This is a genomic window from Neptuniibacter sp. QD37_11, assembly GCF_047778105.1.
In the GTDB taxonomy this organism is placed as follows: domain Bacteria; phylum Pseudomonadota; class Gammaproteobacteria; order Pseudomonadales; family Balneatricaceae; genus Neptuniibacter.
The window spans coordinates 54,474-482,517 of sequence record NZ_CP180554.1 but is presented as its reverse complement, the minus strand read 5'-3'; the positions used below and the strand labels follow the sequence as shown (position 1 = coordinate 482,517).

Genomic DNA, 428,044 nt, shown 5'->3' with positions numbered 1-428,044 from the left:
TCCAGATCAACCCCATTCTTTTGATGTTCCCATTCCCATTCGTCGTTGCAGCCGCAGTTGCCGCAAATTAGGTGTAATCTTGCACGAGCCATATGCTTGTTCCTATTAGGTTTCAGTGATTTGTTACATGGTGGGTGAGAGGTTGTCTTCTTTTTCCAGCTCCTTCCTTTGTAAATAGAGGAGTGTCTTAATCGGATTACCTTTAACTTCAATGGTTCCCGTTAGGTTTTCGCCACGTATTTTGGCGGCAAAGTAGCGATGATGCCCATCTTCTAGACAGATTTGACCTTGCTGGTTGATGCTGAATTCGACGGGTTCTGATAAATCAACACTGTTAACCCAGTCCATGCCGTCCATTTCAAAGCGATATTCTGGGTTTTCTAGATCAGGATGGATAATGGTGACGTCATTGGGATTGATTTCTATCAAATCATCTGTTGTAGCCCCGTAAGCGGCCCGGTCCAGTACGTCGCAGTCAACGTCAACTAGTGAGTCGTAGGTGTGAGGCCCTTCGGGTAGTGTGCCGACAGGAGTCGGACTTATTAGGGTGAAATCTGGCATAGTGAGCATGTAAAAGCCTTGAGCGTCTAAGATGGTGATGGCTTTTTTTATTATATAATAAATAACAGATGGAGGCAGTAATAGATTCGAGCTGCATTGTGCGTAGTTGATTGTCTTCCAATGCGACAAGCGGTTCTTGTTGGCTGGAGTCTTGTTTTGCGTTGTATCTGAATTCAGGAGGCGGCTTAGAGGTTTGTAGGTGGCTTTTATGTACAAAATTGATATAATGTTATCAAACATACCTTTATTTTTATGGTTTTTGATATGGTTATGACAATTCAGAATGCCAAGGACTTGCAGGTAAGGCTGTCTACTGACTTTAAGGCCAAGCGGAAGTGGTTAAAGCATTCACGGGATAAGGCCTCTGAAGTAACAGGTGTGCCAGCAGCGACCATCCGCCATTTTGAAAACACCGGTGAGATATCACTAAGGCAGTTCCTTATGTTGGCTGAGATCTATGGGGACCTGTCTAACTACGAGAGTAATTTTACTAAACCTAAAGCCAGAACGATGGCTGAGTTAATTAAAATGTCTAAGGACTGATCTATGAAATTACTTACGGTAATGTTCCATGGGTTGCATGAAGGCTCGGTAAGGCTAGGGCAGTTGTCCTATGACAAGCATCTTGGCTATTTTGAGTACGACAAAACGTTCCTTGAGCGTGGTTTAGAGATTTCTCCATTTGCTCTCCCTAGTGGCACCTTACTCTTTGAAGGTGAGTCTGAACCATTTAATGGGCTTCACGGTGTTTTTGCAGACTCGCTGCCAGACGGCTGGGGTTTAAAGCTTATGGATCGTGCGCTAACTCAGGCAGGTATTGATGTGGCTGGATTAACGCCTTTAGATCGCCTCGCGTTTGTAGGTGATCGTGCTATAGGGGCTTTATCTTATGAACCGGATGAAGGTGAATCTATTTATGGTTCGAAAGGTGAGCTACTGGATATAGATTACTTGGCTTCAGAAGCGATTAAAGTCTATACCGGTGAGGTTGATGATGTGATTGAAGAACTGGCTGACAGCTCTGTCTCTCCACAGGGTGCGAGGCCTAAATCATTGATAGCATTAAATGGTGATCAAGCTGTATCAGGGGCGCATGATGCGCCTGAAGGATTTGAGCACTGGTTAATTAAGTATCCGTGCTCTAAGTCTGCAGAGGATAGGGCAGAAGGGTCGATTGAGTACCTCTACTCAGATATGGCTCGTGGTGCAAACATTGATTTCCCTGATACTTTGCTTAAGCCTAGTAAAGATGGCCAGAATGCTTATTTCTTAACTAAACGCTTTGACCGCTTAAATAATCAGCGTATCCATACCCATACCTTGGCAGGGCTAGTAGGTGCGAACTTTAGGGTTTCGGACTATAGCTATGAACAAATGCTCCGGGTCTGCAAGCACCTCTGTCATTCACATTCCGAAATGCTGCAACTCTATAAGCGTATGGTGTTTAATGTCATGGCGGGTAATCGGGATGATCACACTAAAAATTTCTCTTTCGTGATGGATCATCAAGGTCAGTGGCGAAATTCTCAAGCGTACGATATTACGTTTAATCGCGGCATCAATGGTTGGCACTCTATGGCGATAGCTGATGCAGGTCGATTAGTGACGGGAGATAATTTACGGGCGGTGGGTCGTGCCTGTGGGATTCCCAAGAATGAGTCGTATGCTGCTTTTGATGAGGTTGCTACAGCTCTTGAGCAATGGTTTGATGAAGCACCTCACTATATGATCCCGAAATCTAAGTTAGTTGAGATTTCAAAACATATATGTGATTCTAGAAGGTTGATAATGCCTAAGACATTTTCAGTTGATGATCCGGGTAAGCTAGAACCAAAGTGAACGTATCCCCTTTGAAAGTTGGAGTCTTTAAGGGCTGGTGCTTATATGAGTGCACTAGGTCTCGGTTTGTTTCCGCATAGCCCATTCGATGATCTCACGAGCTTCGCTTTCAGTGTAGCCGAAATAATCCTTTTTCATGCGGTATTTGGTCAGCCAGTACCGTAGCCAGACTACGCCCATCATCATCAAGCTAATAATACCGCCAACCCATGCATCTAACCCTAGCGTGATGCTGCCGATGCAGATCGCGATGGCTAGGCTCAGTATGTGGCTAGCCATGGTGGCCTGTTGTTTTTGCTCTTCGAGCATCAGCTCCAGCGCTTCCTGAAGTGTTATAGATCCCTGCATAAATTTGATACCCCAGTTATAATGCGTATTTTAGTCCAGATCGATATCAAAGGTCATCGGTGGCTCGGGTGGCTTAGGCCCATCAAAGACCAACATGGGGCCGTTAAACGGCGATCCCAGCACTTCGATATGGGTGCGTGGTTGGGTGGAGTCGACTTTCGAGACGACGTCTTCATAAGGAACGTCATCAAACCGACCTCGATACCCACTGAGGTAACTAACCCCGATGAAATTCTCACGCACGTAGCTAACGGTGCCGTCAAACGCTTCCTTTTCACCGTGAGCATATTCTCGGATCTTACATAAGACGGTATCACCGACTTTGATGTTATCTGGGCAAGCATAAAAGCCTTTTGTGACTTGAGCTTCAGGGTAGTCCATAATTGCTTCCTTATCTCTCTTTGTAAGCATCTTGCAAATGCACTGAAACTGCAAGGCGTTGCATTAAATTATTCAGGCACGCGTCGATCTTCTCCGGTGCCATGGCATCTATCGATGCCTGTGAACCCCAGAATTTGAGGTCACGACTATCGCTGCGGTTGTACTGGACATCCACAGGGATCAGGTAATTCACTTTACCATCAACGTTAACCTGACAGGACAGGTCGTTCAGAATGTTGGAAGGGACCCGCATCGAACGATTGCCATCCAAGGCTACGGAGTAGCTATCGTCGCCAAAGCGGTATCCTACAGCTTCCACTTCGCTGCCGAGCGGTAATATATCAGGGATCTTATCCACGTTTATTTTAGCACTGCTCGCAGGGGGCGAAGCGCCAACCATATAGCGGGCAATATCACGGGAAATAGGGATTTTGTCAGGCAAAGCGAGGCTAACCTGCCCATCAGCATAGGCAGACGCATCCGGCGCATTGAATGCGCGCTGTATTTGGGGAACTGCATTCAATGCCAGAATGCAGACTGCTGCCACCGACATGAGTTTTACAGTAGACGGTTGTGGTTTTCTCATGAGCCACCTCCGTCTAGTGGTGGCCTCAACAGTCTTCTAAGGTACTTCATGGTACCCTCCAGTATTAAGCTGCTTTTTCTATCTCGCTCTTCATTGAGTCAATAAACAGCTGATCGTATGCATCCACTGCATCTTTCGCAACACTTAGTTTTCTATCCAACTCACTCAGCAAACAGGTGGGCTGTTCTAATCCAGTCACAAAGTCTGTGCCGCCAACAATCTCTCGTACAGTTTCTGAAAGCTTGTTTGCAGATTCCAGCATCTTTGATTGTAAAGCTACTTGCTCAAAAGCCCATCGTTCAGCAGGGCTGGGAGCGTAGCTCTTAATCATTCGGCCTTTTGGGCCTAGCACTTCTACTACATCTTCTTCCGCATTGTACTGGTAGCTATGAGGCATAATCTTTTACCTTTTGGAGATAGGTGCTTTAGTCGAAGTGCTCATACTTCAACTCATTGCTGTAATTATCGGGTGTTACAAAGGGGTCGTTATTTTTGGCGCAACTGGCACAGACTTCACCCATATCATTTGGGCCACCACAGATCGCACAGGGCGGGAACCGACTATCTGATTGTACAGATAAACAATCAGGTCCATTGTCTGGATGTTGGTTACTCATAACAATCCTTCTTGGGGTAATGGCCGCCCTAAGACGGCCAAACCGCTCTTATTTAATCAACTCGCGCTTGGTTGCTCGCACCTTCCAGCGAAATTACATGTGTTGGATCATCACAATTTACATCAGCGTAAGCTCGAAGTTGCAGCTGCCCGTCATATACTTCCACAAACACAGGGAAGCCGCAGTCATCTTCTGAACTATGATCAGTGTAGCCTTCGAAGCACAATGATAAGCCACCAGATTGTTCCATAACAGCATTGCCATAAACCGGCTCACCACCTTCACTTCCAGCACCATCATTAATAATAAACGGTACTTTGAAATCGCGCTTGATTAGCATGGACTGACGAAGCGTGCGAATGTATTTAACGTCCTGATCAGTCAGTGCTCTTCCCAGAGGAATATCTAATGCATCCGCATCTTCCTGCTCCATCTCCCAATCATCCTGTCCGTCATATGGGGACCAGATGTTATTGCGCAAGCTTGGAAGTTCGCCATCTGGATAGACGGAAACCAAAGCAGAGCAGCGCTCTCCATCATCCATCTGCTCAAAATCTTCTAGTGGCGATACGCCTACAATATCACCGCCACAACGAAGGGCAACCGCTCTGGCAATATCCTGAATGAAGTTACTATGCTCCTCTGGGTGGTTCATATGCATTTTTGCATCAGGGTCTACTAGAAGGGCGGTTACAATCTCAGCCAGCTCAGCGGGGGTAATATGCTTAGACATAGTTAATTTCCTCTCTCAATTTAATATATATTATAAGGAAAATAATAAAAATGTCCAGTTATTGTAATGGTTGAATAACAGGTATGTAGACGATTTTCGTCTATTTGGCGGGGCGTGGATTGAGGTTTTCTTGGAAGAAAAGAAAGGAAAAATTAAGCCCAGTATGCAATATTAACTGGGCTTAATAATTTGGTGTTGCTTAGGAACCCATCAGTAGGGTGTAGGCCGGAATTCCCAAATGCTCACCAATTTTGATTAGCTTCTCCGGTGCAGTGTAGTCTGTTACCGGCTTGCCAGAAGCGCCATAATGGAATTCTAGTTGGATGTGGATGTCAGCATAGGTCGGGTTATCCAAAACATAGGTGTAAACACCCTCGCCCTTAAGATCGCGTACCGTGAACGCACCGTCACCCGAGAGTACGAGGCAAATCTGATCTTCACCAACTTGTTCATTATGAAGGGCGATATACTCATCGGAATTAGAATCTAGGTCAGCCTTCATGAGTAGTGAAGGTTGGAAGTGACCCATACCACCCCAGCGCTGTGCGATTAGGTTGGATAGACCTGCAAATAGATCGTCATAAGACCCACGTTCTGGCACCTCTATAGGAGTTTCAGGGAAATCAGGCTTTGCCTGATCCACTATCTCTTTAACAAGTTGATCATGTGCATTGCCCGGAATTGCTGCAAAATAAGAAGGATGGTAGAGCAGCTCAAAATCTAATCCTTCATCCGTGCACTTCTTAGAGAGCTCTTCGTAGTCCTGATATTGAATTACACTTAGCGCTTCCCAATCCTCGTCTGCAATGTACTGCTGAATTAGCTTATGACGTGCTGCATAGAAGGGCTGTAAATTATCTTCAATATCTTCAGCATCGCCTATATCTTCACCTTCACAACTTGGCAGCAAGGTCGGCATCAGTTCCCAAAGTTTGCTGCCAATCTGATCGCCGTAAAGCTTTTGGAAATTGGCAGCGATGAGTGCTATCTCGGCCGCACTGAGCATCAGGCTTTGAATTTTGCCGGTCACAAATAACGGGCATTCAATATGCCACTGAATCCTTTTGCTATCACTGTCTTTAATAATGCCACCCCACTCACCTTCTTTGGTGGCGCCCACGATCTCATCGTAGTACTGATTAAGTAAATGCTGATCATCATCAAAAACAGACCAGAGCTTAAAGTCATGCTCATGGTTTGTGAATCGATCTTGGGCTGATACAGTGCTATGGTCGTTTAGTTCGACGCGAAGCATCCAGTAATGAAATTCTGTTGTCCCCTCTAGCAATCCAAGGTAATTACCAGCACGTAGATATTCAGAAATCCGTTCCAGATGGACTTCTTCTTGTTCATCAGTGATGGTTTCAAGTAGACCAATAGCCTTAAAGGTGTTGTAGTCTTTAAAGCCCAGTAGTTTTGAGCAGACATCATTGGACTTGCTGGCTTTCACGCCAGTACCAAGACAGCTGAGGGTAGTGTTTAGGCTAGTTTTAAGTTCGTTAAACTGATGTTGATTTACATAAATCATGATATCTCTCCTTCGGTGACATAGTTGCAGGTGCTGCTCGTTAAGCCCTAACCATCACCTTATGAAAATATCATGTTGTGTCAGGTTAATCCTTTTACCGACATCGATATGATGTTGAGCAGCGGCGGGATAGGATGTCCCGGCCAAGTTTCCACTAAGTGACCCCTTGGATGCTTTTAACTATAAGGAAATTTATCAATAAATCAAGGAGAAATTGAGGGCTGTATTCCAATGTAATAATAAAAAACCGACATAAGCCGGTTTTATTTACTACGGGGCTTGATTCGCCCTGTGCCATTCATTAACAGTTAGCATCACACTGGGCCAGTCCTTCTCAGACATGTCGATCTCATTACGATGAAGGCGAGCTTCAATCTCATCTACAAGCGCTATAACTTCTTCGCCGTCCCGGCAGGTCGCCAGTTTTTTAAGCGCGTCATCCAGTGTTTTGAAGTCAAACAATTCAGGACGCGGCCCTGCACGAAGGGCTTTCCGAAGCTGCTCCTCGGACATGTCCTTATGCCCTTCAGGGTAAGCGAGATCAGGGTTGTCGTACATCCAGTTGTTGTTAATTGTAACACCACCTACACTACCGCGAGATCGAAAGTCAGTCGTCATACTCAACTCCTTTTAAAGCACACCATGCATGTTTCATAAGGTGTTTATTATAATGTAAAAATCAGGATTTCTCTCTACTGTTTGGCAATATCACCCATGAGAAGGACTCTCGGAGTGTTTCTCTATTTGGAATTCATAGTAAAAATCCTCGATTCGCGCAGAGGACAGGCTGGGACTAGCGTTGCAATGAACATTTCGGTCCATGTATCTATCTTGGCAATATATCTGAAAGAGGGAGCCGTCTGATTCAGGATCTATGTAGGGCATTAAGCGAAAAATTAATTTACCAGAATTCATTCCTGATGAACCTATAGGCACTTGTTCAATTCGCCAGATTGGATAGATACGATTACCCAACAGGTAGTCAATGCTGTACAAGTTCATCACGCTGGGTTCATGCTTCAGGTAGAGATTAATATCTCCAATATCGCCGTTAGGCGGAATAAAGGCCCCTACCGCATAGTTGTGCTTAATTGAATCTGACAAAGCTTCAGCTGTTTCAATAAGTTTTTCTGTGTTATGAAGCTCATTAAGTCCCTTAATACCAAGTGAGGTATTAAACAATATTCCAACGATGATAATAAATGGAGGAATAAATCCTGCTATATGTGCCAGTAGTGCGCGAATCATGGTGTTGGGTGATTCTGGATTGGTGGTCATATTCCTTCCTTCAATTTCTTGTTATTTATCTAAATGCACGCCTATGCACGTTCTTCAGGCCTATGAGGCGTTCCACCATAGGCTTTTAGGTTGTACAGGTTACGGATCTTGGCTTCATCCCATAGGGAAGACTCGTAATGAGCAAACTTTACTCGTTTAAAGCGAATTTGTTCTAATCGGGTTAACTCAGACCAATATAAGCCAAAGACTTTAAATTCATCACACCAATAACGCTCTACAGAAGTGAGGCGCTGCTGACCGTCGATCAGCCAGCCAGAAAAGGGCATTGCAGAAGCATCAGAATGCCAATCGCATTTATGGGCAGTAAATGTGCCAACATCACCACTAAGCCAGCAGCTTTCAATAAATCGAACCTCTTGCTCTAAAGTCCAGCAGAGATCTCGCTGAAAACTTGGTATGGGATAACCGCAGACATATCGCTCAGCACTATCGGTGCTTAATGGCTCACCCGACTTAATCTCTTCTTGATGCTTCTCCCAATGATGAAAGATGTAATCAAAATCTGAGTCTCTGTATGTGCCGATATCAATTTTTGCTGGGATACGCATAGCCACTCCTTTGTTTAACTACCCTATATTATAATGGAAATAAGATATAAGGCAAGCTATGTACAGCAGTATTGCCTACGAGGACTAAAATTCGGCAGTGCAACCTCTCTCTTTTAAAGCAAGATAGATCATGATTTTGTGATCTATGGAGTAAATTTTCCTTTCTTGGCCAATGATTTTATCCATGTACTCTTCAGCCAGAAGGGAGGTGCCATAATCGCGCTGCTGTAAGTAATGTTCATCAAAGGCCGAGGGTGATATTTTGCTAAGCACAAGGTCATTCCCAGCGTATATTTTACAGGGAAGGAATGTGTTAATAATGGCCCAATCAGAGAGGGAGGCCAGTACCAGCATGACTGCTGCGGTAAAGTTCCAGTTAATCCAAGTTTCAGGAAAAACCTCTCTATTTGCAACATAGTTTGTTATTACAGCGGTAATTGATGTAATAAAACAAATTATGACGGAATAGGTTAAACCTAACCGCAACCTGTTCCGCAGAAGGGTGTGCTTCATCAGTGCTTCAATGTCGTTATCGCCCAAAGGCGTGCTTGCTAGATGCTCTGTGTTGTCGCGTTTAATCTTCATGGTAATGCCTCACTCATTAAAACCTAACTCTGCTTTAGAGATCTCATGCCTCTATAGCATTTACCATCTCTTGAGCAGATAGCTGCAAATTTTTCGGATGCTAAACTCGGTACTGAATCTGGTAGTGGAAGTGGATATACAACAAACAGAGAACCTTTGTCCTTGATCACTTCTGCACTTGGCACGGCATAAAAGACGCCTTGATCGGTATAGGCATGAACCGTAGGACGTCCGTGTGTATCTTCTTCGACGGTGCGCTTAGTAACCTTGATTTGTTGCGCTTCAGGGGTGTTGATTGCATCAGAGATAACCTGATCTGTTTCAGTCAGCATCTGATTGGACATATCGCTTAATGCGCTGGACGTGGCTTTAATGCCTACATAGCCTGCGATTGCGGCGACAATAAGGAAGAAGAGGGCCTTAAATTCGGATGATTGATAAAACTTAGCAGTTGATGTTTCGTTCTGTACGTTACTCATATGCACCCTTATTTGGATATTTTCAAAGTTAATTCATCTGGCATGAGTTAGCTATTTGATGTTTTTGATCACGTTCTTTTAGTGAGTTTTAGGCATTCTTGGTTGGTTTTTAAGCAAGTTCATATACATTTTGATGCATCGGTCACATGCTTATCCAGCCAAAAGGCTTTGCAGGCCCTCTTAAGGTCCGTACTTACTCATATCAATTTGTCTTATTGGTCTTAACGGCTTGGTAACAAGTGCCATTGTTTGTTGAGCACAGCGCAGCCATCTGACTTGCATAAACTTCAGAGATATTTAGCGATTCAGGAATCTTGAGAGGAAAAACTACGAACAATGTACCTTTATCATTAATAGCATTTGCGCTCGGTACTGCATAGAAATCCCCCAGTTTCGTCTTGGCTAGCACGGTAGGCCTGCCGTATTCGTCTTCAGTGACTGTTCTCTCAGTCACTGAAATTCGTTCATCAAGAGGAGCGTTGATCGATTCAGAGACCACTTTGAGCGTTCCAGCATGTTTCTTCTTAGCATTATCAATCAATGCAGAGGATGTAGAGGTAAGCGCCCAGAGGCCTAAGACTGCGAAAAGGCCCACTATTAAAGTACAGAAAAAAACTGTTTTTTTAAAAGAATCAATGTCGCTATTACTGCAATTATCTTGGCTCATAAGGCTTCTCAGTGTTAAATGCTTTTGGTTATAAGGTAGGTAGATTTATGATCCATTAGTCAGAGGTTTGAGCCGCCAAATCTTGACGATATTTAGTAAATTAGCTCGGGTAGGGTGGGGGTCATGGATAAAGTAACCATTCTGACTCACCACGCAATGCAAAAGGTCTTTGCCGCGCTCACAATAACCAATGGAAAGGTAGTATTCATCGTTTTGCGGGTGCTCAAACTGCTCTACCAATTCATAGTTTTGCTTCTTCAGCCACTCCACGAATTTTTCTTTCCGCAACCCTTTTTCGAATCGCTCAAAAGGCGGAATGCTCTCCAGATCTAACTCAAGGATGGAGGCAATACCGGCTCTCAGGCAATTACCCTGATAACCTCCTACATCCATCTTTGTTTGATCTACTGGAATCATAATATTTGTGCACTGCTGAATAATGGAATCTTGCTCCACCTACCTTATGGCAAACAGAGCGAATTACAAATAAGTAAAAGAGCCTTCATTACGAAAGCTCTTTACATTTAATTTGCAATCAACATCCCGCGAACGGGATGTCATCATCAAAGTCGTCAAAACCCGGCGCGGCTTGTGGCGCTGGTGCTTGCTGAGGGGCCTGTTGTGGCGCTGCCTGTTGTTGCGGACGCTGCTGTTGAGCCTGTTGCTGTGGGGCCGCCTGCTGCTGAGGGCGCTGCTGTTGAGGGCGCTGCTGTTGAGCCTGTTGCTGAGGCTGTTGCGCATAACCACCTTGCTGCTGTTGTTGTGGAGCATAACCACCGTCATTCTGACCGCCGCGACTATCAAGCAACTGCATCTCATTTGCTACAATTTCAGTGGTATAGCGATCCTGACCACTCTGATCTTGCCATTTGCGTGTGCGTAGTGCGCCTTCAACGTAAACCTTGCCGCCTTTACGCATGTATTCGCCAGCGATCTCCGCCAAGCGGTTAAAAAATACCACACGGTGCCATTCAGTACGCTCTTGCTGCTGACCTGTCTGCTTATCTTTCCAAGACTCAGACGTTGCAATAGTGACGTTAGTTACCGCATTGCCGTTTGGCATATAACGAACTTCCGGGTCACCACCAAGATTTCCCACCAAAATTACTTTGTTCACTCCACGAGCCATAACGAATACCTTCTTCTCTCAATTTCTGTTAATACTTATTATAATGGAAAATAACTATAAATCAAGCCTGCTTCCCATTTAATTGTCAATATTTTGCCTTACACAGCTTCCGTGACTTGATAGCCACCATCCACCCATTCGATATCGCCATCACTTTCTAACTCAGCAAGGAATTTTCCATACATACTCCGGGTTGCATTACGCATTTGCGCCTTAAGGTAATCGCTGCACACAGGAGTACCACTACGCTTGATAATATCGAACAGCATATCTTTTTGTGTAGGTGCGCCTTCAAGAGATCCTAGGCTGACAATATCGGCAGCAGGAACTGAATAGAAATGAATACCTAGTGCATTGTTGCTTGAGCGCAAGAAATGACGCACATCCTCATAGGACACGTCGGGAAGCGAAGGAGAAATAGCCTCGAAGATATAATCGAGGTACATCATCGATCGGTTATGCTTTGCTATATGCTCCCTAATAGCAGAACACACCTCAAACTCACGATCAGAGAGATGGCTGTGACGCACATGCTTCATTATCTGACGCGCGATAAAATAATCACAATGATTTACGCAATTGCCATTGTTGTGCTTAAATTTATGGAGTGATTTAAGGGCCTCAGCACGGACCTGAATCTCTTTCGTCGACTTAAGCTGATGGTATGCTTCTTCAACCGTTAGTCCGTCAGGGTGATTGTAGAGTATATATGGGATAGCGGTACTAAGAGGCACTTTAACCGGCACCACACGGCCATCTTTTAAGGCGATGACGCCTTTATTGACTAACCATTGGACATAGTCAGTCGTAACATTCCCCCGATCAATAACACTATCAAGCTTGTAGGCAAATCCTTTGACGGTTAAGGAATCACCATATGCTGAAAACAGATTGTTTATCCCCAGAGGATTGCTGCCTAACTTTCTAGTTTCTGTGAGGAATTCTTGCTGTCCAGTCAAACGAAAATAGAATTTCTCAAACCCTTTAGTGTTATGAAATAAGGATCGGGTTTCGGGAAAGAGGTCTTCATATTTTGTCGCAAAGCTTTCACGTGCAGCCTCCAAAACATGCCCCCCACTAAAAGGAAGAGAGGCTATATAGCATTCCATCACTCGATCCGTAATTTGGCGGACACGCTCGCGGGAGAGGCCCTGCTCGCGCGCAATCTCACTACCAGATTTTGGCTTGTCGGTAAAAAGACCATACATATCAACAAACATCAGGCGCTTGCGCTCATCTGTGTTCTCAAAAAAATTCACCAAACACTCACGTAGTGTGCTGTCAAAGACGCTCATTGGAATTGCCATACAAACCCTTATTACTGCATTTATTCTTGCTACTTTATTATGATGGAAATTAATTGTCAAGACCGGGTGTGAGTATTTAATATTTGTTATAATGGATATAAAGCCTAAAAGTATTTGCATTGGAATTCACTAAGAGGTGTTAAGTGTCGGATATCTACTACCATGGAACGCAGCGATTTTTTAAAGAGTTTAAATTAGGCCAAGCTGGCGTCAATAGTACATTTTTGGGTAGTGAGCCAGTAAGGCGAGGAGTTATCTTTGTTGCAGAGGATTATGATCTTGCCCGTGAGTTTGCAGACCAAGGTGGTTCTAAAGGCCATGTGTTGGCCGTTAAGGCAAATATTAGTGCGACTCTAGATATTAGTGAATATGGGTTTGGCTGTCTCCCAGAGTCGTTCTTCGAAGACCATGGGCTGAATCCACGCTATTATTATCAGTTGAACCCTTGGGATGCTTGGCAAGCGTTTGATTTAGAAGAGGGCGAATCAGAATGCCTGATTGTTGAAGCGCTTAAGGCCGAGGGTTATGACTCCGTTAAGCTTATGGATGTGAGTGAATTTGATGTTGAGAATACTACGTCGATTGCGGTATTTGATCCCAAAGCACTTTGTATTATTGATAGAAATTTAGAGAACCGACCGAGGACAATGAGCTTCGATGATGTGGGTCCTACTCCGTAAGAAATTTGACTATATATACAAATTTGTATAATATTTTAATGAATTTGACTATATAGGCAATTTTATGGGTCGCGTAAAGATAGGTAAGCTACTCGCCGCTAAGCGAAAAGAGCTAAAAATGGGGCAGAAAGATGCTTCGGAGCGCACAGGCTTAGATGTGAGCGTGATTTCAAAAATCGAGACCGGGAAGTTCAGGGGGTCAATTCGTATCCTTGAGGCCTATTTAGAGATCTTGGGTTTTGAATTGTCTATTCAGCCTAAGGTTCATGTGCTGCCTGATTTCGATGATATAGAGGAGCTGTTTAAGGATGACTGAATTGTACCTACCGAATCGAGTTCGGCACGTTAAGGTTTACTCAGGCGCAGATTATGCAGGTCGACTGACTAAAGAAGCGCGTCACAGCTTCGTCTATCATGATCCTGATGCGCCGGTTATCTCACTCACCATGGCGACTAATAAATCAGAGTCATATAACTACGGGGATCTCCATCCTATTTTTCGTCAGAACCTGCCGGAAGGCTATATTCGTCGCTATATTACGGAACGCTTGAGTAGGCACAGTAAGGATATCTATTTGGACGATATTTATCTTCTAGCCTTGCAGCAGGAGAATGGTATCGGGCAACTGAGTTATGAATCAAAAATTGTGTTGCCTGAGGTTGAGGCTGTTTCTCTTAGTGATATTCTTGGATGGCAAGGAAAGGAGCTGCTCTTCCCTCAATTGCTCGAAAAATACTATCTGCGAGGGATGCTTTCAGGGGTTCAGCCTAAGGTTGCGATAGAAGTGGGTGATCGGACCCTGCCTCAAAAAGAATATATTGTTAAAGCGTTTGATGAAGAATTTCCTCAACTCACCGTTAATGAGTTCGTGTGCATGAAAGCGGCTGACCATTGCGGCTTAAATCCTCCCGCTGTGTATTTGTCTGATAATCAGGAAACATTTGTTATTGAGCGTTTCGACGTCGGTGAAGAGCCTATGGGGTTTGAGGATTTCACTACGTTGATGAAGCGCAAAGATGATCCAAATGCAAAGTACGAGGGTAGTTATGAGGCTTTACTCCGTGCAGTGAGTATCTTTACGGGTAGTGCTGAAGAATTAAAGCGTGCATATCAATACATAGCCTTTAATTGCTTAATAGGCAATGGTGACGCGCACTTAAAGAATTTTGCCCTTCAGTACTCACAGGATTTATCCAATATCAGAATGTCCCCTATTTATGATGTAACCCATACGTGTATCTATGGCGGTGCAAATACTGAATTGGCGTTAAAGATCGCTAAAAGTAGGCAGTTCCCGGATAAGGCTGCGCTTGTAAAACTAGCTAACCAAACGGGCCTTGAGATATCGAACCCTCATGAGCTACTTGATGACCTAGCTGATGGTATTGTTGAAAGCGTTAGGGGTAGTGAAGAAGCGAAATTATTTAAGGGGCTTACTGAGTCGATAGAAAAGTCGGTTATGCAAGGTATGGGGGTTGATTACAATCCCAAAGGTTATCGGCACCAAAAACGGAAAAAATTTAAACAACTTGAAGAGGATGCTAAAGATTTGGGGATTAGCTGAGAATCCCCAAATCATAGCTAAGAGCTTTTGGTACATGGGTTTGGAATTGAGTTAGCGTACTGTATGCAGTTCTGCTTTGGGTACAACATTCTCCTTGTCACCCTTAACGAAGCTGGCAATGTATATCAGTTTCCTTTGACTGTGTTTGGGGCCACAGGCTTGCCAGCGGAAGTGGCCTTGTACCTCGAACCCGTGTGAATAACCTCTGCGGTTATCTTCTGCTTGCTTTGTTGTAGGAAGTGATCCATCAGAGTCGTTGATCCCTAACTGCGTGTGGGTGAATAGGGAAATGCCTTTAGGTGCACGCTTTGCCGCTTTAACAGAAGGGCGGTTGATGCCGCCTTCCACACGTTGAATAATCCCGGTATCTGATGCGTCTTGCTGAGTCCAGTAATATACGGCCAGTGTTCTGCAGAAGCTCCAGATGATAGATTCAGCAAGGTCTTGAAGCCCTTCCATGTATTCAGGATGGGTGCACAGTACTGTTTCATGCTCACCCTCCTCAACACAGCCAAGGTGGATCTCTCTCATACCCTCTTGCGGCAAAATGAGAGTAATGATGTTCAGGCCGATGGTGGGCGCGTACACGACGGATTTAACAAAAGCAGGGATTTTAATATCGCGTCCATTCGAGAGATCCAGTGCATGATTAGGAAAATCGATATGCCAAATCTGGCTTTCAATATATTCCGCGATATCCGGATTGCTCTGGGTATCAATGTTCCCAGCGTTAAACATCCGCTCCACTAATTCACGGGTAGGATGTAAGGATGTAGTTGGAACCCCTACATCAGAATCATTTTCAAAAAAGCCCTTGTCTGGATTCGTGATCTTGTATGCAAAGAATGAATGGAGGAAGTAGGCAAGATATTCAGCGCGGTCTTGCTCGGAACTACCCTCATCATAAATACGGTCATAAAACATATCGCAAATAATTTCAGATACGGTTTTTATGCGGGCACCGTAACCTGATTTGCGAATCCTGTTGTACGTGGATTTAGGGCTTTCGTTGTCTTTGCCCGCGCCAATGGCTTGTAAGGCGCGACCTAGGGACAACTGGGATTCTATGTCGCTTGAGGCAAAAAGTTTTTGTGAATGATGTGCAATCGTACGATCAAGGTAAGTTTTGCTCATTGACTCGGTTCCAGTTATAACGTTCTTTATAGGCTCATAAAGTATAAAGTTAATTTAGCCAGACTTCACTATTAATTTATTTTTTGTATAATATTTCTCAGTTTGATGCCTGTCATAGCAAAGGATCGTATGTATTTATGGGAAACAAGATATTTAAAAACGTAGCTAAGTTTGCAGTTGTGTTATCACTACTTTCAAGCCCGATCACAGCACTGGCGTCCTCTGGGAGTAAAGACCTGAAAGATCTGCTTGGGAGTTACGACAGTTTTAGTGCACGCTTTGAGCAAACAACGCTGGGTGAATCTGATCGCATGGCACAAAGTACTTCAGGCAGTCTAAAGTTAGCAAAACTGGGTCGTTTTGTTTGGAAGACTCAGGCGCCTTATCCTCAGGAAATTATTAGCGACGGTAAGCGTGTTTGGCTGTATGACCCCGATCTCGAACAAGTTACGATCCGTGCTCTTAATGGCTCTCAGAGTAGTGCGCCTGCGATGATTTTGAATGGCGATATTGATCAGCTGCAAAGTGCTTATCAAATTATGCTGGTGGGTGATATTAATAACATTAAAACCTTCGAACTGATCCCCTTTGAAGAAGGAGAGTTTTCTATTATCACGCTGGTTTTTGTTGGCAAACTCCTGACGGAGCTATTGATGGTCGATTCGCTTGAGCAGCAGACACATGTGTTGTTTCGAGATCAGGAGCTTAATCCTAAGATTAACCTTGATACATTTACGTTTGTGGTGCCTGATGGCGTAGATGTATTTACAGAATAAGGTGTTTGCCTATTCAGTATTTTCACAATCTTTATTCGATTTCTTATCTTGGGAAATAATTAGGGTTTAACCGAGCTTTGTGATTGATTTATTTAAGAACGGTCCTATAATATTTCCAAGGTTGCTGGTTAACCTCTGACACCGGAACAGTAACGACTGTAAGTGCAGAATCCTTGAAGGAAGCCAGAGTTAGATAGTTTTTTGTTTATGCGGCTTAATGTTAAGTAGGCATAGTACACAAACCCTTGGTAATCCGGAGCCGAGTGGATTCGCAAAAATGCCTCCTTAATGTGCCTTGAGCTGCACTAAACGAAGGACATTTGCTATGAATTTTCCGTTTGATGATGACCCTGCACTCCCTTTCCGCCCCGTATCCCTCGACGATTTCTCCACCTATGCAAAAAACGTGAGTTGGCTGATCGGTCTGCCGTACCAGAAATCCCAAGCGTTTCTTGCGAAGCTCTACGGCTATTCTGGCTATCACGAACTGCAACAGATCATGAAAAAAACCGGGGAGCCGGGACCGTTTGATGGCCCCGCACGCAATCATCGTGTGGATGAGGCGGACGGAGATTATGCTCAAATTACTACGGGGCAATTTATGGCCCGCGAACACCGGATTTGGGATGTCGTTCAGGAAATGCCTGAATATTATGACCTTGTTAACTCAAAAGGTGTATTTAAGCTTAAGGACATAGGCCTCTTTGATGAACCGGCCATTCATCGACAACTTTTCGGTTTCGTAAAAGGGGTTGTTAATGTTGCAAATGGTGCTCAGCGAGCAGCTCGTGATGCTACGGTTCATGATTATGCGACCCTTGTTTGTCGGGATGATGGGGAATGCTTTATCCCTTTTACAAAAGAAGGGAAGATGATTTTTGATGCGGCAAATGATTGCGTGCCAGATCCTTACAGGACATCGTATGAAGATCGTCTGGCCTATGAAACTCGCCTCCAAGAGATGGCAGATGCTTATCCCCAAAATCCGTGGGTGGTTGCATTGTGGCTCTACAACAATGCAGATCTGCACTGGCAGGATGACTGGACATCCAACTGGGATTCAAAACAAAACCCCTTTAATGCCGACGAAGAGCGGATGGAGCAAGGTTTAATTTGGGGTAATAGGTTGTACCCCTATGCGCGTCGAGCGATAAAGCAGTTTGAGACGCTCTATCAGGGGCGTGGTAAAGATGCGCCCAACCCAAAACTTGCCGCGTGGGGGTTTGAGCATGATGTGGATTGCTTCTATTGGCCTGCAATGTTGTTTATTGGCGGTATGATTGCTCTGAATGCGGGTAAATATGAGCAAGCATACAAGTGGTTTATGAAATGTTGGAAAATACAGGGTTCTGATGGATTTGGGGCCCGTTACTATGTGGCCATCCTTCGGTTGATTCGAGGAAAGGGGAGTGTGAGTAAAGCCTTGATCCATCCGGAATATGGTCGTGATACTCGGCCTATTGCAAGTCTGGCCTTTGCGTTTGATGCGTTCATTAAGAAACAATTTAAAGAAGCGAAAATGTACTTTGCGGAAGCCATTAAATCGACATGGGCTGTATTAACGGTCTTTACCTATGATGAAGTGCCTGAATTGGAATCTTTGCGTCAGTTCACTAACGTTAATACGCCTGCCGCCATACAGGAGTTTCTGTGGCATGTAATGCCCCTTCGGGATGAGCGTTATGATGTGGATGATTTCTTCTGTGTTATTGCTGAGCAGCCTGAGGTCATACAGGCTACTATTGCGCTGCATCGCGCCGCTGATGACATGTCATTCAAGGAAGGAGAGAAATTTAACCCGGTTAAGTACAGTCAAGGTGAACTTAAAGTTAAAGCGCTTTCAGATACGCTAACAGAGATCATTATGAAAGTTGATACAACTGAGTTTGAACAAGGGCCAAATTATGAGTAAATAGACGACGTGATTGAGAAGTGCTTAAAGTGGTCGGCCGGTGAGAGAATGTGAGAGAGGTCCGGCCGACCCTGATCGGTGAGGTGCCTGTGAGAGAATGTGAGAGAGGTCAGGCACCTCTGTTCGTTTTGCAATCCAAGTGAGGGGATTGCACGTGTTAGGTCGAGACGTCCGGCACTGAGATTGAGAGAGTATGTGCCGAACATCTCTAAACTTTTCTATAGTTACTAGCCTAGCAGAGCATTAGGCCGTTGCACAAGATCATGACGTTCCATTGCAGCATTGATAGCCTCTTTGGTATCTTGTTTCACTCACCCGACGTCAGAAGTTTTACAGACTTCAGGATATCGCCTTGTGGCAGGTTAAGGGTTTCTAGGGAACGTCGTACTGATCGTTCCAGATCTCGCTTAATTAATGCAGCGGATTGCTGTCCAATATCTTCAAGCTTATCCAAGCGCGAGTTCATTGCTGCCACATAGCGCGCTTCAAACTCGTCCAGTAAGGCACTGACCTCAGCCTTGGCAGCTTTATTGGAGATCTTCTCTTCCAGTCGGTTTGTTAGTTCAGTTGCCAAGACTTTAAAGGCTTCTACAGCCTCATTGTTATCCTCCGCCTGTGAAAGGATCTCAGCCTGTTCGGCATTGTGGTAGTCGATGTGGTCAACTCGACGACCGGCCAGTGTGGTCATTGTACAAGGTACGTAACCCCCATTGGCAAAGCCACGCAGGGCATTCATAAGGTCTTCTTCGACGATCTCCAGCGTCATGATGTTGTCATTGGCACGAAGATCAGTGTCACCAAACTCATCAATCAGCTCATAGCCATTATCGAACTTAAACGTAAATACTGAAGAAAAGTCAGCATCGTATTCAGAGAACAGGCTATTGCCTTTACCATACTTGCCGCGTGTAACATCAACCGAGAGGCAGGGGGCTTTGTCATGCGCTACGGCCTCAAGAATATGTGCATTACTGACCCTATTAAATTCAGAGCATAGCTTACCTACATAGGTTTCTAGCGCATCCTTTTCATCCTTGCTCAGTGCACTTACCGGACCGCTGTGATTTATTTGGCTCCACAGTCGTCGGCCATGGGCATCATAGCTTTCAGAGGAAGCCAGATAGATCGAATCACCCTCTTTGCCATAAGTCTCGATCAGGGATTTCAACTCCAGCTGAATCAGGCTGTAAACAGCTTCGCGTTCAGCCATCGTATCATAGCCACAGAGCGCATCATAAATGGGGTTGTTTACGCGAGAGATCCCTTCCGGAGCGGGCAAAGCCTCAGGCATTGTGCGGCCATCCAGTTGCGCTGCCAGCACATTAGCAATCTCACCCTGTAGAGCAACTTTATCCTTCGCGAGGTTTTCCATAATCCGGCGGGCATAGAATTTGTGGTTAACACCCACGTTCTGCATCGCCTTATTGATTGAACTCAATATGGCTTTTGCATCAGACTTCTTCACGGCACCTGATTGATTTAATACCTCACGGAAACGAGCAATACCGTCATTCACCATGCTGGTGGGATCGTTTTCCTTACCGGAGACTGTCCCGATAACAGCATCGACGGCACTGCCCCGCGCATTCTCAAACCGTTCAATCTGTTCTCCTAAAGCGGTTACTGCGGTTAGCGGAATCCCTTCAGAGTTATTGGTGTTAAACGCCAGACGACATAGGTTCTGATCTGAGATCAGCATACTTAGAAGGTGTTGTCCGGGGCCGTAGCCGCCATCCGCTTGTTCGATGGCTGTAGCGACAGTAATTTCTGAACACGCTAATGAAGGGGCTTTCTGCCCAAACAGATCAACCGGCTGCTCAAACTTTTTTGGCGCCACTTTAATCATGACGCGAGATAAGTAAGGGATATTAGCTAGCTCAACACGCGCTGCTTCACGTTCAGCTCTGCGCGCTAGCATGTACTGTTGCGCTTCAGGTAGCTGATCTGCATGTTTTTTTATCAATTGATTAATGATGCTCATCTAACTCTCCTTTTATCCCTTAATGCTATTGTGCAAGCATCTATCTGCACTGCAAGATTAAGACATCTTCGTGTATCTAAATCAACCTCGAAAACCCGGCACGAGAATCAGCTCGGACTTTTTAAACGAACTGCCTGCGATAAACGCTTCTGCTTTAGCGCGAGAGCAGCGATCACCGTCTACATAAAACGTGACACCGGCACCCGTTTTAATCAGGCATACATCGTACTTAGTGTCCGAGAGGCGCATCCCAGCAATAAATTTCGAACGTTGGTCGTTTTTCAGGCGAGCAACCATCTGCTTCACGATGTCCTTAGCACGTACGATGCCGATTTCAGGGTCTTTCTCTAGCGCTTTCGCGCGCTTAGCTTCTTCTTCCGCCTCACGCTGCTTCAGATCTTCTTGATACGCTTGATAGCCAGCTTCCAGTAGGTGTGCTTTCTTAACCACTTCCTTGGCCGTCGATACTGCATCCACCACCGCAGCAGCAAAATTAAGCTCAGCTTCAAGCGCATCCTTGTGGGTTCTGGTATTCTGCCCACCGGAGGAGTGAGTAACTTCCGCATACCAGTCAGCCCTTGACTCACCTTGAGCATGTAACCATTCAACTTCTCGATGCACTATAATCTTGACTGGCTCAGACCAGAAGCCAACAACGTCGTACGTCATTACAAACGAAGGCTGACGGCAATTTTCCTTACGGAGGCAACCTCGCTCAAACTGATCATTCTTTACGGCGTCAATAATGGCTTTCATAGAAGTATCTCTTCTCTCAATTCATTATTTATTATAATGAAAAAACAAAGGAAAGCAATCATAGGCGCGGATTAGTGAATGCACTCTTGGATCAGGTCGTGGGTTTTCCGTGCCGTTCCAGTTGCGCCCTGTTGCCATTCAGGAATTACCGCATCGAGCATATCATGAATATTACGCCATTCTTGAATCAACCGACCCTACACATCCGAACAATTGCGCATTGTCCAAAAATCATCAACTAGGCTAGGTTCCGCCGCCAATAGCTTTAAGCAGCGTACAAAATCCCCAACATCATGCGGGTGCGCATAGCGAACTTCATCAGGGTGCTTATTAAGCGCTTCAGGCCTTAAATTCTTAAGAATGAAAAGTGAACTATTGCCCACGTCATTGCTGGTCAACCACGCTTCGACACCCGACTCCGGTTCGGCAGGTTTTTTGTCTTCCTCATTGAGTAGGTCAGCGATCTCTTGTGCCTTCAGCAGTAGTTGATTCATCTTATGTAGCTGCGGGGAAAATCCCGGATGCAGCTCATCCAAGCCTGATTTGACATCCTCCCCCACCTGAAGGAAGGGGCTTTCCGCGCTTATTGGTAAGGATGGTGAATACAGCCATTTGTGTGATCGTAGGTTTAGTCATTAAGCTTCCTTAGTTGTCAGTTTTAATGTTGGGAAAATGAGTTCAAACTGATCTCTAAGTGAGCCACCCAGAGAAAATGCATCATTAGCGTTTTTGCATAGAAGTTTTACGGAATCTCCAGAAGCCATCATGACATTAATATAGGCTGAGTATTGTTTTGAGCTTGAGGCATCAACATGCATCGTCACATCCAAAACATCACCAAAGCAAGCAGTGACCGCATTAAAACCTTTTGCATAAATTAGCTTCTTTTGTTTTGGATATAAATGCAGCTGGTATTTTTGAACCACTACAACACCCCCGCCAATCCAGAAGCAGGCTTCTTGCTCAAGCCATTTTTTTTCAAGATCTTGTTTGCCTTGTTCACTGCTTGCATGAGCCCAAAACAGCATAATAACAAGGAGCCCACTGCACACTACTATGACAATGAAAAAAGGGTTGGTTACAATATCGTTCATAAAAATAACAGCCATAATTTATGCAATATTAGGATTCTGAAGTTCAAGTTAGGAGAAGTTTTTCAGTCGCGTTAAGCGCATGGTTATATTTAGCTAATAGCTGCATTTAAAAAGCTATTCACAAACAAGGGCTCTATATAAGAGCCCTTTTAATTTAAGGTCTAATTACTGGTTTTCTTGCTCTTCAGCATTGCGCATACTGTTACTCACACCTGCAATGGCCGAGATCATAGCGCGATCGGCAAATCGTTTAGTACGACGATCTAGACCGTTAGTGGAGTCGTTATTAAACACCAGTTGTGCGCGTACCCCAAGAACGGCTTGACCACCAAAGCTGTCAGACTGCTCAACCTTGTAAGTGCCTTTTGGGATGACTACGTCGTAGTAGAGATCATTGCCGTCGGCATCTTTTGCTGCATCAAAGTCACCGTCCGTCATGGAACCAAGGACAAGGTCTTTGCCGAAATCATTAAAGATTTTTTGAATCGACTCAGGTTTGCCCGGACGAATCCCAACAAGCGCGCCTGCGACCTTAACGCGCTGACCATCAACCATTGCAAACCCTTGTGCTGCAAGTAGGCCAGCCTGATAGGAGTCTGGGGCTTTGATAGCATTCTTCAAGTTAACTTCGTAACCACTATCTTGATCGGCAATATTTTGAAGGAAGACTTGACCACCGGCATCTTCAACGACAACAACACGGTACTCGATGTCTTTTTCGATGTCTGCGAGGTCGTGCTTGCCATGGGCTTTATTGGCAATGTAATGCATGGCTTCTGTATGACCCGGGCGAGCAGTGATAAAGGCAGGTAATTTACCCGTTCGTGTTGCCCACGCAAAGCCATCACCGGACACAACACCGACATCACATTCGCCTGATTTCATTTGGTTAATAATGTCCAGTGTACCAAAGTTTTCAACCTGAACAGCTTTAACAGGTAGATTTCGCTTAGCCATATCTCGATTAAAGCGATCAGCAATCCAGCCTGCAGCCTTATAATAATGACCATCCATTAGAGCGCCACAAACTTTTAGCTCAGTCATTTCTGGTTTTACTTGATTGGCCATCGCCATAGGAGTTGCCATTGCGGATGCTAGAAGTGCGGCAGTAATTAGACGTTTTTTCATGTATTTTTCTTCCTTAAGATAAGTTTTGGAATACTATAAAGAAAAATAATATAAAAGCAAGATGTTTTTGTTGCTTTAAAGTTTTTATATTAAATTGAAATCACACGCCGTTTGAATCGACAGAGACATTCAAATCGTCCCAGCTATTCATTCCGAAAATAGCGGCCAGTTCATTCTGAGACTGCTCTAGGGTGCGGGGTTTTTCATTTCGGTCAAAACAAGCTTGGATGTAGTTGGGTACTAGATTATCTAGATCAGCAGTTGTCAAAGAGGAAATGTCTATAGTGTACATTTCAATACCTATTTTATACTTATTTTTGAGAATAGAATTATGTTTAAATCTAACACCATTTCAGGCATAGCAAGAAAACTCTACTGATAAGATAAACTATAACATAAATGAATTATTTATAACAAAGAGGGGGTGAGAAGGGTTGACATCCCCCCCCACCTAAAGGAAGGGGCTTTCCGCGCTTATTGGTAATGCTGGGGCAGATGCCCCAGCCGGTCTTTGGGTTAGTGAGGTTGTTTACTTATCTCTGCGTACAGTCAGTTTTTCTTCATCACTGTGCTGTTCAAAGTACAGCAAAGCGATTTCTTCGCTGGTAAGCTTCTTCAGCAGTACTTCAGTTGAGATTTCACCACCATTAAGGCGCTGAATGTGGTAGGTTAATTCAGCTATACGCTCGGGTTCAAGGTCGATAGCAGACAACTCATCATGGATAGTCTCAACCCCCTCAAACAGATACCCTTCATCAATGTCCTCCGCCACATTCTCTTGGCAGAAGTTACAGACCTTGTCGAACAAATCCTCACGAGAAGAGCCGGTAAAGCTTTCGGTAAAGGAAGACTCACTGTGCGTCACTTCACGCACAGCCACCCAGACCTCATTAGGTTCTGACTTGCCTGCAGCAGCCACAAGGCTGTCCCAGCAGCGAGCGCCAAACATCTTAGCCACTTCATTTCGCGACTGATTCAGCTTTTGGGGCTTCTCATTGCGATCAAAAGCCGCCTGACGGTAATTGGCTACCAGATTATTCAGATCTGCAACAGACAGGGAAGAAATATTGATAATATGCATAACACGCACCTCATTCATAACTGGATTGTTGAGTGTTGGCACTTGCTCTTTCCAGCTGAATAACATGCAGTCAGGAAAGTAAATCAGAGTAGGGGTTTAGCCGGTTGCCCGGGCCAACGCTAGGTCCTCACCTTTGATATATATTATAATGAAATAGGCACTTTAATCAATAGCTAATAGCCAATCTACACAAAACCCGGCAGCATTGCCGGGTCAAAACATTATTGCCGTGAATCTATGCGACGTGGGCCGAGGGGGCCTCAACTTCTAGATTCTCAATTGGAATTCCAACGATCTGATCCAATGTTTGTGGCTCCATCCCTTTGCGCGGCATCATCATGGTGTGGCCGATCTTCCGCTCCGTCATAACTACACGACGATACTGATCAGGACGCAGGCGTGCTGCGGTACGTAGATCACTCTTATTGGACATGATGCAGAAGACACAGGATAAGCGGGACATACCCTCATCGTAAGCCCAGTGGCGATACTGCCCGGACTGCTCGATCAGTTTCCAGACATCGCCGATTAGGTGCCCATGAATAGGTAGCCAGTCATACCATTCTCGACCCGCTTTAGAGTTCTGCTTGCTGTATTTCCAAGGTTGCGCCTTGGCACGGGCATTACTTTCCTCACCCCGGATGCCGGTACAGTTCACCACCAAGCCATTATGGTCAGGATGATCCTTCAAGTAATGACGAATCAGTTTTTCCAATGGACCACGCTTCAAATCCGATGTGCACTGACGGTACTGAGGGCTTGGAAACATGCCGCGATGCAGCACCATGTCCCAGAAGGTCTTCTTAGCACGCGTATACAACAGAGGCGTAGTATCTACTACATTATCTTCAATATGCTCACGTAGGCCATCCCAGTCAGCCTCAGGCAACTCGGCATGCATCACTACAATCTGAGAGTCAGGAACCAGCTCTCGAATGACTGCATACATAGCCTGCGAGTCTTTGCCACCGGAGTGATTGACGACAAAAAGTGCGTTACGCTCGATTAGCGGCTTAATGGTATTGCGTACAAATTCCAGATCATCAATTGTTTCCGGGGTAAACACATCCAGCAGCGAACCTTGCTCACTCAGTAAATCACTCATATCCAATCCCTCTCATTTCAGATGCAATGATTATTATAATGAAAAACCAATTAAAGGCAAGCGCAGATGTATTTCAGTGGTTGAACCTCGCTTACAGTTAGGCTATGTGTGTCCAATATTATTGCATATTGACGAAAAGTGACTTGATATTTATTATAACTAAAATAACAATTCAATCAGGATCGTTCTATGAAGCATTCTATCCTTGTAGGTGCGCTATGCGCTGCTATCTCTATGCCAACGCTTGCCGAGTTCGTTTACCGCACACCTGCCGGTATGCATGTTACGACGGCTCCAAAAGCTTTATTTGATTTCACATCACACACCTTTACGAACTGTGGCATGGATCGTTACTGGGGTCCTAACATTTATAACTGCCTCGCGCATTACACGGCTGACTGGGTAACGGATACCAACAACTTTAACGTTCTGTCTGAAATTCAGAAGTGGACCGTGCCTATTGATGGGCGTTACCTCATTGAGGTGAAAGGGGGTCAAGGGGGGTCCAATGAGAACGGGGATGGTGGTCATGGTGCAAAATTGTCAGCCGAGTTTGATCTTGTAAAAGGTGAGGTGGTATCCCTTGTGGTTGGTCATGCCGGGCAAAGTCAATATACAACCAACGGGATTTCCGTAGGCGGTGGCGGAGGTGGGAGTTTTGTCTTCATGGATCGTAGCACACCTTTGATTATCGCAGGGGGTGGTGGCGGTGCCGGTGCTGGGGGAGGCTCTTATGGATACAACGATTTCCGGTCGAAAGGCTTGGATGCAGATCCGACGAATGAACTGGGTACGTATTTTGGAGGGGTTTTTAACTCCGGTCAGCCGTACCCAAACTATTGTGATGGGACTTCTTTGGGTCAAGGGGGTGAAGGCACAACTAGTACTGGCGGCGGTGGCGCAGGTTGGTTAAGTAATGGTCAGGGATTTTATCCGGGTTTATCATCCAGTTTTCGAGGTGGTAGGGGGGCATCCGTCAGTAGTTATTACAGTTTAGAAGCCGGATTTGGCGGTGGCGGTGCAGGAAGGGCGGATGACAATGCGGGCGCTGGTGGTGGCGGAGGTTATACCGGCGGTAATGCTGGTTGTGTGGGTGATGCATACCTTCCGGGCCGTGCTGCTCCGGGTGGCGCAGGTGGCTCTAAGTCATGGGGTGAGAATACCCAATTCTTGGGGAATGGTGCAGGCCATGGTTACATTAAGATTACTAAAATGAGTTAAGCGAGATCAAAAGGCCCCTAATTCTCATGGGGCCTCTTCTTTATCGATATTTAAGTGGTGATCAACTCATGGTAGGCAAGGGCAGGCGTTCCGCTTTCTTCATCCACGCACTCGTCTGCCACAGCCTTAAACACCTTGGCGAGGAGCCGCTTTGATGCGTCATTATCCCGGCTGACAATAGCCTCGATATAAAACTCACTGACACCGTTGTTACCAAACCCGTTCCGCAGCTCATCAATGGCTTTCGTTAGAATATCGGTGCCTAGCCTTTGTTTGCGGTACGCTTCGGGCACCGCATAGCCAGCACTAAAGCAAGACAGTCCCTTTAGTGGCTCCGCCAAGATAAAGACTGCGTACGCTTTGACCGTAGTACCTTCCAGTGCCGCAAAGGTTAGGCGTAGCGTCCCATCGGGCTCGTCCTTAAACACGGTTATGTCTTTATGCACCTCGCAAGGTGATAATTGTATCAAGCCCTGATCGAGAGCTTTCTGAAATTCGACAAGTCCATCATGGGGATTGGTCATATGCGGCATAAGTTATTTGCTCTATGTTTTAATTGACGTTATTCGGCATACGCACTGCCTTTATTGCGGAGGATTTAATCGATGAATGTAAAGCGATAGGTTCCTACGTAGCTCGGATACTCAAGCTGGCATGAGTGGTACTTGTCTCGCTCACCGTGCCCGATAAAATCCCAATCCTGCGTATATTCTTCTATACACTCACCTTTTACATTGAGCGCCGATTCTAGCGTGGAGACCCACGCATCGAGTTCGGAGCTATCATTGCAATCAAAATTATGGATTTGGAAATTAATTACGTCACATGATTCTTCATTTAAGCATGAATAGGTGCGTGCGAGAGGTGCACTTTCAGACCAAGTTTTGAAGTTGTTGTACTCAATAAAATTGATGCCGTGCTTCTTCAAGTAGTTGGCGAAGGTCTGGGGGTTGCTAAAACTGGCCTTCGTGTCTGCATCGACTTTATCGTCCCTCCAATCTGGACCTGCTAGTACCAGCAAGAGCTTATTGGAAACTTTGTATCCATTAGCGCAATCCCACTGTATGTCCAGTGAGTAGCCGTCAGGCAATGCGTCTTGTAGGTACTGATTGAACAGTTCAAGTTGAGCCAATGAGTCTGCGCCATGACTCATTAAGAATCCATTGATGTCTGGATATGTGACCGTAATGGTTGACCCGTTCTTTGTCAGGAAGACATATTGCTCATCGGTATATTCGTAATCATTCACAGCAAAGCAGAAGTAATGTCTATCACTAGCCACCCAGTCATGAACTAGGAACTCAAGTCCTTTATCGATTTCGTAAGGGAGGTGGCTAAAAAACTCCTCGACATAGGCATCAATCGTCTCAATAGAGGCCTGTACCTTTTCGCTGAGATAAGCTTCATTGATGTTGCTGGGGTTATGTGGAATGTGCGCATTGCACGTTTTGACCGCATCATCGAGCTTTTCTTTTTCGTCTACGGCTACGCAGCTGTACAGTGAAACATCTGATTGTTGGATTCTAAAAGGAGAGAAGTTTATGGCTGCTTCTCTTTCAATAATCATCAATGCAAATACATCGCCGGTAAAAAGCTTTAACGGGACACCAAATCCAAGTTCCTCTGATCCGCCAATCATAGGCTTATCATAGAAGAATTTAATCTGACGTCGTGGATCGTCAGCGCACCATGCCAAATAATCCCTTAACCCTTCTTCGTTGAAAGCTTTATCGGTCAGGAATAGGTCACCATTAAAGGCCTCAATGAGATCCTCGTTGAGTTCGTGCTCATAAAGCCCCATGTGCACAAGGGCCTCCTCGCAACTCAGGGGAGGCAGTTTATCAACTTTTTCAGCATGTTCGCTGCGGTGGCCATGGTCGTGCTGTATGCGTAGGGCGACAAAATATGATTCCAACGGCTATATCCTCTACGGGTTAGGGTGCCCTAGTTAGGCAGCGCGATGCTGGTCTTTTTGCTCTTGTGCAGACTGACAGTGAATGCACATAGACGCTGTTGGGTTGATGTCTAAGCGTTTAAGGCCAATTTCATCTCCACACTCTTCACACCAACCATAGTCCTCTTCACTAATGCGATCCAATGCTTGATTGATGGCTTTTACGTGGTTTACCTTACGTTGGCGCTCATGGAGGTTGAAGCCCATGTCCTCAACTTGCTGTGCTTGATCCAAGGGGTCGGCATGCTTTTCTGCGCTAGATTTCACGCCATTGTCTTGTCTTTCAATCTCGAGAGTTAGCTCTGCTTTTTGGTGAACTAATTTCTCTTTAAAATGATGAACCTGTTTTGGGTTCATGTATTCTTCAGAAGGCGCTTTAGTGTATGTGTTGGTATTAACTACTGTAAGAGTCATTGAGTATCTCGACTTAAAATTAGTGTATGGGCCCATGATGGATCATTAAGCGCACTCGACGGTTGTGTAAAAATGAGTCTGTGCGAACTTATTCAAGGGCGATCAGTTATTCGATTGTAAAAGGCAAAGGTGTTCGACTTAGGTCAGCCTGCAGATCATAGATAAGGCCTATATCATCTTCCCGTGTTCCAAGGAGCTCCGTCGGTATCACGGACTCATCTGCTGGTAGAATAAACGAAAATGGGCCTTTCAAAGGAACTGTTGTAAAGGGCCTATATGAAATAGTGCCGGTTAATAAATTAATCTCCCCTTGCCATGAGTTAGGAGGCTCAGTGGCAAATTCATTTAGCACTTTGACTGGCACTTTAAATGTGCAGAACCGCGGATCTTCCGCATCATCGATTATCTCCACCTCAACGAAGCCCTTGGAAAGCGCTCGTGCCTCTTGGTAGAGCTGCGCCTGTTTAGGAGAGCAAACTTGATTTTCAGTTAAAGGCTTTTCTTTTAATCCTAGGCTATATGCTTCCCGATCTTCTGCATTCCCAAAGATCTTAACGAAGAAATTATTGGGATCATCTTTTAACTCTGGCGTACCGCCAACTACGTAAGCTAAGGGATAAATCATCAGGCTAATCTCATTCTCTATTTCTGAATTACTATAATGAATTAATCATTTAAGTCAACTTATTCATTATAGTAAACAACTTTTTAATTTTGGTAGTTGCTGGTTTTTGAGTTGAAGGGTAGTGTTACTTGACCTTTAATTTGGAGTCTGAATGCAAGTTGCGGGCAGTATAGACATGCATATACATGCAAGGTTGAATATATTATTTTTTTATTATATAATTCAATTTATATTCACTATAAAAATAAATAATTAGTTGATTAATCATGAAGTCAAAGTGCTCAGGTTTTACCCTACTGGAAACGCTTCTCGTGCTTATGGTGATGTCTGTAATAATTGTGATGTCAGCGCACTATCAGACACATGAAATCAGGCAAGAGAAGTCACGCCAAATCGGACAACAACTCTACCAATACCACAATGCAATTAAGGCTTACACCATGAATGGGGTAGCTAGTTTTGCCTTACTCCCTACGGGAACATACTCGGGTGTAAGGTGGTTGAAATCAACTACGTGTGGCGGGAATGCGGCGCGTGAGTATTTGCCGTGTTCGTTCCCTGAGGTAATAGAGTTCGGACAACTGGCATTTACATCCGTTGTAACTAAAGGTCTCAATGCGGATTCTGACCCAGTTGTGAGAGTAGCTACATCGACAACCCCCTTTAAAACTGGAGATGGAGTTGAACGATCAGACTTGGCTGGCCTAGCTGCTATTGCAGCTGCAGGATATTCTTCAGTATTTGCTCCTATTTCGTCCACTTTTGGTTCTGTCTCCTCTGATCCCAAGACGGCTGTTATTACCATGACTGCTTATAATGCACCGGGTGGTGATGATATCTGGCTGCGCACGAATGGTACAAATGAAATGAAGGGCTCCATCACCTTCTCCGGCACGAATCCTGAAGATAATAATCTACAAGGCGTTAATCGGATTACGGCTGAAAATGGAGGTACGTTAATCTTAGGTAATTCAGGCTCTCTAACGGGAGACTTGGTCGTAGAGTATGATTCTGAAATTCTAGGTGAGCTCTATGTTCAAGATGACCTTAATGTAGATGGATTGGCCGCTATTAAGGGGGATGTGCGCTCAGGGGCTAATATTATCGCCAACAACAATGTTGTTGCGGGTAATGATTTATTGGCCTCAAGGGATGTAGTTGCAGATCGCGATCTGATTGCAGGGGGGCAGTTGATAGTTGATAGTGATGCTCGAATTAAGGGAGATACATCCATACTAGGAAAAACGACAATTAGCGGTGATGCGATTGTGAAAGAAAGGTTGATTGCCTTGCAGAATTTAACGGTTTCACGTAATTCTCTCTTTCTTGGTAATGCTACTATTAACGGTCAAGCTGAGCTTAAAGGTGGGTTTAGGGCAGGTAGTGACTCATATATTGATGGCTACCTTCATCTAGGCATGACAGTAACGGAAGGTGCACATTGCAATGATTTAGGCACTTTGGCAAAGTTGGCGAATGGCGCAGCTGTTAGTTGTGCATCTAACAAGTGGGAGAAGCTGAACGGAAAACTTGAGGTGGCTACGCATTGTGAGGCGCAAACACTAAAGTATGAGAAGTATAATAAAAAAATAACGGATTCTAATTATAATAAATCATCTTCACATAGTACAACTGGCTCCAAGAATGTTCCCAGAGTGGCTGTTGGTAGTATTGATGGAATGATCTATGCCTCAGATACATATGGTAATACGTGTGGTCAATATAGGTACACTGTTCAGACAATTTTTACTTGTTTAACTACAGGTGAGTACAGTGAGCCGGAGATATCCTATTCTAGAAGGAAGGTTGAATGTGAAACGCCGGGTTGGGCAGCGGGAGGTGGCATCGAGAATGGAGCTTAAAGCCACAGTTTAATCCGTCGAGCATCAATCAAGCAGAGGGTAAAACCCTCTGCTTGATTGGGTTAGCAGGTAATACGGATTTCATGACAAGATGCGGCTTGCTCCAATAATTTTGGAATGGTTGTTGATTGTGGATCTTCTTCGAGCAGAATCGAAAGCAGATCTTGGCCTACGCCCAAGTCACCAACATCATCCATGTCAAAAATAACCATGCGGTCATTTTGAGCTTTCATGCAGCATGAATCACCAAATTGCTTGTGAAGCTTATCCATAACCGCCGCATTCGTAGAAATCTCACAGGTCTTAATATCGTGGATTCGAATATTCACCTAACACTCTCCTTAATCTTTAAGGCATATTATAATGAAAATTAAACAAATAGCAAGCTATAAATAGTAAGGCTAATTTCAAGCATTATCTGTGCTGAGATAAGGGTCTGCTAAAATCCGTTTGACGGTTTCGGCCATATCCACAATTTCACAGCAGCATCCACCTCTTCCGTACGTCACTTGTCCAGCAAAGTTAGAAACTAACTTTGCCTTGGCCTCTAGCTGGTCGGAGTTAATAATTTTCAGGCCTGCGATTGCATGCAGTGAGTAGAGGGGTTCGTCAGGGGAGATGATATCCACAAAAGTATCCTCAGCATCATCACGTTTCGCGATCTCATAGGTTGCTTTTGCTTCATCGGAAAGTGAACCTGCAATTCCAAAGCCATACATGCAAAAGAGGTGTGTTTCATCAATAGCGTGGCCATGTTTTTCACCTAATTTACGAAAGCCTTCTAAACGGGATTTTTCTTCTTCACGCTTTTTTATTAATTCTGGGGTCATTTATTTATTCCAATATTGTTTGAGTAATAAAATTCAAGCAATTAGTTAGTTGAGTTTTTAGTCATCTACATCTTTGCTAAGGCTGTAACTGCTTTAGCCTTACTTATTGTTAATGATTCATCGCGAAGTAGGTGCTCTGCGGCAACAGCGGTCGACATTGGTGATGACATACAGCCACCAGAAGAGAACTGGCCTATAGCGTCTATCTGGCTAACTACGGCTGTTTGTACTGCAAGCTGCGGTGAGTTAATAATCTTCAGGCCTGCCAAGGCATAAAGTGATGCCTCAGGGTCCGTCTTGACGATATTGGCAAGAAAAATCATCTCTGCATCTTCTTTTAGGGCAGTGCGATAAACTAAGAGAGCACATTGATCATATGTGCCAGCAATACCCACAGGCTGCATCGAAAAATCGAAGTCTGTCCAAGGGCGTTTCGGTCGAGTGTACTCATGAATGAAGTTGCGAAGTCTGTACAGCATGGCTTGTATCGTCCTATTTAACTTAAAAACTATATACTATAAGGCTTAAGTTTATCACCCTTAAGCTCATTTTCTAATCTCTTCGTAAGTGTATGAGTACGCGAAACCATATTTGGAGGTTGTACAACTTACAGCCAAATAAGTCGTGTTGACAGGCTATTCTATATGTTAATGAAAATAACGGTATAATCAAGCACCTGAAGTAAATGAGTGTCCGTTCAGCCTTATTTCCGATAAAAAACTGCAGCCCGATCACATCCGATGCCACCTCGGTCGTATTCGATAAGACAGCTCTCTTCATGTCGCTCTTCTACTTGTGCAAAGAACTTGTCAGTCGCACAGCCGCCAAGAAAGTTCTGGTCGTAGTCGGTGATTTCACCGATAAAAATTATAGGAATATCCTTGGAAAGGTATTGCACAGATTTCGCCAAATCTTCATCGGTAGTAGGCCAGACGACAAGGAGAATGTCGAACAGTCCAGAGTACTCTTTGACGGCCGATAAGCAGCTTTTTTCCTCAACCCGGGTTTTGGTTCCGCGTAGCCATGTTGCGTCGTGAGAATTAAATAGGCTGGTTGCTTGGATAGTGATGCCTTGTTCTCGCAAATAATAGGTCAGATAACCTTGTCCTGCATACACCTCCAGTACTTTGCGCGACCCAATATATTTTTTTAAACTCAAGATCAGTTCCGGTGTAATGTGCCCAAAGACACATTGGGATCGCAGATATGGTCGGGTGTACGCTGGTAAGTCTATATCACTCATTTATGATCCTATCTGATTTTCCTTAGGAGTGTTAATTCGCCTAGGTTATTTTGAGTTAGCCCGTATAAAGCATGCGATAGCTGCGGAGGCGATTTTTTGTACGATCATAGAGTTGTTTAACTTCAGCATAAGCTTCAGGATCAGTCTTGGCTAAGTTTTGCTCATTGGCACGCTTGAGTTGCAGATAGTAATCCATCATATCATAGTGAAGTTTGTATACGTCATAGTTATAGATACTGGCTTTAACCCAGTTACCATCATAGTCGGCAGGTAGAGCCACCCGTATCGGCTTGCCAAACTTAATAATGCCAGATCTAAACAATACACCTCGCAGAGCATTCGCAACTTCTAAACGCTGATAAGAGGATAAGGCAAACGCATCGTCACCATAGTCTTCAGGAACAAGTTTCCGTCTGTGCTGCGCATTGGTTTGATATAGAAGGTTCCATCGACCGAATTCCCATCCAGTATCTTTTGTCTGCATTCGACTCAATTCAGACCAGCGAAGATCGGCATAAGCATCTGAATAAGCCAATTCTTTCTGAATCTGATAGTTCTTTAGTTGGTTAGCTGCACTCCACATTTGTTCTGCATGGTTGGAACGCTGCCATTCCTGCAGTAGAACAGTGGATTGCTTATAAGGCATAAAGTAATGATGTTGAGCTAGAATCCAGCCCAAAAACAGAACTCCAAGCACCTGAGCGCAAATCCAGTTTGCTGTGCCATTGTGACCGTGTATCAGTCTATGGATTTTATTCCATTTCTGAGGTCGGTTACGCAGGAAGTTGATACGCTTACAGAGGCGATAAGCAGACCATGAGTTGCCACTATAAACAGTACGGCTTTCCCACCAATTGCCATAAGAATCAGCATCAATAACTACGATACTCTTAAAAAAACCTACGGATTTTACCGTGCATGACTTAATTTCACTGTACTTGAGTTCCGCGATATCAGCACTGCAGCCAAACCAAGGGCGGTAATCAAAGCTGTCAGTGCCAACTAGTATAGGGGGGCTTGTTTTTAGCAAACCATAATAGGTTTGGTAGTCACGCTTGTCGATAGCTCGGTAAATAAGGTCCTTGATCTGTTTGCGCCAATATCGCTTAAACAAAAGATACCGCAAAACCACAAATCCCATCAGTGAGGCCCAAAGAAGGCCGTTTTCTGACCAGTCAGAAATATACACTCCAAATAGATCACGAAGAAATGAAATGTACAGCGTCACCAGTGAGTTTAGAGCGCTAAACGCAACACTCTTTGCTTCATAATAGCCAGCGCTTGCGAGCATGTCATATAAGCCAAGATCAACCAGCCAAATTTCATTTCCTGTCATTCTGAGAGTCTCCCTTTAGGTTGTAAGTATAATTATAATGAAAAAGACACAAAAGGCAATATGTTTGCAGGCTATATACTATAGTGATTTTATTTGATTTCAGGGCTGTGTTTTATTATCTTGAATAAGTTAAAACCACTCTTTAAGGGGAAAGTACTATGTGGGGAAAACCTAGTTATACAAATCTGCGTATTGGTTTTGAAGTAACGATGTACTTCGCCAACCGCTAGCTTGCATTTATTAACAAGGGGTAGCTTTGTTGCCCCTTCTTACTTTCTTACCTAATTGAGATAAAAGAGTACCCAAGACTTCATTGTCCGTAGTTTGGTTTAATCTTTTGAAAATATTGAAATTTCCTGCTTTATTTGGTATTATAATAAAATAATAAAACAAACCCTCGCGGGAGTTATAATGAAAAGTAGCTTAATCGTTAGTCTTGTTGCGCTTGCCTTTGCGTCTTCGGCGCAAGCGGAGTTTCAGTATCGCGTCCCAATGGGTATGGATTTTTCACCACAGGCAGCACAGGAATCTGCTCCAATAGGATTGTCCGGAATACAGTGTGGGATTTATCATTGCTTGGGTGTTAAAAACGGTACAGCTTGGAGTGTGGGCCGGGGGGATGATGGTAGGTTGGGTTTGGGGGACGTTGACTACAGGTCTGTTTGGACAGATACAGGATTACCCGCTGACTCTGTTGGTGCTGGATCTCATCATAGCTTTGCCATTAAGGATGGTGAGGTTTTTGCAGTAGGACCTAATAATTATGGGCAGTTAGGTCTTGGTTATGACGGTGGTTTTTTAAAGGAATTTGTTAGTACGGGGTTTACGGCATCGTATATATCAGGTGGGGATAGATTTAGTCTAGCCATCTCTAATGGAAAGGTTTACGGTGCTGGAGCGCAGAGGGGTACTGGTTTACCTACGAATAGTTATAACTTTGCGGATACGGGGTTGTCTGCGGAGAGTATTGCTGTAGGGACGTATCATTCATTTGCTATTAATAATGGGAATCTTTATGTAACAGGGGAGGGTTCTTACGGACGAATGGGGACCGGAAGTGGGACGGACGCGCCGTCTTGGGTTGACCTTGGTATTTCCGTAGATGCAGTCTCTGCAGGCCACGCGCATTCTCTAATTTTGAAAGATGGGACTGTTTGGTCTACGGGGGAAGGAGCGTATGGACGAACGGGTCATGGGGATAATGGGGATAGAACTGTTTTTACTGACACGGGTTTTAGGGCAAGTGCGATTATTAGTGGGCATGTAAATTCATATGCCATTCAAGACGGTGTTGTGTATTCCGCCGGAGCAACTAGTAACAGCGCATTGGTTTTGAATGGTGAGGGTTATACTTCTTCAGAAGGCTTTAAAAGCACTGGTCAGGCTGCCGATTCACTAGAGGGTGCCGGATTTCAATTTCTTTATATTATGAATGATGGTGCTGTCCTTGCAGGCGGTAATGGTGATTACGGCAAGTTAGGTCAAGGAGCTATTCAGGACTCATCTGTTTTCCTAGAAATGACACAATAATAATTCAGAGGATTTTATGAAGAAGTTATGTTTAGTTAGTCTTCTTGCCCTTTTCTTTGCGTCTTCGGCGAAAGCGGAGTTTCAGTATCGCGTCCCAATGGGTATGGATTTTTCACCGCAGTCAGTGCAGCAGTCTGCGCCAGACGGGCTGCATGGTGTTCGATGTGGAGTGCATCACTGTTTGGGTGTGAATAATAATACAGTTTGGGTGGTAGGTGGTAATAATGATGGTCAATTAGGTTTGGGTGATAAGGTCGATAGATATGCTTGGGAAGATACTGGCTTTGCAGCAGATTCTGTTGGCGTTGGACAGTATACTAGTTACGCCATTCTCAATAGTGAAGTTTATGCGGCGGGTAGGAATAATGCCGGGCAGTTAGGGCTTGGTACCTCTGGAAGTGATGTTCTGTATTTTGCTCCAACCGGCTTTAATGCCTCATATGTCGAGGGCAGTACGTCACATACCTTGGCTCTATCTGGAGGGAGGGTTTATGCTACGGGTGCCGTCAGTGGTTCAGGTTTGGAGACACCGTCGTATAGCTTTGTAGACACAGGTTTGTCTGCGGAGAGTATTGCTGTAGGGACGTATCATTCATTTGCTATTAATAATGGGAATCTTTATGTAACAGGGAAAGGTTCTTACGGGCGAATGGGGACCGGAAGTGGGACGGACGCGCCGTCTTGGGTTGACCTTGGTATTTCCGTAGATGCAGTCTCTGCAGGCCACGTGCATTCTCTAATTTTGAAAGATGGGACTGTTTGGTCTACGGGGGAAGGAGCGAATGGACGAACGGGTCATGGGGATACCACGATTAGAATGGTATTTACAGACACAGGGTTTGCAGCGGACTCGATTATGGCTGGGTATTCAGCTTCGTATGCTATTCAAAATGGTATTGTTTATTCGACAGGGAATAATGCTAACAAGGCATTAGTGTTGAATGGCGCAGGTCATCACTATACTGATGGATTTAAGAGTACAGGTCAGGCTGCCGATTCACTTCTATCCGCTGGTAATCAGTTTATCTACATTTCAAATGGGGGCGACATACTGGCAGGTGGTAATGGTTCGGCTGGTAAACTTGGGCAAGGGGATACTACTAATCGAGATACATTTGTGGCTATTCCGCAATAAAGTCATTTAGGTGATGGAAAATCTATGGCCCCTTTTGGGTGAGCGAGTTTATTATATCGGGATTTTATAGGACTCTATATTGACCCACGTGACCGCACCGCGTGGGTGATTGTAGGGAATGGGAGAGTCGAATGAGAGGGTATTGTTTAATACCCATGCGGTATGCCATTTTTCTAGCAAGGCTAGGTTGTCTACCTGATGGCGATCTTTGTTATCCTGTAGGGATTTCGCAGCTAGAAAAGAGAGGCAGTCGATGATTTCAGTTCTACCAACTATCAACCCACTACCAGCCTCGATCAATCCGATAGGGCCTCGAACCTTGGTATTGCGACTACGCATTTCCCAATCTTTATGGTTATAAAGGATCTTGCTGACCCATGGTTGTCGGACAACCAACGCACGCTCTAGATAGTTCATTTACGCTTCTCTTTGTTTGTTGGGGGGAGTTGGTATCCATGTTCGCTCTTAGCGATGAGCCCACTGTTGACCAGATCACTGATGTAATTCATTAATGTACCATTCGTAGATGGGCGCATATGTGTTCTTAATTTACTTTCAGGAACAGGTTTAGTGCTGTTTCTAATGACATCAAAAAGGATGTTTGCTTGACTGGTATATGTCGGCAAGGGTTCGGTGCCAATATAATCTACCCAAGAACGGCTTTGAAAATAGAGGCCGAATCTTTCCGCATGTAGTCTTACGATTTGCCGTAGGTCTTGGTAGCAAGCATTGCTGAGCGTATCCCTTAAATCATCAGCGATAAAATCCAAGAACATAAGGGATCGAGAAGATCTTTGAATGTGCTGCTTGATTGCCTTGCAGATAAATGCTTCTTTGCCTAAGAGGGTATTGAAGCGACAGTGCTTATTTAGCCCTTTACTACAGTAGTAATGGTTGAAGGAATTTGCGTTATAGAGCTGTTGTCGGAAAGATTCAACGCTCTTTAATGCAGTGCCAGAATTTACTTTAAATTCGACATCTTTTTGGATGATGTTATACAGGTCTTCGGAAGACAAACCATCTTTGTAATCATGAAGCACGAATGCAACTGTTGGTATTAAGGGCATTGAAACAGGGTGTGTATTACCGTTTCGCAAGCAAAGAACGCCCTTGTTGATCAGCCATTGGATATACCGAGTGTCATATGTATCAGTTCCTATAGTTTCGTTAAGCTTAGCAGCAAAGGCGTTAGGTTTAAGGTGATTGCCATGTTCTGAAAATATTGAATTAAGTTTAACTTTATAGGGAAGCATTTTCTTTGCTTTTGCGGGATAAGTTCCTTGGCCTGTTATTTGGAACAAGAAATTATCAAAAGCCTTTTGATTATGAAAATGTTTTGCGGTAGTTGGAAAGAGGTCGATGTATGTCGATGTAAAATTAACCTCTATGCTTCTCCAGATTTCATTGCTGGGGATTTTAACTTTACGCACACAGCTTTCAAGCAATGCTTTCATTAGGTGACTGATTTTTGTCCTAGAGCTGCCATATTGATCTGCCAGTTGAGTGCAACTGACAGGAGGGAGTCCGTCTAAGCCATAACGATCCCTAAAGATTTTAAAATCCTGATGTTTGATGCGAGTTGTTACCTTTACGATTAAGCTAGATAAGTGATTATCAATAATGCGCATAGGCAAGGCTGGCTTGCTTGACTCAGTGCTTAGCTCTGAGCCTGTCTTAGGTGAACTTTGACGCTTGAGGCGTTCACGGAGGGTCTGAGACTCGACAAGGCGGCCGGTTAAAACATGCCCATAGATTTCCCGTTTGGTCACTTTAATATTATTAAGTAGATAATATTGAAGTTTTGCTATTCGATATAGGGAGATAGAGTTAGATTTATCACTTTCTGAAATGCTTTGTTTATTACAAGTAAGAATGGCGCTAAGTGTCGTTTCAAGGCCAGCTTCTTCGCATAATGCGATTGTTTTCTGGTGAATCTGAGGTAACTTGTGAGTGAAAAGCGTCCACTCATCAAGCTGAGTAAGTTTGATTTCTTCAAATAGTATTTTATTGGATACAATTTTTGAAGGGGAGAAATACTTCAGATCAAATACGGGCTGGATTGAACTGTTTGACACGCACTAAGCCTTAAATCTATAGAAATTAATCATTGGCATTATAGTAAGTGTGCTTTATGGATTAATCAAGGAGGGGAAGTGTATGAGTTCGACTTTCCGGCTCATACCTTCCTTGTTGGGAGTTTTAAGATACCCCTTCGACCATGCAGTGTCGACCATGCGATAATGCAAGTAGCCTATCGACGCTACCTCTATCGGCCTCATCACCTGTGATCTGGCTTTCACCAATAGGCTCAAAGGTTTTCTGGCCAAGACATTCTGACAGCTCGTACACCTGACCTGCTTGGAGCTTACCCGGAACAGCAGCACCAATCAGTATGACGCGGCCATTCCCAGCATCTTTTGCATAAACGCGCCCAATCATGTCCTTCATAGGATTATGACTTTGATAGATCAGTTAAAGGGATCTTTTTCTTCTTAGGGGCCTCTGTTGTAGCCTCCTGTTTTTCTGAGTCGGACTTTGAAAAGCCGTCAGTAAGGCCTTGCATTGTTTGGCAACCTGTTAGGGAAAGTAGGGATGCTGCAACTGCTGCTGCAATTAATGACTTTTTCATAAGCGTTATTCCTCGTTAAAAAAATAGATATTAAATGCCTTCCAATACCGTTTCAAGGTAATGAGGGGCGATAAATACAATAGTAAAGATTGCAAAGGCAATCCCAAGATGAAGTGTCGCAAGACCGAAGCACGCTAAATTGTGTTTTGTGATCATAACTTCAACCTCATGTAATTAGGGTAGGCAAGCGCCACTGCAATGGGAGTCGCGACTTCGTATCAGCTGTGTATACTTCACCTCTACACGCTTTTTTTGAAGCTCTATAATGCCTGATCGATCCAAGGGTAAGCCGTTAGCGCGAAGTTCCCGATGGTTATGCGTACACAAAATGCTAATCTGCTTTTCTGTACCGCCTCCATTTTTCAGAAAATGCGCTCTTTTTAGATTCTCGCGGGCTGAGAGAAATAGTGTGCGGCACTCATATAGTCGAGCAAGGCGAATAGTTTCTTTCATGCCACGGCTAGGCAAAGCTCGACCATGCTCAATATCACGCTGAGCGGCGCGTCGTCTCAAGTTTTTATCACTACGTTTGTTAATTTGCCCGCATGCATTTTCTGCAAAGGTTAGCCCACTTGAAGTAATCTTATAGCCAAGTACTTTCATGACAGATCCTCTCTCATGTCTTATTTATTATTATAATGATTATAATAATAAATGCAAGTAGTGGTTAGCTATTGGTTGAATTTAGGCCACAAAAAAGCCCGGAAAACCGGGCTTCTAACGAATATTAATCGAGTCTACTTAATACTCAGTCGGCAATTACCGCCCTGAAACCAGCAGCGATCGTCAAAAGACGGCTTTCGCATTTCTTCGTCAGAAATGTACCCTCGCGCCTGCGCTGGAACAGAGGATGATGTTTTCCATGTTGCTACGTGTCGACCATTCACCGTTAGTGTTGCGTGTTTCATAATTTACTTCCTCTCAGCAATCTTTAATTGTCTTTAATTATAATGAAAATTAAGATTAAGTCAAGTTACATATAACGCCTTTTATTTATCATTCCTATGTAGGAAAGTTTTTAAGGAGGTGCTTCTTAGTTGATAGTCCTGTTTTATTTATTATAATAAATGGATCATTTGTTATTGAGAGAGCAGGATTATGTCATTGCATGTATGTCATTGCATGTTGCTGAAACTATCAGAAGCCAATTAGGGCCACAGGCCCTTGCTTTAATGGGGGCATTCCGTTTTGTAGCCTCTGAAGCTAAAGACGACCATTGTGGTTTCCTGCAGTTTCTTATTCAGGGTTCGGAAAAAGTACAGAAGATCCGTATCTCACTATTACATTCGGATACGTACCGCATCGAGTACTTTAAGGTGCCTTCGATTGACCAGATGGTCAATATGAGTGAGGAAGAGAACTTGAAGGCTATTGAGGCCGTTCAGGTAGATGAGGGGGTGTATGTAGAGGATATGCATCGATTGATTGTGCGGGCGACGGGTCTATTCCTTCATTTCTAATTTCGGATGAAGGCAAAAAGGCACCTTTGGGTGCCTTTCTTAATTCTCTTAATTAAAGCTGTGCATACTCTGCAATAATCATTTTTTCCAAGCCAATGACCGCTCTTGTGTCACGTTGGATTGCATTAAAGAATCGCCGATCTTTTCCATCTGAGCTTAAGGCATTCTTATTCACAGAGACATCTGAAAAGATATTGGGATGTAAGTGTATGTCTACCTTATTCCCATCCAAGGTTACCGACTGGGTTGGGAAGAATGCCGTCAAGCCAACTGCAAGAGCCATCGTGAGAATGAATGACCCTAGGAAGCCTAGAGAGATCATGTTCCGGTAATGCCCAATATTGTCTTGGGTGAGGGTAATCCCTAGATCGAAGCCAGTAAAATTTTGCAGTGTTAGTGCTAACGTAAATCCCCAGATAGGCGAGAGGAATACTGCGATCGCTGATATTAGTAAGACTTTCTGGCGCTTCTCGGATTCTTGCTTGCGTATCCGTAATGTTAGAATTTCTTCTGATATTAATGGATTGGTTGCAAGATCTTCACGGGTGTAGTTTGCAGACCAGTTCTCTGTGAATGTTCGGTGCGTATTAGGCATTCTTTAAGCTCCATTAAGGCTTCTTTTGAAGGGTGTAGCCCATTTGTTCTGCCAGATCTTTGAGAATGGCAAACTGCCCCTCAGGAGTGTGATGATCATCTCGGCCAACACTTGTACCCAATACGGATGCATGGTTTCCACCTGTAGCAATGACGTGTGTGTAATTAGCATGGTGTGTCGCCACCACGGTCGCAGCATTGCAGTGGTTGCCGCTAGAGATAACAATCCCTTTCTCACGATGCATTCGAGCAATTGCAGCAGAGACCTTCCGGCCAAATTCGGCATCATTTTCAATTTGATCCAAGGCATCATTTAGAATGATGAGCGTCGTGTTGTACCCCATATCAACCTCCTTTAACGGGCTCGCCGTTCATGCATGTTTTTGTAGCACTCGTTGAGACCCGTTGTAGCTTTGGGCACCAATCTGGCGTGTTGGATTCTTTTTTAAGATGATGGGGCCGAGCAGAGCGTGCAATAGAGCGATACACAGAGTGATCGGAGGCCCATTTTGAAGAGGTATCGCGCTCATCGTTCAATGCGAGCTTGCATACAACAGCCTTATCGTCATCGCAAAACCAATCGTCTGGATCAGGATCAGGAATTACTTGGTGTTTGGGACAGTCCAAGCAACTGGATTCACCTGCAGTTGGATTAAAGTTATCAGGTTTGTCGATACCGTCTGAAGTACCTATGTAATCATACCCGCATGTAGCTACCATAATGACTCCATTTAATATGTGGTGGTTAACGTACAGGACCGTGAGTGCCGCTTCGCTCTAAGAGCTCGAGTTCACGCTCGGATAATTGCTCATCCGCGGCATTTTTTAGTCGCGCGAGCGCAAGGTCCATACCGAGTGACGTAGGCTTCCCGGACAAGCCGGAGTTAAAGACCCTCGCTGAATAGCGGATAATATCCAAAAGAGCCTCTTCTGATAATTCTTCATTATTAATTGGCATAGTAAACCTCAATTGAAACCTAGTTTAGAGTGTGTCATATATTCCTGCACGCGCACTTCATCCAGATAGGTGTATTGCAAAGGCTGGTCATTAGCAACTGCCCATAAAACCACACAAGCTGGACCGAGCTTTTTCATTTTTTCAGTGACGCAGCCATTTTCATAAATTCGTAGAGCGCCGTAATCGCACATGTACAGCACATAAGGCTCAGGATCATCCTTGAATTCAACAGGCTCTGCGCAATTAGGTAAGTATTCAATTAGGCATTCTACAGCTTCGTTGCAGGCCCATATGCAGAAATCCTTCCATGCATCCTGCCATGAGGAGTAAGCTTCAAAATTGGCAGAGTTTACAACAAAGTCCTTCCATACCAGCTCCATCTGGCGCATAAGATCGGAATGGGATTGAGCCTTACGGGCATATTGCTTAAATGCAGGTATAGATTGCATTTCAGCTAGCAAAGTGCCATCACTTACAGTCGTAAGCTCTTTCAGCCTTGGGTGATCTTGGTTGGCTATGCGCATGGTTGGTGATGTCATAATTTATCCTTCTCAGTATACGATTTAAATTATAATGATAAATAATCAAACATCAAGAGGGTGACTTATGACATTATTATCATAATGTAAATTTATAGAAGCGTTTGTGAATTTATTAGCCTGCGGATATTATGTTGCGCAGAGTTGGTTCAGAGCTTTATTTAATTTTGCGAATAATGTAAACATGAGAGTAGAGAGATGACAAAGCCATTAGCCCCTTTTGATGCCAGTCAAAATTTAGCGGAAGCCGTAACAGCGCTAATCAGAACGATCAAGTAGTTCACCTAGATCAGTTTGTTAAATATCGCGAGGGGTCGGGTCATATGCCTATGGCGCCTTACAATCCTACTCGGGCGTTGTCTTTAATTGGTACTGAAAAGCCTTGCGTATCAACATACAGCAAGAATAATACTGTGTTTATATACAGTCAAGATAATCATGCTCTGCATGATGCGCTATCCATCCCCACCTGAAGGAAGGGGCTTTCCGCGCTTATTGGTAAAAACACTAAAGGTCAGCTGGGGTTAGTTGCGTCAGATACCGTGGATCATGTTGAATTTACGGTAGTAGCGATCTTAGAATAATTATAAGGCGCATTAAGGAATGCGCCTCACTGAGTTTTATCGCACATAAGGGCCGTGCAGGCTGTCGATCTTGCGCAGCCCTTGTTCCACTAGCGTTAAATTAAGCTCAGCGCAGATACCTTCTACAAAGCTCTCTACATCGCCAGCGGCCTTGCGGATCTGTTCGATAAGCGCACCCATCGTATCATTATCAGGCCCAAAGGTATCTGACTGCTCCGGAATGATATACAGCTGCCCATTCTGATCCACAAACCATGGAATTAACAAAAATTCATCATTCCATAGATACCTGCCTACAAAATTGTCAAAATAACACTGGGCGTTTACTAATTGGTAATCCATTCCACCTCCTTTCTTTGGTTAAAACTTATTATAATGAAAAAATTTACCGTGGCAACCCTTCTTGCGCGTTAACTCTCTATTTCTTCAATCATGAGCGACGGTGATTGAAGCGCCAGTGCGAGCGACGTGACGGAAATATTCCATCGCTTCAGGCCAGTGATAACCATCGGTAAATCTAACCAGTGTGCCTTTAAATGCTTCGCAGTTGGCTTTATGGGGCCTGTCGTCACAGAGAAAATCGTAGCTATCACCCAACGTGCCTTTATCATGGGTAATGATGATCTTCTTTTCCAATTCAGGTAGGTATTTTAAGATCCATTTAACTTTATCAGAGTAGGCATGAGGCACGCCAGTTGGAGGCTTGGTGGCAATCCAAACGTCAAATCCAAGCGTTATCAGCTCTTTGACGGCATCGAGTGCACCGGGGAGGGGGGTCATGTCAAAATAGGCTCCCGGTTTGCGCTTCACAATATCGGCACTAATCCCGTGCGCTTGCATATAGGCGTCAAAGTCAACAATCACGCCGTCCATATCGACGTAAACTTTGCGCTGACATGGGCTGAGGCTACATGAAGGATTTGCTATAATGGCGCGGGAGGCACGCTGGAGGGCCTCTCGTAAGCCAGAATTAACAAGTGATTCTGCATTCTGAAGGACTTTTTTTGTTTTCAAATTGTCAGGAGGGTAGACCTCCTCAATATCAATACTATTGTCTTCTGAATGTATGATTTGTTCAGCCTCATCCTTTGTAGTCTGGGTTTCCATTGCGACGGGTTTTCCGTCGATGAGGACAATAACGTCGTCGGAGTTTACTTCCACGGTTTTAACCTCCTTTTAGGTTTTGTTTTCTTAAAATGTTTTTCTTTGCGTAAAATGGGTGAGTTTCAGCTGTTTATTTAGGTGGTGGATTAAATATAGTTATAGTATTATAGTTTTCCCTAATTATAAAAATAAAAATGCATAAGTTGGGAAAATTATGAAGCACTACAATAAGGGGTTTTCACTTCTTGAGACGATGTTGGTTTTAGCAATAGCTGCGGCAGCTGTTATGCTGGCTAGCCATTATCAGACGCATGAGATTCGTCAAACGCAGGCGCGTCAAGTGGGCCAGCAGATTTATCAATACCACAATGCGATTAAGGCTTATACCATGAGCGGGGTGGTTGACTTTGCTACATTGCCAACTGGTACGTTTGTAGGTGTGAATTGGCTTAAATCTACAAGCTGTGGGGGCACAGCTTCACGCGAGTTCCTTCCTTGTGATTATCCAGACACATTGACCTTTGGTCAGCTGTCGTTCTCTTCGACAGTGACAAAAGGAGTTAATTCTGATGGAGATCCAGTGATTGATATCACGACAATCACTTCCCCGTTTATTACAAATGATGGCATTGAGAGGTCAGATCTTGCGGGCTTGGCTGCCATTGCTGCTGCAGGCTATTCATCTATTTTTGCACCAATTTCTTCAACCTTTGGTAATGTGACCTCTGATCCAAAAACCGCAGTCATTTCTATGACGGCATATAATGCACCGGGTGGGGATGATATCTGGTTACGCACTAATGGTACCAATGATATGAAGGGTTCGATTAATTTCTCAGGTACTGATCCAGAAGATAACAACTTAACAGGCGTCAATCGTATTGCTGCAGAAGATGGTGGGACGCTTACGTTAGGCGATGCAGGCACCTTAACGGGCGATTTGGTGGTCGAATATGACTCAGAGATTTTGGGTCAATTGTATGTCCAAGACGACCTGAATGTTGACGGTATGGCGGATGTGACCGGCAATGTGCGCTCACGGTCTAATGTGCTTGCAGATAATAACATGATCGCTGGTGGTGATGTTGCTGCGGGTAATGATGTCCGCGCATCGGGTGAAGTTAGGGCTGGAACTAATGTTCTTGCTGGTCAAAACGTGACTGCTGCTCGTGACTTAAGCGCGGGTGGTGACCTGTCTGTTGCAGATGATGCTACAATTCGTGGGGATACGTCTGTTTTGGGTAAGGCGACTATTAGCGGTGATGCGGTTGTCCATAGCCGTTTGAGTGCGATGCAGGACTTAACCGTAGCTCGTAACTCTTACTTCTCTGGTAATGCGACTGTGAGCGGTTATACCGATCTGCAAGGGGGATTCCGTTCACGTGGTGATTCGCATGTAGATGGGTACTTGTATTTGGGCCGTACCGTGTCAGAGGGAAGTGGTTGTAGTCAACGAGGTGCGCTCGCTAAACTTTCCAATGGGGCGGCGGTAAGTTGTGCTTCGGGTAAATGGGAGAAAATTAATGGACAGGCGCCGCCTCCGCAAGCGTCTCACTGTAAAGCGCAAACATTGAAGTATTATAAATTCAAAAGGAGTGTAAACTCATCCACGTATAGATATTCTTCTTACCATACATTAAGTGGCTCATTTTCTGTTGCAATTACACCCATTGGAGGTACTCGGACAAAATCCTATACGCAAAGGAATTGGTCACAGTGCTCATATAATTATACGATAACCACAACGTATACCTGTATGGCGCATGGCAAATTCGGAGCGCCATCTAAAAGTTATTCTAGAAGTCCAACTGCTTGTGATCCGGGCTAATCCTGTTCTGTCGTTCCTTGATGGTGGAAGGTGCTTTGTTTAAGTACCATCCTTTAATTATTTCAATTATCAGGGTGAATGTAGTCAAGTATGATTCTGTTGATTTTACCTTCTAGCATATAGACCTCAATTCGATGGTATTTGTTGGATTGTATTCCTATATCTTTCAGAATTTCCATAGGATGGGGATCGCGATTGCTGGATACCTTAGGATAGATAATGGAGGGCGTATAATTCGGATGCGATAAGCCAGCGGTAGTGCCAATTGAAAATTCCAGACCATACTCCTGTGAAACTTCCATGAGAATTGCTTCTAAGAGAAAGCAATTTTCACACCGGTCTTTGGTTTGTACAGCACTAGCTGACATAGCATAGAATAGACAAATTGCTGCTAATAGTCTCATTGGTTTATTCCTTGGTTGGCTGAATTACTTGGTTAAATATCAGCTAGTTTTGTAAGTTTTTACTTCTGCACTTGCTCTAGTGTGTCTACGAAACTAAGAGAAATGTCTTTGATTTGAAATTCATTCTTCATAGATACGTTAATGCGATAGTTAGAGCCTGCTTGTAATCCGAGCTTTTCCAGCTGGTTCAAGGTTGTACCGGATCGCTCAAGTGGACTGACAAAGACGGGCTCTTCTAATACCTTGTCCAAAGTTTCTGGGCCAGTTAGATAGAAAGGTACACGCTCGCGATAAGCAATCTGATGAAGAGCGCTCTCCAGTGTGGTTGAATGGTCGTGAGAACTTTGAGCTTGAGACGTGCTTGCTGCAGTCAGACTGAGTAGAATTAGGGTTGTTGCGCTGAATTTCATTCTTATTATGATCCATTAAGTTGTTTGAAGTGTCGTTCAAGGGTGATGTAGGCCTGATCTACACCGTGAGTCCAGCTTTCACGGCACTGAACTTGACCTGAAGGTGTTCGGATATCGGCAACACTATTTAGTATTCCCTGTCTTTGTTCCTGTAGGGCGGACAGGGCAAGCTGCATCAACATTTCATCAGGAACATCAACCTGAATTGTTTGAACGCGCCAACGGTCGTAGGGGAGGGCTTTCTGCCCACGACGTAGGCCTCGTAGTTTGCCGCTCAGTGCTTTGTAGCCCTTAGTTTGAGCAGTCCAAGCGCGCTCAAAGCTTTCGCGTGCGGCACGGTAGGCCGCTGCACGAGTGGTATGGGTGGATATCGCCCATGCGCCGTCTGGAAAAGATTCATGCATTGCTTGATAGAGCTTCATCTTTTACCTCTTTTGTTTCAATTTTTGGGCTGTTATTTAGTAGCCATCTGACCGCAGCCGGTATGTTCGAGGGGTCGAACTCCTGTTCGCCAATCGACATTAAATTGAGCTGATTCTTTGTGCCTTGAATTACGGGATACTCTGATAAGGCTCCAGCATTACAATGGGTGTAGACGAACACATCTGTCTCAGCCCATGTCTTAGCAAGAAAGCGAACTAAGTCCAGCACCTCAGGGGGAATGGTTTCATCACTGAGTATACTTGTGGGTTCTGCTTCATTTCCTTTTTTTGGGGGGTGGAAGGTAGCCTCATCAAATAATTCTGATTCTGTAGGTGAGAGATTCTGTTGATCGACAAAGCCCTCCCCTTTACATAAATTACAATGCTGCTTTTCGATGGCGTAATTGCGGCAACATGGGCAAGTGGTTTTAAAGGTCATACAGTGTTCTCCTGACGACGATCTTCGATCACTTTCAGTAGTGCTTTTTCATTAGCTTCATTGATTTGCTTCTTAAGATCTTCTTCAGCCCAGAGTTTAATTTTGCGCATTTCAGCCGTTTCTGGAAGAGCGATACTAAATAAACGTTCAGCAACGTAGCGAGAGGCAACTTGCTTGTGCATGCGATCAAATTCATTCCCAAGTTTTCCAACATTATCTCGCGTCTTTTGTTGACCTGCCTTAAAAGCTGCTTCAGCCAGTGCAAGAGGGTCGTGGAGCAACTCTTTTTTACGCTCCAATTGAAGTGATTTGAACCATTGTTGAAATTCACTCATGCGGGCTCCTTAAGCTCTATATCAAGGGTGGCGGTGTTTGAAACCTCTATCCATCCGCCACAGCCATTTAGGTAATGTTGGTATTGCTCACCTTGAATATCTTCAATGCCTTGACCCTGAATAGTCATGATAGCGTGGCAATGAGGGCATTCCACGCTAAAGCCCCACCCGTCGGCGTGTACGTGTTCGACACTAAGGATTTTGTCAGATGCTGACATTTGTAAACCTTTTTATTAATTCTGTATTTAGATGAGCAGGTGCAAGTGCTTGGTTGATTCTTAGTCTGCGGGATTCCGATCATAACGTCCTCCCAACAGATACATCCATGCGACGTTACCAGTGGCCAATCCGCTTCCTACACCCGGCACCCACTCATCTAAATGCAGCATAGGGCCACCCTAAAGACGGCCTTGCTGGAAACACTTAATTGTCAGGCGCTTTGCACCACGGGCTATCTGCACCTGCGCGATCAGCCAGCTCTTGGATTTGCCTTGCATACTCTGGGTCTTCATCCTTGACCGATGCTACATAGGCTTCAAGTGCAGCTTTGGCATGTTTGTCTTTTAGCTTCAGGACAAAGAACTCATCCTCTGTACCCGGTAAGCCATATTCAAGGCGGTCATCTTTAAGTCGTTCAACAAGCGCGTACTTACAGCGACCATCTTTTGTTGTGTTGCGAATTAAATCCATAGCAATAAAGACTCTGTAGGTTTTTTCTTATTATAATGATAAATGGTGGTTGTTCAAGTGGAGTATTATCATTGCTTGCAATTATTTTAAAAACCGTTATAAGATAAGAAAAAAATGGTGATTTAATGAAAAATCCAGAATGCGGTAATCCCGTCGACCCCGAAAGCCTAAAATGCAATTCATGCGGACAATCTGATTGTGATGATGTAACGGAAGGTGAAAAGATCGGGTTCTGGGCAGCCATCGTGTTTATGCTGTGCTGCTTTGCCGGTACAGCCTTTATGTATATTGATTTTACCGATCAGACGGATGAAGAGGCTAACTTGCGGGCGCAAGCGCTTGCTAGAATGTCGATCCGTGAATCACTGTTGTTGCCGGATCTTTTTGAAGGTATGGAGTACACGATGTACTACCCGAGGCTGGGATATCGACACTACAATCCCTTTAGGGATGCGGTTAATCGTCACCTCGTTAAAACGCGCAAAACTGCACCCGCAGGCACGGATTACTTTTTCTGCTCTGCTCAGGACCAACAGTGGATCAAGTCCTTTATGTCCCACGGAGAATTTTACGGGCCTAATATATGGGGCGCGCAGAACACTATTTTAGAAACAATCAATCAGCACTGCGCCAATTAACTCAGGAGAAATTGCATGAAAGCGGTTTGGAATCGATATGGCAAGGTTGAACAGCCGCCTGAACCTGTTTCAGAAAAACCTATTGCGGATACAAAAGGTTCAGAATCTTCTCCTGATAAGCACGCAGTTTCTTCTGAAGACAGAATAGTGAGTGTGTTTGCTGACTTGGTACTTGGGTTAATAGTGGTTGCGGGTTTATTTTGTCTTTTATCACTGTCTTTTGTAGAGAGCTGGGATGAAAAGCTCCGTCGTGGTCAGCAAAGTATGTCAGCGGCCGAGAGTGTCGTCCTTCTAAACTTATTCGACATGACTAGCTACAATGAGGTAATCAAAGGCCGTCAGTTGGTAAAACATAATCCATTCCGTGATTATGTTTTGGAATATCTTGCTGATTCTAGGTCAACCTCGCCTGAAGATCCTACTTACTTCCTGTGTAAAGATAAGGATCAGAAGGCTATGACCCGGTTTTTTAAAAAGAACCGAGGGGAGCTTGGTATTTATCTTGGGGTAGAGCGTGAAATCAATAAAGCTATTATTAAGTACTGTAAATATTAGGTGTTAAGATGGGTAAGTATTTAAGGAATCTAGGCAAGAACAGGGTTCGGCAGTTTGCGGTACTCACGATGATAATGATTATACTGATCATGATTTCATTCATGATTCATGCTTTTTTCGATAAGCGAAAGATGGAAGGTTGGCGGGCGAGTGCGCAGGGGAAGATGTCGACGGTGGAGCAATTAGTGCTCAGTGAAGTTTTCCAAGAGACAAGCTTTATACCGCCTTTCGAGTCAAAGGTGCATAATCCACTGCAGAATGCACTTTTGCTGCATATTGGCAAAACGCGTTCAGAGGCCCCAAGTCATCAATATTTCATGTGTAATGATAAGGATAGGACCGCTCTATCTGAGTTTTTTATGGCTAATCAGGGTCGAATGGGCGTTTATACACGCATTGAGAAGCGGTTAAAGGCTGAAGCAAGAAAGTATTGCGTCTGAGCTCATGCTTTTTACTATGTTTTTAATTAATTTGGAGATAGGCAGTGGCGATGCAGGATAAAAACTTAGATCGTAAGCACGAGGGCTTTTGGGCTTCGGTGCTAAAAGATAATCAGTCTGTACGGGATGTAACTTATGCAGAAAGTTATGATATGGCAAAAACACTGCTTTTGAGTAATTACACGCTAGCGCTTAAAGCGGAAGTTGAGGTTATTCCTGTTGTAGTTATTCCATTATCAGAGTATCAAGAAAAAGATTAAACGTGGCTGCAGAGATTTTATCCGACGCCTCTGCAGCCTTTGTTCCCGGCCCGAACAAAGGGTTTATGCAGTCATGCTAACATATCCATGCAGATCTTTTTTGAGTCAGGAGATATAAAGTCAGAACCATCGGCCATCCCTTCATACACAAGCCAATAACTATCCAGTGAGTCAACATGAGAAACTTCAATGTCGCCAGATTTGAGTTCCACCCTTGCGCGAGCCTGATCAGGCTCACTAGCTAGCTTAACGCACTGAATAAAATCTCCTTCATCAATGCCGTGAGACTTTAACGCGTCGTTCGTACTAAGCACTTTCGCAAAGAACGCAGTACCTTCAGGTGAATGTCGCATATTGGCATCAAACATAGCTCATCTCTTAATAATTCTGTGAATTAGATATTTTAATATTATAATGAAATTAATATGGCGCGCAAGGTCTTGGGTGTATTTTAATTTTGAAGTTGGGCTATGTTTATTTCTTTAGTCTGTGTTGGATTCATGTGGGGTGAGGGGTTTGAATTGAAGTTCAGAATCGGCTAGATTAGCTGTGCTTCTTAATTTGATATCGGCGGGTATAAATGACTGATTACGTGAAAGTGATTCCATCACCGTTAATGAAGGCTCTTGCGGCCATTCTGTAGCAAGAAATTAAATTGCAGGATTTCCATAATAAGGTGGAAGCTACAGATTACATCAGTCTTAATGGGCCTGATGTAGATCTTGTGGGGTTGGTGCTGGATGCACTTGGTTTTCCTTCAGATAACACCGTTGAACTTAATATGGATATCAGTAATCCAGAGCTTTGTTGCCGAGATATGCTTTATAACAAATGGCATGATTTGTTAGAGGAAGGCGTTAATTCACCTGACTTGGTTTATTTAGCTTGGCTGCAGGATGAGTTGCAAACTGATACTTGGAAATAATTCATAGGCCCGGAAAACCGGGCCTTGTTATAGGCATGCTAAGGGGTTAGTTGATGTGCTTCGCCTTTTCTCCATAGGAGGATCGAAGATTCGCCCGTATAAGGCTCGTATTGCATATCATTCATATCTCGAACGCTTTCAGCGCTATCGAAACCGACCTCAGCCCAGATTTCGGCGGTATTGGGTCGAGCTTCAATGATTTTGGCAATATCAGTGAGATAAGAACCTTTTGTTGTTGGAAAGGTCCATTCATCGGATGCGGCTATAATGGTCTCACCTTTGTCATCAGCTGTGCTGATAACGACACCGCGACTACGATGACATCGCAAGTGGGGGTTTTCTCGTTGTACGGTACGCGCCTCATGCTCAGCTTCAGCCCGGATACGCTTGAGGTAAGCCTGCACATCTTGCCAAGTTTGTGGCAATACATGACCATCGAGCGTAAATTCACCCAATTCCATATCTTGCTCATCCTCACCGCCAAGGAGCTTTAGGCTTGCACGACATGTAAGAATACTGTCTTTCTTAGCTTCTTCACTCGCAGCCAAGCACGCCATGTCACTATCACCGGCTTCCACAACAATTTTGGTGCTGAGGTTTTGTGTTTCTGTGGGGAGTGTTATCTCATACAAGCTCATCGTGGTTCCTTCCTCTTACTATGCTGTAGTTATACCGCAACTGCCTTATCTGTGCCAATTTGCACGGTGATACAGTCTAGGTTATCTAGGAGACGCTCAACGGTGTTCCGGTCACTCCCTTCCGGCCTGCGGGCAATGATAATGTCTTTTAGACCTCTCAGTGTGCCTTCATAACTTAGAGGGCGTGTATCGATCTGCACGGGTTTCTGTAGCATGCCGTTGAAGATACTCACTATCATGTCGATATTAGACGTGGCGTGGTAATCGATTTCCCAGTAAGCACCTACGGTGAGCCGCGTTTGGTCTTTTGTTTTAATGTGAGCGAGATTGCCAAGCACTAACCGGCTTTGACGAAGGTGGCTCATAGCTGTTTTAACGCATTCAGCACCCAGTTCAAGCATTTCGGGGGAACATTCTTTGTCGGCAAAGCGGTTGCCAATAGAGATGCGGAGATAATCGGAATGTCGATCACCGGGCGCTTCCGAGTAAACTGGATCTTCGTTGTTAACTGCTTCGCAAAATTCACCAGCCTCATTTAGCAGCATTTCAGGATTAACGAATGGCGGCAGGATGATTGTGAATGTTGAAGGTATTCTAATGGTGTGTAAGTGCATGGATAATCCTTAAATATGCATTCTAAGATCTAAAGAAGTTTAAAGTAGGCCAGTCCACCATATGAAAGACTGGCCCTATAATCACGCGTAGTTGCTAGCAAGTAACTTATCAATCATTTCTTTAGTTCGTCCGCCTGATATAAACTCTAACCCAATTGAGCCAGAGACGTCGGAACTCGGCAAATGCTCATCATCAGTCTTTAGGATAAATGCATCTAGTTCTGCGCTATATACGACAGTGCAACCGGAAGTCGATTCTTTGGGGAGTACGAGAACATCGGTCTCATCATTAATAAGGTTGTGAGAGTCTTTGTTAAGTAATTCACGTTCGCTATTGCTAAGGTTTGGTAAGGCATCTTCAAGTTGTTCTAGGGAGTATTGATCCAATCCTTCTGCCTTAAGGTGGGGTAGGCATTTTCCATAGACCTCGCATAGCCTCTCGGGATTAGGGCAAGTTCTGGATTCAAAGATGGCTCTAATGAGTGCCTCATTAACGTTTAACTCTTGTCCTGCGGTCTTGAGTTGCTCTTTCAGTTCAGTGATGGCCTTCGAAGCTGCGCATAATGATTTAAAAGCACCATTAACACCCGATTCACATTCTTGAGATAAGGTAATGTCTTGATCGTTTAAATCAAAAGTGGCTGGTGTGAATGTTGAGCTTTCGCCTACTTTAATAAGGGTTAAGTTATCCTCTACGAATTTTATGCTAGTGGTGGTGACGCCATCCAGTACATCTTCGAAAGCAATAATTATTGAACTCACTGTTGGAGGAAAGAGGCCATCATGATCATTGATTTCACCTGAGCAATAATACGTTTCAATCAACTCAATGACTGCCACAGAGGTTTCAAAATCAAATAGATTAGACAAAGGCCCAACATGGCTTAGTCGTACGGACTCTACACCAAAATCGAGATATTTTTGTTTGGCGAGCAGGTAGCGCTTAATCGATGTCTCAGCATGGTTGCCGGTAGCATTTTTAATGCGTTGAAGCTCACTCACTTCTTCTGCTGTGCGAATAAAAGGAGTGTAAATATCAGAAAGGTTATTGTCATCAAGACCAAAAGCAGTAAGGCCCGGAGTATAATTACGTGTTGGCAGGGCCTTAATGTAATCTTGAAAACCACCAAGACTCATGGTGCCGTCAAGCTTCTCAATGTACTCACCATCTTCATCCAAATCAGTGGACATGGTAAGGATAGGTAAGTCAGGCGAAAAGAAGTAGAAAAACTGCTCAGTACCAAGTAAATAATGCGAATTTAAAACCACAAACAGGCAGGGCTTATCACGAATCACATCGATCAGTTGTGGTAGCTGGTCTTGCAATCCATCAATTTCATCTTCCTGTAAATTACGGATGTAAAACCAGCGATTAAGTGCATCATGATTTGCCAGCGATTTTGTAATTTCTTTAAAAAATTGTAGCTGTACGGTAACGTCAGACATGGGCAGCTCGTATTTATTTCAGTTAATTTAATTATAATGAATAAAACGGAAAATGCTAGCTAATAAAGGTCAGGTCAAACCTGAAATTGCTTTATTAATATAAAGAAAATTTATATTAGCAAAGGTATTATCTTATTCATGCCGAGTGTGAATTGCAATTAGTGCTTAAAGTTTGGCCTGCATCGTAACGATGCACCTAAAACCATACCGACACGCACTAAAAGGATCGCCTCCAATGCAGCTCACGCTGCATAAAGGCGTACCGAAACCCATTCAAATTATGAAACAATTAGTGTGGGTAGTTCATTGTTTCGTTAAGTACGGCAAAGGATGCGAGCGTGCCAATATCTTTGATTTTCTCTAAGTACTGGGAAAGCAAGTCAAATTGAGCCTTGGATTGGATTTCTATGCAGTAGGATTTGTTCGACATATCAAACCCTCTGATTATTAATTAACTGGATTGCGACTGTTAGTGATTTTTGCTGCGGTTTTGCACCATAGCTTCCGCCATACTCCACTGGAATCATTCGGTGGGAGATAGAGAGGACAACTTCTTCACCATTGTGCATTGCAGGATACAGATTGACTCGTGTTGGATTCATTTTTAGTGTCCGTATTGGCCTTTGAAACAATAGGTTGTGTAGTTGAAGTTCAATTCAGGATCAGGTCCGCTGCAGGAATCCATTACCAAAACACCTTGTCGAACAGCTTCTTTGAGCACCTCGGCATCCAAGTTGGAAGGATTGCAGTTTATCTCAATTGAAGTGACGGACCCATCTTCACGCGCCTTTTTCTTAGGTTCTACCAGCGTAAACGTAGAATTTTTAGGCTGCTCTAGAATTGGCTTAATAAATTCCGGTGTTTCGCGATAGTACAGCGCTTCTTTACAAAATTTATCCTGCTCTGGGTGCTCTGGAAAATCAAAAGCGGGGCAAGTTTCGGTAAACCCATACTCTAAATACAGTGCCATCAGTTCATCTGCACCTGCACGAGCTGCCAACTGCTCATCACCTTCTAGATTATTGACCAGTGTTTTAAGGTCAGGAAGGATCGGGGCGGCAATCGCAAGCATGCGTAATGGGTTAACGATCACATCCTTATCCTGATTAACCAAGTGGTGCACGCTATTGTGACGTGACATTGTGTACTCCAAGGCACCACGTGGAATCGCACTCTTTTCGTATTCTGCTTGCGCCATACCTGTGTTGCGCTCAAGTAGCGGGAGTACTGAGGATAATGCGTCCTTAATGCGGCTTACATCTTGTTCAACCTGACTCATGCCACATCCTCTTTCCAAAATAGCTCTACATGGCTTTCAAATTGTTCTGTGGTGCCTTTGAAGCCACAGGACAGGCATTCACATTGCCCATCTTCAGGCCATTCAGGCTCACTACCCAGCACTGCATCAGGCCCTTCATCCGTCCATACGACAGAAAAGCGATCACCGTGAAGTGAGTCCGTCATTTCCATACGGAATTTTTCTTGGGCATGGCAAGCAGGGCATTGGGTGGTTTCAAGGCAGCGCTGCGCTGTATGCTTAGCCGTCCTTTCTGACATGTAGGATTGGTAAGCTTCGCGCCAAACATCAATCGCATCCAGTGGTGCGCTGTAGCCTTCAGGCAGCCCCATAAATTGAATTTGAGTGTGGTCTGGCGCTTGATTTATAAAGCCTTGCATGGCTTCAGCTGTGATATTGAACCGTGTAGCAGCATTTGCCAGAGCCGCAGATTTTGACTCTCCTACACCTAGAAGGTCTTGCATGCCTTTAAAGAATGGCTGACCAACAACTAAGTAAACACCCGACATAACACTTCCCTTTTTCATTGGATGTTATTTATTATAATGATAAATAACAAAAGGGCAAGGCTATTCTTTTAGATTTATGTATACAGGGAGGTTACGAGCTTCACCTTCACGAAGGGAGCGTAGGACATCGAACAATTCATACTGAATCAAAAGAATCTTTCTTTTGTTTTCAAGTCCTTTCATCGGGCAAAGCATGATATCAACCGGCGTCAGGTTGAGTAGTGAAGAAACGGGTAATTCGCTGTTTTTTAATAGGGCAGTGAGCGCATCAGACAGTTGGATGGGTAGCTTGCGTTTATCAAATTGATACTTGCCGCCTTCATATTCTTTTATGTTTGCGAGCTTATGATGATATCGATATTGGAAGTCATCCAATCGAGAGAACTGCCCGGTTGTGCTTAACATCTCAGCAGCCTGTTCTTCGTCAATTAGAAGTAGGTCGCCTACGAAAAATGGACTGGTGAAAATCAGTGATCGATTTAACTGCAGCAGAACAATGATCTCGGCAAGCCCTTTGGGAATATCAGCAGATGAAAGGGGTGTTAGTAAATCTAGAAGGGGGTAGGGTATATTTTTGACAGAAGGAATTACGCGGCTTTTACGAGATTCTACCCGACCGGCGCGTTCGTCAGCCCTTGCTTTTGATAGGGCAATGCCTCTCGAGTTGGTAGGAGTCAGACCTCTACGCATGCGGCTTTGGATCTTTGAAAACTTTCTTTGGTTTGTTATTTCTACTTCCCTTGGGATCTCAGGCGCAGCCTCTCGACTCTTTACAACGGTAGGCTGTATGAGGTCAGCTAAATCTGGAGTAAAACTTTTTTTGCTCATACGGTTCGGGAAGGTAGGAAGCTGATTCTATATTTAGGGTTGTAGGGGTATTTATGATTACATTATAGCCCATAGAACCCTCTAGGCTCCATACCTGCTAGACGTGTATATCAGTTTAATATGTTTGGATTGATACAAAAAACCGGCTTGTGAGCCGGTTTAATGGGGATTATGCGTCTAAGAACTCGACTTCTAACCGAGAGCGCCAGATAGCTCGCCCGGAGTCCAGCTGTATTTGGATATCGTTGTAGGAGGGATCGCTATACCCGGCAATGACAACACCTTCTTCGCCAGAGTATTTTTCACCCGGTTTAATCTTTACGCGTTGAGCCTTACTCTCTTTGCTATTGGCCATATTAGGCTGCTCCCTTTACTTCTTTAGGCAGAACGGGTGCATATTCGCTGCTGGACTCATGCTCATCGAGCAAAAAATACTCAGAGCCTAATGCCTCACCAATACGTGTAATAATTTCAGAAGCGTTGCCCCATGCGCCTATTGAAAGCGTGACTGCTTTCTTTCCAATTAGAGGCCCTACATCTAAGCTATCTATAAACCCAAGCTGGATTTGACGCAGAGTATTGGGGAATATTTTGCCTTTAAAATGCGCACAGCCGTCTTCTTGTTCACCATAAAATCCAACAACGATGTTGAAGTATTGCGCATGGGTCAGCTCACTAGGATCAAGACTAAAAGTAGGCTGAAGCGGAAGGTAATGAAGAGGATGAATCTCCATCTCCTCAAAGGAGGTGTGAACCATTTTAGTTAGAGTGCTTTTCACCAGATAGAGAACTTCTCGTTCACTCTTGCCCGTGGTGTCGGCATCAAATTGCGCTTTCATCTCTACAGTCATCAATTCTCTCCGTGAAGTGTTTAATTGCTCTATATATTATAATGATTAAATGCAAAGAAAGCAATGAATAGGTTGTTTTCTTCACTTTTGTGGCATTGGATTATGGTTACTTAGTGAGGCGGTATCTTCAGACCAAGAGCGTTGATTCTTGGAATGGGTTATACCTTGTGTTAAATCGCGATAAGCAGAGATTGCAACCCCTTTAAAGAAGCTAGCAAAACATTTATCGATAACTTTAGAATCAATCCTTTCCTGTTGGTAAGGATACAAGAAGACGTGAATACACCGGCTTATCATGCTACGCATGAAAAGCGGCTTCCTGCTCCGCGACCCCAGAGGGTCGAGAGCGTGACAGGTATTCTCTGTTGGTTTAGGGAACTTTTGCCCTTTAACCACTGCCCACTGTTTCCATGGGTCAGTTTTAAAATGATTGCCCAAAAGCGGGCGGCAATATTATAAGCAGCATTCAGATCCGCATTGTAAATCTTGCCCGTACTAAACGTAGCTATTTCATACTGCTTTTTATTGCGTTGAACCGGCCCAGAGCCGTCATAGGCTTCCGAACTGGTGCCACGGGCGAATACTTTAAAGATACGTCCACCGATCTCTTCAAATTTCATTTGGGTTAAATCGGCGACAGCCGATTTTAACCAGCTATGAAATTTAGCTTTGAGCTTGGAGCGTTTCTTCCCGGCACGAGGTTTCCACCCCTTCAGGTTTTCCAATACTACTGTATCTGCCCCGTGTTTCACCGCGAAATTTACAATCGCTCGGGAGGTGATTTGGGCAATTTGTCGGTTGTATTGCTGGGCTTTACGGTAACGCTGTTTGCAGAAGCCTTTGCTTAATTGCTTAGTTTTCCGTGCGGCCTTGCTCACCGCTCTCAGGCTTTTGTCACGCCGGTCTATCTCCTTGCTCGGATGAAAGAACATCCGAGCATGAACAGTGCCGTGTTGATCGACAATCGCCATGGTTGCGGTGGTATTGATACCCATGTCTACACTGCAAGCCAACCCAGTTTTACGTTTGGGATGGCTTACCCGAATGGGTACAGACAAGTGCTGCTGTTTGTTTGTCACAATCAGCATCGGTGAGCGCAGCTCACCGATCAGGTGCCTTTGTCTTTTGGATTTGATCTTAACTTTGATCCAAACCCAGTCATTGTGCTTGCGCACCTTAATCTGTGCGTAACTAAAATCCTCTGCGTATTTGATTAATTGATTTTTATACAATGCCGGGTAACACCCGGCATTGGCATTAAAGAGGGGTGGTTTTTCATGGGGGTGCCTACGCTCACCATCCAGCCACTTTCCGTAACGACTGAGATAGGAGGAGACTTGCCCCTGCACATATTCAATGGCTGCACGGCGTAAATAACTCGGGAATTTATAAAACCGCTTATGGAAATAATTATGTCTTGGCGAGGGGTTCTTTGCGGTAGGATGAATCAATCGCTCCACCGTGGCACAAAAGCTCTCGGCTTTCTGCAATTCTGGCCAATTATTTATAACAACAATTGAGAGTGCTTTACAGAACAGGCGATATTCAGCAATGGTGTCTTTCATCCATTGCCGTTTCTGTTGGGAGATTTCTATCTCCCATTTGTCTGTTCTGATTGACCTTTTCATACCATCAAGCCTAATGATTTTACATTAAAAGTCAAAACCCTCCGCCTAGACTAGCGAATGATTCAAAGAATCATTAGTAGGATGCGGCGGAGATTTGCTCAAGGATAGGCTCCGGTTTGGCATGGAACTTCACATCTATAGGCTTAAAAGGCATCCCGCACCCTTCAGCTTTAACGTTGGTATTATGGTATTGAGCAGCTGTCTGCATCCCAGAATATTGAAGGACCCATTCAGAGCCAAGCAATCGATATTCAAAGTCTTGAAGATCAACGCCGAGCATAATCTGAATATCTTTTGTGTCCGCGCTTTCAGTTTCTTTATAGGGATTGTATTCCCCTAGCTCACTGGCTTTAACCGTAATCCAATCAGGCACTGGAGCCTTAACTGAAACGGGAGAGCTTAGCATTCGAAAAAAGAAATGGGGATCATAAAACACAATTCTAAATACTACCGCACAATTCAGAATAATGCGTTAATCCAACCTGTTGTTGTACGAAGATTAAACTTCTCTTTTAGTATTTTTCTCATAGTCTCTTTTTACATTACTGCCCGAATAAGAGCCTTTAGTGGCTCATGATAAATAGGACGCCCATTAAAGTCGACCAGCGGACGCTTACGGCCTAATGTGTAGTACCCATCATCAGCGGTGATAAACCAGACGTTATCAGCAAAATGCACCTTCAGGCAAAGCTGAACGATCTGATCAGGTAACTTCTTCTGCAGATCAATTGATTCATATACTTCACTAATATCATCCTCTGGATCTGCACTCCAGTCGATGGAGCTACAGGCGTCATAACCCAGTGATTTGATATACTCTGTCATGCCTTGTAGTAGAGCGAATCTTTTACTGGCTTCCATCATACGTCCTACAGGTATACGTGTTTGTCGACAAAGACTTGCAGATGCTTAACATCTTCTTGCAGCGCCCAGCCTTCTTCTTCACCCTTATAGTTGCAGAGCCACACCATGGGAGTTTCTTCTGTCACTTCAGGTAGCGGCATTTCATGGGACGCGATAAATTCTTCCAGCATGCAAAGCTGATCATCATTATCATCATCCAAGTCTAAGCGATCAATCACGCCATACTCTTGCTCGAACAATACAGTCAGACGATCTTCACGTACCTGTTCAGCAATCTGCTCAAGAGAGTAGCCTTCAGCCATGAATTCAGAGGCTGGAATAGGTGCGCTGCGATAGCGACCTTCATAAATTGCATCACAAACTTTAAACACGGTTTCTTGACCATGTTTATTCACAATCTGACTAAGTTCATCTGCAATTACTTGTGCTGAATGCATCACTGTGTACCTTTTACTTTAGATACTATATATTATAATGAATATAGGCATAAAGGCAAGCTACAGATGAGACTCCCCTTGGTTTTTAGGTATTTCGTTGCGCCAAGATTCTATCTCTGCGTATTTATCTCTGAAGCTTAATTTTAGCGTTCTTAATGCGCCATCAAGGCAGCCTCTGATTTTAGCGGGAGATGTTTTAACCCGAGCGCTTTCGGATATATAAAAATCGAGATAGGGGCCATTACTGTCGTGCTCATATGACACGAAGCTCATGAATTTTAGGATATTATATCCGTCGATGCCGCAATCGGCAGAAGTAGAGGCTCGAATTAGGGGCTCATCATTAGGGTAAGCTCCCTTAAGTACAAAGACTAGGGAGGGAAGCTCATCATCGAGCCGTTCATCCACATAGATGTCAGTAACAACCTCCTTAAAATCCAGCACGCCTTGCATTTTACTTTCAAGTTTAGGCATTTCACTCGGAAGACGGTAACTCATCTGCTCCAGTCCCAATTCTTTGTATAGGACTGCGCCAGCTAATGTAACGATTGCGAAGATTGCAAGGGCAATCGAAACGCAGGCTTTGTTCGAGAGCTTGTTATTATCACTCATCATATATCTCATCCCTGTTAAATGGCAGCCAGATTGGTATTCAACTCTGAAAGAATTTCGTGAACGCGTTTGCGATCAGACGGCGATTCATTAGCATACTCAAACCAATCGTCAATACGATTCATTGCCTTTTTGTAAGCTTCATTTTCAGCACGCAGGCGTTCCATCTCAGACTTTTCACTTGCGATAGGGGTATTCTTGGCCTTGTCCCAACCTTCCTGCCAACAATCTTGACCGTAAGTCTTGCTAGGCCAAGGACACGCATCTGAACTAAGGCCGTTATTAAAGGCCAGAGCACCCTCATTGCAAATTGTTTGTTTAAGCGCTTCCGCACGCTTAGCGGCGGATTTTAGCTCCAAGCCCAATGTGCTTCTTAGGTGTTTTAGAGCTTTCACGCGACTATCTAGCGTTGCTGCTTGGCGAAATAGACCATGAGTTACTGACCCGCAAAGATGATGATGCATCCACAGGTCCCTAGCATATGACCCGTTTTTCCAAGGGCACGCCCCTTTTGACTGACCTGACAGATAGGCCCGAGCGGCATCCAGACGAATGGCTTCTTCGATAGTTAGCAGAGCATCCTCCGCATCACTCTGAAAACCATCAAAATGCCCATTTAGTGCGTCTAGAACTTGATCGCGGGTTTCGTGGCTGATATGTGGGTAATACTCAGGTGCAATAGAAACTTGCATTTTTAATTCCTTAAATTTGTACGCAGGTCTGGCTTAACGTGTTAGTTTTTCCACTTTATCTAATGGGATGAAAGTGTCTTCAGCGGCATGGGAGCGAGTCGCATAAAGGTAAGAGTACTTAACTTCCACCTCTTTGCCTTCTGCCAGTATCCGGGCATATTTATTGCCATCAAATGCAAGAAGCTGAACTCTTCGCACCGGGGCAGTCTCGCCGGGAGTATCGCCCAATTCCACAAAAGGGTAGTCCGTGTAAATTAGGTTTTCAGGATCAATATCCGCAACATCCAAATAGACCGTAAAGCGGTTTGTTTTTAGCCACGCCAGTGCAGCTTCCGAATCAACAGAGACTTCAAAGCCATCCCGATCTTTATAGGCCGGGGTACCATGTACGCGATTTGCGAACCCAAAGACATCCGCCACACCCTTGTCATGAGGAATCATATACTCAGCAACAGCATCTGCAGCAAAATCTTCACGCCAGTGAATATTAGCTAGATCCTTAATCTCTTTATCTGATGCTTGCTTAAACCATGGTAGCGCATCAAACTCAGCTGATGACTCATGGCTATCAGCCCATACCTTTGCTGGAATACTAAGCGTCATGGGAACTCCTCTCATATTTTCAATTTATTATAATGATAAAATTAATTTAAGCAATACCTTGTTGGCGCATTGTGCAGTTCTCGTATTAATTGCTGCTTTACTATTGGTGGTTCTTTAATTATTATTTCAGTTATAAAAAAAATTCTTAGGTATGTGCTATGAAAAAGCAGTTAACGTTAGCGATTACATTGGCTACGCTGTCCAGTGCCGCAATGGCGGACTTTGTTTATCGTACCCCTGCGGGTATGCAGGTTGGTTCTGCTCAGTCTGAAGAGGGTGGTGCGCCTGCTGGTGGTCATTCAAGCACTTGCGGAAGTGCTGTAATTGGCGATCAGTGTAGTATTGAGGGTCAGGATGTTTATTATGTAGGTGATTACTCAGGTGAGCGTCTTTATATGGCTTTGGCAAACGAGTCCGGTGGTTTTGAAGCAGGTCACTATAATTATTCCACGGCCGCGACAACTACAGATGGTGCTGCAAACTCTCGTATCGCATTTGACGCGATATTTTCTGGGCAAGGTATATTTAACCCGATAGATGGATACACCAATAACGCCTATCTACAGTGTATGAATAGGGGCTCTAATTGGTTTATCCCTAGTCGTGAGCAGATTAAGGCTATGTCTGATAACCTGCAGGTTCTTGATGGAGGTATTACACCATTTGGCATAAATAACGTCTATTACATGTCGTCTAGTCAGCGTGATGCTAATTCTTATTACGCGACGCATGGTCATCATGGTGGCTATAGCTGGAATTACAAAAATGGCATCGAGGCTCTTCGTTGTTTTGCGAAGGATGAGGAAGGTAAGTTACTTGCTACTGGTCCAAACAATAACGTAGCTCAGATTGGCACTAATGGTCTGGTGTACTCTTCTTATACGGCGAGTTCTACATATGGCTCTGATGTGCCAGCAGGTGCGTTTGATGGCTTCCAGTATCAGCATGCTAACCCTGAAGATGGTGCTGTTTCAGGTCGCCAAGCAAGGGGTATTTGGTTTTCTACCGGCGCGTATCCGAAGTGGATTCAAGTTGACTTCGGTGAAGGCAAGAAGGTTAAGGCTACAGGTATGGCGTTTAATAACCGTTATGCTAATGAGGGTTTTGCTGGACGACCTGAGTTGATTCGAAATGCGACGGTTCAGATTTCCGATGACGGTGTAACGTTCACTGATCATGAGAGTGTTACTGATTTGTCTCAGGATTCTAACGTAGTTTGGAATTTCTCTTCGGTTGCCGAGGCTCGGTATGTAAGGCTTCAGGTTGAAAGCAATTGGGGTGGAAGCTACTTGCATGTAGGTGAAATTCAAATTTTTGAGTAACCCTAAATTGCATAAAGGCCCGGAATGTTCCGGGCTTTTTTATGGATATAAAAGTATCAATCGTAATCCGTTTCGCGTGGCATTCTTCCGGTAGCGCTCATTACGGTGTGGGCTTCATCCAAGATGATCTTTTTTGCATCCCTCCGCGCCCGTTTCTTGCTGGGCTCAGCAATGACTTCCCACCAGCCAACCAAATGTGCACCGTTTTCTTTAGGGTGATGCTTTGCATTTGGTATTTTAATTTTCTTTCTTCCTAGAGGCTGCATATTGGTATTTCTAGTTTAAGCGCTTGGATTTATGAAACGTGATCCAGCGTTTCTTCCAGTGATGTTTTTGGTCTACGCGAAGGTACATACATCCAGTGAGTCACCTTATCCTCATTTTGGCTGGCGTTTACGAAGTACTCATCGCCAGAATGAGGGCAGACATCTGTATGATCGAAATCAGAGCCATCATAATCCTCATCCTCCCACCCCTCATACAGGATAATGACTTTTTCGCCCAATTCCGGCATTGCGTCTTCTACAGAAGTGGCCGGATAGCGTTGAAGTGCTTTTATTTCTGAAATCTTAATATTCTGATAATGTGCATCGTCCGCGGTGTAGATGGCAGTGCCTGAAATAATGTAGGTGGCTTCTTTCTCTGGGAGGTCAATGGGAAGGTTTTTAAGCCAATCGTTATGGCCTACTGATCGGATATCATCCGCAACACACGTAATGGTTCTGCCGTTTCGGTTAAAGCTGGTGTATTCCAATTGCTCTTTGACATTCTTAATGAAGTTGTCCCAGCCTTTTACGACTTCTACGGTAAATTTTACATCTGCGCGCATGTATGAATCCTTTTTATTCGGCAAAGAACCGCTAATAATTGTTAGTTATTATAAAGGAATTAAATATTTAGGCAACGGTTTTGGTCTCTGTTGTAAACAGAAAACCCTATGCCACCATTAATGGCATAGGGTTTATTATTGGAGAGAATTTATACTCTAAATTTCTGGATTTGGTTTTCCAGTTGAGTGGAGAGTTGAGATAGTTGCTCACTGTTCACTGCAACCATTTCAGAAGCAGTGGCAGTTTCTTGTGATACGCGAGAAATATTGACGATGTTGCGACTCATCTCTTCTGCAACTTGTGTTTGCTCCTCAGTAGCGGTAGCAACCTGAATCGACATATCCCGAACTGTACACATCTGTTCCACAATTCTTCCAAGCTCATCCCCTGTATGCTTAGCTGTATTAACACTGTCTTCTGCCCCGTCAGTAGAGCGATTCATAGATTCAACAGCTTCCTTAGCGCCAGTGCGGAGCCGATCATTCATATCTCGGATCTCATTAGTTGAGTTCTGGGTACGCATTGCAAGCTGACGGACTTCATCAGCCACAACGGCAAATCCTCGACCTGATTCTCCGGCACGCGCAGCTTCGATTGCCGCATTAAGTGCTAATAGATTTGTTTGTTCTGAGATTCCCTGTATTTCACTAAGCACTTTGCTTATTTCCTCGGTGTCTTCCTCCAGTGTTTTAATAACACGCCCTGAATTATCTACTTCCATTGCGAGTGCTTGTATTTTACCGATGGTGATGTCTACATTTTTATTGCCGGATTCGGCCTCGTGGTCGGCCTCATCGGTTGCTCTGGCAGAATCAGAAGCATTTTTAGATATTTCTTGAACAGTTGCTGTCATCTGATCCATGGCAACCGCGAGTAATTCAGTTTCCTTAGACTGTTGTTTGGCTCCAGCACTGGTTTGCTCTGCACTGCTTGCTAGTTGAGAGGAATTCATCTGCAACTGATGGATGGAGTTGGAAAGTTGGCGTATCAAGTGTTGAAAGTTATTTAAGGTGCTATCTACACTTTTTGCAACCTGACCGAGTTCATCTCGTGTATCTAATCGAACCCGTTGAGTTAAGTCTGCTTCCGATACGGCTTTCATGACTTTCTCGATACGATCGAGAGGGGTGATGATACTCCGTACTACAGGAATTGCGATCGACAATAGGGTGAGTGTAATAAATATGAGAATGCCCCCAAACTTCATAAGCTCGTTGTAAAAGGCTTGGTCCAAATCATCTACATAAACGCCAGTGCCGATTACCCATTCCCAAGATGAAAAGGATTTGGCAAAAGTAATTTTGGGTTGTGAAACCCCATTCTTATCCCAGTTGTAGTTAAAATACTCGGAGACATCGTGTTGTTTGGCTAAAGTGGACATTCGCCTAAATACGGCATCGCCGGAGTCAGTCTTAATGCGCCCGAGGTCTTCCCCTCTCAGTTTAGGGTTTTGGCCGTGACCTACTATAACGGCATTACCATTTATGACAAAAAAGTATTCTGTGCCACGGTATTTCATCTGCTCGAGGGCGCTTAATGCATTGGCCTTAGCTTCATCTTCGCTTATAGAGCCGCTTTGAGATAATTCGTGTTGCTGAGATACGATGCTGTGTGCGGTTTCTACGAGAGACTTTATCTCTACTTTACGCGCTTCTTTAAGCTCATGATTGCTTGAATAAAGACCAAAAATTTCAGTTAGTAGAATTGCAAAGACAGCAACGGCCACTAGAAGGTTGAGTCGAGTTCGCACCGAAAGGTTGTTCATGTTTTTTTGTCCTAAGATTATGCTTGAGGATTCATGGTTAATTTTTGTTTTATTATATATTGACGTAATTCAGAATCTCAATGGATTTACTGCCAAGTTCTACTGTCTAATGCGAGCTTTTCAGCTGGCTAGGCAGTTTAATAGGGCAAAGTTTTGCGAGTCATGTTCGCCTTGGTGCTAAGAAATTCCGGTTATTGGAAGTGGGAAACACCTTAACTTGAAGATCAGCTAAAAATTGCAGGTGGTTTTGATTTATCCAAGACCAAAATCAAAGAGTCTGCTCGCAGTGATGCTTGTGGATGCTCATCTGTGATAATGCGGTAGTCTTCCAGAACCTCAGTAATTACGCCTTGATCTGTTAAGTCACCAACCTCTGGTATTAGCGGGGTATTAGCATAGCGCGTGATTGAAAAATTCAGCGTATAGTTTGTTCTTACGTCTACTACCGCTGCTTGCAAGATTTTAAATTCAGTAGTGTCTACGGTGTCACTATCCAGTTCTGCGAGTGCCTTAATAGCGCATTCTTCCACAGCTTGCATGAGGGACTTATTTACAAGATCGATACTATAGGATTCAAGTATGCGTAGGATTTCCCAGCGAGTATAGGTTATTTGGTTATCGGGGTTAATAAGTTTTTTTGCCATGTATTGAGTGCCTGCTAGTCCCGGATGTTAAGTTATATAAGTGTTATATGAAGTATTATAATGCTGTTTTTATTTTACACAAGACATTGTTTTGCGATTGAATAAATGCAAAGTGGTATGTATTATTATCTCAATAATAAATTATAAGGTGTAATAATGAACAAATTTATTTCAAGCTGTGTTCTGTTGAGTCTTATGGCAGCGCCTATGGCATATGCTGATTTTGTTTACCGTACGCCTGCGGGTGTTGCAGTGCCTCAGCAATCGACTTCTGAACCTTTGACTGAATATGCTTGGGTTACACCAGATAATATTGATAATCTGATGTCTCAAGAGGGTATCACTGTTACGCACCCCAACATGACATCACATAATGTTTCTGGCTATATCGTGTCTGCATCATCAGAAATTAGCAATAAACCCGCATGGGAAGCATTTATCGGGGGTATGGAATTCCAAACAGGTGTGACATGGATGCCAAGCTCATTAAGTAATCAGTATATACAAATGGAATTCCCTAGTCCGACTCGTATTACCGGGTTTGGATTACTTTCACCTCCAGCAGGAACCTCTGGGGGCGGGGTCATTGATGCGACTATTCTGGTATCAAGTGATGGTGTTAATTTTACGCAAGCTTATGATTTGAATGGCATGCCGGATACGTATGTAGGTTCACCACCTGATACAGTATTAGGCACGTCACTGGCACGTCACTTTTTAAATGTATTTGATGAGACAGTGACGCATGTGAGATTGCGTGTGGATTCATTTATCCAAGATGGGAATAATAATCCAGCCGTTAAAGCTTTACGGTTTTACACTCCGCAATAATCAAGAAAGCCGGTCTATCACCGGCTTTTCATGAGGGTACTCTTCTAATTGGCGGTAAGTGCATCAATGATTAAATCATTAATGTGCTTTTCGTCTGAATTGTAGCCATGTTCTAGCCATTCAGCAGACGCATTAAGAAGCTCATTAATCAACACATAATCTTCTGATGTCAGTGTTTCCCCCCCTGTGTCGACCATCTTTTTAAGGCGGGTATCGCAGCCCTCGTTATGATTCACATGGGCGTAAAGGTCCTCTAACGAAAGCTCCAACTCTTCCAGTCGCTGCTGTATTCGGTAGAGAGGGGTGTCTCGATTATACTGACTTTGGCCCACTATAGTGGATGAAAGCTTACAGGCACTCTCCATTAACTCAGGGTAAGCAAATACGACATTGTATTTCTTTTTTGCGGCATGTAGAAAGAATTCGGCCCATCCTTCGAGATTGTTTTCACGTAGTCCATGTTTAAACACACCGTGTAGACCTTCACCGTCAACTTCCATGAACTGTGTGGCTGCGGATTGTGCAATTTCAATGCGGTCGTAAACACTGTACTTGAATGCATTGATGTAGGAGGGTTTAACCTGAGCGTCGAGTTCTTTTAAGCAGGCTTTGAGTGTGTTGAAGTCTTTAATGCCAAAGGAGGCTGCGGTGGCTTCTTGAGCAAAGCTGAGTGGTTTTTCTATACCTTGACTGGCTAGGAAGTCTTTCAGGCGTTTAGCGTTGTTTTTTGCAGTATAGCTAGCCATCTGGCTAATAAGCGGTGTAGACATGAGAGATTCTCCGTCATTTAGGCCTATTGTCGAGGTGTCCTTGTTGCTCGATGAGGCCCAAAATTTGGGAATCATCATTTGTCGTGCAAACCATCTTCACCAGAATAAGGACGGCAGGCGATGGAAGCCTTCATTTACCATAAAGCTCCCATCATTAATTTGCAACGTTTATTTTCTAACAGTGATTTCGCTTGGGGTGGTTTCAATTCTAAACTGCTTAAGATTGTCTAAGCAGCCTACGATTGATTCTTTCAAACCGGCGTCTACAGCATTTTCCGTTATGGTCATTGCACGAAATGCATTCTGCATAAGGCTAAATGCTTCTTTATCACGATGTTCATCATTGGCCCCAAATTCGTACTCAAATGGGACAGAGAAGGCGAATTCAAAGAATTGTTTGATCAGGTCAAAGTCGAGTGGAGCTTCGGCATAGATCCCAATTTTACCACAGATACACACTTGGGTATTGCTGTGTCCATCCTGTTCGCATTTCTCAAGGTAAGCATTTTCACTGAGTGTAATGATAATCTCATCAAAACAGCGAGCCAGCGCGCGGGTATTGATGGATCTTAGGTGTTTAAGGCCGTCATCGGAATATGTTCCCCGGTTGTGAGTACGCTGAAGAAAGGTTTCAAGTGCACAATAATAGGGGTCTTTTTGATGTGTCGTGATTGTATATACCGGACGATCATCTTCTTTGAATAGGGTAAATACACCTGCTTGAGACAATGCCTCAGGGTTGATGAATGCAGGAAATCGTAGGTATAGTTTAATAGGCATTTCAACAACGATCATAGTGCATGTCCTTTGTTTGATTGGGTATTTTGGGCTGCAATTTTTTGTTTCTCAGGGTATGCGAATTCAACAATCTTCGCATGTGCTTTTTGAGCATCTTCAAGATTTCTATATATTACGCAGGAAGCAAATCCACCACTAGAAATGCATAGCTCACCCATGTCTTCAAGTGTCGGTGGCAGGCGGTTGTATGGTCCTGCAAGTCGAGGGTCCCAAATTTCTATCGTGGTTGTGGAAACCCATTTCCCTCTGAATTTGACAGCTTTTTGATCGACATTACCTCTGACTTGGAAATCTTCAGGAATGTAAGTGGTTCGAGCGGCTTCGAAAGCGCTTTTGCAGAGACCGGATTTTGTTTCAGTTGACTCCCAATAGCTGTTAAATAGCGCTTCTTTGAGTGTCTGAACCCTTGCTTCGCAATGAGCGCTCAACTGTTTACTGATAGTTTCTTGGCATTGAGTGAATGAATAGTCATTGTCTACTTCATACTGGGCAATCGTATTGTATTTCTCACCAAACGCAAATAGGCCGGGTAAGTTGTAAGAAAGCCAGTCATGGTTTCCATTGCTCACAAGCTCAGGCAGCTTTTTACATGAAAGGCCACCTTCTTGATCGGCAATCTGGATAGAGTGCTGTTTAACTCCGTTAATCCACAGGATTGCGCATGAGGTAAACACCGCTGCCATTAAGCAGAAGTTCAATACCTTGTCAGGTTTGTTTGGGTCTCGTTGTGTATCGGTAGCCATCAAGTCGATCCTTTCTTCTATTGAGCCTATAGTTTGTTAGGTTATGGCCATATTTCGCCATAACGTCTCTCAGACCAATCAGCCCAAGTTTTAAGTACGTGATTTGAATCCGCGCCGTACCATCCCGAACAATGGATAGGGTTGTATTCGATTACCTTATAGCCTTCTTTGGTTAGGGCTATATCCATCACGACACAGGGGGCGGGGATGTATTTATCAGCCAAAGCCTGTGCCACCTGAAATAGGTCAGGGTTTGTATGCCGCTCACAGGCCATTTTATTGTTTCTTCGATAGAGGCTAATTTCTATTACGTAGCCACCAATAACCCAACAGCGCCATTCCGCTTCAATCTCAGTTAGTGGGCTGGCCCAGCAAACAAGGTCTTCATCGATACAACGGTCCTGCTTGTGTTTAGCCCATGTTTCCCGAGTATAGACTCCACCTAGGAAAGCCTTATCGATTTTGTCAGGTCGTAAATGTAGGGGCCCGAACTCTTCTAGTGCATCATTAATATCAGAGACCGTTATGGCTTTGCCGTGGCTATTCAGTGCGTCATCGGCAAGGATGGGCATCCATGTAGTGGCAGCGAAGCGGTCTTCTTCGTGCCATATAAATTTACCTAAAGAACTCTCTTTGATCTTTCGAATGAACTGCACTGAGCCATAAGGCAAAACAAGCAGATCATCTACAGGCCAGTCTACCCCACACTTATCAGGGTTAAATTCTCTATTACTTGAGCGATCCTCCAGTGAGTATCCTTCTGCAAATGCAAAATCGGCTACAGGACCTGTTAGACGCACTACATGATTATTTTGTACGAAAAAGATGGGATTAATCATTCTCAATCCCAGCTAGCTAAGTTTTTCTGCTTAACCACATTGGTTTTAGCGTTGAACTCGCTAATGATGGGCTCTACCATGTTGGCAATGTAGGCTGCTTGCACCATGACTGCGTAGAACTTATTAGCACAATCCTGAAGCTGTTCTTTTGAAATCGATTCTCTTTGATGTTCCTGTAAAATGATGTAAATCTTGCCATCTTTGTTTTTAAAGTTACTCACACTCAACGTGGGTATTGTGCCATTCATCCTTGGTAGTTCTTCGCAGTCTTCGAATTTAGAGGTGGGTATATCAAACTTTGCCTTATTTGTGCGCACCTCAAATCGGTCATGTGCAAGTCGACCAAAACTACCATAGGTGTGGGACCAATGAGTAATAAGGTTATTGGTTTCTACGACCATTTCTTCAGATGTGAATGTCTTTTTGAATTCTTCAGCAATATATCCCTTCAGTTCAGGCGATAATCCATTGGATAGTTGAGGGTTATTTGTAATGCTGTTCGAAACACTAGTTGCAGTGAGTGTGACGTGGGATGGCACAGTAAGATACACTTCTTTAGATCCGATCAGCCATTCACTAATTTCTGCAGGTAAAATATGATCTTCTGCTAATTTGTATGTGATACTTCCTAAGAGGGAGCACAACATGATGGCTGCTAAAAAAAATGCAAATACTTTTTGACCTTTAGGTGCTTTAAGGGTTTCAGTGGACATAGGACCTCTTTTTTATAACTAAAAATATTTATGAAGAGCTTATTCTACCCATTAGGGCTAGCTGCATCTGAGTTATACATCCCAACGCGGGCTTTGTTAAACTTATATAACTTTGTGAATAACCCCTGATGCGCACAAAATGATCATGCAAGCCAACCAGATCCACATTATTAGGTCAAAGCCTTTACTCAGGGATGTCCTATGTACTGCCCAATCAGCCCAAGTTAACCACTTATGTCGCCATGGATGACCCTTGGGTAGTAGTGGTGTCATCAAATTAGTTAGCAGCCACGTCGGTACAGCAGATACCATAAGCGCATAACGCCTTATATTCTCCTACTGTCCTCATGTTGAATTAGCCCCTGTAATTATCTAAATGTGCGCCCGAAGGCGCAGAAACATTACAAACCTTAACTTAAATCGATCAATACATCAGGCTTATCCAAATCTTCAATTTTGAATGACTGGGTAAAGACATCATACATGGAGGACATGAACTTCGGTGTAGTGCGGAATTTAAATGTACCCGTACATCCGACAATCAACACGGGACATTCAACGCGCATTTCGCCTGATTCAAGCTCAGTTGCAAGTGCATTTGGAAACTCTTCAGTGGCATTACACTCATCTTCAATCAACTGGGACCAAAAGCCACCGTTAAATGGCATTGCCAGATGACTTAGCTCTTCCTGTTTCACAACATCCGATAGATGCTTAATGCGCTCAATCATACCCAATGTTAGCTCAGCTACAAAAGTGTGCGGGCGTTCGTCTTGCTCTGCGGCGGAATAAACACTCGAAATAAGCAATTTAGACATTATAACTTCCTCTCTCAATTTATGGTATTTATTATAATGAAATTAAAGGAATTAGCAATACCTACAGTAGATCTATTTCTGATTTGATTTGGGAAACAGTATCTTTTGCCGTCGTCAGCTGCCTCTCCAAAACCTCAAGAGCGGCCTTATAGGTTTCCTCCAGTGCTTCTATCTCTTCTGGGGAGCGTTGCAGTAATTGCTCAAGTTGTTTCTCTACGGAAGTGACTTGATTGCAGATTTCTTCCGCATGCTTCTCAGCCTCCGGAAGCAGCTTGATTAAACCTGCTTTGCGCTCTTCAAAGTCCAACCAAATCTCACAATTCTCATGCTCTGTGCCATACTCCTTCGCCACACGGTATTCAATCGAGCCACCACGAAGTACGCCACGCCGCTGATCACTGTAATCAAAACCACCTTCTACCACTTTAATCCAGTGAAGAAAGCCTTTTTGCTGGCCTTTTTGTTTTCCGTGAGAGTACACGCCCATTTCTGCTAGGATGCGATCGGCATGTTTACCCGCTTTCTTCCTGAATAACTCTATGCCAAACTCTGTTGACAGGGCGGCCGTAAGCTTTTGTAACTTGCAAGGTCTGCCGTGGCTCATGAAAGTCGCTCCTTTCGAAATGCATTCAATTGCGCCAATGTGACAGCGGGTGTAAAAGGCTTGGGCAAGTCCATCGAAAAATGCTGAACGTACCCCGGAATCTGGAGGCACTCACTTCGGGATCGCATAGCGCGCCAGAGCTGCTCGGCAAGGAAAGAATTCTCAGCGCCAAGATACCGCACATTAAAACTACGGCTTCGATGAGAAAATAGGATTTCCAATACGACCCTGCATCGCTCTTGTGTACCTAAATCACAGCATATTAATCCACGCCCAGTCCTTACTTCTAAGTACATCCAGTACTGAACGCCCTGACCTTCAACGCTACCTATTAGAATAAAATCCCGCTCCAAGGTGTTCTGACTGATATTCATCTTTTACACTTTCTGGCCTGTAGTTGATAGGGTTACGCGAATGCTCTGCCAGAACTATTCGCGGATAAATGTGGAGAACTGGGTATTTGCCTCATAATCCCAATCACCGATTGTGATCTTGGTGTCATATAAGCGGCCTGTAGCATCCAGTGAGTCAATAAACAGGAAGGACACCCATCGGCCAATCCGTTCAGTGAGAAGCGCTTCGGCTGCCTTAGGGGTATCCACATCTAACACGACGCTTTGCTCGCCGTTAAAGAACTCTGGAACCTCACCTGTAAACTGAATAACAAATACTTTCTTGATCTTGCCGCTCATGCCGCTACTCCTTTGATATCACCTGTCCAATTATACTGCTTATTCTTTTCTACCCAGTATGCCGCCGTCAAGATCCCTTCTTCCAGTGGAATTTCTACGTCGTACTGTCGAGAAATAGATGACAGGATTGTATTCATCTCTGAAGGGCTGCGCTTACCAATCGTAATAAACGTTTTGGCAAGCGAGATAATAAACTGCAAGGAGGGCTCACTGTTTCGCAACGTCTCCAACCAGTCACCAAAACCGTTCGCCGTAGGATAATGGGCGATGTACTTTTCGACACTGCCATAAAGCTCTTTCAAAACCGGATCATTATTGTATTGATCTGCAATGAAGTTTCGGTATGTTCTAATCATGGGAAACCCTCTCTCTAAGAATAATATTTATTATAATGAAAATATTAATAACCACAAGTGTTTATTATTGGCACAACTTCCTCCTTTATTTTACTTAACGCATTCTGGATCTACCTAGGATCTAGAATTCCTTATCGTTAATTATTGAGTTTTGTTATAGGGACCATATTTCGACTCGAAAAGTTTCTGTGCTAGGATGTCTGGGTTGCTTCTACTTAGATCGGTAAACTCAAAGGACGGGGATATATGCAATCATTTTTGGTAACGCTTCAAATCATACGAATTTTTAAGGAATTTGAGGCGTGTGAGAAAGAGTACAAGCATATCCCATCAGTTTCTTATGGCGACTGGCTTGATCAGATGCCATTCCGTAATCAAGTAGAGCAATCGTCACTCCATCAGCTGTTATCACATGGTGATGAGGGTGGGGTATTAAGTCACGATGTTTTGGATGATATTACTCATTGGCTGGAAGAAGCCTCTTGGAATGAAGAGGAAGCGGTAGCGGCGTATCGATCGTTTAAATCCAAAGGCCTCCTATTGAGTTGCCACAACTCCCTTAGTAGTGAGGGTGCTGCCGTTATCAACACGGGTGAATATATTCAAATATTTGAACTTCATTTGGACGGCAAGCTGTCCTTCGATAGGGTTAAGATCAATAATGAATTTATTGTTAAGGTGTTAGCATGCAAGCCTGTTACGCCGTTAGATGAAGATATCTTAGTGGAGTTTACAGACAGCGAAGAGGCTGATCGGTTTAATCTGGGTTCTCAAGTTATTGCTCGCATACCTTTTCAATCTTGGGAAGGGTTGGAACATAGGATACATAGCTGGCTACGGAGTGAAGATGACTCTGCCTATTTGGTATTTGAAAATGATCTAGAAAAAGCGCTCTTTACGTTGTCGAGAGTAAACGGCGTTTACCATCTCACCATACCGTCACCCTCGGATTTAACTTGTCAGTTTGGTTGTGATGCGATTGAGCAACTAGAACACGTCATTCAATTAGTCCATGACTCGTTATTACACTACTTTAATCATTCAGAAGAGGGAATTCAGGCGGCTAATGAATTGAGGGTATTGCTGGGCGGCGAAGATTGCTTCAGTGCTACGAACCTTATTGGTTTTGCTCCACTGAAGCCAGAGGTCAATAGTAGTTTTCATTCAGTCATTAATCGCGAGGGGCAGGTATGTCCTCGTTCCTATGCTCATTACTTGCGAAATTTAGGTGCTGTACAAGTTTTCTCTAATGCTTTTTTGTCTCCCTATAGTGAGGCATCGTTGATTGAGGCTGTGTCAGCGATGGATGCGACGGGAAAAGTCGTTGCTGTGTTTAACCTATACTACTTGTGCGGTTTGAGTCATGCAGGGCAGAGCCAGCAATGGTTAAATGATTTTAAAGATGCCTTTGGGAATCAGATTTGGACCCAAGCTGAGTATCAATATGAATGGCCAATACATTACAGCGGGGATGGTTTGGGTGTTGAGTTTAAGTCGCCCATAGAGCCGGGATTAGATATCCACTTCATCAAGTTTTGTCTGCTTTGCGATAATATTAAGGAAGAGGGTGTTCCTCATCGTGTTTCCGAAGAAGCCATTAAGCTACTTATTCCTAATATTGAGGAGTATACCTTTGAGTCGGCAGGCCTGATGCCATTATTACTGCTTCCAACAGATTGCTACGATAACCTCCTTGAGCATCTTTATGTTCATGCTGCACTAGGTTCAGGCTCAATCACCCCATCATTGTTGAATTTTGTTTACGATCAGGCACGCGCTGTTACGGGAGAGGCTATTACTTCGAAGGAAGCAAAAAGTTGGCGCATGGTGATTACTCTAGCTGTGAGAGGTACGGTCCATGAAACGAAGGAATTAGTGCGTAATATGACAGCAGGTCGCCTTTTTATGGAAGATGAAGCATTGTTGCAGGAGGGTGAGGTTCCAGCTATATCTCGGAATGCCGAAGCGATTATGGAATGTTTCGGTGTGGAAGGTCTTCGGGGTGCACTGATTGACGTTAATTTTGAGTCAGATAATCTCTGACTCATATTGTCAAACTGCCTGATAACGCCCATCGGGCGTTAAACAAAGCTGCTGATCGTTAACAAGCTTCTGTACTTTGCTTGCTGCATGCATTCTTGATTTTTCACGGTACAGGCCCTTGATTTCATCGAGAGTGACGGGGCGGCCATACGCCCTGATCCCATCCATAAGGACTGTTTCATGATTAATGCGGCCCTCTATGGGGCTTAGAGCTACGACATCAGCATTTGGCTGTCTATCTAGGTGAATCCCATAGGCGGCGCCAGACTCGCCTATAATGGCTCTCAGTCCCGGGTATTTTATACCGCGGATTAAGGGGATTTCTTCATGTACTTCATCAAAGAAACACAGGGTACGGCCTTTGCGAGTCATAAGTTCTTTGATGGTTTTACAAAGTTGCTTAGTTTCAAGACCTTTGGTGTCAATGAACTTGGTGTGATGAAGCTTTTCACCGTCGGTATAAATCTTAGGGTTGATTGCGGCAAGCAGCTGCAATGGATATTCGTGTTTGGGGTCAAGTTCAATATCAGAAGCGTATGGTTTTTCACGCAGTGCTTTTCTGAGGTCCTCTAGTGAAAGGCCATCTGCCTCATTGGCGAGAATCACGAGGATGGACTGTTCTTTCTTAAGGAAGATTGGAGAGATTAGGCCATTTTCTATTAAACAGGTCTTGTTGGATAGAAAGGCGAGTGTCTCTTTATAGTCCAGCTTAAGTTTTGGGCAAAAAGTTTTTAGCTTTGTGTAAAATACGTCCGTTGCTAAAGGCTCGCCTAGTTCGATAAAGACATTGGCAATATCTCGCTTAGCAATCCTTAAGTCCTTAGGTACAGGCTTCATTACTGGTTTCAGTAAAAGCTTATTAAGAAGCCGGGTTAGTGCTTTCTCATTGGCAAATGGCGTGATCAGTTCAGGGAATATTTCCTGCAATGAGCCGTCGTAACAATCACAAAAGGTATGACTTAATTGCTTCTGTGGTATGCGAAGTTGGTTAACGAGCCGTTGGATTAAGGCGGCTTCGATTTGGCGCATCCTCTCGCCAGTAACGTCGTATTTCTCTGCAATAGCTTTGAGTGTGTGTGCCTTTTGTGTTTTATAGCCAAATCGTAAGCAGAAGATGTCTTTATCTCGTGCTTTTAAGTTGTGAACAAAGTTTTCAAGATCGCCTAAAAGGCTGAGTTCCAGATTCTCACTGGTGATAGGGTCTGCAGAGGCACTCCGGAAGTAAGGATTCAAGCCGCGATCGATTCGCTGAGCATTATCTGTATGTTGTTCAAGGGCTTTTAGTAGTGTGTGCGACAAGCTTAAATAATTATTGCTACTTAGGGAGCTGACTGGTGATGTAGTGCCCCATTGCATTATGGCATGAGCATTAAGCGTGTATCCGGATGCTAACAGATGGTCTGCTGTTATGCGGTCATGAGTAGGCAGCATCCACATGAACACTTCAAAATCGCGTAATTGATCTAGGCTCAACTCTTCACGCAGTTTTGCTATTGCTTTTTCAATATTCTGTTTTACTTTGCTGTTCACGCGTTCACCCTATCAAAACTCGTGCAACATTTTACCCATTTAATCCTCAGGAAGCATGGCCTATTAGATATATTCCGTACATAAAAAGTATTCCAGCTAAGCCCCCAAGGCAAAACGACATGTTATGCATCCCGCCCCACGGGATATATACACCTCTGAAGCCATCGTCTTGCGCGAGTTCTAAGACGGTTTCTTTGTTTATGTTTTCTTTAGGGTATTTTGCGCCCATTTGTTTCTCCATCTGTGTAGGGGATATTAAGTTATTGGTTGTTTCTTGTTGCTAATCTGAAAATACGTGAGGTAGTGGTTCGTGAAGCCCATACATTGCAGTGGAGCCTGCCGCTGCTACCAGCATGCTAATAGCTATAAGTGATAGCCAGAATTTAACTTTACCCGGAATATTTTTTTGAAGTATTTTCACCATAATCCTCGCAATGTTTTTTAGGGTTGTCGACAGTGAGTGCGATTCTATCTCGCACTTCCTCCCAAGATTTAAGTTTATCCCGCGCAGGGAATGTGGTTCGAATGAAGTAGATCAATGAAGTAGGGCTTTGCTTTTCGAAATCTATGTTGCTGAGGAGTTCATCTGCCAGATCGTAGTTTTTATCTACACGGCATTTTGTTAAAGAACTTGCAATGGGATAGATCTACTCGCACGTTGTGGTATCTGAAAAATCGGTATTTAACAATTCTTTAATGCAGTCCATCTTCAAACTCATTCTTAAGGTTGTTATACCACGGGATGTGCGCAAGGAGACTCAGCATGCCAACTACAAATAACATCTGATACGTCTCTTTGGCAGGATGGCTTAGTGCTACTCCGATTATTAGAATTAGTGAAAGGCATAGGGATAGAGCGCAAGATGCTAATCGGACTGTTAGAGGTTTATTGGCCATCTTCTTAATAAGATACCAAGGCCAAAAAAGAACCAGAGCATTCAGGATTACAAAGCCTAAGATCATTTGATTAATCCAAAAGTAATTCACCGACACTAGGCCGGTGAATATTTACTGTTTACAGGTACTATTAAGCGGCTTTGTAAAAACCTTCTTCTGATTTTGTTACCCGGCCCGTTCTGATAAGTTTGTTTAGAAACTCACGGGTACGAAAGCGGATGGGCTCACGCACAAAGGTTTTGGAGCCTTCAAAGTCAACCGGCTTAGATGCGTGCTTGATGCCCGCATGCAACACATCAACTTGCGTTGTGCCTGCTGGGATTGGGCTGCTGCTGATGAGATCTACCTTAGGTTGTCCCATAAAGTAAATTCCATGCTCACCACCCCATGTGCTTAAAGCATAACGAAGATCCATGTACTCAATGTCTTTTAGCTCAGGTACTTCAGTAAGTAATGTGTCTGAATACGCCAGAGGCTGGTGAATCTTGTCCATGGCAGCTTTCAGTTTGGCGCAGATATCAGCCATTTCAAAGCCTTTTAGGTCCACATACTTTACGTGCTTAAAGAGTTGTCGGTAATGATACGTATGAGGGTCAGTATTCATTGACAGTAATTGCTGGGCGGAGCGCTCGAGCGGGTCGTAGTCCGTGAATGATAAAGCACCATTTGCGCGAATCTCTGCTTCTAGTTCATCTGCAGTCATCCCACCCGGATAATCGTTCAGCACATAAGCAATTGATGTGTTGAATTTCATTTTAGTTGGGTACAACTTGCCATCTTCTAGGCGAAGGCGATTAGCATTCACCAAGTAGTGCAGCATCTCAACATCGATACCGCCCTCTGGTTGAGCTGCAGAAAGAAGGGCGATAAAATCGCCAATACTTTGCCCACCGCCATTCAGCGCAAAAATGGTCTGAATGGTACGATCTGTGGCGTCCATCTGTCGCTCTTCCCGCACCAAATCACTTTTTCCCATTAGCTCCATAAGGAAGGCGGTAAACACTTCATCCGTCAGAAATGTTCTGCGCAGGTTAGGTAAGAGTTCAGCATAACTCCCATTAAAATGTTCTAAAACCATGCCCGCTAATGCTGCAGGGGCAACTCGCATTGTAGAATGAAGTTCTTTGGTTTTTGCACTCACAATCTGACGAATACGTTCACGTGAAACGCCGACTTTTTCGGCAAGATCAGCTTTGCGTAACGCTTCGCGTCGATTAAAACCATAGAAGGAACTAAAGATTTCTAAATCACGCTCTGAACATTCAAGCTGTACTGCCTTGATGTCTGCAATGAGAAGTTTTTCGGCATCAGCCAATGTCTTTGGTGTGGCGCCATAAATGCGGAACAGCTTGTCTTCACAAACTTCTGGGTTGGACTCTCCATCAAGAATGCATGAGCAGTTCTTAAGGAGCTCAACTTGCAGGTTAGCAATACGTTTCGAACTCACATCACCAAGACCTAAGCTTTCTTGGTTGTGATCACCAATGGAAAGGATAATTGATGCGACTGGAGGCACGCCCTGTTTAGCCAACAAATTCATGGTAGATTGCATAGGACGGGGCAAGACGGCCGTGCTAATTAAATACGTATCCAAAGGCAACCCTGCCGCACGTTGATGCAACTTCATGTAGCGTGTGATATCTGACTTCTTGGTTGAACGCTCATCCAGCACAAATGGCAGGTTGGTTTTGGACATGTATAAATCTCTTTAATTAAGTAAGTTGCCTTTAATATAATGGAAAATACATCTATTGCAAGAAATAATTTGACTTTTATTATTTTTTTATTGTATGTAGTTATCTTATAACCAGAATTAATTGCAGGAAAAGGCGTCATAGCGGCCTTCAGTGCTATATTTTTTAGGGGTTTTGCATAGAGCCTTGTTTATTGATGCTGGATTTTAGGCTTGACAGGAGTGGATGTTGTCGCTTATTGCGTCCCTTGTCCTAGGATCAGGGACGCAGTTAGGCATAATTACGATTATGGCTCAATAGCGTTGGTTTGTTACCATAATGAAAATTAACCGCATGGCGTTATTTTTTTGTTGTGTTGCCTATGTGTGTTTCCCATGATGCAAGATTGTTTTGTTCTGAAGGGGAGTATTTAATTGTTTCATTGATTAGATATCTATTTGTAAATATCATCACCTGATCCAAGCACTTTTTAAAGGTGGGATAGGAATAAGCAATTCGTGCCTCTTTAGCGATCCAAATGTCCCACGTATTGGTCTTCAGATTTATATTTTCATCCTGCATTTTCCATAATAGTTTATGGCCTTTGATGCTGCAGTGATCAAGATACGTATGAATCTGGTCTTCACCATTGCTTGTTAGAATCTTAATGTGTGCATTAGTATTTTCAACTACGGGTGGAAGAATGCTAACACGCTCGACAATTGTGGTGTTTTCCGCGTTAGCTTGGTTGCGCTTTTTGTGATCTTCTTTAAGTCTAGAAAGAAGGGGTTCACTAATTGGGAAGTGAATAAGCTTTTTCCCGTCACGCTCACGAACCTGTTCGGGAGATTCGTAGTGGAAAATAAAGCTAATAATCAAAGCTAACACTGCAAGAACATAGATGAAGGTGGGGATACGTTTTAATAACATTTTTACAATACTCTTTAGTGTAAATTGGATTTGTGTTGATTTTTTGAAATGTGGGATTGCCAAGATTCTTCTAACTCTTTTGCAAAGGCCACTTTATCTGCGTTCTTTTGAACGTCATGGGCTACAAATCGGATGAGTGCATCAACACATTGCTGAACATCACTGTGTGTGAATTTATTGCGCGCCTGTTTGGAGATCCAAATATTCCAGACATGATTTTCAAGATCGAGTTCCTGATCGGCTAGATGAGTCGTGATATTCATCCTATTAAGGCTACAAGCATGGGCGTAGCTATGGCTGTCGAGTTTCATCCCCGCCGCTTTGATAGTCATATTGAAGTTTTCTCGACTTGAGTAGTTAAAAGAGTGAATATCAATCGACTCTAAAACGGTAAACAGCCCGAAGTGTTTGGTTACAGCCGCACCCTCAATCGTTCGATCTACGGTAATGATGGGCTCTGTAATTTGGAATTGGATTTTTTCACTTTCATTGCTGACCCGTTTCTGCTCAGGGTGGTTGTAATATATACCAATTGCCAACAATATAAGGACGCAAAACAAGAAATACGCAAATGCTGGGACCTTACTGAAAAATTTCATTTTTATACCTATTTTTAATTTTGAATGCCTTTAAAAGCTTGGTAGTTGTGAACATCATCAATTTTCACCTCACCGCTCTTTAAGAATTTCTGAAATACTTCATTGTCGCTGGCATATGCAGGGCCGACACGCAGGTCTGTTGTCGTGCCCTCAGAAGTTTGAGTGCCATGAGGGTGGACTTCAGCTACAAACGTGCCTGCCATCCGGTAATTGTGAATGGCCGCTAGTAATTCGCCTGAGGTTGCGTTCACGTAACCCATATTGCGTGTCACTGAGTCTTGAAATGATTCGAACATTTTTGGAGTAAGCGGTTTGTCATTAAAATACAGGCCCTGCTGTTTCGCTTCCCATACGCTCAGTTGGTTTTGCCGACACTTGCGTGTGTGGTGCTCTTCGTAGAAGGGGGAGCGAGACCAAGCATCCAGCGTCGTTAGTTTAGCGTATACATATTTTAAAAATGACAGCAGGTTGTGCTTAAACATAGGCTATATCCATTAGCTTGCGGCCTGTTTATCAGGTGCTTCATCGATTAAGTCTTGAACCAAAGAGCCATAGTGGTTCAGTACATCCAGTGCAAATGCAGGGGTTGCTGATTTAGCCTCTTCCCGTGTTCCATGGATTTGAACACTCTCCATGAATTTATAAAGAATGACCCATGTATCTTCATCTTCGTTTTGAAGCACCATGCAGCTATCGCCCCCAATAAAGCATGAGGAGCAGGATTCTTTGTCGACTCACCGTGTTTATTTGCATAGGGCTGGGTGATGATCAGCTTCAAAGGTGAGTTTGAATGATCTCGCGTTATTCATCGCGTTGTTTCTCCAATTGGTCCCGGATGGAGTAGAGCAGCATCTGTGCCGACAACCCTGTTCCCGCACTGGCGCTAAGGCCTTTAAGGAGCAAGCTCTCATCACCATCTTTTATGGATCGAATCACAATTTCAGCCAACATTCCAGACTGTTCCTTTGTTTGGTGCACTGCTTCATGCCTTAGCATAAGGAGGCGTTCTATGAGGTCGTCATTATTTGACATGAGGCTCAGAATCCTTTTTTTGACATCAATTTTCGCATTTTACTACCGCCGTCCACTACACCTTTATCGATGAGTTTTTGGCGGTAAGCTTCGCGCTGGGTTATTTTTTCCTGCCAGTTACCGTATAGCTTCCAAGTGGGCATGCTAATCGACCTCGATTAGATCATTCTGCTTCATATAGTTGAGAATATCATTTTGCAAAGTAGCCCATAGGGACAAAGGCATGCTCGAGAAATCTGTCACTGATTGATTAAGTAGTTGCTCAAGGCTGTACTCTTTATCTTTGATGATTGGAACGACCTGTGAGGGAGGTCTTGGCTGTTTGTTTTGTGAGTTCCAAAGCCCAATTTTGAACAAGTAAGCTTCTTCTGCATTCAAACACCGCGCCCAAAAGGACTTGTAGATATAACCTGTGCTGCTCATGCGGTCAGCTGCAGTGAAAGAGTATTCAACGTATCGAACCCCTTCAAAAGGCTCCCCTATGACGAAAGGGCATTCTTCTTGATTCACCACGGCGACATTATGGGCTTGTTGCATAGAAGGCGTGCTATTAACGGATAGGTCATCCGCATCTTCGGCCTCTTTGGAAAAGATCATAAGGTTAGTGGTGAAGCCACACTCGCTCAGATCCGTCACGCGTTGGATAAAGTCGTCTGATTTAATCATAGCTTCTACAGCCTCATGGAACTTATCTAGCAAGGCCTTATGATTTTCTAGATCCGAAGCGTCAGTGGCTAGAAACTTATCTCTATGTGAGATAAGGCAAGTCATATCCTCAATTTTACATTTAATAATGCAACGCCCTTCAATAAAGCCTTTAATGGAAAGAATATCCACTTCCACTTCTACATGCCAAGTTGGTGTCCGAAATGTTAGCTTACTCATTATTTTTAGCTCTTAATTATAGAATTGCGCTAATATTATAATGAAAAAATAAAGACAGTCAAACTGAAATATTTGCAATTCATCACGATTATCAGTAACTCTATTTATTATAGCGTTAATAATCAGGGTTTATATCATGAAGAAAATTGTTATTCCTTTACTGGCGGCGTTGACGGCGCTCCCAGTATCGGCGGAATTTATCTATCGCACGCCTGCGGGTGTGGAAGTGGGTAATTCTGCTAATGAAGAGTCGGGAGGCCAAGGTGGATCGGCTTGTTCGAACTTATCCGTAGGTGATCAATGTGCCATTAATGGTGAGAATGTTATCTATGCAGGGGATTTCAATGGTGAGTCCCTGTATATGGCATTAACTAACCAAGGCGAAACTTTTGTCGCGGGTACGTATGGCTACACGACTGGTGCTACCAGTAATGATGGTCATGCCAATTCCCGGACTTTGTTTGATGCGGCACTGATGGGGTATGGTAGTCACAACCCAATGAACGGTTATGCTAACCCGTATCTTGCTTGTATGAATAAAGGCTCTAACTGGTATGTACCAAGTTCGGGGGAGCTAAGTTCGGCGATCACGTCTTTGGTGGGTGCTGGCGCTGATGGGAGTTTCCCAAATGGTTATCATGTGACCTCTTCTGAGAGTCATTCAAATTTAGTAGTAGCGACACAGGGGTCGTCAGGGGCGAGTGCCTCGATCCATAAGTACTCCAACTTTCCAGTGCGTTGCTTCGCCAAAGATCAAGAGCAGAAACTGCTGGGCGTAGGTCCGCGTAACAACGTTGCACTGATTGGTACCAATGGCCTGACTACAAGTTCTTATAGTGTCAGCTCCAACAACCCATCTGATGTACCACAGGGTGCGTTTGACGGCGTAGATATGAACTATAATGGCAATGATTATGGTTATATAGAGGGGATTAAGAACCGTGGTTTCTGGATACCCGCCACCACATCTGAAGAGTGGATTCAGGTGGACTTTGGCCCGAATAAGACGGTTAATGCTGCGGGTATCAGTATTAAGAACCACTGGTTGGCCATGAATGGTGTTTGGGGTCACTATCCGAAAGACATGACGGTTAAGGTCTCTATGGACGGTGTAAACTTCACTGATCACCAAACCTTTACCAATATGGATCGTCAGGCCGTAATCACCCTTAATTTCGCATCTCCTTTGGAAGCGCGATTTGTAAGGTTTCATTTCCACAGTAACTACGGTGATCCGTATCTAGAAATCGGAGATATTGAGATCTTCGAGTAATCGAATACTTAAAGCCCTGTCGTCGACGGGGCTTTTTTATGTCCAATACCCGATGTATACGTTGTCTTTGATGCCCATGAATTGGGGTAGGGGGATATATACATCTTCACGCGGCACGAACCGATCAAAGAATTTATCGCATCCGGTACAGCCACGAAACTCGCCAATGAAGATAATCGGGCGCTCTGTACCCCATGCGTTGCACACATCCACAATGGCAGTGTCTTCAAAGGGTGGCCATGATATCAAAAGCACATCATCTGAGCTTTCTGCCGCCGCTTCTCTGGCATCGATTTCCGTAATTGGGTGGAAGGGTTCCCAGTAGGTGTTGTAGTCTGTTGCGGTAATGGCAACTCCCTCATCACTCAATGCTTTCGCCAGAATCCCACGACCCGCCATCACTTCGAGGACGCGTCGGTTACCGATCCATTTGGCAAGATGGGGTGTCCATTCACGGTCTACAACGGCATACATGCAGAGCGATTGACAGGCTTGACGTAGGGCAAAACTTGCAGAGCTTTGCTGAAAGAATTGCTGGAAGTTATCGGGATCATCCAGATAGCCGAACTCATACCCATAGGGGTATTTTTCAGGTATCTGACCTGCTTTGATGGACGCAATAAACGCCTGCCCTTTTTCGTCAATGACCATAGGGCTGAGAAGATCCCGCATGGGATCTTCTTCGGGTAGGGTGTCGATGTATTCCTTCAGTGCGTCTTGTTCCAGCATGTATCGCTCAACTCTACTGTTGTGAGGCTCAAGTCTACCATAAAACTGAGCCCCTATTTTAACGTCAGTTAGAAATGATACAGCAAGAGTTTCTGCATATTCATGCCATTTTCGTCTACTGAAACTGCGGAAACAATTTCAGCAGGCTTTTCAATCTATCACAAGGCTTGTTAAAGGCTTGGGGTGTTTGTCCTATATTTCCGCAAGCTGCAACAAGCGGATCAGGTTCACACCATTTTCGTCAACAACCTCCTCATGGTGGGATATTGAGACCCCAATTAAGCCAAACAGCTCACACAGCTGTAAAAAAACAATCTTTGGTATTGCTTCGATACCCGCAAAGATTGCTTTAAGTTCAGAACTACTATAGTCAATAACGGACCCTATATATTCATAGGTTAATCCTTGGCTGTAGCGCAGTGCTTCGAACACTAAAGCGATTTTCTGCGAATTTTCTGGACTAATATCCTGATTAAGATTGTATGTAGACATGATTTAAAATCTCACATTAATGAGGTGTCCAGAGCCTCATCGTTAAGGTTAAGATTTCGTCCTACAGGGAGTTTCACAACGCACTTTACCATGATGCGGGTGTCCAAGCCGCGGCTCCATGAACTGTGGTTTAGCTATTGTTGGGTGATGCGGTCCTCCTTCATCTCAAGTGTTATCGTTGTTTTGAATCACAGGTAGGGCCATAGCCCGGACAGCAGCCTTTACATTGCGCTCAGCAACCGCTTCTCCGCGCAGACGCTGTAAGTCGGTACGACTTTGAATGTGATCAGCCGCGTATGGGCCCGACCCTTTCTTTCCGGCGAACAATAACCAGCTCAAACCCCGGAAGAACTTTATGAATTGCTCTTTAAGTTATCGGTTGCGTTAAGCATAGCATCACCAATAGGCTTTAAAGCAGAAAAATCTGTGGATGAAGGCTCTACATTAACTGGGTAGGCCGATACCATTTCGATATCCACATTACCCATGCCTTGCGCCTGAAGCCCTTCACGCAAGCCTAATTCTGCAGTTTGTCCAATTGTATCAAAGGAATCATGATCAGGTGCTTCGGGTAGATTCAGCAGCATACTAACAATGATCTGTGGCATATCTCACTCCTTCTATATAATAATTTTATTATAATGAAAATAAACAAAAAAACAAGTGCTATTGATTAGTCATGACTTGATTGACTAGCACTTGCATTTTCTTTTTCAGCCAACAGTTCTCTCGCTTCTTCCAATAGCTTACCTACATCTAAGCGAGATGCGGACTCTCTGTCCGCATCAGTGATGTAATAGAGGTGTTCATTGTCTACGCCAAACTGTTTTAGAGTATCCCTTTTGGCGGCTCTAGTACATTCAAGGCTCACGACACGCTTATGGATGGGGCGGTGGCATTGACACCTCGCACATTGGCATTTGCGGCACTTTTTAGGTCGCATACGATCACTCAGTCGCATTTGGTGATCCCTTAGGCTGCATCTCGGAGATGTGTTGGAATGTGGATGTATTGGTGGTTTCAAATACCCTCAGAGATTCATTGATGGACTCTATATACTCAAGGAGTGCTTTAGTGTCGCTAGTCTTGAATTTAAGCACTTGTACACCTGTCGCCCATGAATCCCACTTAACCTTTAAGTGATCTTCACTATCTGTGATAATGTGATAAGACCAGTGAGGATGTATTTTTTTAGGAGGGCAATACTGAATGTGATCTTCAAATGGTTGCTGTGTTAGTTGTAAATTAAGGATCTGAAGCAAATTATCCCGGTATTCCATTAGTGCTATTTGACTAATTCCCAAAGAGGATACATGGAGGTCATTAGTTAATTCTAGCATAGGGGTAACATTAAATTCTTCTGTTGGTTTATACAGAAGAGCATCAATTAAGTCAGCATCGTGAATTTCAACATCATCTATCCTTTTGAAGCTCCACACGATGCTGTCGAATGTATGGTAGAGCCACCAATCTATTTCAGATTCACATGCACTATATATCCACTCAGAAGCGCGAATTTTATTTTCATCGGATGTTTTGTCTAGATAATAGAACCAATTCCTAATCAAGTAGGCCCTTGCGAGTAGGTTGCCCGCATCGGCTGCTTTTAGTAGCAGTTTTTCTACTTTCTTTTTGATGGGATTGCTTGGGTAATTATTGCTAAGGGCAATCGCCTTCATCGTCTGGTAGGTCGGGTTCCTTTTCTCCGATTTCTTAAAGCGATCCAATTCAATGAGTAATGCGGCCCAATCCCTGTTCTTGTGAAAATAATTCCGGTACCAATTGACTAGTTTAACGAAGCTATCAAATTTAGGGATTGTTAAATAACAAGTATGGGAAGTGGGCATAGGTTAATCTCATTTGTGTTTTAATATAATGTAAATTAATTTAGGTCGGCGTTCAATGGGATTGTTGTGTCGCTAAGAGATTTGATCATTATTATTGATATAATGATAAGTGTTGAGATTTTGTTGCTTTCCTATTGAATACTATGCCAAACTCCAAAAACAGGGAATTAAGGGAGATGCAAAATGACTGACCAGACCATTAGCTTAAAACATCGCAGAGAAATTACGGCTCTTGAGCTTGTTGAAGGTGGCTTTACCATTGATGAAGGAAAGTTATTCCTGTCGTTGGCTGCAAAAGGTGAAGAAGATGAGCAGCTTCTGAGCTTTGCGGTTTCAGGTGGTCCCGAACTCACGCAGGGCAAGGCAACGGAGTTCAGTGCGATTAGCAATCCTATCAATAGCATTGCCGGAGCCCATGTGGCAGCAAGTTTTGAGGCAGAGGATGTACTTGCCAAGCTTTCGATTGAATGGCCTGAGGAGAATCAGATCATTGTTGATCTGAAACTTCAGTGTGTTGATGTAGCTGAGGAAGGTAAGAGCGTTAAGAAGTACGATATAGCAGGAAAGGTCACATTAGATCAGGTCGATCGAAAGGAAATCTGGCTCCCTTCCTGCTAACGAGAAGGGCTTAGCCCTTCTCATCTTCAAGCCAACCTAAATCAATCAAGTGCTTGTATTTGCTAACAACTTCAAGAAATTCAGCCTTGATGCCACTACCATCCCGCGAGCCAGAACATCCTCCTGAACCATGCTGTATATGTCCTTTGCGGACGCATTGAGTGCGCTTTTGTATTTGAGAGCTCTGTTTCACAGGCTGCAAGCGCAGTCTGTGATTTTTGGTGTGACATATTTGCTTCTTAGCTTAGCGTGAGATTATTATCGCTTTCAGGTTCTTTGCCATACGCATAAGCCCCTTTTTCTGTGCCCGATATTGTTTCATCTACCCAATTAGTAAGGGTTAGGTTCTCTGCAATATCATCCACGGTAGGTCCAACGTAATCTTCATCGTTCGAAAGAAGGTGTTGACGGACAGCGCTAGTCTGCAATTCAAGCTCATTCATCATACGTCGGCAAGCTCCTTTAATTGCCCTCATGAATTTGGTTCTTGGTGCTATTGGATCGAAAGGTAAGTTGCTTTCCAGCCCTTTAATACTTTCAATAGCGTCCTCTAGCGTATTGTGCAGTTCAATGCATTGTTGATCAAATGAGATTGAAGCAAGATTCGGGAAGCAGGCCTGAGGATTCGCGGAACCGATACCATCCCTCGCTTTAGAGATTAGCTCTGTGCTATCAATCAGTACAAATGGGTCTTGTGTGTGGATGCGCCCCAAAAGATAAATAGCGCGATTCAACTCACCAATCGCGTGCTTGTAGGCTGAGTTTAAAGATTCTGGCTTTTGGTCACAAATGTAAAGGGGGGTAATAGGGTTTCCTAAACTGTCATCCTGTAGCACTAGGAGCTCAATATCTTCAGGCGTCTTAATGTGATTGGACTCATCAGCAACAAGGTATTTCGTAGAGCCATAAGCTAGGTGGTTGTTTTCGTCTTGATAGAGCATGTACATGGGCTTGTCTCCTGCAATATTTTATTAAATTATAATGAAAATAAATAATAAATAATACTGTTATTGATTAATCCCGCTTATGCTACCTGCTTAGATATTCTTGCACGACATTGAGTAGCGAAGAGTGTCGAGGATGTTTTGCGGCCGCATTCCATGGCTTTTCTATCATTGCCACTTGGTTAACGATACCGGTTTCTAAAGCATCTGTCAGATGGCTTGGAGAGTCGTCAACCATTAGCTCGAATTGGGGTGCTATATGCTTATAGGCTTCCGACTTGGGCTGTTGGTACCCAGTAACCCTCAGTCGATCGAAATAAAAGCCTTTACGCTCTAAATAGGCCTCTGTTGCGCTCTCAGCGTTCGGATGCCATCTGCGCGCCGTGACAATATTTACTTCCCCACCAGCCTCACGGATCAAATGGGTGGCTTCTACAGCACCTTCAAGCGGGTTAGCGGTTTCAATTGCTTTTGCGTCAACGAGAGCCTCCATTAGGTAGGGTTTTTCAAATCCCGGATACATAGTTAAGAAATCATAGGTATAGAAGTCCTCGGGCTTGTGCTCTTGTCCACAAAGAGGATTAAGAATACGGTGAACCTTGTCGATCATATCGACACTGACATCATCCAAATCAAAAATAAATTGAGGTTTCATAGCGCCTCCTTAATCAACCCACTTAACACGAAGTACGAAGCCCACATTCTCTTTTCCCTTCCGGTCCGTATAGTCAACCAGCGTTAAAGTGGCCTGATGGCCTGCGCGGTCAGTAAAGGGCGTTTCGTATGTACGCAATACTGTATTCCCTTCTCGGAAGGGTACGGGTTTCATTGTCGTGGTTTGCGGCTTCACAGTTCGTTCCTTAATGTTAGTTATGCAGATTTGTCACAGTAATAAGCATTTAATTCGATGTTTATAGAGCCAAGTCGTTCACATGCATTGATCAGTGGTAAGAGACTGTTCATAGCACGAGGCTTTAAGCGCCTTGCTGCCTTAAACTCTTTCAGTAGTGGGGCTAGAATCTGTTCACTTAAGAAAGTGCGTACGATGTCGTTACTGCTACCTACACATTCCAATAAATCTACCCATTGGCTTACGCGCACTGAGGATTTTAAAAGGTGGTTGCGGGGTAATCGGACCTCGATGACCTTTTTAGGATCAGATTTGATAGCATTTTTTGCTAATTCCAAGTAGCCCGGCATGGTCGATTCAAGGCGCTCAAACACTTCAGGTGCTTGAGTTAGAACGTCCGGCATAAGGGTTAGTGGGATAGCTTCGATATCTATCGAGGATAGCCTTTCGGACCCAGCTACGATCTCGGACTTCACCATCTCAGGGGTAATGAACTCACTAGGCATGCGCAAAATATTGGATGGGCGTAATGCATAAAACTCAGTACAAATTTCCTGAGTAATTTCCTCTTCGGGGATATATCTCACATTCTTGTCTTTGTAAGCCTTCTCCCTTTTAAGTTGTTTGCGCTGTTCTGCATTAATGATGCTTGGCTTAGTGACAGCGAAAGCATCTGGATGCATTTCTATTAATTTATCCATGAACCCGGGGTCACCCCTGTGGCGTCGTGGGATATCCTTGATGGAGGCTTCACCTCTCGATATGTATTCCGACCAGTACTCAGCGCTTTTGACACATGGGGATAGTACCTTCAAGTAAGGTAGGGCAGATTCCTCTGCGCGGCGTTCTACCGCATTCTGAAATACATCTGGGCTAATTGTTTTACGGTAACCACCATCTATGTAGACCTCACGGATCATATCGATAGTAACGGTTCCGGGTTTAAGTTCGCTCAATAAGTCACGGTTTCGTCTTAGAAAAGCGACTTTTATTTCTTTATTGATATCTTCTGGAGGAATTTCATTAATCAGCTTGTTGATGTGACCTTCACTCAGGTGCTGCAGAAGCGTTTTTAGTACCTGACGATTGAGTTTTTTACTGCCTTCTTTAAGTGTTTTACTGAATGTTGAGGCCGCTAGTAATTCGCGCTCTTCTTTTCGAAAGAAGTTAACAATAGGTGCTGACATTAAATAGAGCTCGTTTATCAAGTGCGAGTCCCTATTTTCTACTGGGGTTTCCCTGTAGATTCTCTGAGCTTCTATATACGCATCATGCTCATTAGAGTTTGTTTTTGGGGTTGCTACAAATGTCATCACTTATACCTTTTATTATTATGTTTATTGTTCATGCACTCATGTCGCAGTAATATGCATTCAAGTCGAGATTTGTCGCGCCTAGCCGCTCACATTCGATTAGAAGAGGCTGGATTGCTTTGAGTGCTCGTGGTTTGAGGCGTCGTGCGGCCTTAAACTCCTTTAGGAGAGGATTTAGAATCTGCGCGCAAAGAAAGTCAGATACTGTTTCGTTGGTAATCTCAATGCTTTCAAGTAGCTTGAGCCAATGTTGTACTCGCTCCTCTGATTTCAATAAATGATTGCGAGGGATCTTAACTTCCAGCAGCTGCGATGCATCATCTTTAACAGCCTGCAGTGCGAGTGATAGGTAATCTGGCGTACTGCCTTCCAGCTTGCTGAAAATCGTGGGGTCTGCTTGAAGAATCTCTGGTATTAGACTTAATGGAAACGCCTCAACATCAATGAACTTAAGTCGTTGAGGGGAGGTCTCGATCTCGCACTTGATCATGGCCGGAGTTATGTACCTGATGGGCATTTTGAGGATGTTTGCTTGTTCAAGTACGTAAAATTCATTGCAAACCGTTTGTAAAATATCTCTACTGGGGACTTTCCCGAGGTCCTTATCAGTTATCAGCTTAAGCCACTTCTTCGCTTTCCGCTCTTCGGGGGTCTGTTTGATTCGGTTTATCTTTTCTGCAATGCCGGGATGATCTTCTTCCAGTTTATTCATGAACTCCGGTGTCGAACGGAATCGTTTAGGGATATTCAATCCTTGAACATTGCCTAGAGTGATTTCTCTCGACCAATATTCTGCACTTTTTGCACTGGGGCTAACTAAGTGGAGGTACCCAGCGATAGTCTTCTCTTTTCTACGAGCAATAGCGGTTTCAAACGTTTTAATATCGATCGTTTTGCGAGAAGTGTTGTCTATATACACTCCCTTAACCACATCAGCTGTAATAGTGTTGGGCTTAAATCGCTCTAGAAGGCTAGGTTTTCTCAACAAGAGTGCTTTGATGATTCGCGTATCACTAATACCGGGTGGGAGGTCGTCTATGATCTCTTCGATACGGTCATCATTAAACTTGTAGCAAAGGTTGATAAAAGCATGCTTTTCAAGCTTCTTCGCTTTCTGTAGGGATGTGAAAAGCGTGGTATTTGTAATTTGCTCACGTTCTGCTTGGCTGTATAGATTGATGACCGCAGCAGACATTAAATATAGAGCGTTAAGCAGTTCTGCATTGCGTCCAAGATCACCTGCTTCAAGGTATGATTTTTGAGCGTCACAGTATGCTTGATAATGGGGTGAGTTTTCTTTAGGAGCTAATGTAAAAGACATATGTGAGCCTCAATTCTTCTTATTAGATTATTATCTCTCTATTACTATAATGATATTTAAATAAGTGGCAATAGATGTCGTGCGTTATCGCTCTTTTAATGGTTCGCTTTGATAACAAAAAGTACGGTCTTTATCTTGTTGAGTAAGCTTCATCCGTTTTTTTCTTTCTTGAAGCGCCTTATTGAGGCGCTTCAGATCCAGCGGCAATCCTTCTGAAAAACCACCCTTTCTTTCAGATTTAATACTCTTCATGGCGGCGGTACCCAACAGGTTCACAGAATATGTCGCAGTACGGAGCCTCATACGGGTTGTAGTCCCACACGATTTTCCCGCAAGTAGGGCAATTGTGACGCGTTTTGCCACTGCTAGGCCGAGGTTTTCGCGGTGCCCGATACCGGATGCCAGCTGAAGTCATCATTTTCCGACGGTTAACGTTTTTGAATTGAAGTGTAGGGCGGCATATTCGATCTAAATAGCTTTTAGAAAGGATTCGGACATTCTCTCTGCCTGCATGCTCCTCAAGCTCTGATGCTTGATATACGCGTGCATCGCTGTATTTCACTGTAGAGCCGTCTTCAATACCCTCGAAGAATATATCATTGCCGTCATAATCATTGATTCTACGTTGAATAACAAAGCCCATGGAGTAATCCTGAGTTTCATCATTCAGTAGCTGCATATCAACTCGAATCGTGGCAAGCTCATCTACTTGTTTCTTACTCAGGGGGATGAAATCTCCCTGATCAGACGCATGCCTTTGAGCGCCATCAAAGTCGAATACTTCAGCATCACTCAGATCGGTAGTGTATCCACAACCACCTTTTCGCCAAAATTGGCAAGATGAGCCTACATTGCTGCGAGTGTCTCGTAAGTAAAATTCATTTTCCTTTTGAGGCATTTTCTTATCCATATAAAAGGGGCCTTAAGGCCCCATTAAATTATCACTATAATAAATCAATATGTGTGTTTGTACAATCAGATCTTCTCGAGATAGGTTTTTAGTTCGCACCAAGCGTTTTGAAACTCAATAGGTCCATCAGTGGTTTGCATGCCCTTGAAGGCTTCGCGAAGTAGCGTTTGAGCCTCGGCGAGCTCTTGCTTTGTGCTTTCCAACTGATTGAAGAGGCTGAGAACAGGTTCTTCATTATCAGGTGTAGGGATCTCAGGTCCCCATTCCCAACCACGTGGCAGCTCGGTGACAGGCGTAGCATGTGGTCCCATTTGAAACGTTGCGGGCCAGCTATTCTGCTTGGGTTCGACTTTAACGGGTTCAAATTTTTCGTTTTTACCCTTTTTAAGGAAGTACCAGCCGCCATTATCATCGGGCACCATCATTTCATTAACTTTTTTTTCAATCCCATAGTATATCCCTCGAATTGTGCTGGTTATGCTGGATAGAGCGCGGTTAATTTGTTGATATAGGCCTCATCTACTTCAATATCATGTCGAGCAAGAATTGGAATTGCTTTTAGGCGATGCTGATTTTTAAAGTGCAACATGGAGGCCTCATGTATGTCTTTTGAATCCTTAACTTCTCTTAGGTGTGACTCTATTGTCAGAAGCACGGGATTTAAGCTTTTGATCGCTTTTTCGACATCAGATGAAGCTGAGCTGAGTGCACTGAGAGCGAACACGCTCCCGACAAAATCCATAATCCCGCCAAATGCAAAATCCATGGTTAGGTCGATAAGTTCAGTGGAGAATGTTTCGGTGAAGTGGGCTGCTACTCGCGCATGCTCTACGGCCTCCTTATTGAACTTACTCATCAGTTCACTGGCGCTTTTAACATCGCTTGAGGCAGAGCTATTGGACATGGTCGACATCATAGAGATGCCTTTGTTGCTTGTTGCCATATCCAGCACTTCCATAGTCTGCGCGCTGGAGAGACTACTCTTGGCGGTTTCTAGTGCAGATCTTGCCTCTTTGCCTGCGTTGTAGACTGAAAGAATGGAATGGTAGAGGTCTAGGAGTTTACGGTGCTCAGATTCATAGCCGCCGATCGCATCTTCAACTTCGGGATCTCTTAGCATGCAGTAGCGACCAACATTAAGTACGACTTGTTTGTAGTGCTCTACTTTGCGCTGCTCTTCACGCTGTATTTCATTGCTGTGAGCTTGCAGACCTTCATTGAGTGTATTCGTGCGAATCAAAAATGGGATGCCCATCAGGATTTTCATAAGAAAGTTGCGGGCATTAAAGGTGGTCTCTCGATCCAGCAGTTCAGCACGGATGTTGGCCTGACCGAGGAGGTGCCTCGCAATTTTCTCCTCACATGTAGCAATGCCACGTTTGTAGTCAATAACGTGCCGAGCCACTGCGTGAGGTTCGTTGTCGTACGAATCAGCTGCACTCATTACTTTTGCTCCATTACTTTATCTGCATCATTTAGTGATTGGTTCAATTCACCGAGGAGTGCACGGATTTTTGATTCATTTTTGAAGTGCACATCGCCGTCTAGTTCTTCATTGAGCGCATCCATAAGAGAATGGCTTAAGCGCATGGATTTATTGGCTTTAACAGCATATTTGTTCCACAGTTGCATAGTCTTCTTAGGAACTTTTATGCCTGATTTACCCTCAGCTTGATTGCGGAGGTAGTCCTCGATAAAGCTAGGATTGCTCAATTCAACTTGTGAAGTTTGAACACAATCGCCACTGAGCTGGGCGCGTAATTGCATCAACAGAATGCCCAGTAGGTTGATACCATCTTTGTCAGGTCCCCAGCCCCATAAACCATCGTTCTTTGATGCCTCAATGATTTCTGCAGTGCCAGTGGCCAGAAGTGCGATACGCAGTTCTTCATGCTGCGTGAATTTAGCCATGACAGCCTTTTGCATCACGCGTATGCGTCGTTCAAGGGTCCATGACTCAGGTGCAGGGACGGACCATGCTAGCTCTTTCGCCGCTTTAGCATCCGGGCAGCGACGAATGGCCTCTGCCATAGGCAGGCCCTCAAAACGCATCGCCTGATAGTAGTGCTCAGTGCTAGGCCAGATCAGGCCATCAACTCTAATCTCAGCCATAAAGAAGTTTGATAGGAATCCATTGGCGCGCTGGTGGCTCCAGAACTTTACTTGTCTATCTTCAATATTTAGTGCCATGCAGGTCATAGGTATCTCACTTCAAAAGGTGGCCAACAATCAGGATGAGAACGCAGAGAAGAAAGATGGCGGCGAAACCAATAGCCGTTCGCTGCCAAGTAAACTCAAAGTTCTCTTCACAAAATTTGTCGATCGCATCCCAATCGATATTTCCGCGCTCATCAAGCATGGCTACACCTGTAATGTTTAATTTTATTTAATATATTATAAGGAATATTAATGAAATGGCAAGAGCATGTCAATTCACCCTGATTTTACGTATCTAGAGGTGAAGTATTCTAGTGTTAATGGATAAGGGCGACAATAAAAAATGGCCGGATAAACCGGCCACTAGGGATTGCTACGCCTTATGCGTTCGCTACAGACTGAAGATACTCGACATCGCCCTTAAGCAGTGTCCGATCGAGTGACATCACTTTATCAAGATAAGGCTTAATCGCAGGAAAAATATCCAACAGGTAGTCAAGCTTCTCCAATGATTCCGAACATGCCTGCTCAAGCATGGAAGTGGAGTAGGGCGTGTCCAGCTTATTCTGCAAATACGTTTTCAAACTCACCGATATGACCTCATTAGCACTCACGAAAAACGCACTAATAAAGCTCAGCCCTATAAGGGCGGTAATTTCAATGTGTTGACCATGCATGCCAGCTGCATGATTCAAAAAGTGAACATTTGCGACAAATAGACAGGCCATTGCCACGAATACGAGTCCCATGACGAAAGGAACCGCCCGAACTTTTTGATTGATTTTTTCTGCGTTAATACGTGCTTGCTGTAGACTCTGCTCGCAAGCCAGATCAATGTACGTTGCCATATGCTCTCCATTGCACAATTAAATTATAGAGCTGCTACCAGCTCCGCTTATTAGCACGAGCGATTGCACGTGCCGCAGCAGCTTCCTTTAGCTTGCGCTTATCACGCTCTGCTTTAGCTTCAAATTTGACAACACGACCCTTTGAAGGCTTACTCTCGCTGCTCATACCGCAATCCTATATCAGTGAATTTCCGAACCATACTGGCGAATCACGGCGTTTAGCTTATCTTCAGCTTTACGTTCCGCTTCATCCCATGTTTTGCCGTATCCCCAGAGGCGAATACCTCGCTCCTGAACTAGAACCGCTTTTACATCAGGCTGAATAGCAACTTCCGTTCTTGATACAACTTCAATCATGGTCTTTCTCCACTTGATTGCGTTATATTTATTATAATATAAATTGATATATTTGCAAGAGGAATGGCTGTTTTTTGTACAATTTTTTACCGCTAATAAAAAAGGCCGCATGGCGACCTTTTTAGTAAAATACCGTATATGTGTCATACAGTGCGGAGATATATTTCTTTACCTTTGTCATCTCGCGTGTATAGGTGTTCAACCGCTGGGCCGCAGCCTAAATCGGAATCATCTAGCCTCTTCACAATCCCGTTCTTGCGCTCAAATTCGAGCTTCTCTGCTGCTGTATAGTCCTTAGAGGGGGATACGGCAGCGCTTGGCTCGGTAGGTGGAAGCCACTCCAAATTGCATTTTTTACAATTCTGTTTAAAGGCATCCAATTCGGTTAAATCATCCTTTTGATTGAATGGCATTATGTCTCCATACGCCATCCCCCTCACACCGATATTGATAGACCAAGCTTCTGTGCGTTTAATTTGCACGACATCGCGGTAAGGCCCATCGTCATCCGGGAAGTAATAATCAACAAACCCCGTTGCTGTATGTCCCATGCAGATCAGCTGATATAAATGGTCGTAATCCTTTGAGAATTTATACATAAAGCACCTACTAATTATTCCCTATCATATTGCCGTTGGATGTTGGCATAGGCCACCAGATAATGACTTCCCAGTTATTACCATCTAGGCCTGAAATAGACCAGCAATCAGTTGAGTGATAATAGAGGCCAATCATAGGCTCTTTGAAGCCTTTAACGCGCACGAGTACGGACTCGGAAGGGCGCAAGGATTTAATAAAGGGATCACGCTCTGCAAGCGTCGCTAAGGCTTCTTCAGAGATTTCAGGTGGCAGGGCGTTTAAACTGAATTCTGGCCTAACATATGAACTCTCATAGCTAATGTCGTCTTCAGACTGGCGAACCTCGCCTCGGACAAAATATACCCCTTCCTTCAAAAGCCCTTCGTCTTTTGGCATCTTCAGTTCTATGCCTGACCATTGCAACCATGCCTCTGCTGAATCGGAAAGAATATCTTCCTTCACGGCACATGGATCTGTTTTGCCTTCCTTAAATTCCGGCAGTACCGCTTCTTTAAGATCGAGAACCGTAACGCCGCCTAATCCAACTACCACTTTGCATGAAAATTCAATATTTGGTTTCATTTAGCTTTCTTTAGTCCATGTTAGATTGAGAGTATCAAGCATCTCATTGGCTTCTTCAAGCATCTCACTAAGTGTTTCTCTATTTCCTGCCACAGACTTGCGGAATCCCATTGGGGAGTTAGGGTTGCAGCAGACAACAAAATCAATAAATTCTTCTGACGTTGCTAGCTCTTCATCCTTGGATGGGCAACTAACATGATCATTAAAACCGTCACCGCGATTATCACCGAGTACGAAATAAAACTCTTTCTCTTCGGTATCAAAAGTCACATGTAGGTTAAGGGAATAGTAATCAGTCAGGTCTGACTCTTCTCCTTTGTAATCAACCCTACGCTCCAGCTCAAGATCAATGTATTCGCCACCATCATTCCAGAGTACCCATGAGTTCTCTCGGCTAGCATCCAGTTCTTTACAGCGAGCAGAAACAGCCTCTGCTGTTTCAGAAAATTTTCGCGAAGTGGTTAAAATATTCATAATGGTTACCCTCTCTCAATTCTCATTATATTATAATGAAATTAAATAGATAATCAAGAGGGCATTTTCCGTTAGTTTTTTTGAAGGTAACCCTTAAGGGCTCGCTTAACAAAGGCTACATCCTTCGGAATGATGTATGTAAAGTGTCCGCCTTTTTTGGTTGTTTTTATCAAGCCAAGCTCAAGCATGGCCTTTGCTATTTTCCTATCTCCACATTTCACGTATTGAATGCGCTGATCGGCTTGCAAATTCATCAAAAGGCCATAAAAGCAGTCAGCCAGTTTCTTTGGAGCATCAAACAGCATTTTTAATTTTTCATGTGAAATGTGGACTACATCATCATAGACGGGGGTCATTGTTCTAATATTTTGCATAGTTATTCTCCTGTGATTGGTGTAATAACAGTCTAAGACTAACTATGTCTGAAATAAACATAGGACTGATGAAATCCTCTGTAGGCCGCGTAGTGAAAGGGTATTGTAAATTTCGGTGACTACTTATTGCCGTATTATTTTGTAAATTTGGACCAATCGTGTCGCTCTGTGATTAAGTTTTTATCAATCACTTTATAGGGGTGTCCATTTGCTTTTAAGTTACGGATCGCGCCGACGCACGGGGTATCAGGATTGCTATGGCAAGCCCAAGTCTTTCCATGCTTGATTCGCATAATTGCGATTTCATAAGAGGAAGGGAGGCAACCATAGCCTTGTATGTGCTCGCTTTCTTCTGTTCCAGCAAAGGGGCAGCCTTCTGTCGAACACAAAAGAGAGCTTATGCACCTCTCTGGCAGGTCATCTTGGCCGACATTTAGCGTATCGATAAGATCAGCTGCATTCTTGCCATCTAGTGAAGCGGGTCGATTGGGGAATTCAATCTTGTTTCTCATATTGGTGCTATCGGTCCATCGACGGGTCATCTACAGCCTTATGCGCCATTGCTTCTCTACGCTCTTGGCTGCGCTGCCGCTTAAACGTCTTTGGAACGTCTTGATTATAGTTGCGAAGTGCGTTGTGAGCCTTATCATAATCAAGCTTTGCAGCTTTAAACTCGTCAGTGGACTTGACGTCATCTGGAACAAGTCCCATATTGCCACGAGGGAATGCTTTCAGGGCTTCCGAGGCTCGCTGAAGGTTTTCTTCCAGAAGTTCTACGGTCTTTTTGTATGTTGCATAATCAGTTTCAGTGCTGGACATGTTAACCCCTTCTTACTTCTTAACTTATTATAAGCCAATTAACGTCTCATCGCGGGACAAATCAGTATTATCTTTACTTAATAATGTGAAACGGTGCTGATCAAATGCCTCATTGAGGGTTTTGGTATGCATGAGTATTATTTTAGCTGTCTGGATTGCGTCCAGTACGGCCATAGCAAATATCTCTTCACTTTCCAATTGTTCCATTGCACATAAGGATGGATTTTGAATGCCGTGAAGGTTGTGCAAAACCTTAATATCCCATGAAGCCGATTCTGGGCACCGGTCAACGACGATGCTAATAGGGTTTCCATTAAAGCCTTCCACATGATAATGGAAGCTAGAATGCTCCTTGCGGCCAACCTCAATCAAATCAATAGAGGGGCGAGAGAAGCCATCGAAGGTCACAGCCTCGATAATACCATCGCTTAAAATCAAATGAGTCATTTAGCTGAGACCTTCCGGATTAATTAATCGATTGAGTAACCAGCCCTTGCAGGGGATCACCATAGTCATCAAACCCTTCCAAGCTGAGGTCTTTTCTTAGAGCATCAAGATCCCCTAAGCCGGTGCATGGATTGAAATAAGGTGAGTCTTTTAATAATTCACCGCCGAAACGGAAGCAGCGTTTTAGAAGGTCGCTCTTGTTGGCAATGCATTCTGTAGCAATCAACACCATAAGCCCATCAATACGCTCACAAGCCTGTTCATCAGGAAAGCTAGAGAGGCTGCTTAGATCAACTAACTCATACGCTTTGATATCGCTTTCAGAAAGCGGGGTAGGGTAGACAATCGCCCCATGGCGAATATGCTCTGGTTTGCAGGGCGAATTCACTTCATTGGGTTCAAGAATCTGAGTAAAGCCCTGTGGGACCGCCCCAATTGTAGCCGGTCTTGCACGTAGGCCGTAACAGAAGCTGTTTGTCATAAGTTTGCCCTAAAGTAATTATTAAGTCCTTATTATTATAAGGAAAATAAAATAGTAATCAATGATTTTCTGGGCAAAACCCTCTTATGCAGAATTTAAAAGGGGCTTATTTGCGCCCCTACTATGCTTGAATTAGTTGAATCCAAAGAGTTTTTTAAAGCTCCATTTCCCTTTAGGCGTATCTTCTTCGGCCCCGGCTTCTTTACTGACTTTTGCGATGCTTTCAGCCCTTTGCTTAACCCTATTTCTTTTCTGGTACGCTTCTGTTTCAGCTCGCGTCTCTTTAATAAGGGCCTTTCGTGCCTCTATGAGCTCTTCTGAATGGTATAAAGGATATCCCTCACCTTCAGTCATGCAATGAAGTTCAGCGTACAGCTTAGGGTTCTTTTTTGAAAGCTCTTCGCTGGAAGGGAGGAGGCTGTATGGCCCTAAGTCCATTGCAACTAGACGTTCACGCTCACGATAAAACCTATTACCCCATTTTTTTCCTTTGTTGCGCCTAATAATCTGCCCCTCGATACAGGGGTGACTAATAAACTCTGGGTGAAGCGCAAGGTAGTGCGCAATATGCTCAGCCTTTTCAGGATGACAGAAAATGAAGGCATCAACATGAAGGACAAGGTGATTCTGGACCAGCTCGTGATCACGATATTCCGTCAATAGATCATCAAGCTTTTCAATAATCCTGTGGCCTTTGTATCTATTGGGCAGCCATGCTGTTTTTGAAGCTATCTTAGAGATCCGCTCTCGGTTAGTATCACCCATCATAACCATGCCATGGCGTGCTAATTCGCGGGTGAAGTTCTCATAAGCATAGAAGGGGTTGGACTCGCTCATTCGATGCATTGCACTCATTTCACGATCAGTTTTGCCTTCAAAATGACCCTCAGCACTCATCTCTTTGTAAACCTCGCGCACCGGCTTTTGGTCAGGGAAGAGGATGTGGTCAGACGCTTCCTGTTGGCGTACGGCTATCAGTCGATCAAGCAGTGGCTTTGCTTTTAGATAGAGCTCTGAGTAAATGATGTTTTGGATGATGATGCTATCTTGTTCTGTTTTGAGCAAATCAGTGAACTTCATTTTACACTCCAATGTAGGATGGTCCTTATTGCACCATATCATACGTGCAGCAATAGGGGATTACAAAAAAGGGCGCTTATACAGCGCCCTAAGCTGCATGCTAAACAAGGAGATCAGATGGAACGTCGTGCTTCATTTGTTGCAGGCACCTCAAGAGATCGGTATTGGTATAGCCCTGACACCACTGATCGAGGTTTTCACCTTCTACAATATCATGTAAACACGCTAGGTACTCATCCTTGCCCATATTACTAGCGCGAACCTTTGCCAGCATAGCTGGCCCAATAACAACTGTTTCGACGTCGGAGCCTAAAGCTTTTGCAATATTTTCAGACACCTCCTTAATCGAGATATCCAACTCATGATCTGTCACTGCAATGAAACGGTAATTTAAGAAGAGGGTCACCTCATCATAAGAGGCATTTATTTCACGCTGATCCACAAGAATGATCTTAGGCTTGCTCATCTTCAACTTCCTCAATCTCTTCTGATGCATGCGCTTGCACAGCGAGATTGCAGTTAGGACACTTGTCATCACACATACTGTCTGCTTCTTGTTCCCAAGTAGTGTCACAGCGCGGGCATTCGTACTCATTAAAGAAATTTGGCATATCATCTTTCCTCTCAATTCTTATTAAATATTATAATGAAAAAGGACGTAATTGCAATAGGCGCTATTAATTATCAACCCAGTCGAGCTTCTGGCCTAAGAACCTAGTTAGAGCGGCTTTCGCACTACGTGTGTGAGTGTAGTGGCGTGGAAACCAGCCATCGTAAGCGTTGGTCCCGTTTCTGCGGTACTGCCTATTGGTAGTCAGGAGCCACCCTGAATCAGTCGGGGTGATGAAAAATATCTCACCGTCATCAAAAGTGGCTTTAAGTCCTTTGCGCGAGGTATTCGTTGCCTTGGGAGGCATAATTCACTCCAGAGTGTAGTTGTCTAGCTTTCCTTAACGGTTGCACCGCAATAGGGAGCTCCGTAAGGGTTTTTGAGGGGCTCTGTTCCCATATTAATCCCATTCTGCTTAAAGGTAAGATATAGGGTTTCAACTGAGGGGGCCATGCGATCCCATTCGTCCTTTAGCTGAAGCCTTGCATCTTCGGGAAGGGCGCGTTTTGCACAAAATCTGGCAGCGCGCATTAATTCTAGGTATCTATTTAAGATAGATTGCGCGCATCGGTGGTCTTTGGATGTACCGCTGAAATCCATATTTAAGCAAACATCCTTAACCGGCGTTAAAGAAATTTGAAATTCCTTAACAGGATATGGGTTCGACTCTGCGTAGGTGTAGACGGGGGCTATTGCCAGTAGCATGACTAATGTCAGTTGTTTAATCATCACTATCCCTTATTTTGTGTACGTCAGGCCACTCGAATGAGCGGCGCCTTTTCTACAATATTGTCTTTATCCCCTTTTACGTATGAGTGGATATACTGAAGGCGACGTTTGGAGTGCTTAGGCCCGTAGGCTTGATACCGGAAATAGCCATTCACTTTAAAACCGTGAGAATGCGCGTTGCTGTTTTCTTGTGCTTGCTTTTCCGTGGGAAGTGAACCGTCGGAATCATTCACGCCCAATTCGCGAACCGCAAATAAAGAGATACCTTGCGGAGGGCGTTTGGACTTACTGCCTTTCGTATTTCGAATACCTCCCTTAGTCACACGTATGGCACCACCAACCAAATTTTCGGTTTGGGCATAGTAGTACATCGCCAAACCAGACATTATAGGTATCACTCTAGCTACAATTTCCCCTGCACAAGCGTGTGGGACTAGATGATCATCACTAGTAAAGGCGGAAGGACCGCTACTCAGGGTTTGGTTTTTAAAATTCAAACCGACATTAACTTCTTTATTTCCTGCTTTAGGGAAAACTAAGACCATATTCCACAGCCCTAGTGCGGGGAATGACATAATCTGTTTTATGTAACTGTCATGACTCTCGTCATGTATAGTGGGTATTACGCAAGCGTGGTTGGGGAGGTCGAGGTGCCACAAGTGTTCGTTGATAAAGCTCTTCACCTCCAGAGGCACTTCACCCTTAACTCCACCTGAGTGAAATAGGCGCTCCAGAAGCTCTTTAGTGGGCTTTAAAGACAGGGGCTTGGCTGAATAGTCCTTGTTGGCGAGGAGTGAGGCTTCTACCTCTAGCGCGCACGAGACAAAGTAACTACTCATAAAAGAGCCAACAGTCATGGCTTCCATTCTGCTATAGCCATGTTTTCCGCTCAATTGCTTGCCACATATTGCAGCCTGAACGGTGGAGCTGACCTTTACTTGGTCGCTATACGACCCCTTGCGATAGGCATTGTAAGCATCTGCTGGCTTTTTAGCGTCTGGAAATAAGCCGAGGCTCAGTATTTGTGGCCCTAGAACTTCTGGCTTTGCGTAGCTAACCCCAGATGAAGGATTAAGTAAGGCTTGATTAAGGCGCTTAGCCTGTCGATCTAGATAAGTCTTAGACATGTACTGACCTCAGGGCTGTTCTTTTACTTGATGAGTTTTTTGGTGATTGGGGATAGCGTAGAGTACCGCAATAAGAACGTTTGACCTTTTTCTAAATTGGCTTTAAAAACTGCGCACTCTTCTTTTGTTGTGGGAATCGTGTGATTACCAGCCATCCCAATAAAATTGCTTACAAAAATAACAGCAATTTCATAAGCAACCCATAGGAAAAGGGCGGCTGCACAGCCGTCCCGTAAGGCAGGCCCTAAAAATATTGAAACGGGCTCAATCTTATACAACACCATATTTACTGCGATCGCTATAAGTACTGTTAGTATTAAATGTAAGAGTTTGTTCATTTTTAATCCTGCTGAAGTGGTAGTGAACGTTGCTCTTTATATTATAATGAATAATATCAATATGGCAACCTAAGATTAATGAGTTGATAGAATAATGGATTTTCTTTAATTGACTCACCATTAAGGCGCATTTCGAGCAAACGCGGCTTTTCTTTAATCTTGTCTGTTATTGACTGACCAGCCAAAGAAGCGATTAAGAACCAATTGAGAAATGATTCCGATCCTTGATCTCTTTTGGAAAAGGCATCCGTTACATCGACGGTATCAGCTAGCAGGCCAGCGCTGTTCTTGCAGTTGCACGACGCATCCTCTGGCAGGGTGTCGGTACCTCATGGGTTACCTGATTTACAGAAGCTTGCAGAATCGGAGGGTTCACCCATACATTTGCTTCCAAAAATCCATTATTTGAGAGTAATGGTATAATGATTAATAATTGAAAGGCAAGCCCTTAGCTTACCTTTATGTACGTGTAGGTCCAGCGGTCACAAGAGGTGACATGATTCAGAATTTCCCACCCAGTATCCAGTAAGTGCTTGTTTGCTTCATACCATGCACTATGTGCAGCACGGTCATGTTTGGCGTATGACAGAACTTTGCATTCTGCTGCGCGCGTCTCACAGTGAATTAGCGACTCACCACTCATGTCTTTAGGGATGGTTGGGTTTGCTGTTACGGTAGGTCCCACGTTATGGGGCACTGTTTCAGGGATGTTGTCGCGAGTTATACCGCCTAGATTGTCTAGATCGGCGCCCCAGAAAGCGTCAGTCGTATTTTGTGTCATTTTATTATTATGCCTTTTATTTAATCTTCCCCCCGTTCTTTGCGGCAGCTTCTACAGAAACAGTCACTGCGATCCTTTGGGCAAAACATTTGTTGAATTGGCGTTCCTTTTCCGTTTACAACTTTATATATCCAAAAGACTGCAACTAGAGCGAGTATCACCAGAATGGATAGTCCTATAAGTGAAAAGTTTGCATCTAGCATAACGGGAATCCGATTTATTTATCGGTATAGTATGCCACCATTAGCGCGAATTTTCTATGTTTAGGCGTTCGTCAATGGTGATTGGTTTTAGGTTAGAAAGTGTTACTTAATTAAGGTGATAGGTCTGGCGATTTGGGAGAGGCTGTGAGGCAGGCGTAGCACCTTTCAATTAGATGCATCGCCTGCTTGCTTCACGTCTTGATCGAGTGGTTAAGCAGCTGTGTCTTCACTTTCCTTTGCGTACTGGCCAGTGAGGCGCAAAATGGCTTCCCCGCATTCAGCCTGAATAACTTCCGGGTCTGCGTCTTTTCCAAACTCTTTGATGTAGTCCTGCAAGGCTTTTAGGCAAGCCACACCTTCATCAATAAGGTGATCGCGGTAGCCTAACTCAGCAGCAATGTCTGCTTTTTTCTCTAGCTTTTCCCGCGCCATTGCCACAACATGGCGGCTATAGTATTCGCCTGCCTGATCTAGTGCCATCTCATCTCGATCGGCGTAGAGGGTAGGACTTACATTGGTTTCGGTATTGTTAGTGTTCATAGTATTTCCTATTTCTATTAAGCGCTTTCGCTTAGTTCTTTGCGGTACGCTTTAATGACTTTTTCTGCATATGTCTGGTCTTTATCCATACTAATAATATTATCAGCCGCCAGCATCAGTATTGGGTTGTGTGTCGCAATAATGAATTGTAATCGATGTTTGTTCGCGAGAAGATTATCTCGTAATTTTAGGAGATTTTTGAAATCGAGTGCTTGCTCGGGTTCGTCAATGATAATGACTGACCCATCTTTGAATTCTGTGCAAAGCTCCAGACTTCTCCATAGGTTTTCACCATGTGATTCAAAGCGTGCCATTGCACCGCTCATGAACTGCGCACCATTAGCTAACTGCATGTCTGTTGCAAGGCCTTGTTCCTGCATTTTCATGCGGCAAACAGTGAACCCTAATCCTTGTGTCTCTAGATCAAGGCATTCACGCTTTTCTCCTGAGGTACGATCTGAAAGTAGGTCATAAATGGTTGATTTGCCACTGCCATTATTTCCTACTATAACGTTGACCCCCGGAGTGAATGTCATGCTTTTGTCCTCGCGTTGTACGCGAGAGGTGTATTGCTCGTCTGTAATAGTCGCTTTAGTCAGCATCTTTTTTCTCTGCTTGATTCTGTGTTATTTTGAAAATGCCTTTAATCTTGCGCCAAAGCACGATTCCCGGGGCATTAGCCTGACTGTCCCCTACAGGGAAAAACAGAATAAGGAATAGGAATATCCCCCCTATAATCCATAAAGCTGCCATTAGTAGTGATCCTCTTCATGGTATGCGCCAACGGACTGCTCGTTTTCTGTAAGCAGCATCCCATCAACCTTAAAGAAGAGATCAAGGTAGAAAATTTCCAGATTCATTTCATGGTAAGCATCTTCTAGGAAATCGAACTGCCATTGGTGAATGCGCTCACCGGTGGTGCCTGACCATACTTGCTGCATATCCCAACCGACATAGAAACGATGTTCGCGCTGGCCTTGGCCAAACATGCTACCGAACCCCCAGCTGATATCTGCAACAAACCGGGCATGGTAGTCATCACTATCGAACTCATAGGGAGAGAATTTCACATCGAAGTTGCCGTAGCTTTCTGCGATCTTAAGGAATGCTTTCATCCCTTCTTTTTGTTTATCAGAGGCCCATTCAGGGTAAATTTGATCTGTCATTGAACGACCAGTTCCTTATTTAAATTTGATTCAGAAGTCGGAGAATTTGTCGGACCGTTACCTACCAAATTCACTCTACTTAAACCACTATGCTTTTGTGAGGCCTTAAAAAGCCGACTGTTCCAATTCTTCACGGCGTCTTTAGCGAGTGGCGTAAACTCAGGGAGTAATGCTTTTGCACTCAATTCATGAAGGTCTGGATCAAGCTCGGCAATAACACCTCTTGCTGTCAGGCAGGCAATAACAGGGTCTACCAATGCAAATTGCAAATCTTTGGTTTCAGGATTCAGGTCAGAGGTTACAAACTTAAGCCCCTCAAGGTCCCAAACAGTGAAATCTTGCTCTTCAGCAAAATCGTCATCCAGACCGGTCACATGCGTATTAACGCGCATGCCGAAGCCGTCGCGCATTCCGCTTTTCCAAGACTCCACGATGACCCAATTCAGCTTATCTCCGTTAAAGAAGATGGAAATAGGTAAAAGCTTTGGATGTCTTTCATCTGCATGAGCTTTCAGCCATGCAAAGGTTTCTTCGTAATTCATGCCTCTACTAGCCCTTTGTGTCTAACGCGGCCCATAGGCTTATCTGGACGCCACAGCCAGCCCTGCGTGTATCCAGACCACCAAATCTCTTCACCGCGATTACGGAGCTTACGAGCGCGTCGAGGATTGCGCACAGAGCGAAGTGTTTTAGTACGTAATCCATGGATAATTATCATTTCATTCAGCATATTAGAGCCTCAAAGATCACCGGCACGCTCAGGCGCCTCAGCATTATCAAGTTCAATAGCGCGTGCAAGCTCAATTAGGGCCTTCATCGTTCGAGGGCTTTTGCCGCCACCGCCACCCAAGGGTGAGCAAAATTCAACGGAGGAGCCTGCGCCAACACCACCATTGCCATCATCTTGGTATACAGTGACGTGAATATCCCCATCATCTGAGCGAAAGATGTTCAGCTGACCACGTGGAGACATATCCTCTTTTCGAGACACATCAAGATTCGACATTAATCTCTTCCTCTACTGGATAACTCCACCCATGCTCTGTGTAATAAATAACATCGCAGCAATGATTAATGGCTTGTAATTCCATAGAGATGGAATAAGCAACTTTTACTTCCGGAGAGGGTAGAAGCTCTTCGAGCTTGCTTGAAATCTCTTTGTTAAGGCCTTTTTCAGCAAGAGGTTTTAGTTCAGAGATAATTAAACTCTCAATGCTATCAAACACCTTATCTTCTGATAGAACGCCTTCTTTGGTGATATAAATAACACCCGGATCACCATGGATCACAACATCTAAAAGCTGCGCATCTTCATGGTACTCAGTGACTTGACGTCCCAAAACTTGCGCGGAAGCAAGCTTTCCAAGCTTAAGAAAGTGAACAATCTCAGTGAGTTCAAACTTTGGACTCTGCATTTAAGATCTCCTTATTTGCTTTATATTATAATGATAAATAATATTAAATCAAGCTTGTTTCAGGGTGGGTCTACTTTATTGTCTTGGAAGAGCTAGAGTTGCCCGGAAAGGCCCGTTGTTGTCGTCTAATAAGGTATTTGGTGAAGTTTAGGTTTTGGTGAGGATTGATTTGGAGGTATAACCTGAGATACATTGGTTAGAAGGGTATTTAATTTAATAGGATTCCGACATTGTTTGATATATCAATGGAGCAAACTGAGTTGAGCAGCAAGATTATAAACTGCGAGGTTGAATGGCCTGAAACAATGCAAATTGAAGGTGAGCTAATGGTGCATCAAGACACCGTACTCATTTTGAGTGGTGGTAAGGCTGCGTTATGCATAATCCAAGAAGCGGAAGTTCAGGGCATCCATGGAGTGACCAAGGAGCAGGCGGATCGAATGATCGAACACTTTAAGCTTCAATGCTTAACCCCTGAAGGCGAGGTTAATAAAGCCTACAGGACCGCTTCAAGCAATACCCTGATGAAAAAATTGAGTACCGGTTGAGTTTGATAGGGGCAAGTGTTGCCATCAAGATTTAAGATAGCAACACAGAGCTTAATCACTCGTCATCAGAGTCAAAGAAGAACAGGAATTGCTCTGCCCATGCGCCTGCATTGTCAGCAGGAAAGCGTAAGGGGAAGTCCTCAGGTGTTAGCTCATTATTCTTAATCCAATAAGCCTTAAATCGTTCAATTTCCGTATGCAGCTCTGCAACTGCGTCATCGAGACTGACAGAACCATCACCCTCAGGTTCAATAGACGCTGCCAGCGCCGTTAATGATTGCCACAGCTTGTAATCTGCAGTTGCTTGGCCTTCTTTATTTACGAGGGTAACGACGCCATCCTTTACTAGCACACTCGCTAGCGTGGTAGGGTAATTGTGCGCACCATCAGCTGTGATGTGATAGATAGCTCCGTTTTCATCAGCGAAATAGGGCATGCTGCTCTTCCTCTGTCCCTACTTTCAAAGGACCTGAATTTGTGGGCGAGGTGTCAATAATCCTCACCTCTTTGTGATAAGGCACTGCATAAGCCCTTAAGCTTGTCTCAAGCTTGGCAATATGCAGCCCACCTTCATGAAATATTAATGTAAGGTTGAAGTTGTCAGCAATAGGTAAGCCTGTTTGTATCTCTTGTGGATCAGGCAGATCACAAAGCAACTTCAATTCGTTGTAACGCCCCTCTTCGAGGCTTATTTCGATCTGTTTCTGCTCTGCCATAATTATCGCTCCCATGCTGAGGTCATTGTATCACTTTTAATGACGCATCCAACCACTAACCAAACGCATTCACTTGAATATTAACTTGGGGATTCTAATATCCTGTACGCTGCGTGGGATATATGCGACACCACCGGTAACGTTCATGAGCTGGATTGTTGCCATGCAGCCTTTCCAGTACTGCAAGCGCGGGGTGATGTCATCTTGAAGGACATCCAAGTATTGACGTAAGACGGAATCTGAACGCCACTCACGGTAATGCTTAAAGAGGATCTTCAACTCGCGTTTAACATTCCTTGCCCGAACCCATAAATCCTCAAGTTGCTCCGCTTGTGGGCGGTTATACCAAATATTGGGTACGACATACTCTTTACCTTCCTGATCACGGTAATGTAGCGACCCTGCCTTTTGGCTGTCATTTAAAAGCTCCAATGGAACACCAGTAGGTATGGATTGCTGAAAATCTGGATGGCTACAGGTCAGTGAATGGTGCATTAGTTGTCCCTCTATAATTGGGCAATAAATTCATATCTTAAGCTGTATTTAATTATAAGGAAATTAATTAAAAAATCAAGAAATGCTACTTATAGTCGGTCGACCCACTGTCGCGAATCATTAAAATAGGGACTGTGTTCAATTGAGGAGAGATACTATGAAAACGCTGCGCTTGCGTCAGCAGCGCTAGAGTCGATTGACCGAACCTCCAGTCACCCATCAAGCTCAAATGGTTGTTCGAAATTATAAATAGAGGCCTACTTATTGTAAAAAATTTATATCTCATTATAATATTGGGAGTATCAGTTTAAAGGGATTTAAAATGCCAATGTTCTTTGATTCACAAAACCTAACACCGGAACAGAAATCCCGTTGGGATTTTGCTATAAGGCAGTACGAGCGCATTCAGATTGATAATGCGCAACGCCAATTGAAAGCTATGTCACATGAAGAAAAGGTCATGCGAATTGGTGTTGATGAGGTTGATCTGGATGATAAGTGTCTTGATGACTTGGTTTTTGAATCATTGCTAGATATGCAAACGCTTTTGGGAGGAGGAGTGGGTGATCCAAAGTCCGCTCTGTTTTCACGCCTTTTGGATGGAAAGAAGCCTCTAAGAGTGCCACCACCAAGGTCATTTTCGTACCCTTGGTATCGCATCGTTGAAGAAAGCGGTGTCTTTCATGTGATGGTGGAACCATCCTTGGTTTCCTTCCGAAATCCTGTATTGAGTGTAAACGACATTTCCATCAATCAGTGCAACTGGTCGATTTTGTCCGCAAATGCGACAGCAAAGGCTTTGATGGATCTTCAGCTAAAAGTCAACGGCGGGGTTATTCCGATCTCTCTTATTCGAGAACTTGAGGCGATCTATGCGGAGCGGCCTGAATTCGTAGTTACGTTTTCGGGTATTGGGGAATATAGGCTGCATCTTGGTAGGAAAGACGGGAAATGCCTCAAGCGTTATCTACCTAGGCTTGGGGGTGAGTTGCGTTCAGTATTTGATACGATTTCATTCAAATACAACACTCATATTGACAAAGTGTTGTCAGTGGGCGAGCACCCTCTGATAGCTTATGATAATGCTAGGGTTAATTTACCTGATCACGATTTGTCACTGCTAATTAGTCATCAGCGTGAAAACCTGCAGGAAGACATAGCGTTGTTTGAACAAGATGCCAGTTTGTTTGATTCGGTGGAATACTCTTGTGATGATTGGTTCTTGGTTAAGGTTCCTGAGGACGGTTGACAGCCTCCCCACCTGAAGGAAGGGGCTTCCCGCGCCTACTGGTAAGGACTTTATTATATTCTAGCTTTCGCCGTTTAGGAATGCTCTCTGCTTATCGTTAGTATCGAGCGTGAATCCTTCAACCGCCCATTTTGTTTTGCACACTGTGCAGCAAGAGTGGAAGGCTAAGGAGGGTAGTCCCTCTGGACTCCACTCTTTGGTGCATACGTCCCATCCATGACCATCATTGTCTTGCTCGTTTAGAATATGTCCACAACTTCCTTGAATGCTCATTGCGACTTCCTTCTTCGTGCGAGCTCAAGGTCGATGTCGTCCAACCTCTTTTGTGAAAGGACCATGAATTCCATACGACTCATCCAACCGCGTTGGTAGATATCTTCGATCCAAGCCTGCCAGTGAGGTTCGTCATACGGGGTATTTCGCAATCCGTCTACATTATCCGGTAAGCTGCTAAGGGACATTCTTGGGCCTAGTGCGCTAAGTTGCCTAAATATGGAAAACGGCATAAGTATTGGGCGCTTAAACCGGTACCAGTGCCAATACAGGGCGTTACCGAGGTATCCGGCAACAAGACAACTTATGATTAATTGGGTATCTGGCATGATTTATCCAATGCTGTAGGTTAGGCCGCGCGTATATTCTTTGCCAAAGAAAGAGGTGCGCGACAGCAATTCATCCATGACGTCTTTACTAACTGTTGTCTTGCCGTTTGATTGTACATGCCCTTGCACAAATGCCGCACGACGCTGCCCTCTAAAAGTGATTGATACCAATGTTAGTTTTGTGTCACTCATTTATGTGTCCTGCTGTGAATTTACAAGGCGCTTTAACATGCGTTCCAAGTTGAAATTTTATTATAGAGGTGCGCTGAAACATTTTCAATCCTGCTTGACGGTAAGTTAATAAGCATTATAATAATGCCAAATAAAAAAACTCCGAGAAGATCCTGATGTTAGAAAAAATCGATCACTTATTTGATAGCAAGCATGTTGAATTCAAAAGTAATAGTCGAGTTAGGCTAATGCCTGAAAAGTGGGTGATTGGAAATAAGCTTAAGCATAGGGAATTGTATTTTGGTCGAGTGTGTAAATCTTCACACCCTGAAGCTGTATTTACAGAGTATAAAGATGCTCAAGGTCAAAATATTTACTTAAGGCCTATTGTGAAGGGGCAAAAGCTTGATAGCAGAACATACATGGGTACCGGCGATGAAAGTCTTAAAGCATACCGTTGGAAAGGTGATTTAAAGACCGGATTATGTGAGGTGGGTGTGCATCATGTGACGCGTAAATTATTAATCGCGTGGTTTAATGCACTAAATGAGAAGTATGTTCACTTGCTTGCTGTTGATCCTATCTTTAGAAGTCTATACCTACTCTGGGGAACCCATGATTCAAAACAGATTCAGGGTTTTATAGCGTGCTTTACGGATAAGCATCGAAATTTATTTACCACATTACCTTCTTGGTATTTTGATGAGTGGCTAGTTAAATTTGAAACACTTAAAAATCCGCTTGAAGCATTACGTAATAGCCTTTTAAGAAATAATTGTAAGAGGGGTAACTTCAGCAGCTTAGAGTGTTGTACAGCTCATATTGCTTCTAGATTAATGGAAGTTCCTATTTGCTTAGACGATAAACCTAAACGAAAGCAGGGGCTTCTTAAGGCGCAGAGTATTTCATTTTATGGCGCCTCAAAGCGATCGAGGCTCTTAGAGTATGATGTTGCTTTCCCGCACGCGAAGATTTCATTTGAATCTGCAACTATTAAAGAGGGTGGTTATTCTACTAAAGGAATAGAGATGCATTTCGATCGATTTATTGCTCACCGCGCTTATGCAATTGGCGGGAATCGCCGTTTGAATGGGATGTCCGTTCTAAAATACGGTAATAAATCAAAATTAAGTCGATTAATGAAGCGCGAGGGTGTTTTTACTCTTGATGATAATGCAATGGTGGATGCTTTTGATCGCATAAAACCCTGCCCAGTTGAGCTGGTTAAGATTATTAAGCCAATGAGTTACAACCATTGTTTTGGTTATCAAGATTCGGGCAATGTCTTTGTTGTATTTAAAATGCCAGAAGATGCCACGGTTTCCCCAGTGAGCCCATTGCTTCAAGAGTGGGTTACTCAGCTGTGTGAGTATGGACTTTTGAATAAGAATTCTTCGAAGCAGGGCTTATCAGAAATATCGACAGAAGAGAAAATTGATTCAGGAGAAAATGAGCGAGTGGTGGCAACGGAAGCGCCTCAAAACAATGTGCTTGGAAATCCGCAAACAAGTTCTGTTTGCAGCATTATGGAGGCCTATAGAGGTATTTTGCTGCATGCGGATGCGATGCATCTTGAGTATTTGGGTATGAAATCTGTGGCAGAGAGATTGCCAGAAGCGCTGGGGTCTATCGTCTTATCGCTGCATTCAGCGATGGAAGCTTTGAATTCATCTAGTGATTTGGAGGCCGCGTAATAATGGAAACCTTACTATTAGCACTACTCCTGATTGCTTGTTTAGGCCCATGGGCTCTCTTGCTGTTAGATGATAAGCCTTACGCGTTTATTTGTGCGTATCATCCCGAAGTGCTGGATAAGGAGAGATAAAGTTACTTTCAAGGGATTGGTGGGAGAAAAATGGACGGACGCTTACCAATGCGGCTTGTGAATTTATATATGTCCTATTAATATATCAAAAATAATAAAAAATCTCAGTTGAGGTGTTTCAATGAATAGGTTTCAGTTAATTGCTGTGGGTTGTCTTGTTTCGGTGAATGTGCAGGCAGATTTTGTGTATCGAACTCCTGCTGGTATGCAGATATTGTCATCAGGCAAGCAGGAAGATCTTGAATCTTCAGGCCATTACAGTACTTGCATGAATGTTGAAGTTGGGCACACCTGTGATATAAACAATGATACAGTTCGTTATGCTGGGGAATACAATGGCTCTCCTTTATATATGGATGTCTTTGATCACTCTCAGTACGTTATTACGGGCACTAGAGGTTATATTACAGGTATTGATTCTGAGGACGGATTGTCAAATTCGCGTGGTATGTTAGATTCCGTTCTTTATGGACTTGGAGATGATAACCCGGTAGATGGCGATGTAAATAACGCCTATTTAGCCTGTATGAATAAGGGATCTAACTGGTTCGTGCCTAGCAAGCAGGAGTTGAATGCTGCTGTTGATTCACTCAGGGCTGCGACAGGCAGTGCTGGGATGTCTAACGAGCAATATCATACGTCAAACGAAAGAGATGGTGTCTATCAATACACTGCAAATGGTTCATCAGGTGCTTACAGTTTTAATTATAAGACAAGTGCAATGAAGGTGCGTTGTTTTGCTAAAGATCAGGAAAAGCATTTGCTGACAGTGGGGCCACGCAATAATGTTGCCCTACTGGGGGTAAATGGACTGACTACCAGCTCTTATACTGCTAGCTCGACATACACGTCTGATCATCCGGCAGGTGGGTTTGATGGAGGTCAGGCTCATGGTGCTTATACAGATTATGGTCACGTTTACGGTGTTCAAAATCGCGGTGTTTGGAACTCAGCTCAAAATCAGCAAATCAATGCTTGGTTGCAAGTTGATTTTGGTCCCAATAAGACTGTTAAACTTGCCGGTTTGAATATTTTAAATCAATCTGCGCTTGATTACGCGGTGGCTTATCGAATGCCCAAGGATGTTACCGTAAAAGTATCAGATGATGGTGTGAACTTCTCGGATGTGCAGAGTTTTACTAACTTGCCACAGCAGGCCTTGAATGTTTTGAATATTGCATCGCCAGTTGAAGCTCGGTTTGTTCGATTGCATGTGGATGCCAACTACGGTGGAGATATTACATCTATTTTCGAATTAGAGATTTTTGAGTAAGACTTCTTTTCTGAAAAACCCGCTTATTGAGTGGGTTTTTTGTTGCTATTTTCTTTCTGGTTCTTATAATAGTTATCAGGTTAAGCACACCTGATCCCGCCGTGTGGCAAAGTGGCTTTTTACATATCCTGATTGAATTTATGACGTAATAACTCCAAGTCAGTCAGGTATAGCGGCGATACCACGACTGCAAATATGGAGAGTTTGTTATGTCTAGATTTACCCTAACAGCGGATCAGAAAGATGATTTCGCATCCTTGGTAACTGTCATCCTGCGTACTGCAATTGAGCAAAACATCTGGGATGAGGTTTATAAGTTATTTGCGTTCAATAAAGGCTACGATTCAAGTCAATTTGATGAATATATATCAGGCCTTGGGATTAAGCCTACCGGCTTACTAAATATGGTCAGTCAGATCTTGGGTTATAAGAGTCATTCGGACCTACTTCACCGCGGTATTGTTGAGGGTGAGGCGGAAGAGGTGGTTCGGTTGCCAGAGTTGGCGGAAGGCGAGGGCGACTTCGTTGCAAAGCGTCCTTTCTTCGATGAAGATCCTTATATTGAGGTGGCTGTAGGTATTGGTGATATTATTGGGCATTTCTGTCCATTAGAGTGTGATGCTGACACTTGGAATAAAGCAGTGGTAAAGGCCTTTTCGGATATTGTCTATGAGCCCATTGGCAGTATGCATCCATATTCTGTGTATTTGCTATCTCTCTATGAGTATGATGGCATGGAACGCGAGATTTCAGATTCTGAAGGGCCTTGTTTTTACCTACGTCTACCGGGTGATCCTTCAGTAGGCATTCCGAGAACGACGGCGTCGCCTTATTTTGACACAGCTGATGAATTGGAGGCACATTGCAAGCGGCATATTAAGGCCTATCGGCAAGGTGCTGTATCGGAGGATGGAGTTCCTGATTCCGTTTTGTGACTAGCGAAAGCCTGCTAATTGCAGGCTTTTTTGTATAGGAAATAAATACTGTTTGTCAATTAATTAGCGTTATAGTAATATGAAGTTATTCAAATACTAATAAAAGGATCTCACTATGATAGAAGCGAATTGGCTCCTGATTGGAGTTGGGGTTGTCGTGGCCGTGATTATTGCGGTTATGATTTTCGGTAGCGGGAAAAAAGCACCAGAACCTACGACAGAAGCCCCTCGTAAAACGGCAGCGCACAAGCCCACCTCGAAGAACTCAGCCAAATCGGCATCACGCCGTCGTCATGATGATCGCTATCACAATAGTCACCATAACCATATGATGCACGATGATGGGTTTGAAGAAGATTATGGTGATCTGGAAAACGTTGATTGGAATGTCGACCAACACCTGCCGGAAACCAATACGCAATGTGATGAACCGGTGCGTAGCTATGAAGCCCCTCCAGAGCCTACACGTTCGTATGAAGCCCCTTCTGAGCCAGCAAGTGGTGGTTATTCAGGCGGTGATTCCGGCGGCTGCGGTGGTGGTGACGGTGGTGGTGGCGGTGATTAAGTCACGACAAGCCTAAAAAACCCGCATTATGCGGGTTTTTTGCTATAAGCATTTCATGCAAAACAATAGTATGTTATTGTTTTATTATAACAATAATAAGGAGTGGTGCATGGCCAGCTTAGATTTCATCAACGCTAGACTTGATGTTTTAAATGATCTACCACCCAACAGTAATAATGTTTCTGGTTACAAACAAGTCCTTGAGATATATCCTAGAATTAAATCACTTCAGGATAAAGGGCATTCACTGGAAGCTATTTACGATTGGATTAAGTGCAGCAAAGAAACTCCCGATGGCTTGGATATTGCTTTTGGTAGCTTTAAAAACTACATGGTGACTGCAAAAAAACATTATACAGAAGCACAGTGATATTGAGTGCTAAAACCCGCATTATGCGGGTTTTTTGCTATCTGAAGCTAGCTGCTTCTGTAACTTGTATATCAGTTCTGCGATTTGGTTGCAGGTTTCTGACACTGCATCCGAGTTGTTAATTTGTGGATCGACTTGTATGCCGGTTCCATGTCCCGCTTCATACATGTTTTGGATATTAGCATAGGCTAGATGATCGCTGTCGATATTCACCATGCCGTTTTGCACACTCACTCGTAAATTCATAATCTACTCCATCCTGTAAGCAATGTTATTTAACGCCGTGTCTAATTTGGTGATCTCTGAAGGCTCACCCGGCTCTTTCATATCTTCGATGAATGCATACGGTGAGGTATAGCCATCACCATCCCAGCAGAGAGGTGTATAGGCACAAAGGTAAAGGCGGTAGTCGTACGTACCCTTATGTGAGGCTAAAAATACCTTGGACTGCGGGTAGCTCCGCTGAATCTCCGCTAAGCGCTTTTTCCAATACTGGACTGTCCGTTCAAACTCTGTCGGAGAAAGCGGTACAGTACCACTGGCGTGGATCTTAGGGTCTTCTGACTCACACACCTGTAGCTCAACTTCAGAGACCACACCCAAAATATTGTTATGGATGGCTAGGTGCTGTGTTGCATACTTACTTCGACAGTGAATGCGCGGATCACCCAGTGCAAACCGATCTTCATGGTTAATCTCATCAGGCCACGCGTGTCTCAGCAAGTCGGCCTGTGGCTTTTCATCCCAGATCAGCTCGCGGCACGTGACGGACAGAGGGGCTTCACTTTGTTTCCGGTAATAGTGCATCTAGGCGGCCTCGTATTGTTCTAGGCAAGAAAGTGCAGCCTGAACGTCTTCTATATTGATCCTTTCAATGGAGGTTAGATAACCCATCCACTCTTCTTTGCTATTGAAGTAGGATAGCCCCTTAATTTGCTTATGGCTAAGGCACTCAATAGAACGTGTCGTCACGGCCAATTCACCAAATACGGCAAGAATACGGTCGGAAAAGCGTGTTTCTGCACAGCTGAGCACTACCTTTGTTCCACCAGTACGCATCTTTACGGTTTGGCTATAGATATTAGGGTGTTTGAGTGCAAACTCACGTTGCTTCTCATAAAAAGAGTAGCCGCAACGGGGGCAGGAGCCTTCTTCCCGAGATGAGGTGTTTAAATGCTCATTGCAATGACCGCACCGGCGTACACAACGAACCAGCTCAGGGTATTCTGTTGCATCCATAGCTAAGCGCTGTCCCTTTTCCGCTTGATATATGGAGTCATGCCGGAGGAGGTAAGCTCTATCTTTACGAGAGTTTCATCAGGCTTGATTTCACCGGCCTGTCTCAGCACGGATTCCAGTCGGTCCCATGAAACAAAGCCGGTCGTGGATGACTTTTCGTTACTGTACTTAATTTCCATCTAATTATCCAATTTACAATAACCTTTATTATAATGATTAATAGTATTTAATCAAGATAATCGCAGGTAATAAAAAAGGCCGCATAGCGACCTTTCAGTACTAAATTCAGGCTATTTTGGCTGATCTTCATCAACCAGCTTCATAACCTTAAAATAACCCCATGCCATTGCACCTACCATCGCACCAATGATCACTAGGCTTGGCACCAATACTTCCACACTATAAATGTCCATAGGACCTCCAAAAATTGATTGCATTAATATTATATAGGAAATTAACCATCGGTCAATCCTGCTTTCTTTCGCGCTTCTTCCCATTTGGCTAAATTTTTGGGCTTTGCGCTATCTCTTTCAGTGATATGTCCCAGTGTTTTGACTAATACTCTCATTACTGTTCCCATACAATCATTTATTTTTTCAGGCGGGATTATTTGCTGTTCTTCTTTAGAGAGCCAGATATCAATTCTTCCCGCTTCTTGGATATAATCGCTGCCATCGAGACGATCTATAACATTTTGGGTTTTATCTTCAACGGGATCGTGAGAGGAGCAGCTGTTCCCATTAAATTCGCCTAGTTCAACTTTATATTCAGTATTATTTATTGACACAAGGGCATTAAGATTAGAAAACAAAATTCCATCAACATAAAGACTTAATTCAGCAACGTGTTCTTGGATGATATAGCGATCCCAAGTGTTGTTTTTATTCACGAATGAATACCCTTCTGCCTTGAGAAGGTAGGGTGAAGGCTGCTTGCCCAACATCGAGCGGGCCAGTGATTTCCCATAATCTGTTACTGAAATGGCTGAAATGGCTAAAATGGCAAAAATGGCTAAATACAAAGCGGAGATAAGAATATTGCGTTTCGTGTTTGTGGATTTTAGGTTGTTAATAAAGTTGTTCATGTGATTTGCTGGCCGTTAATAATTCAAATTTTATGGGTATTTTTTACACGGCATTCCATAAGTCTTAAAAGCATTTGAAAGGCCGACGGGTTTTATCACCGGTAAACTCTTTTGTATTCTTGGCTTGCTTAATTAATGCAATAAAGGCCGCAATGCGGCCTTTATATTTCAACGGGTGTTATAGGTGTGACTGAAGCGATGCGATCATGTACGCCTCATCATCCGTGTTCACATCCATTTCGAAAGATGAGTAGCTATCACCACCGAAGGCGCGATCCTTTTCCATTAAAATGCCGGTCATGCTGTTATGCGTAATGAATGTTGCTTCAACTTCTTGTGTGCCAAAGCCACAGCCAAAGCTAGGGCGGAACTCAAATTCCTGATAGCAGTTAATTGTAGACTGGTAGGCTCCTGCAGTAGCTCTACCCACTTCAACATCCATTTTTTCAAGGTTGTAGCCAAGCTCATTCATTGCGTTGATCAGTGTTGCTGCAACCGGTGTTGGGTGGATTTCAAGGTAGTCTTTATCTGAAGAATCCAAGCCTGATTCAATATCCAACCCAGTTTCCAGCCATACACGGCAATCATTGCGTGGTCCATGAATAGCTGTAATTGGGGTTTCCTCGGGTAAGTTAAGTTCCACCTCTAAGGCTAATTCCTCTTTGGCCTTAACCACCTGATTAAATTCGACTGGCCACTGAGCAATTACAATAGGGGTGTAATAGGAGCCTTCATCACCATCCTGTTTGGCCATTGTGGCAACGGCCATTTTTAAGCCATTGACTTCTTGATCAACATCACCGCCTTTAATATTAATCCGTACATTAAAAGGCATGCCCGGCATCAAGTTATCTGTTAATAGCACTGCATCAACGCTTGCTGAGCCAATTCCTACGGACGCCATAATTTTCTTAAACATAATAAGCCTTATGTAAGTTATTTGGTTATTTGTTGGAGTAATATTATAAGAAAAAACAAACCCTAGCAACGATTAAGTCCTTTATTATTAGTGGTTTATTAAAATGAAAAAAAGAATTTAAGCAAATAATCCGCCTAAAAGTTGCACAAATAAAATTATATGTTATAATAATTTCAACGAATTAAGACATTCCGATGCCAGACGAACAACATGTATGTTGAGGAGAGAAGCGATGAACGCACAGGCAAAGACACTTACAATGGTTGGCCGTAACCGTAGTGGTTCTAAAAAACGTTTTGTAGTTGAAAAGGGTGTTATGGCACAGCAAGTGTTGGCAAGTGAGAGTTTTGCTAATGATTTAGGTCATGATGAAGATGTTGTAGATCCAAATCTTGCTGCACTAGAAGCCATGAGTCAGCCGATGGATATGACTTTCAGCTACGATGATGGTGAGGCTGAACAACCTGCGTTTGAGTCTCACACAGAGGCAATGCCGGTGCTGGATGGCCCTAAACATGATAAGCGTTACCGTGGTACAGGGCTTTATGGACGTAACCGCCGCCGTGATCGTTAGAACCGATAGTGATGCTGTAAATGGGCTCTATAGGTAATATAGAGCCCTTTTTATTAATCCTAATTTTTATCCATTATAGGGCTGTTCATGAAGTAGCTTGCCATCAAAGGAGTATATCCTTACTTCATGGGGTTTGCTGCGAATTTTGTCGCGAAGGGTGGCTCTTACAACTTTCCGGTTTTGTGGGATAGATTCTTCGTTAAGCCATTTTTTAATTGCATGGGCTTGCTTAACTACAGCTATCGAAGATGCTCTATTTCTTAATTCTAGCTCTTCCTTGTAGCCAAATTCACTCATAAGTTGAGAATGAATTAGTTTTAGTGCGGATTCGTCCTCCTGCTTTCCATCTCGCGAATCCTATTTTCTTCTGCAAGGCGCTCTTGGCGCTCTTGTTCGTTCCGCGCCCGCTCTTGCTTTCGTCTTTCTATTATTTCTTTTTTTAATGAGGTAACTTTGGTTTTTGGTACAGCAATAATGGACGGGTGATGCTTAATTGGGTTGGCCCATTGCTCTTTACGTACATCAATGCCTTTACCAATAGTATTCAGGTTAAATTGTGGTGTTACTCCTTCCTTTTCTGGTGGGAGAGGGCGTCGATTGGTCTTGTGGTTGATCGTTTTCTTGAGATATTGGCGGCATGGATCGTCTTCTTCAACCAAAGCTGTTCTTCGGCCCTGCTTGTACATAGTGGTGTACAGGTTTACTGCCGAAAAATCCTCTATGCCGAACCGCTCTTCCAGTTCCGTTAGCTCTTCAGCTATGATTCTCAGGATATCCTGTTTAGTTACAATGCCTTTTATGTTGACCTGAAAGCCACCATAGATGTCGGTATTAACCATTATTCGCCTTCGTTCACTAATTTAAGGGGGATTTCTGCAAGTATGTAGGGCTAATCTAGCGCTTTAAGGATCACGGAGTTAGGTGTTGAGCGTGTTTCAAGCTGACTTCTTTTTTTGCGGTACTGCACATGCATCTGCGCCCAGTAAACAGGCTTCGTACATAGTGAATCTTAAGCAACGCTCGCCTTTTGTGCTCAGAAACAGCATTCCTTAGGGCAAATCTTTCATCAGATAACCCTTGATGATGTTGCGTATCGTTTTGAATGATTAGGCTTGAGCGGCCTGATTGATTCCATAGCAGCGACGACCAAAGGCAATAGCTCGGCGTTTAATCTGCTCTTTGCTCATTTTGAATGGGCCAACATTTTCTGATACTGTTTGAGGCTTAGGCAGCTCGAGTGTTTTGCCTGCGTGAGGGCCAGTAGCGAATACGAGGTTGTCGTATGCTTCAAATTCAGAATTACTATCTTTTGTATGCATAGTGGTTTACCATAATGAATTTATTTCATTAGTATAAGGGAATTTTACTCATTTGGAAATGGGTTTCAATTAATTAAGCCATGGGTCATTAATAAAAGAGCTGCTTACTCCCTATTAAAAAAGCGGGACGTAGGGAGTTGTTATGGGGCTAATTGGTTAAGGATGATTTTAGCTGTTCTCGGCTGTCTTCGTTCTGAGGAATGCGGGTGTCTTCAAAGATTACGATATCTAACGTGTTTCGAATAAATGTTCGAAACTCAGCATCGCTTAATTGCTCATTATTAACATTGTGAGCGATTTGATTTACGAAATGTTCAGCAGGTATTTTGCTCATGATTTTTCCTTTAAAGCTTGATTCGGCTCGTATTAGCTACACTAGCTAATAGATATGGATTCATATTCACTAAGTAGTTCCTGACCGATTGGTAGTAACTGGTTAAAGCTACTGAACGCCGATCGATTAGCCCACTTAACCACCTCTTCTGATTTGGCATATTCTGTGGAGAAGTATTCTGGATCGGGATGTACACCTACACGGTATAAATCAAGCCTGTCTGCATCCCATAGGGTACCAATATCAGGATCGGCACTGTGCAGTTCGTGTGTATGCCCCGCGCAGGCGCGGCATAGTATTCCAGCTTCTCTTGGCCCAATCCCCAATCTCTGCTGAAATGACTCTTGGAAGTACGCAGCTCCACGTGCACCGTGCTTAGGATCTTCATAATCATTCAGTCGGCGACAATCATGGAAGATGGCAAATAGGACGGCGAGTTTATCGCTTGCGCCTGTTTCTGGGGCAAGGTATAGGCCATTAGCCGCAACACGAATCCAGTGAGGAAGCCCATGTTCTTGCATGATGTCCAGTTGAAACTGATCGATTATTTCGAACAACGCCTGCTTGGGTAGGTATAGCCGTATTAGTTCAGCAATTTCTTCGTCAGTCCGCATATTCATCTGTCCATTTTGTTTATGGCGTATCTTATAGTACGGAATACTTGCTTGTCACTTGCTGGCTGAACAAGTGGGAACCGGCGCAGTGGGCTTCAGCTTCACAAACTGAGCTGTGTAGCGTTGGCCATTGGAATCTGTATGTGCAAGTTCCACTGTATTTTCAGTTGGCACTGAGTAGGCCTGTCCCTTGGGGGCAAATAGCGACAAATTCCCCTTTATGTCACTAAAGTGCATAACCGAGCCCTCGCTGTGGTACTTAGCTTCAGCCTTACCAAGGATTTTTCTTTGGTCAAAACCCTTAAGAATTGTCTTCAATTCCATACCCACCCAATCTTTCTTAAAGAAGATTTGAAGAATACGGCATTGCCCTGAGTCGTCAACCTTGCGCCAGTAGAGTCCGTCAGGTCTGATATCAGGGGTAGGTATGGTTTTAAAATGAGCTAGCTGCTCCAAGTCTGCCAACGTGGGCTCTTTAGGTGTATTAAGCAATGTTTCGATTTTTTCGTGACGTTTTTGTTCGCCGTATCCGGCGTAAATTACGTAACCGATAGCAAGCAATAAGGAAATTGCAAAGACTAGGGGAGGGCTGATTTCTCCGCGTTGTTTGTGCTTAGTTGGCATCATGCAGCGACCTCAAGTAACCCGCAATAAGGGATCAATAGTTTATCAAGGCAGGCAGCGTTATCCCGATCCATTACCCAGATGCTCAGGGAATCTTCAGTTCGATTGACTTCAACTTCAAAGGAGGGATACAGAATGGAGAATCGCTCATCATTTACTGAGCCTTTGATTTCAGGATGACTCAGGCAGTCTACCAATAAAGCTCCCGGGAGTTGAATAACCTTATCAGTATCGGGCGTCTTTACCACTAGATGATCATCACCATCAAGGTACTCAACACCGGTAATAACGTCTACATCTTTAGTTTTCAGCTCCGCACAACCGGGAACGCATGTGGTCAGTTTGTTCTGCATTTTTATCATCCATCATTTATGTCTAGGTACTTAATATAATGAAAAAAAACATTAATGCAACCTGCTGGTAGCTATTGCGGAGGTGTGGGTTTGACTTAAATCATGAGCAATGTATTATTATAGGATTAAATAATAAAAAACAGATCCTAAGGTTTCTTCATGCTTAAAAAAGCCCTCGCTGCGTCCATTGCGGCCTTATCATTGTTGTCTCTTTCTGCCCATGCAGATTTTGTATACCGTACTCCGGCAGGTATGAAGTTCTCCCCTGCTGAAGCAGCGACGTCTGCCCCCTCAGGTGTTTCTAAGCTCGCGTGTGGCATTGATCATTGTTATGCACTTCGAGATGGCAATATCTGGTCAGTTGGCCGTAATAATTATGGTCAATTAGGTGCGCCATCCTTGTCCGCTGATACCTCAGTATGGACAGACACAGGTGTGGCTGCAGATGATGTAGCTGCAGGCGATTACCATGGTTTGGCATTAATCAACGGTAACGTTTGGTCGGTTGGTTATAATGCTCAAGGTCAATTAGGTCGCCCAGATGCGGGCAGTTATCATGGGGCTTGGACGGATACGGGTGTGCAAGCAACAGCGATTTCCGCAGCTCAGCTCTATAGTCTTGCGATTGTAAATGGCAATGTTCACCATGCAGGTGAAAATGGTTATCGAACGGCTGGGGATGGCACGACCTATGATCATGGTACGTTTACAGACACCGGACGCGCAGCAGAGAAAATTGCAGCAGGAGATCGACACGCTCTGGCCATTTCAGGCGGCCGTGTATTTAGTACCGGCGAGAATAATTATGGCCCTCTAGGCTTAGGTACTCAGACAACTGAAGCAGTTTGGCGTGATACTGGCTTTGATGCCGATGAGATAGCTGCCGGATACCGAATCTCCTATGCGATAAAGAACGGCACCGTATGGTCATCAGGACATAACCGTTATGGTCAGTCCGGTCGATCTAGTACGCATTACTGCTCAGGTTATGGCTGCACCTTATCTTTTGGTGATACAGGGCAGTCAGCAACAGCTATTTCAGCAGGTTATCTTTCAGGATATGCTATAGACGGTGGCATCATTAAATCTGTTGGTCGTGATGCGCATGGGGAACTAGGTATTGGTCAATCTGCGGGTTCTTATACTGTAAGTTGGCAAGATACAGGGCTGTCAGCGGAAGTAATCGAAGGATCACAGTATTTTGTAGTTGCTGCTTCGGGCGGACAATTACTTGGTTCAGGTTCGAACACATTTGGTCAGTTAGGTACTGGAAATACAGATAATCAAAACATCTTTACTGCAGCTCAGGAGTAGCAAAATGTTCAAAAAAACTTTAGTTGTTTCTTCATTAATATTGGCTTCCGGTTTTGCATCAGCAGATTTCAGGTATCAAACGCCGTTAGGTATGGATACGCCTGTGATTGCGTCAGAGAATCAGCCTGAGTTAAGCAACGCTTCGCAAGTTTCATGCGGTTATAATTTCTGTTTAGCAATTAAAAACGGTACGGTTTGGGCGGTTGGTGAGAATGGAGACTTCCAGTTAGGTTTAGGGATCTCAAGCAACGGTGTCGACCAATTGGCTTGGACTGATACCGGATTTACGGCAACTGCTGTAGCTGCTGGAGATGAATTTTCATGGGCTATTCATGATGGCACTATCTGGTCAGTTGGCAAGGCTGAATATGGCGAGATGGGGCTTGGTATTGTTTCTGATTCACGTCAAGAGTGGACAAATACAGGGCAAGCTGCAGATTTCATTTCTGTTGATCACAATCATGGGTATGCGATCAGTGGAGGGAGGGTCTATTCTGTTGGAGGAGGGGCTTCTGGTAAATTAGGGCTGGGCTCTACAAGTTCTTATTCCACCTTTCAGGATACTGGGTTTAATGCCGATCAGGTTGACGCTGGGCGTAACCATGGTATTGCCATTCAGAACGGGACTGTATATGTCGTAGGGGATGGGGGTAATGGCCAGCTTGGTGATGGATCAAGAACGGATCGATCCGTCTGGACTGCTTCTTCTATTGGAAATGCAACCGATGTGTCTGCTGGCTATCAAAACTCATTTGCGGTGTCCAATGGGGAGGTGCTTGTTACAGGCTATTCTTCCTACGGCCAACTAGGTATGGGGAATAGTACTCAGCAAAACAATTGGACTAGTAATGGCCAGACAGGGGTTACGGATGTTGAGTCTTCCCGTAACTCCGCCTATATAATTAAAGAGGGTGTGATTTGGTCTTCGGGAAGGGGCGCCTACGGCCGGTTAGCCCTAGGAACAACGACTAGTCATACAACATTCCAAGATACTGGCTTTGCAGCAGATGCTATCCATGCTTCAGATCATGGAGTCAGAGCTGTGAAGAATGGGGAAATTTATTCCGCGGGTAGGAATAATTCAGGCCAGTTAAGCTTGAATAATAAAGTTGATGTATCAGTGTTTACCTTGAGTGTAGATAGTCCATAAATATTTGATATATTTATTATTCTAGTTATAATTAAGTCCATACTAAGTTATGGGCTTTTTTAATGCGATTATCCGCGAAAGATGCAGTTAGGTTAGGCTTTATCTCGAAAAAAGACTTACCCAAAGAAGTCCAAACAGAGATGAAAAAACAGTCTAAAGATCTTGAGGGTGAAGAACAGTGTGAAGTGGTTAATCAATTCCGCAGTCTTTACCCAGTAGAAGGGCATCTGCTTATCCATATCCCTAACGGGGGTAGCCGAAAGAATAAGTTTGAAGGCTGGCGCTTAAAGCAACAGGGAACGCGAGCCGGTGTTAGTGACCTGCACCTACCGATCGCACGTGGCGGTTACTTTGGCTTGTGGATGGAGTTTAAGGCGGCACCGCCATTCGATGCGTCTATTCAGAATTCACAGATCCAGTGGCTTCAAGAGATGCGCGCTCAGGGTTATTACGCCGTTCTCTGTAAAGGCCCTGAAGCGGCTCTGAAAGAGCTTATCGCTTACATGAGCCTCCCCAAGACCATGCCTACACAATTCCCGCCTGAAGAAACAGGGGAGATCCGTATCGTTTCCTGAGGGATTCTGCGGCCTCCTTGCCGCACTTTTCGGCCTCTATTGGCTCAAACCTGACACTGACGTACATTTTCAGGAGTGACTTCGGCCAGCAGGTCATCCAGATCGATACCCTGTTCCTGCCAGTGATTGCAGCTTGCGTCTTCGTTGGTGCGGAAGGGCATAGCTGGGTTTAGGTTGCATTTGTAGGCGCGCTTATCACCTTCGTCCATTGTGGAGCCACCATAGTGCTCACAATGGCGGCAAATCTTGCCACACTCTTGATAGCCCATATTTTCTTTCAGTGCTTTTTCTAGTTCTATGTTGCTGATGTTGCTTCAGCCTCAGTTAATGCATATTTTTCAAAATCTTCATCGCCGGTTTCCTTATGCTCAAGGTTGCCTTGCTGATTGGTCACAAATTTTCCCTTAGGTAGGAAGGTGCGGGGGAATTTATTGTGCCACTAGCCGTACTCACTTGGGGTGCCATCACGGTTCGTTGTGGGGCCGCAAGCCGAACACAAGAGCATACCCTGACGCTACACATTGAAAGAGGCTCATCAGTACAACATAGCCTCTTCTTCAGGTGTAAGCTGAAACGTATTTAGCTCATTCAAGCTACTGTCGTAACGTGACTCAAATGGGACATAGGTGAACTCATATTTCACAGCTAGCGCGCGGGCATATGCGATCGCTTCATCACGCTCAGAGAAATTCCGGTCATTGACGCACGCCCAGTCGCTTCGCTGATACGATACGACGTGACTGAGATCACAAACTTGTATCTTGGTCTTATCCCCGCAGGGATGCATAATAAAATAAAACGTATCATCTGTCATCATTACTCTCCGAATATCGACAGTAGTGCCATTTGTGCTTTCCGTCGGGTAGGATACGTAGCCGCATCGACACGATGTCCTGCCAAACAATAGGAGTATCGGCCATTACCTACTGAACATATCCAGCCAGCAATCTGACCATTAAGATAAAGTGGCTGGCCAAACCAGCTGCGTTTCCCAAATTCCATAAATCACCTGCTTAATAAGGCTTTAATTATAAGAGAAATTAAAAAAAGCACAAGTCCGGTGGATTGCATATGGAAACAAAAAGGCCCGCAGAAATGCGAGCCTTTTAAATTATCATGCGAAAAGGTTAGCATGTCTCGACCAGCATCGTCGTTCCAGACTTCGTAACTTTCGCGAAAGTACCGCAATCATTTCCAAGTAGCCAGCCACCATCAATTGGGTGACTAAATTCTGGGCATGGTCGGTACTCCGTGGATTTGTTGGCGGAGAAAACGCGATACGCATCAAAAGCATCATGAAATGTCATAGTGTTGGCCTCTTAGAAGTAAGTAATCTTTTATGTGATCATATTATAATGGATTTATATTGCAGATCAATGAAATTATTGTGCGATGCACAATGATTTACATATGGGTATTAAGGTGCGTCTTCGGGGAAAATGAAATCATCTGAAAGGCTATAGCGGTCTAGTGAATTTATGTTCACAATGCCATTGTGGCGGGTTTTTACAACCACCTCTCTACCATTTGCAAAAGCTGGGGATTCACGCCGGTCTTGATCGACAATCCGATTGTCACCATCAATAAACAACACTTGGTTTCTGCCGCACTTTTGAAAATTCCAAACATGAGCGATCAATGCAGTGCGGTCCTGATAAGGCATCGTAGGGCGTGTTTTCAGTAACCATAAAAATCTACGGACCCGCGCCTCTGTTAATGGTTCATTATTGAGGTAAAGGCCGTAGCGTTTCGCCTCAAACACTGACATTTTTTTAAAGTTAGGATAGTGAAAGGGCGATGCTTTGCGGCGATCAGGGTTTAGGATGTACTTCATGCCCGAAGCAAGGTAATCCATTATCTGGCCAAATGTCATCAATGATCTCTCTGGACATTCTTTGTTACCAGAATATATGTTGGTCAGCATAAGTCAAGCTCCTAGCTTCAGCGACACATCCCTTCCTGAATCTAAGGTAAGCCTTGGGAGCAGGTTACCGGTAATTCGGGAACTTATCGACAGGGGTATTTGCAATGCGGCTGAGCATCGCATGAGCTACGGTAACATGAAAAGGCTCTGCGTCCAGCCCGTAGAATTCTCGCTGCGCCGGATTTAGAGCTTGTACTAGGTCAGTGTTACTCATTGGGCAGTGCGCATCTACAATGCCCGTCAAAATGGACGCTACATGCGGCATAGGATCACTATTACCTTTCAGATAGAAGCGTCGGTAAACGCTTTTAACGCGCTGCATCCCTTTGGCTGATTTGCAGGCGCGGATAAACAGGAGGTCGGTTTTTGAGATCGTAGTCATCTCACTTAAATCCTTTTTGGTTGGTTAGGTTAGCCATCTTCTTTAGGCAATGTCTGCAAGTGACATCACCATAAGCCTTATCATTGTGCTCTAGCCATTTGAACTTATCGGCGGGTTTACACAGGGCGTCGCCTGCACTTCGTTCCAGTCGCCCAACGAATAAGCCGGATAAGTTTAGAATGACCGCGTGATATTCACCCGGGGAATAGTGGCCACTACGGGCCCCTTCGTTAGGTGAGTATGGGTATGCTGTAGCAATCTTCAAGCCTTTTTCTGCAAGTATTCCCTTCATGTAGCGGGAGAGGCAAACAATCGCCTCATTTATTACGCACATTTGCTCATAGGCAATATTGCTCTGATGCTTTTTGTCGGCATCAGCTGATCGCCAGAACCGACTATACACTTCATGCTTGGCTTTTCTTTCTGTAAACAGGTGCTCAAGCATTTTAGTTAGAGCTTGTTTGTCGGGACTTTGCTGAATAAGGGATTCAGCGGGTGCAGTGTATTGCGCCTTCGCCTCATCAATCGCTTGTTTTTCACGTGCACGAGTCTCAGCGGCGTGATCAGCTCGAGCTTTATCTTCAGCCTTTTTGTCAGCTAAGGTTATACAGTGAAAAAAGCGAGACACCCACACTTCGACCTCTGCACCCTCTGGAAGGTCTGGCTCATCCTTTGTTAATGTTAAGGTTTCACCGCGCACTTGGATTTCACGAGCAGAAGTTGCAAGGCCCTGATGCACACCGTGGCGCATCGAATTGAAAAAAGATGGGTATAGCATTCCTTGTTTGGTCAGTGTGTAGGTGTGCGGCATACCAACCTCAGTATAAGCTTAAGTCAACTTTAATGAAAACAGAGCGTGAGTCAATGGGGCCTACGCCCGTTGTTCAGGAGTTCCGCCTTCCTGAGGTTGAGTAACCTCAGGCAGTGATAGTATCTCAGACTGATAGTGGCTAATGCGCTTATTGCTGTCTTGCACGCGTTCCATAGCTTTGCGTAAGCCATCTGAATGCATCTTTATCTGGCGTTGATAGCGATCACACGCATCCTGCTCACAATCCACTGCGTATTGCAGCGCACCGAAGCGGGAGTCGAAAAGACGATACCCTGCTAACATATAGCCGTCATGTGAGATACAAGGCCAAGAGGTGTCTTCGATGGAAGCTTCCTTAACAATTCCATCTAAAACGTAAAACACACTAATTGAGTCTAGTAGCTCATCGCTGCCATCGAGGTAACTTCCAAGGTCACCCTCAACGACCAATTTCATCAATTCGGACTGAATCAGCAGCATCTGCTTTCCATACCGTTCCGATGGAGAGTGTGGTGTGGTGGTGCCGAATGGACTAAGATGAATACTCATATTATCTAAATACACGGTAATTAAATCTGGGTAGTGCTGCAGACCTACATGTAAGTGATCAAGATCCCCATGTACAACAAAGTCTGTTTCCATACCTTGTGACTGTAAATATTTCTGCAATGATCTGGCTTTCATGCTATTACCTAAAAATGGACACTTTAGGTATATTATAATAAAAATAATCAGAATTGCAAGAGGAATAGTATTTGTCTTATTTCTAAACTAGAGGATGGGTGGTGGAAGGTAGTGGTGAGCGGGGCGGGTTACTCATCCTTTCACCCGCCGCCACGATCTCCTGTTGTATACTGCTGCGCTGATGTTTAGCGCCAAACAACCATGCTTACTATAAAGGAAAAGAATATCGGTATAAGTAGTTATTTGGGGTGGATTTCGTTATAATAATTAAATACCAAAGTAGGAGTTTATTATGGGTGTTGGTAATTACAGCCTTTCTGAAGGCAACGCGGTCTATATTGATTATGATGCGGTGTACGGTGATTTTGATTCAGATGAAGGCAAGTACTCTTGTGAAGAGTTTGAAGGTGATCATGACGCGCGTAACTGGGCGTATGAAGACCTGCTTGGCGACCTGAAAGGTATGATGCTGAGTAGCTATGATAAATGCGATACTTCTCAGGGCAATGCACGTTCCAATAGTGATGGTGATGGCGTTGTAATTGGGGAAAGCCGCCTTTTTGAAATTTCTGTCGTGGAGTGGGAAGGGTATTTTGCTGTATGTATTGGGATTCACCCTGACCTTGAAGAGGGAACTCGTGAGCATACATTAGCCGAAAACTCATTAGGGAAGACAACGGATGCTTATTTCACCAATCTCTCAAAAGTATACGGTGACAATTTGCGTGAGCGCAGCTGCGCATGGACTTCACATGTTTATGAGCCGCCTGTTGCTAAGCGTAAAGAAGTGGAAGACCCCTCACGCAGTATGTGATGGGAAGGGGTATTGCCTAATTGAGTCGAATTATTGATAATATGTTAAAAAATAATTCGGCTTTTTTATGGAATACGTATTCTTATTCGTTATCACATTTGTACTCATAGCATACCTCGGTGCTTTTTCAGTCCCTGTTAAACTTAAGATTTCGCCTGAAGAGATTGCGGCAGCAAAAGCAGGTTATGTGCCTGTGCGGGATCATCACAAATGAGTAAGCCGTCTACCGTTAGAGTAGGTGGTATGTTTGTCTCCAAAAATGGCCTGAGTCCCATTTCTTGGATGGTTATTATGTTGGTAGCAGCCTTTGCTGCGAAGCACTACCTCCCATCGTTCCCACTCTCTTACTTTTCTACCTACTTCCATGAGCTAGGGCATGGCCTTATGTCTGTTTTCCTTGGTGGGGAGATTGTATCTATCGAGGTAAATTATGCTGGAGATGGTGTTTGTTGGCATAGAACACCTGAGCATCTTCGAGGTTATGTTGCCTTTGCCGGTTACGCAGCGACGCCTATATTTGGCTCCATTTTCTTCTTACTCGGCTTGAGTGTCAGCCGTGGTCATCATTCTAAACTTTACTGGTGCTCTGTTCTGCTGATTATCTCCATGCTCTTGGTAGGCTTGGTTAAGTTCCATGATATGGATACTGAAATTATCCTGCTCTGCATGTCGGTGGTTATTGCTGTCGCACTCTACTGGCCAGCCATTGGACATGTATTTATGAAGTTTATCGGTACTTACATGATGATCGATGCCTTTGCTAACGCCAGTTGGTTATTTAGTTATGATACACAAGGGGATCATTATTCACTTGAGCAAATTACTGGCATTGGTATGCAGGTTTGGATTTATGTGTGGTTTGTGTGGAGTGCATTAATGCTGAACTTTACGCTGCTGGCAATGTACTGGGTATCTAAACGTCAGAATAAAGCGCAGTCAAAAGAAGATGACTTTGCACTTAAGCTTGAAGCGTATAGGGCGCAGAAAAGCTTATAGGATAAGGCACCCAATAGAATGTTAGGTGCCTTATTTGTTGGGTTGGATTTATGTCAAAGGTTCATTTGTTTCATCAATGTAGTAAACGTCCCACCGATCTCATCCCGAACCCGCTTCTCAGTGTTATCGGCGACCTTGTTCACAAGTCCATCCAATACGCCAACCAGCCATTCGTAGCGATCACTCTTTTCAAAGCCTGCGACGGAAAATTCGAAGAACTGTCCATCGGGCATAACAGTCTTAAATAGTGGGTTATTCTCTTTCCCGGTGTATACGTGAATGCAGCTATTATTTTTGCGTGCTAATTCTGTTGCCATCTATAAAGCTCTCCTATGCATCCTGAGCGAAAGCCCCGCAATCTGGACAATCCCTTACGATAATTGTTTTATCCTCATGAGGGTCTTTCTGAATCCATACAAAAGCCTGTTTCTTTTCGCATACGGGACACTCAACCTTCGGCATATTTACAATCTCATCACCAAGGTCAGTGAGTGCCGAGGCCAGTGCGAAGCCAGCGACCATTTCGTCATCTAGTCCATCAAAACCTTTCTCGTAATCTCGGAGTTCGCTATTTCGGATCTCGATATTATAACTAAGTACATCTCTCTGTTCGTCCGTAAGTACGCGACTTGGTTTCAGGTCTTCCGGCCCTGACCAGTCTTGGCATATTTTTGAGCCAACATGTTTCGCATGCTTATCTAGAAGGGTAGAGGCCAATAGGAATACAGAGGCTCTTAATTCCTGTGATAGGGTTTTTAGTTTCATCTCAGATGCCTTTGCGTAATAGGTTGTCATCAAATTCAGCCCATTTAAGCACTTCATGGCTTTCAGGGATGGGTTTCAGTGGTTCTGCATCATAATGCAGAGCTACGGAGGAGTCCGTGACCCACTGGCCATTTTCCATAGTCAAGATCGTTACAAAGGCACCTTCCGGCCCTTGAACTGTGGTGATGACGGGATGAAGTTCACAAGGGTAGCCCTCATCAGGTTTTGTGAAGTTGAGATTAAGTTGATCAATATTTCCTACGTAGATCCATGCTTGTGGATCGATACCGCTTGCGTCGACTTTTGGTGATGTTGATCCATAGAGAAGTGCAGTCTTAGGACACTTAATCCAACCCAGTTCTTTATCATGGCGCAATGGTAGATAGGCGCTACTCTTAGCGTCTTCATAGTCACTTCCCAGCACGATTACACTGGCTTTGTTTGGGGGTGTAGAGTCTGGCCCTGCAATTGGCCCGAAGTCCTGAATGAGCACCGGTTCAAGGGCTTTTTTCAGTTCTCCGTTTTCAGCCTTCCACTCTCCAATGAAAGGCTTTGCTGCACTGCGAACTACATCAAATAGTGACCCTTCCTTTTTAAATTCACCCTTTTCGTCAGAGAGGGTGTATAGCGTCCAACAAAGCTCATTCTTGCCTGCAGTTAGTCTGACTTCTTGGCAGTTCTTTCTTAAGTTGTAGAGCATTTGCTCAACAGTCATTCCAAGGTATGTCGCCATGTGCTTATGATTCCTTATTGCGGCGCTGCAGTTCCGCTTCAATTTCTTCTACAGTATCCATCCAGTAATCGAGATCCATAGAGCCACCTGCTGTAGTACGACCGTTATTCTCAGGGTCATCGATTTTTGCTTGATGGCCTTCTTTTAAAAGAATGAGTTGTTTATTGCCGAGATCAGATAATTCCATCGTAGTCCTTCAGGTTGTCAAAGTGGATATCCATGGCCTTTAGCTTTGCAACCATGTCTTTATAGGTGTATGGAAGGTAATCCACCCCATTGTCTATTTCAGGAAGATTGTGACGTTTCCGGATCAAGTTGTAGAGATGCATCAAGCCTTCTGCTTCTTTGGGCTTGCAGGTCCGTACTTTAGCTCTAAAATCGTTTGCAACAGCATCGCCATCTAACTGAGCCATGTGATCAAGAAATACACTTGCAGGCCCTTTGGCATTTTTAAGCTCATAAAGCATCCATCGCTCTATATATTCAGCAGAGATAAATGCAAGTAATCCCGGAATAAATCCCCAGAGAACATGAAGCTCCAAGATAGTGGCGGCAGTAGCACCCATAAAAATAGAGAATGGGGTGAAGATAATAAGGGAGGCAATTCGTTTTTTGGGCTCAAAATATTCAGTATTATTACCTTTAGCCCAAAAGCCTATAAATATAGCCAAAATTGTGAAAATTATTGCCGCTATGTAGATCATAGTTCCTCCGGCGATGACCATTTATGTTTGCAGTGCCGACACTTCCATTCAACAGGGTTAATCCACTCAACGAGTTGAACTTGTGGTGTGTCACATTCTGGGCATCGTGGTGGATTCTTGCATAATGTTACACGTTTTTGGTTGGATGCTTTTGCAGCATCGATCACTTGATCAATCCAGCTTTCAGGCATGTTATTTCCATCAATATTTGAATATGGAAATATTATATTGAAAATTAATATTTATGCAACACTAAAGAATCGTAATGCCGTTACGGGTTGCGACATCGCTCAAAAACCGACCGTGATCAACATATGACCCTTCTTCATCCCTCAAGACCCATTCGCCTCTAATCGGTTCACCTTCAGGGCATGTGCCATTCAGTTCTTTTTGTAAACTGCACCCATCTGAAACGGAATAGCAACTAGGATCGAGACGTATAGCCTTCGTGCTCATCTATCTTTCCTGTAAATTTATTGAGTTATTTACTATAACTAAAAATAATAAAAAAGTAACTGCCTCAATAGTATCAATGCGGGGAGTGCGGTTTTAGCACTCCCCATTACTTTTACCACTTTAGCTCTGTAAAGGCTTCAGGGGCATTGACGGCGATCCAAGTAACGAGATCCTCTTCGTTGAATAGGGCGGAGATGCCGGAGGCAACAGTTGCTGGACGGCCGCCTTCTTTGCTATAAAAACCTTCCATGAGGGTAGGGCATCCAACATCCAGCCAGTCAAGAATATCTTCTGTTTGCTCAGCTCCTTTTAAAGCAAATCCTTCCATTTGCTCAATAACCGCTATTAGTTCACTGTCAGACCCTGCTCCATCAAGCAGAGCTTGGTTGAAGAAATCACTCAAGTTAACTTCAGTTGGGTTTCGAGAGCCCTTTACTGAAAGCTCTTCTCCCCATCGGGAAATGCCGCCACTTCGTAATGTTGCTCTGACTGGAAGTGAGGTCAGTAAACTTCTAATCTCATTGGGGAAAGATGCGGTTAGGTCGCGCATGACATTCTTAGCAAAGAGCCTTACAACGCGACTATCCCACTCTTTATTTGCCCGGGCATAATCCTGATCTGCCTCAATATGAGGACAGTATTTTGAAGATGGGATTTCCGTGTTGAATGAGGCAGTCATAAGATTCTCGGCCTCTGACATATCAACCTTGCCATTGGCCTCCCAACGCGCTCCATACACGGCTGCATCAAGGTACAGGTCGGCAATAGACTTGATAGACTCGTTGTAAGTGAGTTTGGAGGCAGATTGCTCTGCAGCAGGCAATACATCGGGATTCTGTTCTTGTTGCTGCACAATTTCGACAGAGCTTAATGGCAATTCAACCTCTAAGAATTCACTTTCCAATGATGCACTCACACGGCCATAGGTAATTTCCCTAAGCATGCCTAATATAGTCTCAGCTCCAACATAAGAGCTTGCCCATTCAACAATTGCGGTCCGATCCCAGTTGTCGACAGCTTCTTGAATTTCGGATCGATCCAGCTCTTCAAGCTCAGCAAAACTAAGGAAGTCTTCGATAATTCCATCATGATCACCCATTTCAGATTCAAAAACCTCAAGCATTAATGCGTCAGCGGACTCTTCGGATGCGGCTTTACGGGTGTAAGTGTTAATGATTTCATCATTAACACCGTCCGTTTCAATTACCGTTACAGTATGCAGGGGGATGGTAGCTTTAATTTCAAGCGGCTGATGTGCGAGGGCGGACATGGTATTGACGTCTTGATAACCCAGAAAATCACTAAGGAAATTTAAAACTTTATGCTGCTTCTTGATTGGTGCGCCATGAAATGCCTCCAACGCTGATTTAGCACGCGTTTTAAGTGTTTCAAAGCCAAAGTTGATTACAAATACATTGTTGCCGTTCATAACACTTCTCCATGTCGTTACCGGTCAATTTTGATACTGCCACCGTTATATCGGGTACCGGTAAACATAAAGTGTGCTGTAAGAGCATCAATGTTTATCGGGATATGGCCTAGCAACCCTTCTTACGATCCTCTAGTGAGGTGGTGGCCGCGCTTCGGGTAAAAGCCCTAACCGACCCTGACATGTACTAAGCATGTGTGCCAGCTAGTAAGAGTAATGATAATGATGAAATACAAAAAAGCAACTCAAAGGTTGCTTATTCTTGGATTGGGGTATCATTTAACCTTATTAGCAAGGTGTTTCAGTGCGCTAGGATTGTGAATAGAGAGCCAATTCACGAGATCTTCAAGTCTAACCTTGCAAGTGGCGTACGGGAAATATTCCCAAAGATCATTCATTGCAATCGAGGTGTTTTCTTTTCTAAAAACTGAATTTAAATTGTATTTATGGAAGACCGCTTGTCGACCTCGTTTCCCCAATAGCGCGACTTCAAGTGGATTGGTGGTTACAGTCATTTCATGGATCAGGGCTTTGAAATGCGCAAGAGAGTTTCTCTTCGTAGCCATAAAGACATCGGCAATATCCAAGGTTTTTTCCTGCCCATCATGGGTGTGGATATGTGCGATTATAGTGGCCTTAAAAAGATCTGTATTAAAATTTGTATTAATTAGATCTAGAGCCTTAATAATATCACCTCTCAGCTCTTCAGGGCATTTACCTTTTACCTTATTCTTAATTGCCGCAATAGCATCTGCCCAGTATTGCGGGGCTTCTCCGCTGAAAGGCTGCATGCTATGAGTCAGTTGCTCAGCTACGTTTGCTAACTCACCTTCCTTTACCGGCCAGTTATATAAGATTTTGTTGGTTACGCAGAGTGCATCTTTATAGCTCTTGGCTAGCGCAGTTTTAGGGCAGGTTTTTACAAGCGTGCTATTTAAGTCATTAAGCGTGTTATGAAATTTTTGTTCGAATTGTTCATTTGCTTCTTCACTTTGCTTTACGACTTCGTGAATATTAGTGAGTGAACCTTCGTAGCCGTCCAGTAATTGACTCATTCGGTGGGGCCCGGATTCATAATGTAATTTCATCAGCCCATCCATTAATTCTCTCGTTGGATTGGGATGTTTCATTAGGTCCTGTAAAACGGGGTCATCAGGATAGCGTCCATCAAGTCTCTCTAATATCTTTTTGAATTGCTCACGCTCTTCATCGGGGTTGCGGGATCTTAGTTGGCTAATAATCTCATCGAGTTCCTCTGGTGAGGCTGCGGAAAGTGGCGTTGGATAAATGACTGGACCATAGGATGAAATCCCATCGCCGTGATCCATCACTTTAGCATTAGAGGTGTCTGCATAATTAGAGCAACCAGAGGCGTCTCTATCTTCCCTCAAGCATCCTGCCGTTTCCCTGAAGCGATCAATTAGGCCATCTGGAAGTCCGTGTTGTTCTTCGGAGTCTTTTACTCTCGTATTAGCTAAAATGGGCTCTGATTCATAAGTAGAATTAGGGTTGCCAATTAGCTCATCAGGATCTACTCTCATGGCACTCTTGATTGCTTGCTCAAAAGGTTTTTGTGCGGCCTTTTTCAATGCAGCAGAGACTTCATTCGTATTTCTATAGCCATAAATGACAGCCAAGACCTTCAATATCTTTTGGTCAGACTTGGGGCCTTTCTTGAGAGGTGAGCCTTGAAATTCTTCTAGGGCAGTGCGGGTACGTTCCACCAGTTTTTTTGGTGACATAGGTAAAGCTGAAAACGGATTTTCCATAGTAATTATTCCAGACAGTCGCCGAGTTGATGGGTCACCCTTGCATCATGGCTATTGTTTGGAATCAAAAACCATGTATTTGTTCGATATACTTTATTCTGCAATACCCAAATGGGCGGTGACTGCGCTCTAAAGTGAGAGCCTCAACCAACCCGTCATGTCATGCATGCGAACCAGCTGGTCGTACCAGTATATTGGGGTTGATTTAAAAGTCAATATATTTGCGTTATAATATGTATGAATTGAAGCCTTACGCATGAGGGTTGGCGACTCTAAGCTGATCGGCAGGCTGCGTTTCTGCTCAGGCAGGGGCATCGCTAATCGAATTTGCATTAACTCCGCAGGGAGAGAAGCTTCTGAGTCATCTCTACTGCGGACTGCTTGCCATCATGCTTATCTGGATGACAAAGCTGAATGAGCTTGTTTAGTTCTTCGGGTGTAAATGGAACTTCCTGCTGATCCGGCATCAGGCCATGAAGGAGAAAATCTTCGCCGCCCTTATGGTTAATTCGTTCAATTAAGTCATCCCAATCCGACCGCAAATCCAGATATCTTCGTCTCATGAAGTCCAAAGCCGCTTCGGTGTCTTTAAGTTTCTGACTTTTAAACATAAGAAGCCTATTTTCCGAGCAATCCATTGAGCTTTTGTGTCATCTCAACTGCAGATTTTTTTCCGCAATGCTTATCAGGATGGCAAAGTCGCACCAACGTCTGGAGATCTTCCTCATCGAACTGCTTAGAGATGGAGGCGGTTTTGGTTTTGCCTGATTTATTCACTTCTTGAAGCAAAGAGTAGGCGAGGCGCAAATTTGCTATATCAATTTGAAGCCGCATTACCTCACCGGTGTGCCTCATCGCTGCGGCCTGTTGCTTCATGATGAGCCAGCCGAGGAGTAGAGTCGCCGTCATAACGCCAATACCAAAGCTTGTCACATCCCAAACAAAGCCTGCTTCTTCCATCTCTATTTCCCAGTCTTGTTTTTAATTATTTACATTATAATGATAATAATTAACAAAGCAAGCTGCACTCAGTGCTTTATGGCGTAATCGTCGTTATGTAGTCACCATGGTCCATCGAGCCAAAAGTGACACAAGCAAGATATCGATGCAACCCGCCTATTGAAAATTCGATCAAGTGCCATTCAAAAACACCGATGTGTTGCTCATTAATTAGCACATGGCTGAGGGGATCTTCAATTGGTGCACTTACATTATATTTGAATTCCTCACCTTTGGCGTTAAAGCCTGCAAGTAATTTCTGAGTCTTGCAGTTCTTGCTTACAAAAAATACCTCAGCAAACATACCATTGGGATTAGGGGGCGAGACTGGCCCATAGATAGCTTCGACTGCAGCTATTGCTCGTTTTACATTCCCTTTGGCTGAAAAACAGCTGAATATAAAGTCCTCTAATTGCCTGCCTTTATTCAACCCTTCCCACACCTTTCCATCTATAGAGACGGATGCTATCTGCGCGCGCACTACAGGCCCCTCAAGCTCACCCATAAAGCCTGTGCGGTAAAAGATATGTTCTGGCCCAGCATAGCCCGTTTGAAATGCATGCGTATTGCCTTTCGCATCATGCAGAAAGACAGGATATTGGCGCTGGTATAGTTTCTGATTAATTTTACTCAAGGTGAATTCCCATTCAATAATTGCTTGACTTGTAGATATTATAACGATAATCTTTATTTAAGCAAGGCTCGGGGAGCACCAAGCCATGTTAGAAATAATAAATGGATAAAAAAGTAGAGGATACATATATGCTTATTCTAACTCGCCGAGTAGGTGAAACGCTGATGGTTGGAGATGAAGTGACAGTAACCGTATTAGGCGTTAAGGGGAATCAGGTCAGAATTGGAGTGAATGCACCGAAAGATGTGTCGGTTCATCGTGAAGAGATTTACGAGCGCATTCAACTTGAGAAAAAGGCTGCTGAAGGCGAAAAAGAATAACGAAAGAATTGATCAAGCAGCCCATGCGTATGCATGGGCTTTTTTATGCCTGATAGTTATTGGTTTTCCTGAACTTCCAGTTTATCTGCTATGTGATCGACAGGGATATGATGCCCTCGGAGTCGAAGCCTATGATGCAGCTCATCAGTAAAGAAACTCTTGGGTGGCATTTTGGCCATGAGGGAGGCGATCTCGCTATTTGTGTAGCCATAGTACTCGGCAACGGTCATTACTGCCTGCCGGAATGCTTCTTCATAGCTGAGTTTGGGAATACGATACAAGCGCTCTTTATGTTTTCCTATACGAGCGATGAATACGGGGGTGTAATACCACTCCTTACCTGATTTTTGTTTTTTTCCTTCCGCTGCGATATAAGCCCTTAGGCCGGTTGCTATGCCATTCTCTGTTGGGTTTATTAGGCCTTCCAGTCGTTTTCCCTGCACCACGGTTCTTGCCTGCTCTAGCCACTCCTTGTCGATCTCGTGCGCCAGTTGTTTTGCTGTGTCGTAGCTGTACTCTCGTAAGCCAAAATACATCTGCCGGTAGTCATTGTCGTCACCAATCGTTCTCGCTACACGAAAACCGATAAATCCGCCGGGATGCTCGCCTTCTTGATACTCCAATACGGCCATCGTTTTCACCACTAACTAATACTTGACCCGACTATAACGCAAACCGACTGCAAAATAATAGTGTTACCAATACATTCATTGGGTTGGTGTTTTTTGTTTTGGTTAACGTTTTTTTGTTAGTTTTACGTTTTTTTGTTAACCGGAGGGAAAAGCGTTAACCAATTGATTTCAAACGGATAAACTATATTATTTATGGTTTGATAAGTGGAGTTCCGTGTGCTTAAATGAAGGAAATAATGCTTCGGAGATGTTCTATGTTGCGTGTCTATACTCGTGAAATAATTAATAATCTGTCTTGTGCCAATAGTGTTCAGGAAAACTATTCGGTTGAGGCTCTTGAGGCGTATGTTGACCTGCTTGATGCATACCTATTTCACCGCAAGCAAGATAAGCCGCTGGCCCAATCTAAGGGTGAGTTTTACGAAGGGGAATTTGATCGGGCGGACTTAATTACTAAAGCGCTTGGCAACATCAATGCTTATCAGAAGACGCTTAATACTTTCCATAGTGGCGATATCATCAAACTTCGAGATCACCTTCATGTTAAAGTCGCTAAGCGAGTAGCTGACCCTACTCAACACGGCCCGTTAAAAGGCTCGGCAAAAAAACGTTTACCGTACCGCCCTGTCGAGATGGAAGGGTGTATCGTATTGATCCCTGCGAAGGGGGCACAATCACACCGGTTACGGACTCACATTGAAGCTACTGGATTGGATTTCACAGCGATTGAGACGATTGAGCTCAATCATGAAGAATGGCTTGCTAAATCAGCTGAGCTTAACAAGGAGCGTGAAGAAGTCGCGGCCCAAACCTGAGCTGGGAGAGGAGGGGCATAACCCCTCCATACTCATACTTTAGCGAGCGTGGTTAGGACGCTACGTCCTTTATCTGCAATACCTAGAATCCGAGTCTTGCGACCATCGATCAGCTTACGCTCAACAACCTCAATATAACCACGCTTAATCAACTGATCGATCTGCACATTGCAAGCCTTACGTTCCAGATCGAGAAAAGTATAAATCTCGGTGGTTCGTGTAAGGCCGTTATCAATGGCTGTTAATGCAATTAGGGTAGGGATTTTGATTTTACCCAGCTCTTTCATTTCTTGATACAGGCTTCCCAGTTCTTCTGAGGACTTCTTTTTCTGACCACTGGTGCCTAAGGCGCCGCGAAGCGTATTAAGGAAGGTGCGCCCCTCTAATGTCATGCCACGGGCCGTCTGAGGCTTTTTGCCTTCGATAACCGTCACGTACCCATCTATCTTCAGCAACCCTTGGTCTTCGGCTCGCAGGACTGGCTTGCGTAGCGATTCGGTAGAGGGGCCAAGAGCCGCACTTAAACAACCCATTGTCATCTTACCTGTTTCAAAAGCCGCGAGCAGGGAAAAGGTAGAGAGGTAGACATCCTTCAAAGCCTTATTGCACTCATGAAGGCTAAGGATTGATTGATTAGTTTTAACGAGGTTGTTAGCAACGCTGCCCACTATTGACTCCAGTCTTTAGCAAAAATTTATGGCATTATATATAGTGATAAAGGGGGAAAAGTCAATAATGGACAATGGGTTACTGCCTTACAGCTTAGGTACACGCGCATTTTCATACGCTTCTTTCTCAAACTTATGGCCTTCACTCGCACACTTAAAGCCAAGTGGGTGCTTGTTTGAGAATTTGTATGCATTTTGGATGATTTGTTTCTTCTGGTCAGCACGTTGCTTAATCGCAAATGCTGTAGCTCCAAGGATGGCGAAGGGCACAGCAACCAGCATGCCACCCGCAATTACCGGGGTCATTACGAGGAATACACCACACAGGCTGGCGATAAATGCAGAAAATACAGCTCTTTCAGTCATAACGGGTTCCTTATTTTTATTGTTGCTATGTGGTTTATAGTATAACGGTTTTTAACGCTGTTAAATTTTCAGGCACAAAAAAGCCGGGACATGCCCGGCTTGTGAATATTCTTCCGCATTAATTTACGGTGATCTTGATCGGAATACCGAACAGGCTCGGACCTTCTTTCTTCTCGGGAGCCTTCGCGACGACGTTATTCATGCAGTTTCGGTTACGGCGACATGCATTGATCTTTGCATTGATCTCGTTCGCGGCCTGATTCATGAAGGGTGTTCCGCAGAGCTTCATCCCTTTGGTGTGGAATTGCTCAGCTTTTCTCATGTTATCAGCGGTAAATGCCCCATTCGCTTTATTGATACCCAACTGACCATACTGGTTGGCAATCTCACATTTAAAGTTGGTTGTTTCCTTACTGTATTGCGGGAAACGTGCAGACATCTGCTCATACACCTCGTAGGCATTGTTGCCTTTCGGTGACATCAAGCGGTTGTTCTTAATGTTCTCACGACCCTCTACTAGTAAGGCTTCAAATCCAGCGCGGCCTGTCGGTTGTTTTGGTGCTGGTTTCGCCGCTGGTGTTGCCTTAACAACCTCTTCTTTAACGCCCATGATCATGCGGATTTCTTTCAGCTTCGCCTCAAGTGCCTGCTCGGTAGGATTGCCATTCGCTTTTGCTGAATTAACTGTATTCTGCGCCATGGCTTTAGCATTGTCAGCGGGTACGCCATATGACACAAGTTTGGTCTCAAACTTGTGTATCTGCTCAGCTTCCGTTAGCTTAGGCTTTGCAGGCGCTGCGGCTTTAGGTGTCTCAGGTGCCTTTTGAGGGGCTGCCTGTGCTGTTTCTGCGGGTGCTGATTGCTTATATTCATTCGGCCACAAAAGTGGGGCATGACGCGGCAGGTGTTCTGTTACGAATTTTTTGTACTCTGCACGGTTGTGTTTGAAGGTATTGATTGCAATCTCAACATCCTTAGCGGTGCCATGCTTTAGTGTATTAGGCCATTTTTGGGCCATTTTGTAGTGTGAAGAGGCATAAAACTTCAATGTCATTTCATGTTTGCGCTCAGCACGGTTCAGTCGCAGCACGGGCGTGTTGTAATGTTCAGGATTAAAATCCTTAAACTGTTCGCGACGGGCTAGACGGTCATCACTTTCTTTTTCGTAGCCAGCCATCGTGTCCTTCATCTGCTTTACACGATTACGCTGATCCTTAAGGATCTGTTCGACACGGTCATTCTTGCCGTCATAAAACGCTTGCTGCAGCCTTTCAAAATCACTGTTAGCCATCATTTGATTAGTGGCCTGACCTCTGAGAACCATACGGTAGTTTCGTAGGTTAGCATGTGGCCATCGCTTCTGTGCTTCTTTAATGGACGGATACAATGGCAAATCCTCCCATTTTTCAGCAAGAAGTTTCTCCAGATCACCTTTCATGGCTGCTCGGCGTTCTTCTTCTGCCTTCCGAGCGGCTTCACGTTCCGCACGCTTGCGTTCACGTTCTGCTTTCTTTTTGGCCTTAACCGCTGCTTTGTATTTCTCACCACGCTCAATGTAGTTAGCTTTCTCTTCCGGGGACATCCGCTCAACTTCAAAGATGGTCAGCTCAGCGAAGTCTTCGAAGCCCTCGATCTTTGCGGTATTCACACGATGGGGCTGGTTTTTGATTACCTGCTCTTCAACATCCGAAAGCTTGTTCCCAAAAAAGGCCTGAGCAGGCATTGCGACCGTCAGTGATAGTGCGCATGCCAGTAGGATTGAACGTGTCTTTTTCATCAGCAACTCTCCATTTAAGCTAATGTCATTAGGTATGCTTGATTACTATAATGATAATAATGTATTTGTAAAGATGTAAGTAAAAAAATGCCCAGCAAATCTGGGCATTGTCTTAGATAGGGTAGGTCGGCTTACCAGCGGATCTTCACGCCGAAGACATCGAAACCATCTTCCTCATCTTTCTTTTTAGGTTTCTCTTTCTTGGCGGTTACATTTCCATCCTGACATGCATCCGAGTTGTTGCATGCCTGCACCTGCTTATTGATGGTGGCTGATGCCTGTTCCATGTAAGGCGTTACACAGATCGCTTTCGCCTTATTGAAGAAGTTAACCGCTTTCTTCATGTTGGTTGGCGTAAAGTCACCATTCGCTTTAGATACGCCCAGCTGTGCATAGCGGTCAGCAATGGAACAGCGGAATGCTTCTGCTTCTTCTTTGTACTCTGGGTACTGGGTCATAGCGTTGTAAGTATCGTAGGCACTCTGACCTTTCGGTGACTTGAGGCGATACTTCTTCACACGCTGTTGGCCTTCAGCAAGCAGGGCATCAAAGGTCGCACGGTTATCTGCTTTTGGTGCTTCTGCTGGTGCAGAGGCTGTAGAAGTTATTTCAGCAACTTTCTGAGTTGATGGCTCATTGTTAGGCGTTGGTTCAGGTGTGCCTGCTGCCTGAGTAACTTCTTCTTGCGCCTTAGGTGTTTCAGCTGCGGCTGGTGCTTTTTTAGCAAAGCCCATTAGCATCTTAACCTCACCCAGTTTGGCAGCGATCTGCGCATCACGGTCTTCCGTTTTCTGCGAAGCCAGATTCTCACGCAGCACCTTAGCCTTCTCTGCGGTCATGCCTGCTGCAACCACATCCTTCTCAAACTGATCCAGCTTCTTGTTGTCTTCAGGTGTTACCGATACCCGCTCCTCAGGTTTAGCTGATTCAGCTGGCTTTTCAGCTGCATCTTCTTTAGTCGCAGTCTCTTCAGGGGCTGGCGCAGGTTCAGGCTTAGGGTTTTCGATAGCTTCAGCACCGGTTTTAATGGCGTTCTTCATCTGCTCAACCGCTGCCAGCATTTCTGCTTCCGGCTGTGATGTAGTGGTACCACGCATGCGGTTGAAACGAGGCGGAACAGGGAGGACCGTAGGCTTCACACCCTTCGCGTACTTTGGATACTCTTCCGGCCAGATTGCATTAGCATGGCGAGGCAGGTAGCCCATCATGAAAGCCTTGTACTGATCGTAGTTGTCCACGATGGCTTTAGCGCGGTCATTCATATCGCTATTGCCAAAGCGCACAGAATCCAAATAGGCTTTAACCAGCTTCTTCTTATACATGTGCACCCAGTGACCACTCAGTCCACGCGCATGCTGCTCATTACGAAGAATGTCCTTGTTTACTTGTAGCGGCTGGTAGGTACTTGGCTCAAAGTCAGGGTACGCTTTCTTGTGATCCACATAGCGCTGATTAACTTCTTCCAATTGAGCCAGCTTGGCATCATAGGTCTCCGCCTGTTTCTTGTACTGCTTTAAAGCGGAATCCATATTCACCTGAATACCTGCGATAGCAGATTCTTCATACTGTTTGCGCGGATAAGTCCACATATTCAGACCTACATTACTATGAAGACCCGCCAACTTATTATAACCTTTTGCCCATTCAGTCAGGTTAGGGTATTTAGCGACAACATCTTTATAGGTCATCTGCTTACGATCATAAGGGGCCATTGCGGCTTCAACCTGCGGGGCAACACGCGCTTTATCTGCAGCGTATTTGCGCTCTGCTTCTTCCTGCTTACGCTTACGCTCAGCCTGTCGTGCAGCACGTTCAGCCTTCTTTTTCGCCTTAACCGCCGCTTGATATTTTTCGCCACGCTCTTTGTAGTTCTGCACCTCTTCCTGACTCATCTCACGCATTTCAAACACGGTAAGACTCACAAAATCTTCAAAGCCTTCAATACCAGCCGGGTTCACTCGACTAGGATCTTCCTTCATGATGCGCTCTTCAACATCAGAAAGACCTGAACCCCAAAAAGCCTGAGCAGGCATCGCGATGCTTGCGGTCATCGCAGCAACCAGCAAAATTGTAGAAATCTTTTTCATCTTACTTCCTCTATATTTATTATGGGCAACCTGCCCACGTCCTTCATGAACAAACCTTATTATAATGAAAATAATTAAAAGCACAAGGGTTTAGTGCACAAATACCCTTATTGTTGTTTGGGTACCTGCAGCCCATACGCATCCAGCATACGATCGCCTAATCCATTTTTCAGGAGGTTCCAATAAGTGGCCAGATCATCGAATGTTTCCAAGTTATACCCACTTCTTACTTTCCTAACTTGATCTCGCCATGTTGAGTAGTGCTGGTCTTTTGGTGGGAAACTTACCTGACACTCTAAATCAAGATAAAAACAATGGACCAGAGACTGTGTAACTTGTAGTTGCTTGCTCACAGCCTGTGAGGTAAAGGTGTCAAATTCGGATTCCAAATATGCCATCACCCATTCTAAAAAAGGCCCGGTTTGGTGAGTTGTACTGGCATACCAGTTTTCATTTCGCGCATCCTTGAGTGGCCTAAAGTAGTTATTCAATAGGTCTTCTTTACTGATCTGGTATTCATTCAGCACTGCAGTTAAACCATAGAGGTCAGCAAATGACTCTCCCAAAGGATAAGGCCAGAGTAGTGTAGAATCTTCATCAGCCTCTTTATAGAAATTTAATGGCTTTAAAAATGAATCTTCTTTGGTGATTGCATTCGCGGGGCCGTATCGAAAATTGACTGAGTGTTTCATGCCCAGCTCACTTACATGGGCAAATTCATGCTGTGCAACAAATAATACCAGTCGTTCATGACCTACAGTGCGCTCAAGCTTTTCAAAAGACTTAAATTTGCCACCTACGCGAACGTTCAATCGTGCATTTGGCTGATCATGCTGGTCCCGGTCATAATCAGCTTGACCGCCCCAACTAGCGTCATGGTATTCGTATTGTATCAGCTCCGCATGATTATGTGGGTGGGCGATGAATGTGTCATCAATCTCATTGATCAACTTATTCCCAGCAATAAAGTTATTAGTGTTTATGAAATGTGGCTGGGTTAAGGCGGCCGCTAATTCCTCAGTTAAATTGAGTTTCGTCGGCGTGTATTGATGGTAGCCGGTTATAATATGGTTGACATGTATGAATAGGCCAAAGTTTGCATACATCCCCGCACTCATAATCCCCATAGCGATTAACATAGCGGAGGTTTTCCCTGCTGAATTTTTCCAATCAGCAAACCATGACTTTATTCCAGTTCCTTTCGACTGATAGTACTCCAACCTCCGAATTGCAGATCTATATGAAGGCGATATGGTGTAATAAAGACTTTGTTTTAGTTGGCTTAAGACCCTTTCTGACACTGAGAGCTCTTTACACAAGCCAGAGACCGTCGCTTTATACTCTGGTTCACGAATATTAAAGTGTTTATTTATTTCATTTTTTCGAACGCCGTGCGGCTTACCCTGTTTGCATTGAGCGCTCATGGCTAGGTTTTTTATGCCACTCACCATGCCACAGAGGCCCATAAATGCAATGATTGTAATCAGACTAAGAGTGGCAGGGGACTTATCATATAATATATCGAATATATAAAAACTAATAAGAAGAGCGGGCTTAAAAGCACCCGCAGATATAGCAATCCCAAGACCTGCTGTCATTATGCTGAACACCATAATTGTTGCAGGGGAAAGCAAGCATAATGTAAATCCAGACGCGATCATGCGGATAAAAGACTCGTTCTTCACCTTAAAGGGCTTTCGGTGGTAATGGGTCAGGCTAAAGTCCTGATGAGCAAATCCCTGCATCAGGGGTTTAATTATCGGTTCTGGAAGTAGGTAATCTCTGGCCTCACTGGGGCCATCAGGATTCTGGCTTCGCATAAGAGACTTGATGTTTTGTTTTGCTCCCTTTTTAGCTAACCACCTTTCGAAAATCACAAGTGCCAAAAGGAAGGCTATCATGCCATAGAGTACCAAATAGACAGGCTCTTGAAGGGTCTGCGCGAAAATATCCATTATGTCAGTCAGCATAATTTGCCTTTTGGATAATAATTAAACGATTAATTAAAAGGGTAGAGAAAGGTCGTCAGTTGCCGTTAGCCGCTTCAGTGAAACTCTGTGCCTTAATGGATTGCTGGTTCTTTCGGCATGAGCAATAACTGTATCACCCTCATCAGTAAGTACTTCAGCATACTCGCCTTCATAGGCAACGACAGCCCAATTATGAGGCAATTTCTCCGTCAAGAATTCCTGCATGGTGAAAGCAGGGGTTTTATGGGTGTTTACAGTATTCCATTGTATGTCTTTCATTTGTGCCCCGGCTCCGTTTCACCTCTGGCAAGTTTTGCCGCATCATCCATGCAGGCTTTATAGGCCTCCATGCCATCTAATTCAGCATTAATCGCATCGGCACTCCATGCCCAACAATAGGCAGAGATTATTTCTGCTTGCACCCATTCAATACGCCACGCTTCGGGCACGACCTCTTCCGGAGAAGAGGGGGGCTCATTACTTGCCGAAGGCTTAGCTGTGAAGGTGGGCATGCAGCCACTCAACAGACAGAGCGCTGTAAGCAGCGTCATAAGCCTCAGTCTCATGCTGCACCTCTGGAAGCGGAAAAAGCAGGGAATAATTTGTCCAGATAGCCCACTGCTTCGGACTGCTCGCAGCCTACATCAAACTTAAACCAAGGGGCCGCCAGCCGCCCTGATTCCACAGGATTGGCTAAAAGACTTTCTCTCAGCACGGATGCGGTCGTTTCCACATCATTTGTCATCAAATACAGCTCCCATAGCGGCGCACTGGGCTTTGATTCTTTGGCAGGACAGATGGACCAGTGGTACATAGGCAGGCGCTGCGCACACTGCGTTAGAGTACGCCGGTCGATTGACTGCATCAGAACAATTGTATTCATCTATAACTCAAGAATTTTAATGATTTCAAATATTATAATGAAAAAACAGAATTGTGCAACTGGTGCTTCTTGGGCATTATTTAAACAGAATTTACCCGATACTGTAGTGTATGGTGATTTAAACTCGGTACTGCGTTAAGTTCTTCATGCTTGAAACATGCCCCTATCTTTCCCGAAAGGGGCATAACACTTTGTATTAGTGAACGATTTTATTCTTGTCGTTTACCGTTTTCCAGTGTGTGATTAGTCCATCTTTGTCCAGCTTGTAAAACCGTAATACGTCATTAGGATAGCGCTCTGCTAGCGCCTCGATATGCTCTTTGTTTTTAGCAAGGAAGGCATGGCCCAACTCAGCATTATCATCATAGAAGAATGCCATGTCGCGGGGGTGACATTTTAGCTTTTTACTGATCTTCTCAAGATGGCGCGGACTCATCGGTAGCGCCCAGCGTAGAGAACCCATTCCGGTATCAAACAGTACAAAGCCCATAGGCTTGCCGGTATGCGGGTGTTTCATTGCTTGAATATGACAGTTCGATCCGATCAGTTTGCCAAGGTTCTTCTTGGCGTGTTCCAGCCCGTTATCTAGCTCATACAGGCAGCTTAAAGGCGTATTGGCGACCGTGTTAGGGGTATCAATGCCGCTGGTTAGCACCAGATGCTCATCAAGTAGTTTGAAACCTGCTTCCTGCAGGTTAGCTTGCATCTCAGTTTCATTGTCGAGATCAGGGCGCATCTTAAGAATCTGCTGGATAGGGCGTATCAGGATTAGCGCATTCTCCTTACTTAGTTCAAAAGCATTGCCTGAAGCCGCCATTTTAAACGAATCGAAGAGGTTTTCGCAGAAACGCTTAAAGATGTGGTGGCGTTCCGGTCCTTCACCTTCATTAATGTGCTGATGTAGATTGCCAAGGTTGATTTGAATTTCAGCTTCACCTTTTTTGATTTCAAATGAGATCTCTGTTGAACGGTTAATCTCAAGTCCGGCAATATCCGGTAATGCTGCAATACTTTCATACAGATGATTAAGTGTAACTTCGCCAGTTTCAGGGATCATAGTGTTGTCCTGTTATTTCAGCTTCACAAGGTGAGCTTTGTCTAAGATAGGTTTGCCTTCACCTTTGGTGAATTCATCGATATAAATAAGCTTACGCTTTTTGCGTCCTTCGCCATGTGGCTGCCAGCGGAAGTGGCCTGATACCTTAAAGCCATGAGAATACTCACGCCCACCCGCTGAGGGTGGTAGAGCACTTTCGCTCTTCTTACTGACGCCCAGCTGCTCAAGCTTGAATAATGAGATGCCCTTAGGCGATTTCTTGTCCTTCTTCACGGAGGGGCGGATCATCGCTGAAGGCAAGTGTGTCAGCGCATCGGAATCCGTCTGATCGGCTTCCTGCTGTGTATGGTAGTAGAGCATTAGAATCAGTGCTGTTTGCATCACACGATTCAGAATATTATGTGCGGAGTTGTTGTCTGCAATACCTTGACTATGGAAAACTTGTCCGGAGCCATTTTTGTCCTCATCGTAGTAATAGATGTAATCTTCACCACTCACATTGTTTTGGATGCAAACACCTACGGTTTTAAAATCCGGATTCCAAAACATCGAACGGAAATAGAGTCTAACGTCATCACCCATATTGGTGCGAATAGACCCTTGGGTGTAAGGGTAGCACCCGTCAGGAAAATCGAAGTACCAGAAGTTCTCATACAGGCCCTTAACGACAGGGTCTTCCGGGTCATATTTTGGCGCGTCCATATTTAACAACCGCTGCATCAACTGCTTTGTTGGCTGCAGGGCAACTACGTTCGTGTCCTTAAAGATACCGAAGTTGCCCGGTGTGAAGACGTTGCTGGCATAAGCAAGGTAGTGAAAATGCACAATCTGCTTTGCGGGAGGGGCTTCCTGACGTTCAGCTTCAGAGTGAAGGATAGAAGCCATCATGTCAGACATTAACTGAACACGCTCTACATAAGGCGTTTTTTTGAAGCGTTTGAGCGTATCAAGGCTTGCTGGCGCGATATTATTTTGCTCCAACCCTGACAGGAACATCTGACAATATGGATCTTGTATTCCAGACTCTATTTTCTTTAGGTATTCACTGCAGACTCGATCGATATGGGTCTTGGCCATCACGCTCTCCCTTTGTTTGACCGGATTCTATCAGAACTAACCTTAATTGGAATCTGTTGCTTCTGTATTAACCATCCTCTAACAGGGCTGTGAAAGGGACTGCGATGTGAATGATGTCATTCTGTGCATCTCGGATTTTCTTCAGGCTGAGTTGGCGAGCCCTCATAAATTTCTGACCTTCTTCGGGTGTAACTGGTTGTACTCGTTGCGTACGACCCAGCAACTGATGATGTATTTCCCAGTTATCATTACTAACGACAAGAACGGGCGAGCTCGGTGTGATCGCAGGATGATTACTCATCTTCTGTTTCCTCCTCAGGGTCATCCCACTCTTCGCAATCATGCACGGTTGCGCCATCTTCATTGACCACAAACGTTTCCAAACCGTTTCGCACAGTGTTGCCAGACTCCCAACGCAGCTCATAGGGGATTTTCTTCAGGCGAAATAGCTTCTCACAACCTAATTGACCATAGGCGACATCTGGAAACATGTAAGTGGCATAATCCTCTTCACTGCCTGCGGGGCATAATCCTTCGGTGAGAAAAGGCGCTAACGCTTCCGCTTCTGCCTGATGGGTGTGAGGGATGCGAAATTCAACAGGGACACGATCGCTCATATTACACAACCTCGGAAAAAGAAAGTTTAGTAGTATCCACCTCTTCAATGGTGGCTGCAGGAAGGGCTATTTGGGTTTTTACAAATACCTCTCAATTGAAGTTTTAATTATAATGATATTTAATTAAAGCTCAAGTGATAGGGGTTGTATTTATAGGTAAAATAATCCAAAACGAGGCAGGCTGTTGATTGTTTTATCAACGACTGTCAATGCGTCCAGTGCCTGCATTTGTAAGTTGATGTCATTTAAATTGTCATGAGGTTCTGGGTTGATGCGGATGTAAGCGTCTGATATTGGCTTGCAAGCATCTCTGACAGTTGTTATTGAAGAGCCTACCCCGATCTCTATTGCGACACGCTTCAGGGTATTGGTTTTGCCTACCCACCGCTCAAATTCGGTATGCTGTTTGTTGACTCGGCTGGCATCCCAGTCCAAATCATTAAACATGAAAATATTGGGGCGAGCTAAAGAACCACACGTAGGACATGTCGGCATATGCTTCTCATGTATATTGTTAACGTGCCATATGGGTTGCTGGCATTGACCATCCATACATTGTAAGTGGTGAATAGAACCATGACACTCTTCGATCATGGATTCAGGAAAGCCCGCTTTTTGAAAATGACCATCAACATTGCTAGTAAAAATGAAGCAAGGGTATTTCTTACCTTCAGTCCATTTTTTTAAAATATTAAATCCTGCATGTGGGAGGCTTTGTGTATATCTTTGATGCCGATGCTGATAGAAGGCCCATGCTGTCTTAGGGTCTTTCTTAAACAATGTAGCTTTGGCTAGATCAAAAGGACTGCCATTTGGATCAATTAAATCATGATTTTCTTCCCAAAGGCCGTTTGTGCTGCGGAAGTCAGGTAGCCCTGAATCCACTCCCATGCCAGCACCTGCGCCTATGAGTAGGCAGTCAGCCTTTTTAATCAACTTTGCTGCTTTGTGAAGGGCAGTGTCATGCCGAGGTCTCAAAATTCAATCTCCCTTATGGTGGCTTTTTCATAACGCCCGAATTTACAGAGATCTGCACCCCAGTCTTCAGGGTATGCCTTCGCGCATTGATCAATTAGCGCCTTATTTAAGGTTTGCCTGTTGTTGAGCGAGTTTTCATCACGGCTCCCGATAAACCAGCTATTAATCACAAAGTCTTCGCAATATTGATCATAAATCTGTTCTGCAGGAACCCCGGACTCTTTATTAACATAACGGGCAGGTAAAAAGCCATCGCGGTGAAGTACGTCATTCCGGTACCACTCTATTAGGGTGTCATGACCTTCATTATCCATACACTCATCAAAGACGGTCTTGTATACGTCACCTGCAATCTCGATGGCGTGATGCCCTTTCCGGTGATAGTAACCATCTTCATCATGCACGATAAAATTGGACTCAATTACCTGATCGCCTTTATCCGCCAAGAAGTCATGCAAGGTAGCCCATACCGTCCGACTGCGGTTTTCAGCATGACTCAGCTCTTCTGTGCAACCTGCATCCGGACCTTCCACGACGTGAGTCACCATTGCGGAGCCACAGCGGATTTCAGGGCAGCTTTGGCTGAGGTCAGAGTAGGGCAGCCCCTTCCAGTATTTTGCGGCGCAGAGTTTGGCCTGTTCGGTTTCACCTACCTCAAGGTGCTGCTGTGCTTCGGTGTACCAAGCTAGATCGGAAAACTCCACCGGTGTCAGGGGCTGAACTTCATAGATAACATCGGTGTAGCCACCCGCAGGGTCAATCAGATCAGGATTGGGGGAGAGGTACACCGCCGCATGGCGCGGGATACAGCAAAACGGGCGCTCTTCCTCAAAGAGGAATTCCAATTCCTGTGTGGTGCAGCCTTCTACATAGCCTTTTTCACCGGGCAGTAGTTTTTCATTTTTCTCAAAGAATACATTGGAGCCGTGATAATAATTTGCCATTTCAGAATCCTATGCTGTACGTTGCAGGCTGCCTTCTGGAAATCGACCTAAACAGGTGCGTTCTGGCAGAGATTTTAATAAGGAGAAGCCATGCGTATCGATATACTGATTTTTAATCGTATTAGCCTCACAGAGCGATGTGAAAATACAGGCATTTTTGGGGATATCTTCTATTGCATGATGTAGCAATGCTGTACCTATTCCTTGCCCTCTAAATGCTGGAAGTACCGCAATGGCCTGCAAGTAATATGTGTCATAGGCCGGGTTGTAGAACTCCTTAAAGCGTTCTTCGTGATAGGTGTAAGGACTCCATGTCTCAAAATCAGTCAGTACTTTGCGGACACCAACCATCTCATCTTCGAGGTAGGCTACGTAATACCACTCAAAGTGTTCCAAACTAGAAATGGGGACATCGAAGAAGTCATTTTTATTAAGAAAGCTATCAAGGACATCCTTAAGGCAACCTTTAGGGTTAGTGTAGCGAATAATATGCATGGTGTTTAAAAATTGTGTTTTGTTGCAGTGTATTATAAGGATTTAGATTAATATTAAAAGGGTTATTAATTCCTAGTGCGTAATAAGTGAAGAGTATTATTATTCATTCTGTGTAAGGCATAGGGAAATATTATTAATGCACAAATACATGCCGGATTATGCGCAAATACATTTTATTTTGTTCCGTTAAGCTTTCATACTTACGGTTATGGAAAATAGAAGGGCACTAATCGACAATTTAAAGGTTGCTATGGATGCAAAAGGAATAGGTTCGGTTGCGGAATTAGCTCGTATTTCTGGCGTTCAGCAGCCTACTGTCCATAGAATAATTTCAGGTGAGACACGCTCCCCCCGAATTTCAACGCTAAAGCAATTGGCAGATGCGTTAGGGATTCCATGTAGCTCTTTGATCTTAGGAGGGGTTGAGGAAACCAGTCCCCCCTCGGCGTTAAATAACTCAGCAAGGTTATCTCCTAGTGAGGCTAAAGAACTGTGTGTATTATTAGGATCAGCGTACCGTGCATGCGCTAATTTAAGTGATGAGGATATATGTATTGAGGAGGTTGTTCGTATGGCCGTATGGGCATTCAGCCACAAACTAGTTCCGTTGGATGAGCACCTTGCCAGTCAGGTTGAATGGCCATCTAATTTGTTGCCAAAGGTGCGTTTAACTAAGTCCTGATGCGCAATAACTTCAGGTCAATTTTCTTGAAAGGAGATTGTGTTTTCCCCGCACTGATTAGTACGGGGTTGTAAGCCAACATTGTTATCACATGGCAGGTTCAGAAGAGTCAGCGGAAGGGCAAGGGGTCTTGAGTGCATTGTCCATGCGTAGCTTATTTTCTTGATGTCGTTTAAGGTCAACGGCATCTTTGTAACCCGGGATTCGATCCGGATATTCGAACGTACCTTTAGTCCGATGTACGGATTCTAGGCCGTCAAGTTGGTCGATAAACATGGGCATGCTTTCATCAGTCCCCCAAACGACTACAGACCCTTCAAGAGCTCGCATATCTATCTGTGCTTCAAACAGCTTATCGGGATCGTAAATGGATTTAAGATCACTTAATGTTTCTTCACTGTTGTTGGTGGGGGTAATAACCATGCACTGTGTCAGAGTTGTACCGCCGGTTCCCTTGAATGCAAGGGCATGAGACTTAACCACATCTTTCATTTTCTGAATTTGGTTCTCATCGCCTGTTGCCTCAGCGATGGCAAGATTACCCAAAGCTGACTTGGTATCTTTTATCAAGTCCTTTTGTCTTTCGCCCTGATAATCCCAAAATTCGTCTGGATCGGATAGGAAGCCATCTGGCAGGCATTTGTTATACTCACCTAAATCGATATCACTACCAAATGATATTAGTAGCTCATCTTGGATTTTTCTGACCGTTTTTGACCGACTTTCTTTATGTTCTGGACTAAGGTTGTTCGCATCATCGCTGTGAAGTAAGCGAGCAATGGCATCCAAACGAGATAGGATATGACCTTTTTGATAGGGAGTAGGTTGAAAGGTAGGCATGCTATAGTCCTGTGTGCTTAGTTATTACAATTATAACAGTAATAATATTTTTAATCTAAAGTTATTTGATTTTGGTAAAAAAATCCACTGCGTTAATGGTTGCGTCATAACGTACAGAGTTATTATCGGAGCGATACCACCGATGATCTCCCTTGGAGACTATTAGAAGGTTGTGCTTAGATTCATTGCATTTATATGAAATGCCCTGCAGGCCGACTCTATAGGATTCTGCGCGAGGTGAATGGCAGGCTTGATCTTTCTGCAGGAGTTCAAAGTGATCATATACCGATATATGACTGTATTTGGTACGTGATTTTTTAGCGGACCCGCCCAGCAGTGGGACATTTTCATCTTTTGAGCCGTGGACATGAAGGACGTAGGGGATTGTTTGGCTACATTGATCTATTGCAAGTGTTCCGCCAACCCCAAACACGCCTGCTATTGGCTGATTTCCTTCGCAAGCGTAACGATAGGCCATCATTGCACCATTTGAAAACCCTGCTAGGTAAATCCGTTTTGGGTCTGCGTTGATCCGATGCTTTAAGTTAGTGATCAGTTGATCGATGATCTCGATGTCATTGATTTTTCTCCGTGCCGCAGGGCCACAGCAATCACCGGCGTTCCATGTTCGTGCATTATTAAATCGAACTGTGCCTGAGCCATTTAAATAGGCAACAGCATAGCCTTGTTCATTCGCGTATCCATGGAGTTCGGTATCTCTAGCAAATCGTTTCGCGTTTCCTAGACCGCCATGCAATGCGATGATAACAGGAACCTTCTTCCCGTTTAGTTCCGGGAGGGCAAGCTTTACAGTCCGATCTCCACTAGAAGATTTGAGTGTAATATCCTCCATTGAGAATGCAGGAATTGCTGTGATTGAAAGTAAAACCCCAGTAATTGAGGATATTAGGAACCTTTTCATCGCTTTATTTCTCCTAAATGACTCCTTGATTATAAGAAATAAATCTGGTTATTCAATGAAAAACATTATAGTAAATTGATTTCATGTTTCATTGCAGTGTTCTTCCAGTCTAACTATCTAGCATTACCGTGTGGTAGGGTTGGCAGCGAAACAATACGCACTTTTTTTGATTGGTCTGTTTTTTAGGCTGAAATTAACTATGGTTGGCGCCTTCCTTCTGCTTTCAGGATGATATGATTCTGACCCTGAATCCAATTGCAGTGCATTTAATTCTCGAACAAGTCCAGCTGATAATGTGTAGTGCTGTGTATTTCCCTTAGTGGTTTTAATTAAGAATTCACCTGCATTTAAACCATCTGTATTTGCATAGCTATCTGTTTGCGCCTCCTTACTGATCAAAGTTAATGCTAGATGGTGTGCCTTATTGCGAGTGATTGAGAAGCGCTCCATAAAGTCCTTTGTGGTTGCAGCGCCTCGTTTCCATATTAGCAATATTGCCGCTACTCGCAATGGAGTCAGATGTGTATGTTTTTGGTTTCTGAAACGAGAGCTTGCTCTGTTTTGGCCTGCGCCTACTTTTGCCAACTGACTTAAAATGCTTAGAATTTCCTTTGCATCTTCTTCTGTATTGATCCCAATTGACTGGAAGGTATTGCGAGCACATTCCGTAATGCGCACTTGACCGCGGGTATGCCACTTGGTGGACCATTTAGAGGAGGTGCCTTCTCGCATTAGCAGCCAAGGAGAATCTATAGAGGAGTCCTTTGGGTGCATCTTCTCATACAGTACTTTGAAGTTTTTCTTTTCCGTTTTGATTTGCTTTAGAAGTTTATCAATAGGCAGTGAATGGTTTTCCGATATGAACAAGGTAAGAAGGGCACGCATTCGATCTTCTGTTAACATGAATTTTGTTTCATTTACGGGTATTAGGGATTCGAAGATTTGAACGAGCTGATCGCATTTCATACTAAGCCTTCCTTACTGTTTAGACTTTACTTTATGTAACATTTACAACCTAAATACAAGGCTTATTTCGCCAAAGTCAATAAGATAAAGTTTTATAAATCAATTATTTAATGAACAGCATGGGTAATTAACAATTGTGTTAAGCACCAGATGACGGAAGTTATTTTGCTATGACGGACATATGTCATCATACTCTTTTTCTTTCTCAAGACTCGAAAGGAGTATCAATCGCTTGGTATCTATCGATTCATAACACGCAAACCACTGTTCGCCATTAGCTTGCAGCTCTATCGGGCATTGCTCATCCTCTTCCAGTGATAAGCCTTTACCATCAACAATCCAGATATCACCATTAGCACTACTTTTCGGACGTGTATTGAGTTTCACGCTTGACGGTGGGCTTCGGTGGCACCTTGATGTCATGCAGGTAGTTCTGATCAGGCTGTTCGACATTGAGAACCACTTCAGGGTCGGTAATCAGTACGCAACTTGTCAGGTTAAGTGAGGTGTGCCAGTCGTTATCACTGTCAGGCCCCGGTATTTCGCCCGAATCAATAGCAGCATGCCAATCACGTTCCGAGAACCCTTCCCGGTAGAAGGTTAACGGTTCGGAGATGGCCATAAAGTCCACTTTTAACGCATCAACCGGCACGGTAACAGAGAGGATGGTGTAGTCGTCCGTATCGGTATCCTCCATTGCTGCTTCAGCGTAGTAATCTGCCACATCCGCACGCGATGTAAGGTACAGCGTTTTATTGCGATCAAATCCATCTTTCATGATCGCTTTAGCACTTTCACAGTCAGTGCCGTGGTACAGGGTGATAGTCTCTTGACTCATTATTGTCTCCGGTTAGACAGCCAACGCCATCTGTGTTTGTTCATAGACAGGACGCTCCCATAAGCCATAGGTCGCCGACTTCACCTTGCGGAAGGAATCGCGTGCAACTTTACGGATTTGTTCTTTCCAGTGCTGGGTACGGGTAGGGCGCTTACCTTCAATCTCTGCATACAGCTCTTGCAGGGTGGCCTCACCACCAAGGGCAATCAACGCCTGTTCGATAACCTCACCCCAAAGGTGGGTGCTGGACTCATTGCCTACGAACTTGAGGCGATACTGCTTCTTAAGACTCAGCATGTCTGAGGTTTCTTCATACAGAAACATGCCAAACAGGACCGGCTTACGCGCCTTAATAAAGCGTGCAAACATAATAGGGTTCTGCATATTCTGGAACATATTGCGTGGCATTAAGTCATGTTTCAGACTCCAGCGCTCACTCATATCTAATACGGTATCTGCGGTCTGGAAAATACTGCAAGGAAGCACGAGGCCGACCTCTTTATTGTAGTCCATATGCTCGTACGCCTGATCCAGTATTGCCTGTACCACCTTCATTTCAAACGGCGGGTTCCCAATCACAAGGGTTGGCTTAAAAGGGAACTCCAGTTCTTTCAGATCGGCCTCGATCACATGCCGACCTGAATTCGCCCGCGCCATGATTGCCAAATCAGGATCAATCTCCACCCCATAGGCAGGCACGTGCTTAGGAATACTCATGAGAAAACGACCATCTCCACATCCCGCATCCAAGACTAAGTCTTTAGCTGTCAGATCGCCGTAATAGTGTTGAATGATGCGCTCTGCGGCCCATACAGGCATGAAGTACTGATTTAATTGCTCATTACGTTTCATAAATTTTCATCCTCTCTCAATTACTATATTTATTATAATGATTAAGATAAGCCAAGCAAGAGGTGGTTGTATAGTTTTATTAAAAAGAGGTATAATAAATAAAGTTTAGTTGGAGGTTGTATGGATATTCAACAAGCGTTCTATATGCAGCGCCACAAAGCTATTTCTATGGGCGTGGGCTGGGAACTATCATTAGAACAATGGATCGCCCTGTGGCGTAAATCCGGTCAGTTATCATTACGGGGTCGCGAGAAGGAGGACTACGTGATGGGGCGTATTGATCGATCCCTGCCGTTTGCGGTAGGTAACATTGAAATCCGCAAGCAAACAGATAACGGTCGCTATAATAACGACTTCGAACTTAAGCGCTCCTCTGATGCCGGTAAAAAGGGTCAGGCGCTCCGAAAAGGTCAGCGATATTACGGTGAAGTTATAACACCGTTAGGGAAGTTCCCCTCGGCACGAGATGCAGCGTTAGCGCATGGGTTGAATCACAATGCGATAGAGAAACGTATAGAGTCTGAAAACTACCCTGAGTACATTCGCATCTCGTCCGAAGGTACTGTTCAGGCAAAGAAGCCTACCCGTAACTACAGTCCACGTGTCACCAGTCAGGTTAGGACGCCCTTGGGGGTTTTTGAGACAGCCAAACTCGCAGCCTCTGCTCATGATGTATCTCCTGCCACAATGGGCCGGTGGCTGAAGGGTGGTGATGCTGACTTTCAGCATGTTAACTGACCTGTTTTACTCTCGATTTTTGATTTGGTTAGGTGGTGCTCATAGGATTGAGTTGAAGCATGGAGAATTCATTAATCGTTAGTTATATTCCTGCACGTCAGGGTGCGCTAAATTAGCGAAGCTTGCTATTAGATATCTTCAGGTTAAGCTGTCAACAAGTACTAGAGACTTTGGTATACTAAAGATATTAATAGTAAGTCAGTTTGTATACAGGCTTACGTTTTAAGCAAAGTGGATAACTTAGGATGTACAAGAAGTGAGCGGTTCAATTTACAACCACCTAATAATATTTCAAGTACCGGGTATTATGGGGTTGAATTCACTGACCAAACTCTCTTCTTTAGGGGTATTTCCTTCTGCTGCGCAAATAATAAGAATGACTAGCTGGTCATTCCTGATCTCCTCTAGCTAAAACCAGTCATTGTGACGGCTCATGTCTTCAAACAACGCTTTGAGAAAAGAACTTTGGTTTTCATCAAGGTCGCTTTGTGCGCGGTCCTTATCTTGATTAGTGGGGTATTGGAGGCCAAAGATTTGGTTCTCCTTAGTTCACAAAGCCAACGGTACTCTGACGTGTACGCTGGGTTGGAGTTAGCGTTGAATGACGGTGAGGTTGCTATTCTTAGTAATATTGCAGAGGATCATGACTTTTCTGCATACGATAGGATATTCCCTGTTGGGAGTAAAGCGACCCGGCATATCATCTCTCGGACTCATGCTCACCAGAAGGTTTACGTGAGCTTAGTACCTCGACATACTTATTGGAGCATCCTAAAGGATAATCGCGACAAAGCACTGGTAAAGGAGGGGAGGTTGACAGCTGTTTACATTGATCAGCCAGTAGGCAGGATAATTCGTCTCGCAAAAGAGATTTACCCAGAAGCAAAAGTGTATGCCTCTTTATTTGGACCAAACTCCAGAGCATATTTACCCGACATGCAGTCCACACTTAAGGATGCAGGATTGGGTTTTAGATACCGAGATATCAATCAAGACGATAACCCTGTTACTGTAATTCAAGGGCTTGTTGGTGAGGCTGATATTATCATTGCACTGCCTGATGTGGCGATGTATAACCGCATTATTGCCAAGTGGCTCCTCTACATAGCATTCGCCTCTCGTAAACCATTGATTGCATTTTCAGATAAGTACGTTGATGCTGGCGCTGCTGCGGCTGTTTTTAGCACGCCATCTGACATTGCAGCATCAGTTTTATGGGTGCTCAAAAAAACAAACTCACGACTTAATGTTGAAGGTTATTTCCCCAAATTCTTTACTGTTAAAACTAACAAAAGAGCCCTAGCAACCCTCCGTATTCATGCTCCGTCTGATGAGGTAATTCATGCAAAAATTATACAGTTTGAATCCACTGATGATTAAAAAGCCTTGGGGGGTGAAAAGTACTATCAGCTTGCTTTATTATTAAATAATGTTATACTAAATCTTTGCTCATAATAACAGGTTTGATAATGGCTTACTTTGGAAGTGATATGGAATTTGCAATGACTCTTATATTTGCAGTAATAGTTGCCTTAATTGTTTTTGGGGTAGCTGTGTATTTGAAGTCTGAATCGGAAGGTAAGGATGATTTTAAAGAGGAACTCAAAAAGTCTCGTGATGATGCATTAGGGGAGCCAGATCTTACTTTGGATCATAACATCGCCTTGTATAAGGATGCTGGAGTATTGATATACAGAGAAGATGGTTCAGTTGATGCTAAGCGCTGTTCTGTAGACGCTATTGAAGACATTACCGTTAAAACATTGGGTTCGTCTAATTCGTCTTCAGTGAGCCATTATGTTGAGTTGAAGCTGAAAACTGGGGAATCTATTTCACATAAGGTGAAAGATGAGAATGAAATGGCGTGTCTATGGATGACGCTTTGCTACCATACAGGTTTCCGCCCTGAGCTGGTTACAATGTAGGATACTGCTATGAAAGAAATGCCGCTATTTTTTAAAATTTACCTTTTTGCTTTGTTTAGTTTGCTTGGGTCTGCTGCCTTGTATATTGGCTACAGTATCTACGCATCAGAAGTTGCTGGTGAGAAAAGCTTCCATGCTCTCGTAGAAAGCACAAGCAGTGAATTTAGGTCGAGCCCGAACTTTGTACTAGAAGAGAATCTGGCCATCTATGATGAACGAAAAATGATGGTCTTCCGGGGAACCCATGCCTCTGAAGCCTTTCTGTTGCCTGTCACTGCGATTAGTGAAATCAAAGTCAGAACTAAATCAGAAGCGCGCTCAGCGGGCGTTGACCACTATGTGGTAATTGCCTTATCAACAGGCAAGCAATACGAGCATGAGGTTGATACTGAGGCCGACATGATGGCGCTTTGGTATCAGCTACACGGGCTGGTGGGTAAACCACCTATTGGAACTGTGTATTCAAATCTTAATCTCAAAGGTGGTGCGGATGCTTAAAGTTTTCGAACATTTCTGTTCTGAAATCTCAGCTTTTATCTCTCTGTTTGTTGTGGTGGGTTCAGTGGCTTTTTTAACGGGTTTAATTGTTGAAGTTAAGCCTCTGATATATGCGTCAATCCCATTTTTGCTAGTGTCTGCGCTATGGTTTTTGAATAATCAAAAAGGTAAGAAAGAGTTTTCTGAAGCAATTGCCTCTTTAGGAAAAGAGGAAGTGATTTCGGTTGATAATGTTCTTGTTATCAATAAACAAAATGGTGAAATAATTTATCGAAACCGTGGTTGCAGCAAGCCTCTTAAGTCCCACATATCAAAAATAAATGAAGTAAAGCCACACGCCTCTTCATATGACCGCGGCGTTACCGTAACGTACACGCTATGGTTAGGATTTGAGGATTCGGAGCGGCTTGAGTTATCGCGTAACACCCTTATTGAATTTCTTGAGGTTTGGGATTATTTCACACTGCTAAAAACTAAAGGATTAGTGAATGTTGATTAATATATTAAAACCATTATAATATATTTCATCATTAATACTGGAAAACGGATTGTATTATGCCTTATTACTCCACGGACAGCGCAGAGCACGACATTAACCTACATGGCGAAGCGCCTAAGCCTGAGCCAATTGATTTCCATGATGATGAATCGCATGATGATGACCCGGATAAGCTAGCGGCATACGAGTCCGACATGCTTGCTGAATATGATCGTGGTGAAAGTCCATTTTTTGGCTTCAGTTGATATGAAAGTTTATCTGGTTTCAGATTTTGAAATGACATGCTGTGCGCATGGCGAGTTCGACCCGACAACGGAGTCTGAGATAATTGAGTGGGCAACGGTGGCTGTTCGTGAAGATGGTTGCATCCTTGGTGAGTTCCACGCATTTGTTAAGCCGGTTCTGCATCCAATTCTAACAAAATTCTGTAAAAAGCTTACTAAGATCGAGCAAGGCTGGGTGGATAATGCACCTCAATTCAGTGAGGTATTTTTGGAATTTGAATCTTGGGTAAGAAATGTTGCTGTAGATAGGCCTCGTGAGCTGGTGACTGTTGGGAACGGGGATATTAAGCAGCTGAGATTGGAGGCGGGTCGTAGTCTTCAGGCCTTCTCCGTACTTAATCTAGACCCTTCTACGCCGGATTTTATCAACCTCAAAGTTGCTTACCCAAAAGCCAAAGGCGTTAATCCACGCAAGCTCAGGCTTGGTCTTAAGGGTATGCTTATGCAAGAAGGGCTTGAAATGGATGGAGAGCACCACAGAGCCCTGTGGGATGCTCGAAATACCGCTAAGCTACTCCCAGCGTGCGGCCTTACAAAGAGCTTGTGGAAACGTTAGTTTCTAACTGCTAAGCTAAGGTCGGGCAAGGCTGATGTGGGTAATATTGGATCTAATAAAGGAGTTGATAATGAAGCCGTATGCACCCAAGCAAAGCAATAAGTGGCGCACTGCCTCAAGAGATGACATCCATCGAAAAACAGCAGATCAATCTCGTCAGCAGCAAGTTAGGGTAGGTAAGTCTGCAAAGCATGCTGCGAGGCAAGAGGGTAGCCGCATTGCCACAGAAGATTCTGACCTGTGAAACATAGGACTTTATCAGATTAGGATGTTGTCTGCTCTGGATTGGAGGTTGTCAATAATTCTCTAATAGAGCGTTATCTCTTTTTCTGACCCGTCATGTCCATTGCGTATTATGAGCTTTTGATTTTCATCATGATGCGCAGTGGCTGCAATATCCAATAGGTACAGAGCCTTCCGAAGCACTTCACTTCGAGAACTTGATCCTGTTTTCTCCGCTAACTCATCAAGTAGGGCAGTAGATCTTCCGTCAAAGCGAAATTCAGATGTTCTGAGTTTTAATTCAGAATGGTCGCCTTTCTCTTCCCTTAAGTTCCTCATGTACACCCAAAGGCTAGAAAAAAACTGCTTAAGGCTTGATTTTATGGTTAGGGATTTTTCCTGAGGTTTGATTTGTTTCACTAACTCTTCACGCCTAGGCCCGTCAGCAAGCAAGATTATTCGTGTCGTAGTGCCATTATCATTTTTCAGATCGACATAGCCTCTGCGCTTCATGGGGTAACTCATATTTGTTTTTCTTTATATTAATATGACTCCCTCTGCGTTTCAATCACAAAAAAGCCAGCTAAGGCTGGCTTTTTAATTAGAATTTTCTTATTGGCTCCAAAGAAGGTTGGGGTCAAACTTCCTGCTTAGTTTACCTTCTAACTGAAGGAGCGACATTGCCAGCCCATGACGTAAGATGACTGCAGATTGCCATCCCAAGATAAAGCCCACAATGCAAAAAGTGACTCCTACGACTGTCATAAACGTATCACCTAGATGGTAATGGTACCCAGCCATCATCCCACCACCGACAAGTGAAGTGACAGTATAGATGAATACTTTTAGCCAACGGCCAGTGATATCTTGAGCTGCTCGGAAGCACACCATTTTACCATTAGGTGTTCTGTGTGATTCTTCTAGATTAACTATGCGAGCAAGGTGGGCTCGATAGAAAGTGTACATGGCAACACCAGAAAACAACATGAGTAGCGGCAGGATATATGCTAATGGAAGGGTGCTTAAGTGCCCAAAAAGGCTTACCTCAGGATTAGCTAAATGCATCTGGTATAAGGAATTGCCTAAAGCTGCACCGCCAAACGCCATAATCCCCATACATAGGGAAAATATCTTAGTAACGACACTGTAAAAGCGCGTGTGCGTGATGTTGGCGTCAGTTTGTTTTGTGAAGAATTTCATCAGTTTGACTATCCTTAATAATTTTATTTAATTATAAGGAAAATCAGCTATTTGGCAAGTGTTGGCTTAAGTATCTTCCTTCTCATACGTATTTATTTCCAAGACTTGTTCATATTAAGTATAGCTTTTGCCCCTTTTCGCGTAACAATTACGTGAATATCGGGAAGGTTCGATTCTGCAGTGGTTAATTTATCAACGCCGTTTTTCAAAGCTATGCTAATCCATTCTTTCTTAACCATAGCTTCTACTTGTTTAAGGGCATACTCCTTGTTGCAGTCAATGTGCTCTAGCACCTTTAATAGAATTGGTGGGTTAATAGGTTCAGCTATCTGAATTAGGGAAGTGGCAAGGATAAAAGCACGCTGAATTTCGATTTCTTTCAGGCTCCATGCTTCTCTTGTGAGCTTTGCCTTTGCTAGTGGAGAAAGATTCTCGGATGTCATTTAACAGTCCTTAAGGCTCTAGATGGTGAATAAAAAAATCCCGGCTGTAACACCGGGCATAAAATTCACTACTAACATTTAAAAGTAAGTTTAAGTTTTAAAAGTTAGCCTGCTATTAGGCAGGTAAGGGCATAGTACATGATATATTAAATCGCGCAACACCTATTGCATGTAAAAAACGAAATAATATACAACGGATTAATCTTCTTTGAGCTGTGTGATCAAGGAAAGCATGCCATTACTAACGTGTCGTGTAACAGGGGCGGTTTCAAATTCAATATTTTCTGGGGTTGAAATGAGTAACTGGCCATCAACTGCGGCGACGTTTAATTGATACTGGGTAGTACCAGAGCCGATATGTAATACAGGCACGCCATTATCGATTTGAATTTTTATAGCCAGTGCTAGTTGCTCATCTTGATCCTCGATCAGCACTTGGGTGGAGTTGGCTAAATTCACATCGATAGTGAATTCATGATGATCACCCTCTTCAAAAGGCTGGCCTCTATCGGCCCACTCCTGCTCAGTCATACTGCCACCCTCACAAGTTTTCAGGCGGTTGTCGATAATTGAGCGTGATACGATTTCTTCTACGGCTGTGCGCTGATGACGAACAGCAATCATGCCTTTGGTCATGATTAGATCCTCTTTTAGGTTGCATTTTTATTATAATTATAAGGGCAGCTATTTCAACAAGCATATTCACTTGAGGTTTGTTTTTTGTTATATTTGGTTAAGTAATAACAAGTAAATAGCATTCCGGAACGAATCAAAGAATGATTAGAGATTTCATTGGATTCTACAAATTAATAGGTGTTGTCTTCGCCCTAGACCTAATGTGCTATGCGTACCTACACGCTGAATATTTCGGCAAAGGCCATCCAATTTTAAATGATATTGTAGCTATTTCGACCCTTCTATATGTTGGCGTAGGTGTTTTTGTCGTGCTTAGCCTATTATTTATGAATCATGTTTGGTATCAGTACCAATTTAACGAGGTGGTTGAAGCCCTTCAAAAGAGTCGACCGCTGCCTGCTTTTGCTCGTAATCTAAAAGAAGGCTCATGCGATAGATTTGCAGAGAGCAGTGGGGTAAATTACCTAGTTAAACAATCTCATTACGGCTCACTTTTGATTGCAATTGCAGGATTGGGTGGTGCCTGTGTAGGATTTCTTGCACTCTTCGAGGTTGTAGAGTATTCGTTTCTATATGTAATGGGGTGTATTCTCTCAATTGCAGCCGCATCGGCTTTAGCCTTGCTTGTAAGTATAGCGTGCTACATTGCGTTAATTGAAGATCATATTGGCTTTTTGGGCAATTGCTTAAAGATTATCCTTAATCCTGAAGAGGTTCGAGAGCCTCGCCCCGAGTAACCTATATCCCTATAAATTGCCTGATTTATTTTATTGAAAATTAATAAAATTCGGCTATAGTACATAGCTTGCCGCACTGTGCGGCTATGTTATTCAAGGAATATGAAAATGTTGTACGCAAAAATCAAAGCAGATCAATTAGCTGCGAGGAAATCCAAAGAAACACTTAAAATCAGTCTTCTAACAACACTTCTAGGTGAGGCAGGCACTTCTGGAAAAGAGGCAGCGCCGTCGGATGAGTCTGTTATAGCCAAGATCCTTAGCTTCAAAAAGAAGATTAAGGAAACTATCGATGAACGCGTTAAGCGCGGCGTTGATATTTCTGAGCAAGAGGCTGAGCTGGCAATCCTCAATGAATATTTGCCGAAGCAGCTTTCAGATGCAGAGCTAAAGGATCTTATTGAGTCGTTTATTTCAGAAAAAGGCCTTAACTCCGTTAAGCAGATGAGTATGGTCATGGGCTATCTGTCTGGTCAGTTTAAAGGTCAGTTTGATGGTAACCTAGCTAAGGAAATGGTTCTAGCAGCCCTTTCTGATTAGTGAATGAGCCTTAAATTCTTTTTTGGAATTTAAGGCTTTTGCTTGACTATGTAAATAAATATCCTTATAGTATATGCAAATGGTTCCGTCTTGGGCAGAAATTTCTGGGCCGCTAACCCGATTAAACGAGGGTTCAATCCCCTCCGGAACCACCAAACTTTATCAATAAATTGAATGGTGATTATTATGTATTCAGAAAAGTCATACTAGCTCTTGCGGACGGACAGACCGCACTGAGCAATCAGAAAACCACTTCATGCCTCTCACGTCCAGTGAGATCCTTTCGCAATATGCGAATCCCGTTCCGATTGATAAATCTGAACACCTTTATTCATATGCCATAGTCCGCAAGGATTTAGAGATGTCTCCGGGTAAGTTATCCGCGCAGGCTGGCCACGCATATGACGACGCTATTAGAGCGGCCCAAACATCGCATCCTGAATCTTTTGCAAAATACCGCATTGATGGTGAAGGTGGATCTAAGGTTACTCTTGAAGCTAAAAATGAATACCAGTTACTCCGTGCCTTTAATGAGGCCCGTCAGGCGGGATTGCCTTGTGCAGTGATCGTAGACCGGGAGCATATTATGCCACCTCATTTTGATGGTAGTCCTATCATTACGGCCGTGGGAATTGGGCCAGTAACTCAGGCTGAAGCTAAATTCATCACTAAACGTTACCAATGTGTGAGGTAAAAACCATGGAAAATATGGATTTGAACACAATCGGATACACATAGCTCTTGCAAGCGGGAAGGCCGCGCAGGATACCCTGCCAATAACTTAGAATTACGACGCATCATGATGCAGTGTGAGCAGACAGAAGGCCTGTCTGTGCTTGAACATGGCTTTCAGGTAGCGCGTTACTATAATGATCTGCTTAAGATGCTGAGTGACAAGGAGCATACGTCCCATTATGAATGGAAGCTCCCTGAATGGGCTGACGATCCGTTTATCATTGCATCTTTATTGCCACTCAAAGATGTCCTGACTTACCAGATATACCACGACTGTGGAAAGCCCCTTTGCTTTGAATTGGATGAGCAGGGAAGGCGCCATTTCCCTAATCATGCTGAGGTTAGTTATCAGCTCTGGTGTTCACTCAACCCGGATGATGATGTTGCTTGGCTAATTCGCCATGATATGGACATCCATCTCGCACGCGCAGTGGATGCCGAATCCATTGCATATACAAAATTCTGGGCCACTCAGTTATTGACGGGTCTGGCTGAATTGCATGCCAATGCAGCGATGTTTGGTGGCATCGAATCCACCAGTTTTAAAATTAAATACAAAAACCTTAACAAAATGGGTAAGCGCATTCTGTCTTACCGAAAAACTCTACTTGGAGAAACACTATGAATACTATCAACGCCAATGCTACTGCCAATAAAGCAATGCCATCTTCTATGCTTCTAAATACTGGAATTTGTCGTGCAAGATTTATTGAGATCCGAGACTATTTCCGATCTTTTATAAAGGATAAGGACAATCATCCTTATTACTGTGAAGATTATGGCACCAAATACCCGGGGAAGGTCACCTACGAACACTTTATCTTTTATGCGATCCTTAAGGGAAAAGATCCTAAGCGTTGCAGTCATGATCCTGATGGGGAGCGGTTTAAGGAAGCTATGGAATGCTTGCGAGAGCCTTTCGCTTACACAAGGATAGTAAGGGCCTTTCACATGAGTGATGAAGAGGTTAAGGTGGTTTTATCTAGTTACTTTCAGAGCTAGTACTGGGCTGAATACCTATCTTTGATAGGTATTCAGCATGTTTATTTAACCTGCATATCCGCGTAATGCGCCATTGACATCTTTGAGGCAGCTCAATGATTCGTCAAACATCATTTGTGCTATTGGGTGGTGCAGTACAAGTTTTTCATTGTGATCATAGCAAAATACCGCGGCCTGTATTACGCCGTTCCGATACATTTTTTCAATCATAATGTCGTTTGATTTGAGGCGCTCCTCTTGCCCGAATGCAGCGCCACAATATCGGTGCGTTAATTGATTGATCAAGTATTCAAATTCAGCGCATATAGCATATACCCCCGAACTTGAATTGGTCAGAAATTCGAGGTGGTGTCTCGTTGCTTTATTTTGCACCAGATATGAATTAGCAAGTCGCTTTATTTCAGGGACGAATCGATCGTAGGGCTCGTTAACTCCGCTCATGTCTGCCCCTCACCAAAGGTCTTCACTTGTTAATGCATTGGACTTGTTTATCTGTCCATCTTGCCAATCTGGTAAGAGTTCTTGGCCGACCTCTCTTACATGTGTCATTGCTTCCTCACGGTTTAAATACTCGCCTTTATCCGTATAGAATCCTTGGCCTTTGGCACCTGCATGCTGGGTAGGGCAAAGCCCATGCCTTTCCAAAGCGCGCTTAAAGCAATCGGAGTGTCTGTTAGGTTTTGGTAGTCGGATTTCACATCCGTTTTTGTACTTGACCGCAACGCCTACAATCATATCCAAGTTCCATCGTAACTAGGTGGTTAATTTCGTTATGTGGGTTAATCCGTAGCAACCCAATTAGCAAAGTTAATGTTTGAAAGGGGCTTACTAGCACTCGACCTGTTTTTCTCCAATGGTATAGGTTGGATGCTTGATATGCTGAAGTTCATCCCCTAGCTTAAATGTCGGAATATTTAGCTCTTCTTGTGACACTTCCATGATATAGCAACTCCCCTTATTGTCTATGTATGAGCCGCTTTCTGTTTGTGTAGGGCATTGTGTGGTCTCAGAGGTGTCAACGTAATTTGGAATAAGGGCAGGACCATAAGTATCCTCGTTAGCTAGTTTTCTATTTAAAACATGGCACTGGTTTCCTATTTTATAGATAGCTCCATTTGTTACAGTGTAAGTGTCAATGGTGTAGGAGATCATTCCAAGCGCATCTTTAGTATATTCAGAAAGGTAGGGAATTCTGGTCTGGAAGCCGCCAACCAGTTGTGGGGAATCACTTTTGTTTGCAGAAGCGATACTCATAGTCAGGCATGAAAGTAAGGAGATCGTTAGTAATTTTTTCATGATTTAATATAACTCCATAGCATGGCTTGGGTGACAGTATTTACACATTTAATTGATAGTGTAAGGAAGAAGCAGGAAAAAGCAAATTAATAAATTGTTTAATAATGTGACTTGGCGATAAATTTTTAAAATTAGCTTTATACACAGTGCTTTTGATTATTATTGATATAATAATCAAGTTGCGTTACCATAAGTCACACAAAAATAAGGAAAACCTATGGCTCCTTCACTTGCATCCATTTCGGATGAAATCAAAGATTCTGTTTACACTCAATGGGACAGCAACCCCGGAATTGGGCATGACGCTGCTGCTAGTTTAATGTTTTCAACTGTAAATGAGCGTGTAAATGCGTTGCTGCAATCCTATGTCAGTTCGGGCCAGAGTGCCGAATTCGTTCAGATGTTTTTCCAGAATATGCCTAAAGTTGAGTTGGCTGACATCAGTCATTTGCTTCAAATGAGGCTGAGCCTTATTCAATCAGGCGCAGAAGGGGCCTGCTTGTTAGATATTGTTGGGGATGTTTTTGTAGAGATTCTCTATCAAGATATGATGCAGGTTGGTATATCTCGCGGTATCTTTGTGGTGGATGAGGAGGGTGTACTGGATCTAACGGCTCGTTCCTCTGAAATTCACTAGTTTAGTAATTCTATCAAATTTCCTACATATTAAATAAGTTATATATTGAATATATCCCTTATATTTAACCTTTTAGCTGCCAGTCATAATACTTTGGTATTATTTCTTTGCTCTTTTGGTGCGGCGCAGCAACCCGATCATTGCGTTTCAACTGTTGTTTGATAACATCATCAGTGGCACAGCTATTGCTTGTAATAAAGTGTTAACATTTATAGGTTATATTTGCTGTTTCGCGCCTATATTAGTGCGTTAGGACATACACTGCTCAAGCTTTGTGCATTTTAGGCGCTGATGGGAATTCATTATATTCATTAATGAGTTGGTGTGTAGATATTTCATATTACTTTTGTGCGACGCACAAGTATAATGAAAAGGAATAGAATAAGGCCACATACCAACCAAAGGATTGGTCAAGAATGACTGAGGATCTCATGCTTAATACCGGCAAAGAAAAAACATATTCTGCAGATGTGCGATTGATCTCAACGACCAATTTGCAGGGCGTGATTACCTACGCAAACCCTGAATTTTGTGAGGTGGCTGGTTACACGCAAGAAGAGTTGGTGGGCAGGAATCATAATATCGTACGTCATCCCGACATGCCTTCTGCAGCGTTTGGTGATCTTTGGAGTCATGCTAAGGACAATCGCCCTTGGATGGGGTTGGTTAAGAACCGCTGCAAGAATGGTGATTTTTATTGGGTCCAAGCTTATGTCACTCCACTGTTTGATCAAAACGGGAATAAGGTGGGTTACCAGTCGGTTCGTACTCGCCCCTCCGATGATAAGATTCAGCGTGCAGAGTCTGTTTACAAAAGTCTTCGCTCAAAAAATGTACGAATTAGATCCCATAGTTTAGCGGCAAGACTCACGACAGCCGCTTTAGTGGTGCTGTCTTGCATGGCGGGCGTTGCCTTTTCTGAGCTCAATGCTTGGATTCAAGGTGGTGTTATGGCTGGCCTATCAGTGGCGTTTATTGCATTTCAAGTTCATACCCTAAGTCCTTTGAAGCAACTTAAATCCCAAGCGGTTGATGTGTACAACAATGAGTTGGCTCAGTACGTTATGACGGACAATATGAGTGAGGTTGGATCATCTGAGCTTGCGAAGATGATGCTTCAAGCGCGCCTAAGAACCGTCATAGGTAGAGTGCAAGACAGCATCTGCACGTTAAATGAATTTATGGGCAATACACTGTCTGCAATTGATCAGACGTCTACTGGTATCGATAAACAGAACCTTGAGGCAGACATGCTGGCAAGCGCGGCTACGCAAATGTCGGCTACTGCACATGAAATTGCAGAGAATACCTCCAGTACGTCAGAAGCAACCAGTCATACTGCATCACTCGCGAATACAGGTAAGGCAACAGTCCAAGAGATGATAGGGGGGATCGAATTACTGGTTAATGAGGTGCATTCCGCAGGTGAGTCTTCCGCAGCACTTCATGAAAAGGCGAAGGAAGTCGCTAAAGTGGTTGATATCATTAACGACATCGCCGAGCAGACAAATTTACTCGCGCTCAATGCTGCCATAGAAGCGGCTCGTGCAGGTGAGCAAGGTCGTGGGTTCTCCGTGGTGGCCGATGAAGTCCGCAGTTTGGCTCAAAGAACACAGGAGTCGACGACTGAAATTCGTAATACGATAACCGCTATTCAATCGCAAGTTGAAATCACAGTGGAGGCAATGGAGCGTTGTGAATCTCAGGCAGGGTCTAATATTCAACGTGCTCAGGGTGTTAATGAGTCCTTTGATGCGGTGAATCAAGCCATGTTGAATATCACGGATCGCGCCACGCAAGTTGCGGCCGCTTCGGAGCAACAAAGTTCTGTTGCTTCAGAAGTTAACCGCAATATCGAGAGCATTCGAGGGGTTGCCTCAGAAAATCAAACCATAGCACATCAAATGAAACGATCGTCCGGTGAGTTAACCGTTCTCGTGACGGATCTTAAATCAATGTTACAGGCCATCTAATATGGATACATCAAACCTTCTTCTTATTGGTACTTTTGTCATGATCCTTGCTGGAGGGATCATGGCATATGTCATTAGTCTGCACAGTCAAAGTAAAGTGCGCGATACTAATTACCAACAAGCCATGAAGGCCATTGATGGTGTCATCGCTGTTAGCGACCGCGTGAGTGATAAAGAATTTCTTACGGCGTCTTTGAGTGAATTAAAATGGATGCCCGGAGTTAAGAATGTCTGGATCAATTACAGCCACTGCTCATTTATCCAACTAGATGAAGAATGTAAGGTTTTAGAGCACGAACGAGATCGAGTTATTACACATGTGCTTGAATCAAAGAATAGTTGCATGCGCTTTGATAACTATCAATTGCTGAGCCTTCCTATTATTCATAAAGGCGAAGTTGTTGTTATTTTTACCCTTCAGCTGAAACTGGAGCCTGCTAAAGATCAGATTATGCTAACCCGCTCAATAGCACAGGCTATATGGCAGGGAATGTTGCGTAAGCACCGTAACAAGAAGATCAGGGAGCATGAAGTGTTTTTGTCGGCAGCTACTGAACAAGGCGGTGTTGGCTTATTTGACTGGAACCTACGCACTCATTGTGTTCAATATTCCGATGTATTCTTGTGTCAACTTGGTTTTACTGCTGAAGAACTGAAGCCGCATATTGCCTCATGGACTTCTTGTGTTAACCCTGAAGACCTTAAAGTGGCTAAGGCATATATCGATGAGCGCCTCCGTTTTAAAGCTCGAGAGCTTACGTGTGATTTCCGCGTAACCAATAAGCGAGGCATTGAATTATGGATGCGTGTGCAGGCTTCTGTTTTTTACAATCACAAGCGAGAAGCATACCGAATCGTCGGTGCGCAAATGGATATTAGTGGCCAGAAGGACGCTGAAGATAGGTTGTTGGAAGAGCGAGATCAGGCCCAACGTCTCGCTTCACGCAATGATACAATTTTGAGTTCCATTAGTGACGGTATTATAGAAGTAGATACGACGGGTAAGCAGGTTTTTATTAACAAGGCTGCTGCATCCATCTTAGGTTACCCGGCTGAATTTCTAATGGGCCGGAATATAGAGGAAACTTGGTACCGGCCTTCTAAGATTGTAAAAGGTCACTTTGATGTTGATCTTGATATATTTACCGCACTTTCTACAGGCGAAGCATCTGATTCGGATGATTGGTTTGTGGCGGCTAATGAGCATCAGATCCCCGTTCATCGGAAAGTTTCACCTATCTATACGGATGGTGCGGTCAGTGGTGCAGTAATCTCTTTCTATGATATTGCCCAAGAGGTTGAAAACACCCGCGCAATGAAATTATCAGCGGCGGTATATCAGAATACTGCTGAAGGGATTTTGATTACAAATTCAGAGAATAAGATTGTCTCAGTCAATCCAGCTTTTGAACGGATTACTGGGTACACCTCTGATGAAGTGATTGGTCAGGGCCCGGAACTCCTTGCCTCTTCCTTAACCCCAGATGCTGTTTATAAGGATCTTTGGGGGAGCTTGGCTTCAAAAGGTAGCTGGAAAGGTGAGTTGATTAATAGGCGTAAAGACGGACGGGAATTTACGGAGTTATTATCCATCACGACCCTTAAGGATGATTTCAGTGAGCAGTACTATATTGGTGTGCTGAACGATATTAGTAAAGTTAAGGAGACTCAGGAGCAATTAGCGCAGTTAGCGAACCATGACCGACTTACCGGTATTCCTAATAAGTTTTTCTTTGAAAGTCTTGTGGGTCATTTGATTGAAAAAGACAAACGCTTTAAGCGTAAGTCTGCATTACTGTACCTAGATATGGATCGCTTCAAAAATATCAATGACAGTATGGGGCATGATTATGGTGATCAATTGATCATTGATTGTGCACAACGCCTGTCGGGACAAATTCGAGACATGGATTACTGTGCACGCCTTGGTGGCGATGAATTTGCAGTTTTCGTCGATGATTACGAGTCAGAAGAAGATGTCTATGCATTAGCGGACCGGCTGATTCAGGTCATTTCTGCGCCTTACAATCTTGAGGGCTGTACATCCCATATAGGTATGAGTATTGGCATTGCATTCTACCCTCGAGACGGACGTAACCTTGAAGAGCTCAAACGTGCTGCAGATGTTGCGCTTTACAAGGCCAAGGCGGACGGTAGAGGTGTTTACAGGACGTATTCTGCTGATATGTCTGATATGGCGAAAGAACGCCTTGAATTGGAAACTATGTTGCGTGAAGCAATGGCGAATGATGACCTTACGTTACATTACCAGCCGCAAGTGGATATACATACCGGTAAAACAATTGGTTTCGAGGCACTCTCACGCTGGCAACACTCTGAGCAAGGATTTATTTCTCCGGGTAAATTTATCCCACTGGCAGAAGAAACGGGCTTAATATCGGATTTAGGGCGTTGGGCGTTAATGCGCGCTGCTAAGCAACTAAAAGAGTGGATCGATATGAAGATGGAGATTGGCTATGTTGCGGTTAATGTTTCTGCTCTACAGTTAGCAAGGACGGATTTGGTGGCGGATGTTAAAACGGCCATTGCTAAATACTCAATTCCTGCGTCAATGTTAGAGCTTGAGATCACAGAAAGCTTCTTGGTGCATGATCCTGATAAAGCTGCTGATGTTCTCCATGAATTAAAAGCGTTAGGAGTCCGCATCTCGATTGATGATTTCGGCACTGGCTTCTCCTCCTTGGGATACATTAAGGATCTACCATGCGATTGCATCAAGATTGACCAGAGCTTTATTCGTTCCATTACAGAAGAGGAGAGTGATCGATCATTGGTTAAGGCGATTATTGCCATGTCTAAAGGCCTTGGCCTTGGAGTAATTGCGGAAGGTGTGGAAACACCAGAGCAAGTGGATCTACTTCGAACTTTGGGATGTCCGGTGGTGCAAGGTTGGTACTACGGCAAGCCGAGATCACCCGAAGCGTTTAACCCTCCTGCTAAATCAACAGAGTCTATGGTGGCGTAATGTGCCGACTTAAAGACCTTAGTCTTAATGCCCACTTTAGCTTGATTAAGGGCTTACCGCCATTATGTTAAGGTTTAGTCTGTGCTAAGAATAGCTTTTTAATTCAGTTACCTTCAGAATAATGGGATGGCTGCCCATTATCATTAGGTTTGGTTAGTTTTGTTATAATTTCGCCTTCGTGAAGAGATGGGACGGTTGTTAAGTGTTGCTGGATAAGATTTGTAAAATTTGCATTGCTGTATTTATTCTTATTTCAGTCGTGTTGTCGTATTTCGTCAATACAGGTTTAGACCTCTACCAAAGCCGTCAGGACTTTTTTATGGCAGAGGTGATTAATTCGCAAGCAGGTTTTATTGAGCGCCGTTTGACCCAATCACTCTCATCAACTCGCATATTGTCTCAAGAAGTGCACCAACAAGGTGGGGTATTTGATGACTTTGAATCCTACGCCGATGAAATTATTGAATCCGTTGGTGGTATCTCTAATCTTCAACTAGCCCCGGATGGGATTATTCAATTTATTCATCCGTTATCGGGTAATGAGAGAGCGATTGGTCACAATATCTTAAAAGACGATCATCGTCGCAAGGAAGCGCTTATGGCATTACATAAGCAGCATATGACGCTGGCTGGGCCCTTTGAATTAATTCAAGGTGGTGTGGCAGTGATTGGACGCAACCCAATCTTCCTAGAGAAAGCACACTCGAAGCAACGATATTTTTGGGGATTTGCTTCAGCTCTCATTTATTTGGAGGATTTGCTTTCTGTAACGGATCTGGAGGACTTGGCTTCCAAAGGGTATAGCTTTGAACTTTCTCGCATCCACCCAGATTCAGGCGAAAAGGAGGTGTTTGCGTCTTCGAAGGTACCGGTTCAGGATCGGGCTATTCAGGCACCAGTTGTCGTTCCAAATAACGCGTGGATGCTTAGGATGTCCGCACCGACACCCGTTTCATCTTATTGGTATTATTTTGGATACTTCCTGAGTGTATTGCTAGCATTTGCTGTTACTTGGCTGCTTAGAAAAATTATGATCCAGCCAAAATTATTGCAAAACGTCGTTGATCAGAAAGTTCAGGAGTTAAACACTCTGACACACAATGATCCCCTCACAGGGTTGGCTAACAAGCTACAGCTAAAACAATCGGTTGAGCGCGTTATTGTTGAGTGTCAGCGCTATCATATTCACTGTGCATTGTTGGTGATTGATCTAGATAACTTTAAGTCCATTAATGATCTTTTTGGGCACGATGTGGGTGATACCATACTTGTTGAAATGGCGGAGAGGCTGAGTTGTGCGACGCGTGCAAGTGATGTGGTTGCCAGAATAGGGAGTGATGAATTCGGTATATTACTACTCCATACAGACTCGACAGAGGATGTAAGTCATTCAATTGAGCATATTTTGGAGGCAATTAAAAAGCCTGTCGCTGTCAGAGGGCAAGATATTACCCTGACAGCTTCTGTTGGTGTCGCTACCATTCCACATGACGGTGCGGAATACATGCAAGTATATAAGCACGCAGACATGGCTATGTATGCTGCTAAGGCCGCTGGTAAAAACGGCTTTTATTTCTTTGACAATATCCTTCATGTGCAAGCGATTGAACGGCTTAGGATCGAATATGACTTATCGGAAGCGTTAAAACGGGATGAGTTTGAACTCTATCTCCAGCCTATCATTACACTCAGGAATCAACAGTTAAGTGGGTATGAGGCTTTGGTGCGCTGGAATCATCCAACTAAAGGCCTGCTATGTCCCGATGAGTTTTTAAATATTGCAGAAAATACGGATATTATTTTTGGTCTTGGTTATTGGGTCTTTGCGGAAGCTTGTCATGTTATTCAGAAAAACAATTACCCTGTGAAAGTCTCAGTCAATCTTTCGCCAAGGCAATTTAGGGATGCTAACCTCATTGATAACCTCAAGGCTATTCTTGAATCAACTCAGATTGATCCAACACTGTTGGAAATGGAGCTTACCGAGTCCTGCTTCATAGACGATATAGACTCGGCCATCAGTACAACGATAGCGTTATCAGAGCTAGGGATTTCGTTATCATTGGATGATTTTGGAACGGGGTATTCATCACTTACGCTCCTGCAGAGGTTACCGGTTCATAAGCTGAAAATTGACCGGAGCTTTATTACGCAAGTACTAGGGAGCAATAGAGATAGAAATATCGTTAAAGGCTTAATTGTGATGGCGAATGAAATAGGCTTGACCGTAGTGGCTGAGGGAATAGAATCACAAGAACAATTTGAGTTGCTGAGGGCGATGGGGTGTCAGTTAGGGCAAGGCTTTTACTTTAGCAAGCCTGATTTAGCAGCCAATTCCCTCCAGCATGTGCATGATATGGGCAGGAAAGCCGAGGCCTCCAGCTGCTAGCTACTTAAACTACCCTGTGTGAGATACCAAAAAACAGGGATTCAGCTTGGTATCTGCCCAGTTCGCTTTGGCACAGATCGTTAAGAGAAGGATTGGAAATATGTCCTGTATGATCATCTCCGATTGCGAAAAGTGATTTAGCTAGGATCAGGGATTCGTAGAATACAATGATAGCCAGCGCGATTGATAGGGCGGCACCATATTGATTCATAAACATGCCAATTAGGGCTGCCATAGCAGCCAGAAGATGAATCAAAGAGACCCTTAGAAACAGAGTAGAAGGGTTATTTCGATACCGACTGCGAGAGTAATTACTCATTCAACACCTCAATGCCTATATCTGGGCAATTTTGCTTAGTGGCCTACTATATATTGAGTATAAGAATAAATAACTAAAATGCAAGATTGAAAAGTATTTTAATAAATAGACGCCTAAATAGGCGCCCATTCGTGAGTGATGACAGTTCTTCTCTCACAGCGAACCCAACTATCATTTAAGCAATCAGTGAGATCTCTAGAATTAAGGTCATCTGCGAATTCCATCATCCATTGCCCTAAAAGCCTATCCGGAATCGTTAGGACGTCACCATGATCTTCATCGTAGTATTCCCCTTGCGGCACTTCAATTACATACTTGCTTTGAGGTACGTTTTTCCGGTTTTCCCAGAGGACTACATCAACTTTACGAGCATACTCCTTAAGAATCTTTTGCTCTTTTTCAGTGAAGTCCATCAATTAGTCTCATTTTTAGACGCATGAGGGAGGCGGAAGCATAAATCATAATCATTATGTGTGAATTTCACGCGGACTCTATCACTCAGTGTGCCTTTGGAGCGTGTAATGACGGTTGTTGTATCCAGATAAACCAGCTGTTCATTGTTGTTGTCATTTACATAACAGCGAGTAGTTGTTAAAGGCTGAGGCAAAGATCGGAGATAGTCATTTTGGATATAGCCACTTTTACGAGCCTCATTTGAAAGCTCTCTATACTGTTGCGATATGGCTTTAGCAAAATGTAAATCCATTGGAAGATTTTCTTTCAAAGAATCACGAATAGCCTCTGCGGTCTCCGAGGCATACTGACCGAGAGCGTCGGCATTTAGAGCATCCATCGACGCTGTCATCTCTTCCTGAAGTAATACTTCAAGCTTATCTCCGTAGGCCTGTTGCATTGAGGATGTGGATTGCTCAAGTTCTGCAATAGCCTCACGGTCAGCCACGAGATCAGCTAATCGAGAATGACCATTAACTTCAGAGTGTTCTTGAGCGATAGTAGGCATAGAAACAGCCGTGCAGAGTGCTAGTACGATTAACGACTTCTTCATCTAATTATTCTCTTATTCTGATTTTGAAGAGTTTTCTGTAGATTCTGGTGTTTGCATGGCTTCAAACATGATTTCTTTCACAACGCACGGACTATTGTTTACCAATAGGCCAGAGGCCATGCTGTACCAATACTCATCTCCGGAATCATAAATTGCTTTTAGGCACTTGCCGTCATTAACCAGTCGTACGCGTTTGATGTCTGATGTGTTGTATTTCTGACCTAGGTAAACAAAGGGCTGACCATTGTTATCAAAGTTGTCAGTTGGTTCTTGCGCGATCGCAGTTGTTGGGCCAGTCATAGCGGCGGTAATAAGTAGGGTGCTGAATAGCTTTTTCATGATTGTCCTTAAATAGCACAAAGCCGCAGAGTTTCCTCGCGGCATTAAATTCTGATTTTTATGTGCTACATAATATAACGACAAATAATAAGGAGCAAGCCTTATCGTATTTAATCAAATAGTGCTATAAAGGGTGTCACTGGGATTAGTTTGATTAGTTAAGAGTGGTGTACCCTTAACTAATCATTTGGTGATTTTAAGTGCAAGGAATGCCGATTTCAGTGACGATTACTACAGGCAAATCTGCCCCCAGCTCTGTTTTCTTAAAACCGGCTACGTCACTGTGCTTATGATAACAGGAGCCGTCTTCTCTAGTGTAAACAATATCGTTAGCTTTTGAACATGGTACTTGCGTACTCTCGCGAGAGACAAGCCGAAGTTCATCGTAATCACCAGTGACTTCGAAGGTGCTTTTTTCTCGCGAGCAGGTACCATCTGTGCTGCGCATTATTTCATCTTTATGGATGAGTCGCTTCTCATGGTAATCAAAATTGTCTGTATCAGGGCCGTCACCAGCAGTGGCAGTGAAAGTTAAAAGGGCCATTGATAGGCAAAGAGCATGTTTAATCAATGTGTATTTCCTCTATGTGATTTAAGAAATTTTGGGTCAACGGGGCGATAAGACTGTTACGACTTGCTAATTTTCATTTAAGCGCTCTATGCGAGTTTCAAGGTCATCCGGCAATCGGCCTTCTTTCCCACTGGTCATTCCGTAGGCAGTAAAGAGCCCCAATTCCTCGCTAAAAGGTTTCATTCCGAGTTTTTCACCAACGGATTGCAGCATTTCCCAGCGCTGACACTCAGCTTTGAAGTTGGGATCTTGCAGAGCGGGATTCGCTTCGATAATTGCATCAATCTCTAGTTTGCTCATAAGTAGGCCATGTCCATATCGGTTTTATGTGATGGTTTTAAGAATAGCGTAATCAGGGCGTTCATGCGCTCACAATTCATTGGCGTGATTTCGCTATTGTGATGGGTAATATCACGGGTAAAACAATTATCTTCGAGACGGTAAGCCACCCAGCCTTCCCCAAGATAAGTGGCGTCTTGATAGCCTTTAGGCATAAACCGCTTTTCCAAAAGATAGTTGTCTTCCGAAAACTGCAAAGGAGCACCTTGCTGGTAGGGGCCAATTCTAACAAACCCATCCAGAGGCTCTATAGCCTTATTTGAAGGCCATAGCTTATCACCATAGTGAAAATCCAGCAGTCCCCACGTTAAGAAAAGCAGGGTACTCCAGAGCAGTACATCTAACCAGTATTTTGGCTTGTCAGCGGAGGCCGTCATGTGCATTCCATTAAACTTTGATTAATATTAATTATAATGAAAATATAATAGAGTGCAAGGACTTGCTGGCGCTTAACGGATGTAAACGTCGTTTTTGCCGCTAAGAGGTTTTAAGTTTCCGATTTCTTCATTGGGAATTTCTATCGGATCTAATCCCGTGTCCACATAAACAATCCCGTCTTGCTTACCTTTACCATTCCAGTAAGTGAGCATCTCCGTATAAGTCTGCTTGCTAGTCGTGATGATATGGTGACGTGTTACGGGACCATGGGAGGGGATTGCATCATACGTGTACTCATGCATCTTGTGTTACCTATAGTTGTTATTTATTATCATAATATTAATTAATAGGTTTGGTTGCAAACCTAGTTTTAGGTAATTAGGCATGGGTAATCGAAGCATTACGAATTCTGGGGTAGGGCAAGCTGCTCTCTTAGCTGGAGGTTATTTTGCTGTTGAACCAGCTTGCGAGTGGCTTGTGCGGATGCTTTATACTTATACGCCGTTCTAGCTATATCTGCTTTTACAGTTTCCCTCCGCAATCGAAGTGGCTACCGCGTATCGTGCGGTAGCTTATCTATGCATGACGTATATGATTATTTAAATAGCTGAATACCACCCTTGAAATCATCCATTTTCTCACCACGCCCTTCAAGTGGCAATGACTCTACATAAGTAATGATGTCAGAAAAATGCGGCTTAATGAGTTCATGCGCACGCTCAAATGCCCCCTCATAGTCACCTTTAAGCAAATGATCTACACAAGCGCCCGGAGACAGGCCTTTTTCATACCAGAGCTGAATTGCACTCACCATGCCTGTATCGAGCTTGAGGGTTGTTTTCTGCTCATCAGTGAGCGGGACTAATGGTGTGGGCCACACTTTTCGTACCTCAACCTCCATCTCTTCAACCTCCATCTCTTCAACGTCATCCTCGACATCACTTTCAGTGTGAAGCATTTGAATAACGCGTAAGCGCACCTCACCATCGAGAAGGTGGTTCTCATCGTAGGTTGGATTCATAATGCATGCATCTGTGCTTGGGAAGCCATCTTCAAGGTAGCCGGTAAAGAGTAGGGCTTCGTGCTTAAAGTTACTTGGCGTTAACATCACACAGACGCGGTAGTAGGTATTTTCTTTCCATTGCCCCAAATGAGGTTGTTCATTTAATGGATTGATCCAAGCTACATCAGATAGTTTCATTATTTCGCTACCTCTTTCATGCTGTCCGCCAATGTCTTCATAAACTCAGGGTTAAATGCGCCATCGCTATAGATTTCAGGCAACATATAAGTGATACCCTTATAGTGATATCTTGTTTTCTTCTGTTCTAAGTGTGCTTCGAATAACTGATCCGCAGTCAGCGTGATTGACTGCTTGTTTGCTTCGCGGAAGAACCCTTCTAAGCAAAAGGTGCTGGCATGTCCGTCAGAAAGAACACCTAGCTCATCACCTAGTTCAGAAGCGAAGGAAAACTGCATTTTTCGCTCACGTTTGGCACGTTCAATAACCTCATGAGCATGTTCTTTGTCTGCGTGCCACTTAATGTAGTTGTCGGCAATATTGCTATTTCCGTTCAACTCATCGATGCGCACAAGAAGATCTCTGTATGAAACGTAGAATCCAATATATTCAATCTTTGCAGGGTTGTTTTCGAACATCTCAAACCCTACAGGGATGAATACATGCTGCTGCGGTATCATTTTACTCTTAGACAGAGCGTTCTCGAATGATTCAATCGCCAACAAGGATGTATTCTCCTTTCTCATGTCAGGATTGCCAAGCCAATGGAAACGGATGTGCGCTAGATTTTCAGTCACGCGTTTTACTGCATTATCAATCACACGCTGAGTCGCAAAGGCTTCTGCTGTATGAACCATTCCTTCAAGGCCATCAAATTCGGCTAGGCGAGCCTCGTCAGCCTCATCGGCTTCTCTAAGCCATACAAGCTTCCGACCTGTTTCAGACAGTTTAGTCTTCATGTTCTTAAGCGTAATGCAGGTTGCCCAACGGTAAGCACCCGGCATGAATCCTTCAATCAGGTCAGCTTCTGGTGCATCTACGTAAATACGTACCGTATTACTGCCCTTAACTGTGATCTTTAAAGGCACCAAGTTATTATCTGCTACAAATGCTTTGGCCCGTTCAAGGATGATATCGGAATGACCACCCACACCCTGAATCAGCTCCAGAACTTTATTAAGCTCATTTTTTCGATCCACGGAAGGCAATAACTTGCCTTTAAGTTTTATTCTGTAGCGGTTAACCGCCTCACGGACAGTGCGATTAGCCTCATCCTCTGTAACAATGCCGTGCTGTACTACCGTATCAATTAGATATTGAATGGATTCTGCCTGAGCCTCATCTTCTTTTCGAAGCAGTTCAGCAATTTCCTTAAACAAGCGGATATAGCGGATGCTACGTACGCGTGACTCACGGTTGTGGATATAGTACTCAATGTCTTCGACAAAGATGTTATCGATGCAAATAAAGGATTCCCAATCACCTGCACGCACAACAGCGCTCAAGTCTACAGTGGCATTAAAATGTGTCTGCTTAACATCCCAACCCTCTCTTTCAGAGCTTACCTTGATAATCATTTTGCCATTCTGGCTCTTAACTACGTATACATCAGCACCACGAACCAGATGGGCAATTTTCTTCGGGTCCCAATGAACAGAGTTGCTCCAGTTGCTTGGTACATACTCCTGAGTATCCAGCTCACTGTGCAATGCGAGAATTCGAGAGCCCGGCTGGACACCTTGGTTAATGCTTTTTAGCCACTCAAGAGCAGATGGGCGGCTTTCACCGAGCAGTGTAGAAGGTTCGTCGTCAGCCACAAAGCGGAAATACTTCTCCTGAAAGTCCATGCTGATGAAATTGAACGTATCATGTTCATCATAAAATTCACCAAACAACTTCTCGCGGTGGTCAAGACCACACAGTAGGATCAAGAAACGCTTATAGTGAAGTGCTTTGTCAGCATTGGCTTTAGCACTATCTGTAAAAGCGATATCCTTATAGGTGATTGTAGAGCCATCTACCCCTTTGAACAGGTCTTCAACCTCGTTATGGGTTGGGAATAGGCGAGAAGTGTGCTCATGTGAAGCAGTTGCACTTCGTACTAGATAGATGTTGCCTCCATCGCGCACTAAGAGGAAGACCTTGCGGTTTTCTGCATTGTAAAGACGATTCGCCAATGCATCGCCATAATCAAGGTCGCTACGGCGTGTGGCCATTGATACTACGCAACGTGGGAAGGGTAAAAGGATATCGCGTAGCTCGGTTGATTTTTCAAGCTCATCAGCGAACTCAGGCAAATTTGAATAATCAAAGCTCATGCTCACAGGTGCATACACTGCCAGCTCTTCATCCACCATGAGTTTACGCTGCATCAGGGTAAGCTTTTCATCTGGTGATGCAGATTTACCTTCCGCAATTTTCTCAACGATAACGCCTTTACCCGTATACAGGTCCAGTGAGGCGATGCCCTTAAGCATTTCATCGATATCTTCACGAATTTCAGAAGTCTTTGCTAATGCCACCTGAGATTTTTCGACAAAGAAAGGTGTCATCATGCGAACTTTGTTAGCGATCGCAACCGCTTTATTCTCAAAGAACTTGGCAGTGAGCTCCGCTTTTTTGGCTTCAACCTTGCCAACTTCCTGCATTTTCTCCACATCAGAAACGGTAACACCTCGGCCCATCGCAAAGCCGAGATCAGTTCGAACCACGCCGTCTTCCATGAACATACCTGCTACATCTGCAGAGGTTGCAGGTAGCTGAGCTTCGCCTTTCGCTTCAGATTCACGGCGGGCTTTCTGTGCTTCTTCTTCACGCCATTCTTCAATGCCTTTGCCAACAAAATCTTCAAGCAGGGCAGGGTTCATCTGAGCTTCATTAAGATCTTTCTGCATTTCTGCTACTTCAGCCTGCAGCTTTGCAATTTCTCGCTCACGGACCTGCTCACCATCTGGTGCATGCTCAAATGTTTCAAAAAACTCTTCAACAAGGAAGCGATATTCATGTTCAGGACGCAGAGGATGGTTATGCATAATTAGGGTATGCGCTTTGTTTTCGTAATAGCGCACCTGCTTCAATAGCATTACCAAACCAGTCTCTATATCATGACCAGACCATTTAGACTTAACATCAACCTTGGCACGCCAGTAAGTGCCCGGATGCAGAACTTCAAAACGCTCTACGCGCTCAGTCGTGCCATCCAGCTGCTCGTTAATTTCCGTTGAGATGTCTTTGTTCTGATCCGTCATCAAACTATCCTCTATTGCGATACTTATTATTATAATGAAATAAATAAAAAAAGCAATCTATATGATTGCTTGATTTTTGAATATTTAGCCATTCTTTGTGGATGCTAGCTATGCACTCTGACGCCTAACTACATGTTTTATCTAAATCCATGTATTAGGTGTTAAACTTCAAGATCATCGAAGCTTTCCACACCTAAAGCTGATAGCAATTCATCGATCGTCATGCATAATTTAGTATCGACACTGAAGTATCGAATACCAACTCGCTGTGCGTCTTTAATTATTCCATCGTAGGTAGAAAAGGCTTTTATACCCATAGCACCAGCCCCTTTTCGTGCTTGCCTAAGTATGTAACTGGGGTTGCCTTTATGATCGCCAATCAACATCAGTAATTCTTTTTTGGAGCTTCTTCTATCTTGGCTTCTAAGGTGCTTATAAAACCCTATAACTCTTATTGCAGTCACTTGGATGGTGCTGGGGTCATTATCCTTTGTTAATTTTAATAACTCTTTTGTTTCAATTACCTTAAGTTCAAGATTTTGCATAGGCATGACTCCCACAAATTCGCTTTATTATTAATGCTATAATAATTATGATCTTTGTGCCAGAGTACTACTATAAATGGAGTTAAATATCTCGTGTTTAATTAAGATATTAATTACTGGGTGCGGTTATATCTCTAAACTAGAAATATTGTATTTTTTGACATCAATCCCACTGGATATCATGACGCCTTCATTCGCGTATTGGTGTGACTTGGCGCAGAAGTGGGAGACCTCGGTAACTGACTTGGTCATATACATAAAAATAGCACCATCTTTCTGGAGTTGCTGCTGTTGATCTTTGCTGATGACGCTGTAATTCTTTAGGTTTTTCAGAAAGTGACCGCGAGGTACGATATGTATGATAGGCAAGATTTTACCATCAACCACAATGTCCTTATCTTTATGATTTGTTACAAGGACATGATCGGGAAGTAGCCCCTGTTCCAAGATTGTTAAATACGTATCGGGTCTCCATTCATAGAAATACAACGGGGTTAGGTCAATATTCATAACAAGGAACAGGGACTCTAATCGCTTTACTAGCCCATTGTTCGATTTGGGAGACATGTTGACCGCAACAAAGGATGTCGATTTCGTATAAAAGCTTAGAAAGTATTTAAGCATCATTCGCCTAAGCACTCCTTTTCCTCTTAAGTGGTTGGTAAGCTTGAAGTCGCATAGGTACCAGTAATCTTTTGGTGTATCGTTACCATGCTGAAAGGAACGATAGATTCCTGTCCCGACACCCTCAATCGTGCCGGTTTGGGGATTCTCAATAACCAGAGTTTCTGGATCACCTAATTTCCTAAAGAAATTGAAATAATCATTATTAGATTCACCATGCTGTATGACGAAAGTCTTCTCCCCAAGAGGGTACGTGAAACTTGACTCAAACTTTTTTAAGGCAGCTGAATGAGCTACTTGGTGCCTGCTGCTCAGTTTCATTATTTTCATTAAGCGGCAGCCTTTTCTGCTACGACTGTCTGTTGATAAAAGCAGGTGCCATCCTTAAAGGGTGTTGTCTTGTTAAACTGCGAGGTTAAAGAGTAAAGATCGTAATCCCCCATAAGTTTTCTAAGGATTAGCTGGCCACCACCATTCAACGCTAAGAAAGCCTTATTGATAAGAGATCGGTAATCATCAATAGGCATCCAATCACCAATATTAGAGAGGTCAATGACATCGTATTTTTTATCAAATCGGAACTCATTCATCACACACTCTACGTAGTTGATTGATTCTGTTCTTATGCCTTTTGCTTTGCAGGGATCTTGAATGGGCATATTTAGCAGTACATTTAGAATGTTTGGGTGTCCAGCCTCTAGAGATTGATTGAACGCACCAACAAAGTGTTCGGCGAAGTCTCCCGTGGAATACCGCGTTGCATCTTCTCCAAAGACAGCAGTTAAGTTCGAATTTGATAGTACTGTACGTACTACAAAATCACGCTTTTCTATATGCGTCAGGATCTCTTTTTCGTTTAGCTGTCCATTAGTGCCTTTAAAATAGCGTCGAATCAAGGCGAACATTGCTTCGAACTTACCTTCAGCCGTCTCGTGAGTGGTTTTACTCCCCAATGAATGCACTTTGTTTTTTGCAATGGCAATCTGCTGTGGATTTGCATCAACCGCAGTAATCACTGAGTGAGGATTGCTGTTTAGGAGATTGATTAGATGCTCACCGCCAGAACAAATCGCCAATACAGCTGGCGCCTTCTTTTCAACGTTTTTGAGGGCAAACAATTCTGGCTTTGAATCTTCTCGTGAATAATAAAATGCGACAGGCATCTTACCGATCTGATTTAATTCTTTAAGTGTTGGTACCACCATCTTGCTGAATAGGTGAATAAATTCCCTCTGAGCACGCTCAAAGGCCTCTTTATCGATTTCTTCACCGGTTAGTTCAACTGTCTTCAAAAGCTCATAGCCATGATCCCAGTCCAAAACCGCATGCTTGCTATAATGAGCCTGTTCGCACTCCAGTTCGTAGCTTTCAAGTTGCTCAGCAATGCTTTGGGATATGATGGCGTAGATGTATTCAATACCAGCTAGATAGGAGCCTAAGGTGCGTGGGTTGCTTATACGCAGCGTATTCTCGATCCATTCACTGATAAATGGGTTGCTTTGTATTTCATCGCATTGATTCCATCCCAGCGACCTAAGGTGAGTTTTGAAGGAATTCGTATGAAATCCTTTAGTGTCGCCTTGGCCATGTTCTTCCCAGATGTTATCAATTAAAAGAAGGCGCTCTTCGCTGGTTTTGATTTTTGTGGCCAACGTTAAAAGCATAACTGGGAAAGCATTTACCGCGTGATAGAAGGGTAATTGAGATTTTAGGAATTCCTCTCGTGTTGCATCGTGCATGAATCGGACATAATCGTTTTCAGCCCATGTTTCAGCCAGTTCAAGAGTTTTGCTTTTAGCCCAGTTGTAAGTAGTCATTTTTTGCCTCTACACATCAAATTTATTGAAGTTTCGAAATGACCTTACAAGGGATTTGTTAGAAATGATTCAAAGGAATGTAAAGTATCACCCTATGGCACTTTTTGTGTCATGGGGTGACACTATTGTGTTTTCTTACTCTATCAATCCGCCCAGTGGCGGCAAGCTTCTCATCTTTATACCCTTGGAGGCATTATATGTTATGAAGCCGCACAGAGACGGCATGCGATAGGGGCTGAGAAATCGATAACCCTGTTATACTTTTAAGCCACACAGTGGCGGCAAACTACAGGCGTGATCTTCCACCTTCGATCATTGAGCTTTGAAGCCGCGCAGTGGCAGAACTAGATCAACCGTCAGGATTGCAGCACGTCCTTGTGCTTATGGGAGAATTACACGGCTTCTTTCAGGTCTTGCGGCAACTGGTTAGCCTCACGGATACTCATAACACCCATGCCGTAAGATTTACGGGAGAAGCATGCACGGTAGGCCAGTGAGTTAAATTTTTCGGCATCGGTTACGACACACATCAAGTCAGTTACAGCCAGTTGATTGTTGATCTGAATCTTTTCATTCAGCATCTCATTTGGGTTGCGGGTAAAGCAACCACGGTTCATGCTGGTGATTTCAACACCCAATGCACTCTGCATCTTCAACTTCAATGGATCACGCAGGGTTTTACCACCAACGACTTCAAATTTCCCCTTGTAGTAAGGGCAGCGCTGCTTGCCGTTCTGGTCACGGACAAATGCTGAGATTAAGCCGGAAACGGCAACTTTATCACCTTCTTCAAAGGTCGGGAGTTCATGCTTCACTTTCTTAAACAGGTTTACGGTAATTGTCTTATTGCCGCTGTTTAGTTCTGTTTTAAACTCGGCATCCAGATCGACATTCGTTGTCAGGCGCACCACACGACCCTGTTTCGTGACTTTAAACCCATCATGCTCTACACCATCTAAAAAGAGTGTAGTGATTGCATGCAAGGTCATAGGCGTAGGGAAGCCATCACACTTGAAGCTGTATTCGTAGTAATGAGTCATTTTTATTTTTATTCCGTGTTCTTAAGTAATTATCTTCGTAACGTAACCAAGACCTTTCTTGCCCAGATAGAAACTGGACACAGCGGCATCATCAATCATCTGCTTGATCTCCTGTGCCTGCTCATAGGTACAGTCGATATCGATGGTTAAATCACCGTTGCATTTCACCAGCCAGACCTCTTGTGGCTTTTCACCTTTCTTCAACAAGTCTTTTCGGTAAGGGTTGCCATACACAATTTTCGGTTGCGCAAATTTCTTAAAGAAATCTTTCGGCGTAAACGTTTTTGCATTAGCCGAGATGCCACTGAAGGTATGCATGCGAGACAGCTTAGCCATGAAGGCTTCATCTTCCCCGTGAGCCTCTGCAGCTAATTTGGACGCAATATTAATGCACGCCAGACCCAGATTGGAGGTTAAGGTTAACCCGTCCGGGAAGTGGCTTTGGTAATAATCAGAAATGGTCTGTAAATCAGTACGACTAATCAGTTCAAAACAGGCATCCGGTGCATCCGTCAGAAACTCATGCAGGGGTTCGTCTGCAATAATTTTGCCCAGCGCTTTCGGATCTTCCACCGCATGCTTCGCCGTAATGTATTCAATCACCGCTTCATTTTTCTTACTAACCGGTGCGATCAACGCATGAAATTTCGGTGCGGTAAGAGCCTCTAACCCTTTAGTAATGTCCAATACATTCAGGGTTTCTACGCCCTTAAGCGCCTCACCCGTCACCAACGATTGAATAATGGCTTCAGGCTCAGCATTGGTCGCTGCAAAAATGGCTGCAAAATGGGGCTGTTTGAACAGGGAATTATCAATCACGCCTGCGTAGCTACTAGGATCTGTTGAGCCATTAATATTACGTAGGTATACAATCTCATTTGAGGTATCACTGATTACATCATTGAATGCAACCTGACCATTATTGAGAAGTTCAGCCAGTACCGATTGATCCTCTTTCTCCAGCCTTGCGAGCTTTTGTGTCGCCCCGCAAAGGCGGTAAAGTAGACCGGCTACAGTTGAGTCTGACACATGACAAATGCGATGTGTCGCGTGTGTTAAGGCCTTTAGCGAACTCGTGTATTTTCGCTTATTGGACATGCCGTGTTTATCAAACCCTTTAAATGGTTCAATAAACGAATTACGCCAAGATCCCTCATAGTGGATATTGATTTGCATAGAGTGTTCCTCGCGCCTAAAACAGGGCTTTAGGCGCTTTATGATTGACCTTAAACTGCTTCGTAGTAAACCGCGTAAGCTGAATCAGCTTCGTCATTAATCGACTCAGGAGATGTTTTGATGCGCATCATGCGACCACTGTCGTTGTAGTCCACATCCATGCTATCCACAGCCATCCAGCCTTTGGCCTGACGAATAGATAGGTTTTCAATCAGTTCAAGCGTATTTTCAACCAAGATCTCAATCGCATCCTGATTCAGCAGGATGCCACACTCAGGTTCGGCATATATCGATCCAATACGTGCGTAATTACCAGCAGTTGCTACAGGTTTACGCTCACCGGAGAAATCCAGTTCAGCCAGCAGTGCGGTCAGTTGCTCAGCGATAAATTCCGCTTCACTGAAGTCTTTAATTTCCAGTGCGGCACGGTCATTCTTCTTATCCAGAGAGATGAATTGCAGATCTTCAATGGATAGGCTCATGTGGGCTAAATATTCGGTCTCACCAAATGTGGTTTTGGAATAGATAGAGTTCTCATCTTTCTCACCACTGTTGCCGAACTGCTCGTAGTTACCGTTACCCAGTTGTTCTACAAAATCTTCGACCAGAAGAGGGGATTTACGCTTAGTTTGCGTGGCTGGAATAACAAAACCACGAATCAGACCGCTCAGGCTCAGCAGGATTTTAGCCGGATCTTTTTCGCTCAGTGAGTTTTTGTCTTTCTTGTTTTCACGATTTACATAATGCAAATCATCCGCCTGCTCACGGAACATATGGTGGCGAATACAGTTCTGGGAGATGTACATTGGCGTTTTGCTAAAATCGACATCCATTGCAGATTTTTTGTATTCATAACCGGTGTCTTCTTTTACCTTGCCGGTGCGGTTGGTATAACCACGAAGCTTAGGCATCAGATGGTTATTCAGTTCCTTGCCATCGGGTCCCATTACGGCAACGGTACCATTCCAGTTTACTACGCCAAAACCCACTGCTTTTACCTTGATATCAAGGCTGCGGATGCCATTTATTTTCATTTATGATTAACCTTTTTGTTTTTATTTAAAAATCCACTAATTGGACATTTAATTATTTATCGTTATAGTAAATAGGCACATCCGTTCCGTCAATCTATTTTTGTTATTTTTTAAGCCGCGCAGTGGCGGTAAGCCCGGGGTATCTGCGAAGATAAGTCCCTTGTTTTCCTTCGAAGCCGCGCAGTGGCAGCAAGCCCATCTCTAAAACTATTCAAGCCAAGATTTTGTCTTTGAAGCCACGCAGTAGCGGCAAGCTTAGATTCTTTTTGGATGAACGTTCTTGCTATACTTTGAAGCCGCGCCTTCGCGGCAAGCTATAATCTGATCGTGTTGAAAGTAGGGACGACACTTTGAAGCCGCACTATGGCGGCATACTCAGCCGTGCAGACAGCATTGTTGGCGTAGCTTTTTCAAAGCCGCGCAGTGGCGGTAAACTTCTAATTCATCATGAGATCTTGGTGGCTAATTCTTTAAAGTCGCGCAGTGGCGGCAAGCTATTAGTTATTTGGAGAGCTCTATCAGCACCTCCTTTGAAGCCGCGCAGTGGCGGCAAGCTAGTGATTAGGGGTGTGAATGGGAGGTGATGGACTTTGAAGCCGCGCAGTGGCGGTAAACTTGGATGCCTTCTAAGACACTTTGCTGTTGCTCCTATAGAAGCCGCGCAGTGGCGGCAAACATATAATGTTGCCCCGAGACAAGATGATAGCTGTTTTAAAGCCGCACAATGGCGGCAAGCGATGACGATGGTGTTTATGCCATTACTGTTTCTCTTTGAAGCCGCGCAGAAGCGGCAAATTATCTGTTTGTTAAAGAGCGTTATGGCCGCGCAGTGACGGCTATTGGGTGTGATTAAAAACTAACTTTTGCTTATGGTGCTCAACGAGAGAAACCCGACATCCTGTCGCTTTGTCTGAACGTAAATGATGGAAGACTCGTTGTTTTCATCCTGCCCGATACTCCGTAAATCATCTGGCGTAAATGACAGAAAGAGTGGAAACTCGTCTGACAGTGAAAGATTCAGGAAAGTCTTTTCATTCATTTGCTTTGTTTGTTTTCTGTTATATTTAGTCTCATCCAGTTGATGTGCGTACCGCTTAAAATCATTTACCAACTCGTAATTCTCTTTGTAGAGCAGGGCAACTTCTTTATTAACGCTAAACTGTGGAGAATAGTCGCCTGTGGCCTCCAAACTATTATCACCGAAGGTAAATACGGCAGCATGGGCATAATGACTTACGCCCCGTAGACTGTTTTTGGCATTCTTCTTAGTTTTTGTCTTTCTCTTGGTCCCAATAATTTCTACTGGGTCCAATACGTTGTAGGTGATATTGGCATAACTTTCACGCAAGGCTTTAATGGCATCGCCTTCCAGCGCTGCAATCACCTCATCTTGCTGATAGAACGACTGATACAGAGTATAAAGTTCATCCAACGTGGCGGGCTTACCGGGTGTAAGCTCATTGCTGAGAAATTTAGCCCAGTGCACCGCAGCGTGTAGCTCATGTGACCGATGAAGTGTGTGTAAAATGGGCCCTTTGATAGAAGTTTTATCACCATTCAACCCAACCCCTTTCGGTAGGCAGAGCGTAAATTGGGCTTCGAAGTCTTCACCGTATCGATTACAGCGCCCCAGACGCTGCAACACGTTTTCCGGCGTGCTTAACTCCGTAATTACATGGTGTGATGTGATGTTCAGTGAAGCCTGTACGATAGGACCGCTACGCAACACTGACCGATCAGCTGGACTGAGATCGCCAAAATTTCGCAGTATCTCCCGGAACACCTGATTTTTAACCGCATTAGGATATTTTGAATGTGCCAATAAACTTGGCTCATTCTCATGGTGTCTCATGTAGCCGAGCTGTGCGGTCGTTGCACTGTTCGAGATAATGATGGTCTTCTTATCACACTCAACGGCCTTCGTGATCGGATTGTGCGCTGTGTCACTCTCGTCGATAGAAGTCAGTTCGATCCGATAGGGAACCTCATTGAAGGTTTTGAAATTCACTACCGGCGTTGTTGAGCTCCGTGGGTGGTACAGCTCCAATACACGTTCAAGGAAGAAGTAGTTGGGTGTCGCTGACATTAGCAGTGTCGGGTAGCGAGGCAATGCCTTTTTTAGTTCAATGATTTCAGAGAACAGTAGGTTATACCCAGATAGGTTATAAAACTCATGGTACTCATCAAACACCAACGTAGAAGTCAGTACATCGAGCAGTAAATCAACATTCCCATGCGTTGTGATGGTTTTAGCCAACTGATCAATGGTGGTGATTGTGATGTTGTGGCGGTATTCCGAGTCTTCCACAACCCTGAAGGCTTGCTTATCACCCATATACACCCGTTTATCCGCACCGGTGGCTAACTCAATAGAGACACCTTCAGGAAGGTACTGAGAGGTCAGTTCTTCGAATAACCCTTGGCAAATAACAGTGCGAGGCGTTACGTAGTATATTTTTTTGGCCGCAATTTCTTTTGTGTATGACAGGGAGATTTTAGTCTTGCCTGAACCTGCAGGGCCATTCAGTACCGACACACCGTCGATCTTAGATAAGGCTTCTGCGGCAGTAGCCTGACGCTGCGCTCGTTTTGCATCCTGAGTAAAAACAGGATACGCCTCCATCTTTGCAATGTAGTCCGTAAGGTTAGTGGTAGTGTGCTTTGCTAATACATCTTCTGCGAGCTTTGCTGCATCATCAGGGCTTTCAATCTTCACTCCGGAAGAAACCAAACGGTCAGCAGTAATCAAGGTAGTTCGCAGTAATGAGCAGATGGATTCTACTTGGATGTGATTCCGGATGATGTCCATATCATCTACGAAATTGCCAATTTGGTAAGCTTCCTTGTAGCCCGGCAGGGAGCCTAATGGCTCAAAATTATCATCATCAACATCGAAGTTGACGGACACTTCACCTCCAATCAACGCGGGTAATGTTGTATTCAAATACGTCATGCCCGCCTTAAAGGCCTCTTTCCGGGCACTGACATAGTTGGCGATGCTATTGTAGGTCAGAGGCTCACGTCGTATTGGTTTGGCGTGATGCCATAGCGCTACACTCATCACCATTTTGGTCTGAGCGACATTGAGACCAGTCAGTTTCCGCCTGTCTGTGCAAAATTGATTGATCAGATAGTAAGAGATTTCATTATGACGCGGCATTGACTGAAAGTTATGTTTTTTTTCAGCCGCCTTAGTCGGGTAGTGGTGAGAGCCGTTACCCTCATCCCTTACCGATTTCTCTGCGAAATATTGTTGGATATCGGGATCGATTTTACCGATGTCATGCAGGATTCCCGCATACATAGCCATCTTGCTTAACTTATCATTGGTAAAATCACCCAACGTAACGCCAAGTGCTTTGATAAGCGCAGAAGAGAGTAGGCCTACATTGGCCAAGTGCTCCGGCAGGGAATGTCCAGATGTATTTGCAATAATATTCATAGATGGCGCACTTATTATTTTGCGTTATAGTAAATATGTTGCCTGCTGCAGTCAAGCAGTGACTAATAAATACAAGGCCGTTAAATAAGGTCGTTAGTTCGTAGAAACTTGCTTGATACAGATTAAGAATTATATTAACGCCGGATGCAGATCTTACTATCAGGGTGTATAATTACACGGAACGTTTATGGGAGATAAAGATGCAGGTAGATAGAGAGTTTTTCGGCGAAAGAATTTTTCATGTTAGACAGGTTTTACATAAATACACGTATGAAGAAGTCGAAAAAGCGCTCCGCATACCATCAAACACCATACAAGCTTGGGAAAAATTAAGAGAAGGCTCTGAAGCGAGCTTCTCAGAGTTAGATCGCTTTTGCCGCTATTTTGGAATCAATACGCGATGGGTGTTAGAAGGCTGTGGCAAGATGGCTCTTAAGCGTGGACCTGAGTACCCTGAAGGCGTTTCTGTAATTCGACCTCAAGCTGTGCTTCCTTTTTTGGATGGGAGGGCGGTTAAGGTGGTTAGGCGTCTTCCTACCTACGAGATACCTAAGTCAAAGAACCGGTTTGTAATTGAAGTGAATGATACGATCTCAACTCCTTTCCAGAAAGGGGAAAATCTCCTTATTGCTACGGATAAAGTTCCATCTGAAGATGCTTACGTTTTTGTTAAAGAATCGAGCGGAATCCTACTAGGTCAAGCCAAGGGTGGAAGAAAAATTGGGGATGGCATTGAGGTTACGTTAGATAATGGACGAACTTATCCCTCGCAGGCCTTTATTGGCACCGTGGCCATGCAGTGGCGCCCATAGTGTTCTAAAGACACACCCCTTAGAAGATAGGGGTGTGTCGAGCCCTCAAATATCGAAACTGCAGTCTCGTTGAGGTTTTTTCATATGCCGACGAAAATCGTCCATATCCGGGGTCTGCTCTAAGTAAAAACCTTCTTTCAGGTTTTGATTGGCGTGATTTAGTTGCGACCAGTCATGGACTTCCAAACTTTCCATGATATCCGTCGCTTCTAGGTGCCATTGGTTGTCGTAACAATAATCAGTCCCTAACGCCACCTCCTGACCACTAAGGGCTACAAGCTTTTCAAAGTATTGGCGCTGCTTAACATTCTGAGGATTGTAGTTGAAGCGTTGGCGGTTTTCAGTGCCTACATCGATTCTGAGCTTTTCATAGAGGTCCCGAAAGGCTTCAGCCTCTAATGGGTTACTAATATCAAAGCAGTAATGCTGAAGCTTTGTCGTAAGTGTTGATTCATGCGCCAAATAGTCTTCTTTGCTCTCAAATTCGCAGACTTTGCCGTTTTCGAGCTTCCAGTAACGCTCTGGGCTCTCGCCTTCATTGTAAACCACACTGGTGAAGCGTCCACCGGGCTGAATCTTATTCTGGTATGACTGCTGTGTTAGCATGTACTCTAGGCCGCCGTAGGCTTCTAGTTGAGACTGGGTAAACTGAAAAATCTGTTCCCCAGCAGACTTCAGAATCTTAGGCTGCGAAGCTTCTCGGCCAATAACGGCGCGGAGTGATTCAATAACGGCCAGTGGGGTGGAGCAGCGATCCCTGAAGCCTCTAAGTCCCGTCACTTCGATTTGATCTACGCGACCTTCTTCATCGCGATGTAAGTCCATGCGCCCACCTTTCATCAGAACCACTTCCTGAAGGTGCTTCATTTCACCAATATGTGTAGACATGTTGGAGCCTCATGTAATTGTTAATTATTATAATAATACAGGATTTATCCGCATCTTGACACTCTAATTGTGGTTATTATTTGCCGTTAATGCATTTTTCTAAATACCTTTAAATCCGCATACACTGTGTCGAATGACTCTTCGAGGCCTTCGATCTCAGCATATTCTTTCATTTCTATAATACATTGCTGCTGACTCGGACGTGCAATTAAAGGCCTTCGGCATTTTCGATAGGCCTTCCCTAAGATCTGGTGTGCCTCAGATTTAGAATAAAATGCATCCCATTTCTTATCAGCCTGTATGCCAAGGGGAGTGCGGATAAAGAAATAAACCAAAATTGCTAATATCGTACTAATAAATACAGCTTTTCCGGTGTTTTGTGGGTAGAAAGAAATGGCCATAACAGTCCTCGTTTACTTTTATTGTTTGAGAGTAGAGTATGAATATTTCCTTTGAGCTGCAAGCTAAAAACTACATAACACGTTGTTTTTTAGTGGTTTGTTGACATTGTCAATACGTCGTTCAGTGTCAGAAGGTACAACTATAACCATATCCAAGGGAGTTAATAAAATATGACAACCGGTATTGAAATTTATAACCATTATAATTAATATGCTTTAAGAGCGCCCCGTAGTACCCGTAATTCCTTGTTTTTTGGGGGTTATTGAGGTTGAGCCTGATGGAATAGTGCACCACGGCCAGCGTCATTTAACGCAATAATAATAAGAATAAGGTGATACTCATATGCGTGTCCTCAGTAAACTGCATGCCGAAAAAGGCATTTGGCAGGAAGATAAACCTGTACCTGAAATTTGTCAGGATGAGGTGCTAATCAAAATATCCAAAACGGCTATTTGTGGAACAGATGTCCACATTTACAACTGGGATCATTGGTCTCAGAAAAACGTACCCATTGGCACAACCTTAGGTCATGAGTATGTAGGTGTTGTGGAGGCTATAGGCAGCACTGTTACGAACGTGGAGGTGGGAGATCGTGTAACCAGTGAAGGGCACATCGTTTGCCACCAATGTAGGTACTGCTTAGATAAAGTTTACCATCTCTGTCCACACACGCTAGGTACTGGCATTCATAGAGATGGCGCTTTCGCAGAGTATGTGGCTGTTCCAGCATTTAATGTAATACGCATACCAGAGTTTGTCTCTGACGAAACGGCTGCGATCTTAGATCCATTTGGGAATGCTGTAAATTCAATCTACAAAGCCATAAAAGAGGGAAGTGAGCGTGTTCTTATTACAGGGGCAGGCCCGATAGGTATCATGGCTGCTCTAACATTGCAGAAGATGAACATCCATGTAACTGTCTATGATATCAGGGAGCATAGGGTGAAGCTCGCTCGTCAAATGGGCGTTAAGCATGTGCTAAATCCAGAAAGTACACTCTTTAGTGATCAACTAAACTATGATTGCGGAATCGAGATGGCCGGTAGTTATGAAGCTCTTGAGGTATTGCTTGAGAGGGTTGATAACGGGTCAAATGTAGCCGTTCTTGGTGTGGCTCCTACCAAACGTAACTTATGTTTACATAATCTTATTTTTAAAGAAATTTCCCTGAAAGGTGTTTATGGTCGTGAGATGTATCAGACATGGACGCAGATGTTTGCTTTACTCTCAGAAGGCTTGAATATCGAGCAGGTTATTACACATGAATACCATGTTGATGATTTCGATGAAGCCTTCCGTATGGCGGCCTCTGGTGACGCTGGCAAAGTCCTAATCGATTGGAGTGAATGATGGATTATCTGCAGGGCCTTACTTTGCTTGAGTGGGGTGCAATGGGGGTGGGTGTAGTCTCACTCCTTGCCATGCTTAAGTGCACTTTTGATCCCGGCCGTAAAACGATTATCTGGCTTTCAATTGGTACCTACACCTATGCAGCACATTTCCTGCTTTTGGGGGAAATTGTTGGTTTTGTTGTGAACTGCGTATCAGCAACTCGCAATGTGGTTGCATACAAAATGCATAAGTCCAAGTTAGTCTTCTTTATTACAGTCGCAATCATGCTGGGCTTGTCAGCTTATTTTTATAATAGCCCTAAAGATCTTTGGATTATGGGTGCTAACCTATGCAGTTCCTTTTCAATTGTCTTCTTAAGCGATCGTTACATAAAGCTAGGCCTTGTAATCGCGTATATTCAAAGTTTTATTTATTCAGTGCTGGTGGGTTCCCTCCTCGCGTGTCTAATTATTTTTGTATTGGTAGCTGGCTTGGCGAAAGGCTATATGAAGGACCGGAAGCTTTTTACTGAAACGACTCAATAAAGTTAATAATGGTCATTGCTTTTATTATATTGTAAATTAAAGGCATGTAACTTTAAGACTCTATCCCTATGAAATTATTTATTCCTATTGTTGGTTCTCAACTACGCCTATTAAAACCTGCTACGGTTAGCGTTAAATATGCTAGTCAAAATAACAAGTTCATTAAGTCTTATGAAGAAATGAACAACCTTGCCGTTATGAAAAGTCGAAAAACCGATATCAACCTACCCAAGGGCCTAGAGTTAACGGTTGATCGAGTCTATATTCGCCAAGGTGATAGTGCGGATTATAATAGCCTAACCTTCAAGACTCAGGGGGACGAAATGGCTGGAATCCCAAAAGGGCGGTTTTTCTTGTCAGTGGATATGGTGAATACACTTGATGTTAAGGTCGTTGAGTCTAAGCCGGATTTGGATTTACCGCTCCATAAGGTAATTTCCAAAAAATGGGATAGTTATAGCCATAACGCACGGGTTTCCAGTTACAAAATTCTAAAAGACATCATGGGCGATACTCCTGTTTTGGGTTCTGGTAAAATCTCAATTAACTTAGTCACGGAATTGGAAAGGCACCAAGCGGCACTTGATGAATGTCTTGAATCTGCTGGTTTTCAAACAATTGTTGAGGCAAAAGAGAGAATTATTGAGACCCATGGTGAAGGTAGTTTTGAAAATATTTGCGAGGAACTGGCCTTTGCTCGGAAGTCGCTGATCGATCGTACCGAGATTCCCGCCTTTACCTTTGATCAATATGCGGTGAATGGTGAAATCGTCCTCAGTCTCCAGAATACCTTTCATAAAGACCATTTCGCCTTCGGTGAGATTCTAGATCAAATGTACCACATTATTAGGTGTGTAAAATACGCACTTACCGGGGATCGGTATACCCATGTTGGAGTTAAATCGAGTATTGACTTGGTTTCTTCCACAGGCAAAACGCCGTTCACTACGGCGGGTGCTCGCTATGGCATATCCCAAGAGTACGGTGCGCACATCTATAGAAATCCAGAGGATGAAGCTGAGGCGTTACTCTTAGGCTCTAGCTTTAGTAAATCAGTGCTGCTGCATACGAAAGAATACAAAAACCATCCATTCGCTTATGAATTTGAAGGCGAGGCTATTGAAGTACCAGCCTTGCGTCGAGAGTTTAATAAGCGCCTCAAGACTGCCGAAGCTGATTGATTGTTTTAGCCAAGCCAATGGTTATTGGCTTGACTATAGAAGAGCTCGATTAGAGTTCGAGGATATAGTTTCGTATATAGGCAAATAAAGGTAATGCCCCGCCTAAACAAGCAAGGATGAAAGGCATTTTATTGGCTTGGATACATGTTATCAGAGTAGAGATACTCGATTGTTGTGAAAGATCCCGCTTATTCTTAAAACTATAAATCTTTATTTGAATTAGACCGACCACCAAAGAAATGACTGAGATTGCTGTTAGTAGTAACAAAAAACGATTCATTCTATTTCCAATACATTAGCTGAGATGGAAGCTTCATAGTGATAGGGTGTGCCCCAATCATTTATTTCTGGCTCAGGTAATTTTGTTAGCACTAGGAATGTGCCGGGTTTGAAATCGATCGAAGCACCCCCAATATCTGCATAGTGACCTTCAGATCCGCCATACTTGCAAATATCCTCTTCAAGATCGCTATCTTGCAGTGCGTTTTCAAATTCTTCCATGGTGCAGTTGTAAGGCTTCACACGGAAGTCTAGCCGGTCGGGATTGCTATCAATCGTGCCATGGTGATCGACGCTAACGCCCTTATTTTCAGTCGCGTCTAAGTAAGCTATGAGTGGTTTCAAGGTGCATCCTCTATCCGATATGTTTAAACTTATTATTCTGCAGTAATGTCAAAGCTAGTTTGACAGCTTGGTTTTAAGGCCATGCTTATTGGATGTTGCGTTGAATTTATTAGTCACGAGTTCCGTCATGTCGGCACAGATGATATTCGCTAGCCTAACCAATCCAATGTAGAGTAAGTTGCAATCTTTCTGCAGAGTTTCCTTTGCTTCATCCAATGGAATTCCGCCCCGGTAGCCTTTCTTGGCGCGCATTACTTTCTTGATATGATCCTGTAGTCTCCCAGCATGCGTAACGATGCGCAAAATTAGATTACACAAACCGCCATCGGGATACTCTACTTTAAAATCAAATTCTGGGTCAGTACTCAGCTGCTGCAGTGGGATTCCAAGGGACTCTGCAACTCGGTCAAGCGAAATCACAACGTCAGCCAACTCATCAAGCACAGATTGCATTATCGCTCTTTGCCCTTCAGATAAATCCTCAATAATACATTTCGGTCTCTCTGCTTGTGTTATGTATGCAGGAAGCCTGATGCCTGCCAATAACCAGTCATGCACAGCCTCGGTAAGCTCACCCACCTCACCCCCCAGCTCAATTGTCGTGAAGGGGAGGTCATCTATTGAATTGGCTTGTCCCGCCCACTCGATGCCTCGCTGTGCATTAGCTTCACGCAGTTTCTTTAAATCAAGCGCCATATTGTCTCCAAAATTCTACTAATCAATATATTATAAGGATAAATAAAGTTATATCAATTCTTTGAGTGAGTTACTAAAACTCTTTACAAAAAGCCGGGATTACCCGGCTTTTTAGTGCTGCTTAACTGGCGATTTTCAACCTCTTGCGATGCTTTCTTGCCTTCCGGCCTGATGTGGGCGCGCGAGCGCGAAAGCTTTGATCATTGAAGCCGTGCCCAGAAACCCGATACTTGTCTTCAATTTCGGCTGTAGCAGGCTCATTCACTCGAAGTACGCCTGATAGATACATTGAAAGTTCCTGAAAGGCGGTATAAGCATCCATTACCTTGTAAAACTGTAAGTCCGACAAGCAGGGGTTGAGTTCTATTGCGACCTTGTACCGGTAATGGTCCGTCATGTTCCAGTCATTTTTTTTGCGAACAATGGCAATAGGTGATTGATGATCCATCAATATTTGATTGGCCCAATCCTCTTGGATTGGCTGAAGTGCAGCAGTGAGACCTTCCTGCGTATAAATAGGCAGTCTTCCAAATCTTTTAGCATCATCCGAGAGGCGGGCTCTATCGTACTTATTGCCGTGCTTAGAAATCGCATCCTCTACTTGCTCCAATGAGAAGCAAGTTACCTTCTTCACAATGTTATGACGATATCTGTCCTCTACAGGGATGCTGGCATCACTGTAACTAAAAGTAATATAAGGATAAGCCTTGCCCGAAAAGATGACTAAGCCTTGATCGGTAGGTACTAAAAGACAGCCCGGAAATGTATTACTGCCATATGGGCGGTTATCGCACCTTAAGCTTGGCCTCTTCCTAATCCATTCATGAAAGTTTTCATTTAGTTGCGCAAGTGGAGAGCCGATAACTTCCACGGTGGTTGTTTTTCGATTGTAAACCAATTTCTTATCGGTGCCGTGAGCTAGCACGGCATCATAGAAGTCATTAAAATCGCTCTTTAACAGCATGTATGCTACCTATCTAATCTTGATTAGATGTGAAGATCTGCCAAAATAGCAGACTGTAAAAACGCTACAATTTCTGCTGCGTGCACGTTGTCTACTTTAAAGACATAGGGTTCACCAAGATTATCTTTCACTGTAATAATGGTGATGCCTTTTTTAAAATGTAAATCAACGGATGCAGACGTTGGTTGCTCAGAAGGGTTCTCTTGGGTGTAAATATTGAAGTGCACTACCGCACGCCGCCCATCTTTGTCGGACAGGAGAATGCGCTGACAGTCCATCACGTCAATATAGCTATAACTTTGCCCGTCATACTGTACAGCCAAACAAACCTCGACTTATTTCTGTTTAACAATAGGGGAGAAAGCCCCACTTTTTCCTGACCCTTCAGAAGAGAAGAATTGTGGCTCATCTTCCATAAGTGTTAGCGGACCTTTACGTAACTTACTAAGTGCCGCTGATTTGCTTTCAAATTCTTTCATACGCAAAGTAACAGCTGCATCAACATCAGGGTTTGTCATTTAGCACCTACAGTCCATTATTTAAAAGATGATTAATTATACTATAACGTAAATTAAAATCAAGATGTGGCCATCTTGCATATCTCACATTCTTTCTATACCATCTGATAATATAACGAAATTTATTATGAGGATGTACTGCATGGAAATTATGATTGGTTTGGGCATTGTTCTGGCTATTTTGGCGTTTGTTGTGGTGAGCGCATATAACGGGTTGGTATCACTCCGTGCTCAATATAAAAATGGCTTTGCGCAGATTGATGTGCAGTTGAAACGTCGCCTAGACCTTATTCCAAATCTAGTAAAGACCGCAAAGACCTATTTGGATCACGAAAGTGAGGTGTTGGTTAAGGTAACTGAAGCTCGCGCGCAGATGAATAAAGCCCGTGAAGAAGCGAAAGCAAATCCGGGTGATGCTACAGCAATGGCTAACCTTGTAGCAGCAGATCAGGTGTTAGGCCAAGCAATGTCTGGCTTCAACCTACAAATGGAAGCTTACCCTGACTTGAAGGCCAATGAGACAATTGGTCAGCTAATGGAAGAATTGACCAGCACTGAAAACAAGGTTGCCTATTCACGACAGGGTTACAATGATCTAGCGCAGGCATTTAATGAGAAGCGCCAGTCATTCCCAACTGTCATGTTTGCTGGCATGCTCGGTTTTGGCACCGACGCAACCCATCTCGAGTTTGCTGAGCCTCGCGAAACGCTTGAAGCAGCCCCTGAAGTGTCTTTTGATTAATAGGCTTTTCTATGAACTTTAGACAGCATCAGGATAAGGCCAAGAAAAACACGTCTCACTTAATGAAGCTGTTTACGATGATGGTACTGATTGCATCCTCTGTTTTGGGTGCAATTAGTGCTACGGCGCTGATCTATCAGCTTGAAAGTATGGCAAGCTTAAAGCCAGAGCTGCTCCGGGATATCATTTATGTTCAACAATTTTGGCTTATTTTTGCTTCTTGCTCCGGTATTATTGCGCTCATTTTCTTCTGCTCTTACTTTATCTCTAAGCGAAGCAACAAGGATGGTCATCGAGTCGCGCTAGCGATGGGCGGCATTGCTGAGAAAGATATTAAGGACAACAAGGAGCTGGGATTAGCTTATCAGCAATTAAAGAATATCGTCGAAGAGATAAGTCTCGCTGCTGCCATTAAGCCACCATCACTTTATATTATTGATGATGATGCAATTAATGCTTTCGCTGCAGGTGCTGAAGAGGGTGGTTATGTAATTGGTGTTACAGTAGGCGCAATGGATGCATTTAATCGCGAACAGATGTCAGGTGTTATTGCTCACGAGGTAGGGCATATTGTTAATCGCGATGTAAACCTAAATGTTAAAATTGCAGCTTGTGTGACAACGTTTTCTGGCCTCTATATTTTGGGTCGTATTGCAATCGAGCCTTATGGAGATCGAAAGCACCCGGCTGTTATGATTATTGGCTTAGCCTTAGTAATCGTTGGTTTATTAACCCAATTTATGGGCAGTATTATTCAAGCGGCCACCTCTCGGCAACGTGAGTATCTAGCTGATGCGAGTGCTGTTCAATTCACGCGCTACCCGGATGGAATTAAAGAAGCCCTTGAAATCATTAATGGGTCACGTGAGCCAAACACTCAGCTTAGTAGCGCTAAAGCTGGTGGTTATTCGCACGCCTTTATTTTTGGTTTTAAGCAGAAATCACTTATGTCGACACACCCGCCTACTGAGGATCGGATAAAGCGCTTAAGTGGTTTAATTAAAAAGAAGGCTAAGCAGGTAAAACCCAAGAAAGCAGCTTGGTAATTAGGCTTCTAAAAACCCGGCTTTGCACCGGGTTTTTCTTTCCAATATCGGCAAAGCTATTCCGGGATTACAAACCTAACAGAGTCTAATCGGTCATCAATTATATCGCCGATCTCTTCTTTACTTAACTCAATATCACTGGCCTGCAGTGTTAGATTGAGGTTGTTCTCGAATGCCCCACTTACATTAATTGTAGTTTGGGGTAAGGAGTGTCCCATGAAGCAAAATTCAAGGGATCTCAGCACAGGATAGACAGCCGCTTTGATAATCAATGCTTTGACCTCATTATCCGTCCAGCCATCAGGAAGTTTTGCTTCTTCAGGTGTTATGTTAACCGTAATCTGCTTGAATTGATGGCGAGGGAAGCGCGGGCCTACGTTTTCAAATTCATGCTTCTGTGAAACGGTATAGTTAACATAGCCATGCAGGCGATGCTGAAGTCGCTGAACTGGATCATCCTCTTCCCGATTTCCCATTGCATCAACAATTAACGCCGTACTCTTAATTAGGTACTCGTCAGGAACGATATTGCACTGAATGTTACTATCATAGAAGACGGCCTCAACCTCCGTTTCAGGATAAAACGTGCGGACGTTGCATCGCAGATCTTCCTTCAACTGTGCTTTATTCATATGGTGCGTAAATGGAAGTACATCAAACTCGCCATTAAGCGTATTCACTTCAGCTTTGTCAAAGTAAACCGTCTCAGGCAGTTCTGATTCAGTCCAGTAAGCCCTGTCAATCGCCATCAATCTCCCGTCATTCACTGATCTTTAGCCAAGGAGAGTAAAGCGAGGTGGAAGTTAACTTTTTCCTGAGCCGAGAAGAACTCTAAATAGACTGGCCGTCACGACGGGGGTGAACTCACGATATGAGCCTGTATTGGGCAGCTCCATAGGTTCAATATGTGCCCGACTAAAGCGTGTGCCACATTCTGCATCTATTTTACGCCACACATCCTGCAGTGTGTGACCAACACGATTTACATACTTGTCGTGATACTTTGGCTTTTTGAATTTTGGATAATTGTCAGGCGGCAATCCGGTAGCAGCTTTGCACCATAGAAGCTCATAAAGCTCACAGTCAGTCGAGGTGTTGGCGGCAGGCACCGTTACGTCGTTGCTTAACTTCTCATAATCCTCATTGATACGGCTTAGGTACGTACTTTCACTGAGTACGGATGCTTTTGCTTCCAATAAACAGACCACACAACCGAAGCTCATCGGATCTACGCTGATAATCGCCAGATCTACACACCGTCTTCCGTGCAACGGATGCTCCAGTACAGCCATGTACTGATCCGGATACTCTTCATCTAATAACAGTTCGAGCTCATGACACAATCGCGCATTAAGTTCTAGCTCTGAACCTGAAAAGAACAGGCGCCTTGCCAATCCCTGCCCATCAATATTGTTAATAGCTCTTTCAAGTAAACCCGCCCATTCCATATGTAATTCCATCCCTTCCTGTTAGTTAAAACTATTGGAGGATTCACTGTAATTCATAAAATCGATATCAAATTTCCAGAAACTGCAATTGTAGCCGACAATCTTGCGTTTTTTCTCATAACTATCATACTGATATTCAGGTTCAGGCGGGAAACATTGGCGCATATGCGCACCATGATTTTTTAGTGTTCGGCGGACTAAACCCTTAAGCTGGCTTGTTGTTCCTCGGGTATGCTCAGCAGGGTAAATTAGTACGGTAAAATTCCCGTATCGCCCCCAATCATCCAAGACAGCTTCTTTCACAAGCGGATTATCATTTAGTACCTCACAGGCCAAGCGCATAGACTCAATCTGTGCATCGGTAGTCCCAGTTTCCTGCGCCATCTCTTATCTCCTTTATATTTCCTTATAATTATAATGAAAAATGCGCTATTAGCAAGATTCCAAGAGTGTCTCAGTGATCTGTAACAGGAATAAGACGGATGAATAATCGACAAAACAACTTAATTTGAGTTATAGATTTCCACAGCGCTGCTTCAGTTGCTTCAAGGTAGGACGGTAACGTGCGGATCGGTCTTTAAAGCGAATAGCATCTTCATCAAGTTGCTTAAAAAGACGCTGCTTGGCTTTTTCGGGATTTTCTAGGGGCTTTCTTGCTATTTCCAATAACTCTTTGCTTAGTGCCATAATAACCTCATTAGAAAGGGCAGGGTGAATTAATTAGACTTTGCGGAAAGCGGGTATAGTACGCATCAAATAACGCATCCTCGGACATGTAGGGAAGTCGAGCAAGTGAATTCTTATCTCTTAGGTAGTTGCGGTAGTGCTCATCCACTTCACTAAAAGGGATGAACGGGCATTTGGCAATGATGGCGCTAGCCTGCGTCAACTGAGCTTCAGTGCCTAACACCTTCAATATATAAGATTGTTCTTTGTGGCCAATATTAATAGCATTCCCGTCAGTTAGCTTTTTCCGGTAACCGGAGCATTTTAATCCAGCGCCGACGGTATTTAGGAGTAATTCATGCATACTGTTCTCACTTAGCAATAAGAGACCCGCATTGAGCGGGTCTGGTAAGTTAAATAGACAGGTCTTTAATCATCGCCAGCCAAGCCAACAAGCTGAAGTAAGCTCAGGAAGATGTTGTAAATTGAGACAAAGAGCGTGACCGTTGCTGATATGTAATTATCTTCACCGCCATTAATTATCATCTGAGTCTGCCACATGATTACTAAGCTGGAGAATAAGATAAAGGCACAAGATATCGCTAAAGACAATGCGGTCATTTGCAAAAATAGATTCGCGATAACTGCAACCATTAAGACTACACCGCCTGCCAGTAGGAAACCTGTGAGCTTGGATAGATCACGCTTGGTGGTTAATGCGTAAGCAGACGTTGCAAAGAAGGTGAGGCCGGTACCTGCAAGAGCCGTTACAACTGCGTCTCCATGTCCTGCACCGATGTACTTATTTACAATCGCTCCAGCGGTATAGCCCATGAAGCCTGTTAGTGCAAAGCAATAGAAAAGGCCTGACGTTTTGTTGCGATTCTTTTCAGTTAGCCACATTAAGCCGTAAAACCCTACTAACAGAAGAATAATGTTAGGGGAAGGCCAATTCATTAATGCTGTAACGGTAGCAATGCTGGCAGAAAAAGCCATCGTTAAGCCTAATAGCATATAGGTATTACGCAGTACTTTATTGGCTTGAGCTGACTGCGAAGTGGAATGTAACGTAGAACTGTCGTACATAAATACTCCAAAAATTATTGCATACTACCCTATAATGGCAAATAAATAATTTATTTTCAATTTAATAACTAAAAAACCCGCTAAAAGTGCGGGCTATTTGGAGTGAGCTTGCAGCTACAGTTCTCAGATCTGAATTTCAGGTGTTTTAATGCGGCGCATGCAACCGATATTATCAAACACAACCGTTTCAGAACGGCGATGAGTATTACTCTTCCATACTTTGGTGTGTGGAATCTTATTGCGTTCCAAAGCCGCTGTTAGAGGCGGTGTAAAAACGTCCTTAAAACCGTAGGACATATGCGCTGTGTCTTTAGTGCCTGTTATTGCACTGTTACGACAGTGAGCTAGCTCGCTAGATACGCGCTCTGCAGCGGCACGATCCTGAGGTGAAACTTTTACTGTAAAATGGGGTGTGCGTAGAGACATATTTAGCTCCTTAATAACTCATGAATCTCCAGAAAGCGCATTATTATACAGATATTTACAAAGAATTCAAAAGGTGGATTGATTTATATTATAAATAATATTTGTCAGCTAAGAATGTATTAAACACCTATCAGGTAGAGGTAATAAAAAAGCATCCTTAGGATGCTTTTTGGTTAAAATTACTGACTTATCAGTGACCCGCGAACGGGATATCGTCATCAAAATCATCAAACCCCGGCGCTTGTTGTGGTGCTGGCGCTGGTGCTGGTGCTTGTTGTGGTGCTGGTGCAGGAGCTTGTTGTGGTGCTGGTGCAGGAGCTTGTTGCGCATAGCCACCCTGCTGTGGAGCCTGCTGTGGTGCTGGAGCCTGCTGTGGTGCTGGAGCCTGCTGTGGTGCTGGAGCTTGTTGTGGTGCTGGAGCCTGCTGTGGTGCTGGAGCCTGCTGGTAGCCGCCTTGCGCTGGCTGCTGGTATCCACCTTGTGCAGGTTGCTGCTGTTGGCCACCCTGAGCACCTGCGGAATCAAGCAGTTGCATTTCGCTTGCTACGATCTCCGTAGTGTAGCGATCTTGGCCACTTTGATCTTGCCACTTGCGTGTGCGCAATGCACCTTCAACGTAAACCTTGCCGCCTTTACGCATGTATTCGCCAGCAATCTCGGCCAAGCGGTTAAAAAATACCACACGGTGCCATTCAGTACGCTCTTGCTGCTGACCTGTCTGCTTATCTTTCCAAGACTCAGACGTTGCAATAGTCACGTTAGTTACTGCATTGCCGTTTGGCATGTAGCGAACCTCAGGGTCACCCCCAAGATTTCCCACCAAAATTACTTTATTCACTCCACGTGCCATGATCTTTCCTCATATTTTTAGTTATTTTAGGGATGACCCTATATACTATTAATTATAACGAAAATTATATTGAATTGCTATAGTAGGCGTGGCTCAACATCTACATGATTTACAGGTATTTTATGTCCATTACTACTTTAGCCATGCTGATCAAAATCTATTATTCCTTTAGCTCATAAACTGCAGTTATAGAATTAATTCAATTAGAATCCAATGCCTAAGTGAGCTTAAATTCAAGGACTATGATTTCTTGAATTCATTTGAATCAAGTCCTTTTGCAATATTGTGGTTTTTAGATTTTCTACATGAAATACCTCACCATCATAAGGATTGAATGGGGTAAATTTTTTTGTCATAATCAAACAAGGAATATGAACAGGGCCTTATCATGCTAGATATCTACCTCAATCACTTGACACCTAAGGATCGCGCAAAAGCACTGGGATTTAATGTTGAGCAGGTTTGGCAGGCCAAGTCAGTTGATCGAGTTCACCTATTATCGTCTTTAGATGCAGGTACTGATAAGCATAGTGATTCAGTTTTCGTAGCTAAGGATTTATCGAAACTGACCGTTCAAACACATGAAGGCTACATTTCAGGCACGGACATTCTTGAATGCGCGCTTCAAGCGGTCGCTCAGGGACCTGAGGATTACCTAATCCGCACTATTTCACGTGAGCTTACGGAGGAGTATGGTCAGCTATCACTCGTCATGAACACCCTTCGATATGAGGATGCCTTCTGCCCTGACGTCACCAGTCCTGAAGCTGCAAGGCTATTGCGAGAATTGCTGCATACGGCCCGAATTGACGCCCTTGAGTTTGATATCAATGGCCAAACTCAACTTATTCTCCTTGAAGATCATAAGATGCGACGCACATCTGACCACTTTCATATCATCAACAATGCACTGGATTGGGAAAAACATCCAGTGGTTCATGAATCACTCGACGACTTTAACCTAACGTTCCATGTTGATGAACAGCAAAGACTTTTTGAGGCGCGCAGAGAGAGTGGCGACATTATTGCGCAGGTTTATATGAAAGAAGGCTTAACCGAGGTCGCTGATGTTAAGATTAAAAAGGCCTTCCAAGGACGCGGCATCGCTAACGCTCTTTATGACCAGATTGAAGGGTTTACCGGTAAGGAAATCATCCCTTCAGAAAACCTAAGCTATGATGCTTACCGCCTCTGGCTGAAGCGGAAGCCTCATCTTATGAGAGATAGCCTTTATAACTACAAAGACTTGCTTTTGGGAGCTGAGATCGATGTTAATGGCGAAAAGCGCACCATTGTGGATGTTAGGCATGAGGCTATTGGTTATTCCACTCGCTCTGGTTCTAGCTTCCCAATGTCACTAACTGAGCTGGAGGAGAGAGGGGTAGTGAGCCGCATACCTGAAGATTCAAAGGATAGTGAATTAACACCGTATTATTAATATTATTATAATATTGAAGGAATTGCGCCTCTATGTGATAATGTTCGGATAATAACAAAAATAGAGGTGCAGTATGTACCGTTCTGCCTTGGCTATTCTACTACTATCTTCCAGTACTGCATCCGCATTGCAGCCGCCTGTTAAAATCACGGAACCTGCCTGTCTATCGGCAGTTAATTTAAACATCGAGCACAAAACTGTTGTTGATGAGGCTCTAGCCGACCACAAGAAGCAGCAAGTACTCCGTTGGGTCGAAGGGGATAGTCCTTACCTTACTAAGCCAGACTTGGTTTGTGAGTATGTATTGGAGAACTATTGGGTGGAAGCGGGTCCCGATAGCTATGAACTTGTTGTTAGAAAGACCTATACAGGCAATGAGTCCATAGGAGATGCTACTGAACCACTAGCTTGGTGATAGATGTAGTCAGCAGCATTTTTAGTAATCAAATGCCTTAAAGAAAGGCAAGAGGGTTGGCTGCCAAATAGCGCCATTTGTTGGCGATTACCTTGAGTGTAGCCAGAGTTCGATTGTCAACTTTGTGAGTCCCTCGGACGAATCCATACTCCTGCTGCAAATATGAGAGAAGAGTAGTGGATTTAAGGGAATCTGAACCGTGAATGCACCGGCTCATCATGCTGCGCATGAAAAGCGGCTTCCTGCTCCGCGACCCCAGAGGGTCGAGAGCGTGACAGGTATTCTCTGTTGGTTTAGGGAACTTTTGCCCTTTAACCACTGTTCACTGTATCCATGGGTCAGTTTTAAAATGATCGCCCAGAAACGGGCGGCAATGTTATAAGCGGCATTAAGATCCGCATTGTAAATCTTGCCCGTGCTGAACGTAGCTATTGATCTCCCTGTGATAAATAAATTAAGAGTGGTAAAGCGATAAGCTACAGTGTCCATTGCGGAAGTAGTGTTTGTTGGCAAAAGCTCCACTGCCTATCTTACTTTCATCTACGTAATTACGAGCAACGCTGGGAATACTATCGCCCAGTTTCCAGCGGGCGACCCCCTGACCATTTACGGTCAAGTTAACAAGAACTTGATGTTTGTTAGATTTAGTTTGTCGCATTATTTATACCTGACTATTTTGGTGTAAGACACACGGTTTTCTTTCAGCACGTTTTCGATGCGACTGATCCGACGTGAATCATTATGGAATATCAATGTCACTAGAGGGTCATCTTCAATCGGGAGTGCAGGCTGAGCTTCATTAGGTGTAGGAATCCTATACTGTCTCTTCACCATCTGATATGCCGAGTCCGGCAATCTTAACTCGATGCACACCAGTGCTTTCATTTTTGTACCTTACATTAATTTATTTTCCTGTTATTATAAAGATAATTAATAATAAAACAATATTAGTTGCAGGTATTTTTATGGATCAGAAGCCTGTATTTCTTATTGGTGGGGAATTACTGCCGTTTGCCCCAGAACGTGGTGAAGAAATTCAGCATTGTTGCATGACACTTAGTCCCACAGGGCGGGGAAAGTCCTTTCTATTGGAACAATTAGCAAAGGATCAAGGTATTACTTTAGAAGAGCTTGAGGCGCAGCTTGCGCCGAGCGAAGAGGAGCTGGCGCGAGAAGCGCAGCGTCGAGAATGTGAGCGCAAGAAAGAAGAGGCGCGTCATTTTGCTGTCATTGATGCTTTTTGGGCCCACTCGGACCCAGAAGATCATGAGTTTTACAACCTTCATGACTATCTGTCATTGTTTTTAAATATTAAGGAACCGCAAGAGCAACATATTCTCTGGCTGATTAAGCAGCTCCCCAAAGATGTGGTTTATGAAGGTTTTAAATGGGGTTTTTGCGATACTGGGGTTCGTGACGACTGTTGCGAATATATTGAGGTCAACAAAGCATCCCTAATTGTGAAGCTTGAGCAAACTAAATTCTAGTCCAGCGGGTTGCAGTACTTATGCTGGGTATTGCAGCCTTTCGTGACAGTTTGGTCAATTTCATTAAGTTGAGACTGCTTCTTATAGAGTGGCTCTATACACAATTGACATCCTCCTCGCACTAAAAGTACGGGGCTTGTCGCGTTTTTTAGTCATCTAGGGTTTCCTTAGGGCGTCTTTAGGTGTGCACTACAAACCATCAATGTTACATCAGAATGGGTTGTGCTGGCGTTGAACTGTTTTTGGGTTGGCACTTCCAAATAGGGTCATTATTTATTATATTAAAAAACAATAAAAACAATAATTAGATTTCACCCATGAACAGAAGTAAAGGTTTTACTCTAATTGAGCTTATTCTCGTGCTGGCTTTAGTGGCCTCTGCCATTGTGTTGGCAGCACACTACCAAAACCATGAGATACGCCAAGTACAAGCACGGAAAACCGGTCAGCTATTGTACCAATACCATAATGCGATTAAAGCGTATGCGATGAATGGTGTGAATGATTTCGCCAGTGTTGTGGTTGGTACCCGCACGGGTGTAAATTGGTTGAAAGGTACGGGTTGCGGCGGTACGGCCAATAAAGATTACTTACCGTGTACTTTCCCTGAGACCTTGTCTTTTGGACAGCTCGAGTTTAGTGCGAACGTGACGAAAGGCTTAAATGCTGATGGTGATGAAGTGATTAATATTACTACAAACACCACACCTTTTACGACGCTGGATGGCACACCTCGGTCTGATTTGGCCGGTATCGCTGCTATGGCAACTGCGGGTTACTCCTCGGTATTTGCCCCAATCTCATCAACCTTTGGCGACGTAAGTTCTGATCCTAAGACTGCTGTTATAACCATGACGGCCTTTAATGCGCCGGGTGGGGATGATGTATGGCTTCGCACCAATGGCTCTAATGACATGAAGGGCTCTATCAATTTCTCCGGCGTTGATGCAGAAGACAACAACCTGACAGGCGTTAATCGCATTACAGCTGAAGATGGGGGTGTGTTAACACTGGGTGACGCTGGCTCTTTAACGGGTGATCTGGTTGTTGAATACGATTCGGATATTTTAGGCCAACTTTATGTTCAAGATGATCTAAATGTAGATGGCATGGCAGATGTACAAGGCAATGTTCGCTCTCATGCTAATGTCATTGCGGATGTTGATGTGGGTGCTGGTCGACATGTAAGAGCAGGGAGTGAGGTTAGGGCAGGGACAGATGTTATTGCGGGCTCGGATGTGAAGGCGGGTCGTAATGTGGGGGCTGCTAATAACGTAACTGCTGGACAGGATGTGATTGCAGGCGATGACTTGGAAGCTAGAGATGACCTCATGGTTGGCGATGATGCAAGTATTCTTGGCAATATCGACATTGATGGCAACGCTGTAGTAGGCCAACGCCTTGATGTAATGCGAGATCTCTTTGTTCAAAATAATTCAACTCTTCGAAACCTTAATGTTACTGGCAACACCACAACCCGCTCTATCTCAGCCTCCGGAGACATTTCTTTAACAGGCTACCTTAATCTTGGAAGAACTGTTTCAGAAGGAGGGAGTTGTTCACGTAGAGGCTCGCTTGCGAAACTTTCGTCGGGAGCGGCTGTAAGCTGTGCCAATGGGAAGTGGGAGAAGTTGAACGGAGGTACTGCACCACCGCCACCGCCTACCCCTAGGGTATGCCAAGGTTCGACTTTTAATGCAGCTCAAATTTATAGAACTTATCGCCAATATGCTTATTATCGATGGGTAGGCATAAGTGTGCCAACAGCCTTTGTTGGGGATTCGCAAACCCAATCACGTACCTATAAGCCTATGTCATCTGTAACCTTAACCGCCCGCACAACGCGCAATTGTTTGAGTAATGGTCAGTGGGGTAATCCAAGAATCTCAATCAGTTGCAGGAATCACATTGCGTTTGATATTTGCGGCATTTATGGATACAACCGATTGACTCCCCGGAGAGGGTAGGTCGTTAGGTCGCCGTCCGGCTTCGGTATTTTTTAACTTTGCTGATCCCGTAAGCGGTTTTTGAACCCGGCCCCAATCCTACCCAGTAGCTCTCAAGGTGTTTCTTATCAACAAGTTCCTTGAGAGCTCTGATACGTAGTTGGGTTACCGGCTTATACCATGTGGATTTCCACAGGCCGACCTGAAGTGAAGTTGGAGTATCAGAATAGAGGGCTTGCCTTATTTCAGCTTGATGGGGTAGGTGGAACCGCTCTGCAAACGACAGGTCTGCGTCCCAGTCCCAAGAGCTCTGCTCTCTTACGCCATGATTGAATTGGTTTAGCAGGAACTTAGCCTGCTCACTCAGCGCGCCTTTCATGGTGGAGTACCTTCGATATATTTGCAGTTAAAGTATCAACCTGCTGGACTATGCTCTCTATTTGCTCAGGCTCAATAGCATCTATAAGCGCAAGACACTGGCTTAGTTTTTTCTGTGCGGCTGATTTTTGACCATTTAGCAGGAACGCCTGAACTTCTTTAGGTGTAGCAAGGCGCGCTCTAATCTCGGGGCTCCCTTGCTTTACTCCAGTATAACGATTAAACACACCGCCAGTGAGTGTTCGGACTTCATGGCAATCAACATCTGAAACTTTGTGCAAGGTATCATAGCAAATATTGCTTTGGTCCCCATAGACCCAATCGCCCGGCTGTGCATCTTGAAGTCCAAAATCTGACATGGATGATCTCCTTTTTATTTATTATAACACCTATTGAATACCGGATTAAGTTTTGCCTTCTGTGCTGCCAAATGGATTTAGGGAAGTTCCTATTTTACTAGCACTTTCCAGCACCCCCTTTCCAAAGCTACCGATACTTTCCGCGGTCTCAGTTACCTTATTGCTTGTTGCATTGATAGCCACATTTCCCTTTTTCCAGCCAGTCTGTGCCAATTCCTGCGTATAATTTACAGGATTCATGATTGTTTCCTGTACATCCATAAAAAATTTAGGTGTCTTTACCTGTATAGTCTCTTCTACCTGTTCTAGCAGACTTGGACCTTCTACCTCTCTAAGGCGGTCATTAAGCGCATGCGTTCCTTTTGACTTAGGCGCTACTTCCTTGGCTTTTACCTCTTTGTCCTCAATGTCTATAAAGGTGATAGCTTGGGCAACGGTTACGTAACCCTGCTTATCCGCTTTTTTTGTGATGTACTTCAGGCCCTTTTTGGATAAACCTTGTTCTTGGGCAACCGCCTCAAGCCACTCATCGGGCATACGCTCTTTCCGTAAGTCTAAAGCATGCTCTGCTGCTTTGGTGACTTCTCCCGCTACCATCAATCCAATGCCCACAGGAATTGCACCTGTGAATGCTGCTACCATCCCGCCCATCTCAAGCACTAGCCCTAGGCCAAGCGCTTTAGGTTGCTTGGCAATTTCCACTTCTTTTCTAATACTCTTCATCTATTTACCTGACCAATTGTCTCTGATTTTGAAATAATTCAATCTAGCAAATAACAGGATTGGTTTTATTTGAATTTCCACTCTCATCAAAGGCTATCTCAGGAATGACGTCAGAAGATAACAGATTTACTATCAATACTGTGGAGTGCTCTTCATCGTGGTACACACCCGCATCAATACGTCGCATAACATCATCATGCAGGCCTTTAAGGTAATTTGAAATATCAACCTCTATGGGGTTTGCACATTCCTTGATAAGGTCAGTTACGAACTCTGGATTGGTTTCCAGTGCAGTGATTGCACGCATCGCACGGTCTGATTCAAAAGGGTCAGCCGCATGCACTTCCCAGAGGTAGTTCCCAGACTCGTCGCTGTAGTGCAAGGTATAGAAACCATCATTTTCCATAAAGTAAGCATTGCAGTACTCTATATTGGCATCCGTAGCGTTTTTTAAGGCATTGGTAAGCCACTCTGTCATCAGAGGCCATGTTAGCATCCGCTTCCCAAAATAAACATGATTGTCTTTATGGGTATAGACGTTAAGCCGATCATTCCCTATTCCATAGGCAACATCTGCGGGTGGCTGGTGGTCATGTTCGATAGGAAGAAGGCTCATTGTTTCCCCATCGATATCAAAGGATACAGCACCTTTTGCTTTAGGCGAACACGAATATCCGAAACAGGCAAAAGAGGGGTCAAACCCCTGTGCTCTAACAACGTGATCTGGAAAAATTGAGATATGGTCAGCACGTGTCATATTCATGCCGTCGATATTGATGATATGGGGTTCCATAAGACCTCTGATACTTTATATATACAAGAAAACGGGCCTGATGGCCCGTTGTTTATTACGTTCTTACTTAAGGGCGATGCTCTGGCTCATCTGGAGGAGTGCCCACCCACGGGTTGTCCTCTTCATCTTTATCCAGATCACCGTAATGATCTTCCCAATCGCGATCACCATCAGCCATAGTTTGTCTCCTTAAGTTGGCTAAGAAGTGTCATTATATATTATGTGTCATTGGAGTCAATAATATAATGGTTATTAATGCGGTGGATTCGCGAATACCGTCTCCAGTTTCTCATCTACTAATTGGCTAGCCGGGGTAATGGTTATACGGCTATATGGAATTTTACCAAAGTACCATGCGCGCCAGAAAATAAGTTTAGCCTGCGGATTTTCAGCTAATAACTCACCTAAGGTTTGTAGTTTTCCGATTTCAATCCCTAGCGCTTCTTTAAAGCTTAAATAGACAAATTTGGAACAAAATTGTCGTTTGGATTCAAATTTAAAACCCGTGTGATAAAAACGGCCCATGTACTGAAGTGAAGCGGCTTTCAGTGCCGTCACCTGATCCTGTGACAGCCCACCTTTGATGCGCTTAATCATGACCTGAGCTTTATCGGTCCGAGCAATAAAGTCTTCTAGTGGCACTTTACGGACAGTTGGAATGGCCGACTCAAGAACCGCAAACTCCCCGTTCTCATCTTTAATTATATAACCTACATGTGAAGTAAAAGAACCCGAGTCATGCGCTACTCGACGAAAAAGAAAAGCGGGAATCGCAGTAAAAATAATATCACCTTCTTGGATATCGGCTTTAATCTGGTTGATATCTAACTCTGGGGCAATCGTTCTCATGGTTTATCTCCTAAATTGATGGTTATTATTTTATTCATAAACTCAGGATTAGGGGCTAAAATTAAATAAGGGGACACTATGTGTGACTTAAAGTGCCATATTTTGACATCCTAAGGGGTAGGGAAGTAACTCGCCCCTTCAGTGGCTACATCTCGATGAATCACCTCTTGTGAAATAAACAATCTCCATAAATGGAACAATAACCCCGGCATCGCCGGGGTTATCATGTTTTATTGCTGCCACCACTTTCGCTCAACTAACTTCCGGATAGCTTTTTCAGGTTTGTGATGCCCTTCATATAATAGCCCACAAATCACTTCCATCAGATCCTTATGTGCTTCTGGATGAACTTTGTTTTGCTTGATGATAGCGCGTTTATTTGGCGCGAATCCCTTGAGCTTATAGCGAACTTTTAATTCTTTACAGCGCTGAAGCTCAGTCTCAATTATGACCTTGCAATCATCTTGGCTAGGCAAAGCATTTTGACTTTGGAGTAGAGATTCGATGTCTGTAAATTCGAAAATCTCAGGGTAAACCACGGCCATAATAACCAATGGGTGAAGTTGCGATGCTTTGCCTACAAATTCGCAGTAGCGCGCCCCAACACGCGTGGTATTTGCGGCATCGGACAAGTGAGGCATGGTAACTACAGTAACACTGCCATCCGCTTTTAGCGTAGGTATATCACCTTCTAAATCAGGTACTAGTTCAAACTGAAATACATTACCGTTAGGATTGGTCAAAACTGTTGGAATTCTTTCGCTGGCGATACGCTGTTCTTCAGCCTGAGGAATGGTTCCAGTTAATGGACTGTCGCACAAAGGCCCTAAAGACAGTAAATGCTTCTTATCTTTCAGTGAACCCGGCACCTTAGAGAAGGCATAAGTAGGATTGGTAATCTTCACCAACTCGGCTTTGTTCGCTAGCAGATACTCAAAGGTTTTCTGGAATTGCTCCCCGCTAATGCTCTCGCTGCAGGGCTCCATAGTTAGCGTGTTAGGCATATCCTTTGGAAAGATACGGCAGTATTGGTCAATTGAGAGTTCACCTTCAACCGGCTTAAGATATTTAGACTTACTCTCCGGGTTATTGTTAATATCGTCACAGCGCGCTCTCAGTTCGCTCAAAAGGGTTACCCATACAGGGGCCTCTCGACTAAGTAATTCGGAAAAATACGCCTTAGCAGCTTTGGCAGCGGTCTGAGACTTAAATTCAGCTTGTAGTGTAATGCTCATTGATGCACCTCAGTTGCAGCTGGGAATACTTCAGGAAGCTGACCGCCAGACTCTAGGCCTTCGATCAGTTGCTTGGCCGTCATTGAGTCTACGAACCAACCGCCGTTTTCAGTCGTATACCGAACAATAAGGTCAGCGTATTCGAGGTAGGTAAGTCGGTCACAAGTGTTAGCGATCGTGCCAAGGATATGAACGGTAGCGTTCATTGTTGGCCGCCCAGCCGGATGATCTTTTGTGATCAAATCAATCTGCCCCATGAGATCGCCTGCACCATCAAATTCCTGACAAAGTGTCGTAGCACGCGGATTGAAGCTAAAGTCGTCACGCTCCTGCAATAAAGCCATGCAGCGCATCATCGTAGTATTAGCATCCTCAGATTGACGCTCTATGATGTTGCCCATGATGCTACGGATAGCACCACGTAAGGCTTGGCGCGCCTCGACTGGAATATTCTCCTCATCCTCCTTATCATCATGCTGGCCACCACAGCAAGGGCATATATTCTCTTCCATATTAGCGATATGGGTCATATGCTTAGTGAAAGACGGTAGAGAGTGAATATACTGATTAAAGCCTTCATGAGTCATCAGTCCAAGCATGCTAATGTCGTCATCTTCATGTCCAACATCAAACATGACGACAACATCAATCAAATCAAACACCAAGAAGGCATGGAAAGAGGTTTCCGGAATCGAATAAGGATTACTTACTGATACGGCAAAACCCGAGGTATCTTCGATTAAGCAGCCGAGCATGGACTCAATCTGATATTCGAAGGGCTCAAGCCGTTCAGACAAGGCTTCTTCATATTCAAAATTGGCTATTGCTGGGTGAGAGGAGAGTTCCGAGAGCATTAAAGCAGTTGCATCAGGATACGCTTTATTAATTGTCATAAATATTCTCTTTTAAAGTGCGGGTTTATCGCCACGCATAAACTTCTTCTAGATCTACGGTTCTGCCCATAGTCTCTTCTAGCTGGCGCCATACCTGCTGGAAGTAATGTTTTCTTCGCTTAACTTCTTCCTGAGATATTTCACCATCACAGCAAAGGTTCTCAGGGCTTAGGTCGTTAGCCACCAACAAGAATATAGATTGGCACTCCCGCGGTCTCATTGGAAATAGGATCTCAGAATCACCAAACAGTTTACGGAATGAATTTTTGCTATCCAAGTATCGGCTTAACGCATCAGGTTGATCCATGACTACCTCTCTCCTCTAATAATTCATATTATAAGAATAAACACCAGAATAGCAAGTAGGATTATAGCGACTGCAGGAATATAACCGTGTTATAATTATTTAAATAAAAAACAAAAGCCGCATTGATACATTTCTTTGTAAGTCAGAGTGTGGGCATGACTTTACATCTTGGTGCAGCTAAACAAATATTTGAGAAGTTGGTCTTTAATTCCCCATATATGAGCACTTATGAAAATTAGCGAATGTGAAGCAGCGATAAAGCGCGGTACAGAACAATTTATTGAAGCCAATGACATTTCTTACACCTCGCGCGTGGCAATGACAGATGGCTTTGATTTTGTACTCGGCAAAGATGACGGCTCCATGGTCTATTTCGATGCGGTGTTACTTGGAACATACATTGAGGAAGATTACTATTTCCAATTTCCTTTTCATCCAGAGCACCCCGCGATCACGGAGCAAAATCGGGAAATGTATTTTTCCCTTAAAGCATTTGGTGAAAAGATTGAGATGGTTGAATTGACGCAGATGAATTTAGGATTTAATCCACTAGAAGTACCGATGACTCATTTGAAACGTCGCCTTCCTAACCAAGAGGTGCATATAGGAGCCAGTGGCCTTGTCGAGTCGATCTATACTCTTGATCAGGTTTTGGCTGTAGCAGCCACATTCCACAAGGCTGATATTGTTGTGGCGGTGAATGGAGAAGGCTATTCGCATTATCTAGCGGTTATAGATCCATCCCCACGTGCTTTGGGCGATTAGTTCGATATTGATTGGATAGTCGCATTGTAACCTCCGACGGCTAATTCAAAGAATTACGTCGTAGAATGCGGTGGACATTTTGTTCAATGACCATGGTTTGTAAGCAGGAGCTAAATCTATCAATGTCAACGGGGATATCCGCATCATTATATAAAATGACACCCGGCTGTTTAGCTAAACTAAGCCAGTCACGAACATCGTTAAGCCAGAGCTGGCGAATGATATTGAGTTCAAAATAACGGCGTTTTTTTCCAACCCCGCTTTTAGTACCACCCATATCTAGAATAACTTGATCGTCCGACTGACGCTCACGAATCCAGTCTGCGAGAGTAGGCCGAAAAGAGGAGAGTAGGCCAACATCGGTTTTGCTTGCATGAACAAGCTCAGTTAAATCTAAGTAAAAGCGCATTATTATAATCCTTTGCTTCTCGCAGCCACTACCTAACAGCATACTAGGATGATATTAAAAAGTGATGACAGTGGAGTATGTGTTGCTGCGGTAAAAGTATATCTTGTGTTACTTATATTATAAGGCTAAAAAATACACAGTCAAGCAAAAGAATAGAGGTTGGAGAAGGGAACTAGGGGCTATTTACCCCTAGTATGAAGCATGAGGAAGTCTAATCCACTAGTCCTTCAGCATATGCATTTGTAACAGCTTCTTCGACTTGGTGCTTCCCGTCTTGCCGTGCTGCGTGTCGAGCAGCATGCGCTTGCCTTTCAGAGTTTTTCCGGTTTTGATTTGCCGTAAGGTGATGAATCTCATCAGTTTGAACTCGGCCTTTATTTGTATCAGGTGTATATGGACGCATAATCGTCTCCTATCCATCAGCACTACCGTAAGTGCTTGATTTATTTATAACAGAAATTAAAATAGAATTGCAAGAACTTAGGAGATATTAATGTGACGATAAATGAAATGATAGGAAATGCTCTTCTGGAAGCTCAGAGGGATGATCAGGCTTCAAAAGAGACTGTCGCGATGTACCTTGGGTTGTTGGCACCAAAAGAGGCTGAATTTAAACGCGAGCAGGATGCTTTAAGTAGCGCCCAAACAAACAAGTTCTTAGATAGACGCTACTCTACTTAACGAATTATTGCTGCTCAACATTATTTACATTAGTTGAGCTAGCCTTCATCCTGCACGACATAGACACGATGGTAACCCTTGTGAATCAACTCCATTTGAAGGTTGTATGCTTCTGAAATCCCCATAGATTCTGTTGTGGCCAGTTCACCTTCAAGGGCCTTTCCGTATTGAACAACAAACTGAAATGCTGGAATATTACTCATATATCTTACTGCTCTCTAGGCTGCATGCACTTCTTTGATTCGATTAAGCTCTGCTATACTGTCCGCCAACTCTTCGGCTAACAGTTCTTCCATACCAAAGATATTATCAACCTCAAAATCACCACTTTCCCAAAGGCCTTGTGCCTCAACAGGGATTTGAATTAACCTCTTGAGCCTTGGGGACCAGTAGCGCCCGGGTTCCACCGTGATTTCAACTCTGCAGGCGCGCCGAGTTTTAGTAAGGTAGTCCGGGCTTATCTCCACAACTCTTCCGGCTTCTAGTGCGATCCACCATTCATGGGATTGAGGGTTTAGTACATTACACATATTGGGTTACTTTGTTGGAATTATCATAACAGTTATATTAACTCCAACCATAGTGCTTTGGAAGATATTTAACGTTATATTTATGCGCCTAAAGTAGGTACTATAACTCGCCAAACCGGCTTGGTAGTGTTCCTAGAGCAGCGCGGCATCACATCTATCCAAAATCGTGGAAGATCATGTCGTTCCACATAGTCCTGAGCCCACTTGATCGCTGCACTTTTTGTCAATCCTGACTTAACTTCTTTTTGACCCTTTCTCATAACAAGTCTCCTAGGCGTTATCGCCGCTCAAATCAATCGACAAATAACGGTTATAGTAACGCTCAATTTTGCTAAGGTATCGGTGTCGGGCACCACGCAGTCTATCTCTTTTCACATTTGAAGGCCCTACGTTGTACATTTCTAATGCGCAGCCAATAGAACCACAATCAATCTCATACTGACTCAATATCATCGCCGCACAGTTAACGTTCACTTCTGGCCTTTTCACGTCACCGCAGATGGCATTCCAATAGTCAGGGCGCACCTGAGCCAAACCATACGCATTTACAGAGGATTTTACATGGTAGCGATAAGAAGACTCGGTCTGAATCAAAGCTGCGAGTAACCCCGGCTCGACACCCGTTAAATAGTAGGCATCAACTATCCATCCTGAAACCTCCAGCGCCTTCTCCTGATTTACATTAAAAGCCTTACTAATCCTAGGAGCAATATGTTCTGCTTCCAGAATAAACGGGTCATTTAGTTGCAGTTCTAGCTGGTAACTAACTGTCTGATTTCTTGGGATGATAGCGCTTTTCGCATCAGTGTAAAGGACAGGCGAAAGCATCATAATAAGTAATATTGCCACGCAGAGCAGGATGGCGGTTCGGTTCATACTGAATCTCTCAATCTTCCTGATTTTTTATATATTATAAAGATAATTAAAAAGATTTCAAGTTTTGCATGAGTCTGCCGATACAATACCATTTTTTACGCACAAAAAAGCCATCAGTGATGGCTTTTTGCTTGTGAATACTGAGTTTATATAATTAGAATGAAGTTAGCTCTAATTCATCTTTATTTACCACTGGCGGATCGGAACGCCGCAACTGCAAGCTCAGCTACAGTAGATGTATCAGCAGATAAGGTCGCTTTTTCTTCAAGCTGACCTTGAGCCCAATCTAACTCTATTTTGGTAATTAGACCGTCTGACAAAATCTTGCTTAATACAGGGTCAGGATTTTCAACCGAAAGCATTGCTTTTGCGAGCTTATGTACATCTGCGGATGCTAACTCTAGGGTGAAGTTTTCCGCCTCAACCACATTTTCTGCAAACAGCTTTAGTGACGTGGCATCTTTACGATCGTAGTATTCCTGAATGGCATCTGCGTAAGGGTGATTTGGCGCAACTTCCTCAATATTCGAGAGTAGGCTATTTATTTCATCCACCTTAACTTTATCGATGGAGGAGATTGAGCCCAGTATAATTATCGTAAATAAGGTGCAAAAAAATGAAGCTTCCTCTGCAGGCAGCCCTTTTGTATTAATTTTAAAATAGTTGATGCTCTTATATATCCCCGTTATTAGAGGGATGGCGTAAATACTTATAGCAAAGGAAAGACTGATTGAAGAAAAGTCTTCCAAGCACACTCCAATCCAAAACAGCCCTGAAATAAGTAACCAGAAGTAGGGCAGATCGGTATCAAAAATCTTTTTTAACATTATTTAACTCCCGCATGACGGCCTTTTAAGCGCGCCTTATTATTTTGACAAAGTTTCAAGTAGTGCTCATTTTCATAGACCTCTACTTGAGAAAGTATTTCTCGCTTATCGTATTCAAAACCATACGCTTCTGCGAATGAATCCATATCTTTCAGGAAGGCTGTAATACACTCTTTTCGTTTAAATAACGGAATAAGTGTCTTGTAGTACTGCTGAACTTCCTGACAGGGTTTGGCATAAGCCTCAGTTTCTATAGTGCAGAATTTTGCTGCTGCGAGCAGTTGGCCGCATTCCTCAGTGAAGGGCTTAATAATTACTTCGTTTCCTGCTAAAAGGTACGACATCTCAATTTGAGGTAACAAACAGCGAACTTCATACGCAGAATAGTATGCTTCTGAGGCATCAATGATAGGGTCTCTTCTCTTAGGCTTGCATCGCTCTGTAAGAGTGTTCGGAGGGTATTCGGTCATTTTCTCGACAAACGGCGCAATTGACTTCAAAAGCGCTTTAGGGTGCGACTGTTCTAATTCGGTAGTCATTTAATTTCCTAGATTAATCTAATGGGGAGAGCTGTGTTGATTCAAAAACCTCATGTGATTCATCAACTAAACCTTTTCGCTTCATGAGTCGCCAAGTAGGCGCGGTAAGCTTATCTTTCCAAATTTCGAAAAAGCCTTCACCTTTCTTGTAAAAAGTAACAGTGCCATACTGATCTCGTTTGCAAAGCATATCTGGGTCTTGCAAATAACGCTCAGCCGCTTCAATACGAGCTGCTACCTGTCCCTTGCGATTATAGATGCTGTGAAAAAAGGAATATATGTGTCCGAGAAGAAGGATTAGGTTATCCATAAGTGTCTCCTGTTTGAATCTTAGATATTATAAGGATAAATAAATTTACTTCAAGCGTGGCCATCTAATTTTGCTCTTCGTTGCCTTTATGAATTACAGAGCAAGCAGGGTAAATAGAGCATATGTTGATAGAACTTTTAAATATCAATCAACTATTTATAGGTCTGCAAAAAAAAGGTAGATCAGAGGGGGTGGGGTCGGCGATCATTGATGAGAGAGTTATGAAACCGACCCCGGGACGGGCTGAGCATCTTTGATGATGGGCCCGTTTGATTAGAATCGCACAGAGTGGCGATATTTTCAATACTATAATGGCAATTTATTATCGGCTGTTATCTCATGTATACGTCGTGATGGGTAATTGGTTACAATATTGCAAGGGCCTTCTAATCTCCTATCCAAACGCGTCATATAACGGTAGTCGCTGTCGATCTCATTGACATGATTTTTCATATGCTCACCCATTAGTGGATATGCCTGCTCATTTCCTACATGGATCTTTGCTTTATTTAATGCAGTTTTACTCCGCCCATAGAGGAATGATGCCTTCTGCTTTGAGCCAGCCTCAGTTTTAGCCTCACGCTTAGCTTTTAGAAGGTAGTATGCCGCACACTCCACTTGTTCATAAGCCACCTGCTCAGCTGCACTTTTATTGACCGGCTGCGGGGGTTCAAGTAGCTCGTCATCAAGTGCGATAGAGGGTGTTGAAATACTCATGTTATCAGCAGTTATTCCAAAATCTGGTTTTTTGAATGAAGGGAGTACGCCAAGTGGACCCTCCTGCTTGGCAAGTTCCTTATCTTGCTGAATCAGCGTGTCAGCTAAACTACTCTTGGCTTTATTCGCAGATGCTTGAGCATTAGCTGCGGATGTTCTATCAACCGCCATTCCATTAGCTTCCAGTGCTACAGCTTGAATACTTACACTTGAAATACCGGGTGTGTTAATTGGAGTTGAATTGGCAGTTGCATTACCTGCTGTCAGCATAATTGCAAGCGCGAGAGTACTGTAGCGAATCATAATAAGGCCTATTATTTTTATGATTTATTATATCAATTATAAGTTTAAAGACAAGAGGGTCGAAATTTGTGGTAAGAAGTTTAACGCGATTTAAATTGAGATTTATTGAATCTTTCAATGGGGAAGACGATCATATTCATGCCTTGATTTCACTTCATCCTTCTATTGAGCCAGCAAATTAATAAACTCGATCAAAACCGTCAGTAGCAGGATGGCCAAAAAGCACCTTTCTGGTCACCTAAAAAAATATTACTGGGGTACTAATGCTCTTTGGAATAGGAGCTATTGCCTCCTATCGGTCGGTGGAGCCCCAATTGAAGTGCTAAAAGAATATATTGAACAGCAAAATAGACCAAAAACCTGAGCTATCCATCCCCCACCTGAAGGAAGGGGCTTTCCGCGCTTATTGGTAAATAATTCAGCTGATCAGGATGTGGCCGGTATCTTTATTGAGCCTGTGCAAAGCCCACAGATTAAGTCCGTCAGCTATTTTCCTTAAAGCTTTTTATCTGCTGGAGCTTCTGAAACAAGTCTTCCTTGTTGGATAGGAGTTCAAACATCGATGCGCGCCTATGCTCCTTCGCGTGGTCTGCTGCAGTTGCGGCAGCTCGTAACAATCCTTGCACATCTCTCAAGCCCGGCTCATAGGTAAATTCAGTGATCAGTTTGGTGTTTATCAACAATTCAAACTCACTATCAGAGGCATTTTCTTTAGGTCGAATTATAATCATTCGGCTGTTTCCGTTTTAGCGCCCTCTGAAAATCCATGTTTCTGTAATGCCGCTTTAACACCCAAGCTATCAGCATCCTTGCAGATATTTGCAATATTCTCCTGAACGCCGTTGATAATCTTTGCTTTGCGAGGCTCAATCATCTCGCTAAATGTTGGATTGGCGTCACTTTTCATTAAGTTGACAATCATGTACTTAAGAGAAAGCTTTTCTGCAGCTTCAGGATCTTGATCGAGAAAGTCAGCAGCATCACGCAAGCAATCACCTAGGCCATCAATCTCGCGTTCATGGTTGAATTGACCCACCTCACCGGCAGCGGTTCGGATGCGGTAGTGATTTAACCCAATGTTGGGCGCTTCCTCAGGGCTGATATTTTCAATGAAAATCATGGCGTTAATCTTTTCGCTTATATGGCGGGTGTATGATTTCTTCAGAACGCTCTTTCTGGCCCTGACCATACCAGTGGCACCCTCGGCAGCGATCGTCGCTGTAAGTCCAACTTGCGCTGCAAGGTGTGCATTGGTCATGGCACGGATAGTGTTCAGACTCTTTTAAAACAAATGATGTACTCATTATATATTAACTTAATTTTGTTTTCTTAAGGTTGTGTCAATTTTATCTGAAATTGCCGAGGTCATGCTGATACCTGCTTGTAGGCCTTCTCGGACATTAGCAATGGACTCAGGAAGGTCACTACTATACACGCTTCCATTGTTTTCATAGTGAGCTTTGATGCGCTCATATTCAGCAGTAGATGGATCTGCATTGCCTACGTTAAATGCTGCAGCCCCAAAACAAGCCATTGAAACACCCATGGCCGTCACCGTAATTTTCCCAAGGGGTAATTTATAGATCCAATTTAAAACTTTAAACATATTTTAATACCAGTTGCTCAAAAGATAAAATCAGTGATTTCTTTAAATAATACTTTCACACCATGCATAAAGGGGTGAACGCCTAAGAAATGATCGTTTTCTTCCAGATAAGCCATGTATACAGCCTTATCCGCCTCATAGGTCGCTAATGCAAGCTCTACACGAACAGGAAGGTCTCGAACCTCCATGGCCTCTGCAACATCTGCTGGGAGTGTTGAATCAGTTACAAGCCCTTTGTCGATGTTGTTCATATGTCTTTGTAGAGCGGAGCGATGCACTCGAATTTCTGTACTTAACTGACTTAATATAGCATGAGAGGCCATTGCCTTATCATACAGAATGCGCGCCTCTGTCTCATATGTTGGCTTGCCAAGCACTACACGGGCAAGAGGCTCATCACGAGCGAAGCCAATTGAAAGCAGGGTTACAGACAATAAGGTGAGGAATATTACGCCATATTTTAATACGGCCATTCCATTAAATTTAACTACCATTGCTGACTCCTTGGTCCTTAATAAGAGCCTCAAGCCTCTCAATGCGCTTTGCTAGCCCAGCATTGATGGTCTTTTGCTTCTCAACCTCACTTTTCAAAGTTCTAACAATAGCCTCATCCGACTTGAGCAAGGTACTTTCAGTTTCCAAAAGCTCTTCCTTTAACTGGATTACCTGAAGGCCATGGGCATTAGCGGAGACTGCACTCATCATTAGCACAGCGCTAAGCAGGGCCTGCGGGATGACCGAGAGCATTTTTTTACTCACCCTTACGCTCCTCCAGTTTTGAAATTGCCGTCTCAAGCTTTTTAATACGCTCCTTAAGACTTTCGATTCGAGCATCGCGCTTACCGAGCTCTTCCCGCACACTAACAACAACGCTCTGAATGAGGCTAGAGGCCGTTTCCGGAGAAATGTATTCATGTCGAGATGATGATGTATGTGCCATAGCTGATCCAGCCGACATGGCAAGAGCAAGGGCTGCAAAGAATCGCTTATTCATTGTTATTTTCCTGTTTAGTTTGATTTACTATAACAAAAAATAAATACCATGCAAGCTTTCTAGCTCTCAAATACCTTGAAACTAATATCATCAATGATGGTGGGGCTGTTAGGTCCCGTATATAGACCGCCAACATTGTACTCATAATCATCGAGCGCCTCAGCCTCAGTCATATCAGCTCTTTGCATCATGATGCTAAGTATTTTACCCATACTATACGTTACCGAGAATAAAGGGTTGCCAACTTCTTGATCGACCCTTTCATGCAGCCCAATGATGGCTTCATCAAAATCTTCCAAAAAAGTAACATCACAAGAATGCTCTTGGGCATACAGCGTAATAGCTTCACGGATACTCATATCTCTCTTCTTATTTTTTAGGTTTTGGTTTTTTGTGAAATTAGCCTGCAACAAAACTATGCATATGCCCGCTGCGCGAAGCATCAGGCTCGTTTGTAACACTATCGTTAGGGCAGATTTTTACTTGAATGTATAGCTCCGTCGATTCCCAATTGGGGTTAATGTACGGTACAGCTTCTGGGTTTTTGTTTTTGATCTTGCCTGTATGGCACTGCATGCATCGCACGCCTTCTTGCGCATCCTTATAGTAAATCTCATGCGGCGTTTTCTCGGCACACTGCCCACATTCACGTAGGCCTAGCTCAAGGGTACGGCCTTCTTTTTCGCAAATAAGATTGCCATGCTGGTGCATAAGTAGGGATAGTTTACCGGTTAGGGTATCCAGTAGTTCTGCTTTATACTCATTAGTATCAATAGGGTCGGTCATACTATCAATATGGGAGTAGATAACTTCAATTAATTGCGCTTCTACGCGTGCAATACCAGAAACATGATGAGCTTTACGATCATCTGACTGATGATTAATCAATAGGTGCATGATTTCTTGCTGACTCAACTGATTCTCAGATAGAAATTTTGCTAATTGCTGTGTTCTCATAGGGCTTTTTGTTTCTCCGGATGCAAAAGAAGATCTATTAGTTTAACAGGGTCATTCCCATACTGCTCAATCAGTGGGGCGACAGTCATGTAGTCATAGATACCACCGCCAATCATGAGCCCCCAGCCTAAAGTGAGTATCCCCCAATGCCCAGCACTCCATTTCTGAACGCTTTTGGTTTTAACTAAAATGGCTGAGATAATACAAATTACCATGCCAGATAGGCCTAAGATTAACCCTAAAGGTGTCATTTCTGCTCCTTAACCTTGGTGATAACGCTTTTTTGAGCTGACTTAGGGCAGGGCATTAGTCCGGGTGTGTCTTTTCGGCGCACACAACTCATATTGTGACTTACATCTTTGGTTATCGCTGCCGTAGCGGGGCAGTCAGTGCTGTCTGGGGATTTAAAACGCAATGGCATTAGTGCGAAAACAACCAACGCTATCCCAAATAGAAGCAAAAGAAATTCAAACATTAGAATGCACCTCCCATAAGAGTGAGTAGGTTAGCATTAATTGCCTATATAATAAATAGGCTATCAGTAAACATCGTGGGCTTATTTTGATGACTATTTCTTGTATTTGAGATATTATTATAACAATAACAATTGAGTGTCCATTTCGAATGAAAGTTCTGCCAACCATATACACTGCATCTGCTTTATTCCAACTTCCAAAGCAAGATCCTGACGCTTGCAAAGAAATGCTTCTTGAACAGTGGCAAGAGGGCGTTAGACAGAGTTTTAACGCAAGAATGACCTTTAAAATAGACAAGCTTGTAAGGCGCCTTAATTTTGTATCCAATCAGATGAGTGAGTCAGACAGCGCCTTCAACTCGCGAAGTCTTGATTGCCAATATATTCAAGGTGAACATCGGAAGGAATACGAGGACGTAATTGACCGCACAATGCACTCTAAATTGGGCTTTTTGCTTAGTAGAGAAGAGACAAAGGCTGAAGCTACTTTGGCCTACTAAAGCTTAATAATTACCGTTTAATATTATTTGGAGATTATCAATGGACAATAAAGCATTAGAAAAACTTCACTTAGCTAGCTTAAGTCAATCTAAAGAGCTTAGTGAGAGTAAGTTGTGCGGTTGTTACTACTGCATCGTATCCATGTCAGCAGATAAAGTGTCTGACTGGAAAAATTCTGCAGCAAAGACCGGGCCTGTCTGCCCGAATTGTGGCACGAATTCTATTATCGGCGATGAACTAGGTCAGTCGATTACAGATGAATTGCTGAGCGCAATGAATACTCGCTATTTTTCATAGGTTATTAGCGTATGGCAATCATTAAGGCCAAGGTCATTAGGAAACTACGCACGCGACAACAGGCTTACGGCGATAAGCATGAAAAAGATGTTGCGTTCTATCTTCGTCGCGCGTTCAAGGATGATGATCGGTACCACGTATTTAATGACTTACGTATTGTTTTCGATGGTGAAGTGGCGCAAATAGACCACCTTATTCTCCATAAGAAAGGCTTTGTACTTATTGAGTCCAAAAGTATTTACGGAGAAGTGAAGGTGAATAAGAGAGGTGAATGGCAACGAAGTCATAATGGTCACTGGAAGGGTATGGCATCACCTATCCGTCAGGTAGAGCTTCAAAAACACCTACTTCAGAACCTCCTTTATGCTAATGATTCGAAACTACTCGGCAAGTTCCTTGGGCTTCAGCAAGGCTTTGGTGGACGGCTCTGGAGTCTGGCTTGCGCCGTATCTAACAATTGCGTACTTCATCGTGATGAAATACCGATGCAAATCAGCGACAAGGTGGTTAAAGCTGAGAATATTGAATACATTGTCAGGGCTCTTGCTCAGGAATCATTGTCACTCAGGGATCTAATCAAAAGCAGCCAGCCGAGCTTTACAGATGTTGAACTGGAAAATATATGTAATTTTCTACTTGAATCTCATGTTGATTGCAGTCAGCTACATAGTAATTTGCCCACTGATGAACAAGAGATTCAAAGTTGCCTGAATGGTAAGTTAGATAATTTACCAACCTGTAAACACTGCGGCGCCTCTGGCGATCTCTTAAAAGAAAAAAGAGGGCGATACGGGCCCTATTACCAATGCGATAGCTGTAGCAAAAACACCTCGCTCAAACATGCTTTTAATTAAGGTTGATGGCACACAATTCTCTATATTTAGCGTGCCGAAAAGCGGGTTTTTGAAGATATTTTCTATGATATTTGCTATAATATATAAATAGACAGATTTTATACAGGCTACAACTCTATGAAACCCATAAAACGTTTTGCGGGTATTGGTACGCGGCCCGGTAAACTGCCGGACGATATTGCAGTCCTTCAAGTGGGTGCATCCTTTATCTTAACACATGTGTGCGGCTTTTTAGGCGAGTCCGGAGAAGCACTGGGCAGCGATCGAAATTTCTTGCTGGGTTCAAAACAGGGGTGCTTTAGGATACATGAGTCAAGGCGAGGCGCTTCAAAAATGCCGGAAGGCGTATACACTGACGGCAAAGCGATTTTAAATGAGTCACATCGTTTAATTGTAGATTCTGGTGTGGCTACTTTGAAAGAGTTTAGAGGTTTTAAAGAATCGACTCGCTTACTTTGGCAGCGCAACCCCTTTCAGGTTCTAGGCCCAGATCTTAAAGATCCTGTTAACTTTGTACTTTGCCATACCCCGGATGGATGCATTAGTCATGAAACGTACCAAAGGGGATTAACAGGCGGCACTGGTGTTGCGATTGCGATCGCGAGCCGACACAACATACCTGTATTCAATACTCAGCGTGACGACCACCGCGAGCGCATACATCGCCTTGTTAATAAGTATTTAAATTTTGATACCAGAATGCAGCTGACCATCTTACAGCACCTGCGTGCGCATGCTCCAGTCGCCCGCAAAAGGGAATTAATCACCACTTTCTTAATGAATCAATTAGAGATGAATAAGGATGCTGAAGTTCATCAGTCACTATCCATGTCCTGATAACTCATAGGCTCATGCCTTTATCTTATGGCACTCCCAAGCAATATTATTGAGGGGTGCTTTTTATTCATCTACATGGGGACCGCCTGTCTTTTTACTTGCAATTAATGTCTTGCTCAGTATTATATGGGCTGTCTAATCAATGCATGGATAAGCATATGACTGATATTCATAACTTTTCAATGGCCTTTGATCCACTAACCAACAACGTTGTTTTGTACGCCAATGGTATGGCTGACTTTTCAAGTGGTGGGTACCTAATTAAAGGCCTAAATTTCCGCGGTCAGAACGGGGATGCGGAGGTTGATTCTATTATTCTTAATAATCCCGGTGCCTTTGAGAGCATGGCAAAAGCACTTGCTTCACTAGCACGATCCAATACGGTCGAGTTACTTAAGTTTGGCGGCCAGCTTTGGTGGAATCAACAAGATTTAGTATCCATTGGTCATCCCTCGAAGGGTGGCCCTAAGATCCATTTAACTGAAACTTCATTTGAATTAGTGCTTAATTGACGTAGGTTAATATCATTGACTGCACAAACGCGTAATCCCAAATCAGCCCTTACTAGTATTTATAATTCGGAAGCGGCAGTTCTCGGTATGACCGCCATTAACATCCTTCTTTCTTTGCGCGAAGGAGAAAGGTCGAGAGCAGATATAGCGGAACGGATGGACTGTAATTTTTTAACAATATCTCAATTGGTTTATCGCCTTGAAAAAAGTGGGTTTATTGTCACCTCAAAAGAGAAACAACTTGCCGAGACTAAACCCTTTTCCTTGTATAAGCCTTCAGCTAAAACTGAATGCCTATATGATCTGTTAGATGTGGCATTTCAACGCAAGATGCCGGTCTTTAAATTTGACGATAAAGATGCCCAAATGCGGCTAAGTTCGCTCGCGATTCTCGAGTTACTGTCAACCCATACATTGAATGGCCAGCAAGTAAGAGATCAATTAGGCACGGCAACTAAAGTAATGAACCGTATGGTTAGGCGATTGCAAGAGCGTGGATTCCTAGAGGTGGCAATATCTACACATTCTCAAAAGCTAACTCCTCCGGCCATACAACTCCTAAGTGGAATTAAGGGGAGTGTATAACTCCCCCAAGTAACGCTTGGTCAGTAGGATCACTTTCACTTTGAGACTTGCAGCAACTCTTTGACTTTAAGCATTTCTTTGGCAGAGAGAAGAACGCCATAAGAAAAGCAATTCACAGTAAACCAAGGTGCATCAAGCCCCATGATCTCCATTGCATCTTCCATGAGGATCACGTCGTCATTACCTAAAGTGACACTTTTATCATTCAGAGACTCAAGGAGGGTTCGAACTTCACGTTCAGTGCGATTAATATTACCCTCACGCCACATACGATAATATGATTGTCTAAGTAATGCGACCTTGTAAGCCTTGTTGGTGTATTCAGTGCCTACACTGCTTTTTGGTAGGATGTCGTATATATGTGTTTCACCCTTATTTTCGCCATAAGAAAATCGAGTTTCAAGGCCTGTATTGCGATCAAACAAGACTTTAAGTTCAGACCCTTTCATTTCACAAATAGTGGTCGCTTCGTCCAGATCATTCGTGGTGAATAACAGGTTTCTAATGCCTGCAGATTCTTCATACTCAGGCGGATTGAAGACCCAATATCGTTTATTTAGCATCAACTCATGCAGGTTATTGCCCTCTGATGGCTCATAGCTCTCTGTTGCATTAATGGAGACGCTGTATCCATTGGCGGTAAGTAGATCGATCGCTGCAGTGATCTCTATATTTTTTCTTTGTTCATCTGGACTTGCCATTGGAGTCCCAGCCTCACATAGATCGCAACGATCCGGAGCAGGCCACAGATTTACCTCCAATGTTTTGTTTCGAAACCCTTCTATAGAGTCATGGTCATCTGACCAATTTTTATCCAGATAGAGCTTGTTAGTGCATGAATTGCACTGTGCTACAACCTCAAGGTTTTCCATTTAGTTGACCTCCACAGGAATATTTTCGGCATTAATCATTTCGAGAATGCAGCAAAATGGATCATCAATGTGTTGTGTTATTTTAAGTCCTTCAGCTTCGCAAAAGGGCACAAACACCTCTAGAAATTTGTCCAGAATTTTTAGTTGACGCATTTTGAAGAGGCTAACCATTCGATAGCCCTCATCCTCATCGTAAAGGCATGCATCAAAACCCTCAACTTCACTCTTAATAGTGTTTAGCTTATCTTGAACACCATCAACCCAAGGGATCTTAATGTCGTAACGTGCAACACCATCGTAAGTGATGATAGTATGACCATCTCGAGTAAATTCATGTGCTTCCATATAATACCTTTAAATAACAGCGGCTAGTTCCGCATCTGAAATAGGGGTGTCGTTTGCGGCTGGTGTTTCCGGGGTGGCAATACCACGTGATTTTAAGAAACTCTTAGCTAAGCGCTTCAATCGATCAGTATCAGCCTGCTGCTCAATCGGACTCTTGCCTTGATCCATAATGCCGTCAGATTGAGACTGCTTAACACCCAGCGTATCGATCATTTCAGGGTCGGAGCCAAAATTGGTTGCAACATAAAAAACAAACACAGGATCTTCTTGCCCATCTCGATCCAATCGCCCAATGCACTGATGATGGATGAGTGGTGACCAATCAAATTCACCGAAGACAACAGTGCTTGCGCGATGTTGAATGCCGTCCGCACCCGCGCCAGAGCGTAGGCTCATAATTAATAGGTCACTTTCCCCATTAATAAAAGCCATCTTATTTTTTTCTTTCTGCGCACCGGTTTGTTTGCCGGTGTAGAAGAGGGGATTAAGGTCTGCTAGCTCCTCTTCCCAAATGCGATACACCTCATGATGGTACCCAAAGAGTAAGACAGGCTGGCCCGCTTCGATAAACATTCGGACATACGCCGCGGTTTGATGAGCCTTGGCAATGCCCGTCATTTCACGCATTTTTAGATCGAATTCACGAGCAGCCATGCCCGCTTCATGGAAATTGCTGCTCAGGGTCTTAATGGCCAATTGTTCCGCCAAGGCTTCTGCTTCCGCGACCCGCTTAGTATTGGGCTCGACCCATTCGACATGAGGCCTCTCTTGCTTCGCCTCCTGCCCTACATCCTTCTTAGTTCTGCGCAGCATCATATGTGTCTCTCGCAGATAGGCCCCCAAGGCAGCAGGGTCTTTTACAATCCCTTTAACATTTCCATCTTTACACCATTCGCGTATGAATTGATCGCGCGTACCCAGCAAACCCGGACGCAGAATGTTCACGATATTCCATGCTTCAATACCGTAGTTATAAATCAGCGTTGCAGTCATGCCGAGACGCATCGGGACAACATCGCAAATGGCTTTCGCCGCTTTGCCTTTAGCTGAATCAGTGCCCGTGCGAAGCTGTTGAACCTCATCAAAAACAATTGACTTAACCCATCCCTGAGTCAATACATCGACCCAAGGGCCCATCTGATTGTATTTGAAAATATAGATGTCTGCTTCAGGTAGGTTATAAGGCTTATTGCCTTGAACCTTATGGACCTTGAGGTCAATAAATTGATTGGCTTTCTTGGCCCATTGGTCCTGTAAGTGAGGCTCAACCACGATCACCATCGGGAGTGTGCCCGGAATAAGGGCGGTAGCTAATCCTTCATAAGTTTTGCCCAGACCCACATCATCAATGAGCAAGAGGTTCTTAACTTGCTCATACAGGTCGAGAGAGATCTTTTGGTACCATCGAATCTCTTGACCCGGGAAGAGGCCTACACGCTCTGTCGGCGTTCTGGTTGGCATAAGAATAGCGTCTGCGTCAGCCTGATCCTTATAATAGGCTTTAGACATCTTTTTTAGGCGCTTGCGATCCATCTGTGATACAACCAAAGGGTATCGCTGCATAAACCATTCTAGATCAGCTGCTATGTCCTTCGTGTCTTCAAGATGAAACGGCCCTGCAGACCATTTAGGAATTTTTGCAAAGTTCTGCTTTAAACGCAGTGTTACGTGCGGTTCAATGTCTTTAAGTATCCACTGACCTCCCTGATAGAAGAGGGAGCCGTATGTCCTTGCATTAAGCACTTTTGCCAGCCTCAGTCTTATTGCGAGCAGATTCTAGAGTTGCTTCAATGTCAATTGTGAGATCCTCCCTTACAACCCATAGGGACGTATCCATTTCTAGAACGGATTCAGCCTTACTAGCGGCAGTTGAGAGGTAGGTTTCAACACCCCTTGCACTGTTAATGGAGCCCTCATCAAGCTCTTTTGCTAATTCACGGCAGAAGCCAGCTCGGGCTCGAAGACTATCTTTTGATGCCCTAACGCCGTGATTCACTGATTTCCACCATTCATCCTGACGCTGATAACAATCAAAATTATGAAGGAGGATTAATCCTGCGAGGAAATATGCCTTTTCAGGGCGCGGGCGGGAGCCAAAGATCGCGTCAAGGTCGGCCTCAGTCAATTGAGGCCCGGAAAAGTTAGACTTCCCCAAGTAGCGCTCTTGAAAGTATTTCCTTGCTTCAGTGTTAGATTGATACGCTGAGAAATAAGCAAATTCTCTAGTATCTCTAACACTCGGCAACTGGCAGTAAACATCATGAAGGAATCGCGCTTCTTGTTTTGGTAGATTAAGGTGAAAGGGTAGGTTATGCAATTGATCGCGCAACCGCCACAACACTTCGTCCTGCATTTGCTCTACTTTGTCATCTAGCGCAGCACTTTCTTTATCGAAGGCGCGGTATGCAAGTCTAAAAACAATAGCGGATATTAATGGTATCGCTGCAACACAACTAAGCGGTACTAAAAGCCATGATGGCACTTGTTTATTCATTATATCAATATCCAATAAAAATAGAGCTTTATACTATAAAGATATTTAACCTAATTTCAAGGTTGGTACTGAGTACACTGGTTGCTTATTACCTACAGTAAAAGGGCACCTAACTTAAATACTTGCACTGGTTTGCCATTGATACTTTCAGGCAACCCTTGGGATTTACCCGTTGCAAGTACAAGGCCGGTAATCTGCTCGCACTTGCAATATCGCTCACACTGTCGATACACCTCGGTTTTACTCCACTGCGCTGAGGCTTTAATTTCCAATCCCAATCCAGATTTTGGGAAGTAAAAGTCTATTATACCGTTACCTTCAGGGAGTATATACTCTCGCTCAAATTCCACTCCTTTTGTAATCAAAAAGCGCTCGATCTGCTCCTGACATACTTTCTCATCTACGTAATCAAAGCGGCCTCGAGAGAGGAGTTGAATAAGCGCTTGAATCGGCTCGATAGACATTCTGATTGATTCCTTAATCTGAATTCAATACTATAATATAAATTAAACAGATATGCAAAATTATATAAATAGATGTCTGATTGCGTTTTAGATGATTTTTCCTATAAGACCTGTGGTTTATGTCATGCACTGGCCCCACAAGTTTACCTTTGCATTAGCTGCAAGGGGGCTGGAAAAACTCAATTATTCCCTATGCCTGACTCTATTAACTCAGCCACTTCTATCTCGCGCCTCGATTTTTGAAATCAAACCACCAAAAAAGATGAGATGGTTGCGGTATCTAAGAATATCTATGTAGACCTACTGACCTCCATTAAAGTCCAAGATGTCTTTGAACCGATGGTAGATGAGGATATTGTAGACAGGGTCATTGCCTTAGCCCCGCGTGATGTCAAAAAGGTTCTTCAGGGGCGATATTTCAACCTATGTTAATCAGCATGGCGCTTCACCACCAGCATCATTTAGCCTACGGGTAACGCCGCACGACATAGACTTAACAGTTAATACGCCAGAAGTCCAGTTTGGCTTCATGAAGCACTAGATCACGAATGATCATTATAGAGGCCTGCATCGTTATTAGAGGTTTTGTCGCATTCCTATTAGGCTTCAGGGCTTAGCCTTCCCTTTCTCAGACACGGGAGTGGAAGGCATTCGTTCGCGGGTGCTTGCTATCTTACTTGGGCTTTTTCGCTTCTTCTAAGCGAGCTTGCATTTGAAGATTTAGAACTGCCTAGTGGAAATAACAAACATCCCAGAAAGCCTAAACGTGGAGGCCCGGTAATTCGGGTATTATAATCTCCTTCGCCTGAGTCTTGTGAAGGTTGTAGATCAGATTGTATTCAAACTGCGTGAGTGGACGACCTTCATCCGTAATCATCGTGTAAACCTGCTTTGCCAGTGTCCCTTTCTTAAGTTCATAGGGAGGAGGCTCAACCCAACGCAGTAACGACGTTTTAGGCTTGTTGAGGTAAACTACACCATCCACTACAATCCTTAGCCTATCAATGGAAGGGTCAATGTGCGGCTTAGGGCAGTAGCCTAAAAAAGCTACGGTTCCCAGCAGGATATATATCAAGGTGTACAAAGAAATTGTGCCGTACGGGATACCTACGATTGCTGCTTTAAGGATAAAAGGCAGCGAAAGCGATGTAATAGTGAACGATGCCAAAAAGATAGCAGCGAGCTGGTTGTATTTTTGTAATTTCCGCTCATAGATAGCCGTTAAGTCGTACCATTCTTGCAGCATTCTACGTGTAAAAGGGCGGCGAATCAGTCGCTCAGCACTTGTTTCAATTATCATTAGATTGTTGTTTTTTATTATTTTTATTTAATATATCATTAATTAAAGAATAACTTCCACAAGCTAGAAGGATATTTTCCCTACAGATGGAATGGCGCTAGGGTGCATAATGATTACGTATATTCTACTGTTTATTTCGTTCTTGTCTGCGGACATCATGCTAGGCCTTTGTATCGCTAAATTACCCAGTGAGGGCATGGGGATTGAGTTGACCGTCCTGTTGCTAGCATTTTGGGCGGTAAGCGCTGTTCTCTTAAAAGTGATGGCCGAGGGCGTACTTCACTTCCGTAAGCTATCTAACACTGAGCCTTAACTCACTTGCACTTAATTACAGGAAGGTCACTTAATCGTGTCGTGTACTGCTTGGATAAGAACTCTCGACGCATGCTGAACTTTTGCTCTACCCCCTGACCTGCAACAAATACAGAGTTACGCCCATAGCGGCCATTAATCTTATCCAGACACGCCATCAATTCTGGCTTATCTTTATTGATGGTGAACATATCACGCTGGTAGGTATCCTCTCTCACTAGATCCAGTAGCCCTACACCCACTTTATAGAAGCGTATACCTCGGGAATAGATTTGATCAACCAACCTGCTCGCAGCAGCGCTTAATAAGGTGGTATCAGATGTGTATGAGGGAAATTTGTGCGTAAAACTTCGGCTGTAATAGGGCGCATTATCATGAGGTGAATTGGCCCCAAAAACCACCATATGCCCGCTTAGGCTATTCTGATCGCGGAGCTTAGATGCCGCGATGCCGACATGCGTCAAAATGGCTTGCCTGAGTGATGCTTTATCCATCACTCTCTGACCAAAGCTTCGGGTGGAATAGATCTCCTTCTTAGGAGCCCGAACCTCGTCCCAATCCAGTTTTTTAATGCCTTTAAGCTCATAGACCGTACTCTCAACGAGTACGCTGAATTGCTTACGAATCCAACCCGGGTCACACTCTGCCAACTGCCACGCATTTTTAACCCCTAGTAATTCAAGTCGTGCAGCCAAACGTCGTCCAATCCCCCAAACATCTGTTAGCTCCATCTGACTTAGAATACTTCTCCGAACGTGATCACTGTCGATCACTGCGACACCATTAAATCCCTCAATGCGCTTTGCTGCGTGGCTTGCAGCTTTTGCTAACGTCGGAGTAGGGCCGATACCAACGCCAATAGGCAGGCGTACTTCTTTCCATACTGTCCTCCGCATATACCTACCATATGCATCCCACCCTTCAGGGGGTGCAGAATGGCTAGAGCCGAAATCGAGGAAGCATTCATCGATACTATAGATATGGGAATTCGGTGCAAACCGTGAGCAAGTGTCCATAAAGCGCCTCGACATATCAGCATAAAGCTCATAGTTTGAGGATCTGACCACAGCATTTACCCGCTGCAGATCCTCCTTTACTTGAAAGTAAGGGACAAACTTTTTACCAACACCGGCATCTTTGGCTGCCTGATTAACGGCGCAAATGCAGCCATCATTATTTGTTAGCACAACAACGGGGCGACCCCTAATCTTCGGATCGAAAACGAGTTCAGCATTGGCATAAAACCCGTTGATATCCAATAGAGCTTGCATGTTAATTCAGTGCTCTGTGGAGAGGGCGGTGTAAGCGAATAGATCGGATCACGACTCCTTCCACCATAAAATCATCCCCCTCTTTGAGCTGGTGGTCTCGATAGCCTTCAGAGGCGCTCACAAGCCGCCGGTTTTTAGTGTCAGCTATTTTGCAGACAAAACCACCGTTCAGGGTAGCGACAATGATGTCACCATTACGAACCTTCTCAGCCCGCGAGACGATAAGGATATCTTCTGGGAAAATACCAACCCCAGTCATGGAGTCCCCCTCGACTACCCCTAGATAGGTAGCTGACGGGTGTTCAATCAAGATTTGATCTAATGAGAGTTCTAATTCTGAATACTGGGCAGCCGGAGATTCAAATCCAGTAATCCCAGCCTGTGCTTTCAGTGGGATGAACTTGAGCATGACAGACCTATACTGTTTTTTTATACAGTATATGACAGCAGGAAGAATGAATCAAAAGATTTGTGAGAAAGGCAAGCCCTGCAATGACAGCAGGGCTTGCTCAAGCATTAGGTTAATGGCAGCGACGTTGACTCATGCGGTTATATGCCATCTGCAAGCCACGGTTACGTAGAGTACGCTCACGGTTAACCAGAGCGTTATTGCCGCTCGTGCGTGTGGTAGGGGCAGTAGGGCGCAGAATCCGCAAAGCCTCTTCACGCTTGATATTTGCCAGTCGATCAAACTGATTATTCAATGCCTGATTCTCATGGGCTTGTAGTGCGTCCAACACTTTTTCTGCCCGACCAGAGCGGTACAATCGGCACACAATATTCAGCTGAGCATCTGAATTTTCATCATGGAAATCCAGTGGCGCATCACAGAAATAAATTAGGTCCTTGCAGTTTAAGTCTTTATGGCGAAGTACCTGTTTAATCTCCGCAGGTGTGCATCCAATCAAATTGCTCAACTCATCTGATGTTAGCGGTGTACCACGCTCAATCAGACACTCAAGCACACGCCGGTACAGGTTAACCAGTAGGTTAAATTCTAGACTACTCATTTGATCACCAGTTATTCCAGTGGGTTAATTGTTGTGTCTCTCGACATTACGTATGAGGTTTTTATTAATCTGTGAAAACGATCACCAAGCAGTTGAGTTACGGGACTGACTCCATAATACTGTATAAATAAACAGTATCAAGATGTACTTTGGTTCAGTCCCGTTTTTTTACACCTTCCGGTGAGTGATGGCCGTTACGCGCCCGACAACGTTTAGGGTTGAAATATCATCATCGGATAGAGTGGTAACACCACTTGAATCTTTGGTGCGCCACCCTTGTGGAAGGTTACGGGTAAACTCGCGAACCCAAATATCACCACTGACATCAATTACATAAAACCCGCTCTCATTAATTTCTTCTGCATGCTCAACCTCAACACAGTCATCTTTTTGCAAAGTAGGCGCACAGTGGCTATCGGTAATGATGCGCTTCAAAGCAAGCGGGGGAGTCTCTTGCGAAGAGGCAGGCCCATCAAACTCATCCACCTGACCATTAGTAATCAGGTTATGAATATCTAGCAGAGTTTGCGTGGAGTCTTTACCATATTTTACAAGTTCGACAACTTCATTCTGCACCGCTTCATCATGTGACTTTAACAAGCGTTTCATGCGATCCGTAGGCAAAGGGCGGTCACCAGAAGTGAAATGCGACAAATATAGTTTTGAGTAACCAATGGCCTTACCAGCGTCCTCGCGACTATACCCAAGTGCTTTAATTAAAAAGCGGAGCTTTTGGTGCTCCTCTCGCGCCAATAATTCAAGGCGATCTTTATCTTCAGAGCGGATAAGGTCATCAAGGGAGAAACGCAAGATACTTGCAATCAAACAAAGAGTAGGAAGGGTATGTTTTACAGTACCTTTGGTCAGACCTTGTGCCTTAGCGGGCTCAATTCGGTAATGTTTTGCGAAGGATTTTACAGCACCATTAAACTGCTCTTGAATTAAGCGATTAAGAGTATCTAGTGCTTCTGGGCTGAACTTGAAGGTTTGAGGAATACTTTTCATGTCAGTTCTCGCTATCTGTAATTATTAGAGGCGTTGCTCTATGTTAGGAATACTAACTCAGATAAGCTCACATGTAAATAAAAAGCTCACATCTATTTTAAATAAGCTCACATGTGTGAGCTTAATATTTGGCATTGTGCAAAAAAGCAGGCCATGCCTGCTTTATGTGAGCTAAACTTAATTAGAAGTAGAACGTTTTAACCGCATCCTTTGATGTGAAGCGCTCAGGCGTTTGAATGTCACATGCGCTCAGATCCTTATAGGCGCCAGAAACATCCATTTTTGCTTCACTGTTTTCACTAATGAAACAAACGGTACTGATCACACCCTCAGTATCACCACAATATTTGCGCGTCAGGAAATACGCCGTATAGTCGCCATCAATTGCTACGACACCATAATTATAACTATTGAATACAATGTCTTTATGGTCACCTGATTTTGTATTAGGTTCTACTGGAGCCATACGGAATTGAGAAAGGTGCAAGGTTTCCTTAGGACCACCTTTAACAACTTCCTTAGTAGAAGGGAATGACGCTGCCAAATTCACTGTCTCTAATGTATAGACAGCTGGTTTTTTCTCTGTCATAGCCCACTTGCTGCTCACTGCGCAATCAGCAGATGCCATGCCAGACAAGGATAGAGTGGCAGCGGCAATTAAACCGGCCGATAATTTTTTTATTTGCATGGTGACTCCAATGTAAGTTTTTTATTATTATATTGATTTTTAATTATCTTTCAAACATCATTTGGTTATTGGGATCGATATTCATAAGAGGAGGTATACTCTACAGTGAGCAACATGGATATTTTGACCATTTCTCGACAGCTAGTGGATCAATTCCATCAGAATGCCCACCGCTGGTCGGGAAAGGATCGTCAAACAGCTCTAACCCGTATTACCAAAATAGCATTAGCTGCTAAAAGCCAAGGGGTGCCTACTGTATGCCAACTTTTAGAGCTTCGCGCTGGAGATGCAAATGATAATGGCGGGAGCGTTACAGTTGGCACCGAACTCCTCTTAAGTGCAGCAGAAGCCTCGCTTGAAGCTATTAGCATGCAGGATGATATCGGCCCGTACGTCGTAACGCTTAAAAAGACACTTGATCGTCAAAGACCAATGCCTCCAACTGTACTAATTTACAGTAATAAGTCGCTAGACAGCGTATTGCACCGCAGATTAATGTCGCTAGGCATTCAATACGCTGTGGGCTATAACGCAAAATGCGACACGCGTATCGCTGACAAGGCTCACATTGCTTAACCTTGCTGCTCAGGTGCGATTACAGTCATACCCCGATAATTAAGGCAGCTTCATGATTAACAACAGCAATATACTTATAATAATGCAATTGGGGCCTCTGACGACTCATTCAAAGAATTGAGTCGTAGAATTAGGTGGATTTTTTGTTCAAGAAAATTAATTTTGATTATAACTAAAATAAATATTGCAGCCTGTTAATTGTTGATTTATATTCCGAGACCCTTGTTATTAAATAGAGTTATATAAGCGTGACAGATTCCATCGAAGCCTTAATCAAAGATCTAGATGATGACGAAATTGCAAAGTTACTAAAAAAGATTCCTCAAATAGGGGCTGAGAAGCTTGCCAAAAGGCTTAAATTCAAAGAAGAGAAAGCAGCCCGCACAGCCCGAATTAATAATTTCAATAAACGGCATCAAACATCTGGCGATACGCATACAGCAGGTAAGAAAGTCGCAACTTTAAAACCAAATAATGAAGTTAATAAATCGCACCCCACGATTTCAAATAATGCTGCCGCGCTAGCAGAAGAGGCGGGGTACGATCTTTCAGTTTTACTCAGGTAACTATTCTTTGTTCCAAAACTGTTGAGCTAGCTCGGAGAAGTCTTTTGCTAAACTAGCCATATGTTCACTGGTCTGTGCAGTAGTGTCAATTGAAGTAACGCTTTCTTCGACTTTATCCCGAATGGCATGAACGCTTGTATTGATCTCATCAGCTACAGAACTTTGTTGCTCAACAGCAGTCGCAGTCTGAATGTTCATTTGCGTAATCATTTCAACTGAACCTACAATATCATCCAGTGCAGAGAGCGTGCGCTGACTCAATTCTTCACATTCCGTCATGTGCTCACGACTCTGCTGCATAACATTAACAGCATTGTTTGCACCATCCTGCAAAGAATTGATCATAGTTCTAATCTCTTCTGTGGAGGCTTGTGTCTTACTGGCCAGCACTCTAACTTCATCTGCGACAACTGAGAATCCGCGCCCCGCATCACCTGCGCGAGCAGCTTCTATAGCAGCATTTAGTGCGAGAAGATTCGTTTGCTCAGCGATACTTTGAATCACCTCCAGAACTTTTGAAATATCACTGCTGCGCTCTTGAACCGTTTGAACCGTTTCTGCAGCTAAACCAATTTCATTGTGTAGTGAGTTAAGTGAATCTGCACTTTCCTTAACAATGGCTGCACCGCGCTCAGCTGCATCTCGGCCTTCATTGGAGCTTTGAGAGGTTTGTTGAGCATTATTTGATACCTCCTGAATACTTGTGGACACTTCATTTAATGCTGCCGCTACCTGATCCATCTCTTGGAACTGTGCCTGCACGCCTTCGCTAGTACTACCCACTGAGATTGACAGATCTGACGCATCGTGAGCAAGGATCTCCATGGAGTTATGAATTCGGCCTACCAATCCTGCCGTTTCAGATGAAAGCATGCCTGCGTCATAAGCAAGACTTCCTGCATCATCATTGCGCCCCGTAAATACATAGCGTGAAATAGGGTTTGTGTGACGGTTTTTGGCTCCATTGATAGCCTCCAATAGAGGAAGAAGGGACCAAGCCACCAACCCCGAGCTTCCCAATATGCCACTTAGCAAAACAGCACCTTGCTGAAAAGCACTCAAACTCGGAAGCGCGAGTGTTACTCCGAATGCTATTGCCGTAGGGATAACGGATGATAGAACCGTCTTAGGGAATGTTGACAGGCTTTTCTTAAAGCAGCGCACAGAGCGACCTTCGTTAATGCTTTTATATAGCACATCTGCTCGCTTAATGGCTTGAGAGTCAGCCTTGCGTCTAACAGACTGAATCTCAGTAATTTGACCATGCTTCATTACAGGGGTGACATAAGCATCTACCCAGTAATAATCACCGTTCTTACAGCGATTTTTTACAATACCACGCCATGATTTGCCGGACTTAATTGTTGCCCACAAATCTTCAAACGCTGCAGGCGGCATATCTGGGTGCCGAACAATGTTGTGGTTATTTCCAATAAGCTCTTCTTTTGTGAATCCACTAATTCGGAGGAAATCTGGATTGACGTAAGTGATGATACCTTTGGCATTGGTGGTCGAAAGTATGTTGGTTGACCTATCAAACGTTACTTCACGGTCCGTTACAGGCAGATTCTTCTTCATTGTAGGTTCCGGTTTATTCTGGTTATTGTCTAATAGTATAATGAATATTTATAAATGGCACACATTTTGTGAGCCTTTAATATTAATGCAACAACTTAGTGCTATAGATTTGGAGGCTAATCTTAATTTTGTGACATATTTTACAGTTTGCCTGTTGTAGATTTGCGGGTACTTTATCATAATTATAATCATAATAATAAAAGCCAAACAGGATATTCGTCATGATGAAGCTCATGCTATCTACAGCTATCGCCTTAGCTGCAACGCCAGTCTTTGCTGATTTTAATTTACGCACGCCATTGGGAGTGGAAGAATCACCGGACATTCAAGCCGCTCCGGTTCCAGAAGGTTTGTCGAGCATTGACTGTGGTATTGCTCATTGTTACGGCCTTAAAGGGGGTACGATTTGGTCAGTGGGTAGCAACTCTAATGGGCAGCTGGCCCGTGGCGGCGAGGGGAAAGTTTGGGGCGATACAGGTGTGCCAGCCTCTCAAGTATCAGCTGGCGCTAATCATGGTTACGCGATTCATTCTAACGGCCGTATTTGGTCCGTTGGTGACAATCAATATGGCCAATTGGGCCGTGCAGGCACTACGGATCAGTCTGCTTGGGGTGAAACGGATCTATCTGCTTCATTTATTGAAGCAGGCACCTACCAAGGATATGCGATTAATGATGGCAAGGTTTGGAGTGTAGGGCGGAATAACTACGGTCAGCTGGGTCGATCAGGGACTACCACTATGCATGATTGGGGTCAAACCAACCTTTCAGCCTCTAAGATTTCTGCAGGGTACTACCATGCTTATGCGCTAAGCAATGGTGAAGTTTTCTCTGTGGGGTATAACGGCAATGGTGAATTAGGTCTCGGTGATTCGCTTACGCGACATACATGGACATCCACAGGCATGCAGGCAACGGATATCGCCGCAGGTTGGCAGCATGGTTATATTATCTCCAATAACACCATATTCTCTACCGGATATAACTATCATGGTCAGCTAGGCCGAACAGGGCTGACGAATGCCTTTTATGACACGGGAATTCCTGCCGACAAAGTTTATGCTGGTGCGAACCACGGCTATGCTCTGTCAGGCGGCAAACTTTGGTCAGTTGGCTACAACGCATTTGGTCAGCTCGGTCTTGCAGACAACACCAATCGGACCATGTGGGAAAATACAGGCCTTGATGCAAGTTATGTATATGCAGGCAGGAATGTTGGCTATATTCGCCATGGATTAAATATTTTTGCCGCAGGCGAAAATGGTAGTGGACAGTTGGGCCTAGGCAGTACGGGTGACCGCAACGCATTTACTCAAGTTGTTTATGATTAATTAAATATGGCTTTAATTCAAGCCTCCGTATGGAGGCTTGAATTGTTTGTAGAGTTAAATTATTATAATAAAAAATGATTTATATTGAGGGTGGCTATTAAGTGAAGGTGGATTGATCCATGCTTTTAGCAACGTATGCCCCTATGCCTGTAGTGGTGGATTTACAATACCACGTACCAAAGGGGTATTTCGCCACATCGGACTATATCAATATGAACATAAAGCATCGCCATTAAAAGTCAGGGGATCTAATCCCTAATAAGGAATTAATTATGAAACGTATCGCATTGGCCTTATGTGCCACATTTATGAGCATGTCAGCATCTGCTGATTTTATGTTTAGAGCCTCTGCAGGCATGACTCTCCCAGAAGCACAAACCCAACAGGATGGGGCAACCGAGTCTCAACCTGAGTTAGGACCCAACAATCACGAATTGGTATTCCATCTAGATTACACGCTATACAATAATGATGATCAGATGACGAATCTGGCGTCAGGCGATTCTTTTACCATCCCTACTGGCACCGTTTCTGCCGATGGTGAGGGTAAGTTTGCCTTAAATGGAAATCATAGGAACTACATAACAAATACACCCACGCAATCACTCAATCTTGCTGACTGGACTGTTGAGGTCGAACTCGCCCCTCCTTATATTACGCCCAATGCCAGTACAGCAGGCTTCCATCCATTCATTATGCGAAGTGGAAATTATAGGTATATTGGACTATACCGCTCCGGTGGTAATGGTAGTGGGGATGACGGATTTGTCTACAATACAGTAGGAAGCCCTGATTCGAGCACTATTACCACACCGGACACAGCCCTCCTTGATAAAGGAACGGTTAGACGCCTTCAGCGAGAGGTTACTTTCCCTGTTGAGAAATTACGGTGGGAGAAGGTTGATGGTCGTATTAATACCTATGTGAACGGAAACCATTGGGCATCGATTGAGGCCACTGCTTCAGATGAACTAACAGGGTCGTGGGATATCTTTAAAGGCTCTATTTACGTCCATCCGGATCTCCTTGTACGTTCCTTTAAGCTGTGGGGTACTGCCACACCTTAATCAAAGGGGCGTTTAGCCCCTTTTTAAAATCACTTTTTATTATATGAGTATTTATTTTCCATACAGATCAAATACGGATCGGAGACAGCTGTATGACCAAACCCCTCGCTAGCTTTAACCCTTTACTGTCGCTTTCTCGAGCGCACCAAGCAGCTGAAGAAGAGGGGGCGGTAATAAATCCGGAGCAATTTGTTTTCTACCGGAATAAACATCAGTCATTACCTGTGGCTGAGTTTTGTGAGTTTATGGGTTTTGGTCAGGCAATTAACGCAGCGGAAGATCTAAGTCAGCAGGTGAGCCCTTGCCACATTAGAGCATACTACCTTGCAAATTTTGATACTTACCATGGACTATATGCAGTAGCAGAGCGAGTGATGGGAAATTATGAAGCTGCAGTCTTTTTTCCAGCGGATGATCAGCTTCAAATGGAGCGGAATGCCAACTTCCTCGATCGGGTCAACTTAGAAGTAAGGCAAGATACCTTTTAATAACAGGACTTAGCTTAGCAGCTGAGCAACGGGTGAACTCTCACTAAGCACCCCGGCAACAGCTTGATCAACCAATTCATCATGAGATAAAGGCGTAGCCGAAAGCTTCTCAAAGAATTCATCTGGTATATAGATCAACCCGCGCACATAATCATTCACTTCATCTTGAACTTCATGTCGTATGATAGTTGTTTCTTTTTGGTAGTCCGCCATTCGATTAAAAAAGGCATCGGCTTGTGGATTCCTTTGCACTTGAGTAGATCGTCTTGGGGACGTAAGCCTTAATTCGTTGACCGCTGCATTATCATAAAAGTGTGGTGATCTATTAAACAGGTTTCCCTTTTCCAATATATCTGTTTCAAAACCTTGGCGAATGGTGGTCAACAGGCCGATAAGCTGATCTATTACCGGTGTGCTTTTGTAATACACACAAATATCAGCCAAGAATAGGGAAGGGCTGTCTTTGCTGTAGAGTTCAAGCTTGTAAGGTACATGAAACATCTTGTCACAACCCTTGGTATGCGCAACAACATCGATGCTTTTGGTGATCTTGTAATTGAAGTATTTACCTTCAACTTGCAATGTATCACCGCCAAGAAACCCATTAATCGTCTTTTCACCATAGAGTGATGCGCACAGCTTAATGGCCTTCTTGATTGCTTTCTTCGCCTTCCTTATTTGCTTGTGCTCCTGACTCGTCCGCTGTGCTAAGGCGATCACGCCGCGGTCAGGGCCTTCAATCAATATGCGGGCAGGGTTGTTGCGCAACTGAGCTTCATAGGTGAGCACTTCCATTGGTGAATACATCGTAGCACTGGCTTCAAACCGCTCAAATGACTTATTGATAGTGTCATTTGCACGATGTGCACTCTGCTCGCAAATCCGATGAACGGTTCCACGAAGGTCATGGGGGTCAATCAAACTATCATGGCGACGACTAAATTCATCCATATTGGTCATTGGATGCTTTATACCTTCCCGACTAGCAAGGTGAGACGTAATTTCACTAACGCAATGCTCCTTGAGCCGCTGGACCTCCCATGGAATAGAGAGAGCACACCGTAGATCAACAGCAGCAACCTCATAAGGTTGTGCCCATTGCTCTCGCCATTGCTCATAAAGGGATTCAAGTGCGGCATGATCGAAATTGTTGGTATCAACCAGCCAATCTGCATTTAGCTGCATCAGTGAAGCTGCACACCCAACATCAAAGCGCATCATATACAACTCAACAGCACCATGTAGGACATAGTGACTATCCGGACTCATCCGAAAGCCATCTAATGGTGCCGTGCCGGGTACTACAGCAGGGAAGGGCATTGGTTATCAACCACCCGCGAGGGGACGTAACGCCATCGTATCTTGCTGAGCGATCTCACGTGCTTTTTTCTTACGCTCCTGCTGACGCCCTTCTAGATCCACAATATTTGTGTCTTCGCGAATGCGCTCACCAGCCTCCAGATCACCTGTAGGTGTTTTCATCACAGAGAGCACCTCTTCACTGGATTCACATAAACCTGCCAAGACGGCGTCACCCAGCGCGTCAGGGAGCGATATCTTACGGGACTTTTTCAGATCACTGAGGCGATTTACTTCCACTTTCTTCTCTGAAAGTCCAAGCCATTTTGGCTGCACAACAAAGAAGCTGTAGCCTTTTTCAAGCATTTGCTCAATCATCTGATGCATTTTTTCATCATCAGAGGCATCCCACGAGATGGTCGTGTCGCCACTTCCATTCAAGAGAATCATGTGTCGGTTCATGCCATAACTCCTTACAGCTTATTTAATTTTTCTCAGGAAGCGGCGAGGCAAATAGACGTTTTCCATTGCTTCTGCTCCTTTAAAAAGGTGAGCTACATCTTTAGGTTTTAGTCCAGCTAAGCCACAACCTATTTCAGTCACCATAAAAATCAATTTAGGGTGGGCCTTGGCACACTCGATGAAGCGATCGACATACGGCTTAATTTCTGAGACCGATAAGGTACGACGTATTGAGCTGTCTTTAGTGGGGATACCATACGTTCTTCCCTGCAAGCCTTCCGCTTGCCCCCAGACCGCACCCCACGTTAAAGCCTGCTTTGCAGCTCCACGCCCATGCTTACCGCCTTCGTTACTACCGAAGACAAAGATGTGTTTTGGTGCTAGCCATGTAATGTTATCGGGGGTAATACGCTCCATTATGCAGTCCTACTTCATGTAATGATCGTGCGGTACGTGGGTGATCTTAGCACACACGGTAGGCGTATTGGGTGCAAGCTCAGTGTAGCCGCGATCATGATGTACGTAATCCGCTGATTTGCAGTACTCATTAAATTTTCCTGCGCGTGCTTGCAACACTGCGACCGCCTCAGGCGGCGTAGGTAGGTTAAGATGCATCACGGCATGACTGACTTGCGCGGCCAGTTTTTCCGGAGACATTTTTAGATTGCGGTTATAGTGACAAACAACTTTAACCAATGACACAGGCTTATTGTGTTGTGGCACTTCATCTTCATGAATTGGCATAAGATTTCCTTAATGAAAATTTCCAAATATTATAAAGAGTATTTATGCTAGGTCAAGATGGATTTAATCATAAGGCATTTGGGAAGTATGGACAATTGCATCTCTCTAAATTATTATACGGTAAATAAAACAATAATAATTAAGGTTCTTATGATAAAAATATTACCAGTTGTGGCCTTTGTTGGCCTTGGAGCAATTTTCAGTGTGGAGGCTAGAACCTTTACAGAAGAGGGTCTTATTTACAATGTCCCTATCGGATTTACTTGGCCTCCAGAAGATATAAGCAATAGCCATAGCTCTTTTTTAAACCTCAATAGCCTTACATGTGGAGCAAACCATTGCTATGGCCTTGGTCCTTCTAATGAAATTTGGTCCGTTGGTGCCGATGATTCCGGTCAATTGGCTAGAGACAATTCAGTTAGCAATTCCCTTTGGGCTCCTACTGGGCTTGTTGCAGACACTGTTCTTGCAGCAACAAACACAGGAATGGCAATCAAAGACGGTCGCCTCTATGTTGTAGGTGCTAATTTCAATGGCGGATTAGGGCTTGGGCATACAAATAATCAAGATCACTGGGTTGATACAGGCGTGGATGTCGATTACGCAACAACATCAGGGTACGCCTCATATTACATTAAAGATGGAAATTTATTCGCTACAGGCAGAGGCATTAATGGGCAATTTGGTAATGGGTCAACTGATGTAACAACAACATCATGGGTGGATACAGGCTTCGATACCGATAATATCACCGCAGGTGTGTATTCGGCATATAGCCTAAAAAATGGAACACTGTGGGTAACAGGGGGAAACAACTATGGGCAACTCGGTCATTTTAATCAAACTGATCAAACGGTGTGGGCGGATACTGGCATATCAGCCTCTTCAGTAGCTGCAGGTAAGGAGCACGCTTACTTAATTAAGGAAGGCACAGTTTGGTCCACTGGGCACAATAACGGCGGTCAGTTGGGCCTTGGAACTTCAGGTGACGTTGTTCTAACTTGGACAAATACAGGCTTTTCTGCAAATGAAGTTAAAGCAAACTTTAGGCTGGGTGCTGCGGTACAAGGCAGTAGGCTATTTGTCGTCGGTGGAAATGAGAACATGGGTTTCATTGGCCAAGGCTCAGCAGGAATTGTAAATACCTTTACAGACACTGGGTTTGATGTATCAAGCTTTACCGTTGGAGGTATGTCAACTCACTTCAAGCAGGCGTCTACCGGACATATTTGGGCTGCAGGTGGAAACTTTTTAGGAGAGCTTGGGATTGGAGACAATACCATGCAAACTGAATTTGTTGATATAGATTCAACATACAACCCAAACCCTTAACCTGTCAATCTTATTGCTGAGGGCTATCAACATCCGCGCTGCTGCACCGAAATCCCCTCTGTTTGCGAGGGGATGGGTTTTATAGGCCAGCTAAAATATCAATAGGTTGAAGAGTACATTTCGTATCGCAGTTTTTAATGCAAAAGCTTTAGCAGATCTTTGCTGTAGATAGATACAATAAACCCAAAGAGACACAGTGATAAGCCAACCATCTCCAACCAATTAGTATCCCTGTTCTTAAACACCCAAACCTGAATGATAATAGCAGCAATGAGTGCAGCGACTTTTGCGTATACAGCCATGGCCGGATAACTAAAGAATTGACTACCCCTCCCATAGAAGAGGGTGAATCCAGTTGTTGCAAGTAGTGTGACTGGTAGCGTCAGCAGAGTGATCTTAAATGCCGCCCATGCGCTTAATGTATTCTCTGTTTGGGATTGGATGCCCAGTAAATTAGGAACCTGTATCCCAATCGTTGCAATCAATAGCCATACGAAGCAAACCAGCATAATTAATTCTTTACCGCCTGAGGTAGCTCTTCATCTTCACTCTGACCTTGCTCATGCAATGCGACAAGCCCCATTGTCATGCCGAATAGCTGCAAGAACATAATGCTCCACAAGCCCGTCATTGCAAGAATGGGGCAGTATAAAATCTGCCCCACAATATTTGTTTTAATGAAGGGTGCTTTTTCTATTTGCCCGGCAGAAAATAAGAAATAGGCTGCAAGGAATAAGAAAGCTGCAAATGTCCCAGCATGATCTAAAGCAAGCTTTAGGGTCAGTGGCTCACTGCTGACGAAGAACAGATTATAGAGTAGAGCAAACAGCCCAAATATTACAGCGCATGCGACATACTTATAATCCACTAGCCGGTTAATAACCCAGACTAAGGGGCGAGCCATGCTGATCAGTGAAATCAGCAGAAACGCTAAATTGATGACAGTTGGTGCCATAGCACCCTTAGCCAAGGAAGCTGCCGTAAGCAATAGGCATGCAACTGCATTAATGCCTAAAAAGCGGTAACTAGTACCATCCCAGCCCCCAACAACGACATTAATACCGCAAAAATGTCCAATGACTTTGCGATTAAAGGCGACACGTAGGTAGGTATACATAAGACAGAGTGAGCCTGCCCACCCCAATAGTGTAAGTGCCATTAGCGAACTCGCTTCAAATCAAGGATAGTATTGTCTTGTTGTGAAAGGCCAGCGCGCTCCAACCCTCGGAAGAGGTTATAAGTCTTTGAGAAATACTCATCACGGGACATGCGTGTGTTCGTCATCCTACGGCGATTATTCGGCACGAAGTCTGTAAAAATTGCCCACTTCACTTGCGATAGGCTACTCCAGCGCTGATTGTATCGGAGGTAGTTCTCCTCACATCGCTTACACATATACACTCCTTACTGCTTAACCTGATCTTTTGCAGAAGGAAGCGACCTTTCGAAAGCGCCGTCAAAGATTTTACGGAATCCAAATGGATCAAAAAGATTATCAAATTCAGGTGCTTTAATGCGCTCCTGTAGTTGATCCTGTGCTTTCTCCCACACTGGCTGCATATCAGGCAGACCTATTAATTCACGAACTTCGCGAGGTGTGGCTTCAACTTCACATGTAATTTTCATAACAACCCTTGTAGAAATGGCTTATGCGCTAGGCATAGGCTACATATACTTATTAAAGGTAATTACTATAACACAAATAAATTGGATGTGAAGAGGGGAGATTATTTCAACTTTTCAAGAACTTGGTTAACCAGTTTGCACATTGCTCCGTAGGCAATTTTTACTGGGTAGGCATTGTGAACAGGTATTCTATCTAGCTTGATTTTTTGAATATCCATTAAACTCTGTAATTCCACAGCCAGCGAGGATCTGACCTCATGGCTTCCTGCATCAACAGCAAAGATCAATTTTGCAGCTAGTAATTCATAATGCCTAAGCATTTGCGTAGGTATTTGATCCTCAAGCTTAGGGTTTAATGAATCAAACACCTCCATAGGAAAGCTTTCTACGCACTTTTCAATAGCGTGCGCACCAAGAATGGCAGCCTCATAGCGATCGACCATCAACCGTAAAGACTCATGCAAATCTTCCGGCAGGGTTTTGATCTGTATAGCACGGTGCATTATGGATGTATTTATGGCGGTACCATCTAGTTGCCCATTCATGGCTAGCTGTAGTGCACCTTGCGCTAAGCTCTCTGCAGGTGCCTTTAGTAGGTTGGATAGGTCTTCTAGCTCATAGCAATTACGTACATTTGCACCAATCCGCCTCCACAATTCAGCCACTAACGCTAGTGGAGCTTTGCTGTATTGATCCCAAGGTGGCATGCCATATAGCTCAAAATCAGCAATTTCTGGGAAGTGCATACTTGCTGCATAGACACTTTGCTCGGGTAAGTGCTGTACATCGATTACAGGGAGGAGCGACCGCTCCGCAAGACTCCTTATATAATAGGATGGCGCTTCGCAGTATTTAAGCTGAGCTAGGAGTTTGTGATTCGGTCTTAGGCCGACAATATAGTAATCTTTGGCAATGAAAAGATAAGCAATCTCACTCCCTTTTAATTCTATGCAATTCTCCATTAAAGCTCTCATGTAACCATTGTTGACTAGATCAAGACAAGCATAACTGAAAATCTAGGCTTGTAAAGATTTGATGATAGATAGGCTTTGCCTTTTCAGTATTCAAGGGTTGTATCCGGGTATTTATTTGCGTTATAGTTTCTAAAAATAACAAATTAGGATATTTACATGCGCTCTCATGAGATTGATTACGAGATTATTGGCGAGTCCCTTCAAGTTGTAGAAGTTGAACTAGATCCGGGTGAAAAGGTCATTGCCGAAGCTGGAATGATGAACTACATGGAAGAACATATTACCTTTGAGACTAAAATGGGTGATGGCTCCGAACCTGAGCAAGGTTTGATGGGTAAGCTTTTCTCTGCTGGCAAGCGAGCATTTACAGGTGAATCACTCTTCATGACGCACTTTGAAAATGTTGGCGAAGGTAAGCGCCGTGTTGCCTTTGCGGCGCCGTACCCGGGATCGATCGTGCCACTAAACTTAAATGAGTTAGGCGGTCGCATTATTTGCCAAAAAGACTCTTTCCTCTGCGCAGCACTCGGAACTAAGGTGGATATTGCCTTTAATAAGAAAATTGGCTCAGGCTTCTTCGGTGGAGAGGGCTTTATCCTCCAGAAACTGGAGGGCGATGGTATGGCCTTTATCCAAGCTGGCGGTACGGTGGTTAGGAAAGAGCTTAATAATGAAACACTACGTGTTGATACTGGCTGCCTAGTTGGTTTTACCGAAGGTATTGACTACGACATTGAAATGGCCAAAGGCATTAAGTCCATGCTCTTTGGTGGTGAAGGAATCTGCCTAGCAACCCTGAAAGGCACCGGCACTGTTTGGGTGCAAAGCTTACCGTTCTCGCGTTTGGCAGATCGCATTATCGCAGCATCTCCATCTAACGGCGGCAGTACCGGCGAGGGGTCGATCCTTGGCGGTATCGGCGATATGCTAGATGGTGACGATTAGCATCTGCCTTTCCTGCAGGGGGCACCCCCCCCTGCTTATCAATCCTCTTATGGCTAATTTGATTCATATGAATACGAAAAAAACCTACTGGGCTTTTGTTGATCTTGAAAACATCACCCTCAAGCACGTTGACCTTGCGGCGTATGAGCGGATTATCGTATTTCAGGGCTCCCAACAGAAGCATATAGATTTTGGACTAACTCGGTACGACCATCCACTTAACCTAACTGTGATTCAGATGAGTCGCACGGGTAAGAACTACCTCGATAGCCATCTTCAATTTTATCTTGGGAAATTTCACGCTGAGGCCAGTCTTGATGTGGAATTTGAAGTTATCTCCCACGATTCTGACTTCCAAGGAGTGATTGATCATATTAATCATCTAGGTCGGGTGTGCAGGCGAGGAGGTAGGGGTGAGTGCAATACTGCCACCGAGAGAGTTTGCAGAAAGCTTTTCAACAGGGGGACCTCTCATCTGCCATCAACGAAGCCAAAGCTTCTAAATACGCTTACATCACTTACAAACTCGGAAAATGGTGCAACGCCAGAAGGGTGTTTGCAACATCTGATTAATGAAGAGCTAATTAGCATTGAGAGCGGGCAGTTAATTTACCACTCAGCTAAGTTAGCAGCATAGGAGAGGACTATTCCTCTCCTTTTTGCATCTCTATGATTTGACTGGGTGTGAAATTCAACTGACCCTCAAAGCAAATTGTAAATTGATTGCAATGCGGCTCTTCAATCACCTCATGAATATCTTCACCAAACGCTCTCACACCTGAATCTGCCTCAGACGTACTAATGTCGATACTGGATGTCACCTCCCATTCAGGATGCTCCAATAGGATCTCAGCCAGTTCTTTTGCTAACATGCCAACCTCACACAACTATTGATGTGAATTTACCCACAATCTGATCTACGCTATAAGTAACCGTCGACCCCCTTTGTTTTGCAGCCCCCTTTACTTCGTACATACCGGGAATTTGAGGTGTGCTCACAGTTATTCTATTCCACCAACGTTCAGCACCCAGCAAGATTAGATCTCGCCTAACCACCCCTGAAGGCTCTTCTAATGACATGACTGCAATACCGCCCACGCCAACCGCTACTACTGCATTAAAATCCAATTCCATAGCCACTCCCATTGTTGCTGACAATTTCTATTATAAGAATAAAAATCGTCAGCACAAATCTACATTGGATTATCTTAAGTTTATGATAACGCCTTTGCGATCCAAGCGACTCGCAAGGTTTAGCACAATGCTGGAGTCAAAGTACTGATTGTCCCTCTGGCGGGTAATAATACCATCATCATTGATCATGCAAACCATCATTGTCTTACCAATCTTACGAACGCCGACTGGACTTCCATGATCATCTACTAGGGTCTTACCATGCAATGAAAGTACATAATCCTCTACCAACTCTTTAGTTGTGGACTTGCTGCAGAGTAACTGATCGCCATTATTTAGGAGAGTGCCGTAGAGTTTTTGCATAATAACCTTCACTTTTCATTAGGGTAATGCAGTGAAGTATAACTGGAAATGCTGGTGCAGTCAGATATATAAGATTGATTGGAGGTGAGATTCCGTTCTCCACACTCATCCATGCTCTACCAACCCCTGCTCTCAAACGGGGTAAATCCTTGGCGTCAAACCAAAAAGGCTGTCCATGCTCAACCTTTGGTTTAAATACCAGTTAGGAAGAGTGACCCTGAATCCATTGTCGGCTTATTGCTATCCTTGCTTAATCCTCGGCCAACCGTCACACTCATCACCTAACCAGTAAGGCTAATACTAGCTACCTGATCACGATACGTATATAAGAAAAATTCTTAATTTTTCCCTAATAGGGTGCATTTCAGTCTATTGGCTTGGAATTTACGCTAGGGTTGGCGCATAAATGCTTGCGAACAAACCCGCTATGTATTTTATGCAACTCCACAGCCCCGTGATGCTTATTCTTCCAAATTACCCAGCCGTTCTCAATGCGGTCAACGACATAATCTTTAAATGTCGGATTGTTTCGGTAAGCCACAGGTCGAAAGCGATCTCCTACAGTAGGCGGATCTGTTTTAGCTTTACGAGCATTGAGATAATCTTGAATAAGGCCAGAAAGGGCCAATACCATCAACAAGAAAACCATTCCCCACACAAACGTATGATCCATTTCTTTTACCTTCTGCTAAATATTTCAGTATTACTATAATGAAATATTAATCAAGGTCAAGTTTTCAGCCCTAACCTACACCTAACTTAAAACAGAGTTCTTCGGATTGATCAACTAGGATAGGTAGCGCTTTAACAAGCTGACTCATGTCGAATTTGAAAAAAATATCTGAACTTGAGTGCCAATCTTTTTGTGTGCAATAAGCTACAAGCTTGGCATTCAACTCATCTTCACTCCATGTGCGCCAATCAGGGTTGCGGATCAGTAGTACACTAACCTCATCTGCAAACTGCAAGATCATAGAGAGTTCGCGAAGCTCACACTTAGCTCTAGGGTGTGTAGCCACTTTCTTATGGTGGTGATAACGAACGGCAGCAGAGATCATTGGCGACATGCCCAGTTTTAAGCAGGTCAGATATCCGACTTGAGCGTGCGTAAAACCCATGCAGCTACTTTCTACCTTTACCAGCTCTTTTGCACAGGACCAGTCGCCAGCCTTGGTACCTTGCAAGGCGTTCGGAGCTAGCTGCATCATAACAAATCGGCCAATATCATGAATTAAGCCAGTCAGATATGCTAATTGCGGCTGTGTTTTCAGTTGCTTGCTAACCCGACATAGGAAAGCGGCGATTGTCGCCACTTCCACTGAATGTAGCCATAAAGCTCTATGTTCAGACCGGGTCGGTACAAATACAGTGGTCATGGACTGCGCGGTAATCAGTTCAACAACGGTTCCTGCGCCCACACGCGTGAGGGCTTCTCGAAGGTTTTCTATTTTGGTTTGAGGATTGGAAGAAGCGGAATTTGCATACCCTAAGATAAAACTAGCAAGGGGAGGGTCGCAGGACGCTAGGTCATAAATACCCTCAAAGAAATAATCATCTTCAGGGTCGGCTTGCAACATGTGATACAGAACACCCGGTAGCATAGGTAGTTCTTCGACGTGCGCTTTAACATCGTCTAACGTCACGATCTGAGGTTCTTGATCAAGAATTCCTTCACAGATTGTCATTGCTTTCCCCGGTATTCCTTTGGCTAAAGTGCTTTCTAACCCTATCGTAGTTATATAAATTCATGATAATTTCAGTACGAACACTAACAAGATCAACATAGCACCCCGGATTTGCTTCAGAAGCTTCAAGCCATTTATCCATAGCTTCTTCATCGATCGAATGTGTGTGGAAAACAGGTTTTCCATCCACTCTTACTTGATACTGTGTGTGGCTAGATTGATGAACCTTATCTGTCATGCCGAAGGCCTACTGTTATGAGTACTTTTGAATACTATAACAGTTTTTAATTAACTGCCAACGGGAAATGTAGGGTTATTGCCAACTTAGCGCTGGGAATGAGTTGGTCAGATCCGCCTTCATTAAATTGACCTCATCAATAAACTCAAGGCCACTGGCAATTCCTGCAGTGGACAGCTTATTTTGTTCTGCTCGATGCCTAAACACCCGCTTAGCATGAGTGATATCCTTAATTGATATGGGCGCTGGATACCTCTCTCCACTGAGGACTACGTGTTCAAATAGCAATATGAGATCAAGAGTATTCGTATGCCTTATGCTTTCTCTAATAAGAAAAACGAGATTGATCTCTTGGCGCTTGTGTCCCGGAAATTGCGTGTAGCCGACTAATCGGGTAGAACGCCACTCTTCAAGGTGCCCCATAGATGGCATAAATTGACTGCACCCCTTTAAGGCATGAAGGGCATGGCTATTTTTGTGGACAAACTCATGCACCAGTGTTTCCATGGTGTTTACCTTTTCTTATTATTATTGTTTTAATATAACATTTAATTGGCTGATCTGCATATAGTTTATTCGTCGTACAAGTTTTGACACCATGCATAAAAAAAAGGGGCGATGGCCCCTATTCTAATTAATTATGTATTGTGTTGAGTCTGGTCCATCAGAGGATTTACCCCCCATAACCATTACGGGTGATATTAGCACCGGCTTTCTTAACCTCCGGCCCTCACCGTATGCTTGAGCGCGTAAATGCCCTCGACGCATATGTGGGCGTACAGTCCGTCCTGTGTGCTCGAGTGCATAGCCATCGTACTTTTGATATTCAAAGCTATCAGGTCCGATATAGATGCGGTTGACCGACTGATTCGCCTTCTTGATGGCTGCTTTACGCTTACTTAAGCCTGCCGCATTGCGATGGCGTTCCGCCTCATCCAACTCCCTAACATCTCGCCGAAGTGCATCGGAGTTGATATAAGTGAGACATTTAACTGTATGCTCAAACAATGCCTTATAACCCTCACCAGACGCTCCGAATCGCTGTCGTGTTTGCGCATTTAGCTCCAATTGCTTCTCTACACAAGCCTTTAGGTCCACATCATCACCATCGGCCGGGAAGTAAAAGAAGCTGTACAGATTACTGTCGTCACCCATTGTAGCTCCCGGCTGCGGCACGCCAGTCCAAAGCATGAAGATCTCTCGCACATCCTCATCATGCTTGAATCCGAGTTCATCAGCGGTATAGTCAACCACGGCCATATCTGATGCCTTTATCACTGTCTCCCTAATATAGCAGCCATCTAAAGGGTGTTCTCCCGTAGTATCGTTGTACACCGTGAGTGGAGCAAGGCCTCGTGTGGTCCCAAATTCGAGATAGCAACAAGGGAAGGGGAGTTGAAGCATGTTAGTACTTAACCCTTCGCTAAGGTCAGTATTTAACATGGCATCATTGACGGCATCAGTCAGCGTAAAGATCTTCTCTTCCTGCTGAATATAATCCAATGTGACAAATAACAGGTTGGCGACCATCTGTTCTGATCCCCGGTGTCCGATGAGTGCGTTATGTACACTTGTTACGCCCATAGCTTCCCAGAATTCATAGAATCGCGGATCTTCCAGCGTTTCTTGCTCAATCTGAGCCAGTGATAAGCGCTTGTACGCGAGCATCTCAATCAAATCTTCTAGCGCATCCTTGGGAAGAATCCCTACCGCATTATAAGCCATACATAGTTGGGCAGACCTACGAGGATGGGGAAGATCGCACAATGTGCGGTCTGTGGTATTTGCAGCCAACGACATGCGCTGATGCATGCGCTTCTGGGTTGAATGGCTGGGTGACTGAATTTCCTTCAGTGTAATATCTTCCAGTATCCAACGCCCCAGCCAACTCTTAAAGAGCCTGTGGTGTGGGTAGCGCCGCTTGTTCTGCGGCGAGGTTTGCTTACTTCCTTGTTTGCCTTTTTTCTTCCGCGTCATCCTGCTGCCTATTTCACCTTGTAGTGTTGGGGTCTTTCTTGAGCTTTTTGCTCAGCAACCTTTGGATCGGATTGGTTGCCTGTTACTAGGGTTGGCAGTATAAGCTTAACTTTGCGTTTTGAGTAGCCTTCACCGTACGCTTGCATCCGCATATGTCCACGACGGTAGTGTGGGCGTGGTGAAGCATGCGTACGTGCGCTGTCCCCTGTAGCGTTTGCCACCACTCCACTAGAGATGATAATACGGTCCATGGCCTTTTGTAGGCGCCTATAGAGCTTACCCCTCTTCTTTGGCGCTGCTCGGATATATTTGCCTTCGATGTCGTGGTAATCGTTGACACTTTGCATGGTGCTCCTTGCCTGATTTGAATTAATATACAAAAGGGCGAGGGCAGCCATCTTTACTAGTCGCTTGTTAACCTCTTTTAACGGGCTGGAGTCAAGTCCGCCTCGACTATTCTCCTCAAACACTCCGCGCCGCTCCCAGCGCGCATGATGTCGCTCTAACATTTCAGTGAGTGTAATGCCTTCGGCATCATCACCCTCAGGCAGGTAGATCGGAATGCAAACATTAGGCGTGTTGTTTGGACTATCTGGATCATCAGGGTTTGCGCATGAAATAAATATCATTGTGATTTCACGGATTCTCTCACACCCATCTAATCCCAATTCTTTCATCATGCCAATTTCTGCATCGTTATTAAATTCCGTCATCTCTTCAGGTTTAAAAACATTGCTTGAGACGTAGAAACCCTCAATCGGGCTACCAACAAAAATTTCGCGACCGGTGCCATCTATCTCTCTGGACAATAATTCAAGTGAACCTGCGACCGGTTTTGTTTCACCTAATTCTACATAAGATATACCTTTACTTGGGGCCTGAAAGAATTCAGCAGGCAAGTCATCACCCAAATCGGTGAGCAAAAGCATCTCAACAAGTTCGTTTGTAAGAGTGTAATAAGGCTTTTTTTGCTGAAGAAAACACAGGGTTGCAATTAGAACGCTCATGGTAGAACTACCCATGCTGGCTAAAAGCTGAACCAATGGGCGGTAAGCATCACTATGGTGACCTAAGTTAAAAAGCATGGAGAGTGATATGGGAGACTCATTCTCCCGTGCAGTCGCGTTTAAAAGTACGTCAACAACCTCTCGGTTACATTCCGAAGGAAGTACAGCTGCCTCCATGCCGTATACAAATCTTTTAGGGTAGGGCATGTGACGTAGCTCATTGCGAATAGCATTACGACGTTTCGGCAATTCGTTGGTAACAAGTTCATTCAGGCGCTTAAACTTTTGAGCTTCATCCATTAGAGTTGGTAGGTCATTTTCTTCGCCGAAACATTCTAGCCACCATGTTGGGGTTTCGCTTCCTTTCTTACTCATATTTAGCCTCTACCATAATAATCTTTATCGACTGGCTATTATGACTGGCATGCCTGCAATATACAAACTTCAAGGCTATGGAGTAAGTATGGATTGTGCAGATGGGTTATTTATTATAATGATTTTGATTTTTCGCTATGATATTATTGAAGCATTAATTCTTGGATATACTTACCGTGATTGCAGGTTTTTTCTTAATTTCCCTTGTGGTTTTAGGAGAGTATTTTAATAATGCACTCTTGGCGAGCAATAAAGCGGTTAAAGAGCTGATTGTGTGCTTTCAGTTCATTATTGTTGGTAGTGTATTCCTACTTATTGGAGGGGATGGAAGACCATTCTTCTCCCACGACTTCTTTACAGATTGGCGCTTCTGGGTGCTGGCGGGTCTTGAGTCCTGCACCTTATGGTTCATGTTGCTTTGCATGGAACGTAACAAAGCTCAAGTACATGTGGTCGGGTATTTTCAATTTTTAACCCTACCTCTAATACCTATAGTGGTTTTAGTATTTGACTATCTAAATCTTTTCCCGGGCTCAATGCAGATGCCATTCACTGAGATCTGGCACTGGGTACTCTTTGTTGCTTTCAATATGTCTCTGACAGCTATGTTTATAGGCCCCAAATTAAAACAAGGAAGTATCCCTAATATCAGCTCACTGATTATGCTATCCAGTTGCCTGTGTCTTACCATTATTTTCTCCGTAAAGCTGATTCAGATTTATCCTAATGCAATTCTTCTCTATGCTTTCATCTTTATCTTTAAATCAATTGTCTATCTTCTACTGTCTTTCGATAAGATAAGAAAGTTGGAATGGAATAAAGAATTGCAGAGCTTTGTGACAATAACAACTATTAAGTGCAGCGCCATCTTTATGGTTATTTGGGGGCTTAATTTAATAGCTGCCAAGCTTATACCGGTTGAGCTATTCGCGATCTTTAAGCGCCTATCTCAAGTATCAAACTCATACTTATTCGACGCGATTAATAAGAAAACTTTGCGCTTTATTTCACGAAAAGATGTAAGTATTGTGGGAAGCATCCTTGCTTTTAACGTCATCCTTATTACGGTGGTTTAGTTCGCCCGGTAACTTTTGATGACAAAGCCCACCTTATTGTCTGCCCCTGTGATAGTTAGTAGCTCTTGCACTTTGCCCTTAAGTAACGTCTTGTACTGATCAGCAGGGAAGTAGGCATCAGCGTTTTTATCACTAGCCTCAAAGTATGTTAGGCTCAACTCATCAACGTAGGGGGCAAACGTACCGTACACATAACCGCCCCCTGCTACAACAACGCCATCATGACCTTTTTCATTTAGCAAGGATTTAGCGTAGTCGACTACTCGGTCTGGCGTGAATCCAGATAAAACAATGTCAGAATCCTGAAGAAGCTCAACCCCATTAGGATGACTAGTAAGTACCAGTACAGTTCGCCCCTTTAACGCTTTGGGTAGGGATCTATAAGTATTTAAGCCCATAATTACAACATGATTTCTCGTGTAATTCACAAAGTGCTTAAAATCCTCTGGATGCGTCCAAAGTAATTCATTACCTTTGCCTAATTCATATGCCTGACCAACGGCCGCTATAGCTTTAATCATCTCTCTTCCTATATGGAATTAGAGTCCCTGCTTGGGGACTGCTTTATGTTTGCGAACTGCAGTATATATCCAGCTTTTAGCTAACACTCCACCTTATAAAACAGGCTAGCTGATACGACTTGTTAATCAAGGTTACCATGATAAGAAATGGAATTGCGGTAACTGCAAGTGCGCCCATAAGCACTATGTTGATTACAGGATCTTTATCAAGGAATTCAAGGCACTCTTCTCGATCCTTCAGCAATATATAGCTGGAAAGCACAATGGAGGCAATGGCTAGTAAAGGCACGATGGCACATCCGATCATTCCTATGTAGAGGAAGATTGAACTCAATGCCGCTAAGGCGCAAGCCGCTCCACAGAATTCAGTTTCTGAAATATCCTTTTTCCATAGAATCCAGCTTTCTCGCTCAGGCGAATTAAAGCATGCATATTTTAAGTCTGATAAGCGCATGATGGCTCCTGTTATTATTATTTTTACAGCAAAATAATATAACAGTTATATATCTATATCAATCTATCAAAATAAATCAAACGCGCACCAAGCACCTACTATCCAGTTAACAGTTTCGATAAGTAGGGAGTTTATTCACCCAATTGAACCTCAGGTAGCGATAGATCTCCTGCCACCCTGACCCATGACTTACCTTTAAGATTTTTGGCATGCAGATTGACGCCTTTCCCTGAGCATCCATCTCGGTGAAGTCACCATAATCCTTAGTGATCTTTGAATAATGCTGTGCAACATGAGCAAGCTCATGAGCAATTAAGGAAGCCAAATAAACCTCCCGACTCCCCTTACATGAACCTATTTCTTTCAGTTGAGCAATATGGCTATATTCATTGAAGGTGTACTGCGTTTTACCTAGCTTAATATCGGCTACCGCCAAGCTTATGTAGGGCTTTCCGTTGCGCGTGCCACCCCAGCTGCTCGATCGACCCTCAGACCAGCTAATTTTGAGCTGCAGATCATTTTGTACACTACTTTGAAGGCGCATTGGACAACCTTTCCCCTTTGCGACTTTGATCGCCTGATCAACAAGTGATTTTATCTCAGCTTCCACGCAGATTCTGAAGGCTGCTATATCACCCGTAGGTAGCTTGCGTTTTTTTCGCTTAGAAGGAGGGAATTCCCCATACTCTTTCCAATAATCCAATTTCTCACGAATGTCACAATAGAGGGATTCGGACACATCCTCTCGATGACTAACAATTTCCGCTGCATACTCAAAAACAGACCACAGCATATTGGTACGACTATCATCCTTGCCGTAGTAAGGGAACGCCTCTAATCTTGTCTGTTGCTTAAAGTACTTCGGTAAGAAGGGGCTACCTTCCTCATCTTCATTACACGCCCTAAGCATTTCAAAGCAATCGTCCCCTATAACTTCCGGTCCATTATCAGCATAACGCCACTCCATTATCTCTGTGGCCTGATCATACACCTCGTTAGGCAACGTCCATTTGGAATAGGTTGGATACATACTTTGCCCTCTCTCCTTTGTATGCTTTTAATTATAATAGTAAAAACAAACAATGCAACATTATCAAATTATGCTTGCAATTCATAATCGTTATAGTAATATTGCTGTTCTTACCGGTTAAATCACTGCACAATATCCGGCAGGTGCAAACGAAACCGCGTGATAGTAGCGATGCGCTGGACGGTGTTGAACACGTCTTCGGATAGTCTGGGTTGTATGCTGGTAAACCTATCACACACTTTGTAAGCTCTCTGGTGTACCGGGGACTGATAATGAGGATAAGCATTGGGCTAGCTGGCCGGTGGAGTACCTCTTCTTCAATCTTGCTAATTGCCTTGGGATATACAAGGGCAAGTGCGGGTAGCTAATGCAGCGAAATCTTGCAAAGGCGTGACCCCTTGATATGCGATCTCTTTTACCGCTCAGCGCACAGAGATCAGTCGATAGGTGGGAGCCTATGAGATAGATAGTTGCGCATCTATTAAGAGACCCGGGCTTTGCTCGGGTTTTTTTATGGTGAAGTAGGGCGCTTCATCTGCATTCGGAGGTGTCGGGAGACACGCTCATTGACCACCAATACCGGTTTTTCTGCATATTCAACAGGTAATGCGTCCTCAAACTTATTGATCACTTTAACAACGGTATCTGAAATAGACTCATTGGTGCTGTACCACCCACCTGAAAAGCCTGACTTAACAAAGCCGGGTGACAGTCCACCGAATACCGGAATGCGCTGCCTGATAGTAGCTATCAGTAATGGCTTTATGTATGTCGGAGTGATTAATTTTGACTGTGGGGAGACCACAATGCCATCGACAACCTTAATAACCTCTTTGAGAGCTTCTACAGAAGAGGAGCCATCGTCAGTTAACCTAAATACAAGCTCAAGATTTTTATGCTTATACATCGCTTTTATCATCCCGATTTCAACGGGATCATCCCGCTTGCTGTAGAGAACACCTAGGCGCTTGATGTATTGCTTATGCTCGGAAGCATACGAAACTTGATGCATAAGAGGCTGCTCAATCGCTATATGGCGTGTCTTGAGTACCCCCATATCGATACTACTATATCGTCCCGCTGAAAACAGAACACTTAAGAATTGCGCCTTGCATTCTCGCCCCTTAAATACATCACTAATATATTCGAGGGCTTGAGCTTTGGAGACAATAATGGTTGCTACTTCGGCGCTACCACATAAACGATCAACCTCTGAAATACTTACATCATTCAAAGCAACTCGCTTACTTAAGCTGACATAGAATTCCTCCATCCTTGATGTAGGATTACTTTCTTTGAGCCAATAAATACCATTTCCTGCCACAACGTGGGAGGAAAGTAACATTAAGGCCCAAAGAAAGTATTTTATCACCGGGTCTCTCTATTATCTGCGATATTCCAGTGTAACGAAGTACATTTGATCCCAACCATAATCGGTTCGTGCATCATATACATCTTCTAGTACATTCTGTGCAGTTACCTTGATGCAGCCAGTATCCTGTACCGTCAGCTTTCTACAGTATTTCGCCTGCAGGTCCAGCTTCTCATAGCCTTCAATCGACTCATTCACACTCCACTCAGATTGAGTTACACGGTGGTAGAAACCGGAGAGCGTCAGATTTTTCGTAGCATGGTAACCCACTAATAGAGACAGAATTCTCTCAGGATGGGAGTCCGCGTAGTCGTAATAACCCAGACCTGTGCCGGAAACATCTGTAAAAGCAGCGCTAGCATTCACCAACCACTTATTTGAAGGCTTCCAGTCCAGATTGAATTCCAATCCCTTTAGGAGTACTTCATCAGGATTGTTGTAGTAATCCACAACATTTGGAAACGGTGTGAGTGCCTGTGAAGGCTCTGCACGGTATGCAAACTCAATTACATTCTTAACTTTGCTGTAGTACGCAACGGACTCAAAGCGCAGATCACCTTCAGGTTTTACATAGGTGTAACCGATCGAGGTTTCATCCATTTCTTCACTTTTAAGCCCTCCATTTTGATAGCCAGTGGCTTTCATGGTGTAGAGGTCCATTGGCAGCAAGTCGAGTTCGTACTTTGTTTGACCTGCATTCTCGAAGCCACTTGGAAGACGGTGGCCAATTGAGTGTCCTACACGGAAGAAGTGAGCGTTATTAATATCATAGATGTAAGAGATTTGTGGCGAGATATCGATATTACTTGTAATGTCGGAATGCTCAGCCATCAAGCCCGCGTTTAGTTTGTGATGATCTGCGAGATCGATCTCTGCCTGTGCGAACAGCTGGTACACGTCATTGTTTACAACATTATTTACATCATCACTAATTCGTCCTTTGGACTTATAAGACTCTGATAATGCGGTACCACCTGCCACAAATGTACCCCATGCATTATGGAAGTTGTGGTAGTACTCTAAGGATTTCCGCTCAGTGGTATAACTGTAATCAATCTGGAACGGACCAAATCCCGGTGCGCTTGAATTGATACGATGATCCAGATCAAACTCCTCAATGAATCCAATTAGGTTGGAATCATGCGTGTCACTATATGTGCTCGTCCAATTGAATTGACCGAAGAAACGACGCTGCCCTAGATCACGCTCAGGGTCGAGTGTTGGTGATGTGCCGCCAGCACCATACAGACTATCACTGTATCCAAGTTGCCATTCGATATTATTTTCCGGGTTGATGCGCTGATCCAGTTTTAACCAGATAGATTCATCATCACGCGTATCAAAGCGATCAATTAGGCCGTCATCACGGTGTTGTTTAATACTGCCGATCACATTCAGGGAGTCACTAAGCTCTTCACTGAACTGAAGGGTATAGTCTTCTATACCATTGTTACCGCTACGCACCCAACCACGGATTTTACTGTCTTCCAAAGGTGCTTTGGTGTAGATGTCGATCGCTGCCAGTAGGGCGTTTGCCCCATGTACTGAGCTGCTCGGGCCACGACTGACTTCTATCCGCTCAATGTCTGTAATTTGAACCGGCAAGTTGCCGAGGAATACCCCACCTAGGGCCGGTAGATATACGGAACGCCCATCCACTCGGAACTGAATGCGACGGTTTTGCTCACCCGTTAGACCCTTTGTGATTAGGGTAGGCTGGTTACCGTATTTATAGCCCACAGTGAAGCCCGGCACCATGCGGAAAAGGTCCGCCACATGTCGAGCACCGCTCATGTCAATCATCTCGCGAGTGATTACTGTAACGGGTTGTATGCTGAGTTCTGGGTTTTGATTAAGACGTGCACCTGTCAGTACAACAGGTAAATCGGAAAAGTCTTCTTCGTTTGCCCACCCATCATTGACTTGCGTCATCCCCATTAATAGTGCAGCACTCATCAAAGATGCTTTATAGTAATTATTCATGTAGGAAATTTTTCCCATTGATTTGAATTAAAAGAGGAGCAGCCGATTTGTTCCATTCATTGAACTGCTGATTATTGTCGGTTATTAACCACATCGTTCCATGATGGACAGTCAAGCCTTCGACTATCCCGTATTTCTTATCTTTAAAATCAAAATGACGCTTTGCAATTGGCGAATAATCCAGACAAAGGAGAGCGGCCCCTTTTCCCGATAAAAGCTTGCACATCTGCCGTCTATTTCTGTTTACAAAGTACAAACAATTATCATGCCCATATGCAATGGCAGATATATCATCCGGCACCCCTGAATGGTGAGGGCGGTAACGGAGAAGTCTGCCACTATCTACTTCAAGAATGCCACTTGGCTCCCTTTCAAAAGCAACCGACAACTCCCCACGGTTGTTGGTTGCGATGCCTTCAATGCCCGCATTCACCTGATTGTGCAAACTCTTTTCTCTCACATGTGCGTTAGTAATAGTCTGCCATGTCATCTTCCATGTTTTACGTTCAATGTGTAGGACAGAGCGAGTTGCCTCACTAGCAAGCCAGAAATTTTCATCGTCACATTCAATCCCTTCCCAATCAAACGCCGGTAGATTTAATAAATCTTTAAATAGATAGTTGATTTTATATAACGTTGGAAGATGATCTGTAGGGGCGGAAGGGGCACTTGCCAGCTCATATGCTTTAAGGGCGGTAGCCTTCCGTGATATAGAATTAATTTCCAGCTTATAAATATTGTTATGATCATCAGAGACTGTATACATGCTATTGCCGTCATGGCAAAGGCCGGAGGGCTCTAGTGCTTCATCTGAGACAACCGTAAAAAGGTTATAGTCAAACGCATGCACTGACTCTGTTAGCGACAGGGTTGCTAGCAGTGCGGCTTTGAGCACTTTATTTTTATATTTCATATATATCTGTACAACGGTTTCAGGGGATGCGAAATGGTACAGAAGAATGTAGCTTAACTCAAGTTGTGACGGGGTATTGCGGTGCTTCAGTAGGACGATTTACTTGTTAAAGCAAAGGGTTTCTTATACCTGCAAATAAATCAGGGCATGAGGTACTCCATACGCAGCTGTTTAGCTAATAGTTTATTGCTTTTAATCAAGTACTCGTTTGAATATGTATGGTAGGCCGCATCTTCAAAATTGAAGATGATTTCATTAAGCGCATCAACCAACCCCTTGTCAGTAGAATATACGCCCCCTAAGAATCCACTTCGAATTAGATCGCTTGAGGGGCCGCCGAGCATTGGAATTCGTTTTCTTACCGTATAGATAAGTGCTGCCTTTAAATATTTCTTGGAAAGCAGTGGGGCATGATTTCCTACGATGATAACATCGACCTTATCTGCTAAGTCCTTCAACTTCTTGATCGCATGCTTAGCGTTTGAAACGCCCTCAAAGATGTATGGGTTTCGTTTAGCCCGGACTTCTCGCTTGAGCTTACTTAACTCAATAGAATGTGGAGGATAGCTATGTAGCACACCAATCTTCATATAATCAGGTAGTCTGTCATCCACATAGCGAACTTGCTCCACCAAGGGTTGCTCAACAACTAGATGTTTGGTGTTTGAATCGAAGGAGTAGTGTCTATTGATGCCTTTTGTTGTATTCAGTACGGAAATTAATTGATATTTACAGGCATCATCTTTAAGTGCCAATAACTGACGCGCTTCTTTCAATAAAGGAATGTTGGCACTAATCACAGTTAATGGTGTTTTTGCGCCCTTTACGCACTGGTTTTGAAGGCTATTTAGGCTGCTTTTTGTGATCGCAAGTTCATCGCCTAGTGCTTTCGCTATCCGCGCCTCATGGCCCTGAAGGGCTCCATTACGGTGGAGCCATATAATCGATTTTGAATTGGCTTTACTACTAACGGTTAGCAATAGGAGTAGAGGTAACACTGAACAGATTATTTTTTTCACCGTATTACCTCCGATACTCAAGTGTAATGAAGTAATTTTGGCCCCAGCCGTGTTCACGCCTTGCGTCCCTAACATCCTCTAATAGATTCTGGGCCGTAAATTGGAGGCAAAGTTCATTATCCCTTAATCGGTGATTACAGTACTCGGTACTGAAGTCTAGCTTTTTATACCCATCCATTACATAACCGCGTGACCAAATAGCATTATCGACCGCATGGAAATTAAGTGCTGCAGTCCAATTAGGTTTGATATTGTATCCAATCAATAGTGAGGCGATCCAATCAGGATGGCTATTGGGGTAATCTATGCGGCTAACAGACTCCCCTTTCACATTAGTAAACGCCATAGTACCGTGCAGGAACCATTTCATGGTTGGCTCCCATGTCAACTCAAGCTCCAATCCTTGGATGTCTATTTGCGCCGTGTTGTTGGTGTAATCGACAACATACTCCACAGGTGTACCGGCTTGAGCGGGATCGTGCCGAATCCATTGTTCAATAACATTGTTAAGCTCTGCCTTGTAGGCGAGTGCCTCAAAACTAACATTGGCCTTCCGATTGGAATATGCATAGCCTAATGAATGTTCTTGTATGCTCTCACTATCAAGATTTCCACTGAGGTGCGCAGTGGATTTAAAGCTATATAGATTTCGCTTTAACGCTTTCAGGTAATACTTTGTTTGACCAGCATTTTCATAGCCTGAAGGAAGGCGATAGCCTTCCGAATATCCTACTCTGAAAAAATGATTAGGTAATGGCTGAAAGATATATGAAAACTGGGGAGCGAAATGCACTTCATTATTAATATCCGACTTCTGCAAATTCACCCCTGCATTGATACGGTTCTTCGCATCCACATACCATGCCGCTTGGCCAAAGGCCTGCAAATTTGTGTTGCTTAGATGACCGTAATAGCTACTATCTAGACGACCTTCGGAGTGGTAGAGATCATGGTCGATAAGCCCACCTATGGCAATCTGATAGTTTTCCCCCGTTAAATTGTGGTAATGCTCAAGGGAGTACCGCTCAGTTTCAAAGTTATAATCAACATTGAAGGGGCCATATATTGGATGCTCGCTGTTGATTTCATGCCCGTAGTTAAATGACTCATAAGACAAGATTGAAGTACTGGTCCAATTCTTTCCAAAAGAATGGTGCCAGTTGCCCTGCAGATACAGACGTTCTTGATCTAGCGGTCGTTTGGGGTCTAAAACAGGATCTTCACCACCCGCGCCATAATTACTCTGACTCACACCTAGCTGAATTTGGATATCATTATCAGCACTCAGTTGGCTGTCGACCTTCAACCATAGAGCCTTATCTCTTGAGTGGTCATGCAGGTCAATAAGGCCATCGTCTTCTCGGCTCTTAAAGCTTGCAATCATATGAGAACCATCATTCAGCCCAACATTCGTTTGAATGCTTGTGTCTGTTATATCATTGCTTCCTTTTCGTACAGAAAAGATATGCACACTGTCGCTGAACGGTGTTTTGGTATAAATATCGATTGTAGCGAGCAGGGCATTGCCGCCATTAATGGAGCTGCTAGGCCCGCGGCTAATTTCTATATGGTCTATATCTTCTAGTTGAACAGGGATATTTCTGAAGAATGCACCACCTGTCATAGGTAGATAAATACTTCGACCATCGATTCGCATTTGGATGCGCCGATTGAGCTCTGAAACATTGGAGCGCGTTATGACAGTTGGTTGATTGCCATAGAGGTAACCTACGGTAAACCCGGGTACCATACGGAAAACTTCAGCAAGGTTTCTGGCCCCGCTTAGGCGAATCATTTCCTCTGTGATAATCGAAACAGGCTGGAGGCCGACTTCTGATTCCTGAGGTATTCGCTTGCCTGATAGGAAATGCGGATACTCCGTTGAGTAGCAATTTGTAACGGGCAGGCAAAAGACCGCAAGAAAACTTGCCGAGGCAATAGCCCAGCTTGTTTTTTGGTTTTTTGAGTGCCTTTCCAATTGCATAGTACCAAGTAGCGTTTTTTTCGTGCGGGCGAATATCGCATTAACTGGTTGAGAAAGCAACAAAATAGCAAAAAACGACCCTTGGGTCGGTCAAGTCCAAAGCAAGTAGAATAAGGTTGATGTATTTGGGCCTATTCTATTATATCAAGAGCGTACACTTGATATCTGACTCAAGCCTTAGCGAAATGCAACAGGATCAATGCAGGCGCTATAGTGCATTTCTTTTATAGAAATTCAAACACTATAAATATCATATAACTATATCAAAAATGCAGCGGCAAACGTCATTCCTGCAAGCCCAGCGTATTGGAATACCAAGAGTTCTGTTGCTTCATGTTGCAGGCTTATGCCTGCAGAGCCTGTATTGGCTGGCTTTAACCCCTGTAGAAGCCAAATTCCATATAAGGCCAAGCCATAGATGGAAATACCTGCTGCGAACACGAATGACACTAGCCACAAAGAAGTTAAAAGTGAGGGGCCTGCTAATCCATATGACGTCAATCCGGTTAAAGCATAGCCCGCGAAGGATAGAATAGGGTATTTAATTTGGCACATAGTATTATTTTCATTATTATTTAGGATTAAATATACCATGCCTCCAAAGTTTAATCGCCTTGTTAAAAAATTAGTTTTTTTTATACTACCTCTTAGTTGTTAACAGGCATCAATGTAACCTCGAACGTCAGCAGCCTTTAATGGCTTTGAGTAGTAGAACCCTTGAGCTAGCGCACATCCCTCTGATAATAGAAAATTAGCTTGTTCTTTCGTCTCTACACCCTCAGCGATGATATCCATTTTCATCGCCTTAGCGAGATGAATAATAGCTGTTGTGATAGCGCAGTCATCCTCATCTGGTATGTCCTTGATAAACTCACGATCAATCTTGAGGAGTTGAACCGGCATATGCTTAAGCTTACTTAAAGATGAGTAGCCTGTGCCAAAGTCATCTATTGCAAGTGTGAGCCCCATGTCGGTTAGCGCTCTTAGTTGCGGCAAGACATGCTTAAATTCCTGCATAGCAAATGTTTCAGTCACCTCAATCTCTAACCGTGCCAGATCGAAGTGAAATTCATTTCGCAGGTCGACGATCTGTTGAGGCAATGTCCCCCTCAGTAATTGCGGGCCAGACACATTGATTGAAAGTTTTTTATACTCGACTCCCTCACTCAGCCATTCAGCACCTTGCCTAAAAACTTCCCGCAAGACCCAGTTGCCTATTTCGATGATTAAACCATTATTCTCCGCAAGGCTGATGAATTGGTCGGGCCTGATCAATCCGATCTCAGGATGCCCCCATCGTATTAAAGCCTCCAGTCCAATCAACTCGCCATTTAAATTATTAACCTGTGGCTGGTATTCCAAGTAAAATTGGTTCGCTCTAGCCGCAACATGAAGATCATGGAGAATCAGAGATCGATTCTGAGTAAATCGCGTCATTTCAGGCTCATAGAACTGATATGTATTCCTTCCTTGGCTTTGTGCGCGCTTCATAGCCTCGTCGGCACGCGACAAAAGCGTTGGCGTGTCATTGCCGTCGCCGGGGTAGGTGGATATTCCAATGCTGTACGAGGCGTAAATATCTTTCTGGTCAATAACAAACGGTTTTTTTGCATTACTGATGACTTTCTCTGCAACTATGGATGCATCCTCATTACTGCGAATATCATCAAGAAGCAAAATAAACTCATCACACCCTATTCGGGACACCGTGTCATCAGACCGCAAAAGGGAGGAGAGTTCTGTCGCAATCCTCTTAAGAAGCTTGTCGGCTGTGAAGTGTCCATGATCTTGATTTATGCGCTTAAATCCATCGACATTGAGGTGAATGACAGCCATTGGGCTTTCATTTCTCCGGGCATGGTCAATGGCTTTATCAATTCTATCATGGAGGAGTTTTCGATTTGGCAAGCCTGTCAACGCATCGTGATGATCAAGGTGACTTAGGATCTCTTGGGAGTTTTTGATTTCAGTAATATCAGAACAGGTAGCTACAAAGCTCTGTAAGCGCCCAGATTCATCATAAACAGAATTGATGTAACCTAGAGCAGGGAAGGCGGTCCCGTTCTTACGACGAAGCCACACTTCCCCCGTCCATTGACCTTCTGTACTTACACTACCCACAATATCCTTAATGCCGTTTTTAGAAGGTGCACGAGACAGGAATGTGTATGGATTTACTCCTTCTACTTCACTCTTGTCATATCCCAGTAACTTAACAAATGCATCATTAACGGTAATTATCATACCTTCCCTATCTGTGATAACTGAAGGTTCAGAGGTGAACGTGAATAAACTAGACGCAAGTACCAGTTGCTGGTTCGCTTCAGTTATCTCAGTTACATCCTGCACAGTCCCATGTAAATGCTGCACCTCACCGTTTGCATCCAACACGATCTGTGCCTGCTCATGGACGTGCTTGATTTGCCCATCATTCATTTTTAAGCGATGAGTGATGGTATAATCTACTTTAAGTTCTAAGGACTTCCTGAATGCAGTGTCCACCCTTTCACGATCATCAGGATGAACAGCGTCCAAGAAGCCCTCGTAGCTTGGCGTATACCTATCAGGGCTTAACTCAAACATCGTGTAGATCTGCTTAGACCACCAAAGTGTATCCTTGGTAAAGTCATACTCCCAACTACCAATCTTTGCAATTTGCTGCGCCTGATTAAGCCTATTTTGAATTTTAAGTAATTCTTTACCGATAGGATGTGTTTCATAATATTCAAAAAGGTGAACCACAAGATTTGCAGGCTCTATAAATCGGTAACCCGTAGGGCTTTTGGAAATAAATAACTTCGCGGGATATTTGTTGGTTAAGTTATAGGCTTCAATGCACAATGTTTCATCAGGCAGTGTAATAACATCACAGGCTTTGAGAGTATTACTTGGCTGACCAAGGGATTCACAATCGACTAAGATACTCACAATGCATTGTAGTGTGATTGCTTTAACGGAATCACTGCCAGACCGAAGTAGGGCAATGTTTTGGTCGTGAGACAAAAGATGTCGAGCAATGCGGCTAATGGGCGCATCGCCTTCGAAACTTTCAATCTCACTGAGATAAATGTCAGACAGTTTTAAGTTGGTGTACATTGTTTGAGCAGTTTCTAATTATTTTTTTTGGCATTGTGCAGATTTTCCTAAAAAAATTCCAGTAATTTTCCTTTTTCGGCCATTCCCATAATTATTTGGTGGGTATTGCCCAAGAGGACTTTATTGAGCGCAGGTGTTACATGTCGGTTGTGATTTGTAGATTATTTATTATACCGTTACCTTTGTAGATATTCTTCCTTGGGAAAATTATGAAACAGTTGAACATACTCGGATATTTATTATAATGTGAATCAATAGATTGGGAGGTGTGTATGCTTAAAACAAAGAGCAAGAATTTTACAGATATCGTTAAGGCTTTTCCTGAATTCGAGAATTTCGCATTCGGTACTCTTGTGAGGCATTCATCAGGTGATCAGGCGCGCGTGATTGGCTATTCGAGATATGCCGAGGGTATCGTGGATCTCGATGAGCGCATTGCAGGCACAAGAGAGCACAACATTTTAGATCTTACCCCCATTGGGTAGATGGTATTAAGTTCATTGCTATTCTTTTGATTCTTTTATATTATAATAAAAATATTAAAAATAATAAAAATAAAAAAAGTGCATTATGGTACATACAAAACATCAGCGCGGATTTACCTTAATTGAAATAATTGTAGCGATGGGTATCGTTGCCCTATCAATTATATACATGGCCGAGTATCAGATGATGACTCAACGCCAAGCTTTGGCCAAGCAGGCAGGGCAGGATCTCTACCAACTGCATAATGCCATTAAGGGCTGGGTGATGAATAGGTCAGCAGATATTGCCTCTGTTACACCCGCAACCTATGCCGGTAGCCGATGGCTTAAGGACGCGAGCTGCGGCGGTTCGGCAGACCAGATGTACGTCCCTTGTGATTTTCCTGATACCATTGCCATTGGTAACTTAGGCTATACATCCAGAGTTAAAGCTCTTACGGATGCAGCAGGGAATAAGTATATCGAAGTCGATACAGCCATGAGCCCATTCAAACTGTCAGATGGCCTGATTAGGCCAGATCTGGCTGGCATTGCTGCCTTGTCAGCCAATGGGTATACCTCTGCTTTTTCACCTGTGGCAGCTGCATTCGGCTCTGTAAATTCTGACCCTAAAACAGCTATTATTAGCATGACCTCCTTTAATGCACCCGGCACTAGTGAGTTATGGCTCCGCACTAACGGAACTAATCCGATGCTGGGCTCTATTACAATGGAAGGCGTTACGGGGAACAGTGAGTCAAGGAATATAGAGGGCTTGAATCGCATAACCGCTACCGATGGCGGAACCCTATTTATAGGAAATCCGGGTGCCATTACAGGCGATTTAGTGGTTGATTACAATACAGATATGCTTAAGGACTTAACGGTTCGCAATAATCTACATGTGTCTCAGGATGCAGCCATTGATGGCACCCTTACTGTCGGTGCTAACATTGATGCGGGTGGAGACATTTACACAGCGGGTGAGGTTTATGCTGATGGTGACATTACGACAGAATCCAATCTGATCGCAAAAAAAGATCTAACCATTGAAGGCAATACCAATATCATGAAGGATCTAAATGTAGACGGAAATGCGATCGTTCAGCAAAGGCTTGAAGCAATTGGTGACCTCTACGTAGGAAGCAATGCTAACCTGAATGGGAATCTTGAAGTTAAAGGTGATACTAACCTGAATGGGAATCTTGAAGTTAAAGGTGACATCACTCTTCCTGCGGGGAGTATTGATGCCAGTTCTGGTAATATAAAGATGTTTTCTGCTGAGGTTGGTAGTGTACTAATAGATGGCAGTAGTCCTGCACAATTGGGTGCTGCAGTATTTGATCAGCGCATCAACAGAAGCGGAGACTATGTCAATAAGCCCATTTGCCCGCCGGGACGAACGCCGCAAATATTTGTAGCCGCTGCTTCAGTACCAACAGGCTCAGCAATGCTTGTCGGTACAACTTCCGGCACTATTGCAGGAGACGTTAAGCGATTTCGAACTACTGCAGAAAATGTAGGAACCAGATGGCGTGTTTGGGCTGAAGTCTTCATGAATTCCAGATGGTATAAATTGAATGCCGCTGACGGAGACTTGCGCTCCTCTATTAAATGTTCTTAGTTGACTTTATTATAATGATTATTAAAATAGTAGTAATCAACAAAAATAATAAAAGGTCCAATAAAATGAGACTTAAGACACTTTTTAGCTCGATTGTGGTTTCAGCCACTCTTTTATCCATTCCTTTACACAGTCATGCTTGGGTTTCCAATGTTACAGACTCAACCGGCAATAAGAATATAGGGTCCGCCACGCTGAACTGGGTTACAGGTCCTTGGAGTTCATGTGATGCTTCTAGTAGAAGCTGCGGCTCATCAACCGGCAAGCAGACAAGATCAGTTTTCTGCAATGCAGGTAATCTAAATGGAAGCAATGCAACAGTAAGCGATAATTACTGTCAGTCTGTTTCGTCATCAATAGGCGCTAGGCCTAACGACCAAAAATCATGTAGTCGCTATTGGGGGGCTTGCCCTCCACCTCCGCCGCCTCCATCACCACCAAGCCCTCCGAGCAGCTCTAGTTCATCTGGAGGTGGTTGCAGTTATTCCGCTACAGTTTGTGGTTTATACAGCAATAACTTAGGTAGGGCGCCTGATGCTGGCGGAGCCGCATACTGGCAAAGTCAGATCAACAGCGGTGTATCCCCTGCACAATTACAACAAAACTTCATGGCGGGCGTAAAAGGTGCTCGTGACTGTAATTATACAGGCAATAAAGCTATTCAATGTTAAGGTGCTTTCATGTTAGATCTTTTTTCAATTTACCCTGCCCTTAGTTCGCTAACAGCGACGGGGCAGGCGGTTAGTTCAAATCACTTTGGTCGCTCAACAAACATTCTCCCCTTTGGGCAAACGGGAGATTCCCTGCAAGAGGGCGGGTTTAATATCGCTGGTGATTACTACGCAAACTTCCTCGAAGACAACTTTCTCCAGCATTTAAATCAGTATGCTCAGGCTCAAAGGGATCTTGACCCTAACTGGTCAGCCATCACAGACCCTAATTTACCTCGCCCAATGCAAGGCCAAGGTCAATCAATTGTTCATAAGTACGAAACCCTAACAGGGAAGACTAATTACGGCCTGCTTAATGACTCTGATGTCATTGTTTCAGGCGCCATGGCAGAGCTGCAGCCATATTGGGAACGGATGTTGATCGACACAATGATTCAAGAACAGTTGAACAATTCAGATCGCTCACTTGTTGACTTAAAATACATGCAAGAAGGCCGGAATTCAGTTGCCCATATCCTAGATAAGGATGAATATCAGCAGGCTAAAGAAGTAGAATTTGCATACGCTAACAGCATTGTATTCCTATCTTTAACAGAAGATCAGAAAACGCAATACATTACGATGTCACTTGCCAATCAGTGGGAGATGATTTACCTAGAGAAAGCGCTTTGGGATTCCCACCTAGATTTAAATTCAGGGCATTACTTGACATCTGCAACCAGTCAGCTTGGAGAGTACGACGCCGCCCTACAGGCAGAGAAAGATTCAATGGACCTTTCTAATGTTCTATCAAAGTTTGAGACCTACAATCGCTACACTCATCGCGATTATCGGTCTGAATTTGAAGCTATTTTTGAAGAGCAAACAAAGCCGTTGTCTTTTGACTCTATTAGCAACCAACTAAAGGGTGTTTTCATGCTCTATCAGGGCGTGCTTAATCGAGTGCCAGACAAGGGTGGTTTTGAGTACTGGGTTAGAGAAATCAATGAGGGCTACACTCTTGAGCAATTGGCTGTAGGGTTTGTTTATTCTGAAGAGTTTCAGGAGCGTACCGGCAGCGAATCATGGCGTGATGTGACTTTTGATAAAGTCTTGACGGGACTATATAGCAATGTGCTAGGTCGTGAGCCTGATCAATCTGGATACGACTGGTGGACAAATGAGTATGAAAGTGGCCGAAAGGAAATTGGCAATGTAGTGACTGGCTTCACATGGAGTGAAGAGTTTTATGGAATTGCAGATGAAGAGATGCATGCTTGGCTATCTGCCACTTACGGGCCAAACCTGAAAGATTTGGACTGGCAAGGACTAGGCTTCAATGAGGAGCAGACTGACAGTATTGGCCTAGTAGGTCAGTATGATATTAATAGTGATCATGGCTACGCGGGAGTGGTTTTCCAATGAAATACTTACTGGCAGGCACTTTGCTTACCTTAAGCTCAGCAGCTATTGCAGAAGGCAAAATCACTGCGCCTACATGCAAAGCAACCGACGACAGAATGATTTGTGAACTTATCCAGTTTGACGTTGCCGAAAAATTCAAGCCTTCACGTTACAATTACTTCGGTCGCTATAGGAGTTTCCTTGCCATGGCGGCGGAGAAAAGGCGACTCACCCAACCAACCTATTGGCATAGGTATGATGACAATAGTGCTGCATCTTATGGAGAAGGGCAGGTTTGGCTGAGCTTGCCAAAAAACTTGCAAGGCGAAGCACTTTTAGTACCGCCCTCGCAAATCAGGAAGTGGTTGGTTTCTAAAGCTGAGCCAAGCGACTTGGCTCTCATAAATAGCGAAATCAAAGCTTTCAATGAGCTAGAGCCATTAGCCAAATACCTTTGGATGACAATGGAGCCATCGAAACGCATTGAAGGGATTAATATGGAAGCGAAAGAGAGGAACAATTTCGTCCTTAAGCATAGGGATCATTATTCCTATGATCCTTACAAAGAAAATATGGATATCTGGCTTGAGTCTTGGAAAATCCCATTAACTAATAAAGCGCCATAGGCGCTTTATTAAATTGCAGGTTTGAGTATAGGCTCATCCGGTAATAGATCTGCTTGCAATTCTGTCCAGATGGCCTCATGGATATCCAGCTTATCACCATGGCCGTAAACAATTACATGATCCTCAGGATTGGCATGAGCCAATGCTCTATGACCCTCAATGCAGTCATTAAGATACTCCCGTTGCATGACATCGAAGCGACTTCTTCGCTCCCGCTGAGTCATGCGATCTAACGCAACATCGAATGGGATATCCAATAAAACCGTCTTATCTGGCTTAAAGCCATTTAAGGTAATACCCGACAACTGTTTAGCATTCTCAAGATCAACACCTTTATGGAAGCACTGAATCGCATAGGTGGAGTTAACAAAGCGATCGAGGATTACATGCTCACCACGGGCTAGCGCTGGTTTAATTACATTCTCGACATGCTGATTTCTGGCAGCGAAGAAGAGCAGGGCTTCAGTCCACGGAAAAATCTTTTCATCCGTCGGCTTAAGGAGAAGGCTTCTCAACTCCTCAGCGAACTGAGTACCACCGGGTTCTCGAGAAATAATGTGTGGAATGTTTTCAAACTTGAGGCGCTCAGATAATAGTTTTATCTGGGTTGTCTTCCCGCTAGCACCTACGCCCTCGAACACTGTTAGCTTTCCCCGTGCAGTCATAACCTAGCGACTCTCTACTTTGCGATACTCTGTGGACCCCGGTCCATTTTTTTCTGCAACACCTTTGCTTACCAAACTATCTAGGGTTGTGCGGGGTAAGCCAAGTGATGTGGCAGATTTAAATTCTGTAGTACTAAGCTTGCTTAAGGCCTTCTTTTGGGGCTTGGTTAACGACATTGCTATAAATTACCCTTAATTAACACGTTACTAATATTATATAAATATTAAATAAATTGTAAATAGTTATTTTTGTTTTAATATTGATCTAGTTTTTCATAGACCATCGATCAAAATCAGGGATATTCTTAGGGCGATTCCGCTCATGAAAAAAGGCTTCGTGAGCTACTAAATCATATGGCTGCAGCTGATATAAAATATGACGTACTTGCTGTGCTAGGTCGAGGTCACCGGGGCGGTCGACAATAAAAACGCTGATGCCACCATCCCCATCCTCATAAGAGCCAGCAAAATCAATAAGACCGCATTCTTCCAATTGAGCAATGGTCAACGTTAGATCCACATTTTCAGGGATGTGCTTTACTTTTGCATGGATTGTAGCTGAAGTGTAGTGCATTTATACCTCATAAAAAAGGCAGCAATATGCTGCCTTATTCATTTCTTAATTCTTAAGTAAGTTTCGGCTCAAACCAATTAACGTTTTTTAGGAATTTGTGGGCAGGGTAGTGCTTACCTTCATTATCATCCTGATCAATTGAGGATTTAACGTAAGCATGAGGGAATTCACCTCCCACATAAGTCTCTACACCCATTGCCTTGTAGTGATCCTGCGTGGCATCAATCTCAGCCTGCGTCTGACAAAGTTTTGACATGTTGCTGGCTTGCACAGCAGCCATGTCTTTATCTGCATCCACACCCATGACATGAGCCATGCCATAAGTTGTCACCAGAATATCTGCAATAGCGTCCCGGATTTCCCCCTGATCTTTATCCTCTATACCTTCAAGCAGCTCTGCAAGCTCCTCTTGGATCAGTTTCGATTGCTTGCCCGCAGCTTTCCAGTCAATATTTTCCGGATCACCTTTAACATTGCCAAAGCGAAGGTTAAGTTCGGTAACGTTTTCGAAATTGGTAGCCTGTGTTGTCATTTAATACACCTTGTTGAAAAGTTATGTTTAATATTATAAAGGTTATTTATTTAAAAGCAATTTTTAATAGAGCGTGTGATTGCCTGCAGTGACCATGCTTTTAGCTATGTGAGCCACCTGCTCAGGCATGCTATTTATGACCTTACTGGCATCATTCATACGGCAAATCTCAGCAATAGTGAAGACCTGAACAGTAATGCTATCAATAGCCGGACCCTGTTCCTTTAATCGACAAGCCTCCTTATGGTACTCAAGGTGACAGGGAAAACTCTCGAAATGCCACATTTCCGATGCTGACCTGTTTTCGTCAGCATGGTTAATGACAGTTTTTACAAAGGAAAGCTTATCGTCAGGAATAACCGATGAATCAAGAATATCGGTACGCATGCCCAGCGCAGTCAAGTGATCCTTCAGATCACCCCAGTCAGATTCACTCTTAGGCTGAGCGAATTGTATAAGCTTTGCGACGTGTAATACACGCGAGCTAACATCTGCAATCTCACACTGTTCATAAATACAAGATGCATCACTGGCTTGCTTATGGAATAGAACTTTAGGAGCTGAGCCCGGACGATAGAGCACATCGATAACGACTTCATCATTTATCAAGCCCTGTATCTTACCATCTTCCATCTTTATGCAAGCACGCGCACTGCGGTAGTGAATCATCTTCAGCATATTCTTATTCTCTCGATATAGTGTGAAGTTATTATAAAGTAAAATAAGTCCAAATGAAATATGTGAGGTATCTTACTTTTGGCACTAAAATTGCTCCATTTCGTAAAGAAACATTCATAATATCTTAACAATTAATTGTTACATTTAGTAACAGTAACCCAAGAGTGACTCTGATATGGACACGGAAATCTATAATTCAACGCTAAAAGAACTTGTTAGTAACGCAGCTGCTCGTCAGTGGCTCAACGCGAGCGATCGGAAAGCCTATTGCTATGACCTTTTGGCTACCAAGCTAACCAATGAGCATGAGCTGGTTTGCGATATTTTACGCCAAACACTTTGCAGCTTGCTCAAAAAACGTGCAGATGATGCACTAAGACCATTCAATAATGGCGATGGAGTCTCTATCCTTTGCACCGGTGTAACTGTTCCAGCGACTGTGACGCATGTATACCAAGATTCCGTTGTGGTCCAGCTTGATATCGTAAGTAATGACGGCGCAACCTTTACGCCAAATCCTTATGGCGATGAAATCACCTTTACACGCTTAAGGGAAAACGTTTTTATCTCATGCCGAGGCCTAACGATGTCTCGTTTGCTGCATGGAAAAGTCTATAGAGACGTGAGTACTAAGAAAATCGAAGGCAAGCTAACAGCAAGGGCCACTTAAGCAGCTGAGCTATACTTCCTTCATTTTTTTTCAAACGCATTATTGCACACCCTTAATGCGGCAATGGGTGTGGATGTTATTGATGCCGAACCTCCATTTACATTGCAAAATCCGAGCTCATAAACTCGCTTATTTCCCTGATACCAATGTTTGCACTGGCGACATTTTTTGTCGCATACGCTAGTGTCATCGGACTTACTCATAAACTTGAACCCAGCACCGGTTTAATAGAATAGTTCCGAGTCTTAAAAGCATAATTCCCAGCTTTTACAAAATGCTTTGCTTTCTTGAGCGGCACAGCGGAGGTATGACCTTTATCACCATTTACTACATCGACCCAGTGCACCGCATAGATCCTTTCAGCTACTTCAGGTGTGGTCTCGCTACCTTTTATGTTAGCATGCACACTGAATGTTGAACCAATAATTACTAAACCAAGCAAAGCTTTCTTCATTTTGATCTTCATCCTATTTTAAGCGACCTGTTCAGACCTTACTTCCGCCAACATTGGCAGAAGAGTAAACAACTCTTTACTTAATACGGCTGGCATACCGCACATATAAGGGGCAGGGAGGTCAAACATCTCCTCAAGCGTGTAGATCTCTGCTCTACACGACCAGCGACCAAGCGTCCTACTGCTGCTGCTTTCAACATTCCACTTGAAGATTTTTTGTGCTAGTTGAGATTTTAGAGCCTGAGCCTCCTTTGGAGACAATGCCTTATGCCAGCTAATACATTCTCGGTAAGGATTATCATAGATTTTAATGCAACGCACATAACGAACATCTTTGCCCAATGAGAATTTAAGCATAAATACCTCCCGTTAACTTATTCTTCACAAGAGAGCGCAGCTCATCAGAGCCATACAAATAGTGATCTGGCACACCCCATACAGCAATCTTTTTACTTAGCCCTGATTGGCGCCTCCGTACTTTTGATCTATGACACTGCTCCATGCAAACGATCACATCCGCCCAATGGAAATCATCTATGGACACTGGCCTTACTGCATCAAGAGAAACGCCACCATATCTGGCATCAATACCACTAGCTGAAGCAACTTCAGCGGCAGTTCTACTGCGATCTTTCCCCTGAGTACATACAAATAGAATGCGCATGAAGCTCACCAGTAATGAATGAAGCTTTTATTATAATGGTTATTAAAAGGTTTGCAATCTATTGACGGCAGCGCGAGCCAGAAGAGCTGCAGGAGTCGAACCTTTTGCAAGACTATCGGCGACCAAATGCTCAAGAGTTTGATTGCGAATATCGTCAATGCTTCGCTCAATAACAGAGCTGCACAACTCTCCTATCAAGGCTACAGCTTTATCGGAAGCTCCCCCATCTTTATCAAGAAGCAACGTTGCCGTAGAAATACTGTCAGTAACATCCGTGATTCCGCAGGCGAACAGCACTTTTGGCAGACTTACATTTTGGCTAGATAAAAACTCTAGAGCAGGCCTAAAGGTACGCGACTGAATCGCCTCACTTAGCCCCTCATGCAATCGGCGCAAGCCATCACACTCATAGTTCATTAAAGCGCACTCTGCAGCAGGGTTAACCTCAAGGAGTAAAGACTTTAATTGTTCCGGGTGGAGGTTATTAATATGCTGGTAAGATACTTGATTATAACGATGGCTGGAACCATCACTTAAAACCAAAGCACAATCATGAGGAATGCAAGACAGGGTCTGTATTTTGCCCTCAGCTGTCTTTACAGGATCATCAATGCATAGCCAATCCTGATGCCCTTCAGGGCAGTATTCATCTTCAGAATCTGTAGCATGTCCGCACGCATGGCAAATATACTGATAAGACAAAACCTACTTCCTTACAGTCCGCCTACTTGAGGGCTAGTCTGCGATTGCGATGGTTGCGAAGAACGTGCGTCACGTTCAAATTTGGAGAGATCTTCGACAAAAGCCTTTCTCAGTGTTTCCATTTTTTCTGAAAATCCCTTATCAGAACCCACCTCTCTTAAACGACGTAAGGTTTCAGCATCAACAGACATGTAGCAAAGCGCCTAAGTAATTGTTGTTATAGTAAGTTATAACAAACTTTCCTACTTTATAGCAAGGATTTTCGGTTCGTTCTGATTGGCATTAAGCGCTAATGAATTGACTGTCTTTGCTGTGTGATCTACTGAAGCCACAAGAGATAGACAAACAACAGTCATTGCCATGACGGCATATGCAGGAGCGGAGGTTTTCGTATTGGAGTGCGCCAAGCTCACCATCAAACAGCTAGCAATAAGCATGCACATTGCAATAGCAGGGAAGTCAAAGAAGGCGCTTAAGCACGCAATCAGTGGCATTAGCATTAGTGGGATAGTAAATGAAATTTTAGCGTTCACAAAAGCCTCCAAAAACAAAGTGTATCTTATAGTAGTTTTTAATTATTCATATAAGACTTTTGTATGCGCTAGGGACAACTTAGGTTTAGTCCTATATACCAAGGTCAAACCCCTAGCGGCACAATGCGCACCACCACTCTGTAGCCCGAACCCGAGAATAGCCTTAATCGACAAAAAGCATCACGGCAATAGATCGATTCAACAGAGAAAAAATCCCCCTTAACCAAAACTTGCTGCAAGGAGAGATCTGTGGGGCGAACATCCCGGCCTACACCATCAAACATGGCGGCTTCTGCGGAAATTTTACTGCGCGCATCAGGATTACAGTCTGCAACTTCCAGCACGCTTACATCCACCTGATAAACACCGCCCTCATACACCCGCATGGGGACCATAACGCCATGAATTTGATGAATGTTTACCACCAGACCATCAGTCCATAGCGACAATGATTCCATACCCGGGATAGGGCCGTTGACCGCAACCGCTTCCGCCTCAAAAGAGAGGCAAGCTGGCATTTCATTATTGGCTACAATATTCATAATCCACCTCAATTACCATTATAATAACAATAACAATAAAGTCAATATGAATGGATCGGGATACATTCTAAACAAAGATAGGAATGAGGGGCAAGCTAACCCCTCACCAATTGAAAAGCACTAACAGTTATTGCACTAAAAACTGATTGTTGGGAATAATATATACAGGGGAATAGCGACCATTATCCATCAGCACCCTAACAGCCTTAAGTCGACGTCTTGCTTCTGCTTCAGCATCCTGCAATGCATCCATCTCTTCAGTTGTTTTCGCTTCCATGACTTTACTACCAAGGCTTCCAGCCATGGCCTCAAGCTCTTCATACCACATCTCCAAACAATTCTTTGTCTGGCACTGGTAGTAGAGGACCTGCATATGATCGAACATCTGATCCACATACTCATTCACACTCACTACCGGTTTATTTTCCTGCATATAGCTACCTATACGTGTTGGGTTATTTGCAAATTAACACGAGTGGCTAGTTCGTGACACTACACCATTTAATATAAGGATTTTAATTTTAATGTCAACAGTGATTTCAGCTATACTGTGCGTTAGTTTCCAAATAATACTCCTGCATTAAAAAAGAGATTACATTGCATACGCTTATAATGCAGGACCTAGTGAAAACCATCAAGGCATAGAAGACTGTTTTAGTAAAAAGAAGGTCTGTGTAAATTTTGTTTGCAGCTCACACGCCTCGTTACGCTGTATATCATCAAGTCATTTACTCCCTGTGAAGATTCAGGGATGCACTCTATTTAGTGCCAATTTTGTGATACCGGTGCTCTCCCTCAACGAGTAGGGCGGTCTTCGCCGCGAATTCCGGAGCTCTTGAGTTCGGAATCCGCCCACTTTCGCAAGCGCGTGTGAGTGGTAATTAATTTATGATAATGTAATTACTATGTCAACAATAATTTTGGCTTGACTTACATAGTATAAGGATTATTATTCTCCCTCTCAGTGATCTCGAGGTTTTGCTATGAAAAATGTGTCTCTCACCGAATTACCGCTCCCAATGCTTCACCAAACTACACTTGGGCGACTATCTGACACTGGATATAGCCTATTGTGCATGAAGGCACAGCAAAAAGGCGTAGCGGCCTCTGAATCTGTATGGGTTGGCTGTAAGGGAAAACTGCGTGTGCTGGCTACTAAAAGCCGCGTTTTCCGCAATCTAGGCGCGAGATATACCGATAGACCATTTAATAAGGAACCAAATGCCATTCATTCGGGCTCAACAATCCAGTTCATACAGCAGGAATAGGATTTATGTAAACATTTGTAAATTTCTCCCTTAAGTATTGATTATTAGCCTTATAATAATTATGGTTACATCATAACAACAATATGCAGGTCTCATCATGAAAATTCTTGTTAAATCTCTAATGGCAGCAGCTATTATCTCTGCAATGCCTATGGCAGCCAATGCTCAAGAGCAGGCAGCACCAGTCAATCCGGGTCTGGGCATGGAAATGCGCGCAGAGGATCGTAAACACTCTATTACTGACAAGCAGATAGAGCGCTGGAAAAGCATGTCAAAAGAGGAGCGTAAAGAGCATTGGCAAAATATGCCCAATCACAAGCGTGAAGCCATGCGTGAGAAGTGGAAAGACTATAAGGAACAACGCCATCAGCGCATGGAAGAGCGTGTTCCCAATATGACGCCAGAACAACGCGAACATTTTGAACAGAAACGAGAGCGCTTCAAGAATGCTACACCTGAGCAGCGCGAGAAAATGCAGAAGCACCACAAGCACATGAAAAATGCATCACCTGAACAGCGTGAGAACATCAAAGAGCGACGTCAATCTGGCGATAATGGTAAGCATTTGGGACAGGACCGCGGCATGAAGAAAGGCCACAACAATGGCAAAGGCCCACAGGGTCACAGCAAAGATCCACGTTAAATTCAACTATCAAAATAGAAAGGAGGCTAAGGAGCCTCCTTTTGAGTACGGACCGCCCCGTCTTTTATTGCCAAGAAAGAAAGGGCCTAAGGCCCTTTCAATGGTGTTTCTAGGATTAATCTGAAAACCGGTTTTTCAACAGCACACTATACCCTTCAATGTACTGCATTTCATAAAGTAGCTTTCCACGGAGGGAGTCACCCAGATCCGGGTTGGACAGTTCACCCTCTGTAATTTCAATCACTGATAATTCATGACAGATCTGTGATGCACGGGCGGAGTGAGTGATTATCGCACTCACGATGCCGATAAAGGTATCTTCCGTCAATTGAATAAGAGTGGCATGGTTGGCAAAATCTTTAAAGTAGCCAACATTAACTGTCGCGTGGCGTTTCATGGTGAGATTTTCAATCGCTGCAAGAAGTGATTCCATAGATTCAACATTTTGGCTCTTTGATGCAATAAGCCCTGAACCTTCTGAACAAATTTGCGATGCATGGATACCAAGCTTTTGTGGTATATCTGAAACAGCTGCAGAATTGGAGGGTGGTTTGCAGTTGCCGCAACACTGCTTTTCCTGTTTTTGTTTTAATACATGATCATGATAGCACATAAGCCAGCCTTACTATAACGGTTATTATTGTTATGTCAATTAAACCCTATTTGCTATCTCCCTGCAAGCCTTACAAACCCGGCATTCGGCAATATATCTAAAATATTTCAGATCTCGAGGTTATGGGCTATCTTGCGGTAAATGCTCTGGATTTTATTTTCTATATTTAATATAGTGGGAATCAATAAAAACAAAAATGGAATTAATACTATGTTGAAAAAGTCTAAGCTCGCGCTCGCTATTGCCGGAGCAATAACACTTGCCGGTTGTGATTTTGGTCCTTCTGATGCTGAGATTACGAAAGAGGTTAATAATCAAGTTGACAAAATAGCGAACCAGAAAGTGCTAAGCCAGTTTGGTACCGAGCGTAAAGAACTCAACGAGATGCTCATTGAAATGAAACAGAAAGACCCTTCAATTGAAGAGCTTTATTACACTGTTGATCCTCAGGGTGAGCGCATGCTGAATGTGGTTCGTGAGGATGAATCAGGTGACTTTGTGACCTATGCGCTGCTAGGTGCCGCAGCAGGCGCTATGCTGAGCTCCAACAGCTCATCTACAAACAATCTTCATAGTCACAACCAGCTACATTCTAACAACTGCCAGACGGGCCATAACCAAATAAAAAAAAGCGTTCCGGGTCAGCCTACTATGAAGCAGGATAACTGCCAGCGATCAACTTCTAGCAACCGCCATGGCGGAGCCGGAGGGTATTACGGCTCATATCTCGCAAGTAATGCAAGCGAAACGCATCGAGGTACAAAAGCCTCAAGCAATCAGTTTGCGACTACTAACCGACGTAGCTATACCGCATATCGGAAAACTCAAGCAGTCCAGAGCATCAAGTCTAATCCTACTCGCATGAGCAATATGCGTAGAGGGGCGATGAGTCGAATGTCCTCATCCCGCTCATCGGGTTATTCCGCAGGAAGAGGCGCTTAATCCATGAAAGCAAAGTATTTCCCGATAAACTTCTCTATTGAAAAAAACATCCAGCCTGAACTGCCAATCACGAGCAGCCTGTTTGGAGCTGAATTTGTACGCAACGATGATCTGGAGTCTCTTTTTTCTTTTCCCAAAGAGCATCAGGACAATATGCCGTTCTATGTTTTTAATGGAAAAGAGGCTAACCATATCACTGAAGTCAGCGAGAGGGCTTATGACGCACTGTGCAGTGCGGTGGAATGGTTAGACCACAACCGTGAGTACGTTCCACGTTTCTTTGGCAAAGACTTCTGTGAGAAATACCCAGAGTTCATCGAATACGCTTTCTGGACGTATCAAAACAACGTCGAAGCAACCTATGGTCGCTTTGATATGGCTTTTGATCCAGATACAGGCGCCATAACGGGTATCTATGAATTTAACGGTGACACACCTGTCATGCTTTTCGAATCCACTATCCTGCAGAACGATCTGACTCAGCAGGTTCGTAAAGCTCAAGGAAATAAGTACGACCAACATAACTTTTACTATGAATCTTCAGTAAAAGGCATTCCTCGTGCATTCCGCAGTAAATGGGGTCATGCGAACAATGTTGGGATCGTGGCCCATGCGGAATACATCGAAGACATTGTTACTTGTGAAACCTTGTTCCAGATTTATGATAGTGCGGCTGGGATTACGCCATACATCGACCATATCGACAATCTTCAAGATGAAGCAGGGAACCCTGAAGCTGAGAGTATTTTCTACATCACAGATCAGCCACTACGTCATCTCTTTAAGTTACAACCATGGGAAGAAGTGGTCGAATCGTGCTATGACGACATTATCTCTAATTGGCGGGAGTGGTGTGAAAAAACCAAAATATACGAACCTGCTTGGCGCTGGTTTTTAGCCAATAAAGGCATCTGGGCACTAATAACTCATATATTAGAGAACGATGTGGCGTTTCAAGAAAAATATGGAGATCTACCTTTCCTTAAGACGTACATGTCTGAAGCGTCTTTTGAAGAAGCAGGGCAGCCCTATGTTCAAAAGCCACTGATTGGCCGCTTAAGTAACAACATTGTTATTCATGATGGTAAAGGAAATATCACCTTTGAATCTGACGGCTCTTATGGGGATATCGACTGCGTTTATCAGGAATACTGCGCTCCGGGGCGCGTTATTGGACGCAACAATTTTATTGTGGGCATGTGGATGGGGATCTACCCTGACACAGTAGAGCCTTTGGTTATGCAAGCAGCCAGTTTATGCATTCGCGAGTTTGATAAGCCTGTATTGGACATCAAGAATGAGCGGTTCATACCGCACCTTATCGAACTCTCTTAACGATATAAGCGACAAAAACCGCATCTGATTTGCGGTTTTTTTATTTATACTTGATTTATTAATATTGCTTTAATAATATAACGCAAAATAAATAAATAACAAACGGATGATGATATGAAATTTAAAGCCCTTACCCTCGCTGCTCTTATGGCTTTTACTGTTGGCTGTAGTGATAATCCTGAGCCACGTCAGGCAACAGTTATTGAGCGTGGTGATGATTCTGCTTTTCAGATGGCATGGTTTAACGACCATGATGCCTGTGGAGATGTCTTCGGTGACAACTGTGGCTGGGATGACGACAATGATCTTTTCGTAGGTTACGGTGAGATTGAACGTGATGGTATGGGTAATTACTTGCTGGCAGGCCTTGCCGGTGCTGTAATGACAAAGATTGTGAGCGATGTAGACTTCGATTTTGATTCGGATTTCAAGAAAAAGCATAAGCGCAAACACTACAACTACAATCAGCTTCGCTCATCTGTTAAGCCACGCCCAATCCTGACTTCGAAGCAAATTCAGTCCGAATATGGCACCAAATACGGCTCTAAGTTCAAAGTACAAGCGCCTAAAAAAATTACAGCGTCTAATACTGCGGTTAAACCGGGAAGTGCAGTTAAACCAACTGTGATTAAGCCTGCATCAAACCCAGTTAAACCTACGGTGATTAAGCCTGCAGCAAACCCAGTTAAACCTACGGTGATTAAGCCTGCAGCAAACCCAGTTAAACCAACTGTGATTAAGCCTGCAGCAAACCCAGTTAAACCAACTGTGATTAAGCCTGCAGCAAACCCAGTTAAACCTACGGTGATTAAGCCTGCAGCAAACCCAGTTAAACCAACTGTGATTAAGCCTGCAGCAAACCCAGTTAAACCTACGGTGATTAAACCTGCAGTAACCCCAGTTAAACCAACTGTGATTAAGCCTGCAGTAACCCCAGTTAAACCTACAGTGATTAAGCCTGCAGCAACCCCAGTTAAACCGACCGTTATCAAAAAAGAACAAAATTTCTCCAAGCCTGTATATAAAGCTCAGAGAAGTACTTCAAAGTCCACATCTAAATACCGTCGCAAGTAATAGGGGGCTGCAATGTTTCTCTTTAAGCGCTTACGTACTTTACTGTCAGCGCACTTAAAGCGTGTATCGTGGAGGCTTGTAATGCTTGTAGCATTCGGCCACATGGTGTTTAGCTGGGGCCTTTTGGCCCTAGCTGGAGAATCAAAACTGACTGCCGATGCTATCGACTTTGTTTATTACTACGTAACAACCATTTCGACTATTGGGTACGGCGATTTGTCACCATCTACCCCAATAGGCAAGCTCCTATACTCCTTCTTTATCGTAATAGGCGGCTTAAGTCTTTTCGGCACGATATTGGGTAAATTTGTTCAATCTATTTCAGAGGCAATGCGTCTCCGATTAACAGGTAAACATTCTATGCATAATGCTTACGATCATTACTTAATTCTAGGCTGGGGTAAACGTTCAGAGGACCTCGTTAAGCTGATTGATCATGGTCGACGTAATTCTGACCAGATTCTTATGTTAGGCGATAGCTCATTGGACACTAATCCAATGCCTGACCTGCTAGATGAGTTTCTCAAGACTGATGACATGGCCACATCTCACTTCTTAGGTAGAGTTGGGGCTAAAAACGCTTATAAGATTGTAATCAATACTGGCTGTGATGTTGAGACTATGGCTATCTGCCTTGCTTTGAATGCTCTTCAGCCTAATGGTAATGTGACAGCACAATTCAGCTCACAGGAAAAAGCTAATTTAATCTCAAGCAATTGCCCAGATTTTGAAATTCTCGTAGATCAGGATCAGGAGCTACTCGCTCACGCATCCCTTGAGCCGGGTTCGGGAAAAATCATGCGGCAAATGCTAGATAAGCGCCATGGCTTTACTATGTTATCCACTGTCCTTGAGAATGATTATGAGAGCTATGCGCCGCTTAGTGAGAAGCTAGATGCTTCGGGTGCGCGCTTCATGGGGGTTGTTCGTCAAGGTGAAGAAGAGGCGGATCTGAGTAATCTTGCCAATTCTGAATTCAGCAAGGGTGATTCCATCTTCTACCTTGCAGAAGAAAGGATCGAAAGCCTATAGCGCATATTGTTGATATAAGAAAGCCACCGAAATGGTGGCTTTTTTATTTATGTTTAAGAAACTAATGTAAATCTACCATCTTCCATTTCTTTTGCAGCTCGATACCAAACCTTCTCGCTATCAACTTCTTTGTATGCATAAAAAGGCTCATTTGAACTTTCAAGCCTATGGTCTTCGTTTGGCACTGCTTTAACAATGTACTCCGAGCCTTTTGTATGACGAATTTTATCTTCTTTGTTGAAAGATGGCATATTATTTCCTTTTTGTTTTTTTGTTTTTTTGTTTTAATTTTGCAGTAAGCCTTTTTCTTTGGAGTATTCTGCAAACTTATTTATCTTTTCCATTTTGGCTGCAATAGAATCCTGACGCGGACTAAAGTTAATACCATAATGGGATTTAAGTCCTGCTATTGCTGCAAACAACTCATCTAGCAGTCGGTGTAAGCGCACTGCGATGTTTTCTTCATAACCTGTGTATTGGTCTGACAAACCAAACTGCTGTGCTTTCAACGCCAATTTGCTTAAATCTAACGATGTTCGGATAATGGTTTTCGGTAAAACTAGAAGCTGGTTAGGGGATGGCTTAAAGGAATCAAATCGAACAGTGTAGTTAAATCCAAACTCGACATTAAGGAGCTGAATAACTCCAAGCAGGTCATTAACCTCTGCCTTAAAGTCTTCTGTATTGGAAAAGCAAACAACGGGTATTTGAGCGCTGAGCTTTTCCATTTCGATGCAAATTTCGATTGATTCTTCTGCTAGCTTTGCTAGAAATAGCTGCTCGCGATCCATAAACACACTCCGAAAATTAATCATTATAATATATCACAGAGTTATAATTTATGCCAGATATTGTGATGCGGGATAAGGAAGGAGGGAGGAGGGCTATTCACCCTCCTGAAATACTTACTGGATTGCAAAATCTTCTTTTTTGGCACCTTTCTCAAAAGCTTCTTGAAAGGCAAGAGGAGTTCTTCCGCGACCTGTCCATTCATGCATCTGACCCTCATTATCGGTCATGCGATATTTAGGCGCTGAAACTTTTGGTAACTTTGCTAAGCTCACCAAATCATCAATAGTTAACCCAGCGTCAAGCATCGCCTGCTGGATTTCATCCGCTTTCTGCTTCCTTGCTTCTAATTCGGCCGCTACAGACGCAATTTCATCCAGCTTCTCTTGCAGTAACTCCTGCAGGTTCTTGATGTAGCGTTCCATCATTTCCGGCTCGACATCAGCTACAATTTTACGGAGTTCTGTTTTCTTTCGAAGGGTTTCAGTAACTACACACATAGGAGTGTCCTTTTGAAGGAGGGAAGGATTAAGTTAAGATTCTGCATAGTCTATGCGGTTGCCAAAGTTATCATCTATTCTCTGGCGATTCAGATCTTTAACCTTTTTAATTTGCGCTTGATTTTCAACCGCTCTTTGTAATTGCTCCTGTTCCGCTTCGGTTAGTGTATGACCCGCTTTAATTTTATCATTCATAGCGCGAAGCCAGATTTCCTCACGATGAACTGCAAGATCTTTTGGCGCTTCGGAACCAATACGCACTTGATTTCCTTTTACTCCAAGTACAGTAAGAGTTACATTGTCGCCAACTTTCAGGCTCTCTCCAACTCTTCTGGTAAGAATAAGCATGATTTTCCTTAAGTAAGTTTAAAACGGATCGGAATAGTAATTACTTTACCTCAGGATTTCAATGCAAAACGTAGGTGTTTAAAAAACATTTATTAACAAGCCAAACTTCACAGCTATAATTTACTACTAACTGATTACAACTTCAGTCTCTTTTTCTTTCGGTTCAGCGCGGAGCATAGAAATGATCGAATCTGAATCTGGCTCAATCCCCCGACACACCCTTAAATAATAGGCATGCATTTTTGCCTCATGAATTACAGAACGGCACATTTTGTCGAGTAATTGCGCCCAATCTGAGTAGCCTGCTGCACTTAAATCAAGAACTGCTTTTTTTACAGCTCTTAGTTTGCTCTTGGTGCTGCTTGTGAAGAGAAGAGTCATTGTGAATTTGATTAGCATCTTTTTGCGCAATACGAAGTCGTGTGTTTTGGATGATCAAATCTGACTCTGGCCAGATGCCCATGCAAATAGATCTGTAATAATGGTGGTCGGTGTTTTCTGCCTCTAAGACAACAGAGACAGCTTCGAAAAGGTCACTAATATATGATAAATTAGTTTTCTTAAGGGCGATCTGCGCTTGTTTTACTTCACGCCCTTGATTGCAAACCGAACAATGGCAGGAACCCATGCATTTATCCTAATTGAATTGAAATATTAATCATAATAATTAATTAGCACAATGCAAGTGTTGGCCGCTTAACTTGCTGCGGCTAGTTCCGGTTTATCAGACGCTCCAGCATCCTCATCGTCAGGGATGTCTTTTAGGCCCTTAAGGACATCTTTAATATCCTCTCTTGCCTCAACCATCCACCCACCAAGTGCCTCACATTGCTGCTCAGTCAACTCTAGGCCAAGTTCCTGCATTTTGTCCGCTAAGTCGTATTGTGCATCCATACGCTTGTCGACAATATCAGCAACCTTCTTATCCATATACTCACCTATTAAATTGCCTTTGCGGTCAACAACGCGATAAACATTGATAATTGGCATAATGCCTCCCAAATTAAAGTACTGTATAAACATACAGCATTGTGCTTCTCTTTTCAACCGCTAATGAACAGAGTTCATACGATCAACCATGAATGTAGCTTTGCCTGTTGCCACAAGCTTCTCACCAACATGAACATCTGTCTTGCAGTAAATACGTCGCCTTACTTCATCAATGCTGCTAACTGTCAGTGAAGCTACGACAGTATCGCCAATAAAGACTGGCGCTTTAAACTCAATACTTTGATCAATGTAGATTGCCCCCGGTCCCGGTAATCGCGTGCCCGCAACGGTCGAAATCAATGCTGCAGAAAACATGCCGTGTACGATTCGTTTCTTAAATGGCGTCGTTGAGGCATATTCATCGTTAATGTGAACAGGGTTTGTATCTCCGGAGAGACCGGCGAATAGGCTAACATCCGCATCAGTGACAGTTTTTGCAAAGGAGTCGGTCATACCAACTTCCAGCTCTTCGATAAAGTAGCCGTGCAGCTCCCTCATGATTAATTACCTACAAAAGTTGTTGTTTTTAGTGGATGATACTATATTATAACAGATATTAAGTATTCAAGTGCTGGATCTATATATGTCTGATTTGAATAAACATTCCTTTTGCATTGATCGCAAAAAAATTTGCCCAAATGCCATTAAGTCGACAGCAGAATGTTTATCTCTTCATGAATCTGTCATTTTAAATATACTGACGACATCGATAGAGTCCCTAAAAGGGCGTAGCCAGTATTTAGCTCCCACCAATAGCCTAAAGCCAGCTAGCTTCCCAAAGTTTGATCTATTTGACCCGCGTATGGATTCGTTTGGTAACGTTGAAGATATGTATGTGGAGTACCTAGTCGAAATTGAAGCAAGTGACCTACAAATAACGGAGGCGACTCAAGAGATAGAGAGCCACCCAACGTACCTACGATATCTCGAAATGTCTGAAGAAGGACATGAACCACCCTACATTAACATTACTGAAAGTGGTACGGGTAAACTTATGAGCCCCAATCGTAGGCGAACTCTTGTAGCGCAGGAGTTAGGCAAGTCGATTAAAGGGTGGCTCTCACCACTCAATCGTGAGACCGGCCTCCCACTTAGTTACGGCGATGTTATTCAAAGCTACGAATTAGAATTATCAAAACCCTTGATTAAGAATCGCAACTCACCAAATCTGGATGTGAACTTATGATGCTCTTATGGGTAGTGCTGGGGCCGATTTTCACTTACCTTACCCAGCAGTATTTTGGGACCGATAATCTATATTGGACCTTTGCTGGATATTGCATGGGGTTTGTTGCATGTGAAAACATTGAAGAGCCAAACAAAAAAGTCCTATCATTTGTCGCACTCTTAAGCTCCACTATTTTGGCTGCAGGTGTGGCAATCTATTTTGAACCACAATTTGGATTTGTCGGAAGCTAGCTATAATCCTTTCTTTTAAGAATGCATTGGAATCATTTTTTTTTGCAATTCTCGTGGCAATGGAGCTTTAGTGCGACTTAAAAGGTCTCCCATCAACACGGCTGCTCTCACGGAGATGTCTTCTGGAGTCGCTTTTTTTCTAGACTCAAACATCAGATCTATTTCTGCTTTATTCATACACTCACACAGCATCTCAGCAAATTTATCTTCTTGTATGCCACAGCCATCAGTGAAAGCTATTGTTTTAATCTTACTTTCTGTTTTACTTGTTGGATTTATGAGCTCTGGAATCGTTAACCCTAGAAGCTGTGCCAATGCATCCACAATTTCCAAAGGGGGCGTTGCCCGATCACACAGCCATTTGTATACCGCCTTGTCTGTGTACTCGACACCATAGTTGTCAGAAAGGGCTTTTTGCAACCAAATAGTTCTCCCTCTTTTTGGGATTCCGCATCTATCCATAGCTTCATTTAATGCTTTACCAAACTCTATTTTAAGAAGTTGCTTCGCCATATATTTTGCCCAAAAAAAACGCTTGCATTCCGATAGGGTAGCAAGCGTTTTTATTTGTATCAATTGATACTTAGGTGATGAGGGTCTTTATCGATTTATGATCTACCTTACCTGTACCTAAAGTTGGGATATCATTCATATAGATCCATTCCGATGGTTGCATAATTGATGGAATGCCTGCTTCAGTCATCCGCTTGAGGAGAGATCCAGTATCGAGATTCTTGCCATTGTGACAGAGAACTACCTTCTCACCTTTTTTAGGACATTCTTTAGCAGATGCAGCAATGATAAGCTCATCATTGAGTCCGACAGCATCTTGTACTGCAGCCTCCACAGCTGAAAGTGAGATCATTTCGCCCCCACTTTTACAGAAGCGGCTATACCGGTCGACAATTGTAATAAAGCCATCCGCATCCATACGACCTTTATCCATAGTTTTATAGAACCGCTTACCATCCAGCTCGACAAAGACCTCAGCCGTCTTTTCAGGCAGGTTCAGGTAGCCCTCCATCATCTGTGGGCCACTTACCAGAATATGACCTTCCTCACCCACAGGGAGTGTTTCGTTGGTGTCATAATCGACCACACGGATAGAGGTGCCCGGCAATGGCATACCTACAGAGCCATTCTTATGTCCGATTTGTTCGACCCAGTAGGACGTATCAAGAGCATTTGGCAAGTTAACGGCTACCACAGGGGAGCCCTCGGTCATGCCGTAGCCTTCGAGTATCTGCTTGTGGAATTTACCTTCAAAACCGTCCCGAACGTCCTTAGCCAGTCGTTCAGCACCGCTCACTACGATGCGCAGAGAATCAAACATTAGCGGCTTAACACGGCGGTTCTTTGTGTATAAACGTAGGAAGGTTGAAGTGGCACACATGATCGTTGCACGATGTTTTGCAACTGCCTTGCCGACATTAACCGCATCAGTCGGGTCAGGATGTGTAATCATTGGCATGCCTTCAATTAACGGCATCAGCATACACGCGGTGTAGCCAAAGGCATGGAAGATTGGCAATTGATTCATTACCCGATCATCAGTCTGTGTATTCAGCACGTCAGAAATCTGCTTCACATTTGCCATCAGGTTGGTGTGACTCAGCATAACGCCTTTGGGTGTCCCTTCACTGCCGGAAGAGAAAAGGATTGCAGCAGGACGCTTTGTGTTTACATGACGTAGCATCCATGCGGCAGGCATAAGCTTGGCAGTGACGAAGATGTTCCAAAGCGCTTTCTGCTTGCTCATGCGCTCTTTTACATCTTCTAAGTAAATTACCTCACGGCCTTCCAAAACCGGCTCCAACGGCATGCCTTTCGCGGTCAGCTTGGTCATAAACTGCCTAGACGTAACAATTGTATCGACCTCCGCCAGATCAAGTGACGCTTTAAGTGCATCGGAGGAGGCTGTGTAATTCATATTGATGACTGTTTTACCCGCCATCATTGCAGACACATTCGCCAATACACCTGCGGAACTGGTGGGTACCAACAAGCCAATGTTGTCTTTCTGAGTTTTGCGGAACTCAGGCATCATGCTATACGCAGCGCCAATCAGGCGGCGGTATGTCATCTCACCCATCCGGGTATCAATGATTGCATTCTGAGAGAGGCGTTTACGCGCGGTCTTAAGGATGCTGTGTGGCACACTTTCCTGATGCTCAGCCAAATGCTCCCAAGTTTGCTCTGACAGCTCAAACACGGATTGCTTCAAGCCTTCCAAGGTAGCTTTGCTTGCAGGGATTGACTGACCATACGTTACATAGACCTCACGGCGCAGGGACTCAACTTGCCGATTCTGCATTAGGCCTGTTTTTGCGCGTGACATGCCGCTACCCCATAAACCACCCAAGTAGAAGGGCATGACTTTTACATCGTCCTGAGCGTTTTCCAGTGCACGTATTGCACCTTTCTTAAATTCGCCGAGGTGTCCATTACGACTAATCGCACCCTCTGGGAAAATACAAACCACTTCACCCGCATTAAGTGCATCCGTCATAGCTGAAATAGCCCCTTTTGACGCACCAGAAGACACAGGGATGACCTTCGCTATATCTAACACCCATTTAAGGTACCAGCGATTGTAAATGGTTTTCTCCATCACAAAGCGAACAGGGCGAGGCGTGGAAAGCTGGATGAGGGCCCAGTCGATCCACGAAATGTGGTTTCCGACCAGCAGTAGACCACCTTCCCGCGGCATGTGCTCGAACCCATCGACAATTAACTTGTAGCGCTGGCGCATAAGAACACCGATCACAAACCGCAATAAGGCATGAGGTAACGTAATAACGGCTTTAGCACATGTAATTAAGGCAACTACTGCACCCGCATAAATCAGATACTCAGCTGACCATGACAGCATTGCTGCACCAACCGTTAAACCAAGGGCTGTCACCATACCGATATTTTGCACTAAGTTATTGCTTGCAAGCACCTGACCTGCTTCGTGATCATCAGAGTGGAACTGGATCAGCGCGTTAAAAGGTACAATCAACCATGCGCCACTCACGCCCATAAAGAAGAATGCGAGGCCTTGGGTCAGTACTGATTCTGCACCCGGTAGGTAAACCAATGACGCACAGAAGCCAAGCGCACCAATCGGGATAAAGCCTGTCTCAATGTGATGCTTAGCCGTTCTACTGACAATCACAGAACCCACTACAATACCTAATCCTGCTAGCGCCATGATCATTTGTATTATGGCAGTATTATGCATGCCGTATGTCTGCTCAATATAGGACGGGTATACTGCGACGATCAGCTGACTTACCGACCAGAACGCTGTTAGACCCAAAACAGACCAAAGAATCGCCGCCTTTTGAGTGACAGGTTTGAAAACACCTTGACGATCATGAGGCTTGTTATCTGCAACCGGCTGAACGTCCGGCAATTTGCAGGCCGCAATCCACTCAATTACGCTCAAACCAACCATTAGAAGACCCATTGGAACCATGGTTTTCAGGCTTTCCGATGTTGATAAGGACTCTACACCACCAATACGCCATTCATATAAAGCCGCAAAGGCTGCAAGGCCTAGCAATATCGCGATGGTCGTCACGGCCTGAACAGCACCGTTACCACGGGATAATTGATCCTGACCAAGCAACTCTCTAATGTAACCATACTTAGCTGGGGAGTAGAGGGCGCTCTGGGCAGCCAATAAGAACGTTAACCCAAAGGAGAGCCAGAAATTTCCGAGCATGTAGCTTACAGTAATGCCTGCAGTAATACCCACCGCAGCCAACGCTGACCATTTAAGGGTCTGATTCTTTGGATAGCGATCACCCAGACTTCCCGCTGGCCAGAACAAGAGAATAAAAGGCAATAAGATCAATCCATTAATGACCGCAGTCAGGATGATCTGCATATCACCGTCATAAGCCTTAAAAATCGCACTTTGAATAAGGGCTTTATGCCCTACATCGACGAACGCATTAATGAAGCACACGCTGAGGAATAAGATAAACGCCCCTCGGTTTAGCAAGGTTGAAAGTTGCATAAAGCATTTCCTTTATAGGTATTTTTAAGGTTACCTTATTATAAGGAATAATTATTGATTGTGAATGCCTTAAAAGGGATATGTGATGGCACTTAAGGTGCCAAATCGAGTTAGCTGAGCTATTTTAATCGGCTAATTGCCAGTGGCATTTATATTCAATTCAATTGTGACGTGTTCAGTATGGCATTGATCAGCGACTTGCTATATTATAGTAGAAAATAATAAATAACCTAGACTTACGTATGTTGAACCAGCAAAAGGGCTTTTCCCTAATTGAATTGATAATGTCACTCGCCATTATGGCTATAGGTGTTTTATTGTTCGTGCAACATGAGCAGCACCAAATGCGCATGGCACTAGCTAAAGTCACTGGAAAGCAATTATTTGAATACCATAATGCAATCAAGTCATACGCAATAAGCAAATCACTTAATCCAACTGGTATTGCTACAGGCACATTTACAGGTGTTGATTGGTTAAAAGACAGTAGCTGCGGTGGAACTGCAAGCACCTCCTTCTTACGATGTGACTTTCAAGAAATTACCCCTTTTGGAAAGCTATCCTTCGAGGCTACAGTCTCAACAGCAACAACCCCGGCGGGGGAGGAGCTCATCAGCATAACCTCGAACACAACACCTTTTACATACGGGGGAATTCCAAGGGGTGATTTAGCAGGTGTCGCAGCAATTTCAGCTAGCGGTCAAAGTTCATTATTTACCCCAGTTTCAGCATCGTTTGGAAATATCTCGAGCGATCCTTCTACTGCCAAAATAACCATGACGGCATATAACTCACCCGTCGCACAAAGCGTTTGGCTTAAGGTCGATGGAAGCAACCCTATGGAAGGCAAGATTCGATTCTCAAGCCCCAATGACGAAGAAAGAAACCTAAATGGAGTTAATCGAATTACTGCAGAAGATGGAGGGTCATTAATTCTCGGGGGCGGCATTCTTTCCGGCAAATTTATCTCAGAGTACGACACTGAAATTTTTGGAAAACTCCAAGTCCAAGACAACCTGAACGTTCAGGGGGATAGTTACACATTAGGCTCTATTTACGCCGATGGCTCAATTACTTCTGAGGGTAATATTAGTGCAGATGGAGATTTAACTGCATCAATAGATCTAGATTCAGGAAATGATATAACCGTAGGATTAAGCATGTCAGCTCAAAAAGACTTAGTGGTTGACAATGATCTGACTGCGGGGAAAAATATCTTCGTCAGAGAGGATATTACAGTAGGGCAAAATTTAGTATCAGGCGGCTCTTTACATGCTGACAACGGAATATATGGCGACGCCATTCATGCAGACGGTGACATTATTGCAGGCACTAACATAGAGGTTGGTGAAAACTTAGAAGTAGGTGGCACGCTTGAGGCGCAAGACGATATTATCGGTGCGAAGGGATTAGAAATATCCGGGGATTCTATATTGAAGGGCAGACTTTTTGCTCGCAATAACGTTTCCCTACAAAGTGACGTATTGGCTAACATGGATCTAAGTATTCTTGGCAGACTGACCGTGGACGGCGAAACCAAAATTAGTGGAAACTCCACCTTCAGCAAAGCAGTAAAGACTGATGAACTTGATGGCAACCTGACAATTAGAACACGAGTCAGTTCGGGGGGTGGTTGCAGCCCTATAGGTAGGATCGGCACCGACTCTGCAGGAAACTTATTAAGCTGCGTCTCAGGGAAGTGGAAAAGAGTAGCCTCTTTACAGCCAAATAAAATAATCTCAGGCTCCTTTACGCCGCCCCATGAAGGCTGTAGTAGTAGGCGTATTGCAGATAGCTCATATCAAATGTGTACCTTTACAGGACATGCTCGAGTGGCCGAAAGGGAGTACATCTTCATATATAAAAGTGGCGGAAGCTTCTATATCCGGGGCTGCCGTGGTGGATGGACCGGCACAGCTTATTACAAATGCTTGAAGTAGAGCACGATCAATTTTAGGTACCAAATGCAATGAAAAAAATGGAAACTGGATTTACACTTATTGAAATTGTTGTAATGTTGGCGATAGTTAGCATCGGGGTGGCCTTTTATGCCCAGCAACAATCTCATGCAGATAAGGTTGATCAAGCAAGGTCTGTCGGCCAACAATTGTTCCAATATCACAATGCTCTAAAGGCGTATGCCCTAAGAGCATCGGTTGATCCATCCTCGATCTCAACTGGATCACATACAGGGGTCAAATGGCTAAAGGATACTGGCTGCGGCGGGACAGCAGATCAAGCCTATCTTCCGTGCTCTTTTCAAGAGAATTTTCCGTTCGGCGGATTAAACTATAAAGCAAATGTTTCAACATCCAATAATTCTAACGGCGATACTATAATAACAATCAATTCCGAGACTAGCCCATACATCTCAAAAGATGGCCTTGCTAGGCCGGACCTCGCAGGACTAGCCGCCATCACGGCTAGTGGTAATAGCTCAATACTGACTCCAATATCCCAGTCTCTTGGGGATTTATCATCTAATCCAAAGACTGCGACAATTAGTATGACCGCCTCGAATACACCGTTGTCGTCAGATGTTTGGTTGAGAACCGATGGTACCACGCCTATGGATGCCTCTATCACATTTTCGAATACTAATAACGAAGACCGGAACCTAACGAATGTTTCCAAAATTCTACCCAAAAATAGTAGGAACTTAATATTTGGCGACGCATCCTTATCGGGTAATTTAGTCGTGGATTATGACACTTCAATATACGGCAGCCTTCTTGTTCAAAATGACTTAGAAACTCATGGCGATATTAGTGTCGCCGGATTAATCCATTCCAAAGGTGATATTCACACCAAATCTAACATTTCTTCCGATTCAAGTTTCATATCTGACGGCTCTATTAGTATAGCTAAATCCGCTGATATGGATGGCAATATCACCTCAGGCCAAAATACATCATCAGGTCAGAATACGAATATTGATGGCGCTCTGGATGTATCTGCCAACATGTCAGCCGGAAAAGGTATTTCAACTCGTGGAGAACTTCATGTATCTGGAGATATTTCTACTCAAAGTTATTTTGCAGCCAAAGGTGAAATAACAGCGCTGGATAATATGCGTGCCGCAAACAGCGCTACTGTAAAAGGAACGGTTGAGTCAGGTCTTGATATTATTGGCGCCAAAGGGATTGTTATTTCGAGCGACTCCATTCTTGATGATAATCTTGCAGTTTCTGGACTCGCAACCATAGGCGGCAACACTTCGGTAGGAAATAATGTTTTCGTTAATGGCAACCTGCATGCAAAAAGGGATGCCGAATTTAATCAAGATGTGAAAGTGGATGGAAAATCTACTTTCAATACTTTGAGCGGAGATTTGCAAGTCGCACCACGCGGTACCGTAGGCAGGGGCTGTAGCCCTAATGGCAGAATTGCGACAGACAGTGTCGGAGAGCTTTTATCTTGCGCAAATGGCAAGTGGAAGAAAATGGGGGACTTTATTGTGTCGCAGACAAAAAGTGGCGTGCTCGCTCCCAGTAGGAAGTCTTGCAAGACATCTCGCATTGCAGATAAATCGTATGCCATTTGCAGTCTAACAGGCACAGGTGGCTTGGGGCGATGGGAGCACGCACGGATCTATAAAAATAGCAATGGAGATTACTATATGCGCGGCTGCAGGGGAGATTGGAGAGGTCGCTGGTGGTGGCAGTGCTTCAAATAAACCAAGTCTCATTACTTTTAATATTGGATTTAATAAATGAAACATAAAGAATACGGTTTTACATTTGTTGAAATTTTGGTGGTTCTTTCCATAATTTCTACAGCAATAGTGCTTTCATCAATAAGCATACGCCACGACTTAAGGCAGGGAAATGCAAAAAGTGCAGGCCAAATGCTTTTCCAATATCATAATGCCCTTAAGTCTTTTGCCATGTCTGCCGCAAAAGACCCTTCCATCATTAAGAGCAGTACCAATGTAGGCTTGGATTGGCTTAAAGACTCCTCATGTGGAGGTTCAGCCGATAAGCCACACTTACCTTGCAGCTTTGAAGAAACCCATATCCCCGGCGACCTGTCCTTTAACTCCGTCATTTCAACGAGCATTGATTCGACCGGAAGGGCCATTGTTTCAATTAGATCAGAATCTACTCCATATCAGACAGACTCGGGAGAGGCTCGACCAGATCTTGCAGGAATTGCAGCTATTGCTGCAGGTGGGAATTCAACATTGTTTTCACCAGCATCCTCATCTCTCGGGAGTATATCCTCAGATCCATCTACCGCCCAAATCACTATCAATGCGCATAGTGCACCTATCTTGGAGGATGTTTGGCTCTATAGGGATGGTTCAAATACCATGCAAGGTAGCATTAATTTTGAGAATACCGATGATGAAAAAAGGACATTGGAGAATGTATATCGGGTAAGCGCCCTAGATGGTGAAAGCCTAATCCTAGGGGATGGATCGATCTTGACGGGTGATCTTGTTGTTAACTTTGATACTGAGATACATGGGCAACTTCTCATTCAAGATGATGTGAATATATCAGGAGACTTTAATTCAGATGGTGTTATTGAGGCAGATCAATCAATTCATGCCGTTGGCAATATACATTCACATCAAGACATTCTAGTAAAAGGAACGGCTTATGCAAAAGGTAATGCGGTAGCCCTCAATGATATTCATGCGGGGTCTAACATGAATATATCCGGGAATAGCTCAGTTCTAAACGATGCTCATGCACATGAATACATTGAAACAAATAAGGATATATTCGTTTATGATGGCGTGAATGTTAATGGGGCAATTACCACCAATGGAGAGGCGATAAGCCACTCGGATATTAGCTCAAACGGAAATCTAAGAGTAGATGGTAGTGCACATACACAAGGTGAAACGCGTGTGGCAGATGATATTATTGGCTTGGGTATGCTAAAGATTGCTGAGACAACTAAACTGGATGGCAACCTAGAAGTTAAGCAAGATGCTATTATAAGCAACAACCTATTTGCTCAGAAGAACTTAACGGTTACAGGTTACCTTAAGAGTCAAGGAGAGGCCAATCTCAAGGGGAACTTAATTGTAGAGGGGAACTCAACGATAGATTCCTTGGAGGGTGATTTGACCATTAGATCTCGAGCTACAGAGGGTAGGTCATGTTCTCCGAATGGACGCATTGCAACTAAATCCAATGGAGAAGTACTATCATGTGTTAGTGGTAAATGGAAGAAACCGGGAGGATTTACACTAACGGACTATAAGTCAGGCTTCTTTTACCCTCGTAGTCGTGGCTGTAAAACTACCCGTCTTGTTGAAAGCTCATGGGTCAATTGCGATCTGCTAGGTACAGGCACCTCAAGGATTGGTGAAAGATATTCTATTTACAAAAGCGGCGGATACTATCACTTACTAATCTGTAATAGCGGCTACCCTGCTAGGGCATGGTGGCAATGCTACAAATAAACTTAGGTAGCCTTTCACGTGAAACGACGGAGAGGCTAGAGGCTCTTGGTTAATCCTTTAACCAAGGGTGTAACTTTCGCGCAATGGATTATACGGACTTAAATTTTTATTACAAGAGAAGCGAGAAGTGTATTCTTGTTTTGATATTTGTTATAATAATAATAAAATTAGAGGAGTTTTTGCATGTCAGACTTTCATCACGATGAGGAAGTAGGGTACTCAATCGCAGAATCCGTAACGGATCATGTAAACCATGTACTTGAAGAGCAAAAGAAACCATTTAGAGTGGCTGCCAACTACTTGCCATGCCCAAAAGAAGAAAACCCATTATTTAAATTGCACTTCATTGCAACAGAGCACGATTTTAATAAGATGTGCGAAAAATCTCGGAATTCCGGCAATGCGGGAGCTTCCGCTTACATGGCAGGCGATGCGGCAGCTTTTGAGGGCAAGACTCAGGCTGAAATTACACTCGATGCATCTTATTTGGCAAATCAACACCTAACAAACCCGCAAGCACATTCAGTAGAAGATGAAGTATATCAAGATACTGACGGCATAGTGCTGGGTGGACCCCTGTCCTCACCGAGCTCTACAGATGCTCCTAGCAACTTCCTACTTGATCTCGCTAATACAATCAATGGATCTGAATATGAAGTATGCGAGGATGATGTTGTAAAAGATACTGTAGGTGAGCATTTAGATAAATGGGAGTTCCTATTTATAAGCCAAGTAAATAAACTTTCGAAGGAAGTTGATCAAGTCTGCTCTCTTAACTAAATGTATCAGCCCCTCTGGGAGGGGCATCTACATCGACTTTTCAAGTTTAATATACACAGAATTAACTAATTTTCCCATCCTCAATAAGCAATTTCTTCCATTCTGTAAGGCTAAGCTTACTTATAGTAAAAATTCCCACACCTGTTATTAATGTTGGGGCGAGTGGTAGAAGCCCCATGCCAGAACTCGACCTTAATAAATTAAGCACCAATATAACCCATACACTTATTGCAAGTGACAGCTGAAAGATATGGTTACTATATGAGTCTTTTGACCATAGCAAGGCTATACTAATGATAAGTGTTACTGCAGCTATAGAGGTCATAGCCAAGCTGCCATACTGATGCGTTATTAAAATCACAATCACTGTGAAGCAATATCCTATAGCGACAAACTTTTCAACGAAGTCAAAGGACTGGTACCGAGTTAACATAGATTAATTTTTCTTTTTTATATGAAATTGATCTGGAGTGTACACGAAAAAAATATACTTAAAAGAGCAGTGGGGTTGAAATTGTATTTAATAGACGTTATATTATTACTAAGTCGCAGCAATGCTGGACTTACTTCACCGCTTCGGGGTGATGATTAACAATTACATATTTTGCTTAATAGAAGGAAATATCTTATGAATCAACGTACTTTCTCACTCACTGACCTGTCTTCTGTGCTACCTAACGTCATTGGCCTGCATGACATGCTTACCCATGCTCACCAACTTGCAGAAGGGCAAAAAGAGGTCAAATACCCACCGTATGACTTAGTCGCTCTCTCGGATGATAAATTTGCAATCTGTATCGCTGTAGCAGGGTTCTCCCAGTCAGATATTAATATTTTCGTTGAGAAAAACATCCTTAATGTCGAGGGCAAGATTACAAAGCCCGATGGCGCGGAAGCACCTAAATACATCCATCAAGGCATCGCAAAGCGTGCTTTTAAGCGACAGTTCCCATTGTACGAGCATATCGAAGTAACTGGAGCTGGGATGCAGGACGGCATCCTGACAATTAATCTGGAACGTAATATTCCGGAAGAAGCGAAGCCCAAATCAATTCCAATTGAAGTGGTGGAGTCGACACCAAAATTAGAGAATCAAGACTCCTAATTATCACCCTGTTTTGTTCTAGCCCCCTTAAGGGGGCTTTTTACTGGAGAGTTTTATGCGACAACCTACCGAAGAAGATCAGCTCTCACGAGGAACAGGAAAATATAGGCCACAGCCACCTGCGTATCGCTTACGTGGCCGTTACTGGTATGGGATGGGTAGGGACTTTGGCCGAACCCCGATAGAATATCAAGGTGATGCTTTCTTTACCGCATTGATGTTGTTTTCTATGCTTCTAATCCTAACACCTTTGCTGGCTCCTATTGTCATTACGATGACGTATCAACCCAGCTTTACAATCGGATTCACTGTGGCGTGCCTCAGCTTATATGCGATGCATTCATTAGACTACGAGGGTTCGCCTGAAATTAATTCCAAGCTTGCACTGTATTCTTTATTGCTATTTTGCTCCACTTTGTTCTGCACAGTTATAGTGGGTGTTCTAACCCTTGTAGGGATTTATTAATTTAATTATTAAATTATAACTGTTATAATTTACAAAAAGGCATTAGGAATATATTGCTATGGAATTTACCACTGAGAATACTGCAGCCTATTCAGGACAATCCAACTTCACCATTTCAGCTTACAGGGATGGCGAGGTTGTAGGACACATTGATCTCGTGTCTTATGATGATAAGCTTGAAGTGCATTATATGGAATCAAAACACAAGCAACAGGGCATCATGAATGCGCTGCTAGGCGAAGTTGCAAATCATTTCCCAGATCAGGCAGCTAAAGGGGTATCTTTTAGTTTAGCCACAGATGAAGGTGGTGTAGCACTGAATGCTTTAATGGCGCGTGGTCGTCTTAAGCCTGTTGAGCAGTTCCAAGGGCAGATTGAGGAGGTTAACGCTCGATACAATCAGTGGCAGGCTGAATTCTTACATACCTTTAAGCCTAAACATCCTGATATTGTTAAATCTATGCTGGATTCCTATTTTGCGAATAAGGGCGAAGACCTGCCAGATAGCCATGCTCAATTTCTTAAAGATGAAGGCATATTCGGCTCTGTAGATTACTCAGACTTAGACTTTAATGATATCTATGATTTTCATGCAGAGCTTGAGGATATTGAGAGCAATATGGCCCTTGCAAGCCCTCGGTATACTGTAGAAATTACGGATAAGGAACTTAAAGCCGCTCTGCGCGAAATGAACCGCTTTGTGGAGTGCGATATTGTTGAGTCTCCCGCAGGTGGTGTCTTTGTCGATGTAAGAGGCGAGGTTAAGCCTTCGGACTCTTTGAGAGTGCTGCCTGACAGCAAGCTTATCTATGCGACAGGCTCTGAGCCCGGCGAGCGCTACATACTCGAGACACTGGACATTGAACAGCTGAAAACATTGCACAGCAATGGCAGTGAAGAACTCGATAAATCAGGTCTTACAGTGTTCAAAAAAGCAGCCGAACTCGCCTCTGAAATTGAACGATTTTCACAAGCTGATAATTTCCACTGGATCGCGCATGAACACTATACAAGCCAGCCAGATCTGGTCGCTATGGAACCGGAATTCGATCTTATGGTCGGAATGGAACAGGATTTAGCTATTAGTCACCTCGCTGATGACTACAAGGATGTACTCCCTTACGTAACGCCATCTGATCAGAATTATGACGGAATGTCGAACTATGAAATGAATCTACTTAATCATATCCAATGTGCCGCAGAAGGTGATTATAAGCCGTCTGCCACTATAGCCTTGCTTTCAGATATTAAAGAGCAGGTCAGCAGCCTGAAGGAGCTGGAAGGTACAGAGCGATCTACAGCTCTAGCTACAGTTATCAGCTCAAACTGGGATGCCACCCTTGGTAAGATTCAGCAGGCCTCAAAAGCGTTGTCTGTTTATGCAGCAAACTACCTATCAGAAGGCGACATGAAGGTAAGGGACACCCTAATGAAACTGATGTCAGCTAAAGAACCTAATCAGACATCTTTAGAACGCTAACCATAATTATGACTTAAAAAGCCGCTATATTTAGTGGCTTTTTATTTAATTAGTGTTATAGTATCCGTGTTGAGCTTTCGGATAATAATAATGTCATTGACTGAACTTCATTCTCTCGCCTGTAAGCATGGTTGGACTGCTGATTCAAAGCTGTCAGCAAGTGAATATATCGACAGTATATGCTCTTCTCGCACCCTTAATTTAACAGAAGGGATCACCCCCTTAAATGACCTTAACACTAAGCATAAATCCATCCCTGACGTGGTTGAGGCAGTCATTAACATAGCATCAAGATCTGGTGAGCGCGGACATCAAATGACTGAAGTTCAATTTAATGATCCTGAAGTAAAAAAAATTCAACATGTAGTCGCTGCCGCACTTAACTATTATGCTGAGGCTACAGAACAGGCTCTGGCCATCAATCTCAGTGAAACCAATGTTCTTGTGAGCCGTACTTTAAATTCCTGTGCAGAGCTTATGCGTAACGAGGCATCTAGAATTATGGCGGACAATTCCAAGGAGGCAGCAGACTCACCTTGGAGTTATGAAAAAGAATTAGAGCTGCACTTGGCAATCGAGATAGTTAGACAGCTTAGAGCTTGCAAGTCATCCCAGCTAGAATACCTTCCCGCATCCAACGAAGTGACTGACCACCAAATCCAAGAATTCCTTAATTACAGGGACGCACTTGAAATAGCTTTGTCAGAGCTTTTGTTTATTCTTGATCCAAATGGCGGTTATAACTCAGTAAACGGAAAGGAATTGATCGATCAGGCGAATTTACTTATTTCTAAACGGAGGAATGATGGATGAATCAAATAAAACTCAAGCAACCAGAGGGTGATTGGCGCTACGAGTCGAGATGCTCCAGCAATATGCCAGCTATTGAATTCGGAATCATGACTTACCTTTTAGGCTCTAATGCTTCTGATAAGGGCTTTATCTCAGAAAGCAGACCCTCCCGCTGGCATAAAGTTAATGGTGATTTTAGATGGCAATATGTTCTAAATTGCAGAGTAGGCCTGTTTCACAAGAACCAGCAAGTGGGTGATTACTTATCTAAATCAAAGACAGTCGATAACTACACCTCTATAACAGATAATGTAATTAGAGGTTTTGAAAATGCGATCAAAGCTTACGATATTGATCCTAAAAGCACTTTGGAAGTTAGGATCGAATTTGATGTAGTGAGGCGTGTTGTCGAAATCCCTCCTTCCGAGGATCTACCTATGTACGAGCAGGAAGGGCTAGGACTTCCTTACAGAGAACTCTTTCTACTAAACAACAATCATTACTATCAGTTGAATAACACTATAGCTCAAAGGCATGAACAAGCCCTTCGTGAGTCAAAAGGTGACTGGTTTGATTGCTATAAGTTAATTGAAAATTTACATGTCAATAATGAGGAATTAGTTAAAGGAAATTTAGCATTCTCCTCCCTTCATGACTTTGACTTTGAGCAGGGTAAAGTAAGTGATGATCAGATTACTTGCTTGCAGAATCTATTGATCAGTTCGGTAAATGAGTGCGTGATAATTGCAGCATAAAGTTGGAATCAATAACCCGACTACAGTATGTATTAATGATATTGACTAGATAGACAAGGGTTTATCTAGTCAGCACCAGACAAGAGTGGACTAGTGGTTAAATATTGAGTAATTGGCTTAGCGCCAGTAGGGCTAGTGAAGTAAGGCACTAAATCGCAAGTAACCCACAATGTTACTCACAGATGACGTGGATAACTCATGCATTCAACTTTCTTTAAGTATTATTAGTGACAGCAATGCCATCTCTCAATAGCCATAAAGCGTAGACACCAACTCTACCGTCATCCCAATATTTCACTCATTTTCTTTAATGTTAAGGGAGCTATCTGATTCGGAAAACGATGAAATATTATCTTTCTTCTCAGCCTCCGATACCGCAGTTTGAGCAATCTCTATTTTCTTAGTTTTTTTCTTCTTACGCGCTTCTCGAACAATGCGCGGGAGTATTGTTTTTTCAATCAGATTTTCCGTAGAGTCTTTACTGATCTTACCTGCCTTAATCTGCGCATTGGTTAGCTCATAAGTAACACTGCCATTAGTTACACGCAGCTTAAAGGGGTAGGCCTCAAGCTCTTTAGGATCTGTCTCTATTATGTAGGTGTTGCGGTTAATTCGAGCCTTATTTTGATCAAGTTTAAATGAAGTTGCCACTGCAATCTCAGCTGAATCCCCTCCGACAGATAATTTTTGCAAGTGCACAGATTCAGTTAAAGTTGATGGCACCTTGCCTTCATAGTCAAAGCTTTGCACCAACGTGGGACTAACAAAAGTTGCAAATAGATACATAATCAAAAAAAGAATGACATAAAATGCCAACCCGATCATGGTTCCATTAATTTTTTTAAAAGACACAAAACGTCCTTAATTGCTAATTTATGACAATATTATAATGAGAAAGTGGATGAAGTAAACTAGTCTATTGAAAGAGAAGACTCATCGGGACTAAGCTTTTGATGCAAATCTTGTATCGCTTGGATGTAGCACATCCTCTGATTATCAAGATGAGCATAAATCGCATCAAAATCATTCCCGGACAAAAAATTGCTATCTAGGTTATAAGGCATACCATCATGAGTTATAGTATTTAGTGTGTTGCTAACAATTCCCTTATACTTGTATCCAAGCTCTTTTATTAGTTCAGGGCGAGCCTCCAGTATCAAGATTCGCGTACCCTTTTTGGACTCTGTAAACTCACCACAAAAGCGCTTTGTAATGCTATTGTTGTTTCTCGCAGCTTCAGGGTAATGTCGAATTGCTGGCTTATCCATTCTTATGCCTAATTATGATTAAATGCTTTAGGATTAATGTTATAATAACAGTAATCACCAATCAAGGCGTACTTACATGTCTACAGCAAGCTATATACCATGCCCCGAAGTCACGCAAATTCTTCAGAAGCTGGACTATAAGGTCGACAGCCTTAAAGGACATCATACTCATGCTGTTTTGTCTGCTGCGATTAAGATGGGGGACGATACTTATTTTAAAGCCTATAAGGATCTCAGGAGAATTCGGCCTGATCTCAGGGCTGATATTCAAGAATTTTTTGACGATGTCGTCTTCTTCTTTGAAGATTCTGAATGTGGACCTTTAGCCTTGAGAGCTAAGGGGAGGATTAAAATTATATCAAAACAGAATATTCTTGAAGATGTGATTACTCTTACAGGTGGGGAATTTTTGGGATTCGAAATGAAACGCCCCAATTCAGAGCAATGGGCTTTTGTTTTACCTGATGCCAGTGAGCCCGGCCGATACCGTTATTCAGAGTTCGATGCTGACGGGTTTTATGGACACCAAACACGTGATACTCCAGAAGAATGTCTCAAGGACATGATTATGGAAGGGGGATATACACATCCTGATAAGGGGGCGCTAAATAAGGTGCAGGCGACCCCTCGTTTTATTGAAGGTGTAATTCGGTTGGCTGAACGGCAACGCCAGCACTCTCTAGAAAATGAGGAAGAAGGCCCTTCAATTTAAGAAAGTGGCGAACCCCATCCTATTAAGCTCTTTGGCAATTTTGTTACCAAGAGGACCCTTGTCTTTTGAAATACCTTTCATTTGATGGGCGGGAAACATAGTAAAGCGGAGATTAGAAAAATGAAGATTGTGGGATCTGAACGCCTTAAGCACAGCTCTTTTGGCGAGATAGGGGCTTGCAGCATGAAGCTTAAATGACTTAACAAGATATAGCCCAGCGGTATCGCTAACATAACAAATAAATGCATTCTTCATAAAAAGCTCCTGCTTGTTATTGTTAATTTATTATAAGCATACTTATTTTAAAAATTAAACAATTAATATAATGAAATTAAACTTTAACTTTGTGCCTGCTATCGCTATGATAAGGCATCATTATTTAAGGTTGGTTTTAAGGCGTGTCACTTTTCAAGCAGTACCCCCATAGTAAGTTTTTTCTAGCATTGTTAATTGTTTTTTTCTCTTCGTCAGGCATTGCTGCAGGAGTAGCCACTTTAATGGCGCACCCATCGAATCATGATCAGCTTGTTGTTATATCTTTAGCATTACTAGTTACAGGATTGTTGCTTAGTATCATTTACAAGCGAGAGTGGCTAAAAGAAGGCTTTTCAACACTTACTAGATGCTCTTGGATAGCCAATAAAGGCGTGCCCCCTAACTACAAAAAAGTGAGTGTTCAATATTTAGATAAATCTATAGCTTGGAATGTGAGCACTAAAAAATTGGAGTGGTCCTTGGATGCAAGAAATCCAATCGTAGAGTATCTCCCAAAGCACAAGTAAAAATATGAAAAGGTAATTCATGGAGTCAATATACGCCTTATCAGACATAGTTATCGGCATTTTTTCCATACCGGGTCTAAACCTTTACTGGGGGAATTTTATCGTCGGATTATTTCTAGCTGGTGGGGTTTATTACTACCTATCTTACACGCAAACCTTTCCCTCAAATAAGTCTTTATTAAGCTATATATTTCCACGCAAAGTCCTATTTCATAGGTCATCTATCACTGATTATGGATTCCTTGTTCCAATTAAACTATTCATGGTGTTCTGTTATCCGACCCTTATGGAGCCACTACTTAATATTGCCTATTGGCTAGGGGAGCTAATAGCTGGATTTGAGCGCTCCTTGGTGTTTATTCAACTCCGAGGGCTTATCGGCACCACAGAGATTAACGAGAGTATTGGTTGGTCTATTGGATTTTCAATTTACATGATGGTTATTGTTGATTTTGCACTATTTTTTGCACATTACCTCATGCATAAATCGAAGTTTTTATGGGAGTTCCACAAGGTCCACCATTCGGCTCAAGTACTTAATCCAATTACTGTCGCACGAATGCATCCTGTTGACTACTTGGTTAATGGGACTATCATCCTTGCTTGCTCTACTGTAGGTGTTGGCCTATGGCTCTTATTTATCCCTTTTACTTTTGAGGAACTCACCATCCTTGGCTCCAGTATGTTTATTTTTCTATTTTATCTACTGGGCGGCATATTAAGACATAGTCATGTCTGGCTGTCTTACGGAAAGAAAATAGAGCACTTCTTAATTAGCCCTGCTCAGCACCAAGTCCATCACAGTGCCATGCCTAAGCATTACAACAAGAATATGGGAATGAAATTAGCAATTTGGGATCACCTGTTTGGAACTCTTTACACCACAACGTCAAGGCCGGAAGTTTTTAGGATGGGCTTGTACGCAAAAGAAGATCGTGAATATAACTCCATCCTTAAATGCCTCTACCTCCCTTTACTTAAGCTTATCCGCAAGAAATGAATTTAACGGTAAATTAATTAATGTTATAATAAACAAAACAACAACAAGAGTCATACCTCATGAATTCTTATCCACTTTCCCTAAATATGGGTTCCAACAGCAATTCTTATGAAATTGATCTTCAGATAGACCCCGATTTAAGCACTTCACCGACAGATCAATTTTATGAGCAAATTCGCTCCAAGCTGTATGAATCAATGAAGAGTGAAGGTTATTATGAGCGATACGAAGTCGGCCGAAATGGGTTTGGTGGTGAGCATGTGACAAAAGTCATTTCCCAATCAATAGAGTCTGCTATTGAGAGCCTAAAGAACCTTGAAGGTAATTCAGATAATCTCTCTCGAGCAGACTTGTTTCAACGGGAGCTGAGCTATGCGCTTGGTGATATGTTTGAAGAGGAAGAGTGGTTCCCTGACCAATCATACGAAGCTATGTCTTGGCAACTTAAAGATTCTGACATTGCATCATTTTTTGAAGCCTGCGAACCGATATTTGAATCAGAAAACATTCATTTGGATAAAACTGATGTTGAGGATTTTATAAAGAATCTTTATCAGGAAGCACTCTGTGATCAAGATGAGACAACTCCCCTTGATGTTCTTAAGCATGCCGACAAGGTCAGAATGATTTATATGTTTAAGCCTGAAATTGGCTCAAAGTATGCGGAGGATAACCTCGTTGAGTGCAATCATGTGACAGGCGAATCTACCATGGTCATCCCTGATGACTCATTCGTTGCCTACTTAACAGCCCTGAATGTTCCAGTTTCTGATTACGTATCCGCCGTTAAGACCAAATACAACATTGATTTATGCTCAGAAGATGAGTGCGATATTTCTGATCAGTGGCAAAAGGCATTAGCTGATGATTCCAAAATCAATCCCCATCAACCACAAGTTCTTTCCATGGATTCGATTTTTGAAACGATTGACAATATGAACGGTTATGCTTCTCCTTGCCTTATTGCTGACATTGATCCAATGCGGTTTGGTGATTTGTTCGAGGAAAGTTCACTTGTTATTACCGGTGGGCAGATTGGCCTACATGACTTCTTAAATGGGTCGGGCCATGTACTAAGCCCTGAAAATCCCATTGTTATCAAATCCTCCCTAGATGACTGGCAATTCGATGGGCAAGTTGGTCCTTACGAAGTCGATGAAGTGTACGGGATGGTAAATAGCGCTTACGAGGCGGAGATTAAGCTCTCCAGACAGCCTTCAGTTGAATTAACTAACGATAACGACTGCAGCCTTTAATGGAGGGGTTATGTCTCAAGAATACCTAGCTCAAACTCTTATTATGGAATTAATGGGCTATACAATGGGCCCAAATCCTGAGCATAAACCTGACAACATCCACCCTACGGATTCTCTTTGGTATACACCCGAAATGGAGTTAATGACCTTTGGGAAGGCGTGGGCCCACTATTGCAGCAATGAGAGCAGGGTGCTCGTAGCCAGAAGCCAGCCCCGGCCTCAGCCTCTTTATGCCCATGATGGAGAAGCATTAATGTTCGATACCCCTAAACAGGCTGCGCAGTTTATTCTTGAGAATCACAAACAACTTTTTGAACGAGATCCTCAGCACTGCATTGTCTTCAAGGGGAATCAGTATTGGTACGACAATGACTTCCACTGTATTTCTTTGCTTGCAAAGGCGGCTGACAATAAAGCACTAGGAAAAGAACTGGTGGAAGAGTTAATTGCCAGTGGACACTTAGATCGTCGAAGTGTGGATGTCCGCTCTGTAGGCTATGCCCAAGGTTACGATTTTTAGGAGTCGGTTTATGTCAGTCGAAGAAAATACTAAAGCTTTTTGTTTACGGGACTTTAATGAGCCCAGAGCTGGTTGAAGCCTTGACCGGACATCGTTTCCCAATGGTTAGCGCCACGCTGAATGGCTTTGAGAGGCTCTGTGTTGACGAAAGAAGTAATTACCATCCATATCCAGCTATCGTCCCTAAAAAAGACTCCACAGTGAATGGGATGCTTCTCCGGTACGTTGACCAAGGAAGTCAGGCACTCTTTGATCTATTTGAAGGGGGAGAGTACGAAGTGAAGGTTGATACTGCTCATGGCAGTGTTTCCGCTCTTACATATGTGTGGGCCGGGAAAAGGGATAGACTAGGCGGGTCTTGGTCCTTTACAGACTTTGAAAAAAATAGTGTTGCTCACTATATCAATTCAGTAATTCCAGATTTAGCTTAATTCAGATATTAAAAAAGCAGGCCAAGCCTGCTTTTTTAATACCTTAGCTCTATGCCGTAGATTCAACACTGCCTTTTCCGAAGAACTTACACCCACCTTCAAACACACCAACAGCTACCGCTCCTGCCACGATGCCGCAAATAGCCTCCAGTGAAGTAGCGACAAGAAACTCAAGAACAAATCCTACTGTCTGAATATCTGCCATGGTTAAGGCGATCGCTTCAATTGCATGATGGATGGCCGGGACACCATGAGCCAAAATTCCTCCACCCACCATGAACATTGCTGCAGTACCAACCACACTTAACGTTTTCATCATTTTCGGTGCGAATGCCAGTAGTTTTCGACCGATAGCGCGCTGCACCCCAACCATTTTTGCTGTATCTGGCTTATTAATATAATGAAGCCCCACATCATCCAGTTTCACCAAGCCAGCAACAAGGCCATACACCCCGACAGTAATAAGGATGGAGATGGCGACTAGAGTGCCTAGTTGCTCAATAAAGGTGGCGCCTGCAATCGCCCCTAACGTGATAATTATGATTTCGCCACTGAGGATCATGTCAGTACGTATAGCGCCTTTGATCTTTTTACGCTCCCACTCGACCATATCGACACTTTCATCATTGATGGCATTAACAAGTGCTTCATGGTGAGCATTATCCTCTTCCTTGCTATGAAGGAATTTATGAGCGAGTTTTTCGACACCTTCGAAGCAAAGAAACATCCCGCCCAACATTAAAAGAGGCATGATCAACCAAGGGATGTAGTAACTCAGCGCTAAAGCGCCGGGTACCAGAAGGACTTTATTAAACATTGAGCCCTTTGCAATAGCCCACACTACCGGCAGCTCTCGCTCCGCCTTAACTCCAGTAGCTTGCTCAGCATTCAGTGCAACGTCATCAGCAATAACACCACCGACTTTTGAGCCTGCTAGTTTTGTCATTGCTGAGATATCATCCAGCAACACCGTTATATCATCCAATAAAGCTAATAAGCCTGTTCCAGCCATAATCATGCCTTTCCATATTTAAATTTTTTCTTATATTAATTATTTCTTAGGAAGGATCAAGTATTTCTTTTGGAGGGAATCTGGGAGTATGTTATAATTTTTATTAAAATAAAGAGATCACACACATGCCACAATACAATTTAATTACGGATTGCGTCTCGGCCGAAGGCGAGGATATTTCGCGCATGATTGAGTTTGCAGATGATATCGATGCTGAAGACTTTAAAGAGAAAGTAGGCGCTGAAGCGTTTGCTGAAATTAGTAAGAATTTTGGATATATCGACGGCGAAGATCTTACGCTAGAATCTGATTGGTCCGTATCCTTTGCAGAATCCACCTATAACGGAGCGCCGTGCCTGTACATTCGGCATTCTGCGATTGAATATGTGTATGTAGATAATGAGCATACTGGCTCCATTCTCTACGACGATGAACTTTCCTCTTATCACGAAGTTGCGGAAATCATTGATGATCATCTAGCTGAAGCGACAGAATTCTTTGATAAAAAAGACAGTCTTGATGACATGAGCTTTGGTGAGTTTTGTAGCACCGCCGCGGTTGAGCGTCATTTACTAGAAGCTGTCGATGACTATGGTCCTGAGTTCGAAATGTTGCCTCCAATTGCATTTGGCAGTGATGCGCTCCATGAAAAAATGCAACGCATGCAAGAACAAGTTAAATCAGCCTCTTACGAGGCTTTGCTACCAAAACGTATATTAGAGGAGCTAGGTGAGATTGGGGGTGCTCTGCATGTATTGGATTGTGATTTTAGTGCAAATGCACATGGTCCAAATACGTCTTTTGAGGTTCGCAAGCAAACAGGAGAGCTAATTAAGCGAAACTGGGAGAATTTTTTTAAACCTCTGCATGATGAAGGTCTTTTAGATATTCTTGCTGATCAATTAGCCATCAATCCTGAATTGGTAGAGGCTGTAGAGAAACTCTGCGAGTCACGACATATTTACCTTTTAGCAAATAACAATGAAAATGAATGCCAAGGGCTAAATCGATAGATAGCTATATTTAAAACTGTTATAATTATAAATCAATCATCTGGAGGCCTATATAATGGAAATCAATCAGGCTGTTGAGGTTATGAACCTTTACTACAATGACCCAAACACTAAGTCTTTAGACTCTGTTGAGAAATCTCAGGCAATGCAGAAGATATTAGGTAAGGAATTATCCTTTACAAGGCATATGATTGATCTTATGAATCAGTGGCATAATGGCGGTTTAATTCAGTATTTTGATAATGCGTCCCATACGACGGGTCGTAATAGCAGCCCTTTTTCTCTCGATCCTGATGATAATCCAGATGTAATCGAAGAACTTCGTGACCTCGCTATCTATATGCGTAACACCTATTCAGATCCTAACTCAAATAAATACTATTCGGATGTTAAAGATTTATGTGAGTCTATGATGAAAGGCTACCTCATTGATGATCAAGAATACTTCGATATTGGTGATGGCGAAGAGGATGAGGATGATCTTGAGTCTAATCCAAACTACAGGAGACTGGATGAGAGATTTGTCGCCAAACTAACAGATTTAGGTAACAAATATTACGAGCCTATGGGTCTGGGTCTACAGGAAGTTTTACCTAAGAATCTGCAGTCATGTTATACATTATCAGATTCGAAACTTAACGAACTGCTGAGCTTTTTAACTGGCCGCATTGATGACTACGAAGAAAGAAATTATGGACCGCTGGGAACCCTGCAATCAGCATTTGATGATTCTCTAATTGCGTTGCGCGAGGCTGTGCTTAAGAACGCACCACTTGAAGTAACGGCAATAAAGTTCAACACAGCGTGTAAAAATGCAATGCTAACTAAGGTGGCGGAAGACAAAGTTCCACCAGAGCACGGTGAAAAGTTCGCCTCATACTTTAATCGTGTACAAGAGTCAGTCCGTGAATACTATGGCGATCCTGACTTTTCAGGCTGCTTTAAGACTTTCGCCTTTCAAAAGGCTGAAGAGCTACTAGCGCCTTTACCACTCGATCGCGCCTGTGCGGAAATAGAAGCTTACTTTGAGCTTGATGATGAAACTGTGAGCAAAGTTAAAGGGGTGCTTACAGGCACCATTGACCCTGCAGAGGTGTCAGAGCGCGCCGATCATTTGATTAGGCAATCATTCCATGAGCCTAGCCACATAGATCTGGTTAAGTGCGCATTGAATGATTTACTTGAGTGTCACGGTGTTGAAAGCATCAGCGAATATAATGCGGAGTATCTCAATTCTGGCGATAGCTACACGCCATCCATTGTTTTCGATATGGATAGAAATCGTTTATCCGTAAGCTCCTATGGGGATTTTATTGAAGCACACGATAATGAACAACCCGTTGATTGGGTAGCATTTGAATCCGAATTCAAGGCTCCAAAGAAGGATAGGGAGCTAGCACAACCCGGGCTTTGACATCCTCCCCCCACCTGAAGGAAGGGGCTTTCCGCGCTTATTGGTAATGCAGAGTGAATTTAAAAAACCGGCATAGGCCGGTTTTTTTCTCTTAAAAAGATTTGCATCTGGCTTATTTCCTCTTAGCCAACTAATGCGCTGATACAGAATGCCAGACCTTGCATCAGACATATCCCAGCACTATAAGCGATTGTCCATAACGCAAGCATGTAAAGCTCGAAACCACACTTATTATCTACCTTGCCACCATAGACCCAGTTCATTAAACTGATATATGCGGCCATAAAAGGACGATTTTTAAAAGATATCCCCAATGACAATACCAAGCCTGTAATCAACGTCATGACAGGGGCAAGGCTCTGCATGTCATTAAACACTGACCACCCTACATAAGCGGGCCAGACCAAGAATGCCATTAGCCCCATGCAAAAAACTGCATACTCAACTATTTTTTTAATGTATTTAATCACGCTTACGCCCCTGTCATATATTTCGTGCTTATAGGTTAATTGATTTATTTTCTTTCTGTATTTCCCTGCACAAAGTGTCACAAGGTGGCACTTGCAGTGCCATATCTTTGTTTTCCAACCCCTTAAAACTTCAAATGATATTTAATATTTGTTATAATTAGTTCTATATGGCTAACAAATGGGTAATTGTCATGTCACGTACAAGAGAAGAGCTACCAGCACACCCTTCCGATGTTTGGGAAACAATGACTGAAGCTGACGCTAAGGCATGGCAAGCAGCCGAGAACAAATGGCATCTCGCTCTAGATAAGTTTAAATCCGATGGGTGGAGCTCTAATGAAATTCTTGGAAGCTGGATTGAGGAATACGAAAGGACCGCTAAAGGAATACTTGAGTTAAATCAACCTGCAACGGACCTTAAAGAGATTTTCCTTAGGACTGTCACTGATATTCAAACAGATTCTTTCATGAAGCCTTTCTATAAGCTTAAAGTGCGGGAAGACCTTGATAATATGCTTTTCCTTTGCACCGATGAGGTAATGGCGCATCTTGAAAATAAGCGCTACGGAGATGCATTACTTGAAATGGGTATTGATACGGATCATCTTGAAAACTTTAAGAAAGAGTTTATTCCAGCCATGGAGACTTTAGAACAGGCTGAGGCTAAAGGTCCTGAAGCGTTTAAAACCAATGACGGTTACGTCTTCATCAAACGTGGTAATGGATGGACAGATGGGGATATGTCATTCCCATCCAATACTCAAGGCCTTCCATTTGATGATGTTTACGGGCAACTTGATGGAAAGCTTGTGCCAGTTGCTGATGTTCAAGACAGGGTTAACGCCATTCTAGAAATTGTGAACGAACAAGATGGCGATCTTACCCCTTAAGGAGACACCATGAAGATACACATGAGGAGATTTGCGCTCTTTTAGGTAACTTAACCTAGGAGACACACATGTCCACATTTAACAAAGCCAAAGACCGTGATGATAACGGTCGGCCAATTCACAAATACCGCGGAAAGCATGCTGCACGCTATGATAATACACCAACATGGCACGTGAATTTATTCATGAACCGTCCAAGAAGGGCTAAAGACCGACACCTTTGCCGATTAGTAAGAAATGGCAGAGATTATAGTGATATGCATTTTAGCCTTGGTAATCACAAGCCTCATGTTTATTACTGGTAGCTCACTCTGCAACATCTAATCTGTTTCGGTTGAGTGGATTGTTTACGACGTCAATCGTAAAGCCGCCTTTACCCGTGGCTTTACGGTCATACATCAACTTGTCCGCAATGGAGATCACTCTTTGCGCATTAAGACCTTCCATACTTTTAACTAGCACTATCCCTATGGTTGCTGTGACTTGAGGCTCTATTTTTAACTCATTAGAAGCCTCCTTAACCGCATCTATTAATCTCAATGAGAGACTTGCAGCTTCAGATTCATCTATATTTCTTCCAAGAAATACGAACTCATCGCCACCATATCTAGCTATCGTAGAGGATGCTCTTATTTCATTTTTTAGACGCTGAGCCGTCAACCTTAATAGTTCATCACCCTTATGATGCCCATAGCTGTCGTTAACGCACTTGAAATTATCCAAGTCAATAAACGCAATAGCACAATGGAGCCCTGTGCGGCGAAGATCATCAAGCACAACTTCCAATCTATCCATAAATAGAAGTCTATTAGGCAGCTCCGTTAATGAATCATGTGTTGCGGCAATAAATAGTTTAGCCTCTGATTCTTTTGTTTTAATAACCTCTTGCTCTAAACTTTTAGCTCGCTGGCGATATACCCATAAGGCAATGGTTAGCATTACAATTAGAAAAGAAAGGGCTGCAAAATACTCCAGATGGTCTTTCCAGCTATTGGGTTTCTTATAGGGTTTGTGGAGAAGGCTATCAACCATAATCGTATTTTCTGGCTGTATAAGCTCAATTGCAACGAGATGTCTTTGAATATCTGCCCAACGATCATTACTCATATTTCCAATATCAACAAAATCAGCAACCATATGCTGCCTCACAATATTGGCCTCAAACCGAAGATGACTTCGAGACTTGTGAGGTGCATATTTTCTCACGATGTTTACTGTCTCTTCTGGATAATCTAGAGCATATTTCCAACCTTTTACAGAAGCCGCTTTAAAAGCATCAACAAGTTTCGGATTTCCCTCTGATAGTCTGTCACTGGTAAATAAAACATCACTATAGAACCTAATGCCATAGTCAGCGGGGTCGATTAATCTATAATTTAAATTTGACGCTTCCAGTGCAAAAGGCTCATTAGAAGCATATCCGTTAAAAGCAAAGATCTTATCGTTGATTAGATCTTGAATATTGTGTGAGGAGTTGATTCGTTGAATTTGATTTAGCAGTCCTTCTTGTTTTAAAAGTGCTATTAAGGCCAAACTCCCAAAATCTGGAAGCAACATAACACTCTTCCCAGACATGTCTTTGGGAGTATATTTATCTGATCCTTTTGTGATAAACCTCATAGCGGACTTTTGAAATATCGCAGCCACAGCCTTTACACGCATTCCCTGACTTCTAGCCCAAACAAGTCCACTATTATCCACGCCAAAATCTGCTCTTCCTTTAGTGACCTGTTTAACAGGATCGATACCGGGCGCTCCCTCAACTATCAGAGCATCAATACCAACCTCATCGTAATAACCGAGCTCCTTAGCTACATAGTAGCCTGCAAACTGGTATTGATGATACCAACGTAGTTGGAGTGTGATTTGCTGGTTCTGATCATCGTTCTTTTCGACTGTGGCGGACACAATGGGAGTGAAAACAATTATAAGGAATGAGAGAAGGGTTGATAAAAAATACTGAGAAGAAAGTTTTAGCATCGCCCAACTCCTTACGCACTTTATCCATAGACGACTAGTATTCAGAATGTTAGCGTACTCTTTTCCAGTGTGTATTACGATAAATTAAATTAAAATCATCTAATGCTTTATGCTAATAAAGTTTTTTATCTAACTTGCCTTGTTAATTTTCCTTAAGAAGTTATCTTATTCAAAATGCTTTAGCCATATGCTCGCTATCCTATTTCTAAATTCCTTATCCAATTCACCTATACGGCAATCAGCGCCAATCCTTGCGATTTGATCAATACATTGAATAATTTCCGCTTGGACTAAGAAAATATACGGTCCAACTTCCGCATTATGAATGAAGTTTATGGCATTACCATTATTCGCAATATAGAAATATTTCCCATTACCCCCGTATTTACGGATGTTCTTAGTGACCGGCTCAGAGAGGTATCCGTCAACCTCACGCGGAAGAAATATCTCATCATCAGCAGATGTTACTGTGCATATAAATGCTCCTGACTTAAGGTGCTGGTAATCCTCAGGCATCAAAGCCTTATTTCCCGTCGCACAAAACACCAGTGTAGATTCAGAAATTGCAGCTTTTTTCTCCTCTACTTTCAATCCGCGGCAATGTGCCTGAATTGCCCTTTGAGGACATAGCTCAACAACACTGATATGTATATTCAGGGCTTGAAGGGAACTGCAAATAGACTGGCCAAGCTTTCCATAACCGAACACTACTGCCTTTTGTCCATTAGGAATGATATGAATTTCACGCAATAACACTTCTGCTGAAAATACAATGGAGCGACCCGTCCAGAAATCCTCAGGCCCTTTTAATGGGCTTCTAGCCACAGTCAATATAGGCATATTATTTTGATATTTTTTTTCGTAACGTTGCAGGCCATTTTCAGTAACTTCAATAACGCCCAATAAATCACACGTCAATAAATCTGTAATATCAGCAAGAAGCTCGGAAAAATATCCGCCAGTATCAACGAGGACCAGTCGTCCGATAGGGCAATACGAATTTATTATCTCAACAACCACTTCCTGATTACTCAGTTCCTCTCTTGATTTTACTAAAATTGGGTAATTTACAGCTTTATCACCAACAGTCTTGCTGCTTGCACTACCTGATTTCGCCAAAACAAGTGCAAGATTAAAATTGCGCTTAAGAAAATCTAAATAGGGCTGAGGATTGTCGAGTACATGCGTAACAATAATGACACTAACTGTGTCATCAAAATTAACATTTAGACAGTTAAAAAAATTTTCTGCAGACTTAAATAGTTGACAGTTACCGTTACTCATTACACTCTCTTTTTCTTATTATAAGTGTTCTTATTTTTCTTAATTATTATCTCTAAGAGTCTGCAAGGATTCATGAGCCCCTTGGTTTAGCAATCCTCCTATTCTCAGTGCTGGCTTAGGCGCACAAAGATAATACCCTTGCATAAATGGACAACCCATTTCCTTTAGTAAGGCGAATTGCTCTTCAGTTTCTACACCCTCAGCAACCACTGAAAGATCCATATCTTTTGCCATCAGAAGGATAGTTTTAGTGAGTTTGTGTCCTGCGCTATTCCCATCCATATCCTGAACAAAATCTTTATCGATCTTAACTGTGTCAAAATTAAAGTTCTGCAGGTAGGTTAATGAGCTGTAGCCGGTTCCGAAATCATCTGCATGCAAATGGACACCAAGTGCGCGTAGGTTGTTTACGTGCGATTGAGCTTTCTGTTGATCAACCACCAACATTGTCTCAGTCAATTCAAGATGCAGTTGAGTAGGTTCCAATCTGGTCAAAGATAAAACTTTTCGGACATTTTCTACGATGCTTGAAAGTAACAATTGTCTTGCAGAAAGGTTTACTGCTATAGAAAATGGCTTATCTGGCATGTATGTTTCATTCCAAATTTGAATTTGCTTACAAGCTTCATGCAAGACCCAATCTCCAATGGCAACAATTGTCCCGGTATTCTCTGCAATTGGAATAAATACCGCTGGTGAAATTGGACCAAGGGTAGGGTGGTACCATCTTACTAGTGCCTCAAACCCATCAATAACGCCCTTATGTGGGTCAATGATTGGTTGGTAGTGGACCTCTATCTCGCCACGCTCCATTGCATACTTAATATCATGCTCAATTTGCGTGGTGAATTTAATATCAGCATGCATGTTTGGATCATATAACATGACAGACTGATCCATCTTTTTGGCACGATACATCGCTGTATCCGAGTTACATACCAATTCATCGGGTGTTTTGTAATATTTCTCGCCGATGCAAATGCCAATAGATGCCTCAATATTAAACTGGTAATCAGCAATATCCATCGATTTTGATATTTCGGAAAGCATCCGATCGGCAATTAACCCTGTAGTACCTTCTTCACTTGATAATTCTTTTGGCGCCACAACTTCTTCTACTAAAATAGTGAACTCATCGCTACTGTTTCGAGCCACTGTATCACCGGGCCTTACACAACCATTCAGGCGCTCAGCAACCGTCTGTAGGACCTGATCCCCAATCGCATGACCATAGCTATCATTAAGATGCTTAAATCTCTTTAGATCAAGAAAAAAGACAGCATACGTATAGAATGGATCGCTTTCTTTGCGCTCAATAGCTTTACAGAGACGCATGTTGAATAACCTGCGGTTTGCTAGGCCTGTAAGTGAATCATACAGGGCACCATCTTTAAGCTGATCTAATAGTTTCTTGCGATCCTGTTCGCGACAATGGGCAAATACACTGAATGATAGAATGCCAATAAACCCAAGTGCCCAAACTAAGACGTGGGTGATACGCATACCATTGATAGCCTCATTCGCATTAAACCTATAATCTGCTAAAGGAATGGATACACTAACGCCACCGCGTATATCTCCATCTTTATAGCCCATATGGCCATGACATTTATCACATCCGTCGGTCATATGCATAGGGCGCATATACCGGAGATACTCAATACCATGCGAAGAAGTTATTTCATAAATCTCTTTTATAGCCGCACTGTTTGTGAATTTTTGAAGAGCTACCGTTTCCCACTGATCAGGTTTGTTGACTGGATTGATGACAACTGTACTAGTTATTTTTCCCTTTGTCCCATACAACTCCTCATATCGTTGTGACATATCCCTAAGCATCGTAGCAGGATTAAGCAGGGTATAATCTTTGCCATCTGTACTTTGGATATCTCGCTCGGAAATGTGAGATAAGTATGGATTGGGTTGATTTTCATTAGTTACTTCAACGTAAACACCGCCATGGGATGATGCCCAGCGGCGAAATGCTGCATCCTTATTCCAGACTGATTTTGCCTCTGAAAGCGCCTGATGCTCCATGTTTCTTTCAAGGTTGGCAGTATTCCAGAATAAGGAATATGAAACCAACCCCGTCCAAAAAATAGAACACATGACCATCACTAAAAAGATAGGCTCTCTTTTGTGCTCTAGAATCTCGCCTTCATCAATCGTTGAAGTCATTTTTATTTACTATAACGAAATTAAATTGTGTGAAAAGTATATAATGATTCAAAAAGCATTACTACGCTTTTATTACATGCCCTTATATTAATTGCTTATTTTTTGTATGGATTTTATTAGTGATCAATTTAGGGAGGGCGTTTTACAATCCCCCCCCCTCATTTACGTACCAATTAGAGCTAATCGGCACTCGGTGACCACAAAGTGCGTCAAGCCCGTCCTTTAAGACAGGGAGGATGTCTAACAGCCACTCCAAACTTACGTCCTTCACGCATAGTTCGCGACATCGAATAAGGAATATTGCCTGCTCCTCTTTCAGCCATTTGCCTACTCATCTCATGGTTTATCTCTCTGATGCGATACGCCCACCCACTAATGGATAAATGAATCTTTTCATATGATTCAAGTGCATACTTCAACTCAACGTCCTTATACTTGTATTGACCTGTTGCCAGTAAGTAACCCAAATAGTACTCCGCATCAGAAAATAGTGGTGGATCTTCACCCATCAGCATTACATACAATCCATGTAGCGCTGTCTCCATTTCATCCAGATGCAGGTAGCTACACATTTTATAGCCATGATGCTCAGCTGCCTCCTTGTGCCACTTTTCTACCTCTGGAATTGAAAGATATCGAACTAGCGCTGGAAATTCTTTTCGATACTCTCTTTCTGAGACCATCAAAAACTCTATCTCATTGGTCTTGTGAATGTCTCTAGCCAACCCCTTAAGGGCTGGAATGCATGGTTCAATGCCTACTTTGCCCATGTGCATCTTCCACGACCCTTTTAGCTCCTCAGATTGCCTCTGCCAACTATCAGCGGACTCCACACTTAGTCGCTCAATCGGTCCACCTTGCCAAACTATTTTGGATTTCGACTTGCCTGAGTGAAGCACATCTCCCTCATTAATAAATGGCCTAGCCAACAATCCTTCCTCTGGAAGGATGTCAGGGGTCACATTAACTGTATTGTCAATAAAGACTTTCCCTCGGCCACAAGGCAAATCAAATAGCTTCAACCCAGAGGAGCACTTTGGCAAGTCTGGATCAATCAATGACCAATCTATAGGAAGGTACGTTGAGACATCAGGGTCGGAAAACCGGCCTGTTTTCATCAAGTAAGCGAGTTCCTGCTTTGCTAATTCTAGGCTCTCATAGGAGGTTGGGTAAATGGCTCTTAATTGCTTATTGTATAGCCAGAATAGGTCCTGATGATCTTGCGTTTTCTTTATACCAAAGCCTAAGACGGAGAAATTATCGTCATAATGCCTACCAATATATTCAGAGGCTGAGATTAAGTTCATTTCAACCAAATTTATTACGCGTTTTTTTAGCCTGAGTTTGCTTTCATCCTTCACTCGCCACGGGAAGTAATTATCACTTTCCATAATGTCAGTACGAATCTGCTCAGCAACAACCTGCAGGCAAGCGATATTAACTTCCGGATCTTCCGCTGTTTCATAGACATGCCACAACTGATCATTTAGACCAAGAAATTCCATTAAGTCAGATATGTCAGAGTAGGTTGCTTTTTTCATTGAATCGAAATACATGCCCACTTCATCCATTACGATTCTGAAAGGGAGTTCTGGAGTCTTATTTACACAATCAGACTCTTCACCTGTTATTTCCGACGAAAAGGCGGGCGCTAATGCATCCTTAACCTCTTTGACAACGAGGCCGCCTAGGTAGCCTGAATACTGTTTACTTAAAGCCTCTAGGGCAGCAAGCGCCTCGGCATGAGTAATTCCATAAGAATCAGAAAGGGACTCTGAAATCTTGGTCCAGTGGTTTACAGGCAGCGCAACTAGAGGGTCGCCACAATACTCAATCCCTTTAGATCTAGATACCACATCAGAGTAAGAAGTGTAGTTGCATGCTATCGCAGCGAAATCATGAGCTCTTCTCAGCTTAACGCGCTTACGGCTTGTTATTTCAGAAATTGACTCAGCTAAGGTTTTAGCCTGCGCTTTAAATGAAGATAGTTGACTAGGTGCAACTAGACACAATGGTTCTTTCATGAACTTTTTCCCGGGCTCTATTTCAGACAAGTACAGCTCTCATCCATCGAGCCAGAATTTAAGTTCGATGAAATTTAATATATCCACTCCTTTTTATTGGCCTCGCTGCAGGCGCTCGGGACGCGAGTTAATTCGCCCCTTGAATATTAATTAATGCTATAATAATATCTAAGGAAAAGTCAAGAGTAATATTGATGAGCGCACTACAACCAAATCATTATGGGCCTAAGGATTATCCGCGATGGAAACAACAGGCTTTTGAATTAGTTAAGGCGGCATGGCTGCCCTTGGCAATTCTAGGCACTGTCTCTATCCTGCTTCTTTATGGGGCGGTGGAAATACTTCTCTGGTTGGTACTTGAGATTTTTGCTGACTCTGATGGCGAATGGCTTTACACCGCCTTTGCCTCGCCATTAGTACTCTTTGTCGCCATAATGTTCATGTCGCTGATAGAATGCAGAGGGTTCGTGGATCATATAATTCATCTAGTAGACAACAATAGATCTGTATCGCCTCTCACGCTATTGAGACATTTTTTTGTAAACCCTGCAGCACGCAACAATTGGCTTTGGGAGTTACAAATCACCTTTAAAAACGCGATACTCATGAATACTATCTTCCTAGCCATGATTTCAGTAATTTCAGTACTTATTACTCTAATATTAATGTTGCCCCATCCGGACCACGCTACGCTAGAGGTTGATTTACAGAAAGGATTGTGGTTTGACCCTAATGACTCTTTCCTGATTACTGTAACTGCGATGCTTTGCATTATGTACTTTTCTTTACAGAATCCGTTAAGATCTGCATGGTTGGAATACTCACTAGGCAACTCTTTTAACTTAAAGTTTTGGAGCAGCCCTGCGCGCAATTATTGGGATTCCTGCCCTTCAAATTTGTGTGATTGGTACCGCCGATTTACCGGAGGCGGGCAGGCACCTAATACACCTAATGCTATTTACAATGAGCTTGTGAAGAGATCGATCGATGTAGCCTTCATATCTTTGGTTATGGCTTGTATTATGAATCCATTTTTAACGTTGTTTGCAATCATAATCTCAACAGGATTTAAGTTTTACACTTACGCTGTTTACTACGTTGCCTGTCGTGATGTGTATATGGGTAAACGTGAAAATTCTGTTCAAAAATCACAAAGTACAGCCCTTGAGGGTGTTTGATGAATTCACTAAAACCTGAAAAATATACAGAATCTGACATGAAGGAATGGGCATACCTAACCTTAGGATTGATGCGCCGAGGTATTGCTCCACTTACCGTTTTAGGTGTTTTCATTATTGGTTGGTCTAGTCTTCTTTTAATGATCCAAGAATGGGTTTCCGGACTACTTAAAGGGAACGGTATTGCACTGGATCTCATAGTAGCGCCTTTCTGCTTTGCACTGAGCTGCGTATTAGTATCGATCTGCAGCTTCAGAACTGTAACTGACCGGCTATTTCACGCACTCGATGAAGGCAAGAGTTTAAGTCCCTCAAAATTATATCTGGATAACTTTACTGCACCATCAGCCCGTCATAACTGGCTTTGGCACCTCCGATCTGACCTTAAAGTGATGAAATTCTTAACTCTGGCTGCTATTTGCTTCATGGCCCTTATGACTGTTATTGGTTTAGTTATAATTGCAGGGGTCATTGGGTTAGAGTGGCTATTAGGACCGGCATCCAACACACCCTCTGGTGGACCATTAGTCATAAAACCGCCCATGGGCCCCGAGTACACAGCCTATGGCCTGATGCTGGTAGACCTTTCTAGTTTTCTATTCTTCGCTAATTTCATTAATATCCTTGGAAGGCCGTGGCTGGAATTCTCACTCGGTAATGTTTTCGGTATAAAATACTGGCCAAATGTACTTAGAAACTTCCCCAATTTAATCTCCATTTTAGGATTAAGTAGGCAAATGTTGCATAACTTCTTGGGTGGTGGGATGGATACTAAGAGCAGTGCCATGCCGCTGTCCATATATGCTGCAGCTTCATCCTTTTTAATGCTGACATTCATGAACTTCGCGGACACGATGAAAAACGAAGTGATGCTTTCTCTTATTGTTCTCCTTCAGGTTGCCTCTATGATGTTTTGGTCGGGATACTGCTATGTTGCTTGTCGTCACGTGTACATGAAGAAAAAAGAAAACTCGCCCAAAAAGGTCACCAGTGCGGCTCCTCATTTGGTTTAAAAAGCCCCTTAAAAGGGGCGGGTTTATCGAGTTAGTCCGGGGCTTCCCTCTTGATGCTTAACTGAAACTCCATCGCCATTAGGGTTTCCAACATTACTATGCCATTCATACCATTCTGCCGCTGACGGATTCACTTCTTCTATACTCTTGCCCAATAGCTCTTGTGACTTACTATTCATAGCGGCTTGGAAGATATGGCCCTCCGCAGTCTCGATATCAATGTCTCGCTTAACGATAGCTTCTATGCCATATACAACATTCTCTGACTGCTCAAAGTACTTGGCATTATCCAACGTCATCTTATCGTCATAAAACTGATTAATAGCTTGCTCACCATATTCTCGATAATGCTGTTCAATTTTATCTGACATGGCTTCACCAGCGTACTTAACCATTAAATCGACTCGATTATTCCAACTCTCCAGTGCCTCAGTGCGCGTTGGGAAAAAGTCTTTCATCGCTGTGGAGTGTGATGCTGAATAAAGTTCACTATTAGCATAATATACGTCATCCAAATCACCAAACTGATGAGGGTTATCACGAGGCCCGTGCTCAACCACCTCCATGGTCATGTAATCTATCACAAAACCCTTAAACTCACCCATGTAGTTTTCATTCAGCTCTTTTTCGGCAGCTTGCCAATCAAATCCATCCTCGGTGATAAGGTGCTGGAATCGATCCATATATGGAAGGGTGTTATGTATGGCATCCTCATTAGTTGCAAGAGGAGTAGAGCGCATAGAAGAAATGGTTTGCATAGACTCTTCAACCTTATTCATATCCACCTTGCCATCAGCCCCTTGCGACAGTGCTTCTAAGGCCTCAGCATCACTATGAAACTCATTTACAACCACGCGAAACATATCGTGCATATTCTCAATGGTGTAATCAGAAAAGACGCTGATATTGGTATCCGCCACAGCAGAGGTAAGAGAAACATCTGCTGATCCATAGGCGGCATACTGCATTGAATCGGTATCCAATGTGCCCTTGCTTGCAAAATAGGAATTAAGAAGAAGGTTATTGTCCATCTCAAAGAAACAGTGAGCCTCTTCATGATGACTAAAGAAGGCTGCGCCGTTGTTGACCGTGCTCTTTATGCCCGTATTGAGCGGCATGGTATCAGCATAAACCTCACCGTCCGGACTTATGTCATGGTTTGTATCAAAGTCCCTGAAAATCTCACGATTATGGTGAAATAAATATTCACCTTGCTGATTCATTAATACAGGCTTTACTAGATTGTTGTATGCAATTTCAGAAGATGTGTAAGTGCAGGCTTTACCAAGAGAAACTGCGACAAAATCATTAGCGGTGGTGCCGTTTTCAATATTATCACCAATGCCAAAATCATGAGATTGCTCATATAGATAGTCAGTATATGACGACCTTAATTCAGAGGCTGACATACTATCGTAGCCTTCCTTTTTTAACTCCTTGAAGAAGGCGGGAATCTGATCAGCGCGGTAATCATTAGATTCACTCATGTTTTGATGAAATTCACGCACTTCACCATCACTCAGGCCATCAAAGTACTTCGCAATTTCTTCTTTTTGCAGTCCATAAGTAACGCCTTGTGCGCCAACTTCTGCATCTCCGGTATTGCGGAGTATTAATATACCGTTTTTCACATATATGTTATCACGCAACATAGGGTCGCCTTCGACATTCACCTGCTGTTCCGCCACGGTATTTTGCGACTGATCAACCGCAGGGATATGCTCACCATTGGTTGATGCAAGTACATTATTCCCAATACCAATGATTTGCGAAGCCAGAACAAGACCCATGGCTACTTTTTTAAACTTGTCACTGAATTGAAACACAGATTCCCCATGCGATTCAGCAGCCTTTAATTCATAACCAAAATCATTAGTGAATTCATTTGCATTGGTTTTTCTTACACCCAAGTTTTTTACCTCTCCATACCCGGCGTATTGTTTGCTTGATCCATACTGATATCGCGCTCCACTTCTTCAGAGTCGCTTAACCAACTTTCACCAAGCAATTCCTGTGAGTAGCGTTCGTAGGCCTGTTCGATTTCAGAATCAGATGCATTTTTGAGGCTAGAATCATTTTCGATCAAGTAACCTACGATTGTGTATTTGTTATCGGGATCTTCCAGATAATTGGCTTTATCGAGAGCGACTTTTGCATCATAAAACCGATCAATCTTGGTATCGCCAAAATCACGATAATGTTCTATAAGTTGTTCAGTTGCTCCAGCCCCACCAAACCTTTCAACCAAATCAACACGATCATTCCAAATCTGTTTTGCCTCTTCACGTGAAGGGAAGTGATCTTGTAAGGTCATTGCATTAGAAGCGGTATATAGGGAGCGGTAATAGTCATACAAATCCTCGTGATAACTCGGATCTGATAGTGGAGGAGAATCGGTAAAGGCGTACCAGCCCGGCTCATTCTGCTCAATCATATGCATCGTTAAATGCTCTTTTATGGTGTTGCCTAATTCCGCCTCATAGTTTTGTACCAATCCGTCCTCTATAGCATCCCAGTTTAAAGTTGGATTGTTTAAATCATCTTTGTGTCTTTCTAAATGACCAAGGGTATCATGTGCTGGATCATGCATGCTCATAAGAGAGCCCGATCTTAGCGACACTAAACTGCGGTAGGTGTGATCGGCTGCACTGTCGCCCAATCCTAGATTTTTAATATGTTCGGGCGTTATTTCACCGCTTTCTTTCATTTGCGAAGCAATAGTTTCAAAGATGCCATGGTAGTCACTATAAACCTCGTCGATTCTTTCTTTATGCATTTGATTGAAGTCTTGCATCGTCCAGTTATCAGGCTTCAGCCATTCAGCATGTACGGATGCATATGAATACTTCCCTTGCTCAATTAGAGACGCAGCATGTGCTTCTGAGTCAAATTTTTCATTTGCTTTATAGTATTCCCTTAAGAAGTCGCTACTGTTAGGGCCAAATAAACAGTGATTTTCCTCATGCTCATCGATGGCGTGATGGATGCTATCCACTTTATTCTCAACTCCCGTTGATATAGGGGTTGAGTCCAAATAGAGCGATACCATAGACGAAGCATCAGGATTGGTGGTAAAACCATCCATTACCTTACTATTATGATGGAAGAGGAACTCACCTTTATCATTTTCTATTACTTTTCGAAGGTTGGTTTCATATAGGTGCTCATTTGAACTATAGACACAAGCATCACCAAACCGGATTGCAGCGTATCTATGTATCGATATGTCTTCGGGGTTTTTATTGCCCTCTAATTTCTTACTTACTTCGTTAAAGACAGCGGTATAGCCATGCCTAAGATACTCAGGCTGATTTTCATAGGGCTCTAGAATCTCTAACAAGCCTGCTTGGCCCAGTTCTCCGTCTTTATTTACCTGATCAACCATGTTGCTATGGAAATTCATGACCTCATTGTCTTCTAAACCAGAAAAGAACTTTAATATTTCACTTTCCTGCAGGCCATATGTTACCCCCGAGGCAGTATTCCTCGGTGCGCCATCATTCCTTAGGATTAAAATACCATCCTTTACATAGATGTTTTCTTTTATCAGTAAGTTCTGCTGCTCTTGCTGCTCTACTGCAGCAGGTGCGGAATGCCCATATTGGAAAGAATCTTGCTCAAAGTTTGCAGCTGCATTACCAGCTATCCCAGCCAATTGCGTCACCAGTACTGCTGCCGTTGCATATTTTTTAAACCTATCGCTGAATGCAAACATTGAAGCACTATGATCCTGAGCAGTCGCAAGGTCGTGCCCAAAGTCATTAGTAAATTCATGTGCATTTGTTTTCCTAACACCCATAGCGATTTCCTTTATTATTAGACTTATAAATTAATGGATGTTGTCGAACTCGCAAAGTACCGCATTCCCAATTGAACTGGGCTCAAAGATATAAAACTTTTCTTTAGCTCGCATTGCATTTGCAAATTGCCGGTTGTTGATATCTATTTTCAATTGACCATTTCTGCCACTGAAAATGACTTCATTACCCTTTAATGAGACCATACTATCGAAGATATCGATCGACTCATCAAAGACCATGGCAACCATGTTACGTTTACTTAGGTAGATTTCTGAGGGTGTAATTGTTTTCATAATATTAACTCAATCCAGTGTTTTTACTATAAGCTTCTGTTTTGTGTTTCAAGTTCCGGAGCAGACTCCATTGCCTCTTGGCGTAATGCTTCTTGCTGTATTTGCTCCATTGTTTTGCCAGTTAATTGAAGTGCGTATTTATTTTCACGCTGCTCAAAACCGAGATCGGATTCGCTATCAATCGAACTTAGTCGACTGATTGCCTTCTCGAGCCCTGAGGGATCATCAAGATATTTAGCATTATCCAAAGTCATCTTAGATTCATAAAAATGATTAATATGAGCCTCTCCATAGCTTCGATAATGCTGCGCCACGCTGTCACTCATGGCAGAACCAGCATATTTATCAAGCAAATCTACCCGCGCATTCCACAATTGCAGCGCCTCTTCTTGATCTGGAAACAATCCATCAAAGCTTTCTGCATGTGATGCTAGATACAAATCCGTATAATGCATATACATACCGTCTAAGTCCTTATCCTCAGAACCCAAGCCCTCGCTCTCGACCATTTCCATCACTAAGTAATCCTTTATAAAGTCCTCAAATTCCGCATCGTAATTACTTGCGATATTTGCATCAACTAACTCCCAATCCATTCCTGTATGGTTGAAGTGCTCCTTATTTTCCTCCATGAAGCCGAGAGTGTTATGAATCACATCGTAATTGCTAGATAGCGACATTGACCTAATTGCCGCATATGATCGGTAGAGTTGATCCACGGGCGTATCGCCTTCACCCATATTTTCAATAGTGCTTTGTTTTACACTATTTCCTTTATGGCCTTCTGAAGCAATAAACCCAGCTATAGCCTTGGCATCACTATGAAACTCATCAACAGTATCTTTAAAATCGGTGTGTAATCTTTCCATTCTAAGACGGCCTGCCAACTCTAACCTGTAATCAGCAACGACGCCCCGCGTATCCGCTCTGCCAGCTTTTACTGAATCAAGAAGGGCTGTTTGCGAGTCGTATTCTTGTGTATGCTTTAGATATTCAATAACGAATTTCCTACTGCTTCCTTCAAATAGACAATGGTTTTCTTCATGATCAATCGCAAAATCAGATGCGATGCCATGCTTCAATTTTTCCCCTGTAGAAACACCATAAAACCCTGTATACGATGGGATTTTCGGTGTAATCCCTGCGCTCTTAGCAATTGCTTCATTGTGGTGAAATACGGTTTCGCCATTTTCGGTTTCTATAAAGTTCAGCTTCCAATCTTCAAATAGGTTTTGCGAGGCTGTATATACACAAGCTGCACCAAAGGGAAGGGCAACATAGTCTTCCGACAATGTTTTGTTTATTGCTTTCCCAGACATCCCTATTTTGCTGCTTTGATCATGGAGGTAATACGTATAGAAAGCTCGTGCATCATCTGCTGAATTAAAGTCATGGTAATTAAAATCGTCTTTTGCATAAGGCCGTACTTTGCTTATGTATTCAGATGGATTAGCCATATTATTATGAAATGTGAGGACCTGCTCATCAGAGAGGGAGTTGAAGAACTTTTGAACTTCAGCTTTTTGCAAGCCATAAGTAACTCCTGAAGCACTATGGTAAGCGTCTCCAGAATTCTTAAGGATCAACACGCCATCCCTAACATAAATATTATCGCGGAATAACAGCGAATCTTGGTTTGCCTGCACCTGTTGTTCAACTTGAGGTTTCGTTGGAGAGTTATTGACAGTATTGTTCTCATGAGTGGACGCTAGTGCCGTATTGCCAATACCTAGTAGCTGCGCTGCAAGGAGAGTACTCATCGCATATTGCTTAAATTTATCACTGAAATTTAAAATCGGCTTTGAGTAAACTTCACCTGTTGCGAGCATGTGCCCAAAGTCATGAGTGAATTCATGAGCATTGGTTTTTCTGACAGCCATAATGCTATCCTTATTATTATCTATTACTATAATAACAATTAATCTAATTGTGTTCTATGGTTGATTTACAAATGACAGTACTAGGATTCTGTATGTTAGGATTTTTTTTGTGGTAGTGTTGATGAAGATCTTTGGCAATGTGGTGTTATTTTCTGAAGTGACTGGAGTAGTCTTGCGAGATGAGTTACCCGTTGAAGGGATTGTGGTGGAGTAGAAAGCTCATTGGCATTGGGGTAATGAAATGATCTCTAAGCGCACTATTACTGACGCTGAAGGGAGATATTACTTTCCGGAATGGAAAGGGTTTTCTTTATTTGGACTATTGCTTCCTCATGAACCCATCATCACGCAAGTCATTAATTTCATTGAAGGTTATGTGGTTTATGAAGGCTGGTATGCATCTAAGGCTACATATGAAGCTAACAGCGAAGCGGGCGGGGTGCCCTTGAACCTTGTTTGCGACTTAAGAGATGAAGCAGGCCTCATACCCCTTCCAAATAATATGGGAGGGTGGGGCACTTGTAGGGTTAAAGATGGCACGCCATGAGGGATTCGAACCCCCGACCCCCGGAGCCGAAATCCGGTGCTCTATTCCGCTGAGCTAATGGCGTATTTGTCTACTCAAGGTCTCGGCAAAAGAATGAAAGCTTATCTACATCTTCAGGCTTCATGTTGTTTAAAGCCTCAAGAAAAGCCCGCTCAAACTCTTTTTGTATTGTATTGTAATCAATACATTTTACTACGTTTTCACTCATGCGTACTCCTTTAATTGATTAATTGGCACGCAAACTCGCCTACCAATTCTATGGCGGGGGTAGCAGGATTCGAACCTGCGACCTATGGAGTCAAATTCCATTGCGCTACCAGCTGCGCCATACCCCTACGACATAGAATTGGTCTCTGTAACAGGATTCGAACCCGTGACCCCTTGGCCCCCAGCCAAGTGCTCTACCAAACTGAGCTATACAGAGAGAGTTGGTGCTTCGAACTGGATTCGAACCAGTGACTTCCACCTCGTCATGGTGGCACTCTACCAACTGAGTTATCGAAGCATTGGACCGCCTACCGGGACTCGAACCCGGATCAAGAGGTTAGAAGCCTCGTACTTTGAATCCATTAAGCTATAGGCGGTTACCAATCAGAATATTCGGTTGTTAAACCTGCTCTACTGGCATCAAGTATGTTTAATGCCTGCTTTGCTAAATCATCCTGTTTTACTTGATTTGCTGATGAGCTCTCCAAGCTAACCGAACTAATCTTGGAAATGCCTTCGTCTTTAAGTCTTCTTCTAAGCCTTAGAGTGTTGGTCAACTGAATTACCATAGTCTTTCTCCAATCGCCTATTATTCTCTAAGCCCATTAGTGTCTTCTTGAGCTCAAGCTCAATACTGATCAAAACTGCCTTACAAAGATGATACGTTTCATCGCTCATGCCTTACTCCATCTGGTTGTTTTTATGCACACAAAATCCCTGCCAGCCCCTTATAGGAAGGCACTATCGGAATGCTCGTGGTGTGATTTAGAAGTGAAAGAGGGGTACTACTACCTTATGGTTTATATCAAAACTGAAGATTTAAGCGCTTCATAAACTTTAAGCCCAGATTTGCAGCCCATGTATATGGATCTTCCTTGTACGCATTTGTTGATAGGGTTTGATCACCCTTAATGTATCCGTTAAAAATCTCGGCCTGTGATAGGTTAACGTTTAACTTGGCAGCCACGGTCTGTGCAGCTTTTAGTCGCTCCATTTCATCATAGCGCTGACTTGCCCTTGTTTTTGAAGGATTACCCACTGCAGGAAGGCATTCTAATGCCTCACGAACTTCAGCACGAAACGCTTTTAAGCTATCAGACATATTGCAAACCAAACTTGGTTAAAGTTTATTTAACTATAATGAATATGCTGATTAATGCAATGTTTGATGAATGGCTTCTTTTTCTGAATTTGACATCTTTATAAATTCTTCAAATGTACAATGTCCAGTTAGGCTTGCAATGTAATTTAATTCGGATTCAATCACATTAATCAGTGCCATACATCGAACGTGGCTTTCTTTACTCATTTTGACACCTTTAAACTTAGGGGATTTGATTCTAGACTTACTGCCTTTTGACGCTTAATTTCTTCATCAAGCACTTGATTAAACTTACCCTGAAAACGATTTAGCATCTCAATACATTCACTAAGAGCTTGGCAGTACTTACAGTCTTTCATCATGTTTTCCTTTTGGTGTTGGTGTTTGGCAGGTCGGGAGGGACTCGAACCCCCAGCCATCGGATTTGGAATCCGCTGCTCTGCCAATTGGAGCTACCGACCTAGAAATTGGTGGTTCCGGCAAGTACCGATCTTGCGTCCTCGCCCTTATCAGGGGCGCGCTCTGCCATTGAGCTACAGAACCTTGGCTACCGGAGCAGGACTCGAACCTGCGACCTGCGGAATCAGAATCCGCCGCTCTTCCAGCTGAGCTATCCGGCATTTAAGTAAACTGGTGGATCTAACTGGATTTGAACCAGTGGCCTCACCCTTATCAGGGGTGCGCTCTACCAACTGAGCTATAGATCCGTGGCTACCGGAGCAGGACTCGAACCTGCGACCTGCGGAATCAGAATCCGCCGCTCTTCCAGCTGAGCTATCCGGCATTTAAGTAAACTGGTGGATCTAACTGGATTTGAACCAGTGGCCTCACCCTTATCAGGGGTGCGCTCTACCAACTGAGCTATAGATCCGTGGCTACCGGAGCAGGACTCGAACCTGCGACCTGCGGAATCAGAATCCGCCGCTCTTCCAACTAAGCTATCCGGCATTTAAAAACTGGTGGTCCCACCGGGACTTGAACCCGAAACCTTCGTCTTATGAGGACGCTGCTCTAACCAATTGAGCTATAAGACCAGTAAACATTCGCCTACCAAACCTTTGGCGGGGGCAACAGGACTCGAACCTGTGACACCCGGAGTCAAATTCCGGTGCGCTACCAACTGCGCCATGCCCCTTCCAAAGGTTTGGTCTCTGTAACAGGAATTGAACCTGTGACCCCTCGGTCCCAAACCGAGTGCTCTACCAGACTGAGCTACACAGAGAGAATGTTGGTCTCGGTGGCCAGATTCGAACTGACGACCCCGTGGTCCCAAACCACGTGCTCTACCAAGCTGAGCTACACCGAGATGGTGCCTGCTGCTGGAATCGAACCAGCGACCTCCGACGTGTAAAGACGGCGCTCTCCCAATTGAGCTAAGCAGGCGGCACGCATGGAGGGACTCGAACCCCCGACTTCCGACTTCGTAGGACGGCGCTCTATTCCAACTGAGCTACATGCGTATTTTACGTAAATCCATATTTTTAAAGAGCGTTTAACGCCCAAAGCAAAAAGCTCTGAAAGCGTTGCCCTCAGAGCCTAAATACGGATATGTATTGAGAATCTCTCTGAGGGGCTTTACCTAACCACCTCAGAAAGTTGAGATTGGTTAAGTATCGTGGCTAATTATTTGCACACGAACAGGAGCCACTGGCCACACCGGGCTAGGCTGTCTCTGTTGTTGAATGCGAATAATGTTGTTCATCACGATACCTAAAATAAATCTTGAAATTTGAGAATACATACAACTCTACATGACGATTATTACTATGTCAAATATTATTCTCAATATTTTTTAATTTATTTATTCGTGTTATAGTAATCAGCATAAAAACAATAAGGAAACATTATGAAAAAAGTGGCAATTTGGGGAATTCGCCTTTACCAGCGTTTTATTTCTCCCTACAAAGGCTTTCGCTGTGCGCATGCCGCGTACCATAAAGGCGATTCGTGTTCGGGTGCAGTTATCAAGATCATTGCCGAGAAGGGCGTATTAAAGGGCTTTTCATCGATTCGTCAGCGATTTGCTGACTGTGGCGATGCCTACAGGTCAATTATGGAAGAAGAAAAGTCCGAGGGGAAAAAGAGAAAGGATAAGGGCAAGAAAAAAGATAGCCGATGCGATGAGTGCATACCTTCTGGGTGCGTAGATGTGGCCCACTGTATCCCATCTGGTCAGAAATGCGGCGGCTGTGATGGGCCGGGTGATTGTATTCCGTGCGACCTTAGCATTCTAAGCGGAAGACGCCACTACTAGAAAAGAAATAGGGGACCTAAGGCCCCCTTATTCTTGCAGCCCCCTTCAGGGTGTCAGACTACCCAAGCTGCAATTATTATATCGGCAATTAACTTGATGTCTTTAATGCTTTTTTCATTTAGATGCTGGCAGTTATCAGCTCTAATGTCATATATATTTCACCTACTATAATCCCAAACATTCCGTACCACATAATTTCATTGTTGCTTAGTTCATTACCCTTGTAATCTTCATATTTACCCCATACAAAAGCTGGTACCGCTTTCGCAATACCGGCTCATTTCTAACCTGTAACTAACTAGTCAAAGTTTTTAAAACTGGTCAATGTACGCTGAAGCTCATTATCCATTAACTCACTATCGGCCAGTACCGGGCGAAGCAAGATGACCAACTCTGTTTTCTTCTGCGCAGTCCGATTCTGTGTAAACAGGCCACCAAAGATCGGCGCATCTTTTAGGCCAGCAGCACCCGCTTCAGTATCCTTAAGGGAGGAGGTCATAAGACCGCCGATTACGATTACCTGACCACTTTTCGCCCTAACAATACTGTCAGATTCACGAATTGAGCTTAGTGCCAGCGGGATATTGAAATCCGCATCACCAACAACAATCTGTTTTTGCTGATCGAGTACTTCAGATACAGTAGGGTGGACATGAAGTACGATACTGCCATCTTCCGATACTTGCGGTGTGACATCCAATGCGATCCCTGAGAAGAATGGGGTCAATTCGATGCTTGGATTAACCGTCACGTTATCACCGGTAGTCTGCGTAGTTTCAATATCAGTTACAAAGAACTCATCTGAACCGACACGAATAACGGCCTTCTGGTTGTTTACAGTGGATACTCGTGGGCTGGAGAGCACTTGCACTTCACCCTGTGAGTCCAGCAGATCGATAATCGCTGTAAAGTCCTTCAGACTCAGGTCAGCTCGGAAGATCCCTCCAATTAAGTCATTCTGAGATAGAGTAGCACCTGTTTGCTGGAACATTACATTTTTGCCGTTGCCCGGGCTTCCAAGAATTGACCAATTAATGCCGGACTGAAAACCATCATCCAGTGAGACTTCTAAGATCTTAGCTTCAATATAAACCTGACGATGCAGCACATCTTCTGCTTCAGCTAGGTAGTTCCGAACCGTTGCCAGCTCGCTAGGGAATCCTCGAACCACGACAACGCCGGTTTGAGGGGTTACGACAACATGTCGACCTTCGCCCTGAACCATAACAGCCAGCGTTTCTTCCAGCTTACCCCAGAAATCGGACTCGGTTTCTGTCGAGATTTGAGTACCAACGGTGCCGTTATTGTCATTTCCTGCGCTCAAAGAGCCCGCACTCACTTGAGTTTCAGACTGTCCGTTACGCACGATATCTAAATAGTTAACGCGGAACATTTCTGTTTGCAGCGTTGCAGGCACTACCTGATACAGATTTTTCTCAAAGGTATATTCGTAGCCATACATTTTGCGCATCGCTTCCATAACTTCTGGAACCGTAACATTGGAAAGCTCTACAGAGACATTCCCTTCGATGGAGTGGTGCACCATCATGTTATAGCCGGTATTTCGTACCAAGCCCTTAAAAAATTTCTGAGCAGGCAGGTTGTCGACCTTGATGTTAAATCGGGCCTTCTGCAGCTCGGCAATTGTTTTCGGCTTCACTGGTGCTTTTGCTTTCTGCTGGGCTTTTAACTCAGTAGTTTTCTGTGTCGAAACCACATGGGTAGTTGCAGCTTTAGTCGCGCTGCCCACGGAAGGGCCTTGCTCAGTAGTGGTCGATGTAGCCCTAGAGGTCACTGCCTCTTTTGCCTTCATTGCCTTATGTGCTTCCGCCAGATCTTTAATGTTAACGCCACCCCATTGACCATCAGCCTTTACATGAGAATGTGGCGATAACTCATTGAGAAGCTTGTTCATTTGGATAGCCTGCTCCAGTGCTGCAACACTTTCTTGCTTAGGTGTAGGAGACTTCGGCTGGAATGATCCACACCCCGTCATTGCGAGTGCTGATGCAATTGCTACTGTCATTGTAAGGCGCTTCATATTCGAATCCTTATTATTTGCGCACGGCATGTTTAAAATCTGAATCTTGTTTCATTTTGATAACGCGCAGGGATTTACCCACTCGCAGCGTTACGCGATCTGCAGCAATACTTTCCACTACGGCACTACCGACACGGTCATTAATTGATACCCATCGGTTGTTGACCAACGCTGATGGAGCCGTGTCATTACTGAAAATTGCTGTCACCTTGTAATAGGTCACTTTCTTTTTACTTTGAGTTGCAACAGGCTTTTCTGCAGCCTCGATATCAGCCAGTTTCTTTGCGCGCGGAGCAGTAGGATCAAACTCCAAAATTTCAGCGTGAACCGGTGCTGATATCAGCATTGCAACGAGTAGAGAGGAGAACTTAAACACCGAGCCACCCCTCATCATAACTAAGCGTGTGCACTTTTAGGCGAATGTGGGCATAAGGATGCTCATCCACATTGTATTCAAGTACATCCCAGAAGAAGACACCGTCCAAGCCTTCCAGCTTATTGATGTAGTCAAACAAGCCTTGGTACGTGCCTTTCAGCTCCACCTCAAGTGGATGCACGTATAGCAAGGCAGTTACCGCAGCCTTATGCTTTTCTTTTTTATCAGACTTAAGCTCTAACTCTTCCTTGGGAAGATTGCGTACACGCAGAAGTGATACGCCTTTCTCTTTAGTTAAAACAGATTCCATCATGGCCAGCATCTGATCTGGAGACACCAAGCTTGCTGATGCCTCTTTCAGATCACTCTTCTGATCTTTAATCGCTTTTTCAAGCCGATCGATCGTAGCTAGAACCTCTTTGTTTGGATCTATGGCTGTTTGCATCTTTAGAGTGGCAAGGATCTGCTCTTGCGCCTTAATTTGCTTCTCTAGAGCCGAGATCTTTGAGGGCACTGTGTTGATTGTCTTGACCGATGGCTCAAGCATGAACACGAAACTCATTGCACCAATAAAGACCAAGATAGTACCCATGATCAGTGCACGCTCACGCTTACTAATCTTCTTCCACTTCTTTTCGAAATTCTGCCAACGCTTATTCATAAATATTTAGCTCCCCCGCAGCAGTAAACTCAGAAGGGTGTTCTTCACTTTTTACATCCAACTTATCAAACTCGATACCTTTGTAGGCCTCGGCTTTAGCCACAGACTCCAGTAGCTTTGTGACTGCAGGTGGGGTATTAGCATACCCAGTCATACCGAAAATCTTATTTTCTATATCAACTACAAAATGGGTAACCCATGTGTCAATCAGCGTTGCTTTAGAGAACGAGCGCAAGTAGCTAGATAGAGGAATTGTTTGCTTATCCTGAATCTGGTCGATCAGCTGTGTCAGTAGTCTAAGTGATTCCAACTCATTGTTGAGCGAGTCTTTCTTGGCAACTAATTCCGCAGTAGGCTTCATGCTAGCAAGGCGCTCTTGTTCAACTGCAACCTGCTCAATCACTGAAGCCTTCTTTGTCTGGAGGATATTGTGTTCTTTATTTAGTTCACCCGCGTACCACGTTAAGCCCGCAGATAGAGCTAATGTGCCAACACCTAAGCCACCTGTAATGCTTGCAGCTTTGGTAAGTGACATTGAGCCCGTAGTTGTTTTCTTTTGTTTTTTCTTATCTTCAACGATCTTTCCCACACTGATGTGGATCGCCTGTTTAACTTCCGGGGCAATCTTTTTCAGCTGCACATGCCCGGCCATCAATGCTGTGAAGCACTGACCTAATACGCCATCTTCTATATCAACCTTCAGGCTGACAAGCTCACGAATAGGGTAGTACTCGACATTAACCTGAAGCATCTCATGAAGCAGGCCTGCAAACTCACTACCACCTGCCTCAGGCGGGAGGTAGAGGGTATCCGTCATCGGCCCGCCGACCTGACTGCGGAAGTAGTCAAATGTTCGCTGAATCTCAAGAATTGCCTGCTGAACCCGTGAGAAGTCTGTTTCGCCCGAGTAATCCATTTGGCGAGTCATGTACAAATGCTTATTTGCAAGCATGTTGATTGAGCTTTTCGCTCCACCAATGGAGAGTACACCAATCGCCGCATCACCAGCCTTACTGCTTACTGGCAATGATGCTGCGGCCTCCGGAACAGTAATGCCTTCCAGATGTAGCCCAACTTCTTCACACCACCTACTTAGGACATCTACGCGCTGCTTACTGACCGTACAGCTATACACCATGCACTCACGCGATCGATACGCATCATTAGGCAAAAGCATGAAGTCATTCAGTCCGGTTTGAAGATCTAAGCCTGTGAGTTCTGCAGTTTCCCACAAGAGGGCACTACTAAGCTCCTCATCAGGAACATTAGGCTTTTTAACAAGATTAAGATGGTAATCTGATGGGTTAAGTACAAAAAGGGCAGGTGTATTAGATATACCTGCAGCAGAAACAGCCTTCTTTACATCCGACATGTCCTGTGTAGCCACATGCTCACAGACATTCACTTCACCGCTTGCGGTGAAATGAACTAAGCCAGTACCATGCCCATCAAACGACAGGACAGTAAGGCCACCGCGCTTGCTGCCTATTTTGCCTTTCAGCCTCCCCATAAAAGAAGGGAGTTTGATGTTAATGCTTGGAAGTTTAAGTTTCATTTTTTATCTGCAGACACCACACAACAAGGCTAATTAGTATCTCCCAGCCAGATTCGATGTCACACCTTAATATATGGGTTATTAATCGTTGTGCCATAATAACAAAAAAAATCCACATGGCAAGTTTTTATTTGCCTTATAGTATTGGCTTATTGGCTGTAAGGCTTTAATGTCACCTACATATTCACTGGATTATATGGCTTAGCTCAGTATAATACTATCATGATAAAAAAGACTAGGAGCTTCTTTTGCTTAAAGTATCCATTGCACTCACCTGCCTGACCCTAGCTGCCAACACGGCACTTGCGGCCTCAACATTCGCCGAGCCCGTGCTGCAGAATAAAACCATCACATCTTTTAATAAATCAAAGAAGCTACTCACTGCACAGGTGTACAACGATCACCGTCGCACCTTGTATTGTAACGCGGCATTTACTGCCTCCGGTAGAATTCATTTACCTGAAGGGTTCCATACTACGAAATATGTTAAGCGAATGAATAAGCTTGAGTGGGAACATGTGGTCCCCGCAGAGAATTTCGGTCGAGCCTTTTCAGAGTGGCGGGAAGGTCACCCAGAATGCGTCACCTCCAAAGGCAAGACGTACAAAGGTCGACGCTGTGCTGAGAAAGTTAATGTGACCTACAAGTACATGCAAGCAGACCTGCATAATATCTTCGCAGCAGTGGGTTCTGTTAACGCTCAACGTCTTAATTACAAGTTTACTGAACTCCCATCGGCGGAAGTGGACTTCGGCACCTGCGCTATGAAAATTGACAACAAACAGGCTGAACCCCCAATTGGGGCGAGAGGTAGAATCGCCCGGGCCCACCTCTATATGGATGACGCCTATAAAATCTTCAAACTAAGCAGTCAGCAACGTAAGCTAATGGAAGCTTGGGATAAGATGTACCCAGTTTCAGCTTGGGAATGCACACGCAATGTACGCATTCTCCAAATACAGGGCAACTCCAACCCTTACGTAACTCAACGCTGCGTTAATTGATCCATGGGTATAAACTGGAAGGGTGGGGCTAGACTCAACCCTTCTGCTTCTGGGTTCTCTACCAAACTACACGCCTGTGGATTGGGAGCTCCGCCCTCCATAAGATCTAGTGCCTGATAGAATGGCTTCTCATCAGTGTTAGACCGACTCCACGCAAACAGAATGCAGTCACCATCTTCAGCATCATTCAGACACTTTCTAATCCGATCAGCTGTGACTTTCTCACCCGTATCCCCCATATAGCGAAGGACATTGCGCCTTACACCCCCGAGACGTTCGAATAGAGCACATTTATACTCCCCGAGTGGATTCTCATAATCAAGCTTTCGCTGAAACGAGTCAGCCTTGGCAAATGTATATTGGGTATATATCACTTTCTTGTGCCCCAAGACATCTGGCATCGTACAGCGGTAGAAGGGGAGGAGCTGAGCTTGATCTCCGTCCGTAAACCCTGCATTAAAAACGATGTCTACCACCAACCAGTTATTACCCATTTCTTTGTCCAAGTCTATTTTACAATAGGGTTACTATAGCACATGGCCAGTTTTATTTTAAATCATAGGTTTATGGAATGTTTTCTGATTTAAAAAGTTTGTTTGTCTGACACATCGCATACTATGATCACTCATGTATACACCCTATTGATGAGATACCTTTAAGCTCGACCTTGATGCATGATTAGGTGTTTACAAGGCAATTTGAAATTAGGCTTCATTAAAAATTAGTTGAATAAAAGCAGTATGTTATATCGCCATTTGCAGTTTATAAAGCCTATGTGTATTGAAAGCATATATTACCATTGATAATATAACGGAAAATAATAAGCGCGTAATAGTGGGGTTCTGCATTGAGCGAACTATTGATTAAGCAACTTGATGCCTGCGAAGAAAACTTTAAAGGCCATCAAATCTACCTTTCAGGCCTTCGTGGCTTCTTCAAAGAACATGGCTATAAGATTCTTCTTAAGCGATCAGGGGAATACACACTCCCTGATAGCGATGAGGTATGGAAACCATTCTTAAAACGACTCAATAGCATATTCACAAAAAATCCAGAGCATTTCATGAGTTACTGCCCTTTTGGGTACGTGAAAACGCTACTTAGCATAAAGCATATTCGATCACTTATACAGTCCGGAGATGAACTGCCTGCGTTAATTTGGCATGACGGGAACTTCATAGACGTTGAGTATATGCATGCCAACCGGCAGCTAGGGACTGAAATCACCCTATCCTCATTAAAGAACATTGATGATATCTATAGCTCTTCATGGATAACCACCCAATACAGACCTAAGGAAGTCGTATTGGCCTTAGTTAACCTATATGACTTTGAAACAGGTCTGGTTGAGGGGGACTGGGAAGCTGAGATTGAAAGGCGGGAGGAGCGAAAAGAGACTTTGCATGAGTCATATCTATCGTTTTTTGAGAAGATATGGACACCTCGCCAACTCAGCAAAGCTTTCTCAGAAGAGCCGCAAAAACTTAGCGGAAAACTCACTAAATCAAAATGGGAACACATTGTTAGGCAGTGTTTTAAGTCCGTATTTAAGGAAAAGGGAGCAAAAACCTACCAAGAAGCTTTTTCTCTCCTCCTTACGTCCCAATTTAGATATGGGTTTGGTAAGTCGCTAAGTAAATCACTCGCAGAGAAGATCCACTTTGTGGTGACTAAATTAAAAACGGCCTTTCCAATTTACGAACATTTACTAGAACAAAAAATTTCTGAAGCAATATATTCAGCGCGCGATTCAACAGATGGACCGGTAGCCAAATACATCCTTACCATGCCCAATAATTTGGTTAAAGGTGAACTAAGGCGCATTAAGCGCATGAAGTTATCTAGGAAAACCATCGCAACCTATGAGGATCACATGCATATAGATGGCCTCATGCGCTTTGCTCATGATACCAAGCGCGGTATTTACGACTTGCATATCGTTTTATCCCGAATCGGTGTCAACCATAGCACGATTAGAAACCTCATCACCCAAGTGTTTAGTAAAAAACTTTGGATCGACAGAAATACTCAAGATATTCATGACCATGCTACATCATATTTGCGAAATATTTTTGGCTTGGCGGATGCCATTGATAGACACCCATGCAATCCTGAACTGAATAATAAAATTTTTAAACTCCTTACTAGTGAAATAGGCGGTGGGGGATTCAATGCAGCAACTCTTCGCACCATTAAGGAGTCTGCAGCAACCAACCACCTATCAAGAATTAAGCATAATAGCTTTAATTCACTAAGCGACCTTATCTCAACACTCCTGAATGACCCTCAATTGATTGATGATGTAATTTCCATGGCAGAAGAAAAGAGGTTTATTTTTGATGAACTTGAATGCCGCAATACGATTAAAGCAATGACTCTTGGGAAAACACTTTCAACTTACTTGAACCAAGTTCCTAAGGTGCCAGAGGATAGTGAATCAAAATCGGTTATTAGCCAAAAATTGGGCCCCTTAAGTATTTCCCTTTACCCGCATAACCACCTTATTGGTGCTTTGGGCGCTGCCGTACCGGGCGTTTGCATAGGATTTACATCGAATTATCATCGCAGCCATCTGCGTGAAGAGTGTCAAAATCTTATAGTTCATGACGGCGAAAAGATTTTACTTTGGGGCTTGGTGGTAAAAGCTGAGTGCGGCGCATTCTTTCTTAATAATTTCCAAGGCAGCTTGCCATCAAGGTACGCTAAATTTAAATCAGATCTTGTTGAAGTCGTGCAGACCCTACTTTCAGGTATTGGCAATGTTTACTTAATGGAATTTGGTTTCAATGCTGTTAGTTTGGCGAAAGACTTGATGCAGAAAGAGGGCATTGAGCTTCATCTACCTAAAATGAGGCTCGATGTCCCTCAAGATGATGAAGGCTGGGTGAGAAGTAATGCTCTTTACAAAATACCCGCCTCGGAATCGGCAAAGCTTCGGCAGCATGCTGCTTGACATTCAGGTTTAATTAATTATTATCCTTATATTATGTATTGATACTTTCAGGTTTTAAAAGATGATTATCACAGAAGAGATGCGGAAGGAAATGGCTAAAGCAAGAGAAGATCTCAGATGCCCTGAATTCCGTGCTGCATCTGAAGCGCGATGCCGCGAACTGCAGGAGCAATTCAGGCGTGAAAGTCGACTTACAAAACCTAGCGAAGCCCTTTTGAAATCACGAATGACTTTGTAACCCTTGGAGAAAAAATGATGAAAAAACTGCTTTTAGCTTCTGCACTGATTGCCACTTCCTTTACCGCTCAGGCGGCTAACTTTGAAAGTGGTCAGGCTGTATACGATGCGCACTGTAAAGGTTGCCATGAGAAAGGTCTGGTGCAGGCCCCAGTTTCTCATGACTCTGAAAAGTGGGCTGCTATCAACGAACAAGGCATGGAAACCCTGCTGACTACCGTTAAATCCGGTAAAGGCGCTATGCCCCCTAAAGCCACTTGTGTGACTTGCGATGATGAAGACTACACAGCAGCGATTGAGTATATGTCAGCACCCGCTGAATAAACTCTGCGATAAATATAAAAAGCCGGGCATGCCCCGGCTTTTTTTGTGTTCGATAATTGAACAAAAAGAGTAAATGAATTACTATAACAATAAATAACAAGTGGGCAATATTATGAAAAAGATCCTTATGGCGCTATTTTTAGGTGCTTTCATGTCATCTGCTGTGTCTGCAGCATCAAACCACCGTGACTTTACTTCTGAGTACCTCAACAATTTCGGTGCTCGTGACTTTCAAGCACTGATCCAAATGTTCGATTTTGACTATGTCGGAAAACAGGATCAGCAGGGTATCAAGGATTATGTTCGCAAAAGCTTTGCAGGTAAACAAATTCGCCGTATCTATGTGGATGAAATAACTCGATCGTATCAGCCTTCAATTTTTAATGGCACTACAGCGGAGAATTTCAATGTTCGCCCTACGGGCATTCTAAACATCCACTATGTGCACAACGACGGCCGCAAAAGCCATGATCAATACATTGTCGGCCGAAAGGGCGGTCAGATCATGATTGGCCAGTACTTCCGCTAGCAACGGGGTCGGTATTGGATAAATGATAAAATTAATTTCTATATTTTCATTACTACTCCTCGTTGGGTGTGCCGATCGCGTTCCCCCCGAGCAATTGGCCTCCATGGAGGAGGTCGGCTTCTGGCATGGACTATGGCATGGGTTAATCATCCTGTTTGCTCTGATTGGCTCTTTCTTTGATAGCAGCATGACGTTGTTTGCCGCCTATAACAATGGAGCGTGGTACAATCTAGGGTTTGTTCTGGGTGCGCTAGGTTCTGGTTATGCATTCTTTTGGGGCTGCGTGGCAGGAGTTGGTATCTTTATGGCTGCCCTATATGCGGCCTTAGATTACGCCGAAAGGTTTTTCAAATGAGCGCTGAGGTGTCGGGATTTTGGGATGGCTTAATTGATGGACTCCTACTTATTTTATCCATGCTTGGCTGGGTATTTGACCCACCTGCTGAGTTTTACACTATTTCGAATAACGGTGGGTCATACTGGTATGGCTGGGTCTTAGGAGGCCTGCCGACTTTCGTCATTACTGGTACCGTCCTGTTTATTGCGCTACGTTGCTTTTGTAACTTTGTATTTACCGCTTTTGTTGCGCATAAGATGACCTCTAAAAAATAGCCCTTAATCTACGGCTGTTTAACAAAAGATATTTCTAGGAGATTATTTATGTCGACCCCGGCCACTATCCGCTTCCTTAATAAGAGGGGAGAGGCATTTTCAGGCGTTTATATACATTATGATTGTGACTTAGGGTTTCTTATTGATTCCATCCTAGATGCTTCCAAGCACATCATTCCTTTTCCTATTAGATGTCTTGGCTCTGATAAACGCATACGTGTCCGATCCGAATGCGCTAGCAATTTAGGCTGCGAGGAATCCGATCTAAAATTCGCTTACGGGATTGATAAGTATGCGATTGCATTTACTGCAGCACTGTATAATAGGTTTGATATTTACGAAGATCATAAGAGCCAAATAACCGTTAAAATCGGAGGTTCTGAGTATAAAAGTAAGCCTGAATTCTATAGCGGTACTGAAGACTTTATCTCACAGCTTGATTTAAACTCTAATTACAAGGGCAATATCGTATATTTGGTTGATATTAGCTTTCCCAACAAATCAGAATTTAGTTTGGATTATGAGCCGGTGATTGCCATCACTACTGGGGTAGGTGATACAGTATTTAAAGGGAGCCTTTCGAAATTAAAATCGGAAAGCAAAAATCTATTACACCCTTAAGGCTTTCATTGAAAAGCCCGGTATATTCCGGGCTTTAATTTATAGTTTACGCATTAACTTAAGGCGATCGAGCGATCGAAATCTTGATTAACTTTAACCTCAGCCTTTATTGCATCACGTAATGCTATAGGATCAGCATAATATTTTTCGTTATGAAGAGTGATATTTCTCCGGAACAACAGCCCGTCATCGTCAGCAGCCTTCGTCACTGTAGCCATCATGTTTTTAGCTTGAGTATGCTGAAATCGATCCATCTGGTTGAAATATTTTTCTTCACTAAAAATACCAGTGGGCATCTCAATAAACTTTGAAACAGCCTTTACAAGCTCTGAAGGGCGATCAAGTGATTTTACGAGTGGCGCCATTTGATCCAAAGTATCTGTCGGCTGAAAGAATTGAATCTCCTGATCCTTTCCACCCTCAAGTTGCTGCAAGAAATATGTTAACTCCGTCAGATTTAATACCGAACCAACTTCCTCATTTTGCTTGTTGATACCATACAGGTCCTCATGATTTGCATTGCTGAGATAGGTACGAAGACGATCAGGGTTAATAGTGCCATCTTTTCGAATCATATTTTGAACATCACGGCGAAGAGCTCGACTGTTGTCAAATGCTGTCGCATAGTTAAATGTTGCATAAGTACTGAAACCTTCACAATCAGGCTCAGAAAGGGTTTTGTGTTGAGCTTTAGAGGCTGGATTTATTGCAATTGCTATACTTAGGCGATCAGTCCATTCTGGCTTACCATGCTCTCTAACCCATTCATAAACTTTTTTCCGAGCCTCTCCAACATTAGCTGCTGAAACAGAGATGGGTATACGCTTGTGGCCATCAGCCAAGCCGACTTGACCGTCATATTGATGGGGAATACTAGGTTTTGCTGCAAGATCCCTGACATAAGACAGTGAAGAGTCAATCTTACTATTGCTAGTAACTATGAATTTAAATAGGGGTTTGCCATTCTGCATAAATTCGCAAGTTATTTCATGTGGATGGTATGCGGCTTGATAACTATTCTCTTGTTTGAGTTTCTCTAACGCTTCAATAAAGTCAACGCTTGGCTCAATTTGGAGTCCAATTCTACGAAGGCCGTCACCCTTAAGCGCTTCCTGCAATTCTTTATGTACACTTAAATCGGACTGTCCTTGTATCGCATTATAAGCACGAGTAAATAAGTTGTTTTGGATTAACCCATCATATTCCCGACTATGGGTATCATGGTTGTTGTAAAATGAATGGTCAACGAGATCTACAAAATTGCCATCTCGTGCAATAAAGTCCAAATGCCCAGCGAAAAGCATCTCTTTGTTAGGGTCGTGTGGTCGAGCCATGGGCAGTATTCCTCGCACTTAATCTATTTATATATTATAACAGATTTAAATATTCATAACATATCTATTACTTGATATAATTAGAGTAATTAATCACACCAAGGTGGCCGCTATGAGTTTTGCTTCCAACTATCCACGACTGTATCAGTCTATCTACTCCCTACAGAAAGCAACAAGGGATATTGATGCCTTAAAAGAGGTAATAGAGGACATCGTGGATGATCCTAATTTTAATTACTCCCGTTTTAGTGATCCTCAAATCTGCATCTCCCTAACTGACAAGCATGTCTTTATTCGCGACAAGATGTCTCGATCAGCGGCAATCAGTCATATGAGGTCAACATCTTCAGCCCATGAAGGCTATACGCCAATAACTGTTGCCCTGAAGGATTTTATGCATTTCTCATCAGGGTCGTTGAGCGAAGGTGTTGAAGTCCAGCTCGATACGAAAGGGATGGCCAATACACTTTCATCCATGTGTAAGAATATTGCTAAAAACCATCTTAATGAATTGGTTGCACATCTTGAGTCATTTCAATTTGAAGATGCAGACTACATGTCTAAAATCTCAGGCCTTGATCCAGTAGCACCAAGATTTGGAGATACTGGCATCTCGTTTGTAAGCAAAAGTAGCAAAACAGGCGACTGGGAAGCATTCCGATACCAATTGGGCATGATTTTCACGGAGAGTGGGAAGATTGATGGAATTGCTCTTGGCACTCCACATTTGGAATCAATGAGTACCGAAGCTATCAATGAAGCCAACAAAGACGGAGATCTTATTAAAGATATCTCTAATTTTAATTACGACAGTTTCCGCTTTAACGTTCTTGAGCGTGATTTTGGGATTAACTCTAGCGCCCACAGTACAATTATAGGTGATAGCCCTGCCAAAACTATGAATGCAATGGTTCTTACGTTAAGAACGCAAATGGGTACCTATTTTAATCACGCCCTTAAAACAGGTGAAGACAAGTTTAATTTGGTTGAGACATTTACTGGCAAGACTTTAACCGACTACATGGAAAGCACGCCAGTAGAGCAGCAGCTGGAAGGGCTTGTAGACACGTATATTAACAAACATGCTTTACAGCAAAATATGGAAAAAGAAGAAGATTTGAAACTTTCTGCATAAATTATAATATTTTTTATTGACAGGACTTAAAACGTATTATAAGATTGTTTCTATTATCACATTTTACAGAATTTTTAGGATTTATTTGAAATGACTATCTTACTCGCATCAGTTTCTAGCAGCTTACTGTCACATGACAGCTTAAGCTCGCATCTGCGTGCCCGATAGTCGTTCCGATTAAGCCCTAGGCAAAACCGGAAGCGACAGGCTTCCGAGTTAGACCAAAAAACCGGAAGCCGTTAAAAGCTTCCGGTTTTTGCGTTTGTGGGCTGGAAAAAGTTTAAGGAAGATTGGCTGAGTGGTCTAAAGCACACCCCTGCTAAGGGTGAGAGTCTGAAAGGGCTCCGAGGGTTCGAATCCCTCATCTTCCGCCAAATTGTGGTGTATGTAGCTCAGTTGGTAGAGCTCCGGATTGTGATTCCGGCGGTCGCGGGTTCGAGCCCCGTCATACACCCCAAAGTTGATGTGCGTCCGTGGTGGAATTGGGATACACGCTGGATTTAGGTTCCAGTGCCGAATGGCTTGAGGGTTCGACTCCCTCCGGACGCACCAGATTGTAGGTAGGTTGGTTGAGTGGGCAAAAACGCCTGATTTGAAATCAGGAGGCTCTTTTGCGAGGGTCCGCGGGTTCGAATCCCGCACCTACCTCCAGATAGCGACATGTAGCTTAGCAACTACAGTCCATTGGTTTTGCGCCCGTGGTGGAATTGGGAGACACAGCGGATTTAAGTCTCGCTGCCCTAGAGGCGTGAGGGTTCGAACCCCTCCGGGCGCACCAATTTATGTAGGTGAGGGTGATGTAGCTCCCTCAATGTAGTGCCAACGTGGTGGAACTGGTAGACACGCCATCTTCAAACGTTGGTGCCCTTAGGGGCGTGAGAGTTCGAGTCTCTCCGTTGGCACCAAAAAGAGTAGAGGTGAATTGGCCGAGTGGTCGAAGGCAGCGCCTTGGAAAGGCGTAGGGCTGTAAAAGGCTCCGAGGGTTCGAATCCCTCATTCACCGCCAGATTCGCGCCCGTGGTGGAATGGCAGACACGCTGGATTTAGGTTCCAGTGACGCAAGTCGTGAGAGTTCGAGTCTCTCCGGGCGCACCATACAAAGGAAGATTGGCTGAGTGGTCGAAAGCACACCCCTGCTAAGGGTGCGGGTCTGAAATGGCTCCGAGGGTTCAAATCCCTCATCTTCCGCCAAATTGTGGTGTATGTGGCTCAGTTGGTAGAGCTCCGGATTGTGATTCCGGCGGTCGCGGGTTCGAGCCCCGTCATACACCCCAAAGTTGAGAGCGCCCGTGGTGGAATTGGGATACACGCTGGATTAAGGTTCCAGTGCCGTGAGGCTTGAGGGTTCGACCCCTTCCGGGCGCACCATGTTTAGGAAGGTTGGCTGAGTGGCTAAAAGCTCCTCATTCGAAATGAGGCGATCGGGTATCGTCCCGGTCCGCAGGTTCGAATCCTGCACCTTCCGCCAAGGCAAAAGGGTAGGTAGTTTAGCTGGTCAAACCCCCTCGCTGTGAACGAGGAAGCCGCGGGTTCGAAGCCCGTCCTACCCTCCAATTTTTAATGCAAAACCAAGCAGCTTAACATAGGAGATTAATCATGCTTAAAGGTACCCGCATTTTAACTGGCAAAGAAGCACAACTCTTCAGTGAAACCATGATGGAGATAAGGAGCTGTCTTCATTGACCTTGGCTTTGAAGAGGTTATTGTTCCCTCTATTTACAACCTTGATACCTTCTCCATAAAGACAGGACAAGAACTGCAACGACAGATGTGGCAATTTAAAGATCAGAGTAATCGAGATTGCTGCTTAATCCCTGAAGTTACCGGCATTCTCCAAGAGCAATTTCGTGGAAGGTGGTTTTTTGAATACAAAAAGAAACCAAAGCGCGTGTTTTATATCAATCGCTGTTACCGCTATGAAAAACCGCAGATGGGGCGCTATAGGGAGTTCACGCAGATTGGCATCGAGATACTTGGGGGCCGTGATATAGGCGCCTACCGGCAGGAGGCGATTGATACGCTCAAGATAGTGCTGGAGCTATTCGCGGATCTGAAATGTCGCTTCGTCGATTCAGTCAAGCGAGGGCTTGGCTATTACACCTCTAACGGCTATGAAGTGGAATGCGATGCATTAGGTGCTCAAAAGCAAATCGCGGGAGGAGGGTCTTATCTGGAAGGCACTGGCTGGGCTATAGGCCTTGATAGGCTAGTCCTAGCTCGGCAATGTGAGGAATACTTACCAATGGGTGTCGCTATTGAATGTAATGGGCAAGGACCTAAAGAATTACCTTCAGACCCAAGGGGTCGATCAAGTGTGGATAGTGCACTAAAAGCACTGGAGGAGGGTAGGGTTAAGCCGTTTGTCGATCCAGTTACAGAGTAAATCTGATGCCAACAGCCTCTCCGAGCAATGAGGGGCTAATACACCACGAGGTTGGGTATTTTATCAAACATCACCTTATTATCACGGTTGTAAAAGTTGCACTGTTTCTTAAGCTCAATATTAGTGTCATGATAATATTTGGGGCAGGGGGTATGAAGTTCATTATATACCCATGGAACTATAGGGTGATTAGGCTCATTATTTAAGAAAGTATGCAGCTCATAGCTAGTAATAACCTTATCCTTCATTGCTTGATAAAGAGTTGGAGATGGAGCCCTTAATCGATATGCAAATTCAAGCAAGGCGGATTGAAATCTTGCCCCAATAGGCTCAATTTCATACTCACCATGCTCAAATGATGAAGAATATCGAATATAGTCCCTATGGGTCCCATATTTCCAAATTTTGATCAATTTGTCTGAAACAGGATGATTGGGATGGGTCGCTGAATATTGCTCAATATTCCACCTTATTTGCGATTCGATCTTTGAATTTCCTGTCAGTTCAACCAATAAGAGCAATCCTACAAACAATAATCCCGATATAATGGTGCCCGCAATCAAAATACCACTAGCCTCGATATCACTCATCTCCTTATCACCCTCCTTCACTGGGGAAAGAAATTTACAAAGAACGGCATATCCAATGAAAGTTGCCAAGAAAATAGCCACTACACTAATCATCATGTGCTGCAGCTCATTCTTGAAATCCAATTGGCAATAATATGTCAGCAAAAAGGCCAAAGGGATAGCACACATACTTAAGCAAAAAATCCATTTTTTCTGGTCCTTGGCCATGCTTTTTATGAGATTTAATGCGATTCGGTCGCGAAGTTGATACATTAAGAACCCTCCTATATGTAACTTATTATTATACGCCTGTCCGGTGGCTAAGTTAAGGTATTGCGAGTGCCCATATATCGAGAAATGCCATTAAATATAAAGAAAAATATTGCATTGGCTAATTTTATATGTAAAATAGCTTGCAGTAAGATGATAACGCGACCATGGCGGATTCGGTGAATACGCAAGACTTAAAATCTCGCAGCTGAAAGGCTATACTTTTCGATTACGGTCGATCGCATTAGTTAACTTACTGATATAGTTACTTATTTGCACATGTGGTGGAATTGGTAGACACGCCATCTTGAGGGGGTGGTGCTCGTAAGAGCGTGAGGGTTCGAGTCCCTCCATGTGCACCAAAAATTGCAATATTTTTTATAAGAGGTATTGCAATTTAGGCAAGCAATTAGTACTATATTAAAACATTGCGGAGGGATGGCTGAGTGGTCGAAAGCACTGGTCTTGAAAACCAGCGGTCCGAGAGGGCCCTAGGGTTCGAATCCCTATCCCTCCGCCATCCTATTGATATTTATGGGCTTCTAAATGTAAGCCTTTTTTATTGCCTGATAAATCCTGTCAGCTTTATTTGATTACATCAAACCCTTTGTGCAATAAAAAACCTCCAACTAGGAGGCTTTATTTATTAAGCATGAATCTTATTTTCGAATACCTTCGATATGCAACTCTAGTTCAGCATAGCTGCTTGGCCCCATCACGATAATGCCGTAATCCTCAAAGTTGATTTTAGCTGCACCCATGAACCCTGCGCGGTATCCGCCCCATGGATCTTTACCTTCCCCAATGAATTCTGCGTCTATCACTAAAGGTTTAGATTGACCCCGCATGGAGAGTGTACCTTCAACTTTGAGTTTGCCATTACCAAGATCAGTTACTTTGTTGCTTTCAAATACAGCTGTGCTGTATTTATTAGCATCCAAGAACTTTTTGCCCTTGAGGTGCTTATCACGTTCGGAGTGGTTACTGTCGATACTGGTAATATCCAAATTCACCGTTATCTTTGACAGCTCGATCTGGTCCTTCTGGTAAGAGAAATAACCTTCAAAATCACGGAACTGACCCTTGATGAAGCTGTAGCCCAAATGCGGCACCTTGAAGTTTACAGATGCATGAGCACCTTTTGTGTCAATAATATAGTCCGCTGCAGATGCCATGGTTGGCGTTAGTGTAGCGGCAGTAAGAAGTGTTGCTGCGATCAGTTTTTTCATTTGATATTTCCTATCATTTTCTTGAGAGTGTTATCTTTGTTTACAAAGTGATGTTTTAAAGCTGCCAAAGCGTGTAACCCTGCAAACCCGATTAATGCCCATGCGGCATAGGCATGTATGGCACCTGCTACATCCTCTTGGTTTTCAATGAACTCCCCTGCACTAGGGATTTCAAATAAACCAAAGAATTCCATTCCTCGACCATCCGCGGTTGAAATCATGTACCCCGAGGCAAATATAGTTAGCAACAATACATATAGTCCCAAATGTGTGCATTTTGCTACAATCCTTTCGAACCTAAAACCTTCAATTGAAGGTGTTGGCTTTAGCGATACATAGATTATTCTGAACAGTGTTAAGCCAAACAGGCCTAAGCCGATTGACTTATGAAGCTCTGGTGCTGTTTGATACCACTCATTGTAATAATCCAGCTCCACCATCCAAAAACCCAATCCAAATAATCCGACTACAGCTAATGCTGTAACCCAATGGATAGATCGTGCAAGTAATGAAAAACCTTTAGGTGCCTTGTCTTTTTTTTGCATGTTAGATCCAAATTCTCCTGCTGAAATACTTGTGAATAGAGTACATATTAATTTTCGTCATAATAAGAGTGAATTTTAAATCAATTTGTTCCAAAAATTAGATAGGCTTTTTGCAAAGAATTGTAAAGAAAGGAAAGGGGCCCGGAAGCCCCCATTCTCACTGGATAGAATTTCCAAGTGCTTCATAAATTTGGATCACGCTCTGGGCTGTGGTGATATTACTTTGCGCCAAGGCATCTTCCGCAGCCAGCCTTGTTGCTTCAGCTTGGAGCACGTCGATAAAGGCATCAGTGCCTAACTTATATCGCTCTTTTGCCATCAAGGCTGCTTTCTGACTAAGTTTAGCTGTTTTCGCTAAATGGACACGCCTCTCTTGTTGAGATTTGAAATTATCGAGTCCATTTTGAATATCACTAACTGCAGCATGCATTGCTTGGTCAAATCCAATTGAAGCCTCTTTGATCAGCGCATCCTTTTGTTTAAGCTCTGTTTTAATTTGGCTTTGATTCAATCCTCGCCACTGTATGCTTGGTCCTATACTCCCCGTTAGTGCATTGAGACTAAGATCTGCCAAATTTGTAGAGGAGTAGCCAACGCTTCCAGCAAACGTGATGCTTGGATACTGATCAGCGACTGTTATATTGTAGTTAGCATATTGCGCCTTTAGGCGTGCCTCAGCAATCCTGATGTCTGGCCTATTACTAAGTAGTTCAGATACATTACCAATGTTGATGACTTTAGGGAGGTTCGGAATCCCTGTCGAGCCTATTAAGTACGCTTGAAGCTCTCCGGGTAGCGTCCCAGTTAAGATCTCCAGCGATCGCTCAACAGAATTAAGCTGATACGTTAGGGTGGCCAGAGATGCTTTAGTTTGCTCCAGTTGAGCTTTTGCGCGAACCACATCCAGCTCACTAGAAATACCCGCTTCTAGAAGCAATTGACTCAGTCGTACAGTTTCCTTCTGGTTATTGACGTTGCCATTGGCTATGCGTATCCGCTCCTGCATACCCTTGTAAGCAATATATTGCTTAGCAACGTTTGCAACCGCAATGCCCTGAACGTCTTCTAGAGTATATAGTGCTACCATTGAATGTGCTTGAGCTATAGCCTCACCAGCACTCAACTTATTCCAAAAATCTGCCTGCCACGTTATTTGGTAGTTAAGGCCAATTTGATCATCGTACCCACTGGGTGCAGAAGGACTCTTAATTCGCGCAACACTACCGCTAGTTGATTGTGAAACATCCTGATCTAACGCCACTCTTTGGCTTGAAGCCATTGCACCTTCAAGTCGAGCGGAAGCTGTTCGAATATTCCAATTGGCTTTCAGTGCTTTCTCAACGAGGCTTTGTAGCGCAGGGTCATTAATCTGATTCCACCATGCGGCAGTGCTAGCCTGTTCTGAGAATGAATTATCTGTAGTTAACTGGGTGCTTTTAATTAATTGGTTCGCTGCATCTCCACTTTTAAATGCCTTAGGCGCCACACATCCAGTTAAGGTTGCACTTATTAGTATTGCCAGTATTGTTTTCTTCATGTTTATTATTCTTATTTTGTTAGGTTTGATTTAGAGAATGGCGTCCATAAAGCGTTCTAGTTGTACAACGTATTCAGCACGGGTTTCTGCATACCTCGCAAACCCCTTACATGCCCAATAGATAACTTCTGCCAGTTCTTCCGGATTTTCATAACCGCCTTTGATTAAGTGACAGGATAGGGCATCTAGGAATCGCTCCGTATGTGCTTGAATGATTTCTTTTGCATGAGTCTGACCTGCTGTCAGCATCTCTTCCGCATAAGGGGAGGTTTGAAACAACTCCACGTACTGGCCGCACCAACCGTCAAATAGCTGCACGTACAGCTCTTTACTGACTGGTTGCCTCATTAGTTCCTTACTGGACTCATAATTGAGATTGAAACAGTAGTTGATAGCGTCCTTAAACAGCTGTTGTTTATTGCCGTGGCGCAAGTAGAGGGTCTGCCGTGATACATCCAGTGCTTTTGCGATCATTTCTAAGGAAGTCTTGTTGTATCCATATTGCAGGAATACACCAATTACCTCACAGAGGCGCTCCTCTGTGTATTTTTGGTTGCCCATAATTGTTAACCTTTACAACTTATGTACACAATGTAAATAATAAGGATTTGGCTGTCAATTATTTCTGTTATATTATTGCTTGATTTTTTGACATTGCTGACTATAATCAGCGGCATGACTAAATATAGATTTGAAATAGGATCACAGGATTGGTTTAAAAGAAGGCAGCCAACTCCAACGTCTAAAGTGATCAAAGAGGTACGCCTTCCTAACTTTCAAAAAATCGATAACAGCTACTGCACTATGATCGTTGAATACGAGGATGGTGAGATATTAGAGCTTGAGGCTCGCATCGTCATGAATGATGGTCATGGTCGATTTCCTCCTAAATGGTCTGCACAAGGACTAAACCCCCACGGGATAAGCATACTAGTGAGGCTAATCGAAGATTAGCTTGCTAGCAACTGACTTTCTCCGGCAATGAATTCTAAGTGCGTCTTTGTGATCTTTTCGACAGTTTGCAGAAGTTCAATATTCATAACATCCAACTCAAGGGCGTGAGCCTTATCCGCCTCAGTCACAAACGAAGTGTAACAAACGCCATGCAATGCACTAACATAAAAGTGAGGCTGAGTTTTGGTGCGCAGATAATAGATTCTGTTTGGTGCTGTCATGATTTTTGTCCTTTTTTATTATCATGGGATTTGGCAATAGGTGCGGATAGGTACGCAAACAGGTCAGCTCGACGGCCGCGTGTAACCGACAGCCTCTGAGTAGGTAACAGGGAGTCCCTTTCTGGCGCCTTTTTGTTATTTTTCATCTGAAAATCTCTGGATTTTCATTACTATAACATAAATAAATAAAAGAGCCACTAGGGCTCTTTCAATCTAAACCGTTAGGGATGAATCATTATCCCTTTGTCTATTCTTATTGTTCTTCTTCTCTTTTTGAGTAGCAATATACTCAGGATTAACCTCTAGATCTGCAAGAAAACTTTCGCGTGCACCTTTTTGCTGATCTAGGGTTTGTGTTGTGCCAGTGTCGGAGATATTAGGTTGCAACTTTACAGGACTGGATTGATTCGCCACAACTTCATTGAGCAGATTGGAATTTATAGCTTTTTCGTCTTGCTGGTGCTTATAAGCAGACTGAATTTCTTCAATATGATCGCTATTAAAGGGGGATGGAGCGTTCTCAGTTGCCTCTTGGCGAAGCGCGAGGATTGCCTCAAGATTTATATTCTCTTCTTTAATCCCACTCTCATCAAAATATGCATCTAGGTGCATGCATATGCTATTAGCATCATTTTGATTGAGTGCAGTGCCAATAGCCACCCCAGCTACCAAAATAATGCGCGGTGCATTTATATCGTTCTCAACACCTGTGTCAGATGCTATTTTTGATGTGGCAATTACTGTCATATTTAATTCCTCGAACCTATACCTAAGCGCTTGCCATAAAGCACCGCTAGATTAGTTATTACTAATTATACCATAAGCACCTTAAGCCTAAAATACCCTATTCTCATAATAAGGCCGACATTCAAATCCCTTACTAAGGCAGCACTTTTAATACTCGCCCACACTTCTGCGAAAGCAGGTAACTTTCACTCTCTGAGATATCATTGTATGATACTTAAACAGGAGTGAAGTAGAGATGAAGAAGAGCTTTTCTATAGCGTACAGTGAATTATCAGAGCATTTCATTTTCTGGCGGGATGGAGCTAGGGGTGTCTCTGGTGGCTTCTTTAATGCCCATGAGGTGACTTTTACCGTTGAATCCTCAGTTCCACCCAAGCTTTTAAATAAACACTCCAAGCAACTACTCATAGCCTGTGAAGCCCTTGCTTCCATTTATAGCAAATCTCCTGATGTGATTATCAAAGCCCCCAAGGGGCAGCTTTGGTACAAACCGGACAGCCATTGTATACAGGCTCATCCACTAAGGCAGCAAGGTGCTGAGATCATCTTAATCGATTCTGGATATCAGATAAGAGAAGAGGGTGCCGACACCCCCTCTTAAGAAGACTAACGGGACAGGCTGGGACTATCCTCTTCAGGATTAAGGGCCTGATGCATCTCTTCTTCACTCAACATCGCATGCACCTTACCATCACCCAAGTCCACATTATGGAATGTCGTTGGGTAGCGTTGGAAGGCATTACCACCACTTGAGAATCCGTAAACCACTTGGGAGTTTAAATCGAAGGATGTGCCATTTTCGAGTGCAACCTTAACGCGCGCATCCAGCATGCCATCACGATAAGAGGCCGAACCTTCAAGTGACTTAAGCGGCGAGTGCTTAAGCAGAGGAGCCAGTTTTGCGGCCTGCTTGTAAGCAAACTTATCACAAATCATATCAGCGAACTGCTTACCTTCAGCTTCCTTCATCTCCTGTGCATCTTCATGGAGGATATAGTCACCATCCATTGTATACTGGAAAATTTTATTAATACCCATATAGGCCTTCGCCCACGGTAGATCCTTTTTGAATTCTTTCATTTCAGCAGAAAGAGCAGATGTATCTTCAATCTTCTCAAAGTGCATGATGGCCATATCAATATGGCGCTCCTCATAAGCCTTGATCGATTCCCAGCAAGGCTGTGCCATGGAACGAGCCTGCACAATGACATGTTGGCGATCATCTTTATTTGACGTGTAGACAGCACTCACACCATTTTCTTTGCGGGCAGCCTGAGCCGCTAAGCGATCCTCTAAGGCCTTTCCTGCCATCTGATCTAACTCTTTGAAAGTATCCTTATAGCCTGCTGCAAGCTCACAGATAGGGCGGATAACCTTCATCTCAAGCCCCTCTAGATCAACGTTGGATTTTTTTGCCAGCTTTTCTGCTTTTTTTAGCATGCCTGCGGCCGAATGCACTGAAGGGTCTGCATAATACATTTCCAGATGAAAATCGGATTTCTCTGTGTTGCCGATGAGGTCATTAACCCGCACACCAACTCGGTGTAAATCATGGATAGCACTATTAATGCGTGATCGTCCGTCTTTGACAGCAGTCTTCGTTAGCTTTTCCGCAGCGTAAAGGAGCTCAACTTGCTTATCGCAAAGCTCTTTAAGTTTTGACAATACACTCAAATATTGCTCAAGCTGTTGCTCTTTAGGTGCTTTAAAATCCACACAGTTTTGCATATCAGAATGTCTAAATGTGACTAACTCACGCATCAGTTATCTCCTTGTGAATGCTTCTTATAAAACGATCAAGCGGTAAAATCAAGCTGGTTGTATTGCCCTTTGCGAATAGCCTTTGCCAATCTCTCAAGATTGTCAGCTAATTTCTCAGCTGCTTCTTGCGGTGTTTCTTTTTCTGCTGCTGGGCATTCAGGTAATACTGCCACCCAACCAGCAAGCGATTGCTTCAATGAAAATTCATGTGTTAGCGACGCATTACCGTTGTTGTGCGAAATCCCATAGGCACATTCATAAACCGGCGGGCGGGTGAATATATCCTTGCTGCTATATACGGGATTGACGGACAGAAGGCGCACTTTGCTCTCGCTGGGCATGTAAACTCCGCTTTTCGATTATTTGTTTATATCCGCGGTAAAGGCTGACTGATCCCATTACAGAACCGATTAAGAAAAGCCCTACAAAGATAAATGAAGCACGGCCTAAAGAGAATTCAACCGCCACTGCAATAGCACCGACCAAACTGAACACTGAGAAGGCCATGGCGCTACGCAAGTGATAAGATTCTTTACTCCAATAAACCATATCGTGGCCCTCTGATTAATAGCGTTACATTAATTATAACGCATTTTAATTAGAGGGGGAAATACTAAACTTTAACTTGGATACAAGCCAGTTAGCCTATTAACCAACGCCATCACATCCATAAGTTCTAGCTGAGAGAGATTGTGATTCGACATTTCGCGTTCATTAGACACATCAACGGGACCAAACGCACTCGGTACCTCAAACTTATAATTTTCATCTGGGACTTCCAACTCAGCCGTTACAAGCCCACCCTTGTCAGCAAACTTGTCTACTTCCCAGACCTCGCCGCCCAGACGAACCATGTACCTGTCTTTAATCAATAAGCTCTCACAAGTAGAAAGTAGGAATTCAACATGTTCTGGCGGAACCATCCATTCGAATTCGCGGCGAGCAATCCCCGCATTAGTGCTCTTGATTGTAAAGTATCCTGTTTTGCGCCCATTCTCTTCGGAAAGACGAACTCGATAAACAAAACCATTATTCTCACCCAAGTATCCTTGGGTAATATGCTTAACAGGGTATTTTTCTTCAGTTACCGACTCAATAAATTCAGGATTTGTGATGAGGTATTTGTATTCAATTTCTGTTGTATCATCCTCAACTTCCTCACTAGGAGTGAATAGGTGAGGGACATATTGCGCTAGCCACTGATTGATGTTCTTATTTATGTAGTCAGCATCACCATTACTACTACGAGCAACAATATCAACATACATCTGAAACTGACTTAACATCTCATACAAGCGCTCTTCCGCGGCATCATCAAACAATCGACGCGTCGTAGTGTCAATGGCTACATAGTCACCTGTATTGTACGCACTCATGAGGGCTTCAGATGCTCGCTTACCCGGGACCTGCTTTGTTCGAAGCCCATCAAACACTTCTCGCATATCCTCACTGAATTTCCCAGCGGGCTTATCAGCCATAAAGCTTACAGCGAAGTAGCTGTCAGGGTCAGCATAGAAAGCCAGCACCTCCATTAGTGATTCAGAGCGCAAGGCAAGTCGGTTATTATGAGCTTTTAGGCGTTCGTTCTCCTGCTCAAGTTGAAGAATGCGAGCATTTTTTTCAGTCATGTTTGTTCCATTTTTGTAATTTGTATTATTTTACCTTATAGTAATTGGATCAATATTTAAAGCTTAATGTATAAAAATGAAACCTGAAATAGCAAATGCCACAATATTGGTGGTTGATGACATGCCATCCATGCGCGCCATAACCAAGAAGTTCTTAAAGCATATGGGCGCTAATCGTATTGTTGAATGTGAGAATGGTCAACAAGCTCTTAGCAGGCTCAAATCCGGCAGGGTTGATCTCATTATTTGCGATTGGGATATGCCTGTCATGAATGGTTATGAGCTCCTGAAAGCAGTTAAAGGCCATGAACGTTTAGCAAAAATTCCATTCTTAATGCTAACAGCTAATGCTAATCGATCTTTCGTGCAGCGGTGCCTTTCCGCAAAGGTTAACGATTACATGGTGAAACCTTTCCAGCCGAGCACTTTTATTGAAAAGGTTAGTAAATTTGCATCTTAATTTATCAATTGGGCGCCAACACGCCTTTATTTCAATGTCTAACGCTAGGAGTATCAATGGGCGGATCAATCAATGTTGTATTGCGAGAAGAAGATGGAACGGTTCACAAGATGTGTCGTTGGACAAATCCACTCCCTTTTTTCGTCACAAATGCAAAGTTATTTAAAAAAGACCCTATTTATATCCAAGAATACCTAAAGCAATGGTATGACTCTGTAGAGTCAGGTGAACATGAGGAGTACTATTTAACCCCTACAGCGGGCGCTTGTGCACCGTATGATTATGGTTTGGTTGTTATTGACCTCAAAGAAAACATTATCCTTGATGCGCAGCAGTACACATCGTTCAATACCATTAACAGTGGCATGCTTGTCTTTGATCTCGAAGATGAAAGTATTGAGGAGCTATTAATTATTGAGCATAGCCTACTAGCATCTATCAAAGATCTTGCAGATGGTGGTTTCATTTCAAGTATCAACGTTAATCACTATCCTGAAACTAAAGGTGGGAGTAGACGCCGAGAGGAGATCCCTTTTAAGGGTAAATCTTTTAGTGATATTACCGACTTACTTGAAAGCTTTATTCCCAAATACACCCGAAACGATATCGTCCGCATGATCGAAGAGATGATAGTTGATGAGGGTACGGATGGCGCTGTTTTTATCCGAGATATTGATTCATGGGTACTCAAAGAGAACGCTGAAAAACTGAATGAAATATTCAAAGCAGGTGAAGAAACCGTTAAGGCAACTTTGGATTACATTCACATTGATGTGCCTTTCCAAATCGAAACGTTCGATGACTGTAACCCAGATGACTGCAAGAGAATGAAGGAACGCATTCTGGAGCTTGGATTTACTCTAGATGAGAAGGATGAATCCATGTGGGCAGAGTATTTGGATAGGATATCCAAATAAAGCCCGCAAGCGGAATAAGGGAGCTTTAATAGCTCCCTTTGAGTATTAGCCTGCAAGAAAGTTAAAGAACCAAAAACCGCACACCAGCCTTGATCCTATTTTCTTATTAAATCCTTAATCAGCTTAGTGATTTTCAGCCCCATCATCGGAGCCCATAATTTCATCGGTGACGGCTGTTTGCATACGGTCGTACCCCATATCTTCCAAGATAAGGTGAACTTGATGCCCGTTAGTATCCAACTTATCTACTTGTCCACCCGAGATGAGAGCCTTAAAGTCTTGCTCAGTAAGCTTGATGTATGAATGTTTATCAGCCATTGCCTATAAATCCCCTAATTCAGAGTACATGGTTTAATTGCGCATCATTATATTCTTCTGACTTTCACGATTATTTGGTGGAAAGGCATATCACGTTAGCCACCTTCAAGTACTAATGACTAGAACTTAAAGATTCAACGTCCAACCTTCAGCCTTAATCGCTTCCTGTAGCTGTTTGTAGAACGATGCAACATACTGATCCGAGTGCATATTGCAAGGCCAACCCTCGTAATAGAGCTCTTGTCTACCCAGAAAATATTCTATCACTGTCTGGCAAAGAACTTCCCTATCAGCGGTATCAAAGCTTTCAGTTGGATCACCATCCGGATTATAGCTAGATAAGGTATCCAAGAAGCTCTCGGCTGTTTTCTTGCCAGACATGAGTACTTTATTCATTGATACAACATCCGGGACAACCACCCCATACCTCAGAAGAGTATTTATGCACTTTTGAAGTAAGTTTGTAGAGATGCATTCCATGTTAGTTACCCCTAAACCATCAATTATTTAAATTCAACCAATAAGACGTACCGTAACACTTATTAAATATTACGGTCGATAAAATACGTCGTATCGTCCATCTCAAGGGACTCGATCATGGGATCGCCTTTACAAACAATTGTGAAGCTTCCACCATTTTTAAAGCCAATATGCTCCACCACCAGACCCACACCTTCAACAACTGACAATTCAATCTTGTCCAAACCATTATTGTTGATGATATCCGCCATCTCTTGTGCAGTCACCTTTACTTCGCTTTGCTCTCGCTTCATTAGACTAAGTGGCAACATCTCACGCGTAGAGAACGTGCCAATAAAGAAGCCGAAGTTCCCCATGCCTGCATCCACGGGCTGGCCCGGTCGAAATTGTTCAGCATCGAATGAGGCTTGGGCAGAAGGATCTTGTAAAAGCTCTTCTGGAGCATTAAGCATACGCTTTAATGGCTTTGAACTTAGATCATTTGCAGACAATTCGAGCTTACAGTGTTTTAAAAGTATAGCTCTTAGCTCATCAGTAGTACTTGCTAAATTCATTTCAATGAACGCGTCATCAGAGATTGCAGATCGATAGACCTTCCCGTATTGGGTGATTGCAATCAAATAGCCGTCACAGCAACCCATGCGTGACCCGCTCTCATCTGCAGGAAAGCTAAAAAAACTAATGTCTGTCCACTTATTCTGACCCATCAGATTTCTCCTTCAAATTGAGCTTTCACGTCATCTTCACCGATGACCTTAATACCTAATTCTTGCGCCTTAGTCAGCTTGCTACCAGCATCTTTACCAGCAACTACAACAGTTGTGTTTTTTGAAACACTGCCAGACACTTTTGCACCCTTGTTTTCCAAGAATGCCTTCAGAGCAGAACGATTTAGGGTAGGGTACTTGCCAGTCAATACCCAAGTCTGACCTTCCAGTGAATTATCTAAACTCTCTTCTTCATCAGGCCAATAAACCCCTAATGCGATTAACTCATCAACCATTTCATTGAAGTGCTCAGACCCAAAGGCATTTTTCACATAAGCGGATGTGATCGGACCAAAGTCAGGTAGCGCCATAATCTCTGTCAAACTTGCACCACGAATCACTTCCAAGGACTTCATATGCTTCGCCAGCACCTTGGAGGACTGCTCTCCAATCGTACGGATGCCGAGCGATGCAATAAAGCGGGCGAGAGTTGTCTCCTTAGACACCTCAATCGCTTTCTGCAGTTTTTCTGCCGATCTTTGACCCTGACCCTCTAGCGAGGCAACCTTGTCAAAATCTAAACGATAGATATCAGGTAACGTTTTCACCAAGCCTTCGGTATACAGGGTTGCTAAAAGTTTTTCACCGAGGCCGTCGATATTCATCTGTTTTCGGCCAACATAGTGACTTAATGACTCAATGATTTGCGCATCGCATGAAGCCCCGCCTGTACAACGAAGAACAGCCTCATCAGGTTCGCGGTATGTATGTGAACCACAAGCAGGGCAGGTCTCTGGCGCTACTACTGGGGTGCGTTTTTCACCCTTAATGCGACCAGTAATCTTGGGGATCACGTCCCCAGCCCTTTGAACAAAAACAGTGTCGCCAATTGCGATATCAAGGCGCTCAATCTCATCCATATTATGAAGAGTTACAGAGCTTACATTTACACCACCCACAAAGACCGTTTCGAGTTTCGCTACGGGTGTCACAGCACCGGTACGACCCACTTGGAAAACAATGTCTAGTAACGTAGTTGGCTTTTCCTGTGCAGGAAATTTACGTGCAACAGCCCATCGAGGTGCACGCGCGATAAAGCCTAACTCTTCTTGCTGCGCATAAGCATCAACTTTTACAACCCAGCCATCAATTTCCATTGGGAGGGAATTACGTTTTTCAAGAATCGCATCGTATTGCTCTTGAAGGTCATCAAGGCCTACAAACGTTACAGTATCTGGGTTTTTCTTAAAGCCTAAGGACTCTAGAACATCGAGAGTTTCACTGTGCGTATCGCCCAGATCAATACCTTCTGGTTGATAAGCACCATATGCAATGAAGGCCAAACCGCGCTCTGCACAAATCATAGGGTCTAACTGACGCATAGAGCCAGCAGCTGCATTACGTGGATTTACAAAAACCTTAGTGCTATTTTCCTTAGCCAGTTCGTTTACTCGTTCAAACATAGGGATAGGCATAAAGGCCTCGCCACGCACTTCAAGGCGTTTGGGGATTTTTTCTCCAGACAGCCTAAGTGGAACGGATTTAATAGTACGGACATTGTGTGTAATGTCTTCACCGACCGCGCCATCGCCACGAGTAGCACCTCGAACCAAAATGCCATCCTCATACAGCAAAGAAGTCGCGATACCGTCCAGCTTTGGCTCTGCAGTCCACTTAAGCTTTTTAACTGGGATACCTAAGGAGGTTGCACATCGCGTTAGGAAGTCACGCAAATCTTCGTCAGAAAATGCGTTATCCAGCGACAGCATGGGCACTTCATGTGTTACCTGAGTAAACCCCTCCAAAGGAGCGCCACCCACACGTTGAGTAGGGGAGTCTGGTGTTTGCAGATCGGGGAAATCCCGCTCAAGGGACAGTAGCTCTTGAAAGCTCTCATCATAGATAGAATCAGGGACAGAAGGATCATCATCAACATAATACTCATGCGCCCATTTCTGAAGGTTTGTTCTCAATTCCAATGCGCGCTTAGCGGCTTCCATCGCTGTGGTCATTCAATGTTACTCCGACATAAAAATCTATTATAATAATTATAATGAAAAATTAGCAAAAGTCCATTACTTTCAATATCTAGAGGGGGTTTACTTGCAGTGAAACTCTTTGATAGGGTTGGGCGCATCAAGTGAAAAGTTAAATGCTGAAGCCTCTACATTCCACAAAATCTTTCCATCTTTAAATAGGAGGCTCACCCTGTCTGATGCAGGCATCTCACCCTTATTATTGACCCAAAGGGAGGTCCCATAATCGACATACGCTCTCTTACATAGGGTCGATACTATGCTTGCAGCCAGAATGAAGAGGCCCGCAGATCCTAGCTGCAGTACGTGATTAGGAACGGTGCCATCATTTGTGACCGCCATGGCTGCGAAGGGAGTGGCCAACACTAGCCAAGCAATTAACGTTAATTGGATCGCAGGTATAAGGTCATGAGATATAAAGCGATTAATCATATGAGGGAGCTCTATCGATTTTGTTTATAATGAACAGCATCTTTGTATGCAGACACCATCAGGTCAATACGTTTTGCTTCCTTTCTCATAAGAAGCCAATAAGGATCGCTATTAAATTTCTCTAGGGTCACTATATATTTTCGATCGATCCGAAGGTGACAGCCTATTGCCTTAGTATCACCTAGTGCTTCACATGCCTCATACTCTTTGGCTGCTACTTCCTTAAGCTTTTTACCAAAAGCCTCAGCTTCCATATCAATAGCGATAGCAAACTTCGCGGAGGTTACTTTTAGATCATTGTAGAGGCTTGCCATGGTATCGGCAGGCAAGCGGGTTGATCTTGGGTCAAGATTAAATTGAGACATTTGGCTATCAAGTTTTTTAGACTTGAACGACATATCACTTTCGAGTGATTCAGTGTAACCCGATAAAGCAGGAAGTAGGGTATTGATGTGGTTTTGCAGGTTTACATTATCGGTCACTTCATAAGTCACCGGTTCCGATACAGGGGGTGCTTGACTACAACCGACAAGGGTAGTTAAACCCATCATCCATACTGCAGATGCATATAAGCCTTTCTTCATAATCTTAAGTTTCTCAAATCTCATTGTTAAGTAGCTATTTCTTTAAATTCACTGACTTTAACGTAATGGCTTCGCGAGCTAATTCATTACCAATCTTCTGCATATCCTCTTTGAGAATGCCAATATCCCGATCAACTTGTTTCCAATGAGTTGAAGTATAAAAATCATTCCTCCAGCGCTCTGCGTTACTGCGATGCTGTGCTATGAATGCTGTGCAGTCATCATTCATATAATCAGCACAGGCCTTCGACAGTCGTGAAATTCGGTTTGCTAAAGCTATATTAAAGCTACTTTCCGAATGCTCAGCTTTTGTTCGTAAAGATTGGAGTGATATTAAAAGTTTTGACTGGAGGTCTAGTAGCACCGGCTTAGGCTGGGATAATTGTGCCTCAGTGACTGTAATCATAGGCGCTAGAAAATCTGAACGATCAGCCTTTCCTGCCAGTGTCTTTATATCGAGCATACTACGAAAAGAGTCTAGCTCATTAATATGCCAATAAGTGATTTCGTTTACAGTATCAGCATGATTTTGATTTGCCTTTTCCTGCAATTCTGTGACTTCATCAGTGCAACCGACCAATAGGAAAGTTGCACAAAACAGGGTGGTTAAATTTTTCTTAATCACTCATCTAACCTTTAGTAGCTGTTGCTTCTGACGATTAAAGTCACGCGCTTTTTCGCTGGCGCGTTTATCATGAACCTTCTTACCCTTGCCGAGAGCAACTGTCGCTTTCACCTTCCCCAATTCAGACCAATAAAGTTCTGTCACAACAACCGTAAAGCCCTTGGCGTCAGCAGCGAATTCAAGATCATTGATTTCTTTGCGCTTTAATAAAAGCTTACGTGAGCGAACTGGATTCTTTACCGTGTGGGTATTTGCAGTATCCATAGGACTGATGTGCGCTCCCTCTAGAAAGGCCTGACCATTCTGAAACGTAACAAAAGCGTCAACTAGTTGCACACGACCAGCACGCAGGGATTTAACCTCCCAACCTTCAAGTTGGATGCCTGCCTCCTTGTAATCAGATAACTGATAATCAAAGCGTGACTTTTTATTTTTCGCGATATTTTTCACAATATTTTCCTCAAGCGAAAACAAATTTTGGTCATTAAAAAGGGCAGGCAATACTTATAAAGTAAATACCTACCCTTGGAATTTGGTGGAGCTGCCCGGGCTCGAACCGGGGTCCACGAAAAATTTCACTACGACTCATCCACAAGCTTGGTCAATTTAAAAGTTTCGGATCAGGTACCGCCAAATTGACAAAGAGTACAAGTTCCTAGTCCTACTGAGCGGCGGGTCTGCCGGTCAGTTTATTTTAGCTAAACCGCATCGGACATACGTTTCAGCGAGCCTATCCTAAAATGAACCCCCAAAGTCCGCAACGGTCAGGCACTTGCGGCGGGAGCGCAGGGCTGTTTCTTAGGCAGCCATTGCAAAGTTGTCGTCATTAGCAGCGACTATGCTTTGTCAGCGTTTGTTTACGTGATCACCAACCCTCACGGCTTGCATCAATAGCTGCCTCGTTCATGTCGAAACCAAATCAGCCCCTGATGTGTCCTTATATAATAAAACACTTTTTAATAAACTGTCAAGCGGATTTTTCGTGAAATTCAACTATTTTTGGCTTTGCTGTTGCCGAGAAATCTAAGCCTCTTGTACACACATTCCAGTCAATGCTGCCATCTTCATACATAACACTAACTCGCTCTGCCCTTGGCGCTAATCCGGCATTGTTCTGCCAGCTACTAGGGCGGAGCTTAGCATTACGTCGAGCCCTCTCAGCTACTGCCTTATCAAACCGATCCAGCATTGCTTCACATTTACCGCCTAGATCTATATATTTAAGAGCGACTGCCAAAACCACAGCTGCTACGAGAAGAGTTAATTTCTCTACAACTGACATGCTGTTATCTGTAACTATATAATGAATTGTCACACCCACTAAGGCGATCACCTCAAATATCATAATTATAGCTATAATTAGTAATCCCATGGTGTCTGCATGCTTCCTACAAGGTTATTTGTTTTTTTCTCAGGCCCACCTAATCGGACTTTGAAATTAAGCAATGCCATTATGCCACCACCCAAGGCAAACTATTTTGATGGATTAATGCTTTTCATTTCTTTTGCTTTCCTATGTTATCAAAACCCGCGAACTGCCACTTACGCACTGCAAGCACCATGGTTGTTCCGTTTCGTTCCTTAATTGGCTTTTTGGAATCAGTACGCAATGTTTGATTAAATTCTTTAGCCACCTCCTTAAGCCTTTCCTGCAAGGCCAGATTGGAAGCATCAGTCATAATTCCATTTAGCACAATCAGCTCCTCATGCTTCTTATCAAATCTAGAGCTAAAGAATGTCTGCTCAACACTTTTCTGAAAGAACTGCTGAATAGGGCCGTTTTTTATCCAATTGAAGTTCGGAGTCACTCTTAAGCGAACCCGATTTCCCGGCAGCAGGTCTAGAATACCCCAGCGGTCTAGAATGGCCAACTTCTGAAAGCCGACATTCTGCGGGATTTTGTAGCGATCAACCACCTCATCCAAAGTCATGCCACTAAGCACGCTCACCGCAACCATAAGCAATGTTAGATCTTCTGCGAGTTCATTTTCTTGATCGCGCGTTAACTGGTCTTTGTGAAAGCCACTTCGCTCTGCAGCTATAGCAAGGTCAGCAATAGTTGTATTCAAAAAATCACTCAAGCGCTCAATTCGATCAAGCGTCATGCTACCCTCAGCCAGCTGACGCTTAATGGTCCGCTCACTGCAATTTAGTTCTTTTGCAATATCGCTGTAGGTGTAACCCTGAACCTTGATTTCAGCTTTAATTGCTCCCACCAACCCTTCAGACTGCTTCATTCTTATCTCTCATAGCCAAAATTAAGACGCCCGAAGGCGTCTTTTAAAATTATAATGGTTTTCTATTTCACCGCAAGTCCTTAACCTACAATACTAACGCCGTGGTCAACGTATAGCACCTGACCCGTCACCCCTTCGGAAAGAGGGGACATAAAATACAGACAGGCATTACCCACCTCATCAATGGTAGGCAATTTGCCATCGCAGGCCTGCTCAATACTGTGCTCAAGCATCGCATCAAAGTCCTTGATCCCACCAGCCGCACGTGTCGGGATTGTTCCCGGAGAAATACAATTCACCATAATGCCCTGAGGACCTAGGTCTCGAGCAAGATATCGTGTTGATGCCTCTAGGCTTGCCTTTGCGCAACCCATGACATTGTAATCACCTGTTGCAATTGCCGAACCAAGATAACTGAAGCTGATCAGATTACCACCATCAGGCATCGCATCTTTTGCATATTTTGCCATTTCAATAAATGAGTAACACGATACATCCATTGCCTGCAGGAAGCCCGTGCGCGAACAACCCGACAGTGGCGCATGCAGGTCATCAAGTGGACAGAAGGCGAGGGAGTGGATAACACCATCAATCTTGCCCCATTTTTCAACACATGCATCAAAGACAGACTTCATCTGACCTTCAACGGTCACATCCAGTGGCATAACAATTTCAGCACCCAACTCTTCTGCAAGCGGACGAACAAAGCGCTCAGCCTTGTCGTTCAGATAGGTGATAGCCAGCTCCGCACCTTGCTCACGAAGTTTTTGCGCACAACCGTATGCGATGGACTTATCGTTAGCGATACCAACAATGAGAATTTTTTTTCCATTCATCAGATCTTTCATTTTGTATAAACCTTTATTTGTTCTGTTGTCTTACTTACGATTACTCAATACTATAACGATATTCAATATGGTTTCAATTCATTTATGTGCAGCGCACAAAGTTTTTAGCTTTGCGTATAGTAATTAATCGTTATATTATATTGGGAAAATAAAAACAGGCCTGTTTTATGCTCAAATTCTCCAAAGTTGATAAATGGAATGACCTTCCTTGCGGTCAAATTACCGACGAAATGATTTCTTATGCCACATCATTTCAAAAAGGAATCGATCTTGAAAATTCTAACTGGTATGGTCGCGTAACTATCTTCCTGAGTATCTTTGTTCGCCTCTATCAAGAAGAATATAAAGCACTCGGATCTAGACCCGAGAAACCTAAATTTGAACGGTTTCTTGACTTGGATTTCCTTAAAGGCCTTGCCCTAAGCGATAAGCCACCACACTACCTCAATCAGTCATCTGTAGATCTTCTCCGCGCAAGACTTGAAGAACTACCGGGCTGGTCAGATTATTGTCAAGATAATCGCAGCAAAGCAGGGTTAAGATGCTTAGAACAATTCGAACACCTAGCGCAAGCTATTCAATTTGCTGCGAGTGGTTTTAAGCCAATGCGCTACCAATTAACATGGGATTTTTAAGAGTGCGCACACCTATCTTTGAAACATCCGATTTTTACAGCTTTGCAGGCTCCGTTTACATAAGTTCTCCACTTGTGGAAGGTGATTTCTCCGAAGATGTACGAGAAAAGCTAACAGCACTCACTAGAAAGGTTGCACCTAATATGGAACCTGAAGAGCTTGAACATCTGGTCAATGCTGTTTCTGAATCAGCAAGCGAAATGATTACACGAACTATTGCGTTCCCATTAGTACTATTTGGTAGGCTCTTTATATTTTTCGATCAAGACGCTTTTCCTAATCATTCCGTTAGGACGCTTTTACCAGAAGGTGGCAAAGCAACTTGCAAGCCATTGCGGTTGCGATTAGATACAGGAGGTAGATATCTAGAGCTTGCACATAAGGCCAAGCTGATTAAATCTGATTTTGATCCAGTTAAGTATGTCTACCTTAAAAACTATCAACCCAAAGTTAACTAGCATCCATTACCTCCGAAATTATTATATGGTGATTTAATTGAATAAGATTGAAAGTAGTCCTGAATATAGAAATCTTAAAGCCTCCATCGTCCTTCAAGTCCCTGTTGTTAGCAACAAGGTTTCTAACGAACAATTTGATGAAATTGAACTGACACTCTACGAGTGCCTTGATGGCGCTAAAGACCATGAGGTTGATAAAAAACTAAGAGAAATTATTACTCAAGTTGAATCAGCTCTACAGAAACAACCAGTCTTTCCAGTGGTCTTAATGGATAGATTCTTACTTTTTTATAACAAAGAATTGTTCCGAGATTCACACATGTCGACCCAACTGGAAGGGGGTGGCACCCTTGTGATGATGGCCTCTACAGATGGGTATGCAGGCGTATTACGCAACGCAAAACTTGCCCACGCTAAATTCGACCCCGTTCAATTCCTATTCCATGAGATGTACCCGGAATTCCATCAAAATGAAGACAATGAGGAAAATGCCAATGCAGCAAGCTAGAAACTTTGAAGAACTCTGTAACTTAATCGTATTAGAAATACCACTTACTGAACCTTGTCTTTCTGAAGAACATTTAATACTGATTAAAGACACGTATATTGAGCTGGATTCGAAAGCTACAGATGAACAAATTGACAATCTTGTTAGCGCCACAGCACGTGCAGTAAAAGAACACATGCCCAATCGACCTATTCTACCCGTTACAATTACTGGCGGAGATGGGCAGCTTATCCTTTTTTATGATCAAGATGCTTTTAATGAAGAGAATGGGACTGTTCAAGTGGCAACTATCGGCGGTACCGGCTCAAAATCTATGTCCGCGAGCATGCTAGCGTTACTGGAGGGGGATGTGAAAAAATCAGAGATTTGTAAGCTTGTTGAAGCTGCTGAGTATGACCCTAAAAAATTCTTATTTAATGACTTCGTTCGCGCATCCGCAGGCGGGGGTGATTAATGGCTGTAGGCATCTATATGGCAGGCGGTGCAGTTGCTCTTATGGGGTTGTTTAAATACTTATTGTGGGCCGCTAATGAACCGAGCCTATGGTTCCAAAAGAGGCGCTTCCTGACGTTCCCTCTCTTAATCCTTGCAGGTTGCTTGGCATCCAACCCTTTATGCCTGCCTGATAAACCTGAAGGGCTGGATGATAATCGATATAGAACTGAATATGCTCTATATGGACTTGTGGTACTTTCGGTGATCGTTAGCCTAGGCTTTTATTGTCATTATATGATACATGGTGAGGTGTAATTTTGGATTGGTCGATTATCGCTGGCATCCTCGCCATTGTAATTGGGTTTAGTGCTGTACGTTACTTTCTGTTTTCGTATGACCAATCCAAGCTTTGGCGAACGAGGTCAAGATTCGTAATTTTCCCGATCCTCTTGATTCTGGCTATGGCTGCTCCTGTTGGCCAGCTTCTACCCGATCCACCAGAGGACTTAAAGGATCGATACCGTAGTGAATTATTCATGCATTTATTTGTCGGAATAATACTGGTCGGTGTCATATTATTTTTCGTAATTACAGAGGCTTGATATGTCAGACAAGAAGTGCTGCAGCTGCAAGGAATGCTGTTGTGAATGCCATAACTTAAAGTTTAATTGGCACCATGTGCTCATTCCACTGGTTGTATTTCTTGTATCTTGTACTGCTAGTTTATTGTTTTTATGCGATCAAACTACAGCCGAGCTTTGGCAATCCCTACTTGCCTTAGTATTTGACTAGCCTAAGACTTACAAATTTTGATCATCCAGAACGCCGGTAGGGCGGATTCCATCCGCCCATGATTCTACACGGCGCATAACCCATGCTGCATAACCACCTTTCCTTTTATATTGGCGGCACAAGCATTATGAAGGTTCCAGATGATCTGAGTCATACGATTTGTTATGCTGCACTTCGATCTGCTCAGGATCAAAAACGATGTAACTCACACTTCCCGGAGACTCAACTTCATTAGTGTATACAATCCCATCAAAGCCTTTTGATTTCAGGGTATTTCGAAGGGCTTCAAATTGATCCGCCTCAGAATCATGCGCCATAATTTCATTACATTCTTTTCGTGAAAGTCCCGATGCTTCCGCTATCGAATACACACTCCAGCGCCCAAGATCAGGCATCTCAATAGGATTGCTGAGTGTGATCTTAACTACCTTAAGAAACGAACTTTTAATGTACTTACGCTGCTCTACTGCTTCTTGTTTGGTTGGCTTAAATGCAGCAAGTGATCCGTCAATTAATACTGCAAAACCTTTCCCATGCTCTGCTTCTTCTAAATCTCTATTCCAGCGAAAACTATCACTATAACTCTTATAAACACCTATCAGCTGCCCAAGCTCACCCTCAGGCATGCTTTTCAATGTGTTTCGGAGATTGGCGTTCGGGTGTTCAAGCTTTCGCATCATAAGGGCATAGGCTTCATCCAAGAGAGAGTCGTACTCTTTTAGCTTGGAGATCCTTAACCGTTCTATCGCGATATCAGAGGGGTCATATGCCTCGATTGTTACCTCAGGCAGAGGCCGAGCGCGCAAGCGATCTAACGCGGCCTGCTTCGTGCCAAAATGGAAACCAATATCATCCGTAATTGAGAAGTCTTCGAAATACTCATTGGTTGCATGATACGCAAGAATAGGGGGCATAAGCCAAATCCATGATAAATGTTATTATAATATTTTAACAGAGGCCCATGTTACTTAAAAGTCCGCAAGATGACCTGATGATAACTAAAAAGAAAGGGCCGAAGCCCTTTCTTTTAACCAGCCAATACAGGCGTAGTGATCTCTTCGGGCTCCCATCCGCGTCTGCTTGGCAAGTAATACTGACCAGAAAAGCTGACGTTGATTTCGGAACCATCTTCAAAAATATATGTATTTATAAATGGCTCCTGACCCATGTAGAGCGTACCCATCTTGCACACGATACCGTCAGGTAAACAAAAATGACCCACCGCATTAGAATACCTATAAACAAGCTTTGAAATTAACATCATCCATTACCTTTTAAGCAATTAGTTTTTCTGCTTCAGCCTCTTCTTCAAATTTCGCTGAATTAAGCTTAATAATGGCCAGCATGATCGGCGGATAGATAAACGTTGTTAACAGAATATTACCAATTACGATTGCGCTAAACATATCCATGTACTTCACCTCACCCGGCATCATGTGAAGTAGCAAAATAGAAAGACCACCTTTAACGCCTGCGAAGCTTAAAATTGCCCACCAGCGTAAATTGATGTTCTGCATAAAGGATGCCGCATTAGAAAGCAGAGCAAACTTCATCATCATAATGCCGCGGATCAGGGTTGTTGCTACAAAGACAGCCATAATCGGCTTCCAGTAGGTCATTAAGCTATCAAAACTAACCATCGCCGCCATAGACAAGAACAGTACTGTTGTTGCCAACATTGCAAAAAGTTGAATAAAGTTAGTGATTGACTTGTGGTTAGCTTCATCCTCAATCGCTGTACTGATTTTAAAGAAGTGCTTCACCAACCCCGAGACACCTTCACCCTCCAGCGCCTTGCGCTCACTTTCGATAATGCTCTTATCTTCAGAGATACGCTTCTTAATAATTGTATTAGCCACTAGTGTACTTACCACAACCGCGAGGATACCCGCCCAGTGGAAGAGTTCTGAGATGTAGAAGGAAGCATAAACAGCCATCAGAAGGATTGATGCTTCAACTACCACTGCACGAGATAGAGATAGAAGCCACAAACCCGCTATACCACACACCAGACCTACTGCAGCAGCACCCCCTACCGCCATTAGTGAGTGAGAAACTAAGTCTGTGGTCGTTACAGTGGTACCGGCCATATCAGCCTTTGCATACATTGCCGCGATACCAAAAATAACCACCGCACTGCAGTCATTGAATAACGACTCCGTTTCGGCGGTAAATTTCAGCTTATGTGGCAACTTAGCACCACTGAATACAGAGCATACCGCCACTGGGTCTGTAGCAATAACCATACAGAACAACATCACGAGATAGTAGGTTGGAATATCATCGTAGGGTAGTACGTATTTTGAGATCAATACGCCCGACACTACGGCCAACACAACTGAAATAACGGCCGCATAAAAAATTGATGCCGCATTCTCCTTCAGCTCCTGCAGTTTTAAGTGTAACGCATCCGTCATGATCAGTAATGGCAGTAACGAGAGAAGGATCTCGTCAAAGGTGTCGTTATCGATCGGCATCAAATTCTGCCCACCTAGAAAACTGTAAGTTAAGGCGCCGCCAAGGATTGTGATAGGGGATGCAAGGCCCGTACGCTCCTGAACGATAAAGGCAAGTGCGGTAATCGCAAGGATAATTACAACCGTTTCTAACATATTATATCCATTATTAATTGGTTTTTATTCAATAAAAAGCCGACGGTAAACCGTCGGCCTTTGTTAAAGATTGTTCCTATTCACTAAATGGGTAGTGAATCTGTTCATGATGCTCGTACCCGACCAGCTCAAAGTCATCGGTAGTTACCCATGTCTCAAGATCCTCCAACGTTTTGATGTTTGGATTGATCTTAATCTTCGGCATAGGGAATGGCTTACGCTCCAACTGAACATCTCGCATTAAATCAAGCTGATTCTCATAAATATGACAGTTCACCAGCACATGTAGAACGTCCTTAGGCTTATTGCCCGTAATTTGCGCCATCAATTGTAGGAAAATGACGGCCTGAACCATATTCGCCACCGTTCCCAATGGCAGATCATTACTGCGCTGGAAGCAATTTAATGACAACTCCCCATCAATTAATGTGAAATTAAAAGTATGCATGCAAGGCCGAAGGCAACTGCGATCAAATTCACCCGGATTCCAATAGGTAACAATCTCACCTCGGTCATCGATACCGTTCTTCAGGTTTTCATAGACCTTGCGCAGCTGATCGATTGATTGCCCCTCAGGTCCGCGCCAATCGCGACCTTGTGAGCCATAAGGACGACCCATATCATCCTCACCTTTACGATGAGGGTTAGCGAGCCATGCTTTGGTCTTGTTGGCATTAGCGTCCCAAGTCTTACAGCCAATAGCACGGAACTGAGCAGCACTATTATAGCCACGAAGGTAACCCAGCATCTCTGCAATAGCGGTCTTATATGGACCATAGCGCGTTGTTACTACAGGCAAGTGACCCTGCGATGCATCATAGAGGAACATACAACGATCGATAGTCTTACACCGAACACCTGTGCGCTTGTTTTTAATCCAAATACCGTCTTCGATCACATGACGGTTAAGATCAAGGTAATCTTGCTCTTCAAAGTATTTTAACTGTTGGAACATTAATACGCCTTATAAAATTGGCGGGGATAGAGGGATTCGAACCCCCGACCTGCCCCTTAGGAGGGGGCTGCGCTATCCAGCTGTGCCATATCCCCAAAATCAGATGCCTTTAATTATAAAGGAAATTATCCTAAGATCAAGCATCTTGAGCTTTAATTTTACGTCTATCACCCTATCTAAATTACAGACCCAATCATGCCGTTGGCAGTAAGTTCAATTGCACAGTTGCGAACTTGCTCTTTAATATACCTAATATGCTGTGAAGTATTTCACAAGTCAGTGGTACAAGATGCTTTACATTTACTTCTGTGTTATTATATTAGAAATAAATAACAATAACTAAGGATTCACTCTAATGAAAAAAACAATTCTTGCCTCATTTGTAGCATGCTCACTTGCTTTTACTGCCGCTCCTAGCGCTTACGCGGTGGAAAATACATCTACATACTCATCTCAATACGACGTAAGCAAACTAAAGCAGCAAATTGCGGAGTTTGAATCTCGCCTTCTTAAGCTGAAGCAGGATGTGGAGATGATAACGATGGGCGTTATGGCTGATATTGAAAAGCAGCGATCCCATTTTGAAAGTATGATCAGCAGCTACAAAGCGAAACTACGGGATGCTGAAAAACGCCACGAGATGCTTCATTTTAAGTACATGAAAGCCTCAGGTGATGAAAAAGAAACACTCAAATCTCACCTAAAAGAAGTTTCACAAGAGATAGAATCCCTGAGATCCAAAATCGAAACATTAAATATGGAACGAGACTCACGCATTGCTGACCTTGAGGGTTATCTTAAACACGAAATGCAGTCCCTTGAAACTCGCATGGGAGAAATTAAGGAGAAATTATCCACCCTTCGCCATAGGCTATCTACACTCATGCAGTCGGGAGATATTCCGCAAGAATCAATTCCAGAGAAGGTTAATGGGAGTGATGATGTTGCCAAAAAATCTGACAAACCTCAAAATCGACTTGAGGCTGACAAAGCACGCCTAGCTGCCACAAAGAAACAACTGAGCGTAGTTGAATCAAGGCACAAAGAGTTTGTTGCCAAGATGCACAACCAGCGTTCAAAGGTGAGTCAGCGCTATAAAGAAAAGACATCCAACCTTCATGAGCGAATTAGCATGCTTCAAGCAGAGCATCGTGTAGCAATGGCTTCAAAATCCTACAATCGAGTTGAGGTACTGAATGAATCGATTGCCAAGCTCGAGCAGAGAATTGCGAAGTATAAACAGATTCACCACAAACAGAGCACGCAACTTGAACGTCAGGCTGAGAAAGAGCACTCAAATTACTATGAGACAAAAAAACGTCTCGAAGCCCGTATCCGCAACTTAGAAACAAAGCTTGACTAACATCCATTAGTTTATACTTTAACCCCCGCTAGACGGGGGTTTTTAATGAGGTGAATGGTAACTTTCGCAAAGAGGCAGGATTCGCAAATCAACGTGCCTACCTAAGTCATCCTGTAAAAATTCAGGTGGCAACTGATGCTGTTTGATATATGACAATAAAAATTCAACCTTTTGATTCTTACCTAATTCGGCAATACGTCTTTCGATCTCTTCTATCGATAAGCGAGGCATAACTACCGGAGCATCTAAATTATCTGTCATCAATATTTCACACTGCTTGTAGTCATCTGCTGTAAAGTCTTTAATCCGAGCGTCAGTAAATCCGTCCGATAGGTCATAACCCTTATAAAATGCTAAACGCTCGGGATGTGACCAGTCGATCATATTAGGGTGTCTCTTCGGCCGCTTTTTGATACCACGCCGCAGCCCTGTAACGAACGCGGCCATCTGCCTATCATTGTTAAAATTGCAATAGAGTAGGGAGGGTTCAGCTTTACCTGATGTTAATGGTGGAATCAGTGTGAGCTGAACAGAAATGTTATTATCTTGCATGTATTGCCTTATTTAATTTTATATAGCGCAAACAATTTCAATAAACGTTATATAAAATAGTTTTTTTCCGCAAGACTGTTATTTTCACTTTATTTATGATTGAACGTTTTGATCAGGCCGCTTCAGTATCTAGACCTTCAGCTACACTATGGACAGTGTAACTTGAAACTGGAACTCCTGACCCCTCCATTATCTCACTCAGCAGATAGGCCGTGTGACCACATGAATCAAATGAAAGCTTTTTACCAATCGTCGAAAAGGATCGACCCTCTTCAGGATAGATTCGCCCCTGCAAGCTGAGGTTTTTCTTATCGTACCTATACTCCATACAAGCCCTAACAGGACCACCAGAGCCATAGTTATCGAGAGGAAGTTCTATACGGATGCGCGCAAAGTCTGAGCAGTCCTCAATCAATTCCGCCCCCATCATCCTAAGTGATGGGTGATTAACCACTATCTCCATGAAATTTGACATGAGATTATCCCTGATTTTTATAAGCTCTTTGTCTATTTATTAACCATTTTACATTTATTGTGCAGTGCAGTAAAGACTTTTGTTTTATAAGTGGTATATTAATGGGCTAACTTTGGAGGATATTTAATGCATTATGAATTGTTTACTGATGGAGCCTGCAAGGGCAACCCGGGACCGGGCGGATGGGGCTGCTTGCTACGTGAAGGCTCTACAGAGTCCGCTTTAAAAGGTGGGGAGATCAATACAACAAATAACCGAATGGAGCTTACAGCTGCGATCGAAGGACTTAAAGCAACCCCTATTGGCTCGACGGTAAAGCTCACTACCGATTCTCAGTACGTGAAGAATGGGATACAGTCTTGGATCACAGGATGGAAACGCAATAATTGGCGAACCGCCTCCAAGAAGCCCGTAAAAAATAAAGAGCTCTGGATAGCGCTGGATCAAGCTGTCTCAGAACGAACTGTAACATGGGCGTGGGTGAAAGGGCATGCAGGGCACCGTGAGAATGAAATAGCAGATCAGCTAGCTAATCAGGGCGTACCATCACACTAAGCAATGAGGCTGCATTTGGCGTTAGCGTCCTATGCAGCGAATACGCCTGAATTATCAGAGGATTTGAGTGAAGTCTTAGTGTTATCACTCAAATCTGCAATCGGCTTCGACATAACCGAAGATTCGTTACGGAGTACAGCGGTCATGTTTATTTCGTTGAAGTCTAAATCGTAGGTTTTAATAAAGAACTCAATTGGGTCACACACCAGCCCTTTATTGAACAACGCACCCTGAACAAGTTGCATGCTAGATTCAGCAATTGCCTGTATAAAAGCAATACAATCCTTGCCCATCATGTGTTCAGGCGTTATCTCCAGCGAGGATGCCACTACAGCCTCAACCTTAAGCGCGACTTTAGGACTATATTCTTTATAATGTATTCGCATTCGAAGGATGGTCGATATCTCTTCATCTCCGTTCGAGGGAACTTCAAACACATTACTGAGCACGCATGTTCCGTGCGATAAAGAATCAGAAAGCTCATCATTCATTATGAATAACCAGCCTTCGCGATCCAACCTGCTTAAGCCGTTGATACTTTCTTCAATTAATGTGGAGATCACGTGCATTCCTTAGTGTTGCTTGCGAGGGCAATTATAATAATTACATTCCTATTTTCAAGTAATTAGGCTCTTTTTTTATATAAAGTAAAAAAACAAACTCATTTAAAACACTTGTTTGCTAGTTTAATAACCAATATATGAATTGCCAAAGGAATAACCTTATACATAAATTACATATCAAAGCGACGAAAAAACCCTGATGCTTAAACAACAGGGTTTTTAATATTACATCAAACGAGATACGACATTTATAACTTGCAAGCCCCGCCGCATTCGTCGTCAGGCTGATCTGACGCTCCATCACGCGTGTTGTGATAGTAGAGGGTCTTCAAGCCCAGCTTGTAAGCCATAAGAAGATCCTGTAGCAGAACTTTAACGGGCACCTTCTCTTTGTCGAAACGCTTAGGATCGTAATTCAGGTTAGCTGAAATAGCCTGATCCACAAATTTCTGCATGATTGCCACCAATTCCATGTAGCCCTTGTTGTCTGGAATATCCCAGAGTAATTCATACTGATCCTTCAGATTCTCATAGTCCGGCACAACTTGTTTAAGAATACCGTCCTTACTCGCCTTCACAGATACGTAGCCACGTGGGGGCTCAATACCATTCGTTGAATTAGTGATCTGTGATGAGGTCTCACAAGGCATTAGAGCTGTCAGTGTTGAGTTGCGTAAACCGTACTCTTTAATGTCTTCGCGTAGCGACGGCCAATTCTGCAGAAGTTCAGCGTTATGAAGCCCATTAACAGTATCCTTGTAACGATCGATCGGCATCAGACCTTCAGCGTACTTGGTCTCCTTGAATCCCGGACAAGCACCTTTTTCTTTAGCTAGATTATTACTCGCCTTAAGTAAGTTGAACTGAATTGCTTCAAACAACTCATGCACCTTCGTATTGGCACTGCCATCTGAGTATTTCAGTCCATTTTTAGCTAGCCAGTAAGCAAAGTTGATTACACCTACGCCTAGTGGACGGCGATACATTGACGCCTCCTTAGCGACGCGCAAAGGGTAATCCTGATAATCAAGTAGGGCATCCAGTGCTCTTACAATCAGGTCAGCCAACTCCTCAAACTCGCTGTGATCATTGATCTCCCCAAGGTTGAAAGCAGCTAGCGTACATAGAGCAATTTCACCCTGAATTCGCTCATCCTCATCAAGAGTGAGGGGTTTCGTTGGAAGGGCGATTTCAAGGCAAAGGTTACTTTGTCGGATCGGCGCAACTGAAGGAATGAAAGGGCCGTTTTCATTACAGTGATCTACGTTCTGCAAATAAACTCGACCTGTTTGTGCACGCTCTGCCGCGAGCATGCCAAAGAGCTCAACAGCCTTAATGGTTTCTTTTAGAATCAGTGGGTTTTTCTCAGCTTCAGTATATAGCTTTTCAAACAGCACTTGATCCGCAAAATAAGCCTCATACATTCCCGGCACAGCATCAGGTGAGAACAGTGTAATATCGCCACCTTGAATTAGACGCGTATACATTAACTTATTGATCTGAACGCCGTAATCTAGATGACGAACACGGTTCTCCTCTACACCTCGATTGTTTTTTAGCACTAGCAATGATTCAACTTCTTTATGCCAGATAGGGTAGAACAAGGTTGCAGCCCCACCTCGCACACCACCCTGAGAGCAAGATTTAACCGCCGTTTGGAAATGTTTGTAAAAAGGAATGCACCCCGTGTGGAATGCCTCACCATTTCTAATTGGGCTACCTAGGGCTCGAATGCGGCCTGCGTTAATGCCAATGCCAGCACGCTGAGAAACATATTTCACAATGGATGCGGACGTCGCATTAATAGAATCTAGGTTGTCGCCGCACTCGATCAATACACAAGAACTAAACTGTCGTGTTGGTGTTCGCACGCCTGCCATAATTGGTGTCGGCAATGAGAGCTTGAACTGGGATGTTGCATCGTACCAACGCTTAACATAATCAAGACGTGTTTCTTTTGGATACCCACTAAACAGACAAGCACCTACAAGCATATACAACATTTGTGGAGACTCGTAAACATGGCCTGTTACGCGATGCTGTATTAGGTATTTACCTTCAAACTGTTTGGCAGCAGAGTAAGCGAAGTTAAGATCTCGCTTGTGTTCCATGTACTCATTTAGAATAGTTAATTCCTCAGGAGAGTAGTCGTCCACAAGATGAGAATCATAACGGCCCTGCTCAACATTATGCTCTATATGCTCCTGAAGCGTAGGTGGCTCAAAACGGCCATACGCACGCTTTCGAATATGGAACATTGCCATACGACCAGCCAAGATTGCAAAATCGGGATACTCTTCACAGATCTCGTCAGCTGCTGCTTTAATAAGAGTCTCATGGATTTCTTCAGTTGTCATACCATCTTTAAACTGCAAGCGAGCCCTTAACTCCACTTGCGATGCAGGTGCTGCAAGTCCTTCACCTGCCCACATAACAACACGGTGAATTTTTTCGATATCTAAAGGCTCACGACTGCCATCGCGCTTTACGACCATAATGAGATCGGTGCTCATAAAAGTATTACCTCTTATTATTTTAATTTTCAAATCATATTAATTTGAGTAACCAAGCTAAATACTATAACATTAATTAATATCATTGCGCAATTTGACCTTATGCATCAGAAATATAACAAATGACCGGAAATTCTATTGATTCAGGTGTGGAGTCTCGCTCTACCACAAATAAAATTATTTGCTACTCCGCATACAGTATTTGGCTTATCTCAACGCTAGTGTGGGTGCTGCTATACCAATTTAGTATGCAGCCATCTTATTTGGTGGTCATGATAGTCGCCGCAGGGATTGGAACCTTCGCTACAGCGCTTTGCGCCTCAGATGTTTCCCGTATCCTTCATAATCGGTTTGGGAGAAATGAAAACACAGCTAGCTGGCAGTACAAACTTAGCATTATCAGCTTATTCTTTATTGCGGTTATGGCAATTCCAAGCCTTTACGCCACAATTGCTTTTGCGACGATAGGTAAGTACCTATCATAGGATCGAATTATGTTTGTAAAGCGAACAGAGACTCACTTTTATTTTTGGCTGAAGGATTGTCCACTCAGTAACTGGTTTTCAGCTGAATTTGAATGGAAAGGTCATGAGTTCTCTAATTCAGAACAGGCCATGATGTGGGCAAAGGCGAAACTCTTTAAGGATGAGAACATGGCTGCCGAGATACTGACGATAACTGACCCTAAGAAAGCCAAGTGGAAGGGTAGGGACGTTACACCTTTCTCTGACGATGTTTGGCATATTTGGCGCGAAAAGATCATGCGCAGTATCTTATTAGCAAAATTCACGCAGCATTCTGCATGCAGGACGTTCTTATTAGACAAGCAAGGGCTAACGCTTGTAGAGGCGAGTGAGAGTGATGTTATTTGGGGTGTCGGCCTTAGGCCGGATGACCCAAGAGTGCTGGATGAACATAATTGGCGTGGCTTAAACCTTTTGGGGAAGAATCTTAATCGTACTTTAAGCTACATACTAAGCCACCCTGATCTAGTTTTCACTGGGCAGAAAATCAACCCTGAACAAACACTCAACCACTAAATCAAATTAAGATATTATTATGTCAAACAACCACACTTCTAAGAATATGAGTAAACACGAATCCATGCGAAAGTTGGTAAAGGCCTGCAGGCTCGCCATTAAGTCTGGAAAGTACCGAGTTACACTACTTAAAGGCGATCCCGACCCCAGACTTTTGAGTACAGAATTTAATAAGTGACGCTTTCGCCATCCATCGCATCTTCTATGGCCGTTTCAATCGCCTGACTTGTCTCGTGCCATACTTTAAAGTCCTCCAAGTCCTCGCTTGCTAAGTCTGCAGCCAATTTTAGAACAGCCGCATCATCCAAATAGCCCATCGTGACTAAAAAGTCTGGCACTAAGTCTACTGGCATAACAAAGTAGGCTAACGCACCACCTACCGCACTCATGATCTTCCATGGAACCTCTCTATAATCGCCTTTTGCGTAGGCCTTGGTCATCGACCCCATGGATTTTATTGTGCCCCACATGCGTCCTAGTGCACGAGGCTTCTTCTTTTCTAGTTTTTCCAGTTTAGCTTCACTGTCCCTACAGGTTTTACCCAGCCTCTCTTCAGTTTGCTGCTCTGCCTGCTCATTCAGCTTGCCGCGCGCCATTTTGTCTGAAAATCCCATAATATCTCCACAATATCTCATTCTTTAATACTATAATGTTTTTTCAGGCAGGGTCAATCCGTTGGTTTTTTGTGTTTTAGTATTGACCTTGAGGAAGAAGTGCGCTTTAATAGTTACATAATGTTATGAGGGGCTCATGACATTGAAACATATCAATCATCCATAAGGGGTTTATGGACATGAAGACCGCAGCTTTTATTGGTGTTTTCCCAATTCTTCAAAACGGACACTGTTCCATTTTTTCATACATGCTAGATGCTTATGATCGCGTCGTAATTATGATGGGTTCTGCAAATGAACGCCTGTCTATGACCAATCCATTCACGTATGAACAGAAGAAAGCATGGATTGAATTCACATTTGAGCGCCTTGCTGCGGCCAAAAATAAACCCAATTGGAATCAGAGCGGCGATCAGCTGATCTTCATCCCTATCAATGACTTTGTCTACAACAATACCAAGTGGGAATCACGCGCTTATGCGGCGGTTGCCGATGTTATCGGCGAAGACGCACAGGTGGACCTAATTGGCATACAGGAAGATGAAGCAAGCCAGTTTTACCTGCGAGGCTTCCCACAATGGAAACAGGACCTTCGTGAGCGCTTCGTTGATGTTGACAGCGAAACCGTTCTAAACGAGTGGTTCCGAAACGACATGCAGTCTCTAGGGAAGTTTGAAGGGGACGTACCTAAGTACGTTTTTGAGCAAATCACAAGCAACCCAGCCTTTCAGCCAAGCGCTGCGCTGGAAGAGTTTACTTTCTACGAGAAAGAAGCGCAGGCCTGTGCCGATTTCCCGCATATTGACTACCTGAAGTTTAACTGTGCCGACTCAGTGATTGTTTGTAAAAGTCATGTCCTGCTGACACAGCGCGGCGAAGCACCGGGTAAAGGCTGCTGGGCGCTTCCGGGTGGCTATGTTAAGCAGGGCGAGACCTGTCACGATGCAGCGATGCGCTCACTGTTTGCCAAGACGAACCTTAAAGTGCCATTTAAAATTATTAGTGATCCACGAAACATCACTGGTGAAAAACGTTTTGATGACCCAAATCGCTCAAAAGGCATTCCTCGCGTAACAGAAGCGTTTTATATCGAGATTGATGCAAATAAAGATGGCTCTCTACCTAAGATCACTGCCGGTGAGCGTGTAGAAAAGGTGGAGTGGGTACCACTTTATAAGCTAAATAAAATGTCCATGTTTGAAGATCATCTGGGCATTATTGATTACTTTACCGGCGCATTGTAATGCGCGCCTAGCACTACCAGCAAGACCTTCGCTGTCATTAAACGGGGTGTTTACTGACAGTTCCATAGCCACACGGTGTGGTTATGTTACAACCGACGTTAGGGGGACTCTCGTCATGAAGACCGCAGTTTTTGCAGGGCGCTTTTCGCCCATACAAATAGGACACATGTCCGTTTACTCATACATACAAGACAATTATGACCGCGCCATTATTTTGGTGGGCTCCGTTAATCGCTGCCTGTCAGATAAGAATCCGTTCCGCTTCACTGACCGAGAACGCTGGATTCAAGAAGCTTTTAGCTCGATGGCTAAGGCGAAAGGAATGGTGACATGGTCCTCTGATCAATTAACCATCATTCCTGTCAATGACTACGTCTACGATGACCCCCGCTGGGAATCTGAAACGGCGAAATTAGTTGAGTCAGTGGTGTCGACTAGAGATCAGATTTCGCTTGTGGGCTATGAGAAAGACACCAGTTCCTTTTATCTGCGGCGCTTCCCTCAATGGCAGCTTGATTTAAGGCCATTGGAAATTAATATCAATGCAACCGATATCCGTAATGCATGGTTTGAAAATGGCATGCAGGGATTAGGTGACATGGCCTCCATGGTACCGGATTTTGTCCGTAAGGATTTGGTGGACAACCCCATCCTTAAACGGGAAGGGCCTTACTCCGACTTCCTGTTCTATCAGGATGAAGCCAAGAGATTTGCCAACTATCCATATCCAGAAACTCTGCAGTTCAATACCGCAGATCTTATGGCCGTTTGTGATGATAATCTCCTATTGATAAGGCGCAAGAATGCTCCCGGGAAGGGATGTTGGGCACTGCCCGGTGGCTTTGTTGATAGTGGAGAATCGTTCCGCATGGCCGCGCTACGTGAGGTGGGTGAGGAGGCCAGTTTAGACAAAGAAATTCCTTTCCAAATACTGGGTGAGCAGATGTTTGATAAGCGCGAGCCTACATCAGGCATACCGCGCAAAACACAAGTGACTTGCATTGAAGTTCAGCGTGACGCTCAAGGGAATTTACCACTGGTAATTCCAGCAGATGATGCCGATGCAGCCCAGTGGTTTAGCATAAAAGAAGTCAAAGAGATGGCGCTGTTTTCTGATCACAGTGGCTTGATCAACAAACTATTAAACCAGATAAATGAGGAGCTAAATATCGCAGCATAAGTAAATTAAATTGGCGTTTATTCAACAGCTTAGACGGGGTGTTTAACAGTTTGAATTAGCCATTGCGCAAGACCAATCGCGCAAGACCTTAGGGTCACTCATACCTTTTCCGGGGGTCGGGAGGGGTAACAGATGCAAACACCACGGTGGTCGTGGGTGTGCGCATAACTATTACGACGCAAGGGGGACTTTCGTCATGAAGACCAATATTATTCTTAACACTGACAGCTATAAACTTTCTCACTACAAGCAGTACCCACCGGGTACAGAGTATGTATTCTCCTATATCGAATCACGCGGTGGTGCGTTTGACGACACCCTGTTTTTCGGCCTGCAAAAAGCCCTGATAGAGCTGAATGAAAACTTCCCAGATTGGGACGATTTCGAAGAAGCGAAATTCATCGCAGAACAACACGGCGAACCGTTCAATGAACAGGGTTGGAAAGACCTGATTGAACTGGGTTACTTCCCAATCAAGGTACGTGCCATCCCAGAAGGCTCGGTCACAGCAACCAAGAACGTCTTGGTCGGCATCGTTAATACCCTGCCAGAGTTCTACTGGTTGACTAGCTATCTGGAACCTTACTTCCTGCGAGCAGTTTGGTACCCAACTACAGTTGCTACATTGTCCTTTGAGTGCAAAAAGATCATTAAGCGCTTTATGGAGGCAACCTGTGACAATCTGGAAGGCCTGCCATTTAAGCTGCACGACTTCGGCGCTCGCGGGGTAAGCAGTGAAGAGTCTGCAGGGATTGGTGGTGCAGCGCACCTCGTCAATTTCATGGGTACTGACACGCTGTCTGCAATTCGTGTAGCACGCAAGTTCTATGATGCTGGTGTGTGTGGTTACTCCATTCCAGCGACTGAGCACAGTACAATTACCGCATGGGGCAGGGAAGGTGAGGCGGCAGCATACCGCAACATCCTGAAGCAGTTCCCTACAGGGCTAGTTGCGTGTGTCTCGGACTCGTACGATATCTTTAACGCGGTTGAAAATATCTGGGGTGACGAACTGCGCATGGCCGTTACCGAACGTGACGGTACACTGGTGATCCGTCCTGACAGTGGCGATCCAATTGAGGTCATCCCTGTATTGCTGGAAAGTCTGGGCCGTAAGTTTGGTTATTCTACAAACGCCAAAGGCTACAAAGTACTGAACAGTAAGGTTCGTCTGATTCAGGGCGATGGTGTCAATCTGGAATCGATCGGGAAAATACTGGAAGTGATGGCAGCTGCCCGCTGGTCGGCTGAAAACATTGCTTTCGGCATGGGCGGTGGTCTGTTACAACAGCTGGACCGTGACACGCTGAAATTTGCGATGAAAACCAGTGCGGTTCGCATTAATGGTGAATGGGTTGAAGTCTACAAAGACCCAATTACCGACAGTGGCAAACGCTCCAAACGCGGCGTCCAAGACTTTGTTAACGGTCAAACCGTTGCTATTGACCCTGAGTTGATCTTTAGTGACAACCCTAACTCTGATATGCAAACCGTGTATGAGAATGGCAAACTGATGAATGCACAATCATTCACTGAGATCCGCGATCGGGCTGATGCTGCAGCCTAACACGATGAAGACCACCATAAGTACTATATATAACTTATGGCGGTCTTTACTTATTTTTATTATAAATTATTGCAAGAAATCCCTTCATTTTATAAAGCTTTTCAATTTGATTTTTGTGGTTATACCGACTAAGCTGATTACTTAATGTACGGAGGCATGGATGAGCAGTAACGACGATTTACTACGCCGCATTAATGAACTTGAGGCTGAAAATAGTACACTCAAGACCGAACTGAAGTTGGCATCCGAGTCAGAAGCTAATCTTTTGGGCGCACTTCGCCTTAGCCCGATGGCGCTCTGCCATCATGATCACAAGCTTCGCTATACATGGCTGCACAATGGCCATATGGGCTTTAATCCAGATGACGTGATCGGTAAAACCGATTGGGATATTCTAGATAAGTGCCTTGCTGATCGTATGGGTGAAATTAAACAACGAGTGCTCGACACTGGAGTAGGAGAGCGCGTTGAAATCCCAACCACCCTTAATGACCCTAACTCAGAGTATTTTGATCTCATCGTTCAGCCTCGGCGGAATGAGCAAGGTGAGATTGTTGGTCTGTCCTGCAGTGGTATCGATGTCACTGAAGACAGGCGGAGGCGTGAGGCCTATCGTAATTCAGAAGAGAATCTCCGCTATATCTTCAATGCATCACCTATCCCTATATTGCTGACCCGACTTAGTGATGGAAAGCCACTTTTCTTCAATGAAGCGGCTGAGTCGCGCTTTAACCTGAGTCAGCTGGGGACACCGGGCATTCCAGTCAGTACACTGGACCTTATCTCACTTGAACGCAATATTGGCGCTATGCTTATGGCCGGTGCTACTGTTCAGAACTGTGAGTTTGATTATGATGATGGCGATCAAGGTATTCATTGGTCGCTGGATGCTATGAAAGTTTTTTATAATAATGAAGAAGCTGTTTTATCAACTTTTCATGACCTTACGGACCAAATCCGCCAGCGCCGAAAACTAGAAGAGGCTAAGAAAAACGCAGAGTTCCTAGCCAACACCGATGTTCTCACAGGCCTACTAAACCGTAGAGCATTGTTTCAACGAGGTGCCGATCTCTTTAGTCACCAACGACGCCTAAATAACAAATTTTGCGTTATCATTATGGACGTTGATCTCTTTAAGCAAATCAATGATAAGTGGGGGCATCAGGCAGGAGATACTGTTCTAGAGCAATTGGGAATCTTACTGTGCAACTCTCTGCGAAATGATGATATTGCCGCCCGTTATGGGGGAGAAGAGTTCGCAATTATTTTACCAGATACCGGCATACAAGGCGCGTGCTTATGGACCAATCGCCTAAGGCAGAGCATTGCAGATCTTACCTTCGATGCCGGAGACGAAGAAGGTAGTACGTTTTCTATATCCGCAAGTTTTGGTGTTTCAAGTTTCAATGAAGATCACTCATCAATAGACTCTATGATTAAGGCGGCAGATGCCGCCCTATATCAAGCTAAGCATGAAGGTCGAAACCGTGTTCGCTGTGCTTGCAAAAAAGGTTGCAGCCGCGCTCTTTGCCATGGCAATAAAACTTTAATTGCATCACATGGCTAACTCTTGGGACTGAGTCTCTTTCCGAGGCTCTGCCCAAGGAATACCTTCCACCAAAGGCCCTTTGCAGATCATCTCTTGCTCAAAGGTGTTTAATTGGCGAAGTCGGTCTTTCGCGCTGTCGGGTTCGTACCCTTTGATCTGCAATCCCTGAGCCTTTAACGCCTTTAGAACTTCCTTATTAATATTCTTTGGCACTACAGCTCCGACAAATTCATTAATTTCGACTGCTCTTTTAAATTTGGCTTCTAAGTATGTTGTTGGTGATGCCTTCAGTTCAGCTAAATACTGATCTAGCTGCTCAATGACTTCATCATCATAGTCCTCAAAATACTCATTAAAACCCCGTAATCCAGAGACTATGTATGACTGAATTCCTTTTGCGGCTTCTTCTAAGTAACCAAACCTATTAGAATCGTATTTGTAATAGAGCTGAAGAGCCATCGCCATATCAGCTAATGTATCATTTGCATTGGCTTTCATAGTTTTCATTGCATCTTCCGAAACCATATTAGACATGCAATGTTCTAGTTGCGCTACATTTTTCACCTGAGAGGTCATTGCTGCACGTAACTCACCCGCACCGCAGAAAATCATATTACCCTCAGTATTACGGTACTGAGATCTCATCTCCTTAACTACGGACTCCAAACTGTAAGGCACTTTCTTACATTGGCCATTCCTATCCCGCTTTTCAGAATAGAAAAACATTTCACCCACGCAATCACCAAAGTGAGCATCTAGCCATTCTTCAAATTTCCTTCCATGCTTTTCAGCGAAAGGAAACAACGATTTCCTAAGCTTATAATTATCTATAGGATCAGATTTCATGTGCATTCTTAAATCACAGTAAAGTTTATACAAGCCATGATTTGAAACCTTTTTGCCCTGATCCGTTTCTTCCATTACTCTAGAGGCGATACGTTGGTGCCAAATTGGTATTTCTTCCTGAACGCATTCTTCGCGGAACTCCTCTTCAACATCGCTATTTACAGCACGTGCTATTTTCTCAGCCTCAATGCTAATAGATTCCATTAAGATTGCCCTAAGTTCTTCAGTCACCTCAGGGCTATCAGCGTTAATCATATGCTCAGGATATTTTTTCAACCAATTGACAATCTTGCGATGGCCCAGCAAGCCTGTTTCATACTGCTTTGTTACTTTAGGCAATCGTGGGTTTCGACCCATATCCCTTGCGAATGCATAGAGGAGAAATGGGGAATTTGAAGCAGCATCTTTAAGCGATTTTAGACCATTGCTTCTCAATGTCTCACATACCGTTTCGTGTGAAAATTTCATGTCTTGCGGGTATTTTGACTGCATCTCATCCAACACATCCCCCACCAAACGCTCATTAATTTTATAGCCTGTTTCAGGGTGGCGCTTAGACCATATGTCAGCATCAAAGACAGCAACCTTTCTCGGATTTAGCATTTGTGCCGGTGCGATTAAAGTGATTTCTCCATATTTCTCAAGCCCAATATCTGAACGCACTAAGGCCATTGATGGGCAAGGAAGCCCTCCAATCTCAATTGCGTTTTTGAGTGCGTCTTCACTTAGATTGTGAATGCCAAATAATCGCGTCTGATGCATTGAGGAAGTCATGACAGGAAATCTCTTTTAATTATTGTTATAATATTCTAGCAGTTTATGCTAACCTAAGATAGCAATCGAAGATTGAATTTTTTGGAGTTTTATTGCATGAACGGTTGGAAAAAAGCCATATCTGCAACTGTACTGGCTACTGCATTTTTAACTACAGGCTGCACGAGTATTACTTACGACACGGCATTTAAAGTAAAGCAAGAGGTTAGGCTTCCTGTTTATTACAATCTATCCTCAGCCTTCTTGGTTATGAAGGAACAAGAAACCTTACCCTTTATGACCTTCTTAGGGAACAAATCCATCATGTTTGTAAGTCGTCCTTTAGGATTTTCAACTCCCGATCACTTATCAGGAACCGAGCAAGTTTACTTAAGTCTCGGTGGTGGGGCTTTCTTTGTAAGCGACAATGTTGACCAGTTTAAAGATGGAACATTTCACGATTTAAGAAATGGCCCCCTTGTCTCAGAAGATGGCTGCTTTGAAGCGAAATTAGAATTTATAGATCAAATAGTAATTCGAGATATTTGCGAAGCCCAGAGTTAAAACCCCAACTCTGGGTGCTCCTGCTGCAATCTCTCAAGGAATTTGGATTCAACCTTAGAGAGATACTCACTTGGCAACTTCTGCTTGTCCCAATTTTCAATTTTATCTTGAAAAATTACACCAGCAGGGGCGCTGTACCGTAACGGATCATAGGTTGAATCCCACCAAACTCCATCCAAGCCTAACTTATCCTTAGCATAAGTTAAGGCGGCTTGCGTGATGGAGCACAAATCACCTTCCCTTCCTAATTCAGATTTGAACTGGGAGGAGGGCTCTATTTCAATCACTGCACTAACAAGCTCTTCCTGCTCATCAGCCTCTTTAAATGCTTCTTCGTAGGTATCGTATACATACCTCATATCCTGCAACATCTCATCATCATAGTAGCTGAAGCAGTACTTCTCTTTAACCTCGAAAAGTCCAGATTCCAATGCCCAGCATTCAATTGCATCAACGTGTGCATCTGAATTCACAACTGCCCAAAAATCCAAAAATTTTGCTGGTGTGTCTTGATGTGTCAGTTTGTGAAGGCTTCCATGCAAAGCGCCTTTTGCAATTCTTTGCCATGTCTCAGGGCAGGGTGAAATGCTCAAGCCATCGCCCTCGAAACTATAACCCTTTCGATCTTCAATATCTAATGTCCCAATGTGGTAGCTGGTTTTTACTGCTTGTAATGGCCATTCTAGGATTTTTTGTGGCGCTAATAGTAATTTCAAAGACGGAAGGATCTCCGATCCAATCATTTCCTTTAGCCTATCGCTAGCTTGTGGCTCCAAGCTCAACTCTGTGGCTTCGATTTCTTGTTGTGAAACACTTCGTAGATCAATAGTTTCTATCGACTTATGTGTAGAGGACCAGTATTCATCGTACCAACTTTGCAGGTACGCATCACGAGAATGAACACCGTCTCCATCAATAATAATATTATGGCCTGACGGCAGCTGCGCCTGAATGGCAACGTGTTCAATTTGGCTGTTTTCGCTCCGAACCACACCGCACAGACTCGCTTTTATGCCAGCTCCCTGAAGCACCTCATTCAGCGATTCAGCGGCCAAACGGCACCCGCCAAACGTGAATCCGTCCGCTCCTTCAGGTAATAAATCAAACACCTCTAAGTTATCTTTGAAAAAAGTTTTAACTTTCTGGCTTACCTTTTTTTTGCGGTATTCCAATACATTCACACCTTCACTCCTCGCTTGTTACGCGCGACGTAGTTCGCTTTCACTAAATATTATAATACATCATAGCTACATATTAAAATTTGACGGTCAGGCATGAATCATTCTTTAAGAAATGCTTACAATAGAATTACTATTACTTTTAGTTCTTAATTGATCTTCATTTGGCCATGATGGAACAATGCAGTCAGTGCTCAATGATACAAGCATATGGTTATTGCTACCTCTCCTGCAATCAAGTCCCTTTGTGCGCTTAAGCAATTCTATAACATTTCTCACACCGTAGGACTCGTAGCAAATATTATGCTCTTCGCGCAGCTTTTCACCAACCATGTGCGCTGGTATCCAATCTTCACGCTGCTTTTGCTGTAACTTACTAACAACGTTCAATATGAGCGAGTATAGGGCACGATTTTTATCAGCGCTACCATTCGTGTTATTTGATGATTTTGTGAGGATATGCAACGTGTCCGGCGTGGTTTGCAATGCATGAATCGCATGCTCCTCACAAAAAAGAAGCGTGTGAAATCCACGCCTACTACAATCCTCTAGCAGTGGAATAAAATCACTATCAGAACTGACAATCGCAAGCGCATCAATATCCGCCTCATAAGTGGTACGCATCGCGTCAATAATGATTGCTATGTCGGCCGTATTTTTTGCGTGGCGATAGTTAGGTTGATGCACAGGCCGAATACCAAATTCGGACATTGCACCAAAGGATTTCCTCATGCGAGGATGATTCCAATCAGCGAAAGCTCGGCTCACTTTAATAGTGCCAAGCTCACGTAATGACGCCATCACATCTTCTAAATTACCGTGATGGACATTCTCTGCGTCAATGTAGAGTGCGATATTTTTCGCATCATTTTTCTTATTCTTATTCGTTTTCATTAATTCACCTTAGTACTATATTAAAACAGTAATAATATTAAGGTGCAAGTTGAGACGACAAAAAGGCCGCATCATGGCGACCTTGTTTTCTTTCATTAAGGCATTAGTGGGGGAGTGCGATTACCTTGTAATGCGTGGTATGCCAGTCTTTCGGCGCATCTATTAGTATCCACTCACCCTGCTTCCAGTAACCCAAGGTGGGATCACCACAACCCTCGAACGGGTCATTGCTGTACAGCAAGAACGGTAGCGGACCATCGGGCAAGTTGACGGGCTCGTTATCTTCACCGTACTCCAAAGGTGCAGCCGCTTCAATTCCCGGCGTTACAATAAAGGATTCAGGCCTAAAGGGTACCGCTCCACCAGCAAGCAACTTAAATTCACTGGTCTCCGTATCCAGATAGCCCAGACGGGGTTCATTATCTTCAGAATACAGAATCAGGGATTGCCCATCGTAACCACATGGTACATTCGTAGGGCCTGACAAAGGAGAATACTCAATTATAACTCGTTCCATATCTTTTCCCGAATTGGCAAAATTTATAAAACTATAATAATAATATATTAAAAAGTCAAGTTTTAGGCGGCGCGACTCTCATCTACATCGTGGCCTGCCAACGAAATTACGGCAACAATCAAGTGTTGTTGCAAGAGTACGTGCTCTTGATCTGCACCCTTATGCCCATGTGCCGAAACAATAAATGCATCACCCACCAAGGTAACCTCTGCTGTAATGACAGTGCCGTCAACTGGGTTTGTGTGAATAAGGTGCACTTGAGAGTCATGTCCATCAACTGTGCGCCACCCAGCTTTAGCCAGTACAGCATTGGCCGACAGGTAATTCTTCATATCAGCAATTTTGGTCAGCTTCTCATCACACGCTGTGTGCCAAAAGGTCTTAATGCGACCGAGCTCTTCCAGTCGACTCTTATTCAGCATGCTACTGCAAGTCGCGGCGGATTTTCCCAGTAGATTACGATTAATGAAATTGAAAACACTATTGACGCGATTCATGATCTTATCCTTAATTTCTTATAAGGATATTTTATCAAACCATTTTGTGCAGTGCAACAACTGCATATAAAATAGACAGGTGCTTTAGTGCCCACCTACATGTAATTTAGTAGCGGGTAAGCATCTTTTAAACGACACTGATGTTGAAATAAAGACAACTCTTGGTCTGGATTTACTACCTTAACCCTCACCTCTAGATCACCATATTGCTCAGTCTGAGGACGAAGTATTGTATTAGATACTCCATAATAACGCCGGATCTCACGCCCATCAGGGCTGATCCCCTCAATATCTGCAGCACAAATAACCTCAGCGAACATATACACCGCCTTACTGTCCGGCTTAAGTGTAAAATTCACATCAACGGTGCACTCCGCCTCATTGCATGCAAATACAGCCTTATGCGACACCAAACATGCATCATTAATGCAATGTTGCTCTGCATTAGCATTTGCTACAGTGCACAAAATAAATAAGGAGAGGGGAATAATTCTGATTACATCCATGCTTTGAATTATATCCATAATAATGAGCAGACAGCAAGCAATCAAGTAATGCTATTCTTATTTATTTGCGTTATATTATTGACAGGTTTTGTGAAAATTGTAAAACTGGTTAAATACAACCCTAAGAATAATAAACACTATGCGCAACTCACTTACGAAAGTAATACCTTTAAGCATTGCGATTGCAGCTTCTGCAGGATTTTTCTTTACGGCTGATCACAATTCCTATGCGGAGCCAGCTGTACAGGAGAATGTCAATTATCAGTGGATCTCACTCGCCCCCGAACTCGTAAGTCAAACCTCTCATTCTAAATTCACAGGCCGTATTCTTAGTCAGCATGTGAGAGTCCTGAGTTTGCCTGCCGATGGCATACTCACACTAGCCAACATGAAATCAGGGCAAGTGGTAGAGGCAGGGAGTATTATTGCTAAACTTGAGAGTAGCCTAGAGCAGGCACAAGTAGATAAAGCGCAGGCGGAATTAACGTTAAAGCAGGCTGACTATAAGGCCAAACAGACTTTAAAGAAAAAGCGCGTTTCCTCTGAGCTTCAAGTGTTGCAAGCGCATAGAGACCTTAAACTAGCAGAATCCAATCTTACGCTAGCTAAACGCCAGCTCACAGAACGGCAGTTAGTTGCGCCCTATAAAGGGATTATTCAAACAACCTATGCTTCTGAAGGTGATTATATAGCTAAACAAGAACGACTTGCCGAAGTCCATAGCCTTGAAGAAGTCTCGATAGAGCTCCCTATCGCTAATAGCATGATCAATACAATTAACTTACAAGATGCGATTCAGGTAGAGGTCGACAGCCAAACGGTAGGGGCCCGCTTTTCTCACTGGAAGCCTGTTAGTTCACAGAAGTTTTCCAAAATTGCGGTGCTAAAATTCACCGAAGAATTCGATCCGTTCTGGCTGGGCATGCCTGTCAAAGTCCAGATCACTAATCAGAATAAAAGCAAATACCTTCACCTTGGAGTGTCCTCGAATAGTGTGCTACCGGGTAAAGTGGCCAACCTACGCTTCCCTGATCTGCCGGATAAACAAGGCGTTTTTCCCTATATCAAAACAAAGGATGGGTGGTTAATTAAGTGGAACGAAGCCGTAGGCATTCCCAAGTCTGTTGAAGTGCAAGTCATACCTTCTGCAGAAGGAGGCAACTGATGTTTGCCACCATTTTCTCGCGCTTCCGCGTTGTGTTGCTGCTGACGGCTTCCCTGTTCCTAGCAGGCCTCTCAGCACTGTCAGACATCCCCAAAGAGGATAGGCCAGATATTTCCTTGCCGATCATTCAGGTCTCTACCGGCCTTAGCGGTATCTCGCCTCAAGAAGCCGACCGTGACCTAGCGCGACCCTTAATCAGCTCCCTAAAGACACTGGAAGGCCTAAAACACATAGACAGTACGAGCCAGCAGGGTAGCACAGCCATCACCCTTACTATGGAGTCCGGCGTTGATATTGATACCACACTCATTAACGTCCGTGAAAAGCTCTCTCAGGTTAAAAATGACCTCCCTTCTGATGCAAACGAACCCGTGGCCAATGAAGTGAACGTGTCACTTTTCCCTATCGTTCAAGTGGCTGTTCGTCATGATGATCCTATTAAGCGGCAAGAGATAACTGAAATCCTCACCGAGCGCTTAGAGGCTATAAGAGAGGTGCTAGAAGTCAGAGAAGCAGGTGGCTCTGAAATGCACCTCAGTATCTCCATGGACCCACAAGCCCTATCTGATCACAATATTACCTTTGCACATGTAGGTAGCGTAGTTGATGACTATGTACGTCTAGCGCCTCTTGGATCGCTGGGTGGCGAAACCGGTCGATGGAGTGTTCAGCTTGAAAATGGCAGCGTATCTCCTTCAGCTTTGGAAGAGATCGTACTTATTCATAATGGTGAAGATGACCTGAAATTGCGCGATATTGCAGATATTGAATTGAAGTTCAAAGACCCTACTCAAGAAGCGTGGGTAGACGGCAAGCCAGCGACAGTTATCTCGGTAGTTAAGCGGACCGGAAAGAACCTTTTAAACGCAATTGATAATACCAAATTAGTGGTTGAAGAGGTTTCTAAAAGCTACCCTGATGCCTCTATTTCCGTCCTACAAGATTCTTCTGAAAAGGTTGAGCGCTCCCTAAATAACCTGATTAACAACGTACTCATATCCACGTTAATCGTTGGTTTTATTATTATTCTATTTATGGGGCTAATTCCGGGCCTTATGGTAGCCTTTACGGTGCCATTATCGTTCCTGCTAAGCATCTTTGCGATCAATCAACTGGGCTACACCCTCAATATAGTAACCTTTTTCGGCCTCATTTTGTCCATCGGTCTATTAGTGGACTGTGCGATCGTCGTAGTGGAATATGCAGAAAAGCAAATGCGTAAAGGCGCCAACCTAACGGACGCATTTATCACCTCAGCCAAACATATGTTTTGGCCAATAGTGACCTCAACCGTCACGACCCTCTGTGCCTTCATTCCTCTGTTGGCGTGGCCTAATCTCATCGGTAGCTTTATGTTTTTCATTCCGATGGCTCTTATTTGCACCCTGAGCAGTGCGCTGATCGCATCCTTAATTGTTCTGCCTTCTATGGCGCATTTAAGTCGTCGTGGTTGGGTGACTGAGGAGCATGAGGATTCAGGCAAGATAATAGGCGCCTATCGTTCCACTTTAAGTAAACTTATCCAACATCCATTAAAGTCGCTTTCCTTTGCAGTCTTCTCGCTGGTGCTGGGTGTAGGGGCTTTTGCAGCCTTTAATCAGGGTGTTGTATTCTTTCCTTCTATCGATGCTGAACAACTGCTTGTTACGGTTGAGGCAAAAGGCAATCTGAGTGACAGCGAAAAGCGCTCGGTTTCCCAATGGATTGATGCAGAATTGGAATCCATTGGTGGCATTAAGCACAGTACAACAACTGTTTTTTATCGCCGTGATGATGCGCAAATTGCAACTGCATTGCTCGAGTTAGAGGATTGGTACAATCGACCTAAAGGCAGTGATATTAAATCGACTCTAACTCACCGACTGGGCGTAATAGGGTCTGAAGAGATCGAAGTTAAAGTGGATAAACCGGCAGCAGGTCCAAGTAGTGCGCATGAAGTTGAATTTTATCTGACTGGAGCCAACCGTGAAGCACTACTCATACATGCTGATAAGGTAAAGGAAGCGTTGGAACAAAGTGAATGGGTAAGTCAGGTAGTTGATGACACTGGTCGCTCTGGCAAGCAGACCCTCACGTTCAAACCACGTTCAGAACACATGCGAATGTCAGGCGTATCTCAGATGGATATCAACCAGAGTCTGCAGGCATTTTCAGAAGGCATTAAACTGGGCGAAACACGAGTCTCAATGATTAAAGACGAAATTGAGATTCGTGGTTACTACCAAACCAAAAACAGTAATGTCGGCGATTACAAAGCCATTTGGATACCGCAGGCGAATGGGGCGGTGCCTCTCAGTGAAGTTGTCGATTCTAGCTTTGAACCTGCCAAAGGTATATTTCACCGCCATAATGGAGATTTGAGTGTCAAGATTTCCGCTTCGCTTAAGCCGGAATTTAAATCCAAGGCTTCTGTAATTATGGGTGAAATTTCTGGTCAGGTGGATCAGGTTCCGGGCTTAACGTTTATTGCTGCAGGTGATGCGGAATCTCAAGCGGAAACATCACAATTTCTCATGGTTGCGTTTTTGGCAGCGCTGTTCTGCATGGTGGTAATTATGACCATTCAGTTCAATAGTATTAAGCAAAGCCTTATTGTGATGTCGGGTATCATCTTCGGATTGGTTGCAATACTTGTAGCTATCACGATTAAGCAAACCCCCTTTGTTATTGTTATGAATGGGATGGGCGTGATCGCACTGGCAGGTATTATTATCAATAACAACATCATCTTGGTTGATGCTTTTAATTCTCTGAAGGGGCAGGGACTTACATCAGAGGAAGCGGCTCTGGAAGCGGCAGCCAGTCGTGTTCGACCTGTTATGCTTACTGCATTAACCACAGTCATGGGTCTTTTGCCAATGATGCTTGGCCTAGGCATTGATCTAATCAACAAGACAGTATCACTCGGGTCACCCGATTCACTATGGTGGATTGATCTTTCCTATGCGATTGGTGCGGGCATGTTGATCGCGTCCGTTATGACATTATTAGTGACGCCGGTTATATTGAGTAAGCTCAAATGAGACTCGCTGCTAATTTAGCACTAAAAAGCATGGTAGAACCATGCTTTTTATTTGAGCCAATGAAGGCATCCGTGTTTTTCGAATTACAGCGAAATATCTGCAGGGATCTCAGAAAGACTGATGCTAGTGAAGGCCTCTGGGTTAATCAGGTTCTGCCCCTTGCCTTTAGAAGAAAGTTGCGCATAAAAGTCATTGTAGTCTTGATGCAGTGACAGCAATAGCGCTTTTAAATTATTTTTACGCTTATTCGCTGGGAGCATTAATAAATAAGCGATACGTGTATCAATGACGCTACTAAGATGCTTATCCTGTGCTGCCTCAATGAATGTCATAGCATCTTGTATGGCTTTTACATTTGCACCATACATATCTATCCACGCCCCATTAAACACACTTTCAATACGCAACAAAAGGGATAAGTAGAACGGATCTGCTGATTCCGGCTCTGTAATTTGCCTTAAATTACGCAAGGCAATCAACCACTCAATATGAGAGAGATAAAAACCCTTTAGCTTATATACCTGATCAGCAATAACTAAATCTTCAGAGTATGCGGGCGATTCGGACATTGCCTCCTCAATCCGGCCAAGTATCATGGCTGAAAGGGGTATAAAGACCTCTTCCATGTTAGCCTGTATAACGTCTTGCAAGAACATTCGATACTGCTGCAGCTCAAATATATCGGCAAATAGAATAATTCCACTCTCACCGGGTGTTAAGTGTGGTACAAGCATGACATAAACCTAGTTGTTTTTTTGTTATAATATATACGATTTTTTCAGCGCAAGTCATTTGATTGTGCCGTTTGCTTCTCTTGAGCTACAGCCTGAATCTGACGCGCTAAAACAATAGGTGTTACAGGCTCACCTTCACCCACAAACCGATCTGTATGATTTGAGGCATGAGGATACTCGATACCCGGGCCTGATTTCCCGACGTTATTCAGCCACTGCCTCATTAAACAATCCTCAGATTGGTAATCCAGTGGTGAGAACTGAATTGACATAACCGATAAGGAGTTGTTTAAGAGGATATCATTTAGCGTTTCACAGGGAAGATCATTAGGCACCTGAAAGTCAGGTACCAAAATTCGTGTTGTGGTTGCTTCATCAAAGGTCATAACGTTCTGAATATCATCGTAGCCCTGAAAGGAGGTCAATATATGAAGGTAGGGCGGCTCCTTGATTCCTGCCTCTTGACGTGCAAATGCTACCGGCAGCCCCTGAGAAGATAATGATCGACACGCTTGCTCAGCCTTGAAAATCTCTTTAATGCCCGAAACGCGAATAGATACATCCCAGTGGCTCCCTCCACGACTACGGTGAAGGTCACATAGTTTTTTATAACGGTCCTTGATGCGTCGACATACCGCAAGGAAATCAAAATCTGTATCTGTAAGCTCTGCTTCACGTGCCTCTACTGCACTGAGTGCGTTACTAATAACATCTTCAAATAAGTCTATAGACTTCATCCCGGCGGAGCGATGACCAACACCGGTCCGGATTAATTCCGCCGTCTGCTTAAGATCTGCATGGAAATCACGTTTTTTACGAGCATTATCAAGTTGAACATACAGTTCAGCGACATGATCATTTAATCGTATGCGATTAGCCATAGCATCTCTCATTTTATTTTATTATTTCAATAATAATAATGAGTTCTGCAGGGGCTTTCAAGCGGATCTGGCTATTTTGCTTTCTTTTTATTATCATGAAAAATAAAAAACATGAGTAATCCGATTTATGACATTCCGCCGTATAAGGTGGCTATCTTAACCGTACCCCACAAAGAACTCTTAATTGATGCAATTTATACGCTAAGTGAAGCACCTGTTGATTACGGCATTAGCGAGCCCGTCATCAATGTCTTGCGATGGACTGTTGATGAGAATGCCAATACCAGTAGCAGAGGACTATTGATCCCATTTTTTGGATTAATACACTCTTTTACACCTAAAATCGAAGAGGCCTTAATCGCCGCTGTCGATGAGATGATTTACTTTAATGATCTAGCGTCCTCGCTGGCTGAGATCTTCTATCAGCAAATCCATAAATGGGCCAAAGGGCAACTTGTTTTTGAAGGACAAATTGATCGCAGAGATATCGCTGTCGCTGCCTCACCCGAAGGCGCAGAGGTCATTGCCTTTGCGCAAAGCGCATTGCAAGATGCTTTAGAATACATCATGTCGGAGGCATTTCCCGTTTCAGTACCCAGTGAGTTTGAGTCCGAATTGCACTTTAAGATTAATTTCACCAATCGATGCAGCTGGGGCGGCATCAATGCGCAGAAAAAACCCTTTGTGTCATTAGCACTGCAGCGATATTTACCACCCGCAGGCAGCTACACATTCCTAGAATACAGTCATTTAGACCGGCAAGAAGGTATCGGCACGGTTAATGGCAGCAAAGAGGCATGCATTGCAGCACTTGTGGCACATGAGGTGTGCCATGCTGTTCAGATGACGCTAATGAAGCCTCAACATCATCACGGACTAAAATCCATTACCACCCAAGAGCTGAAAGTGGCTCATGGTAAAGGATTTCAATCTCTGTACCGATACTTGCGACATAATTGGGTGAACCCTATGTACCTGACTAACAAACCATAAATTAGCATGCGAATTGCAGCTGCTTTTTTTGAGCCAATTTGGCCTTGTCCTTCGCGGTAAGGCGCATTTGCTCTTTAAACTCACATAGCAGCGGTGTGAGCTGACTCTCCTGCTCAGTAATCGCGCTAATTAACTCGAACATTGCAATAGACGGTGTAGAGCCAAACCCCATAATACGACGTTTGCGACCGTTAATAGTTGCATTGGTTGAGCTGCGCCACAGGCGCTTCGGCCCACGAACCATCATAAAGTCCATCGATACACCATAAGCCATCTGCAAATGCTCGATGGTCTTCAAGGAATCATCGAAAGGGATATTAAAAACCACCAATGCCTCAGGATCATAATCCATCCTCACTTGTGTCATTTTATCCAGAAATATTGCAAATAAAGAATAGGGTGTCGCATCACTAAGACGGCGGATACCTACACGGGTATCATCCATCAATTCAACAACGTGATTGCCTGTCCAGTGGTAACCATCTGCTTCCTTTTTAATCCCCACACCATCAATACCTAACTCCTTTAGGATCTTACTCTTCAGGTTCGAATGTAGTTGTGACACAGTGTACTCCTTAGCTTTCGCACTATTTATCTTCAAACTACAATTTTCATTATAATAATAATAATTAAAAAGTCAATCTTATTGAATTAATATCCATTAATGCGCTTACGACTATTCATCTATTATAAAGTGTATTAATTGGACGAAGAGCCTTGAATCACTTACTATATGTGTAGCAAACATACGTAAGCATTTATGAATATCGATAGTGGGCAGATTAGCCTTAATATAAAAGACATTAAACACATCGCCAGACAACTCAGCTACACACTCCCTAGCGACCCATCCGCAAAGGAGATCCGTGACTGCCTATCCAACGCATTTGCCAGCAAAACCTATCGCGACTTAAAAAGGGTCCTTGTCGATTCGGAAGAGGAAACAGAGCTCTTATGCGCCCTAACTGCGGATGAGCAATCTAATGAGCCACCTCTACTAACGTTTCTGATGAATGATATCGGTTGCTTCATTCAAGAAGTACTAGGCTGCAATTTATTGCGACATAGCCTATCTAGTTATAGCAAGCGAGGTCTACAGTCGGATAACCACCCCCTTACCAATAAAGTAACCTCATTTACGGAGGGAAGGGAGGTCGCTCCACTCAATCATGAACAGCTACTCAATGCGATTGACCACTCCCTTGCCAGCTCAGAAGGATTAAAGCTCTGGATGCATATTGACCAACCACTGGATCTGGATGCCGCCGACAACCTTTGGGCAATCCGTATGTATCAATACCTTCTACGTCAAGCCTGTAATTTTTGCTTATTAAAGCTTGCCGAATTGGTGGATACGCTCAACGCAATCCACATTGGTACCTACAGCCTGCTTGATCAGGACCCATTAGAGTCGCAAAAAATCATTCATGGTATAGAAGAAGAAGCGGGCTTTTTTATATCGAAAAACCTACTAAGCAATACTGCTCATTTATTGCCTTAATTTACTTTTTCTATTTTTTTCAATTTTTTTTGAATTTATATTTGACATAGTAAAAAGGGTGTGTATAATTGGTCTTATATTCTGATTCAACCTTAATTGAAAAGGCAAAACAATGTTTACATCAAACCTTAACAACGCAGCTTCTATGAACGCCGATTTTGGCGGTTGTAATTGCACACCTGAAAAAGTAGGTGGGTTTGATATGTTTGCTAACTATAAGGCAGAACACAAACAAACGTAGCTTTCAGATATTCTGGAAGCTAAGTCTTCCGGAATACGATGGTTAATAGCCCCGGAAGACGCAAGTCGCCGGGGCTTTTTTATGTCCGAGCGCAACGCTCTTTAACAAATTGGTTTTGAAAAAATCTGAAGTTGCAGTGTAGCTCAGTTGGTAGAGCGGCCGCTTCATGCGCGGCTGGTCGGGGGTTCAAGTCCCTCCACTGCAACCAATCAGATCATTTATGTAAGTGTTGGGTGTATAGCTCAGTTGGTAGAGCAGGTGGCTTTTAACCATCTGGTCGGAGGTTCAAGTCCTCCTGCACCCACCAAATTTACTGAAAAAGTGACTTAGTCATAAGTATAATTTGCGAGTTGTGCAGGATGTATTTTCTAAGTTTCACTTCTTCTCAAAAGGACATTGTGGGTTGTTAGCTCAGTCGGTAGAGCAGTTGGCTTTTAACCAATTGGTCACAGGTTCGAACCCTGTACGACCCACCAGATTTGCTAAAAAATATTTTTATTTTTTTGCGGAAAGGGGTTTGCTTGACATTAATTTATATGTTTTAATACCGTTATATTAATTGGGAGCAATACTTCAATTGATCGTGCCGATATAGCTCAGCTGGTAGAGCAACTGACTTGTAATCAGTAGGTCCCGAGTTCGACTCTTGGTGTCGGCACCATGTTTAGCAACACCCCAATTCCACATGGGCAAATTGTGGGGCTATAGCTCAGCTGGGAGAGCGCCTGCTTTGCACGCAGGAGGTCTGCGGTTCGATCCCGCATAGCTCCACCACTCACTAAACATGACTGATGGAATAATGCTTAGGGAAGGTAGTCACAGACACCTTCAACTTGTTGAAAGAAGATACCGGCACATATGCTGCCGCCTTCTCTCTTAACCATTGTGCCGATATAGCTCAGCTGGTAGAGCAACTGACTTGTAATCAGTAGGTCCCGAGTTCGACTCTTGGTGTCGGCACCACTTACATAAATGATCTGTTTTGATGCGGGGTGGAGCAGCTTGGTAGCTCGTTGGGCTCATAACCCGAAGGTCGTCGGTTCAAATCCGGCCCCCGCCACCATTTTATTAAGTGCGGAGCGGTAGTTCAGTTGGTTAGAATACCTGCCTGTCACGCAGGGGGTCGCGGGTTCGAGTCCCGTCCGTTCCGCCATACTTAATTCCTCGGTAGCTCAGTGGTAGAGCAGCGGACTGTTAATCCGTTGGTCGCTGGTTCGAACCCAGCCCGAGGAGCCATTTCTTTGTCGTTCCCTGATAGCTCAGTTGGTAGAGCAGCAGACTGTTAATCTGTTGGTCGCTGGTTCGAACCCAGCTCAGGGAGCCAAACGGGCTGTTAGCTCAATTGGGAGAGCACCTGCTTTGCACGCAGGAGGTCGCCGGTTCGACCCCGGCACGGTCCACCATACATCGGGAGTGTAGCTCAGTTGGTAGAGCAACGGATTGAAAATCCGTGTGTCACTGGTTCAATTCCAGTCATTCCCACCAGCTTGAAGCGGGATTAGCTCAGTGGTAGAGCAGTTCGTTGCCAACGAACAGGTCGCAAGTTCAAATCTTGTATTCCGCTCCAAATACAGTACGTGTGATCCACGTGCTTTGCAGTCGACCAACTTAAGGTGTAATCGGCTGACCATGCTACTCAAAAGGTAGCTTCCTTGTTGGGCCAATGCGGCCTCTAACCTTAAACCGTTGAGCACCTCTCGGTTTTTAATTGAAAAGAGGTCCGCGCTGCGCTTGTTCAGCCCGCTCGTAAGGAGCAAGTCGAACACCGATCTGGTAGCGGCAGATCATAGAGCGGGTTTCGTATAGGGGTTATTACCTCTGCCTTCCAAGCAGATGACACGAGTTCGAATCTCGTAACCCGCTCCAACCGATTTCTTTTAGGCATATGCCTAACAGTGTCCCGTTCGTCTAGTGGTCTAGGACATCGCCCTTTCACGGCGATAACAGGGGTTCGAACCCCCTACGGGATACCACCGGGGAGTAGTCCAAGTGGTCAAAGGCACCGCACTGTAAATGCGACGCGAAAGCTTCGGAGGTTCAAATCCTTCCTCCCCGACCAATTTTTATGAAGTGTCCCGTTCGTCTAGTGGTCTAGGACATCGCCCTTTCACGGCGATAACAGGGGTTCGAACCCCCTACGGGATACCACCGGGAGATACCCAAGCGGCCAAAGGGATCAGACTGTAAATTTGACGCGAAAGCTTCGGAGGTTCGAATCCTCCTCTCCCGACCATACACCTGTGTATCAGGCACATGAGGGTGATTACCAAAGTGGTTAATGGCGCGGATTGCAAATCCGTTGTTCAGCAGTTCGAATCTGCTATCACCCTCCAATTTTTTGATCAGTGGAGCAATAGAGAACATGAATGTTCGCAACTATCCGAAAGGCGCTATTTCGGGCCGAAAGGCTCGTGAGATTTATCTCAAAAAGCGCAAACCTCAGAAGTGAGGTGTTAATTTGATGCGGGGTGGAGCAGCTTGGTAGCTCGTTGGGCTCATAACCCGAAGGTCGCTGGTTCAAATCCAGTCCCCGCCACCAAGTTTGTGTTGTGGCACAAGACTGACAGGTAACTGTCAGGAAGAGGTGATTCTCACAGATCCTCGCTTACCGCAAGGTGAGTTAATCCACATAAGGTGAGGTACTCCTTCAGGAGCGATTCAACTCTGGTTGGGTCGAAAAAATGACAGTACGGTTCAAAGCTGTAGATTACGCTAAGTGGTTATGTTTGCAGTGCCTTGCGCAACAGGGCTAGAACACGCAACGTACTTAATTTTGATACCAAAGGCCGAGGTATTTAAGTCTGAGCTTAGCGGCGAGGGCGGGTACCTGCCTTTCACGGAATGATGTATTCAAGGCATGCAGCTGTCGTCAGATCGTTCTTAAACGGCATTTAGCGATGCTTACGGAACAAGTAAGGGAGTGTTGTATTCTGTGGTTCAAAAAACTACGGAGCAACTGATGGCACGCTTCCTTGTGAGTTCGCATATTTAGCTCAGCTGGTAGAGCTGATGACTTTTAATCATCCGGTCACGAGTTCAAATCTCGTAATATGAAACCTAAGCGAAAGTTGCCATCACAGCGTATTGAAAATGCCTTAATGCCATGCACCGCAAGGTGAACATGCGCAGCCCGAACGCTTGCAAAGCTATTAGGACTTTGGTTGGACGATGCTCATGGGCCTCGAAACCCTAACTTCCCGCGAGGGTAGGTGGAATTCAGAGAGCCGATTACGTACGCTGATAGTGGAAACGCCACCACTCAAAAAAGGCAGGCATGCAATAGTACATACAGGCTCTACGGAAATGTATGTGGATACGTCAGCAAGGATTGATGCAAACAATCCGCACCCTGACTAAAGCTGTTGTGCATCAACTGTAATCTCAGGACGATGAACCTTATCTGATGCCAGATTTTTTCAAAGCCAACTTGTTTCCCTCTATGAATCACTGGTAATTAAAATGAATGATGCTCAAAAACAATTTTTGCGTGAGTTAGACGCGTACCTCAGCACACCTGAGGGTGAACAATCTCTTTTTCAGTTTATGGATAAAGAAGCTGAGAGCCGCAAAAAAGTAGCGGTTTTTTTTGGTACAAAGGCCTTTGAAGACACTTTTGTTCAAATTAAAAGAAAGGTCGCAGCAGAGGGGCGATTTACCTCAGATGGGGTATTTTATACACACTCATCTACCGAGCAGAGTTTCTATATGTCCTGTGAGCGTGTAACAGAAGCGCTATTTATGCAGCACTCGGATCAGGTTTATACCGATTCTGAGGAAACATTTCATACTGAAGTTTGCGATTACAATGGCGTACGGTTTGGAAGGATGTATGGGCAAGGGGTTTGCTACTTTTTCCAGCAATCCCCCTGCTGAGCAGTTCTCACTCATTTAACAAAGTTTTGCGCCCAATGATGCCTTGAACTGGTTGTTCTCAATATAGTGCTCTAAGTCTGGTTGAGCCGCCATGTAATCCGCAAACTCATTAACACTCATAATGCCATGGATTATCAGTCCATCTAGCTCGTCCTCTCCCTGCATCCCTGTTTGGGTGATCAGAACTTTGTCATAACCTGCCAAGATGAATGCATTAAATTGACGGTTGTGTGCACTGGAAACGGCAAACTGAATCATGCTGGCATACTTGATTTCAGCCGCACCAAAATGATTAAGCATGTTAAATCTCCCATCAATAAACGTGATAGGCCGGATCTCCTGAATATACGCATCAGAAGCCACCTCCATGATGCGCACTTCGGCATTTTTCAGATAATCATACGCCAACTCTTCATTCCATAAGATGTCCAAGTCTGGATGTGACAGTTCAGCTTTACCCGGAACACCGAGGCCTGACATAAACACACTGGATTCTTGCAGGTGGCCCCATAGATCATGCTTATGCATTTTAAGGATTAATTCCGGCGACTGTCCTCCTGTAACACAGAAGAGGGAGGCTTGATCATCGCTTTCATCTTCGGGAAGGACTACATGATTTTCGCAGTCCTTCCAGTATGGCGAGGATAGGCTGTAAGCCCTAGCCGGGGCTTGACCCTGACCATCATCACGAATCATTGAGGTGTCCGCCACTGACAGGATATTTAAGTGCTTAGAGAGGTGATCCATTTCGAGGTAAGGGCCATCGAACAATTCAGGTGTTGGAGGAAGCTTATAGTTTGTCTCAATAGCACGCACCATACGCTGCAAAGGTGCAGGGATCTGCTTAATATACCCCAATATTTGATCAGTACTCAGGTAGCCAATGTACTCAGCTGCAGGCCAACCCGCTTCTGGACCGAAATGCGCCTCTGAGTTATCAAAGGTCAGTGCCGGAATCGTATATCGACCTATTAAAGCCACACCATCTTCGGAGAGCATAACAATTCGATCAACAATGCCATTTCCTGATGGATGAATAAGCTCCAGTACTAAAGCTGGCTGCGTGTAGGTAAACATCTCTTTGTAGGGATTACCTACAGGCAAATACTGAGAGCAGTCATTTGAACTTAGCTCCATACGTGCTAATGCATCATGGTCAATGAAGACGGCCATCCATTCACGGATGTCGGAATTATGACAATCGCCATCCGCCATCAACTGATCGATAAGAGCCGTCATTTCTTTCGTGAGTGCCTTTGAGGTATCCATATGACCTATCCCTTAGCTATCGCACTTATCGGAATAGGCAGGGATGATGTCAGTCCATCCCCCATCTCCCTGATATTGCTGATTTGTTTTCCGATCATAAAGGCTAATAAGTCCATGATCCGCCATGGTTAATACAGACTCATTCAACTCAGATAGCGAATACAGGCAGTCATCTTCTGCAATTAAATAGCGTGGCATAGCAATTTCTCTTATTATTTTTAAATACTATAACGCTTTTTAATTAAATCGACAACTCTGAAGTGTTCTCGTCAAGTAGCTTTTGCTTTATTTTTTCACAAGCAGGTTCGATTTTAATATCCACTAAACATTCCGGAGTGAATGCCACAGCAAATGTTGAGGGTATCTTTTGCTCCTCAGGGATCGTTGTATAACTAACCCCCAATTCCTGCATGTGCTTCAATAGATTTTTTGGATCATGCATATATGCTTCTGCCCAAAGGCTTATGAATATGTCATAAGGCGTATCTTGATCCATAATATTTTCAACGAGTTCAGACATTGCTTCTTTTCTTTCAAAGCCCCAATCAGCAAGTATCTCTTCGATATTATCCTTTTTTTCGAGCAAATCCTCAATCAGCTCGGGGGTAAAAGTAGATAAGGGCAAATCCATCAAATCAATGCCTGTAAGGGTAGATGTAATAATCACCCCGTCTTGACCCGAGAAGTAGCCCGCGACTTCCAAACTATCAGTTAAGTATATACCCGGACCTTTTTCATGATTGCAGCGAGGGTCATCGATATAATCCAGCGTGAAAGGCTTATCGTTATTTATGCGCTTGCGCCCGTGAAATACAATCATAGCTCCAATCCATCATCATTATCAAAAGAAGGGGAATTCACCTTAAAGCCAGACTCTAAACCGTCCTCATGCCAAAATATCATCTCAAACCCGGAGTGCTGAATAAAGAACACCGCATATCCATCAATCGCGCTTCGATAAAAACCTGCATCCGGATCACCCATTAAGTACTCATCAAGTGTTTCACCTTCATCTAGCAGGGTATCAACATCACAAACTGTTGTGAAATTACCTTCAGGGATGGATACACGATTCGCCATCATCTCATGCCATTGGGCTTCCCGTAACTCATGTCCCTCTTTATCTGTCCTTCTGAAATTTGCACAATCCGTCTGATAAATATAGTTCTGCATATTGTTAACTCCAGTGTGATAAATCAATTATAACAAATGGCATCTAGGTTCTACACCGTTGTGCCGGTATTTATTTTGCGGTATATTAAAAAATAAAAAATCATGCGTTATTTAGCTGCAGCCTTACTGACATTCACCCCAATTATCGCAACTGCAACCCCAAGCATCCAAGCAATCTGGGGTGGTGAAAACCAACTTGCCTTAAAAACGACACAGGGCAGCTATATTACAGGTAGTAGCTTTAACCACTCGCTTGGGCAAGCCAATGGCTATCACTCACTTACCAAATTCCACACAGATATCATTGATTTCGATTGCAGCTTCTCGACCTGCTTATTTGTTGATAAAAACCTACAACTGTGGGGATCGGGTTACAATGGCTCAGGGCAGGTTGGCGTTCGTGCGTCACGCTCTGAAAACGTTAAACAGTGGACCCCATCAATCAATGATGTTGTTAAAGTTTCTGCAGGCAGTTTTTTCTCATTGGCCTTAAAGAAAAATGGTGAATTATGGGGCGTGGGCAGCAATGTTAGTGGCAATCTCGGAGGCCGAAGCCTAGGCAGAGGCCATAATTGGACGCTCATCAATACTAATGTTAAAGATATGGCAGCCTCTGATGAATTCACCCTTATACTTAAAAACAATGGTAGCGTTTGGGGTGCAGGAAAAAATGATAAAGGCCAATTAGCTTCCCCTCCCAACAAAGACAACCCTCCCGTATGGATACAATCATTGGCTGGTGTAAAGCAGATTGCTGCAGGGAAAAAATTTAGTTTAGCATTGAAGTACGATGGATCATTGTGGTCTGTTGGGCATGGCACGCATGGCCAGCTAGGAATTCACCTTGTCAATGAACGACAAGTCAGTAAATGGCAGAGAGTGCTCCACGGTGTTCGTAAAATCGCCGCAGGCAAGGCACACACATTGGCTTTACGTGAAGATGGTTCGCTATGGGTAGCAGGATCTAATCGTTACGGTCAACTATCCCTTATAGGTCAGGAAAAGACCACATTTAGATGGGTGAAATCCCGCGACAATGTTAAAGACATTGCAGCTCAACGTAACGGAAGTGTTTTGCTTGATAATAATGGGGTACTTTGGGGCTCAGGTGATAACAGGGAAGGTCAGCTTGGCCTAGGTGAAAAAAGTTACATCCGATGGTGGGAACAAATTCCTTTTCAGGGCTCAGCAATATCAAAACAATAAGCCAGCTCAAGAGTATGATCTTCGGGCATTCTTTTCATGCATGTGCCGTTCCCTGAAAAAACCATTTCCACCAACCCCTCATCTATCATCTGCATCCAAAAGGGCCATGCATTAGGGTACACATCATGCCCTTGAGGATATGCCCCATAGACATTGATCTTTAACCCCTGCCGCTTAAGATAAATCAAAGCGCTACGAGAATGCCCCTGTCTCTGGCTACAGTGCTGCACTTCCCACTCAATGATATTACAGTTCGCTTCTTGCAGCTGAATAATAGCATCCAACTTTGGAGATGTGAGCCGAAAAATCCCATTTTGCGTAGCAATAGGCTCAAAACTGTAAGTTTCAGTGGCTATGGTTGCTAGGGCATTCAAAACAGTGCCTTTTTGTAGAAGTTGCAATTAATATCCACTATAATAAAACAAATCAGTAAGTCAATTTATTAGCGAAGAGATAATGAGAAAAATTTTACTCCCTTTGGTCGTGGCAACATCCCTGCATTTTTCACTGCCTACTTTTGCAGATGAACAGGCCAACGTATTACTGAATTACCCAGCCGCTACTGTGAGTAAGACTCTATATAACCCAGCCATGATGACTCAGGTAGAAGAGTGGTACCTTGCCAACATGGGTTTACAAACACCGGCAAAGCTCGCACTTATTACCCAAAAGGCCCTTGATGGCGATCTTTACCTAGCCTCTATGATAGGCAAGCAGTTGGCGAAGAAATTACTAAATTCGCAGTATCCAAAAGGCGAGCGAACCACTTATGAAGCAGCATTGCTATTTCTATCACGCTCGCAAGGGTTTAACCCTGTCTCGACTCAGTTATTGACTGAAGTTGAAGCAAAGTACCCTTTTTTTCAAGTAGATCTTGAAAAAGTAGAGCATCAATTTCGACAACTTGCCAAATCTACACTCACCAAGCCTTCTATAGCACAAGGCGAAGAAAGTACGCTCAGTAGCTTGCCCATTGTTGAAGCCCCTCAAGACGCCGGAGATGCCACCCCACAGGGAAGATCTCAAGCCGTCGTAACAGGCACTCTCTCTACTGAAAAATCCGAGCAGAATCAGGGTTTTGGCCTTGGGATTAGCACAATCATAACGCTTTCCTACTTACTGGGATTTGGGGTATTTAGCTTCCTGTTTGTCACAGGCTTGCTTAAGCTTTTCAGTCGAGGCGATAGCACTCAGGCTGCGGACAATCCATCAACCACAGAACTAGACGAAGCTGAAGAGGGGGTGTTAACTCCAATTGCCACTCAGATTGACCAAGATGCATTAGCTGAGCTGGAAGAACTCTCTAAATAAAAAAGCCCAATGGGCTTTTTTATTTTTCCTGTATTACTTGAGGCGGCTCCTCCTTCCTATAACTAGGTCTAGCCACGCTACCACATTTTACTCAGAACAACGTCACCTTATCAGTGGATAGCACTTCCAATGATTTAGGCTTGGAGTATAAAAAACCCTGCACGATATCCACATCAATATCTTTTAAGAAATCTTCCTGAATACGCGTCTCTACGCCCTCAGCCACCACTTCCATTCCTAGTGTATGCGCCAAGGTTACAATGGCGCGAATAATCGCCTCATTCTCATCTGAACCCGGACATGACTGCGTAAAGCCACGGTCAATCTTGACGCAGTTGAAAGGGAAATTACTTAAATAACTCAAGGAACTATATCCAGTCCCAAAGTCATCAATGGAGATCGCTACCCCCAACTCCTTAATGCCCTGAAGATTACTTAAAATGAGCTCGTAATTTTTAGCCAACATTGTTTCAGTCACTTCGATTTCTAACACACTGGCAGGTAACCTGTTAATCTCAAGGTTACGCTTAATATCCCCAATAAAGCTCTTATGCCGCAATTGGTACATACTGGCATTCACAGCCACACTGACATTATCATTAAATTGCTCTCTTAGTTTTACGGCATCCCTGCAAGCGCGAGTTAGGACATAGTCACCAATTTCACCAATCATGCCGCATGACTCCGCTACGGGGATAAATTCAGCGGGGGAAACAAACCCCAATTTTAAACTATTCCATCGCACTAAAGCCTCAAACCCCACCGGAGCCTCTGGAATCCCCATTTGATACTTAGATTGGTAGAAAACAGATAGCTCCTCATTCTTAATCGCATCTCGCAACTCATGCTCAATTTCTATCCAGCGTTGGCGCTTACTTGCCAGTTCTGAATTGTAGAACAAGACCTGTTTTTTACCTTTTTTCTTCGAAGCATTCAGTGCAATATCTGCGCACTTAAGTAAACCCATTGGGGAATTGTCATCATACGGGTAGGTGGCAACCCCCATCGATGCGGAGATATAGAAGGAATGGTCGTTAATCTTGAATTTTGCTGGATTAGTGTTACTAAACACCTTAATGAATTCTCGCATTTCCTCCTGCGATCCTCCGCCCCAGATTACACAAAACTCATCACCACTTAAATGACATACATGGATGTGGTTGTTATCACCCGCCAAGCGGCTGATGAGCTGACTGACCTTCTTGATTAATAGATCACCTGCATCATGACCAAAACTGTCATTAATGTTTTTGAAGTTATCTATATCTATAAAGCCCAGAGAGACAGGTAGATTACGCACACTGGCAAACTCAAATTCATGCTCTATAAGCTCAATAGCATAAGTTCGATTCGGCAGTTCAGTTAAGGGGTTGAAGTGTGCACGATCGTAAAGCTGTGCTTCTACAGCCTGTCTTGCCCGATCACTCTTATCCTGCAGGAATCTCGCTATATTCAAACTCAAAATACTGCCCGCGAAGAACAGCATCCCCAAAACCAGCGGGATTTTCTGACGCCCAAACCAAACAAGGAAAATATCCTCACTTTTATAAAAGGTTACAGTGTAAAAGCCATATTCCGGAATATAGCGTGACAACATAAGAGATTCCCGACCCTCCATGCTGACCGGCAGGTATCTAGCTTCCTCTACTTTGCGGTGCGCAGATTCCTCAATCTCTTTCTGAATATAGAGTTTTTCAGGCATACGGTATTTCTGCGTGTTAGCAATATCAGTTAAACCAGACAGGTATTGCCAATGACCATCATTACGCAAAAGTCCATACCGAACTTTGCGCGCATTGATAAATGAGTCCCATGTAGTAGCAGAACCTGTTAAACGGTAAGTTGCCAACATATAAGCTTCCACATAAGGAGACTTATCATGTATCGGGACAATAACGGGAATATTCCACTGATGATGAGCCTCATCGTACACTGGGCGCAGCATTTCCAGCTTAGTATTTTTGTTTTTTAACATGTTGGGTGGCAACGTGATCGTGGCCGACATTTTTTGTTTTTCTTGCTTTGAACTCATTGAGATCCGGCCATTTGGTTTAATCAGCATTAAATCGATAAAACCGGGATTTAGTGCATGGATGGTCCTTAAATACTTAGCCCCCTTTGCAGGCTCATCCACAGCCCCTAAGTTTACTAAGTGCTGGCCAATGGTTGTAAGTATGGAGTGGTGATGTTGATAAATTGCATGTGTTGTCTGCACCATCACTGACTGTGTTTCTTTCATTTCATCGACAGCGTCATTCGTTGCATCCTTGTAGCTATAGATGGCATACACAAGGTAACTGATACACATCAGAACTAAGGAAAACGCGACTATAACTTCGAGCGGCAAGATCTTACGATCACCCGATAGGCGATTGAAAATAGAGGACGAATTGATAATATTCACACGCTTAGCTTTATTATTTGATAACCGTTATAGTATTAAATATTTCATCGCTTCTCAATCCTTATTTTGCATGTGGATATTTCATTGTTATAGAGACTGGATTTCCAGCAATGACATTATTATAATTACTATCAACTAAGAATAGGTGTTTCTATGAACTTAAATAAGTACCAAATTCCTCAAATTCCTCCTCATTACGACTCAGATAATGGGTATCCTGTTTGCGGCATCCTAATCGCTAGCAAAGGAAATGGAATACCCCGTGCACTCGTTTACGTTGTAGAAATCGATGATGTTGATCCTAGCACCTATTATTGCATTGACTACAACTTTATGGATAAGGACTGGCATCCTGCTGGCGGTTTTCCAATCAAAGCCGAAACCAAAGTTCAAGCGCTAGCCAAGGCCAAGAAACAATTTCACACCCAACGCCTAAATGGCTTTACCAAAGGATGCTTAATTGCGGATGGAGAAAAAGAGTTTTTTGATCTAATCACTCCTAAACGGGCGCCAGTTAATGAAGAGCTACTAATGCTT

At 43.6% G+C, this 428,044-nt stretch carries 559 protein-coding genes, 54 tRNA genes, 1 other RNA gene and 4 pseudogenes (2 of these 618 only partly in view); 200 read left to right on the top strand and 418 right to left on the bottom strand.

Annotation, left to right across the window (positions count from 1 at the left end; all coding sequences use genetic code 11):
• Window positions 1-71, top strand: partial view of a hypothetical protein gene (locus tag ACMXYT_RS20350; RefSeq protein WP_415912225.1) — the final stretch only. Its footprint begins 82 nt before the window's first position; the window shows 71 of its 153 coding nt (coding positions 83-153); its start codon lies beyond the left edge, outside the window; it ends in the stop codon at window positions 69-71.
• Window positions 72-123: 52 nt separating this feature from the next.
• Here the strand turns inward: ACMXYT_RS20350 and ACMXYT_RS20345 are convergent, their stop codons facing one another.
• Window positions 124-570, bottom strand: a complete 447-nt coding sequence (locus ACMXYT_RS20345) for a hypothetical protein (protein WP_415912224.1) — start codon at window positions 568-570, stop codon at window positions 124-126.
• A gap of 255 nt (window positions 571-825) precedes the next feature.
• Between ACMXYT_RS20345 and ACMXYT_RS20340 the strand changes: the two genes are divergently transcribed.
• A complete protein-coding gene (locus ACMXYT_RS20340; RefSeq protein WP_415912223.1) occupies window positions 826-1,104 on the top strand; it encodes a helix-turn-helix domain-containing protein in 279 nt (92 codons plus the stop codon).
• A 3-nt stretch (window positions 1,105-1,107) separates the two neighbouring features.
• Window positions 1,108-2,400 carry a type II toxin-antitoxin system HipA family toxin gene (locus ACMXYT_RS20335; RefSeq protein ID WP_415912222.1) on the top strand — a complete coding sequence of 431 codons (1,293 nt, stop codon included), beginning with the start codon at window positions 1,108-1,110 and terminating at the stop codon, window positions 2,398-2,400.
• Window positions 2,401-2,454: 54 nt separating this feature from the next.
• On the opposite strand, the gene ACMXYT_RS20330 is transcribed toward ACMXYT_RS20335, so the two are convergent.
• The 16 genes from ACMXYT_RS20330 to ACMXYT_RS20255 form a co-directional block, all read right to left on the bottom strand.
• On the bottom strand, window positions 2,455-2,748 hold the full coding sequence (locus ACMXYT_RS20330; protein ID WP_415912221.1) for a hypothetical protein: 294 nt from the start codon (window positions 2,746-2,748) through the stop codon (window positions 2,455-2,457).
• A 30-nt stretch (window positions 2,749-2,778) separates the two neighbouring features.
• Window positions 2,779-3,129 (bottom strand): hypothetical protein, encoded by a 351-nt coding sequence (locus ACMXYT_RS20325; protein WP_415912220.1) that lies wholly within the window; start codon window positions 3,127-3,129, stop codon window positions 2,779-2,781.
• A 10-nt stretch (window positions 3,130-3,139) separates the two neighbouring features.
• Window positions 3,140-3,715, bottom strand: a complete 576-nt coding sequence (locus ACMXYT_RS20320; RefSeq protein ID WP_415912219.1) for a hypothetical protein — start codon at window positions 3,713-3,715, stop codon at window positions 3,140-3,142.
• Window positions 3,716-3,779: 64 nt separating this feature from the next.
• Window positions 3,780-4,112 (bottom strand): hypothetical protein, encoded by a 333-nt coding sequence (locus ACMXYT_RS20315; RefSeq protein ID WP_415912218.1) that lies wholly within the window; start codon window positions 4,110-4,112, stop codon window positions 3,780-3,782.
• Window positions 4,113-4,140: 28 nt separating this feature from the next.
• Complete coding sequence (locus ACMXYT_RS20310; RefSeq protein ID WP_415912217.1) at window positions 4,141-4,332, bottom strand: hypothetical protein; 192 nt, start codon at window positions 4,330-4,332, stop codon at window positions 4,141-4,143.
• A 52-nt stretch (window positions 4,333-4,384) separates the two neighbouring features.
• A complete protein-coding gene (locus ACMXYT_RS20305; protein WP_415912216.1) occupies window positions 4,385-5,065 on the bottom strand; it encodes a hypothetical protein in 681 nt (226 codons plus the stop codon).
• 199 nt (window positions 5,066-5,264) lie between these two features.
• Window positions 5,265-6,593, bottom strand: coding sequence for a hypothetical protein (locus tag ACMXYT_RS20300; protein WP_415912215.1), 1,329 nt, complete (start codon window positions 6,591-6,593; stop codon window positions 5,265-5,267).
• 270 nt (window positions 6,594-6,863) lie between these two features.
• Window positions 6,864-7,211 (bottom strand): hypothetical protein, encoded by a 348-nt coding sequence (locus ACMXYT_RS20295; RefSeq protein ID WP_415912214.1) that lies wholly within the window; start codon window positions 7,209-7,211, stop codon window positions 6,864-6,866.
• A gap of 90 nt (window positions 7,212-7,301) precedes the next feature.
• Window positions 7,302-7,871, bottom strand: coding sequence for a hypothetical protein (locus ACMXYT_RS20290; protein WP_415913433.1), 570 nt, complete (start codon window positions 7,869-7,871; stop codon window positions 7,302-7,304).
• A gap of 41 nt (window positions 7,872-7,912) precedes the next feature.
• Window positions 7,913-8,440 carry a DUF262 domain-containing protein gene (locus ACMXYT_RS20285; RefSeq protein ID WP_415913432.1) on the bottom strand — a complete coding sequence of 176 codons (528 nt, stop codon included), beginning with the start codon at window positions 8,438-8,440 and terminating at the stop codon, window positions 7,913-7,915.
• An 84-nt stretch (window positions 8,441-8,524) separates the two neighbouring features.
• A complete protein-coding gene (locus ACMXYT_RS20280; RefSeq protein ID WP_415913431.1) occupies window positions 8,525-9,025 on the bottom strand; it encodes a hypothetical protein in 501 nt (166 codons plus the stop codon).
• A 23-nt stretch (window positions 9,026-9,048) separates the two neighbouring features.
• Window positions 9,049-9,504 (bottom strand): hypothetical protein, encoded by a 456-nt coding sequence (locus tag ACMXYT_RS20275; RefSeq protein ID WP_415913430.1) that lies wholly within the window; start codon window positions 9,502-9,504, stop codon window positions 9,049-9,051.
• A gap of 202 nt (window positions 9,505-9,706) precedes the next feature.
• On the bottom strand, window positions 9,707-10,171 hold the full coding sequence (locus ACMXYT_RS20270; RefSeq protein WP_415913429.1) for a hypothetical protein: 465 nt from the start codon (window positions 10,169-10,171) through the stop codon (window positions 9,707-9,709).
• A 45-nt stretch (window positions 10,172-10,216) separates the two neighbouring features.
• On the bottom strand, window positions 10,217-10,588 hold the full coding sequence (locus ACMXYT_RS20265; RefSeq protein WP_415913428.1) for a hypothetical protein: 372 nt from the start codon (window positions 10,586-10,588) through the stop codon (window positions 10,217-10,219).
• Between the two features lie 118 nt (window positions 10,589-10,706).
• Window positions 10,707-11,300: a single-stranded DNA-binding protein gene (ssb, locus tag ACMXYT_RS20260; RefSeq protein ID WP_415913427.1), complete on the bottom strand. Its 594-nt coding sequence runs from the start codon at window positions 11,298-11,300 to the stop codon at window positions 10,707-10,709.
• 98 nt (window positions 11,301-11,398) lie between these two features.
• Window positions 11,399-12,595 (bottom strand): hypothetical protein, encoded by a 1,197-nt coding sequence (locus tag ACMXYT_RS20255; RefSeq protein ID WP_415913426.1) that lies wholly within the window; start codon window positions 12,593-12,595, stop codon window positions 11,399-11,401.
• 155 nt (window positions 12,596-12,750) lie between these two features.
• Here ACMXYT_RS20255 and ACMXYT_RS20250 point away from each other — a divergent pair, with 155 nt between their 5' ends.
• The 3 genes from ACMXYT_RS20250 (at window position 12,751) to ACMXYT_RS20240 (ending at window position 14,852) form a co-directional block, all read left to right on the top strand.
• A complete protein-coding gene (locus tag ACMXYT_RS20250) occupies window positions 12,751-13,287 on the top strand; it encodes a hypothetical protein (RefSeq protein ID WP_415913425.1) in 537 nt (178 codons plus the stop codon).
• A 64-nt stretch (window positions 13,288-13,351) separates the two neighbouring features.
• Window positions 13,352-13,603: a helix-turn-helix domain-containing protein gene (locus tag ACMXYT_RS20245; RefSeq protein ID WP_415913424.1), complete on the top strand. Its 252-nt coding sequence runs from the start codon at window positions 13,352-13,354 to the stop codon at window positions 13,601-13,603.
• Entirely contained in the window at window positions 13,596-14,852 is a 1,257-nt protein-coding gene (locus tag ACMXYT_RS20240) for a type II toxin-antitoxin system HipA family toxin (RefSeq protein ID WP_415913423.1), read from the top strand. Before ACMXYT_RS20245 ends, ACMXYT_RS20240 begins: the two co-directional genes overlap by 8 nt.
• 51 nt (window positions 14,853-14,903) lie before the next feature.
• On the opposite strand, the gene ACMXYT_RS20235 is transcribed toward ACMXYT_RS20240, so the two are convergent.
• On the bottom strand, window positions 14,904-15,986 hold the full coding sequence (locus ACMXYT_RS20235; protein WP_415913422.1) for a hypothetical protein: 1,083 nt from the start codon (window positions 15,984-15,986) through the stop codon (window positions 14,904-14,906).
• Window positions 15,987-16,123: 137 nt separating this feature from the next.
• Between ACMXYT_RS20235 and lolA the strand changes: the two genes are divergently transcribed.
• Together lolA and ACMXYT_RS20225 are read left to right on the top strand one after the other, a co-directional pair.
• Complete coding sequence (lolA, locus tag ACMXYT_RS20230; protein WP_415913421.1) at window positions 16,124-16,762, top strand: outer membrane lipoprotein chaperone LolA; 639 nt, start codon at window positions 16,124-16,126, stop codon at window positions 16,760-16,762.
• A gap of 325 nt (window positions 16,763-17,087) precedes the next feature.
• Window positions 17,088-18,674 carry a hypothetical protein gene (locus ACMXYT_RS20225; protein WP_415913420.1) on the top strand — a complete coding sequence of 529 codons (1,587 nt, stop codon included), beginning with the start codon at window positions 17,088-17,090 and terminating at the stop codon, window positions 18,672-18,674.
• Between the two features lie 307 nt (window positions 18,675-18,981).
• Here the strand turns inward: ACMXYT_RS20225 and ACMXYT_RS20220 are convergent, their stop codons facing one another.
• From ACMXYT_RS20220 to ACMXYT_RS20185, 8 genes are all read right to left on the bottom strand, one after another.
• Entirely contained in the window at window positions 18,982-20,655 is a 1,674-nt protein-coding gene (locus tag ACMXYT_RS20220) for a hypothetical protein (protein WP_415913419.1), read from the bottom strand.
• A gap of 81 nt (window positions 20,656-20,736) precedes the next feature.
• Window positions 20,737-21,411, bottom strand: coding sequence for a hypothetical protein (locus ACMXYT_RS20215; protein WP_415913418.1), 675 nt, complete (start codon window positions 21,409-21,411; stop codon window positions 20,737-20,739).
• 197 nt (window positions 21,412-21,608) lie between these two features.
• Window positions 21,609-21,905 carry a hypothetical protein gene (locus tag ACMXYT_RS20210; protein WP_415913417.1) on the bottom strand — a complete coding sequence of 99 codons (297 nt, stop codon included), beginning with the start codon at window positions 21,903-21,905 and terminating at the stop codon, window positions 21,609-21,611.
• Between the two features lie 141 nt (window positions 21,906-22,046).
• On the bottom strand, window positions 22,047-22,505 hold the full coding sequence (locus ACMXYT_RS20205) for a hypothetical protein (RefSeq protein ID WP_415913416.1): 459 nt from the start codon (window positions 22,503-22,505) through the stop codon (window positions 22,047-22,049).
• Window positions 22,506-22,670: 165 nt separating this feature from the next.
• Window positions 22,671-23,633: a hypothetical protein gene (locus ACMXYT_RS20200; protein ID WP_415913415.1), complete on the bottom strand. Its 963-nt coding sequence runs from the start codon at window positions 23,631-23,633 to the stop codon at window positions 22,671-22,673.
• Between the two features lie 100 nt (window positions 23,634-23,733).
• A complete protein-coding gene (locus ACMXYT_RS20195) occupies window positions 23,734-23,925 on the bottom strand; it encodes a hypothetical protein (protein WP_415913414.1) in 192 nt (63 codons plus the stop codon).
• 237 nt (window positions 23,926-24,162) lie between these two features.
• Window positions 24,163-24,714 (bottom strand): hypothetical protein, encoded by a 552-nt coding sequence (locus ACMXYT_RS20190; protein WP_415913413.1) that lies wholly within the window; start codon window positions 24,712-24,714, stop codon window positions 24,163-24,165.
• 235 nt (window positions 24,715-24,949) lie between these two features.
• Entirely contained in the window at window positions 24,950-25,819 is an 870-nt protein-coding gene (locus ACMXYT_RS20185) for a phosphoadenosine phosphosulfate reductase family protein (RefSeq protein ID WP_415913412.1), read from the bottom strand.
• Between the two features lie 189 nt (window positions 25,820-26,008).
• Between ACMXYT_RS20185 and ACMXYT_RS20180 the strand changes: the two genes are divergently transcribed.
• On the top strand, window positions 26,009-27,040 hold the full coding sequence (locus ACMXYT_RS20180) for a glycine-rich protein (protein ID WP_415913411.1): 1,032 nt from the start codon (window positions 26,009-26,011) through the stop codon (window positions 27,038-27,040).
• Window positions 27,041-27,090: 50 nt separating this feature from the next.
• Here the strand turns inward: ACMXYT_RS20180 and ACMXYT_RS20175 are convergent, their stop codons facing one another.
• From ACMXYT_RS20175 to ACMXYT_RS20160, 4 genes are all read right to left on the bottom strand, one after another.
• Window positions 27,091-27,573, bottom strand: coding sequence for a GNAT family N-acetyltransferase (locus ACMXYT_RS20175; protein ID WP_415913410.1), 483 nt, complete (start codon window positions 27,571-27,573; stop codon window positions 27,091-27,093).
• Window positions 27,574-27,638: 65 nt separating this feature from the next.
• Window positions 27,639-28,955: a hypothetical protein gene (locus ACMXYT_RS20170; protein WP_415913409.1), complete on the bottom strand. Its 1,317-nt coding sequence runs from the start codon at window positions 28,953-28,955 to the stop codon at window positions 27,639-27,641.
• A 33-nt stretch (window positions 28,956-28,988) separates the two neighbouring features.
• Entirely contained in the window at window positions 28,989-29,408 is a 420-nt protein-coding gene (locus ACMXYT_RS20165; protein ID WP_415913408.1) for a TraR/DksA C4-type zinc finger protein, read from the bottom strand.
• Between the two features lie 106 nt (window positions 29,409-29,514).
• Window positions 29,515-30,033 (bottom strand): hypothetical protein, encoded by a 519-nt coding sequence (locus ACMXYT_RS20160; protein ID WP_415913407.1) that lies wholly within the window; start codon window positions 30,031-30,033, stop codon window positions 29,515-29,517.
• Window positions 30,034-30,299: 266 nt separating this feature from the next.
• On the opposite strand from ACMXYT_RS20160, the gene ACMXYT_RS20155 reads away from it, so the two are divergent.
• On the top strand, window positions 30,300-31,895 hold the full coding sequence (locus tag ACMXYT_RS20155) for a prepilin-type N-terminal cleavage/methylation domain-containing protein (RefSeq protein ID WP_415913406.1): 1,596 nt from the start codon (window positions 30,300-30,302) through the stop codon (window positions 31,893-31,895).
• A 62-nt stretch (window positions 31,896-31,957) separates the two neighbouring features.
• On the opposite strand, the gene ACMXYT_RS20150 is transcribed toward ACMXYT_RS20155, so the two are convergent.
• The 5 genes from ACMXYT_RS20150 to ACMXYT_RS20130 form a co-directional block, all read right to left on the bottom strand.
• Window positions 31,958-32,224 (bottom strand): hypothetical protein, encoded by a 267-nt coding sequence (locus ACMXYT_RS20150; RefSeq protein ID WP_415913405.1) that lies wholly within the window; start codon window positions 32,222-32,224, stop codon window positions 31,958-31,960.
• A gap of 78 nt (window positions 32,225-32,302) precedes the next feature.
• Window positions 32,303-32,725: a hypothetical protein gene (locus tag ACMXYT_RS20145; RefSeq protein ID WP_415913404.1), complete on the bottom strand. Its 423-nt coding sequence runs from the start codon at window positions 32,723-32,725 to the stop codon at window positions 32,303-32,305.
• A gap of 65 nt (window positions 32,726-32,790) precedes the next feature.
• Complete coding sequence (locus ACMXYT_RS20140) at window positions 32,791-33,204, bottom strand: hypothetical protein (protein ID WP_415913403.1); 414 nt, start codon at window positions 33,202-33,204, stop codon at window positions 32,791-32,793.
• Between the two features lie 224 nt (window positions 33,205-33,428).
• The gene (locus ACMXYT_RS20135; RefSeq protein ID WP_415913402.1) at window positions 33,429-33,968 is read right to left on the bottom strand and encodes a hypothetical protein; all 540 of its coding nucleotides are present in this window, start codon (window positions 33,966-33,968) and stop codon (window positions 33,429-33,431) included.
• Between the two features lie 55 nt (window positions 33,969-34,023).
• Complete coding sequence (locus tag ACMXYT_RS20130; protein ID WP_415913401.1) at window positions 34,024-35,304, bottom strand: hypothetical protein; 1,281 nt, start codon at window positions 35,302-35,304, stop codon at window positions 34,024-34,026.
• 158 nt (window positions 35,305-35,462) lie between these two features.
• Here ACMXYT_RS20130 and pqqA point away from each other — a divergent pair, with 158 nt between their 5' ends.
• The 3 genes from pqqA to ACMXYT_RS20115 all read left to right on the top strand — a co-directional run bounded on the left by pqqA (window position 35,463) and on the right by ACMXYT_RS20115 (window position 37,969).
• Window positions 35,463-35,534: a pyrroloquinoline quinone precursor peptide PqqA gene (pqqA, locus tag ACMXYT_RS20125; RefSeq protein ID WP_415913436.1), complete on the top strand. Its 72-nt coding sequence runs from the start codon at window positions 35,463-35,465 to the stop codon at window positions 35,532-35,534.
• Window positions 35,535-35,715: 181 nt separating this feature from the next.
• On the top strand, window positions 35,716-36,834 hold the full coding sequence (locus tag ACMXYT_RS20120) for an RCC1 domain-containing protein (RefSeq protein ID WP_415913400.1): 1,119 nt from the start codon (window positions 35,716-35,718) through the stop codon (window positions 36,832-36,834).
• 16 nt (window positions 36,835-36,850) lie between these two features.
• Window positions 36,851-37,969: an RCC1 domain-containing protein gene (locus ACMXYT_RS20115; protein WP_415913399.1), complete on the top strand. Its 1,119-nt coding sequence runs from the start codon at window positions 36,851-36,853 to the stop codon at window positions 37,967-37,969.
• A gap of 51 nt (window positions 37,970-38,020) precedes the next feature.
• Here ACMXYT_RS20115 and ACMXYT_RS20110 read toward each other — a convergent pair whose 3' ends face one another.
• The 7 genes from ACMXYT_RS20110 to ACMXYT_RS20080 form a co-directional block, all read right to left on the bottom strand.
• Window positions 38,021-38,386 carry a hypothetical protein gene (locus ACMXYT_RS20110; RefSeq protein WP_415913398.1) on the bottom strand — a complete coding sequence of 122 codons (366 nt, stop codon included), beginning with the start codon at window positions 38,384-38,386 and terminating at the stop codon, window positions 38,021-38,023.
• Window positions 38,383-40,044 (bottom strand): hypothetical protein, encoded by a 1,662-nt coding sequence (locus ACMXYT_RS20105; RefSeq protein WP_415913397.1) that lies wholly within the window; start codon window positions 40,042-40,044, stop codon window positions 38,383-38,385. Before ACMXYT_RS20105 ends, ACMXYT_RS20110 begins: the two co-directional genes overlap by 4 nt.
• 124 nt (window positions 40,045-40,168) lie before the next feature.
• A complete protein-coding gene (locus tag ACMXYT_RS20100) occupies window positions 40,169-40,417 on the bottom strand; it encodes a hypothetical protein (RefSeq protein WP_415913396.1) in 249 nt (82 codons plus the stop codon).
• 4 nt (window positions 40,418-40,421) lie between these two features.
• Window positions 40,422-40,598 carry a hypothetical protein gene (locus ACMXYT_RS20095; protein ID WP_415913395.1) on the bottom strand — a complete coding sequence of 59 codons (177 nt, stop codon included), beginning with the start codon at window positions 40,596-40,598 and terminating at the stop codon, window positions 40,422-40,424.
• 30 nt (window positions 40,599-40,628) lie between these two features.
• Window positions 40,629-40,754 carry a hypothetical protein gene (locus tag ACMXYT_RS20090; RefSeq protein WP_415913394.1) on the bottom strand — a complete coding sequence of 42 codons (126 nt, stop codon included), beginning with the start codon at window positions 40,752-40,754 and terminating at the stop codon, window positions 40,629-40,631.
• 18 nt (window positions 40,755-40,772) lie between these two features.
• On the bottom strand, window positions 40,773-41,201 hold the full coding sequence (locus tag ACMXYT_RS20085) for a hypothetical protein (RefSeq protein ID WP_415913393.1): 429 nt from the start codon (window positions 41,199-41,201) through the stop codon (window positions 40,773-40,775).
• Window positions 41,202-41,335: 134 nt separating this feature from the next.
• Window positions 41,336-41,506, bottom strand: a complete 171-nt coding sequence (locus ACMXYT_RS20080; RefSeq protein ID WP_415913392.1) for a hypothetical protein — start codon at window positions 41,504-41,506, stop codon at window positions 41,336-41,338.
• Between the two features lie 159 nt (window positions 41,507-41,665).
• Here ACMXYT_RS20080 and ACMXYT_RS20075 point away from each other — a divergent pair, with 159 nt between their 5' ends.
• Complete coding sequence (locus ACMXYT_RS20075; protein WP_415913391.1) at window positions 41,666-42,058, top strand: hypothetical protein; 393 nt, start codon at window positions 41,666-41,668, stop codon at window positions 42,056-42,058.
• 52 nt (window positions 42,059-42,110) lie between these two features.
• On the opposite strand, the gene ACMXYT_RS20070 is transcribed toward ACMXYT_RS20075, so the two are convergent.
• The 7 genes from ACMXYT_RS20070 to ACMXYT_RS20040 all read right to left on the bottom strand — a co-directional run bounded on the left by ACMXYT_RS20070 (window position 42,111) and on the right by ACMXYT_RS20040 (window position 45,894).
• The gene (locus ACMXYT_RS20070) at window positions 42,111-42,653 is read right to left on the bottom strand and encodes a hypothetical protein (protein WP_415913390.1); all 543 of its coding nucleotides are present in this window, start codon (window positions 42,651-42,653) and stop codon (window positions 42,111-42,113) included.
• Between the two features lie 13 nt (window positions 42,654-42,666).
• Complete coding sequence (locus ACMXYT_RS20065; RefSeq protein WP_415913389.1) at window positions 42,667-42,996, bottom strand: hypothetical protein; 330 nt, start codon at window positions 42,994-42,996, stop codon at window positions 42,667-42,669.
• A gap of 1 nt (window position 42,997) precedes the next feature.
• The gene (locus tag ACMXYT_RS20060; RefSeq protein WP_415913388.1) at window positions 42,998-43,372 is read right to left on the bottom strand and encodes a hypothetical protein; all 375 of its coding nucleotides are present in this window, start codon (window positions 43,370-43,372) and stop codon (window positions 42,998-43,000) included.
• Window positions 43,373-43,397: 25 nt separating this feature from the next.
• Window positions 43,398-43,610, bottom strand: a complete 213-nt coding sequence (locus tag ACMXYT_RS20055) for a hypothetical protein (RefSeq protein WP_415913387.1) — start codon at window positions 43,608-43,610, stop codon at window positions 43,398-43,400.
• An 8-nt stretch (window positions 43,611-43,618) separates the two neighbouring features.
• A complete protein-coding gene (locus tag ACMXYT_RS20050; protein WP_415913386.1) occupies window positions 43,619-44,149 on the bottom strand; it encodes a hypothetical protein in 531 nt (176 codons plus the stop codon).
• Window positions 44,150-44,769: 620 nt separating this feature from the next.
• On the bottom strand, window positions 44,770-45,075 hold the full coding sequence (locus ACMXYT_RS20045) for a hypothetical protein (protein ID WP_415913385.1): 306 nt from the start codon (window positions 45,073-45,075) through the stop codon (window positions 44,770-44,772).
• Window positions 45,076-45,159: 84 nt separating this feature from the next.
• Window positions 45,160-45,894, bottom strand: coding sequence for a 5' nucleotidase, NT5C type (locus ACMXYT_RS20040; RefSeq protein WP_415913384.1), 735 nt, complete (start codon window positions 45,892-45,894; stop codon window positions 45,160-45,162).
• Between the two features lie 157 nt (window positions 45,895-46,051).
• Between ACMXYT_RS20040 and ACMXYT_RS20035 the strand changes: the two genes are divergently transcribed.
• Window positions 46,052-47,665, top strand: a complete 1,614-nt coding sequence (locus tag ACMXYT_RS20035) for a prepilin-type N-terminal cleavage/methylation domain-containing protein (protein ID WP_415913383.1) — start codon at window positions 46,052-46,054, stop codon at window positions 47,663-47,665.
• A 62-nt stretch (window positions 47,666-47,727) separates the two neighbouring features.
• Here the strand turns inward: ACMXYT_RS20035 and ACMXYT_RS20030 are convergent, their stop codons facing one another.
• The 7 genes from ACMXYT_RS20030 to ACMXYT_RS20000 form a co-directional block, all read right to left on the bottom strand.
• Window positions 47,728-48,069 carry a hypothetical protein gene (locus ACMXYT_RS20030; RefSeq protein WP_415913382.1) on the bottom strand — a complete coding sequence of 114 codons (342 nt, stop codon included), beginning with the start codon at window positions 48,067-48,069 and terminating at the stop codon, window positions 47,728-47,730.
• Window positions 48,070-48,128: 59 nt separating this feature from the next.
• On the bottom strand, window positions 48,129-48,479 hold the full coding sequence (locus ACMXYT_RS20025; RefSeq protein ID WP_415913381.1) for a hypothetical protein: 351 nt from the start codon (window positions 48,477-48,479) through the stop codon (window positions 48,129-48,131).
• A 5-nt stretch (window positions 48,480-48,484) separates the two neighbouring features.
• The gene (locus ACMXYT_RS20020) at window positions 48,485-48,901 is read right to left on the bottom strand and encodes a hypothetical protein (protein WP_415913380.1); all 417 of its coding nucleotides are present in this window, start codon (window positions 48,899-48,901) and stop codon (window positions 48,485-48,487) included.
• On the bottom strand, window positions 48,876-49,340 hold the full coding sequence (locus ACMXYT_RS20015) for a hypothetical protein (RefSeq protein WP_415913379.1): 465 nt from the start codon (window positions 49,338-49,340) through the stop codon (window positions 48,876-48,878). Before ACMXYT_RS20015 ends, ACMXYT_RS20020 begins: the two co-directional genes overlap by 26 nt.
• The gene (locus ACMXYT_RS20010) at window positions 49,337-49,675 is read right to left on the bottom strand and encodes a hypothetical protein (RefSeq protein ID WP_415913378.1); all 339 of its coding nucleotides are present in this window, start codon (window positions 49,673-49,675) and stop codon (window positions 49,337-49,339) included. Before ACMXYT_RS20010 ends, ACMXYT_RS20015 begins: the two co-directional genes overlap by 4 nt.
• A complete protein-coding gene (locus ACMXYT_RS20005; protein WP_415913377.1) occupies window positions 49,672-49,893 on the bottom strand; it encodes a hypothetical protein in 222 nt (73 codons plus the stop codon). The genes ACMXYT_RS20010 and ACMXYT_RS20005 overlap by 4 nt, the downstream gene beginning before the upstream one ends.
• 205 nt (window positions 49,894-50,098) lie before the next feature.
• Entirely contained in the window at window positions 50,099-50,365 is a 267-nt protein-coding gene (locus ACMXYT_RS20000) for a hypothetical protein (protein WP_415913376.1), read from the bottom strand.
• 125 nt (window positions 50,366-50,490) lie between these two features.
• Here ACMXYT_RS20000 and ACMXYT_RS19995 point away from each other — a divergent pair, with 125 nt between their 5' ends.
• Genes ACMXYT_RS19995 through ACMXYT_RS19980 form a run of 4 tightly spaced genes read left to right on the top strand, consistent with a single transcriptional unit; the run spans window position 50,491 to window position 52,258 of the window.
• Entirely contained in the window at window positions 50,491-51,003 is a 513-nt protein-coding gene (locus tag ACMXYT_RS19995; RefSeq protein ID WP_415913375.1) for a hypothetical protein, read from the top strand.
• A 15-nt stretch (window positions 51,004-51,018) separates the two neighbouring features.
• Entirely contained in the window at window positions 51,019-51,558 is a 540-nt protein-coding gene (locus ACMXYT_RS19990; RefSeq protein WP_415913374.1) for a hypothetical protein, read from the top strand.
• Between the two features lie 8 nt (window positions 51,559-51,566).
• Window positions 51,567-51,998 carry a hypothetical protein gene (locus tag ACMXYT_RS19985; RefSeq protein WP_415913373.1) on the top strand — a complete coding sequence of 144 codons (432 nt, stop codon included), beginning with the start codon at window positions 51,567-51,569 and terminating at the stop codon, window positions 51,996-51,998.
• 50 nt (window positions 51,999-52,048) lie between these two features.
• The gene (locus tag ACMXYT_RS19980; RefSeq protein WP_415913372.1) at window positions 52,049-52,258 is read left to right on the top strand and encodes a hypothetical protein; all 210 of its coding nucleotides are present in this window, start codon (window positions 52,049-52,051) and stop codon (window positions 52,256-52,258) included.
• Between the two features lie 71 nt (window positions 52,259-52,329).
• On the opposite strand, the gene ACMXYT_RS19975 is transcribed toward ACMXYT_RS19980, so the two are convergent.
• On the bottom strand, window positions 52,330-52,626 hold the full coding sequence (locus tag ACMXYT_RS19975; protein ID WP_415913371.1) for a hypothetical protein: 297 nt from the start codon (window positions 52,624-52,626) through the stop codon (window positions 52,330-52,332).
• A 308-nt stretch (window positions 52,627-52,934) separates the two neighbouring features.
• Between ACMXYT_RS19975 and ACMXYT_RS19970 the strand changes: the two genes are divergently transcribed.
• Window positions 52,935-53,183 carry a hypothetical protein gene (locus ACMXYT_RS19970; protein ID WP_415913370.1) on the top strand — a complete coding sequence of 83 codons (249 nt, stop codon included), beginning with the start codon at window positions 52,935-52,937 and terminating at the stop codon, window positions 53,181-53,183.
• A 38-nt stretch (window positions 53,184-53,221) separates the two neighbouring features.
• On the opposite strand, the gene ACMXYT_RS19965 is transcribed toward ACMXYT_RS19970, so the two are convergent.
• The 17 genes from ACMXYT_RS19965 to ACMXYT_RS19885 all read right to left on the bottom strand — a co-directional run bounded on the left by ACMXYT_RS19965 (window position 53,222) and on the right by ACMXYT_RS19885 (window position 64,202).
• A complete protein-coding gene (locus tag ACMXYT_RS19965; protein ID WP_415913369.1) occupies window positions 53,222-53,821 on the bottom strand; it encodes a hypothetical protein in 600 nt (199 codons plus the stop codon).
• A 29-nt stretch (window positions 53,822-53,850) separates the two neighbouring features.
• Window positions 53,851-54,435, bottom strand: a complete 585-nt coding sequence (locus ACMXYT_RS19960) for a hypothetical protein (RefSeq protein ID WP_415913368.1) — start codon at window positions 54,433-54,435, stop codon at window positions 53,851-53,853.
• A gap of 81 nt (window positions 54,436-54,516) precedes the next feature.
• Window positions 54,517-55,881 (bottom strand): hypothetical protein, encoded by a 1,365-nt coding sequence (locus ACMXYT_RS19955; RefSeq protein WP_415913367.1) that lies wholly within the window; start codon window positions 55,879-55,881, stop codon window positions 54,517-54,519.
• 289 nt (window positions 55,882-56,170) lie between these two features.
• Complete coding sequence (locus ACMXYT_RS19950) at window positions 56,171-56,311, bottom strand: hypothetical protein (protein ID WP_415913366.1); 141 nt, start codon at window positions 56,309-56,311, stop codon at window positions 56,171-56,173.
• Window position 56,312: 1 nt separating this feature from the next.
• Window positions 56,313-56,483, bottom strand: coding sequence for a hypothetical protein (locus tag ACMXYT_RS19945; RefSeq protein ID WP_415913365.1), 171 nt, complete (start codon window positions 56,481-56,483; stop codon window positions 56,313-56,315).
• Window positions 56,484-56,485: 2 nt separating this feature from the next.
• Window positions 56,486-57,160 carry a hypothetical protein gene (locus ACMXYT_RS19940; protein WP_415913364.1) on the bottom strand — a complete coding sequence of 225 codons (675 nt, stop codon included), beginning with the start codon at window positions 57,158-57,160 and terminating at the stop codon, window positions 56,486-56,488.
• On the bottom strand, window positions 57,157-57,687 hold the full coding sequence (locus tag ACMXYT_RS19935) for a hypothetical protein (RefSeq protein WP_415913363.1): 531 nt from the start codon (window positions 57,685-57,687) through the stop codon (window positions 57,157-57,159). Before ACMXYT_RS19935 ends, ACMXYT_RS19940 begins: the two co-directional genes overlap by 4 nt.
• Before the next feature lie 60 nt (window positions 57,688-57,747).
• On the bottom strand, window positions 57,748-58,515 hold the full coding sequence (locus tag ACMXYT_RS19930; RefSeq protein ID WP_415913362.1) for a hypothetical protein: 768 nt from the start codon (window positions 58,513-58,515) through the stop codon (window positions 57,748-57,750).
• Between the two features lie 169 nt (window positions 58,516-58,684).
• Entirely contained in the window at window positions 58,685-58,870 is a 186-nt protein-coding gene (locus tag ACMXYT_RS19925) for a hypothetical protein (RefSeq protein WP_415913361.1), read from the bottom strand.
• A 1-nt stretch (window position 58,871) separates the two neighbouring features.
• A complete protein-coding gene (locus ACMXYT_RS19920) occupies window positions 58,872-59,366 on the bottom strand; it encodes a hypothetical protein (RefSeq protein ID WP_415913360.1) in 495 nt (164 codons plus the stop codon).
• A 293-nt stretch (window positions 59,367-59,659) separates the two neighbouring features.
• Window positions 59,660-60,994, bottom strand: coding sequence for an IS200/IS605 family accessory protein TnpB-related protein (locus ACMXYT_RS19915; protein WP_415913359.1), 1,335 nt, complete (start codon window positions 60,992-60,994; stop codon window positions 59,660-59,662).
• Between the two features lie 73 nt (window positions 60,995-61,067).
• A complete protein-coding gene (locus ACMXYT_RS19910) occupies window positions 61,068-61,367 on the bottom strand; it encodes a hypothetical protein (protein ID WP_415913358.1) in 300 nt (99 codons plus the stop codon).
• 164 nt (window positions 61,368-61,531) lie between these two features.
• Window positions 61,532-61,855 carry a hypothetical protein gene (locus ACMXYT_RS19905; RefSeq protein WP_415913357.1) on the bottom strand — a complete coding sequence of 108 codons (324 nt, stop codon included), beginning with the start codon at window positions 61,853-61,855 and terminating at the stop codon, window positions 61,532-61,534.
• An 8-nt stretch (window positions 61,856-61,863) separates the two neighbouring features.
• A complete protein-coding gene (locus ACMXYT_RS19900) occupies window positions 61,864-62,295 on the bottom strand; it encodes a hypothetical protein (RefSeq protein ID WP_415913356.1) in 432 nt (143 codons plus the stop codon).
• A 60-nt stretch (window positions 62,296-62,355) separates the two neighbouring features.
• Window positions 62,356-62,907, bottom strand: a complete 552-nt coding sequence (locus tag ACMXYT_RS19895) for a hypothetical protein (RefSeq protein WP_415913355.1) — start codon at window positions 62,905-62,907, stop codon at window positions 62,356-62,358.
• Window positions 62,908-62,924: 17 nt separating this feature from the next.
• Window positions 62,925-63,599, bottom strand: coding sequence for a hypothetical protein (locus ACMXYT_RS19890; protein WP_415913354.1), 675 nt, complete (start codon window positions 63,597-63,599; stop codon window positions 62,925-62,927).
• Between the two features lie 33 nt (window positions 63,600-63,632).
• Window positions 63,633-64,202, bottom strand: a complete 570-nt coding sequence (locus ACMXYT_RS19885; protein ID WP_415913353.1) for a hypothetical protein — start codon at window positions 64,200-64,202, stop codon at window positions 63,633-63,635.
• Window positions 64,203-64,360: 158 nt separating this feature from the next.
• Between ACMXYT_RS19885 and ACMXYT_RS19880 the strand changes: the two genes are divergently transcribed.
• The gene (locus ACMXYT_RS19880; protein ID WP_415913352.1) at window positions 64,361-65,524 is read left to right on the top strand and encodes a discoidin domain-containing protein; all 1,164 of its coding nucleotides are present in this window, start codon (window positions 64,361-64,363) and stop codon (window positions 65,522-65,524) included.
• A gap of 56 nt (window positions 65,525-65,580) precedes the next feature.
• Here ACMXYT_RS19880 and ACMXYT_RS19875 read toward each other — a convergent pair whose 3' ends face one another.
• The 4 genes from ACMXYT_RS19875 to ACMXYT_RS19860 all read right to left on the bottom strand — a co-directional run bounded on the left by ACMXYT_RS19875 (window position 65,581) and on the right by ACMXYT_RS19860 (window position 68,763).
• Entirely contained in the window at window positions 65,581-65,790 is a 210-nt protein-coding gene (locus tag ACMXYT_RS19875) for a hypothetical protein (RefSeq protein WP_415913351.1), read from the bottom strand.
• A gap of 29 nt (window positions 65,791-65,819) precedes the next feature.
• The gene (locus tag ACMXYT_RS19870) at window positions 65,820-66,353 is read right to left on the bottom strand and encodes a DUF551 domain-containing protein (protein ID WP_415913350.1); all 534 of its coding nucleotides are present in this window, start codon (window positions 66,351-66,353) and stop codon (window positions 65,820-65,822) included.
• A 149-nt stretch (window positions 66,354-66,502) separates the two neighbouring features.
• The gene (locus ACMXYT_RS19865; protein WP_415913349.1) at window positions 66,503-68,119 is read right to left on the bottom strand and encodes a methyl-accepting chemotaxis protein; all 1,617 of its coding nucleotides are present in this window, start codon (window positions 68,117-68,119) and stop codon (window positions 66,503-66,505) included.
• 224 nt (window positions 68,120-68,343) lie between these two features.
• Window positions 68,344-68,763, bottom strand: coding sequence for a hypothetical protein (locus ACMXYT_RS19860; protein WP_415913348.1), 420 nt, complete (start codon window positions 68,761-68,763; stop codon window positions 68,344-68,346).
• A gap of 195 nt (window positions 68,764-68,958) precedes the next feature.
• On the opposite strand from ACMXYT_RS19860, the gene ACMXYT_RS19855 reads away from it, so the two are divergent.
• On the top strand, window positions 68,959-69,594 hold the full coding sequence (locus ACMXYT_RS19855) for a discoidin domain-containing protein (RefSeq protein ID WP_415913435.1): 636 nt from the start codon (window positions 68,959-68,961) through the stop codon (window positions 69,592-69,594).
• A gap of 44 nt (window positions 69,595-69,638) precedes the next feature.
• Here ACMXYT_RS19855 and ACMXYT_RS19850 read toward each other — a convergent pair whose 3' ends face one another.
• From ACMXYT_RS19850 to ACMXYT_RS19805, 10 genes are all read right to left on the bottom strand, one after another.
• A complete protein-coding gene (locus ACMXYT_RS19850) occupies window positions 69,639-70,364 on the bottom strand; it encodes a hypothetical protein (RefSeq protein ID WP_415913347.1) in 726 nt (241 codons plus the stop codon).
• Between the two features lie 168 nt (window positions 70,365-70,532).
• Window positions 70,533-71,159, bottom strand: a complete 627-nt coding sequence (locus ACMXYT_RS19845; protein WP_415913346.1) for a hypothetical protein — start codon at window positions 71,157-71,159, stop codon at window positions 70,533-70,535.
• Window positions 71,156-71,905, bottom strand: coding sequence for a hypothetical protein (locus tag ACMXYT_RS19840; protein ID WP_415913345.1), 750 nt, complete (start codon window positions 71,903-71,905; stop codon window positions 71,156-71,158). The genes ACMXYT_RS19845 and ACMXYT_RS19840 overlap by 4 nt, the downstream gene beginning before the upstream one ends.
• A gap of 41 nt (window positions 71,906-71,946) precedes the next feature.
• Complete coding sequence (locus tag ACMXYT_RS19835; RefSeq protein ID WP_415913344.1) at window positions 71,947-72,744, bottom strand: ATP-grasp domain-containing protein; 798 nt, start codon at window positions 72,742-72,744, stop codon at window positions 71,947-71,949.
• A gap of 2 nt (window positions 72,745-72,746) precedes the next feature.
• On the bottom strand, window positions 72,747-73,457 hold the full coding sequence (locus tag ACMXYT_RS19830; protein WP_415913343.1) for a hypothetical protein: 711 nt from the start codon (window positions 73,455-73,457) through the stop codon (window positions 72,747-72,749).
• A 410-nt stretch (window positions 73,458-73,867) separates the two neighbouring features.
• Entirely contained in the window at window positions 73,868-74,275 is a 408-nt protein-coding gene (locus tag ACMXYT_RS19825; protein WP_415913342.1) for a hypothetical protein, read from the bottom strand.
• A 61-nt stretch (window positions 74,276-74,336) separates the two neighbouring features.
• Entirely contained in the window at window positions 74,337-74,879 is a 543-nt protein-coding gene (locus ACMXYT_RS19820) for a hypothetical protein (protein WP_415913341.1), read from the bottom strand.
• Window positions 74,876-75,253, bottom strand: coding sequence for a hypothetical protein (locus tag ACMXYT_RS19815; RefSeq protein WP_415913340.1), 378 nt, complete (start codon window positions 75,251-75,253; stop codon window positions 74,876-74,878). The genes ACMXYT_RS19820 and ACMXYT_RS19815 overlap by 4 nt, the downstream gene beginning before the upstream one ends.
• Window positions 75,254-75,307: 54 nt before the next feature.
• Window positions 75,308-75,571 (bottom strand): hypothetical protein, encoded by a 264-nt coding sequence (locus ACMXYT_RS19810; RefSeq protein ID WP_415913339.1) that lies wholly within the window; start codon window positions 75,569-75,571, stop codon window positions 75,308-75,310.
• A complete protein-coding gene (locus tag ACMXYT_RS19805; protein ID WP_415913338.1) occupies window positions 75,568-75,927 on the bottom strand; it encodes a hypothetical protein in 360 nt (119 codons plus the stop codon). The genes ACMXYT_RS19810 and ACMXYT_RS19805 overlap by 4 nt, the downstream gene beginning before the upstream one ends.
• A gap of 246 nt (window positions 75,928-76,173) precedes the next feature.
• On the opposite strand from ACMXYT_RS19805, the gene ACMXYT_RS19800 reads away from it, so the two are divergent.
• On the top strand, window positions 76,174-77,970 hold the full coding sequence (locus ACMXYT_RS19800; protein WP_415913337.1) for a hypothetical protein: 1,797 nt from the start codon (window positions 76,174-76,176) through the stop codon (window positions 77,968-77,970).
• A gap of 9 nt (window positions 77,971-77,979) precedes the next feature.
• On the opposite strand, the gene ACMXYT_RS19795 is transcribed toward ACMXYT_RS19800, so the two are convergent.
• From ACMXYT_RS19795 to ACMXYT_RS19750, 10 genes are all read right to left on the bottom strand, one after another.
• Window positions 77,980-79,500, bottom strand: coding sequence for a sigma factor-like helix-turn-helix DNA-binding protein (locus ACMXYT_RS19795; protein WP_415913336.1), 1,521 nt, complete (start codon window positions 79,498-79,500; stop codon window positions 77,980-77,982).
• A 693-nt stretch (window positions 79,501-80,193) separates the two neighbouring features.
• A complete protein-coding gene (locus ACMXYT_RS19790) occupies window positions 80,194-80,463 on the bottom strand; it encodes a hypothetical protein (RefSeq protein WP_415913335.1) in 270 nt (89 codons plus the stop codon).
• Window positions 80,464-80,527: 64 nt separating this feature from the next.
• A complete protein-coding gene (locus ACMXYT_RS19785) occupies window positions 80,528-82,093 on the bottom strand; it encodes a hypothetical protein (protein WP_415913334.1) in 1,566 nt (521 codons plus the stop codon).
• Window positions 82,094-82,430: 337 nt separating this feature from the next.
• Window positions 82,431-83,000, bottom strand: coding sequence for a hypothetical protein (locus ACMXYT_RS19780; RefSeq protein ID WP_415913333.1), 570 nt, complete (start codon window positions 82,998-83,000; stop codon window positions 82,431-82,433).
• A 14-nt stretch (window positions 83,001-83,014) separates the two neighbouring features.
• A complete protein-coding gene (locus ACMXYT_RS19775; protein WP_415913332.1) occupies window positions 83,015-83,599 on the bottom strand; it encodes a hypothetical protein in 585 nt (194 codons plus the stop codon).
• 14 nt (window positions 83,600-83,613) lie between these two features.
• A complete protein-coding gene (locus ACMXYT_RS19770) occupies window positions 83,614-84,081 on the bottom strand; it encodes a hypothetical protein (protein WP_415913331.1) in 468 nt (155 codons plus the stop codon).
• Window positions 84,082-84,093: 12 nt separating this feature from the next.
• A complete protein-coding gene (locus ACMXYT_RS19765; protein ID WP_415913330.1) occupies window positions 84,094-84,285 on the bottom strand; it encodes a hypothetical protein in 192 nt (63 codons plus the stop codon).
• 115 nt (window positions 84,286-84,400) lie between these two features.
• The gene (locus tag ACMXYT_RS19760; RefSeq protein WP_415913329.1) at window positions 84,401-84,631 is read right to left on the bottom strand and encodes a hypothetical protein; all 231 of its coding nucleotides are present in this window, start codon (window positions 84,629-84,631) and stop codon (window positions 84,401-84,403) included.
• 5 nt (window positions 84,632-84,636) lie between these two features.
• Window positions 84,637-84,774, bottom strand: coding sequence for a hypothetical protein (locus tag ACMXYT_RS19755; protein WP_415913328.1), 138 nt, complete (start codon window positions 84,772-84,774; stop codon window positions 84,637-84,639).
• A gap of 1 nt (window position 84,775) precedes the next feature.
• Window positions 84,776-85,516 (bottom strand): hypothetical protein, encoded by a 741-nt coding sequence (locus ACMXYT_RS19750; RefSeq protein ID WP_415913327.1) that lies wholly within the window; start codon window positions 85,514-85,516, stop codon window positions 84,776-84,778.
• A gap of 136 nt (window positions 85,517-85,652) precedes the next feature.
• Here ACMXYT_RS19750 and ACMXYT_RS19745 point away from each other — a divergent pair, with 136 nt between their 5' ends.
• Window positions 85,653-86,789 carry a discoidin domain-containing protein gene (locus tag ACMXYT_RS19745; RefSeq protein WP_415913326.1) on the top strand — a complete coding sequence of 379 codons (1,137 nt, stop codon included), beginning with the start codon at window positions 85,653-85,655 and terminating at the stop codon, window positions 86,787-86,789.
• Between the two features lie 36 nt (window positions 86,790-86,825).
• Here ACMXYT_RS19745 and ACMXYT_RS19740 read toward each other — a convergent pair whose 3' ends face one another.
• From ACMXYT_RS19740 to ACMXYT_RS19715, 6 genes are all read right to left on the bottom strand, one after another.
• Window positions 86,826-87,518, bottom strand: a complete 693-nt coding sequence (locus ACMXYT_RS19740) for a hypothetical protein (protein ID WP_415913325.1) — start codon at window positions 87,516-87,518, stop codon at window positions 86,826-86,828.
• Between the two features lie 192 nt (window positions 87,519-87,710).
• Window positions 87,711-88,010: a hypothetical protein gene (locus tag ACMXYT_RS19735; protein ID WP_415913324.1), complete on the bottom strand. Its 300-nt coding sequence runs from the start codon at window positions 88,008-88,010 to the stop codon at window positions 87,711-87,713.
• A 165-nt stretch (window positions 88,011-88,175) separates the two neighbouring features.
• Complete coding sequence (locus ACMXYT_RS19730) at window positions 88,176-88,349, bottom strand: hypothetical protein (RefSeq protein WP_415913323.1); 174 nt, start codon at window positions 88,347-88,349, stop codon at window positions 88,176-88,178.
• Window positions 88,350-88,363: 14 nt separating this feature from the next.
• Window positions 88,364-88,618, bottom strand: coding sequence for a hypothetical protein (locus ACMXYT_RS19725; protein ID WP_415913322.1), 255 nt, complete (start codon window positions 88,616-88,618; stop codon window positions 88,364-88,366).
• 65 nt (window positions 88,619-88,683) lie between these two features.
• A complete protein-coding gene (locus ACMXYT_RS19720; protein ID WP_415913321.1) occupies window positions 88,684-88,881 on the bottom strand; it encodes a hypothetical protein in 198 nt (65 codons plus the stop codon).
• 76 nt (window positions 88,882-88,957) lie between these two features.
• Complete coding sequence (locus ACMXYT_RS19715; RefSeq protein WP_415913320.1) at window positions 88,958-89,857, bottom strand: hypothetical protein; 900 nt, start codon at window positions 89,855-89,857, stop codon at window positions 88,958-88,960.
• Window positions 89,858-90,040: 183 nt separating this feature from the next.
• On the opposite strand from ACMXYT_RS19715, the gene ACMXYT_RS19710 reads away from it, so the two are divergent.
• A complete protein-coding gene (locus tag ACMXYT_RS19710) occupies window positions 90,041-90,475 on the top strand; it encodes a hypothetical protein (protein WP_415913319.1) in 435 nt (144 codons plus the stop codon).
• Between the two features lie 239 nt (window positions 90,476-90,714).
• Here the strand turns inward: ACMXYT_RS19710 and ACMXYT_RS19705 are convergent, their stop codons facing one another.
• The 38 genes from ACMXYT_RS19705 to ACMXYT_RS19520 all read right to left on the bottom strand — a co-directional run bounded on the left by ACMXYT_RS19705 (window position 90,715) and on the right by ACMXYT_RS19520 (window position 110,920).
• Window positions 90,715-91,422: a hypothetical protein gene (locus ACMXYT_RS19705; RefSeq protein WP_415913318.1), complete on the bottom strand. Its 708-nt coding sequence runs from the start codon at window positions 91,420-91,422 to the stop codon at window positions 90,715-90,717.
• An 82-nt stretch (window positions 91,423-91,504) separates the two neighbouring features.
• The gene (locus ACMXYT_RS19700) at window positions 91,505-92,074 is read right to left on the bottom strand and encodes a hypothetical protein (protein ID WP_415913317.1); all 570 of its coding nucleotides are present in this window, start codon (window positions 92,072-92,074) and stop codon (window positions 91,505-91,507) included.
• 9 nt (window positions 92,075-92,083) lie between these two features.
• A complete protein-coding gene (locus ACMXYT_RS19695) occupies window positions 92,084-92,269 on the bottom strand; it encodes a hypothetical protein (protein WP_415913316.1) in 186 nt (61 codons plus the stop codon).
• A gap of 20 nt (window positions 92,270-92,289) precedes the next feature.
• Window positions 92,290-93,582 carry a hypothetical protein gene (locus ACMXYT_RS19690; protein ID WP_415913315.1) on the bottom strand — a complete coding sequence of 431 codons (1,293 nt, stop codon included), beginning with the start codon at window positions 93,580-93,582 and terminating at the stop codon, window positions 92,290-92,292.
• A gap of 31 nt (window positions 93,583-93,613) precedes the next feature.
• On the bottom strand, window positions 93,614-94,903 hold the full coding sequence (locus ACMXYT_RS19685) for a hypothetical protein (RefSeq protein WP_415913314.1): 1,290 nt from the start codon (window positions 94,901-94,903) through the stop codon (window positions 93,614-93,616).
• Window positions 94,904-94,987: 84 nt separating this feature from the next.
• Entirely contained in the window at window positions 94,988-95,155 is a 168-nt protein-coding gene (locus ACMXYT_RS19680; protein ID WP_415913313.1) for a hypothetical protein, read from the bottom strand.
• Window positions 95,142-95,801: a hypothetical protein gene (locus tag ACMXYT_RS19675; protein WP_415913312.1), complete on the bottom strand. Its 660-nt coding sequence runs from the start codon at window positions 95,799-95,801 to the stop codon at window positions 95,142-95,144. The genes ACMXYT_RS19680 and ACMXYT_RS19675 overlap by 14 nt, the downstream gene beginning before the upstream one ends.
• Before the next feature lie 77 nt (window positions 95,802-95,878).
• Window positions 95,879-96,238 (bottom strand): hypothetical protein, encoded by a 360-nt coding sequence (locus ACMXYT_RS19670; protein ID WP_415913311.1) that lies wholly within the window; start codon window positions 96,236-96,238, stop codon window positions 95,879-95,881.
• Window positions 96,239-96,288: 50 nt separating this feature from the next.
• A complete protein-coding gene (locus ACMXYT_RS19665) occupies window positions 96,289-97,257 on the bottom strand; it encodes a hypothetical protein (protein ID WP_415913310.1) in 969 nt (322 codons plus the stop codon).
• The gene (locus ACMXYT_RS19660; RefSeq protein WP_415913309.1) at window positions 97,257-98,003 is read right to left on the bottom strand and encodes an NADAR family protein; all 747 of its coding nucleotides are present in this window, start codon (window positions 98,001-98,003) and stop codon (window positions 97,257-97,259) included. The genes ACMXYT_RS19665 and ACMXYT_RS19660 overlap by 1 nt, the downstream gene beginning before the upstream one ends.
• Window positions 98,004-98,019: 16 nt before the next feature.
• The gene (locus ACMXYT_RS19655) at window positions 98,020-98,172 is read right to left on the bottom strand and encodes a hypothetical protein (protein WP_415913308.1); all 153 of its coding nucleotides are present in this window, start codon (window positions 98,170-98,172) and stop codon (window positions 98,020-98,022) included.
• Between the two features lie 178 nt (window positions 98,173-98,350).
• Window positions 98,351-98,818, bottom strand: coding sequence for a hypothetical protein (locus ACMXYT_RS19650; RefSeq protein ID WP_415913307.1), 468 nt, complete (start codon window positions 98,816-98,818; stop codon window positions 98,351-98,353).
• A 34-nt stretch (window positions 98,819-98,852) separates the two neighbouring features.
• Window positions 98,853-98,984 carry a hypothetical protein gene (locus tag ACMXYT_RS19645; RefSeq protein WP_415913306.1) on the bottom strand — a complete coding sequence of 44 codons (132 nt, stop codon included), beginning with the start codon at window positions 98,982-98,984 and terminating at the stop codon, window positions 98,853-98,855.
• Window positions 98,985-98,998: 14 nt separating this feature from the next.
• On the bottom strand, window positions 98,999-99,175 hold the full coding sequence (locus ACMXYT_RS19640) for a hypothetical protein (protein ID WP_415913305.1): 177 nt from the start codon (window positions 99,173-99,175) through the stop codon (window positions 98,999-99,001).
• 143 nt (window positions 99,176-99,318) lie between these two features.
• Entirely contained in the window at window positions 99,319-99,774 is a 456-nt protein-coding gene (locus tag ACMXYT_RS19635) for a hypothetical protein (protein ID WP_415913304.1), read from the bottom strand.
• A gap of 10 nt (window positions 99,775-99,784) precedes the next feature.
• Window positions 99,785-100,336: a hypothetical protein gene (locus tag ACMXYT_RS19630; RefSeq protein ID WP_415913303.1), complete on the bottom strand. Its 552-nt coding sequence runs from the start codon at window positions 100,334-100,336 to the stop codon at window positions 99,785-99,787.
• Entirely contained in the window at window positions 100,337-100,810 is a 474-nt protein-coding gene (locus tag ACMXYT_RS19625) for a hypothetical protein (RefSeq protein WP_415913302.1), read from the bottom strand. It abuts the gene before it with no gap.
• A gap of 71 nt (window positions 100,811-100,881) precedes the next feature.
• Window positions 100,882-101,184: a hypothetical protein gene (locus tag ACMXYT_RS19620; protein WP_415913301.1), complete on the bottom strand. Its 303-nt coding sequence runs from the start codon at window positions 101,182-101,184 to the stop codon at window positions 100,882-100,884.
• A gap of 134 nt (window positions 101,185-101,318) precedes the next feature.
• Window positions 101,319-101,726 carry a hypothetical protein gene (locus ACMXYT_RS19615; RefSeq protein ID WP_415913300.1) on the bottom strand — a complete coding sequence of 136 codons (408 nt, stop codon included), beginning with the start codon at window positions 101,724-101,726 and terminating at the stop codon, window positions 101,319-101,321.
• Complete coding sequence (locus tag ACMXYT_RS19610; RefSeq protein WP_415913299.1) at window positions 101,704-102,003, bottom strand: hypothetical protein; 300 nt, start codon at window positions 102,001-102,003, stop codon at window positions 101,704-101,706. The genes ACMXYT_RS19615 and ACMXYT_RS19610 overlap by 23 nt, the downstream gene beginning before the upstream one ends.
• A 27-nt stretch (window positions 102,004-102,030) precedes the next feature.
• The gene (locus tag ACMXYT_RS19605) at window positions 102,031-102,450 is read right to left on the bottom strand and encodes a hypothetical protein (RefSeq protein WP_415913298.1); all 420 of its coding nucleotides are present in this window, start codon (window positions 102,448-102,450) and stop codon (window positions 102,031-102,033) included.
• 19 nt (window positions 102,451-102,469) lie between these two features.
• Window positions 102,470-102,931, bottom strand: a complete 462-nt coding sequence (locus tag ACMXYT_RS19600) for a hypothetical protein (RefSeq protein WP_415913297.1) — start codon at window positions 102,929-102,931, stop codon at window positions 102,470-102,472.
• A 132-nt stretch (window positions 102,932-103,063) separates the two neighbouring features.
• Window positions 103,064-104,011 carry a hypothetical protein gene (locus ACMXYT_RS19595; RefSeq protein ID WP_415913296.1) on the bottom strand — a complete coding sequence of 316 codons (948 nt, stop codon included), beginning with the start codon at window positions 104,009-104,011 and terminating at the stop codon, window positions 103,064-103,066.
• A gap of 100 nt (window positions 104,012-104,111) precedes the next feature.
• On the bottom strand, window positions 104,112-104,477 hold the full coding sequence (locus ACMXYT_RS19590) for a hypothetical protein (protein WP_415913295.1): 366 nt from the start codon (window positions 104,475-104,477) through the stop codon (window positions 104,112-104,114).
• Complete coding sequence (locus tag ACMXYT_RS19585) at window positions 104,464-104,622, bottom strand: hypothetical protein (protein ID WP_415913294.1); 159 nt, start codon at window positions 104,620-104,622, stop codon at window positions 104,464-104,466. The genes ACMXYT_RS19590 and ACMXYT_RS19585 overlap by 14 nt, the downstream gene beginning before the upstream one ends.
• Before the next feature lie 66 nt (window positions 104,623-104,688).
• A complete protein-coding gene (locus ACMXYT_RS19580) occupies window positions 104,689-104,928 on the bottom strand; it encodes a hypothetical protein (protein ID WP_415913293.1) in 240 nt (79 codons plus the stop codon).
• Between the two features lie 23 nt (window positions 104,929-104,951).
• A complete protein-coding gene (locus ACMXYT_RS19575) occupies window positions 104,952-105,350 on the bottom strand; it encodes a hypothetical protein (RefSeq protein ID WP_415913292.1) in 399 nt (132 codons plus the stop codon).
• 23 nt (window positions 105,351-105,373) lie between these two features.
• Complete coding sequence (locus ACMXYT_RS19570; protein WP_415913291.1) at window positions 105,374-106,477, bottom strand: hypothetical protein; 1,104 nt, start codon at window positions 106,475-106,477, stop codon at window positions 105,374-105,376.
• A 23-nt stretch (window positions 106,478-106,500) separates the two neighbouring features.
• Window positions 106,501-106,815 (bottom strand): hypothetical protein, encoded by a 315-nt coding sequence (locus tag ACMXYT_RS19565; protein WP_415913290.1) that lies wholly within the window; start codon window positions 106,813-106,815, stop codon window positions 106,501-106,503.
• Window positions 106,816-107,263: 448 nt separating this feature from the next.
• Window positions 107,264-107,596 (bottom strand): hypothetical protein, encoded by a 333-nt coding sequence (locus ACMXYT_RS19560; protein WP_415913289.1) that lies wholly within the window; start codon window positions 107,594-107,596, stop codon window positions 107,264-107,266.
• Between the two features lie 413 nt (window positions 107,597-108,009).
• A complete protein-coding gene (locus ACMXYT_RS19555; RefSeq protein ID WP_415913288.1) occupies window positions 108,010-108,339 on the bottom strand; it encodes a hypothetical protein in 330 nt (109 codons plus the stop codon).
• Window positions 108,340-108,356: 17 nt separating this feature from the next.
• Complete coding sequence (locus ACMXYT_RS19550) at window positions 108,357-108,941, bottom strand: AAA family ATPase (protein WP_415913287.1); 585 nt, start codon at window positions 108,939-108,941, stop codon at window positions 108,357-108,359.
• Window positions 108,931-109,092 carry a hypothetical protein gene (locus ACMXYT_RS19545; RefSeq protein ID WP_415913286.1) on the bottom strand — a complete coding sequence of 54 codons (162 nt, stop codon included), beginning with the start codon at window positions 109,090-109,092 and terminating at the stop codon, window positions 108,931-108,933. Before ACMXYT_RS19545 ends, ACMXYT_RS19550 begins: the two co-directional genes overlap by 11 nt.
• Window positions 109,092-109,505, bottom strand: coding sequence for a hypothetical protein (locus ACMXYT_RS19540; protein ID WP_415913285.1), 414 nt, complete (start codon window positions 109,503-109,505; stop codon window positions 109,092-109,094). The genes ACMXYT_RS19545 and ACMXYT_RS19540 overlap by 1 nt, the downstream gene beginning before the upstream one ends.
• Window positions 109,502-110,047 (bottom strand): hypothetical protein, encoded by a 546-nt coding sequence (locus ACMXYT_RS19535; RefSeq protein WP_415913284.1) that lies wholly within the window; start codon window positions 110,045-110,047, stop codon window positions 109,502-109,504. The genes ACMXYT_RS19540 and ACMXYT_RS19535 overlap by 4 nt, the downstream gene beginning before the upstream one ends.
• The gene (locus ACMXYT_RS19530) at window positions 110,044-110,235 is read right to left on the bottom strand and encodes a hypothetical protein (protein WP_415913283.1); all 192 of its coding nucleotides are present in this window, start codon (window positions 110,233-110,235) and stop codon (window positions 110,044-110,046) included. The genes ACMXYT_RS19535 and ACMXYT_RS19530 overlap by 4 nt, the downstream gene beginning before the upstream one ends.
• 9 nt (window positions 110,236-110,244) lie before the next feature.
• Window positions 110,245-110,511 carry a hypothetical protein gene (locus tag ACMXYT_RS19525; RefSeq protein ID WP_415913282.1) on the bottom strand — a complete coding sequence of 89 codons (267 nt, stop codon included), beginning with the start codon at window positions 110,509-110,511 and terminating at the stop codon, window positions 110,245-110,247.
• Window positions 110,498-110,920, bottom strand: coding sequence for a hypothetical protein (locus tag ACMXYT_RS19520; RefSeq protein WP_415913281.1), 423 nt, complete (start codon window positions 110,918-110,920; stop codon window positions 110,498-110,500). The genes ACMXYT_RS19525 and ACMXYT_RS19520 overlap by 14 nt, the downstream gene beginning before the upstream one ends.
• Before the next feature lie 230 nt (window positions 110,921-111,150).
• Between ACMXYT_RS19520 and ACMXYT_RS19515 the strand changes: the two genes are divergently transcribed.
• Complete coding sequence (locus ACMXYT_RS19515; protein WP_415913280.1) at window positions 111,151-111,468, top strand: hypothetical protein; 318 nt, start codon at window positions 111,151-111,153, stop codon at window positions 111,466-111,468.
• A gap of 55 nt (window positions 111,469-111,523) precedes the next feature.
• Here ACMXYT_RS19515 and ACMXYT_RS19510 read toward each other — a convergent pair whose 3' ends face one another.
• The 3 genes from ACMXYT_RS19510 to ACMXYT_RS19500 all read right to left on the bottom strand — a co-directional run bounded on the left by ACMXYT_RS19510 (window position 111,524) and on the right by ACMXYT_RS19500 (window position 112,679).
• Window positions 111,524-111,904, bottom strand: coding sequence for a hypothetical protein (locus tag ACMXYT_RS19510; RefSeq protein WP_415913279.1), 381 nt, complete (start codon window positions 111,902-111,904; stop codon window positions 111,524-111,526).
• Window positions 111,888-112,184: a hypothetical protein gene (locus tag ACMXYT_RS19505; protein WP_415913278.1), complete on the bottom strand. Its 297-nt coding sequence runs from the start codon at window positions 112,182-112,184 to the stop codon at window positions 111,888-111,890. Before ACMXYT_RS19505 ends, ACMXYT_RS19510 begins: the two co-directional genes overlap by 17 nt.
• Before the next feature lie 69 nt (window positions 112,185-112,253).
• Complete coding sequence (locus ACMXYT_RS19500) at window positions 112,254-112,679, bottom strand: hypothetical protein (protein WP_415913277.1); 426 nt, start codon at window positions 112,677-112,679, stop codon at window positions 112,254-112,256.
• A gap of 322 nt (window positions 112,680-113,001) precedes the next feature.
• Between ACMXYT_RS19500 and ACMXYT_RS19495 the strand changes: the two genes are divergently transcribed.
• Window positions 113,002-113,928, top strand: a complete 927-nt coding sequence (locus ACMXYT_RS19495; protein WP_415913276.1) for a hypothetical protein — start codon at window positions 113,002-113,004, stop codon at window positions 113,926-113,928.
• Window positions 113,929-113,988: 60 nt separating this feature from the next.
• On the opposite strand, the gene ACMXYT_RS19490 is transcribed toward ACMXYT_RS19495, so the two are convergent.
• The 3 genes from ACMXYT_RS19490 to ACMXYT_RS19480 form a co-directional block, all read right to left on the bottom strand.
• Complete coding sequence (locus ACMXYT_RS19490; protein ID WP_415913275.1) at window positions 113,989-114,201, bottom strand: hypothetical protein; 213 nt, start codon at window positions 114,199-114,201, stop codon at window positions 113,989-113,991.
• Window positions 114,198-114,389, bottom strand: a complete 192-nt coding sequence (locus tag ACMXYT_RS19485; RefSeq protein WP_415913274.1) for a hypothetical protein — start codon at window positions 114,387-114,389, stop codon at window positions 114,198-114,200. Before ACMXYT_RS19485 ends, ACMXYT_RS19490 begins: the two co-directional genes overlap by 4 nt.
• A gap of 144 nt (window positions 114,390-114,533) precedes the next feature.
• Window positions 114,534-114,722, bottom strand: coding sequence for a hypothetical protein (locus ACMXYT_RS19480; protein WP_415913273.1), 189 nt, complete (start codon window positions 114,720-114,722; stop codon window positions 114,534-114,536).
• 155 nt (window positions 114,723-114,877) lie between these two features.
• Here ACMXYT_RS19480 and ACMXYT_RS19475 point away from each other — a divergent pair, with 155 nt between their 5' ends.
• From ACMXYT_RS19475 to ACMXYT_RS19455, 5 genes are all read left to right on the top strand, one after another.
• Complete coding sequence (locus tag ACMXYT_RS19475; protein ID WP_415913272.1) at window positions 114,878-116,395, top strand: hypothetical protein; 1,518 nt, start codon at window positions 114,878-114,880, stop codon at window positions 116,393-116,395.
• A gap of 252 nt (window positions 116,396-116,647) precedes the next feature.
• On the top strand, window positions 116,648-117,799 hold the full coding sequence (locus ACMXYT_RS19470; RefSeq protein ID WP_415913271.1) for a discoidin domain-containing protein: 1,152 nt from the start codon (window positions 116,648-116,650) through the stop codon (window positions 117,797-117,799).
• A 209-nt stretch (window positions 117,800-118,008) separates the two neighbouring features.
• A complete protein-coding gene (locus ACMXYT_RS19465; RefSeq protein WP_415913270.1) occupies window positions 118,009-118,734 on the top strand; it encodes a hypothetical protein in 726 nt (241 codons plus the stop codon).
• Between the two features lie 115 nt (window positions 118,735-118,849).
• Window positions 118,850-119,299, top strand: a complete 450-nt coding sequence (locus ACMXYT_RS19460) for a hypothetical protein (RefSeq protein WP_415913269.1) — start codon at window positions 118,850-118,852, stop codon at window positions 119,297-119,299.
• Between the two features lie 109 nt (window positions 119,300-119,408).
• Complete coding sequence (locus ACMXYT_RS19455) at window positions 119,409-119,669, top strand: hypothetical protein (RefSeq protein ID WP_415913268.1); 261 nt, start codon at window positions 119,409-119,411, stop codon at window positions 119,667-119,669.
• A gap of 21 nt (window positions 119,670-119,690) precedes the next feature.
• On the opposite strand, the gene ACMXYT_RS19450 is transcribed toward ACMXYT_RS19455, so the two are convergent.
• The 6 genes from ACMXYT_RS19450 to ACMXYT_RS19425 all read right to left on the bottom strand — a co-directional run bounded on the left by ACMXYT_RS19450 (window position 119,691) and on the right by ACMXYT_RS19425 (window position 122,911).
• The gene (locus ACMXYT_RS19450; protein ID WP_415913267.1) at window positions 119,691-119,915 is read right to left on the bottom strand and encodes a hypothetical protein; all 225 of its coding nucleotides are present in this window, start codon (window positions 119,913-119,915) and stop codon (window positions 119,691-119,693) included.
• 3 nt (window positions 119,916-119,918) lie between these two features.
• A complete protein-coding gene (locus ACMXYT_RS19445) occupies window positions 119,919-120,476 on the bottom strand; it encodes a hypothetical protein (RefSeq protein WP_415913266.1) in 558 nt (185 codons plus the stop codon).
• Window positions 120,477-120,908 (bottom strand): hypothetical protein, encoded by a 432-nt coding sequence (locus ACMXYT_RS19440; protein WP_415913265.1) that lies wholly within the window; start codon window positions 120,906-120,908, stop codon window positions 120,477-120,479.
• Window positions 120,909-121,198: 290 nt separating this feature from the next.
• A complete protein-coding gene (locus ACMXYT_RS19435; protein WP_415913264.1) occupies window positions 121,199-121,321 on the bottom strand; it encodes a hypothetical protein in 123 nt (40 codons plus the stop codon).
• A gap of 41 nt (window positions 121,322-121,362) precedes the next feature.
• Window positions 121,363-121,992 (bottom strand): hypothetical protein, encoded by a 630-nt coding sequence (locus ACMXYT_RS19430; protein WP_415913263.1) that lies wholly within the window; start codon window positions 121,990-121,992, stop codon window positions 121,363-121,365.
• 178 nt (window positions 121,993-122,170) lie between these two features.
• Complete coding sequence (locus ACMXYT_RS19425) at window positions 122,171-122,911, bottom strand: sporulation protein (protein WP_415913262.1); 741 nt, start codon at window positions 122,909-122,911, stop codon at window positions 122,171-122,173.
• 232 nt (window positions 122,912-123,143) lie between these two features.
• On the opposite strand from ACMXYT_RS19425, the gene ACMXYT_RS19420 reads away from it, so the two are divergent.
• Window positions 123,144-123,485: a hypothetical protein gene (locus tag ACMXYT_RS19420; RefSeq protein ID WP_415913261.1), complete on the top strand. Its 342-nt coding sequence runs from the start codon at window positions 123,144-123,146 to the stop codon at window positions 123,483-123,485.
• Window positions 123,486-123,802: 317 nt separating this feature from the next.
• On the opposite strand, the gene ACMXYT_RS19415 is transcribed toward ACMXYT_RS19420, so the two are convergent.
• From ACMXYT_RS19415 to ACMXYT_RS19390, 6 genes are all read right to left on the bottom strand, one after another.
• Window positions 123,803-124,324, bottom strand: coding sequence for a hypothetical protein (locus ACMXYT_RS19415; protein WP_415913260.1), 522 nt, complete (start codon window positions 124,322-124,324; stop codon window positions 123,803-123,805).
• A 267-nt stretch (window positions 124,325-124,591) separates the two neighbouring features.
• The gene (locus tag ACMXYT_RS19410) at window positions 124,592-124,804 is read right to left on the bottom strand and encodes a hypothetical protein (RefSeq protein ID WP_415913259.1); all 213 of its coding nucleotides are present in this window, start codon (window positions 124,802-124,804) and stop codon (window positions 124,592-124,594) included.
• A 148-nt stretch (window positions 124,805-124,952) separates the two neighbouring features.
• Complete coding sequence (locus ACMXYT_RS19405; RefSeq protein ID WP_415913258.1) at window positions 124,953-125,138, bottom strand: hypothetical protein; 186 nt, start codon at window positions 125,136-125,138, stop codon at window positions 124,953-124,955.
• A 41-nt stretch (window positions 125,139-125,179) separates the two neighbouring features.
• Window positions 125,180-125,752 carry a hypothetical protein gene (locus ACMXYT_RS19400; RefSeq protein WP_415913257.1) on the bottom strand — a complete coding sequence of 191 codons (573 nt, stop codon included), beginning with the start codon at window positions 125,750-125,752 and terminating at the stop codon, window positions 125,180-125,182.
• A 54-nt stretch (window positions 125,753-125,806) separates the two neighbouring features.
• Window positions 125,807-126,379 (bottom strand): hypothetical protein, encoded by a 573-nt coding sequence (locus tag ACMXYT_RS19395; RefSeq protein WP_415913256.1) that lies wholly within the window; start codon window positions 126,377-126,379, stop codon window positions 125,807-125,809.
• Window positions 126,376-126,729, bottom strand: coding sequence for a hypothetical protein (locus ACMXYT_RS19390; RefSeq protein ID WP_415913255.1), 354 nt, complete (start codon window positions 126,727-126,729; stop codon window positions 126,376-126,378). The genes ACMXYT_RS19395 and ACMXYT_RS19390 overlap by 4 nt, the downstream gene beginning before the upstream one ends.
• Before the next feature lie 159 nt (window positions 126,730-126,888).
• Between ACMXYT_RS19390 and ACMXYT_RS19385 the strand changes: the two genes are divergently transcribed.
• From ACMXYT_RS19385 to ACMXYT_RS19375, 3 genes are all read left to right on the top strand, one after another.
• The gene (locus ACMXYT_RS19385) at window positions 126,889-128,043 is read left to right on the top strand and encodes an RCC1 domain-containing protein (RefSeq protein ID WP_415913254.1); all 1,155 of its coding nucleotides are present in this window, start codon (window positions 126,889-126,891) and stop codon (window positions 128,041-128,043) included.
• Window positions 128,044-128,047: 4 nt separating this feature from the next.
• Window positions 128,048-129,193 carry an RCC1 domain-containing protein gene (locus ACMXYT_RS19380; RefSeq protein WP_415913253.1) on the top strand — a complete coding sequence of 382 codons (1,146 nt, stop codon included), beginning with the start codon at window positions 128,048-128,050 and terminating at the stop codon, window positions 129,191-129,193.
• 62 nt (window positions 129,194-129,255) lie between these two features.
• A complete protein-coding gene (locus ACMXYT_RS19375; RefSeq protein ID WP_415913252.1) occupies window positions 129,256-129,768 on the top strand; it encodes a VRR-NUC domain-containing protein in 513 nt (170 codons plus the stop codon).
• A 44-nt stretch (window positions 129,769-129,812) separates the two neighbouring features.
• Here ACMXYT_RS19375 and ACMXYT_RS19370 read toward each other — a convergent pair whose 3' ends face one another.
• The 7 genes from ACMXYT_RS19370 to ACMXYT_RS19340 form a co-directional block, all read right to left on the bottom strand.
• Entirely contained in the window at window positions 129,813-130,037 is a 225-nt protein-coding gene (locus ACMXYT_RS19370; protein WP_415913251.1) for a hypothetical protein, read from the bottom strand.
• 266 nt (window positions 130,038-130,303) lie between these two features.
• On the bottom strand, window positions 130,304-130,585 hold the full coding sequence (locus ACMXYT_RS19365; RefSeq protein ID WP_415913250.1) for a hypothetical protein: 282 nt from the start codon (window positions 130,583-130,585) through the stop codon (window positions 130,304-130,306).
• On the bottom strand, window positions 130,585-130,770 hold the full coding sequence (locus tag ACMXYT_RS19360) for a hypothetical protein (protein WP_415913249.1): 186 nt from the start codon (window positions 130,768-130,770) through the stop codon (window positions 130,585-130,587). The genes ACMXYT_RS19365 and ACMXYT_RS19360 overlap by 1 nt, the downstream gene beginning before the upstream one ends.
• Before the next feature lie 415 nt (window positions 130,771-131,185).
• Window positions 131,186-131,692 (bottom strand): hypothetical protein, encoded by a 507-nt coding sequence (locus ACMXYT_RS19355; RefSeq protein ID WP_415913248.1) that lies wholly within the window; start codon window positions 131,690-131,692, stop codon window positions 131,186-131,188.
• A 64-nt stretch (window positions 131,693-131,756) separates the two neighbouring features.
• Entirely contained in the window at window positions 131,757-132,074 is a 318-nt protein-coding gene (locus tag ACMXYT_RS19350) for a hypothetical protein (protein ID WP_415913247.1), read from the bottom strand.
• Window position 132,075: 1 nt separating this feature from the next.
• The gene (locus ACMXYT_RS19345) at window positions 132,076-132,885 is read right to left on the bottom strand and encodes a hypothetical protein (protein ID WP_415913246.1); all 810 of its coding nucleotides are present in this window, start codon (window positions 132,883-132,885) and stop codon (window positions 132,076-132,078) included.
• Window positions 132,886-132,945: 60 nt separating this feature from the next.
• The gene (locus ACMXYT_RS19340; protein ID WP_415913245.1) at window positions 132,946-133,569 is read right to left on the bottom strand and encodes a hypothetical protein; all 624 of its coding nucleotides are present in this window, start codon (window positions 133,567-133,569) and stop codon (window positions 132,946-132,948) included.
• A 292-nt stretch (window positions 133,570-133,861) separates the two neighbouring features.
• Between ACMXYT_RS19340 and ACMXYT_RS19335 the strand changes: the two genes are divergently transcribed.
• Together ACMXYT_RS19335 and ACMXYT_RS19330 are read left to right on the top strand one after the other, a co-directional pair.
• Window positions 133,862-134,383, top strand: coding sequence for a hypothetical protein (locus tag ACMXYT_RS19335; RefSeq protein WP_415913244.1), 522 nt, complete (start codon window positions 133,862-133,864; stop codon window positions 134,381-134,383).
• A gap of 210 nt (window positions 134,384-134,593) precedes the next feature.
• Window positions 134,594-135,379, top strand: coding sequence for a M50 family metallopeptidase (locus ACMXYT_RS19330; protein ID WP_415913243.1), 786 nt, complete (start codon window positions 134,594-134,596; stop codon window positions 135,377-135,379).
• Window positions 135,380-135,432: 53 nt separating this feature from the next.
• Here the strand turns inward: ACMXYT_RS19330 and ACMXYT_RS19325 are convergent, their stop codons facing one another.
• From ACMXYT_RS19325 to ACMXYT_RS19270, 12 genes are all read right to left on the bottom strand, one after another.
• The gene (locus ACMXYT_RS19325; protein ID WP_415913242.1) at window positions 135,433-135,696 is read right to left on the bottom strand and encodes a hypothetical protein; all 264 of its coding nucleotides are present in this window, start codon (window positions 135,694-135,696) and stop codon (window positions 135,433-135,435) included.
• Window positions 135,697-135,709: 13 nt separating this feature from the next.
• On the bottom strand, window positions 135,710-136,144 hold the full coding sequence (locus tag ACMXYT_RS19320) for a hypothetical protein (protein ID WP_415913241.1): 435 nt from the start codon (window positions 136,142-136,144) through the stop codon (window positions 135,710-135,712).
• A gap of 1 nt (window position 136,145) precedes the next feature.
• A complete protein-coding gene (locus ACMXYT_RS19315; RefSeq protein ID WP_415913240.1) occupies window positions 136,146-136,877 on the bottom strand; it encodes a hypothetical protein in 732 nt (243 codons plus the stop codon).
• 4 nt (window positions 136,878-136,881) lie between these two features.
• Window positions 136,882-137,064 (bottom strand): hypothetical protein, encoded by a 183-nt coding sequence (locus ACMXYT_RS19310; protein ID WP_415913239.1) that lies wholly within the window; start codon window positions 137,062-137,064, stop codon window positions 136,882-136,884.
• Window positions 137,051-137,581 (bottom strand): hypothetical protein, encoded by a 531-nt coding sequence (locus tag ACMXYT_RS19305; RefSeq protein ID WP_415913238.1) that lies wholly within the window; start codon window positions 137,579-137,581, stop codon window positions 137,051-137,053. The genes ACMXYT_RS19310 and ACMXYT_RS19305 overlap by 14 nt, the downstream gene beginning before the upstream one ends.
• On the bottom strand, window positions 137,578-137,772 hold the full coding sequence (locus tag ACMXYT_RS19300; RefSeq protein ID WP_415913237.1) for a hypothetical protein: 195 nt from the start codon (window positions 137,770-137,772) through the stop codon (window positions 137,578-137,580). The genes ACMXYT_RS19305 and ACMXYT_RS19300 overlap by 4 nt, the downstream gene beginning before the upstream one ends.
• Window positions 137,773-137,833: 61 nt before the next feature.
• Entirely contained in the window at window positions 137,834-138,037 is a 204-nt protein-coding gene (locus ACMXYT_RS19295) for a hypothetical protein (protein ID WP_415913236.1), read from the bottom strand.
• Between the two features lie 112 nt (window positions 138,038-138,149).
• The gene (locus ACMXYT_RS19290; RefSeq protein ID WP_415913235.1) at window positions 138,150-139,466 is read right to left on the bottom strand and encodes a hypothetical protein; all 1,317 of its coding nucleotides are present in this window, start codon (window positions 139,464-139,466) and stop codon (window positions 138,150-138,152) included.
• Between the two features lie 275 nt (window positions 139,467-139,741).
• Window positions 139,742-141,235: a hypothetical protein gene (locus ACMXYT_RS19285; protein WP_415913234.1), complete on the bottom strand. Its 1,494-nt coding sequence runs from the start codon at window positions 141,233-141,235 to the stop codon at window positions 139,742-139,744.
• A 332-nt stretch (window positions 141,236-141,567) separates the two neighbouring features.
• Complete coding sequence (locus ACMXYT_RS19280) at window positions 141,568-141,846, bottom strand: hypothetical protein (RefSeq protein WP_415913233.1); 279 nt, start codon at window positions 141,844-141,846, stop codon at window positions 141,568-141,570.
• A gap of 7 nt (window positions 141,847-141,853) precedes the next feature.
• Complete coding sequence (locus ACMXYT_RS19275) at window positions 141,854-142,195, bottom strand: hypothetical protein (RefSeq protein WP_415913232.1); 342 nt, start codon at window positions 142,193-142,195, stop codon at window positions 141,854-141,856.
• Window positions 142,196-142,271: 76 nt separating this feature from the next.
• Window positions 142,272-142,868 (bottom strand): hypothetical protein, encoded by a 597-nt coding sequence (locus ACMXYT_RS19270; RefSeq protein WP_415913231.1) that lies wholly within the window; start codon window positions 142,866-142,868, stop codon window positions 142,272-142,274.
• 128 nt (window positions 142,869-142,996) lie between these two features.
• Here ACMXYT_RS19270 and csrA (ACMXYT_RS19265) point away from each other — a divergent pair, with 128 nt between their 5' ends.
• Window positions 142,997-143,188, top strand: coding sequence for a carbon storage regulator CsrA (gene csrA, locus ACMXYT_RS19265; RefSeq protein WP_415913230.1), 192 nt, complete (start codon window positions 142,997-142,999; stop codon window positions 143,186-143,188).
• A 56-nt stretch (window positions 143,189-143,244) separates the two neighbouring features.
• Here the strand turns inward: csrA (ACMXYT_RS19265) and ACMXYT_RS19260 are convergent, their stop codons facing one another.
• Window positions 143,245-143,820, bottom strand: a complete 576-nt coding sequence (locus ACMXYT_RS19260; protein ID WP_415913229.1) for a hypothetical protein — start codon at window positions 143,818-143,820, stop codon at window positions 143,245-143,247.
• A 254-nt stretch (window positions 143,821-144,074) separates the two neighbouring features.
• On the opposite strand from ACMXYT_RS19260, the gene ACMXYT_RS19255 reads away from it, so the two are divergent.
• Window positions 144,075-144,635, top strand: coding sequence for a hypothetical protein (locus tag ACMXYT_RS19255; RefSeq protein ID WP_415913228.1), 561 nt, complete (start codon window positions 144,075-144,077; stop codon window positions 144,633-144,635).
• A 32-nt stretch (window positions 144,636-144,667) separates the two neighbouring features.
• On the opposite strand, the gene ACMXYT_RS19250 is transcribed toward ACMXYT_RS19255, so the two are convergent.
• From ACMXYT_RS19250 to ACMXYT_RS19180, 15 genes are all read right to left on the bottom strand, one after another.
• Window positions 144,668-145,303 carry a hypothetical protein gene (locus tag ACMXYT_RS19250; protein WP_415913227.1) on the bottom strand — a complete coding sequence of 212 codons (636 nt, stop codon included), beginning with the start codon at window positions 145,301-145,303 and terminating at the stop codon, window positions 144,668-144,670.
• A gap of 87 nt (window positions 145,304-145,390) precedes the next feature.
• A complete protein-coding gene (locus tag ACMXYT_RS19245) occupies window positions 145,391-145,669 on the bottom strand; it encodes a hypothetical protein (protein WP_415913226.1) in 279 nt (92 codons plus the stop codon).
• Between the two features lie 118 nt (window positions 145,670-145,787).
• Window positions 145,788-147,446: a hypothetical protein gene (locus tag ACMXYT_RS19240; protein WP_415913225.1), complete on the bottom strand. Its 1,659-nt coding sequence runs from the start codon at window positions 147,444-147,446 to the stop codon at window positions 145,788-145,790.
• Between the two features lie 131 nt (window positions 147,447-147,577).
• A complete protein-coding gene (locus ACMXYT_RS19235) occupies window positions 147,578-149,533 on the bottom strand; it encodes a hypothetical protein (RefSeq protein WP_415913224.1) in 1,956 nt (651 codons plus the stop codon).
• A 107-nt stretch (window positions 149,534-149,640) separates the two neighbouring features.
• On the bottom strand, window positions 149,641-151,503 hold the full coding sequence (locus ACMXYT_RS19230) for a hypothetical protein (protein WP_415913223.1): 1,863 nt from the start codon (window positions 151,501-151,503) through the stop codon (window positions 149,641-149,643).
• A 33-nt stretch (window positions 151,504-151,536) separates the two neighbouring features.
• The gene (locus tag ACMXYT_RS19225) at window positions 151,537-151,782 is read right to left on the bottom strand and encodes a hypothetical protein (protein WP_415913222.1); all 246 of its coding nucleotides are present in this window, start codon (window positions 151,780-151,782) and stop codon (window positions 151,537-151,539) included.
• A complete protein-coding gene (locus ACMXYT_RS19220; protein WP_415913221.1) occupies window positions 151,779-152,069 on the bottom strand; it encodes a hypothetical protein in 291 nt (96 codons plus the stop codon). Before ACMXYT_RS19220 ends, ACMXYT_RS19225 begins: the two co-directional genes overlap by 4 nt.
• A complete protein-coding gene (locus ACMXYT_RS19215) occupies window positions 152,066-152,386 on the bottom strand; it encodes a hypothetical protein (RefSeq protein WP_415913220.1) in 321 nt (106 codons plus the stop codon). Before ACMXYT_RS19215 ends, ACMXYT_RS19220 begins: the two co-directional genes overlap by 4 nt.
• A 196-nt stretch (window positions 152,387-152,582) precedes the next feature.
• Window positions 152,583-153,443, bottom strand: coding sequence for a hypothetical protein (locus ACMXYT_RS19210; protein WP_415913219.1), 861 nt, complete (start codon window positions 153,441-153,443; stop codon window positions 152,583-152,585).
• A gap of 12 nt (window positions 153,444-153,455) precedes the next feature.
• Entirely contained in the window at window positions 153,456-154,520 is a 1,065-nt protein-coding gene (locus ACMXYT_RS19205; protein ID WP_415913218.1) for a hypothetical protein, read from the bottom strand.
• A gap of 67 nt (window positions 154,521-154,587) precedes the next feature.
• Complete coding sequence (locus ACMXYT_RS19200; RefSeq protein WP_415913217.1) at window positions 154,588-154,821, bottom strand: hypothetical protein; 234 nt, start codon at window positions 154,819-154,821, stop codon at window positions 154,588-154,590.
• Window positions 154,814-155,137 carry a hypothetical protein gene (locus ACMXYT_RS19195; protein ID WP_415913216.1) on the bottom strand — a complete coding sequence of 108 codons (324 nt, stop codon included), beginning with the start codon at window positions 155,135-155,137 and terminating at the stop codon, window positions 154,814-154,816. The genes ACMXYT_RS19200 and ACMXYT_RS19195 overlap by 8 nt, the downstream gene beginning before the upstream one ends.
• Window positions 155,138-155,287: 150 nt before the next feature.
• On the bottom strand, window positions 155,288-156,115 hold the full coding sequence (locus tag ACMXYT_RS19190) for an SIR2 family NAD-dependent protein deacylase (protein ID WP_415913215.1): 828 nt from the start codon (window positions 156,113-156,115) through the stop codon (window positions 155,288-155,290).
• Window positions 156,112-157,059 carry a hypothetical protein gene (locus tag ACMXYT_RS19185; protein WP_415913214.1) on the bottom strand — a complete coding sequence of 316 codons (948 nt, stop codon included), beginning with the start codon at window positions 157,057-157,059 and terminating at the stop codon, window positions 156,112-156,114. Before ACMXYT_RS19185 ends, ACMXYT_RS19190 begins: the two co-directional genes overlap by 4 nt.
• A 9-nt stretch (window positions 157,060-157,068) precedes the next feature.
• Entirely contained in the window at window positions 157,069-157,554 is a 486-nt protein-coding gene (locus ACMXYT_RS19180) for a GNAT family N-acetyltransferase (RefSeq protein ID WP_415913213.1), read from the bottom strand.
• A gap of 208 nt (window positions 157,555-157,762) precedes the next feature.
• Here ACMXYT_RS19180 and ACMXYT_RS19175 point away from each other — a divergent pair, with 208 nt between their 5' ends.
• A complete protein-coding gene (locus ACMXYT_RS19175; protein WP_415913212.1) occupies window positions 157,763-158,236 on the top strand; it encodes a helix-turn-helix domain-containing protein in 474 nt (157 codons plus the stop codon).
• 87 nt (window positions 158,237-158,323) lie between these two features.
• On the opposite strand, the gene ACMXYT_RS19170 is transcribed toward ACMXYT_RS19175, so the two are convergent.
• The 6 genes from ACMXYT_RS19170 to ACMXYT_RS19145 form a co-directional block, all read right to left on the bottom strand.
• Window positions 158,324-159,076 carry a hypothetical protein gene (locus tag ACMXYT_RS19170; RefSeq protein ID WP_415913211.1) on the bottom strand — a complete coding sequence of 251 codons (753 nt, stop codon included), beginning with the start codon at window positions 159,074-159,076 and terminating at the stop codon, window positions 158,324-158,326.
• Window positions 159,077-159,137: 61 nt separating this feature from the next.
• The gene (locus ACMXYT_RS19165) at window positions 159,138-159,998 is read right to left on the bottom strand and encodes an alpha/beta hydrolase family esterase (protein WP_415913210.1); all 861 of its coding nucleotides are present in this window, start codon (window positions 159,996-159,998) and stop codon (window positions 159,138-159,140) included.
• A 123-nt stretch (window positions 159,999-160,121) separates the two neighbouring features.
• A complete protein-coding gene (locus ACMXYT_RS19160; RefSeq protein WP_415913209.1) occupies window positions 160,122-160,901 on the bottom strand; it encodes a hypothetical protein in 780 nt (259 codons plus the stop codon).
• A gap of 231 nt (window positions 160,902-161,132) precedes the next feature.
• Window positions 161,133-161,351, bottom strand: coding sequence for a hypothetical protein (locus ACMXYT_RS19155; RefSeq protein ID WP_415913208.1), 219 nt, complete (start codon window positions 161,349-161,351; stop codon window positions 161,133-161,135).
• Entirely contained in the window at window positions 161,323-161,802 is a 480-nt protein-coding gene (locus tag ACMXYT_RS19150) for a hypothetical protein (protein ID WP_415913207.1), read from the bottom strand. The genes ACMXYT_RS19155 and ACMXYT_RS19150 overlap by 29 nt, the downstream gene beginning before the upstream one ends.
• A 12-nt stretch (window positions 161,803-161,814) precedes the next feature.
• Window positions 161,815-162,654 carry a hypothetical protein gene (locus ACMXYT_RS19145; protein ID WP_415913206.1) on the bottom strand — a complete coding sequence of 280 codons (840 nt, stop codon included), beginning with the start codon at window positions 162,652-162,654 and terminating at the stop codon, window positions 161,815-161,817.
• A gap of 120 nt (window positions 162,655-162,774) precedes the next feature.
• On the opposite strand from ACMXYT_RS19145, the gene ACMXYT_RS19140 reads away from it, so the two are divergent.
• The 8 genes from ACMXYT_RS19140 (at window position 162,775) to ACMXYT_RS19105 (ending at window position 167,398) form a co-directional block, all read left to right on the top strand.
• Window positions 162,775-163,392, top strand: a complete 618-nt coding sequence (locus ACMXYT_RS19140) for a hypothetical protein (protein WP_415913205.1) — start codon at window positions 162,775-162,777, stop codon at window positions 163,390-163,392.
• 573 nt (window positions 163,393-163,965) lie between these two features.
• A complete protein-coding gene (locus ACMXYT_RS19135) occupies window positions 163,966-164,772 on the top strand; it encodes a hypothetical protein (protein ID WP_415913204.1) in 807 nt (268 codons plus the stop codon).
• A 122-nt stretch (window positions 164,773-164,894) separates the two neighbouring features.
• Complete coding sequence (locus ACMXYT_RS19130; protein WP_415913203.1) at window positions 164,895-165,317, top strand: hypothetical protein; 423 nt, start codon at window positions 164,895-164,897, stop codon at window positions 165,315-165,317.
• A 9-nt stretch (window positions 165,318-165,326) separates the two neighbouring features.
• Complete coding sequence (locus ACMXYT_RS19125) at window positions 165,327-165,815, top strand: hypothetical protein (protein ID WP_415913202.1); 489 nt, start codon at window positions 165,327-165,329, stop codon at window positions 165,813-165,815.
• The gene (locus tag ACMXYT_RS19120; RefSeq protein ID WP_415913201.1) at window positions 165,808-166,314 is read left to right on the top strand and encodes a hypothetical protein; all 507 of its coding nucleotides are present in this window, start codon (window positions 165,808-165,810) and stop codon (window positions 166,312-166,314) included. The genes ACMXYT_RS19125 and ACMXYT_RS19120 overlap by 8 nt, the downstream gene beginning before the upstream one ends.
• 56 nt (window positions 166,315-166,370) lie before the next feature.
• On the top strand, window positions 166,371-166,559 hold the full coding sequence (locus ACMXYT_RS19115; RefSeq protein WP_415913200.1) for a hypothetical protein: 189 nt from the start codon (window positions 166,371-166,373) through the stop codon (window positions 166,557-166,559).
• Window position 166,560: 1 nt separating this feature from the next.
• Window positions 166,561-167,154 (top strand): exonuclease domain-containing protein, encoded by a 594-nt coding sequence (locus ACMXYT_RS19110; RefSeq protein ID WP_415913199.1) that lies wholly within the window; start codon window positions 166,561-166,563, stop codon window positions 167,152-167,154.
• Between the two features lie 70 nt (window positions 167,155-167,224).
• Window positions 167,225-167,398 (top strand): hypothetical protein, encoded by a 174-nt coding sequence (locus ACMXYT_RS19105; RefSeq protein ID WP_415913198.1) that lies wholly within the window; start codon window positions 167,225-167,227, stop codon window positions 167,396-167,398.
• Between the two features lie 62 nt (window positions 167,399-167,460).
• On the opposite strand, the gene ACMXYT_RS19100 is transcribed toward ACMXYT_RS19105, so the two are convergent.
• From ACMXYT_RS19100 to ACMXYT_RS19085, 4 genes are all read right to left on the bottom strand, one after another.
• A complete protein-coding gene (locus ACMXYT_RS19100) occupies window positions 167,461-167,901 on the bottom strand; it encodes a ribbon-helix-helix protein, CopG family (protein WP_415913197.1) in 441 nt (146 codons plus the stop codon).
• An 87-nt stretch (window positions 167,902-167,988) separates the two neighbouring features.
• Window positions 167,989-168,576 carry a hypothetical protein gene (locus tag ACMXYT_RS19095; protein WP_415913196.1) on the bottom strand — a complete coding sequence of 196 codons (588 nt, stop codon included), beginning with the start codon at window positions 168,574-168,576 and terminating at the stop codon, window positions 167,989-167,991.
• Between the two features lie 92 nt (window positions 168,577-168,668).
• Window positions 168,669-169,019, bottom strand: a complete 351-nt coding sequence (locus tag ACMXYT_RS19090) for a hypothetical protein (RefSeq protein ID WP_415913195.1) — start codon at window positions 169,017-169,019, stop codon at window positions 168,669-168,671.
• 198 nt (window positions 169,020-169,217) lie between these two features.
• Window positions 169,218-169,655 carry a hypothetical protein gene (locus ACMXYT_RS19085; RefSeq protein WP_415913194.1) on the bottom strand — a complete coding sequence of 146 codons (438 nt, stop codon included), beginning with the start codon at window positions 169,653-169,655 and terminating at the stop codon, window positions 169,218-169,220.
• A 140-nt stretch (window positions 169,656-169,795) separates the two neighbouring features.
• On the opposite strand from ACMXYT_RS19085, the gene ACMXYT_RS19080 reads away from it, so the two are divergent.
• The 6 genes from ACMXYT_RS19080 (at window position 169,796) to ACMXYT_RS19055 (ending at window position 172,669) form a co-directional block, all read left to right on the top strand.
• Window positions 169,796-170,392 carry a hypothetical protein gene (locus tag ACMXYT_RS19080; RefSeq protein ID WP_415913193.1) on the top strand — a complete coding sequence of 199 codons (597 nt, stop codon included), beginning with the start codon at window positions 169,796-169,798 and terminating at the stop codon, window positions 170,390-170,392.
• Window positions 170,393-170,500: 108 nt separating this feature from the next.
• Entirely contained in the window at window positions 170,501-170,932 is a 432-nt protein-coding gene (locus ACMXYT_RS19075; protein WP_415913192.1) for a GatB/YqeY domain-containing protein, read from the top strand.
• 81 nt (window positions 170,933-171,013) lie between these two features.
• Window positions 171,014-171,087 (top strand) — tRNA-OTHER (locus ACMXYT_RS19070).
• 101 nt (window positions 171,088-171,188) lie between these two features.
• On the top strand, window positions 171,189-171,626 hold the full coding sequence (locus ACMXYT_RS19065) for a peptidyl-tRNA hydrolase (RefSeq protein WP_415913191.1): 438 nt from the start codon (window positions 171,189-171,191) through the stop codon (window positions 171,624-171,626).
• A gap of 105 nt (window positions 171,627-171,731) precedes the next feature.
• Entirely contained in the window at window positions 171,732-172,292 is a 561-nt protein-coding gene (locus ACMXYT_RS19060; protein WP_415913190.1) for a hypothetical protein, read from the top strand.
• Complete coding sequence (locus ACMXYT_RS19055) at window positions 172,289-172,669, top strand: hypothetical protein (protein WP_415913189.1); 381 nt, start codon at window positions 172,289-172,291, stop codon at window positions 172,667-172,669. Before ACMXYT_RS19060 ends, ACMXYT_RS19055 begins: the two co-directional genes overlap by 4 nt.
• Before the next feature lie 45 nt (window positions 172,670-172,714).
• On the opposite strand, the gene ACMXYT_RS19050 is transcribed toward ACMXYT_RS19055, so the two are convergent.
• From ACMXYT_RS19050 to ACMXYT_RS19040, 3 genes are all read right to left on the bottom strand, one after another.
• Window positions 172,715-173,110, bottom strand: a complete 396-nt coding sequence (locus ACMXYT_RS19050; RefSeq protein WP_415913188.1) for a hypothetical protein — start codon at window positions 173,108-173,110, stop codon at window positions 172,715-172,717.
• A 9-nt stretch (window positions 173,111-173,119) separates the two neighbouring features.
• A complete protein-coding gene (locus ACMXYT_RS19045) occupies window positions 173,120-173,404 on the bottom strand; it encodes a hypothetical protein (protein WP_415913187.1) in 285 nt (94 codons plus the stop codon).
• Window positions 173,405-173,497: 93 nt separating this feature from the next.
• Complete coding sequence (locus ACMXYT_RS19040; protein ID WP_415913186.1) at window positions 173,498-173,965, bottom strand: hypothetical protein; 468 nt, start codon at window positions 173,963-173,965, stop codon at window positions 173,498-173,500.
• 217 nt (window positions 173,966-174,182) lie between these two features.
• Between ACMXYT_RS19040 and ACMXYT_RS19035 the strand changes: the two genes are divergently transcribed.
• From ACMXYT_RS19035 to ACMXYT_RS19020, 4 genes are all read left to right on the top strand, one after another.
• The gene (locus ACMXYT_RS19035) at window positions 174,183-174,602 is read left to right on the top strand and encodes a hypothetical protein (RefSeq protein ID WP_415913185.1); all 420 of its coding nucleotides are present in this window, start codon (window positions 174,183-174,185) and stop codon (window positions 174,600-174,602) included.
• Between the two features lie 416 nt (window positions 174,603-175,018).
• Window positions 175,019-176,575: a methyl-accepting chemotaxis protein gene (locus tag ACMXYT_RS19030; RefSeq protein WP_415913184.1), complete on the top strand. Its 1,557-nt coding sequence runs from the start codon at window positions 175,019-175,021 to the stop codon at window positions 176,573-176,575.
• A 1-nt stretch (window position 176,576) separates the two neighbouring features.
• Complete coding sequence (locus ACMXYT_RS19025; RefSeq protein WP_415913183.1) at window positions 176,577-179,561, top strand: EAL and GGDEF domain-containing protein; 2,985 nt, start codon at window positions 176,577-176,579, stop codon at window positions 179,559-179,561.
• Window positions 179,562-179,763: 202 nt separating this feature from the next.
• Complete coding sequence (locus tag ACMXYT_RS19020) at window positions 179,764-181,950, top strand: EAL domain-containing protein (RefSeq protein ID WP_415913182.1); 2,187 nt, start codon at window positions 179,764-179,766, stop codon at window positions 181,948-181,950.
• A gap of 4 nt (window positions 181,951-181,954) precedes the next feature.
• Here the strand turns inward: ACMXYT_RS19020 and ACMXYT_RS19015 are convergent, their stop codons facing one another.
• From ACMXYT_RS19015 to cas7fv, 16 genes are all read right to left on the bottom strand, one after another.
• Window positions 181,955-182,269 (bottom strand): hypothetical protein, encoded by a 315-nt coding sequence (locus ACMXYT_RS19015; RefSeq protein WP_415913181.1) that lies wholly within the window; start codon window positions 182,267-182,269, stop codon window positions 181,955-181,957.
• A 113-nt stretch (window positions 182,270-182,382) separates the two neighbouring features.
• A complete protein-coding gene (locus ACMXYT_RS19010; RefSeq protein ID WP_415913180.1) occupies window positions 182,383-182,682 on the bottom strand; it encodes a hypothetical protein in 300 nt (99 codons plus the stop codon).
• The gene (locus ACMXYT_RS19005) at window positions 182,682-183,275 is read right to left on the bottom strand and encodes a hypothetical protein (protein WP_415913179.1); all 594 of its coding nucleotides are present in this window, start codon (window positions 183,273-183,275) and stop codon (window positions 182,682-182,684) included. Before ACMXYT_RS19005 ends, ACMXYT_RS19010 begins: the two co-directional genes overlap by 1 nt.
• Window positions 183,276-183,287: 12 nt before the next feature.
• A complete protein-coding gene (locus ACMXYT_RS19000; protein ID WP_415913178.1) occupies window positions 183,288-183,614 on the bottom strand; it encodes a hypothetical protein in 327 nt (108 codons plus the stop codon).
• A gap of 196 nt (window positions 183,615-183,810) precedes the next feature.
• Window positions 183,811-184,185, bottom strand: coding sequence for a hypothetical protein (locus tag ACMXYT_RS18995; RefSeq protein ID WP_415913177.1), 375 nt, complete (start codon window positions 184,183-184,185; stop codon window positions 183,811-183,813).
• A 66-nt stretch (window positions 184,186-184,251) separates the two neighbouring features.
• A complete protein-coding gene (locus ACMXYT_RS18990) occupies window positions 184,252-184,485 on the bottom strand; it encodes a hypothetical protein (protein ID WP_415913176.1) in 234 nt (77 codons plus the stop codon).
• Window positions 184,482-184,901 carry a hypothetical protein gene (locus tag ACMXYT_RS18985; protein WP_415913175.1) on the bottom strand — a complete coding sequence of 140 codons (420 nt, stop codon included), beginning with the start codon at window positions 184,899-184,901 and terminating at the stop codon, window positions 184,482-184,484. Before ACMXYT_RS18985 ends, ACMXYT_RS18990 begins: the two co-directional genes overlap by 4 nt.
• Before the next feature lie 72 nt (window positions 184,902-184,973).
• Complete coding sequence (locus tag ACMXYT_RS18980; protein ID WP_415913174.1) at window positions 184,974-185,204, bottom strand: hypothetical protein; 231 nt, start codon at window positions 185,202-185,204, stop codon at window positions 184,974-184,976.
• A 293-nt stretch (window positions 185,205-185,497) separates the two neighbouring features.
• On the bottom strand, window positions 185,498-186,103 hold the full coding sequence (locus ACMXYT_RS18975) for a hypothetical protein (RefSeq protein WP_415913173.1): 606 nt from the start codon (window positions 186,101-186,103) through the stop codon (window positions 185,498-185,500).
• Window positions 186,103-189,171: a hypothetical protein gene (locus tag ACMXYT_RS18970; protein WP_415913172.1), complete on the bottom strand. Its 3,069-nt coding sequence runs from the start codon at window positions 189,169-189,171 to the stop codon at window positions 186,103-186,105. Before ACMXYT_RS18970 ends, ACMXYT_RS18975 begins: the two co-directional genes overlap by 1 nt.
• 161 nt (window positions 189,172-189,332) lie before the next feature.
• Window positions 189,333-189,716, bottom strand: a complete 384-nt coding sequence (locus tag ACMXYT_RS18965; protein WP_415913171.1) for a hypothetical protein — start codon at window positions 189,714-189,716, stop codon at window positions 189,333-189,335.
• 126 nt (window positions 189,717-189,842) lie between these two features.
• Window positions 189,843-190,670 (bottom strand): hypothetical protein, encoded by an 828-nt coding sequence (locus tag ACMXYT_RS18960; RefSeq protein ID WP_415913170.1) that lies wholly within the window; start codon window positions 190,668-190,670, stop codon window positions 189,843-189,845.
• Window positions 190,670-192,157 carry an iron-containing redox enzyme family protein gene (locus ACMXYT_RS18955; RefSeq protein ID WP_415913169.1) on the bottom strand — a complete coding sequence of 496 codons (1,488 nt, stop codon included), beginning with the start codon at window positions 192,155-192,157 and terminating at the stop codon, window positions 190,670-190,672. Before ACMXYT_RS18955 ends, ACMXYT_RS18960 begins: the two co-directional genes overlap by 1 nt.
• 392 nt (window positions 192,158-192,549) lie before the next feature.
• Entirely contained in the window at window positions 192,550-193,197 is a 648-nt protein-coding gene (locus tag ACMXYT_RS18950; RefSeq protein WP_415913168.1) for a hypothetical protein, read from the bottom strand.
• Between the two features lie 21 nt (window positions 193,198-193,218).
• The gene (locus ACMXYT_RS18945; RefSeq protein ID WP_415913167.1) at window positions 193,219-194,373 is read right to left on the bottom strand and encodes a hypothetical protein; all 1,155 of its coding nucleotides are present in this window, start codon (window positions 194,371-194,373) and stop codon (window positions 193,219-193,221) included.
• A 50-nt stretch (window positions 194,374-194,423) separates the two neighbouring features.
• On the bottom strand, window positions 194,424-195,407 hold the full coding sequence (cas7fv, locus tag ACMXYT_RS18940) for a type I-Fv CRISPR-associated protein Cas7fv (RefSeq protein ID WP_415913166.1): 984 nt from the start codon (window positions 195,405-195,407) through the stop codon (window positions 194,424-194,426).
• A 350-nt stretch (window positions 195,408-195,757) separates the two neighbouring features.
• Between cas7fv and ACMXYT_RS18935 the strand changes: the two genes are divergently transcribed.
• Window positions 195,758-195,991 (top strand): hypothetical protein, encoded by a 234-nt coding sequence (locus tag ACMXYT_RS18935; protein ID WP_415913165.1) that lies wholly within the window; start codon window positions 195,758-195,760, stop codon window positions 195,989-195,991.
• A gap of 272 nt (window positions 195,992-196,263) precedes the next feature.
• On the opposite strand, the gene cas3 is transcribed toward ACMXYT_RS18935, so the two are convergent.
• On the bottom strand, window positions 196,264-198,849 hold the full coding sequence (cas3, locus tag ACMXYT_RS18930; protein ID WP_415913164.1) for a CRISPR-associated helicase Cas3': 2,586 nt from the start codon (window positions 198,847-198,849) through the stop codon (window positions 196,264-196,266).
• A gap of 200 nt (window positions 198,850-199,049) precedes the next feature.
• Between cas3 and ACMXYT_RS18925 the strand changes: the two genes are divergently transcribed.
• Window positions 199,050-199,661: a helix-turn-helix domain-containing protein gene (locus tag ACMXYT_RS18925; protein ID WP_415913163.1), complete on the top strand. Its 612-nt coding sequence runs from the start codon at window positions 199,050-199,052 to the stop codon at window positions 199,659-199,661.
• A 45-nt stretch (window positions 199,662-199,706) separates the two neighbouring features.
• On the opposite strand, the gene ACMXYT_RS18920 is transcribed toward ACMXYT_RS18925, so the two are convergent.
• Both ACMXYT_RS18920 and ACMXYT_RS18915 read right to left on the bottom strand, forming a co-directional pair.
• Window positions 199,707-200,549 (bottom strand): hypothetical protein, encoded by an 843-nt coding sequence (locus ACMXYT_RS18920; RefSeq protein ID WP_415913162.1) that lies wholly within the window; start codon window positions 200,547-200,549, stop codon window positions 199,707-199,709.
• A gap of 86 nt (window positions 200,550-200,635) precedes the next feature.
• Window positions 200,636-200,950, bottom strand: a complete 315-nt coding sequence (locus tag ACMXYT_RS18915) for a hypothetical protein (RefSeq protein WP_415913161.1) — start codon at window positions 200,948-200,950, stop codon at window positions 200,636-200,638.
• Between the two features lie 343 nt (window positions 200,951-201,293).
• On the opposite strand from ACMXYT_RS18915, the gene tdh reads away from it, so the two are divergent.
• From tdh to ACMXYT_RS18900, 3 genes are all read left to right on the top strand, one after another.
• Window positions 201,294-202,301, top strand: a complete 1,008-nt coding sequence (gene tdh / locus ACMXYT_RS18910) for an L-threonine 3-dehydrogenase (protein WP_415913160.1) — start codon at window positions 201,294-201,296, stop codon at window positions 202,299-202,301.
• Window positions 202,301-202,828: a YgjV family protein gene (locus ACMXYT_RS18905; RefSeq protein ID WP_415913159.1), complete on the top strand. Its 528-nt coding sequence runs from the start codon at window positions 202,301-202,303 to the stop codon at window positions 202,826-202,828. The genes tdh and ACMXYT_RS18905 overlap by 1 nt, the downstream gene beginning before the upstream one ends.
• Before the next feature lie 68 nt (window positions 202,829-202,896).
• A complete protein-coding gene (locus ACMXYT_RS18900) occupies window positions 202,897-204,009 on the top strand; it encodes a hypothetical protein (protein WP_415913158.1) in 1,113 nt (370 codons plus the stop codon).
• 276 nt (window positions 204,010-204,285) lie between these two features.
• Here the strand turns inward: ACMXYT_RS18900 and ACMXYT_RS18895 are convergent, their stop codons facing one another.
• The 5 genes from ACMXYT_RS18895 to ACMXYT_RS18875 all read right to left on the bottom strand — a co-directional run bounded on the left by ACMXYT_RS18895 (window position 204,286) and on the right by ACMXYT_RS18875 (window position 206,811).
• Entirely contained in the window at window positions 204,286-204,633 is a 348-nt protein-coding gene (locus ACMXYT_RS18895; protein ID WP_415913157.1) for a hypothetical protein, read from the bottom strand.
• Between the two features lie 54 nt (window positions 204,634-204,687).
• Entirely contained in the window at window positions 204,688-205,329 is a 642-nt protein-coding gene (locus tag ACMXYT_RS18890) for a hypothetical protein (protein WP_415913156.1), read from the bottom strand.
• A gap of 121 nt (window positions 205,330-205,450) precedes the next feature.
• Complete coding sequence (locus ACMXYT_RS18885; protein ID WP_415913155.1) at window positions 205,451-206,293, bottom strand: hypothetical protein; 843 nt, start codon at window positions 206,291-206,293, stop codon at window positions 205,451-205,453.
• A gap of 23 nt (window positions 206,294-206,316) precedes the next feature.
• Entirely contained in the window at window positions 206,317-206,616 is a 300-nt protein-coding gene (locus tag ACMXYT_RS18880; RefSeq protein ID WP_415913154.1) for a hypothetical protein, read from the bottom strand.
• A gap of 12 nt (window positions 206,617-206,628) precedes the next feature.
• A complete protein-coding gene (locus ACMXYT_RS18875) occupies window positions 206,629-206,811 on the bottom strand; it encodes a hypothetical protein (protein ID WP_415913153.1) in 183 nt (60 codons plus the stop codon).
• Window positions 206,812-206,953: 142 nt separating this feature from the next.
• Between ACMXYT_RS18875 and ACMXYT_RS18870 the strand changes: the two genes are divergently transcribed.
• Complete coding sequence (locus tag ACMXYT_RS18870) at window positions 206,954-207,553, top strand: LemA family protein (RefSeq protein WP_415913152.1); 600 nt, start codon at window positions 206,954-206,956, stop codon at window positions 207,551-207,553.
• Between the two features lie 11 nt (window positions 207,554-207,564).
• Window positions 207,565-208,599: a M48 family metalloprotease gene (locus ACMXYT_RS18865; RefSeq protein ID WP_415913151.1), complete on the top strand. Its 1,035-nt coding sequence runs from the start codon at window positions 207,565-207,567 to the stop codon at window positions 208,597-208,599.
• A gap of 56 nt (window positions 208,600-208,655) precedes the next feature.
• Here the strand turns inward: ACMXYT_RS18865 and ACMXYT_RS18860 are convergent, their stop codons facing one another.
• The 8 genes from ACMXYT_RS18860 to ssb (ACMXYT_RS18825) form a co-directional block, all read right to left on the bottom strand.
• A complete protein-coding gene (locus ACMXYT_RS18860; protein ID WP_415913150.1) occupies window positions 208,656-209,348 on the bottom strand; it encodes a hypothetical protein in 693 nt (230 codons plus the stop codon).
• 54 nt (window positions 209,349-209,402) lie between these two features.
• Window positions 209,403-210,059: a hypothetical protein gene (locus tag ACMXYT_RS18855; RefSeq protein ID WP_415913149.1), complete on the bottom strand. Its 657-nt coding sequence runs from the start codon at window positions 210,057-210,059 to the stop codon at window positions 209,403-209,405.
• Between the two features lie 9 nt (window positions 210,060-210,068).
• Window positions 210,069-210,431, bottom strand: a complete 363-nt coding sequence (locus ACMXYT_RS18850) for a hypothetical protein (protein ID WP_415913148.1) — start codon at window positions 210,429-210,431, stop codon at window positions 210,069-210,071.
• Window positions 210,432-210,560: 129 nt separating this feature from the next.
• The gene (locus tag ACMXYT_RS18845; RefSeq protein WP_415913147.1) at window positions 210,561-210,734 is read right to left on the bottom strand and encodes a hypothetical protein; all 174 of its coding nucleotides are present in this window, start codon (window positions 210,732-210,734) and stop codon (window positions 210,561-210,563) included.
• A gap of 10 nt (window positions 210,735-210,744) precedes the next feature.
• Complete coding sequence (locus tag ACMXYT_RS18840) at window positions 210,745-211,077, bottom strand: hypothetical protein (protein WP_415913146.1); 333 nt, start codon at window positions 211,075-211,077, stop codon at window positions 210,745-210,747.
• Between the two features lie 65 nt (window positions 211,078-211,142).
• Window positions 211,143-211,799, bottom strand: coding sequence for a Bax inhibitor-1/YccA family protein (locus ACMXYT_RS18835; protein WP_415913145.1), 657 nt, complete (start codon window positions 211,797-211,799; stop codon window positions 211,143-211,145).
• A gap of 123 nt (window positions 211,800-211,922) precedes the next feature.
• Window positions 211,923-212,225 carry a hypothetical protein gene (locus ACMXYT_RS18830; RefSeq protein WP_415913144.1) on the bottom strand — a complete coding sequence of 101 codons (303 nt, stop codon included), beginning with the start codon at window positions 212,223-212,225 and terminating at the stop codon, window positions 211,923-211,925.
• 190 nt (window positions 212,226-212,415) lie between these two features.
• Window positions 212,416-213,075 (bottom strand): single-stranded DNA-binding protein, encoded by a 660-nt coding sequence (ssb, locus tag ACMXYT_RS18825; protein ID WP_415913143.1) that lies wholly within the window; start codon window positions 213,073-213,075, stop codon window positions 212,416-212,418.
• Window positions 213,076-213,463: 388 nt separating this feature from the next.
• On the opposite strand from ssb (ACMXYT_RS18825), the gene ACMXYT_RS18820 reads away from it, so the two are divergent.
• Together ACMXYT_RS18820 and ACMXYT_RS18815 are read left to right on the top strand one after the other, a co-directional pair.
• Complete coding sequence (locus ACMXYT_RS18820) at window positions 213,464-214,513, top strand: hypothetical protein (RefSeq protein ID WP_415913142.1); 1,050 nt, start codon at window positions 213,464-213,466, stop codon at window positions 214,511-214,513.
• Between the two features lie 73 nt (window positions 214,514-214,586).
• Complete coding sequence (locus ACMXYT_RS18815; protein ID WP_415913141.1) at window positions 214,587-214,928, top strand: hypothetical protein; 342 nt, start codon at window positions 214,587-214,589, stop codon at window positions 214,926-214,928.
• Between the two features lie 454 nt (window positions 214,929-215,382).
• Here ACMXYT_RS18815 and ACMXYT_RS18810 read toward each other — a convergent pair whose 3' ends face one another.
• Together ACMXYT_RS18810 and ACMXYT_RS18805 are read right to left on the bottom strand one after the other, a co-directional pair.
• Window positions 215,383-215,586, bottom strand: a complete 204-nt coding sequence (locus tag ACMXYT_RS18810) for a hypothetical protein (RefSeq protein ID WP_415913140.1) — start codon at window positions 215,584-215,586, stop codon at window positions 215,383-215,385.
• Complete coding sequence (locus ACMXYT_RS18805) at window positions 215,586-215,813, bottom strand: hypothetical protein (RefSeq protein WP_415913139.1); 228 nt, start codon at window positions 215,811-215,813, stop codon at window positions 215,586-215,588. The genes ACMXYT_RS18810 and ACMXYT_RS18805 overlap by 1 nt, the downstream gene beginning before the upstream one ends.
• A gap of 80 nt (window positions 215,814-215,893) precedes the next feature.
• Between ACMXYT_RS18805 and ACMXYT_RS18800 the strand changes: the two genes are divergently transcribed.
• Window positions 215,894-216,415 carry a hypothetical protein gene (locus tag ACMXYT_RS18800; protein ID WP_415913138.1) on the top strand — a complete coding sequence of 174 codons (522 nt, stop codon included), beginning with the start codon at window positions 215,894-215,896 and terminating at the stop codon, window positions 216,413-216,415.
• Between the two features lie 317 nt (window positions 216,416-216,732).
• Window positions 216,733-218,382, top strand: a complete 1,650-nt coding sequence (locus tag ACMXYT_RS18795) for a prepilin-type N-terminal cleavage/methylation domain-containing protein (protein WP_415913137.1) — start codon at window positions 216,733-216,735, stop codon at window positions 218,380-218,382.
• 4 nt (window positions 218,383-218,386) lie between these two features.
• Here the strand turns inward: ACMXYT_RS18795 and ACMXYT_RS18790 are convergent, their stop codons facing one another.
• The 8 genes from ACMXYT_RS18790 to ACMXYT_RS18755 all read right to left on the bottom strand — a co-directional run bounded on the left by ACMXYT_RS18790 (window position 218,387) and on the right by ACMXYT_RS18755 (window position 223,898).
• On the bottom strand, window positions 218,387-218,740 hold the full coding sequence (locus tag ACMXYT_RS18790) for a hypothetical protein (RefSeq protein WP_415913136.1): 354 nt from the start codon (window positions 218,738-218,740) through the stop codon (window positions 218,387-218,389).
• On the bottom strand, window positions 218,721-219,098 hold the full coding sequence (locus tag ACMXYT_RS18785; RefSeq protein WP_415913135.1) for a hypothetical protein: 378 nt from the start codon (window positions 219,096-219,098) through the stop codon (window positions 218,721-218,723). The genes ACMXYT_RS18790 and ACMXYT_RS18785 overlap by 20 nt, the downstream gene beginning before the upstream one ends.
• 45 nt (window positions 219,099-219,143) lie before the next feature.
• Complete coding sequence (locus ACMXYT_RS18780; protein WP_415913134.1) at window positions 219,144-219,821, bottom strand: hypothetical protein; 678 nt, start codon at window positions 219,819-219,821, stop codon at window positions 219,144-219,146.
• 43 nt (window positions 219,822-219,864) lie between these two features.
• Window positions 219,865-220,614 carry a hypothetical protein gene (locus ACMXYT_RS18775; RefSeq protein WP_415913133.1) on the bottom strand — a complete coding sequence of 250 codons (750 nt, stop codon included), beginning with the start codon at window positions 220,612-220,614 and terminating at the stop codon, window positions 219,865-219,867.
• Between the two features lie 252 nt (window positions 220,615-220,866).
• Window positions 220,867-221,463: a YiiX/YebB-like N1pC/P60 family cysteine hydrolase gene (locus tag ACMXYT_RS18770; protein WP_415913132.1), complete on the bottom strand. Its 597-nt coding sequence runs from the start codon at window positions 221,461-221,463 to the stop codon at window positions 220,867-220,869.
• A gap of 230 nt (window positions 221,464-221,693) precedes the next feature.
• Entirely contained in the window at window positions 221,694-222,698 is a 1,005-nt protein-coding gene (locus tag ACMXYT_RS18765; protein WP_415913131.1) for a hypothetical protein, read from the bottom strand.
• Complete coding sequence (locus ACMXYT_RS18760) at window positions 222,695-223,591, bottom strand: hypothetical protein (protein WP_415913130.1); 897 nt, start codon at window positions 223,589-223,591, stop codon at window positions 222,695-222,697. The genes ACMXYT_RS18765 and ACMXYT_RS18760 overlap by 4 nt, the downstream gene beginning before the upstream one ends.
• Window positions 223,592-223,616: 25 nt before the next feature.
• Complete coding sequence (locus ACMXYT_RS18755; RefSeq protein WP_415913129.1) at window positions 223,617-223,898, bottom strand: hypothetical protein; 282 nt, start codon at window positions 223,896-223,898, stop codon at window positions 223,617-223,619.
• A gap of 228 nt (window positions 223,899-224,126) precedes the next feature.
• On the opposite strand from ACMXYT_RS18755, the gene ACMXYT_RS18750 reads away from it, so the two are divergent.
• Complete coding sequence (locus tag ACMXYT_RS18750; RefSeq protein ID WP_415913128.1) at window positions 224,127-224,663, top strand: hypothetical protein; 537 nt, start codon at window positions 224,127-224,129, stop codon at window positions 224,661-224,663.
• A gap of 40 nt (window positions 224,664-224,703) precedes the next feature.
• Here ACMXYT_RS18750 and ACMXYT_RS18745 read toward each other — a convergent pair whose 3' ends face one another.
• The gene (locus ACMXYT_RS18745) at window positions 224,704-225,072 is read right to left on the bottom strand and encodes a hypothetical protein (RefSeq protein WP_415913127.1); all 369 of its coding nucleotides are present in this window, start codon (window positions 225,070-225,072) and stop codon (window positions 224,704-224,706) included.
• Between the two features lie 211 nt (window positions 225,073-225,283).
• Window positions 225,284-225,475, bottom strand: coding sequence for a hypothetical protein (locus tag ACMXYT_RS18740; protein WP_415913126.1), 192 nt, complete (start codon window positions 225,473-225,475; stop codon window positions 225,284-225,286).
• 92 nt (window positions 225,476-225,567) lie between these two features.
• Here ACMXYT_RS18740 and ACMXYT_RS18735 point away from each other — a divergent pair, with 92 nt between their 5' ends.
• Window positions 225,568-225,753: a hypothetical protein gene (locus ACMXYT_RS18735; RefSeq protein ID WP_415913125.1), complete on the top strand. Its 186-nt coding sequence runs from the start codon at window positions 225,568-225,570 to the stop codon at window positions 225,751-225,753.
• A 38-nt stretch (window positions 225,754-225,791) separates the two neighbouring features.
• Here the strand turns inward: ACMXYT_RS18735 and ACMXYT_RS18730 are convergent, their stop codons facing one another.
• The 7 genes from ACMXYT_RS18730 to ACMXYT_RS18700 all read right to left on the bottom strand — a co-directional run bounded on the left by ACMXYT_RS18730 (window position 225,792) and on the right by ACMXYT_RS18700 (window position 229,855).
• Window positions 225,792-225,956 (bottom strand): hypothetical protein, encoded by a 165-nt coding sequence (locus tag ACMXYT_RS18730; RefSeq protein WP_415913124.1) that lies wholly within the window; start codon window positions 225,954-225,956, stop codon window positions 225,792-225,794.
• A gap of 15 nt (window positions 225,957-225,971) precedes the next feature.
• The gene (locus ACMXYT_RS18725; protein WP_415913123.1) at window positions 225,972-226,283 is read right to left on the bottom strand and encodes a hypothetical protein; all 312 of its coding nucleotides are present in this window, start codon (window positions 226,281-226,283) and stop codon (window positions 225,972-225,974) included.
• A gap of 270 nt (window positions 226,284-226,553) precedes the next feature.
• Window positions 226,554-227,159 carry a lytic transglycosylase domain-containing protein gene (locus ACMXYT_RS18720; protein WP_415913122.1) on the bottom strand — a complete coding sequence of 202 codons (606 nt, stop codon included), beginning with the start codon at window positions 227,157-227,159 and terminating at the stop codon, window positions 226,554-226,556.
• A gap of 182 nt (window positions 227,160-227,341) precedes the next feature.
• On the bottom strand, window positions 227,342-227,986 hold the full coding sequence (locus tag ACMXYT_RS18715) for a hypothetical protein (RefSeq protein WP_415913121.1): 645 nt from the start codon (window positions 227,984-227,986) through the stop codon (window positions 227,342-227,344).
• Window positions 227,986-228,525 (bottom strand): hypothetical protein, encoded by a 540-nt coding sequence (locus ACMXYT_RS18710; RefSeq protein WP_415913120.1) that lies wholly within the window; start codon window positions 228,523-228,525, stop codon window positions 227,986-227,988. The genes ACMXYT_RS18715 and ACMXYT_RS18710 overlap by 1 nt, the downstream gene beginning before the upstream one ends.
• 13 nt (window positions 228,526-228,538) lie before the next feature.
• Entirely contained in the window at window positions 228,539-228,835 is a 297-nt protein-coding gene (locus ACMXYT_RS18705; protein ID WP_415913119.1) for a hypothetical protein, read from the bottom strand.
• Window positions 228,836-229,141: 306 nt separating this feature from the next.
• Window positions 229,142-229,855 (bottom strand): hypothetical protein, encoded by a 714-nt coding sequence (locus tag ACMXYT_RS18700; RefSeq protein ID WP_415913118.1) that lies wholly within the window; start codon window positions 229,853-229,855, stop codon window positions 229,142-229,144.
• A gap of 211 nt (window positions 229,856-230,066) precedes the next feature.
• Between ACMXYT_RS18700 and ACMXYT_RS18695 the strand changes: the two genes are divergently transcribed.
• A complete protein-coding gene (locus ACMXYT_RS18695; RefSeq protein WP_415913117.1) occupies window positions 230,067-230,219 on the top strand; it encodes a transposase in 153 nt (50 codons plus the stop codon).
• A gap of 118 nt (window positions 230,220-230,337) precedes the next feature.
• On the opposite strand, the gene ACMXYT_RS18690 is transcribed toward ACMXYT_RS18695, so the two are convergent.
• Genes ACMXYT_RS18690 through ACMXYT_RS18645 form a run of 10 tightly spaced genes read right to left on the bottom strand, consistent with a single transcriptional unit; the run spans window position 230,338 to window position 233,887 of the window.
• Complete coding sequence (locus ACMXYT_RS18690; RefSeq protein ID WP_415913116.1) at window positions 230,338-230,586, bottom strand: hypothetical protein; 249 nt, start codon at window positions 230,584-230,586, stop codon at window positions 230,338-230,340.
• The gene (locus ACMXYT_RS18685; protein WP_415913115.1) at window positions 230,583-231,113 is read right to left on the bottom strand and encodes a hypothetical protein; all 531 of its coding nucleotides are present in this window, start codon (window positions 231,111-231,113) and stop codon (window positions 230,583-230,585) included. The genes ACMXYT_RS18690 and ACMXYT_RS18685 overlap by 4 nt, the downstream gene beginning before the upstream one ends.
• 57 nt (window positions 231,114-231,170) lie before the next feature.
• Complete coding sequence (locus ACMXYT_RS18680) at window positions 231,171-231,461, bottom strand: hypothetical protein (protein WP_415913114.1); 291 nt, start codon at window positions 231,459-231,461, stop codon at window positions 231,171-231,173.
• Window positions 231,462-231,478: 17 nt separating this feature from the next.
• Window positions 231,479-231,955: a hypothetical protein gene (locus ACMXYT_RS18675; protein WP_415913113.1), complete on the bottom strand. Its 477-nt coding sequence runs from the start codon at window positions 231,953-231,955 to the stop codon at window positions 231,479-231,481.
• Complete coding sequence (locus ACMXYT_RS18670) at window positions 231,945-232,220, bottom strand: hypothetical protein (protein ID WP_415913112.1); 276 nt, start codon at window positions 232,218-232,220, stop codon at window positions 231,945-231,947. Before ACMXYT_RS18670 ends, ACMXYT_RS18675 begins: the two co-directional genes overlap by 11 nt.
• Complete coding sequence (locus tag ACMXYT_RS18665) at window positions 232,213-232,455, bottom strand: hypothetical protein (protein WP_415913111.1); 243 nt, start codon at window positions 232,453-232,455, stop codon at window positions 232,213-232,215. Before ACMXYT_RS18665 ends, ACMXYT_RS18670 begins: the two co-directional genes overlap by 8 nt.
• A 59-nt stretch (window positions 232,456-232,514) precedes the next feature.
• Entirely contained in the window at window positions 232,515-232,814 is a 300-nt protein-coding gene (locus ACMXYT_RS18660; protein WP_415913110.1) for a hypothetical protein, read from the bottom strand.
• Between the two features lie 40 nt (window positions 232,815-232,854).
• Window positions 232,855-233,412, bottom strand: coding sequence for a hypothetical protein (locus ACMXYT_RS18655; RefSeq protein ID WP_415913109.1), 558 nt, complete (start codon window positions 233,410-233,412; stop codon window positions 232,855-232,857).
• A complete protein-coding gene (locus tag ACMXYT_RS18650; protein WP_415913108.1) occupies window positions 233,409-233,663 on the bottom strand; it encodes a hypothetical protein in 255 nt (84 codons plus the stop codon). The genes ACMXYT_RS18655 and ACMXYT_RS18650 overlap by 4 nt, the downstream gene beginning before the upstream one ends.
• Window positions 233,660-233,887 (bottom strand): hypothetical protein, encoded by a 228-nt coding sequence (locus tag ACMXYT_RS18645; RefSeq protein ID WP_415913107.1) that lies wholly within the window; start codon window positions 233,885-233,887, stop codon window positions 233,660-233,662. The genes ACMXYT_RS18650 and ACMXYT_RS18645 overlap by 4 nt, the downstream gene beginning before the upstream one ends.
• A gap of 149 nt (window positions 233,888-234,036) precedes the next feature.
• Here ACMXYT_RS18645 and ACMXYT_RS18640 point away from each other — a divergent pair, with 149 nt between their 5' ends.
• The 6 genes from ACMXYT_RS18640 (at window position 234,037) to ACMXYT_RS18615 (ending at window position 237,473) form a co-directional block, all read left to right on the top strand.
• A complete protein-coding gene (locus tag ACMXYT_RS18640) occupies window positions 234,037-234,387 on the top strand; it encodes a hypothetical protein (protein WP_415913106.1) in 351 nt (116 codons plus the stop codon).
• A gap of 40 nt (window positions 234,388-234,427) precedes the next feature.
• On the top strand, window positions 234,428-234,685 hold the full coding sequence (locus ACMXYT_RS18635; protein WP_415913105.1) for a hypothetical protein: 258 nt from the start codon (window positions 234,428-234,430) through the stop codon (window positions 234,683-234,685).
• Between the two features lie 11 nt (window positions 234,686-234,696).
• A complete protein-coding gene (locus tag ACMXYT_RS18630) occupies window positions 234,697-235,539 on the top strand; it encodes a nuclease-related domain-containing protein (RefSeq protein WP_415913104.1) in 843 nt (280 codons plus the stop codon).
• A gap of 117 nt (window positions 235,540-235,656) precedes the next feature.
• The gene (locus ACMXYT_RS18625) at window positions 235,657-236,376 is read left to right on the top strand and encodes a hypothetical protein (RefSeq protein ID WP_415913103.1); all 720 of its coding nucleotides are present in this window, start codon (window positions 235,657-235,659) and stop codon (window positions 236,374-236,376) included.
• A gap of 158 nt (window positions 236,377-236,534) precedes the next feature.
• On the top strand, window positions 236,535-236,888 hold the full coding sequence (locus ACMXYT_RS18620; RefSeq protein ID WP_415913102.1) for a hypothetical protein: 354 nt from the start codon (window positions 236,535-236,537) through the stop codon (window positions 236,886-236,888).
• Window positions 236,889-236,903: 15 nt separating this feature from the next.
• A complete protein-coding gene (locus ACMXYT_RS18615; RefSeq protein WP_415913101.1) occupies window positions 236,904-237,473 on the top strand; it encodes a hypothetical protein in 570 nt (189 codons plus the stop codon).
• A 35-nt stretch (window positions 237,474-237,508) separates the two neighbouring features.
• Here the strand turns inward: ACMXYT_RS18615 and ACMXYT_RS18610 are convergent, their stop codons facing one another.
• The 6 genes from ACMXYT_RS18610 to ACMXYT_RS18585 all read right to left on the bottom strand — a co-directional run bounded on the left by ACMXYT_RS18610 (window position 237,509) and on the right by ACMXYT_RS18585 (window position 242,948).
• Window positions 237,509-238,345, bottom strand: coding sequence for a hypothetical protein (locus ACMXYT_RS18610; protein ID WP_415913100.1), 837 nt, complete (start codon window positions 238,343-238,345; stop codon window positions 237,509-237,511).
• Window positions 238,346-238,690 (bottom strand): hypothetical protein, encoded by a 345-nt coding sequence (locus ACMXYT_RS18605; protein WP_415913099.1) that lies wholly within the window; start codon window positions 238,688-238,690, stop codon window positions 238,346-238,348.
• 9 nt (window positions 238,691-238,699) lie between these two features.
• Window positions 238,700-240,433 (bottom strand): SNF2-related protein, encoded by a 1,734-nt coding sequence (locus ACMXYT_RS18600; RefSeq protein ID WP_415913098.1) that lies wholly within the window; start codon window positions 240,431-240,433, stop codon window positions 238,700-238,702.
• Window positions 240,426-241,184 carry a hypothetical protein gene (locus tag ACMXYT_RS18595; protein WP_415913097.1) on the bottom strand — a complete coding sequence of 253 codons (759 nt, stop codon included), beginning with the start codon at window positions 241,182-241,184 and terminating at the stop codon, window positions 240,426-240,428. Before ACMXYT_RS18595 ends, ACMXYT_RS18600 begins: the two co-directional genes overlap by 8 nt.
• A 92-nt stretch (window positions 241,185-241,276) precedes the next feature.
• Complete coding sequence (locus ACMXYT_RS18590) at window positions 241,277-241,648, bottom strand: hypothetical protein (RefSeq protein WP_415913096.1); 372 nt, start codon at window positions 241,646-241,648, stop codon at window positions 241,277-241,279.
• Between the two features lie 760 nt (window positions 241,649-242,408).
• The gene (locus ACMXYT_RS18585) at window positions 242,409-242,948 is read right to left on the bottom strand and encodes a hypothetical protein (protein WP_415913095.1); all 540 of its coding nucleotides are present in this window, start codon (window positions 242,946-242,948) and stop codon (window positions 242,409-242,411) included.
• Between the two features lie 109 nt (window positions 242,949-243,057).
• Between ACMXYT_RS18585 and ACMXYT_RS18580 the strand changes: the two genes are divergently transcribed.
• The gene (locus tag ACMXYT_RS18580) at window positions 243,058-243,261 is read left to right on the top strand and encodes a hypothetical protein (RefSeq protein WP_415913094.1); all 204 of its coding nucleotides are present in this window, start codon (window positions 243,058-243,060) and stop codon (window positions 243,259-243,261) included.
• 1 nt (window position 243,262) lies between these two features.
• Here the strand turns inward: ACMXYT_RS18580 and ACMXYT_RS18575 are convergent, their stop codons facing one another.
• The 5 genes from ACMXYT_RS18575 to ACMXYT_RS18555 form a co-directional block, all read right to left on the bottom strand.
• A complete protein-coding gene (locus tag ACMXYT_RS18575; RefSeq protein WP_415913093.1) occupies window positions 243,263-244,531 on the bottom strand; it encodes a Y-family DNA polymerase in 1,269 nt (422 codons plus the stop codon).
• 1 nt (window position 244,532) lies between these two features.
• The gene (locus tag ACMXYT_RS18570; RefSeq protein WP_415913092.1) at window positions 244,533-244,940 is read right to left on the bottom strand and encodes a LexA family protein; all 408 of its coding nucleotides are present in this window, start codon (window positions 244,938-244,940) and stop codon (window positions 244,533-244,535) included.
• Between the two features lie 112 nt (window positions 244,941-245,052).
• Window positions 245,053-245,541 (bottom strand): hypothetical protein, encoded by a 489-nt coding sequence (locus ACMXYT_RS18565; protein WP_415913091.1) that lies wholly within the window; start codon window positions 245,539-245,541, stop codon window positions 245,053-245,055.
• 168 nt (window positions 245,542-245,709) lie between these two features.
• Window positions 245,710-246,546, bottom strand: a complete 837-nt coding sequence (locus ACMXYT_RS18560) for a helix-turn-helix domain-containing protein (protein WP_415913090.1) — start codon at window positions 246,544-246,546, stop codon at window positions 245,710-245,712.
• Between the two features lie 181 nt (window positions 246,547-246,727).
• Window positions 246,728-247,234, bottom strand: a complete 507-nt coding sequence (locus ACMXYT_RS18555; RefSeq protein ID WP_415913089.1) for a hypothetical protein — start codon at window positions 247,232-247,234, stop codon at window positions 246,728-246,730.
• A 105-nt stretch (window positions 247,235-247,339) separates the two neighbouring features.
• Here ACMXYT_RS18555 and ACMXYT_RS18550 point away from each other — a divergent pair, with 105 nt between their 5' ends.
• The gene (locus ACMXYT_RS18550; RefSeq protein ID WP_415913088.1) at window positions 247,340-247,810 is read left to right on the top strand and encodes a hypothetical protein; all 471 of its coding nucleotides are present in this window, start codon (window positions 247,340-247,342) and stop codon (window positions 247,808-247,810) included.
• A gap of 248 nt (window positions 247,811-248,058) precedes the next feature.
• A complete protein-coding gene (locus tag ACMXYT_RS18545) occupies window positions 248,059-248,376 on the top strand; it encodes a hypothetical protein (RefSeq protein ID WP_415913087.1) in 318 nt (105 codons plus the stop codon).
• Here ACMXYT_RS18545 and ACMXYT_RS18540 read toward each other — a convergent pair whose 3' ends face one another.
• On the bottom strand, window positions 248,377-249,954 hold the full coding sequence (locus tag ACMXYT_RS18540) for a methyl-accepting chemotaxis protein (protein WP_415913086.1): 1,578 nt from the start codon (window positions 249,952-249,954) through the stop codon (window positions 248,377-248,379).
• Window positions 249,955-250,175: 221 nt separating this feature from the next.
• Here ACMXYT_RS18540 and ACMXYT_RS18535 point away from each other — a divergent pair, with 221 nt between their 5' ends.
• The 3 genes from ACMXYT_RS18535 (at window position 250,176) to ACMXYT_RS18525 (ending at window position 252,840) form a co-directional block, all read left to right on the top strand.
• Window positions 250,176-251,285 (top strand): RCC1 domain-containing protein, encoded by a 1,110-nt coding sequence (locus ACMXYT_RS18535; RefSeq protein WP_415913085.1) that lies wholly within the window; start codon window positions 250,176-250,178, stop codon window positions 251,283-251,285.
• Window positions 251,286-251,557: 272 nt separating this feature from the next.
• Complete coding sequence (locus ACMXYT_RS18530) at window positions 251,558-252,352, top strand: hypothetical protein (RefSeq protein WP_415913084.1); 795 nt, start codon at window positions 251,558-251,560, stop codon at window positions 252,350-252,352.
• Window positions 252,353-252,444: 92 nt separating this feature from the next.
• Window positions 252,445-252,840 (top strand): hypothetical protein, encoded by a 396-nt coding sequence (locus ACMXYT_RS18525; protein WP_415913083.1) that lies wholly within the window; start codon window positions 252,445-252,447, stop codon window positions 252,838-252,840.
• 9 nt (window positions 252,841-252,849) lie between these two features.
• On the opposite strand, the gene ACMXYT_RS18520 is transcribed toward ACMXYT_RS18525, so the two are convergent.
• The 4 genes from ACMXYT_RS18520 to ACMXYT_RS18505 are packed head-to-tail and all read right to left on the bottom strand — an operon-like array spanning window position 252,850 to window position 255,345.
• Window positions 252,850-254,160 (bottom strand): hypothetical protein, encoded by a 1,311-nt coding sequence (locus tag ACMXYT_RS18520; RefSeq protein WP_415913082.1) that lies wholly within the window; start codon window positions 254,158-254,160, stop codon window positions 252,850-252,852.
• Between the two features lie 6 nt (window positions 254,161-254,166).
• Complete coding sequence (locus ACMXYT_RS18515; protein ID WP_415913081.1) at window positions 254,167-254,601, bottom strand: hypothetical protein; 435 nt, start codon at window positions 254,599-254,601, stop codon at window positions 254,167-254,169.
• A gap of 18 nt (window positions 254,602-254,619) precedes the next feature.
• Window positions 254,620-255,018, bottom strand: a complete 399-nt coding sequence (locus ACMXYT_RS18510) for a hypothetical protein (protein ID WP_415913080.1) — start codon at window positions 255,016-255,018, stop codon at window positions 254,620-254,622.
• A 9-nt stretch (window positions 255,019-255,027) separates the two neighbouring features.
• On the bottom strand, window positions 255,028-255,345 hold the full coding sequence (locus tag ACMXYT_RS18505) for a hypothetical protein (protein WP_415913079.1): 318 nt from the start codon (window positions 255,343-255,345) through the stop codon (window positions 255,028-255,030).
• Between the two features lie 150 nt (window positions 255,346-255,495).
• Here ACMXYT_RS18505 and ACMXYT_RS18500 point away from each other — a divergent pair, with 150 nt between their 5' ends.
• Window positions 255,496-256,677, top strand: coding sequence for an RCC1 domain-containing protein (locus ACMXYT_RS18500; protein ID WP_415913078.1), 1,182 nt, complete (start codon window positions 255,496-255,498; stop codon window positions 256,675-256,677).
• A gap of 134 nt (window positions 256,678-256,811) precedes the next feature.
• Here ACMXYT_RS18500 and ACMXYT_RS18495 read toward each other — a convergent pair whose 3' ends face one another.
• From ACMXYT_RS18495 to ACMXYT_RS18475, 5 genes are all read right to left on the bottom strand, one after another.
• Window positions 256,812-257,186, bottom strand: a complete 375-nt coding sequence (locus tag ACMXYT_RS18495; RefSeq protein ID WP_415913077.1) for a hypothetical protein — start codon at window positions 257,184-257,186, stop codon at window positions 256,812-256,814.
• A gap of 2 nt (window positions 257,187-257,188) precedes the next feature.
• Window positions 257,189-257,836 carry a hypothetical protein gene (locus ACMXYT_RS18490; RefSeq protein WP_415913076.1) on the bottom strand — a complete coding sequence of 216 codons (648 nt, stop codon included), beginning with the start codon at window positions 257,834-257,836 and terminating at the stop codon, window positions 257,189-257,191.
• Window positions 257,836-258,072, bottom strand: coding sequence for a hypothetical protein (locus tag ACMXYT_RS18485; RefSeq protein ID WP_415913075.1), 237 nt, complete (start codon window positions 258,070-258,072; stop codon window positions 257,836-257,838). Before ACMXYT_RS18485 ends, ACMXYT_RS18490 begins: the two co-directional genes overlap by 1 nt.
• 9 nt (window positions 258,073-258,081) lie before the next feature.
• On the bottom strand, window positions 258,082-258,303 hold the full coding sequence (locus tag ACMXYT_RS18480) for a DUF6489 family protein (protein ID WP_415913074.1): 222 nt from the start codon (window positions 258,301-258,303) through the stop codon (window positions 258,082-258,084).
• A gap of 101 nt (window positions 258,304-258,404) precedes the next feature.
• A complete protein-coding gene (locus tag ACMXYT_RS18475; RefSeq protein WP_415913073.1) occupies window positions 258,405-259,265 on the bottom strand; it encodes a hypothetical protein in 861 nt (286 codons plus the stop codon).
• A 168-nt stretch (window positions 259,266-259,433) separates the two neighbouring features.
• Here ACMXYT_RS18475 and ACMXYT_RS18470 point away from each other — a divergent pair, with 168 nt between their 5' ends.
• Both ACMXYT_RS18470 and ACMXYT_RS18465 read left to right on the top strand, forming a co-directional pair.
• Window positions 259,434-260,222, top strand: coding sequence for a TIGR00266 family protein (locus tag ACMXYT_RS18470; RefSeq protein ID WP_415913072.1), 789 nt, complete (start codon window positions 259,434-259,436; stop codon window positions 260,220-260,222).
• 67 nt (window positions 260,223-260,289) lie between these two features.
• Window positions 260,290-260,859, top strand: coding sequence for a PIN domain-containing protein (locus ACMXYT_RS18465; RefSeq protein WP_415913071.1), 570 nt, complete (start codon window positions 260,290-260,292; stop codon window positions 260,857-260,859).
• Window positions 260,860-260,866: 7 nt separating this feature from the next.
• On the opposite strand, the gene ACMXYT_RS18460 is transcribed toward ACMXYT_RS18465, so the two are convergent.
• From ACMXYT_RS18460 to ACMXYT_RS18420, 9 genes are all read right to left on the bottom strand, one after another.
• The gene (locus ACMXYT_RS18460; protein ID WP_415913070.1) at window positions 260,867-261,094 is read right to left on the bottom strand and encodes a hypothetical protein; all 228 of its coding nucleotides are present in this window, start codon (window positions 261,092-261,094) and stop codon (window positions 260,867-260,869) included.
• Window positions 261,095-261,101: 7 nt separating this feature from the next.
• Window positions 261,102-261,356 carry a hypothetical protein gene (locus ACMXYT_RS18455; protein WP_415913069.1) on the bottom strand — a complete coding sequence of 85 codons (255 nt, stop codon included), beginning with the start codon at window positions 261,354-261,356 and terminating at the stop codon, window positions 261,102-261,104.
• A gap of 69 nt (window positions 261,357-261,425) precedes the next feature.
• Window positions 261,426-261,719, bottom strand: coding sequence for a hypothetical protein (locus ACMXYT_RS18450; RefSeq protein ID WP_415913068.1), 294 nt, complete (start codon window positions 261,717-261,719; stop codon window positions 261,426-261,428).
• Window positions 261,720-262,083: 364 nt separating this feature from the next.
• Window positions 262,084-262,392, bottom strand: a complete 309-nt coding sequence (locus tag ACMXYT_RS18445; RefSeq protein ID WP_415913067.1) for a hypothetical protein — start codon at window positions 262,390-262,392, stop codon at window positions 262,084-262,086.
• A gap of 70 nt (window positions 262,393-262,462) precedes the next feature.
• Entirely contained in the window at window positions 262,463-263,404 is a 942-nt protein-coding gene (locus ACMXYT_RS18440) for an HDOD domain-containing protein (RefSeq protein ID WP_415913066.1), read from the bottom strand.
• Entirely contained in the window at window positions 263,391-263,642 is a 252-nt protein-coding gene (locus ACMXYT_RS18435) for a hypothetical protein (RefSeq protein WP_415913065.1), read from the bottom strand. Before ACMXYT_RS18435 ends, ACMXYT_RS18440 begins: the two co-directional genes overlap by 14 nt.
• 75 nt (window positions 263,643-263,717) lie before the next feature.
• Window positions 263,718-264,149 (bottom strand): hypothetical protein, encoded by a 432-nt coding sequence (locus ACMXYT_RS18430; protein ID WP_415913064.1) that lies wholly within the window; start codon window positions 264,147-264,149, stop codon window positions 263,718-263,720.
• A gap of 123 nt (window positions 264,150-264,272) precedes the next feature.
• A complete protein-coding gene (locus ACMXYT_RS18425; protein ID WP_415913063.1) occupies window positions 264,273-265,619 on the bottom strand; it encodes a hypothetical protein in 1,347 nt (448 codons plus the stop codon).
• An 8-nt stretch (window positions 265,620-265,627) separates the two neighbouring features.
• Entirely contained in the window at window positions 265,628-267,001 is a 1,374-nt protein-coding gene (locus tag ACMXYT_RS18420) for a hypothetical protein (RefSeq protein WP_415913062.1), read from the bottom strand.
• Window positions 267,002-267,162: 161 nt separating this feature from the next.
• On the opposite strand from ACMXYT_RS18420, the gene ACMXYT_RS18415 reads away from it, so the two are divergent.
• A complete protein-coding gene (locus tag ACMXYT_RS18415) occupies window positions 267,163-268,077 on the top strand; it encodes a hypothetical protein (RefSeq protein WP_415913061.1) in 915 nt (304 codons plus the stop codon).
• Here the strand turns inward: ACMXYT_RS18415 and ACMXYT_RS18410 are convergent.
• From ACMXYT_RS18410 to ACMXYT_RS18365, 10 genes are all read right to left on the bottom strand, one after another.
• Window positions 268,074-268,598, bottom strand: coding sequence for a dihydrofolate reductase (locus tag ACMXYT_RS18410; RefSeq protein WP_415913060.1), 525 nt, complete (start codon window positions 268,596-268,598; stop codon window positions 268,074-268,076). The two genes, ACMXYT_RS18415 and ACMXYT_RS18410, sit on opposite strands and share 4 nt — an antisense overlap.
• 76 nt (window positions 268,599-268,674) lie before the next feature.
• Complete coding sequence (locus ACMXYT_RS18405; RefSeq protein WP_415913059.1) at window positions 268,675-269,052, bottom strand: hypothetical protein; 378 nt, start codon at window positions 269,050-269,052, stop codon at window positions 268,675-268,677.
• Window positions 269,053-269,158: 106 nt separating this feature from the next.
• Window positions 269,159-270,082, bottom strand: coding sequence for a hypothetical protein (locus ACMXYT_RS18400; protein ID WP_415913058.1), 924 nt, complete (start codon window positions 270,080-270,082; stop codon window positions 269,159-269,161).
• 511 nt (window positions 270,083-270,593) lie between these two features.
• Window positions 270,594-271,427 (bottom strand): hypothetical protein, encoded by an 834-nt coding sequence (locus ACMXYT_RS18395; protein ID WP_415913057.1) that lies wholly within the window; start codon window positions 271,425-271,427, stop codon window positions 270,594-270,596.
• A gap of 39 nt (window positions 271,428-271,466) precedes the next feature.
• The gene (locus ACMXYT_RS18390) at window positions 271,467-273,437 is read right to left on the bottom strand and encodes a TonB-dependent receptor plug domain-containing protein (protein WP_415913056.1); all 1,971 of its coding nucleotides are present in this window, start codon (window positions 273,435-273,437) and stop codon (window positions 271,467-271,469) included.
• Window positions 273,430-274,350 (bottom strand): esterase-like activity of phytase family protein, encoded by a 921-nt coding sequence (locus tag ACMXYT_RS18385; RefSeq protein WP_415913055.1) that lies wholly within the window; start codon window positions 274,348-274,350, stop codon window positions 273,430-273,432. Before ACMXYT_RS18385 ends, ACMXYT_RS18390 begins: the two co-directional genes overlap by 8 nt.
• A gap of 140 nt (window positions 274,351-274,490) precedes the next feature.
• Entirely contained in the window at window positions 274,491-275,369 is an 879-nt protein-coding gene (locus tag ACMXYT_RS18380; protein WP_415913054.1) for a hypothetical protein, read from the bottom strand.
• 4 nt (window positions 275,370-275,373) lie between these two features.
• Window positions 275,374-277,353, bottom strand: a complete 1,980-nt coding sequence (locus ACMXYT_RS18375) for a TonB-dependent receptor plug domain-containing protein (RefSeq protein ID WP_415913053.1) — start codon at window positions 277,351-277,353, stop codon at window positions 275,374-275,376.
• Between the two features lie 258 nt (window positions 277,354-277,611).
• Entirely contained in the window at window positions 277,612-277,908 is a 297-nt protein-coding gene (locus ACMXYT_RS18370; protein WP_415913052.1) for a hypothetical protein, read from the bottom strand.
• Between the two features lie 99 nt (window positions 277,909-278,007).
• Window positions 278,008-280,449, bottom strand: coding sequence for a putative bifunctional diguanylate cyclase/phosphodiesterase (locus tag ACMXYT_RS18365; protein WP_415913051.1), 2,442 nt, complete (start codon window positions 280,447-280,449; stop codon window positions 278,008-278,010).
• A 272-nt stretch (window positions 280,450-280,721) separates the two neighbouring features.
• On the opposite strand from ACMXYT_RS18365, the gene ACMXYT_RS18360 reads away from it, so the two are divergent.
• The 5 genes from ACMXYT_RS18360 to ACMXYT_RS18340 all read left to right on the top strand — a co-directional run bounded on the left by ACMXYT_RS18360 (window position 280,722) and on the right by ACMXYT_RS18340 (window position 285,217).
• Window positions 280,722-280,934: a hypothetical protein gene (locus ACMXYT_RS18360; RefSeq protein ID WP_415913050.1), complete on the top strand. Its 213-nt coding sequence runs from the start codon at window positions 280,722-280,724 to the stop codon at window positions 280,932-280,934.
• Window positions 280,935-281,019: 85 nt separating this feature from the next.
• Window positions 281,020-282,537 carry a prepilin-type N-terminal cleavage/methylation domain-containing protein gene (locus ACMXYT_RS18355; RefSeq protein ID WP_415913049.1) on the top strand — a complete coding sequence of 506 codons (1,518 nt, stop codon included), beginning with the start codon at window positions 281,020-281,022 and terminating at the stop codon, window positions 282,535-282,537.
• A gap of 65 nt (window positions 282,538-282,602) precedes the next feature.
• The gene (locus tag ACMXYT_RS18350; protein WP_415913048.1) at window positions 282,603-283,208 is read left to right on the top strand and encodes a DUF4214 domain-containing protein; all 606 of its coding nucleotides are present in this window, start codon (window positions 282,603-282,605) and stop codon (window positions 283,206-283,208) included.
• A 9-nt stretch (window positions 283,209-283,217) separates the two neighbouring features.
• On the top strand, window positions 283,218-284,612 hold the full coding sequence (locus ACMXYT_RS18345) for a DUF4214 domain-containing protein (protein WP_415913047.1): 1,395 nt from the start codon (window positions 283,218-283,220) through the stop codon (window positions 284,610-284,612).
• Window positions 284,609-285,217 (top strand): hypothetical protein, encoded by a 609-nt coding sequence (locus ACMXYT_RS18340; RefSeq protein WP_415913046.1) that lies wholly within the window; start codon window positions 284,609-284,611, stop codon window positions 285,215-285,217. The genes ACMXYT_RS18345 and ACMXYT_RS18340 overlap by 4 nt, the downstream gene beginning before the upstream one ends.
• 8 nt (window positions 285,218-285,225) lie before the next feature.
• Here the strand turns inward: ACMXYT_RS18340 and tmk are convergent, their stop codons facing one another.
• The 4 genes from tmk to ACMXYT_RS18320 form a co-directional block, all read right to left on the bottom strand.
• A complete protein-coding gene (gene tmk / locus ACMXYT_RS18335; RefSeq protein ID WP_415913045.1) occupies window positions 285,226-285,882 on the bottom strand; it encodes a dTMP kinase in 657 nt (218 codons plus the stop codon).
• 265 nt (window positions 285,883-286,147) lie between these two features.
• Complete coding sequence (locus tag ACMXYT_RS18330) at window positions 286,148-286,456, bottom strand: hypothetical protein (RefSeq protein WP_415913044.1); 309 nt, start codon at window positions 286,454-286,456, stop codon at window positions 286,148-286,150.
• A gap of 52 nt (window positions 286,457-286,508) precedes the next feature.
• Window positions 286,509-286,988 (bottom strand): nucleoside triphosphate pyrophosphohydrolase family protein, encoded by a 480-nt coding sequence (locus ACMXYT_RS18325; RefSeq protein WP_415913043.1) that lies wholly within the window; start codon window positions 286,986-286,988, stop codon window positions 286,509-286,511.
• A 63-nt stretch (window positions 286,989-287,051) separates the two neighbouring features.
• Complete coding sequence (locus ACMXYT_RS18320) at window positions 287,052-287,666, bottom strand: hypothetical protein (protein WP_415913042.1); 615 nt, start codon at window positions 287,664-287,666, stop codon at window positions 287,052-287,054.
• 175 nt (window positions 287,667-287,841) lie between these two features.
• On the opposite strand from ACMXYT_RS18320, the gene ACMXYT_RS18315 reads away from it, so the two are divergent.
• Complete coding sequence (locus ACMXYT_RS18315; protein WP_415913041.1) at window positions 287,842-288,336, top strand: hypothetical protein; 495 nt, start codon at window positions 287,842-287,844, stop codon at window positions 288,334-288,336.
• A 199-nt stretch (window positions 288,337-288,535) separates the two neighbouring features.
• On the opposite strand, the gene ACMXYT_RS18310 is transcribed toward ACMXYT_RS18315, so the two are convergent.
• The 8 genes from ACMXYT_RS18310 to ACMXYT_RS18275 all read right to left on the bottom strand — a co-directional run bounded on the left by ACMXYT_RS18310 (window position 288,536) and on the right by ACMXYT_RS18275 (window position 291,664).
• Window positions 288,536-288,790, bottom strand: a complete 255-nt coding sequence (locus ACMXYT_RS18310; RefSeq protein WP_415913039.1) for a hypothetical protein — start codon at window positions 288,788-288,790, stop codon at window positions 288,536-288,538.
• Window positions 288,791-288,808: 18 nt separating this feature from the next.
• Window positions 288,809-289,147: a hypothetical protein gene (locus ACMXYT_RS18305; RefSeq protein ID WP_415913038.1), complete on the bottom strand. Its 339-nt coding sequence runs from the start codon at window positions 289,145-289,147 to the stop codon at window positions 288,809-288,811.
• Complete coding sequence (locus ACMXYT_RS18300; protein WP_415913037.1) at window positions 289,140-289,454, bottom strand: hypothetical protein; 315 nt, start codon at window positions 289,452-289,454, stop codon at window positions 289,140-289,142. The genes ACMXYT_RS18305 and ACMXYT_RS18300 overlap by 8 nt, the downstream gene beginning before the upstream one ends.
• 42 nt (window positions 289,455-289,496) lie before the next feature.
• On the bottom strand, window positions 289,497-290,156 hold the full coding sequence (locus ACMXYT_RS18295) for a hypothetical protein (RefSeq protein ID WP_415913036.1): 660 nt from the start codon (window positions 290,154-290,156) through the stop codon (window positions 289,497-289,499).
• A gap of 11 nt (window positions 290,157-290,167) precedes the next feature.
• On the bottom strand, window positions 290,168-290,347 hold the full coding sequence (locus tag ACMXYT_RS18290) for a hypothetical protein (RefSeq protein ID WP_415913035.1): 180 nt from the start codon (window positions 290,345-290,347) through the stop codon (window positions 290,168-290,170).
• Window positions 290,348-290,398: 51 nt separating this feature from the next.
• Window positions 290,399-290,689, bottom strand: coding sequence for a hypothetical protein (locus ACMXYT_RS18285; protein ID WP_415913034.1), 291 nt, complete (start codon window positions 290,687-290,689; stop codon window positions 290,399-290,401).
• Window positions 290,690-290,793: 104 nt separating this feature from the next.
• Window positions 290,794-291,231 carry a hypothetical protein gene (locus ACMXYT_RS18280; RefSeq protein ID WP_415913033.1) on the bottom strand — a complete coding sequence of 146 codons (438 nt, stop codon included), beginning with the start codon at window positions 291,229-291,231 and terminating at the stop codon, window positions 290,794-290,796.
• Between the two features lie 127 nt (window positions 291,232-291,358).
• Window positions 291,359-291,664, bottom strand: a complete 306-nt coding sequence (locus ACMXYT_RS18275; protein WP_415913032.1) for a hypothetical protein — start codon at window positions 291,662-291,664, stop codon at window positions 291,359-291,361.
• 550 nt (window positions 291,665-292,214) lie between these two features.
• On the opposite strand from ACMXYT_RS18275, the gene ACMXYT_RS18270 reads away from it, so the two are divergent.
• Both ACMXYT_RS18270 and ACMXYT_RS18265 read left to right on the top strand, forming a co-directional pair.
• Window positions 292,215-292,499 (top strand): hypothetical protein, encoded by a 285-nt coding sequence (locus ACMXYT_RS18270; protein ID WP_415913031.1) that lies wholly within the window; start codon window positions 292,215-292,217, stop codon window positions 292,497-292,499.
• Between the two features lie 97 nt (window positions 292,500-292,596).
• A complete protein-coding gene (locus ACMXYT_RS18265; protein WP_415913030.1) occupies window positions 292,597-293,142 on the top strand; it encodes a DUF3106 domain-containing protein in 546 nt (181 codons plus the stop codon).
• A gap of 115 nt (window positions 293,143-293,257) precedes the next feature.
• Here the strand turns inward: ACMXYT_RS18265 and ACMXYT_RS18260 are convergent, their stop codons facing one another.
• Entirely contained in the window at window positions 293,258-293,755 is a 498-nt protein-coding gene (locus ACMXYT_RS18260) for a hypothetical protein (RefSeq protein WP_415913029.1), read from the bottom strand.
• A 210-nt stretch (window positions 293,756-293,965) separates the two neighbouring features.
• On the opposite strand from ACMXYT_RS18260, the gene ACMXYT_RS18255 reads away from it, so the two are divergent.
• The 4 genes from ACMXYT_RS18255 to ACMXYT_RS18240 all read left to right on the top strand — a co-directional run bounded on the left by ACMXYT_RS18255 (window position 293,966) and on the right by ACMXYT_RS18240 (window position 298,138).
• The gene (locus ACMXYT_RS18255; RefSeq protein WP_415913028.1) at window positions 293,966-294,697 is read left to right on the top strand and encodes a hypothetical protein; all 732 of its coding nucleotides are present in this window, start codon (window positions 293,966-293,968) and stop codon (window positions 294,695-294,697) included.
• 3 nt (window positions 294,698-294,700) lie between these two features.
• Entirely contained in the window at window positions 294,701-296,032 is a 1,332-nt protein-coding gene (locus tag ACMXYT_RS18250) for a glutathionylspermidine synthase family protein (RefSeq protein ID WP_415913027.1), read from the top strand.
• A gap of 114 nt (window positions 296,033-296,146) precedes the next feature.
• Window positions 296,147-297,106, top strand: a complete 960-nt coding sequence (locus tag ACMXYT_RS18245) for a hypothetical protein (protein ID WP_415913026.1) — start codon at window positions 296,147-296,149, stop codon at window positions 297,104-297,106.
• An 81-nt stretch (window positions 297,107-297,187) separates the two neighbouring features.
• The gene (locus ACMXYT_RS18240) at window positions 297,188-298,138 is read left to right on the top strand and encodes a potassium channel family protein (protein WP_415913025.1); all 951 of its coding nucleotides are present in this window, start codon (window positions 297,188-297,190) and stop codon (window positions 298,136-298,138) included.
• A 53-nt stretch (window positions 298,139-298,191) separates the two neighbouring features.
• Here the strand turns inward: ACMXYT_RS18240 and ACMXYT_RS18235 are convergent, their stop codons facing one another.
• The 7 genes and pseudogenes from ACMXYT_RS18235 to ACMXYT_RS18205 form a co-directional block, all read right to left on the bottom strand.
• Window positions 298,192-298,389, bottom strand: coding sequence for a hypothetical protein (locus ACMXYT_RS18235; protein WP_415913024.1), 198 nt, complete (start codon window positions 298,387-298,389; stop codon window positions 298,192-298,194).
• 33 nt (window positions 298,390-298,422) lie between these two features.
• Window positions 298,423-298,929, bottom strand: a complete 507-nt coding sequence (locus tag ACMXYT_RS18230; protein WP_415913023.1) for a hypothetical protein — start codon at window positions 298,927-298,929, stop codon at window positions 298,423-298,425.
• A gap of 114 nt (window positions 298,930-299,043) precedes the next feature.
• Entirely contained in the window at window positions 299,044-299,427 is a 384-nt protein-coding gene (locus ACMXYT_RS18225; protein WP_415913022.1) for an H-NS family nucleoid-associated regulatory protein, read from the bottom strand.
• 168 nt (window positions 299,428-299,595) lie between these two features.
• A pseudogene (gene csrA, locus ACMXYT_RS18220) lies at window positions 299,596-299,775 on the bottom strand (carbon storage regulator CsrA); the annotation flags it as partial.
• Between the two features lie 316 nt (window positions 299,776-300,091).
• Window positions 300,092-300,403: a hypothetical protein gene (locus ACMXYT_RS18215; RefSeq protein WP_415913021.1), complete on the bottom strand. Its 312-nt coding sequence runs from the start codon at window positions 300,401-300,403 to the stop codon at window positions 300,092-300,094.
• A 68-nt stretch (window positions 300,404-300,471) separates the two neighbouring features.
• Complete coding sequence (locus tag ACMXYT_RS18210) at window positions 300,472-300,765, bottom strand: YebG family protein (protein WP_415913020.1); 294 nt, start codon at window positions 300,763-300,765, stop codon at window positions 300,472-300,474.
• 60 nt (window positions 300,766-300,825) lie between these two features.
• A complete protein-coding gene (locus ACMXYT_RS18205) occupies window positions 300,826-301,263 on the bottom strand; it encodes a MaoC family dehydratase (protein WP_415913019.1) in 438 nt (145 codons plus the stop codon).
• 85 nt (window positions 301,264-301,348) lie between these two features.
• Between ACMXYT_RS18205 and ACMXYT_RS18200 the strand changes: the two genes are divergently transcribed.
• Window positions 301,349-301,951 carry a hypothetical protein gene (locus tag ACMXYT_RS18200; protein WP_415913018.1) on the top strand — a complete coding sequence of 201 codons (603 nt, stop codon included), beginning with the start codon at window positions 301,349-301,351 and terminating at the stop codon, window positions 301,949-301,951.
• On the top strand, window positions 301,948-302,184 hold the full coding sequence (locus tag ACMXYT_RS18195) for a hypothetical protein (protein WP_415913017.1): 237 nt from the start codon (window positions 301,948-301,950) through the stop codon (window positions 302,182-302,184). The genes ACMXYT_RS18200 and ACMXYT_RS18195 overlap by 4 nt, the downstream gene beginning before the upstream one ends.
• Before the next feature lie 15 nt (window positions 302,185-302,199).
• On the opposite strand, the gene ACMXYT_RS18190 is transcribed toward ACMXYT_RS18195, so the two are convergent.
• Window positions 302,200-302,697 carry a hypothetical protein gene (locus ACMXYT_RS18190; protein ID WP_415913016.1) on the bottom strand — a complete coding sequence of 166 codons (498 nt, stop codon included), beginning with the start codon at window positions 302,695-302,697 and terminating at the stop codon, window positions 302,200-302,202.
• 70 nt (window positions 302,698-302,767) lie between these two features.
• Window positions 302,768-306,193 carry an acyl-[ACP]--phospholipid O-acyltransferase gene (locus tag ACMXYT_RS18185; protein WP_415913015.1) on the bottom strand — a complete coding sequence of 1,142 codons (3,426 nt, stop codon included), beginning with the start codon at window positions 306,191-306,193 and terminating at the stop codon, window positions 302,768-302,770.
• A 242-nt stretch (window positions 306,194-306,435) separates the two neighbouring features.
• On the opposite strand from ACMXYT_RS18185, the gene ACMXYT_RS18180 reads away from it, so the two are divergent.
• The 9 genes from ACMXYT_RS18180 (at window position 306,436) to ACMXYT_RS18140 (ending at window position 316,990) form a co-directional block, all read left to right on the top strand.
• A complete protein-coding gene (locus tag ACMXYT_RS18180) occupies window positions 306,436-308,133 on the top strand; it encodes a prepilin-type N-terminal cleavage/methylation domain-containing protein (RefSeq protein ID WP_415913014.1) in 1,698 nt (565 codons plus the stop codon).
• A 29-nt stretch (window positions 308,134-308,162) separates the two neighbouring features.
• Window positions 308,163-309,869, top strand: a complete 1,707-nt coding sequence (locus tag ACMXYT_RS18175) for a type II secretion system protein (protein WP_415913013.1) — start codon at window positions 308,163-308,165, stop codon at window positions 309,867-309,869.
• A 36-nt stretch (window positions 309,870-309,905) separates the two neighbouring features.
• Window positions 309,906-311,612, top strand: a complete 1,707-nt coding sequence (locus ACMXYT_RS18170) for a prepilin-type N-terminal cleavage/methylation domain-containing protein (RefSeq protein ID WP_415913012.1) — start codon at window positions 309,906-309,908, stop codon at window positions 311,610-311,612.
• Between the two features lie 183 nt (window positions 311,613-311,795).
• Window positions 311,796-312,392, top strand: coding sequence for a hypothetical protein (locus ACMXYT_RS18165; RefSeq protein WP_415913011.1), 597 nt, complete (start codon window positions 311,796-311,798; stop codon window positions 312,390-312,392).
• A 628-nt stretch (window positions 312,393-313,020) separates the two neighbouring features.
• Window positions 313,021-313,497, top strand: coding sequence for an Hsp20 family protein (locus ACMXYT_RS18160; RefSeq protein ID WP_415913010.1), 477 nt, complete (start codon window positions 313,021-313,023; stop codon window positions 313,495-313,497).
• 55 nt (window positions 313,498-313,552) lie between these two features.
• The gene (locus ACMXYT_RS18155; protein WP_415913009.1) at window positions 313,553-313,963 is read left to right on the top strand and encodes a hypothetical protein; all 411 of its coding nucleotides are present in this window, start codon (window positions 313,553-313,555) and stop codon (window positions 313,961-313,963) included.
• A 58-nt stretch (window positions 313,964-314,021) separates the two neighbouring features.
• Window positions 314,022-315,443, top strand: coding sequence for a hypothetical protein (locus ACMXYT_RS18150; RefSeq protein WP_415913008.1), 1,422 nt, complete (start codon window positions 314,022-314,024; stop codon window positions 315,441-315,443).
• A gap of 90 nt (window positions 315,444-315,533) precedes the next feature.
• Window positions 315,534-316,256, top strand: a complete 723-nt coding sequence (locus tag ACMXYT_RS18145) for a hypothetical protein (protein ID WP_415913007.1) — start codon at window positions 315,534-315,536, stop codon at window positions 316,254-316,256.
• On the top strand, window positions 316,253-316,990 hold the full coding sequence (locus tag ACMXYT_RS18140) for a hypothetical protein (RefSeq protein ID WP_415913006.1): 738 nt from the start codon (window positions 316,253-316,255) through the stop codon (window positions 316,988-316,990). Before ACMXYT_RS18145 ends, ACMXYT_RS18140 begins: the two co-directional genes overlap by 4 nt.
• 294 nt (window positions 316,991-317,284) lie before the next feature.
• Here ACMXYT_RS18140 and ACMXYT_RS18135 read toward each other — a convergent pair whose 3' ends face one another.
• The gene (locus ACMXYT_RS18135; RefSeq protein WP_415913005.1) at window positions 317,285-317,842 is read right to left on the bottom strand and encodes a hypothetical protein; all 558 of its coding nucleotides are present in this window, start codon (window positions 317,840-317,842) and stop codon (window positions 317,285-317,287) included.
• Window positions 317,843-317,901: 59 nt separating this feature from the next.
• Window positions 317,902-318,258: a hypothetical protein gene (locus tag ACMXYT_RS18130; protein WP_415913004.1), complete on the bottom strand. Its 357-nt coding sequence runs from the start codon at window positions 318,256-318,258 to the stop codon at window positions 317,902-317,904.
• A 76-nt stretch (window positions 318,259-318,334) separates the two neighbouring features.
• Here ACMXYT_RS18130 and ACMXYT_RS18125 point away from each other — a divergent pair, with 76 nt between their 5' ends.
• Window positions 318,335-318,970, top strand: coding sequence for a hypothetical protein (locus tag ACMXYT_RS18125; protein ID WP_415913003.1), 636 nt, complete (start codon window positions 318,335-318,337; stop codon window positions 318,968-318,970).
• Here ACMXYT_RS18125 and ACMXYT_RS18120 read toward each other — a convergent pair.
• Window positions 318,962-319,225, bottom strand: a complete 264-nt coding sequence (locus tag ACMXYT_RS18120; protein WP_415913002.1) for a hypothetical protein — start codon at window positions 319,223-319,225, stop codon at window positions 318,962-318,964. The genes ACMXYT_RS18125 and ACMXYT_RS18120 overlap by 9 nt on opposite strands.
• A 143-nt stretch (window positions 319,226-319,368) precedes the next feature.
• Between ACMXYT_RS18120 and ACMXYT_RS18115 the strand changes: the two genes are divergently transcribed.
• From ACMXYT_RS18115 to ACMXYT_RS18090, 6 genes and pseudogenes are all read left to right on the top strand, one after another.
• The gene (locus ACMXYT_RS18115; protein WP_415913001.1) at window positions 319,369-319,752 is read left to right on the top strand and encodes a hypothetical protein; all 384 of its coding nucleotides are present in this window, start codon (window positions 319,369-319,371) and stop codon (window positions 319,750-319,752) included.
• A 19-nt stretch (window positions 319,753-319,771) separates the two neighbouring features.
• The gene (locus ACMXYT_RS18110) at window positions 319,772-320,752 is read left to right on the top strand and encodes a sterol desaturase family protein (RefSeq protein WP_415913000.1); all 981 of its coding nucleotides are present in this window, start codon (window positions 319,772-319,774) and stop codon (window positions 320,750-320,752) included.
• Window positions 320,753-320,811: 59 nt separating this feature from the next.
• The gene (locus ACMXYT_RS18105; RefSeq protein ID WP_415912999.1) at window positions 320,812-322,008 is read left to right on the top strand and encodes a hypothetical protein; all 1,197 of its coding nucleotides are present in this window, start codon (window positions 320,812-320,814) and stop codon (window positions 322,006-322,008) included.
• A 10-nt stretch (window positions 322,009-322,018) separates the two neighbouring features.
• Window positions 322,019-322,528, top strand: coding sequence for a hypothetical protein (locus ACMXYT_RS18100; RefSeq protein ID WP_415912998.1), 510 nt, complete (start codon window positions 322,019-322,021; stop codon window positions 322,526-322,528).
• Window positions 322,529-322,554: 26 nt separating this feature from the next.
• Complete coding sequence (locus ACMXYT_RS18095; RefSeq protein WP_415913434.1) at window positions 322,555-322,959, top strand: gamma-glutamylcyclotransferase family protein; 405 nt, start codon at window positions 322,555-322,557, stop codon at window positions 322,957-322,959.
• A gap of 7 nt (window positions 322,960-322,966) precedes the next feature.
• Window positions 322,967-323,044 (top strand): annotated as a pseudogene (locus tag ACMXYT_RS18090) (hypothetical protein); the annotation flags it as partial.
• Here the strand turns inward: ACMXYT_RS18090 and ACMXYT_RS18085 are convergent.
• Window positions 323,009-323,971: a DUF808 domain-containing protein gene (locus tag ACMXYT_RS18085; RefSeq protein ID WP_415912997.1), complete on the bottom strand. Its 963-nt coding sequence runs from the start codon at window positions 323,969-323,971 to the stop codon at window positions 323,009-323,011. The pseudogene ACMXYT_RS18090 and the gene ACMXYT_RS18085 sit on opposite strands and share 36 nt — an antisense overlap.
• Before the next feature lie 125 nt (window positions 323,972-324,096).
• Between ACMXYT_RS18085 and ACMXYT_RS18080 the strand changes: the two genes are divergently transcribed.
• Together ACMXYT_RS18080 and ACMXYT_RS18075 are read left to right on the top strand one after the other, a co-directional pair.
• Window positions 324,097-324,984, top strand: coding sequence for a hypothetical protein (locus tag ACMXYT_RS18080; protein WP_415912996.1), 888 nt, complete (start codon window positions 324,097-324,099; stop codon window positions 324,982-324,984).
• Between the two features lie 55 nt (window positions 324,985-325,039).
• Window positions 325,040-326,398, top strand: a complete 1,359-nt coding sequence (locus ACMXYT_RS18075) for a hypothetical protein (protein ID WP_415912995.1) — start codon at window positions 325,040-325,042, stop codon at window positions 326,396-326,398.
• A 122-nt stretch (window positions 326,399-326,520) separates the two neighbouring features.
• On the opposite strand, the gene ACMXYT_RS18070 is transcribed toward ACMXYT_RS18075, so the two are convergent.
• Window positions 326,521-326,868 carry a hypothetical protein gene (locus ACMXYT_RS18070; protein WP_415912994.1) on the bottom strand — a complete coding sequence of 116 codons (348 nt, stop codon included), beginning with the start codon at window positions 326,866-326,868 and terminating at the stop codon, window positions 326,521-326,523.
• Between the two features lie 191 nt (window positions 326,869-327,059).
• Here ACMXYT_RS18070 and ACMXYT_RS18065 point away from each other — a divergent pair, with 191 nt between their 5' ends.
• The gene (locus tag ACMXYT_RS18065; protein ID WP_415912993.1) at window positions 327,060-327,758 is read left to right on the top strand and encodes a hypothetical protein; all 699 of its coding nucleotides are present in this window, start codon (window positions 327,060-327,062) and stop codon (window positions 327,756-327,758) included.
• Window positions 327,759-327,826: 68 nt separating this feature from the next.
• Entirely contained in the window at window positions 327,827-328,063 is a 237-nt protein-coding gene (locus tag ACMXYT_RS18060; RefSeq protein WP_415912992.1) for a hypothetical protein, read from the top strand.
• A 1-nt stretch (window position 328,064) separates the two neighbouring features.
• Here the strand turns inward: ACMXYT_RS18060 and ACMXYT_RS18055 are convergent, their stop codons facing one another.
• The 4 genes from ACMXYT_RS18055 to ACMXYT_RS18040 all read right to left on the bottom strand — a co-directional run bounded on the left by ACMXYT_RS18055 (window position 328,065) and on the right by ACMXYT_RS18040 (window position 335,224).
• Window positions 328,065-329,738 (bottom strand): ABC transporter substrate-binding protein, encoded by a 1,674-nt coding sequence (locus ACMXYT_RS18055; protein ID WP_415912991.1) that lies wholly within the window; start codon window positions 329,736-329,738, stop codon window positions 328,065-328,067.
• Between the two features lie 165 nt (window positions 329,739-329,903).
• Complete coding sequence (locus ACMXYT_RS18050) at window positions 329,904-331,022, bottom strand: hypothetical protein (RefSeq protein ID WP_415912990.1); 1,119 nt, start codon at window positions 331,020-331,022, stop codon at window positions 329,904-329,906.
• A 39-nt stretch (window positions 331,023-331,061) separates the two neighbouring features.
• The gene (locus ACMXYT_RS18045; protein ID WP_415912989.1) at window positions 331,062-333,200 is read right to left on the bottom strand and encodes an EAL domain-containing protein; all 2,139 of its coding nucleotides are present in this window, start codon (window positions 333,198-333,200) and stop codon (window positions 331,062-331,064) included.
• Window positions 333,201-333,409: 209 nt separating this feature from the next.
• Window positions 333,410-335,224: a hypothetical protein gene (locus tag ACMXYT_RS18040; RefSeq protein WP_415912988.1), complete on the bottom strand. Its 1,815-nt coding sequence runs from the start codon at window positions 335,222-335,224 to the stop codon at window positions 333,410-333,412.
• 194 nt (window positions 335,225-335,418) lie between these two features.
• Between ACMXYT_RS18040 and ACMXYT_RS18035 the strand changes: the two genes are divergently transcribed.
• Window positions 335,419-336,402, top strand: coding sequence for a hypothetical protein (locus ACMXYT_RS18035; RefSeq protein ID WP_415912987.1), 984 nt, complete (start codon window positions 335,419-335,421; stop codon window positions 336,400-336,402).
• The gene (locus tag ACMXYT_RS18030) at window positions 336,402-337,415 is read left to right on the top strand and encodes a hypothetical protein (RefSeq protein ID WP_415912986.1); all 1,014 of its coding nucleotides are present in this window, start codon (window positions 336,402-336,404) and stop codon (window positions 337,413-337,415) included. Before ACMXYT_RS18035 ends, ACMXYT_RS18030 begins: the two co-directional genes overlap by 1 nt.
• 23 nt (window positions 337,416-337,438) lie before the next feature.
• On the opposite strand, the gene ACMXYT_RS18025 is transcribed toward ACMXYT_RS18030, so the two are convergent.
• Genes ACMXYT_RS18025 through ACMXYT_RS18010 form a run of 4 tightly spaced genes read right to left on the bottom strand, consistent with a single transcriptional unit; the run spans window position 337,439 to window position 343,388 of the window.
• Window positions 337,439-339,325 (bottom strand): hypothetical protein, encoded by a 1,887-nt coding sequence (locus tag ACMXYT_RS18025; protein ID WP_415912985.1) that lies wholly within the window; start codon window positions 339,323-339,325, stop codon window positions 337,439-337,441.
• A gap of 5 nt (window positions 339,326-339,330) precedes the next feature.
• Window positions 339,331-341,214: a hypothetical protein gene (locus ACMXYT_RS18020; protein ID WP_415912984.1), complete on the bottom strand. Its 1,884-nt coding sequence runs from the start codon at window positions 341,212-341,214 to the stop codon at window positions 339,331-339,333.
• A 30-nt stretch (window positions 341,215-341,244) separates the two neighbouring features.
• Complete coding sequence (locus ACMXYT_RS18015) at window positions 341,245-341,508, bottom strand: hypothetical protein (RefSeq protein WP_415912983.1); 264 nt, start codon at window positions 341,506-341,508, stop codon at window positions 341,245-341,247.
• A 26-nt stretch (window positions 341,509-341,534) separates the two neighbouring features.
• A complete protein-coding gene (locus tag ACMXYT_RS18010; protein ID WP_415912982.1) occupies window positions 341,535-343,388 on the bottom strand; it encodes a hypothetical protein in 1,854 nt (617 codons plus the stop codon).
• A 232-nt stretch (window positions 343,389-343,620) separates the two neighbouring features.
• Between ACMXYT_RS18010 and ACMXYT_RS18005 the strand changes: the two are divergent.
• Window positions 343,621-343,935, top strand: a pseudogene (locus tag ACMXYT_RS18005) (DUF6795 domain-containing protein); the annotation flags it as partial.
• Here ACMXYT_RS18005 and ACMXYT_RS18000 read toward each other — a convergent pair.
• The 20 genes from ACMXYT_RS18000 to ACMXYT_RS17905 all read right to left on the bottom strand — a co-directional run bounded on the left by ACMXYT_RS18000 (window position 343,923) and on the right by ACMXYT_RS17905 (window position 346,704).
• Window positions 343,923-343,999, bottom strand: a tRNA-Arg gene (locus tag ACMXYT_RS18000). The pseudogene ACMXYT_RS18005 and the gene ACMXYT_RS18000 overlap by 13 nt on opposite strands.
• Window positions 344,000-344,005: 6 nt before the next feature.
• Window positions 344,006-344,143 (bottom strand): hypothetical protein, encoded by a 138-nt coding sequence (locus tag ACMXYT_RS17995; protein ID WP_415912981.1) that lies wholly within the window; start codon window positions 344,141-344,143, stop codon window positions 344,006-344,008.
• A gap of 139 nt (window positions 344,144-344,282) precedes the next feature.
• Window positions 344,283-344,359, bottom strand: a tRNA-Pro gene (locus ACMXYT_RS17990).
• A 5-nt stretch (window positions 344,360-344,364) separates the two neighbouring features.
• A tRNA-Val gene (locus tag ACMXYT_RS17985) sits at window positions 344,365-344,440 on the bottom strand.
• 2 nt (window positions 344,441-344,442) lie between these two features.
• Window positions 344,443-344,519: transfer RNA gene (locus tag ACMXYT_RS17980), tRNA-Arg, on the bottom strand.
• Window positions 344,520-344,711 (bottom strand): hypothetical protein, encoded by a 192-nt coding sequence (locus ACMXYT_RS17975; RefSeq protein WP_415912980.1) that lies wholly within the window; start codon window positions 344,709-344,711, stop codon window positions 344,520-344,522.
• A gap of 236 nt (window positions 344,712-344,947) precedes the next feature.
• Entirely contained in the window at window positions 344,948-345,244 is a 297-nt protein-coding gene (locus tag ACMXYT_RS17970; RefSeq protein ID WP_415912979.1) for a hypothetical protein, read from the bottom strand.
• A gap of 51 nt (window positions 345,245-345,295) precedes the next feature.
• On the bottom strand, window positions 345,296-345,451 hold the full coding sequence (locus ACMXYT_RS17965; protein WP_415912978.1) for a hypothetical protein: 156 nt from the start codon (window positions 345,449-345,451) through the stop codon (window positions 345,296-345,298).
• Between the two features lie 178 nt (window positions 345,452-345,629).
• A tRNA-Trp gene (locus tag ACMXYT_RS17960) sits at window positions 345,630-345,706 on the bottom strand.
• A gap of 6 nt (window positions 345,707-345,712) precedes the next feature.
• Window positions 345,713-345,787 (bottom strand) — tRNA-Ile (locus ACMXYT_RS17955).
• 1 nt (window position 345,788) lies between these two features.
• A tRNA-Gln gene (locus ACMXYT_RS17950) sits at window positions 345,789-345,864 on the bottom strand.
• An 11-nt stretch (window positions 345,865-345,875) separates the two neighbouring features.
• Window positions 345,876-345,951: transfer RNA gene (locus tag ACMXYT_RS17945), tRNA-Ile, on the bottom strand.
• 1 nt (window position 345,952) lies between these two features.
• Window positions 345,953-346,028, bottom strand: a tRNA-Gln gene (locus ACMXYT_RS17940).
• 11 nt (window positions 346,029-346,039) lie between these two features.
• A tRNA-Ile gene (locus tag ACMXYT_RS17935) sits at window positions 346,040-346,115 on the bottom strand.
• A gap of 1 nt (window position 346,116) precedes the next feature.
• Window positions 346,117-346,192 (bottom strand) — tRNA-Gln (locus ACMXYT_RS17930).
• A gap of 9 nt (window positions 346,193-346,201) precedes the next feature.
• Window positions 346,202-346,278: transfer RNA gene (locus ACMXYT_RS17925), tRNA-Ile, on the bottom strand.
• A 111-nt stretch (window positions 346,279-346,389) separates the two neighbouring features.
• Window positions 346,390-346,466 (bottom strand) — tRNA-Pro (locus ACMXYT_RS17920).
• Between the two features lie 7 nt (window positions 346,467-346,473).
• A tRNA-Pro gene (locus ACMXYT_RS17915) sits at window positions 346,474-346,550 on the bottom strand.
• 1 nt (window position 346,551) lies between these two features.
• A tRNA-Val gene (locus tag ACMXYT_RS17910) sits at window positions 346,552-346,627 on the bottom strand.
• A 2-nt stretch (window positions 346,628-346,629) separates the two neighbouring features.
• Window positions 346,630-346,704, bottom strand: a tRNA-Arg gene (locus ACMXYT_RS17905).
• 386 nt (window positions 346,705-347,090) lie between these two features.
• Between ACMXYT_RS17905 and yidD the strand changes: the two genes are divergently transcribed.
• Window positions 347,091-347,498, top strand: a complete 408-nt coding sequence (gene yidD, locus ACMXYT_RS17900; protein WP_415912977.1) for a membrane protein insertion efficiency factor YidD — start codon at window positions 347,091-347,093, stop codon at window positions 347,496-347,498.
• A 298-nt stretch (window positions 347,499-347,796) separates the two neighbouring features.
• On the opposite strand, the gene mshL is transcribed toward yidD, so the two are convergent.
• The 4 genes from mshL to ACMXYT_RS17880 are packed head-to-tail and all read right to left on the bottom strand — an operon-like array spanning window position 347,797 to window position 352,131.
• Window positions 347,797-349,539, bottom strand: coding sequence for a pilus (MSHA type) biogenesis protein MshL (gene mshL / locus ACMXYT_RS17895; protein ID WP_415912976.1), 1,743 nt, complete (start codon window positions 349,537-349,539; stop codon window positions 347,797-347,799).
• Between the two features lie 13 nt (window positions 349,540-349,552).
• Window positions 349,553-349,915 (bottom strand): hypothetical protein, encoded by a 363-nt coding sequence (locus ACMXYT_RS17890; protein ID WP_415912975.1) that lies wholly within the window; start codon window positions 349,913-349,915, stop codon window positions 349,553-349,555.
• Window positions 349,908-350,576 (bottom strand): hypothetical protein, encoded by a 669-nt coding sequence (locus tag ACMXYT_RS17885; RefSeq protein WP_415912974.1) that lies wholly within the window; start codon window positions 350,574-350,576, stop codon window positions 349,908-349,910. The genes ACMXYT_RS17890 and ACMXYT_RS17885 overlap by 8 nt, the downstream gene beginning before the upstream one ends.
• A complete protein-coding gene (locus tag ACMXYT_RS17880; RefSeq protein WP_415912973.1) occupies window positions 350,569-352,131 on the bottom strand; it encodes a hypothetical protein in 1,563 nt (520 codons plus the stop codon). The genes ACMXYT_RS17885 and ACMXYT_RS17880 overlap by 8 nt, the downstream gene beginning before the upstream one ends.
• A 494-nt stretch (window positions 352,132-352,625) precedes the next feature.
• Between ACMXYT_RS17880 and ACMXYT_RS17875 the strand changes: the two genes are divergently transcribed.
• Entirely contained in the window at window positions 352,626-353,135 is a 510-nt protein-coding gene (locus tag ACMXYT_RS17875) for an endonuclease (protein WP_415912972.1), read from the top strand.
• Here ACMXYT_RS17875 and ACMXYT_RS17870 read toward each other — a convergent pair.
• Window positions 353,117-353,629 (bottom strand): hypothetical protein, encoded by a 513-nt coding sequence (locus tag ACMXYT_RS17870; RefSeq protein WP_415912971.1) that lies wholly within the window; start codon window positions 353,627-353,629, stop codon window positions 353,117-353,119. The genes ACMXYT_RS17875 and ACMXYT_RS17870 overlap by 19 nt on opposite strands.
• Before the next feature lie 365 nt (window positions 353,630-353,994).
• Between ACMXYT_RS17870 and ACMXYT_RS17865 the strand changes: the two genes are divergently transcribed.
• From ACMXYT_RS17865 to ACMXYT_RS17835, 7 genes are all read left to right on the top strand, one after another.
• The gene (locus tag ACMXYT_RS17865) at window positions 353,995-356,088 is read left to right on the top strand and encodes a hypothetical protein (protein WP_415912970.1); all 2,094 of its coding nucleotides are present in this window, start codon (window positions 353,995-353,997) and stop codon (window positions 356,086-356,088) included.
• Window positions 356,089-356,149: 61 nt separating this feature from the next.
• Window positions 356,150-356,326, top strand: a complete 177-nt coding sequence (locus tag ACMXYT_RS17860) for a hypothetical protein (RefSeq protein WP_415912969.1) — start codon at window positions 356,150-356,152, stop codon at window positions 356,324-356,326.
• A gap of 14 nt (window positions 356,327-356,340) precedes the next feature.
• Window positions 356,341-356,649: a c-type cytochrome gene (locus ACMXYT_RS17855; protein ID WP_415912968.1), complete on the top strand. Its 309-nt coding sequence runs from the start codon at window positions 356,341-356,343 to the stop codon at window positions 356,647-356,649.
• Window positions 356,650-356,761: 112 nt separating this feature from the next.
• Window positions 356,762-357,178 (top strand): hypothetical protein, encoded by a 417-nt coding sequence (locus ACMXYT_RS17850; RefSeq protein ID WP_415912967.1) that lies wholly within the window; start codon window positions 356,762-356,764, stop codon window positions 357,176-357,178.
• Between the two features lie 103 nt (window positions 357,179-357,281).
• Window positions 357,282-357,533: a hypothetical protein gene (locus tag ACMXYT_RS17845; RefSeq protein WP_415912966.1), complete on the top strand. Its 252-nt coding sequence runs from the start codon at window positions 357,282-357,284 to the stop codon at window positions 357,531-357,533.
• Window positions 357,530-357,790 (top strand): hypothetical protein, encoded by a 261-nt coding sequence (locus ACMXYT_RS17840; RefSeq protein WP_415912965.1) that lies wholly within the window; start codon window positions 357,530-357,532, stop codon window positions 357,788-357,790. Before ACMXYT_RS17845 ends, ACMXYT_RS17840 begins: the two co-directional genes overlap by 4 nt.
• Before the next feature lie 48 nt (window positions 357,791-357,838).
• Window positions 357,839-358,411: a hypothetical protein gene (locus ACMXYT_RS17835; RefSeq protein WP_415912964.1), complete on the top strand. Its 573-nt coding sequence runs from the start codon at window positions 357,839-357,841 to the stop codon at window positions 358,409-358,411.
• 53 nt (window positions 358,412-358,464) lie between these two features.
• Here the strand turns inward: ACMXYT_RS17835 and ACMXYT_RS17830 are convergent, their stop codons facing one another.
• The gene (locus ACMXYT_RS17830) at window positions 358,465-359,745 is read right to left on the bottom strand and encodes a hypothetical protein (protein ID WP_415912963.1); all 1,281 of its coding nucleotides are present in this window, start codon (window positions 359,743-359,745) and stop codon (window positions 358,465-358,467) included.
• Between the two features lie 112 nt (window positions 359,746-359,857).
• Between ACMXYT_RS17830 and ACMXYT_RS17825 the strand changes: the two genes are divergently transcribed.
• The 15 genes and pseudogenes from ACMXYT_RS17825 to ACMXYT_RS17755 form a co-directional block, all read left to right on the top strand.
• On the top strand, window positions 359,858-360,880 hold the full coding sequence (locus ACMXYT_RS17825) for a hypothetical protein (protein ID WP_415912962.1): 1,023 nt from the start codon (window positions 359,858-359,860) through the stop codon (window positions 360,878-360,880).
• A gap of 284 nt (window positions 360,881-361,164) precedes the next feature.
• Window positions 361,165-361,254: transfer RNA gene (locus ACMXYT_RS17820), tRNA-Ser, on the top strand.
• Window positions 361,255-361,261: 7 nt separating this feature from the next.
• Window positions 361,262-361,337, top strand: a tRNA-His gene (locus ACMXYT_RS17815).
• A 10-nt stretch (window positions 361,338-361,347) separates the two neighbouring features.
• Window positions 361,348-361,432, top strand: a tRNA-Leu gene (locus ACMXYT_RS17810).
• Window positions 361,433-361,439: 7 nt separating this feature from the next.
• Window positions 361,440-361,531 (top strand) — tRNA-Ser (locus ACMXYT_RS17805).
• A 41-nt stretch (window positions 361,532-361,572) separates the two neighbouring features.
• A tRNA-Leu gene (locus ACMXYT_RS17800) sits at window positions 361,573-361,658 on the top strand.
• Window positions 361,659-361,698: 40 nt separating this feature from the next.
• Window positions 361,699-361,785 (top strand) — tRNA-Leu (locus ACMXYT_RS17795).
• An 11-nt stretch (window positions 361,786-361,796) separates the two neighbouring features.
• Window positions 361,797-361,886, top strand: a tRNA-Ser gene (locus ACMXYT_RS17790).
• Between the two features lie 5 nt (window positions 361,887-361,891).
• A tRNA-Leu gene (locus ACMXYT_RS17785) sits at window positions 361,892-361,975 on the top strand.
• Window positions 361,976-361,981: 6 nt separating this feature from the next.
• Window positions 361,982-362,071 (top strand) — tRNA-Ser (locus ACMXYT_RS17780).
• 7 nt (window positions 362,072-362,078) lie between these two features.
• Window positions 362,079-362,154, top strand: a tRNA-His gene (locus tag ACMXYT_RS17775).
• 9 nt (window positions 362,155-362,163) lie between these two features.
• Window positions 362,164-362,248, top strand: a tRNA-Leu gene (locus ACMXYT_RS17770).
• Window positions 362,249-362,254: 6 nt separating this feature from the next.
• A tRNA-Ser gene (locus tag ACMXYT_RS17765) sits at window positions 362,255-362,348 on the top strand.
• Window positions 362,349-362,356: 8 nt separating this feature from the next.
• A tRNA-His gene (locus tag ACMXYT_RS17760) sits at window positions 362,357-362,433 on the top strand.
• Window positions 362,434-362,558: 125 nt separating this feature from the next.
• Window positions 362,559-363,098, top strand: a pseudogene (locus ACMXYT_RS17755) (ATP phosphoribosyltransferase regulatory subunit); the annotation flags it as partial.
• Between the two features lie 200 nt (window positions 363,099-363,298).
• On the opposite strand, the gene ACMXYT_RS17750 reads toward ACMXYT_RS17755, so the two are convergent.
• Window positions 363,299-364,105, bottom strand: coding sequence for a hypothetical protein (locus ACMXYT_RS17750; protein ID WP_415912961.1), 807 nt, complete (start codon window positions 364,103-364,105; stop codon window positions 363,299-363,301).
• Window positions 364,106-364,377: 272 nt separating this feature from the next.
• On the opposite strand from ACMXYT_RS17750, the gene ACMXYT_RS17745 reads away from it, so the two are divergent.
• Both ACMXYT_RS17745 and ACMXYT_RS17740 read left to right on the top strand, forming a co-directional pair.
• A tRNA-Leu gene (locus tag ACMXYT_RS17745) sits at window positions 364,378-364,464 on the top strand.
• A 70-nt stretch (window positions 364,465-364,534) separates the two neighbouring features.
• A tRNA-Ser gene (locus ACMXYT_RS17740) sits at window positions 364,535-364,622 on the top strand.
• Between the two features lie 139 nt (window positions 364,623-364,761).
• Here the strand turns inward: ACMXYT_RS17740 and ACMXYT_RS17735 are convergent.
• The 4 genes from ACMXYT_RS17735 to ACMXYT_RS17720 all read right to left on the bottom strand — a co-directional run bounded on the left by ACMXYT_RS17735 (window position 364,762) and on the right by ACMXYT_RS17720 (window position 367,974).
• Complete coding sequence (locus ACMXYT_RS17735; protein ID WP_415912960.1) at window positions 364,762-365,331, bottom strand: YceI family protein; 570 nt, start codon at window positions 365,329-365,331, stop codon at window positions 364,762-364,764.
• Window positions 365,328-365,876, bottom strand: coding sequence for a cytochrome b (locus ACMXYT_RS17730; RefSeq protein WP_415912959.1), 549 nt, complete (start codon window positions 365,874-365,876; stop codon window positions 365,328-365,330). Before ACMXYT_RS17730 ends, ACMXYT_RS17735 begins: the two co-directional genes overlap by 4 nt.
• 157 nt (window positions 365,877-366,033) lie before the next feature.
• Window positions 366,034-367,413, bottom strand: coding sequence for an efflux transporter outer membrane subunit (locus ACMXYT_RS17725; protein ID WP_415912958.1), 1,380 nt, complete (start codon window positions 367,411-367,413; stop codon window positions 366,034-366,036).
• Window positions 367,414-367,443: 30 nt separating this feature from the next.
• The gene (locus tag ACMXYT_RS17720) at window positions 367,444-367,974 is read right to left on the bottom strand and encodes a TetR/AcrR family transcriptional regulator (RefSeq protein WP_415912957.1); all 531 of its coding nucleotides are present in this window, start codon (window positions 367,972-367,974) and stop codon (window positions 367,444-367,446) included.
• 114 nt (window positions 367,975-368,088) lie between these two features.
• On the opposite strand from ACMXYT_RS17720, the gene ACMXYT_RS17715 reads away from it, so the two are divergent.
• Window positions 368,089-368,367 (top strand): hypothetical protein, encoded by a 279-nt coding sequence (locus tag ACMXYT_RS17715; RefSeq protein WP_415912956.1) that lies wholly within the window; start codon window positions 368,089-368,091, stop codon window positions 368,365-368,367.
• On the opposite strand, the gene ACMXYT_RS17710 is transcribed toward ACMXYT_RS17715, so the two are convergent.
• Window positions 368,364-368,588 carry a hypothetical protein gene (locus ACMXYT_RS17710; protein ID WP_415912955.1) on the bottom strand — a complete coding sequence of 75 codons (225 nt, stop codon included), beginning with the start codon at window positions 368,586-368,588 and terminating at the stop codon, window positions 368,364-368,366. The two genes, ACMXYT_RS17715 and ACMXYT_RS17710, sit on opposite strands and share 4 nt — an antisense overlap.
• Before the next feature lie 213 nt (window positions 368,589-368,801).
• The gene (locus tag ACMXYT_RS17705) at window positions 368,802-369,335 is read right to left on the bottom strand and encodes a hypothetical protein (protein WP_415912954.1); all 534 of its coding nucleotides are present in this window, start codon (window positions 369,333-369,335) and stop codon (window positions 368,802-368,804) included.
• A gap of 235 nt (window positions 369,336-369,570) precedes the next feature.
• On the opposite strand from ACMXYT_RS17705, the gene ACMXYT_RS17700 reads away from it, so the two are divergent.
• Window positions 369,571-369,936 carry a hypothetical protein gene (locus ACMXYT_RS17700; protein WP_415912953.1) on the top strand — a complete coding sequence of 122 codons (366 nt, stop codon included), beginning with the start codon at window positions 369,571-369,573 and terminating at the stop codon, window positions 369,934-369,936.
• 5 nt (window positions 369,937-369,941) lie between these two features.
• Here ACMXYT_RS17700 and ACMXYT_RS17695 read toward each other — a convergent pair whose 3' ends face one another.
• The 4 genes from ACMXYT_RS17695 to ACMXYT_RS17680 all read right to left on the bottom strand — a co-directional run bounded on the left by ACMXYT_RS17695 (window position 369,942) and on the right by ACMXYT_RS17680 (window position 372,724).
• Window positions 369,942-371,096, bottom strand: coding sequence for a hypothetical protein (locus ACMXYT_RS17695; protein WP_415912952.1), 1,155 nt, complete (start codon window positions 371,094-371,096; stop codon window positions 369,942-369,944).
• Between the two features lie 35 nt (window positions 371,097-371,131).
• A complete protein-coding gene (locus ACMXYT_RS17690) occupies window positions 371,132-371,437 on the bottom strand; it encodes a hypothetical protein (protein WP_415912951.1) in 306 nt (101 codons plus the stop codon).
• Entirely contained in the window at window positions 371,388-371,645 is a 258-nt protein-coding gene (locus ACMXYT_RS17685; protein ID WP_415912950.1) for a hypothetical protein, read from the bottom strand. Before ACMXYT_RS17685 ends, ACMXYT_RS17690 begins: the two co-directional genes overlap by 50 nt.
• Window positions 371,646-371,716: 71 nt before the next feature.
• Window positions 371,717-372,724, bottom strand: coding sequence for a hypothetical protein (locus ACMXYT_RS17680; RefSeq protein ID WP_415912949.1), 1,008 nt, complete (start codon window positions 372,722-372,724; stop codon window positions 371,717-371,719).
• A 76-nt stretch (window positions 372,725-372,800) separates the two neighbouring features.
• Between ACMXYT_RS17680 and ACMXYT_RS17675 the strand changes: the two genes are divergently transcribed.
• Window positions 372,801-373,184, top strand: a complete 384-nt coding sequence (locus tag ACMXYT_RS17675) for a response regulator (protein WP_415912948.1) — start codon at window positions 372,801-372,803, stop codon at window positions 373,182-373,184.
• 56 nt (window positions 373,185-373,240) lie between these two features.
• Entirely contained in the window at window positions 373,241-374,101 is an 861-nt protein-coding gene (locus ACMXYT_RS17670) for a hypothetical protein (RefSeq protein WP_415912947.1), read from the top strand.
• Window positions 374,102-374,224: 123 nt separating this feature from the next.
• Here ACMXYT_RS17670 and ACMXYT_RS17665 read toward each other — a convergent pair whose 3' ends face one another.
• The 12 genes from ACMXYT_RS17665 to fabI form a co-directional block, all read right to left on the bottom strand.
• Window positions 374,225-374,419: a hypothetical protein gene (locus ACMXYT_RS17665; protein ID WP_415912946.1), complete on the bottom strand. Its 195-nt coding sequence runs from the start codon at window positions 374,417-374,419 to the stop codon at window positions 374,225-374,227.
• 126 nt (window positions 374,420-374,545) lie between these two features.
• Window positions 374,546-374,815: a hypothetical protein gene (locus ACMXYT_RS17660; protein WP_415912945.1), complete on the bottom strand. Its 270-nt coding sequence runs from the start codon at window positions 374,813-374,815 to the stop codon at window positions 374,546-374,548.
• 146 nt (window positions 374,816-374,961) lie between these two features.
• On the bottom strand, window positions 374,962-375,606 hold the full coding sequence (locus ACMXYT_RS17655; protein WP_415912944.1) for a hypothetical protein: 645 nt from the start codon (window positions 375,604-375,606) through the stop codon (window positions 374,962-374,964).
• Complete coding sequence (gene ligA / locus ACMXYT_RS17650; RefSeq protein ID WP_415912943.1) at window positions 375,606-377,618, bottom strand: NAD-dependent DNA ligase LigA; 2,013 nt, start codon at window positions 377,616-377,618, stop codon at window positions 375,606-375,608. The genes ACMXYT_RS17655 and ligA overlap by 1 nt, the downstream gene beginning before the upstream one ends.
• 87 nt (window positions 377,619-377,705) lie before the next feature.
• Window positions 377,706-378,074, bottom strand: a complete 369-nt coding sequence (locus ACMXYT_RS17645; RefSeq protein WP_415912942.1) for a hypothetical protein — start codon at window positions 378,072-378,074, stop codon at window positions 377,706-377,708.
• Window positions 378,075-378,085: 11 nt separating this feature from the next.
• The gene (locus tag ACMXYT_RS17640; RefSeq protein WP_415912941.1) at window positions 378,086-378,658 is read right to left on the bottom strand and encodes a hypothetical protein; all 573 of its coding nucleotides are present in this window, start codon (window positions 378,656-378,658) and stop codon (window positions 378,086-378,088) included.
• A 34-nt stretch (window positions 378,659-378,692) separates the two neighbouring features.
• The gene (locus ACMXYT_RS17635; RefSeq protein WP_415912940.1) at window positions 378,693-379,283 is read right to left on the bottom strand and encodes a hypothetical protein; all 591 of its coding nucleotides are present in this window, start codon (window positions 379,281-379,283) and stop codon (window positions 378,693-378,695) included.
• Window positions 379,284-379,733 (bottom strand): SsrA-binding protein SmpB, encoded by a 450-nt coding sequence (smpB, locus tag ACMXYT_RS17630; protein WP_415912939.1) that lies wholly within the window; start codon window positions 379,731-379,733, stop codon window positions 379,284-379,286. It abuts the gene before it with no gap.
• An 83-nt stretch (window positions 379,734-379,816) separates the two neighbouring features.
• Window positions 379,817-380,210, bottom strand: a transfer-messenger RNA (tmRNA) gene (gene ssrA, locus ACMXYT_RS17625).
• A 40-nt stretch (window positions 380,211-380,250) separates the two neighbouring features.
• Window positions 380,251-380,655 carry a hypothetical protein gene (locus ACMXYT_RS17620; protein WP_415912938.1) on the bottom strand — a complete coding sequence of 135 codons (405 nt, stop codon included), beginning with the start codon at window positions 380,653-380,655 and terminating at the stop codon, window positions 380,251-380,253.
• Window positions 380,656-380,779: 124 nt separating this feature from the next.
• Window positions 380,780-381,520: a sigma factor-like helix-turn-helix DNA-binding protein gene (locus ACMXYT_RS17615; protein WP_415912937.1), complete on the bottom strand. Its 741-nt coding sequence runs from the start codon at window positions 381,518-381,520 to the stop codon at window positions 380,780-380,782.
• An 80-nt stretch (window positions 381,521-381,600) separates the two neighbouring features.
• Window positions 381,601-382,368, bottom strand: a complete 768-nt coding sequence (gene fabI / locus ACMXYT_RS17610; RefSeq protein ID WP_415912936.1) for an enoyl-ACP reductase FabI — start codon at window positions 382,366-382,368, stop codon at window positions 381,601-381,603.
• A gap of 167 nt (window positions 382,369-382,535) precedes the next feature.
• Here fabI and ACMXYT_RS17605 point away from each other — a divergent pair, with 167 nt between their 5' ends.
• From ACMXYT_RS17605 to ACMXYT_RS17585, 5 genes are read left to right on the top strand one after another with little or no spacing between them, the layout of a single operon-like run.
• Window positions 382,536-383,003 (top strand): hypothetical protein, encoded by a 468-nt coding sequence (locus ACMXYT_RS17605; protein ID WP_415912935.1) that lies wholly within the window; start codon window positions 382,536-382,538, stop codon window positions 383,001-383,003.
• 2 nt (window positions 383,004-383,005) lie between these two features.
• On the top strand, window positions 383,006-383,461 hold the full coding sequence (locus tag ACMXYT_RS17600; protein WP_415912934.1) for a hypothetical protein: 456 nt from the start codon (window positions 383,006-383,008) through the stop codon (window positions 383,459-383,461).
• Between the two features lie 37 nt (window positions 383,462-383,498).
• Window positions 383,499-383,969, top strand: coding sequence for a hypothetical protein (locus ACMXYT_RS17595; protein WP_415912933.1), 471 nt, complete (start codon window positions 383,499-383,501; stop codon window positions 383,967-383,969).
• Window positions 383,956-384,423 carry a hypothetical protein gene (locus ACMXYT_RS17590; RefSeq protein WP_415912932.1) on the top strand — a complete coding sequence of 156 codons (468 nt, stop codon included), beginning with the start codon at window positions 383,956-383,958 and terminating at the stop codon, window positions 384,421-384,423. The genes ACMXYT_RS17595 and ACMXYT_RS17590 overlap by 14 nt, the downstream gene beginning before the upstream one ends.
• A complete protein-coding gene (locus ACMXYT_RS17585) occupies window positions 384,423-384,719 on the top strand; it encodes a hypothetical protein (RefSeq protein ID WP_415912931.1) in 297 nt (98 codons plus the stop codon). The genes ACMXYT_RS17590 and ACMXYT_RS17585 overlap by 1 nt, the downstream gene beginning before the upstream one ends.
• 602 nt (window positions 384,720-385,321) lie before the next feature.
• Here the strand turns inward: ACMXYT_RS17585 and ACMXYT_RS17580 are convergent.
• From ACMXYT_RS17580 to ACMXYT_RS17560, 5 genes are all read right to left on the bottom strand, one after another.
• Window positions 385,322-386,110, bottom strand: a complete 789-nt coding sequence (locus tag ACMXYT_RS17580; RefSeq protein ID WP_415912930.1) for a hypothetical protein — start codon at window positions 386,108-386,110, stop codon at window positions 385,322-385,324.
• Window positions 386,111-386,223: 113 nt separating this feature from the next.
• The gene (locus tag ACMXYT_RS17575; RefSeq protein ID WP_415912929.1) at window positions 386,224-386,457 is read right to left on the bottom strand and encodes a hypothetical protein; all 234 of its coding nucleotides are present in this window, start codon (window positions 386,455-386,457) and stop codon (window positions 386,224-386,226) included.
• Window positions 386,458-386,470: 13 nt separating this feature from the next.
• Window positions 386,471-387,808, bottom strand: coding sequence for a cation:proton antiporter (locus tag ACMXYT_RS17570; RefSeq protein ID WP_415912928.1), 1,338 nt, complete (start codon window positions 387,806-387,808; stop codon window positions 386,471-386,473).
• Window positions 387,809-387,884: 76 nt separating this feature from the next.
• Window positions 387,885-388,763: a thymidylate synthase gene (locus ACMXYT_RS17565; RefSeq protein WP_415912927.1), complete on the bottom strand. Its 879-nt coding sequence runs from the start codon at window positions 388,761-388,763 to the stop codon at window positions 387,885-387,887.
• Window positions 388,764-388,781: 18 nt separating this feature from the next.
• Window positions 388,782-388,858 (bottom strand) — tRNA-Arg (locus ACMXYT_RS17560).
• 260 nt (window positions 388,859-389,118) lie between these two features.
• Between ACMXYT_RS17560 and ACMXYT_RS17555 the strand changes: the two genes are divergently transcribed.
• On the top strand, window positions 389,119-390,126 hold the full coding sequence (locus ACMXYT_RS17555) for a hypothetical protein (RefSeq protein WP_415912926.1): 1,008 nt from the start codon (window positions 389,119-389,121) through the stop codon (window positions 390,124-390,126).
• A gap of 42 nt (window positions 390,127-390,168) precedes the next feature.
• Here ACMXYT_RS17555 and ACMXYT_RS17550 read toward each other — a convergent pair whose 3' ends face one another.
• A complete protein-coding gene (locus ACMXYT_RS17550; RefSeq protein ID WP_415912925.1) occupies window positions 390,169-390,678 on the bottom strand; it encodes a hypothetical protein in 510 nt (169 codons plus the stop codon).
• A gap of 112 nt (window positions 390,679-390,790) precedes the next feature.
• Window positions 390,791-391,153 (bottom strand): hypothetical protein, encoded by a 363-nt coding sequence (locus ACMXYT_RS17545; protein WP_415912924.1) that lies wholly within the window; start codon window positions 391,151-391,153, stop codon window positions 390,791-390,793.
• Between the two features lie 126 nt (window positions 391,154-391,279).
• Between ACMXYT_RS17545 and rnhA the strand changes: the two genes are divergently transcribed.
• Window positions 391,280-391,708 (top strand): ribonuclease HI, encoded by a 429-nt coding sequence (gene rnhA / locus ACMXYT_RS17540; RefSeq protein ID WP_415912923.1) that lies wholly within the window; start codon window positions 391,280-391,282, stop codon window positions 391,706-391,708.
• A 29-nt stretch (window positions 391,709-391,737) separates the two neighbouring features.
• On the opposite strand, the gene ACMXYT_RS17535 is transcribed toward rnhA, so the two are convergent.
• Window positions 391,738-392,271, bottom strand: coding sequence for a hypothetical protein (locus ACMXYT_RS17535; protein WP_415912922.1), 534 nt, complete (start codon window positions 392,269-392,271; stop codon window positions 391,738-391,740).
• Between the two features lie 248 nt (window positions 392,272-392,519).
• Complete coding sequence (nrdA, locus tag ACMXYT_RS17530; protein ID WP_415912921.1) at window positions 392,520-394,784, bottom strand: class 1a ribonucleoside-diphosphate reductase subunit alpha; 2,265 nt, start codon at window positions 394,782-394,784, stop codon at window positions 392,520-392,522.
• A gap of 122 nt (window positions 394,785-394,906) precedes the next feature.
• Here nrdA and ACMXYT_RS17525 point away from each other — a divergent pair, with 122 nt between their 5' ends.
• The gene (locus ACMXYT_RS17525) at window positions 394,907-395,269 is read left to right on the top strand and encodes a hypothetical protein (RefSeq protein ID WP_415912920.1); all 363 of its coding nucleotides are present in this window, start codon (window positions 394,907-394,909) and stop codon (window positions 395,267-395,269) included.
• Between the two features lie 9 nt (window positions 395,270-395,278).
• A complete protein-coding gene (locus tag ACMXYT_RS17520) occupies window positions 395,279-395,824 on the top strand; it encodes an NADAR family protein (protein WP_415912919.1) in 546 nt (181 codons plus the stop codon).
• 167 nt (window positions 395,825-395,991) lie between these two features.
• Here ACMXYT_RS17520 and ACMXYT_RS17515 read toward each other — a convergent pair whose 3' ends face one another.
• Entirely contained in the window at window positions 395,992-396,438 is a 447-nt protein-coding gene (locus ACMXYT_RS17515) for a YkvA family protein (RefSeq protein ID WP_415912918.1), read from the bottom strand.
• Window positions 396,439-396,617: 179 nt separating this feature from the next.
• Between ACMXYT_RS17515 and ACMXYT_RS17510 the strand changes: the two genes are divergently transcribed.
• From ACMXYT_RS17510 to ACMXYT_RS17495, 4 genes are all read left to right on the top strand, one after another.
• On the top strand, window positions 396,618-397,682 hold the full coding sequence (locus ACMXYT_RS17510) for an NUDIX domain-containing protein (protein ID WP_415912917.1): 1,065 nt from the start codon (window positions 396,618-396,620) through the stop codon (window positions 397,680-397,682).
• A gap of 115 nt (window positions 397,683-397,797) precedes the next feature.
• Window positions 397,798-398,862 (top strand): NUDIX domain-containing protein, encoded by a 1,065-nt coding sequence (locus ACMXYT_RS17505; RefSeq protein ID WP_415912916.1) that lies wholly within the window; start codon window positions 397,798-397,800, stop codon window positions 398,860-398,862.
• Between the two features lie 196 nt (window positions 398,863-399,058).
• The gene (locus ACMXYT_RS17500) at window positions 399,059-400,429 is read left to right on the top strand and encodes a nicotinate phosphoribosyltransferase (protein ID WP_415912915.1); all 1,371 of its coding nucleotides are present in this window, start codon (window positions 399,059-399,061) and stop codon (window positions 400,427-400,429) included.
• 160 nt (window positions 400,430-400,589) lie between these two features.
• Window positions 400,590-401,996 (top strand): diguanylate cyclase, encoded by a 1,407-nt coding sequence (locus tag ACMXYT_RS17495; protein WP_415912914.1) that lies wholly within the window; start codon window positions 400,590-400,592, stop codon window positions 401,994-401,996.
• Here ACMXYT_RS17495 and ACMXYT_RS17490 read toward each other — a convergent pair.
• Window positions 401,985-403,598 carry a hypothetical protein gene (locus tag ACMXYT_RS17490; RefSeq protein WP_415912913.1) on the bottom strand — a complete coding sequence of 538 codons (1,614 nt, stop codon included), beginning with the start codon at window positions 403,596-403,598 and terminating at the stop codon, window positions 401,985-401,987. The genes ACMXYT_RS17495 and ACMXYT_RS17490 overlap by 12 nt on opposite strands.
• 96 nt (window positions 403,599-403,694) lie before the next feature.
• On the opposite strand from ACMXYT_RS17490, the gene ACMXYT_RS17485 reads away from it, so the two are divergent.
• On the top strand, window positions 403,695-404,141 hold the full coding sequence (locus tag ACMXYT_RS17485) for a hypothetical protein (RefSeq protein WP_415912912.1): 447 nt from the start codon (window positions 403,695-403,697) through the stop codon (window positions 404,139-404,141).
• Here the strand turns inward: ACMXYT_RS17485 and ACMXYT_RS17480 are convergent.
• The 5 genes from ACMXYT_RS17480 to ACMXYT_RS17460 all read right to left on the bottom strand — a co-directional run bounded on the left by ACMXYT_RS17480 (window position 404,138) and on the right by ACMXYT_RS17460 (window position 407,733).
• Window positions 404,138-405,322 (bottom strand): hypothetical protein, encoded by a 1,185-nt coding sequence (locus tag ACMXYT_RS17480; RefSeq protein ID WP_415912911.1) that lies wholly within the window; start codon window positions 405,320-405,322, stop codon window positions 404,138-404,140. The genes ACMXYT_RS17485 and ACMXYT_RS17480 overlap by 4 nt on opposite strands.
• A gap of 105 nt (window positions 405,323-405,427) precedes the next feature.
• The gene (locus tag ACMXYT_RS17475; protein WP_415912910.1) at window positions 405,428-406,213 is read right to left on the bottom strand and encodes an NYN domain-containing protein; all 786 of its coding nucleotides are present in this window, start codon (window positions 406,211-406,213) and stop codon (window positions 405,428-405,430) included.
• A 103-nt stretch (window positions 406,214-406,316) separates the two neighbouring features.
• The gene (locus ACMXYT_RS17470; protein ID WP_415912909.1) at window positions 406,317-406,730 is read right to left on the bottom strand and encodes a hypothetical protein; all 414 of its coding nucleotides are present in this window, start codon (window positions 406,728-406,730) and stop codon (window positions 406,317-406,319) included.
• 62 nt (window positions 406,731-406,792) lie between these two features.
• Complete coding sequence (locus tag ACMXYT_RS17465) at window positions 406,793-407,227, bottom strand: hypothetical protein (protein WP_415912908.1); 435 nt, start codon at window positions 407,225-407,227, stop codon at window positions 406,793-406,795.
• Window positions 407,228-407,322: 95 nt separating this feature from the next.
• The gene (locus tag ACMXYT_RS17460) at window positions 407,323-407,733 is read right to left on the bottom strand and encodes a hypothetical protein (RefSeq protein WP_415912907.1); all 411 of its coding nucleotides are present in this window, start codon (window positions 407,731-407,733) and stop codon (window positions 407,323-407,325) included.
• A 139-nt stretch (window positions 407,734-407,872) separates the two neighbouring features.
• Here ACMXYT_RS17460 and ACMXYT_RS17455 point away from each other — a divergent pair, with 139 nt between their 5' ends.
• A complete protein-coding gene (locus ACMXYT_RS17455) occupies window positions 407,873-408,898 on the top strand; it encodes an efflux RND transporter periplasmic adaptor subunit (protein ID WP_415912906.1) in 1,026 nt (341 codons plus the stop codon).
• Entirely contained in the window at window positions 408,898-411,921 is a 3,024-nt protein-coding gene (locus ACMXYT_RS17450) for an efflux RND transporter permease subunit (protein ID WP_415912905.1), read from the top strand. The genes ACMXYT_RS17455 and ACMXYT_RS17450 overlap by 1 nt, the downstream gene beginning before the upstream one ends.
• 83 nt (window positions 411,922-412,004) lie before the next feature.
• On the opposite strand, the gene ACMXYT_RS17445 is transcribed toward ACMXYT_RS17450, so the two are convergent.
• A complete protein-coding gene (locus tag ACMXYT_RS17445) occupies window positions 412,005-412,655 on the bottom strand; it encodes a hypothetical protein (protein WP_415912904.1) in 651 nt (216 codons plus the stop codon).
• A 44-nt stretch (window positions 412,656-412,699) separates the two neighbouring features.
• Window positions 412,700-413,536 carry a hypothetical protein gene (locus ACMXYT_RS17440; protein ID WP_415912903.1) on the bottom strand — a complete coding sequence of 279 codons (837 nt, stop codon included), beginning with the start codon at window positions 413,534-413,536 and terminating at the stop codon, window positions 412,700-412,702.
• A 111-nt stretch (window positions 413,537-413,647) separates the two neighbouring features.
• On the opposite strand from ACMXYT_RS17440, the gene ACMXYT_RS17435 reads away from it, so the two are divergent.
• The gene (locus ACMXYT_RS17435; protein WP_415912902.1) at window positions 413,648-414,529 is read left to right on the top strand and encodes a hypothetical protein; all 882 of its coding nucleotides are present in this window, start codon (window positions 413,648-413,650) and stop codon (window positions 414,527-414,529) included.
• Window position 414,530: 1 nt separating this feature from the next.
• Here the strand turns inward: ACMXYT_RS17435 and ACMXYT_RS17430 are convergent, their stop codons facing one another.
• Entirely contained in the window at window positions 414,531-415,094 is a 564-nt protein-coding gene (locus ACMXYT_RS17430) for a hypothetical protein (protein WP_415912901.1), read from the bottom strand.
• A gap of 195 nt (window positions 415,095-415,289) precedes the next feature.
• Here ACMXYT_RS17430 and ACMXYT_RS17425 point away from each other — a divergent pair, with 195 nt between their 5' ends.
• The 24 genes from ACMXYT_RS17425 to ACMXYT_RS17310 all read left to right on the top strand — a co-directional run bounded on the left by ACMXYT_RS17425 (window position 415,290) and on the right by ACMXYT_RS17310 (window position 420,144).
• Window positions 415,290-416,030, top strand: coding sequence for a hypothetical protein (locus ACMXYT_RS17425; RefSeq protein WP_415912900.1), 741 nt, complete (start codon window positions 415,290-415,292; stop codon window positions 416,028-416,030).
• Between the two features lie 112 nt (window positions 416,031-416,142).
• Window positions 416,143-416,271, top strand: coding sequence for a hypothetical protein (locus tag ACMXYT_RS17420; protein WP_415912899.1), 129 nt, complete (start codon window positions 416,143-416,145; stop codon window positions 416,269-416,271).
• Between the two features lie 132 nt (window positions 416,272-416,403).
• Window positions 416,404-416,479, top strand: a tRNA-Met gene (locus tag ACMXYT_RS17415).
• A gap of 23 nt (window positions 416,480-416,502) precedes the next feature.
• A tRNA-Lys gene (locus tag ACMXYT_RS17410) sits at window positions 416,503-416,578 on the top strand.
• Window positions 416,579-416,671: 93 nt separating this feature from the next.
• Window positions 416,672-416,747: transfer RNA gene (locus tag ACMXYT_RS17405), tRNA-Lys, on the top strand.
• Window positions 416,748-416,856: 109 nt separating this feature from the next.
• Window positions 416,857-416,932 (top strand) — tRNA-Thr (locus tag ACMXYT_RS17400).
• Between the two features lie 37 nt (window positions 416,933-416,969).
• Window positions 416,970-417,045: transfer RNA gene (locus ACMXYT_RS17395), tRNA-Ala, on the top strand.
• Window positions 417,046-417,158: 113 nt separating this feature from the next.
• Window positions 417,159-417,234: transfer RNA gene (locus ACMXYT_RS17390), tRNA-Thr, on the top strand.
• A gap of 23 nt (window positions 417,235-417,257) precedes the next feature.
• Window positions 417,258-417,334, top strand: a tRNA-Met gene (locus tag ACMXYT_RS17385).
• A gap of 13 nt (window positions 417,335-417,347) precedes the next feature.
• Window positions 417,348-417,424 (top strand) — tRNA-Asp (locus tag ACMXYT_RS17380).
• 8 nt (window positions 417,425-417,432) lie between these two features.
• Window positions 417,433-417,507: transfer RNA gene (locus ACMXYT_RS17375), tRNA-Asn, on the top strand.
• 12 nt (window positions 417,508-417,519) lie between these two features.
• A tRNA-Asn gene (locus tag ACMXYT_RS17370) sits at window positions 417,520-417,595 on the top strand.
• A gap of 3 nt (window positions 417,596-417,598) precedes the next feature.
• Window positions 417,599-417,674, top strand: a tRNA-Ala gene (locus ACMXYT_RS17365).
• 6 nt (window positions 417,675-417,680) lie between these two features.
• Window positions 417,681-417,756: transfer RNA gene (locus ACMXYT_RS17360), tRNA-Phe, on the top strand.
• A 7-nt stretch (window positions 417,757-417,763) separates the two neighbouring features.
• A tRNA-Gly gene (locus ACMXYT_RS17355) sits at window positions 417,764-417,838 on the top strand.
• Between the two features lie 224 nt (window positions 417,839-418,062).
• Window positions 418,063-418,137 (top strand) — tRNA-Gly (locus ACMXYT_RS17350).
• Window positions 418,138-418,168: 31 nt separating this feature from the next.
• Window positions 418,169-418,244, top strand: a tRNA-Glu gene (locus ACMXYT_RS17345).
• A 1-nt stretch (window position 418,245) separates the two neighbouring features.
• Window positions 418,246-418,330 (top strand) — tRNA-Tyr (locus ACMXYT_RS17340).
• Window positions 418,331-418,343: 13 nt separating this feature from the next.
• Window positions 418,344-418,419 (top strand) — tRNA-Glu (locus tag ACMXYT_RS17335).
• A 1-nt stretch (window position 418,420) separates the two neighbouring features.
• Window positions 418,421-418,504 (top strand) — tRNA-Tyr (locus ACMXYT_RS17330).
• Between the two features lie 24 nt (window positions 418,505-418,528).
• Window positions 418,529-418,604 (top strand) — tRNA-Cys (locus tag ACMXYT_RS17325).
• 129 nt (window positions 418,605-418,733) lie between these two features.
• Window positions 418,734-418,810 (top strand) — tRNA-Met (locus ACMXYT_RS17320).
• Window positions 418,811-419,254: 444 nt separating this feature from the next.
• Window positions 419,255-419,326, top strand: a tRNA-Lys gene (locus ACMXYT_RS17315).
• Between the two features lie 404 nt (window positions 419,327-419,730).
• Window positions 419,731-420,144, top strand: coding sequence for a hypothetical protein (locus tag ACMXYT_RS17310; RefSeq protein WP_415912898.1), 414 nt, complete (start codon window positions 419,731-419,733; stop codon window positions 420,142-420,144).
• Between the two features lie 15 nt (window positions 420,145-420,159).
• Here the strand turns inward: ACMXYT_RS17310 and ACMXYT_RS17305 are convergent, their stop codons facing one another.
• Genes ACMXYT_RS17305 through ACMXYT_RS17290 form a run of 4 tightly spaced genes read right to left on the bottom strand, consistent with a single transcriptional unit; the run spans window position 420,160 to window position 422,586 of the window.
• Window positions 420,160-421,413 (bottom strand): hypothetical protein, encoded by a 1,254-nt coding sequence (locus ACMXYT_RS17305; RefSeq protein ID WP_415912897.1) that lies wholly within the window; start codon window positions 421,411-421,413, stop codon window positions 420,160-420,162.
• Between the two features lie 12 nt (window positions 421,414-421,425).
• A complete protein-coding gene (locus ACMXYT_RS17300) occupies window positions 421,426-421,611 on the bottom strand; it encodes a hypothetical protein (RefSeq protein WP_415912896.1) in 186 nt (61 codons plus the stop codon).
• A gap of 43 nt (window positions 421,612-421,654) precedes the next feature.
• A complete protein-coding gene (locus tag ACMXYT_RS17295; protein WP_415912895.1) occupies window positions 421,655-422,233 on the bottom strand; it encodes a hypothetical protein in 579 nt (192 codons plus the stop codon).
• Window positions 422,230-422,586, bottom strand: a complete 357-nt coding sequence (locus ACMXYT_RS17290) for a hypothetical protein (RefSeq protein ID WP_415912894.1) — start codon at window positions 422,584-422,586, stop codon at window positions 422,230-422,232. Before ACMXYT_RS17290 ends, ACMXYT_RS17295 begins: the two co-directional genes overlap by 4 nt.
• A 102-nt stretch (window positions 422,587-422,688) precedes the next feature.
• On the opposite strand from ACMXYT_RS17290, the gene ACMXYT_RS17285 reads away from it, so the two are divergent.
• Window positions 422,689-423,792 (top strand): RCC1 domain-containing protein, encoded by a 1,104-nt coding sequence (locus tag ACMXYT_RS17285; protein WP_415912893.1) that lies wholly within the window; start codon window positions 422,689-422,691, stop codon window positions 423,790-423,792.
• On the opposite strand, the gene ACMXYT_RS17280 is transcribed toward ACMXYT_RS17285, so the two are convergent.
• Window positions 423,765-424,193 carry a hypothetical protein gene (locus ACMXYT_RS17280; RefSeq protein ID WP_415912892.1) on the bottom strand — a complete coding sequence of 143 codons (429 nt, stop codon included), beginning with the start codon at window positions 424,191-424,193 and terminating at the stop codon, window positions 423,765-423,767. The two genes, ACMXYT_RS17285 and ACMXYT_RS17280, sit on opposite strands and share 28 nt — an antisense overlap.
• 55 nt (window positions 424,194-424,248) lie before the next feature.
• On the opposite strand from ACMXYT_RS17280, the gene ACMXYT_RS17275 reads away from it, so the two are divergent.
• Window positions 424,249-425,103: a hypothetical protein gene (locus tag ACMXYT_RS17275; protein ID WP_415912891.1), complete on the top strand. Its 855-nt coding sequence runs from the start codon at window positions 424,249-424,251 to the stop codon at window positions 425,101-425,103.
• A 91-nt stretch (window positions 425,104-425,194) separates the two neighbouring features.
• Here the strand turns inward: ACMXYT_RS17275 and ACMXYT_RS17270 are convergent, their stop codons facing one another.
• Window positions 425,195-427,507, bottom strand: coding sequence for an EAL domain-containing protein (locus tag ACMXYT_RS17270; protein ID WP_415912890.1), 2,313 nt, complete (start codon window positions 427,505-427,507; stop codon window positions 425,195-425,197).
• Between the two features lie 153 nt (window positions 427,508-427,660).
• Here ACMXYT_RS17270 and ACMXYT_RS17265 point away from each other — a divergent pair, with 153 nt between their 5' ends.
• On the top strand, window positions 427,661-428,044 hold the 5' portion of the coding sequence (locus ACMXYT_RS17265) for a hypothetical protein (RefSeq protein WP_415912889.1). Its footprint extends 207 nt past the window's final position; 384 of the gene's 591 nt are visible here — the first part of the coding sequence; it begins with the start codon at window positions 427,661-427,663; its stop codon lies off the right edge, out of view.

Bases quoted from the DNA above. Each gene is read 5' to 3' on its own strand.
- ACMXYT_RS20345 (WP_415912224.1), bottom strand. From the start codon at position 570: ATGCTCACTATGCCAGATTTCACCCTAATAAGTCCGACTCCTGTCGGC.
- ACMXYT_RS20340 (WP_415912223.1), top strand. From the start codon at position 826: ATGGTTATGACAATTCAGAATGCCAAGGACTTGCAGGTAAGGCTGTCT.
- ACMXYT_RS20335 (WP_415912222.1), top strand. From the start codon at position 1,108: ATGAAATTACTTACGGTAATGTTCCATGGGTTGCATGAAGGCTCGGTA.
- ACMXYT_RS20330 (WP_415912221.1), bottom strand. From the start codon at position 2,748: ATGCAGGGATCTATAACACTTCAGGAAGCGCTGGAGCTGATGCTCGAA.
- ACMXYT_RS20325 (WP_415912220.1), bottom strand. From the start codon at position 3,129: ATGGACTACCCTGAAGCTCAAGTCACAAAAGGCTTTTATGCTTGCCCA.
- ACMXYT_RS20320 (WP_415912219.1), bottom strand. From the start codon at position 3,715: ATGAGAAAACCACAACCGTCTACTGTAAAACTCATGTCGGTGGCAGCA.
- ACMXYT_RS20315 (WP_415912218.1), bottom strand. From the start codon at position 4,112: ATGCCTCATAGCTACCAGTACAATGCGGAAGAAGATGTAGTAGAAGTG.
- ACMXYT_RS20310 (WP_415912217.1), bottom strand. From the start codon at position 4,332: ATGAGTAACCAACATCCAGACAATGGACCTGATTGTTTATCTGTACAA.
- ACMXYT_RS20305 (WP_415912216.1), bottom strand. From the start codon at position 5,065: ATGTCTAAGCATATTACCCCCGCTGAGCTGGCTGAGATTGTAACCGCC.
- ACMXYT_RS20300 (WP_415912215.1), bottom strand. From the start codon at position 6,593: ATGATTTATGTAAATCAACATCAGTTTAACGAACTTAAAACTAGCCTA.
- ACMXYT_RS20295 (WP_415912214.1), bottom strand. From the start codon at position 7,211: ATGACGACTGACTTTCGATCTCGCGGTAGTGTAGGTGGTGTTACAATT.
- ACMXYT_RS20290 (WP_415913433.1), bottom strand. From the start codon at position 7,871: ATGACCACCAATCCAGAATCACCCAACACCATGATTCGCGCACTACTG.
- ACMXYT_RS20285 (WP_415913432.1), bottom strand. From the start codon at position 8,440: ATGCGTATCCCAGCAAAAATTGATATCGGCACATACAGAGACTCAGAT.
- ACMXYT_RS20280 (WP_415913431.1), bottom strand. From the start codon at position 9,025: ATGAAGATTAAACGCGACAACACAGAGCATCTAGCAAGCACGCCTTTG.
- ACMXYT_RS20275 (WP_415913430.1), bottom strand. From the start codon at position 9,504: ATGAGTAACGTACAGAACGAAACATCAACTGCTAAGTTTTATCAATCA.
- ACMXYT_RS20270 (WP_415913429.1), bottom strand. From the start codon at position 10,171: ATGAGCCAAGATAATTGCAGTAATAGCGACATTGATTCTTTTAAAAAA.
- ACMXYT_RS20265 (WP_415913428.1), bottom strand. From the start codon at position 10,588: ATGATTCCAGTAGATCAAACAAAGATGGATGTAGGAGGTTATCAGGGT.
- ssb (WP_415913427.1), bottom strand. From the start codon at position 11,300: ATGGCTCGTGGAGTGAACAAAGTAATTTTGGTGGGAAATCTTGGTGGT.
- ACMXYT_RS20255 (WP_415913426.1), bottom strand. From the start codon at position 12,595: ATGAGCGTCTTTGACAGCACACTACGTGAGTGTTTGGTGAATTTTTTT.
- ACMXYT_RS20245 (WP_415913424.1), top strand. From the start codon at position 13,352: ATGGGTCGCGTAAAGATAGGTAAGCTACTCGCCGCTAAGCGAAAAGAG.
- ACMXYT_RS20240 (WP_415913423.1), top strand. From the start codon at position 13,596: ATGACTGAATTGTACCTACCGAATCGAGTTCGGCACGTTAAGGTTTAC.
- ACMXYT_RS20235 (WP_415913422.1), bottom strand. From the start codon at position 15,986: ATGAGCAAAACTTACCTTGATCGTACGATTGCACATCATTCACAAAAA.
- lolA (WP_415913421.1), top strand. From the start codon at position 16,124: ATGGGAAACAAGATATTTAAAAACGTAGCTAAGTTTGCAGTTGTGTTA.
- ACMXYT_RS20225 (WP_415913420.1), top strand. From the start codon at position 17,088: ATGAATTTTCCGTTTGATGATGACCCTGCACTCCCTTTCCGCCCCGTA.
- ACMXYT_RS20220 (WP_415913419.1), bottom strand. From the start codon at position 20,655: ATGAGCATCATTAATCAATTGATAAAAAAACATGCAGATCAGCTACCT.
- ACMXYT_RS20215 (WP_415913418.1), bottom strand. From the start codon at position 21,411: ATGAAAGCCATTATTGACGCCGTAAAGAATGATCAGTTTGAGCGAGGT.
- ACMXYT_RS20210 (WP_415913417.1), bottom strand. From the start codon at position 21,905: ATGAATCAACTACTGCTGAAGGCACAAGAGATCGCTGACCTACTCAAT.
- ACMXYT_RS20205 (WP_415913416.1), bottom strand. From the start codon at position 22,505: ATGAACGATATTGTAACCAACCCTTTTTTCATTGTCATAGTAGTGTGC.
- ACMXYT_RS20200 (WP_415913415.1), bottom strand. From the start codon at position 23,633: ATGAAAAAACGTCTAATTACTGCCGCACTTCTAGCATCCGCAATGGCA.
- ACMXYT_RS20195 (WP_415913414.1), bottom strand. From the start codon at position 23,925: ATGTACACTATAGACATTTCCTCTTTGACAACTGCTGATCTAGATAAT.
- ACMXYT_RS20190 (WP_415913413.1), bottom strand. From the start codon at position 24,714: ATGCATATTATCAATATTTCTTCCCTGTCTGTTGCAGATCTGAATAAT.
- ACMXYT_RS20185 (WP_415913412.1), bottom strand. From the start codon at position 25,819: ATGAGTGATTTACTGAGTGAGCAAGGTTCGCTGCTGGATGTGTTTACC.
- ACMXYT_RS20180 (WP_415913411.1), top strand. From the start codon at position 26,009: ATGAAGCATTCTATCCTTGTAGGTGCGCTATGCGCTGCTATCTCTATG.
- ACMXYT_RS20175 (WP_415913410.1), bottom strand. From the start codon at position 27,573: ATGCCGCATATGACCAATCCCCATGATGGACTTGTCGAATTTCAGAAA.
- ACMXYT_RS20165 (WP_415913408.1), bottom strand. From the start codon at position 29,408: ATGACTCTTACAGTAGTTAATACCAACACATACACTAAAGCGCCTTCT.
- ACMXYT_RS20160 (WP_415913407.1), bottom strand. From the start codon at position 30,033: ATGATTTATCCCTTAGCTTACGTAGTTGGCGGTACGCCAGAGTTAAAA.
- ACMXYT_RS20155 (WP_415913406.1), top strand. From the start codon at position 30,300: ATGAAGTCAAAGTGCTCAGGTTTTACCCTACTGGAAACGCTTCTCGTG.
- ACMXYT_RS20145 (WP_415913404.1), bottom strand. From the start codon at position 32,725: ATGACCCCAGAATTAATAAAAAAGCGTGAAGAAGAAAAATCCCGTTTA.
- ACMXYT_RS20140 (WP_415913403.1), bottom strand. From the start codon at position 33,204: ATGCTGTACAGACTTCGCAACTTCATTCATGAGTACACTCGACCGAAA.
- ACMXYT_RS20135 (WP_415913402.1), bottom strand. From the start codon at position 33,968: ATGAGTGATATAGACTTACCAGCGTACACCCGACCATATCTGCGATCC.
- ACMXYT_RS20130 (WP_415913401.1), bottom strand. From the start codon at position 35,304: ATGACAGGAAATGAAATTTGGCTGGTTGATCTTGGCTTATATGACATG.
- ACMXYT_RS20120 (WP_415913400.1), top strand. From the start codon at position 35,716: ATGAAAAGTAGCTTAATCGTTAGTCTTGTTGCGCTTGCCTTTGCGTCT.
- ACMXYT_RS20115 (WP_415913399.1), top strand. From the start codon at position 36,851: ATGAAGAAGTTATGTTTAGTTAGTCTTCTTGCCCTTTTCTTTGCGTCT.
- ACMXYT_RS20110 (WP_415913398.1), bottom strand. From the start codon at position 38,386: ATGAACTATCTAGAGCGTGCGTTGGTTGTCCGACAACCATGGGTCAGC.
- ACMXYT_RS20100 (WP_415913396.1), bottom strand. From the start codon at position 40,417: ATGAAGGACATGATTGGGCGCGTTTATGCAAAAGATGCTGGGAATGGC.
- ACMXYT_RS20095 (WP_415913395.1), bottom strand. From the start codon at position 40,598: ATGAAAAAGTCATTAATTGCAGCAGCAGTTGCAGCATCCCTACTTTCC.
- ACMXYT_RS20090 (WP_415913394.1), bottom strand. From the start codon at position 40,754: ATGATCACAAAACACAATTTAGCGTGCTTCGGTCTTGCGACACTTCAT.
- ACMXYT_RS20085 (WP_415913393.1), bottom strand. From the start codon at position 41,201: ATGAAAGTACTTGGCTATAAGATTACTTCAAGTGGGCTAACCTTTGCA.
- ACMXYT_RS20080 (WP_415913392.1), bottom strand. From the start codon at position 41,506: ATGAAACACGCAACACTAACGGTGAATGGTCGACACGTAGCAACATGG.
- ACMXYT_RS20075 (WP_415913391.1), top strand. From the start codon at position 41,666: ATGGATCATTTGTTATTGAGAGAGCAGGATTATGTCATTGCATGTATG.
- ACMXYT_RS20070 (WP_415913390.1), bottom strand. From the start codon at position 42,653: ATGCCTAATACGCACCGAACATTCACAGAGAACTGGTCTGCAAACTAC.
- ACMXYT_RS20065 (WP_415913389.1), bottom strand. From the start codon at position 42,996: ATGGGGTACAACACGACGCTCATCATTCTAAATGATGCCTTGGATCAA.
- ACMXYT_RS20060 (WP_415913388.1), bottom strand. From the start codon at position 43,372: ATGGTAGCTACATGCGGGTATGATTACATAGGTACTTCAGACGGTATC.
- ACMXYT_RS20055 (WP_415913387.1), bottom strand. From the start codon at position 43,610: ATGCCAATTAATAATGAAGAATTATCAGAAGAGGCTCTTTTGGATATT.
- ACMXYT_RS20050 (WP_415913386.1), bottom strand. From the start codon at position 44,149: ATGACATCACCAACCATGCGCATAGCCAACCAAGATCACCCAAGGCTG.
- ACMXYT_RS20045 (WP_415913385.1), bottom strand. From the start codon at position 45,075: ATGGATTACCAATTAGTAAACGCCCAGTGTTATTTTGACAATTTTGTA.
- ACMXYT_RS20035 (WP_415913383.1), top strand. From the start codon at position 46,052: ATGAAGCACTACAATAAGGGGTTTTCACTTCTTGAGACGATGTTGGTT.
- ACMXYT_RS20030 (WP_415913382.1), bottom strand. From the start codon at position 48,069: ATGAGACTATTAGCAGCAATTTGTCTATTCTATGCTATGTCAGCTAGT.
- ACMXYT_RS20025 (WP_415913381.1), bottom strand. From the start codon at position 48,479: ATGAAATTCAGCGCAACAACCCTAATTCTACTCAGTCTGACTGCAGCA.
- ACMXYT_RS20020 (WP_415913380.1), bottom strand. From the start codon at position 48,901: ATGAAGCTCTATCAAGCAATGCATGAATCTTTTCCAGACGGCGCATGG.
- ACMXYT_RS20015 (WP_415913379.1), bottom strand. From the start codon at position 49,340: ATGACCTTTAAAACCACTTGCCCATGTTGCCGCAATTACGCCATCGAA.
- ACMXYT_RS20010 (WP_415913378.1), bottom strand. From the start codon at position 49,675: ATGAGTGAATTTCAACAATGGTTCAAATCACTTCAATTGGAGCGTAAA.
- ACMXYT_RS20005 (WP_415913377.1), bottom strand. From the start codon at position 49,893: ATGTCAGCATCTGACAAAATCCTTAGTGTCGAACACGTACACGCCGAC.
- ACMXYT_RS20000 (WP_415913376.1), bottom strand. From the start codon at position 50,365: ATGGATTTAATTCGCAACACAACAAAAGATGGTCGCTGTAAGTACGCG.
- ACMXYT_RS19995 (WP_415913375.1), top strand. From the start codon at position 50,491: ATGAAAAATCCAGAATGCGGTAATCCCGTCGACCCCGAAAGCCTAAAA.
- ACMXYT_RS19990 (WP_415913374.1), top strand. From the start codon at position 51,019: ATGAAAGCGGTTTGGAATCGATATGGCAAGGTTGAACAGCCGCCTGAA.
- ACMXYT_RS19985 (WP_415913373.1), top strand. From the start codon at position 51,567: ATGGGTAAGTATTTAAGGAATCTAGGCAAGAACAGGGTTCGGCAGTTT.
- ACMXYT_RS19980 (WP_415913372.1), top strand. From the start codon at position 52,049: ATGCAGGATAAAAACTTAGATCGTAAGCACGAGGGCTTTTGGGCTTCG.
- ACMXYT_RS19975 (WP_415913371.1), bottom strand. From the start codon at position 52,626: ATGTTTGATGCCAATATGCGACATTCACCTGAAGGTACTGCGTTCTTT.
- ACMXYT_RS19965 (WP_415913369.1), bottom strand. From the start codon at position 53,821: ATGAGCTTGTATGAGATAACACTCCCCACAGAAACACAAAACCTCAGC.
- ACMXYT_RS19960 (WP_415913368.1), bottom strand. From the start codon at position 54,435: ATGCACTTACACACCATTAGAATACCTTCAACATTCACAATCATCCTG.
- ACMXYT_RS19955 (WP_415913367.1), bottom strand. From the start codon at position 55,881: ATGTCTGACGTTACCGTACAGCTACAATTTTTTAAAGAAATTACAAAA.
- ACMXYT_RS19950 (WP_415913366.1), bottom strand. From the start codon at position 56,311: ATGTCGAACAAATCCTACTGCATAGAAATCCAATCCAAGGCTCAATTT.
- ACMXYT_RS19945 (WP_415913365.1), bottom strand. From the start codon at position 56,483: ATGAATCCAACACGAGTCAATCTGTATCCTGCAATGCACAATGGTGAA.
- ACMXYT_RS19940 (WP_415913364.1), bottom strand. From the start codon at position 57,160: ATGAGTCAGGTTGAACAAGATGTAAGCCGCATTAAGGACGCATTATCC.
- ACMXYT_RS19935 (WP_415913363.1), bottom strand. From the start codon at position 57,687: ATGTCGGGTGTTTACTTAGTTGTTGGTCAGCCATTCTTTAAAGGCATG.
- ACMXYT_RS19930 (WP_415913362.1), bottom strand. From the start codon at position 58,515: ATGAGCAAAAAAAGTTTTACTCCAGATTTAGCTGACCTCATACAGCCT.
- ACMXYT_RS19925 (WP_415913361.1), bottom strand. From the start codon at position 58,870: ATGGCCAATAGCAAAGAGAGTAAGGCTCAACGCGTAAAGATTAAACCG.
- ACMXYT_RS19920 (WP_415913360.1), bottom strand. From the start codon at position 59,366: ATGACTGTAGAGATGAAAGCGCAATTTGATGCCGACACCACGGGCAAG.
- ACMXYT_RS19915 (WP_415913359.1), bottom strand. From the start codon at position 60,994: ATGAAAAGGTCAATCAGAACAGACAAATGGGAGATAGAAATCTCCCAA.
- ACMXYT_RS19905 (WP_415913357.1), bottom strand. From the start codon at position 61,855: ATGGAAGCCAGTAAAAGATTCGCTCTACTACAAGGCATGACAGAGTAT.
- ACMXYT_RS19900 (WP_415913356.1), bottom strand. From the start codon at position 62,295: ATGCATTCAGCACAAGTAATTGCAGATGAACTTAGTCAGATTGTGAAT.
- ACMXYT_RS19895 (WP_415913355.1), bottom strand. From the start codon at position 62,907: ATGAGTGATAATAACAAGCTCTCGAACAAAGCCTGCGTTTCGATTGCC.
- ACMXYT_RS19890 (WP_415913354.1), bottom strand. From the start codon at position 63,599: ATGCAAGTTTCTATTGCACCTGAGTATTACCCACATATCAGCCACGAA.
- ACMXYT_RS19885 (WP_415913353.1), bottom strand. From the start codon at position 64,202: ATGACGCTTAGTATTCCAGCAAAGGTATGGGCTGATAGCCATGAGTCA.
- ACMXYT_RS19880 (WP_415913352.1), top strand. From the start codon at position 64,361: ATGAAAAAGCAGTTAACGTTAGCGATTACATTGGCTACGCTGTCCAGT.
- ACMXYT_RS19875 (WP_415913351.1), bottom strand. From the start codon at position 65,790: ATGCAGCCTCTAGGAAGAAAGAAAATTAAAATACCAAATGCAAAGCAT.
- ACMXYT_RS19870 (WP_415913350.1), bottom strand. From the start codon at position 66,353: ATGCGCGCAGATGTAAAATTTACCGTAGAAGTCGTAAAAGGCTGGGAC.
- ACMXYT_RS19865 (WP_415913349.1), bottom strand. From the start codon at position 68,119: ATGAACAACCTTTCGGTGCGAACTCGACTCAACCTTCTAGTGGCCGTT.
- ACMXYT_RS19860 (WP_415913348.1), bottom strand. From the start codon at position 68,763: ATGGCAAAAAAACTTATTAACCCCGATAACCAAATAACCTATACTCGC.
- ACMXYT_RS19855 (WP_415913435.1), top strand. From the start codon at position 68,959: ATGGCAGCGCCTATGGCATATGCTGATTTTGTTTACCGTACGCCTGCG.
- ACMXYT_RS19850 (WP_415913347.1), bottom strand. From the start codon at position 70,364: ATGTCTACACCGCTTATTAGCCAGATGGCTAGCTATACTGCAAAAAAC.
- ACMXYT_RS19845 (WP_415913346.1), bottom strand. From the start codon at position 71,159: ATGATCGTTGTTGAAATGCCTATTAAACTATACCTACGATTTCCTGCA.
- ACMXYT_RS19840 (WP_415913345.1), bottom strand. From the start codon at position 71,905: ATGGCTACCGATACACAACGAGACCCAAACAAACCTGACAAGGTATTG.
- ACMXYT_RS19835 (WP_415913344.1), bottom strand. From the start codon at position 72,744: ATGATTAATCCCATCTTTTTCGTACAAAATAATCATGTAGTGCGTCTA.
- ACMXYT_RS19830 (WP_415913343.1), bottom strand. From the start codon at position 73,457: ATGTCCACTGAAACCCTTAAAGCACCTAAAGGTCAAAAAGTATTTGCA.
- ACMXYT_RS19825 (WP_415913342.1), bottom strand. From the start codon at position 74,275: ATGTCTAAATTGCTTATTTCGAGTGTTTATTCCGCCGCAGAGCAAGAC.
- ACMXYT_RS19820 (WP_415913341.1), bottom strand. From the start codon at position 74,879: ATGAGCCACGGCAGACCTTGCAAGTTACAAAAGCTTACGGCCGCCCTG.
- ACMXYT_RS19815 (WP_415913340.1), bottom strand. From the start codon at position 75,253: ATGAATATCAGTCAGAACACCTTGGAGCGGGATTTTATTCTAATAGGT.
- ACMXYT_RS19810 (WP_415913339.1), bottom strand. From the start codon at position 75,571: ATGAGCGGCAAGATCAAGAAAGTATTTGTTATTCAGTTTACAGGTGAG.
- ACMXYT_RS19805 (WP_415913338.1), bottom strand. From the start codon at position 75,927: ATGATTAGAACATACCGAAACTTCATTGCAGATCAATACAATAATGAT.
- ACMXYT_RS19800 (WP_415913337.1), top strand. From the start codon at position 76,174: ATGCAATCATTTTTGGTAACGCTTCAAATCATACGAATTTTTAAGGAA.
- ACMXYT_RS19790 (WP_415913335.1), bottom strand. From the start codon at position 80,463: ATGATCTTAGGCTTTGTAATCCTGAATGCTCTGGTTCTTTTTTGGCCT.
- ACMXYT_RS19785 (WP_415913334.1), bottom strand. From the start codon at position 82,093: ATGTCCAAAACCAACCTGCCATTTGTGCTGGATGAGCGTTCAACCAAG.
- ACMXYT_RS19780 (WP_415913333.1), bottom strand. From the start codon at position 83,000: ATGTTATTAAAACGTATCCCCACCTTCATCTATGTTCTTGCAGTGTTA.
- ACMXYT_RS19775 (WP_415913332.1), bottom strand. From the start codon at position 83,599: ATGAAATTTTTCAGTAAGGTCCCAGCATTTGCGTATTTCTTGTTTTGC.
- ACMXYT_RS19770 (WP_415913331.1), bottom strand. From the start codon at position 84,081: ATGTTTAAGCACAACCTGCTGTCATTTTTAAAATATGTATACGCTAAA.
- ACMXYT_RS19765 (WP_415913330.1), bottom strand. From the start codon at position 84,285: ATGGTGCTTCAAAACGAAGATGAAGATACATGGGTCATTCTTTATAAA.
- ACMXYT_RS19760 (WP_415913329.1), bottom strand. From the start codon at position 84,631: ATGTCAAATAATGACGACCTCATAGAACGCCTCCTTATGCTAAGGCAT.
- ACMXYT_RS19755 (WP_415913328.1), bottom strand. From the start codon at position 84,774: ATGCCCACTTGGAAGCTATACGGTAACTGGCAGGAAAAAATAACCCAG.
- ACMXYT_RS19750 (WP_415913327.1), bottom strand. From the start codon at position 85,516: ATGAGTAAGCTAACATTTCGGACACCAACTTGGCATGTAGAAGTGGAA.
- ACMXYT_RS19745 (WP_415913326.1), top strand. From the start codon at position 85,653: ATGAAGAAAATTGTTATTCCTTTACTGGCGGCGTTGACGGCGCTCCCA.
- ACMXYT_RS19740 (WP_415913325.1), bottom strand. From the start codon at position 87,518: ATGCTGGAACAAGACGCACTGAAGGAATACATCGACACCCTACCCGAA.
- ACMXYT_RS19735 (WP_415913324.1), bottom strand. From the start codon at position 88,010: ATGTCTACATACAATCTTAATCAGGATATTAGTCCAGAAAATTCGCAG.
- ACMXYT_RS19725 (WP_415913322.1), bottom strand. From the start codon at position 88,618: ATGCCACAGATCATTGTTAGTATGCTGCTGAATCTACCCGAAGCACCT.
- ACMXYT_RS19715 (WP_415913320.1), bottom strand. From the start codon at position 89,857: ATGCCCACTTCCCATACTTGTTATTTAACAATCCCTAAATTTGATAGC.
- ACMXYT_RS19710 (WP_415913319.1), top strand. From the start codon at position 90,041: ATGACTGACCAGACCATTAGCTTAAAACATCGCAGAGAAATTACGGCT.
- ACMXYT_RS19705 (WP_415913318.1), bottom strand. From the start codon at position 91,422: ATGTACATGCTCTATCAAGACGAAAACAACCACCTAGCTTATGGCTCT.
- ACMXYT_RS19700 (WP_415913317.1), bottom strand. From the start codon at position 92,074: ATGAAACCTCAATTTATTTTTGATTTGGATGATGTCAGTGTCGATATG.
- ACMXYT_RS19690 (WP_415913315.1), bottom strand. From the start codon at position 93,582: ATGACATTTGTAGCAACCCCAAAAACAAACTCTAATGAGCATGATGCG.
- ACMXYT_RS19685 (WP_415913314.1), bottom strand. From the start codon at position 94,903: ATGTCTTTTACATTAGCTCCTAAAGAAAACTCACCCCATTATCAAGCA.
- ACMXYT_RS19680 (WP_415913313.1), bottom strand. From the start codon at position 95,155: ATGAAGAGTATTAAATCTGAAAGAAAGGGTGGTTTTTCAGAAGGATTG.
- ACMXYT_RS19675 (WP_415913312.1), bottom strand. From the start codon at position 95,801: ATGCCTCAAAAGGAAAATGAATTTTACTTACGAGACACTCGCAGCAAT.
- ACMXYT_RS19670 (WP_415913311.1), bottom strand. From the start codon at position 96,238: ATGATGGTGCCCGATGATAATGGCGGCTGGTACTTCCTTAAAAAGGGT.
- ACMXYT_RS19665 (WP_415913310.1), bottom strand. From the start codon at position 97,257: ATGAGTGCAGCTGATTCGTACGACAACGAACCTCACGCAGTGGCTCGG.
- ACMXYT_RS19660 (WP_415913309.1), bottom strand. From the start codon at position 98,003: ATGGCACTAAATATTGAAGATAGACAAGTAAAGTTCTGGAGCCACCAG.
- ACMXYT_RS19655 (WP_415913308.1), bottom strand. From the start codon at position 98,172: ATGCTTGATGAGCGCGGAAATATCGATTGGGATGCGATCGACAAATTT.
- ACMXYT_RS19650 (WP_415913307.1), bottom strand. From the start codon at position 98,818: ATGGCAACGTACATTGATCTGGCTTGCGAGCAGAGTCTACAGCAAGCA.
- ACMXYT_RS19645 (WP_415913306.1), bottom strand. From the start codon at position 98,984: ATGAGCAGCGAGAGTAAGCCTTCAAAGGGTCGTGTTGTCAAATTTGAA.
- ACMXYT_RS19640 (WP_415913305.1), bottom strand. From the start codon at position 99,175: ATGATTGAAGTTGTATCAAGAACGGAAGTTGCTATTCAGCCTGATGTA.
- ACMXYT_RS19635 (WP_415913304.1), bottom strand. From the start codon at position 99,774: ATGTATAAATTCTCAAAGGATTACGACCATTTATATCAGCTGATCTGC.
- ACMXYT_RS19630 (WP_415913303.1), bottom strand. From the start codon at position 100,336: ATGAAACCAAATATTGAATTTTCATGCAAAGTGGTAGTTGGATTAGGC.
- ACMXYT_RS19625 (WP_415913302.1), bottom strand. From the start codon at position 100,810: ATGAATATTTTAACCACTTCGCGAAAATTTTCTGAAACAGCAGAGGCT.
- ACMXYT_RS19620 (WP_415913301.1), bottom strand. From the start codon at position 101,184: ATGCAAAATATTAGAACAATGACCCCCGTCTATGATGATGTAGTCCAC.
- ACMXYT_RS19615 (WP_415913300.1), bottom strand. From the start codon at position 101,726: ATGACCCGTCGATGGACCGATAGCACCAATATGAGAAACAAGATTGAA.
- ACMXYT_RS19610 (WP_415913299.1), bottom strand. From the start codon at position 102,003: ATGTCCAGCACTGAAACTGATTATGCAACATACAAAAAGACCGTAGAA.
- ACMXYT_RS19605 (WP_415913298.1), bottom strand. From the start codon at position 102,450: ATGACTCATTTGATTTTAAGCGATGGTATTATCGAGGCTGTGACCTTC.
- ACMXYT_RS19600 (WP_415913297.1), bottom strand. From the start codon at position 102,931: ATGACAAACAGCTTCTGTTACGGCCTACGTGCAAGACCGGCTACAATT.
- ACMXYT_RS19595 (WP_415913296.1), bottom strand. From the start codon at position 104,011: ATGAAGTTCACTGATTTGCTCAAAACAGAACAAGATAGCATCATCATC.
- ACMXYT_RS19590 (WP_415913295.1), bottom strand. From the start codon at position 104,477: ATGAGCAAGCCTAAGATCATTCTTGTGGATCAGCGTGAAATAAATGCC.
- ACMXYT_RS19585 (WP_415913294.1), bottom strand. From the start codon at position 104,622: ATGCCAAATTTCTTTAATGAGTACGAATGCCCGCGCTGTGACACTACT.
- ACMXYT_RS19580 (WP_415913293.1), bottom strand. From the start codon at position 104,928: ATGCCTCCCAAGGCAACGAATACCTCGCGCAAAGGACTTAAAGCCACT.
- ACMXYT_RS19575 (WP_415913292.1), bottom strand. From the start codon at position 105,350: ATGATTAAACAACTGACATTAGTCATGCTACTGGCAATAGCCCCCGTC.
- ACMXYT_RS19570 (WP_415913291.1), bottom strand. From the start codon at position 106,477: ATGTCTAAGACTTATCTAGATCGACAGGCTAAGCGCCTTAATCAAGCC.
- ACMXYT_RS19565 (WP_415913290.1), bottom strand. From the start codon at position 106,815: ATGAACAAACTCTTACATTTAATACTAACAGTACTTATAGCGATCGCA.
- ACMXYT_RS19560 (WP_415913289.1), bottom strand. From the start codon at position 107,596: ATGACACAAAATACGACTGACGCTTTCTGGGGCGCCGATCTAGACAAT.
- ACMXYT_RS19555 (WP_415913288.1), bottom strand. From the start codon at position 108,339: ATGAACACTAACAATACCGAAACCAATGTAAGTCCTACCCTCTACGCC.
- ACMXYT_RS19550 (WP_415913287.1), bottom strand. From the start codon at position 108,941: ATGCTGACTAAAGCGACTATTACAGACGAGCAATACACCTCTCGCGTA.
- ACMXYT_RS19545 (WP_415913286.1), bottom strand. From the start codon at position 109,092: ATGGCAGCTTTATGGATTATAGGGGGGATATTCCTATTCCTTATTCTG.
- ACMXYT_RS19540 (WP_415913285.1), bottom strand. From the start codon at position 109,505: ATGACAGATCAAATTTACCCTGAATGGGCCTCTGATAAACAAAAAGAA.
- ACMXYT_RS19535 (WP_415913284.1), bottom strand. From the start codon at position 110,047: ATGAATTACGAAGAAACCTTTGCATGGCTGAAAGCTCATGCAGATGAA.
- ACMXYT_RS19530 (WP_415913283.1), bottom strand. From the start codon at position 110,235: ATGCTGAATGAAATGATAATTATCCATGGATTACGTACTAAAACACTT.
- ACMXYT_RS19525 (WP_415913282.1), bottom strand. From the start codon at position 110,511: ATGTCGAATCTTGATGTGTCTCGAAAAGAGGATATGTCTCCACGTGGT.
- ACMXYT_RS19520 (WP_415913281.1), bottom strand. From the start codon at position 110,920: ATGCAGAGTCCAAAGTTTGAACTCACTGAGATTGTTCACTTTCTTAAG.
- ACMXYT_RS19510 (WP_415913279.1), bottom strand. From the start codon at position 111,904: ATGCCCTATTTCGCTGATGAAAACGGAGCTATCTATCACATCACAGCT.
- ACMXYT_RS19505 (WP_415913278.1), bottom strand. From the start codon at position 112,184: ATGGCAGAGCAGAAACAGATCGAAATAAGCCTCGAAGAGGGGCGTTAC.
- ACMXYT_RS19500 (WP_415913277.1), bottom strand. From the start codon at position 112,679: ATGCACCATTCACTGACCTGTAGCCATCCAGATTTTCAGCAATCCATA.
- ACMXYT_RS19495 (WP_415913276.1), top strand. From the start codon at position 113,002: ATGCCAATGTTCTTTGATTCACAAAACCTAACACCGGAACAGAAATCC.
- ACMXYT_RS19490 (WP_415913275.1), bottom strand. From the start codon at position 114,201: ATGAGCATTCAAGGAAGTTGTGGACATATTCTAAACGAGCAAGACAAT.
- ACMXYT_RS19485 (WP_415913274.1), bottom strand. From the start codon at position 114,389: ATGTCCCTTAGCAGCTTACCGGATAATGTAGACGGATTGCGAAATACC.
- ACMXYT_RS19480 (WP_415913273.1), bottom strand. From the start codon at position 114,722: ATGAGTGACACAAAACTAACATTGGTATCAATCACTTTTAGAGGGCAG.
- ACMXYT_RS19475 (WP_415913272.1), top strand. From the start codon at position 114,878: ATGTTAGAAAAAATCGATCACTTATTTGATAGCAAGCATGTTGAATTC.
- ACMXYT_RS19470 (WP_415913271.1), top strand. From the start codon at position 116,648: ATGAATAGGTTTCAGTTAATTGCTGTGGGTTGTCTTGTTTCGGTGAAT.
- ACMXYT_RS19465 (WP_415913270.1), top strand. From the start codon at position 118,009: ATGTCTAGATTTACCCTAACAGCGGATCAGAAAGATGATTTCGCATCC.
- ACMXYT_RS19460 (WP_415913269.1), top strand. From the start codon at position 118,850: ATGATAGAAGCGAATTGGCTCCTGATTGGAGTTGGGGTTGTCGTGGCC.
- ACMXYT_RS19455 (WP_415913268.1), top strand. From the start codon at position 119,409: ATGGCCAGCTTAGATTTCATCAACGCTAGACTTGATGTTTTAAATGAT.
- ACMXYT_RS19450 (WP_415913267.1), bottom strand. From the start codon at position 119,915: ATGAATTTACGAGTGAGTGTGCAAAACGGCATGGTGAATATCGACAGC.
- ACMXYT_RS19445 (WP_415913266.1), bottom strand. From the start codon at position 120,476: ATGCACTATTACCGGAAACAAAGTGAAGCCCCTCTGTCCGTCACGTGC.
- ACMXYT_RS19440 (WP_415913265.1), bottom strand. From the start codon at position 120,908: ATGGATGCAACAGAATACCCTGAGCTGGTTCGTTGTGTACGCCGGTGC.
- ACMXYT_RS19435 (WP_415913264.1), bottom strand. From the start codon at position 121,321: ATGGACATTTATAGTGTGGAAGTATTGGTGCCAAGCCTAGTGATCATT.
- ACMXYT_RS19430 (WP_415913263.1), bottom strand. From the start codon at position 121,992: ATGAACAACTTTATTAACAACCTAAAATCCACAAACACGAAACGCAAT.
- ACMXYT_RS19425 (WP_415913262.1), bottom strand. From the start codon at position 122,911: ATGTTTAAGAAAATTATGGCGTCCGTAGGAATTGGCTCAGCAAGCGTT.
- ACMXYT_RS19420 (WP_415913261.1), top strand. From the start codon at position 123,144: ATGAACGCACAGGCAAAGACACTTACAATGGTTGGCCGTAACCGTAGT.
- ACMXYT_RS19415 (WP_415913260.1), bottom strand. From the start codon at position 124,324: ATGGTTAATACCGACATCTATGGTGGCTTTCAGGTCAACATAAAAGGC.
- ACMXYT_RS19410 (WP_415913259.1), bottom strand. From the start codon at position 124,804: ATGCATACAAAAGATAGTAATTCTGAATTTGAAGCATACGACAACCTC.
- ACMXYT_RS19405 (WP_415913258.1), bottom strand. From the start codon at position 125,138: ATGAGCAAAATACCTGCTGAACATTTCGTAAATCAAATCGCTCACAAT.
- ACMXYT_RS19400 (WP_415913257.1), bottom strand. From the start codon at position 125,752: ATGCGGACTGACGAAGAAATTGCTGAACTAATACGGCTATACCTACCC.
- ACMXYT_RS19395 (WP_415913256.1), bottom strand. From the start codon at position 126,379: ATGATGCCAACTAAGCACAAACAACGCGGAGAAATCAGCCCTCCCCTA.
- ACMXYT_RS19390 (WP_415913255.1), bottom strand. From the start codon at position 126,729: ATGCAGAACAAACTGACCACATGCGTTCCCGGTTGTGCGGAGCTGAAA.
- ACMXYT_RS19385 (WP_415913254.1), top strand. From the start codon at position 126,889: ATGCTTAAAAAAGCCCTCGCTGCGTCCATTGCGGCCTTATCATTGTTG.
- ACMXYT_RS19380 (WP_415913253.1), top strand. From the start codon at position 128,048: ATGTTCAAAAAAACTTTAGTTGTTTCTTCATTAATATTGGCTTCCGGT.
- ACMXYT_RS19375 (WP_415913252.1), top strand. From the start codon at position 129,256: ATGCGATTATCCGCGAAAGATGCAGTTAGGTTAGGCTTTATCTCGAAA.
- ACMXYT_RS19370 (WP_415913251.1), bottom strand. From the start codon at position 130,037: ATGGGCTATCAAGAGTGTGGCAAGATTTGCCGCCATTGTGAGCACTAT.
- ACMXYT_RS19365 (WP_415913250.1), bottom strand. From the start codon at position 130,585: ATGATGACAGATGATACGTTTTATTTTATTATGCATCCCTGCGGGGAT.
- ACMXYT_RS19360 (WP_415913249.1), bottom strand. From the start codon at position 130,770: ATGGAATTTGGGAAACGCAGCTGGTTTGGCCAGCCACTTTATCTTAAT.
- ACMXYT_RS19355 (WP_415913248.1), bottom strand. From the start codon at position 131,692: ATGCTGACCAACATATATTCTGGTAACAAAGAATGTCCAGAGAGATCA.
- ACMXYT_RS19350 (WP_415913247.1), bottom strand. From the start codon at position 132,074: ATGACTACGATCTCAAAAACCGACCTCCTGTTTATCCGCGCCTGCAAA.
- ACMXYT_RS19345 (WP_415913246.1), bottom strand. From the start codon at position 132,885: ATGCCGCACACCTACACACTGACCAAACAAGGAATGCTATACCCATCT.
- ACMXYT_RS19340 (WP_415913245.1), bottom strand. From the start codon at position 133,569: ATGAAAGCCAGATCATTGCAGAAATATTTACAGTCACAAGGTATGGAA.
- ACMXYT_RS19335 (WP_415913244.1), top strand. From the start codon at position 133,862: ATGGGTGTTGGTAATTACAGCCTTTCTGAAGGCAACGCGGTCTATATT.
- ACMXYT_RS19330 (WP_415913243.1), top strand. From the start codon at position 134,594: ATGAGTAAGCCGTCTACCGTTAGAGTAGGTGGTATGTTTGTCTCCAAA.
- ACMXYT_RS19325 (WP_415913242.1), bottom strand. From the start codon at position 135,696: ATGGCAACAGAATTAGCACGCAAAAATAATAGCTGCATTCACGTATAC.
- ACMXYT_RS19320 (WP_415913241.1), bottom strand. From the start codon at position 136,144: ATGAAACTAAAAACCCTATCACAGGAATTAAGAGCCTCTGTATTCCTA.
- ACMXYT_RS19315 (WP_415913240.1), bottom strand. From the start codon at position 136,877: ATGGCGACATACCTTGGAATGACTGTTGAGCAAATGCTCTACAACTTA.
- ACMXYT_RS19310 (WP_415913239.1), bottom strand. From the start codon at position 137,064: ATGGAATTATCTGATCTCGGCAATAAACAACTCATTCTTTTAAAAGAA.
- ACMXYT_RS19305 (WP_415913238.1), bottom strand. From the start codon at position 137,581: ATGATCTACATAGCGGCAATAATTTTCACAATTTTGGCTATATTTATA.
- ACMXYT_RS19300 (WP_415913237.1), bottom strand. From the start codon at position 137,772: ATGCCTGAAAGCTGGATTGATCAAGTGATCGATGCTGCAAAAGCATCC.
- ACMXYT_RS19295 (WP_415913236.1), bottom strand. From the start codon at position 138,037: ATGAGCACGAAGGCTATACGTCTCGATCCTAGTTGCTATTCCGTTTCA.
- ACMXYT_RS19290 (WP_415913235.1), bottom strand. From the start codon at position 139,466: ATGAACGGCAACAATGTATTTGTAATCAACTTTGGCTTTGAAACACTT.
- ACMXYT_RS19285 (WP_415913234.1), bottom strand. From the start codon at position 141,235: ATGGAAAATCCGTTTTCAGCTTTACCTATGTCACCAAAAAAACTGGTG.
- ACMXYT_RS19280 (WP_415913233.1), bottom strand. From the start codon at position 141,846: ATGTTTAAAAGTCAGAAACTTAAAGACACCGAAGCGGCTTTGGACTTC.
- ACMXYT_RS19275 (WP_415913232.1), bottom strand. From the start codon at position 142,195: ATGGAAGAAGCAGGCTTTGTTTGGGATGTGACAAGCTTTGGTATTGGC.
- csrA (WP_415913230.1), top strand. From the start codon at position 142,997: ATGCTTATTCTAACTCGCCGAGTAGGTGAAACGCTGATGGTTGGAGAT.
- ACMXYT_RS19260 (WP_415913229.1), bottom strand. From the start codon at position 143,820: ATGGCCGTATTGGAGTATCAAGAAGGCGAGCATCCCGGCGGATTTATC.
- ACMXYT_RS19255 (WP_415913228.1), top strand. From the start codon at position 144,075: ATGTTGCGTGTCTATACTCGTGAAATAATTAATAATCTGTCTTGTGCC.
- ACMXYT_RS19245 (WP_415913226.1), bottom strand. From the start codon at position 145,669: ATGACTGAAAGAGCTGTATTTTCTGCATTTATCGCCAGCCTGTGTGGT.
- ACMXYT_RS19240 (WP_415913225.1), bottom strand. From the start codon at position 147,446: ATGAAAAAGACACGTTCAATCCTACTGGCATGCGCACTATCACTGACG.
- ACMXYT_RS19235 (WP_415913224.1), bottom strand. From the start codon at position 149,533: ATGAAAAAGATTTCTACAATTTTGCTGGTTGCTGCGATGACCGCAAGC.
- ACMXYT_RS19230 (WP_415913223.1), bottom strand. From the start codon at position 151,503: ATGCTGACTGACATAATGGATATTTTCGCGCAGACCCTTCAAGAGCCT.
- ACMXYT_RS19225 (WP_415913222.1), bottom strand. From the start codon at position 151,782: ATGAAAGACATACAATGGAATACTGTAAACACCCATAAAACCCCTGCT.
- ACMXYT_RS19220 (WP_415913221.1), bottom strand. From the start codon at position 152,069: ATGAGACTGAGGCTTATGACGCTGCTTACAGCGCTCTGTCTGTTGAGT.
- ACMXYT_RS19215 (WP_415913220.1), bottom strand. From the start codon at position 152,386: ATGAATACAATTGTTCTGATGCAGTCAATCGACCGGCGTACTCTAACG.
- ACMXYT_RS19210 (WP_415913219.1), bottom strand. From the start codon at position 153,443: ATGATCCCTGAAACTGGCGAAGTTACACTTAATCATCTGTATGAAAGT.
- ACMXYT_RS19205 (WP_415913218.1), bottom strand. From the start codon at position 154,520: ATGGCCAAGACCCATATCGATCGAGTCTGCAGTGAATACCTAAAGAAA.
- ACMXYT_RS19200 (WP_415913217.1), bottom strand. From the start codon at position 154,821: ATGAGTAATCATCCTGCGATCACACCGAGCTCGCCCGTTCTTGTCGTT.
- ACMXYT_RS19195 (WP_415913216.1), bottom strand. From the start codon at position 155,137: ATGAGCGATCGTGTCCCTGTTGAATTTCGCATCCCTCACACCCATCAG.
- ACMXYT_RS19185 (WP_415913214.1), bottom strand. From the start codon at position 157,059: ATGGCAAATTATTATCACGGCTCCAATGTATTCTTTGAGAAAAATGAA.
- ACMXYT_RS19180 (WP_415913213.1), bottom strand. From the start codon at position 157,554: ATGCATATTATTCGCTACACTAACCCTAAAGGTTGCCTTAAGGATGTC.
- ACMXYT_RS19175 (WP_415913212.1), top strand. From the start codon at position 157,763: ATGGAAAATAGAAGGGCACTAATCGACAATTTAAAGGTTGCTATGGAT.
- ACMXYT_RS19170 (WP_415913211.1), bottom strand. From the start codon at position 159,076: ATGCCTACCTTTCAACCTACTCCCTATCAAAAAGGTCATATCCTATCT.
- ACMXYT_RS19165 (WP_415913210.1), bottom strand. From the start codon at position 159,998: ATGAAAAGGTTCCTAATATCCTCAATTACTGGGGTTTTACTTTCAATC.
- ACMXYT_RS19160 (WP_415913209.1), bottom strand. From the start codon at position 160,901: ATGTTAACAGAAGATCGAATGCGTGCCCTTCTTACCTTGTTCATATCG.
- ACMXYT_RS19150 (WP_415913207.1), bottom strand. From the start codon at position 161,802: ATGAGTCAAGAGACTATCACCCTGTACCACGGCACTGACTGTGAAAGT.
- ACMXYT_RS19145 (WP_415913206.1), bottom strand. From the start codon at position 162,654: ATGAAACGTAATGAGCAATTAAATCAGTACTTCATGCCTGTATGGGCC.
- ACMXYT_RS19140 (WP_415913205.1), top strand. From the start codon at position 162,775: ATGGATATTCAACAAGCGTTCTATATGCAGCGCCACAAAGCTATTTCT.
- ACMXYT_RS19130 (WP_415913203.1), top strand. From the start codon at position 164,895: ATGACTCTTATATTTGCAGTAATAGTTGCCTTAATTGTTTTTGGGGTA.
- ACMXYT_RS19125 (WP_415913202.1), top strand. From the start codon at position 165,327: ATGAAAGAAATGCCGCTATTTTTTAAAATTTACCTTTTTGCTTTGTTT.
- ACMXYT_RS19120 (WP_415913201.1), top strand. From the start codon at position 165,808: ATGCTTAAAGTTTTCGAACATTTCTGTTCTGAAATCTCAGCTTTTATC.
- ACMXYT_RS19115 (WP_415913200.1), top strand. From the start codon at position 166,371: ATGCCTTATTACTCCACGGACAGCGCAGAGCACGACATTAACCTACAT.
- ACMXYT_RS19110 (WP_415913199.1), top strand. From the start codon at position 166,561: ATGAAAGTTTATCTGGTTTCAGATTTTGAAATGACATGCTGTGCGCAT.
- ACMXYT_RS19105 (WP_415913198.1), top strand. From the start codon at position 167,225: ATGAAGCCGTATGCACCCAAGCAAAGCAATAAGTGGCGCACTGCCTCA.
- ACMXYT_RS19100 (WP_415913197.1), bottom strand. From the start codon at position 167,901: ATGAGTTACCCCATGAAGCGCAGAGGCTATGTCGATCTGAAAAATGAT.
- ACMXYT_RS19095 (WP_415913196.1), bottom strand. From the start codon at position 168,576: ATGAAATTCTTCACAAAACAAACTGACGCCAACATCACGCACACGCGC.
- ACMXYT_RS19090 (WP_415913195.1), bottom strand. From the start codon at position 169,019: ATGACATCCGAGAATCTTTCTCCACTAGCAAAGGCAAAGCTCACAAGA.
- ACMXYT_RS19085 (WP_415913194.1), bottom strand. From the start codon at position 169,655: ATGACCAAAGGCATGATTGCTGTTCGTCATCAGCGCACAGCCGTAGAA.
- ACMXYT_RS19080 (WP_415913193.1), top strand. From the start codon at position 169,796: ATGATTAGAGATTTCATTGGATTCTACAAATTAATAGGTGTTGTCTTC.
- ACMXYT_RS19075 (WP_415913192.1), top strand. From the start codon at position 170,501: ATGTTGTACGCAAAAATCAAAGCAGATCAATTAGCTGCGAGGAAATCC.
- ACMXYT_RS19065 (WP_415913191.1), top strand. From the start codon at position 171,189: ATGCCTCTCACGTCCAGTGAGATCCTTTCGCAATATGCGAATCCCGTT.
- ACMXYT_RS19060 (WP_415913190.1), top strand. From the start codon at position 171,732: ATGATGCAGTGTGAGCAGACAGAAGGCCTGTCTGTGCTTGAACATGGC.
- ACMXYT_RS19055 (WP_415913189.1), top strand. From the start codon at position 172,289: ATGAATACTATCAACGCCAATGCTACTGCCAATAAAGCAATGCCATCT.
- ACMXYT_RS19050 (WP_415913188.1), bottom strand. From the start codon at position 173,110: ATGAGCGGAGTTAACGAGCCCTACGATCGATTCGTCCCTGAAATAAAG.
- ACMXYT_RS19045 (WP_415913187.1), bottom strand. From the start codon at position 173,404: ATGATTGTAGGCGTTGCGGTCAAGTACAAAAACGGATGTGAAATCCGA.
- ACMXYT_RS19040 (WP_415913186.1), bottom strand. From the start codon at position 173,965: ATGAAAAAATTACTAACGATCTCCTTACTTTCATGCCTGACTATGAGT.
- ACMXYT_RS19035 (WP_415913185.1), top strand. From the start codon at position 174,183: ATGGCTCCTTCACTTGCATCCATTTCGGATGAAATCAAAGATTCTGTT.
- ACMXYT_RS19030 (WP_415913184.1), top strand. From the start codon at position 175,019: ATGACTGAGGATCTCATGCTTAATACCGGCAAAGAAAAAACATATTCT.
- ACMXYT_RS19025 (WP_415913183.1), top strand. From the start codon at position 176,577: ATGGATACATCAAACCTTCTTCTTATTGGTACTTTTGTCATGATCCTT.
- ACMXYT_RS19015 (WP_415913181.1), bottom strand. From the start codon at position 182,269: ATGAGTAATTACTCTCGCAGTCGGTATCGAAATAACCCTTCTACTCTG.
- ACMXYT_RS19010 (WP_415913180.1), bottom strand. From the start codon at position 182,682: ATGGACTTCACTGAAAAAGAGCAAAAGATTCTTAAGGAGTATGCTCGT.
- ACMXYT_RS19005 (WP_415913179.1), bottom strand. From the start codon at position 183,275: ATGAAGAAGTCGTTAATCGTACTAGCACTCTGCACGGCTGTTTCTATG.
- ACMXYT_RS19000 (WP_415913178.1), bottom strand. From the start codon at position 183,614: ATGAAAAAGCTATTCAGCACCCTACTTATTACCGCCGCTATGACTGGC.
- ACMXYT_RS18990 (WP_415913176.1), bottom strand. From the start codon at position 184,485: ATGAGCAAACTAGAGATTGATGCAATTATCGAAGCGAATCCCGCTCTG.
- ACMXYT_RS18985 (WP_415913175.1), bottom strand. From the start codon at position 184,901: ATGACGGCCTCCGCTGACAAGCCAAAATACTGGTTAGATGTACTGCTC.
- ACMXYT_RS18980 (WP_415913174.1), bottom strand. From the start codon at position 185,204: ATGCATGAGTACACGTATGATGCAATCCCCTCCCATGGTCCCGTAACA.
- ACMXYT_RS18975 (WP_415913173.1), bottom strand. From the start codon at position 186,103: ATGAAACTATCTGATGTAGCTTGGATCAATCCATTAAATGAACAACCT.
- ACMXYT_RS18970 (WP_415913172.1), bottom strand. From the start codon at position 189,171: ATGACGGATCAGAACAAAGACATCTCAACGGAAATTAACGAGCAGCTG.
- ACMXYT_RS18965 (WP_415913171.1), bottom strand. From the start codon at position 189,716: ATGCAAAATCTTGAACTTAAGGTAATTGAAACAAAAGAGTTATTAAAA.
- ACMXYT_RS18960 (WP_415913170.1), bottom strand. From the start codon at position 190,670: ATGAAAATAATGAAACTGAGCAGCAGGCACCAAGTAGCTCATTCAGCT.
- ACMXYT_RS18955 (WP_415913169.1), bottom strand. From the start codon at position 192,157: ATGACTACTTACAACTGGGCTAAAAGCAAAACTCTTGAACTGGCTGAA.
- ACMXYT_RS18950 (WP_415913168.1), bottom strand. From the start codon at position 193,197: ATGACTCATTACTACGAATACAGCTTCAAGTGTGATGGCTTCCCTACG.
- ACMXYT_RS18945 (WP_415913167.1), bottom strand. From the start codon at position 194,373: ATGCAAATCAATATCCACTATGAGGGATCTTGGCGTAATTCGTTTATT.
- cas7fv (WP_415913166.1), bottom strand. From the start codon at position 195,407: ATGAAAATAAATGGCATCCGCAGCCTTGATATCAAGGTAAAAGCAGTG.
- cas3 (WP_415913164.1), bottom strand. From the start codon at position 198,849: ATGAATATTATTGCAAATACATCTGGACATTCCCTGCCGGAGCACTTG.
- ACMXYT_RS18925 (WP_415913163.1), top strand. From the start codon at position 199,050: ATGCAGGTAGATAGAGAGTTTTTCGGCGAAAGAATTTTTCATGTTAGA.
- ACMXYT_RS18920 (WP_415913162.1), bottom strand. From the start codon at position 200,549: ATGTCTACACATATTGGTGAAATGAAGCACCTTCAGGAAGTGGTTCTG.
- ACMXYT_RS18915 (WP_415913161.1), bottom strand. From the start codon at position 200,950: ATGGCCATTTCTTTCTACCCACAAAACACCGGAAAAGCTGTATTTATT.
- tdh (WP_415913160.1), top strand. From the start codon at position 201,294: ATGCGTGTCCTCAGTAAACTGCATGCCGAAAAAGGCATTTGGCAGGAA.
- ACMXYT_RS18905 (WP_415913159.1), top strand. From the start codon at position 202,301: ATGGATTATCTGCAGGGCCTTACTTTGCTTGAGTGGGGTGCAATGGGG.
- ACMXYT_RS18900 (WP_415913158.1), top strand. From the start codon at position 202,897: ATGAAATTATTTATTCCTATTGTTGGTTCTCAACTACGCCTATTAAAA.
- ACMXYT_RS18890 (WP_415913156.1), bottom strand. From the start codon at position 205,329: ATGGCGCTTGATTTAAAGAAACTGCGTGAAGCTAATGCACAGCGAGGC.
- ACMXYT_RS18885 (WP_415913155.1), bottom strand. From the start codon at position 206,293: ATGCTGTTAAAGAGCGATTTTAATGACTTCTATGATGCCGTGCTAGCT.
- ACMXYT_RS18875 (WP_415913153.1), bottom strand. From the start codon at position 206,811: ATGACAAACCCTGATGTTGATGCAGCTGTTACTTTGCGTATGAAAGAA.
- ACMXYT_RS18870 (WP_415913152.1), top strand. From the start codon at position 206,954: ATGGAAATTATGATTGGTTTGGGCATTGTTCTGGCTATTTTGGCGTTT.
- ACMXYT_RS18865 (WP_415913151.1), top strand. From the start codon at position 207,565: ATGAACTTTAGACAGCATCAGGATAAGGCCAAGAAAAACACGTCTCAC.
- ACMXYT_RS18860 (WP_415913150.1), bottom strand. From the start codon at position 209,348: ATGGCGATTGACAGGGCTTACTGGACTGAATCAGAACTGCCTGAGACG.
- ACMXYT_RS18855 (WP_415913149.1), bottom strand. From the start codon at position 210,059: ATGGAATTACATATGGAATGGGCGGGTTTACTTGAAAGAGCTATTAAC.
- ACMXYT_RS18850 (WP_415913148.1), bottom strand. From the start codon at position 210,431: ATGGCGCAGGAAACTGGGACTACCGATGCACAGATTGAGTCTATGCGC.
- ACMXYT_RS18845 (WP_415913147.1), bottom strand. From the start codon at position 210,734: ATGGCACTAAGCAAAGAGTTATTGGAAATAGCAAGAAAGCCCCTAGAA.
- ACMXYT_RS18840 (WP_415913146.1), bottom strand. From the start codon at position 211,077: ATGCATGAATTACTCCTAAATACCGTCGGCGCTGGATTAAAATGCTCC.
- ACMXYT_RS18835 (WP_415913145.1), bottom strand. From the start codon at position 211,799: ATGTACGACAGTTCTACGTTACATTCCACTTCGCAGTCAGCTCAAGCC.
- ACMXYT_RS18830 (WP_415913144.1), bottom strand. From the start codon at position 212,225: ATGTCTCTACGCACACCCCATTTTACAGTAAAAGTTTCACCTCAGGAT.
- ssb (WP_415913143.1), bottom strand. From the start codon at position 213,075: ATGGCACGTGGAGTGAATAAAGTAATTTTGGTGGGAAATCTTGGGGGT.
- ACMXYT_RS18820 (WP_415913142.1), top strand. From the start codon at position 213,464: ATGCTAGATATCTACCTCAATCACTTGACACCTAAGGATCGCGCAAAA.
- ACMXYT_RS18815 (WP_415913141.1), top strand. From the start codon at position 214,587: ATGTACCGTTCTGCCTTGGCTATTCTACTACTATCTTCCAGTACTGCA.
- ACMXYT_RS18810 (WP_415913140.1), bottom strand. From the start codon at position 215,586: ATGCGACAAACTAAATCTAACAAACATCAAGTTCTTGTTAACTTGACC.
- ACMXYT_RS18805 (WP_415913139.1), bottom strand. From the start codon at position 215,813: ATGAAAGCACTGGTGTGCATCGAGTTAAGATTGCCGGACTCGGCATAT.
- ACMXYT_RS18800 (WP_415913138.1), top strand. From the start codon at position 215,894: ATGGATCAGAAGCCTGTATTTCTTATTGGTGGGGAATTACTGCCGTTT.
- ACMXYT_RS18795 (WP_415913137.1), top strand. From the start codon at position 216,733: ATGAACAGAAGTAAAGGTTTTACTCTAATTGAGCTTATTCTCGTGCTG.
- ACMXYT_RS18790 (WP_415913136.1), bottom strand. From the start codon at position 218,740: ATGAAAGGCGCGCTGAGTGAGCAGGCTAAGTTCCTGCTAAACCAATTC.
- ACMXYT_RS18785 (WP_415913135.1), bottom strand. From the start codon at position 219,098: ATGTCAGATTTTGGACTTCAAGATGCACAGCCGGGCGATTGGGTCTAT.
- ACMXYT_RS18780 (WP_415913134.1), bottom strand. From the start codon at position 219,821: ATGAAGAGTATTAGAAAAGAAGTGGAAATTGCCAAGCAACCTAAAGCG.
- ACMXYT_RS18775 (WP_415913133.1), bottom strand. From the start codon at position 220,614: ATGGAACCCCATATCATCAATATCGACGGCATGAATATGACACGTGCT.
- ACMXYT_RS18770 (WP_415913132.1), bottom strand. From the start codon at position 221,463: ATGAGAACGATTGCCCCAGAGTTAGATATCAACCAGATTAAAGCCGAT.
- ACMXYT_RS18765 (WP_415913131.1), bottom strand. From the start codon at position 222,698: ATGAGCATTACACTACAAGCTGAATTTAAGTCTCAGACCGCTGCCAAA.
- ACMXYT_RS18760 (WP_415913130.1), bottom strand. From the start codon at position 223,591: ATGACAATTAATAAAGCGTATCCTGATGCAACTGCTTTAATGCTCTCG.
- ACMXYT_RS18755 (WP_415913129.1), bottom strand. From the start codon at position 223,898: ATGGATCAACCTGATGCGTTAAGCCGATACTTGGATAGCAAAAATTCA.
- ACMXYT_RS18750 (WP_415913128.1), top strand. From the start codon at position 224,127: ATGAAAATTAGCGAATGTGAAGCAGCGATAAAGCGCGGTACAGAACAA.
- ACMXYT_RS18745 (WP_415913127.1), bottom strand. From the start codon at position 225,072: ATGCGCTTTTACTTAGATTTAACTGAGCTTGTTCATGCAAGCAAAACC.
- ACMXYT_RS18740 (WP_415913126.1), bottom strand. From the start codon at position 225,475: ATGCGTCCATATACACCTGATACAAATAAAGGCCGAGTTCAAACTGAT.
- ACMXYT_RS18730 (WP_415913124.1), bottom strand. From the start codon at position 225,956: ATGAGTAATATTCCAGCATTTCAGTTTGTTGTTCAATACGGAAAGGCC.
- ACMXYT_RS18725 (WP_415913123.1), bottom strand. From the start codon at position 226,283: ATGTGTAATGTACTAAACCCTCAATCCCATGAATGGTGGATCGCACTA.
- ACMXYT_RS18720 (WP_415913122.1), bottom strand. From the start codon at position 227,159: ATGAACCGAACCGCCATCCTGCTCTGCGTGGCAATATTACTTATTATG.
- ACMXYT_RS18715 (WP_415913121.1), bottom strand. From the start codon at position 227,986: ATGTTAAAAAAGATTTTTGATACCGATCTGCCCTACTTCTGGTTACTT.
- ACMXYT_RS18710 (WP_415913120.1), bottom strand. From the start codon at position 228,525: ATGACTACCGAATTAGAACAGTCGCACCCTAAAGCGCTTTTGAAGTCA.
- ACMXYT_RS18705 (WP_415913119.1), bottom strand. From the start codon at position 228,835: ATGGATAACCTAATCCTTCTTCTCGGACACATATATTCCTTTTTTCAC.
- ACMXYT_RS18700 (WP_415913118.1), bottom strand. From the start codon at position 229,855: ATGATTCGCTACAGTACTCTCGCGCTTGCAATTATGCTGACAGCAGGT.
- ACMXYT_RS18695 (WP_415913117.1), top strand. From the start codon at position 230,067: ATGGCCAAAAAGCACCTTTCTGGTCACCTAAAAAAATATTACTGGGGT.
- ACMXYT_RS18690 (WP_415913116.1), bottom strand. From the start codon at position 230,586: ATGATTATAATTCGACCTAAAGAAAATGCCTCTGATAGTGAGTTTGAA.
- ACMXYT_RS18685 (WP_415913115.1), bottom strand. From the start codon at position 231,113: ATGACCAATGCACACCTTGCAGCGCAAGTTGGACTTACAGCGACGATC.
- ACMXYT_RS18680 (WP_415913114.1), bottom strand. From the start codon at position 231,461: ATGTTTAAAGTTTTAAATTGGATCTATAAATTACCCCTTGGGAAAATT.
- ACMXYT_RS18675 (WP_415913113.1), bottom strand. From the start codon at position 231,955: ATGGTAGTTAAATTTAATGGAATGGCCGTATTAAAATATGGCGTAATA.
- ACMXYT_RS18665 (WP_415913111.1), bottom strand. From the start codon at position 232,455: ATGAATAAGCGATTCTTTGCAGCCCTTGCTCTTGCCATGTCGGCTGGA.
- ACMXYT_RS18660 (WP_415913110.1), bottom strand. From the start codon at position 232,814: ATGAGTATCCGTGAAGCTATTACGCTGTATGCCCAAGAGCATTCTTGT.
- ACMXYT_RS18655 (WP_415913109.1), bottom strand. From the start codon at position 233,412: ATGAGAACACAGCAATTAGCAAAATTTCTATCTGAGAATCAGTTGAGT.
- ACMXYT_RS18650 (WP_415913108.1), bottom strand. From the start codon at position 233,663: ATGACACCTTTAGGGTTAATCTTAGGCCTATCTGGCATGGTAATTTGT.
- ACMXYT_RS18645 (WP_415913107.1), bottom strand. From the start codon at position 233,887: ATGTTTGAATTTCTTTTGCTTCTATTTGGGATAGCGTTGGTTGTTTTC.
- ACMXYT_RS18640 (WP_415913106.1), top strand. From the start codon at position 234,037: ATGAAAGTTCTGCCAACCATATACACTGCATCTGCTTTATTCCAACTT.
- ACMXYT_RS18635 (WP_415913105.1), top strand. From the start codon at position 234,428: ATGGACAATAAAGCATTAGAAAAACTTCACTTAGCTAGCTTAAGTCAA.
- ACMXYT_RS18630 (WP_415913104.1), top strand. From the start codon at position 234,697: ATGGCAATCATTAAGGCCAAGGTCATTAGGAAACTACGCACGCGACAA.
- ACMXYT_RS18625 (WP_415913103.1), top strand. From the start codon at position 235,657: ATGAAACCCATAAAACGTTTTGCGGGTATTGGTACGCGGCCCGGTAAA.
- ACMXYT_RS18620 (WP_415913102.1), top strand. From the start codon at position 236,535: ATGACTGATATTCATAACTTTTCAATGGCCTTTGATCCACTAACCAAC.
- ACMXYT_RS18610 (WP_415913100.1), bottom strand. From the start codon at position 238,345: ATGGAAAACCTTGAGGTTGTAGCACAGTGCAATTCATGCACTAACAAG.
- ACMXYT_RS18605 (WP_415913099.1), bottom strand. From the start codon at position 238,690: ATGGAAGCACATGAATTTACTCGAGATGGTCATACTATCATCACTTAC.
- ACMXYT_RS18595 (WP_415913097.1), bottom strand. From the start codon at position 241,184: ATGAATAAACAAGTGCCATCATGGCTTTTAGTACCGCTTAGTTGTGTT.
- ACMXYT_RS18590 (WP_415913096.1), bottom strand. From the start codon at position 241,648: ATGTCTATCGAGCCGATTCAAGCGCTTATTCAACTCCTCTCTCGAGGC.
- ACMXYT_RS18585 (WP_415913095.1), bottom strand. From the start codon at position 242,948: ATGATAATTGAAACAAGTGCTGAGCGACTGATTCGCCGCCCTTTTACA.
- ACMXYT_RS18580 (WP_415913094.1), top strand. From the start codon at position 243,058: ATGATTACGTATATTCTACTGTTTATTTCGTTCTTGTCTGCGGACATC.
- ACMXYT_RS18575 (WP_415913093.1), bottom strand. From the start codon at position 244,531: ATGCAAGCTCTATTGGATATCAACGGGTTTTATGCCAATGCTGAACTC.
- ACMXYT_RS18570 (WP_415913092.1), bottom strand. From the start codon at position 244,940: ATGCTCAAGTTCATCCCACTGAAAGCACAGGCTGGGATTACTGGATTT.
- ACMXYT_RS18565 (WP_415913091.1), bottom strand. From the start codon at position 245,541: ATGAGTAGTCTAGAATTTAACCTACTGGTTAACCTGTACCGGCGTGTG.
- ACMXYT_RS18560 (WP_415913090.1), bottom strand. From the start codon at position 246,546: ATGAAAAGTATTCCTCAAACCTTCAAGTTCAGCCCAGAAGCACTAGAT.
- ACMXYT_RS18555 (WP_415913089.1), bottom strand. From the start codon at position 247,234: ATGCAAATAAAAAAATTATCGGCCGGTTTAATTGCCGCTGCCACTCTA.
- ACMXYT_RS18540 (WP_415913086.1), bottom strand. From the start codon at position 249,954: ATGAAGAAGAATCTGCCTGTAACGGACCGTGAAGTAACGTTTGATAGG.
- ACMXYT_RS18535 (WP_415913085.1), top strand. From the start codon at position 250,176: ATGATGAAGCTCATGCTATCTACAGCTATCGCCTTAGCTGCAACGCCA.
- ACMXYT_RS18530 (WP_415913084.1), top strand. From the start codon at position 251,558: ATGAAACGTATCGCATTGGCCTTATGTGCCACATTTATGAGCATGTCA.
- ACMXYT_RS18525 (WP_415913083.1), top strand. From the start codon at position 252,445: ATGACCAAACCCCTCGCTAGCTTTAACCCTTTACTGTCGCTTTCTCGA.
- ACMXYT_RS18520 (WP_415913082.1), bottom strand. From the start codon at position 254,160: ATGCCCTTCCCTGCTGTAGTACCCGGCACGGCACCATTAGATGGCTTT.
- ACMXYT_RS18515 (WP_415913081.1), bottom strand. From the start codon at position 254,601: ATGAACCGACACATGATTCTCTTGAATGGAAGTGGCGACACGACCATC.
- ACMXYT_RS18510 (WP_415913080.1), bottom strand. From the start codon at position 255,018: ATGGAGCGTATTACCCCCGATAACATTACATGGCTAGCACCAAAACAC.
- ACMXYT_RS18505 (WP_415913079.1), bottom strand. From the start codon at position 255,345: ATGCCAATTCATGAAGATGAAGTGCCACAACACAATAAGCCTGTGTCA.
- ACMXYT_RS18500 (WP_415913078.1), top strand. From the start codon at position 255,496: ATGATAAAAATATTACCAGTTGTGGCCTTTGTTGGCCTTGGAGCAATT.
- ACMXYT_RS18495 (WP_415913077.1), bottom strand. From the start codon at position 257,186: ATGCTGGTTTGCTTCGTATGGCTATTGATTGCAACGATTGGGATACAG.
- ACMXYT_RS18490 (WP_415913076.1), bottom strand. From the start codon at position 257,836: ATGGCACTTACACTATTGGGGTGGGCAGGCTCACTCTGTCTTATGTAT.
- ACMXYT_RS18485 (WP_415913075.1), bottom strand. From the start codon at position 258,072: ATGTGTAAGCGATGTGAGGAGAACTACCTCCGATACAATCAGCGCTGG.
- ACMXYT_RS18480 (WP_415913074.1), bottom strand. From the start codon at position 258,303: ATGAAAATTACATGTGAAGTTGAAGCCACACCTCGCGAAGTTCGTGAA.
- ACMXYT_RS18475 (WP_415913073.1), bottom strand. From the start codon at position 259,265: ATGGAGAATTGCATAGAATTAAAAGGGAGTGAGATTGCTTATCTTTTC.
- ACMXYT_RS18470 (WP_415913072.1), top strand. From the start codon at position 259,434: ATGCGCTCTCATGAGATTGATTACGAGATTATTGGCGAGTCCCTTCAA.
- ACMXYT_RS18465 (WP_415913071.1), top strand. From the start codon at position 260,290: ATGAATACGAAAAAAACCTACTGGGCTTTTGTTGATCTTGAAAACATC.
- ACMXYT_RS18460 (WP_415913070.1), bottom strand. From the start codon at position 261,094: ATGTTAGCAAAAGAACTGGCTGAGATCCTATTGGAGCATCCTGAATGG.
- ACMXYT_RS18455 (WP_415913069.1), bottom strand. From the start codon at position 261,356: ATGGAATTGGATTTTAATGCAGTAGTAGCGGTTGGCGTGGGCGGTATT.
- ACMXYT_RS18450 (WP_415913068.1), bottom strand. From the start codon at position 261,719: ATGCAAAAACTCTACGGCACTCTCCTAAATAATGGCGATCAGTTACTC.
- ACMXYT_RS18445 (WP_415913067.1), bottom strand. From the start codon at position 262,392: ATGGATCATACGTTTGTGTGGGGAATGGTTTTCTTGTTGATGGTATTG.
- ACMXYT_RS18440 (WP_415913066.1), bottom strand. From the start codon at position 263,404: ATGACAATCTGTGAAGGAATTCTTGATCAAGAACCTCAGATCGTGACG.
- ACMXYT_RS18435 (WP_415913065.1), bottom strand. From the start codon at position 263,642: ATGACAGATAAGGTTCATCAATCTAGCCACACACAGTATCAAGTAAGA.
- ACMXYT_RS18430 (WP_415913064.1), bottom strand. From the start codon at position 264,149: ATGGAAACACTGGTGCATGAGTTTGTCCACAAAAATAGCCATGCCCTT.
- ACMXYT_RS18425 (WP_415913063.1), bottom strand. From the start codon at position 265,619: ATGACGCGGAAGAAAAAAGGCAAACAAGGAAGTAAGCAAACCTCGCCG.
- ACMXYT_RS18420 (WP_415913062.1), bottom strand. From the start codon at position 267,001: ATGAGTAAGAAAGGAAGCGAAACCCCAACATGGTGGCTAGAATGTTTC.
- ACMXYT_RS18410 (WP_415913060.1), bottom strand. From the start codon at position 268,598: ATGATTAAAGCTATAGCGGCCGTTGGTCAGGCATATGAATTAGGCAAA.
- ACMXYT_RS18405 (WP_415913059.1), bottom strand. From the start codon at position 269,052: ATGCGCTTATCAGACTTAAAATATGCATGCTTTAATTCGCCTGAGCGA.
- ACMXYT_RS18400 (WP_415913058.1), bottom strand. From the start codon at position 270,082: ATGTATCCAACCTATTCCAAATGGACGTTGCCTAACGAGGTGTATGAT.
- ACMXYT_RS18395 (WP_415913057.1), bottom strand. From the start codon at position 271,427: ATGTTACTTTCCTCCCACGTTGTGGCAGGAAATGGTATTTATTGGCTC.
- ACMXYT_RS18390 (WP_415913056.1), bottom strand. From the start codon at position 273,437: ATGAATAATTACTATAAAGCATCTTTGATGAGTGCTGCACTATTAATG.
- ACMXYT_RS18385 (WP_415913055.1), bottom strand. From the start codon at position 274,350: ATGAAATATAAAAATAAAGTGCTCAAAGCCGCACTGCTAGCAACCCTG.
- ACMXYT_RS18375 (WP_415913053.1), bottom strand. From the start codon at position 277,353: ATGCAATTGGAAAGGCACTCAAAAAACCAAAAAACAAGCTGGGCTATT.
- ACMXYT_RS18370 (WP_415913052.1), bottom strand. From the start codon at position 277,908: ATGTGCCAAATTAAATACCCTATTCTATCCTTCGCGGGCTATGCTTTA.
- ACMXYT_RS18365 (WP_415913051.1), bottom strand. From the start codon at position 280,449: ATGTACACCAACTTAAAACTGTCTGACATTTATCTCAGTGAGATTGAA.
- ACMXYT_RS18360 (WP_415913050.1), top strand. From the start codon at position 280,722: ATGCTTAAAACAAAGAGCAAGAATTTTACAGATATCGTTAAGGCTTTT.
- ACMXYT_RS18355 (WP_415913049.1), top strand. From the start codon at position 281,020: ATGGTACATACAAAACATCAGCGCGGATTTACCTTAATTGAAATAATT.
- ACMXYT_RS18350 (WP_415913048.1), top strand. From the start codon at position 282,603: ATGAGACTTAAGACACTTTTTAGCTCGATTGTGGTTTCAGCCACTCTT.
- ACMXYT_RS18345 (WP_415913047.1), top strand. From the start codon at position 283,218: ATGTTAGATCTTTTTTCAATTTACCCTGCCCTTAGTTCGCTAACAGCG.
- ACMXYT_RS18340 (WP_415913046.1), top strand. From the start codon at position 284,609: ATGAAATACTTACTGGCAGGCACTTTGCTTACCTTAAGCTCAGCAGCT.
- tmk (WP_415913045.1), bottom strand. From the start codon at position 285,882: ATGACTGCACGGGGAAAGCTAACAGTGTTCGAGGGCGTAGGTGCTAGC.
- ACMXYT_RS18330 (WP_415913044.1), bottom strand. From the start codon at position 286,456: ATGCACTACACTTCAGCTACAATCCATGCAAAAGTAAAGCACATCCCT.
- ACMXYT_RS18325 (WP_415913043.1), bottom strand. From the start codon at position 286,988: ATGACAACACAGGCTACCAATTTCGAAAACGTTACCGAACTTAACCTT.
- ACMXYT_RS18320 (WP_415913042.1), bottom strand. From the start codon at position 287,666: ATGCTGAAGATGATTCACTACCGCAGTGCGCGTGCTTGCATAAAGATG.
- ACMXYT_RS18315 (WP_415913041.1), top strand. From the start codon at position 287,842: ATGGACACGGAAATCTATAATTCAACGCTAAAAGAACTTGTTAGTAAC.
- ACMXYT_RS18310 (WP_415913039.1), bottom strand. From the start codon at position 288,790: ATGAAGAAAGCTTTGCTTGGTTTAGTAATTATTGGTTCAACATTCAGT.
- ACMXYT_RS18305 (WP_415913038.1), bottom strand. From the start codon at position 289,147: ATGCTTAAATTCTCATTGGGCAAAGATGTTCGTTATGTGCGTTGCATT.
- ACMXYT_RS18300 (WP_415913037.1), bottom strand. From the start codon at position 289,454: ATGCGCATTCTATTTGTATGTACTCAGGGGAAAGATCGCAGTAGAACT.
- ACMXYT_RS18290 (WP_415913035.1), bottom strand. From the start codon at position 290,347: ATGTCTGTTGATGCTGAAACCTTACGTCGTTTAAGAGAGGTGGGTTCT.
- ACMXYT_RS18280 (WP_415913033.1), bottom strand. From the start codon at position 291,231: ATGAATATTGTAGCCAATAATGAAATGCCAGCTTGCCTCTCTTTTGAG.
- ACMXYT_RS18275 (WP_415913032.1), bottom strand. From the start codon at position 291,664: ATGCAGGAAAATAAACCGGTAGTGAGTGTGAATGAGTATGTGGATCAG.
- ACMXYT_RS18270 (WP_415913031.1), top strand. From the start codon at position 292,215: ATGAAAAATGTGTCTCTCACCGAATTACCGCTCCCAATGCTTCACCAA.
- ACMXYT_RS18265 (WP_415913030.1), top strand. From the start codon at position 292,597: ATGAAAATTCTTGTTAAATCTCTAATGGCAGCAGCTATTATCTCTGCA.
- ACMXYT_RS18260 (WP_415913029.1), bottom strand. From the start codon at position 293,755: ATGTGCTATCATGATCATGTATTAAAACAAAAACAGGAAAAGCAGTGT.
- ACMXYT_RS18255 (WP_415913028.1), top strand. From the start codon at position 293,966: ATGTTGAAAAAGTCTAAGCTCGCGCTCGCTATTGCCGGAGCAATAACA.
- ACMXYT_RS18250 (WP_415913027.1), top strand. From the start codon at position 294,701: ATGAAAGCAAAGTATTTCCCGATAAACTTCTCTATTGAAAAAAACATC.
- ACMXYT_RS18245 (WP_415913026.1), top strand. From the start codon at position 296,147: ATGAAATTTAAAGCCCTTACCCTCGCTGCTCTTATGGCTTTTACTGTT.
- ACMXYT_RS18240 (WP_415913025.1), top strand. From the start codon at position 297,188: ATGCTTGTAGCATTCGGCCACATGGTGTTTAGCTGGGGCCTTTTGGCC.
- ACMXYT_RS18235 (WP_415913024.1), bottom strand. From the start codon at position 298,389: ATGCCATCTTTCAACAAAGAAGATAAAATTCGTCATACAAAAGGCTCG.
- ACMXYT_RS18230 (WP_415913023.1), bottom strand. From the start codon at position 298,929: ATGGATCGCGAGCAGCTATTTCTAGCAAAGCTAGCAGAAGAATCAATC.
- ACMXYT_RS18225 (WP_415913022.1), bottom strand. From the start codon at position 299,427: ATGTGTGTAGTTACTGAAACCCTTCGAAAGAAAACAGAACTCCGTAAA.
- ACMXYT_RS18215 (WP_415913021.1), bottom strand. From the start codon at position 300,403: ATGGGTTCCTGCCATTGTTCGGTTTGCAATCAAGGGCGTGAAGTAAAA.
- ACMXYT_RS18210 (WP_415913020.1), bottom strand. From the start codon at position 300,765: ATGCCAATTATCAATGTTTATCGCGTTGTTGACCGCAAAGGCAATTTA.
- ACMXYT_RS18205 (WP_415913019.1), bottom strand. From the start codon at position 301,263: ATGAGGGAGCTGCACGGCTACTTTATCGAAGAGCTGGAAGTTGGTATG.
- ACMXYT_RS18200 (WP_415913018.1), top strand. From the start codon at position 301,349: ATGTCTGATTTGAATAAACATTCCTTTTGCATTGATCGCAAAAAAATT.
- ACMXYT_RS18195 (WP_415913017.1), top strand. From the start codon at position 301,948: ATGATGCTCTTATGGGTAGTGCTGGGGCCGATTTTCACTTACCTTACC.
- ACMXYT_RS18190 (WP_415913016.1), bottom strand. From the start codon at position 302,697: ATGGCGAAGCAACTTCTTAAAATAGAGTTTGGTAAAGCATTAAATGAA.
- ACMXYT_RS18185 (WP_415913015.1), bottom strand. From the start codon at position 306,193: ATGCAACTTTCAACCTTGCTAAACCGAGGGGCGTTTATCTTATTCCTC.
- ACMXYT_RS18180 (WP_415913014.1), top strand. From the start codon at position 306,436: ATGTTGAACCAGCAAAAGGGCTTTTCCCTAATTGAATTGATAATGTCA.
- ACMXYT_RS18175 (WP_415913013.1), top strand. From the start codon at position 308,163: ATGAAAAAAATGGAAACTGGATTTACACTTATTGAAATTGTTGTAATG.
- ACMXYT_RS18170 (WP_415913012.1), top strand. From the start codon at position 309,906: ATGAAACATAAAGAATACGGTTTTACATTTGTTGAAATTTTGGTGGTT.
- ACMXYT_RS18165 (WP_415913011.1), top strand. From the start codon at position 311,796: ATGTCAGACTTTCATCACGATGAGGAAGTAGGGTACTCAATCGCAGAA.
- ACMXYT_RS18160 (WP_415913010.1), top strand. From the start codon at position 313,021: ATGAATCAACGTACTTTCTCACTCACTGACCTGTCTTCTGTGCTACCT.
- ACMXYT_RS18155 (WP_415913009.1), top strand. From the start codon at position 313,553: ATGCGACAACCTACCGAAGAAGATCAGCTCTCACGAGGAACAGGAAAA.
- ACMXYT_RS18150 (WP_415913008.1), top strand. From the start codon at position 314,022: ATGGAATTTACCACTGAGAATACTGCAGCCTATTCAGGACAATCCAAC.
- ACMXYT_RS18145 (WP_415913007.1), top strand. From the start codon at position 315,534: ATGTCATTGACTGAACTTCATTCTCTCGCCTGTAAGCATGGTTGGACT.
- ACMXYT_RS18140 (WP_415913006.1), top strand. From the start codon at position 316,253: ATGAATCAAATAAAACTCAAGCAACCAGAGGGTGATTGGCGCTACGAG.
- ACMXYT_RS18130 (WP_415913004.1), bottom strand. From the start codon at position 318,258: ATGGATAAGCCAGCAATTCGACATTACCCTGAAGCTGCGAGAAACAAC.
- ACMXYT_RS18125 (WP_415913003.1), top strand. From the start codon at position 318,335: ATGTCTACAGCAAGCTATATACCATGCCCCGAAGTCACGCAAATTCTT.
- ACMXYT_RS18120 (WP_415913002.1), bottom strand. From the start codon at position 319,225: ATGAAGAATGCATTTATTTGTTATGTTAGCGATACCGCTGGGCTATAT.
- ACMXYT_RS18110 (WP_415913000.1), top strand. From the start codon at position 319,772: ATGGAGTCAATATACGCCTTATCAGACATAGTTATCGGCATTTTTTCC.
- ACMXYT_RS18105 (WP_415912999.1), top strand. From the start codon at position 320,812: ATGAATTCTTATCCACTTTCCCTAAATATGGGTTCCAACAGCAATTCT.
- ACMXYT_RS18100 (WP_415912998.1), top strand. From the start codon at position 322,019: ATGTCTCAAGAATACCTAGCTCAAACTCTTATTATGGAATTAATGGGC.
- ACMXYT_RS18085 (WP_415912997.1), bottom strand. From the start codon at position 323,971: ATGGCTGGAACAGGCTTATTAGCTTTATTGGATGATATAACGGTGTTG.
- ACMXYT_RS18080 (WP_415912996.1), top strand. From the start codon at position 324,097: ATGCCACAATACAATTTAATTACGGATTGCGTCTCGGCCGAAGGCGAG.
- ACMXYT_RS18075 (WP_415912995.1), top strand. From the start codon at position 325,040: ATGGAAATCAATCAGGCTGTTGAGGTTATGAACCTTTACTACAATGAC.
- ACMXYT_RS18065 (WP_415912993.1), top strand. From the start codon at position 327,060: ATGTCACGTACAAGAGAAGAGCTACCAGCACACCCTTCCGATGTTTGG.
- ACMXYT_RS18060 (WP_415912992.1), top strand. From the start codon at position 327,827: ATGTCCACATTTAACAAAGCCAAAGACCGTGATGATAACGGTCGGCCA.
- ACMXYT_RS18055 (WP_415912991.1), bottom strand. From the start codon at position 329,738: ATGCTAAAACTTTCTTCTCAGTATTTTTTATCAACCCTTCTCTCATTC.
- ACMXYT_RS18050 (WP_415912990.1), bottom strand. From the start codon at position 331,022: ATGAGTAACGGTAACTGTCAACTATTTAAGTCTGCAGAAAATTTTTTT.
- ACMXYT_RS18045 (WP_415912989.1), bottom strand. From the start codon at position 333,200: ATGACTTCAACGATTGATGAAGGCGAGATTCTAGAGCACAAAAGAGAG.
- ACMXYT_RS18040 (WP_415912988.1), bottom strand. From the start codon at position 335,224: ATGAAAGAACCATTGTGTCTAGTTGCACCTAGTCAACTATCTTCATTT.
- ACMXYT_RS18035 (WP_415912987.1), top strand. From the start codon at position 335,419: ATGAGCGCACTACAACCAAATCATTATGGGCCTAAGGATTATCCGCGA.
- ACMXYT_RS18030 (WP_415912986.1), top strand. From the start codon at position 336,402: ATGAATTCACTAAAACCTGAAAAATATACAGAATCTGACATGAAGGAA.
- ACMXYT_RS18020 (WP_415912984.1), bottom strand. From the start codon at position 341,214: ATGGGTGTTAGGAAAACAAATGCACATGAATTTACTAATGACTTTGGG.
- ACMXYT_RS18015 (WP_415912983.1), bottom strand. From the start codon at position 341,508: ATGAAAACAATTACACCCTCAGAAATCTACCTAAGTAAACGTAACATG.
- ACMXYT_RS18010 (WP_415912982.1), bottom strand. From the start codon at position 343,388: ATGGCTGTCAGAAAAACCAATGCTCATGAATTCACTCATGACTTTGGG.
- ACMXYT_RS17995 (WP_415912981.1), bottom strand. From the start codon at position 344,143: ATGAGTGAAAACGTAGTAAAATGTATTGATTACAATACAATACAAAAA.
- ACMXYT_RS17975 (WP_415912980.1), bottom strand. From the start codon at position 344,711: ATGGTAATTCAGTTGACCAACACTCTAAGGCTTAGAAGAAGACTTAAA.
- ACMXYT_RS17970 (WP_415912979.1), bottom strand. From the start codon at position 345,244: ATGTCTGATAGCTTAAAAGCGTTTCGTGCTGAAGTTCGTGAGGCATTA.
- ACMXYT_RS17965 (WP_415912978.1), bottom strand. From the start codon at position 345,451: ATGAGTAAAGAAAGCCACGTTCGATGTATGGCACTGATTAATGTGATT.
- yidD (WP_415912977.1), top strand. From the start codon at position 347,091: ATGAAAAAAGTGGCAATTTGGGGAATTCGCCTTTACCAGCGTTTTATT.
- mshL (WP_415912976.1), bottom strand. From the start codon at position 349,539: ATGAAGCGCCTTACAATGACAGTAGCAATTGCATCAGCACTCGCAATG.
- ACMXYT_RS17885 (WP_415912974.1), bottom strand. From the start codon at position 350,576: ATGAATAAGCGTTGGCAGAATTTCGAAAAGAAGTGGAAGAAGATTAGT.
- ACMXYT_RS17880 (WP_415912973.1), bottom strand. From the start codon at position 352,131: ATGAAACTTAAACTTCCAAGCATTAACATCAAACTCCCTTCTTTTATG.
- ACMXYT_RS17875 (WP_415912972.1), top strand. From the start codon at position 352,626: ATGAATAAGCTTGAGTGGGAACATGTGGTCCCCGCAGAGAATTTCGGT.
- ACMXYT_RS17870 (WP_415912971.1), bottom strand. From the start codon at position 353,629: ATGGGTAATAACTGGTTGGTGGTAGACATCGTTTTTAATGCAGGGTTT.
- ACMXYT_RS17860 (WP_415912969.1), top strand. From the start codon at position 356,150: ATGATTATCACAGAAGAGATGCGGAAGGAAATGGCTAAAGCAAGAGAA.
- ACMXYT_RS17855 (WP_415912968.1), top strand. From the start codon at position 356,341: ATGATGAAAAAACTGCTTTTAGCTTCTGCACTGATTGCCACTTCCTTT.
- ACMXYT_RS17850 (WP_415912967.1), top strand. From the start codon at position 356,762: ATGAAAAAGATCCTTATGGCGCTATTTTTAGGTGCTTTCATGTCATCT.
- ACMXYT_RS17845 (WP_415912966.1), top strand. From the start codon at position 357,282: ATGGAGGAGGTCGGCTTCTGGCATGGACTATGGCATGGGTTAATCATC.
- ACMXYT_RS17840 (WP_415912965.1), top strand. From the start codon at position 357,530: ATGAGCGCTGAGGTGTCGGGATTTTGGGATGGCTTAATTGATGGACTC.
- ACMXYT_RS17835 (WP_415912964.1), top strand. From the start codon at position 357,839: ATGTCGACCCCGGCCACTATCCGCTTCCTTAATAAGAGGGGAGAGGCA.
- ACMXYT_RS17830 (WP_415912963.1), bottom strand. From the start codon at position 359,745: ATGGCTCGACCACACGACCCTAACAAAGAGATGCTTTTCGCTGGGCAT.
- ACMXYT_RS17825 (WP_415912962.1), top strand. From the start codon at position 359,858: ATGAGTTTTGCTTCCAACTATCCACGACTGTATCAGTCTATCTACTCC.
- ACMXYT_RS17750 (WP_415912961.1), bottom strand. From the start codon at position 364,105: ATGTATCAACTTCGCGACCGAATCGCATTAAATCTCATAAAAAGCATG.
- ACMXYT_RS17735 (WP_415912960.1), bottom strand. From the start codon at position 365,331: ATGAAAAAACTGATCGCAGCAACACTTCTTACTGCCGCTACACTAACG.
- ACMXYT_RS17730 (WP_415912959.1), bottom strand. From the start codon at position 365,876: ATGCAAAAAAAAGACAAGGCACCTAAAGGTTTTTCATTACTTGCACGA.
- ACMXYT_RS17725 (WP_415912958.1), bottom strand. From the start codon at position 367,413: ATGAAGAAAACAATACTGGCAATACTAATAAGTGCAACCTTAACTGGA.
- ACMXYT_RS17720 (WP_415912957.1), bottom strand. From the start codon at position 367,974: ATGGGCAACCAAAAATACACAGAGGAGCGCCTCTGTGAGGTAATTGGT.
- ACMXYT_RS17715 (WP_415912956.1), top strand. From the start codon at position 368,089: ATGACTAAATATAGATTTGAAATAGGATCACAGGATTGGTTTAAAAGA.
- ACMXYT_RS17710 (WP_415912955.1), bottom strand. From the start codon at position 368,588: ATGACAGCACCAAACAGAATCTATTATCTGCGCACCAAAACTCAGCCT.
- ACMXYT_RS17705 (WP_415912954.1), bottom strand. From the start codon at position 369,335: ATGACAGTAATTGCCACATCAAAAATAGCATCTGACACAGGTGTTGAG.
- ACMXYT_RS17700 (WP_415912953.1), top strand. From the start codon at position 369,571: ATGAAGAAGAGCTTTTCTATAGCGTACAGTGAATTATCAGAGCATTTC.
- ACMXYT_RS17695 (WP_415912952.1), bottom strand. From the start codon at position 371,096: ATGCGTGAGTTAGTCACATTTAGACATTCTGATATGCAAAACTGTGTG.
- ACMXYT_RS17690 (WP_415912951.1), bottom strand. From the start codon at position 371,437: ATGCCCAGCGAGAGCAAAGTGCGCCTTCTGTCCGTCAATCCCGTATAT.
- ACMXYT_RS17685 (WP_415912950.1), bottom strand. From the start codon at position 371,645: ATGGTTTATTGGAGTAAAGAATCTTATCACTTGCGTAGCGCCATGGCC.
- ACMXYT_RS17680 (WP_415912949.1), bottom strand. From the start codon at position 372,724: ATGACTGAAAAAAATGCTCGCATTCTTCAACTTGAGCAGGAGAACGAA.
- ACMXYT_RS17675 (WP_415912948.1), top strand. From the start codon at position 372,801: ATGAAACCTGAAATAGCAAATGCCACAATATTGGTGGTTGATGACATG.
- ACMXYT_RS17670 (WP_415912947.1), top strand. From the start codon at position 373,241: ATGGGCGGATCAATCAATGTTGTATTGCGAGAAGAAGATGGAACGGTT.
- ACMXYT_RS17665 (WP_415912946.1), bottom strand. From the start codon at position 374,419: ATGGCTGATAAACATTCATACATCAAGCTTACTGAGCAAGACTTTAAG.
- ACMXYT_RS17660 (WP_415912945.1), bottom strand. From the start codon at position 374,815: ATGAATAAAGTACTCATGTCTGGCAAGAAAACAGCCGAGAGCTTCTTG.
- ACMXYT_RS17655 (WP_415912944.1), bottom strand. From the start codon at position 375,606: ATGGGTCAGAATAAGTGGACAGACATTAGTTTTTTTAGCTTTCCTGCA.
- ligA (WP_415912943.1), bottom strand. From the start codon at position 377,618: ATGACCACAGCGATGGAAGCCGCTAAGCGCGCATTGGAATTGAGAACA.
- ACMXYT_RS17645 (WP_415912942.1), bottom strand. From the start codon at position 378,074: ATGATTAATCGCTTTATATCTCATGACCTTATACCTGCGATCCAATTA.
- ACMXYT_RS17640 (WP_415912941.1), bottom strand. From the start codon at position 378,658: ATGAAGAAAGGCTTATATGCATCTGCAGTATGGATGATGGGTTTAACT.
- ACMXYT_RS17620 (WP_415912938.1), bottom strand. From the start codon at position 380,655: ATGGGATTACTAATTATAGCTATAATTATGATATTTGAGGTGATCGCC.
- ACMXYT_RS17615 (WP_415912937.1), bottom strand. From the start codon at position 381,520: ATGAAGCAGTCTGAAGGGTTGGTGGGAGCAATTAAAGCTGAAATCAAG.
- fabI (WP_415912936.1), bottom strand. From the start codon at position 382,368: ATGAAAGATCTGATGAATGGAAAAAAAATTCTCATTGTTGGTATCGCT.
- ACMXYT_RS17605 (WP_415912935.1), top strand. From the start codon at position 382,536: ATGCTCAAATTCTCCAAAGTTGATAAATGGAATGACCTTCCTTGCGGT.
- ACMXYT_RS17590 (WP_415912932.1), top strand. From the start codon at position 383,956: ATGCAGCAAGCTAGAAACTTTGAAGAACTCTGTAACTTAATCGTATTA.
- ACMXYT_RS17585 (WP_415912931.1), top strand. From the start codon at position 384,423: ATGGCTGTAGGCATCTATATGGCAGGCGGTGCAGTTGCTCTTATGGGG.
- ACMXYT_RS17580 (WP_415912930.1), bottom strand. From the start codon at position 386,110: ATGCCCCCTATTCTTGCGTATCATGCAACCAATGAGTATTTCGAAGAC.
- ACMXYT_RS17575 (WP_415912929.1), bottom strand. From the start codon at position 386,457: ATGTTAATTTCAAAGCTTGTTTATAGGTATTCTAATGCGGTGGGTCAT.
- ACMXYT_RS17570 (WP_415912928.1), bottom strand. From the start codon at position 387,808: ATGTTAGAAACGGTTGTAATTATCCTTGCGATTACCGCACTTGCCTTT.
- ACMXYT_RS17565 (WP_415912927.1), bottom strand. From the start codon at position 388,763: ATGTTCCAACAGTTAAAATACTTTGAAGAGCAAGATTACCTTGATCTT.
- ACMXYT_RS17555 (WP_415912926.1), top strand. From the start codon at position 389,119: ATGAAAAAAACAATTCTTGCCTCATTTGTAGCATGCTCACTTGCTTTT.
- ACMXYT_RS17550 (WP_415912925.1), bottom strand. From the start codon at position 390,678: ATGCAAGATAATAACATTTCTGTTCAGCTCACACTGATTCCACCATTA.
- ACMXYT_RS17545 (WP_415912924.1), bottom strand. From the start codon at position 391,153: ATGTCAAATTTCATGGAGATAGTGGTTAATCACCCATCACTTAGGATG.
- rnhA (WP_415912923.1), top strand. From the start codon at position 391,280: ATGCATTATGAATTGTTTACTGATGGAGCCTGCAAGGGCAACCCGGGA.
- nrdA (WP_415912921.1), bottom strand. From the start codon at position 394,784: ATGAGCACCGATCTCATTATGGTCGTAAAGCGCGATGGCAGTCGTGAG.
- ACMXYT_RS17525 (WP_415912920.1), top strand. From the start codon at position 394,907: ATGACCGGAAATTCTATTGATTCAGGTGTGGAGTCTCGCTCTACCACA.
- ACMXYT_RS17520 (WP_415912919.1), top strand. From the start codon at position 395,279: ATGTTTGTAAAGCGAACAGAGACTCACTTTTATTTTTGGCTGAAGGAT.
- ACMXYT_RS17515 (WP_415912918.1), bottom strand. From the start codon at position 396,438: ATGGGATTTTCAGACAAAATGGCGCGCGGCAAGCTGAATGAGCAGGCA.
- ACMXYT_RS17510 (WP_415912917.1), top strand. From the start codon at position 396,618: ATGAAGACCGCAGCTTTTATTGGTGTTTTCCCAATTCTTCAAAACGGA.
- ACMXYT_RS17505 (WP_415912916.1), top strand. From the start codon at position 397,798: ATGAAGACCGCAGTTTTTGCAGGGCGCTTTTCGCCCATACAAATAGGA.
- ACMXYT_RS17500 (WP_415912915.1), top strand. From the start codon at position 399,059: ATGAAGACCAATATTATTCTTAACACTGACAGCTATAAACTTTCTCAC.
- ACMXYT_RS17495 (WP_415912914.1), top strand. From the start codon at position 400,590: ATGAGCAGTAACGACGATTTACTACGCCGCATTAATGAACTTGAGGCT.
- ACMXYT_RS17490 (WP_415912913.1), bottom strand. From the start codon at position 403,598: ATGACTTCCTCAATGCATCAGACGCGATTATTTGGCATTCACAATCTA.
- ACMXYT_RS17485 (WP_415912912.1), top strand. From the start codon at position 403,695: ATGAACGGTTGGAAAAAAGCCATATCTGCAACTGTACTGGCTACTGCA.
- ACMXYT_RS17475 (WP_415912910.1), bottom strand. From the start codon at position 406,213: ATGAAAACGAATAAGAATAAGAAAAATGATGCGAAAAATATCGCACTC.
- ACMXYT_RS17470 (WP_415912909.1), bottom strand. From the start codon at position 406,730: ATGGAACGAGTTATAATTGAGTATTCTCCTTTGTCAGGCCCTACGAAT.
- ACMXYT_RS17465 (WP_415912908.1), bottom strand. From the start codon at position 407,227: ATGAATCGCGTCAATAGTGTTTTCAATTTCATTAATCGTAATCTACTG.
- ACMXYT_RS17460 (WP_415912907.1), bottom strand. From the start codon at position 407,733: ATGGATGTAATCAGAATTATTCCCCTCTCCTTATTTATTTTGTGCACT.
- ACMXYT_RS17455 (WP_415912906.1), top strand. From the start codon at position 407,873: ATGCGCAACTCACTTACGAAAGTAATACCTTTAAGCATTGCGATTGCA.
- ACMXYT_RS17450 (WP_415912905.1), top strand. From the start codon at position 408,898: ATGTTTGCCACCATTTTCTCGCGCTTCCGCGTTGTGTTGCTGCTGACG.
- ACMXYT_RS17445 (WP_415912904.1), bottom strand. From the start codon at position 412,655: ATGCTTGTACCACACTTAACACCCGGTGAGAGTGGAATTATTCTATTT.
- ACMXYT_RS17440 (WP_415912903.1), bottom strand. From the start codon at position 413,536: ATGGCTAATCGCATACGATTAAATGATCATGTCGCTGAACTGTATGTT.
- ACMXYT_RS17435 (WP_415912902.1), top strand. From the start codon at position 413,648: ATGAGTAATCCGATTTATGACATTCCGCCGTATAAGGTGGCTATCTTA.
- ACMXYT_RS17425 (WP_415912900.1), top strand. From the start codon at position 415,290: ATGAATATCGATAGTGGGCAGATTAGCCTTAATATAAAAGACATTAAA.
- ACMXYT_RS17420 (WP_415912899.1), top strand. From the start codon at position 416,143: ATGTTTACATCAAACCTTAACAACGCAGCTTCTATGAACGCCGATTTT.
- ACMXYT_RS17310 (WP_415912898.1), top strand. From the start codon at position 419,731: ATGAATGATGCTCAAAAACAATTTTTGCGTGAGTTAGACGCGTACCTC.
- ACMXYT_RS17305 (WP_415912897.1), bottom strand. From the start codon at position 421,413: ATGGATACCTCAAAGGCACTCACGAAAGAAATGACGGCTCTTATCGAT.
- ACMXYT_RS17300 (WP_415912896.1), bottom strand. From the start codon at position 421,611: ATGCCACGCTATTTAATTGCAGAAGATGACTGCCTGTATTCGCTATCT.
- ACMXYT_RS17295 (WP_415912895.1), bottom strand. From the start codon at position 422,233: ATGATTGTATTTCACGGGCGCAAGCGCATAAATAACGATAAGCCTTTC.
- ACMXYT_RS17290 (WP_415912894.1), bottom strand. From the start codon at position 422,586: ATGCAGAACTATATTTATCAGACGGATTGTGCAAATTTCAGAAGGACA.
- ACMXYT_RS17285 (WP_415912893.1), top strand. From the start codon at position 422,689: ATGCGTTATTTAGCTGCAGCCTTACTGACATTCACCCCAATTATCGCA.
- ACMXYT_RS17275 (WP_415912891.1), top strand. From the start codon at position 424,249: ATGAGAAAAATTTTACTCCCTTTGGTCGTGGCAACATCCCTGCATTTT.